Here is a 461,373-nt window from a genome sequence, read left to right on the forward strand (position 1 = left end):
AGCCGTTACCTTACCAACTAGCTAATGCACCGCAGGTCCATCCCAAAGTGACAGCCGAAACCGTCTTTCAACTTCTAGCCATGTGACCAAAAGGTTTATGCGGTATTAGCAACTGTTTCCAGTTGTTATCCCCCGCTTTGGGGCAGGTTACCTACGTGTTACTCACCCATCCGCCGCTCGCTTTACTATCTTCCTACCCGAAGGTATTCCGTTAGCTCAGCTCGCTCGACTTGCATGTATTAGGCACGCCGCCAGCGTTCGTCCTGAGCCAGGATCAAACTCTCATTTTTAGTTTGTGACTCATAGACTCAAACTTGCGTTCTTGTCTTCTTTATTGCTCTTAATTGACAGGTTCTTGTGAACCCTGCACTTTGCTTAAAAGAAACTTTGTTCAGTTTTCAAAGGTCTACTTTGTTGCTCGTCGACTTGCGTCGGCTCTCATATTATATCATCTCAACGATCACATGTCAACAACTTTTTTTAGAAGTGTTTGCGTTTCTTTCAACGCCTGTGTCTGTCTCGCTGACAACAAATGATATATTATCAACTTTTCGTCCTTTTGGCAAGTACTTTTTATCAAAATAATAAAAAAACATCGAACTTTATATCATTGTTCGATGTTTAAAAATTAATTTGATAATTCTGGTGCATCAGTATGGTACAAATCTGTTGAAGATTTATTATTGTTTTGCCTTAACATGCTACTTTTACTCTTTTTATCTTGCTCTTTAAGGCGTTTCAAGGACTTAGTTTTAGAATACGTATGATTCTTCTTATTAACTTTAGCAAAGCCCTTAGGCGTGTAAAATCGCAATAAATCACCTGTTATCACTTTATCTGATAACGATAATTCAGTATCGACACGATTAGTCATTTGATCAATGGATTTCTTTTGATCAGATGTTAAATCTTTAACAGGATTACCTGTTTTCGTGTCATAGTAATTACCGTTAACTTTAGTAAACTGTGGCGACACAAAATCACCGTTTCTAAATGCAACTAGCTGCGAACGTTGTGGAGACAATAAGTCAGAACCAAATTGAATTGTATCGCTATTGGAAACGCCCAATAAATTCAAAATAGTCGGTAAAGCATCAATTTCGCCACCATAAGTGTGATTAATACCACCTTGCAATCCATCCATATGGATCATAAATGGCACTCTCTGAAATTGAGCATTATCAAAATCATCAAATTTTTTCTTACCAAGCAGCTTAGCAACAGCCTTTTTATGATTACCAGAAATACCATAATGATCTCCATAAAAGACAACCATACTCTTTTTGTCCATGCCAGTAGCTTTCAACCAGTCCATAAACTCGCCAATTGATTGATCTAGATAATGTGCTGTCTGTACATATCCATCCACCGTACTGTCGCCAGTATCGGTTTTATCGATTGTCTGATTCTTTTTATCCAGCATATAAGGGTAATGATTTGTAACAGTTATCAACTTGGCATAAAACGGCTGTGGCAACTGCTGAATGTAATTAGTTGAATCTTTCAGAAAAATCTTATCTTTCATTCCATAACCAATGTTATAGTCCTTTTTCTGCTTATAATAATTCTCACTAAAGAAATAATCATATCCCCAAGATTTGTAAGTGTTGTCTCGATTCCAAAAACTTGGCACGTCACCATGAAAAGAAGCAGTTGTATAACCATGCTGATTCAAAATTGCTGGTGCAGCTTGGAAAGTATTCGAAGTCCCATCAGTCACCATAGCTGCTCCCTCAGGTAAACCAAAGAGTGAATTTTCCATCATTAGTTCAGCATCGGCAGTTTTACCTTGACCAACTTGATTGAAAAAATTATCAAAACTCAAAGTATTTTGGGAATGGTAGAGTTTATTGATATTAGGTGTAACTTCTTGACCATCCCATTTAAAATCAATCAAAAACTGTTGAAAACTCTCTAAATGGATCACAAATACATTTTTACCTTTAGCAATACCCGTATACTGGACATTAGGTGCTACACGATTATTATTAATATAATTTTTAACAGTTTTCATATCGGAGCTGTCCGCGTTAGCTTTAACTGCACTAGTTTTAGCAGCTTTCACGGTATCATAAACTGAATAAGCATTTAAACCCAAATACTTAACAATATAATTATTATCAAAAGTTCTAGTTAATAAACCCGAACGATCTTGTTGTGCCATCGTCAAATTGATGCCAAAACCTACAACTGCAATCATCGTAATTGATATTGGTATCTTAAAAGTCAAACGAGTAACATCAATTTTGATGAATTTTGTCAGCAATAAAACAATCAATAGCAAGACGTCTAAAAACACCAAAAAATCAGTCGGATGTGTAATTCCTAAAATACTTTTTCCTAAATTATTAGATACGGAGCTGGAACCTTTAATTAAAGTAAGCGTCAAAAAATCAGAAAATTCTCGATAATACAAAATATTTGCAAATAACCAAATTGAAGTTATTAAATCAATAATTAACATGTAAATATAAGATTTTCGACCTTTAATATATAAAGCAATCCCCAACAACAAAATAGTTGTTGGAAGTGGGTTCAAAAATAGCAAAAATTCTTGCATATTACCTTTGACACCCAAATTGAATTTAGTTAAATAGATAAAATAAGTTTTAATCCAACATAAAATTACAGATAATGTAAAAAAGCCTAATTTTGTATTCAGCCGATCACGTATCTTGTTTCCAAGGTTCTTCATTTATAATTTTTCCTCCGCGCACTAGTCAAGCGCCTTGTGCGTTCATTTATTGGTTTAAAAGCTATCGCCACAATACCTAATAACATCCCTAAATAATAAGTTATAAATCGCCAGATAAACATTCCTAGCACTAATTTGCTGGATGAAGAAATGTACTGTGAAAATAATGCTTTAAAACTGTATTCAGCACCTCCAGTTCCTCCAGGTACAGGAAAGATAGATGTAATCATAACAATCATAATCTGCATAATTAAAACATCTATCATGTTGACATGATTTACATGTAAGGCTAACAAAGTAAAATAAACCACTAAATAATAAAACAATAATTGCATAAAAGTCAGCATAGAAGCAATGATAACTTTTCTTTTTTCTTGTTTGAGAACTAAACTTTCACGATAAAAACTATCAATTTTGTTAGCTACTCGATCTATCCAAGTTTGCGCCTTAGGCGTCCGAATAAAAAACGTTAAACATCGCATAAATCCCAATACTAGCCCGCGCGTAAACCTATAGTAGAACATAATCATCAACAAAAGACCAATCGTGAACACATGAATTATAAAGCCACCAACAATTAAAACAGCTAAACCAGCAAAATGTTGCATGACATTACTAAATTGGAAAATCATAGCCACAATAAAATTAACCAACACAATTGTTTGATAAATAATAAATTTCAGCAACAATACTGAACTGCCACGTCCAATTTCTACTCCTGATTGCGTTAAAGCCACTAATTGCGCCGGTTGACCGCCTGACGAGAAAGGCGTAATAGCATTAAATAAAGCTTGGATCCACGGAATTCTTAAAATATTCCACCAATGTTTCATTTCATCTTTGCGCCCTTGCAATAAGACTTTCAAGACTAAAGCTTCGCAAAAAAAGGACAATAACATAGTTAAAAAAGCGATGATTAACCAGAAAACATCAATTTTTAGTGCTTGTTGCCAAAGCGTATGCATATTAGTATTACGCATTTCAAAAGCAAAAACACTCACCCCAATAATCAACATCACTAAAGTTGACCATATACTTTTACGACTCATGTGCTACCTCATTTTGGTTTGCCTGCTGTTCATAAAATTCACGCCAAATTTCACTCAAATGTTCTTCTGAATAATAATCTGCAGCTGCTTTAGATTTTGACGCTAAATTAGCTAATTGTAATGGATTTTGTGCTAATTGGTTAATTATGATGTTCATTTGTTCATAATCTGTAGCAGGCGCGTAATAATTAGCAATAATAGCCTGATATAAGTCTAAATCACGCAGTAAAACAGGAGTTTGTGTATTAAATGCTTCCAAAACTGACATCGGAAATAATTCATCAAATGATGGCAACAAAAATAAGTCAGCAGCATTTAAATACTCATTCAATTCAGAACGCGGAATGATATCGGTAAACAATAAATTATCCGGTGCGTCTTGAATCATCTGTTCATAATGAGAATAGCCGGCAGTTATTCTACCGAAAGAAAAACCACCAGCCCAAACAAATTTCAAGTGTGGATTATTTACAGCCAAGCGATAAAAATCATCTACACCTTTACGCTTTTGCACTTGACCATCACCAAAGATCATAAAATCAGTCGGTTTTAGTTTTAATTTAACTCTGATCCGGCGCCGTTTTTCTGCTGTTACTGGATAAAAAGCTTGTTTAGAAACAAAATTTGGGATATACGTAACTTTTTTAGGATCAATACCGTAAGCGGTCAGCTTAGGAATAAAACTAGGGTTAACTACCACTAATTGATCCATGCGCTTATAAAAAGCAATTACATATTTATAAACTATTTTTTTAAAAATTCGAGGAATTTTTAAACTGCCTTCCAAAGTTTCGGGTAAAAAATGAACATAACCAATCTTACGACCCCTTTTTTTGGAAAAAGTTGATAAAAAAAACTGTGGATCAATCGTGTGATAGTGACTAATATCACTGCGGCGATACTTATTCACCTGAACATCAAAATCTGTTGCTAAATAGTCCTGCAACAAGCTCATTAATTCTGCATAAGCACTACCCACACCTTGACCAGCAACTTTTTGCGCCGATGAAAACATTGTAATATTAATCATCGTAATATTGTCCACCCTTCAAAGGTTCGTTCGCTAACTTTTTACGCAAGAAATACTTATAAGAATCTTGGTAGAAATTCAAAATTCGCTCACCAAAGCAATCGGCTGAAATTTCGTGTAATTTATTTTGACGAATTTCATCAGGATCAGCATCTTGCAAAGCTATCCAATATGAAAGCACTGTTGCCGCAAAATCTTCTGAATACTCGTAAGTAACCCCCAATGAAACATTATCAAATAATTCATCAGTATAAGGGCTGGAACGAACTACACAAGGCAATCCAGTAGCCATGGCTTCAATGAAAGTTAAACCTTGTGACTCAGTATCGCTTGCAGAGACAAATAAGTCTGCCATTTGATAATAAGGCGCGACTTCATCGTGATTGACTTCCCCGACAAATAATACTTTATCTGTTAAATTGAGCTCACTGACTTGACTAACTAAATCAGCCATATCAGGACCTCCACCAACAATAACTAAAACAGCATTAGGATACTTTTGTAGGATAATAGGAAATTGCGCAATTAAAACTTCGATTTTTTTCTCATTAGCAATTCGACTCAAAGTCAATAATACAAAATTATTTTCCGAAAGATGCAATTTATGCCGTAAAGCTAGCACATCTCTTTTTTCTTGGAAGGTCGAAAAATCAATACCAGTCGGGATAATTTCAATTGGCGTATTAATGCCATAACGGCGTAAAGTTGCATAAACTTTGCGACTAGGAGCCACCACACCTGACATGCCAGAAATAAATAATTTGGACATTTGCTTAACATGATAAGGCTTTAATAAATGACCATTCAAGACATAATGTAAATAATCTTCATACATCGTATGATACGTATGCACACACGGGATTTTCAAACTGTGCGCGACAAATTTACCAATCAAACCTAAAGAAAATTCAGTTTGTGTATGCACAATATCCAAATCTAATTCTTTAGCTAATTTCAAGGCGTGAAACATTCCACGATAAGCAATTCGCCGATCAGTAAAAGAAATAAATGGCAAGCTACCCAAACGAAAAATGTTAGGTTCTACAGCATCTTTTGCAACATGTGGATCAGTCGTAGTAAAAATATAAACCGTATTGCCTTTGCTTTCTAAATCTCTTTTTAAGGTTTGAATAGACGTTGCAACACCACTGACTTGCGGGAAGTAAGTGTCCGTAAATATTCCAATGTTCATCCCTTAACGCTCCTTAAATTAGATTGATATTTAATATTATAACAAAACAAATATCCAAAACCTATCAGTCCACAAAAAAAGACCATCTAGTAAAGATAGTCTCAACGTTTTTGGATGACTTTAGCAATTTGTGAATTACGCATTAATACTGTGAATAATAAGTATCCAATAAATACTGCAGCAAATTCACCTATAAAAATATATAACATTGATAAAAGCATCGCATTAAATGGCATATGTGTCATGATCCCTATCTCAGCACCAACAACTACTCCATTAATGAATGCCGCAATCAGTGGCACCCAATAACCATGCCGCAGATGAATAATAAGTAAAAAAACTAGCAAAGAAGCTAAGGTACCAACAAAAATATCCACCGCTGCGGTCGGACTAAAAAGATTCGTAATAAAACAGCCTAAAGTAAGTCCTGGAATAAACTTTCGATTGTAAAAAGGCAACATGACCATCATTTCGGAAACTCGAAATTGTACACTACCAAAAGCCAATGAATTTAAGGGTGGAGTAACTGTTAGCACAACATAAACAGCAGCTAACAGGGCATTAACAACCCAATCTTGTGTCGTAAATTTTTGGAAATATTTTTTCAAGTTAAATCCTCCATCATTTTGTTTTAAGACAGGTATTTTTCGGAGCTACCAAACTGTCTAAAAAGTAATTTTTAAAGCAAGTTCCGTTTTGCCAAATTAGCATCAATTAATTCTAACACTTTTTGTCGGCTAGCTTCGTCTTCGACAAAATCAAGTTCATCACAGCTAATTCGCATTTTCGGACTATAATGATAATCTTCGTACCACTGATCATAACGTGATAACAGATTTTTATAATAATCTACTAAAGTAGGATCATTTTCTGGTTGCTCATAAGAACGTCCACGCTTTTTAATATGATCCATCATACGTTCATAAGAAATGTCTAAATGTACTAAAAGGTCAGGCGCTTTCTTATAAGCAGCATACGGTAATTCTTGCATCATATTATCCAACAATTCGTCATAAACTTGCACTTCTTGACTAGTGGCCCGTCCCATATCAGCATTCATATGAAAAAATAATGAATCTTCATAGATGGAACGGTCTAACACATTATTATCATCAGATAAAGCAAGCTTGATTGACTCAAAACGCTTGTTTAAAAAATAGATTTGCAATAAAAAAGCATATTTTTTAGGATCAGCATAGAACAAAGGCAACACAGGATTATCATCAACTTGTTCATAAAAAGCTTGTGTTCCTAAATGCTCTGACAAAATTGTTGCCAAACTACTTTTGCCAGCACCAATCATGCCACTCAAAACTATCATCATGTTTGTCCTCCTTATAAAAAGCACTAATTATGATACCATACGTCATACATATATTGTAGTCTCAATTTCACAGATACCAAATGTAGTATATCAGATTAATTTTTCGATGAGTTTGTAGACACTTGATGTTTATTAAGAACTTAAATCAATCAATATTTTTTGAGTAAAACATGGTCAATTTTATGATGTTTAGTTTTATGCAAAATTAAATCTGCACGATTCATCGTCGGCGCAATATATTTCACTAAATTATTATAATTCACATCACGCCAAACTTGATGAGCCGTAGCCAATGCTTGTTCCAATGGTTGCTTTGTAAATTGGTAATAAAAATTGTCAGGATTAGGATTTTTGTTTTCTTCAATTAAGAAACCTTCAAATCGATGAATAAACCATTTTTCAATTAATTGGGGATCAGCATCAACATAAATAGAAAAATCAAAATAATCACTGACGTATAAATTTTGATTTTGCGGCAATTGTAAAACATTAATCCCTTCTATAATCAAAATATCGGGATTTTGCAGCTCATTAAGATGATCAGGTACAATGTCATAAATAATATGTGAATAACTAGGATAAGTTACCGAACCTTGATTAGCTTTAACAGCTTCCAAAAAATTCAGTAATTTTTCATTATCATAACTCCATGGAAAACCCTTGTCCGCCAAAATATTTCGACGTTCTAACTCTTCATTAGGGTATAAAAAACCATCTGTTGTCATTTGTTCAATTTTATACTGCGGATATGCTCTTTGTAACATCACTTTCAACAAGCGTGCAGTTGTACTTTTTCCCACGGCCACACTACCACTGATGCCAATAATAAAAGGCACTTTATGTGGCTTTTTTCCCAAGAAGTCAGCTTTAGCCAGAGATAATTGCTGATAATTATGAAAATAAACATGAATCAAATGTCTCAACGGGGTATATATTTCTTGCACATCTGCTAAAGAAACTTGATCATCAACAGATTTAATCTTGTCTAAATCCTCATCACTAATATTATTGAAGTAGGCACCGTGAAATTGTGACCATTCCTGCCGTGAATACTCATTATAGTTGATAAAATCTTGCATCACTCTACTTGCTCCCATGTTATTATTAATATGAAAAGATAACTTGATGTTGATTATATCAAATATTTAAACGCTATCACATCAATCATAAATTGGAGGTTAACAATGACCAATATTGTTTTATTTGGTGATGATATTTTAGGTGGCGTCTATGATCAAGAAGTTTCGGATTACTTTACTAATTTAGTACAGCAAGCTTTACCGCAAACTCAAGTAGTTAATTGCTCAATCCCCGGTCACAAAACAAGCAATGCCTTAACACATGTGAAACGTGATGTTGTTAGTCTCAATGCCGATCTGGTCGTACTTGGCTTTGGCGTGCATGATGTTTCTACTATTCAAGAAATTAAACCGGGACAATTTACGCGTAATCTTAGCGCCTTATTTGAAACAATTGGCTCATCAAAAATAATTCTTCTATCACCACCGTTCAGCGACTATCAAAAGCAGCCTCAGCTGAGCTGGCCTCGTCAATTACAATTTACTTTGGCCGCTGAATACACAGCACAAAAATACGAGATACCATTTATTAATCTTTTATTTGCAATGCAAGACAATGCTAAACCGCAAAAATATTTACGTGATGATGGTGTCAATTTCAATAAACAAGGTTATAAATTGTTACTCAATCTCTTACTCCCAGCTATTAACCAACTTTTCCCACAACCAGCTTATAATTAAAAAAAGACCTTAAGGTCTTTTTTTAATTGCGTTGAAGATGTTGTCTAGTAAAATAAATACAAAACATTATTATTTCAAAACCTAAACCAATAATGATAGAAATACGAGTTTCAGGATTAACGAACATAAAGATTAAAGTAATTAAAAGCCCACCAAGAGCTATATAATTAGTTATTGGAAAACCCGGCATTGTAAACGGATGATTAATAAGCTCGTTGGCATGTTTTTTTCGAAAACGCAAATCACTAATTAAAATCACAAACCACGGAATCATCCCCGGTAACACACTCGAACTGTAAACTAGCACAAAAGCGTTGGTTGATGTATGCAATATGACTGGCAAAACTTCATTCAATAACATGCCTATTAAAATGCCAAGTGACATAACAATAACTGTCAAATAAGGTACTTTATGTTTAGATATCTTAGTAAATGCACGTGGCAAATCACCATTTTTCGACAAAGTATATAGCATTCGACTAGAACTAAAAATTCCTGAATTACAACCTGATAAGGCCGCCGTCAAGACTACAAAATTAATGATTTCTGCCGCAAAAGTAATACCAACTTTCGCAAAAGTTTGGACAAAAGGTGAACCAATTTTGCCTAATTCATTCCAAGGATAAATGGACACAATTACAAAAATAGCACCTACATAAAAAATCAAAATTCGAAAAATCAATGATTGAATTGATTTAACAATGCTATGCTTAGGATCTTGCGCCTCACCAGCGGTAATACCCACGATTTCAATACCTTGATAAGAGGCAATTACCAAAGATAGCGAAAAGAAAAATCCTTTCCACCCACCAGTAAAAAAGCCCCCGTGGCGCCACAAATTGCTGATGCCTAGGGGCTGACCATGATTACCAACACCTAAAACAATGACCAATAAACCTAAAATAATCATAAAAATAATCGTGATAACTTTAATCAACGCAAACCAAGATTCCAAATTACCATAAGCCTTAACTGAGGCTAAATTTGCTAAACATAAAGTCACTATCACAACTAAACCAGCTAGCCAAGTTGGAAAATGTGGCCACCAAAACTGCAAATATTGACCAACAGCAATAACTTCACTAATACCAACTAACAAAAATTCAAAAACATTACTCCAAGCTGTTAAGTACCCTGCCACTGGATGAATGTATTCACTAGCAAAATCAGCAAAAGAACCGGTTATTGGATGAACATACAACATCTCACCCAAAGCGCGCATTACCAAATACAAAATACCGCCAGCCAGCGCGTAAGCCAGCATTACTGAAGGTCCGGTCCACTTAATAGTTGAAGCAGAACCCATAAACAAACCAACACCAATGGTCCCGCCTAGAGCGATCATCTGCATTTGATTAGATGATAACGACTTATTTAATTTTTGCTCATCTGTTGTAGCCATAATATTCCCCTTATATTCCAGTTAATGTAGATTTTAACGAAAATTAAAAGCTAACGCAAAGACATTCAAACAAAAATAATCAAATTATCTACTAACTATTCAGGTTGTTCTGATTTACCATAATATTGCGGGTCAGTTATGGTAACAGTCGTATTATCTAACCATTTTTTTAAACGTTGACTTAATTCAACTGTCATAGGTCCTGTAGCTTTCAGTTGTTCTTTACTAATATGATCAACATGCACTCCCGCCAAAACAACACAAACTCCTGGAACACTAGACTTGATGATCTGAATAATTTGTCGGGAAAGGGTGTCGTCTTTATGTACACGTCCATCATGACTAGGAAAAGCTTGATCAGACGTTTTACTCGTTTGATCAATCGTAGTGATAGCTCCAATATGTGGATGATCTCCTCCAGTTATAGAAACTAAAAGATCTTTACCAATAAATTCAGCTTGAATTCGTAAAGAAAAGTCTAACTGTGTAATTACAGAAGTGTATTTGTTAGCCATTGGAACCTCCAAATAAAGTAACTCTAGTTTGCTCAAGAACAACGATTAATTAATATTGTTCAATTCTAGCATAATAAAATTGTCAAATTCAAATTGATATTTACCTGCCATAACTTCTATAGTAGGGAGGTGAACTTTCAAGTAACAAACAATTCACTAGGAGTTGATTATAGATGACGGAAGAAAAATGGGATTTACGTAAAGTTTTGTCAGAGATTAAAGATGATCCTATAAATTACCACGAAACTAATGTATCTGTTGATCCTGATGCACAATTAGCAGGTGTTTACCGTTATATTGGTGCAGGTGGCACAGTCGAACGCCCAACTCAAGAAGGACCTGCAATGATGTTTAACAATGTGAAAGGTTTTCCTGGAACGCGAGTTCTGATCGGTTTAATGGCTAGCCGCAAAAGAGTCGGCAAGATCTTACATCATGACTACCAGACGTTAGGACAATTTTTTAATGAAGCTGTCACTCATCCTATTTCGCCGGTAGTCGTGGAAGAAAAAGATGCCCCTGCACATGAAGTGATTCACCGCTCTACCGAAGATGACTTTGATATTCGCAAGCTAGTTGCTGCACCAACCAATACTCCCCAAGATGCCGGGCCATATATTACAGTCGGTGTAGTTTTAGGTTCCAATATGGAAAAAAGCATGTCCGATGTTACAATCCATAGAATGTGCATTGAAGACAAAGATACACTGGGAATCTATATCATGCCTGGTGGCCGCCACATTGGCGCATTTGCTGAAGAATACGAAAAAGCCAATAAACCAATGCCAATTACTATTAACATCGGACTGGATCCAGCAGTCACGATCGGCACAACATTTGAACCCCCTACAACACCTCTTGGCTACAATGAATTGGGCGTTGTCGGTGCCGTTCGGCAACAGCCTGTAGAGCTAGTTCCCGGAATTTCCGTGGATGAAAAAGCTATCGCTAGATCTGAGTACACCTTAGAAGGTTACATTATGCCTAACCAGCGGATACAAGAAGATATTAATACCCATACCGGCAAAGCAATGCCTGAATTTCCAGGCTATGATGGCGATGCCAATCCGGCTGTTCAAGTGATCAAAGTGACCGCTGTTACCCATCGTAAAGATCCGATTATGCAAACTGTGATTGGCCCCAGCGAAGAGCATGTCAGCATGGCAGGAATTCCGACTGAAGCCAGTATCTTACAGTTAGTTAATAAAGCTATTCCCGGAAAAGTAACCAAAGTTTATAATCCGCCTGCAGGGGGTGGCAAATTAATGACTATCATGCAGATCCACAAAGACACTGAGGCTGATGAAGGAATTCAACGCCAAGCAGCTTTATTGGCCTTTTCCGCCTTTAAGGAGTTGAAAACTGTTTTCTTAGTAGATGAAGATGTCGATATTTTTGATATGAATGATGTTGTTTGGACGATCAACACTAGATTTCAAGCCGACAAAGATCTGATGATCCTACCGGGAATGCGCAATCATCCACTAGATCCTTCTGAGCTCCCAGAATACGATCCAAAATCCATTCGTTTTCGCGGGATGAGCTCTAAATTAGTCGTCGATGGTACCGTACCATTTGATATGAAAGATCAATTCACAAGAGCGCAATTTATGAAAGTACCAGACTGGAAAAAATATTTGGAGTGATAGAAAAATGAAAAGGATCATTATTGGAATAACTGGCGCTTCAGGTACAGTCTATGCTGTTGACCTCTTACAAAAAATAAAGCAATTTGCTGACGTGGAAACTCATTTAGTCATGAGCAAATGGGCCAAGCAAAACTTAGCGTTAGATACAGATTACCAACTAAATGATATAACTGCCTTAGCTGATTATGTTTATGACGACCGCGATCAGAGTGCTAAAATTGCTAGTGGCTCTTTTTTAGTGGATGGTATGGTTATTGTTCCCGCCAGCATGAAAACTATTGCTGGAATTGCTTACGGTTTTGCTGATAATTTAATTGGTAGAGCTGCTGATGTCATGTTAAAAGAGCAGCGTAAACTGGTGGTCGTTCCCCGTGAATCACCGCTAAGCACCATTCACTTAGAAAATCTAACTAAACTATCTCAACTGGGAGTGCAAATTATCCCACCAATCCCATCATTTTACAACCACCCTACATCAATCCAAGACCTCCTTGACCATCAATCAATGAAAACTTTAGATGCCTTGAATATTCCAAATAACTTTTCTAAACGTTGGAATGGCAAGTAACCCAGTGTATAAAAGATGATTAAGAATATAACCAGATTAATATTTATAATTGCTAAATATCAAAAAAACTCCCTATTCTAAAGTAGGGAGTTTTCCAGTTATTTTGTAGTTTACTTATTTAAATCTTTTTTACCTTGATTGAAGTATTTTAGTGAGCCAATTTTACCTTGAACATGGTATTTGCCATTTTTATAAACTAACTTAGTGACAGAATCATTGCCTAATGAATCACCTTTATATTGAGGAATGTTCTCTTTCTCCAAGAATTGATCAATTGCCATCCCCGAGCTGACCACCAATACATTACTATTATTTTTCTGATGCTTAACAATATAATTCATCACATTTTGCATTCGCTGTTTAACCTGATTTGAACTTTCCGCCCGATCGCTCTTTGCTAGATCTGTATGCAAAGTGTTTTTCTTATCTAATTCATAATAACCATCCTGATACTTACTTGGAAAATGCTTACCTTCTTGCTTAGTAAAATCATTACTATCTTTATAGCCAAAATACTTAACAATATCTGGTATATTTTTTGCAGAATCTGGACGAGCTTCATAACTACCAAAATTACCCTCGCGTAAACGCTGATCCACATGCACTTTAACTTTGCCATTATTAGAAGCATCCAAAGTTCCACGAGCTGTTTTTTCTTGGCGAGTTAAATCACCAGCGTAAGCAGATTGAAATTTTGCTTTCTTCAATCCTGCACCTAAATATTTAGCTCCTTGAATACCATTCGGTGTCAATGGAAAATCAGACCAACCTTGTGCTAAATGCATCACATTAGCTGTTGTTTCACCATGGCGTACCACATACAAAATCACTTTTTTCGATGTAGCAGAAACATTTTGCGTTCCTAATGCAATACTTCCGCTTCCCCCCAACAATAATGCTAATAAAATTATTTTACTTAATTTGAATTTACGCATAATATCCCTTCTATTTTAAATTCAATAATTTGTCGCCTTGTGCCACTTGCTTGCCAGCAACAACATTGACTGTATGGTACTTTTTCGTATTAGTAATAATAATCGGACTAGTAATGTCGTAACCTCTATCTTTTATTTTTTGCAAATCAAACTTAATTAAAGCCTCACCCTCTAAAACGTGTTGTCCTTTTTCCACTAATACTTCAAAGCCGTCGCCAGCCAATTGTACTGTATCCATGCCTAAATGAATCAACAATTCTGTACCTGCAGTTGTAATTAAACCAACAGCATGTCCTCCTGGGAAAACCATTTGGACAACTCCAGCATTAGGAGCAACCACCTGACCAATAGTCGGCTTGATTGCTACACCCTTTCCCATCACGCCAGAGGCAAAAACATCATCCTTAATATCTGATAAAGCAATCACAGTACCAGTCAGAGGACTGTTGATGGTGGTGGATACATTATAACTGACATTGGTGTCCTCAACTTCAGTAGTCAGCTTATCACTGGCTTCATCTAATAACGGTGCATCAACACTTTTGCGTCCAAACATTAGTTGTAAAAGGATCCCTAACAACGTAGAAACTAATAAAGCTATAATATAACCTCTAACCGACCAATCTAGACCATTTTTACCAATGGTAGTAGGAATTGAGAATAATCCTAAACCACCCATCATCCAATTTTTGGTGCCAAATAAACCAATCATGCCACCACCGATAGCTGCTGCTATACAGCTCAAAACAAACGGTTTTTTACGTGGTAACGTCAGGCCGTAAATTGCCGGTTCCGTTACCCCAAAGAAGCCAGAAATAACTGCCGGAATCGCTAAACTTTTAGTTTTCTCTTTTTTAGTTTGAAATAACATTGCTAAAACTACACCAGTCTGAGCAAAAGAAGCTCCACAGCTTAAAACAAGAATAGGATCAAAACCCTTTGATGCCAGATTAGCCATTGATGCAGCCACAAATCCCCAATGCAAACCAAACATAACAAAAATCTGCCAAAAACCACCGATCAACACACCAGCCAAGATTGGGCTTAAATTATAAAACATCATACACAAAGCTGAAATCCCATTACCTAACCAAGTTGCTAAAGGTCCTATCACTAGGAAAGTAACAGGAATTGTAATTAATAGCACACAAAACGGAACTAAAAAAGTTTTCACAACATTTGGAATAATTCTGCGCGCTACTTTTTGCACTTTTGAAGCAAACCACATAGCGATAATGACGGGAATAACTGAAGAAGTATAATTCATGGAAATTACAGGAATGCCTAGGAAAGTAGTGTGGATCGGTGATTGCAAAAAACTACCTTGAAAAAGCGTAAATAGCGTTTTTTTACTATTAACTAAAGCCACAATAGTCGGATAGCATAAAGATGCACCAATCGTAGCACCCAAATAAATATCTACTTTAAATTTGCGCGCTGACGAAATACCTAAAATCACCGGCAAAAAGTAAAATAGACTGTCACCAATAGCATTTAAAATAATATAAGTACCTGAACGATTAGTTAAAATATGCATCGCCAAAAATAAAGCGTTGAAACCCTTTATCATACCTGTAGCACATAAAGGTCCTAAAAGCGGGTTAAACAAACTGGAAATCAAATCAATAAAACGATCTAATAAACTCATATGTTTGTTATCTACATAATCATCAGCGACAGCGCCATCATTATTCAGCTTGCCAACTTTAATCAAAGTATTATAAACGTCGCCTACATTATTGCCAATAACTACTTGATACTGACCACCAGATTTAACTAGTGATAAAACACCATCAATCTTCTTGATTTCTTGATCATTAGCTTTATTTTCATTTTTTAGTTTAAAACGCAAGCGCGTGGTACAATGCACAACGCTAGCGATATTGTCAGTGCCCCCAACACCGTCAATAATTTGACGACTCAATTGTTCATAAGCCATATATAACTACTCCCCAAAAATCCTCATTTTTATTCAATTATTTGACGTTGTGTTACCCGCCAAACATGCAAAGTTAAATAAACTTCGTCATCGGGATGCAATTGCCAACCTTCTTTTTTCTGTAAAAAAGAGCTGACCTTTAAAACTGTAGCATAAGCTTGTGGATACTTAGCTTTCATTAACTTTAAAATGTCTGGATCTAACTCCATAGCCGGATCCTCAACGTGTGTTAAATGTTTAATCATAAAAGTTCGTAAGTGGGTCACAAAACGATTAAAATTAAAAGATTCATGGTCCAGTATCATACCATACTGGTATTGAACAATCTCAATAATATTGCTGATCAGCTTAGTTATTTTTATTGTATGTGAAAGATTGATTTTTTCCGAGCAAGTGTTAATAAAGTGATACGCTAATAAAACTGCTTCACCCTCTGGCAAGATCACTTTAGCATGCTCATTAAGGATCTGCAAAGCTACTTCAGCCGCCTGATATTCTTTCGCAAATAAATTTTTGATCTCCCACTTCACAGTACCTTCAATAGCATCATTCTCTTGTTGTGAACGCTGCAATGTAAAATTAATATGGTCAGCTAATGATGCTAATTGATAGCTAGTAAATTTGACATTTAACAACGGTTCTACCGCTTGAATAATTTGCATCGTTAATGAAATAGCATCCGGAGAAATCCTAGCCAAGTCATCAGCTAAAGAAATGCCTTCTTCCACTGCTACATAGCGTTGTTCAATTTTATCTTTGTCAACCTGGTCACCAGGTTTGCATCCAAACCCAATTCCTCGACCTACTACCACCCACTCTACATTGTCATCATCTCTTGCTAAGACAACATTATTGTTGAAAGTTTTTTCGGAAATCATGGATACCTCCATTTTTCGATTTTGAGCAAAAAAATACCTACTCTTATCAAATACCCCTAATATCCGAAAACGAGTAGGTTGATGCCTGATCGAATCAGTTACACACCTTTGTCACAGCCCGTATTATACACAGTCGATGTAAACGCTGTCAATAATTTAGCATGACATGTTCAACATAATTCACCAGCCGCAATTCTCGCCAAAAGTGAACGGGAAGGAATAAAATACATACTACCCGTCAACGGCGTACTAAAATCTAACAAACGATCATTTTGGCTAAACATATTAACCAGCATTCGGTGAGTAACGCTAAAATAACGCGAATAGCCAATAAAATAAGTTCCAGTAATCCCAGTTGCCGGATCTGAATAAGGTACATTCATGCGCACAATCTTATGTTCTACACCATCATCATTATCTTGCGAAACAATATTATGGGCATTGGAATCTTTTTGTTCATCAACTAATTCCAAATCTGAGAACTTCTTGCGACCAATTGCTTTCTCTTGGTCAGTAGTATCTAAATCATTCCAAGCTTGCATATTATGGCGATATTTTTGAGCAAAAGCATATGAACCGTTAATAAATTCAGGGTCTTCTGATCCAATCAACGCATAACTAGCCGTATCCTCGTTGGCTGGATTTTCGGTACCATCAATAAAACCAATAATTGCCCGCCCTTCAAAGTAGCGAAAACCATGAGTTTCATCAACTACTGTTGTAAAATTACGTAAAAAATGACTAAGTTGTTCTACAACTTCATAACAAACAGCCATTTTATGCGCCCGCACATGTAAAAAAAGATCGCCTGGCGTTGCTACCGCTGTATATTTAGGACCCTTAATTTCAGAAAAAGTTACTAATTCTTTAGGAACACTAGCTTTAGGAAACAAATAAGACCAAGCTTGTGCACCAAAACCAATTGCTACTCGCAATTCATCTTCCGGATAACGAATACGCATACTATTTTTGATTGCATTCGCCCGGTCAGCAAACTCTTGAATCAATTCTTGTGCTTGTTGTTGATCAGTCCGATTTAATAATAAAGTAGTAAAAATAATATTTTCGCCAACATCTTTCCAAACATCTTGTGCCTGCAAGGGATTGATTTCCATAATATTCCTCCTTAAATTATCTGTTCTTAATTTACAGCTAATTTAAACCACACGCAAATTGCTGACAGTTGATGTAAAATAAGATACATCATTTAATTAATGCGGGGGATTTTTTCATGTATTTGAAACACTTTAAAATTTCTTTAGGTTGGCAAATTTTGCTCGGCTTAGTGATTGGTATTTTGCTCGGCAGTTTATGCTACCACAATCAGTCAGCAATTACGGCGATGCAAAATATCGGCACAATGTTTATTAGCCTAATTCAAATGATCGTCTTACCAATTGTAATTTCATGTTTGACAGTTGGTATTGCTAACATGGGTGATATTAAAAAATTAGGGCGCATCGGGCTCAAAACTTTATTATATTTTGAATTGATGACTACTTTTGCCATTATTTTAGGATTATTAGTGGGTAATATTTTTCACCCAGGACAAGGGATTGATATTCACAGTTTACATACTCAAGATATCAGTCAATATATGCAAACTGCCAAACACGCACAAAAAAATTCCGGGATTTGGTCTATTATCATGAGCATTATTCCCACTAACTTCTTTCAATCTTTGAGTCAAGGTAGCATGCTACCGATTATTTTCTTTTCCGTCTTTTTTGGCTTGGGAACTGCAGCGATTGGTCCCAAAGGACAAATTATCATTGATTTTTTGCAAGCTGTATCACAAGTCATGTTCACAGTGACTAATTGGATCATGAAAACAGCACCAATCGGAGTTTGTGCCCTAATCGGTGCAACAATTGCGCAATTAGGTTTGTCAGCATTAGCTCCACTAGGCTATTTTATTGTTTTAGCTTATGGCACGATGATCTTATTTATAGTTGGTGTTATGGGAATTGTTGCTCATTTCTTTCAATTAAATATATTTCACTTGCTAACAGTTATTAAAGATGAGGTATTACTAGCTTTTTCTACAGCTAGTTCAGAAGCAGCACTCCCTAAAATAATTTCTAAAATTAGTAATTATGGTGTTAATCAAGGTATTGTTTCATTTGTTATTCCTACTGGATACACTTTTAATTTAGATGGTTCAGCTATTTACCAGTCCTTAGCAGCATTATTTTTAGCACAAGCTTATAATATTCACTTGAGCTTAGGACATCAAATTACTCTATTACTGGTGTTAATGATCACTTCTAAAGGTATGGCTGGTGTTCCTGGAGCATCATTGGTAGTATTACTGGCAACCATGACTACAGTTGGTATTCCCGCCAGCGGCTTAGCTTTAATTGCGGGGGTAGATCGTCTAATAGATATGGGACGCACTGCCGTGAACGTAGTTGGTAATTCTTTAGCAGCGATGATTATTGGTAAATCGGAACACGAATTAGACATGAATACAGCACACAAATATTGGCAAAGTTTTACAAAATAAAAACAATCAATCATTCTGAATGATTGATTGTTTTTTTTATGCCTTAACGTCTACGTAACTTAATTACTGGAATAGAACTCAGACTCATCAATCCCAACAAAATATATAACCAGTAATTTTGTTTTTGATCAGATGTTTGCGGTAAAGAACTGTTATTACCACCTGCGCCACCACCAGTAGCTGGATCATTTGTTGAAGAGCCGTTATTTGATGTACCACCGCTAGATTTAGTAGTTTGCGGATCTGCTGTATAACTACCACCACCGGTACTATTTAACAAAGCGCCATTCGAGTCAGTACTGCCAGTGGTATTAGCGCCTGGATTGTTAGTTTCGGTTGTTGTGGCAGGATCATTGTTAGTGCCAGAACCAGTTAAGTTGCCTGCAGGCGCATCTGGATCAATATTATTATCATCATCTTCATTTCCTGCATTTGGATCAACAGCACTATTATCATCTTTTGTGTAATAGAAAGTTACTTTCTGCGGTGAAGCAGTGAAACTACCGCTTTGATCACCATCAACATTAACTAATTTATAGCCGTCAATATCAATCTTTTTAGCATTATAAGCACTGCCAGTATCGCCACTCAAAGTGACGGTAGTAGCCAATTCTTCATTAGTATCTTTATCCAAATAACGCACTGTCACATCTTTACCGGTTACTGGTTTTTTAGTGTAATAGAAGGTGAAAGTTTGATCACTTTTATCATACTTGCCAGTTTTAGTACCGTCATAAGATTTGTCAGCTGTATAACCTTTAATATCCGGTGCTGCACCGACGTCAAAAACGTCACCCAACTTACCGCTTATCGATGTATCCGGGGCAATAGAATTATTACTATCTTTATCAACATATTTAATTACAACTTTCCCGGTTTTCGGAACTGCTTTATAGTAATAAGTAACATTATTGCCACCACTCACAATCGTACCTGAAGCATTAGAAGGCAGTTTACTCATATCAGTTACCAAATTATATTGTGTTTGATCATCACCATTGATAGTCTTAGGTCGCAAATCTGCTGTTGTCGTATCGTATTGATCACCAATGGAGTAGTCTTTTACTACATCAGCTTGCACGGATTTATTAGTATCAACATCAACATACTTAACCGTCAAAGACGCTTTATTACTGGTATCTGAAGTATCATTCGGGTCAATCTTTTTATACAAATAAATTATTTTTTGCGTAGTTTCTTGATAAGTACCGCTTGTAACACCAACTGTTTTATCAAACTTATAATCTGTAAATTTCTTCTCCTCAGTTGCATAAGGTGAACCCACTGCTTGAGTCATGGTGATATGATCTTGACCATTATCCATAGTGAACGGGATAGCTGTCGCTTCATCTACATAATAAACTTCAACAGTACCCATTTTCTGATCAGCAGCACCAGTTTTAGGTGCGATAAAATCACTTGTTTTAGCTTTATCGTTCGCTTTAGCCGATTTTTTGACCGTGGCTTGATTCTTTAAATTCAATTTATCATTTTGATCATCATAAATCTGCTTTAAGGTAGCGGAACTATCAGAACTATTAACATCAAAAGTCGTGGCTTGAACAACCGAAGTTGCATATGTGGAAAAAATACTAATAACTGCTGTAAAAATTATCAATGAACGTTTCATTAAACATTCCCCCTACTCAATTGTTAAATTACATTTTTTCAAACGTTGTTTGGTGACAGGCTCGGTGCCGGATAGTTCCCCTCGAACCATAGTGCGCATCGAACCTTGGACAATACCCTTATCATAATCTGCACAAGTAATCATTGTTAGCTGTGAACCAAAAGGTTTATCATTAATCACACTTACTTTAGAAGGTGCAAGTTTGCCAACTTTATCAACTATGCGGTACTTATAGATCAAATGTAGGTCAGTCAAATAAACTGCAGCACCCTTTTTTACTTTGTGCAAATTATGAAAAACAGTATTGTTGTTCATATAATGCCCTGCTAAAGCATAATTGCGCTGCCCCATTTCTTGATTGGGTTTCATGGTCGCCACACCGTACAAAATATTGTCACCATTGACCCCATAACCATTAAAGATCGGATTCTTAATTTTTTGGCTCGGAATCGACATAAAACCAATGACATCTTTAGAATTGTTATATGCTCGCAATAAATTTTGCGTTGTTACTGGCTGGACCACTTTGGCGTTAAAACTAGTCTGCTTTTTTTGATTGCGTTCCAATTCTTTAGCTTGGTCTGTCTGCATTGACTCGGCAATAAAGTGATTCATAATCATAGAATGCCCCCACGATGTACTCAAAATACCATAACCAATCAAAAACAAACTCAAACAAATCAAGATTCCATAAAGTACATATTCCAAACTTTTTTTCTTCATGTCTAGCCTCCCATCACTTAGCAGCTTTTGGAATTTGGATTTTGCGACAATTACGTCCTTTGAAGTAATAAGCTTCATCTTCCTGCAAATAACTTTCGTTGGTAATAAATTGGTTATTAATCAAGCTTTGATCCGTCAACCGCGAGCCCAATATACCATTTTTAAGATTATTCTTGAGGTAAGCAACTGGACCACTATAACTACCAGTGATATAACCAACAAAAGTATTAATAATAGGATAAATATTAAGCGTGTGCGCCTGTTGCAAAATCGCCTTTAATTCATCCTCAGTTAAATTGCTATCTGTGACGAAATCTTCAAACTCTTCAAAGCATAAATAGTAAGGTTGCGCTAAACTTTCTTTATCAGCTAGGCGCTGCAACAAATTATCTTTAACATCCTTTGCATCTGCTGTTTGATCTATAATTTGCCCTGTAGCTAAATTATGCTGTATTAAATATTGCAAATTATGTTGTAATAATTGCGTGTATAGAGCTTTTTGTTCATCAGTATCATTTAAAATGAAGAAATAATGTCGTTTTTGAATATCGAAAGCGACACTCTCGGTAGTTTCTTTGTCCACACCTAACGGCATCCCCGCCACAAAAGTATCTGTGACATGTGGCAATTGCAAGAACTGTTGATAAGTCATATCTTCAGGCACCATTGGAATAGACTGTGGCAAAGCACCTTGCCAATCCTCCGCCATTTGCTGAGCTTCTCGTTTAATATCTGCCAACATTTGGAAAGAATTATTATTTTTATTGGGCAACATTGTTTGAAATAAGCGAACAGTATCTAATTTAATCAGCCCGCGTCCTGCCATTTCTTCTGGTTTCATTTGCGTGCGCCCAATAATATCAGCAACTTCACTATCGTCAATCAAGAACAAACTGATCTGCGTCTTGATATTAGCAGATATTTGCATCCGCAAAGCAGAATGCCGATTCGCCGTCAGCAACAAGTAAACGGCAACATTGGCACCTTCTCTAGTAATGCGATCAATCAATGAATTAAATTGTTCAATCCATTTAACTTCTTTAGCTGAATCAATTGTATCAATCACAATCTCAATAACCGGCAACTTAGTTCCTGTTGCTTGCACATACTGTTCATAATTAGCAACGCCTTCACGACTCAACAACTTCTTACGTTGATCAATCGTAGCATCAATAATGCTCATGAATTTCAGCATTTTTTCCGTTTCGTCAATTCGCACCATGTCAGCAACATGTGGCAAATCACGCAATGGCAATAAACCATTTGTCCCAAAATCAAGTAAATAAAAATTGATATCTTGCGGTGAATTTTGTCGTGCCAAACCTAAAACAAAAGTTTGAATAAACGTGGATTTACCATAACCAGGACTTGCAAAGACTGCCATATGCTTGTTTTCTTTCACATCTAAAGTTAAAGTTTGTTGACTTTGTTTATCTGGATAATCTACAATCCCCATCACAGTCTGCAAATTCAAATCTTCTGGCCAAGCTTGCTGATAATCAATGGTTTGATAATCTGGATAAAAAATTTCACTAGCGATTGGTGGCAACCAAGGCCGTGGCAAGCGTTCAATGTGATGCTCAGTAGAATATTCGCCAATGTAATTAATCACAGCTTCTAATTCACTGATTTTTTGTGTGTCTGCGGTCACAGGTTGCGCCTCTGTCAAACCACTGAGATCCGCCGATAAATTCTCGTATTGTCCTAGAGTATTGATACGATAAATAGGATCTAACTCACTTTGATCGACGCTGCGTTCAGGATTATAAGTCCCACCACTATAAGCACTTTGGAATAATTCGTAAATTTCATTATTACCAACTTGCAAATAGGCTCGCCCGGGTTCTACAATTGAAGCCGCATCGGGAGTATGCAGCATTTCCATAGAATCGGCTTTATCTTGCACTTTGAGCGAAATTTTAAAACGCGAATTACTCCAAATTTGTTCATTAACTACTCCACTGGGCTTTTGCGTCGCTAAAATCAAATGAATACCCAATGAACGACCTATCCGTGCTGTAGAAACCAATTCATCCATAAAATCAGGTTGTTCAGATTTTAATTCCGCAAATTCATCACTAATCAAGAATAAATGGGGCATCGCTTCGTCAGCTTTGCCATCATGATACAGTTTTTGATACTGATTAATGTGATTAACATTGTATTTACCAAATAGCTTTTGCCGTTTTTCTAGTTCAGCTTTAATGGAAGCTAGAGCCCGCATACTTTGCGCACCATCTAAGTTGGTAATAGTTCCCAACAAATGTGGCAAGTTATTGAACAAATTAGCCATTCCTCCACCTTTATAATCGATTAATAGAAAACCAACATTATCAGGATGAAAATTAATCGCTAATGAAGCAATGTAACTCTGGATCAACTCTGACTTACCAGAACCTGTGGTTCCAGCAACCAAACCGTGGGGACCGTGGGCACGTTCATGTAAATCTAGATGTACAATATCATCTTTACCGCGTACACCTAAAGGTACCGCCAAACTCTTATAAGGTAATTTATTAGACCACCGATTACTTAAATTCAATTCATGAACATCTTTGACACCATAAAGATCCAAAAAATTAATAGCTTCAGGAATTGAATTTTTTAAACTTTCTTTATGATCTAAAGCCGCCAACCGCCGGATCACCAGTGACAGATCAAAAGTATCATTGTAGTGGTCAGGCTCAAAAGTACGATTGACTAACTCGTCATTTTCGACAATGATCTTTCCATGATGATAGTCACCATATTCAATCACATTTTTGACATGCTCAGGTAGATCATCGACAGAATTTCTGATGAAGATTACGGAAATATTCAATTCAGAAATATCCTTAGCTAAGTATTCCATGATGGCATGATCCAAAACTAATTCTTCGTTATCAATAATCAAAACATATTGCGGTGAAAAATAATTTTGATCAGGCTTATTTTTACTTTCTTTTTGCGTTTGCTCACGTTCTTTGAACATTTGAAATAGCGAAGTTAAAATTTGTCCACGCGTTTTGTCATTATAAACAAAACTTAAAGTATTGTTAGTATCTAACTTGAAATGAGCTAACCAACGCCATTTTTTCCAAGCTTTCAAATCTTTTTCCCGAAAAACAGGAACAAAGATCACTTCATGATAACTTTGAAAAGTCACTAACTGTAACAACATGTTAATCAGCGCTTCTTGCACCAAAGAACGCCGCCCAACTAACCCAGTTGCCCCATGCAGTAAAGAAACTGTTATGGGAACATCATGTACATAGTGTGCATTAGTTGCTAGAGTCGCCGCTTCCAAGCTCAATTCATCTTTATCAAAATCTTTAGGCGAGTAATTGACTTTGAAAGTTGCTGGCATATCACCGCGACCTACACGAAACGCCAAAAAGTCATTTTGAAATTTATTTTTTTCAAAAATACGTGAACTGCCGGTCAAAACCAGCTGAGCCACTTCTTGCAGATCAGGGTAATGATAATTGAGTGCTTGCGTAGTTTCTTTGATTTTATGATTGATATCCACCGTTTTGTCTTGCAAATATTCGTCATAATCGCGCAAACGCTTAGCAGTATCTATTTTGTATTGCTTCTTCTCGGAAAAATAAGAACTAATCGAAAATGAGATCGTGGTCACACTCATAGCAACCATCATCAGCATCATTGTAATGTTCTTGCTCATCATGGAAGTTACAATAGAAATGGCCACCATTACTAGCGGTGGTAAAATAGTCCGCGCTAATTGATTTTTTTGTTTTTCAATTTTGGAGGGTGGATTTTCGATAGTAATATTACCAGTCGGCAATTTATGAATGATGCGTGGGGAGCGATGATATTCAGGATAATCTGTACTGAAAATAGTTGGTTGAATTTCGAGAGGTGTTAGCTGTGTTTTGATAGACTTAGCAGGATTATAATTAGCTACCTGCAAATAATTATCATTAACCAGTTGCAATTCCAAATTATCAAAATAAATAATGGAACCAGCTATAATAGGCTGTTGCTCACTAACTATTTTGTGGTTAACGTAAATTTCACCCTTTGGAACGATAAAAAGTTGATCAGCTTGCTGATATAAGCGTACTGCATTGTTAGACAAAGCACTGACATTAAAAGTATCATGATCACTTGGCCCTAAAGATATAAAATTAGTTGTATTGCGACTAAGATCATACTGCTGTATCAGTGGTTGACCTGTTAAAATCAACTGACAATCTGCAATTTTAATAGGCTTGTTAAATTTCACCGGCTTTTGATTAACTACAAAATCATTTTTATCCGGCTGAATGGCAATTGGTTCGCTAAGCCCAGCAAAATAACCGTTAGTGTTCGTTTGATCAGCAATTGTAAATTTATCGTATTCGTTAAAATCAATTGCAAAACGGGCATAATAATTGTCCTTAAAAATGAAACAAATTAGTTTAGTATTATTTTTCATTTTTTATGATCCTTTTGTAGCTTATGAGAATAAAGATTGATTTGCTTGCTATAACTTTGTAACAACCTCTGCTTTTTGCTTCCCGTCAACTTAGGATTATTATTAGCTGCAGAATACAATTTTGTATAAGAATACATAATCAACTGATTATCACCAATAAATTTTGCCGTGTCCAAAGACTTGTTAAAATCACCACGCCCGTTATAAATCCAATAATCCATGTAATGCGTATCCGAATGAGTATTTAACGAGTTCAAAATATTGTTCTTTTGTAAATGATTTAGATTTTCTACATTGACATAAGACTTAGCTAATAACAACTTATTAGTCAACGGCAATCGCGCTGTTGGTACTTTTTCTAAATCTTCAATTACTTTGTCATAATTGGTGTTCATATAAGCAGTCGTACTAGCATTCAATTTATTGTCTAGTGGTGCTTTAATTAACAAGAAATATCCGGCAACCACGGCTAAAATTATCGTCGTCAAGCCAGTAACCCAGAAACCCTTTTGATAGATTCCCCATTTCTTTTTGGAGATAGTCTTTTGACTGCTTTCACTTTTCGTTTTTTTAACATTATATAATTGCAACAACTCATCTTGAATCAGATCTGGTTCGTCACTGTCAGCAATTTTTCGAATATTTTTGTTATGAATTAAGTTACTTTTCAAAACACCGTTATATAATTTTTCAAATTTATATTGCGGAAAAACTGTACTAATAATCAAAGCTTTAATTTGATCAAATAAGGCTGTATCACTAGTTTGTTCAGGCTTTAAAACACCTTGAATCCCGCGATGCACCACGTGTGGCACTAAATTAATATCGAAAACCAAATTATTAGGATTAACTACGGGTACAAAAGAAGTATCTTGCAACTGCAATAATTGCAACAAATTAATACCCAAACGAATACTATCTAACTCATCTAGTGTTGTAATCAATTGCCGATAAAAGCGAAGTCCATCATTTAACTGATAATTCAATTGGTACATGTCTTTAGCATGACGAACATTCATCGGCAATAACAAATCAGTATTGGCGTCCACCACATTAATCAACTGCTCATCTAAAACGTCAATTTCTGGAATTTCTTCTTGAATATGATCTGGATAAAGCTTCAATTCGTAACTATGATCATCCATAGTAAATTTAATCGTGCGTTCTTTCATTTACTTGTGTCCCCCACTAGTTCAATAATTTCAGAATATCGCCATTAGTTATCGGAAAATCCGCTAAAACATCATTATCAGCAATTATTAAGGATTTAGTCACCACTTGAATAACTTGTTGTGCTACTGGATACAACTTCTTACCCTCTGATTGCAGTCCCGAATCAATTGAATGGATTAGCTGACTAACACTAATAACTAACGGAACACGCAAATCCAACATTAACGATTGTTTATCGGCAGTAATTGCCTTAAAAGTAACATTAATATATTTAGCCATGACTACTCCTTTCCAACAGCACCTTACGCTTGCTGCTTAACCAATAACCCAGACCAGAAAAAATCATAATAATCAATAACACACCAACAATTATTAAAACTTGATGATTACTTTTTTGATGCTCTGCTAAGCTATGCGTCTTCATACTGGACTGATGTGGCTTATTAAAAATTACTTTTTTGACGCTCAATAGCGAAACTAAATGATCTTTGACAGGTTTATCTTGCCTGAATGCTAAATTTTTCTTTTGCTGCAAGTATTGTTGGCGTTTATGATCCAGTGCTTTTTCATCAAAAACCTTGCGTTCATTAAACAAACCATTTTGTTCGTCAGTTTCACCTGACTGATCTTTAGTATGATGGTCACTCATCGGTTGGTTAATCGTATTATTAATCTGCATCTTGCCATCGTTAGCTACCGCCAAAACAACAGTAGGATGCAGACCGATACTGATAACTAGCAACCAACTACAGATCTTGAGCCACTTCATCTTGGCGCACCTTAACTTTCAAATTAATTAACACTCCGACAATTAAAATAACAGCACAGATTGCTATAAAGACAATCGAAATGGAATTTGCTTCAAACAATTTAGTATATTGATCTTCAATTCTTTGGAAAGGCGACAACCACTTCAAGGCATCACTTAGCCAAAATTGATTGCTGACATAAACCCCGATTGCTGGTGTAAAGAAAATATATTGAATAAAGAAAATGAAAAATACGAACACACCTGCCATATTCAATTTGCGAATTAATAACGTGACTATCACAATCAATGTGGCTTGGATAATGGTTTCAGTAACCATCCAATAAAATAGGCTGATATGTTCTGCCATTGAATCATAAGACAAATAAGCCACCGCTAGACCAACCACTAGAATTAATCCCAACACTACTGGCATAAAATAATCATGCATCTTGCCATCGTCTAACCAATCATCAGCTTTATGAGCTAGTTCCGGTCGTTTATATTTCTCTAGCTCAGCAATTAAATAAGCTGCAAACAAAGCAATAACAGTATTCGCCAAAGTTAAGAAGTACGGGAAAATAGAACTATTATTCTTGATAGTGCCTGCATTGTGCATCTTCAGCGGTGCTGACATATTGTTATAGATCTTGCGCGAAGCATTGTCATCTTTTTTAGTGTTAGGCATCACATCAGCAAAGTTATCACTATATTTTTTATTTTTATCATTCAAAATCGACCAATTATGCAATAACGAATTAGCTTGATTAACCAAAGATTTGCCATTTTTGAGGATATCACTGGAATTAGTTTGAATAGAATCTACATATCCAGCCGCAGCTTGGGTAGCAGATAATAAATTCTTACTATTATCCAAAGCTTGCTGTAAAGCATTCTTTGACTCACTAACGCCATTTTGATAGTCTGACAACTGTTGTTGGTTAGCTTGCGTATTCTCGTTGAGCTGTGTTTGCACTTGCGATGCTAACGCTTGATTATTAGCGACTTGTTCTTGCAAATCACTAAAATCAGCTTGATAAGGTGCTGGATTCAATAAATCAGTGTTCAAATCAATTTGACTGTTAAACATCGTAGAATGCTTAGCATACATATCGATCCCTTGCTGATAGATACTTTGCAATGACAACGCCAATTTACTAATTCGTAGCCGCAACAATTTCTTTGAACTATTGGCTGCTTGCATATCATCGATATTGTCACTTAAAGCTGTTGTCTGATCGTCCAAAGATTTAAACAATTGATTATTAGCATGACCCGCTGCACTCATAGAAAAATTATTATGTGTGCTCAATGTGGTCACATCGTCCATAATTGATTGTCCGTTATTATCTTGTCCATTTAAGAAATCCAACAAAGTGCCTGCTTGATTAATACTCATAATGGCACCAATAACATTTTGCAAACGTTCGCCTTGACTGTCAGTCACCGCGTTGCCCAGATCATAATTTTGCACATCCACTTGACCTGCAGAATCTCCGAGCGTCACTGCCCAGTTAGTTGGTGCAGGTAAACTAAATTGACTCCAATCAACTACAAACTGTGGTGTAATTACTGCATTGCTTGCTACTTGTGCAGTCGGTTGTAAAGTAATTAAACCCGTTTGTGTATTTAAATCTGGCGTGAAACCAGCATTTTGCAATTGTGACAGTAAATTTTGTACATCCAATTTCAAATAGGATGGTAATTGAAAACTAATATTTTGTGTATGACTAGTAATTCTTAATTGCGGACCGATGATCAGCTTAGCATTAACCATATTAGCTGCTGGATCATTTTGAACCTCCGGATGGGAATTAAAGTAATAATTAATCCATTGTTCCGAGGCACGCAAACTTTGCACTTGAGCATCACTTAAATAACCAGCAGCCGCCAATTGCTCGACAACTTCTTGATAATTAGGCGGTAATTTAGTAATCACCATATTCAATTTTTGTTGAACTAAATTTTGTAAATGCTGTGAAGTAGCATAATCAGGATTAGCAGCTGATACTTTTTTCGTTAAATTGGACTGTAAATTGGCGATATCTGTCTTTTGATTTTGCAAACTGTCAGATAAATCATCGACTTGTGTATCCGGATTCAAGAATGGATCAGTCAATAATTGACTCATTAAAGTCTGCACCTCATCACCTTGAATCAAAGAAATATAATTAGCATCATCGCTCATCAATTGATCCAAACTGCCTTGTTGCGCAGATAAAAAGTTCAACGTTTGGAAATTATTTTGCTGAATGATGGAATTGCCTGATTGGGCCAAACTTTGTAATTGCTGATTCACGTTATTGTTGGTTTGCTGTTGAGCACTGTCAACTTGTGACACCATCTGATCTAAGCTGGAATTAAGCTCGCCTAAAGCATTAGTTGCACCAGAAAAATCGGTTGGCGTTTGAGACAAATCACCTAGCGAATTTAAAATAGAACTGACCGAAGAATCATCACCCGTCGCAGGTGTTTGCTGATCGTCAGTCTGATTGTTATTTTGACTACTTAAAGTTTTAACCAGTTGCGATAAAGGATTGTTGACGTCACCTTTCATGCCACTTTGTAATTGTAATTCACTCGCAGAAATCTTATTCATTTGATCTTGTGCTTGGTGTAAATTAAATAAGATACTTGCAAAATACAAATTTGTCACACGGCGATTTAACGTATTTAAGACTGTATTGGTCTGCTTTTCGACACTTAAACGTAGATTGGTATTTTTATTTTCGCGCACTTTATATATGATGTCCGTCTGCTTAAAATTAGGGGACTGAAACTGCAAAATTTTCTTAGAAAAATTGTGTGGCAAAACCACAATCAAATCGTAGTTCTTATGCTTAATACCGCGTTCAGCCACACTACGTGACACAGTGAACCAATTAATTTTGTCATTTTTAGTTAGCAAATTAACAAAGTCGGTCCCAAAATTATATTTCTGGTTATTAAAAGTGCCACCTTGATCTTCATTAACCAAAGCAACGGTCATTTGATAATCTTTAGTGGACTTAGCTTTTTGCTTGCTACCAAAGACTAGGAGACTAACTGTACCTAAAAGTAACACTATTAAAATAAGCGCAATAAATTCTCTGTAATGTTTATGTATGAATTTTTTGATGGTAGTCAGCCCCCACAAATTAATTTATAGCCAAAATCAATAATAAAATCAGCTAGTTAATAGAATATTATTAAAAGCTGGTAAACGTCAAGAGAAAATCGCAACATTGTTCTTTAATAAATAATTAATTATAGTTATTATAATTAAAAACAAATAGTTATAATATTAAATGCAAAAACGCAAAAATGAATCGCAGTAAAGATAATATTACAAAAAAATTTGTGTTAAATATGTTAAAATAATGTCAACAAGTTAGGGAGGGATCAAATATGATGTGGCAAAATATTGTTCAAGGTGCTTTAACATTAGGTCAAAACATTTTACAAGACGTAAACAGCTTTTTCGACATTTTTAAATATTAGTCTTGCTGTTTAAATACAAAAAAGCGTGACTTTTAAATAAGCTACGCTTTTTTTCGTTGTTGAGTATTACCAATCGCTAATGCTTGTCGATATTTCGTCACCGTGCGTCGGGCTAGTTGTACTCCTTGTTTTTGCAATAGTATCGCTAACTGTTGATCGCTGAAAGGATGACTATGGTTTTCTGTTTTAATTAGTGCTTGTAAACGTTTTTGCACGGTAATAGTCGATAATTCTGTCGCATATTTAACCGGGCGACTGAAACAATCTTTAAGTGCTAAAATTCCGTGACGAGTTTGTAAATACTTATCTTTAATCGCTCGGCTGACTGTTGATTCACTGATGTGCAAACGTGTTGCTACATCACGCAGCAATAGGGGTTGCAAAGTATCTTCTTTTTGCAATAAAAAGTCTTTTTGAGTCGCGACAATGACAGTACCTACTGCTGCTAGAGTCCGCGAACGCTGTCTTAATCCGCTTAGTAAAGATTGATATGCTCGATATTTAGACTGTACATATTGCCTAACTTCTAAATCTGCGCTATTTTGCAAATGTTCATAAGTTTCCTGCGCAAAAATAAGTCGCGGTTGCCCACTAACACTAACACTCAGCTGCAAATGTTGCTGATCAACTTGTAAAATCAAATCAGGCACTATTGTAGTTTGCATGTGCATTGACGCAATTTCATAAGGATAGCGTCGTAACAACTGTAAGATATGTAATGCTTTTTTGATTTGGGACAACGGCTGGTGCAATCGTTGACTAATTTCTGTCCACTGCCGCTTAATCAATAACTCCCAATAATTTTGAACAATTTGGTAAGCAAGTGTTTCTTTTTGCTCGGCTAATTGCTGTAGAAAATAAGTGCGCACTCCCGTTAATCCGATGCCGGCTGGTTCTAATTGTGCTAACAATTGTTGTCCTACTTTAAATTGCTGATCTGTCAAATGATATTGCATTTTAAAATCAGTTGGCGACAATGCTAAATAACCATGCTCATCTAAATTAACTAGAAAATAACTGAGCAAGCGCTGTTCTTGTACTGTATAGCTTCGTAATTTGATTTGTGGCAACAAATAATCAATAATATCAACATTTTGCGCCTGCGGTGTTGCCCAATTCAACACATCACCAAAATCTTGCACCTCAAACAATGGATTACTCAAGCTTTGTTCTTTAACATAAGCTGTCAGATCCACTAAATCACTCTGTAATAAATGTAAAGCTTGTTGCATTTGCATCGACAAAAATAAATGCTGCTGTAATTGCGGTTTTTGTAGTAAATCCATATGTTGTGCCCCCAGATCGTTAAAACCTTAGCATTATTATGGCACAAGTTTCGTTGCACTACTATACAAAATAAAAAAGACTAATTGATAAGATTAGTCTTTTGTTTATTGCATTTTTGCTTTTCTCGTAACAATAACAGCGGCGATCAATAAAAATACACTCAAAATAGCATAGACCATAAAAATTGGTGCCCAGTTATTAATCTGATGGTAAACATAAACACTCAATGCTGGCCCGATAGCAGCAAACAAATAGCCAGCTGATTGTGCCACGCCAGATAATTGTGCAGTTTGTTGCACATGTGCTGTTTTCTTTTGGAAGAAAACGATACATAGACTGAAAGCCGTTGCCGAAGCCATGCCCATCAAAATTGCTAACACCAAATTAACAACAAAATTAGCGTGGAATATGGGCAATAAGATTGCACCTGCTGCATAAATGCCACCCACACCAACAGAAGTTGCATACATACCCTTTTTAGTGGAAGCTAAGATCGGCGTTAATAATGACATCGGCATTCCAGATAATTGGAAGACAGTTGCCAATAAACTAGATGTACCCGTAGAAAAGTGATTGCTCGTCCAAAAAGATGGCAAAACTGTCAATAAAGAATAATAAAGCAAAGACTGTGTACCAAAGCAAAAAGTTACTAACCAAGTCAAGCTATAATGACTAATTGAGCTAGCTTTAGGCTGTTTAACACCAGCATAAGTACGTTCTTTAGGCACACCATGATACACATACGCCCATACTAAAAAGCTTAGCAAGCTGATACAAGCAATCACCAAAATCGTTATTGTTAAATTGGTAGCCTTAACTAAAGGAGCAGCTACTCCCGTACCAAAAGCAGCTACAAAGCCCATCGTAAACGTATATAAACTAGTCAATAGCGTTGCTTTAGCGGGAAAATACTCTTGAATAACTGCAGGCAACAAGACGTTACCACCAGAAATGCCCATCCCTACAAGAACTGTTCCTAAGATTAGTACACAACTACTAGGAATAGCACGTAAATAACTACCGATCACTAAAATCAATAATGTAACAAATAATACTTTTGTATTACCTTTGCGGGTCCCCCAACGAGCTATGAAAGGCGACAAAATTGCAAACATCAATAGAGGAATAGTAGTTAGTAAACCGCTTAGACTATTAGGTAACCCAATAGCTTGGTGCAACCACGGCAAAATAGGTGGAATCATCGTAATCGGCAACCGTAAATTCGCTGCAATTAGGATTATGCCGACACTCATCCACGCATAATATTTCTTTTTCACTAAAATCAACTCTTTTTACTATTTAATTTGTGTCTAGAAACACTAAATGTATACGTTACTAGAAAAAAATTATTTTGGCAATATTGTAATCTTTTACACAAATCACACAAAAAATAATCAAATAATAAAAAAAGCTTATTAAAAAAAGCTTTTTTGGGATAACTGCTTGGGCACTGCCGCAATAATCGAATCTAATTGTTCAACTGCCAAAATGGTCAGCCGGTGCATTGCACGTGAAGCAATGGTATAAATTAATTGACGATCTTGCGCAGTAAATTGTCCAGCACTCATATTCCACATAATAACTGCATCAAACTCTAAGCCCTTAGCCAAATAAGCGGGGATTACAATATTTCCTGCCGCTAAGCGCTGATTTTCCGAACGGATCAAAGTTGTCGCAACTTGATTGTCTTGTAATTGGCGATATACTTGCTGGGCTTGCTGCAAATCTTTAGTAATAATCGCGGTGGCATAATTTTGTTGATCATTTAACTGCAGTTGTTTTTGAGCAGCTTGTAACATCGCTTGTTGATCAGCAACCACCGCAATATTAGGCAAATCACCATTGCGTTCAAAGGAAGAAATTTTCTCACCACGCAACAATAATTTCTTTGTAAATTCAGTAATTGGCTTAGTGGAACGATAAGAATGTGTCAACTGCACCACTTTAGTCTTGTCGCCTGCAAACAATTGTTGAATTTCTTTCAATAATGTTCCTGCACTATCTTGCACGAAAATAGATTGGTTCAAATCGCCCAACAAAGTATAGCGTGCCTTGGGAAAATTATATTTCAAGTAAGCCAATTGAAAAGGCGTATAGTCTTGAATTTCATCAATAAAGACAAACTTCATATTATTATCGCCATGGCGTCCTGTTATTAAATCATACAAATATAAGTAAGGCGAAATATCATTAATCGTAATTTTTTTCATTTGGAGATTTTGTTGAAACTGTTGCGTATACATTTGCCACTGCGCTTTAGTCAACTGATAGTTTTCCAACACCACTAGTTGGGGCACTACTTGCAAAAACTTGCGATAAGTTTGGGTCAGGTTAATGAAGCTATTTTGTCGGATACGATGTGCCAAAGGTTCAAAGGCTTCCAGCACAATCTTTTGTGCGAGAAAATTTTGTTCATCATCGCTATTAGCAAATTCTTGATCTGGATTATCATATAGAGATCGCAATTGCTCTTGGCTTAGTGCTTCAATCTTTTCTTGTACCCAATCTTTGCGCTTTTGTTGCTTCATTTTCTTATTTAACAATCGCAATAACTTTTGGCGCGTTCCATCAATTCGGTTCACTAGCTTATATTGCGGACCAAAACTATAATAGATATTCGCAATTTGCTCGTGGGAAATTAAAACTTGATTGCGAAAACGCAAATCACGAAAATAAACACCGCCACTACTGAGAATTTGCGCATAATTAGTAAGCAACTTAAAGAAATCTAAGTCCGTGATAAATTGCGTCACGGCTGTATTATTGTGTTGCATATTCTGCTCAAACTGTTCAAATAAAGTTTGTAATTTCAACTTAGGCAGGCGCCGTGCAACATACTGTAAATATGTCAATTGCACCATATTCTGTTCACCCATCTCTGGCAAAACCTGGCTAATATAATCATTAAATAACATATTTGGCGAAAACATGACGACTTGTCCGGAAGTTAAACGTTTGCGATAACGATACAACAAATACGCAATTCGCTGCATAATAGCTGATGTTTTACCAGAACCTGCAGCCCCCTGAACAAACAATAAATCAGAGTCAGTATCGCGAATAATTTGATTTTGTTCGCGCTGAATGGTTGTCGCGATACCCTTCATTTGTGTACTAGCTCGTTGATCCAACACTTCTAGCAACATCTGATCGCCGATTGTTTCTTCAGTATCATACAGTGTCTTAATTTGACCGTCTTCAATAATAAATTGGCGCTTCAAATTCACATCAACTGCTTGGGGACCATCAGGTGTTTGGTAGGTAATTTCACCTAAATCACCATCATAATAGATTGAAGAGATCGGCGCACGCCAATCATAAACCAAAAAGTGATCTTGCACATCACTAAACGACGCTAAACCAATATAGATAGTTTCGGGTTTACCAGATGGTAACTCTTGAAAATCAATTCGTGCAAAATAAGGCGTCTTGGCTAACTTTTGTAAAACTCCTAATTGCTGTTGTGAGCGTTGCCAAGAATTATTACGTTCAGCCAACATCTGCTGTTGCTGGTGAATAGATAAAGCTCCCGCCATCGAAATCGAATCATCGCCCACCCCAACGTGCAAATCATCGCTAAAAGTACGATCAATTTCTTTAATATCAGCTTTAGCTGTTTTCATACTTTTAGCTAATTTAGCTTGCGCTTGAGAAATCTTCTTTTTAACTTCTTCCAAATGTGCTTGTTCTTGTTGCTTAACATCCATAGTTGTCATGTAATTATCCCCAACTTCAAAATATTAATAAAACATTTTAGCACACCACAGATGCGAATAACAGTTTAGCGATTAGTTTCTAATTTGCTGAATATATAAGCATTAATGCTGACTACAATTGCCGTTAAAACAAATACCAAGAGATCCAATTTCATCATCATCCAAATTAGCCCATTAAATAATTTAAGGTCATTGGAAGTACTCATATCCAAAAGAAAATCTTGTGGAATCAGGTTAGAAACAAGACTGTATATAAACATGCAAATAAATGCTACCACAACATAAATAGCTACCTTAACAATTGTCACGGAACCACCCGGAATTTTTTGCAAAATCAAATTACTACAAAAAGAAATTAACTGAATAAAAGCAAGCCAGAAAGTCTGCCCTATAATAAGACCGATAATTAACCAAATAATAAAACTAGCGAAAATATTCAAGACGCTCATAAAATCACCAGAAAATGGTACGCCTTCAGCAAGCATTAATAAAATGCCTAAAATGACATCCACTAAACAAAAGTACGCAAAACTGAGTGTAGCACTAGTAATCTGTGCTAAATACAGTTTCCAATCAGCAATAGGCAGCAAACGAAAACGATTCGAACGCGCGTGCTGCAAAGAACGGCGCAAAATACGAATAAAGGCAACAATTAAAAAAATAAAGCTCCACAAAATAAAATCACCAATGAAAATATCGTTCAAATTCTTGCGTCCTGAATTTGCCCAAAAGTAGACAGTCGAAATTACCAAGACCAATAAATTAATTAAGAGCGTTTGCGTTGCTAATTTAAACTGTTCTTTAAAAGTGACCGTTAAAACTGAACCCCACTTAGTCATCATTCTTCCCCCTCATAAATATGTTCAAAGTATTGTTCCACAGGATTAGCACTATCGTTACCTAATTCCACCATTTCTGCGCGAGTTTTGTGGTCAAAAACAGTCTGATCTTTAATAATGACTAACTCATCCAAAGCTTCGCTGATTTCTTCTAAATGATGACTGCTAATCATAATCGTGGAATCATCACCGATCCAATCTAAAATACTAGCGATGATTTTTTTGCGACCGATCACATCAACACCGCTAAAAGGTTCATCTAGTAAGTATAGATCCGTATCCCGCGCCAAAGTTACTGCAATGGTGAGACGTTCACGTGTACCTTTAGAAAGATCTTTTACCTTATCCTCCGATTGTAAATTCAAAAACTCTGCTAATTGTTGATAACGTTCCGGTTTGAAATCCGGATACAAATGCTGATAAAAAGCCGCCACATTTTTCACTTGCGTTCCCTTAGGAAAACCCACTAAACCATCTGAAAAACTAACATGCTCTTTGATAAGATCCGCAGCTTTCACGCCGGCAACTTCAATCTGACCCGCACTTGCTTTGGAAACGCCGACAATTAAACGCATCAAAGTAGTTTTACCGGCTCCATTAATGCCTGCTAACCCTACAAAATGGCCTTTATCTAGCGTTAAATCAACATTTCCTAGAATGACTCGCCCATTTTTCTTGTAGCTGACATTACTCATTTGCAATAAATGCATCTTCTCTCGCTCCCCCGCAATATTAAATTAAAACTTACCTAAATTTCTGTAAGTTAATACAAACACTTTAACATTTTAACATTTTTAGACTAATTAAAAAAACGTCCCACACCGTTCAAGTGTGAGACGCATGATTATTTACTTGCCAGCTTTCGGCAAAGCTGGATTACTATCATCATATTCATATTGACTAATGTAACCAGATTGCATATAGTTGCGCAACCGATCAACTTCTGGAGCATGATCACTATCCAACAACTGCGGAAAACCACCGCGAATCGTATTGTCATAAGCAGCTTGTTCATTAGATTGTGGGCTGATAGCTTGCGCTAAATCAAATACGCGCCCAGCAATAATATCAGCGAATTCCCATTTTTCTTTATCGACAAATTCGATTTTAATTGCCCCATGTGGTGCTGCCTTGACTCCCGTAATACTTTTAACATCTTCACGGCTCCGATACTGCAAAGAATCTGGTTGTTTGAGATCATAATAATAAACTTTGGTGCCAGCAGTGAAAATAACTTGTCCAACTTCACCGTCTTCATTCAAAGCAATGCTATAAATTTTACGGGAAACTTGACGCAAAGCTGGAATAATTTGCTTATTTTTTACTTCAGGCAAATGTTTATGCACAAATTGCTCATTATCAGCCAAATCTACACTCATTAGCAAATCACCTCTTTATAATTAATGCTTAATAGTCACAAATACAATCCCTAAAACAGCAACCAACAAAATCACACCAGCAAAAATCTTTTCATATTTGGTAAACATTGCTTCTTTGGGTGCATGTTGTCTGCGCGCATACATAAAGACGGGTATTCCCAAAGCATAAATGATAAATGCTAAAGTAATATATTCAATCCCGGCAGCATACCCCATAAACAAAGTCCCTAACATGGCTAAGCAACTAACCCAGCGCGCACCATTTCGTGAACTAGTCGTTGTTAATTTTTGCGGATTGAATGTTTTATTGCTGCCACTTTCTTTAAATAAATACAGCATTGAAATAAAGTATGGTGGCACAGTCATTGTTCCGACAATTGTCAACATAGTGTTGAAAGCATGTCCAGCAAAATGACTGCCAATCAAAATAATCTCCATTACTATAGTAGAAATAATTACCGAAAACGAAGGAACTTTATTTTTATTAATTTTGGCAAAAGCCTGTGGGAAAGTCTTGTCTTCCGCAGCTGCAGCAGGCATTTGCGATAACAATAATGTCCACGTCAACCAACTAGACAAAACGGCAATCACAACACCAAAAGTAATGACTGCCCGACCCCAAGGTCCAGCAACAATATTCATTAATTCGCCAGAAGATGGTGAATGCATAGCAGCCACTTGTCCGTAACTTCTTAAACCCAGTGGCAATAGTGAAGCCATCGCATAAAGAACTAAACAAATTAAGAAACCATATTTAGTAGCTGAGCGAACATCTTTTTGACTGCGTGCTTTACCAGATAAAACCACTGCGCCTTCTACACCACCGAAGACCCAAAGAGTAGTTATCATCGTATTTTTAACTTGGTTAGCTAATGAACCCATGCTCTTATCGCTTAAATGTGGAATAGTTTGTGTAGCAAACATATTCGTCGTAAAAGTGTGCCAATTAAAGACAATAATCATTGTCACTAAAAATACAGCAGTGGACAATAACATGACAACAGTACCAGTAATATCAACCCAACTAGCACCCTTAATACCGTTTAAGATTAATAAACTCATACCCCACAAAATCACACTGGCACCAATGATAGAAGGAATATTATTCCCATTACCAAACACACCGGGCCATAATGTATTTAAAGTGGACATCAATAGCACAGCATAAGTCACATTAGCGAAACACTCACAAATCCAATAACCCCAACTGACAAAAAAACCGGTAAACTTACCAAAACCATCTTCAGCGTACTTGTAAAGACCAGTAGTAAACTGCGGTCTAATTTCAGAAAGTGTTAAAAATGACCGCACTATAAACCACATGATAATCCCGGTCAAAATCCAACCAAGAACTTGACCGACCATCCCAGCCTTAATCGCCATATTTTGCGGCAAATCATAAATACCGCCACCTACCATAGCCGATAGGACAAAGGCAATTAGACCAATTACACCAACTTTTTGGGTATTTGAACCCGAAGTTTTAGCAGCTTGCTTTTTATTAGAATTCACAGCAATACCCCTTTTCAACCATCGTTATTAATATTTAATGTGCTTTGTCTCCACGATGGAATCATAGCCTTGCTTATCTAACCACTGAGGCAAAGTTAAATCTTCCATAATTTTCATATCTGTATCTGGTGTCAATAAAGAACCACCAGGAATCGCATCAACAGGGATAGAAACATATGGCGCAACCGTAATCGCATTACCGATTTGCCCCGGTTCCATCATTGTATGCGCAAAACCGATCCATGAGCTAGCAAAAGAAGTGTTTGCATCTTGACCGCAAGCAGCTACTGACTTTGCAATAGCACGCCGGCGATGATTCAAGAATTCAACCAATTCTTCTTCGTTTGGTGTACCCCAAACGCCGGCATCTTCAATATACATACTAGAGTTTTTCACAGGATCTTTGGCAAAAGAAATTGCAATTGCCGACCAAACGCCATATCCTTGACCGGGCTTCATCTGTTGATCAGCTTTGGGACGAGAAGCTGTCACGCCCTTATTTGCACAAACAATAAAACTACCTGGTGCTGGATAATGGCGACGCTCATCACCAACACCAAAAAATTCAACTAATGTATCTTGTAACGGTTTAGCATCATAAATTGGCAATTGACTACCATCCCATTGCTCAACTGTAAATAATGGATCAACTTGATCAATTTCAGGATTGCGTAACATGTCGTAGCCTAAAAAATGCCCTTGTGGACCAGTAAAACTGGACGCGGTAGTCATATTAATTTGACCAATATAGGCGTTTTTTGTTTCTGCACGATCGTACGAAACAATGCCGTCTAAAACATCATCATCAGTTTTATCTCGGACGCCGGCATCGACTTTAATGCCAGTTACATAACCATTACCAATATTTCCCGGTTCCATGTACCCCCGTGAATATTGCTTGTAAGGACTAATCGCAATCCGATCAATACCAATTTTGTTTAGTCTTGCATCTAACTCTGCCATTAATCTACCTCCAAAATTTAGGGAGTTATCCCTGTTTACAAAGTCATCATAAGAGCAACTGTTTTTTTTATCAAGAAATAAGCTATCGCATTAGCATTAGTTGAAATTGATATATAGATAACCGGATAATTATGTTGCTTCAATAAATCACACTGTTATACTGATAATGAGTGATTTTTATTTGTGAAATTATACTTTATTTACAAGAAATTAATTGCAGATGATGGTATATTTAACTACAATATTAAAAAATATGTGTTGTATTGCCATCATATTTTCATAATTATTGCTCAGTAACTAGTTTTCTATTTTAATTAGGAGTTGACATTATTATGCCCGATATTGAGAAATCTGAATTAAAAGAAAAAATCCTTCGCCCTAAAAATAATTTACGTGATGCGCGTATTTCTTTAGGCTATAGCACGACTTATATGGCTAACTTGATCGGATTACGCAACCGACGCCAGTACGAACAAAAAGAACACGGAAACGTACCTTTCCATGACTACGAAATGCTAATAATTTCACAAAAATTTTTGAAACCCATTAACTATTTATTTATTGAAGATCTGAACGTGCCAGATGATTTAATGTAAATATGTATTCTGTAAAATTAATTTTTACAGAAATTAATTTTATTTAGTTAGTATATCGCCACTTTTTGTCCAACAAAATGCGAGCTAAAATTAGTCCCAAGGGCAGACAAGCTAAGATTAAAAGAGCGTTAACTAAACATTGCGCGCCGATGGATAAAGATCCGACGCCAATGTAATACATGGCTCGATACATGTAAAGTCCTGGTACCATAATTACAATTGCAGGCACTGTTAAAGAAATGCGCGGATAGCCCAACTTTTCATGGAAAGCTGCTGCCAATAATCCTGCCGTCAAAGCACCAATCAAAGCAGCAACTGCTGATGGCCACGTAGTTAAATCGACTAATTCCAGGCGCAAAGTATTAGCAACAGCACCGATCAAAGCAGCAATCATAGCCATTTTGGGTGCACTATTAAAGAGCATCGAAAAACCATAAACTCCGGCAAAGCTAGCGGGAATGCGCAACAGTAATAAAGTCCAAACACTCAAATGCAATGGTGCAAAATTACTGGGATGCAGGTCGCTAGCTAGAGCTAATAACCAACCAATCAAGGTCGCCACCATCACAATGGAAAAAGCATGAATAAATCGTTCAATGCCCGAACGCATATCTAATTTGGCTAGATCTAAACCACTTGTAATAAAGGGGAATCCAGGGATTACAAACAACATAGCACCAATATAACCTGCTTCATGAATGCCTCTAATTTGAAATAATAATTCTAAGCCACGCGCCAAACTCAAATAAATTAAACACGACAAAGCCACCGCAACTGCTAAACCAGCAAATAAAGTTAAATGGCGCTGATTCAGTTTAGCACGAACATAATTACCAATTCCTGCACCTACAAAAGAACAGAACATTTCTACTAAGCCACCGCCCAGCAAAAAGACGAACGAGCTGCAGGCAAAAGCAGCTGCCAATCCTAACAAAAATGGCGTATAATTAGGCGATTTTTGGTTAATTTTGTCCATGCGCTCATGGACTTGATGCACTGTTAACGTGGCGCCTTTTTGGGCAAAATAACGTACAAAGTGCTCAATAGCACTTAATTTATCTGTATTTACACCACTGGTTGCTAAGGTTAGCGTTTCAGCTACACTATCATTTTTATCAAAACAGCTGTACGAGATAGAAACTAGACCAATATCAGCTGTACAAACAATTTTCAAAACTCGAGCCACGGTGTTCATCGATTCACGTACGCGCCAAGCTCCTGTACCACAGGAAAGCATCATTATACCGACACGTCCGACAATAGCTGCTTTCATCATCAGGGAAGCTTGTGTAACCACTTCAGCATTAGAGTTTTGGGTCAATTTTGCCCAAGGGATCGCCATATGATTCTTAGTCAATTGATTTATTTCTTTATGTAGCTGTTCATTATCATCGGTCATCAGTTATTTTTGCTCCCATATTTTCAGTAATTTTCATTATAGCACAGCCCGTTTTAAAACTTATGATCACTAAAAAAGCCTTCTAAACAACCACTAGCTGTCTAGAAAACTTCTTAATTGTATCCAAACAGTTTGACACAATTGCCAACCTCGTTGGTAAACTTCATATAAATACGCTAAATTCGTTTCGGTATTTGCTAATTCTAAAGGCTGTACAGGCTGAATTACAAATATTTTTCCTGTTGTCTGCAACTGCAACATTTTTTGAAATTGCTGATTATAACTTTGGGGACGCTTTTGATACGCGGTAACCAAATTAGGGTATTTATGATAGTAACGGCGCATTAAACGCAATGAAGTCAAATTAACCATTGGCATTTGATAACCAGCATCACGCGTACAAACTACCACTACTTTATCATATCCTTGATCTAAAGCCCTTTGATAAGGCAACGAATTACTAATACTGCCATCTAAATAAGGTTGTCCATGTAACCATTTGATTTTTGAAGCCAGTGGATAACTAGAAGAAGCTTTAACCGCATGTAAGTCGTAATCATAGCCAGTTTCAGACAAAAATTCACTGCGCCCGGTAAAACAATTAGTGACCACCGCTTCTAATCTTTGTGTAGATTGCTGAATTTGTTGAAAATTCAAAGGATACTCTTGATTGACGATTGGACCACATAAAAAATCTAAGTTAAAAAATTCCCCGTAGTGCAAAAGTGGGCGAATTCCCATATAACGTGAATCATGCAAGAAACGCAAATCAACGTGCATGGAGCGCTTTTTTTGTTGGGCTATATAATTAAGCCCGATCATCGAGCCCGCTGACACGCCACATACATAGTCAAACTGTAATTGCTTCTCCAACAAATAATCAATAACTCCCATACTAAAAAATGTGCGTAAAGCACCACCTTCAATAATTAAAGCCGTTTTGGTCAAAACACGATCACTATCCTCATTAGTAAGTTATAACTGATAATTATAAGACGTGACCACCTTAGTCACAATATGCTTAACTTTGATAATAGTACATTTTACTTTCATAAGGACGCAAAGTTTGCCCTAAATCCTCAGCATAATTGTGAATCAATAATTCCCCCTGCTCCTGGGAATAAGCGTGCCGCACAGTTTGCTCGCTAAAATTACTAATTACAAACAAAGTTTGATTTTGATATTGTCTTTGATAAGCGAAAATTTGCGGATCGTCGGGATCCAGCAATTGATAAGTGCCATAAGTCAACAAAGGTAATTGATGTCGCAATTCAATCAATTTTTGGTAAAAATAAAATACCGAATTCGGATCTTGTTTAGCTTTTTCAACATTAATCTCAGGGTAATTCTGATTCAAAGCAAAATATGGCTGCACCGTAGAAAAACCGCTATATAATTGGTCACTCCATTGCATTGGCGTCCGTGCATGATCACGTGAACGTGTATTCAAATACCGCAACATTGTCGTAGCATCGACGATTTTTTCTTGATTGACTAACTGTTCAAAAGCGTTGATTGCTTCAATATCTTCAAACTCACTAATATCCGTGAAATTAACATTGGTCATCCCAATTTCTTCACCCGCGTAAATATATGGTGTGCCCTGCATGCCATGCAATGTTAAAGCGATCATTTTGGCACTCAATTCCCGATACTGCGGACGATCATCACCAAATCGTGATACTGCCCGAGGCTGATCATGATTATTCCAATATAAACTATTCCACGCTTTATTCGCTAAACGCGTCTGCCAAGTAGAAAGTGTCTTTTTTAAATCTACCAAATCAGGTTTTTCATCGTTCCATTTACCTAAACGTGGATCACTATTGCCACCTAGATCGACATGCTGAAATTGAAAGACCATGTCGAGTTCTTTGCCATTCAAATTAGCATAATCAATCGCAGCGGCAGTAGTTACATCTGGCATTTCGCCCACCGTCATAATATCATAATGCGCCAATACTTCACGGTTCATTTCTTGCAAAAATCCATTTAAACGCGGTCCATCAGTTACGGCAGTAAAACTATCACCGTATAAAGCAGTGGAACTTTGCGGGGCATCCGGCAAGCCAAAAGGTTTGGAAATTAAATTGATAACATCCATTCTAAAACCATCAATACCCTTATCTAACCAAAAACGCATCTCCTCATAAACATGTTGACGCACTTTTTTATTTTCCCAGTTTAAATCAGGTTGCTCACGTGCAAACAAATGCAGATAATATTGCTGGCGTTCAGGCACATAAGTCCACGCCGAACCACTAAAAGCTGATCCCCAATTGTTTGGTGCATGACCATCGACCGGATCACGCCAAATATAAAAATCAGCATAGGGATTAGTTCTTGATTGCTTACTTTCTAAAAACCAGCGATGCTGATCAGAAGTGTGATTAACTACTAAATCCATCATTAACTTCAAATGATGTTGATGCACTGCCGCTAATAAATTATCAAAATCTTGCATTGTCCCATAAATAGGCTGGATTTTGCGATAATCAGAAATATCATAACCATTATCAACATCTGGCGATTGATAAATAGGATTAAGCCAAATGACGTCCACACCTAATTGGACTAAATAATCTAAACGTTGTTGAATGCCACGCAAATCGCCGATGCCATCAGCATTACTATCTTGAAAACTACGCGGATAAATTTGGTAAACCACAGCATTTTTAAACCATTCTTTCTGCATTTGTACAATTCCTCCTATTCAATCTATTACGCATATTCACTTTGCTTAATTTGCCGTTGAATTTGCGGATCAATCTTGTCTAACTGATAAAAGAACATTACAAAAATAAAAATGGTCAGCATAGATGTTTGTACCCGGATAATTCACCAACAATTGCTTTTGCTTTGCACAGAAGACAACCAACTTTATAATACACAGCAAACTGCTACCAATAAAAATATTACGCTTCAAAGTTAAATTTTCTAAAGGTTGGGCACCTAGCGTTTCAAGTAGTGCTACAAAACTAATTAATCCTGCCACAATGCTGGTCACATAAGTAAAGTGTTAAATTAAAGCGCCAAAAAGATATACGGGCGCCTTTTACCTCAGAGCGAATCTTTGATAATACCACCCAGATATGAACCGATTAATTCAAGACACCGCTATTGTAAAATTCTATTTATCGAATGCAAAAGTTTTAGCCCAGCGAATTTGCTGAAATTGTTAAAATATCTGCTTAAATTTGCTATGATAGTCATAATAACTGCTTAGAAAAGAGTGAAAAACATGAAACAAGGTTCACATATTCTGACTCTCGATAATGGCTATCATTTATGGACGCGCACAGTCGGTCAAGGCGATATTAAATTGCTTTGCTTGCACGGAGGTCCTGGTGGTACACACGAATATTGGGAAAATTTCGGCGAAGAATTAGCCGATTTAGGCGTAGAAGTCACAATGTATGATCAACTAGGCTCTTTTTATTCCGATCAACCTGATTACGGTGATCCAGCAATTGCCGCTAAATATTTGACTTACGATTATTTTTTGGAAGAAGTTGAAGAAGTCCGTCAAAAATTAGGCTTAGATAACTTTTATTTGATTGGTCAATCTTGGGGTGGTGCGCTGGTACAGATGTATGCTGCTAAATACGGACAACATCTAAAGGGTGCCATTATTTCTAGTATGGTTGATGAAATTGATGAATATGTCACCAACGTCAACAAATGTCGCTTAGATTGTTTAGGCCCCGATAAAGTTGCCTATATGGAAAAGATCGAACATGAAAATCGCTTAGACGATCCTACCTATCAAAGCTATGTCGATATTTTGAATGCTGAATACGTTGATCGCAAGCAACCTGAAGCTATCCGTCACGTAGCACCAACTATGGCGACAGCTGTTTACAATGTTTTCCAGGGTGACAATGAATTTGTGATTACTGGCAAACTCAAAGATTGGCATTTCCGCGATCAATTGCATAAGATCACGGTGCCAACTTTATTGACTTTTGGTGAGCACGAAACTATGCCCATTGCTACTGCTAAAATTATGCAGGAAAAGATTCCTCATGCACGTCTGGTTACGACACCGAACGGCGGTCATCATCACATGATCGATAATGCTCCCGTTTATTTTGCTAACTTAAAACAATTTATTAAAGATGTTGAAATTAATAACTTTAACGACTAAAAAAATACTTCTCACTATTGAGAAGTATTTTTTATTGGAGGATAACATTATGAAATATACTATTTACTTGTTGCGCCATGGGCAAACTTGGTTTAACAAATATAATCGTATGCAAGGATGGTCCGATACGCCTTTAACACCTGAAGGAGTGGCAGTCGCTCAAAAAGCAGCGCAAAAATTGCAAGATGTCGCCTTTGATGCTGCTTTTTCTTCAGACGCTCGGCGGGCCATTGATACTTGTGAAATCATTACCGCGGCTAATTGTAATCAAGCTAATTTGCAGCCCACCAAATTGACCAATTTTCGCGAGCAGTTTTACGGCTATTTTGAAGGCATGTTTTCCGATGAAGCTTGGTATCTAACACTTTTCCCGCATGGTTACAAGACTTTTAATGCAGCTGGCCAACAAGTAGGTTTAGATCAAACCAAAGATTGGATGAAAGAGGCTGATCCTTTTAATGATGCTGAAAACGCCACCGAATATTGGGATCGCCTGCAAGCGGGCTTTAATTATTTAGATGAAATCGCCTTTGACGGAGCTAAAATACTATTGGTTAGTCATGGTACTACGATTAAATCTTTGGCTGAGCGTTTCGGCAATGGAAGTTTTAAGATCACCAAAGGACCCGCAAATTCCAGCTTAACAACTTTAGTTCGTGACAATGGTCAAAACGTGGTTACAGATTATGCGCAGGTGCTGGCTTAAATTAGTTATTCAAAATCACCGCTATCATCATCACATATTTCACTCTTGGGACTGGACAGATTTCCATGCTTACAGGTTTCAATTCGCGGACAATTCGATGATTTCGCACATCAAGTATAGATTTATCATTTTCTAACCCATCCAAATAATAATAACCATCAGGTAATTTAGCTTTATCTAATTGGTTAATTAATTTTTGGTATTCTGATTTAGTTAATCTGCCATCGACACGGACGCCAATTAATAGTAAATGATTAGCCAACGCATATTTGAAACTGATTTACGTATAACCGCCAAAAACATGTTTAGCCTGATTTTTACTCTTCAAATTAGCCAGTGCTAGTCTTTTAGCAACTTTAGGCGAACTTTCATAAGATAAATAAACAGCTGGAAGATCGTAATCTGTTGTAGCTTCACTTTTACTAAGTTGTCTAACTTGTGTGTTAAGTGTGTAACCTTGATAGCTTGCTTCAAATCAGCTGTAAACTGTTGTGTAGCCCGCTTAGCTTCTGGTGTAGTGCCAACATTTCTTAATAATTTTTATAATCATGGTCGTAATTAGTTAACGAATTACGGTTAAGCTTCTTATTTTTAGTCAAACCGGCTTTAGCATAAATTATTGTAGTCTTTTGTTGTATCGTATAATCTACAAATAGCTATGATCAGCACAGTCAATAAATTAGCTATGAAATTATTTTTTAACCACTGCAGATTGAAATTCAAGGGTATGAGAAGTCCCGTCAGGGCCATTAACCTAATAAAAACAACATATAATTGTTCCACTAGTATTGGTCAAAAGCGATCAAAAGCAATTGCGTGCACCCCAAAAAAGTAGCAATCAAAAAGGAACCAGCGTACAGTCCTAACAGAAAATTCTGAGTAATTGTACGATCTTTTTGCCTTAACCAATTAATTAATAAAATAACGTTCAGTACCGCCACAGCCAGAAGGGCAATGGCCACGATAGGAAGGATAAATAGCGTAAACAACCAGCCGTAAGGAGTTTGCCGGGCATGTCGTTAAAATCAACTTTTAACAGACCGTAGCCCGCAGTGAACAGCCAAATAACTAATGGCAGCGTTGCTATTACGTAAGTACCATTATTTTTTCCATAAATATTATCCTTTAAGTATAAAAATAACTATTCATGTTGAATAGTTATTTTTATTTAGTGACACTGTATTTTTATTTCACTTCACCACGAGACATGTAGTCTTGATTATCTTCTACCCATTGTTCATAAAATTCATTGAAACGTTCACTATCTTTATCTCGATAGCCTTCAAAAACTACTTCCGTAATATCTTCTTGGTTGAAGTAATAAATTTTCTTTGAATCTAAACCTTCTGGATAAATGGAACCACTGTAATCAAAATAGATTTGTTCTTCATCTTTCTTGATTACAGGACCGATATCATAATCATCATCTTCTTTACACCATTTGTTAAATAAACACTACTACCAATTGGTAACATAATAATTTCCCCTTATTTTTTGATTTGTTTAAATAACATATAGGTATCGCCAGGTTCCAAGTTCATAGTCACACCCATTCTGAGATACTTATCGATAAATTTAAAAAACTCTTTACCTTTAAACCGCTTACTAGTATGAAACTTTTCATCTAACATAAAAACTATGAATCTATTAAAAAAAAGATAATAAAACGTTACATATCCCCAAATAATAAGTGCCACAATATTACAAGAAAAAACTGAAATAAATAACAAAAATAGTATAGAAAAAGAAATTATTAAATATGCAAATGCTCTCCCAAAAATGGTCGGTCTAATATTGACAGATTCCAAAATTGATTTTTGATAATTACTAACATCTATTTTCGGCTTGTTATACATATTCAGTAAAACAACAACAATCAAAAGTCCAACTATAATTAAGCCAGTGTTTAACAGAAAATGATCCTCCATAAACTTATGGATCATAGAATTTTTATTACTATTTCTGACAAGCGCCGGTATTAATATCAAGGATATCAACATCAACCAACCACACTGATTATCTTGTTGACCCGTTAAATAATACTTATTTACCATAGAAATAAATTTGTTTTTTTCCAAATCAACATCATAGATAGTCCACTTTTTTATTTTATTAATTGCTCCACCTCCTCCGTAAACACTTGGATTAGCAGGATTAGCATAATTCAGTAAATAATAACGATCACAATAAGTAATCAAATAATATTGCAGACTTATACGACCAACAAGGTGAATTCTATAGCCCTTTTCCGGCATTTATTCTCCTAAAATTTAATATAATCATTATTCTTTTACTCGTTTAAATAACATATAGGTATCGCCAAATCCCATAGATGGAAACTGCCTATTTAACATAAAATATACAAATCTGCAGAACAACGTAATGTAGCACATTGTGCAACTAAACAAGATCAATGCCCATAAAGTACTGGAAGTAGTCCCAATACCAATAAAAATAAACAATATAAAGTAAATAATTATAAATGATAAAACTTTACGTAAAAATTGCCACTTTACATTGGTTGGCCTCAACAGTGATTTTTCATACTGACTAACATCTATTTTTTGACGTTTGTTAAGCGACTTCAATATAAAAACTATTGATAATAATCCAACTACAACAAACATAACTCCTAAAATGAAATTAAAAATGTCAGAATGTCCATTATTGGACACACCCTTTATTTGTAATAAGTGTACCCCTAACAAAAGTACAAGCACCAAAATGATGCTACTAAACTTATCTTTTTTTTCATTAAAATACATATTATTGATCATAGAAAAAAATCTTTTTCTATCAGCATCAACATTATAAATCGTCCATTCTTTAACTGCTTTGACAGCTAAACCTCTAGCACCATAGCTACTAAATTTCTTAGGATCCGCATAATCCAATAAATAATAATGACCTCGGTACTTGATTAAATAATATTGCACGCTAATTCGTCCAACAAGATGAATCCTGTAGCCCTTTTCTGGCATTTAGAAGGCTCCTTTGAAGGATTTACCAACATTATTTAACATATTTCCCGTCCAACTAGTAGCACTTTTCCAGTCTTTTTTGACACTATTGCCGACATCATCAACTCGATCGCCGGTCCAATTGAGACAACACTGCTAGCATGCCGTTATTGATTTCCATGGCTTTAGTCATCCCCGAAATATTACTGACCGCTACCGTGGCCGTCTTGCCCTTGCTTACTTCCATCGACTTAGCACTGGCAGCAGCCGCACTAGCTGCACTTTGATTTGATGCAATTTTAGTCATGAATTTTTACTTCCCCAATAAAGATTAAAAACACGTCGCAATTTTATCACATAAATATTAAATAATGAATTTAGTTTGTTATTTCACATATTAACCAACAAAAAACGCTATCCCAACTTCCAATTGAGACAGCGTGCTTTATAATAATTGATTTTTTAATTTAAGCCAACCGTTTATCAATATGATTACCGATTAAAGACAATGTAAAGCAAACGATAAAGTACAATACCGCTAATGCCACGAACATCGGCAAGATATAATTAGCATTTTGCCCGTAAATAACTTGCGCATGCTGCATCATTTCAGGCACAACAATGATCGTTGCCAAAGACGTATCCTTAATTAAAGAAACGAACTGACTGATCATCGCCGGAATCATCTTCTTATAAGCTTGCGGTAAAATAATGTGCCACAATGCTTGCAAGAACGACATTCCTACCGAACGGGCGCCTTCCATTTGCCCGATATCCACTGCATTAATTCCGGAGCGCACAATTTCTGCTACCATTGCGGACTCAAAAACGGTCATGGCAATAATCGCCGCTAAAATCGTATCCGGCTTAAAACCGAAGTTGGGCAACCCAAAATAGGTAAAGAAAATGATCAACAATAATGGTAAATTACGAATTAGATCAACGAAGAAACCCAAAATCGCCGACACATATTTGATTTTGGAATAACGAATAATTCCTAAAATAGAACCCAGAATAAAACTTAAAACTACTGCGACTACTGAGATGAAAATTGTTACCCCGAGGCCGAGTAATAAGAAACGAATATTTAACCATGAATAAGCATTAATCCAATTTTGCATTTACCAGACCTCCTAAGCAATTTTCTTTTCCAAATAGCGCATATAATAACTCAACGGCATCGTGATAATTAAATACAAAACCCCGATAACCAAATAACTATTAATCGTATCGAAAGTCGTGGAAGCAATCGAATTAGCTTGATACATCAAATCAAAGCCCGCGACAAAAGCCAGCACCGAAGAATTCTTGACTAAATTGACGAATTGGTTGCCCAATGGTGGGATCACAATTTTGAAAGCTTGCGGCAAAATAATGTAACGCATTGCTTGCCAATAAGTCATACCAACCGAACGCGCTCCTTCCATCTGCCCGGTATCCACGGATTGAATTCCCGAGCGAATTGTTTCAGCAATAAATGCTGATGTATAAAGTGTCAGCCCAATTGTCCCCGCCGTAAAACCGTTAATTTTGACTAAATATAATGGAATAATTAAATAAAAAAACATTGTAATAACTAATAATGGAATGTTACGAAATAATTCGACATAAGCACGCCCTACAAAACGCGCTGTCTTATTAGGCAAAATCTCCATGATTGCAAATAAGGAACCGATAATCAAACTGAAAAATAATGCCAACACACTAGATAACAAAGTCCAGCCAAACCCCGATAAGAGCTGGTGACTGTAATGCGTAATAATATTTATCATTTACGATACAACTCCTTGTAATCAAATCCCGGTACGTCACCAAACCACTTCTTAATTAAATGATTATACTCACCACTGTGTTGCATTTCCAAAATAGCTTGATTAATGGCTTTAGTTAAATCATCTTGTCCTTTATTAACAGCAACGCCATAAGGTTCTTTCGTGAAAGTGCCGCCCCGCACTTCAAAACCGTGATTTTCCACTGCTAAACCATATAAAATACCATTATCCGTCGTCAAAGCATCACCTTGCTTGGATTTCAAAGCATTGACTGCTTGCGCATAATCTTGCAACTCAACAACTTTAGCGTGCGGTGCTACTTTGTGAATATTATTTACCGAATTGGAGCCAACTACACCGATTACAGTTTTGCCATTCAAATCTTTAGCACTTCTAATTGTTGATGATTTAGGTACTAGTAAAGACTGTCCAGCATCAAAATAAGAATGCGAAAAATCCAAGATCTTTTCGCGTTCTGGCGTAATCGACATCGTAGCGATCACTGCATCTACATTCCCGTTTTTTAGCAATGGCGTCCGTGATTGTGAAGTTACAGTGACCATTTTAGCTTTTCCTTTAGGTCCCAAAATATGCTTAGTGATGTGTTTAGCCATATCCACATCAAAGCCTTTCGACTGCCCATCTGCCACATCAATCAGCCCAAACAATTTAGTATCGCCTTTCACACCCCAAGTCAAAGTGTTAGAAGCGCGTGCATTTTTTAAAACTGATTGCTGGCTGGAATTTTGCTTACCGCAACCACTTAGTACCACCAAAATTATTGTCAAAAAGGAGACTAACCAAAATTTCTTTTTCATGATTTACCCCCTTTAATGTGTGATAATTTTACTCAAAAATTGTTGAGCTCGTTGTGTTTCAGGCTGACTAAAGAAGGATTTAGTATCATCATCTTCTACAATCTGACCAGCATCCATGAAAATTACACGATTAGCGACTTCTTTAGCAAAACCCATTTCATGCGTGACGATTAAAGAAGTCATGTCACTAGCAGATGTTACTTGTTTAATAACTTGCAAAACGTCATCGATCATTTCTGGGTCTAACGCCGAAGTTGGTTCATCAAAAAGTAATAGTTTAGGCTTCATTGCTAAAGAACGCGCAATCGCTACACGTTGTTTTTGTCCACCCGAAATCTGCGACGGCATGTTTTGAGCTTTGTCAGCCAGTCCGACCATATCTAATAAGTCCATCGCAGCTTTTTTATTTTCTGCTTCTGGGACATGACTAACAATTCGTGGCGCTAACATAATATTCTCTAACACAGATTTATTCGCATATAAATTAAAATGCTGAAACACCATTCCCACATCGCGCCGTAAAATATTTAAGTTAGTTTTAGCGTCAGAAAGGTCACGGTTGTTTACAATCAACTGCCCACTTTGAATTGTTTCTAGTCCATTGACTGTGCGCGCCAAGGTACTTTTACCAGAACCAGAAGGACCGATTAAAACGACAGTTTCACCCTTGTCAATCTCCAAATTAATATCGCGTAATGCGTGGAATTGTCCGTAATATTTTTGCACGTCATGAAATTCAATCATTGACATATCAGATATCGCCTCTCTAATAATAAAAATTCACTTGATTTACTAGTGCACGACACACAAAATTAATAAAAACAAGTAATTAAGTACTTAATAATTATAATCTTTTCTTCATAATAAGTTAATCACAACAATTTTACGCTATAAAAAGAGGGCTCCGATATATTGCCTCGCAGTCCAGAAACGTCTTTAACTAATTAAATGATGCCCATCATTAAATAACATCAATTATACAATTTTAGACTGATTTTTTCTCTATGACAAGCTTATTTTAGTACTATGTAAAAAAAAAGCGCAAAAGCTACGCTTTCACGCTATAAAACTCACTTATTTTTTAAAACAATTAACTTATATAAAGCTGTTGTTAACAGATAATAAAGTCCATATAACACACTAAATAACAAAATTGGTAACCAAATATGGTGGTACGGATTTTGTAATAATAGCGAAAATATTTGCATGCCGAATAAAACATGAATAATGCCAATTACAGCCGGAATACCGAACAAAACACCTAATTCTTGGTTGATAGAATGCTTGAGTACTTTTGAGCGAGCACCAATTTTATGCAGCATTTGATAACGCATTCGATCTTGATCAGCGCTGGACAGAATTTTAAACATTAAACAACTTGCCAGCATTGCCAAAAAGGCAAAACCAAGGAAAAAGCCCATAAATTCTAAACCACTGAACATTTCATTGACCATCGCATAACTTGCCACTTTCGCAGTGGCACCTTCTGATTTCATGCGCGGATAACGTTGTTGTTGTGCGTGTACAATTTTTTGAATCTTCGAAATTTGCGCCGAAAAATCATTGACTCGCATAAATTGTACTTGATTAGTTGGTGCTACTAGTTGCGCAAACTGTTGCTGACTCACCCAATGCATCGGCTTATCATAGGCTTGGGGAATCAGTTGGCGATTAAAATGATAATTAGCAACACTATCAGCCGTTTGCAATTGCTTAATAGTCGCTGTAACTGCTTGCTTATGTTGCGGAGTTCCTACTTGTTGCCATGCATGTGCTTGAAATTGGGCTCTCTTAAAATAAACTTGCCCGGAAACAATTTTATATTTATATTGCAAATTACTTTTAATTGGTAATTGCTTGAGCACATGACGATCATTAGTTGTCGCATTATTGATTACCACATCATAATATTCTGACTGCTCAGTGACCATTTGGACATTTTGCTGAAAACTCAAACCTACAGTCACAGCCCCCATCGCTAACGCAAATAAAATAGAAATCATCGATAAGATTTTCGTATAGTCCACAATCCGAAAATTCAATTGCCCTAAAGTAAAACTGTGTAAACCTTGCAAAGCAAATTGACTGTGGCGCAACACATTAATGATTGCCCGAAACAGGGTATTAATCGTCCAATAAGTTCCTAAAATAATAGTCACGCTAGCAATCATGAGTGCGGTCATTTGCAGATTTTGCAGTTGGCCTAAAGACCAGTAACCGATGACCAAACAAACAATTCCCGCCAATAATTGAATAGTCTGACCTACGCCAAATTTCACAGCAATTTGATCGGCTTTTTGTTGATCTTTTAATAAGGAAAGAAGTGGTTGATGCCCGATATGCCAACTATTTTTCAATGCAGCAAATAAGAATAATAAGCCAAAAACTAATATTGTCACGCCGATAGCTGGTGGATAAATGGTTTGCAAATGTGCTAAATTAGCTTGCAATTGCCGTGCTAAAAGACGTGCTACCACTTGAGTGAGACCTATTCCGACTAGCATGCCCACGATTGTACTAATCAAGCCAATAAACAACGTTTCAATCATTACTAAGGAACGTATGGTACGTGTTTTGGAACCGAGAACGATGAACATGCCATATTCTTTTTTGCGCATGCTCATCAAAAAAGTGTTGGCATATAAAACGTAGACAATCGTGATTAAAATCAATAAAAAGGTCCCCAAGTGAAAAACAATGGGTGTCACGGAGATAGGAGAATTAGATTTTAAAAATTGTTTATTCATTGCTAAAACTTGAAACATATAAAAGATTGCTGTGGAAATTAAGAGTCCTGAAAATAAGACTAAATAATCTTTCCAGCGACTTTTGCAGCCATTTAACGCTAACTTATTTAACATAAAATTTACTCCTTCAATGCTTATTCCACAAAGGTGCCTAAATTATCCAAAACTTGATGATAAAATTGCGTGCGTGACTTTTCACCACGCTTAATTTCTAAACCAATTTGACCATCTTTAATAAACAGAATTCGTTGACAAAAGCTAGCAGAAAAAGGATCATGTGTCACCATCAAAATAGAAGTTTGCTCTTCTTGATTAACTTTTGTCATCGTGTCTAGTAATGCTCGCGCACTCTTGGAATCTAGCGCCCCAGTTGGCTCATCACCAAATAAAATCGCTGGTTCATTGATTAAAGCGCGTGCAGCACTAACGCGTTGCTTTTGACCACCTGAAAGTTGCGCTGGATAGTGCTGCAAATAAGGTTCTAAACCTAATTTTTCCGCAATCGCCGTCACTTTTTGCTTAATTACCTTTGGAGCGGCTTTTTGCAAGGATAATGGTAAAGCAATATTTTCAAAAGCTGTTAAATTATCTAACAAATTGAAATCTTGAAAGATAAAGCCGATCTGTTGTGCGCGGAAATTAGCCAATTGATTGCCTTTTAGTTTTGTAACATCTTGATTATTAATTGTAATCGTGCCAGACGTCGGTTTATCCAGCGTTGAAAGTGTATTTAATAAGGTCGTTTTCCCTGAGCCAGAAGCGCCCATAATCCCGACAAACTCCCCTTGCGCTACTGTAAAACTAACGTCATTTAATGCTTGGAATTGTTGAGTGTTTTTCTTACCATAAATTTTACGTACATTTTGTACTGTAACAACATTTGTCATATCTGCCTCCGCAATAATATTCTTTAGCAAAACATATTATACATAATATAGCATTGTATGACAAATTATATTTTTGATTTGTAATAGTTAGATGTATAATGTCTTAGTTTGTCGTGCAAAAAATGAGGAGGAGTAAGTATGCTAGACGATTTAAATCCTGATAACAAAAAATTCCTTAGTTGGCCAGTGGTGGCGCTAATTGACTTTGTAACCGTAATTGGCTTTGATGACATCATTTATAATTTTCAAAATCAAGGCTTAGCAGTCGTCACGACTTGGATCTTAATGCTATTTGTCTTCGTCATTCCTTACGAAATGATTGTAGGTCACTTGGGGTCAGTATTCAGCCATGATGGTGGCGGTATGACTACATGGGTGCGCCATACAAGTGGTGATCTTTGGGGATATATTTGTGCTTGGACTTACTGGGTCTCTGGACTTCCTTACATTGTTGATGTGGCTAATTCTATGGTAATTTCTTTTGGTTGGATGATTTACGGTAATGCTTCTTTATCCGATAAAATGAGTAATGCGATGTTTGCTTTATTGACTGCCATTATTTTCACGATTTTCATCTTTCTGCAGCATCGTTTGCGCAATTCACTACAAATTTTGAGTATTATTGGTGGTGGCGCCATGTTTTTGATGACCGTTTTATATGTAATCATGACTTTTGCCTATTTAGGACATGGTGGTATGCCGCATACCCAGCCGTTTAATATAAAATCTTTTATTCCGCATGTTGATATGAAGTATTTGGGTTCATTTGCCTTAATTATTTTTGCAATGAACGGTTCTGAATTTGCAGCTCCCTATGTTACCGAAATGAAAAATGGTAAACGTGATTTTCCTAAAGCAATGTGGATGTTAGCTATTATGACAGGCTTTTTGACCGTGCTGGGCTCATTTTCACTGGGTATTTTCTTCAATGCACATCACTTGCCGCATGATCTAAAAATGAACGGTTCTTATTATGCTTTTCAGACAATGGGCAAGGAATTTGGCTTAGGTCATTTCTTCTTATATGCATTTGCTATCACGCAAGCTATTTACATGATGGCCCAATTGGCAGTTTTATTAGATGCTGGTACCCGTATGTTTTTATCTGACACTGCTAAAAAATATTTACCTCGTGGTTTGACCAAATTAGATAATCGCGGTTTGCCGATTAATGGTTATTGGCTAACTACCGGAATTTGTACCTTAATTATGGTAGCTAGCGCAACGTTGCCAAACATGAATTCGATTTTTAATCAGCTGCTGAACTTGAATGGAATCGTGTCGCCGTATACTACATGTTTCTTATTCTCGTCGTTCATTTTGGTACGCCTGCACGACAAAGAATATCCTTCCGACTTTGTTTATATTAAAAATAATAAGCTCGCAATTATGGTGGGTATTTGGTGTTTTGCGATCACTTTCTTATTTGCCACTTTAGGTATCTGGCCAGTCGACGAAAAGCCTGGTACTGCTACTTTTTATCATGTTCTGGCTTTAAATATTATTGAACCATTAATTTTATTAGCTATTGGGGCAATCTTACCTTGGATTGCCAAACATCAACGCCAAAAATCTTTATCTTAAAGCAACCTATCCGGTTGCTTTTTTGCTATATTCAACTTAAGTAAATAAAAGGGAGGAATTTATTTTGTCCAATCCAATTCCTGTAATCATCGGCGGAGTCAGCCATTTACAAACTGATTTTACAGCTTCAATGACTGAATTAAGCAATTTAGCTAGTGCTAACAATCTGCAGGTGGCTGCCAAAATGACACAAGATTTAGATGAAGTCAACCACCAAACTTACTTTGGCAAAGGTAAAATTGAAGAGTTAAAACAGCTGGCAATACAATTAGACATTAAATTAATTGTTGTCAATGACGAATTGACACCAGCACAATTGCGTAATTTAGAAAAAAGTACCAAACTAAATTTTTTAGATCGTACAGAATTAATTTTGCAGATTTTCCAACATGCCGCACATAGTCGTCAAGCTCAGCTACAAGTCGCTATTGCACAACTACAATATCAGCTTCCTCGCATTCATCCTTCCGGTAATCCACTGGATCAACAACGCGGTAGTGCCGGTCTAACCAACCGTGGCGCGGGTGAAAGCCAACTGGAACTAGATAAGCGTGTAATCCGTCATCGAATCAGCAAGTATAAACAAGATTTAACCAAAATCCAGCAAACTCTTAGTATCCAAAGTCAACAACGCAAGCAAGCCAATTTGCCCCAAGTTGCTTTGGTTGGTTACACTAATGCTGGTAAATCCACCACTCTAAATGGAATTTTGGAACTGACCCAAACCACTAGCGCCAAAAAAGTAACTGCTAAAAATCAACTGTTCACTACCTTAGATACGGCAATTCGACGTATTGATTTACCAGAACAAACTAGTTTTTTGCTGTCAGATACTGTCGGTTTCGTCAGTAAGTTACCACATAAGCTTATTGAGGCGTTTCAATCTACTTTGGAAGAAGCTAAAAATGCTGACTTATTAGTTCAAGTAATTGATTACTCCGATCAAGATTATCAAAGAACTATCCAGACTACCCAGCAAACATTATCTCAACTGGGCATTACAGATAAACCAATGATTTATGCGTACAATAAAGCCAACCTGGTTAATATAGATAATTTACCGCAACTTGATGGTGTCAATATTTATTATGATGCGCGTAATCAAAGTTCGATTAAGTCATTAGTTAAGTTAATTGAACAGCAATTACTCAAAAATTATTGCTTATTAGATGTGCTCATTCCTTTTTCCCAAGGTCAATTAGTTAATTACATTCAAGATAATCTTACAATCCAAACTAAAAAATATACCGACCAAGGTACGCAATATCAATTATTAGTTAACAAGGCGGACTATCAACGTTTAGCGCCTTTTAAGGCTTAAATGCACGCAAAAGTTTCCATTTCAATTAATCATTTCTCACTATTTATATTTACTTTTAATGTTAAGCATTGTAAACTAAGTTAAAAGTTTTTTATAAGGAGAAGTCAAATGAAGTTCAATAAATTGCTTGCCGTCGGAGCTACTATTCTATTCAGCGCTGGCGCCCTAGCAGGTTGTGGCGGTTCTTCTTCAGCCAAAGCCCCTGCAGACACAGTCCGCGTGATGTCCAAAGACGTCATTGCTACAATGGATACTTCTACCAATACTGATACTATTGGTTCGCAAGCTGCCAGCAACACGATGGAAGGACTATACCGTTATGAAGGTAAAGATATTAAGCCTGGCATCGCAACTAAAGTTGTTAAACCTTCTGCCGATGGTTTGACTTATACTTTCCCGTTACGTAAAACTTCTTGGAGCAACGGTGATCCTGTAACTGCTAATGATTTTGTTTATGCATGGCGGCGGACAGTTGATCCTAAGACCAAATCGCAATATGCCTATATCTATGAAGGCATTGCCAACGCCAAAGAAATTAGCGAAGGTAAAAAGCCGGTCGATTCTTTAGGTGTTAAAGCTATTGATAAGCATACTTTGCAAGTAACTTTGGACCAACCAATTCCGTACTTTAACGAACTTTTGACCTCATCATTTTACTTCCCACAAAATCAAAAAACAGTTGATAAATGGGGGAAGAAATACGGTACCAATTCGAAAACTCTAGTTTTCAATGGACCTTATAAATTAATTAACTGGAATGGACCAGACAATACTTGGACTGAAGTTAAAAATGACAAATATTGGAACGCCAAGAATGTAAAAGTGAAAAAGCTCCAATACCAAGTCGTTAAAGATCCATCGACGGCTTTAAACCTTTACCAATCTAATAAGTTAGACGATATCGTGATTAGTGGTGACACTGCTAAACAGATGAGAGGTTCTAAAGGATTCAATTCTCGTCAGATGAATTCAACATTCTATATTGAAATGAACCAGAAGAAACAACCCGTCTTTAAGAACGAAAAGATTCGTCAAGCCATTGCTTTATCTATTGATCGTCCGCAATTGACTAAACAAATTTTAGGTGATGGCAGTACTCCTGCCAACTCAGTTACACCAAAAGATATGTCCTTTGATCCAAGTAACAAATCTAAAGATTTTGTTGATGAAACAAGTGCTAGTGGCAATAAATACACCAAATATGATCCAAAAAAAGCCAAGAAACTTTGGAAACAAGGTTTAGCTGAAACTGGTAATAATGGTAAGAAATTCAACTTTGTTTTATTGAGTGATGATACTGATGCTGCTAAGAAACAATCAGAATTCCTCCAGAATCAATTAGAGAAATTACCAGGCATGAAAGTTACTTTGAGCAATGTGCCATTTAAGACTCGTTTGAGCCGTTCTACAAGTGGTGATTTTGACATGGTAGTTACTGCTTGGAATGCTGATTTCCCTGATCCTATCAACTTCTTAACTTTATTAACAAGCAATGCAAGCTATAATCGTGGCGGTTGGTCTAATTCACAATTTGACAGCTTAGTTGATAAAAGTATGGGTGCTGATGCTAATAATCCACAAGCTCGCTGGCAAGATATGAAAGATGCTCAAAACATCTTAAACGATCAACAAGGCGTTGTGCCTCTTTACCAACTTGGTGAAGCCCACATGACACAGACTCGGGTTAAGAATTTAGAAATATCACCAAATGGAAGTTACAACATGGTTTCACTTCGTATTCACAACAAGTAAAGATACTAAATGAAAACGGAGTTACCAGATAATTCTGGAACTTCGTTTTTATTTTATTTATAGAGGAGTTGGCTAGCAATGCTCAAATATATATTAAAGCGTCTTGGTTATATGATTTTAACTTTGTTCATTGTTGCTAGTATTACCTTCTTCATGATGAAATTAATGCCTGGTACGCCATTTTCCAATCAGGATAAATTATCGGCTGCCCAACTAAAAATCATGAACGAGCAATATGGTTTAAACAAACCAATCTGGCAGCAATATCTGATTTATTTAGGTAATTTGTTACACGGTGATTTTGGAACTTCCTTCCAATTCAGCAATCAGCCGGTGCTTTCGCTCATTACATCGCGCTTGAAACCATCATTATTAATTGGTTCACAGGCGATGATTATTGGCTCTTTACTCGGTATTTTGTTAGGTGCCGTGGCAGCAATCAACAAAAATAACTGGATTGATAGTTTAGCTACTTTTGTTTCTATTGTTGGTATCTCCGTGCCAAGCTTCGTATTAGGTGTTTTATTGCAATTTTTTATTGCTTTCAAATGGCACATGTTCCCTATTGCCGGCTTTGATAACTGGCAAGCCAGTGTCTTGCCATCTTTAGCTTTAGCGGTGTCACCTTTAGCCCAAACGGCACGCTTTATGCGAACCGAAATGGTTGATGTTTTGAATAGCGATTATATTGAACTTTCTAAAGCTAAAGGAAATACTCGCTGGCAAACAGTGGTTAAACATACTTTGCGTAATTCCTTGATTCCGGTAATTACTATTTTAGGACCGTTGACCGCCAACATCTTAACTGGTTCGCTAGTTGTTGAAAATATTTTCTCAATTCCTGGTATTGGTGAGCAATTCGTGAAGTCCATTATGACAAATGACTATCCAACAATCATGGGCTTAACAATCTTTTATGCCTTAATGTTTATGGTAATGCTACTCATCACTGACATTTTGTATAGTTTAATTGATCCCCGCATTAGATTAACCAATGATAAGGAGGAGAACTAATGGAAGACGTCAAAATTACTGCCAATAGCTTTGAAAAAGTGCAAGCCGATCAAACTGCTGACCAAGAAAAAATTAGTGCCCCTTCACTAACTTTCTTTCAAGATGCGGTGCGACGCTTACGCAAAAACAAAATAGCAGTCATCTCTTTTTTCACTTTGATAATTATTGCAGTTATAGCTTTCGCATCGCCAATTTTAGCGCCACGCGATCCCAACGCGCAAAATCCGGATTACGCTAACCTTCCACCGCGGATTGCTAACACGAATATCCCCGGATTTCGTGGCGAAATAAAAAATGCCGCTGGCATAGTAACTAATCCATATGAAACTAATAATGTACCCAAGGATAGAACTTATATTTTAGGTACTGATTATCTGGGAAGAGATCTGTTTTCTCGCGTGCTTTATGGAACACGTTTGTCGCTAATCATTGCCGTTATTGCCACCTTAGTCGATCTGCTAATTGGCTTGCCGTACGGAATTATTTCCGGGTGGAAAGGCGGCAAAGTCGATACTTTCATGCAACGAATTATTGAGATAATCTCTTCAGTGCCTAACTTAATTGTTGTGATCTTATTATTACTAGTTTTAAAACCGGGACTTTCTTCAATTATCATTGCTATTGCCTTTAGTAGTTGGGTAACCATGGCACGACTGATTCGAGCGCAAACACTGCAACTCAAAGAACAAGAATACGTACTGGCTTCTCTAACGCTTGGTGAATCACCATTTAAAATTGCAATGAAGCATTTAATTCCTAATTTATCATCGACAATTATTATTCAAACGATGTTTTCGATTCCGAGCGCCATCTTCTTTGAAGCCTTTCTAAGTTTCATCGGCATTGGGATTCCTGCACCAAATGCCTCGCTTGGAACATTATTATCTGATGGTCAAAAAGCTTTCCGCTTCCTTCCTTACCAAATGTGGTATCCAGCACTGATCCTATGTATTTTGATGATTGCGTTTAACCTCTTTGCCGACGGTTTGCGCGATGCATTCGATCCTAAATCTGAATAAGGAGGTTTTAAACAATGTCTGACAACATTTTAGAAGTGAAAAATTTAAATATTAATTTCAAGACATTTGCGGGTACTGTGCAAGCTATTCGCGACGTTAGTTTCAACCTCAAAAAAGGTGAAACTTTAGCCATTGTTGGTGAATCTGGTTCAGGAAAATCCGTGACAACCCGTAGTATCATGGGCTTACTGGCTTCTAATGCCGTGATCGAACACGGTGAAATTTTATTCAAGGGGCAAGATTTACTCAAAGAATCAGCCAAGGAAATGGATCACCATCGTGGCAATGACTTGTCAATGATTTTTCAAGATCCAATGACTTCTTTAGATCCCACAATGACCATTGGCAAGCAAGTTGCTGAACCTTTGCGCATTCATGGCAAAATTTCCAAAGAAAAAGCTTTAAAGCGTGCTCAAGAAGTACTTGAATTGGTTGGCATCCCGAATGCCAAGAATCGGATGAAAGATTTTCCACATCAATTTTCTGGTGGTCAGCGACAAAGAATCGTGATCGCAATTGCAATTGTCAATTATCCAGAAATTCTGATTGCTGATGAACCTACCACGGCACTCGACGTTACAGTGCAGGCCCAAATCATTGATTTAATGCGTGAGTTACAAGAAAAACTGGAAACTTCTATTATTTTTATTACCCATGATTTGGGCGTGGTTGCTGGAATTGCTGATCGCGTTGCTGTAATGTACGCTGGTAAAATTATTGAAGTGGGAACAGTTGACGAAATTTTCTATCAGCCTAAACATCCTTATACTTGGGGATTATTGAGTTCAATGCCCACATTGGATACAAAAGGTGCCAAATTATCCTCTATTCCGGGCACCCCACCTGATTTATTAGATCCACCTAAAGGTGATGCCTTTGCTCCTCGTAATCCTTATGCAATGCAGATTGACCTGGAAGCTCAGCCGCCGTTCTTCAAAGTCAGTGACACCCATTATGCAGCTACTTGGCTGTTGCATCCTGATGCACCCAAAGTGCAGCCACCCGCACCGATCGTGAAACGGGCGCAAGAATACGCTCATTTGATGCAAACTGGCGCTGTTGACACGCCCAGCGAAGGGAGCCAAAATTAATGACTGAACGTAAAAAAATCATTCAAGTTCAACATCTAAAACAATATTTTAGTCCGGGAAAGCCCAATGAAGTACGTGCTGTTGATGACATTAGTTTTGATATCTATGAAGGGGAAACTTTCGGCCTAGTTGGCGAATCTGGCTCGGGTAAAAGTACCACTGGACGCAGCATCATTCGTCTCTATAACCCGACTAGTGGCAAGATTTTGTTTGAGGGTCAAGATATTAGCAAAATCAAAAATCATAGCAAAGATATGCTTCATTTTCGGCGCAATATGCAGATGATTTTCCAAGATCCGTATGCTTCATTGGATCCGCGAATGAAAGTTAAAGACATTATTGCTGAAGGCTTAGATGTACACGGTTTGGTCAAAAATGATCAAGAGCGTGATCAACGCGTAAAAGAATTATTAAAAGTTGTCGGCTTAAATCCCGATCACGTCACACGTTATCCGCACGAATTTTCCGGTGGGCAAAGGCAACGAATCGGAATTGCTCGGGCGCTTGCCGTAGACCCGAAATTCATTATTGCCGATGAGCCGATTTCGGCATTAGATGTTTCTATTCAAGCTCAAGTCGTCAATTTGATGAAAGATATTCAGCGCAAGAACAATTTAACTTACCTTTTCATTGCCCATGATTTGTCGATGGTGAAATATATTAGTGATCGCATTGCCGTGATGCACCACGGACAATTGATGGAATTAGGTAGTGCCGATGCGGTTTACAATCACCCGCTGCATCCTTATACGAAGAGTTTGCTGTCAGCAGTGCCACTCCCCGATCCGGAAATCGAACGGCGGCGAACACGTTTACCATATGATAGTAGTATTGAAAATAATACGCATGATCAACGTCAATTGCGTGAAATTGGTGACGGTCATTATGTATTTTGTAGCGAAGAAGAAGTAGACGGTTATAAGGAACAAATGCAAAAGTAAATTAAGTTTGATAAAAATCCTGGAATCAAAGATTTCAGGATTTTTTTGATGTTGAAATGCAGATGTATGGAGATTTTATTCCACCAAAATTTTTTATAAATATCCGTATATCCTAAAAAGATATTTCAAATCTTAAATCTGAATAACACTTTCCGAGTTCACCAATAGGCTATAAATATTGAACTAAGATTTTTTAGTATAATACTAGCAAGCTTAATTTGTGTTATTACTTAATAACTAATCAAAAATAGCTAGATCTATCGAAGATCTAGCTAGAAGATAGTAGTTCAAAATAACTGAAATCAATTAAATCAGAAAATGATTTTTTAGTTTCTATTTAATTTATAGTATTTAACCAAGCAAAATATTTTATTTGCTCTTCAAAATCTTAAAAGCACAAAACATTTGTATTAGGAACAAAAACATAACTAATAAAAACATTTGTACAGCTGACGGTTTACAAAAATAGTAGACTAATGTATTGGTCACCATTGTTAAAAATATTATGACTAAGTAAACACCCTTATCCAAAATAATATGTTACCCCCATGGATTAAATAATTACCTACATCAAATCTAACAAACTTCCCAGGTGGTGTAAATAAAAATCAGCATTTACCTTTGTCTTCTGAAGTAATTAATTGCGTTGTCTTAGTGCATAATGGAAAATTTTATTAGCCTTAGACTGAGCAAATATCATTGATCCAGCTATAACTTTTAAATTAATTTACACTAAAAAAGACGAACAAAAGCTGTTCACCTTTTTTATTTTGGCTGATACGTTAATACTCAACTTTAACTGGTTTACCTGCTGCCAATGACTTTTGAGCAGCTTGTGCTAGTTGCGCAGCGCGCAAAGCATCTGTTCCGGAAACTCTCACCGATTCATCTTTTTCAATTGAATTGTAAAATTCTTTTAATTCATCAATATAAGCTTGCGCATATCGGACTTGGAATGGCTTAGGAATCTTGTCGTGGTGACCACCATCATCAGTTTCAAAGTCAATGTTGCTGTTCCGGTCATTGTCAGTTTCAACTTTACCCTTTGAGCCAAAAACTTCCGCTCTTTGGTCATGACCATAAACGGCTTTGCGGCTATTATCAATTTCGCCGATTGCACCGTTTTCAAACTTCAAGGTCACAATTGCTGTATCAATATCGCCCACTTTACCAATTTCTGGGTCAATCAAGCTGTCACCAATCGCATAAACCTCAGTAACTTCGCTTTGGCTTAAATAGCGCGCCATATCGAAGTCATGAATCATCATATCGTTAAACAAACCGCCAGAAACCTTGATGTAATCAATTGATGGTGGCTCTGGGTCACGAGATGAAATCCGAATAATTTGCGGATCACCAATTTTACCGGATTGTACATAATCATAAATAGTTCTGAAGTTGTGGTCGAATCTTCGATCAAATCCAATCTGCAACTTAACTTGATTATCTTTAACAACTTGTAACGCGTGCTTAATGTCATTAATTTCTTCAGCAACTGGCTTTTCACAGAAAATATTCTTTCCTGCTTTGGCAGCTGCTTCAATTAATTCGGCATGAGTATTGGTAGATGAGGCAATCAACACAGCATCAATTTCATCATTAATAATCAATTCTTGAGCATCTCTAGTATAAAAAGACACATCATACTTTTCAGCCAATTCAGCGATATTAGGCGTTCTGGGAGCAGCAATACCTTTAACTTCGTAACATTCCCGCAGATTAGCTAAATTCTCTAAGTGCATTTTGCCAATCCGCCCCAAGCCAATAACACCAATTCTGATTTTAACCATAATAAAGCATCCTTTTCCAAAAAATTTAAATCCTCAGCTGTAATTGTACAAGCATATTAATATTGTACTTCTTAAAAATGGGACTCAAACATTTAATTGAACCCGAGATTACATTGACGTATCAGAATAGACTTAAAGATATGATTTTGTTCAAGTAAAGTGCTTTAAACTTTTCAAGACTAATTGTTATTAGTACCAAGTATGGAATTTGTGTCACTTAATATGTTTAAATCTTTCAATTCCTGCTCGATATTTCTTCCGTCATTATGAGTGAAAAATTTGATTCCATAGAGTCTTACTTGCTCATTTTCACCAACTAATTCAACATTATCAAGTTGGATACTTTGATTAAATAGTCAGTTCCACAATATCTAACAAATCTCCAAGGTGATGTAAATAAACATCAGCATTACGATTCTTGAATAGTCTTGGATTCAAAAAAGACAAAGTTCAAACATCAATTGAAATATTTATGGATCTCTCATTTCTATGACGTAAGCTTGTACTATTATTTATATTACAAATACAGTGACGTATTAATAGATTGATTTTATAACAAAGATAATCAAAATTCTGATCCAAATTACTCAAAATTAGCCATCCAAATTTAAAATTCTATTTATAATCCAAAAGTCGCTTACAACTACCGACAACATCAGCATTCAAATCAATTTTTACATTGTTAATTTCATAAAGTCAGTAATATTAGTTACAATTACCCACCTAAAACTTTATAAAGCGGCAAATCAGACTTAAAAGCATCAACACAAAACTTTCCTACGATATCTTTGACAATATAAATCAAACATTTTATTGTAAATATTAATCGATAAAATGTACGTATCCTTAATTTGTTGCAATGTCATGGGAACATTTTCTTATAAGATTATTTTTGTCCATAAATATTACCAAATTAGGATTATACAAGATACGCTGTGCTTCTTTAAACAATCTGAAATAGTTAACTTGGCGACAATTAGCAGTTCATTCTTAATTTTGGGCCTGTGCTATGACCCCACAATAAAATTGTAATAAAGCAGTAGCATATAAATTAAACATTTCTTTTTATAAGGGGTTTCCGTCTAATATTCTTCTACTTAGTTGCTATCAGTTTTTGACAAATAACAAAGACCAACAACAATCTGATTAAGTCCATTTGTTGGCACCTGACAAACTTTAACTCTAAACAAGTAGCTTTCCAAAATATGTGCTAATTCATTGGTGTATACTTGATCAATTGCACCAAAACTAAGTAAATCCATTAACAGCAGCAAATAAGAGAAAACCACCTTACTGTCTATTACGTTGATATGATCTAAAATTCTATTAAATTCAGTATCAGCCGTTTTGTGATTTAATATCTGATCATAATAATCGGCAAACTTAAATAAATCCACCAAAGCAGCTTCAGAGTTCAGACCTTCAGAAATGAAGTAATTTTTGTAGCTTCCATAAACATTATTTTTCTTGATTGACACATGAGTTTTCACAATTAAATAGTGACGAATAAATTCAGTAAAAGCTTTAGTCGAAAACATTCGCTCAATTTTTACCCAATATTTTTTGTAAAGTTTTGACTGCTACTGTGAATCCAGCTTCATTAGAAGAAAGTTTCGTACTAAGTCTGATGCTGAAAGTGATACACCTGTCTAATTCAAGCTTTCAAAAATAACTTGTGGATTTTCCTCATTGGTATCACCACTTAATTCAATATAGACCATATTGAAGTGGGTCATTGCTTCGTATAATTTTGTACCATCAATATCCGAATCCTTAACAAGCTGCTTAAACAATCGATAGTTATCAGTAACTTTGGATAGCTGATCATATCGTTCATCTCATTCATAACAGAATTAAACGCTTCATAGTCATGCTCAATTGGCTTTAACTTGAGGTGATTATTGTTATCCAGATACTTATTAGTCAAATATTCTTCTTCAATTTCATCACGATCCGATTCATCAGCATCTGCCAATGCTTTTAACAGTAATGTCAAACTTGTTAACCGTTGCTGTCCATCAATGATGCGATAAATATGACTCATTTTGTTACCTGTTTCAGTAACATAGACAATCGCACCAATGAAATGATCAGTATCGTTTCGGGCTGCCAACGTTAAATCAGCAAAAAGCTGTTCGCACTGATCTTTATTCCACTCATAATTTCGTTGAAAAACTGGAATTTCAAAAATTGTTTTTCCACTTCCTAAAAAATCAAACAAGTGTATACTATCAGCTTTCACGCTAACTTTCCTCCCCAAATTCACGTTGTACTATACCTGCAAAGTACCCTCTGTAGCATACTTAGCAGCATCGATCTGCTTGAAGTGTTTCTCCATCAAATTATCTTTCAGATTTTCATCAAAGCCAAAAATATAGTTGGTTGCAATTAGATAAATAATTCGTGTTGGTGCAAAACCATAGACTTGGTGCTCCATAATATGCTTAATCCGTTCATGATCATTCGGGAATAGTTGTTTCATCTTTTCACTGCGAAATAGTCGCTTAATTATCTCTGTAATGTACAAACCTGACTTCATATAAAGATCAGCAAAAGTTTTATCAGGATCATCAAAAATACCGGGATTATTTGCCTCAAGATCATCGACCATATGCTTGACTACTGCCTTAGGAGTAAAAATCTGGTTTGTCTTTTGCGGTGGAATGTAATCAAAAATATCTTCTTTACTGTTATCCTCAAAATAATTACTTAATTGATTCTTCTTCTCAAGAAATTGTTGGATTGAGTCATTAAAGGTTACTTCATCAAATAAGTGACCATCAAAATGCTTCTTTTCGCTAGTTTGGGCATCAACGTAATCGCCACCATCTCGTAAGAAACGGAATTGATCCTCAGTAATGCCAGTAACTTCTTTGAAAACATCATCCTCAGTGTAGTCATCAAAATTCTGAAGTGTCAAATTCTTATCACCGTATGCCATAATGAAGCTGGGAATGGTTCGAGAAAAGCCACGTAAGTGAGCTCTAGCATCTTCTTCAATACCACTTTTTTTCTTCTCCTCTTCCTTCTTTTCAACACGTTCAACAACCTTAGCAGGTACATCCTCAACAATCTTCTGGACGTGTTCCTGTACCTTTTTGCTAAAATCAGTAATAATACTTTCAACTTCAGTTTCGTATTCTGCTTTAGCATCATCCAGTTCTGACTGGTCACGTGCTGCTGTTTGTTCTTTCTTATAGTTAACCTCAGCAACTTTCTTTTGATCGTTGAACTTGTCCGCAATCTTAGTAAGTGCCTGCTCGTTTTCTTTTTCAATCTGTTGTTGCTGCTTTTTGACTTCTTTCTCAGTCAAATCATAATCATCAGTAATTCTATTAGTAACTTCTTTACTTAATGATTCATTAACTTGCTTTGCAATAGTCTTAGCCGCCGACTTAAAGTCTGAGTCTGCACTAGTAGTAGCAGCATCACCTACTAATTTATTTCCCAGATCAGAATAAACTTTATCGCCAAAAAGTTCCCCAGACTTACCAATTATTCTTTTCTTTTGGATTTCGACTTCGCCATCATCATTAACCGAAACATCTTCGGCACCGTCAATGGCAGTTTGATCAGTCTTTTTAGCCTTACCTTCTTTAGCAATTACTAATCCATTTAATATTTCTCGCACTTCAGCTGGTGCAGTAAAAATTCGTGAAATATTAGTAAACAAGAAACTGCTCATAAAGCCACGTTTAACTACTTCTTGCGACTTTAATTGACGTGGAATTGACATCACTTGCTTGGCATCAAGTTCAACCATCTTACCATTATCATCCTCACCAATAACAGGGAAGAAATTCAATAGTTTACGAATATTTTCCTCATGCTCAGCAGCAGTTCCTTTACCATTGGAAGTTTCAGCCATCAAATCATTAGCAAACTCATCAAAAATAGTTAAAGTTCGTGTTGGGTCAAAATCAAAGACATAAGCATTTTCTTTTTGAACTAATTCGTCACCTCGTTTGAAAGTATAAGGATTTTGTGCTCTAAAGGCAGCCTGCATATATTCAGCTGGACTCTTCATACTCGAAAGCATTAAAACACCTGACCAAGGTCCTACTGTTACACCCGTAGTGAGTTGCCCAACACTTAAAGTGATAGTTTTTTTATCAGATGCTTTGGTTGCATTTCTAACCTTATCAAGTGCTTTTTCATTCACCCTATCAAGTTGATCATCATCTAATTGATCATCATCCAGTTTACCGTCTCCAGCAGCTAGGATGATATCATAATCCTTAAATACAGGATGATTTTTCAATTTCTTTGCTAAAGCTTTAGCACTATCTACGCGATTAAGTAACCAGAAGGTATGTGCTAAATCAGTTCGCAATTCTGGTGTTGAAAATGGATATTTTTCACCAGCGGTTAATGTATCTAAAAAATGATCAATTGCTTCATCATACACAAATTTTCGATCCATAAATGTTTCAAAATTATAAAGTTTAATTTATTTGACATAAATTTGTCTAACTTCTTAAATATAGCGCAAGAAATCTAATACAGGTATATTAAACTCACGCTTGGGAACAACGTAAGTTGGGCGAGGTATTAGAATATGAGCAGCCAACAAAATACATTGTTAATTCAACGTTCTACGATGATAATTTTACTACACCTGTATTGACAGCTGGTCAAAGTTTCATTTTAGGATTTACAAGCGAAGATAGAAATGTAAAATTTGCATCGAATCAAGTTCCGGTGATAATATTTGATGATTTTACAACTAGTTGTCATTTTGTTAATTTTCCTTTCAAAGTTAAAAGCTCTGCTATGAAGTTATTAACTAACAAAGATCAAAATAATGACTTATTCTTTCTTTATAATGTATTAAAGCGGATAAGCTATATACCTAAGGGCCATAAACGTCACTGGATTTCAACTTTTTCCAATTTTAGATTCATGACTACAGATTATGATGAGCAAAAGCAAATAAGTATTCTACTTCAAAAACTCAATCATCTCCTCACTCTTCATGAGCGTAAGTTAGAATTACTCAAAGAATTGAAGAAAGCTTTCTCCCAGCTTATGTTTCCTGATAAGGATGAAACTGTGCCTAAATTGCGGTTTAAAGGGTTTGATGGTGAGTGGAAACAACGTAAGCTGGATGAAATTTCAAAAATAGTTATGGGACAAAGTCCTAAAGGAGAGAATTACACATCTAATCCGAACGATTATATTTTGGTTCAAGGCAACGCAGACATTAAAAATAAAAAAGTGTTTCCGAGAGTATGGACTACTCAAGTAACAAAAATAGCCAAAAAAAATTCGATAATTTTATGTGTACGGGCTCCGGTTGGTAACGTCGTAAGAACAAATTATGATGTAGTAATTGGGAGGGGAGTTGCCGCAATTGAGGGAAATGAATTTATTTATCAGTTGTTGCAGCAATTGGACAATTCAGGATATTGGATACCCATAAGTACAGGATCAACCTTTGAATCCATAAGCTCAAATGATATAAAAATGGTAAAGACTTTATTTCCTAATGAATTCGAACAAGAAAAAATAGGTTCAATTTTGCGAAAAATAGATCAGCTCCTCACTCATCAAGAAAGTAAATTGGAAAAGCTAAAACAAACAAAGAACTTCTTTTTACAAAAAATGTTTATCTAATCTACTAAAACCAGTAAAATTAATACATTACTCTAAAATCAAGGACTTAAGTAATGTACAAAAATCAATTATTTTATCGCTATTTTGCTGAGTGGATGTATTTATACAAAAATGGTGCAGTTAGACCGATAACCTTTAGCAAATATAAGACTAGCTTGCAAAGTTTAAAGATAATTGCACCTAAGGTTAAGCTATCAGACTTAGATCGACAAACTTATCAGAAGATACTGAATGAATATGCAAAAAATCATGAAAAACAGACAACAATGGATTTTCATAGGCAACTGCGAGCATCATTAGAAGATGCACTGGACGAAGGTATAATCAATACGCGATCCAACACGAAAAGCTGTTCTTAAGGGAACAATTCATAGAAATCATAAGATGAAATTTTTTAACGTCAAGCGGAATTAGTTAAATTATTAGAACAACTTGACTTAGAAAGTCAACTTTCATGGGATCATTTTATTCTGCTGATTGCAAAGACAGGTCTACACGCTTTAGTGAAGCGTTGGGCTTAACTCAGCTGACTGTCTTTGCAATCAGCAGAATAAAATGATCCCATGAAAGTTGACTTTCTAAGTCAAGTTGTTCTAATAATTTAACTAATTCCGCTTGACTTAAAAATTTCATCTTATGATTTCTATGAATTGTTCCCTTAAGAACAGCTTTTCGTGTTGGATCGCGATTGATTATACCTTCGTCCAGTGCATCTTCTAATGATGCTCGCAGTTGCCTATGAAAATCCATTGTTGTCTGTTTTTCATGATTTTTTGCATATTCATTCAGTATCTTCTGATAAGTTTGTCGATCTAAGTCTGATAGCTTAACCTTAGGTGCAATTATCTTTAAACTTTGCAAGCTAGTCTTATATTTGCTAAATGTTATCGGTCTAACTGCACCATTTTTGTATAAATACATCCACTCAGCAAAATAGCGATAAAATAATTGATTTTTGTACATTACTTAAGTCCTTGATTTTAGAGTAATGTATTAATTTTACTGGTTTTAGTAGATTAGATAAACATTTTTTGTAAAAGATATTTCTTTTGTTTTTCTAGTAGCACTATTTTTTGTTTTTGAAAAGTGATATTATCATCAATTTTTTTAAAAAATTTGCCAATATGGCCTTGTTCTAAGTTTCCTTTTGGCATTAAAAATTTTATTTTCCCAATTTCTTCCTTATTTATTTTTTGCGGAATAGCCGTTGTTAGCGTTCTAGCATGTAAATTCTTTTGGAATTCAAATGATTGAATTGAGCTATATAGAAAGTATGAATCAATATCAAAAGGTTTTAACAAGGCTAAGCTTACATAAAATGCTACTTTTTCATTATTTTTTACCACATTTGGAGTTCCAACATCGCCTATACGTGTCATCAGTACATCATCTTTTTGTGGATACACTTTGAACTCACTTTTGAATTCTTCCTCAGTTATAAATTTTTGAGATTTCAATGTTTTAATATTCTCCACTGAAAGAAACATTATACCTGAATCTTTATAATTTGGAGTTTGGTGAATTCCGTCATAACTATTTTTGAAATTTCATCCAGCTTACGTTGTTTCCACTCACCATCAAACCCTTTAAACCGCAATTTAGGCACAGTTTCATCCTTATCAGGAAACATAAGCTGGGAGAAAGCTTTCTTCAATTCTTTGAGTAATTCTAACTTACGCTCATGAAGAGTGAGGAGATGGTCAATATTACTAAAAAATTGACTCAAAATTACTTGTTCAGATATATTTGGAATCAATACATTAAAATTAGTCAATATAGGTAGTCTTAAACTATCTACAGTAGCTTTTACAGTATATTTCAAAGCGTGTCGTTTAAAATTTTTCTTCATACAATATAAGATAAATTTACCTCTACAATCAGAAAAATTACTAATTTTGTATACTCTTTGATGATAATCAAATTTTCCATTTACATAGTGATATATATCGCCTAATTTTCCTTCACCAGGAATTAAAATTGCTTCGCCATCAAAAGTATACCTATTACTACGCTCAATATTTTCTGATCTAACAAAAAACGGATATTTTCCATCATTTACAGCATCTTGTTGATTGCTTGAGCCAGTTGATATCCTAGCAATTTCACCCAACTTACGTTGTTCCCAAGCGTGAGTGAAACCACGAAAGCGAATATTGGGAACCAGTTTTTCTTCCTTTGCATCCATTATTTAAACAGCTCCTTCAATAGTTCAAGATCATGCTGGGTCGTCTCGTCAGAACCCACCAATTTATCTAAACTAGAAGCAATTTCTGAATTAAGCTTCTTAATTTGTTTGTTATCTTCACCATACTCTTTAACCAATTTCTCAATATCAACTGGCACTTCCTCTTCAAATGTATCAACATAGCGGGGAATATTGAGGTTATAGTCGTTTTCTCGAATTTCATCAATTGTTGCTAAGTGCGCATACTTGTCAAGATCTTTACGTTCTCTGTAAGTCTTAATAATCTTGTCAATATTCTCATCAGTTAGGTAATTTTGATTCTTACCTTTTTCAAAATCCTTAGAAGCATCAATAAAGAGAATATCATTAGTTGAGCGCTTTTTCTTAAACACTATAATTACAGTCGGAATGGACGTCCCATAGAATAAGTTAGCTGGTAAACCAATCACCGTATAAATCTGATTTCCTGTTTGATGTTCAATCAAGTTCTTACGAATAATGCCTTCTGCAGCCCCGCGGAACAACACTCCGTGCGGTAGTACAATAGCCATGGTACCTTCATCATTTAAATGATATAAGCTGTGCAAAACAAAAGCATAATCGGCTTTAGTTTTAGGTGCTAATTTGCCATATTCTTTAAAACGCGGATCCTTCAATTTTGTTTCACTATTGTCCCAACGTGCTGAATATGGCGGATTAGCAACTACTGCATCAAAGGATCGCGGATGATCAATACCGTCAGCATCAGGACCATCAGGCCAATCGCTTTCTAATGTATCAGCATTAGATAAGACCATGTTAGTATAAGAGACACCGTGCATCATTAAGTTCATCCGCGCCAAGTTATAAGTGGTCGTATTCTTTTCTTGACCATGGAATCGCATCGCACCTGGACGGTTGCCCCCAGGTAATTCATTTTGTACTGTTAATAATAATGAACCTGATCCACAAGTTGGATCGTAAACTGAGAAAGTTTGATCTGATTTTTCAACGCCATGAACAGCAATCTTAGCCAGAACCTTTGATACTTCGTGTGGTGTATAAAACTCTCCACCCTTTTTACCAGCTGAAGCCGCAAACTGACCAATTAAGTATTCATAAATTGACCCCAGAATGTCCTTTCCGTCAGCACCATTATATTCAATTCCATCAATTAAATTGGCAATTTTACTTAATGATTTAGCTCTAATGGTAGTTGTTGCTCCCAAGCGCGAATCGCTCAAATTGATATCATTGAAAACGCCGCTAAAGTCTTGAACAGCTTCTTTATTAAGGGAAGAATTTTTATTGAAGTTATCAAACAAATCTTGATAATCACTAGGAACAACTTTACTATTATTGATCTTATCAATCAGTGAAGCCCAAGTATCCTCCGGTTCCATCGCATAACCTAAACTTGAAGAAATATCTTCCAGATAATCCTCCAACTCACTCCCCACTGCTTGTTTCTTATATGCATCATTAACCGACTGACCTGGCTCAATATCAATAATATTATTATCAAATAAATATTTTTCTTGTTGCTCCGACAAATAGCGATAAAACATAAACGCCAGAATATAATTTTTGTATTCTGAAGCATCCATACTTCCGCGTAATTCATTAGCCATTGTCCATAATTCTTTTTCTACTTGCTCTTCTTTTATCAATTTGTCTGTCATATTATCGGACTCCTATTTATTTTTGTCCATGTCGTCAGCTTTTTGATAGATTGCATCTCGTAAACTATTGCGATATTTAATCTTCGATAGATTTTTAACTTTTTCATCTTTAGCTAACATCTTATAACTAGCACTTGCTTCAGTTACAATATCACTGAGTTGTCTGGCGTTATCTAAATCCTGTTTACCGTATACATGTTGCCCAAATAGATTACGCAACTTAGCAAGTGAAATAACGTTCTCAATACCCCACTTCATCTGGAAGTACAACAATTCGTCATCTAAAACTACTGAGTGCGCCGCTTCAATAACTTCATCACTATTCTGTAAGTGATACGGATATTTTAATTTGGAGTCTTCAGATGGGTACTCACCCTTAATAATGGCACCAGTTGCCTTTTTGATTTTCTTAGCATAAGTTTGATCTTCTAATCCGTCGGCAAATTTATGGATTTCTTCTTGCGTAGTTTCTGCCGCCTTCATTTTATTCTCATGGACTTGATTCAGTAATTGTTCGATTAATTCAGTTAAGTAGTCATAATTGACAGTAACATCCCTTATCTTCTTAACGTGAAAATCAATTTGCGGCAGCGGAATATTTTTTTTCTTAGAAATATGTCGTTTTAATTCATTAGTCAAAACCGTCGTTAAGAAAGTTTCTTCATCAGATGTCATTCCCAATGCTTTAATTAAACCATCGGGATCATCATAATCGAAGCCTTGTCCACCATTTGCATCATCTGGTTTATCATACTGTTTTAACTTAGCAATCCCGGCACTATAGTTCTGTAATTCTTTAATCGCCTCTTCTTTAGCATGTTCAGATTTTGGTACATCACTCAAATTATCCGTCAAATTACGTAAGTTAGTAACATTTTGCTTAACTGATTTAAATGTCTCTTCATAACTAGGAGCAGTGACGCCGTCTTCCACATTTTTACTTTTCCGCTCTTCTTCTGACAGTTCGGCTGACTTTTCATCAGCATAAATTGCTAAAGCGCGATTCATTAGCTTTTCGTTTTGCGCTGGCCAGCGGTAATTAATTATATGCCCCCACGGCTTATCTTCCATGTCATCAATTCGGTTGGTACGTGAATATGCTTGGATTAAACCTGCATCTTTTAAGGTACGATCAACATATAAAGTGTTTAATTGTGGAGCATCAAAACCTGTCAACAGCTGGTCGACTACAATTACAATATCCAGGTAATTTTTATCACTGACAGTTTTATTAAGCCGCGAAATAACATCTTGAGTATAACCAGCTGTATCATCCATTTCAAAGTTAGTGCCAAATTCCTTGTTATAGATTTGAATGGCACGAAATAGACCTTGATTAGTTGATACCATTGTATCCGTATCGGAAGTATTATAACTGAAAGTCACAGCCACCTTTAAAAGTGGCTTCCTATCTTTATCATCAAGCTTAAGATGAACTTGATTGTAAGCTGCATTTTCTTGATTAACCCGCTGAAATTCATCAAAATACATCATTGCCATTGGTGTACTTGCTTTCATTCCACCAACATGCGTTGTAAATAAAGCATTATATTTGCCTTCATTAGAACGATTAGGCCAATTGTCAAAAATATCTTTGACTACTGCTTTAACATGATCCGGATTTTCATCATAAAAACTAGTCGTAATTTCATCGTCCATATCTTCTGGTGTTAAATTATCAATTTTATCCTGAATTTTTGCTTGCGACCATTTAGGATATTGCTTATGATAAAACGCTGGTAAATAAGTGCTTTTTACACTTTCAATATCAAAAGTATTTTCAAAATCAACTTTAAAACCTAAAACATTGTGATCAGCAATCGCATCCCTAATCGTATAAGAATGGAGTAATGGTCCAAAAATATCTTCCGTCCTCAGCCCTTTAGTAGTGTCATCAAAGGTGGGTGTACCCGTGTACCCGACCCAAGCAGAGTGCTTGAAAGTCTGCTGGATTAGCTTAAAAGCATCCCCTGCGGTTGAACGATGTGCTTCATCAACAATAAAAACAAAATGTTTATCAGGTGCTTTGAATGATTTGCGCTTAACAAGCGTTGCAAGTTTTTGAACTGAAGTAACAATAATATTATTATCTTTCTTTTTTAGCTTGCGACTTAATTCATTAGTATTTCTGGTACTTTGAATATTTTCTGTGGCTTCATTAATATTAGTGTCTGGATCATAAGCACGGTAATTTTCTAATGTTTGCTTAGTTAAGACAATACGGTCAACTAGAAAAACCACCTTATCAATATTTGGCATTCGACTAGCTAACCAAGCCGTTTTAAAACTAGTAATGGTTTTACCCGACCCCGTAGTGTGCCAGATGTAACCGAGTTTATTAACACCAAAATCAAAATCTGCCTGTTTAATTTTTTCAATAACAGCTTGCGTTGCATAAACTTGATATGGCCGCATCACTTTTAAGCTTTCATTGTTTTTAGTACCGTCTAAAATCATATAATTAGTTGCCATTTTATGAGCCATTGGAATTGACAACATCGAATCAGCAAATTCTCGCCAGTTACGCACAGTCTTCTTTTTAAGCCCATTTTTACGTTGCCAATTGAAAGCAAAATCTTTATTAAACTTGTCTTTAGTAGTATTCGCCATATACTTAACATTATTCGGTGACATGGCTACCAAAATTTGCACCAAAGAAAAAATATCGCTATATTGATTTTCATCAATATATTGATTCATCTGATTAAGTGCTTCATTAATATCATGCGTACTCCGTTTTTCTTCAATTTGAATAACCGGTAAGCCGTTAATTAGCAGTGTGGTATCAAATCTACGGTTTTCTTTACCTAATATTTTTGCCGGTCGCCTGATTTGATTAACAACTTGATAAACAGTATCACCTGCACCAACCTGTGCCTGATCAAATAAAGTCAAATACACATGTCGTCCATTATCCAAATCAATTTCAATTTGGGATTTTCCATTTAAACCATAAAGAAACTGACCTGCTTCATAAGGAGTTTTTATATCAGAAATAATGCGCTGAATTTGTTTGAATTCCGCGGAGCTAAGTTTCTCATAGTTTAAAGTTCCTTGATTATTTTGCTCGACAATCTTCTTGAAATTTGCCCATAGTTGTTCTGTAGTTTTTATTCCAGGTTCATACTTCCATAGCTTAGTTTTAGTTATATAATCTCTTTCAGAACAATTGTCTTTCATGTGTTCTGCGGATTGCGTGGTATCGATCACTCCAGTAGAAAGATATTGAATCAATTCTGTTTCAAATTCATCTTCACTCATTACCATTTTTATTTTCCCCCATTTATTTCCTTAAATTTACTATATGGATCCTTTCGATCTAATGGTTGAAATATTACAAATTGCAGTGTACCGCTTACAAAAGTTACCACTGCTTCCATTCTCATTTTGTTGAGTGCCTTATTAAAATTACATATATTTATCTAATAAATTCATTATGTACCTTTCTTACAATCTAGTCAGTACTTTTTTACAAATTATTTTGTACATTTCCAAAACCACAAAACATAGTCAACCGATAAAATTAGGATATTTACAAATATTCAACTTGTCGTTTTCCACACAAAAAAAGCACTTGAATTAAGTGCTTTTCTGTCAATAACTTTCTAACAAAACAGCTCGTACTTACCTTGGCTTGCTTAAATCTGTGTGCAATTTGGAAATCTCTTCCCAGGGTCCAGTTAAAATCAGATGATCATGTAACTGCATAATTGTTTCACCATGCGGAATCAGTGACTTTCTTTGCCGAATAATCCTACTGATAGTAACATCCTTAGGCAGTTGCGAAATTTGAGTTCCTGCAAAATTAGGATTCAAAATCTCAAATTCAAAGATTTGCGAATGAACCGAGGTAATTAACGGTAAAATCCGTGGTGATTCAATTGCAGACCGTAAAACACCTACGCCCACATCAAACGTGTTGAAGTATTCAATATCGGCTTGTTCTAATTTTTGGGTCATTTGACTAGTTTCTTCAAGATCAGGATTATCCAAACGAACTAAAACACGCTCGACACCATACTTTTTGGCGGCTAAAGCTAATTCATAATTAGTTTGGGAAAAAATATGCGCGATCACTAAAATGTCAGTATCAAATACTCCCTCTTCAATCAAAGTCTTTTCATCCAAGTTACGAACTCCAGTTACCGGCGCAGTAGAATGAAAAGTTTCATAACTTTCTTGATGAGTAGTATAAAGCGAAACGTCATACCATTCTGATGGTAATTGTTGGCAAGCAGTTACGGACAAAGACGTTACACCAATGATATGAACATTAGTTTTATTAACTTGCTGTTCTTCAGGTTGATACAATTTTTTAAACATGAGCGGACCGAGTAAGCAAGTCAAGACAGCACCTATGATAAAAGCGCCCCCTTGTTCACTAGTTAAAGCATGAATATCCTGGGCAATTGCCACACCAGATATAACTAAAGTAATCGTCGTTTCAGCCAGCCAAGTACCCGCAATAGAATTTTTCTTCGAAAAGAGCAACTGTAAACCAAAGTAACTAGGTAATTTGGCGATTAAAAAGGCAACTAATAACAGGGGGATCAAAATTAAGGTAGTTTTGGAACTTAAAAGTGTGACAAGATTCAATTTGACACCAGTTAAAATAAAGAAAAATGGAATGAGCAAACCATAGCCAATCGCATTCAACTTCATTTCTGTACTCTTTTGTGGCTCAAGCAACTTAATCACAATACCAGCCAAGAATGCCCCTAAGATATTTTCGGCTCCAACTGACACTGCCATAACAACCAAAATGATAATAACCAAGAAAGCAAAACGCATATCCAGTTGTGTAGTCGATTTAGTAAATTTATTGAAATTTTTAAAAAAGTTGTGAAAACGTGTCAATAAGAAGGCTGCTGCTAAAAAGACAAGTGAAAGCAGCCACAAAGTGGCACCATTACCACTTTTAATGGAGGAATAAACAGTTAAGCCTAATAGTGGTATAATTTCTCCCAAAACACCCACCAATAATAATGTTTGCCCGTAAGTATTACCGAGCAGATTATTTTCTTTCAAAATACTAATCATGACGCCTAAAGGAACTGTGGCGAACAAATTAGATCTAAAACTAGAATCACCTTATTCTCGATAGTTCATAATAACCTTGCCAAAACGAGCATTAACATTATAAGTTTGGTGTAAAAAATCATCTCCATTATTTGGTGTAAATGATCCATAAATTTTAAAAGGTGGATTCTTTATGTCATATCTTCTTATAGCTTGAACCAAATCTTCAGTGGTTCCAATGCAATTACCTATAATTGAAATATTATTTATCATTACTTGGAGCATAATATCTTGTAGTTTATTTTCAATTACATAATCAGTCGGCTCATAAAAAGTTTTATGCTGATTTTTATAACCACATGTAATATATCTACCTCCTACATTGAGATGATTGACAGCGGTTCCAATATGAAGATCAAAAAAAGGATCAAAAATGACATCAAATTTTCCCAGAATATCTGGCCATTTAATATTTTTACGTTCCATATAAAAATACTCTGCACCTTGCACAGTACTCAATTCTTCTTTGCTCCATGGTGTAGTTGATAAAATAGTAGTGTTAATACCACGATTCAGCAATCCTCTAATTATAAATAGCGAAGTATTAGAACGTGCACTCAATACTAGTGCACGTTCAGTACTATTTATATTACTACGTCTAATCATACTTTCAGATGTTTGGCCACCAATAGAAAATCCCGCAGCAATATTATTAGATATCTTAGTGTCTATTTTCAATAATTTAGAATGATGGAGCCTTAACCAACCTTTTGATGCTTCATTAGTCACAACCCCAGGGGCAACATTAGGAGCAGGAGCATCAGGATATGCACAGTCAGGAATAACTCTATCACCTATTTTTAAATCTTTAACATCTGGACCAATTGCTATTACTTCGCCAACAAAATCAGATCCAAAATATGATATAGGAGATGCTTCACTCTCAAGTCCATAATTGATTTTATTACCATTTTTAACAATAATAGCTTTGTCACGATAATTACACGAAAAAGAAAGTACTTTTATTAATACAAAACCACTATTTTTATAACTGCCTTTATCAAATCTTGGTTTATTAACATCTAAAGTGCCAACTTTTATTTCATTTTCTGCTATCTGTATAGGATTACTATTACATCTAGAATAAGGAATTAATTTGTCATTTATCAAACCTATAATTTTCAACTTTATAACCTCCATGAATTATAAATTTAACGTAATTTTTTCACGATTAAATTTTTTAACTACTATTTTAAATATTACAAAATCAATTATTACCAAAATAAATGCTAATAATAACGTTACTAAAACATTAAAAATCAGCAATCCACTTGCTTGAGAAATTATTAATCCAATAAGCGGTAAAATCAAAATCATAGAAACCGATTGTGCAGATTTACTAGATGAAACTCTTTGGGAAACCATAATTACCAATAATATAGATAAAAAAGTAATTACCGGAACTAAAACAAATCCTACAGTGATCCAAACAACATTAGGAAAAATAACTCTACCAAAAATAGTTAAACCAACAGTATCCAGAATAATACCGTAAATTAATATAGATCCCCAAGTTATAAAAACACTTGGAATAGCTGCTGCCATAATCTTGCCCAAGATTAATTCTGAATCAGTGACAGGTGTATACAGCAATCCTTCCAATGTTTTATTTTCTTTTTCACCAACAAAACTAGTACTAGCAATAACAGTAGAAACAATAATTGGAATTAATAAAAATAATGGAATGAAAAAATAAATAAACAAAGCGTACGTACCAATTTGACTATGAGGAATATTATTCGGTAAAAACTTGACACTTAAATTCCCCAAAAACTGATTAATGCCACTTACATTTTGAATTAAAGCATTCCTAGTACCTCCAATAATGATTAATAAGGGTAAAATTATACTGAAAATTATAGGTATGATGAACAATGATGTCAGCGTTGCTTTATCTTTTTTTATTTCTAACAATTCTTTATTCATAATAGTAACAACTCTATTTTTATTCACTTACAGCACTCCTTTACCTAATAGATCAAAATATAATTCTTTAATTGTATGTTCAACTTTGTTAATTCCGATTACATCAACATTTGATGTAATCGTAGCAATTATTCTAGGAATGGATTGTTTGTTTTTCACTGTTAAATAAACTTTTTCATTTTTAAAGAAGTAATTATTAGAAAAATTTTGATCAAAATAATCTCTAGCTTTGTTGGCATTATCCAACTCTATTTTTAATTGTGTAGTTGGCCAATGTTCATTAATTAATCTATTTGCTTCTCCTTGGACAATTACCCGTCCACTATTCATTATTAAAATATCCGTTGCTAATTGTTCTAGACCATCCAATTGATGAGTAGCCATAATAATTGTAGTATCTTTCTCTTCAATATAACTCTCAAGACAATCAATTAACTTCCGAGATGTTTGTGGATCCAAACCAGATGTAGGTTCATCCAATATTAATAATTTTGGTTTAGGTAATAATGATCTAATCAGCAATATTTTTTGTCTCATTCCTTTGCTTAATTGCTTTACCTTGTCATCCGATCTAGATACCAGCTCAAATACATCCAATAACTCAGCAATATCTGACATAGCCCTTTTTGCAGGAATATTATATAAATTAGCCCAAATACGTAAATTTTCAATTATACTTAGATTTTCATACAATGATCCGTCATTTTGAACGCTTATTTTTTCCCTTAATTTATCTGCTACTTTGCGAGAATTTAATTTCTGATTAAAAATAACAATATCGCCGTTATTCGGTACAATTAGCCCAGTCAACAACCTGATAGTAGTAGTTTTACCTGCACCATTTGGACCTAATAACGCTAAAACATGTCCTTTAGCAAGTGAAAAACTCATATCATTAACAACATTTATACCGTTAATTTTCTTGCTGACATTATTAAAATTTATTATCATAAAATAATTTTTCTCCTTCTAGTTACTAAATAATTAAATTTTATTTTTGGGTCTTATAGCAATTATAAAAATAGAAATGAATGTCACAATTAATCCTGTATAAATCATTAACCAGTAAGAAGAAAAATTATTTTGTAAAATTTTAATTGGACTCAATAATCCCGTGAAAGACCACTTTTTAAACCAGTCAATATTATTAATTACGGTTGTAATTATTATTAACAACTCTATTAAGGCCGATGCAACAAAAGCAGAATCCAATAAAATTGCCAAGCATGTCCCCAAAATGGTAACAAAAAGTACTCCCATTGTTTCAAATAAGATCATATAAATAGCATTTTTGAAATTCAAATTAGAATAGTAAATCCAAGTCATATATATTGAAAATAAGCCACCCAACCAAACCATTATGGTTAAAAACAATAAGCTTACTAATAATTTAGGAAAATATAGAGTTATAAAGCTATTATTTCTTGTTAAATAAAATAATCTTATAGCTTTATTTTTAGACACTAAAACCATACTGGAAACAATAAATACAGCAATAAACAATAACATTTGTGTAACATTTTTGAAATAAGACTCAAAAACACTTTCAATAGTTACTTTATTAATCAATAAGGACGATTTAGACATAGAAGGACTTAACCACCCTAAAATATCATTAGCATGGTAGGCTAAAACTGGTGATACTATTCCTGTAGATAAAAAAACAAGTAGCAAGACCAACATTTTATTACTACGAAGCCAACGTTTTATCTCAATTAAATACAACATTATTTATTAATCACCGCCATTTTAAAAGCTTCTGTTAGAGACATATCAAATTTACAAATACAATTTATTATATCTGCATGGAGATACGCTATTTCCATTACGATTTTAAAATCAGAATCAGAAAAAAATATTTCCAAATTATCAGGATCACATTTTAATAAATTAATTTGTTTTTTTTGTAATTCATTTAATATAGTTCCATAACTATATTTATCTTTTGTACGTATACTTGCTTTTTTATAAAAACTATTTTCGTAGTCAATAAATTTTTGCATACTTCCCGTATATATAATTTGTCCATTATTCAATACTATTAATGATTTAGCTATGCGCTGAATATCATCCAGTTCATGGCTGGAAATCACTACAACTAAATATTTAGATAGATTTTTAATTAAATCCAAAATATCTTGCTTTCCTAATGGATCCAAAGCACTAGTAGGTTCATCCAAAAACAATAACTTAGGTTTTAATATAAGAGAACTAGCAATTCCTAGTCTTTGCTTTATTCCTCTTGAAAAAGTACCAACTTTTTGTTTAGTATACTTACTAAGACCAACTAATTTTAAAATTTTTATAGCTCGTGATTCATCAAAATTAACATGTGCTAAAAAAGAAGATTGTTTTAATACTTCTAAAGAGAATAATTCGGGTTCAAATTCTGGTGTATCTGGACAATAAGCAATAGACTGAGTGCCTATTTTAAAATCGCCGTCAATAACATTGTTAAATCCCATAATAGTATTAATTAAAGTTGTTTTACCAGCTCCATTAGGTCCTATCAATGCAATAACATTAGGTTCATCACTAATATTGAAGGTAAGTCCATTCAATATTTCAATATTATTAATGGCTACATGAAGGTTATTAGCACTAACAAGTTCAACCATATTAATTCTCCGTCTTAATTCCAAATAATAAAAAACATACTCCACCAAGTGGTATAGAAATAAAACAAACTATAAACCATCCCCATTTCGGTAGCCATCTAACTTCTCTAGAGTTTATAATTTTATATATACAAAATATAAAATAAATAATAAATAAAATAGCTACTGGAACTATGACTTTTATATTCATACAATCCCTTCTATCCAATTTTTAGCAATATTTTGAAGATTAATATTGGCAAGCTTAAATCTTTGTGCGAGTAAATCATTAAAATTAATACCCGTAGTAAAAGAATCTCTAATGGCTAGTGCAATTAATTCAGTACGCTGTTCTCCTAAACTCTGTCTAATACCCTTTTTATCTACTGGTTGTTCTCCATAAGTTAAAGTATTGCTAATGGGCATAGTAAAGGGTGAACCATGTATACCTTTTGAAGAAATTGGAATATCTTCAACCATAGAAATTAATACTTTTTCAACAATTTTAGAATCTTTATTACTATAAAAAACAATCGCATCATTTCTAGGATAACTATTTCTTTGAGATAACAATTTAGTAGAAAAACTAACGTTTAGGCTCAATAGTGTGTCAATACTTTTTGTCCATATTCTTATTGCATCTTCGGGATTATCTACTCCTATATAATGCCTATATTTTCCAATTTCATTGGTTGCAATAAACATAAAAAATCCTGGTGTCAAATGAGGTCGTTTGGAAGGCAATTCCACAGATCTATTTTTAATATTAGATTCAACCCTTACACCATTAACCTCCGCAAATTCCCTATCATGAAATTTTATAGAACGTACAGGTGTACTAATATTAATATTTGGTAAAATGGAATCTATTGTTTTTTCTAAATCATTATTTTCAGCATAATTGTTATTCAGAAGTTTAGGATTTCCAGCATGCAAAACACAATATAACCATTGGGAAAGTTCTTTTCTCGGTCTACTCATAACACCGTTGTAAATTTCTCCATCAATATTAACCTCATCAATATCAGAATAAATAGAAATCATGTTTGACAACTCAGAAATTGAAGTACTTTTATCCATTATTAACCTCCATTTTCAATTATTTAAATAAATTATTTATAGTTTCCGGATAAACAATTGCTTGTCGGCCAACACCAGCAATTGCCTTATCAACCTCAGATAGCCTAAAAGTAAATTTAGATCTACTAATTACACGTTCAATCACAAACCAACCAATGTCAATAGCTAAATTTTCTAAATCAATAGCTCTATTAGTGTAAGAAGAATATGAATCTATAGATTTTATTAACAGAGGTTTTATTTCACTTAAATTATTTTTTCCTCTTTCCATAAAAGAATAATCAATTTCTTTATCTGTGTTAGCATCACTGCTAGAAGTAGAAAAAGTTTTTAACAACGAACTGAATAATATAGAACCTATAAATCCTGCTAAATCTAGCCATACATCACCAACATTAAATTCTTCTAGATCAATAATATAAAGATTACCTTTGTTATCCACAAGAAACTGGTCTAAACGTAAATCACCATGGTGATACCCCTGTTGCACATTTTTAGATCTACAACTTAAAGCTTTTATAAGTTTACTATCATGTTGAATTATAGAAAATAATTCTAATTCTGCTCCAGTACTATGTGAATATTCCTCTACAGTCAATGCTATTAAAGGAGAATGAACTGGGTCCACTGATATATTATTTTTGTTCTGTAGCGGTAAATTATTAATCTGAGATATAATAAACATTGCATCATTAATATACTTTGAAAAATAATCGACGTCTTCGTTCAAAAGATCTTCCAAATTAATAGAATTATCAATCCACTTATGCATTACTGAAAAATCAGATTTATCATAAGATATTAACTTAGGAGAATTAATATTTAAACCATCATTAAGAAATTCATCAAACTTAATTATATTATTGATTCTTCTAAACTTATCTTTTTGAGTTCCAACTAATATTTTTTTAATCACTTTGATTCCATCCACTGTTTGCTCTAAGGTAGAATCATTACGACCATACATAACTTTACCCATTTTTCCTCCTATTATATTATATTTAACAAATTTAATATTTTTCGGGCGCATTCATAGATATATATTTCTTCAATTAACATAAAATCATTGTTTTTATTGATTGCAAAAGAAAAAATAATTGGTTTCACTTGCGAAATCGTTGACCAAACAGCAGATAAAACCCCTGGTGAAGATCCACCTTTATAAAGCATCTTTGTAGAAGGTATATCATGCCAAGGTATCCACTTTTGCTTAGTAACAAATGATGTTATCTTACATACCTCATTTGTAGTAAGAAAATAATCCTTACCTTTATTCCAGACTATATGTTTACTATGATCATTCATTTTAAAATATTGATTATCTCTATTTATATTCCACGCAGTAGAATATAAGTTTTTTGATTTTTTAACATAATAATTATTAACACCGACATATTTATAAAAATCACTAAAATTATGGTTACTTGTAATATTTATAAGGATATCCATAGCTGTATTGTCTGAAGCAAGTAACATACGCGACAACAATTCTTTAACAGATATTCTTTCACCAATATTTGTTTCACATAATCCCACGCTTAACAAACTAATATCAGTATCTTCTATTGTATATATCGTATTTAAAGTAATATCATCAAGTTGAAGTAAATAAAATACTTTTGCTGCAACCAACATTTTTATTACTGATGAAACCGCCATCTTTTCATCAGAATTAACATTACCGACAGGCAAATTATTTTTTAAAATTGACATGGCAACAGTATAATTTCCAACTTGTTTGATTGCTTTATTAAAGTCAGAAAAGCTCTCAATAGAAGGAATAATGGGCTCAAGCAACAATTTGTCCATAAAATCAAAATTATCATCAAAAATTATAATTATTTTAATAGTAATTTTTGAGAAATTTCCTATTATTTCATTAAAAGACATAATCTTATATTCACCATTGCTACGCCTTAAACTAGTTATAATATCTATTAGTTTATGTTTATCGGAATAGGTTATGTTAGGTGAAATAATGCTATATATTTGATCAACATTTAACGATTGACTAGATAATATTTTTAGCAACTTTTTTTGCACATTAATCGACAAATTAGCACACTTCCCTAAATATGGTTTATATATAAAGATAAGTTCTCAATATATGAAGGTTTATATATTGAGAACTTATCCTAGTGTAGTTCAATTAAAAACTCCAAGAGAAGGTCCAAGATACAGATGCTGAGTAAGTTACACTCAAACTAATTGAAGTACCAACGTTACCTAATTGACTCTCTTCCACTGCGCTTTGTTGAACCCGTGCAGGCGAAGTATAATTTGTATAGCCATTTAGTAATTCATCTTTTTTCATTTAATCTTCCTCCTAACTTATCAATTTAATACAACATGTTGTATATGCTAATTTCAATAGTATTAAAATTAACGGTTTTATTATATTACCGCCAAATATAATTTGTATAGTGTTATAAATTTACGTTCGTCAATGTAATCTTAATTATGTCCATCTAAAAGTTATGGTTTTTTTTAAAAAAAATTATATAATTTTACAATAGAGGTGATATATTGTGATATTTTCCAATTACGATAAGCGTATTTTTTTGGCATTTTGTGAAGTAGCTAAAAATTCTAATTCATTTACTGATATTACGATGAATAAAATAGCAACTAAACTACAGATATCTAGACAAGCCCTATATCAAAGTCATTTCCATAACATTAATGAATTGCTAAATGTATTACATTTTTATATTGATCAAGATATTAAAAAAAGCATAAAAAAAATTATAAGCAATAATACTTATAATTCTTCTGAATTTGTAGTTCAACTATCACAAAAAATTGTTCCTATGCTCTATGAAAAAAGATTATTTTTATATATTTTATATTGTAAAGAAGCTGATCCATCTTGGATATCTTTTATAGAAAAACAATACAGCTCCATTTTAGAACCAATATTACGCCAAAAGCAAATTCATAAAAATATACAAATTTCCACTTCAATGCAGTCAAAAGTAATAATACATCAATTTTTAGGAATAATTTCCGCTTGGATGAGTACGGATTCTCCTGAATGTCCTGAATCATTTGCACCTAAATTTGAATATTTGTTAAGACATTCTATTATATAAATAAAGGAATAATAATTAATTCCAACCAATCGTTTAACAAATATAAATAATAAGAATTAATTTACATTCCGACACCACTGCCTTGTAATACCTGCAATTTGCCACTGTTTTATTGTTAATAACAATCTATCGCCGGTAGATACGCTATAAATTGATAATGGCGATAAGCCTAAACAAGTTGCAAAAATAGTGTAAAAACACCAACTGGATCATCTATAAGGCACAAAACCCTTTTTTAAACGCTGATATTTTGGATTTTACTGCTATTCATATTAATTTTATAATCTGCAACACAAAAAAAGCACTTAAATTAAGTGCTTAACTTTTAGTAAATTTGCGTCCCAATAGACTATCTTTATTTCGGATTACTTAAAGTGGTATGCAATTCAGAAATTTTGTCCCAGGGTCCAGTTAAAATCAGATGATCATGTAACTGCATAATTGTTTCACCATGCGGAATCAGTGACTTTCTTTGCCGAATAATCCTACTGATAGTAACATCCTTAGGCAGTTGCGAAATTTGAGTTCCTGCAAAATTAGGATTCAAAATCTCAAATTCAAAGATTTGCGAATGAACCGAGGTAATTAACGGTAAAATCCGTGGTGATTCAATTGCAGACCGTAAAACACCTACGCCCACATCAAACGTGTTGAAGTATTCAATATCGGCTTGTTCTAATTTTTGGGTCATTTGACTAGTTTCTTCAAGATCAGGATTATCCAAACGAACTAAAACACGCTCGACACCATACTTTTTGGCGGCTAAAGCTAATTCATAATTAGTTTGGGAAAAAATATGCGCGATCACTAAAATGTCAGTATCAAATACTCCCTCTTCAATCAAAGTCTTTTCATCCAAGTTACGAACTCCAGTTACCGGCGCAGTAGAATGAAAAGTTTCATAACTTTCTTGATGAGTAGTATAAAGCGAAACGTCATACCATTCTGATGGTAATTGTTGGCAAGCAGTTACGGACAAAGACGTTACACCAATGATATGAACATTAGTTTTATTAACTTGCTGTTCTTCAGGTTGATACAATTTTTTAAACATGAGCGGACCGAGTAAGCAAGTCAAGACAGCACCTATGATAAAAGCGCCCCCTTGTTCACTAGTTAAAGCATGAATATCCTGGGCAATTGCCACACCAGATATAACTAAAGTAATCGTCGTTTCAGCCAGCCAAGTACCCGCAATAGAATTTTTCTTCGAAAAGAGCAACTGTAAACCAAAGTAACTAGGTAATTTGGCGATTAAAAAGGCAACTAATAACAGGGGGATCAAAATTAAGGTAGTTTTGGAACTTAAAAGTGTGACAAGATTCAATTTGACACCAGTTAAAATAAAGAAAAATGGAATGAGCAAACCATAGCCAATCGCATTCAACTTCATTTCTGTACTCTTTTGTGGCTCAAGCAACTTAATCACAATACCAGCCAAGAATGCCCCTAAGATATTTTCGGCTCCAACTGACACTGCCATAACAACCAAAATGATAATAACCAAGAAAGCAAAACGCATATCCAGTTGTGTAGTCGATTTAGTAAATTTATTGAAATTTTTAAAAAAGTTGCGAAAACGTGTCAATAAGAAGGCTGCCGCTAAAAAGACAAGTGAAAGCAGCCACAAAGTGGCACCATTGCCACTTTTAATGGAGGAATAAATAGTCAACCCTAATAAGGGAATAATTTCGCCTAAAACACCGAACAATAACAGCGTTTGTCCATAAGTATTACCTAGCAGATTATTTTCCTTCAAAATACTAATCATGACGCCTAAAGATACCGTAGCAAACAAAATTGATGATAAAAAGACATCACTGAAAAGTCCGAAGACAGCAAATAAAATGCCCAACACAATAGAAGTTACTGCAGTCAAACCATACGCAATTATGGCAATCTTTAGTGGTGAATAGCGTGGCGCTTTTTGCGCTTTTTTAATTTCTAAAGTGGTGGTAGGTTCTGACCGTTTGAACAAAGAAAAATCAATTTCCATCCCGCTTAAAAACAACAGCATAATTGTTCCAAGCGTCGATAACGTGTCCAAAACCGAATTCATATGAATAATATTAAAGCCACTTTTACCAATAATTACACCGACAATGATTTCAGCGACTGTTGATGGAATCAGCGAAACTTTAAAGCGTGCCAAAAGCGTGGGTGTCAAAAAAGCCGCCAACGACACAATAACTAATGAAAGATCCATAAAAATCACCTGCTACATCTTAAAATTTTTTATTTGATAAAATTACTCATAAACGCTGACAATCTCAGATTTGAGCAATCACGAATCAGATTCATGAATTATTAAAATTAATTTATCCAAGATTTTCTTTTATTGTCTTATTTTAAACGTTGTTTTCATACAATAAAATACCAAATTAATTTTCCACAATGGCGCAAACGTTCATAAATCAGAAAAAATAACGATAATAGTCGCCACTTAAAAATATCTTTAATTAGTTCTATTAATATACTATAGATAAATCACAAAACAAAAAAGTTATTTACTCATGTAATTGAGCAAATAACTTTTTTAATCAACTTTCGGTTGTTGTGCCAACAATTTTAAGTACTCAGGATTAATTTGCATCCCAATGCCATCACCTTGTGGCACCTGTAACTGGCCATTTTTTAAATGCAAGGCGGACGTATAATCAGCGTAATAATAATGATCTGTCGCTGATAAATCAGCTGGGTAACTAAATTCGGTTAAACTTGCTAAAGCTAAATTAGCTGCCCGACCAATGCCACCTTCTAACATCCCACCACACCACAAAGGAAAGTGATACTGGCGATGTGCTTGAACAAGCTGCAAAGCAGGCGTCAAGCCGCCAATTGTTGCTAATTTCAAACTAATCACGCGACATTGCTGCAACTGGACCGCCATCACCGCATGATTCACACTATCAATCGGTTCATCAAAACAAATTTTTGTTTGTAGTTGCTGTTGCAAATTTTGGCTAGCAATTCCCTCTTGAACACTAAACGGATCTTCGATAAAACCCAGAGCTAAAGCATCAATTTGTGCTGCTAGATTAGTATCAGCTTGCATACTGCCATTGGCGTCAACAGTGACTAATGTCTGTAATTTTTGTAGCTGTAACTGCTGAATGCGTCGCAAATCTTGGTTGCCATTTACTTTTAATTTGATACGCTGATAACCGGCTTTTTGCGCTGCCTGGACTGCTGACAGCATCGCTGATGGCTCTTGCAAACCAATGCTAATCCCGACAGCTACTTCTTTGCGCCACGAGCTAGCAACACTTTGAGCCAATGCTTGTGCCAAAGGTTGCTGTTGCTCTTTAGCGTACAAATCCCAAATGGCCATATCTAGAGCAGATTTAGCAGGCTGATGATCACGAACTGCAGCCAACAAAGCATACAATTCACTAGGATGCTGAAATGATTGTTCTTTGACCAATGGCCACAAATAGTTTTCAAGGATGTCTTGAGCAATAGCTTGCGTATCAGCAGTATAAAAAGGCGTGGCAAACGCATCTAATTCGCCATATCCCCACAAACCTTGCTCATTTTGCACCGCCACTAACGTTAATGAGCGTTTTTGCACCACTTCATGGGCGGATACAAACGGTCGCTTTAATTGCAGGGTGATCGGCAATAATTTTAATGCGACTAACTTCATTAAATCGACTCCCTTAAAATGCGCACGTAAGCTGTCGGTTGTTCGGCATGAACATTGTGCCCCGCTGTTGGCACTTCCTTCCATTGATTATTGGGCAATAAACTGGCCATTTTCTGCGCCAAATTGTGAAATTTAGGATCTTTAGCACCAGTAATTAAAGTTGTTGGAATTGCTAAATTGGCTAATCGCGGCCATAAATTAGGCATTGAACCAGTTCCCATACCTAACAAACTAGCAGCTAAAGCTCTGGGATCTTGCGCTAAGCGCTGTTGGCGAATCTGTTGCTGAATTGCAGGATCCAAATTACGTTGGGATTTAAATAATGGCAATTGTTCCCACGCATCAACAAACTCCACTAACGGAGCTTGCAATAACTGTTGAGCCTGCTGTTGATCGTGTGCTCGCCGTTGAGCACGCTCTTTAGGATCAGCTATTCCCGCAGTACAACTTTCCAAAAATAAGTGCGCCAACATTTGAGGATACTGCAACGCAAAATATAGTGCCAAACGTCCACCCATAGAATAGCCAACTAAATTAATTGGTTGCGTTATTGATAATTGTAATAATAATTGTCGCAAATCTTCGGCTTGGACTGGCATAGTATAACATTCTGGTGCATCAACCGGCGTACTTTGCCCGTGTCCCAACAAGTCCACCGAAATTATGGTACCTGGCAGATGCGCAGCCACCGTGGCGAAATCTTGCTGACTGCCCATAAAACCATGCAACAAAAGCCAAGTTGGTTGACCTCGACCACTCACTTTTACATAATAATCAACTTGATTAACTTTAATTTTCATGCGTCAAATCCTGTACCCGCTTAGTTATTTCCTTAGCTAAAACTTGTTCACCTGAAACTAAATCTTCTCTGCTTGTGGGTATTTCAATAATACGTAATCCATCAGGCATTGTAGCCAGCGCTTTTTTAAGATTCTGAACTGTCGTAACTTTCATATAATCAGCTTGGTAAAGTTGTGCGATAGCAGCTATATCAATATTCAACGGTGTGCCAAAAACTTTTTCAAATTGCGTTTTTTCAGTAGCTTGTGGCAAGAAAGAAAAAATTCCCCCACCGTTATTATTTTGCACAATGATCGTCAAATTTAAGTTGTATTGCTTACCCATCATTAACCCAGTTAAATCATGAAAAAACGCCAAATCGCCGATATACAAATAAGCTGGTTGGTGCTGGCTAGCCATGGCTAAAGCAGTCGAATTAATTCCGTCAATCCCATTAGCCCCACGATTAGCAAAAATTTTCAGTGGTTGCTGTGGATTGAAATAGTCATCGATTTCACGAATCGGCATCGAATTGCTGACAAATAAGGCTGATTTGGCTGGTAAACATTGTGCCAATGTCCTTGCCACCAATGGCTCGTTTAATTGGACTCCACACAAGCCGTTAGTCAGCGTTGCTTGAATAACGGCGTCTAATTGTTGCCATTGCTGTATCCAGTCTGATGCTACTGGCTTAATGTCTAACTGCGGCAACACAGTTCTAGGCGTATGCGCGAGCGCTAAGGTAGTGCTTAAAGTGTGATCTAGCAAACTGCGGTTGGCATCTAAATAAATAATGGGTACATCACTTGTCGCTAACCACGAGGCTGTGGCTGCTGAAACCGGCGTTGCTCCGAAACGAAGAACTACTTCAGGACGATAACTGGCTGGCAAATTATCCCAATTTTTAAAAATCCAGTCGCCGCTTGTGATTGCTGAATCTACCCCTCGAATATTGCTCAATGGATCAGCCACCAATGGCCACTGCGCCTGTTGGGCAAAATCAACGATAGCTGCCACATCCGCTCGCTGGCAAACACTTGGCCCAGCCATCAATAACCCTTTTTTGCCATTTAACAACTGAAATAATTGCTGGATCACCTTTTCATCCGGTTGATTGGTATTAGGCGCAATCAACGGCTTGCACGCCAAATCTGAATCCGATACCGAATTTTTCGCCACTTGCGGTAATAAAGGTTTTCGTAATGGCAAGTTGAGATGCACCGGTCCACTAGGGAAATTCAACGCTTCATAAACACTTTTTTGTGCTATATAAGTAAAATAATTCCTTTCGACATCTGTCAAAGCAACTGCTGGAACAGGCAAACGATAAAAGCTTTTCACTTGCTGACCATACAAATAATCTTGTGCTAAAGTTTGTGGAGTACCAATTTCTTGCAACTCCGGCGGACGATCAGTTGTTAAAACAACCAAAGGAACGTTGCTAGATTGGGCTTCACAAATTGCTGGATAATAGTTAGCTGCAGCTGTGCCAGAAGTGCAGACTAATAAAACGGGTTGACCAGTAGTTTTCGCCAAACCTAACGCAAAAAAACCAGCTGAGCGCTCATCAATATTCACGTACAAATGCAAGCGCCCTTGATCTTCTAATTGTCCCAATAAAATCGCGATTGGCGTAGAACGTGATCCCGGTGATAAAACGACGTTTTGTACGCCTGCTACTAGAAAAGCTGTTAAAAAAGGGCGTAATTGTTTGGTTAAATATTCTTGTCCATTATTATTTGTCATGCTATTTTCAATCCTTCACATTAAAAGCCAGCAATAGCGACTTTAATTTATTACTCGTTTCTTGTAATTCACTGGTCGGATCAGAGTCAGCCACAATGCCTGCCCCTGCCCATAAAGTTAGTGTTTGCTCTTTCAACAAACCACTTCTAATATTAACTGCCCACTCGCCAGTTTGCGCTAAAGTTAAATATCCGATAGGCGCACCGAATAAGCCACGTCCTTGTAATTCTTCTTGGCAAATCAAAGTTAGTGCTGTTTGCTTAGGGTCACCCCCCAAGGCTGGTGTCGGGTGCAATTTTGCCAGAATTTGCAGCGGATCAAATCGACCATGAGCTTGAATAGGCGTAAACAAATGTTGCAAATTAGCCGTTGCCAAAATTTGAGGCTGCTTAGGATGTTGCACTTGCAAATTTAATTGCTGCAAAGCAGTTGTAATACCTTGCACAACTAATTGATGTTCGCCCAAATTTTTAGGATCCTGCAATAAAGCTTGCGCACGCTTGTGGTCAATCTTTGCATCATTAATTTTAGTCGTTGTGCCTGCTACTGCACCAGTCAAAACTTGCCCATTTGCAAATTTGACTAATCTTTCAGGAGTTGCACTAAGTAGCGCAGCATTTTTTGCTCGCAATAATATATGATAAGCATTGGGATGCTGCTTTTGCAACTGCAGCCAAATATTTTCTGGGCAATAAGAACCTAATTGTCCTTCTGCCGTTCGCGCTAACACTACTTTATTGACTTTTTGTTGCTGAATTTGTTGAACTATTTTTTCTACACTAGCCGCCCACTTTCGAGGCATAACTTCATGATAAGCAAATAACTCAGTCGCTGCTGTTTTCAAAGCAGATTGTTGTTTGATCTGGGTAAGCAAGTTTTCCAGATCAACAGTTTGCGCACTAACAACAATCAATTGCCACTTATTGGCATGATAACTTAGCAAAATTTTGGGAATAAAGATCAAGCCAGAACTTAATGCTCCCCAATTTTGCAAGCGAAGATCTTGCATATCAAATAAAAACCCGCCTACCACATGCACATCTTGCCATTGGCTAGCTCCTGTTAATTGCAATTGGGAACGCACTGTATCAAGCCATTGACTCACCGCGGCAAAAGTTATTTGCTCCGTCATCGGTTGCAAAGCAATTTGGCTGGCAAATAAACGCGTACTTTGATCCGGATTTTCCCAAGCCAAAACAGGACCATCTTGCTGCCTTAACCAATTTAAAATTTTGGTGACTGCCAAATCCTCCGTCAATACTAACTTTTGCACTTTCAGTTCCATAAATAACCCCTTAGATCAATAAAAAAGCCAGCATTAAGCAACGCTGACTTTATTGTTTATTACTTTATTGTTTAATTATTAATTTAAAACACGTACACCGAATGATGGGTAGAAGTAGCCGGAAATTGAACGCATGCCAACTGTTTGACCAGGAGCTGGTGCATCAATGTATTGGTTGTTACCAGCATATAAAGCCACATGATATGAAGAACCTTGTCCACCCCAGAATACTAAGTCGCCAGGTTGTAAGTCATTCAAAGAAATCTTTTGGCCAGCACTTTCTTGTGCTACTGTATAACCGCCAATATCCTTACCTAAAGCTTGTTTGAATACATAATTCATCAAACCAGAACAATCAAATGCATTTGGTCCTTTAGCACCCCAAGAATAAGGCTTGCCGTATTGAGCTTTAGCGGCATCAATTAATTTTTGAGCTTGAGCTGAACGGGAATTATCAACCATGTCTTTAACATAGGAAGCTTTAATCCAATCATTATTTCCTAGGTTATACCATTGACCATCATCACTGACACCAGCAACAGCCCAAGAACTACCATCTGGCACATATTGTCCCGTTAATGAAGCACCATCGTTAGGAGCTGTCCGTAAACCAATAGAAGAACCATAAACATCAACCGTTATGCCTTGACCAACGTTAGCAGCATGTGCCGTTGTTTCTGTGTTTTGCTGAGAAACCGTTGCTGCTGAAATACCGATGAAACTCGCTGCGACTAAACTAATTAAATGTTTTTTAGAAATCATTGATTATTCGTCCTCCGTTTGTTCATTCAAAATTATTTATTATTGATAAGTGTGAGCTATTTCGTGATGAAGCATTTTTAATAACTCGACAATGAGAATAGTACACTTGTTATGTTGCAAGAATGTTACAAACAAACAAACAAACAATTACAAAATCTATTTACTTTATTGCAAACGTTTAATTATTGCGTCTAATTGCCGTTGCAGCTGGTTCCAGTCATCATTCACCAATACTTGAGCAACATATTTTAAAGCTGCTGGAACTTGTAAATCCCGCTGAAACTCCACACTTCGCAAGCGCTGTTGAATCAGGTTACGTTGGTCACCTCGCGCATATAATCGTCGTTGCAAAACTGCAGGTGTCAACGTCAAAAATAAAACTACTGCTTGCTGTCCAAAATGTTGCACATAAGTTTTGGCTCCTTTGGTATCCAAAACTATACTAACCAAATCCGCTTTTTGCCACGCACGCTGGATGCCTTCAATCGACGAGCCGTAAAAATGGCCATCATAATTGACTTGCTCTAAATAGCTATTTAGCTGGAAACTAGCAGGCGTTTCAAAATAATAGTCTACGCCATCTTGCTCACCACTACGTTGTTGACGCGTGGTGTGCGTGATCACTGCAGGAATATCATATTTATTTGTCAAATAATGACTGACTGTAGTTTTGCCGGTGCCACTAGCACCAGTCAAAATAATAATCTTTTTCACTATACTTCTCCAAATTGATTGTAAAATTATTTATTATACATTATTATAATGAAAGCTTTGCCAAAGGAGTGAAGACTGAAGTGAAACTTAGTAGTATTAAGATCGGTGACCAACTTAGAGGACGTGTAACGGAAGATCTCGAATATCCTTTTGTAGGTACTGTCGAAAAAATTTACACTAATTCTGTTTTATTAGCGATTACGGATTACGACCAGCAAGATGCTGATAATGTTGCTGAATTAAACCAAAAAATTGTGGTCGCCGCCGATTCTCTTACCAAGGTTGGCAAATAAAATAGTATTTCCAATAAAAAGCGCCACTCTGACAACAAACAGAGTAGCGTTTTTTTATTTAACAATCTTTACAAATGTGTCTGAAGGAACGCGGATCAACGTATAATCAGTGGCAACACTGCCAGCATTAATCCCCAAACCATTACGCCAATTATTACGATAACGCGCCACCATTGTAATTACATAAGCTTTTTGATATTTTTTGTCATACTTTTTAGTATCTGGCCAAGGATAATTTTTAGCATTTAAAGTTGTTGGTTGCGTACTTTCTGAAATAGAAGCGTTGTTGCCCGGAACACTATATTTAGCACCTTCCGTCCAATATTTATAATATTGCACCATATCTTTATCTTTGGATTCCCGAGCTTGAACGTAAAAGCCTTGTGTTGCCTGCGTCTGCATCACCAATGGCTTAACTTCGTAGCTCAAGCGTATTTGATTAGTATCTTTAACGTCAACATGATCTAAAAAAGTAACATAAAACATACCTAAAACAACTGCCAAAGCCACTAAAAATTCCGCAATATCCAAGAAAACATTACCTAATGTCGGTTGTTCTTTTTGTGACATAATCCGCTTCAAATGCCGACGTCGAACATCCAAAATCAGCCCGATCACAATTAAAACTACCAATAGCCAAACTACAATACCCAGCCAATTCCAATTAAACGCCATCTTTGCTACACTCCGAATTCCCAATTAAGTCTTTATTTTTTTATATTATAACTTAATGCCTTGAATTGTGCTATCTGCATATAATTCTAATTTTACTTTACAATAAATCAGCCTAAAATGCTCAAATTGTAATTTATTGAGCATGCTTTTCCCGGTCTTGACCACACTATAAGGTATTGTGAATTTTAAATGATCACTATATGTTGTGTTTGCGAACATACGGTCTTATAATTAAAAATAATTATTAGGAGGGGATCTAAATGAAAGCAACTATTCAAGTTTTTACCAAAAATGGGTGTATCCAATGTAAAATGACTAAAAAATTTTTAGCACAAAATAATATCAATTTTGAAGAATATAACGTTAACGAACAACCTGAGTATGTTGATTTTTTGAAACAAAAGGGGTTTCAAAGTTTGCCAGTAGTTTTTGTGCCTTCTAAAGAGGCAATTGTCGGATTTCGGCCGGATCAATTGAAAGAACTGGTGTTGTGATGAACATTGCTTTTTACTCGGTCACGGGGCAAACTCAACGTTTTGTGCAAAAAACTGGTCTACCCGCCACTGAAATCGACGATGCTAATCCATTGATAGCCATGAATGCACCGTATATCTTAATTGTGCCATCGTATGACGACTATATGATGGATGCTGTAATTGATTTTCTCGGTTATCAAAACAATGCTCACTGGTTAAAAGGCGTTGCTGGCGGTGGCAACCGTAATTTTAATGATCTGTATATTCACACCGCTAAAGATATCGCTAGAGGTCTAGCAGTATCGGTTATTTTTGATTTTGAATTCAACGGTACACCGAGCGATGTTCAAAATTTCAAGAAAGCAGTGCAAGCAATTGAGTCTAAAATCCATTGATATCTCTAAAATTCATTATTTCAAATTAAATAACGAGTTAAATATTCCTGTCAACAACACAATTCCATTGCAACGCGACCAAGAAGCTTTAGCAGCTTTTTTCAAGGAAAATGTTATTCCCAATACCAAAATTGCCCCCGATATCATCCAGCATTTGTATGATTTGGTGCAAGCTGACTATCTGGAAGCAGATGTTTTACAACAATATAATGAAACATTTATCGCAAAGTTATATCAACAGTTGCAAGATCAACATTTTCAGTTCAAATCATTTATGGCAGCTTATAAATTTTATAATCAATATGCGTTAAAAACCAATGACGGTGCCTATTATTTAGAAAATTATGAAATTCGCATCTTATTAAACGCGCTATATTTTGGTAATGGTGATGAAAAACTGACCCAGCAACTAGCTTGGGAAATGATCCATCAACGCTATCAACCGGCAACGCCATCGTTTTTGAATGCTGGTCGCAAACATCGCGGTGAATTAGTATCTTGCTTTTTGTTGCAAGTTAGCGACGATATGAATTCCATTGGTCGTACTATTAATAGTGCTTTACAATTGTCACGCATCGGTGGTGGCGTTGGCATTACACTGTCTAATTTGCGCGAAGCTGGCGCGCCAATCAAAGGGATAAAGGGAGCTTCCAGTGGTGTTTTACCAGTTATGAAACTATTGGAAGATAGTTTTAGTTACAGCAATCAATTAGGACAACGCCAAGGTGCAGGAGCAGTTTATTTGAACGTCTTTCATCCAGATGTGCTTGATTTTTTGTCTGCCAAAAAAGAAAATGCTGATGAAAAAATCCGTGTGAAAACTTTATCTTTAGGACTAATTGTTCCGGATAAATATTATGAATTGGTTCGCCAAGACGCGATCATGTATTTATTCAGTCCATACGACGTAGAACGCGAGTATCAAAAGCCCTTCTCTTATGTAGATATTACGCAAGAATATGATAATTTAGTGCATAACTCACAAATCACCAAATATCCAATTCAAGCTCGCGATTTGGAGCTGGAAATCAGTCGTTTGCAACAAGAATCCGGTTATCCGTATATTTTGAATATTGACACTGTTAATCAAAGCAATCCGATTGCCGGTAAAATTATCATGAGCAATTTATGTTCAGAAATCCAACAAATTCAGGAACCTTCAATTTTAAATAATCAACAAGAATATCAAAAATTAGGCACTGATGTAAGCTGTAATCTGGGATCGACTAACATTCCTAATTTAATGCAAAGTCCTGATTTTGGAAAATCGGTTAGAGCAATGACTCGCGCACTTACTTTTGTCTCGGATCATTCCCACATTGATACTGTCCCAACTATCAAACATGGCAATGATTTAAGTCATGCAATTGGCTTGGGGGCGATGGGGTTGCACACTTTTTTAGCTACTCAACAAATTGAGTATGGCTCATCGGAAGCACTCGAATTTACTAGCGTTTACTTCATGCTTTTGAATTACTGGACCTTAGTTGAAAGTAATCAGATTGCCCGCGAACGCAAACAAACTTTCCACAACTTCAAACAATCTAAGTATGCTGATGGCAGTTATTTCACCAAATATACCCAGCAAAGTTTCGCACCAAAAAATCCCCGCGTGCAAGAGTTATTTAACAATATCTTTATTCCACAGCCTGCAGATTGGGAATTATTGCAGCACAAAGTCCAAGCTACCGGTTTGTATAATCAGAATCGGCTCGCAGTTGCTCCCACGGGTTCCATTTCTTATATCAATGACACTAGTGCCAGCCTGCAACCTATTACGTGGCTGGTCGAAGAGCGCCAAGAAAAAAAGAATGGCAAATTATATTTTCCGGCACCTAAGATGTCAAATGAAACTATTCCCTATTATAAATCGGCTTATGATACTGATATGCGCCGCGTTATTGACACCTATGCTGCCGCACAACAGCACGTTGACCAAGGCATGAGTTTAACTTTATTTTTACGATCTTCTATTCCAGAAAATATGTATGAATGGAAAACAGCAGATGAAGAAGGCAAACAAACTACCCGTGATTTAACAATTTTGCGTAATTATGCTTATTATAAAGGTATTAAATCATTATATTATGTACGTACCTTTACAGATGATGCTGATGAAGTTGGCGTTAATGAATGCGAAAGTTGTTCAATTTAAAGAAAAGGATCGGATGAAATGGCAGAGACTTACTATAAAGCAATTAATTGGAATCAAGTTGAAGATCAAATTGATAAGGCTACATGGGAAAAACTCACTGAACAATTTTGGCTAGATACTCGCATCCCATTATCTAACGATCGCGATGATTGGCGTAGTTTAAGTGCACAAGAGCATACCCTAGTGAGCCACGTTTTTGGTGGTTTGACCTTATTAGATACGTTGCAATCCCAAGATGGTGCTGACGTTTTGCGCGATGACGCTCGCAACCCCAAGGAAGTCGCAGTCTTCAATAATATTCAATTTATGGAATCCGTTCACGCCAAAAGTTATTCTTCTATTTTTAGTACGCTCAATACAACCGAAGAAATTAATGAGATTTTTGACTGGGTCGATCATAATCCATATTTACAGAAAAAAGCCCAAATCGTTAATGAAATCTATCAATCACACAAACCTTTGGAAAAGAAGGTTGCTTCAGTCTTTTTGGAAACTTTTCTATTCTATTCTGGTTTCTATACACCACTTTATTACCTGGGAAATAACAAATTAACTAATGTTGCTGAAATAATTAAATTGATTATTCGCGATGAATCGGTCCATGGAACTTATATCGGCTATAAGTTTCAGCTTGGTTTTAAAGAACTTTCTGCTGACCAACAAGCAAAATTCCAAGATTGGATGTATGATTTACTTTATCAACTCTATAATAATGAAGAAAAATATACGACTGAATTATATGAAGAAATCGGTTGGGCTGAAGATGTAAATCGCTTCTTGCGTTACAATGCTAATAAAGCGCTCATGAACTTGGGGCAATCCCCGTTATTTGCAGATGGTATCGCTGAAAATGTTAATCCCATTGTGATGAATGGTATTTCTACTGAAACCAATAATCATGACTTCTTCTCGCAAGTCGGCAATGGTTATTTATTAGGTAAAGTTGCTTCAATGAAAAATAGCGATTATGACATCGGGCGCGATAATAACTAAAAAAGCTCCATTTCTATATTGCATTGAAATGGAGCTTTTTAATTTACATAAGATAAAATCATATTGATAAATAGCAAACATATCTTCAGATTAATGCAAAGAAAATATAATCATTAAAACAAGTTCCTTATCTCAACAAAGTACATATAATTTGACTGAAAAAGGGAAGAGTTTGAAGTGTATATTTACAGATATGAACATTTGGGCTGACAAATATGCTTAAATTTGAGCAAAAAAAGACCGAGTTGTCTTTTAACATTACTCAGTCTTTGCTAAAAATTATTTATCTGCTATTAATTGATTAACAGGCGGATGATATTCACGCATCGCTTCAGCCAAATGTACCAAATGAGTCACCATTCGCTGTGTAGATGCCTTTGTACCAACGCGATCAGCCAGATCAGCAATCCAACCATTAATATAGTCAACTTCTGTCGGCCGCCCTTTCACAAAATCTTGATACATCGACGGAAAATGTAATGGATTAGCAACAGTCGAGACATAATCGACTTGCTGGATCATCTCATCACGCGTTTCTAGTAATTGATATCCCACAGCCTCGGCAGCATCGTAGGCCTCGTTAATTAACGGCCGAGCAATTCCTGCCAAAAACTGATCGTAAGCCATTAATTCACCCATGCGTGATTGAAACATCGTGGCTACAGAATTTTCCACTGAATTGAAGAACACTTTTGTCAGTAAGGTGCCCATAAAGTTCGTTGATTGTGATGGATTCAAGTGAGCCGCTTGAAAATCACGCAACATCTCATCCAAAGTGGCTGATGGTTGTCCTGTTAAATTAGCATAAACACTGGAACCTGCCCCTTCGACACCCATAAAATCCACGTCGCCATAGTCATTTAGTAGCGTGGCGATCATCGCAGTACCGCCGATAATTTTATCATCCGCAAAATACTTTTGTAATTGCTCAATATGTCCCATTCCATTCATCGCACCCAAGGCACTTTGATGTGATTTAAACTTAGGCGCCAACCGCTTTAATGCGTCTGGCAACTGCATTTGCTTCATAAAAAAAATCCACATATCGGGATCGCCAGCATATTCTTCGGGCGCATAAATATTAATATCCAGCGCATGACGATCTTTATGATCCCGCGCTTTAAAAACTTGATTGCCTTGCGCACGAATTTTCTCTAAACTAGCTTGTGTCGGTTCTACATAATCCACTGGCACACCAGCATTATACTGCAACAAAATCCCATATCGTAAACCCATTGCACCCGCACCAACTATTGTGTATTTCATGTATCTTCCCCCATCCATGGCAAAATTAATTAACTAATTATTTTTTAATTATATTCTTAAATTGAATTTTGACAACCGCCAATTTTGCCATAAAAAAATCCACTAGATTACTTTCAAGCTAGTGGACTATCTTATCTAATGGATTCTAAATTTATTTCATTTCTGCATCTGTTGGCATTGACTTTTGCCCACCAGTGCGACTGACCTTAATGGCTGCTGCTTTATTACCGTATTCTACTGCTGCCAACAAGTCTTGCTTTTTCGCATAACTGACTGCTAAACCCGCTGCAAAAGTATCACCGGCACCCAAAGTGTCTACCGCTTTAACCTTATGGGATGCCACATAATCAACTTGACCGTTTTGATAAACTAAATTACCTTGACTGCCCATTTTGACAATGACATTAGGTACGCCTTTAGCAGCAATAATCTTCGCCGCCTGCAAAGCACTTTCTTGATCGGTAACTTTCACACCACTAATTTTTTGAGTTTCTTGCATATTAGGTGTGACACAATCAGCGTACTGTAGCGCTTCTTCAAAATAATTATCGGCAGGAGCAGGGTCTAAGATAACAAACATACCCTTTTGCCGTGCTTGTTCAAGAGCTGCCATAATTGATTCGCGACTAGTTTCCATCTGCAGCAACAAAACAGGTGCTTCAATTTCTTGCATAGCTTTTTCAATATCCATTGCTGTTAAACTGGCATTCGCCCCCAGTGTACCGACCATCGTATTTTCACCATCGTCATCCAGCCACACGATAAAACTGCCAGTACCTGCATCTTGGCTTTGTTTGATATATTGGGTGTCAATGCCAAAATCGGTTAAATTTTGTAACATTTGTTGACCACTGGCATCTTGACCTACCGAACCCATAAAAGCCAGCTTGCCACCTAAACGTGCAACACCAACTGCTTGATTAGCACCCTTGCCTCCTGGTAACGTCACAACACTTTTAGCTGTTGCCGTTGCACCATATTCAGGATACTGACTAATTTGAGCTTTAATATCGACGTTGATACTGCCTAAAACTGCCACATCATATTTCATTTATTTAACCTCCAACCATTGTCGTGTTTGCGCTACATTATCGGCTAATGATGCGCCGGCGTGATAAATTGAACTAGTTCCGCCAACAAACCAGTCTGCACCAGTTTCAACACACTGAGGAATTGTTTGAGCGCCTAAATTACCATCCACCTCGATTTTAGTTGGCAAATGTAAATCAGTAATTTTTTGCTTTAATTGCGCAATTTTTTGATACATTTCGGGAATGAATTTTTGACCTGCAAAACCTGGATTAACCGTCATCAACACGACATAATCCGCTACTGGTAAGACATAATCCAAGACATTTAACGGTGTCGCAGGATTAATTGCTACCCCAGCTTGCATCCCACTGGCTTTAATTTGCGTTAGCGTACCCTGCAAATTATTAGTCGCTTCTGCATGAATGGACATCATATCTGCCCCCGCTTGTTTAAACAAATCAACAAACCGTTCAGGCTGGTTAACCATAGTATGAATATCTAGCGGTTTATCAGTTAATTTTCGCACCGCTTTGGTAAAATCTGGTCCCAATGTAAAATTCGGTACAAAACTACCATCCATGATATCAATATGATAGTAATCAACGCCTGCAGCATCTAGATCTTGTATATCACGAGCTACATTACCCAAATCTGTGCACATTAAAGATGGTGCAATTTTTTTAGTCATTTTTTCCTCCATAAGTTGATTCTCGCGCAATAAATTGCGGCGTTAACCAATATTGTTGTTTTTGTTGTTTCGTTAATTCATCTATAATCAAGTCAAAATAATTTATCCCAAATTGTTGAACCGTGCTCAAGCGCGGATTAGTAAACTTGCCTAAGCGTGTATTATCATAACCCACTAATTGCAAGTCTTGCGGAATTCTTAATTGGTGATCCTGACATGCCCGCAGTGCTCCGACAGCCATCGCATCATTTGAGCACACAACCCCTTGTAAATCAGTATGTTGCTGCAAAAATTGAGTCATTTGTTGATAACCGCTTTCGTAAGTAAAATCGCCATACAAAATACCTAAAGACGTCGCACCAAATTCTTGGATAGCTTTCAAATAACCCTGATAGCGGTCTTGAGAACTTTGCTCGCCCACCGGACCCGACAAAAACACTAACTGTGCTTGTTTTTGGTGTTGCAAAATACTTTTGGTTGCTAAATATTCACCTTGCAAATGATCAACATTTAAAGCCGCATAAGGATGCTTTAAATGCGTCCGATCAATAGTAACTGTAGGAATGTGACGCTGCTCTAATTGATCTAAATCCATTTGCTCAACAAACAATGAATCAATAATTGCACCGGCAACATAATTATCTTGCATTGTCTCTAAATAATATTCAACCTTTTGGCGATTATCTTCACTGTTACATAAATAAATTTGATAACCTTGGCGATTAGCCGCTTGCTCAATTTGTTGTACCAATTCACTAAAAAACGGATTACGAAGATTAGGAATCAATAAAGCAATTAAATTCGACTTTTGTGCGGATAACATTTTAGCTGTCCGATTAGGGTGATAATTAACTTGTTGAATAATTTTTTGAATCTTTTGAATTGTTTGTGGGCTCGCTTCCCCCTTACCATTCATCACGCGCGAAACCGTCGCCGTGGAAACACCCGCTAAATGGGCAATATCTTTTAACGTAGTCATGGATAATCCTCAGTATTTTCGTAATCGGTTACGTGAAAATAAATATAACGTTTTCATTTTTATTTGTCAAACACGGATTAGTCCTTGCTTTCCTTGAAAGAAAACGCTATATTTTAAATGTTCTTAATTTTACGTAATCGGTTACATTTAATTTTAAAGAACAGGAGTAATGTCATGCTTGATACAATTCGCGGTGGTTTTAACTTCTTTATCGGTTTAGGCGGGGCGGCGATGATGTTCTTCATTATCACGCTACTGTCACTATGTTTTCGTGTGAAATTCTCCAAAGCGGTCGAAGGTGGTCTGCGAATGGCCACAGCTTTAACCGGAATGAGTGCGGTCATCTCGTTATTAACGACTTCTTTTGGACCAGCGTTGAATGCTTTCGTTAAATCAACTGGTGTCAATCTAACGATCACTGACTTAGGTTGGGCACCGCTAGCTGTGATCACTTGGGGTTCTGTATACACACTTTATTTTGCTTTTCTAGAAATCTTAACCAATTTGGTGATGCTTTTTTTGAAATGTACCAATACTTTAAACGTGGATCTGTTCAATATTTGGAATGTTTCAATATTAGGACTGTTAATTCACCATTATTCAGGCAATAATCTGTGGATCACTTCCATATTTGTTGTCGTCATTGTAATGTTGATGCTTTTCAATGCAGATGCAATTAAACCTACTATCAATTATTTGCTTAAATACGATGATAATAATATTACGACAACTGCCCATCCATCATTACTAATCATGCCTACAGCCATGATTGTTAATAAATTAATTGATTGGTTGATTCCTTTTGTAGATAAATTTGATTTTAACGCTGACACTTTAAACGAAAAAATCGGTTTTTGGGGTAGCAAGTTTGCTATTGGTGCTTATTTAGGTATCTTCATCGGCTTATTAGGCAAGCAAAATGCTGCTAATATTTGTTCGTTAGCATTTACTGCAGGTGTCGCTTTAGAACTATTTGGAACAGTTGGCGACTGGTTTGGACCGGCGATTGAACCCTTATCAGGTGGTATTCAACAATTTATGAGTTCGCGTTTACGAGGACGAAAACTTTTTGTCGCCATCGATTGGCCGATCTTAGCTTCGCGGGCTGAAATCTGGGCTGTTGCTAACATCTTGGCACCGATCATGTTAATCATTGCCATGGTTTTACCGGGTAACAAAGTTTTACCATTAGGTGGCATTATATTGACAGTGTTAACACCAGCTTTATTATTAGTGACGCGCGGGCGAGTCATTCGAATGACCATTATTGGAACAATTTTAGTTCCACTATATCTGTGGGGAGCAACTGCTATCTCTAAATTTATCACTACTACTTCTATTTCTATGGGTAATTTCCCAAAAGGTCTGTCTAAAGGGCAAATGTTTAGTTCAATTGACTCTGACCCGATTGAAAAATTTTTAGCCATTCTTTTTGGCAAAACAGTCAAAACTTGGGATCTCAAATTATTATTAATTTCTGTTGTTGCAATTATTATTTATGCACTTATCTTTATCTGGTATCTTAAAGTGATGAAGAAAAATAATCAGTTAGATATCAAAAACTAAAAAGTAGTCCTCGAATAATAAAAATTCGGGGACTATTTTTAGTTTAAAGTTAATTAAAAATTATCCTTAATGACCAGCAAAATATCCGCCAATCATTGCAATAGCCAAAATAATTAAAACAATGGTGGTAATGGTTACATATAAATAATCTTTTTCCTTCAAAAAAGCATAAATGGATACAATCACACGCAATACTGGTGTCAAAATTAATAAAAATGCGCCCAGCATCATGACCGCATACGGCTTTAATTGAACCACACCTTGAAAAATGGCTACAAAAGTCGTGGGATATGTCTTAGTAGCATAACCGCCTTGCCCCTGAATCAGCATTAAAATAATCCCTAAGATCATGACAGTTACAGAAACAAGCACACCGATTCGTAAAATTTTACCAATTAATAATTCAATATCGCGCATTTCATCTTTTTTCATCAAATGTTGACCCCGAATCCCTTCAAAAACATTTGCAAACCTAAGTACAACAAAATGGGTATAAAGATTATTCGAATAACTTTAGGATGCAAATGTTGCATAATCCGACTGCCAATAGTTGCCCCAAAGACCACCCCTAAAGCTAGTGGAACTGCAATATTAGGTAAAATCGTTCCGTTAAAAAAGTACACCGTCGCACTCGCAGCCGCCGTAACCCCCATCATCAAATTACTTGTAGCACTCGATGGTTTTAAAGGCATACGCATAATATTATCCATAGCGATTACTTTGAAAGCTCCACTGCCAATTCCTAATAAACCGCTCGCAATCCCGGCTGCTAGCATCATCAAAAAACCGCCTGGCACATTTTTCACTTGATAATCGACCTTTTGCTTTAGCGCTTTATCGTAATAACTACTATTAAGACGCAATTTTTGGGAAAGATAATCCGGTTGAACGACTGCTTGTTCAGCTGTAGCAGGTTTATTCAACAATTTTTTGACCATGTTATAACAAGATTGCAATAACAACAGACTAAATAACACATATAATACTGGTTTAGGTATCCAGCCATTTAAAGCCGCACCTGTCACGGCACCAATTGTTGTCGCAATTTCTAAAAACATCGCCACACGCAAATTCAACATGTCATCACGCAAAAACGAAATCGTAGCACCTGAACTCGTAGCAATCACAACGATAATACTGGCACCAATGGCGTATTTAATATCTAATCCCATGGCAATCGTCAAAATGGGGGTGACAATCATACCGCCACCAATGCCTAAAATGGACCCCAAAATTCCCGCTAATAACCCTGTAATTAACATCAACAATAAATTACTTGTTATCATTTTGTGCTTCCTCTTGAGCTTTTTGCTGATTGGCTAAGGTTTGTTCCAAGTTATTAACAATCATCTCTGTAATTGTAGTTACTGCTTGAGGATCTACCGCGCTAGCATCCTCAGCGACTTCATCAATGCGCAAATGTGATACATTAACCATGTCCCCAACGGTAACTAAATATAATTTCAAAGATGCCTGATCCTGCATATCAAAAAAATGATTCACTTTATTGATGTCTTGCCAAGGTAAATTAATAATGCCAGTCTGTAGAAAACAACTCACTTCACAGGGCAGACCCGCAATTTTAGCTTCTGAACTGGTCAAATAGCCACTATCCACGGACTCTTGCACTTCTTGGACCATTTGTTCCACAGCCACTTTAATCTTAGCTGAATCCAGTTGTGGTTTCAGCTGCAGCTCGTGTGCGAACAATTGCCCTTCATTATTAGTTATTTTGTCGATAAATTGCCCTGCTGTAATTTCCATGCTTAAACCTCGTACTTTATGATAAATCCATCATACTCTTGCTAGATAATCGTTTCAATCGTCGACCTTTAAATAACGAGGTGCTCATTTATCTAATTTAACTTTAATTAAGTGCCTTATTTGTGCTATCATATAGGCTTACTAATACGACAATAAGGAGATCTTATAATTATGTCAGACAAACCAGCCCTAGCACGCAACTTGTCCACCCGTCACGTGAACATGATTGCCCTAGGTGGCACGATTGGAACAGGGCTATTTCTTGGTTCAGGTGAATCAATCAAGCAAGCCGGACCATTGATATTAGTAATTTATTTGATTACAGGACTATTTATTTTCTTTATGATGCGTGCTCTGGGTGAATTATTGATGTCAGACACGAATAAAATCATTTTTATTGATTTCATCACAGAATATTTGGGACCACGTGCTGGCTTTGTTTTAGGATGGACTTATTGGGCTGGCTGGATTGTCATTGCTATGTCGGAATTAACAGCTGTTGGCAACTACATGCAATTTTGGTTTCCGAAAACACCAGCATGGATTTGGGAAGCTATCTTTCTTATCTTGTTATATACAATTAATATTATTGCTGTCAAAGCATTTGGAGAAACCGAATTTTGGTTTGCGCTCATTAAGATTATAGCCATAATCACCATTATTGTATCGGCAATTATCATGGTTATCTTGCATACAAAAACTAACCAAGGCATCGTTACCTTGTCCAATTTGTGGCAACATGGTATTTCCTCAGGTAATAGTCAACACATTATTGGCTCCTTTCAAATGGCATTCTTTTCGTTTCTAGGTGTCGAATTTGTTGGTGTCTCTGCGGCAGAAACTAAAAATCCGCGAAACAATATTCCCCGGGCAATTAATTCTGTGATTATGCGAATTTTAATTTTTTATATCGGTGCGCTCAGTGCAATCATGATCATTCAACCCTGGACACACTATAGTGCAACGCGCTCACCATTCGTTCAAGTTTTTGCTGGAATCGGCATTCAAGGTGCTGCCGGCATTATTAATTTTGTGGTTTTGACTGCAGCAGCTTCCTCACTGAACAGTTCACTATTTACTACAGGACGGATGTTATATTCGATGTGCCCGCAAAACAGTTATTTTGCCCACCTCAATAAACAAAAAATTCCGATGCGTACAATTACTTTGTCCACTGTGTTAGTGGCTAGCGTAATTGTGGTTAATTATTTATTTGCTAATGGTGTTTTCAAAGTTGTTACTTCGATTGCTTCTGCAGGCTTTTTAGTGATCTACATGTTCTTAATGCTAACCCATATTAAATATCGGCATTCTGCTGATTACTTGCAAGGTGATAAGTATTTTTCAATGCCAGGAGCTCCTATGACTGATTATCTGACAATTGTCTTCATGCTTATCATCTTTATTATTTTAATTTTTGCCAAAGCAACATTGATTCCAACCATTTTGACTTTAATTTGGTTAGGCATTATTTTCTTAGTTAGTTTGTGCATTAAATTTAATAAATAAAAAAAGCTCACTTCTCAATTAGAAGCGGGCTTTTTATTCACCAACAGAGTAACGTTCTTGTCCATCAATGTAAGTGGCTTGCAAATTCATTTGCTCATCTAGAACAATAAAATCAGCTGCACGGCCAGGCAAAATGGCTCCATATTCTTGTGCTAAATTAGTACTTTTAGCTGGCGTGGCACTAGCCATTTGAATAGCTTGTGCGGGCGTTACCAAATTCCAGTTCACCAAATTTTTAATAGCTTCATTCAATCGCAAAATACTACCAGCTAAATTATGTGTAGAATCCTTTAATCGTGCAGTGCCGTTAGCAACCACCACTGGCAATTCGCCTAACATATAATCACCATCAGGCATCAGCCCAGCCGACATACAATCGGTCACTAACACCGTATGCTCAGGCGTCTTAGCATCAATCAAAATCTTAGCAGCATACGGATTCACATGATGACCGTCACAAATCAATTCTGCATCAATTCCTTGCAAACTCAATGCTGCGCCTACCATTCCGGGTTCACGATGATTCAACGGACTCATGCCATTATACGCATGAGTAAATGTCTTAGCACCTGCTTCTACACAAGCCTTAGCTTGGGCAAAAGTGGCTGAGCTATGACCTAAAGCAACTACCACACCTGTCGAACTAACTGCTTGCGTAAAAGCTACCGCACCGCTGCGCTCTGGCGCAATTGTAATTTGGCGTAACAGACCATTTGCTGCTGCTTGCCATTCTTCAAAAACTGCAACATCTGGATCTAAAAAATATTTTGGATTTTGCGCTCCTTTATGCTCAGCTGTAAAAAAAGGGCCTTCAAAATTAATACCAGCAATTTTGGCGCCACTCACTTGTTTTTGTTGGGTAGCAATTGTCGTACAAATATCCGCTAGTTGTTCCTTAGATCCGGTAATCGTTGTCGGTAGCCAAGAAGTCACGCCACACTGCAATAAAGCCATAGACATCGCTTCTAGGCCGGCAGCATCATTATCCATAACATCATGACCACCAATACCGTGAATATGCGTGTCCATCAAGCCCGGTGCAATCCAATTTTTCCCATAATCAATAATCTCACCTTGTATTTTTTGGTTAAGCGGTAAGTAATTGCCAAAAAAACCGTCATCAGTGATTTCTAAGTAACCTTCATTTTCTGTTGTATTATGCAAAAAAAATTTTGCTGCGTGAATATATTTCATTGTCGTCACCCTTTAATCAATATATTTCCATAGTACCCGCTTACTCCACCAATGTAAACGTTATTTAAACCACTAAAAAACTACAGCTAGCAATTAGCTGTAGTTTATTTGGCTTAATGATTATCTTTAGCTTCATAAATCCGTAATTTACTTTGAATGATCATATCACACAAATCAGGATAGCTAATATTAACAGCCTCCGCTTCGCGAGGGATCAAAGATAATGGTGTCATACCTGGCAATGAATTCGCTTCAATCACAAAAGCTCCTTCATCATTGACCAAAAAGTCAATTCGACCATAATTTTGCATGCCTAAAGCTTTGAAAGTTTGCCGCGTTAAATTAGCCAAAACTTCATTAGTAGCATGATCAATATCTGGTGGTGTAATGAATTTAGTTTCATCATTAGCTTGGAACTTATGTTGGAAGTCATACCAACCACTTGTCACCACAATTTCTACCGGTGGCAACACTTGATCATCAATGATCGCTACCGAAAATTCGCGACCTTTGATATATTTCTCAATTACTACTTCATCATCAAACTGAAAAGCGTCCTGCAATGCTGCTTTCAAGTCAGCATATGACTGTACAATATGCGTTCCCACGCTGGAACCACCATTAGAAGGTTTGATGACCACTGGAAAATCAAACGGAATATCGGCTTTTGCAATGTCTATATCTTTAGTTGTAGTAAAAGGTGCTGTCGGGATCTTATTTTGTTCAAAAACTTCTTTAGAATATTTCTTGCTCATGGCTAGACCAGAAGCTAAAGTACCGCTACCCGTGTAGCGAATTTCATTTAAGTCTAAAACTGCTTGCACTTTCCCGTTTTCGCCATCTTCACCGTGCAAGCCCAGATAAACCATATCAGCCGCTTGGCAAATAGCCAATACATTTTTACCGAATAACCCTTTAGTGCCATCAGTACGCAACGCATTGATCTTCTCATCAGTCAAAATGTCATCATCAATCAATAAGGCATGTTCCGGTTCCGGTTCAGTGGTAAATAAATCAGCAATATTGGTACCTTCCGCTAATTCCTTACCTAAAAACAAGTCTACTAAAGCAACTTGATAACCCTTACTTCTAAGCGCATTCGTGATTTTCACACCTGAAGAAAGTGAGACATTACGTTCGGTACTGCGACCACCTGCTAAAACTACGATCTTCATAATTTCTACTCCTTTAATATTATTCAATTTATCAACAAATCCTAGAACCTTAAGTTTAGCACAATCAAATTAGCTTTACCTTTTTTTAATGATAAAAATTTTGCTTTTTTATGAAAAACGGTCCCGCAAATAGCGCTTTATAGGATAACTTGCTATACTAGTCATAGCTTCTAAAAGAATAGGGGTGCTACTTTTGAAAAATAAAATTAAATATTTGTTAATCGCCGCAATCGGTGTTTTCAGCATTCTACTGACGACAAATGTCCATGCCGATGACTGGGACACACCAGTTATGACGCTAGGTTCTTCTCTGACTGCTAGTCAGCGCAGTGGGACAATTGATGTTTTGTCTAGTCAAATTCACAATAACAATTTTCAGCAATTGAACGTCGATGGTAATACTTTGGTCAAATATCTGAATCCTGCTGGTGATAATTTCACCGCTAATTCAGGAGTATGGTCCTCCGCATTAATCGAAAAAACGCACGCAGGTTCTGGAATTAATGTGCAAATTTTAGATTACAATGGCAAAAACAATATTACGACGATTACCGCGAATCAATATAAAAATGCCGCTTTAACGGCGGGAATTAGCGACGCCAACATTTATGTAACTTCCGCCACACCAATTGATGGTTCAGGTGCGCTAGCCGGTGTCTACGCGGCATTTGATAAAAATGGCGATCATTTGAATGAAAATCAAGTCACAGCTGCCCAAAACGAAATGGGCACTTTAAGTCAGATCAGTCAGCAAAATAATGGTCAACAAGGCTACAGTGACGCGCAATTGAATAACGCCGTCGCCCAAGCTAAGAGTGAAATGGCAAAGATTGGTCCAAACATCACACTCAATCAGATTACTAATATTGTCAATGAGCAGATTAACAATAATAATTTACAAAACGTCATCAATGACAACCAAAAGCAAAAAATCATTAATATTTTAGTTGCCGTTCGTGATTCAGGTGCACTAAAAAATGGCGATTTCAAGCAACAAGCTGGTAAATTAAGTTCGGATATTCAAGATGGGGCCAAAAAGATTTTTAACAAAATCAACACGCCACAAAATCAAAACTTCATCCAGCAAATTTGGAACAACATTTTAAATTTCTTTAGTAATTTATTCGGTAATAATAACCAGCAATAATAAAAAGGCGCTAATCCTTGATTGTAGGGAATTAGCGTCTTTTTATTATTGGTCACGACTTCCATAAGCATTAGAACCCCTCGCTCCCACGGTGAAATTAGGATAAAACAGTAATGCTCAGAGTATTTTCTGCTTTCTGTGTAGATTTTCGTCGATTGCCATTGTATCAGTAGTTTTTCAGCATCAAATGTTATTAAGCATTAATTGTAGGATCTGCGATGCAATCTATATAATATTCAATTTATAATAATTTTTATAGTAATTATTAATTATAGATTATAAAAATAAAAGCATTTTAAAATTATATGATTTTATGATAGACTTTTATTCATTGTGTATTAATGGAGGAAACAATACAGTGAACAGTAAGAAATTATCAGTTCGAACCATGGGAACCTTTTTAGGTTTGGTTTGCGGTATAGTGTTGAACCATCAAGCGGTACATGCGGATACCAATGAGCAGGAAAATCCAAGAGTAGCTACTTCTCTGGTGGAAACAACCGAATCCACAGCCAATATAAATAATACTGAATTAAGTAATACGAATACTCAAACAACAGTAACCAATAATCAAGAAAGTCCAAATCTGACGGATACACCAACTACATATCCAGCGACAAATGATGTAGTTGGTGTATCCAATTCTAATGTGGCGGATATGAATAACGACGCTAGCAATTCTGATATCGTTAATGATTATTCTGATAGTGTTGCCAGCGATAATGATGGTACGTCAACTGTCAATGACACTAACAATGTGGTTGTCAATAATGATGAATCTGCAGCCACGAATACACCGTTAGCGCAAGGAACTTGGGGCACAAGTAAGTGGGATTATACCCAAGACGGTGCTGATTATGTACTGACTTTTCACGCTGGGACTCTGGGTACCGGTGGAATTAATCAGTCAAAGGAATTTCATGATGTTCCTAATTTAAAATCTAATAATTATGATGATTCTTACAAACAAATTACGGAAATTGTGTTTGATAAAGACGTTGTAGCGAATGTGAACTCAAGTAAATTGTTTGAAGGTTTAACCAATTTAAAAGAGATTATTGGTTTAAAAAATCTGGATACAGCTAATGTGACTAACATGACAAACATGTTTTCCGGATGTGAATCTTTAATAAGTTTGGATTTAAGTAATTTTGATACGTCAAATGTCACCGATATGTATGAAATGTTTCAGGGTTGTAAATCTTTAACAAGTTTGGATTTAAGTAATTTTAATACAGCTAATGTGACTGACATGGAGGCAATGTTCTACTACTGTACATCCTTAACAGATTTAAATTTAAGTACCTTTGATACAGCTAATGTGACTGATATGTCTTGGATGTTTCAAGGTTGTACCTCGCTGATAAATTTAAATTTAAACAGCTTTAATACATCAAATGTAAACCGCATGGCTATGATGTTTGAGAGCTGTAATTCTTTAAATAGTATAGATTTAAGTAGCTTCGATATATCCAATGTGACAAATGCAACATCTATGTTTGAGAATTGTAGTTCTTTGACGGATTTAGATTTAAGCAATTTTGATACGGCCAATCTGTATTACTCTTTTCGAATGTTTGAAAATTGCAAAAATTTAAAGAATATTAAGTTTGGTAGCAAGTTTACCTTGTCAAAGGGTGGTGTTATTGCAGAGATGTTTTATGGCTGTTCTAGTCTAAAAAATTTAGATTTAAGCAGTTTTTATACCCCTGTCTCGCCTGATTTTTCATATATGTTTTACGATTGTACAGATCTAACTAATCTTGATATTAGTCATTTAACAGGAGAGCAGAATAAAGTTTATATCTTTTTTAACACCAATAATAATTTGGCACATATTGTAGTTGGCCCGGATGTTCGTCTTGAATTTTCAAATATTCAGAATCGTGTTGGTCAAATTATGCCTGGAACCAATAAAAAAGTTATTTCCAACGATTGGGTAGCAATTAGCGGTTATCAAAAAGGAAAACATTATACTTCTGATGAACTTGCCAATTTAATCGGTCGCGATCAAATCACTACCTATGAATGGGATATTGGGCAATCATTAGATGATCAAGAAGTCAAAGCTGTTACCCGCACCATTAATGTGCATCAACCAAATGGGCAAGTACAGACTGAAAACCAAACCGCTATGATCGAGCGGACTGTTCATTATAATGATGATGGTACGCTAACTTATGGTGATTGGTCCAAGGCTCAATGGGACAACTATCCAGTTTCTGCTGTGGCTGGTTATCAAGCTTCTATGGATAATGTGGTAGCACAAGGGATTGACGGTGACACGCAGGATCAGACCGTTGATATTTATTACACGCCGATTGAACAAACGGTCACCATTCAATATTTAGATCCTGCTGGTAACGAAGTTGGTACGCAAACTCTGACGGGTTATGCTGGGGAAATCTACAATCTTCATTATCGAGTACCTAATGGTTATGAATTAATTGATCAACCGCAAACTACGATTACGATTGACGCTTCAGGCAAGCAAGTCATTCAGGCTTATGTAGAAGATCAAATTGCGCAGTCGTCGGAATCAAAAACGATGTTGCGCGTGATTAATGTCCATTATCCAAGTGGAGCAACGAAACACGAGAATCAATTAGCTGTTTTGCATCGTAACTTGTATGTTGATCAAGTAACTCATGAGACAATTTATGGGACTTGGAGTACCGGTAATTTTGACGAATATCATGTACCAGTTGTCAATGGTTATACGGCTAGTCAACCGTTAGTACAAGGCGTTACGGTGACAAGTGCTGATCATAGCGTGTCAACAATTGATATTTATTATTCGCAAAATTCCTAGTTACTATGTTATTAAAAGGGCGATGCTTTTTAGCACCGCCCTTTTGGTCGCCATGTAACGTATATCAAAAATAAGCCAAATTATTTTTTCCTAAAATTATTCATACGCCACAGGATCTCGATTTCGCAAGCGAACACATCAAAATTAATATTTCACATTTATAAAAAAGCTATGATTAACCGAATTTATTATTATTCGGAAATCATAGCTTTGTTTGTACATAAGACTTAATTCAAACTATTGACCGCGCTCCAAGTAAGCGCACCATCATATTTGCCCTCAGATAAGTCATTTTTTGTGAGATCTAAAAACAGCCCATTGGAATCACCAGATTTAGGATTAATGTTGAGAAGTTTAGTACTCTTTTGGGACAACGACCCTTGGAAGATAAGTGCAGGATTGCTGAGATTCATACTAGTACTCGAATTGGTCTGGTAATATAGTCTATTTGCAATATTTTTATCACCTTGATACTGAGCATAAACATTAACATCATTCATATCATAATCGGCATTATTTAATAATTGTACATACTCATCAACAGCATCTGGATAAACAGCTTTTCGATTCACTTTTGTGAACGCCGAGAAGTTTAGTTTATTCGGTGCGATTAATTTTATATCTGGTTCTGTAATTAAATCTTTGACAGCAGGTGTTTTGGCCAGCTGTTTGGTAGTGCCATCTGGTAAAATTGCCGATAAAATACCACTATCTGCTTGAAAATAATCTTGATTGGACGTACCTTTAACATCAACATTTTGCTTGATTGTAAAAGTTGTATCTGCGGGAATCATGTCGCCAGCAAAGGAGAAATCTTTGCCCGATAACTCATAGAGATTATCGCTATTAATCGGCAGCGTAATCGTTTGAGAAATCTTTTTGTTGGAACTATCTGCTCCTGGATCTGAATTAGGATAACTAGCAGTCACTTTAATGGATTGATCGCTAGTCTGCCCGCCGTTAGTAATCGTACCAAGTTGCAGGCGTACTTTGCGCATATCATGATGACCCACAGGCGTGAATTTAGTAATCAGCGTCTGATGACCTGCTTTAACGGTGGAAGCAGGTTGAGAATCAGAAATTGGAAAACTACTAATACCGCTGTACTTAGGATACGGTAAAACTTGATATTCGTAAGTTAAATCAGGATTACCTAATAATGGATAGCGATTGCTAGGCGTGAGATCGTCCTGCCCAGAAAAACTGATTTTATGGGTAGTGTCTGCTGTGTCTACACTATTGGTAATACCACTGATAGACCAATTGGTCTGACTGTCACTTTGGTCAGCGTTATGCTGCATTGCCAGATTAGAACTAGTGATCTTATGATCTTTTCCTGCGTCATTAACTGTACCATCAAGCGTCAACTCTTGCGCACTGGCATTGCCGTCAAAATAACTGATCGGAACTTTAACGTCATCACCGGTTAAATATTGAGTAACATTTTTATCTGTTTTAAGAATCAAATTCACAATATTAATAGGTTGTTCAGGTGTTTGCTGGAAATTGGTAACCGCGCTGACATTGAGCTTGTCTCTAGATGAAATGTCACCGATAGGACTATCTTTAGGTAAATCATCTAAAACTTTTTGCAAATTAATATCATATTTATACGTAGTATATTTTTGAGTTGTGGAATTAACGGGGGTGATTTGGACTTCTTTTTTGTCAGGTGAAAGATATAAAGGTGCCGATTCCACGATTTTTCCCTCACCATTGGCCGCAATCAAACCATTTTGTTGTTGATTGTCGTTAACCCCCAAAATATCTGGTGTAACCGGTAAAACTTTTTTGGTTCCTTTTTGTATACCATAAGCTTGTGAGGCGTTCGTCGCCGTACCTAAATCGTAAGTCTGATCGTTACGTTGCAGTGTCAAGCGAATCATAGGCGGATCGGGATCAAAACTAGTGTCATCATCATAGTGAGTGACTGATCCAGTGAGATGCACTTCTCTATTCTTATGGGGCACGATTTCATGCGTTTGGTTATCAATCACTGGACTATCTAATTTACCAAAATTGATACTATGAAACTCCTTGCCGTTCATACTGTCTAAACCGCCGTTTAATTCTTCTAAACCTTGATTAGCTTGTTTGGCAAAGATCGCATTAGTACCATCTTGAAAAAGATTACCCGGAATAGCCCAATAAGAAAAAGGAATCTTCATTTTTTGAATAGGGATATTGCTTAATTGGACGTCTTTATCATCAGACCCTAAATTGCCAGATGGTCCGCTCACAACACTAGCATTTCCTGTAGCACTAAAAGTACTATTGTTAACATTCACATCACCGCCGGGATTGTTGGAATCGCCACCTTCAATATAAACAATATTGGAAGCAGAATTGTCATTTGGTCCTAAATCTAAAGTAACCTCTTTAGGGTTAGAAATATTCAAGTCTAAACCTTGGGCAGCTTGCAGAAGGTTCATTCCATTACCAGTTTGTTTATCACCGGTATTGTGCAGACGAAAGATACCATCTTTTTTGATATTAACATTCATACCACCACCGATATACATTACATAACCGTTTGAAGGTACCCAAGTACTATTCGGTGAAGCTGTCCCAAAATTGTGCAAATTATTAGTCTGCACATCAAAAGTTCCGTTATCAATGGTGGCGGTACTCTGATATTTGCTACTATTACCTAGATAAATTATAGGATTACTGTTTAAAGTTGCCCCCGTTGTTGTCGTAGAACCATCCGTCCCGGCACTACCATTACTGGTAGATAAACATGAAACATATTTGCCGTAATCGTCCGTTGAAAAATCATAGTCATCACCATAAGCTTGCCAGTCAACATTACTATCACCAACAGCAGCATTATTAGTTGCAGGAATAGTTAAATTACCATTTTGATCCATCACGTTATTTTCCGGATGAACATAATCCATCGTACTTTGATCATTACTTTGCACTCGAATGGTCGGCGAACCAGTGCTATCTTTGTGATAATTCAATTCAAACTGACCGGAAACGTATAATCCACCAGCCAATTCTAAATTATGGCGCAAAGTATTGGTTCCATTATAATATTGACCTTTAGCTGGCGCATTGTTGGAAATAATATTTAACTCTGCATCGCCATATAAATCCATCTTAGACTTGTCACCAAAAGAGGTAATCGCATAGGGCATACCTCTGGAATTGCCAGCAGTTTCAGCTGATCCATCACCGTGTGGGAAGAGGTAAACTTTAGCGCCATCTTCCAATTTGATACTGTTACTTTTATGGTAATCACTAAGCCCTGCATTGTTGAGGGCAATGCCAATTCCGTCATAAGTATAACCAGTAAAGACACTGTTTTTGTCAAAAATAATTTTGGAGGCTTCGAAAATTTGTTGGTTACCGTTGCTATCACATTGATATTCGATCCCCTTATATTTATAACGGTCAACTGAAGACATATCAACACGATTTTTGATGACGATTTCTGTGTTGGATGATCCACTACCAGAGTTATGAACTTGGGCGCCTAAATAGCTAAAATTATCATATGTGATTCTGGTAAAGCCACCGCCGGTTTCAATCGTGGCATCACTAGTACCTTTGTCGGCTTCTTCAGCATTATCAGCAACACCACTATTTCCAGCGACAGGACCCCAAAAAGTTGATCCATAAGTGTGCAGATTTTTCAAATTCCAATCCTCTTTATATAAACCGCCTGGAGTAGCTAAAGCAATACAATGAGAACTAAAATTAATTGTGTGACCTTGACCGTCAATAGTAAATTTAAAGTGGCGTGCATAATTATAGCTAAACGTGGAACCATTGGCAAAGCCGAAACTGCCATCAATATTAGAAGTGTCGTAAAAGTCTAAGTCTTGCTTAATTACAACCTTGCTAATATGAGAAACACGATTGCCATAATCAGGATTTTGCAAATCATAAACAGCTTCTAAAAAAGCCAAAGGGGTACTGACATAAGCAGTGTAAGTATTTGTAGATTGAAGATTTTTACCATTTGAATCAATTAAATACTGAAAATCGGTTTTATTGCCGTTAGTTTGACCTTCCGTATTAACAGTAAAATAATTTTTACCATCGTTAGCATTCGCTTGAGCTTCACTATCTGTCCATTGAAAATCAGGATACATATATAATCCTGGATGACTATTACCATCTGTGGCAGCATCTCGTAACATAGGTGAAGGCTGCGTTAAATATTTGAAATTTGGGGGCGCCTGGGGCGTGTGTGAATTAGGATATAAGATGTTATCTAAAGTAGGATTATTGGTAGTTAATGTCGGGTTGGTAGCTGCCTGCGCAGGACGAGCTACCCCAATACAAATAAAATAAATTATATTGATAATTATGACAGTGAAATTTAGTTTATACTTAATATTCATTTTATTTAGATCCTTTATCACAAAAATACAAAATCAGAACTCATGGTATCATTTTTTAAAAAAATACGCAAAAATGGCTTTTTTTAATATAAATTTTAGAATAATGCATTTTTTTACAAAATATTAACTAGATAATTATGTATATATCAAAAAAGTCAGTGCTCAAACGCACTGACTGATCAAGAGTAGAACTTTTTATATTACATATCATCCATCGTTTTATTCAACAACCGATCCACAAACACATTCCCGGCATTATCCGCGTGCCCCTTAGTCCAACGAAAATGCAAATCCGTAAATTGCACTAATTGTTGCCAAATCGCTTGCCATAATTCCACATTAGCCACCGTTTCACCGTCAGCTTTCTTCCAACCACGCTTTTGCCAACCAGTCAGCCAGTTTTTAGTTATGGCATCCAATACATAGCGCGAATCCGAGATCAGTAACACGCTTTGGTGTGTTGCTTTCAAATCAATTAATTTTTGTAAACCTTGTCGCACTGCTGTTAGCTCCATTTGATTATTAGTTGCGCCTAAAATTCCTGCACTAGCACTAACTTGCTGCTCTCCTTGTTGCAATAAATAGGCCCAGGCAGCTTTATCATCTTTTTTGACATGTCCGCCCAAGACATTACCAGTGCTGCGCGTCCCACCATCAGTATATAAAACAAAATCATAATCAGCTAATGGGCTCGCTGGGGCTGGCTTAGCGTTTAAATATGCTTTAGCATCAGACAAATTAGTAAAGCTTTTAAATTGGGCTCCCGAAAAACCTTTTACTTGCGCTTGACATTGCGCCCAAGTAGCATAAATGCCCGGTTTTCTTCCTTTGCGCACGACGTAATATTTCTTCATTATTAACCTATTCTTTCTAGAATTAATGACCATTTACCTGTATCATATCTTTGTATGCAATTAATAATTGGAAGGAATCGTGAAGATGAGTTTTTGGCATCATAGTGGCACTGATCAACAACACACCGCCACTATCCCAATCTGTCAGCTGGCGGATGAAATATCTGTTTTGGATAGCACTGAGCAAATTCCAACTTTTTATGTTCATGGTTTTCGCGGTGGAGACCATACCACCGAAAAAATGGTTGGCTCTGCTCAACAATTCACGGATTCACCTGTTTTTTTACGCGCAACAGTTGATTGGCATGGTAAAATCCATTATTCCGGCTATTGGTCAACTGCGCTACATCCAATTATCCAATTAGTTTTCAAAGATCGCTGGATTGCTTCAAACACCATTGAACGCTGGTTTAACCAGATTCTAAATGATCTGAACCAACGTTACCATTTTCAAAGTTACAACGCTGTCGGACATTCCTTAGGATCCGTGGCGCTCATTTCTTTTCTGATTCATTCTTATAATCGTCCTTTACCACAAATTAATCGCTTAGCCTTAATTGCCGGACCATTTAATGGCGTAGTATTTTTCGGTGATTTGCCAAACATCAACCCACTCAGTCCTAAAGGTCGACCTGCTTTTATGACACCTAAATACTTATGGACTTATTTAAATCGTTTTAAATTTCCCAAGCAAGCGCACGTTTTAAATATATTTGGTAATATTGAGGATTCTTCCAATACTGATCAATATGTTTCCGTGAGCTCGGCGCGTTCTATCAAATATATTTTACAGAATCAAGTTCAGGATTTTCAAGAGTATAATGCGATTGGCTTTAGTGGTGAGCATTCTCAGATGCATGACGATGCAAATGTATTGCGCAAATTGAATAATTTTATATATGCTGAACTTAAATAAAGTGAGGATAATAATCTATGATAAAATTACGCAATTTACATCCATTAATGACTGCCAATTATATGTTAGAATTTTTGAGCTATTTACCCGGGCAACAAATTCAAGAATTACTGCAGACTAACATTAGCCAAACTTCAGCCTTTATTCAACAAGCGATGCACCAAATCATGACCAATGAAAGTGTCACTTGGGGCATCACAACTAAAAATAAGCAAAAGTTAGTAGGCATTATTACCATTAGACTTGAAGACAACAAACAAGCAGTCATCGAAGCTGAATGCGCCGGCGATTTGCCCATAGAAATCATTTTGCGAATTAAATCCTTATTGGCAATGCAACTGCCTGCTTTTACAGTTAGTATTGATCCGCAATCGGATAATCAAACGCAATTAAAAAACAATCTTTAAAAAATTCATTAATATTTGGAGTAATTTATTATGAACTGGATTTTTGGCATTTTAGCTATCACTTTACTTATTAACACGATAGCTGCTATTATAACGGTTTTTCACCGCCATCGCAGTATTCCTACAACTTTAGCATGGTTATTGGTACTGATTTTGTTGCCCGTCATTGGTTTTATTATCTTTGCTTTTTTTGGTCGCGGAATTGCCCAAGAGAACCTTTTTGCTATTAGTAATGAGGAACATATCGGTCTAGATAGATTGAAGCAAATGGCTAAAAATAGTAACAATCGTTTGTATACTGCTACTGAAACCACTCAAATTGCCGCTAAACAAATTACTTATTTTGATCGAAGTGAAGATGCACCTATTACAGTGCACAATAGTACACGGATTTTCACTGATGGCAAAGAAAAGTTCCAAGCACTATTTCAAGACATCCAAAATGCCCAAGAAACCATTCATTTAGAATATTACTCTTTTATTAATGACCCACTAGGCAAACAAGTCGTTGATTTATTGGCTAGTAAAGCTACCGCAGGAGTTGAAGTACGCGTGATCTATGATCGATGGGGCTCGCCGGGCGCTAACGCTAAATTTTTCCAACCGCTAACTGCAGCCGGCGGGCAAGTGATGCCTTTTATAACTTCCCAAAATGCTGTCACCAAAAACCGCTTAAACTACCATTTGCATCGAAAAATCGTGGTCATTGATGGGCAAGTTGGTTGGACGGGCGGCTTTAATATTGGTGAACAATACATTGGCAACAAGCCTAAGTTTGGTTATTGGCGTGATACTCACGTGCGTATTTATGGTTTTGCAGCACTTTCTTTACAGGAACGTTTCTTACTTGATTGGAACGCTTCCGTAGATAAACATCATTCCAAAATATATTTTCAGGAAAAATATTTTCCGCACACTTTAGCGCAACCAACTGATATCATACCCATTCAAATTGTTTCAGATGGACCGGATAGTAATTTCGATACTTTAAAGGGTGGCTTCATGGATTTTATTTTGAATGCTAAAAGAAGTGTTCTCATACAGACACCTTACCTGATTCCCGATGATGCTATGATTGATGCTTTACTAGTTGCCGCACGAGCTGGTATAAAGATCAAGATTATGATTCCGCAAATGCCCGACCATCCCTTTATTTATCGTGCCACGCAATTTTATGCCAATTTATTTACGAAGCACAATATCGAAGTTTATATTTACAAAAATGGTTTCATGCATGCTAAAACGGCTGTTTTCGATAATGAAGTCAGCGCGATTGGTTCCATGAACCAAGATTACCGCAGTTATAGTTTGAATTTTGAAGCGGACGCCTTTTTCTACGATAAAAAAGTCAGCCAACAATTGACTGACATTTTCCAAAATGATATGACTAATAGCGTTTTACTAACACAACAAATGATTGATCAACAATCGCTTTGGCTAAAATTCAAACAACTATTTTCGCGTTTATTATCACCGATTTTATAAAATAAATCCTTGTTCACGCACAAAATTTGCCACTTCCGGACGTCGCACTGTTTTAAACATGGTGACGTTTTTTTGTGTCCAATTTTGTAACTGCCGATTGGTCGGTCGTAGTGTGTAATATTCGTGCATTGTTTGATCATAAGTAGTTACGTCTGCAAAAGTTGTAGCCGAGTATTCATCAATAGCCACCCGATTTTTTAATGGCAAACGTGGCTTGGTCGGATTAACGACTTGAGGATAACCAATCGTCATACCAAACAGTGGTACCGTAAACTTAGGCAAATTGAGTAACGAACGTACTTGCGCTAAATCATTGCGAATTCCGCCAATATAACAGATTCCTAGATCTAGACTTTCCGCTGCCAATGCCATATTTTGCCCAGCAATACTCGTATCAACGACACTGAGCAGTAAAGATTCTAAGCTTTGGAGACCTGCTAAACTTTCGTTATTACGTTCTAAAATTTGTGATTGTCGATACAAATCAGCTATAAAAACATAGAAAACGCCGCTTTTGACGACATAGGTAGGGCAATTGGCCAGCTCACCCAGCGCTTGTCTTTTTGTAGGATCCTTAATTTCAATAATCGAAAAAGCTTGCGCAAAATTCGATGAGGAACCACTTTGCGCTGCTAATAATAATTGTTCCTTGGTTTCATCAGTTAACGGCTTATCTTTAAAATCACGTACTGAAGCGTGTTGTTGCATATGCTTAATTAAATTATCTATAATAACCACTCCCTAAATTAAAAATAGACCGAGTTTATACCCGATCTACCAACTTGTCAACTGCCATTTTATTGATTACTTCTTGCAATTGTGGATATTTTTGCAGTAATTGCTGGCGATCACTGAGAATAAAATCATGGTAATCAAAACCAGGCGCGACTACACAACTAACCACACTAAAACCCGTCTCGCTTTGGATTTCAGCACCAAAAATGGTTTGTTGCGGTACCGTATACTGCAACAACTCACCATTTGCCAAATCCGTGCCTAATTTAACCTGCCAATACTGACCTTCTGGCGAAATACAGTGAATCGTAATCGCTTGCCCTACATGATAAAACCACAGCTCATCATGATTTAATTGATGCAAATGTGATGGACTAGTCGTATCCAGCAAAAATAAAATTGATGTATAACGATAACGTTCACCATTACTTTCCGGCGCAAAATACCGATCTGTGCTGTGAGAAACTTCTTTGAACCAACCGCCTTCAGCATGCGGAGTTAATCCTAATTGTTCAATATATTGTTCTTTGGTATTCATTTTTGAATCCTTTCTAGTTTTACAATAATTAAAACGACTGCAATTGCTAAAATAGCATAAAGCACACCGCTAGAAGCCACTGCTGATAACCCTTTGTCTTGGAACACTCCACTACCAGTAGCAGATCCTAGCGCAATACCGAAATTTGAAAAAATAGAGTTAATGGAAGAAGCCAACAAAATTGATTGTGGATATTTTTGCTCCGCAATATCTAAATAAAAAATGGCAATTGGCGAACTAACTACATACATCACAATTCCAATCATTAAAATCAGCAAAACACTAATTAAACGCCAATTGAAACTCAATGGGAAGATAAGCAACATAATAATTAGTCCTACATAAATTGGCGCCATCAAGCGCAAACCATTATGTTCCGCCAAAACACCACTAATTTGGTTGCTGACAATTGAAGTTATCCCATATAAGAATAAAATCAAAGTTACTCCACCAGCCGAAAAGTGCAATTGCGACGATAGTATCGGGCGTAAATACGTATATAACGGATAAATAGCTGCTAAATTAAGCATCGGCAACCACATACCGACCAAAATTTTTTTATCAGTTAATAATGACAATTGCGCTTTCAAATTGCTTTTAGGCGGTACAATATCGCGTGGCAAACATATAAACATTAAAATCAACGTTACAATACTTAAAATGACAATTAACCAAAAAGTTTGGTGCCAACCAAATTGCACACTTACCCAAGTTCCTACAGGCACACCTAATACAGAAGCAATACTGAATCCAGAATAAATACCTGCCACTAACCGCGGACGTTTATCCATAGGTGCAATATAATTAGCGAAAGTCATGGCAATGGACACTAAAACGCCTGATACCAAGGCAGTAATAACCCTCGATATTGCCAATAAACCAAAAGAATTAGCGACCGCACTCAACAAATTACCCACAATGAAGACAAGCATCAAACTTGTAATCGATTTATATAAGTTAAAATGTCCCAATGCTGTGGCAATAATCGGCGTACTCAACGCGTATATCAGGGCAAACCAAGTTACCAAAGATCCTACACTTACAACTGAAGTATGCAATTGACGTGCAATATCGTTCAAAATACCTACAATCACAAACTCACTAAAACCTAAAGCAAAACTAGTCAAAACTAACACAAAAACTTGCCAACGTAAATTATGTAATTTACTCATGATTTCTCCTTATTTTACAATGAAAAACTGAGGCCCACTGTTAAACCTCAGTTGTTAGACTATAATTGTGTGACTTCAATCTCAATAGATTGTGGAATTACTTGGGATAATTGTTCCTGTAAATCAGCTAGTGAGCATTTAAACGTCATTTGAATGCTTTGGCGATTATTGACCGTAAACACTGCGACCACTTGCGATTTAACACTCGGCAGTTCCACCGGAATCAAAGTAACGTGTGTAATTTTATCATACGCAATAACGTTCGAGAAAAAGCCACTAGTTACTAATTTCTTTTTACCAAGACCGCCGGTACCTTGCATCAATGTGACAGTCAAAAAAGCTGAAACCATTATAATATAAGCCCATGATGGCGAAGGTACACTCAATAACCAAAAGGCAAAAATAACAGTTAAGATCGCACTGAACACTTTATACTTTGCCTTAATAACAATTTGCGCTTGCCAGTACAAGTTAAATACCAAACTGCCTAAAAAGAAAATATCCACGATAATTAAAATTAAACTTGGCAATATCTTATCTCCCTACTATCTTTTCCTATATAATACAGTCAGTTCTTAAAATTAATGATTTTCTAGGAGGTTTGAAATGGATATTCCGAAACTAACCACCAATGATGGGTTAATTTTACCACAAATTGGCTTTGGAACTTATAAATTAAACGGCGCTTTGGGAGTGAATGCAATTACTAGCGCATTAAGCAATCATTATCGCTTGTTGGATACGGCTTTTAACTATGAAAATGAAGGTGCCGTTGGGCAAGCTGTAAAGCGTAGTGAAGTCGAACGTTCACAAATTATTGTTTCATCTAAGTTGCCTGGACGCCATCATCATTATCAAGAAGCCTTGAACACCATTCAAGAATCTTTGTATCGAGCAGGGCTAGATTATTATGATCTTTATTTGATTCACTGGCCTAATCCCAAAGAAGATTTATATGTGCAAGCTTGGCAAGCTTTAATTACAGCGCAACAAATGGGCTTAGTGCGTTCAATCGGTGTATCTAACTTTTTGCCAGAACATATTGATCGCTTAATTGACGAAACTGGCGTCACACCAGCGGTTAACCAAATTGAGCTGCATCCTTATTTCTCAGAAGCCCCGTTGCGTGAATACGATCAAGCGCACCAAATTGTAACACTCGCTTGGAGTCCACTGGGACGTGCAAGTTCAATGCTGCAAGATCCGGTTATTCAAGGCATAGCAAATGACGTCGGTCGCAGCGTAGGACAAGTTATTTTACGTTGGGAAACTCAGCTCGGTGTCTTGCCCATTCCTAAAGCCGCACATGTTTCCCGCCAGCGTGAAAATCTGAATGTCTTCGATTTTGAATTATCACCAGCGCAAATGCAAACCATCACTAACTTAGATCGTCCGGATGGGCGCTTAGATAATCAAGATCCTGCTGAATATGAAGAATTTTAGGCAATAAAAATAACTATCCTTATGGATAGTTATTTTTATTATTCCACTTCACCACGCGGGATTTCGTCTTGATTATCTTCTACCCACTGTTCATATAATTCATTGAAACGTTCGCTATCTTCATCTTGATAGCCTTCAAAAACCACTTCCGCAATATCTTCTTGGTTGAAATAGTAAACTTGCTCCGGATCTAAACCGGCCGGATAAATCGCGCCACTATAGTCAAAATAAACTTCTACACCATTTTGTTCCACCACCGGTCCAACATTCAAAAGCATCACTTTTTGTGAACTATCTTCTAAATAAACAATACTACCAATTGGTAACATAATAATTTCCCCTTATTTTTTGATTTGTTTAAATAACATGTAGGTATCTGCCGTTTCTGCGATAGCAGATGACCCTCCATACCTACGTAAACGCGCAAAGTTTAAATATCCTATTTCTTTAAAACGTTTTTGACTGATTGCTTTTCTATTGAACATAAAAAATGTAAATCTGCAAAGCATGAGCATATAGGTATTCATACATCCCCCAAAAATAAAGCACGCCAAATTATTGAAAATAATGCCTAAAAAAATGGACGAAAATATTCCAATGTAAAGAAGCAAAAAAGTAAGCATTTTTGCTACATAAGAAGTCTTTAACTCAATAGGTTGCAAAACAGATTTTTCATAATTACTGATATCTATCCGTGACTGATTTTTAAGATTGAGCAATATTACAATAAGCGAAAATCCAGCGATAATAAAGCTAAGGCTTAAATAACGATTAGACAAAATCACATCAGACAATAACATCATATTGAAAGGTAACATATTACTACATATAAAGAACATCAATAAAAATATAGGTATCCACCATATTGCAATCCTTCTATCTTGCTTCTCAGTAACATAAGGCTTATGTGTCATCGCACAAAATTTATCTTTTTCGGCATCCACATTATAAACATTCCATTCAGGCATCATATTTACGCGCATACCTCTAACACCGTAGCTGCTAAATTTCTTAGGATCCGCATAATCCAACAAATAATAATGACCGCGGTACTTGATTAAATAATATTGCAAACTTACGCGTCCTACTAAATAAATTCTATAGCCTTTTTCCGGCATTTATTCTCCTAAAATTTAATATAATCATTATTCTTTTACTCGTTTAAATAACATATAAGTATCGCCAGGTTCCATACTTGCCAAAGGCCCCAATTTCATGTAACGGCGAATACATCTCCCAAAGAAGCTGCCACTCATTTGTCTGCTACCAGTTACTTTTCTATCTAGCATAAAATAGATAAATCTCAATAAAATAATGTAATAGCTAGTGGCGCAGCCCAAAAACAATAAAACTAATAAGTTGCCAGAAGCCACTCCTAAACTCATTGAAATAAATAATAGAATGTAAATTACCAAAAATAAACAAATCGTTATGGCCATAGACATTTTTTTGAAATTGGTAGACTCTAAAAACGATTTTTCATACACACTAATATCTATTTGTGGATTATTTTTTATATTTAACAAAATAACAATTGCAATAAAACCGCCAATAATCAAGCTCATACTCAAAAACAAATGCATGGTTGTAATATGAGTTAATAGGGGATTATTAAAAAAAGGAAGCAATATAAAAAATAATACAAGCCAAACAGTCACAAATTTATAATCTTTTTTTTTGTAATATAGTGTTTATTTACTATAGAACAAAATTTATCTTTATCTGTATCTACATTATAAATTGTCCATTTAGGAGTCATTCTTACAGACGATCCTCTAGCGCCATAACTACTAAATTTCTTAGGATCCGCATAATCCAACAAATAATAATGACCGCGGTACTTGATTAAATAATATTGCAAACTTACGCGTCCTACCAAATAAATTCTATAGCCTTTTTCCGGCATTTATTCTCCTAAAATTTAATATAATCATTATTCTTTTACTCGCCTAAATAACATATACAAATCCTTCATTTTCCCATTGGAGGATCTATTTTGCTTCATATGCTTTAGAAATCTGTTACTCTCCATTTGTTTACTACTGGCTAATTGTCTGCTTAACATGAAATAAATAAATCTACTAAACATAAACATATAACTCATTACACAACCTGAAATAATTAATACTAATAAATTTCGAGAAAACACACCCAAACATACTGCTGAAAATAAAGATATATAAGTCATTAAAAATACAATTATCTTTAATTTTAAAGAGGGAGTCTTAAAATTAGTTGATTCTAAAAAAGTTTTTTTATATTTATTTACATCTACTTTAGGTTTATTTACAAAATGTAATAGCATAACAATAGCTACAAATCCAGTTAAAACAACACTTATACTGCTTAGATTATTAACAAAGGTAAAAGAACTATTCAACAGTGGTATTGCTAAACACAAAATAACGATAAAAGCTATGGCTATATTATGATCTTGTTCTTTTGTGATATAAGGTTTATGCGCCAGAGCACAAAATTCATCTTTAACCGCATCCACATCATATATACTCCATTTTCGCGTCATTCTTGCAGAAGCTCCTCTAGCGCCATAACTGCTAAGTTTCTTAGGATCCGCATAATCCAATAAATAGTAATGACCGCGGTACTTGATTAAATAATATTGCAAACTTACGCGTCCTACTAAATAAATTCTGTATCCTCTTTCCGACATTTAAAAAGATCCTTTAAAGGACTTACCAACATTATTTAACATGTTCCCCGTCCAACTAGTCGCACTTTTCCAGTCCTTTTTGACACTATTGCCGACATCATCTACTCGATCACCCGTCCAATTGACTGCATTTCTAACAGTTTTGTTATTTTTATACAAATAATCAGCACCATATGCTATTCCAACTCCTGATAATACAACTGCTCCTGTAACAAGATCTTCAGGTAAAGTTGCTACAACCCCCAAACCAATCAATCCATCAACTGCAGAATCAATACCAACACCTGCTAAAATACTGCCACCAGTAACAGCACCACTATAAACCACGCCTCTACCAATATTTTTATTATGGTTGTCGTCATTAAAATCTTTGTACGTATTATAAAAATCTAGCGCGTCAAATCCCTTATCAATAACTTTAATACCTTTTTTAGCTGCCACACCTAAGCCCTCGCTAAAACTATTCTTCATACCTTTTAGCGAACCAGTAAATTCTTTTCTCAACTTATTAGTGTCTTTTACAAACCGCCCTTTAACATCGCGCGGCTGTAATTTGGCCGCCCAAGCTCTACCAATGTTCTTTTTCTCTTTGAAAATTTTCTTAACCATGCTTTCAAACGGTGCCTTGAATATCTTTTTAGCCCCTTCTTCCACAATTCCTTCAATGATTTCATCTGCAATACTTTTATCGTCTGTCTTATAGCTGCCATCTTTATAGGTAATTGTCGTCTTTAGCACGAGCACTTTTTTGATCGCACTCTTGTAATCATCCATGATGCCATCAAACAAGCCATTCACTTCTGAATTAAAATTACGCAATTTTTCCAGCTTCTTTTGTAGGCGGCGAATATCACTTTCTAAATTATTAGCCATGCTCGCCATATTTTTTTGAGCACCCGAAGTATCCAGTAGCTTGCCAGCGGTCTTTTTAATCGTTTGGGCGGTCGCTTCCACCGCACTTTTCATATTCTTTTTGATCTGAATTTGCGCGTTCAGTTGATCTTCGCTCAAATAAGATTCACTATTTAACTTCTGATCCGCCTGCTTATATTTGCTTAAATCCTTGGACATACTGTCAAAAACGTTCGTCACTTGCGCAATTGTCGGCAAAATAACATCGCTAAAAACACCTTTAGCCGCTTTGTAAGCTGTACCAGACAGTGTTTTGCCATCCACTGCTTCAATAATTTTTTGACTGGCGTCTTTTAATTTCTTAACATCAGCTTGCGCACTTTTTAAATTGCTCGTTAAGCTGTTAATTAAATCTTGTGATTCAGAACTTACATAAATCAAGCCCATTAAATTTTCCCCCTCTGGCGATAAAGTTCATCGCGTTCGTCATCTAAATTACGTAATTTAGTATGACAATCCTCAGCAATTTGTTCATGTGTATCTTGAAAATAGCGTTGAAACTGGCGCTCTTGTTGAACGTTGGCTTCTTGAGCGCCAAGACTGGCTTGGTCACCGCGATTAATATTTTCGACATTAATTTGGCTAATCTTACGAAAATTTTGTTGTAAGTATCGCTGTAAATCAGCCAAAGCCATCGCTAATTTGTGTTGCGTTTGCTTTAAATCATCAGCCTGTTCCTCATTTTGGAGCAATAAGCGCTGATTGACCTCGCGTTTGGTTTCCGGATCTTTTTCTTCCATTAATTAGCCCCCACTAAAATTTAATATTGCGATCCGTTTGCGCAATTAATTTGGCAATTTGCGGGAATTTAGCACTTTGTGTTTGGACACTTTTCACCAATTGAGACAACACTGCTAGCATGCCGTTATTGATTTCCATGGCTTTAGTCATCCCCGAAATATTACTGACCGCTACCGTGGCCGTCTTGCCCTTGCTTACTTCCATCGACTTAGCACTGGCGGCAGCCGCACTAGCCGCACTTTGATTTGATGCAATTTTAGTCATGAATTTTTACTTCCCCAATAAAGATTAAAAACACGTCGCAATTTTATCACATAATTATTAAATAATGAATTTAGTTTACTATTTCACAAAAAAAGACAAAATAAAAAAGCCGCAACTTATTTTCATTGCTGCTTTTCCAAAAATATTAATGTCCCTTATGCTTTTGCAATTTCTTTTCCTGTTTTAATTGGAACTGCCTGGCTTTATATTCTTGTGTTTTTCTACTATTATGTTTTTTATTAAGGAGTTTATTTGACTCACGTTGCTTATTTAATTCTTGCTGTGCCTTAGTTCCTGAGAACAAAGAATTAACTTGTTTCTTAGCCTGCCTTTGAAGACGCTTCGGATTAATATGCTTCGATGTTTTTATATAATCATCATCATCCTTATCTTCAAAAAAAGACAATTTATCCCAGAAATCGAAGCTAAAAACAATATTGTAAATATCAACATTTTTGGGCCTAGAAGTACCAAAAACGTAAGAGGCTACACTATATACACCACCTGCCCTATTTTCAATAATAGCTTTATAAAAAGGATCATCAAACACTATAGTCATGGTCATAATTCCACACATTCGTATACCTCTTAAAATCTTTTTATTCCAGCCGAAACCAGTAGAATAATTAATCTAAAAGTAATACTGTGACAATTAAAACACATGTAGATTAAAAAGCAATATTTTTTTATTTGTAAAAGACAGGTTATAGATTCAAGACGAACACTTCCTAAAAATCTCAATGATAGTTGAGACTATAATGGTCTTTGATTCACTGAAAGCAATTCTTCGAAGAGTTGTTCATGGGGATCTTTCACTGATTAAGATATGGTAAGTGGAAGTTATATAAACTGATTTATTGGGCAATCATTAATTTTTTATGTTTTTAAATATTCCCGTGACTGTATAAAGAAATAATGCTATTAAAATCATTATTGCAGCAAATGGTCCAATTCCTACATACCCAGTAAATTGTTTAAATAGTAATCCTCCAGCAACGCCAGCAATTGTTTCCCCTAGATACATAGCTGCATTGGATAATGAAGATATTGTACTTCTGGCATTCTTAACAGTACTTTGCAACGTAGTCATAAATAGAGGAAAAATAAATCCATTCACAAGAAAAACTAGTGTTAATAATATTTCGGACGACCAAAAATTTTTGGAAAATGGAGTAATTAAATATAGCATAATTAAAATAATTAATTCCACCAAGAATGTTCGTTCCAGTCCAAATTTATTAACAAGTTTACTGCTAGTTAATGATCCTATTAAATTACCAGCCCCAATAGCTATCATTGCGGTACCTATATTAGATAATGATAATCCAAAACTACCACTGAACCATGTGGAAATAAATGTGGTTGCTGTAAAAGATCCTATCTGAAAAACACAATAAGCCAATAAATAGCTAAGTGCCTTTTTATTGGATAAAACTTGAGAATATGTCTTAAAAAACGATAGGTGATCTCTTTGTCCTATCTCTAATTCTGGTAGTTCAAAAATTAAAAGTAATAACAACAATAGAGCTGATACTGAAATTACATAAAAAGGTGTACGCCAAGACACAACAGCTAAATAACTTCCAATAGGAATTCCAACTAATTGTGATACTGACAAACCTGCAGTTGCATACCCCATGACTTTTACAATATCCTTTTTATTAACGACTACAGGAATAGAAGCCCAAACCTGTGGCGTAACAAATGATGCACTAATACCCGCTAGCAGTCTGAACAAAAGCATTAAAGTAAAACTTTTAGCAAAGGCGCACAAAAAAGTAGAAATTGCAAAGAACAATAATCCCCAAAGCATTACCTTTTTACGATCTCTACCATCGGAAATGGGGCCTGAAATTAATGCGAATACTGCATATCCTATGGCGTATGCACTTACCATCCAGCCTGATATAGAAGTAGGGATATTGTATAACTTACTTAATGTTGGTAACAGTGGCGAAATCAAAAAAGTATCTGTTCCGATTAAGAACATTGTTAGAAAAAACATAATTGAATATTTTTTCATTTTAGCACCTCTTTCATTGTTTTAAAATTATCGAACTAAAAACGTAAACAAAAATATGACAAAGTATTTGTCATATTATGTCCAAAAATCCAGGCAATACCTTTTCAATAAAGTCTCTATTTAAGCTTACAAATCTATTCTGTCCAGCTTTCCTGGTATTAGTGAGTCCGGCCTCTCTTAATATTTTAAAATGATAAGAGATAGTTGATTTACTAATATCTAACCTCTCACCAATTTCCCCACAATTCCATTCTTTATCTTGAGAGTTCAAAATATGGATGATTGTTAAACGAGCTTCATCAGATAGTGCTTTAAATATTTGAACACGAATTTCATCTTTGGTTAGTCTTTCGATAATCATAAAATAATGATAGTATCGAAATGTTTTTAAGTCAATGGTATTATTCTAAATGTTACTTAAATATCACTTTTTTATGTTTAATTTAATATAATTATAATATTAAATTTATAATGACATTTTATTACTTATGGTGATAATTCATCATAAACCAATTGTTCTTACTACTAAGATTAAGAAGGTAAATATGAATTTAATTGATGACGAATCAAATATAATTGATTCTAAACTGGGTAATTTTGATTGGGTTAGATTATTCTCTAAAATAACTAATACTAAAATTGGAGATGATGTTTTTATTGGATTCAGTAACTTAATACAAAATTCAGTTATTGGCAATAATGTCCAAATAGCTTCTAGATCAGTTATAGGATTTGCCAATGAGAATTATGCTGTCATTGAGGACTGTGTTTGGATAGGAGCACAGGCTATTATTGACCCAGGAATTACTGTGCACGAAGGAGCTGTTATTGGTGCTAGGACTCATGTAACAAAAGATGTTGCTCCCTTTACCGTAGTAAAGGGAAGCAGTGAATACACTCATGAAAGAAAAGTTACAGGATTGAAGAAGCCCAATTTTAGGAAGTTTTTATTATATCATCTCCAATTGAAAGAAAGAAATATGTACATTAAAGCGGATGCTAATGGTAATTATATATCTGACAGAATTAATAGCTCATATTATGAATATCTTACTGGTATAAGTTGATATTTATAATTATGTGCTGATTAGATTGATGTGACCCCCAAAAATTTAAGACAGATTAATAACTAAAAGGATTGATTGCCGATATTATATCGGCGTCAATCCTTTTAGTTAAATATATAAAATAGACCACAAGTTTTACTTGTGGTCTATTTCTATCTTGTATGAATGTATTAAGCCGCAACTTATTTTTGCTGCTGCTTTTCCCATTCAGTATACATACTATCTAACAAATGGATTAAACGCTGGCCAATTTGCTTATATTGCTGCGTGGCTAAGTTGGCGAGCGAAATCCGCACCGACCACGTATCACTGCCAAACGGACTGGTTTTCAATAACATGACGTGCTCTGTTTCCGCCAACTTCACCAACAACTGCGTCGGCGTCCACTTATCAGTCACATACTGCCGAAAATCTTGCCCATAACGTCCAGCGATCCACTTAGCTAAATCAATATCGCAATAATAAGCAGTATCCCACGTTGGCAACGGCTGCTTAATGCCCAGCGTATCGAATAATAACTTTTCACGCGTATGACAAATATTCATGACTTCTTTTTTATACTCTCGTCCTTCATCTAAAACACCATATAACGAAAATAAAGCAATCATCGCTTGCGCAACCGTTGATAAGCCAGCTGCATGATTTAACGCAATATCACGCGAATCAGCCACTAATAAATCAATAAAATGTAACTCTTGTTCAGAACTAATCGCTTCATAACGCTGTTGCAGTTCTTGTACTAATGCCGTCGGCAATTTCAGCATTAATTCATCAAAAACATTTTCTTGATTAACCGCAATCGCCCCAACACGCCAACCAGTAGCGCCAAAATATTTCGAAAAAGAATACAAACAAACCGTATTATAAGGCAAAGCCGCGAATAAAGATTTGAATTTAGGCACAAAAGTACCATACACATCATCCGTCACCAGCATCAAATCCGAACGATCAGTTTGCACAATTCGCTGAATATACGCAATATTTTGGTCATTCATTGCATTAGCTGTCGGATTGCTGGGATTGACCACAAAAGCCGCTTTCACACGCGGATCACGTAACTTATCTAATTCTGTCGTTGGATATTCATAACTCACACCATTATCACGCTGTATTTTATGGGCGCGGATCTCCACAACATCAAAGTTAAATACCGGTAACTTAGGAATTTCCAAATAAGGTGCAAATGTCGGCAAAAACAAAGCAATTCGATCATGCGACTGTAATAATTTAGTATTTAACAATGTATCAAACAAATAACAAATTCCTGCAGTGCCACCTTCCACTGGAAAAACGTCAAAATCTAATGATTGACTAGCAAACAATTCTTTTGTTAGATAATTTTTCAAAGGTTGTTCCACAGGGGCTAAACATCGCACAGGAGCCGGATAATTATCACCAATTACTGCATCACACATCGCTGTCAGCCAATCATCAACCGGCATGCCTAAAATAGCTTGTTGCTCGGTAATAATCTGGTGTAAAAAAGTGGCTGCTGGACTAGGATGTGCCTGTAAAAAATCTTTGAAACGTTGTAAGCGTTGATTTTGCGGCTTAATTTGTTTTGCTAGTAGATCTTTAGAATCTGTCAAAGTTTCTTGTACCGCGAATTGTCCTAACAAGAAAAAAGCAGCTCGTGGTGTTGGTGCAGTCCAGTTAGGATTACCTCTTCCGGCATTTAGCAATTCAGATCCTTTGGAATCTTTGATTTTTTGTTCAAGATATAGACTTAATTCAAACGGACTTAATTGTTCGATAGTTTGATCTTCTGACATACTTTGTTAAACTCCTGTTCAAATACTACTGTCTAGTATACATTTACCGTAACCCAATTAACGCAAAACTTTCGTAAATTCAATAAAAAATCTCAAATCCAAAAAATAATTTTTGAACTTGAGACGTAATTTATTTATTATGAGTGGTCAAAACCAATTGCTGCGGCGTAACAGTTGCCTGTCCAAACTTAAAGCGTAAATACCCGATTTCTTCCATATTGGTAATTACAATCATAGTAGTTATCTTTTTACCAGCGGCTTGCACAGCAGCTAGATCCATTGTAGCCAAGAGCTCGCCATGTCGAATTTGTTGCCCAGCTTGCACAGCGACATTAAATGGCTTGCCGTCCAAGCTCACCGTATCAATTCCCATGTGCACCAAAATTTCCAAGCCCGTCGCTGTCTTAATGCCAATTGCATGTTTAGTCGGGAAAACATTAGTAATCTCGCCATCCACAGGTGCCATAATTTGATTATTATCCGGCTCAACTGCATAGCCATCGCCCAACATTTTTTCTGCAAAAGTAGGATCAGCGACTTGTTCTAAATCTAACAGTTGCCCATTTGCTACCGCATAAAAGTCGGTATTTTCACCAGCATGCTCTCTTGTAGCTACTGGCGCTTTAGGTGTCGTTGAAGCTGTTGCAGTTTTATTGATTGGTGCTTTTTGTTCCAATAATTGACGTAAAGCATTAGCTGTAAATTCAACTTCCGTGCCGATAATGATTTGTAGATGCGTGGCATCAATTACATTTATTCCCACAGCACCAGCCGCTTTAATCGCCGCTGTTTCAATTTTAGCAGTATCTTTTAACTGAAGACGCAAGCGTGTAGTGCAATTGTCGACTACCGTTAAATTAGCAGATCCTCCTAGTGCAGCGTAAATTTGCTTAGCTTGGCGCATAAATTTATCATCAGCTGCATCAATTATTTCCGTTGGAGTATTAACTTCTTCCAGTGGCTCTCTGCCTGGGGTCATTAAATTGAATTTTTTAATTGCAAAGTTGAAAGTTACATAATAAATCACCGCCATAACTACACCTTGTACTAACAACATTAAAGGCATGTTGGCAATCGGTACGCGCAAACTCAACAAGTAATCTACTAAACCTGCACTAAAAGTAAAGCCGGCAGTCCAATGCATAATTGCTGCAAAAGCTAATGATAAACCGGTTAACATCGCATGTAATAAATATAACGGCCAAGCGACAAACATAAATGAAAACTCTAATGGTTCTGTAACGCCAGTGAAGAATGAAGCAAAACCGGCAGCTAACATTAAAGAACCCGTTTCTTTTTTGCGTTGTGGTAAAGCATTACGATAGATTGCATATGCCCCAGCAGGCAAACCAAACATCATCACCGGGAAAAAGCCAGCTAAATACATCCCAGTAACACCTTTAGTACCAGTGCTCGACCAGAAATTAGCAATGTCATTGATACCAGCAATATTAAACCAGAATACTGAATTGAGCGCTTGATGTAATCCCGTTGGGATCAGCAAACGGTTGAATAAACCAAATAACCCTGCACCGATCCAGCCTAACGAGACAATATATTTACCAAAAGCGACTAATGCCGTATAAATTGGTGGCCAAATCACAATTAATAAAGCAGAAATTACTAACATTACTAAAGAAGCAATAATCGGCACTAATCTTTTACCACTAAAAAAAGAAAAAGCCATAGGTAATTTAGTATTGTGAAAGCGATTATATAACGCTGCCACCACTAGCCCTGTCATAATTCCAATAAAAACATTGCCCTTAATTTGTGTAAAAGATACATCAACAGCGCTAGTTTTAATATTGAGCAAAGTTGCCATTTGTTGCGGATCTAAAATATACATCGGGATTTGGTAAGCTACTAATCCCGCCAAAGCAGCAGCTCCACTGTGATCTTCAGACATACCAAAGGCCAAACCGACCGCAAATAAAATTGCCAAACTGCCCAAAATGGCGTTGCCACCAATTTGTAAGTATTGTGCAATTGCCCATTTTGCCGGTAGCCAGTGCCCAATGCCGACTAATAAAGCGGCGGCTGGCAAAACTGAAACAGGTAATTGCAGTGAACGTCCCATTCTTTGCAAGTAATCTTTCATACAGGTTTACTCCTTAAACCAACTGATTTTATTAACAAAAACAGTTTAGCCAACCTGCTGATAAACGTCAAGCAAAAATTCAAATTGGTCTATTTAATTAACTATTGATATTATAATATTTAGGTAAAATTGGTATACACCTATTTCTTTGATTTAATCGAAACATCACGAATAATAGCAGCGAAAAAGACATCAACTACTGAAATTATTAAAAAAACCCCAAATGTCCAGTGAAATTGCTGTTGTTGGCGCTGCAATTGACTGCCGGCAGAACTCGGCAAAGCTAAAAGTATCGTTGCTAAAGCCACCCCTAGAGCGCCTAAAATTTGGCGCAAAGTTGTAATCACAGCAGTGCCATGGGAAATAAATTGTTTTGGTAAAGCATTTGCTCCCATAGTTGTTGCTGGCATCATGACAAAAGCATTGCCACCTTCAATAATGGCAGCTAGCAACAACAGCCACCAAATAGTTAAATTTTCATTCAATACGAATAAACCTAACCAGCCAATGACAATTAAGATTGTGCCGATTGATAAAGTCAGCTTAAAGCCTAATTTATCCGCTAAAATGCCGGTCAAAGGATTCAAAACGCTTAACACCACTGCTCCCGGAACAAGTGCAATTCCCGAGATAAAAGGTGATAAATGTAAAACATTTTGATAGTAAAGTGGAAAAATAATGGTAACTACTATTAGGGAAACATATGAAAATCCGGTCAATAATACTGCCAAATCAAAATTGAACGTTTGCAAAACACGTAGTTGCAAAAGTGGCTGATGATTAGTCAGCTGGCGCCAAATAAAGATAATCAGTCCGACCACACTGCTTAATAAAATAATTGTTAAAGTCTTGTTCCAAGATAGATTTTTGCCACTAGTCGTTAAAACATACAAAAATCCGATAAAACTAAACGAAGATAACACCGAAATAATATCTAGTTTACTATGTTGCAAGGATAATGGACTCAGCACTGTCTGAATCGCTATAAGCGCTACCACAGTCAGCACCACAAAAAACAAAATAAAAACGCCTTGCCATGCAAAAAAATGCAAAACCACACCAGAGACAATCGGCCCAACTGCTAGAGCTGATCCCATAACTAAGCCTGCAAAGCCCATCACTGTTCCACGCTGTTCTTCATCTGTAATATCTAATAAAACAGTTTGATACGAAGGAAATAAAACACCAACTGCCACTGCTTCTAGTGCACGCCCCAATAGCATTGTTCCAAAATTAGGTGCCCAAATAATTAATAATGTACCCACATCAAATATTATCAATAAACTAATAAATAATTTTTTAAAGGGAATATTAGCTAATAACCATGGGCTAACTGGGATCATGACTGTCATAATTAACATGAACCCAGTTGTTAGCCATTGCACTGCTGAAGCGTTAATATGAAAATAACGCATCAGAGTTGGGTAAGCTGTCGATAATGCTGACTGGCTAATGGACATGGTAAAAGTTCCCGCCAACAATGTTAAAACAAAAATCCAATATTTTTTACCGTGTAATTTAACTTGATCTGCCATTTTTCTTAACTCCTCAGTTTTGGCTTTAGATTAATTATTACTACGCTTTCATAAAATAGCAATTAAAGCGTATTTTTAAGTATGCTTAATTTTAGGTTTAATTTTACTGAAAGTAGGAGTATCATTGTCTCTTGGGAAAAGTAAGGAGGAATTTTTGTGGTAGAAAATACTAAGAAAAAACACCACTTAATAGAGTATGCAAATGGTCCCTCACTAGAAGAAATCAACGGTACTGTTGACGTTCCAAAAAATAAGGGATTTTGGCGGATGCTATTAGCTTATTCAGGTCCGGGCGCACTGGTGGCGGTTGGTTATATGGATCCAGGTAACTGGTCTACATCCATCACTGGCGGACAAAATTTTCAATATTTACTAATGTCGATCATCTTAATTTCAAGTTTGATTGCGATGCTATTGCAATACATGGCGGCCAAACTCGGGATTGTGACGCAAATGGACTTAGCGCAAGCCATTCGTGCACGAACTAGTAAATCATTAGGCATTATTTTATGGATTTTGACAGAGTTAGCGATTATGGCAACAGATATTGCCGAAGTTATTGGGGGCGCAATCGCTTTATATCTGCTCTTCAAAATTCCATTAGTTATTGCCGTTTTCATTACCGTTTTCGATGTTTTATTGTTGTTATTACTAACCAAAATCGGCTTCCGCAAAATCGAAGCTTTGGTTGTCGCTTTAATTGTCGTAATTTTAGCTATTTTCGCTTATCAAGTAGCTTTATCAGACCCTAACTGGGGGGCGGTATTGAAAGGATTAGTGCCTAGTGCGCGGTCCATGTCAACTAGCGAACAAGTTGGTGGAATGACACCGTTAAGTGGTTCTTTAGGAATCATCGGAGCAACAGTTATGCCACATAATTTGTACTTGCATTCTTCCATTTCACAAACACGTAAAATTGATCATAGTAGTGAAAAAGATATAGCAGAAGCTGTTAAATTTTCTGCTTGGGATTCCAATATTCAATTAACATTTGCTTTCTTTGTGAATGCGTTATTATTGATTACTGGTGTAGCAGTCTTTAAATCAGGTTCCGTTCAAGATCCTTCTTTCTTTGGCTTGTATGAAGCTTTATCAGACACTTCCAAAATGAGTAATGGGATTTTGGCTAATGTTGCACAAACCGGCGTCTTATCTACTTTATTCGCCGTAGCTTTATTAGCTTCCGGACAAAACTCCACAATCACTGGTACTTTAACTGGACAAGTTATCATGGAAGGTTTCATTCACATGCGTATGCCACTTTGGTTACGTCGTTTGGTAACACGGTTAATATCCGTTATTCCAGTTTTAGCTTGTGTATTAATGACGAGTGGTCAATCTGATATCCAACAACATCAAGCTTTAAATGATTTAATGAATAATTCGCAAGTCTTCTTAGCATTTGCTTTACCATTTTCAATGTTGCCATTATTGATGTTTACTGACAGTAAGATCGAAATGGGACAACGTTTTAAAAACTCCATGTGGATCAAGATTTTAGGCTGGATTTCTGTTATTGGCTTAACTTACTTGAACTTAAAAGGTTTACCTGATTCCATTGCTGGTTTCTTCGGTGATCATCCAACTGCTGGACAAGTAGAAACAGCTAACATTTTGGCTTATATTGCCATGTTCTTAGTTTTAGCCTTACTAGTTTGGACAATTATTGAACTTTACAAAGGTAATAAACGTTTCGAACAACAACAAATATCTGAATCAGATAAATAATTAACAACTAGACACTGCTTAAAAATAAGCGGTGTTTTTTATTGTCTTGTAGTAAACTTCAGGTTATAAAAGATAAATTAATCTAGGGGGAAATTATGAATATTCAAAAAGCTAGTGAGTTAACTAATACTTCGATTGATACGATTCGCTATTACGAAAAAATAGGATTAATTCCACCAATTAAACGTGTCCATGGCATTCGTCACTTTGATGATCACGATATTGATTGGATTAAATTCAGCCGACACATGCGCCAAGCCGGACTATCTATCAAAGCACTGAGCCACTATCTAACATTGTTTCAAGCAGGTGACCAAACTATTCCTAAACGTATTGCACTTTTAAAAGAAGAATTGCAAAAATTAGAACAGCAGGAACAAAATATTCAAACCGCCGCTGAAAAACTAAAATTTAAGATCAATAATTATCGTTCACATATGGTACAAGCTGAAAAATCACTGCGTTCTTTTGACACCAGTGCCCAGAGAATTCACTGAATGAGTGTGCGTCGCTTGCGCTAAACGTTCCAACAAATAGACCACCGGCAGTTGACTAGTCAAATTAATGCTGTTGCCAATAATGCGTGGTGTAATACTGTAAGAGAAATTAATATCAGATAAGCCAGCCAAAGTATTGCTTGATGTATTAGTAATGCTGACGACTTGCGCGCCTTGATCTTGAAAATTAACCGCTTGATCGATAGTTTGTTCCGTTTCTCCGCTGACCGACAAAATCATTACCACATAATTACGATAAGAATTACGACCTAGCTGTGTAGGATTGAATGGATCATTCATCGCAAAGGCAATCTGACCATTATTAACAAACTGGCGGGCTCCATAGCCGGCTAAATCTCCTGATGTACCTACGCCAAAAAAGATGAAATTAGTAGTCGGTAAGATCATTTTTTGAAATTGCTTAATAGATTGCTCGTATTGTTGCTTAAATTGTTGTCTAAAAAACGTACTTGCTTGATAAGTAATGTCATCTACCCGAACTTGACCTTGCACTTCTTGGTCTAATTGCGCACACAGTTCATAGTAATGCCTATAACCCAATTTCTTGACCGTACGCACCACTGAAGCTGGTGCCACTTTTAACTTTGCCGCCAACTGGCGCAAACTGTAGTCTTTGACTACTGACTTATGATCCATAATATATTGATAAATGACATTTTGCGTTGGTGTTAATTTTTGCTGCACCATGATTAAACATCCCCCCTTGCTTAAATTTATGTAAAAAAGCCTGAACACAATGTTCGGGCTTTTCTTTTTTAAACTTTCAAGTACTTATTTAGCAGCTAATTGCTTATAAAGAGCAACAATTTCACCAGCTAAATCACGAAAAGTGATTGCATTCATGATATGATCTTGACCATGCACCATTAACAAACTGATCTCAGTATGCTTACCATTTGCTTCATCAGATAATAAATCAGTTTGTGAGTTATGAGCTTCGCTCAAAGCTTTATCCGCCTCTTTTAGCTTAGCTTCTGCAGTCACAAAATCGCCTGTCTTGGCTGCTTGGATGGCTTCAAAGGCAGCACCTTTAGCATTGCCACCATTCATAATCAGACCCATAATTGTTTGCAAATTTTCATTTTCGTCCATTGAATTAATTTCCTACCCATTGATTAATTTTAGCGCCGTTGTCAAAACTTTTGTGCCATTCATCATGCCATAATCTTGCATGTTGATGACTTCGACTGGAATATCAACCTTGTCTTTAAATTCATTCAACATGTAGCTGACCTGTGGTCCCAACATTAAAACGTCTGGCTTTTGTGTCTCCAATTGGTTATCAGCATCTGCTACCGCTGTCGCAAAAATTTCGGCTTCAATGCCTTGATCTTTAGCAGCCTGTTGCATTTTGCTAACTAATAAGCTAGTCGACATTCCTGCCGCACATACTAACATAATTTTCTTTACACTCATACTTATTTCTCCCTTAGTTATCTTTTATTAGTCTATTAAACCACTACTAAGCAGTGATTTGTTGCTCTTCTTTAACTTTTTGCCGATCCATATTTCTGAAGAAAACAAAGTAGATCAAAGTGTCTAAAATAATATTAAAAATCTGCAACACTGCACCTGAAATGTGCCCCGTCGCTAAATAACCGGATAAAATCGGTGGTGTTGTCCAAGGAACCATAACCCCCATAGTTTTTGCTACGAATCCCCATTTCATGGCAAAATACGTCGTCAACACATTTGCCAATGGTGCCGCAATGAATGGCACAATTATTTTGTAATTCATGACAATTGGTAAACCAAAGATAATTGGTTCGTTGACATTAAAAATTGCCGGTCCAACCACTAACTGGCCTAAAGTTTTATATTCTTTACTTTTAGACATGAAAGCAATCATTAAAGCTAAACCTAAAGTAGCTCCTGAACCACCCATATGCACAAAGTTATCAAAAAATTGTTGGGTAACAATGTTCGGCAGGGCATGTCCCGCTTTTAAGGCTGTCGCATTTTGCGCCATAGCAGCCAACCAAATAGGCTGCATTACACCAGCAACAGTATTAGAACCATGAATACCAAAAATCCATAATACACAAACTAATAATTCAGCAATCAAAGCACCTGGCAATGTATTGCTTAGATGGCTGAGTGGTTGTTGTAAGAAGAAGTTTATTACATTAGGAATACTCTTCATTGGCGTCGCTTCTACACCTAAGCGAATCAGCCAGACAACAAATAATGCAATCGCACCAGGAATTAGTGATGCAAAAGAATTGCTAACTGCTGGTGGTACACTTTCCGGCATTTTAATTGTCCAATTTTTGTGAACCACCCAAACATATAAATCAGTGACAAACAAACCTACTAAGATAGCAATAAATAAACCGGAAGAATCCAATTGTTGCAAAGGAACCCATAATGCACCATTTTTATCTGTCTTTAATGGAATAGTTAAGATGAAAGCACCTAATGCCACAATCGAAGTTGAAAACGGATCAACTTTATAACTGCGTGCTAAACTATAAGAAATACCGATTACCGCTATCAAGCCCATAATATGAAATGAAGCGTTGGAGATATATTGCACTACCGTCGCCCAATTAGGTCCAAAAACGTGTGCCATAAAGTGCAAGTAACTCTTAATTGGAAACTGCGCAATAATCATAAAGATAGATCCGATAATAATCATCGGAATTGCACTAGCCATTCCATCACGCAACGCAATCATGTGCCGTTCAGCCGATATTTTTTGTAGAAGTGGAATTAATTTTTTCTGTAAAAAACCGTCTTGCTTTGCCATTAATTCATCCCCTAGCTTAAATCTTCTCCATTACTGGCAATTACTTTTTGATACCATGCAAAAGAATCTTTTTTCGAGCGCGCTAACGTACCTTGACCTTGATCATCTTTGTCAACGTAAATAAAGCCATAGCGCTTAGACATTTGTCCAGTACCTGCAGAAACCAAATCAATGCAACCCCAAGGTGTGTAGCCCATCAAGTCCACGCCATCTTCTTCAACTGCCAATTTCATTTGTTCGATATGCGCCTTTAAGTAATCAATACGATATTGATCATGAACTGTACCATCAGCACCCTTTTGATCAACTGCACCAAAACCATTTTCCACGATGAATAGTGGCTTATGGTAACGATCTTCAAACCAATTTAGTGCGTAGCGCAAACCTTCAGGATCAATCTGCCAACCCCATTCTGAAGACTTAACATAAGGATTAGCTGTACTATCTTGATCTTCATCATAATGATAATCAGCCGGTTCAGAAGGTTTAGCTTGCACTGCACGCGACATATAGTAACTAAAGCCAATATAATCTACTGTGTCTTGTTGCAAAATAGCCAAATCTTCCGGCGTAATATCCAACTGCCATTCTTGATCAGCTTGATAAATTTGCAACCATTTAGGATAAAAACCATTAGCTTGCACATCAGCGAACCAATAACGTGTTTGCATCGCCCGTTGTGCTTTCATGACATCACGTGGATTAGCTGTTGCTGGGTATAGCGGCACCATTGCGATCATGGCACCAATTTCAAAATCAGGATTAATTTGATGTCCTATTTGTACTGCTTTAGCGCTAGCCACTAATTCATAATGAGCTGCCTGATACATCGTTTTTTCCATGTTTTCACCGTCTTGCAAGCGCAAGCCAGAGTTCACCATCATTGCAAAAGGATCCCGATAATCAGTTTGATTATTGATTTCATTAAAAGTCATCCAATACTTAACCTTATTGCGATAACGCTTAAAAACGACCTCTGCAAAACGTGTAAAGAAATCAATTAACTTGCGATTACGCCAACCACCGTATTCATCAACTAAATGATTGGGCATTTCAAAGTGCGACAATGTAATGACCGGTTCAATACCATATTTAAGGCATTCATCAAATAAATCATCATAAAATTGCAAGCCAGCTTCATTAGGCTGCTCTTCATCACCTTGTGGAAAAATCCGTGTCCACGCAATCGATGTCCGAAAACATTTAAAACCCATTTCTGCAAATAACTTAATATCTTGCGGATAACGATGATAAAAATCAATGGCTTCATGATTAGGATAATATTTATCAGCTTCAACACCAGCAGTAATTTGACGGGGCACTCCATTGGCACCAGCTGTCATAATATCAGCTACACTCACACCTTTGCCACCTTCTTGCCAGCCACCTTCCAGTTGATGCGCAGCCACTGCTCCTCCCCATAAAAAATCTGGACGTAATTTATGTACCCCCATATGCTGTTCCTCCTTAATATATCAACAAAGATAACGTTTACAAGAAACATCATAGCATTTTGTTTATAAAAAACCAATGCTTTTTTAGCTTCTTAAGAAACATGTTTCATTATCATATACAATATTTTTCAATTGCTAGTAAATTCGGTAAAACTAAATCCGCGGCACTTTGATCGACCATGTAATTTTGCTTAAGTGCCCAAGTCGTCAAATTAGCTGCTTTAGCAGCTTGAATCCCGATGGCACTATCTTCAACAACGCGACATTGCTGACTAGGCAACTGCAATTTATTTATTGCTTGCCAATAAATATCTGGTGCGGGTTTATTATGCTTGATTTCTTCTCCACTCAAAACTACTTGAAAATAAGCAGTTAAATTACATTCTCTTAGCATACGCCGCACTTCTTTTAAGGAACTAGCAGATGCTAAAGCCACTGTAATATGTTGTTTTTGCAGCCAACACAAAACTGATTTAACATCTGGATTAAGCACCGTCGGATAAACTAATGGGTGATTCTGTTGATAAATTACGTATTCTTTTGCAAGTTGATTCCGTAATTTTTCATTTTCAGGCACTAACAATTGCCAAACACGCTGATTACTGGCTCCAACATAATCTTGAAAGTTTTGTGAACCAGCTATTTGCTGCTTACTACGCAAAAATTCCAATCGGCGCTGAAAATAAAATTGCTCCGAATTAATTAATACTCCGTCCATATCAAAAATAATTGCTTTAATCATTATTCTTCTCCCTAAATAAAAAACTGTACCCACCAAAATGTGGATACAGCCTAAGCATTGGCTTTAATAATTTTCCAACTTCCACATATAACGACGTTTTGTAAGCGGATGTTGGCGTTTTTCAGACAGTTTAACCGCATAAATACGCATAACACCAGTCAATAAGATTGGATTGAAGTAATCAATGACGTTTTTAGAAGCCACGGAAGCCAGATTATGATCTTTTGCATCAATTACCGTATTTTTAGTTTCAAATCTTTGCAAAAATTCTAATGCCCGTGCATCCAAATGACGTGTTTGACCATCATTCATAAATAACAAGTACGGTGCATCTTTCACAGCTAATTCAAATGGTCCGTGGAAGAATTCACCTGAATTGATAGTCGGTGCGCTGATCCATTGCATTTCCATAAATAAAAAGGAAGCTGTTGAATAAGCGACTCCTGTAGTTGCTCCGCTACCTAATACATAAATTTTATCTTCGTTTTGATATCTATCAGCAAATTCTATAGCTGCTGGTTCAGACATGGCTGCTTCTTCATTAATCAAGGCGAAAATGCCGTCAAAAGCATTTTGTGCTTCATCATAAAATTCATAGCTTTCAAATTGATTAACAATTTCTACGGCTAATTCCAAAGCCATTTTCATTTTTTCAGTTTTATGGGCATAATCTTCTTCAAAACCATGAATCAAGCTATATTCAGCTTCTTTAACAATTGGTGAATTAGGATCATGTGATAATGTGATAACGTGTGCTCCTAATTCACGCGCATATTTAGTTGCAGCAATAGATTCTGGTGTAGTTCCACCCAATGAAGCAGTAATCACAATTGTATCAGCACCAATGTTCTTGGGTGCTGCATAATTGAATTCATTGGCTTGCTTAATAGCGGACAATAAATGCTTACTTTCTTGAGCCACAAAATAATATGCTGGATAAAGATCAGACATAGAAGCACCGCAACCGGTAAAAATCACCCGATTAATTTTGGGTTGCTTACGTTTAATATCTGCAATAATACTTTTTGGTGTCGTTGTCATAATAAAATTCCTCCTAAATTCATTTAAAAATTCCGAGTGGACTCAAAACAAGACCACTAACAATACAAATCACTAAAATCCAACCGGTTGTGACCTTTTTTTGGAGCAACCAATACATCACAAACGTAAAAGCCAGCGGTATCATTTGCGGAAAAATCGTATCTAATGTTTTCTGCAAACTGAACGCTTTGCCCATATGAATGGGCGTGGTGATGCCAATCATACTGGCAATCATCGAACCAATCACCATCAAACCGACAATCGTAACCAAGTACATTGCGCGATCCATAATGCCGGCTTTGGTCAACTTCGTTAAAAATTTATTACCCGCAGTATAACCTAATTTACCGCCATAATAAGTCACCAAGAAGGCTGGCACAAACGAGATCAAAACTGCCAAAATCGGACCCAAAATACTGCCTTTACGGGCAAAATTAACACCCAATCCAAAAGCCAACACTTTGATTGTCCCTTGGAAAAAAGAATCACCTACCCCAGACAATGGTCCCATCAATGAAGATTTCACAGCGTTTATAGAATTCGGATCAAAACTGGTCGGATTGCGCGCATATTCTTCTTCCATTGAAGATGCTACGCCGAGAACAAAGGAACTGGTTTGTGGCGTGCAATTATAAAATGCCAAATGACGACGATAAGCATCTTTTTTTGCTTCTAAGCTCGCTGGTGTACCGTCACCATAAATGCGATCAATCACCGGCGCAATACCATATAAGAAACCTAAATTCATTTGTCCTTCATAATTCCATGAAGCTTGAATTGCATAAGAACGCCAGAAAAATGACCAATAACGCTTACGTGACTGTCGCTTATTTAAGGTCGGAACTGTCCATGTTTGCATAATTTATTCAACCCCTTCACAATTCTTCTAAGTCATCATCATTTTGTTCAGTTGTTGTAGCAACATTCTTCTTAGGTAAAATTTCGTTTAATACTAAAACTAATAAGACTGCAAAAATAGCTACTGCAATGACTGATAAGTTACCGTAAGCTGTAATGAAAAAACCAATCAATAAATATACGACTGTTTTTTTGGTCAGCATTGTTTGCATTAACAAAGCAAAACCAAATGCTGGTAAAATTTTACTTGCTAAAGTCAAAGCATTCGTCAACCAAGTAGGAATTGCTTTAACAACAACTTTCACTACACCGGTACCAAAATAAATCGATAGAAAAATCAAGATGAAATACATTGAAACATTTAATAAAAGGCCCCATAAAATGTGCAAACGCCGTGCTTTAGCAAATTTGCCAGCATCAATGTCTGCTGCAGCCCACCGATTAAAAGTGGACATGAACATGCGCAATACAATGCCGATCATTTGTCCTAAAATCGCCACTGGCAAAGCGATAGTCAATGCAGTTTGGGCATTGGTGTGCGATAAAATCGCAAAAGACGTGGCAATCACAGATCCCAAAACCAAATCTGGTGGAGCAGCGGCACCAATATTAGCCATACCCATGAAGACTAATTCTAAAGAAGCACCAACAATCAAGCCTTTTGTCAAATCACCCAAAACTAGACCAACAAAAGCTCCCATTACCAAAGGTTGTTCTAAATTAGTACGTCCTAAAAATCGTGAATCTAAATTACCTAATACCCCAACTAAACCTAGTAAGATGGCTTTAACAAGCATTGATTCCCCCTCCTTTTTACAGCAAGGCTGTTAAACTTTCGCGATGTGAGGTTGGCACTTGTTGCATATATAAGTCAAGTCCTGCTTCTTTCAAAGCTCTACTCTGCTCAACTTCCGGTGCCGTTAAAAAGATAAAATTGCTAAATTTTTGAGTGTCTGGACGTTTGGGGATCCCACCATAGTTCACCGCTTTAACATCACTCAGCAAAGGTGTAATTGCTGCCGCCGTTGCAACATTGCCAAAAATAACCATCGTATTTTCACTCACACCATTAATTTTTGTTATGCGCTCGCGGGCTTGCTCAATTGTAAAAACACTCAACTTAATATCCGCCGGTTTAGATAACTTCATGGTCATTTTCTTCAAATCATCAGTTGCTGCTTCATCATCAATCACGATAATCCGTGCAATATTTTGTGATTTAGTCCACGAGAATAAAACTTGACCATGCAGCAAACGATGATCAATGCGCACGAATTTAATCATTGTTCTCACCTCCTTTTAGTTGCTGCAATTTATCATTGACCAAAATAATATTTTTTTGGCTATCACAAACGATTGTTCGCAAATTATCCAAAGTCAATTGATCGGCTGCAGTTGCAATCGCCAAAACTAGCGGTAAATTCATACCAGTTATTAGCAATAATTGTGGTTGTTGTAAAACTAATTCCATCAATGAATTATTAACAGATCCTCCCCAAATATCGGTTACTAAAACTGCTGATTTTTGATCGACTAACTGTTCTTCAATCGTCGCCATGAAATCGCTGTTTTCATCGCCATAAGCATCAATAGCTACAATTTGTGTTTGCTCACCAACAATCATTTCTAAGGTTTGCTTCATTCCTAGTGCCAATTCTCCATGACTAGCCAAAATTATTTTCATCGCCATAAACTCCTTTACAACTACACTTATTTACAAGCAAAAAGCGTGCCAATTTGTGGCACGCTCCAAGAAAAAATTAATTAGCAACGATAATATCATAAATATAACCATATTCTGCTAAAGGTATTTTGACACTATAGCAATCTTCAATGACACTAAAAGCTTTTTGAATATTTTTTAAAGTGATTTTTTGATTAGTGTCACTAATCTGGTGCATATCATAAGTTGTGATCGGTTCATTTCGCACAACACGCTCAATCAAGCAGCTGACATGAACATATAAAGACATTCGCGTCATGTTAGAAAGCTCTTGTTGACTAAGCTTGGTATAGCGCTCTAAAGCCAGATCAATATTTTGCATAACAATATTAGCATCTAAAATAGTTAAAGAATTAATCACGCGCTCTAAAGTAAAATTACGAATTAAATGCTTATTAAATTCTGCCAATTGTGCTTTAGTTAAATAATTTGCCAAAAGATTCTTTAAAGCAGCTGCATTAGTGCCTGAAATAATCGTCTCTAAAGGATAATATTTTACTTCTTTCACCTCAGGATCAATCGTCCCAATCACGAAAACAATATTATAAATTTGTTGCAAAAAAGCCAATTGCGATGAATCTTTCAAGTGACTATACTCAAAAGATTGCACTTCTAAATCGCTATCTTCTGGCAAACTAGCCATTAAAAGCTGCCGAATTTTATTAGCAGTACCAATACCTGTTAAGCAGCAAGTAATAATCAAATTTTTCTTAATGGTTGGCGGATAAATAACTTGCTTAGTCGTCACCACTTGCTGTGAGACTGCTTCCATAATATCTTGCAATGGCAATTGATTTTGAATACTTTGCGCGGTCACTAAAGCAGATTGCGTGGAAACATTGGTCATCACAGCAATCGGAAAAGTTAAATCAGGCTGCAAATATTTTTTGATGTCAGCTAAAGATCCCATATCTACCAAAGCAATTAATCCAGTAACTTGCGTCAAAGAATGCGCATAGTTATCAACTTTTCTGCCAATCTCGGGCACTTGAATATCGATTGGCATATCCAAAGCATCCAACAAATGCTCACCGGTCAACTCATTTGCCACATCAGCAATACTGCTTGCAGTGGAATACCCGTGTGCCAAAACGATACATCTTAATGTCTGACGAGGAATTTCTTGCATTTTATCGTGCAAATAGAAGTATAAAAACAATTGATCTGCCATTGAATTTTGAAGCTTCGTATTTTGCACAATCAAATTATGCATCTCAGTAACAATTGCCCATAATTTTGGATCAGTTTGTTGAAAATGAGTCACTAATTTTTGGCAGATTTGTTGCTGCTTAGGTGATAATTCAACCATTGCTGTTTGGCGCCGATAAAAGTAATATGACAACAACATCGCCATATTGCCATTCACCCGCAAATGATTTTGTAGCGCAATTTGTTTTAATTCACCTTGAAAAAAGTTTTTATAAAAGGATAGCGGTAAAGGACAAACTTGTGTCGCAGATTTAAACATCAAATCATCACATAAATGATTCAAAACGCCTAGACAATTACTCCAAAAATCTGCCGAATTATTAGTAGTTTGGTACACTTGTAGCCAGGAATTAATTGTTTTTTGAATAACATTATTAGCTGGCTGTTTGGCGCCAATTAACTGTTGCAAAGTCGCTTGTGGCGTAATAACCAGCTGTTTTGACCGGATATCGGGCAGCAATGTTACCGTCTGTAAAATATCACTAGGCAAATCAACCACATTGACCGCTAGCTGTGCCTTATCTTCCCCACGTTGTAAAGCATTTGCCACTGAAATAATCACCGCATTTTTGAGTTCGCCTACGTTATGAGAATAATTATTCGTTTTTAGTATTCGAACAACCGTTTGATCTACAGTGATTGTTTTTTTGATTTTTTGGGATTGCCGTAAATAAAATAACTTAACCAGACTGGCAATTTCCGAATCATTACGATCTTTTAACGGCGGTAACGTAATTTGAATAGGCACCCGGCGTAAAAAAGTATCCAAAAAATAACTATCTAAATTTTCAGTTGTAGCAAAAACCAAGCGTACTCGTACCTTCTGGCTATTTTTAGTTTCTCCTAATGGCGAGATCAATCCAGTGTCTAGATAGCGAAATAGTTTTTCTTGTCCTTTAGCGTTCAAACGATGGATTTCATCTAAAAATAAGACGCCACCATCAGCTTCATCAAAAAGCCCGGTTTTATTTTGTGTAGCTCCAGTAAAAGCACCTTGGCGATAACCAAATAAATTACTAGTCAAGAGTTCGGGATTATCCGCATATTCAGCACAATTCAATTGCAAAAAGCGCGCCGTATCGCTTAAATACCCTTGTTCAACACAATAATCATAATAAGCTCGTGCCAAAAAACTTTTCCCCGAGCCAGTCGAACCAGTAATTAACATTGGTAGGCCGGTGTCTGGATAACCCGCCGCAGCTTTCAAACGCTCCAACGGCACATATAAAGATCCTTGGCTACCAATAATATGATCCAAAACAGCATTATCTCGGGATGACGCCGTTTGCAAAATTGCTTGCAAGGCTTGCTGTGAAACATACTCTGCTTGCAAAGACACATGATAAGTATCTTCCAACACTTGCCGATCCCAAAAAATCACGGGACGTGAATTAACTTTTATGAGTTTTTGTTCGCGCCATAAAACATTCAAGTAATGACTGATTGTGTTTCGCTTAACTTTCATCTGACGGCCTAACGCCTGCGTATCTAGGACTTGATACTTTTTTTGCGCCGCAACAGTATTTTTTTTGACAGCCGCCGCAATCTGTTCTTTTAACATAACCGGCTACTCCTTTCACCCCAAATTGATTTTTAATTAATGATAAATTAATTTTACCTAATTTACAAAAGTAGATTTTCTTTGATGAAATAAACCTTGCCTAATAAATAACACTTTTTTATAATCGAATTATAAGGGGGTACATATTAAGGTAATTGAGCCAGCTATTGCTGACTTAAAGCAAGCCATCTCAGCGCTCCAAAGTGATATTGGCACCGGGCAAGCCTTGTCCGGCACGGCTTACAGTAAAGTCAGTCAATCGCTAGAAAGCACCGTAATGCCAGTGATCACGGCTTTTTCAGATCTAAATGACAGTGTGCAAGGCAAAGTTTCGGTATTTCAACAAACCGATGCTACATTGCAAGGCTATGGCAATGTTTTGGATGAAGCCGAATTAGAAGCTAACATTCAATCTTTTCAGAAAATGACGAGTGCGCTCAGTTCCCTCAAACGCGCCACACCCATCGGCAAAAGCTTAGTGCAGCAAGCCATGGCGCCACTGCAAGCGATGACAAAAAATGAACAAAAGCGCTTGCAGGCACTCAAAGAAGCGCAACAAAAAACTAAATCCTTATTTGATGCGGAAGATGACGTTATTGCCCAGATTGCCCGAGGTTTGGCAGCCATTAATGACAGCACCATGAATCCCGACGGTTCGCTAAATATTAGTGCCGACTCCGACTGGCTGAAAAGTGTTGAACATTATTCGGATCATAAGTTAGACTATATTTTGGCAACGATCAGTTATCCAGCAGGATTAGATGCTGCGGGGCGCAAAGAATATCGTGCCGCAGTCAAAAAACAATTAAAGAAGCTAAGTAAAGAAGGCTGGCCGGCTAGTAGCCAGTTAGCTTATGTAAAATATTTGAATAAGCATCAACAAAAAGCCAGTCTCAAAACGGTCGACATGCAGCACTTGAATCACATTTACAAGCAAAGCCAAACCGTGGGTTCCAAAGTCTTCATGGACATGTGGAATGTTTGGCAGCTAGATAAGAGTCCGGCAATCGCTAAGCAAAAATTGACCACTTTGACTAAAGTACTGCAAGTTCCGGGCAATTTACCAGAAGATGCCGAATCCACCCGGAAACTGTTGGCGCACTTTGATAAAAAGTTAGCGCCAAATAATAAATTCTGGGATAGTTTGGCTAAAACCGTCCAAACCGCATTCCCAACGGAAAATGGACTCAACGACGGTTCCAATTTGGGACAAAAAATCCATAATTTGCGCTATATCATTTCTGCTCAGCAGGCGCAGTATATCCGCGATAATTACCCGGGAAAAACAGACGCAGAAAAGCTAGCCAATTACATGAAGGATTGTGGCAAGGGGTCTTATGAGCTGGAAGGTTCCCGATTGCATCAGAAAATGAATCGGTCTACAGGCGAATATCCCCAAGGCTATGGCAAAGGTGATTACAAGGTTACGCAAAATTTTCATACAGAGTTTCTTTTAAACAGCGAAGGGAAGTTCCAAAATGAAATTGATCCCGATGGCATTAATCTCAATGGACAAATCAATGGTGCTAGTTTTAATTATGGTAATAAAAAAGGTAACACGCATAAATATTTAGATATTAATGTGGTTCATGATTTGGATCCGCAATGGCGTCATGATAAATCTAGTGGATATAAATCGCCACTTTTGGAGGAAGAAGCTAAAAAATTAGGTAAACCGCAGAATAGTTATACGGAACCCCATGGAAACTATTCTATAAATGGTCAATCATCCAAAGATAATGCGACACAACTAGGACATGAATTCGATCAAATGGTCAAGGGACAATAAAAATGAAAACGCAAAAATTACGTAATTTCTTAATGATCGTATTTTTATTGCTTCCTGCTTTTACAAGCACAATAACTATTTCAAACAATAATGTAGTTCAAGCTAAATCCAGTAAACATAAAAGCGAGGCGCACAAAGCTAAATCGGTCAAAAAAATAAAAATAGGGCAAGTTTATTGGAATAAAAGTTCTAGCCAATGTATTAAAGTTAATAGATCAGGAAAATTATGTAGCTGTGGGTATAGATGTTTCTCCTAAAGATACCTTAGATAATACGGATTATCCCCAGGTAGACCTTCACACAGGCAAATATATCCGCACGGATAATATCTATAAATTGTACGGGAAAACTAATGATTTTTCTGCTGTTTATTTTATAGGCATGGATCAAATACGTAAAAATCAATATTACTATTCTGAAGGTCCTAAATCTATAAGTATGTATAATGTTAAATTATATTTTAAAAATGGCAAATATTATGGCACTTATAAGTTTAGAAGAAAATGGTATGATGGCATACCGTTGGTTAAACAGGGAAATTATATCAAAAACGTTAAAGGAAGTATTTTCCCCAATAACTCTCAAGAATTTTTACAGCAATTTCATTATCTACCATTAGATGATTGGAAAAATAAAGTAAATCACTTTTCTAAATAAAAAAATAGCCAAGATGAAATATCAACCTCATCTTGACTATTTTTTTATCGAATTAATCGCACAATAATTTGGCTAATTCGCCTGCAGTAATTCCTGCGAAAAATTGCCCAATATCAATATCCGCCAAATATTCTTGTAACGTAGCGAACTCATAATCCAAGCCAATTAATTGTGTTTCTAAATCTGCTACTGGTTGTACACCGAAAAAGTCGCCGTAAAATTTGATAGCTGCAATTTTACCATTGGTAATTTGAAGCCGTGCATCAATCGTCCCACTAGTAAAATGTTGCCTTTTTTGTACCGTAAATTGTGGCGATTTGCCATAAACCCAGTCCCAATTAGCATAAGTTTCTTGCTTAATTTGGTCAATTTGTTCTTGATCTTCATCCGTCAACTGATATTCATGATCCTTAATTTGCTCTAAATCATCCGCTTCAAACAAACTCAATAGCAACGTATCCCGAAATTGTTCCGTCGTTAAATTTTGGTATTGCTCGTCCAAATAAGGTCGGATATTGGTAACCCGACTACGCACGGACTTGATACCCTTAGACTTAATTTTGTCGGCGGGCACATTTAAGGCTTTCGTTAAAACATCTAAATCGACATCATATGACAATGTACCGTGACAAAAAGTTTTGCCGTTTTGCGTATACATCGCATTACCTGAGAATTTTTTGCCATCCACCAAAATATCATTACGCCCGGACACTTCAACATCCTTAGCACCTAAATGCTTCAAAGCATCCACAATGGGTTGCGTCATCTTCTTAAAATCACCAAACTCTTCATCATCTGCATCTACCACAAAACTGAAACAAACATTGTTGGCATCTTGGTAAACTGCTCCACCACCAGACAAGCGTCGCGTGACTGTAATATGATGCTCACGCACATATTCTGCATTGATTTCTTCTAATGTATTTTGGTTACGCCCGACAATAATACAAGGATTCTCAATATAAAATAAAACTAACGGTTCATCAAAATCCTTATTATTCATCAAATACTGTTCTGTTGCTAAATTATCTCGAATATCACGCGCTGGCATGACAACATAATACATCAGCATCACTCCTTAATTTTAGAAAACGTTTCCACCATTATATAACTTTGTACCGCACTTTAATACACGTTAATAAATCTCGCAATCGTTTTTTGCAGTAAACCGACAACAATAATCACAAATAACAAAGTAGCTAATGCACTACCACCATTGATAATCAAAGAATACACCCATGGATTCATAGATTTTGGTGCAAAAGATCCCCAAACTAAAACGCCAGCAAAAAAATGAATCAAATATTTAGCCAATAAAGCAGTAATACCACTCACTAATAGTAAGCCATAAATATTTTTATGTTGTTGCACACGTTTTTTGATCGCCGCAGACCAAAGCCCTGCAATTCCCAGCAATCCAAACGCTACTGGATATTCTAAAATACCCTGCCAAGCATTGAAAACACTGCCACTGCTAAACCCGCGCAAAAATAAGTCCAGCAATCCCCACACAATACCTGCCGAAATCGCCGCTTTACCTCCACGTCGCCAAGCATAAATAAAAATAGGCACAGTCCCATATAGTATTTCAATGGAAGAAATACCAAGACTGTGCGGAACATAAGATAGCGCCATTGCTAAAGCGGCAATGATTGCTCCTTCAACAATTGTTTGCAACTGTTTACTACGCATAAAAACACTCCTTTTGAATGTCTCGCAATTAGAGTGTTACTACACTCATCACAATTCCTACGCTTGTACTAACAAACAGGTTCAAGGGTCTGACTTTCATCACTCTCAGCATAATAGCTCCCCTTTGCGATGACTATTCGATTTATTTAACTCCAGTCTACTAAACTGCTCGGCAGATAACAAGATAAATTTATCATCAATATTAGTTTTAACCAATAGTTCATCAAAAATCACAATGACGCCCCAGTGTTCCAATCTCAAATAAGTTCAGACTTAATTCTGATATCGGTACTGATTGACAATCATCTAGCCAATAACGAATGACATCAAACATGCCACCAATAATATAAACTTTTTCATAATAAAGCTTGACATTACTATCTAATTTTTGTGCAGCAACCAATAAATCATGCTTAAATTTACCAATTGAACTATCACTTAATAAAATACGCATTACCGACTCATATTTTTGAACAATGAGCAAAAATTCAGTATAAAAATCCAAAATTTGTTGTTTATTACTTAGCTGCAATAATTTATGGCGACGCACAATAAATTTTTCACACTGAATGATGACTTTTGTTTTGATATCTGCAAATACATCAGAAATATTTTCGTAGTGATTATAAAACGTTGTACGATGAATTTGCGCCTCATCACACAAGCGTTTAACTGTAATATTGGTTAATTCCTTGGTTTGCAACAACCGAATTAACGCACCTTGTAATCGCAATTTCATTTTACTTTCTAATAAGTTCCCGGACGGCACTTGATCACCTTCTCACAAAAACAACCGAACAGTTATCATTGTAGCAAACTAATCTAAATAATGATCAATTTATGCTAAAAATATTATAATAATAAGCAGAAAAAATGATCACTTTTATTTTTCACAAAATGTTATAATAATAAACAAAATCAAGGAGTAAAGTTTGAATTTTATTATCAATTTATATAAACCTTTTTTTGATCTACACAATTGGCAGCAAGTGATTACTTCACCCAGCGACTGGGTGTTAATTCTTTCCCTAATTGTCATGGAATGTCTTTTATCAGTTGACAATTCAATTGTACTGGCAGCGCAAGCGCACACTCTAGAAACCAAAAAAGAACAAGAAGAAGCTTTATTTTACGGTATTTGGGGTGCTTTTATTTTTCGCTTTTTGATTATTGGTGTAGCAACTTTTCTAATCAAATTATGGTGGATCAAAGTTCTAGGAGCGATTTACTTAGTTTACATGGCGGTTAGCTTTTTTTACAAAAAATCCCATAGTAGCAAAAAGAAAAACAAAATGTTCAAAATTAAAGGTCTCAAACCTTTATTGCAAGTAATTATTTCTGTTGAATTCACTGATATCATGTTTTCTTTGGATTCAGTATTGACGCTGGTCGCAATTTCCAATAATCCGGTTATTATTTTAATCGGTAGTATCGTTGGGATCATTGCCATGCGTGGAGTTGCTGAAGTCATTATCAAATTGATGAACAAAATTCCAGAATTAGAACCTATGGCTTACATTTTGATTTTAGTCATTGCTGTGAAACTCTTCTTATCCATTCCCGCAATTGATATTGAGATAAATAATTCTATTTTTGTAATCATTTTGGTGATTGCCTTTGCAACAACCTTTATAGTCCATTTTCTTCGTAAAAAGCAGACTCGCAAATAGTCTGTTTTTTGCTTTCAAGTGACAGCTTCGTTATTATGTAGTTAATTGGATAGGTTTAATTATCTTCAAACTGACCAAAGTGAAAGGAGTATCATCTGAATGTCAGAACAAACACCGATGGTGCAATTTAAAGATGTAACTAAAATTTATAAAGGCAAAACTCCTGCCGTTAGTCACGCTAATATTACAATTAAAAAGGGTGAATTTTGTTGTTTTATCGGAACTTCCGGCTCTGGTAAAACTACTTTGATGCGTATGATCAACCGCATGAACAGCATCACTTCTGGGGAAGTCTTCATCAATGGCAAAAATGTCAATAACTTAAATCCCGTTGATTTAAGACGCAAAGTGGGTTATGTAATCCAAAACAACGGTTTAATGCCACACATGACCATCAAAGAAAACATAGTTTTAGTACCAAAGCTACTTAAATGGTCGCAAGAAAAACTTGATCAAAAAGCTAAAGAACTCATCAAATTAGCTGAGTTACCAGAGTCCTATTTAGATCGTTATCCTGCCGAGTTATCTGGTGGTCAGCAACAAAGAATTGGTGTCGTGCGTGCTTTGGCCGCTGATCAAGATTTGATTTTAATGGATGAACCTTTTGGCGCATTAGATCCAATCACTCGGGAAAACTTGCAAGATTTGGTTCAAAGACTGCAACAGAAGATGGGCAAGACGATTGTTTTTGTTACACATGATATGGATGAAGCCTTAAAATTAGCTACCCACATCGTTATTATGAATGACGGTGAGGTTGTTCAAGACGATATCCCTGAAAACATTTTGCAAAATCCAGCTAATGAATTTGTGGAGAATTTAATTGGTGAAGATCGCTTAGCTGAAGCTAAACACGATACTGTGCAAGTAAAAGAAATCATGTTGACCACACCTGTTAAAATTAATTTAGGTGCTTCCTTGAAAGAAGCTTTATCTTTAATGAAACAAAGAAATGTTGATACTTTATTAGTCACTGATGACGACGACCACATGAAAGGTTATATCCGCATTAATCGTCTGGAGCACCGTTATCACCGCGCTTCTAGTGTTAGCGATATTTTGGAAAGTGATATTTATACGGTTAAACCGACCGCTTATTTACGTGATACTGTTGATCGTATTTTGAAACGTGGTTCCAGTTACGTACCAGTAGTTGATGACAACAATAAATTAGTTGGTATTGTAACTCGTTCAGCATTAGTAACATTAGTTTATAACACTATTTGGGGTGATACTGATCCCATGTCGAGTGCAGAATTAAGTAAGCATCAAAAAGATCAAGTTACAAAAGGAGCTGATGACGATCATGACTAGCTTTTTAGCACAACACGGCTCTGAATTAATTGAGAAAACTTGGGAGCAAATCTACATTTCCGCAATTTCTTTAGGTTTAGGCATCTTATTTGCCGTTCCTTTAGGAATCATTTTATCGCGCTTTCCTAAGACTGCTAATGTCGTCATGAATATTGCCAGCATGCTTCAAACTATTCCCGCTTTAGCTTTACTTGCATTGATGATACCGTTGTTTGGTATTGGACAAATTCCTGCTATCGTAGCCTTATTCATTTACAGTTTAATGCCAATTTTACGTAATACCTACTTGGGTATGAAAGGCGTTGATCCTAATATAATTGATTCTGCTAAAGGAATTGGTATGACTAACTGGCAATCCATCATTAAAGTAGAAGTGCCGTTAGCCATGCCTGTTATTATGGCTGGTATTCGTTTATCAGCTATTTACGTCATTGCTTGGTCAACTTTAGCATCTTATATTGGCGCCGGTGGTTTAGGCGACTTTATCTTTAATGGTTTAAACCTCTTCCAGCCTGATTTAATTTTTGGTGGTACGATTCCTGTTATTATTTTGGCAATTGTAACTGACTACTTGTTAGGCAAAGTCGAACAAAAATTAACACCAGCATCTCAAAAACTGAATTAAGGAGGAGGGCAACTAAATGAAAAAAAATTTAAGACGTTGGTTGGTCGCTTTTGCTATTTTAATGATGGCTATCGTGACTAGTAGTTGTAGCTTGCCAGGGTTAGGATCAGCTCAAGGTAGTAACGGTTCAATTCGTATTGCTTCATTAAATACGACAGAATCCCAGGTTTTATCTAACATTGTTTCAGAGTTAATTAGTCATGAAACTAATTATAATACGGCAATCGTAAATAACTTGGGGTCAGCGCCTTTGATGCACCAAGCTTTAATACGAGGTGATGCGGATATTCAAGCTGCTTCTTATAGTGGAACCGAATTAACGACTACTTTAGATTTACCACCTACCAAAAATGCACAAAAAGCAACTGATATTGTACGTAAAGCGGTTCGTGACCGTTATGATCAAACTGATTTTCCCAGCTATGGCTTTACTAATACGTTTGCCTTCATGGTGACACAAAAAACAGCTAAAAAATATGATTTGAATGATGTTTCTGATTTACGTAAAGTTGCTAATAAATTTACGATTGGTGTGGATTCTAATTGGATGAATCGTAAAGGTGATGGTTATAAAGATTTCACTCGCTATTACAATATGGATTTTGCTAAAGCTTATCCAATGCAGATCGGTCTAGTTTATTCTGCACTTGCTTCCGACAAGATGGATGTAGTTCTTGGTTATTCGACAGATGGTCGTGTGGATAGTTACCATTTGAAGCAACTAAAGGATAACAAACATTTCTTCCCACCTTATCAAGCTTCGATGATTGTTAACAATTCTTTGTTACGAGAACATCCAGATTTAAAACCTCTGCTACATCGTCTTGATGGCAAAATCAACGTTCATACGATGCGTAAACTGAATTATCAGGTTGATGATCAACTATTAGAACCACAAGTTGTCGCTAAAAAGTTTTTAGAAGAAAATAATTATTTCCGAGGTGATAAATAATGTCACATTTAAACACTTTTCAGCAATTATTGTATTATTACGACCATAATGGCATGTACGTTTTGCAACAATTTTTGCGCCACTTTTTAATTTCTATTTACGGTGTCTTATTCGCTGCCATTATTGGTATCCCTATTGGTATATTCATTGCTCGTAATCATAAGTTAGGTAATTTCGTTATTAGCATCGCTAATGTTATTCAGACAATTCCTTCTTTAGCTCTGTTGTCAATCATCATGATTGTCATGGGACTAGGCGTGAATACTGTTATCATGACTGTTTTCTTGTATTCATTGCTACCGATCATCAAAAACACTTATACCGGGATGCGCAATGTTAACGCTAATATTATTGATTCCGGTCGTGGCATGGGCATGACTAATTGGCAAATTTTATACATGGTACGTTTGCCCTTATCGTTGTCAATTATCATGGCTGGGATTCGCAATGCGTTAGTTTTGGCAATCGGAATTACTGCGATTGGAGCCTTTGTGGGCGCTGGTGGCTTAGGTGATATCATTATTCGTGGTACCAATGCAACTAATGGTGGTGCTTTGATTTTAGCTGGTGCTTTGCCCACTGCTCTAATGTCAATTATTACTGATCTTTTATTGAATTTAATTGAAAAATGGTTACAGCCGACTGGCATGAAAAAAGAAGCATAATTTGCAATTTTAATTTTGAGTAGTTACTATGTATTGTAATAATTTTGTGGGGGGACTTTTCAGATGCATAATAATTTAGCTAACCGGCGTGATGATTTGTTTGATGTCTTAAATAATTGGTTTAGCAATTGGAACGAGCAAATGCCTAATGAATCTATGAAAACTGATGTTTCTGAATCTAATAAAGCCTATACTGTGGCAATTGATTTACCTGACTTAAACAAAAAAGATATTTCACTATCATATGATCATGATATTCTAACGGTATCTGCCACACGTGAATATCTCAGCGAAGCTAGTGATAATGATGATAATTTAATTATGAATGAGCGTTCCTATGGACGCCTTAATCGCCAATATAGTTTGCCCGGTGTTGATCAAAAAGCGATCACCGCTCGCTATCAAAATGGTGTTTTAAAAGTGATTTTGCCTAAATCACACGAATTACCCGATAAAGAAACAAAGATTGATATTCAATAGACAAAAAGATCGACTCACAAATTTGGTGAGTCGATCTTTTTATATACCGTTATTAGCAGTACTTTGCACAATTATATTTCAAATAATTTTTATCTATTTTATTCCCACTCAATCGTTGCTGGCGGCTTAGAAGTAATATCATAAACGACACGATTAACATGCGCCACTTCATTAGTGATCCGCGTGGAAACTTGTGCTAACACATCCCAGGGAATTCTAGCAAAGTCAGCAGTCATCCCGTCGATTGAATTAATTGCGCGAATACCAACCGTATAATCGTATGTACGCCCATCACCCATCACGCCAACACTTTTTATTCCAGTCAAAACTGTAAAATATTGCCAAATTTTTTCTTGCAACCCAGCATTTTTAATTTCTGACCGCAAAATGCTATCACTAGCACGCACAATAGCCAATTTATCTGCTGTTACTTCACCTAAAATCCTAATTCCCAAACCTGGTCCAGGAAAAGGTTGGCGCCATACTAAATCATGTGGCATGTCTAATTGCTCACCTAATTCACGCACTTCATCTTTAAATAGCGTTTTTAAGGGTTCAACCAAAGTAAAATGCATATCTTGTGGCAAACCACCAACATTATGATGTGATTTAATCGTCTTAGCAGTATCTGTACCACTTTCAATAACATCAGTGTACAGAGTACCTTGTGCTAAAAAATCAATCCCTTGTAATTTACGCGCTTCATCATCGAAGACTCGAATAAATTCATTACCAATAATCTTGCGTTTTTGCTCTGGATCAATTACACCCTTTAACTTAGCCAAAAAACGTGTCTGTGCGTTGACTTTAATTACATTTAAGCCAAAATTGTCGACTAAACTAGCCATCACTTGCTCTGCTTCACCTTGTCGTAACAAACCGTGGTCAACAAAAATGCAAACTAGTTGATCGCCAATTGCTTGATGCAATAAAACTGCCGCCACTGAAGAATCCACGCCTCCCGATAATCCTAGTAAAACTTTTTTTTCACCAACAGTAGCCTTAATTTGCGCTACTTGCTGAGAAATAAAATCTGTCATACTCCAATTAGCTTGTGCCTGGCAAATATTAAAAGAAAAATTACGCAAAATATCCATACCATACTCACTATTTTGCACTTCTGGATGAAATTGCACACCATAAAAATTGCGTTTGAGATCACCCACTGCAGCTAATGGCGTTTGTTCGCTTGTTGCTAAAACTGTAAAACTCTGCGGCAACTTCGTCACACGATCACCGTGACTCATCCAAACATATTGTTGCAGTGGTGTATTGGCAAATAATTTATCTTCTGACGTCGTTAGTTTCAATTGCGCACGACCATATTCCGGTACTCCGGCTGCTTCAACTTCCCCTCCTAATTCACGCATCATCAACTGCATACCATAACATATTCCCAAAATAGGAATCCCTAATTGCCAAATTGCCGGATCAATATTAAAAGCACCAGAATCATAAACACTGTGGGGACCACCCGACAAAATAAGCCCCTTAGGGGCACACTTTTTTATTTCCCGTGCAGTCGTGGTATGTGGTAGTAATTCAGAATAAACTCCCAGATCGCGTATCCGGCGCGTAATCAATTGATTATACTGACTACCATAATCCAAAACCATGATGCTATCAGCTACCATCTGTCCCATGACACTGCCCCTTTAAATTAAGATAACCCGCAATAAGGCAATAAAAACGCCCAACATGATACTAATTTTAAAGTTATGCGTTGCTAAATAAATCGTGGCCAGCAAACAACCAATAATAAAGTAAATAAAGAAATTAATTAAATGTGCTATTTCCATATTCAATAGTCCAAAAATCAAACCACTGCTGATAATACCTAGAATGGTTGACGATAGTTTCGGTTTGCGCCAAAAATAGTTAAATAAAAAACCTGTAGTTACAAATTGTTGTTCAACTGAAATAATTAGTCCTGAAGCGACTAAATCAAACCAAAAAGCTACTTTACCGCGATCTAAATAGTCGGTATCGCCCACTAAATACGGAAACCTTCCATGAGCTTTTAAATAACTAATGACCGTCAAGAATATACCAACAACTAAAATTGTAAACAAAATTAAGCTGAAATATTCACCAATTCCACGCCACAAACTTTGCTTCTCATCTATAAAAGCACTATTTTCATGTCTATAGCGCTTAACCATCAAACACAAAATGATAATTGACCCGATAATAAAAAGGACCACATTTAAATAATTAAGACCAGTTTTTGTTAAACAAAAATGCTCCCATTTTTGCGATACCAAAACTAACACAAGCCATAAACAGTACCACACCGTTCGAATGACTGGAGATTTTAATGATTCCATTATTATTTTTCCACCTAAATTTATTAAACGCATTATAACATTTACTAGATCCCTGTAACAAATCAAGTTCTGTTGCTTTATTTCAAAACTGCTATAATATTTAATGTAATTACAAATTAGTGAAAGCGTGGTTATATTTATGTCTATTAAAAAAGTCGCTACGGTAATGACTGGTTTGACACTACTTTTAGCCGGATGTTCCGCTTCAGGAAGTTTCAGCGCAAAGGTCACACCTAGTAGCCAAGCTTTTAAGCAACAAATTACTGGTACCGCAAAAAATAGTGCCGACGTTTACTACAAAACTGACAAAAAGGCTAAAAAAGCCGTTAAAGTTCATAAAGACAAGTTTACCATTAATGTCCCAATGGATATGAAGAAGCAAACAGTAACTGTCAGCACAAAAAAGAATTTGTCCAAAGCCACTAAAGTTCAAGTAGCAAAGCCAAAAGTAGTAGTTTCAGCTACTAAATTCGCAAAGGGGTTCAACAAAACTAAAGAAGTAACTGGTAAGATGTCTGGTGACCTCCCTCAAACAAATAAAACCTTAAACATTATGTTCAGCCCTGTTATCACTTATCATATTTTAGCTAACAAGAACCAAATTTATAGTCTGCGCCTCGAATCGAAAAACTTTGATGATCCTGCTAGTCAACCACATATTGATTCTTTAGCTAGTGGTTTAGGACTCAAGCGTAATTCTCTTAATGATTTAGTTGCTCATGCTAAAAAACATAAGAACAAACCGCAATCACAAACAATTAAAGGTTACTACGTTACTGCAACAATGAAAGACAAGCATCTAAACATCGACATTAACAAATAACCTTATAAAAAACGGATATCAAATGATATCCGTTTTTTGTATATCCGATGCAATTTCAGCAGAATGCACTTTGCTTAAATAAATTTTGGATAATTGTTTACTAATATCTGCTATTTTATCAGGCAACCCTGCCATTACCCAATAGCGAATTAGACCAAAAAAGCCACAAACAAAATACATTGTTGTGTAAAAAGAGTGCTTAGGTTGTAAACCATTAATAACACATTCTGTAATATCAGTCGTAAAATAAAAGAACGACTCATCCCCCAGCAACACCTTAAATATTTTCAAGTTATCTTTAATGTAAAGTAGAAATTCTTCTAGGACACTGGACTCATAAAAGGATAACCCATCTTCTCCTTGAACAGTTATTAAACTATCCATTAGGTACGTCCTAACTTGTTGTTCAACGTCCGTAATCACTTCCAAAAGATTGTGATAATGCGCATAAAAAGTGGAACGATTCACATTAGCCGTAACACACAGTTGCTTGACAGTAATATCATCAAATCTTTCAGTTTGCATTAGATCAATAAGTGCAGTTTGTAAAGATTGCTTTGTATAACTAATGCGTCTATTATGGGATGTCATCCAAAGCCCTCCTTCATAATTTTTCTATCCAAAACAACAATAACTAAAATCCTGTCGGTTTTACTACACTTTTACATTTTTTGTAGTTGTACCATGAAAATTAATTGGATATTATATAGGAGCTGGTCAAGAAACCCCATTTGAGATCAGCAATGAACTTATTCGGGACATTAGCAATTAACATAGATCTAACTCTTAATTCGATGTTAGTTATTAACAAGCCCCTTGTAAAAAGATAGTTATTGCAGAAAACTATCACACCTCAAACAAATAACGCTACATTAATTGATTATTCCTCCCCCGAATAATCATTAAATGTAGCGCCGAACAACATTAATAATCCAAACACATAACGTTCTTCCCGGAACAATTAGTTGAGTTATTAATGCTATAAACCCCAGTCAGTTGGCTTTACAAACATAATCAACTAAAATTGTACCACGTTTATGTCAACTTGTATAGGATAAATAAAAAAGCCTGACTTTCCCCAGTTAAGGCTTTTTTATTTGGCCATCTTCAGACATAAAGGTATTTAAATAAACAAACGATAACTGATTACTAAATTCTTCCACAGATTCTTTCATATCTTGAAATAGCCAATAGCGCACTGCACTAAAAAAGCCTACTACATTATATAAAGTCGTGTGATAAGAATGATTAGTGTTCAGTAAAGAAACAAAATCAATTGTAATATTTTTGCAAAAAACAAAGAAAAATTCTGGTGAAAAAAGAGCCTTATATACTAATTCATTAGCTTGCACGCTATTCAAACATTTTTGTACTAATTCGGCATAATGATAGTTAGTGTCTTTAGTCTCCAACCATTTTTTTAAAGCAGCCACAATTAAACCTTGCCGATAATCCATGATTTCAGATAATACTTCCATAATGTTTCGATAATGATCATAAAACGTCGAACGATTAATACCGGCTTGATCACATAACGATTTAATTGTAATTTCATCAAGATGCCTTTTTTGCAATAGTAGAATTAATGAATCTTGCAATGCAACTTGTGTTCGCTTGTATCTGCTAGTATTACTTTTCAAAATCAACTGTTCTCCTTTACAAATTAACATCTTACTAGCCATTAAGAATAACACGAATCACCCAAATAAAGCTAATTATTTCACAAAATATTATTTTAGAAATATAAAAAATGTCCTAAACTGCCTTTAGTGCGCAACGTTTAGCATTTCTAAAAATGTAAATTTATTATTTTCAAATGTAAAATGCAATACACAACAATTCGGTAGTGGCAAATATTGCTTAACTTGCGCATAATCCAGCCAGTTTAATAAAAACATAAAACAAGCTCCACCGTGACTTACAGCTAAAACCTGTTGAGTATTATCTACTTGCATAATTTGCTGCAAAGTTCGTACCATACGTTGTTGTACTTGCGTGGCAGATTCGCCGTCAAAATCTAGAAAAAAATCACCATAAGAAATTTGCCCAGCAGCATGTGGTGGATTTAAAGATTCACTCTCGCCTTCAAAAACACCAAAATTCCATTCTTTCAGTCCCTTTACACGTTCATACGATTGCTTGGTAACTAACTCCAAAGTGTCGCTAGCTCGCTCCTGTGTGGAAGAATAAGCATGATCAAAAGTTAGATGCTGCTTTTGAAAATACTGACCCACTTTTTGCGCATCCAAAATACCTTTATTTGTTAAAGGTGAATCGCTCGCACCTTGAATTTTATGCAATTTATTGAACAAAGTCTGTCCATGACGCATCAAGTATAGATCTTTTTTCATTGTCATTTACCCCCAGTCAATATTTTAGCACTTGGAGTTTGCTCCATCACAAGTTTATAATATGGCATACCATATATGCGAGAGGATTTATGCAACTGAATTTTAATATTGCCCAATCAAAGGATTATAACAAGATAATTGATATTTACAATCAAGACATTGCCAGCAAGAAAAGTTGGTTTGCTTCTTTTGATCCTCATAAACGTCCACTTTGAACTATTACAACTGAGCATCAAACCATGAGCTGGCTAAGTTTGAGTAATTTTTATGGACGTTTGGCTTATCAGTAAGTGGCTGAATTAAGCATTTATCTAGATCAGAATTACCAACATCAAGGAATTGGTCAACAAGCACTTAATTTTGTAATTAGTCAATTAGTTTCCTTAAAAATTGAAACTTTGCTTACTTTTATTTTTAGTAATAATCAAGCTAGCATTAAGCTTTTTCAGAAAAATAATTTTGAACTCTGGGAACATTTAACAGCGGTCGCACAAATGGTTCCTACAGATCCCAAACTAGATTTAGAAATTTGGGGACGCCATTTTTAAGCAAACACTTGCTGACAAAAATCTGCAATCATTTGATAATATCGTCGAGGTTGTGCTTCTATCGCACGAATATGCGCAGCATCAGCAAAGCTGACCAATTTGGCTTTCCCGCCAGCCACATTATACAATTGCTCAGACATTTCCGGTGGCACAGTCGTATCCTTTAATCCACGGACAAATAAGAGTGGTATTTTATTATTCAAAACAGCTTTTGAAGCACTGATATTGGAGTAAAAACTACCAACTATTAGTCGTGACCATAACGAGAGCAAAGGTGTAATTGGCTTAGCCGATAAGCCAGTCTGGCGATGAATGTTGTAATCCATGATATCTTTGGCATTTGTGTAACTAGAATCAGCTACTACTCCTTTCAAAGTGGTAGGTAATTGTAAACTCAAACTTTGCAATACCGTGGCTGCTCCCATTGAAGCACCAAATAAAATCAAATTATGATTCAGTTGCTTACTGGTTAATACGTGCCATAACCAATTTTGTACGTCATATTTTTCTAAATGACCATAACTCATATATCGTCCGGCACTCATTCCAGCTGCGCGATTATCTGGCTGTAAAACATTGAATCCTAACTTATAAAACACTGCACCAATTTTATCCAAAGAATAATGATCCACACCAAAACCATGAACTAAGATTACGGTGCCCTTGTTTTTTGAATTACAGGTCAGACTAGCTACTAATTGTAAGTTGTCAAAAGAAGTTAACATGACCCTTTGTTTAGGTAATTGTTTAAATTCTTGTGCCCATAACATTGCTTGGTTATCAGCAGCAAATTTAGGCGGGGTACTTTTCAGCGACTTGCTGTCACGCTGATGTACATATTTAAATAATCCATAACCAACTGACAAAATTCCTAGCACACCGGTTAATAATGTTTTTTTCTTAAGCATTAATTATCTACTCTTCCTTGACCAGTAAAGTTCCTACTGCTACCACAGCAATTGCTACGATAATTACATAAAATAATAGATCAAATGAGTATTGAGTGGCGATTAAACCACCTAAATAGGGGCCGATAGCCCGTCCCAATGAACCAAAAATTACATAAAAACTTTGATAGCGTCCACGATTTTCCTCTGTAGCAAATTTATTCAAAATTGCTGGTATGGATGGAAAAGTAATTGATTCACCCACTGTCAAAATAATGATGCTGATTACATATTGTAAATAATCATGGGCTCCAGGCAAAAAGAAAAAGGAGGAACTCATAATCAGTAAGCCTAGTGTAATTTGATACTTGATTTGCTTCAATAAACGACTAACAAATCGGTTCATTAAAGGTTGTACAATTATCAAAGAAGCTGCATTAATGCTGAACAACAGACTATAGTCACGCATCGTTAAATGATTATCTAACATGTATAAAGACAAATTACTATCCCATTGCGAATAGCCTAGCCAGACCACTAATACCGAAATACACAGTAAGAATAAATTTGTTCGCAACCTAATATAACTAATAGATCCTGCCTGTTGCTCTTGAATATGAGATTCTTGGCGTAATGATTCTTGTTGTTCAATATTACGCGTTCCATCTAAAATGGCTCCTTTAAAAAGAACGATGATAATACAACCTACAAAACATAATGCTGGCAAAAAGAACGTTAAAAAAATACTTCGTTGAAATATCAAGCTGACTAACATGGAGCCAATGGCAATTCCTACATTGGCTGCTAAATACATAACGTTAAAAATTTTTTGAGAGTGTTGTCGATTTTGTGTGGCTACTAAAGCTGTGTATGAATTGACTGCTGTGTAAGCAACTCCCATTCCTAACCCCACAAATGTTAAAATCAAGGCGTAAATTGGCCAAGTATGAAATACCGACAACGTAAGAAAGCCAACAGCTGCAATACAATATCCTAATAACAGAGTTTTGCGGTGTGAGTAACGATCAAACAAGTAACCACCAATAAAATTTCCTAACATCATTACAAATGAATATAACATCAACACAGCTCCTGCTACGACCATAGATTCTTGCAAATTTTTGGTCATGAAAACAGTGTTAACAGGTAATATAAACCCCATTACTAAATTAAAAACAATATTCATCAATAAAAGCCAGCGTTGTTGTTCACTTTTCACCTTATCACCTCTAAAATTTTTTATTATATATATCTCCAATCCGTGCTATGTTCAGCTTAAAATACTAATACTCTTAATCAAGCTATGTAGTAAAATTTGCTACGAACCGCACCGAGCAGTTCTGAAAAATCACCATACAGTCTAGTTTGTAAAAAATAAATAACATTAATACCCAAGATTATCAGTTATTTATCATAATTATTTTATTATCAAAAACAAATAATTACTCGTTAGATTTAGGGAAATTCTCTTCATATAATGGAGAATTTACTTCCAAATAAAAAAGCCCTAATCAACTTGACTAAGGCTTTTAGTAGAACTGATTATTCATCAGGTTCAGCAACAGTTCACATCTGTCACCAAACACGTCACCGAATTCCGCCGGTTACTGATTAAACAGCTTGACGCTTCAAGAACGACTACTAATGTAGCCACTCGACTCATCGCATATCCAGATTATAACACTGAGTAATGGCATTATCTATAATATAATTATATTTTTTTATAAAAATAATTGATTCATAAAAAGTAACTGAGAAATATTAAGCATAATATTACACAATAAAAAAGCTCATTACCTTATAGTAATGAACCAAAAGAATCACCAAGCGTGGCAACGACCTATCCTCGCAGGCAGTTTCCCACCAACTACTTTCGGCGTTGAGAAGCTTAACTTCTGTGTTCGGCATGTCGACAGGTGTTTCCTCCTCGCTATCGCCACCACACTTGCTCTCTTCTCTTCTGAAAGAACCTTAGTCCTCTCAAAACTGAATATTAAGATAATTCTTCACCTTCACTGCTTGGTTAAGCCCTCGACCGATTAGTATTGCTCCGCTCCATATATCACTACACTTCCACGCGCAACCTATCTACCTCATCTTCTTTGAGGGGTCTTACTTCATTACTGAATGGGAAATCTCATCTTGAGGTGGGTTTCACACTTAGATGCTTTCAGCGTTTATCCCTTCCATACATAGCTACCCAGCGATGCCTTTGGCAAGACAACTGGTACACCAGTGGTATGTCCATCCCGGTCCTCTCGTACTAAGGACAGATCCTCTCAAATTTCCTACGCCCGCGACGGATAGGGACCGAACTGTCTCACGACGTTCTGAACCCAGCTCGCGTACCGCTTTAATGGGCGAACAGCCCAACCCTTGGGACCGACTACAGCCCCAGGATGCGATGAGCCGACATCGAGGTGCCAAACCTCCCCGTCGATGTGAACTCTTGGGGGAGATAAGCCTGTTATCCCCAGGGTAGCTTTTGTCCGTTGAGCGATGGCCCTTCCATACGGTGCCACCGGATCATTAAGCCCGACTTTCGTCCCTGCTCGACTTGTCTGTCTCGCAGTCAAGCTCCCTTCTACCTTTACACTCTACGAATGATTTCCAACCATTCTGAGGGAACCTTTGGGCGCCTCCGTTACTGTTTAGGAGGCGACCGCCCCAGTCAAACTGCCCACCTGACACTGTCTCCCGCCGTGCTTCAACGGCGTGGGTTAGAACTTTCATATAACAAGGGTAGTATCCCACCATTGCCTCCATCGATACTAGCGTACCGATTTCTATGGCTCCTACCTATCCTGTACATGTTACACAAAAATTCAATATCAAGCTACAGTAAAGCTCCATGGGGTCTTTCCGTCCTGTCGCGGGTAACCTGCATCTTCACGGGTATTATAATTTCACCGAGTCTATCGTTGAGACAGTGCCCAAATCATTACGCCTTTCGTGCGGGTCGGAACTTACCCGACAAGGAATTTCGCTACCTTAGGACCGTTATAGTTACGGCCGCCGTTTACTGGGGCTTCAATTCTGGGCTTCGACTCGAAGTCTAACTCATCCTCTTAACCTTCCAGCACCGGGCAGGCGTCAGCCCCTATACGTCATCTTACGATTTTGCAGAGACCTGTGTTTTTGATAAACAGTTGTTTGGGCCTTTTCACTGCGGCTGGCTTTTACACCAGCACCCCTTCTTCCGAAGTTACGGGGCTATTTTGCCGAGTTCCTTAACGATAGTTCTCTCGCTCACCTTAGGATTCTCTCCTTGACTACCTGTGTCGGTTTGCGGTACGGGTAATCAGTTTCTAACTAGAAGCTTTTCTCGGCAGTGTGACGCTCGTGCTTCGCTACTTAATTTCGCTCCCCATCACAGCTCGTCCTTAGAAATAAGCATTTGACTCATTCCCAGACTCACTGCTTGGACATGCTTTTCCAGCTGCATGCTCACGTTAATCTCCTGCGTCCCTCCATTGTTCAAACAAAACTGATTAGTACAGGAATCTCAACCTGTTATCCATCGATTACGCCTCTCGGCCTCATCTTAGGTCCCGACTAACCCTGGGCGGACGAGCCTTCCCCAGGAAACCTTAGTCTTCCGGTGGATCAGATTCTCACTGATCTCGCGCTACTCATACCGGCATTCTCACTTCTAAGCTCTCCACCAGTCCTCTCGATCTGGCTTCTTCGTGCTTACAACGCTCTCCTACCACATACACTTACGTGCACATCCACAGTTTCGGTACCATGCTTAGCCCCGGTACATTTTCGGCGCAGAGCCACTCGACTAGTGAGCTATTACGCACTCTTTAAATGAATTGCTGCTTCTAAGCCAACATCCTAGTTGTCTATGCAGCTCCACATCCTTTTCCACTTAGCATGGATTTTGGGACCTTAACTGGTGATCTGGGCTGTTTCCCTTTCGACGATGGATCTTATCACTCACCGTCTGACTCCCGAGTATAGATCTATGGCATTCGGAGTTTATCTGAATTCAGTAACCCATGACGGGCCCCTAGTCCAAACAGTGCTCTACCTCCACGATCCTCTCCTCGAGGCTAGCCCTAAAGCTATTTCGGAGAGAACCAGCTATCTCCAAGTTCGTTTGGAATTTCACCGCTACCCACACCTCATCCCCGCAATTTTCAACTTACGTGGGTTCGGTCCTCCAGTGCGTTTTACCGCACCTTCAACCTGGACATGGGTAGGTCACTTGGTTTCGGGTCTACGTCTACGTACTTCTTCGCCCTATTCAGACTCGCTTTCGCTTCGGCTCCGTCTTTTTCAACTTAACCTTGCACGCAAACGTAACTCGCCGGTTCATTCTACAAAAGGCACGCCATCACTCTTTAACGAGCTCTGACTACTTGTAGGCACACGGTTTCAGGATCTATTTCACTCCCCTCCCGGGGTGCTTTTCACCTTTCCCTCACGGTACTTGTTCACTATCGGTCACTAGGGAGTATTTAGCCTTGGGAGATGGTCCTCCCTGCTTCCGACGGGGTTTCACGTGCCCCGCCGTACTCAGGATCCTGGTAGAGTGTCTCTGATTTCGCTTACTAGACTGTCACTATCTTTGGTTCAGCTTCCCAACTGATTCTGCTATCTTTGACTTTCTCATGTCCCAGTCCTACAACCCCAAAAAGCATGCTCTTTGGTTTGGGCTCTTTCCATTTCGCTCGCCGCTACTCAGGAAATCGATTTTTCTTTCTCTTCCTGTGGCTACTTAGATGTTTCAGTTCACCACGTTTACCTCACTCTTAACTTTCGTTAAGGTGTAACTAGCTTTTACTCTAGCTGGGTTGCCCCATTCGGAGATCTCCGGATCTACGCTTACTTACAGCTACCCGAAGCATTTCGGTGTTCGTTCCGTCCTTCATCGGCTCCTAGTACCTAGGCATCCACCGTGCGCCCTTATCATCTTAACCTTACTAAAACAATAATTCGTTTCTTCTTGAATCTCTCGATTCGCAGTTTCTCGGTGTTTTCTGTTTCTTTCTCTTAATATTCAGTTTTCAAAGTACTAATTTTTGAGAGTAGACCTCTCAAAACTAAACAAAGTTTCTACAAAGTGCTTCCGTTATTTTCCTTAGAAAGGAGGTGATCCAGCCGCAGGTTCTCCTACGGCTACCTTGTTACGACTTCACCCTAATCATTTGTCCCACCTTAGACGGCTAGCTCCCCGAAGGGTTACCCCACCGGCTTTGGGTGTTACAAACTCTCATGGTGTGACGGGCGGTGTGTACAAGGCCCGGGAACGTATTCACCGCGGCATGCTGATCCGCGATTACTAGCGATTCCAACTTCATGCAGGCGAGTTGCAGCCTGCAATCCGAACTGAGAATGGTTTTAAGAGATCTGCTTGCCCTCGCGAGTTTGCTTCTCATTGTACCATCCATTGTAGCACGTGTGTAGCCCAGGTCATAAGGGGCATGATGATTTGACGTCGTCCCCACCTTCCTCCGGTTTGTCACCGGCAGTCTCACTAGAGTGCCCAACTTAATGCTGGCAACTAGTAACAAGGGTTGCGCTCGTTGCGGGACTTAACCCAACATCTCACGACACGAGCTGACGACAACCATGCACCACCTGTCTTCCTGTCCCCGAAGGGAACCCTGTATCTCTACAGCTTTCAGGAGATGTCAAGACCTGGTAAGGTTCTTCGCGTAGCTTCGAATTAAACCACATGCTCCACCGCTTGTGCGGGCCCCCGTCAATTCCTTTGAGTTTCAACCTTGCGGTCGTACTCCCCAGGCGGAGTGCTTAATGCGTTAGCTGCAGCACTGAGAGGCGGAAACCTCCCAACACTTAGCACTCATCGTTTACGGCATGGACTACCAGGGTATCTAATCCTGTTCGCTACCCATGCTTTCGAGCCTCAGCGTCAGTAACAGACCAGAGAGCCGCCTTCGCCACTGGTGTTCTTCCATATATCTACGCATTTCACCGCTACACATGGAGTTCCACTCTCCTCTTCTGCACTCAAGTCTTCCAGTTTCTGATGCTCTTCCTCAGTTAAGCTGAGGGCTTTCACATTCAGACTTAAAAAACCGCCTGCGCTCCCTTTACGCCCAATAAATCCGGACAACGCTTGCCACCTACGTATTACCGCGGCTGCTGGCACGTAGTTAGCCGTGACTTTCTGGTTGAATACCGTCACTATCTGAGCAGTTACTCTCAAATACGTTCTTCTTCAACAACAGGATTTTACGATCCGAAAACCTTCTTCATCCACGCGGCGTTGCTCCATCAGACTTTCGTCCATTGTGGAAGATTCCCTACTGCTGCCTCCCGTAGGAGTTTGGGCCGTGTCTCAGTCCCAATGTGGCCGATTACCCTCTCAGGTCGGCTATGCATCATTGCCTTGGTAAGCCGTTACCTTACCAACTAGCTAATGCACCGCAGGTCCATCCCAAAGTGACAGCCGAAACCGTCTTTCAACTTCTAGCCATGTGACCAAAAGGTTTATGCGGTATTAGCAACTGTTTCCAGTTGTTATCCCCCGCTTTGGGGCAGGTTACCTACGTGTTACTCACCCATCCGCCGCTCGCTTTACTATCTTCCTACCCGAAGGTATTCCGTTAGCTCAGCTCGCTCGACTTGCATGTATTAGGCACGCCGCCAGCGTTCGTCCTGAGCCAGGATCAAACTCTCATTTTTAGTTTGTGACTCATAGACTCAAACTTGCGTTCTTGTCTTCTTTATTGCTCTTAATTGACAGGTTCTTGTGAACCCTGCACTTTGCTTAAAAGAAACTTTGTTCAGTTTTCAAAGGTCTACTTTGTTGCTCGTCGACTTGCGTCGGCTCTCATATTATATCATCTCAACGATCACATGTCAACAACTTTTTTTAGAAGTGTTTGCGTTTCTTTCAACGCCTGTGTCTGTCTCGCTGACAACAAATGATATATTATCAACTTTTTGAACCTAAGTCAACAGTTTTGACTAACTTTTTTAAATATTTGTTATTATTTGCTGACAATATTGCTATTTTAGCAATTAACTCCTTTACTAGCAACATAATTTAGACATTTTTTTCAATATTGATTACCGTATTAATCCAGGAACTATCGTAAAAATCTTGCTCATGCGTAATTAAAATGACTGTTCCTTGATAATCTTTCAGAGACTGTCGCAAAGAATTCTTGCTATTATCATCCAAATGATTCGTAGGTTCATCCAATATCAAGACGTTAGCTTCCTGCAGCATTAGTAATGCTAACTTGACTTTGACTTGCTCACCACCAGACAAAATATTAACTGGGGTCATAACTTGTTGCGGTGTTAAGCCAGTACGTGCTAATGTTTGACGCACTACTTTTTGTGTCTCATCAGGAAAATGATTCTGAACGATATCAACGGGTACCATTTTCGGGTTATTCCAATAAAGATTTTGTTCATAATAAGCTATTTTAATATTAGGATTAAGGTCAACCGTGCCAGTAATTGGTGGAATTATGCCCAGAATAGTCTTCAATAAAGTCGTTTTACCAATTCCATTGAATCCAGTAATCGCCACTTTATCATGCATTCGAATCGTAAAATTAAGTTGCTGCTTAATAAGTGGTGATTGATATCCAATAATTAAATTATTAGCTTGAATAATAGTTTGACTAGGATTATCTACATAATTAAACTGCAATTTCATTGTTGTTTGAGAACTAGGTGGCGTTAACGTATGCAAATGGCTGAGTTGTTTTTCACGACTACGCGCACTTTTAGAGCGCGATCCAGCTTTATTTTTTTGAATATATTCTTTAGTTTTAGCGATATGCTGCTGTTGCTTAGTGTAAGCCTTAAGGTAAGTCTTTTGATCGGCTGCTTTTTGTCGCATCGCTTGCGTTAAAGTACCAGTATAGTGTTTAATTTTCCCCATTTCGATATCGCAAACAACATTGACAATCTGATTTAAAAACTGATAATCATGGGAAACCACAATAAATGCACTTGGTAAATCACGCAAATAATTAGCTAACCATTGAATATGTGCTGTATCCAAATAATTCGTTGGCTCATCCAATATCAGCATATCTGGCTGTTCTAGCAATAATTTCGCCAAAATCAACTTAGACCGTTGACCACCACTTAATTGACTAACATCATGGTCATAACCAAGTTGATCAATACCTAATCCTTGGGCAACTTGCTCAATTTTACTATCTATTTCATAGTAACCTTGTGTTTCCAAATTGTTTTGTAAAGTTCCAGCTTTAACAAATAACTCCTCGTCATCAGTCGTCGCCATCTGCTGATACAAAGATTCCAAAGCTTGCGCTTGATCTAGCAAATCTTGAAAAGCTGTCGCTAAAAAATCATGAATGGTTTGACCAGCAATTAAATTAGCATATTGATCCAAATAGCCTTTTGTTAAATTCTTTTTCCAAGTTATTTGACCAGCATCAGGGACTACCTGTCCCGTCAAAATATTGATTAAGGTACTTTTGCCAACTCCATTTGGACCAACGATACCAACATGTTCGTGTTCATTAACTTGCATATTAGCATCATCGTATAAAACTTTATCCAAATATTGTTGCTTTAAATGTTCTACTTTAACTAAACTCAATTGTTACTCCTAAGTAATAAAAATAGCTCGTTGAACACTGTCAACGAACTATCTTCGCTTAATTTTTAATTAAATATTTACTACTAATATTACTGCCATAAATAATATAATTTTGAAGATCTTTCGTATTGAAACTAAAATCATTACGTGTCACATTCAAATGATTCTGTTTCGTTTCTTCATTATCCAATTTTTCTTTTTTTAAGTCTACACTAGTACGTAATTTATTAGATACACGTTGCAATTCTTTTGTAGGCGCAATTTCATAGGAAACGCCATTGATCATGGTTCCATAGCCTTGCAAATGATCAGAAGACATATTCTGGGACGCATTACGATAAGACTGCATCAACGCGGTAACATCATCAATAGACAGATCCGTACTCATCGAATTGGAAATACTATTCAAAACCTTCTGTGTGTTTGGCAAAGTCTTTAATGAGATTGATTTTTTGATGATAGCCATAATCACTTGGCGCTGGCGTTGTTGGCGACCATAATCCCCTTCAGGATCTTCATAGCGCATCCGCGAATAGGCAAGACTTTCTTTGCCATTAATTGTCTGTTTACCCTTTTTAAAGTTGCAGTAATCGTAATTAAAAGAGAAAGGTGCATCCACTTCAATGCCACCTACAGCATCAACAATTTTAGGCAAGGAATGAAAATCTAATGTAATATAATTATCAATTTTTACATTGACTAATTTTTCTACCGTTTTCACCGCTGCGGGCGCTGCTCCCAAATTATATGCAGAATTAATTTTTTGAATGATGCGCTTATGATGCTTCACGCCATAAATTTCCGCTAGCGTGTCGCGCGGAATACTGACTAAAGTTGTTTTTTTAGTCTTAGGATTAACTGTCGCTAAAATCATCGTATCAGAATTACCACGATCTTTACGACCTTCGCCACCAGTATCCACTCCTAACAGTAGAATCGTCACCGGTTTACGTTGCTTAATTGTTTGCGAAGTATTACTTGAAATAGGTTTATAAGAATTACCTAATGCGTCACTGGCTTGCGAATAAATCCTAAACCCATAAGCTCCAACCACAAAAAAAGCCATTACTACAATCAAAACAATACTTTTCCAAAAATAATGCTTGTTCATACGGTGTTCATTATGCATAAACAATTTCATATTACGTTGAAAAAACGATTTCTTTGGTTCTTGATCCTTCATAAGGTTAACCTCAAATTTGTTGAATAAATTCATCATGTCATGTTAGAAATGATTTGAGACAATCTGTTTCAAATATCAAAGCTCATTAATTATACATTATAGCTTCCATAATTAAAAGATTATATTTAATTGATGACACCATCTTGAATATTAATCTTATTACCTGAACGTATTTGCTGTGCCAAGGCGATACTAGCATCAACAATCACGCTCTGGGCATCAATAACCGCATAAGGATGTTGGGCCGCTTTTTCTTGAGCAACTGACAATTCGGTACAACCTAAAATGACAGCTTGTGCGCCAAAATCATTTTGCATACGTTCTAAAATAGAATGATACAATTTTACGTCTACTTGACCTTTTTCCTTAATATGCTCATAGATCAATGCCATAACATCTTTTTGCAAAGTTGTGTCACCAACAGTAACTTCATAGCCTTGTTTAGTTAATTCTGTTTGATAAATTTGATCGGCTAAAGTTCCTTTTGTAGCAATCAAACCTACTTTTTTAGCGTGCGGATATTGCATTTTAAGCTGGCGGACTGCCATTCGGGGCATATGCAATAAAGGTACGGCAGTTGCTGCTTGAAGTTGTTCATAAAAAAAGTGTGCCGTATTACAAATAAGCACCATGAAATCTGGCTTTAATAAACTTTGCTGTTGAATATCTTCCAACAAATCCGGATAAAAACTAGGCTGACTATGATCCAAAATATAAGCCGTACGGTCTGGAACTGTAGCATGATTGACCAAAATATAATTCAAAAAATCTTGATCACACTTGGCTGGCGTCCGTGCATTTAACAGGCGTAAATAACTTTCCGTAGCTTGCGTACCCATTCCACCGATCACTGTAAAAAAATTCTTCATAATTTAATCCTCAAGATCTAACACAATTTGCTTAGCTACATTGAAATCATCAGGATAAGGTTGATCTTCCCCTGCTACTTTCTGATAATTATCGCGACCTTTACCTGCCAAAATAACCAAATCGTCAGGATTACTTTGCTTAATAGCTACAGCAATAGCTTGAAAACGATCCAAAATAGTTTGCACCGCCACTTTTTGATGATCAATTCGTTCGTCAATCTCCGCACAAATTGCTGCAGGATCTTCAAATCCAGGATCATCAGTTGTTAAATAAGCAAAATCAGCATATTCCGATAAAACTTTTGCGAAATCAGCACGACGCGACACACCTTTATTGCCCGGGCTACCCACAACTACAATTATTTTTTTATCAGGATTATTTTTTTTCAAAAAGCTCAATAGTGCCTGCATACTAGCATAATTATGAGCATAATCCACATAAATCGTACCGTGATCTTGCGTCTTTAAAGTTTCCATACGTCCAGGAATCCGCACATTTGCTAATGAAGTTTTAGCCAATTCATAAGGTGCCCCAGCCAATCCTGCACCAATTACTGCTGCAGTAGCATTACTTTCATTAAAATCGCCAATCAAACTCAATTGATATAGACCAGCGACATTCAAAGCCTGTGCTTTAACAGTCTGCGCTATAATACTGAATTCACTATCAGCTAAAGTAGCTTCTTGACTGGAATAAACGAAATCCACATTATCAGTATTTTTGCCTTTCTTGGCAAATAAATAAATATTGTCTGCAGCAGTCGTGGCCTTGGCTGCTTGATAAACCTCTTCAAAACAAGCGGTATCAGCATTAATCACGCAATACTTAGAATTAACTAACAATTGTAATTTACAATGTAAATAATCCGCAAAATCCGGATGCTCATTAGGACCGATGTGATCAGGCGAAATATTTAAAAAGAAACCGACATCATAGTGCAATCCATAAACCCGATTACGTTTATAAGCTTGCGAAGATACTTCCATAACTAAATGCGTCATACCATTATCAACTGCTGTTCGCATATCTCTAAATAAATCTAACGATTCTGGTGTCGTCAAATCCGATTTAAACCGTTGTTCAGGTTTAGGACCAACGATTCGATCAATAGTGGAAAATAAAGCAGTTTTTTTGTTGGAATAGTTTTGTAATATTCCGCGTGTAAAATATGCAGAAGTAGTCTTCCCCTTCGTCCCCGTGAAAGCAATAACAAACAACTTATTTTGCGGATAATCGTAAAATGCGGCTCCTAAAAGCGCCATGGCTTTTTGAACATCATTAACAATTAAAGCATTCATACCTTTGATGTTGGGATAGGCAATTTCGGAAACATAAGTAGTTGCACCATTTTTTTGGGCTTGCACTAAATATTCTTCTTTGAAGTTTGTTCCCTTGCAAAAAAACATTCCATCTTTTTGGACTGTCCGTGAATCATAGGTTACTGCTGTAATCTCATTATCAAAAACAATATCCGCTTGCTTTAATAATTGGTGTTCCTTTAATAATAAAATACAACCATTTAGTATTAACGTCATACCGTTTTCCCTCACTTGTTAAATTACGCTTGCGTTGACTGAAAATTATGCAGCTACTGCCTTATAACCAGCGCCCCAAACTGTTTGAATTATTTTTTCCCCATTGGTGGCAGCTTCTAGTTTATCGCGCAGATGACTAACATGCACCATAACTGTTTTGGCAGCAAAAACACCATTTTGTTGCCAAACTTTCTCAAAAATCTCCTTAGCCGAAAAAACTTGATTAGGATGACTAGCTAGTAAATACAAAATGCCGAATTCTAAAGATGTCAATTGTATGTCAACACCTTGATTAGTCGTTACTTCACGAGCCTTTTTGTCAATTGTAATAGAACCAATCACCAGCTTACTCGACTCAGCAGGCAAACTGCGACGCAACAATGATTTCATGCGTGCGATCACTTCTAAAGGATTAAATGGCTTAGCTATATAATCATCAGCCCCCACCATTAAGCCTTGGATACGATCAATATCGCTAGCCTTAGCTGATACAACAATTATCGGCAACTGCGAATTTTGGCGAATTGTTTTAATAACATCAACCCCCGCCATATCTGGCAACACAATATCCAAAATAACTAACGAAATATCGGAATTTTGTTGTAATTTATCTAAAGCTTGCATACCCGAATTAGCAATAATCGGCTGATAATTCTCATTTTTAATGTAAATACTTAACAATTCCACAATATCTGGATCATTATCAACTACCAAAATCTTCATTATATCCCCCTCATGGATTTAGATTTTAGTGATGTAAATGTTCAGCAATTTAATCTCAATCATATCATACAATCAATGTTTTCGATGTGCTTGCCAAACAGTCACAGCAAGCAGAACAATACTACCACACACGGCTACAGAACCGGATGCGCCTAATGCTAATTGAGGTGTTACCCCCATATTGGAACCAAAAGACAATATCCCTTTTAAAATCAAAAAGCCACCTAAATAAAAAATAACACTAATAACTGCTCCCCAAATGGCCAGACGTCGACCAAAATGGTTGGGCATCAAAGCTCCTAATAACGTTAAAATTGGACCTGCAGCAATAATCCATAAACTCAAATCTGGTTTAATACTAAGATTAAAAATTGAATCCAACAGTAAAATGCTGCGTTGCATAATTTGCGCTAAAGACGCACTATTATCACTATTAAAAGCCTGAACCCCTGCAAAAAGATCTACATTAAAAAAATGGGGCCAATAACTGGTACTAATTAAGAGCGCTGCTACTACAAAGGATACCCAAGAACGCTGACCAGAACGCACCGACTTAGAAGTAGGAACGACCTGTGCAACTTCCGTTTGTCGTCCGGCTTCCATGGATTGATCATAATTAAATTGTTGATTACTCAATGAAGGGTCAATCGTTTTTTTTACACGTGGGTGCAAGTGTTTCGCTTGCGTTTTAGTCTTATTTTTACCAAAAATACGACGCAACTTTTGGTCAGTACTAACTTGCTTCTTGTTAGCATGCCAATAGCCTACAGCCAGCAAAGTAATCACCAAAATAACCATAATAATTTTACCGACATAAATCCCAGTTAAAATAACTAGAATTAACGCCAATAATAACGTCACAGGATTATCTTTTAACCAAAGTATAAATTGCCAAAGCGAATTATCAGAATGATAACGGGTTGAACGTGAATAAGCAGTATTTGTATCAGAAGCCACGTTGCGCCTACGATCAGCAGGATTTTGAAATTGATAGTCACAATGGGGACATTTCTTGACACCAGCCGCAACTTTAGCACCACAATTAGGACAATAATGCATAATTTAAACAGTCCTTTCAGCCTTAGAGGCCCACAAATTTATAAAATAAATTATTATCGATTGTTTAATATAACAACAACGAAATTGTCATCATCATACGCTTCAACTATGAAAGTTCTGTGATGATTGACCATTTTAAGAATAATTATACCAAGGCGATGCTAACTTTATGAAACAAAAAAAACGAATTCCTGAAAATATCAAAAATTCGCTGAACTAAAAACGACGAAAACGATCTCGACGTTGTTGTAATAACTGATTCAAATTTGTTTTATCGAACAGCTTTAATTGTTGTATGATCAATTCTTGCAACGGTTGACACTGATTTTCCAATACTGTTTCTGGCAAAATTTGTTCTACGACACCTTGTTCCTTCAAAAAATCTGGTTCAATGTGCATCTGTGCAGCAGCTTCATGTGATAATTTAGCATCTTTCCACATAATTGAAGCAAAGCCTTCTGGCGATAAAACAGTATACATACTGTATTCTAACATCCATACTTGATCAGAACACGCTAAAGCCAGTGCGCCACCAGATCCTGCTTCGCCAATAATAATCGACAAAAGTGGAACTTTCAATTGCAACATCTCACTAATATTTTGAGCTAAAACTTGTCCTTGCCCCGCTTTTTCAGCATCAGCATCCGGGTAAGCTCCCGGTGTATTGATTAAAGTAATGATTGGAGCGTGCATAGCTTGTGCTATTTTCATCACTCGTAAAGCCTTGCGATATCCTTGAGGAGTCGGACTGCCAAAATGAGTGACTAGACGTTCTTTTAATTCTTGTCCCTTATTTGTAGCGATCACTGCAACTTTACGCTGATCTATGGTCGCAAAACCAGCAATAATTGCTTCATCATCACCAGCAACACGATCACCATGCAACTCCACAAAATCAGCAAAAAGCTGTTCTACAATAGCCCGCATATTTGCTTTAGCATCGCTACGGGCGCCGTCCATAATCTGTAAAATAGCTTGTTTATCCATTATTGCTCACCTTCCCAGCCAGCAGCTGCAAAAATTGTCAATAATTGTCCCAATTTAGCAACTTGTTCTGTACGTGGAACAATTGCATCAATAAATCCATTTTGATAAACATTTTCCACACTTTGAAAATCAGCGGGCAACTTCTTATTAATTGTTTGCTCAATAACGCGCTGTCCAGCAAAACCCAGCAAAGCCTGCGGTTCAGCTAAAATAATATCAGCTTGTGAAGCAAAACTTGCTGTGACGCCGCCCGTTGTCGGATCCATGATTACAGCAATATACAATAAGCCAGCTTGCCGGTGCTCATTGACTGCCTGAGAAATCTTAGCCATTTGCATTAAAGAAGCAATTCCTTCTTGCATGCGCGCACCACCTGAAGCAGTAAATAATACCACTGGTAATTTTTGTGCTGTTGCTTTTTCAAATAGTCGTGTGATCCTCTCACCATTAGCTGTTCCTAAACTACCCATAATGAAATAAGGATCCATTATACCAAGAGCTGCTGTTTGCCCATCCAAATCAGCTAAACCAGTTAAAACAGCATCCTGCAATTTAGTTTTAGATTGTGCTTTTTTTAACTTTTCATCGTAATTTGGAAAATCTAAAGGATTTTGTGTTACTAAATCGGCATCCCACTCTTGAAAATCTTTAGTCAGCATTTTCAAACGTTGTCGAGCAGTCACTCGAAAACCATAACCACATTCTGGACACAATTGGAATTTGCCAGCGCGCCGAAAATAAAATTTAGCACCACATTTATTACAATATCTGAAAATTCCACTGGGTACATTATGATGATAAGTGGCTAACGCTTTTTGTGGATGTCGCACAAAATTATGTGGAGTAAGCGCCATCTAATCAGCCTCCTCTGACACATCAGCTTGCATAGTATAAAGGGGCAAAAATTCTTTATCGATGTAATTAGTTAAGTATTCACCTTGCTGCACAATGGGTTGCTTTAATAAAGCCACCAAAAATTCGCGATTGGTCGTCAAACCTTGAATCTCAAATTCATTGAGCGCATCAATAATGCGTCGCAAAACTAATTTGCGATTTGTTGCGTGAGCAATAATTTTGATGATCATAGAATCATAGAAAGGCGAAACATTATCACCACTCGTGACACCACTTTCTAAACGAATACCTAATCCACCAGGTAAAGTCATTTGTTGAATATGACCAGCTTGCGGACGAAAACCATGTAACGGATCTTCAGCATTAATTCGTGCTTCAATAGCTGTACCATGTATACGAACATCAGCCTGCGTTAATGACAAATTTTGCCCCGCCGCAATATTAATTTGCTCTTTAATAAGATCCACTTGAGACACTTCTTCGGTAATTGAATGCTCCACTTGAATTCGCGTATTCATTTCCATGAAATAAAAATTATGTTGAGGATCCATTAAAAATTCAATAGTGCCAACATTTTCATAATTAATCGCCTTAACAGCACGCAAAGCAACTTCTTGCAAATTTTGGCGCTCGTCATCTTGAATTACAGAACAAGGTGTTTCTTCAATAACCTTTTGTTGCCGGCGTTGCAAAGAACAATCACGCTCAGGCAAAGCTACCGCATGACCATTTTGATCAGCCAACACTTGCACTTCAATATGCTTAGCTGGTGAGATAACTTTTTCCAAATACATTCGATTATCGCCAAATGATAATTGGGCTTCTTCTTGCGCTTGTAAAAAAGCATCTGCCAAATCTTCTGCACAAGTAACCTTGCGAATTCCCTTGCCACCACCACCTGCAGCTGCTTTAATCATAACCGGGAAACCGACTTCTTGTGCAATTTGGAGTGCTTCTTGCGAATTCTGGACAAAACCTTCACTACCCGGAATCACAGGCACATGATTTTGTTGCATTGTCATCCGTGCATTAGCTTTATTACCCATTAACGAAATGGTTTGAGACTTTGGTCCAATAAAAGTCAAATGACATTCTTCACACAGCTGCGCAAATTCTTCACTTTCTGACAAAAAACCGTACCCCGGATGAATTGCTTGTGCACCAGTTAACAAGGCAGCACTAACAATATTTTGCATGTTTAAGTAGGAAGCAGCAGGTTGTGCACTACCGATACAAACTGCTTCATCAGCTTCGCGCACATGCTGTGCGTCTTTATCTGCTGTTGAATAAACTGCCACCGAACTGATACCTAATTCGCGCAATGCCCGCATCACGCGAATGGCAATTTCTCCACGATTAGCAATCAATACTTTGTCAAACATGAATCCTCCTATTGGATCGCAAAAGTAAGATCCGCTGAACAAGCAAGTTGATCTTCCACATAAGCTTTCGCTTTACCTAAGCCAACATTACTGCGTAATTTATCTAATTCAACTTCTAAGCGTAAAACGTCTCCTGGACGCACCATTTGCCGGAATTTAGCTTTGCGTACACCACCAAAATAGGCAGTTTTTCCTTTAAATTCTGGCAAAGAAAGTAAAGCAATTGCTCCTGTTTGTGCCAAAGCTTCCAAAATCAAAGCCCCAGGCATCACAGGATTGCCCGGGAAATGTCCTTGAAAAAAGTCCTCGTTAATGGACACATTCTTACGTCCAATAGCATATTCACCGGCTTTACAATCTAATACTCGATCTACTAAAAGCATTGGATAACGATGTGGTAAAATTTGTTGGATTTGGACAGTGTCCAAAACGTTGGGATTATCTTGTATTTCTATCATAATTGCCCCCTTAGGATTGTGTTACTTTCATCAAAGGTTGATCGTATTCAACCACTTCTTCATCGGATACCAAAATTTCACTAATGGTACCACTAATTTCACTTTTGACTTCTGTCATCATTTTCATGGCTTCAATCACGCAAATAACATCGCCTTTTTGTACCTGGTCGCCTACTTTTTTAAATGGTGGTTGATCAGGTGCAGATTGCAAATAAACAATACCTACTAAAGGTGCCTTAATTGTCGGTGTTTGACCTTGATCATCATTCTTAGTTGAAACTTGAGTAGCTGCTACTGCTGGTTGAGCAGCAGGAACTGATTGCTGAATCGTAGCAATATCTTGCTTACTTAAATGCAAGTGTCCCCCATCGAAATCTAAATCAAATTCATGAATTTCACTTTGATTAATTTGTTCAATTAACGCTTTAATCTCTGCAAAGGTCATTAATTTTCCCACCTCTTCATTGCTAACACGGCATTGTGTCCGCCAAAACCAAAAGAATTACTTAAGGCATATTCAACGGCTGTTTGCGTATTATTCTCATTAACCAAGTTAACGTTGCAAGCAACATCTTGCTTAGTTAAACCAACGTTAATCGGCAATTTACCATTTTTCAAAGCCATAGCAGTTGCCACAGCTTCTATAGCACCAGTTGCTCCCAACAAATGTCCTGTCATACTCTTAGTACTGGATACTAAAACGGAACTATCTACACCAAACAGTTGATTAATGGCTTTCGATTCGGCTGAATCATTACCTTGTGTAGCTGTACCATGAGCATTAATATAGCCTACTTGCTCAGTAGTAACTCCAGCTTCCGTCATTGCTAATTGCATGGCACGTGCAGCTTGGGTACCAGCAGGATCCGGTGAAGTAATATGATAAGAATCAGAAGTTGTACCATAACCAACAATTTCACCCAAAATTTCAGCATCACGTTGTTGAGCATGATCCAAAGATTCAATAATTAAAACACCAGCACCTTCACCCATCACAAAACCAGAACGATTCTCATCGAAAGGAAGACTAGCTTTTGTGGGGTCGGTTGCCGTAGACAAAGTTGATAAAGCCGCAAATCCAGCAATCCCAATCTCATTGATTGAGGCTTCTGAACCACCAGTAATCATGACATCACAATCGCCATCTTTAACTCGGCGAAAGGCTTCACCTATTGCGTTAGTACCTGAAGCACAGGCAGTCACAATGGTCGTGGAAATTCCATGCGCATGATAACGCATAGATAAATTACCGGCAGCCATATTAGCAATAGCTGTTGGCACAAACATCGGCGAAACACGATCAGCGCCTTTATCATGCATCTTAATAACTTGATCTTGAATTGTTGTTAAACCACCAATACCACTACCAAAAATAACACCCAAGCGATCACTATCTGTATTTTCAGATGTGATTTTAGCTTGTGCCATTGCTTCTTCAGCAGCATAAATGGCATATTGTGTAAATTTATCCATTCTCTTGGTGTCTTTTTTAGTTAAGTGCTTTAAAGGATCAAAATCATCTAATTGACCAGCTAAAGTAACGCCTGTTTTAGTTGAATCAAAATAAGATATAGGTTCAAAACCAACTTTTTGAGCATCTAATCCAGCTTGAAAACTGGCAACATCATTACCGATCGGAGTTAAGGCTCCCATCCCTGTAATTACTACTCTATTCATTGCTTTCTCCTTACTGCATAGTCAAGCCACCATCAACAGTGATAGTTTGCCCTGTAATATAATCATTCTGTGCTAAAAAGACTGCCGTAGCAGCTACTTCTTTAATTTGACCAAAACGCTTCAAGGGAATCTGATTGATGATTTCAGTTTGACGTTTGTCGCTAAGTTGTTGAGTCATTTGTGTATCAATCATTCCCGGCGCAATCGCGTTACAACGTAAATTACGTAAAGCAACTTCTTGAGCCACTGACTTAGTTAAACCAATGATCCCGGCTTTACTGGCAGCATAATTAGCTTGACCAATATTACCAGTCAAGCCAACCACGCTAGCCATATTAATAAAACAGCCAGAACGTTGCTTATACATAGAGCGCAAAGATTGGCGAATCACGTTGAAAGTACCCACTAAATTAGTTTTTACTACTGAATTAAAATCTTCTTCAGACATGCGATTTAAAAGACCATCACGAACAATCCCAGCATTATTAACTACAACATCCAAGTGCCCAGCTTGCTCTAAAATACTGTTAATTAAATTTTTAACAGAGTCAACATCGGTAACATTAGCACTAATATCCCAACAATTCACGCCTAAATCTTTGATTTGTTGAATAATCGTTGCATCAATCGGCTTACGCGCATTCAAAACAACATTCGCGCCTTGCATTGCAAAAGCTCGTGCTACTTCTAAGCCAATACCACGAGAACTACCAGTAACTAAAACAACTTTATCTTTTAAATCCATCATTTAGCCTCCAGCGTTGCAATTGTTTGCTCTAAATCCGTCAGACTATCGATACGATAAGTTTTAACACCACGAACAATTTTGCGGGCAAACGACAATAATGTTTTACCTGGACCAACTTCAATCACTGCATCCAATCCTTGACCATGTTCCATCAAAGTATCGGCAAAATAAGTTGTAGAAACTAATTGATCTGTCAATGTTTGCGCTAGTTGTTGTGGCACAAAATCTGTCTTCGTAGTTGTGCTGTAGACGGGGAAAATCCCCTCTTGCCAGTCGACTTTAACTAGTTCACGTCGCAGCTGTTCTTGAATAGGCTGCATAACCGGCGTGTGAAAAGCCCCGCTGACATCTAAGGGGATTATCCGAGCATTATTTTTTGTTGCCAACTGATCTGCAGCTTGATCAACAGCGGTTGTTTGACCACCAATGACAATTTGCTTTGGTGTATTAATGTTAGCTACACCAATGGCTCCTAAATCACTAGTAGCTCTACAAACAGCTTCTACATCAGCTAAATCAGCTTTCATAACAGCGACCATTTTACTATCAGTTTGATCACTGGCTTGTTGCATCAACTCACCGCGGCGTTTTATTAAATTTAAAGCCGTAGCAAAACCAACATAACCACCACAAGCTAAAGCACTGTATTCACCTAAACTAAGACCCGTCCCAAATTTGTTTTTTGGTAATGAATCCTTAATTAATTGAAATAGTCCATAACTCATTGCCACGATTACGGGTTGCGCATATTGGGTCATCGCTAATTTGTCAGCGTTTTGCTCATCAAACAATAAACCAGCCACATCTAACCCTAAGATGCTGGAAGCTTGGTCAATACTTTGACGATAACTAGGTATTTTTTCATAAATATCTTGCGTAATACCTGTCTTTTGGGCACCTTGACCGCTAAACAATAATCCAATCATAATGTTTACTTGTCACCACCCATTAACTTATCGGCCTGTTCATAAACATCATGCAAGATTTCAGCAGCGGGTTGCTCTTTTTTAACTAAACCGGAAATTTCACCAGCCATGTAAGCACCCGTTTTGGCGTCTCCATCTTGCACAGCACGCCGCAAACTACCGTTACCTAATTCCTCAAGAGCAGAGTAATCAGGATTATCTTTAGCTGCTTCAGCTTTTTCCAAGTTAATATAATTACGAGCCATTTTATTTTTAATGACACGAGAAGGATGTCCAGCAAAATCACCAGTTACCATCGTATCAATATCTTTAGCTTTTAAAACAGCTTTCTTATAAACGGGGTGCACTTTGGATTCTTCAGCTACCAAAAAGCGGGTTCCCATTTGAACACCTTGAGCGCCAAGCATGAAAGCAGCTGCCATTCCGCGACCATCACCGATACCACCAGCGGCAATCACAGGAATATTTACAGCATCAACTACTTGCGGTACTAAAGCCATCGTTGTCAAGCGACCAATATGCCCGCCTGATTCCATACCTTCGGCAACCACAGCGTCGGCGCCAACCCTTTCCATCATTTTAGCCAAAGCAACAGAGCCAACAACTGGGATAACCTTGATGTTAGCTTCTTTAAATTGTTTTAGATAAGTGGATGGATTACCAGCACCTGTTGTTACTAAAGTAATATTATCTTTATTTTCAAGAATTACTTTCACCACTTCTTCAACGTGTGGTGAAAGGAGCATTACATTAACTCCAAAGGGACGATCAGTTAGTGACTTAGCAATCTTAATTTCTTCAGCCATTGCACTACCGGGCGCATTACCTGCCCCAATAATACCTAAGCCACCGGCGTTAGAAACTGCAGCTGCCAATTTTCCATCAGCAACCCAAGCCATCCCACCTTGGAAAATTGGATACTTAAGTCCCAAACTCTTCATAAATGGGCTTAATTCCATGATTAACCTTCTTCCGTTGCTAATTGTGCTTTGACGAAATCTACCAAGTCACCAACAGTTTTAATGCCTTCTTCGTTTTCGATCTTGATGTCAAATTCGTCTTCTAATTCATTAATAACTTCAAAAATATCCAAACTATCAGCATTTAAATCGTCTTTGATATCAGCTTCTAATTTAACATCAGCTTCATCTTCACCCGTTTGGTCCACAATAATTTCTTTTACTTTGTCAAAAATTTCGTTATCTGTCATTTTAAAAACTCCTTAAATTTAATAAATTAGTGCAATACTGCCAGCAGTTAATCCGCCACCAAAGCCACTTAAAATCAACTTTTGTCCACGATCAATCTGCTGATTGTTTACAGCTTCATCCAATAATATCGGCACGCTTGCTGCAGAAGTATTACCAAAATGAGCCACATTAGTTAAAAACTTTGTTTCTGGTTGTTGCAAATGACGAGCAATAGATTTAATAATCCGCAGATTAGCTTGATGCAACACAAACCAATCCACTTCTCCAGGTTCCCACTTCGCTTGCTGCAAAGTCCGCATGATAGAACTAGGAACCTCGTGTGTCGCAAAGCGATATACAGCGCGACCATCCATTTCAAAATAATGCGCATGTGAATCCACTGAATCATTATTAAACAGCGAATTCATGGGCTGATATCCCGCTGTCAAAGATTGACCATCACTACCAAAAGTTTGTAAATCTTCTGCAATTACCGCAGATTGCTCTTGGTCATCATGCTCAACCAAAACGCCACCGGCGCCATCGCCGAACAAAACCGCTGTAGAACGTTCATGCCAATCAACTAGCTTGGATAAAGTTTCCGCACCGATAATCATGCCTCGTCGAACTTTGGTATTCAAGATTTTATCAGCTACACTCAAGGCATAAATAAAGCCGGAACATGCTGCGTTAATATCGAAAGCAAAAGCATTAGTTGCTTGCAACTTACCTTGAATAATTGCCGCTGTAGATGGCGTCAAATAATCCGGTGACATTGTTGCAACGATAATAAAATCCAAATCTTGTGGTGACCAATCAGCTTGCTGTAACAACTGTTGTCCTACAGCCAAACCTAAATCAGAAGTTTGTTGTTTTTGTGCAATGTGACGCTCTTTAATACCCGTGCGCGAAGAAATCCACTCATCAGAAGTTTCCATGAAAGCTGTCAAATCATTGTTTGTTACAATTTTTTCTGGTACATAGTGTGCCGTTCGTACAATTTTCAATCCCATAAAAGGAATTACTCCTTTGCATCATCAATGTGAGCGGGAAATTCCAAAAAAGCTCGCAAATTTAATAGCGCATGTTCAATAATCATCACCTGATCATCATTGAAATCCTCGATGAATTTCTCCACCATCTGGCGATGAAAATAATCATGTGACCGATAAACCAAACGTCCTTTACGTGTTAACCCTAAGCGAACAATACGATGATCATCTTCACCATAAATACGTACCACATAACCCTTGCGAACTAAATTCTTAACCATGGTCGTAACTGTTCCAGGTGTAATCATCAATTCTTGGGCCAATTGCGAACTAGTTTTATGATCATACATAGAAATGGCGTCAATGGCGTGAACCTCTTTGATGGAAATATCTTTAAACTTACTTTTTCTTAGTTCTTGTTCTTCTACACGCAAAATATCATTATAGACAATAGTTAACAATTGATTGATGCGCCTTAATTTATCTTCCATTCATGCAACTCCTAATTTGTCAGCCAAAATAGTTGTAGCATAATGGAAAAGAGCCGACCTATTCAACATCTTCAACGATAAACATCAATTCTGCTGTCACCACGGGTTGTTCATCGACCAAAGCCACACAATCTACTAGTCCAATATTTTGGCGTTGTTTTTTTAGTTCTACTTTTAACTGTAACTGATCTCCCGCTTTGACATCTTGCAAGATTTCAGACTTTGGAATCCCACCCAAATAGGCTGTTTTATTTTTAAATTTTGGTGATTTCAAAATAAAAATGGAAGCAGCTTGTGCCAGTGATTCAAGAATCAAAGTCGCAGGCATAATAAACTTTCCAGGAAGATAACTATTAACGAAAGATTCATCAACGGTCACATTTTTGATAGCACTGATCGATTTGTCAGTTTCAATTTCTTCAACGCCATCCATGTAAAACAACGGATAACGATTGGGTATCAACGCTTGTATCTCGCTTGAGTTCATCTCCATTTTGAAATTAACATCCCCCTTCAATTTATTTCAAACATCAAAGTGTTCGATGGCAGTATATTATTGCATATTGTCAAAAATGTCAAATTTTGCTCGCCAAATATTATATAATTAAGGTTGATCTTTTCAGTATGTAATCTTTTTTAGTCATAATTGCCCAAGATATATTTTGTATATCAAATTAATATTATATTCTGATAAAATTATGGAGACTATTTATGAGTAATATTTCAATGATCAAGCAAGAAAAATTGCGTGCGTTATTAAAATATACAGATATCGAAAGTCATTGGTTCAAGCAAGTTTCTTCTACTAATCAACTGCTTAAACAGCATTTAGCCAATACATCGTTGACAGCACCACAACTTATTTTGAGCGATCAGCAAACATCTGGTTATGGTACACACAAGCGTCATTTCATTTCCGGATTAGGTGGCATGTATTTCTCACTAGCCGTGAATATTGCCGGACTAAAAACGTCGAATATTGGTCTATTAACCACCGGCATTGCCTGGCAATTACATCAAGTCATTCAGCAGATTTTTCAAATAGATACACAAATTAAGTGGGTGAACGATTTACTACTGAACAACAAAAAAATTGCTGGCATTCTAGTTGAAACAATTGCTCCGACTACTGCTATCATTGGCATTGGACTAAATTTGTATCAGCCGCACATTGATAAGCAGTTGACCACAAGTACCAATTTGTTATCCGAAAATCCTGCCGCTACCAGCATTTATAATTTCATAGCACAACTAGCCATTCAATTAGAACAGGAAAAAGATAATTATTTGCAAGGCGCTTTTTTGACACAATATAAGAAGCATTTAGTGACACTCGGACAACAAGTCGTCGTGCAAATAGGTGACCAGCAAATAAGGGGCACGGCAGTTGACGTTGATGCAAAAGGACACTTGCTTGTAAAAACTGCGCACGGCATCAAAACTTGCACTGCCGGTGAAATCAAAAAATATCTAACTAAATAAAAAATAACAGTGTCTTGCAAGAGTCATTGTTATTTTTTATTGGGCAACTTTTTATTCAATTATTAAGTGAAGCCTGATTTTTGCAGTTTATTATATACATTACAATTAATTAAAATATAGTTATTTTTATACTACATAATTAATAAAAAAATATATACAAAATAAATTATTAATGACATTGTCATTATCAGTTGCTAAAATATCATTGTATTAAATTTATAAGGATGAAAATAATTTCTCAAATAACCAATGAGAAATTGAACTGTTGGGATCCTTTTAAAAGCTTTATCCGTACTTAATAAAACAAAAATATAATGAGGTAATAACTGGCTATGTATACATCAATTATTTATGCCCATCCGTATAGTAAAAGTTTTAATCATGCTATTTTAAATACGGTGACCACAGCTCTTAAAAAAATTAATAATAATTATCATTTGATAGATTTATATGCGGATAATTTTAATGCATTATATTCTACTGCAGAGTTGGCCTTATTTAATAAGGGGGAAACAACAGATCATTTAGTTGAGCGTTATCAGCATATTATCCAACAATCAAATAAGGTTATATTTATTTTTCCAGTTTGGTGGAATGATACGCCAGCAATGATTAAGGGCTTCATAGATAAAATAATGAAGAAAAAATTTGCATATAACGTTGGTAAAACCGGAGTTATAGGAAATTTAAATAATATACAAAAAACATTAGTTCTTACAACTTCTACGTCACCAACTTTTTATTTGAGATTATTTTGTGGCAATGCAATCAGTAGTGTTTTTATAAAAAGTACTTTAAAGCAATTAAAATTCAAAAAAATAACGTGGAAAAATTTCGGTAGTATTGATCATAGTACTGATAAAAAAAGACATAATTATTTAAATTATTTAGACAAATATCTAACTAATTGGGCGGCAAGCAATTAAATATGGCAGTCTATTATTTTTAATATTATGACAATTATGCGTGCTAATAAACGCACACACACTATCACAATTTTTAACAAAAAATATAGTTTTAACTTAAAAAATGATGTACACTTGGGGCAGAATATTGTTGCAGTATGAGAACTAACTTCTTTTTCAGGAGGTAATTTTATGGATAGTACTATCCCGACAAAACTGACTGCTAAATATAAAATTGCTCGTTCTTTAATAGATTTACTTCAACATAATGACATGCACCACGTCACTATTACCCAAGTGTGCCGATATGCTCATATTAATCGTTCTACTTTTTATCATTATTATAAGAGCTTGGATGAGGTTTTAGACGATATTCAGCAATATTACAAAAGGATTATTTCAGAGTTTTTTACTACCAGCAAACATTTGGATGATTATCATAGTAATTATGATCATTATGTGCATAGTTTTTTGAAATATATCCAAATGAATGCTAAGTCTTTTAGGGTTTTACTCAGTTCTGATTGCATTGATTCATTTAAGCAAAATGCACTGGAAATTGCCCATAAAATTAATATTTATAAGGAGACCAAAGAAGAACAACGTTATGCTGTGGCTGGTGATGTAGAATTGATCAGGCACTGGTTATACAGCGATCATCCCACTTCTTTGGAGCACCTTAGTGAAGTTTTTATCAAATTCATACCACACATTTAAAGCCTCCCTCATATGGAGGCTTTTTTATATTAACGTTTGGCAGTTAGATAACTCGGCTTACCAGCAATGATTTGCACAATTTCATCAGTTAACTTGGTTAATTGGTCAGGGTATAGTCGTACATTACTAAAACGATTAATCACTTTTAAAAGCTGAGCCAATAGCCAACTTGACTTGCGTTTGCGATCGTAAATTAAATTGGGATACAAAACAATTGTCTGTTGTGGCAATTTTTTGCGCGCATAAATGATAACTTTTTCTTTATAAAACAAATATTTGTTCATACTACGTGGCACCCAATTAGCTGCCATAAAAACAAATTTAGCGGATGAATGATGCTCTGCTAAATAATCAATAACTTTTTGTGCAGGCAAAAAACTAGCATTATAATACGTAATTTGTTGGCGAGTATGCTCATGCAATATGCCTACTAAATCAATAACCCAATCTGCTGATTGAATTGCCGATTGCCAATTTTGATCATGCACAAAATCGGTTTTTATAAAGGTTACCTGCTTTTTCCATAGTTGCTGCACTTTATCACCGCCAGAGCGCGATAAACTAACCACATCATAATTAGGTATCATTACTAATTTAGCTAATAAAGCTTGTCCCACATAACCCGAACCGCCCATGATAGCTATTTGCATTTTCCTTCACTCCTAACCAATTGCTCACATTGAGTATAGTATAATGTTATCAATCAAGTTATTAATTTACTTAAAGCAGGTGGCAAGGTGCAACAAGAAGATAAATTAATGGAAGTATGCTTATTAGCAGGACGTATTTTAATTGAGTCGGGGTCGGAAATGTATCGTGTCGAAGATACGATGAAACATATTGCCGATTGTGGCGATGTTGTTAGTAGTGCCGCATTTACTAGTTTGACAGGCGTTTTAGCCAGTTTTCAAAAAGCTCCTTACACTAGATTTATGCAAATTGATCATCGTGGCATTGATATGCACCGAATTTCGCAGGTTAATACACTATCACGCGCTTTTGAGCATCAGGAAATATCTTTAGATACATTTCACAAAAAATTATTAGTCATTCTCAAAGAACCCAAATTATTTTCATTATTAGTGCAAACCCTCGGCGCCGGTCTAGAAAGTGCATGCCTAATGATTATATTTACGCAATTATATGATTGGTGGGATTTTCCCGCAGCTTTTATTTTAGGCGCTCTAGGCTATTGGCTTTCGATCATTGTCAATCAGCGATTACGGATCCGTTTTATGGGCGAGTTGTTAGGCGCTTTTGTCATTGCAATTACTGCAATTGTTTTAGTGCAACATGATCTCGGACAAAATTTGAACAATATTATTATCGGTGCTGTAATGCCTTTAGTGCCGGGTGTGCCGATGACTAATGCGTTACGTGATTTGATTGAGGGTAATATATTAGCGGGCACAGAACGGGGAGTAGAATCCTTGGGCGTCGTTGGAGCGATTGCGGTCGGCGTTGGTATTAGCTTTTACTTATGTTTGTGAGGAAAAATCATGACAATACTTTATCATTTACTGGTGCAAATCATTCTAAGCTTTGTGGGCACCATCGCTTTTGGCTTGTTCATCCAAGTTCGCAAGCAAGAGCTCATTTGGGCTGGTCTATCCGGCTGTATCGGCTGGATGACATACTGGCTATTGGTGCAGATAAGCGTTGGTAAAATCCCTGCTAATTTCATCGCAGCCTTAGTTGTTGGCATCGTGGGCAGCATTTTAGCGCGTATAAGGCGCCAACCGAGTACCGTTTTTAATATCCCTGGTCTGGTTCCCTTAGTTCCCGGAGCCAGTGCTTATCAAGCTTTAGAGTTGTTTTTCAATAAAAAAGAAGCCACCGCCTTAACCCAAATTTTTCATGTTGTATTATTGACAGGAGCTATTGCTTTAGGTTACGTATGCGCACAAGTATTGAGTGAATTACTAGCAAAATACAAAAATAAGTGAAGTTCAAAAAAGAACTTCACTTATTTTTTAATAAAAATTACTTGCTGCTTTTTGAACTACTAATGCTGCTAATTCATTGGCGAATTGTATAGCTCGTGGCCAAGTTTTATTTTGCATTTTAGCCACTAAAAGACCACCACAATGGGCATCACCCGCGCCACTAGTATTTTGAATTTTCACAGCAGCTTCACCTGGCACTAAAATGCACTCATTGTCAAGTAAATAGATTGTTCCATGTGCGCCTAACGTTGCTATCACAGGCATTTGCGTCAATTGCTTCACGTGAAACAATTGCTGTTTGAGCGATGTTGCTTGTGTTGCCAGTATTGCTAATTCTGCTTGATTGGCGTGAACAATCACTGACAATTGCCACAATTCTCGCAAAATAGTGGGATCTAGTGCGCCTATTCTTGGTGAAGCATCGAATAAAATCGGTATTTGCGATGCATTTTGCCGTAATTGTCGCAAAATAATTTGGGCACTAGTTTTATTTTCCAACTCATAGCCACTCAAATAGATATATTGATAATTTGACCAGTCACAATTAACAAACCAATCTTCTTGCCAAGACTGCTCCACACCAGCAAAAGTCACAAAACTACGCTCACCATTTGCCTCCACTAAGCATAAATCCCATCCATTGTCGCTTTTCTGCGGAGTTATTAAAGAGTGGATATTATGTTGGATAAATTGCTTTTGAATGATTTGGGCATAAGGACCTTGTCCGACGGGAATTAAAAGATCCACGGCAATATTGTTTTTTTGTAATGCGCTGCAAACATTTAATGCACAACCACCCACCGTTATTTTGGGCGTATCCGCGCTAATATCTTCACCTGCGTGTGGCAAATGGTCAACATTAGTCATAAGATCAACCAAAGCTGCCCCGATAACTAATACTTTTGTTGTCATTTGCGATACCTCTGATCTATCAGATAAATTAGTCCCATTAAAAATAATGCGAAAAATCCTGCCACAAAAACGCCTAAACTATTGTCACGGAAAACACCTCGTGCAAACGGTCCTTGCCAAACAGCATTGTTGGTAAATAGTAGACCACTGCTAGTTGCCAATAACCAAACAATAATACTGCGCCAACGATAATGGATTTGTAATAAAGCCAGATCGTAACCTTGCCGCCGGTAAAATAAGTAATCACACAAAAATACTGCCAACCAAGTCACCAAACAAATTCCCAAAAAGTTCAAAAACAACTCAAAACTACTTAAGAAATCTTGCGCTACAAATAATACATAACTAGCAATTCCTAACACTAACAGACTATGCAAAATTAGTGAACTAAGCTGAGAAGTTTTAATGCCGAGAGTTTGTAAATTAATACGTGCGGAGCGAAACGAAATCATACACTGAGGCACTAAACCGCCGGCAGCAACTAGGAAATAAAATAATCCCATCCAAGTAGGTAAAACACCATACATAATTCGGTAAGGATCGCTACTAGTCGCTAAATTAGGTGCACTAGTACTTAAAAAAATTCCACCGACCATCAATATAAATAACGGTAAAGCACCCCCTAAAGTGGTTGACCAAAAAGTTCTGCCATGCTTAATTTGCGGTTGCACATAAGCACCCCAGTCCGCAGCAGCCATTGACCAAGAAATTCCCGATCCCGCAGCAATAATACTGACTGCAGGCCAAAAACCAGCGCTCCAAGAACCGTGTGTCATAGCTAGCGCTTTAGGCCATTGCGTTTTACCAACAAAGAACAAAAAAATAATTAAAGTTGCGATTCCAAAAATCCAACTAATTAAAGATTGTAATTTAGCAAGAAGCGTTTCATTCAAAAATCCTGATCCAATAATTAAACCACCAAAAACTACTAAACAGCCTAAAATGGTAAAAGAATTTTTAGGCAAATGTAAAGTCTGCAACATCGCCACAAATAATAATGTACCCGTAACAACGTTAACTGCTAGCCAACCAACCATGTTAAACCACGCAATTAAGTTGGGAATTTTATTGCCTTGACGACCAAAAGCAACACGACTTAATTTAAAAGTGGTAATACCATTTTTTTGTCCAATCACGGCAATAAAACCTGGAAAAACGAACGACAAAGCACCAATTAAAGCAGCTAATAAGGCTTGTGCCAGAGATAGATGATAACTGACAATAATTGCACCGTAGACAAAGCCCATAATGCCAATGTTTGCGGCAAACCAATTATAAAATAAAGCCTTGGGAGTCAAATTACGTTCAGTAACAGGTACTACATTTTCTTCTTTTTGCATAGTTATTATTTATCTCCTACCTATAAGAAGTATATTGCATCATTTGTTGTGCCAAATATGACAAATCATGTTGCGGATTTTGTTGATTAATTAGTTGGCGCCAAGCAGGCTTAATTCGTTTGGCACCTTGCGCAGCGCCACAAATTGCCGTTGCCATAGCACCAATCGTATCGGTATCACCACCCAAATTAGCACAAAATAAAGCGCATTGTTCAACATCACGAAAATAATAAGCAATCGCTAAAGCTGCGGGTACACTTTCAGAAAGCATGGTTCCCGTGCCGATCGTATCATAAATTGCACGTCGAAAATCTTGTGGTTGTCCGCTATATTGTCTTGCAAGAGCAATCGCCATATCTACACGATTGTGTATTTTAGCAGCCCATGTAGGACAGCCTTGCAAAAAGCCTAAATCACTAGCCTTTAAAGCATACTTGACCAATTCATCCCAAGCATAGCCTGCTTGTGCTGCTGTGACTGCACCAGCAATCAAACAGGCGCCACTGTAAGCCACATCACTAGAATGAGTAACCTGGGTAACGGCTACAACCAGATCAACTAGTTGGTCTAATTCTGCTGGTTCAAAAAGCGCGCCGATCGGGGCAATTCGCATTGCAGCCCCATTAGTGACCGCTTGCGCTGTTACAGCAGCAGTTTTTTTGCCAGCTTTTGCTAAAGTTAAAGCTGCCTTGCTACTAGGACCTAAAACATTATTGTCCCAAGCATTAACTTGCTGCGCCCATTGTAGTAAATGCTGCACTAAATTAGTAGTCTGGGGCTGCCACTCAGTCTGAATAAGCGAATCCAAAATGACTAGTGCTTGATTGGTGTCATCAGTGTACTCACCACGATCAAAATAACGCGCAATATCATTAGTTGCTGGTCCAGCCACGAAATTGGTAATGCCCTGCGGAAAAGCTTGTGCAATCTGCTCTTGCGACCACAATTCCGTTGGCATACCCATCGCATCACCAATAGCCTGCCCATATAAAGTTCCTAAAATATTATCTAATTTTCGCAATTACATACACCTCGTTTAATCAAGTTAATCTTAAAACATTTTTGCGCACAGTAAATGTTCAAAACGAGTAATCTTTATGATTATTTTTTCATCAGGACCAGCAAATGCTATACTAAGCGTGATAGAATTTATTTTTAAAAACTTGTGAGGAACAAATAACAATGAGAAATTTAGCAATGCTGACTGACTTGTATGAGTTCACGATGTCTAATGGTTATGACGCCGTCTCTCAGGACAAACAAGGCGTATTTGATGTCTTCTTTCGTAAAATTCCTGATAATGGCAGTTTTATTATTAATGCTGGCTTGCAGCAAGTCGTCAATGCGGTGCAAGATTTTCACTTTAATGATGATGATTTAACATATTTACAGTCCCTAGCAATCTTCAGTGACGATTTCATAGATTACTTGCGTAATTTTCATTTCGATTGCCAAATTACTGCTATTCCTGAAGGTACACCTGTCTTTCCGCGCGAGCCGATCATGAGCGTACGTGGTCCGTTAATTCAAACACAACTAATTGAGACACTGGTTTTAAATATGCTCAATCACCAATCTTTAATTGCTACTAAAGCACGACGGATCACTTTTGCGGCACAAAATAAACCCGTAATGGAATTTGGCGCTCGACGTGCTCAAGGACCAGACAGTGCGATTTATGGAGCTCGAGCAGCCGTAATTGGCGGTTGTGCAAGCACTTCTAACGTGTTTGCTGCTAAAGAATTTGCTATTCCTGCTGCCGGAACAATGGCGCATGCTTGGGTCGAATCTTTCCCAAACGAATTAATTGCTTTTCAAAAATGGGCTGAAATTTATCCTGACAATGCTTCTTTTTTAGTTGACACATATGATGTTTTGCAATCGGGTGTACCTAATGCCATTACCGTTTTTCAACAGTTACAACAAGCCGGATATAACGTACAAGGCGGTATTCGGATTGATTCTGGCGACATTGCCCAATTAACTAAACAAGCACGACAAATGCTAGATGATGCGGGATTGCAGCAGATTAAGATTACTGTATCCAATGCTTTAGATGAACAAGTTATCCAATCACTGTTGCAAGAAGGAGCTCCAATTGATAGTTTTGGCGTCGGTGAAAAGTTAATTACTAGCGCTTCTTCACCTGTTTTAAGCGGTGTTTACAAGTTGGCTGCTATTATTGACGATGGTCAATTGATCCCCAAAATTAAAGTCAGTGCTAACCGGGACAAATTAACTTTGCCAGGTGTCAAAAAAACCTATCGTTTATATAATTCCAAAACTAAAAAAGCTTTCGCTGATGTGATCGCTTTAAACGAAGAAAATTTACAAGCACCTTTACAAGTGATTGATTCCAATCCTTTATCTACGACGAGTCAGACTACTTTAAATGATTTTGAGGCGGTCGCTTTGTCACAAATCGTCATGGAGCAAGGCCAAAGTGTCACTGAGTTACCGGAAGTCTTGCAGATTCAATCCTATTGTAAAACCAAGTTGGCTGAATTACCGACTGCTACTTTGCGGATCGTCAATCCTGATGCCTACCCAGTTTACATTACGCAAAAATTAGCTGATTTACAAAATAAATTGATTAAACAACATTTACAATAATAAAAACGCCACTCCACACGGAGTGGTATTTTTATTATGTGATAAATTATTTCATGCGTTCAATTTTTTGTGCAATACTATCTTGGGCTTTTTGGCCGCCTACTCCCTTGATAGCTGAATCTAAATTTTGCAGCGTATTTTTCTGCGTGCCTTGTGCATCAACCATTTGTGTGGCTAACGCACTCTTATTACGAGCATGCTTAGACTGACTTGTAGCCATAGCGTGTTGCGCATACAAAACAACTAGTTGCTTTTCTAAATTTTTTTGCACATCTTGTAAAGCATCCTTCATTTATTGCTCCTCCAATTTTCGTCTTAAAGCTGTGCTTTGTTGCTCATATTCGTTACTGATTTGTCGCCGTTGATGAGTAATAATATCTTGAGTTTGTGCTTGATACTCCTCCACCAAATGATAAACTTCCTGATTGGTGGCTGTGGGATCTACCTTATGTAACCAATAGCTTCCCCGCTGCGCTGTTTCTTGAGCTTGTTGCTCAATTTGCCGTTGTTGCCTGGTCAAATCCGTCAATTTTTCTTCGTATGCTTGCTGCAACCGACGCTGTTCTTGTCTAATTTTATCTTTTTTATCTGACATTAATCAAAAAGCTCCCCCGTATTATCGTCTGCTTCATCCAAAATTGTGCCACTTTGCCGTAAATGTTTGGCAGTATTGCTAAAATCCGTCATTAAAGTTTGCGCCTTTTGAATATGTTGGCTGTAAACAGCATTGGGTTGTTGCACAAAATTATTCTGCGTACAGCCTACTTGTGCCAATAGTCCCATAATTTCATCGTGTTCCAAATGCGGTGCAATTTCGTGCGCTCCTTGAAAAACGGTGTGCCAATCTTGTTCACTTTCCGCTATATAGCGCTGACAATCAGCTACAATTGCTTGCATATCCTCATTGATATGACTATTCATTTTAGTGGCAAGATCATTCAATTCTGTATCATCAAGCATTATTTTAGAACTTGCACCTGCAGAAACATTCTTCCCCACAAATTTCTTAGTTAAACCTTTAAAATGCTTAGTAATAATACTTCCATACGGGTGATTTTTCTTAGCTGCAGCGCGCGCTTTAGCATAGCTAGTTAGTTTAAGCTCACCATTGGGCAATGTCTTCAAAACACCATCTTTCGGATACTGCATATGCTGCTTTACGATATCATCCACAAAGTTAGTATCAGTATATTTAACTGCACCAACCGTTGGTATATCCGCACCATAGCCCACCGTTACCACATCGTTTAAATCCACAAAATTCAGCACATGATACTTAGGTAGCTTTAAAGCCACTGCTTTTTGCTTCTTATTTAATAGTGTAAAAATATTGGGTCCTTCGAATAAATAAGCACCAGCTAAACGTTTTAAATTTTCATCAGATAATGAAGCCAGCGCCACTTGTCCATCTGACGAGCCCAGGGAATGTCCTAAAACTGTTACATCAGCGTTTTTGTAATCCCTAAAAGCATCACGCAATGTTTGCGCAGAAGAAGTTAATTGTCCAGGCATCTTATTCTTGTAACGTTGCGGATTAATTTGCATATCCAAAGAAGGAATTTCGGTACTGGTCATATCCATAGGCTTAGGTGCATTAACTTGTGGATCAATCATATTCTTGACCATTTGCAGATCATTGAAATACCAATCAATCAAGCCATCTTCAGTCACTGGCGAACTACTGCCTTGGTACATCACGGCAATATGCTTAATGTCATCCGCTGGTGTACCTTTAGGACTGTTAGAAATGATCAAAGCTTGCTCACCCGTTTTTTTATTGCCAGGTTTTGCTACAACAAAACCTGCGATGTCATCACCTATATATACAGGATCCCCTATCTTTAAATTATCTTTATATTCTTTCAGCACAAAATCGTGCATTTGATTACTATTTAACTGGGACCAATCTAACATTTTAATTGCCAATTATTTTCTCTCCCAACAAATTATATAATTCTGTACTCATTGTTCCAGAACCTGAGTCCAATACCAGATGATATTTACCGTGCTTATCTTCTTGATCATAATATATAAGATCAACGCAATAATTTAATTTTTTATCGTGATTTACATAAGCCTCAACCATCAATCCACCAGCTGGACTATACTTGGAGCTCTTATAATCAACTGTTACATTTTTTATTCGATGATGTTCATCATGCACCTTGACAAAGTGCTCAATTTCTTTTTTATGACTATTTATTTCATTATCAATACTTTGTTGCACTTTTACATGATGAACATGGATCGCTAAAACAATACCTAAAATAATAATCAAAAAAACCAACAAACACTTTAAATGCTTTTTAGACTTAGGATTCCGGTTCAGCCATTCTCGCAAACGTTCCCACCTCCCCATTCAACAACACAAAAAGCTCAGACCACGTTGGTAGTCTGAGCTTTTGCTATACAATTATATTTATACTTAGATTTTGGCATTGTTTCATAATAAGTATCTCCCCAAGATAATTAAGTATATTATTAATATATCATTTTTCTTTACATTCACCAGATCCAATTTCCTTCACAAAAAAAGCTATACTATGATTCAAAATCACAATATAGCTTGCATAATAAATATTTTTAAACTTACATCATTAGTCGGCAATATCTTTCATATCTAAGCCCGCTGCTCCAGCAACACGCTCACCATATTCATGATCTGCTTGATAAAATTGCCGAGTTGCTAAAATCTTAATTTCATCTTTTTGCACCGTTTCAAAATTATTCGCAATCGTCTGAATCAAACGCTCTTGCTCTGGTGCTGTCATAACGTGATACAACTTACCCGCTGCCGTGTAATAATCCTTATCATATGGTCGCGACTCACTAATCCGCCCACTGACTTCATCGCCATGAATACTAGCTGCGCGATCTTCTTTGGGACCGTCATAACTATTCGGCTCATAATTCACACTCGCATCTTGTCCTTGCGACATTAATCCATCACGCTCATAATTATGCACCGCATTCACTGGCTGGTTGATCGGTAATTTCTCATAATTAGCACCTAGACGATAACGCTGCGCATCCTTATAACCAAACAACCGTCCTTGCAGCAATTTATCCGGTGAAGTTTCCACACCGGGTACTAAATTTGCAGGAGAAAATGCAGCTTCTTCAACTTCATCAAAATAATTTTCTGGGTTACGGTCTAAAGTAAATTCACCAATTTTAATCAATGGATAATCATGATGCGAAACGACTTTCGTCACATCAAAAATATCATCGTGATATTGCAAACCTTCTTCATAAGGCAAAATTTGCACACAAACATCCCACTTCGGATAATCATGCTGTTCAATCGCATCAAACAAATCATGTAATAAATAATCCGTATCTTGACTGGCAATCTTAGCTGCCGTTTCATCAGTCATATTTTTGACACCTTGCTGTGTCACAAAATGATATTTCACCCAAAATTGCTTTCCAGTGGCATTGATCCACTTAAAAGTATGGCTACCAAAGCCATCCATATTACGATAACTAGCTGGATTGCCGCGATCACCCATCAAATAAGTAACTTGATGGACGGATTCGGGTGAGTGTGCCCAAAAATCCCATTGCATATTATTGTCACGCAAATGTGTCTTGGGGTCACGTTTTTGTGAATGGATAAAATCGGGAAACTTCAGCGGATCATTGACAAAAAAGACTGGCGTATTATTACCTACAATATCATAATTACCTTCTTGCGTATAAAAACGCAACGCAAAGCCTCGCACATCACGAATGGTATCTGGATAGCCCATTTCTCCTGCTACTTGCGAAAAGCGAATAATCATCGGCGTCTTTTTGCCCACACCATTAAATAAATCTGCTTGTGTGTAAGCACTCATATCTTGCGTCAACTCAAAAAAGCCCTGCGCTCCCGCACCTTTAGCATGTACTACACGTTCAGGAATCCGCTCACGATTGAAATGCGCCAACTTCTCTAACAATTGGTAATCTTGCAACAATACTGGACCGCGTTCACCAGCTGTTTGTGAATGGTTGTTATCAGCCCAAGGTTGTCCAGCTTGCGTTGTTAATTTATCTGCCATAATTTTATCCTCCCCGTTTTCTGTCTTCAATTTAGCGATCTGGCTGCTAAAAAGCAATTATCTTGATTTTAATTTAAATAAAGACAGTAAAAGAGGTGTTATAATCGTCGTCAGAATAATGACAGCTACAATTAAAGCATAGTTTGAACCACTAATAAGCTGCTTACTCAAACCAATTTGTACTAAAATTAAAGCCATTTCACCGCGGGAAATCATCGCTACTCCAATCATACCGGCTGATTTCCATGGCAAGTGAACCACCAAAGCACCTAATCCAGCGCCAATAAATTTTGTCAGCACTGCTAATATCAACAAAATCAATAAATTGATCCAATTACCATTCAAAGTATGCAAATTCAATTGCAAACCCACTTGCAGAAAAAATAATGGCGCCAAAAATCCTGAACTAAGCGCAGTCCATTGTTCATTGATTATTTGATTGTTAGGTAATTCATTCCAAATTAGCCCTGCAATAAATGCACCAAAAACCATGCTTAAACCTGTTAATTCTGCCAAATAAGCATTGCCAAAACACCAAATCAAGCTAAACAGCAAAACGGCTTGCGGTAAAGCCAAATATTTTTGGACGAATCTAAACAATTTTTTGATAAACCAAAAAGCACTAATAATAAAAAGTAAATAAACTACTGCCCACCAAAGACTAACTGTACCATTTCCGTCGTGTTGCAAACTGTTGAACACACTTACTAATAATATGGCTAACAAATCATCTATGACGGCAGCTCCTAAAATAATTTGTCCTGCTTTACTTTTCAGCTGTCCCCATTCTTGGAGTACTGCCACTGAAACAGCTACAGAAGTTGCTGCAAAGATAATTCCGACAAAAACACTGGAATTCATGGGTAAATGTTGCCAACGTCCCCAACCAATCAGCAAAATTAGCGGAACCAACATCCCGCCCAGAGCTGTAATCAAGCTAGCACGCCAATATTTGCGTAATGTTCGCCAATCACTGGTCATACCAGCCAAAAACATTAGAACAATCAAGCCTAAATCTGCAAATAAATGCGTAATTTTATCCGGTTGGAACCAATTTAACAATGTTGGTCCAACAATAATACCCGCTAGTAATTGACCAATAATACTAGGCAAGTGAATGCGCGTACACAGTTTTCCTAAAAATAATGCTCCGAACCATACAATAATTAATAATAAAATGTAGTGCATTTTGCCTCCTCCACAAAAAAAGACTTTCGCAAAATAAACTTTGGCAACCCAACCAAAGTCTAATTCTTGAAAGTCTTGAACTTCAACCAAATAACTAAATATTAACCTAAATTATCACCATTGGTAGCAATGACTTGCTTATACCAATCAAATGATTTTTTCTTGTAACGCTTGAATGTTCCTTGGCATTCATTATCTTCATCAACATAAATGAATCCGTAACGCTTAGCCATTTCACCGGTGGAAGCACTTACTAAATCAATACAACCCCATGGCGTATAGCCCATCACATCAACACCATCATCAATAGCTTCACGAATAGCTTCAATATGCTTTTTCAAGTAATCAATGCGATAATCATCAGCCACGTAGTGGTTAGCATCTGGTTTATCAATAGCACCTAAGCCATTTTCCACTACAAAAACTGGTTTTTGGTAACGATCAGATAATTCATTCAAAGCAATTCGCAAACCAGTTGGGTCAATTTGCCAACCCCAATCACTAGATTGCAAGAATGGATTCTTGACACCACCCATCAAATTACCACTTACTTGTTCTTGATCATCATTAGTTTCGTCCACAACTGCAGACATATAATAACTAAAACCAATATAATCAACCGGGTACTTAGCCAATAAATCTAACTCTTCTTGTGTGTAATCTAGATCAGACAACTGCACACCTTGACGAGCTAGTAAACTCTTTGTGTAAGCTGGATAATGACCGCGAACTTGCACATCACCACAGAAAAAGTTATTAGCTTGGTTGGTTTGCAAAGTAGCTAATTGATTAACCGGATTAGCATCATAACTATAAGTTGTCGCATATAAAATCATGCAACCAATCTGTAAATCAGGATCTAATTCATGACCAATTTTAACAGCTTTAGCACTGGAAACAAACTGATTATGCCAAGCTTGATAAATATTCTTCTTATCGTTAGCACCATTAGCAACGACCAAACCTTGGCCCATCACTGGAAAATGCGCAGCACTATTGATTTCGTTAAAGGTCATCCAATATTTAACTTGCTTGTGATAACGTGTCAAAACAGTCCGTGCATAACGTTCATAAAAATCAATTAATTGTTTATTTTTCCAGCCACCATACTTTTTAACCAAGTTTAAAGGCATTTCATAATGTGAAATAGTGATCACCGGCTCAATGTTATGCTTCAAACATTCCGCAATCACTTCATCATAAAACTTCAAACCAGCTTCATTAGGTTTTTCATCATCACCATTGGGGAAAATTCGTGACCAAGCAATAGAGAAACGATAACATTTGAAGCCCATTTCACCAAATAAGGCAATATCTTCTTTAAAGTGATGATAATGATCATTACCGATATGGTTAGGATAAAAATATTTATCTTCATCAACAGTAAAATCAAAATCTGGTGCATTCACTACATCCAAACGTTCTTTGCCACCGGGCAAAACATCAGGTAAAGACAAGCCCTTACCGTCAGCTAAGTAAGCACCTTCTAGTTGGTTAGCAGCCGTTGCGCCACCCCACAAAAAACCTGCTGGAAATTTCTTTTCTGACATAACAAATCCTCCTAAATTAACAATATAGTACTACTATATCATTTATAGTTCCTTATAATCGAACACAATTTCAATTCTTATTCCAACAATAAGTTAACGATTACATAAACAGCTTATGTAGTTCCTGCAAACAAAACAAAGAGCCAATTAAAATGACCCTTTGTTTTGTTTTTACCTAATGATTCACGCCTTTGCGAGCAATTTGTTGGTAATCAATTTTATTATGTTGTCGAAATTTAATCGACATAGTTCGAAAACGCAAAACAACCGGTTGTTCATAGCGTAAGCGACTCTGAAAATGACTTAAAGCATCTGAAACTTGTTCGACCATATGTGGCTCAATTCGCAAGCTGCCTTTCAGCATCAAAGACGAATATTCTTTTTCCTTAAAACAAATAATTGCCGCATTGCAAGAATTCGTTAAATTTCGCACTGTAGCAGTTTCTTTGCCCGTGTAAAATAAAACACTGTCAATACCGCGACTCGTTGTTAAAGGAGTTAGTGCTACAAGATTAGGAAATCCCATCGCATCAATTGTTGCTACCTGAAAAACCGTCGCGTCTTGAACATATTGCCTCGCTAGTTTCAACGTGTTGTGCATTAATGAATCCTCCCCAATAAAATGGTAGTTAGACCTTACAACTATCATGTATTATTTTCAACTAATAACATTATTTATTTGAAAAAATATAATAGTTATTTGTAACCTCACCCGTCAAATGTCAAAAATAAAGCTAATCATATTATTAGACTGCTAAATTTAATGATGATAATATGACGTTGGATCTGAAAGGCGGGTGATTATTTGAAGCGTAGCAAAAAATGGCTGGCAATTATTGTGATTTTACTAGCACTGCCATTGCCCATTTATGCCTTATTGACGACCAAATTATTGCGGCAGCAACTACATATTGTTCTGCCTAAAAATAATGACGTTATCGATTGGTATGTCTTAGTTGCGGGCAGCGTAATTATCTTGTACTTGGTGATTAGCTTATTAACCATTTTATTTTGGCCAACACGACGCAAATTCAATTTATTGCGCAAAAAGAATGGTAGTTTAACGGTCACTTCTAAAGCGATCAATAATTTTATTTATTCATCATTGAGTGCAGAGCCGTTTTTAAGTGATGCTAAAGTCAAATCACGATTAACAAAGCACGCTATTCGTATCAAGATTAGTGGTAATTTGTTAAATGGAAGCGATGCCAAGGATATTTTTGATCAATATTTGAAGCAATTGGCTACTAATCTCCGACAATTACTAGGCATCAAGCAAAAACCGAAGATTGAAATTAAATTTGCTAATTATCAATCCAAATCGGCTAAACGCGTGCAGTAAGGAGGAATTGCAATGGAAAAATGGTTAGCACATCACGCTACTGAAACCATCGGTGCATTGTGCGGGTTACTACTAGCTTGCTGCTTTTTAATTGCAGGATTCTTCAGAACAATTTTTATTATAGTTTTAGTAGTTATTGGAGCTATCTGTGGTCACTATTGGCCACGAGTTAAAGAAGTTTTTGACAAATAGGAGGAGTTTTTAAAATGACAGATACTAATACAAATATTAAAGGTGATTTAACTTATGACTCTAAGGTAGTGCAAAAAATTGTCGGGATCGCCCTTTCTGATATCAAAGGACTATTAACCGTTGATGGTGGCTTTTTCTCCAATCTAACCGATAAATTAGTCAATAATGATGATGTAACATCTGGAATCAATGTAGATGTCGGTAAAAAACAAGTTGCTGTCGATATTGATATTGTGGCTGAATACGGTATTGATATTGCCAAACTCTACGATCAAATCAAATCAGAGATCGCTAGAAAAGTTAAGTCTATGACTGATTTAGACGTAATTGAAGTTAATGTCACTGTCGTCGATGTCAAAACTAAAAAAGAGCATGATAAAGATTCAATTAGTATTCAAGATCGGATTACCGGCGCAACCAAAGAAGCTAAGAAAAACGTCGATAAAAATAAAGAAAAACACGCCGAACAACGCGTGCAATAAATATATATTTTATGTATTTGGTACATCCTTGGATGTACCATTTTTATTACTTAGCTTTTTTACCCAAACCTAAAGCCAAAATTAAACCTAAAATTGCCAAGACCAAAGTAAAGAATAAGCCAAAGTGTATACCGTTAGTGAAACGTGCCGCAGCATTAGCACCCTGATAAGCATTTTGCCCTAAACTTAAGAAACTCGTTGCCAAAGCAGTCGCCACAGCACCAACAATTTGTTGCATAGTATTCAAAATCGTACTACCATCAGCTGATTCCAAACCAGACAAAGAATTAAGCGCATGAGTTTGTGATGGTGCCATAGCTAGCGGGCAGCCAATCATCAAAACAACGTGGGCAGCAATAATATAGGCAATAGTAGAATGTGCTGATGATGCTAATAGCATTACTACACCAACAATAGCAATCAAAAAGCCTAAGATAGCCGGCTTTTTAGCACCTAGTTTATCGTATAAACGTCCTGCAATAGCGGAAGTCAACGCGTTAATAATTCCACCAGGCAACAAAATGATTCCTGTTAAAGCAACTGGCAATAACAAGCCTTGTTGTAAATATTGTGGTAATAAATACATCGCTGACAAAATAATTGAAAAATCAAGCATGACACAAAGAGCGCCTAAAGTGAAACTAGTTTTCTTGAAGACGCGTAAATTTAAGATTGGTTCTGTTAGTTTGAGCTGGCGACGTGCATACAAAGTTAAAACTAGTAAGCCAACGATCAACAAAACCCAAATAATCCAAGAAGTCCAACCTAATTCGCTGGCGAAACTAACACCCATTACAATGGCGGAAAAACCAACGACAGATTCTAATAATGATAATAGATCTACATGTGGACGCGTGATCTTACCTACATTTTTTAAGCCAAAAATAGCAAATAATAATGCAATAGCTAAGAAAGGTATAAACAACCAAAAAATCCAATTCCAACTTAATTTACCTAAGATCAAGCCTGTTAAAGTAGGTCCTACAGCTGGTGCAAGCATAATCACTAAGGAACATACACCCATAGCAGCACCCAGTTTTTGCGGTGCAAAAACGAGCATTACAACTGTAAACATTAATGGCAAAATTAGACCAGTGCCGATACCTTGGATCATCCGACCTAATAATAAAATGCCAAAATTAGGGGCAAGCGCAGAAATTGCAGCGCCCACAATGAAGTCTGTCAAACCAAAAATCACAATTTGGCGTGTTGTAAACCATTTTGTTAATAAACTAGAAAACGGCAAAACGATTCCAATCACTAACATATAACCGGTCACTAACCATTGCACGCTGGCGGCATTAATATTAAAAGCCTTCATAAATTGTGGTAAAGCAATATTTAATGATGTTTCAGATAACATCCCCACAAAAGCGCCGATCATCATGCTGGCCATTACAAGCCAAGGATGTTGAACGGAGACTAATGCTTTTTTCTCTTCCATAATCAAACTCCTCTTTTGATATTTACTTTTTAGGCAACTCGATTATCTTACCAAAAAAATTTTGATCACGTAAGTTTTTTATAATTAAATTATTACATTTACCATTTACGTTGCCAAATTGGTAGTAAGCGCTGAGCAATAACTGTTAGTAAAGTAATTTTAATTAACTCAGGAATAATATATGGTAGAATACCTATTCCCACAACAATAGGCCAACTTTGATGCAGCGCTAACTGCAAGCCTGCCGTGCCACAAATTAGTTGACTCAAATCGCCTAATAATAAAGCGAGCCATAAATTAAATTGGCTTTTGCCACGCAAGAAAAGCTTGGTGATTAGTACAAAAGCTATGAAACCAAACAAATAGCCACCCGCTGGCGCCAACAAATAACTTAACCCTCCGTGCAGGCCCGCAAATATGGGCAAACCCAGCGTACCTAAAATTAAATAAACAATAATAACTAATAAACCATCTATAATAGGTAAAAACACAGCAATAAAACCCACCGCCAAAGTTTGTAAGGTTAAAGGTACTGTCGGTATAGGAATGGTAATTTGTGAACAAATAACTAAAATGGCTAAGCTGATTGCCGCGGCTACTAAACGTCTAGTGTTGTGCATTAACCTCTCCTAAATATCTTAAACTTAATACTGTCAACATAACATCAAAGTTACGTAGACACAACATAATGGGCGACAAAAAAACCGCATAGAACAATGTTTTCACATGTTCATAACGGTCATCAATAATTCCAAATAAAATTCTACCAATCAGCATATCCAAATAAATTACATCGTTGATGTCAATCGCAACAAATACCAAGATCTAATTTGCACAATCTCTGTAAATAAAGTCATACTTACGCCAACAAAACTAGTGCTCACAGACACTAAATTATTTGTGTAATTAGTCATTTCACTTTGTACCATGGGTTACAACAAAATTAATATTGTTCTTCATGAAAACAATAATTGTAATATTAGTTTTATCATCAAATTGCCCACCACAATATAAAATGCTTACCAAAGTGTGCATGAAATTATACTACAGTGCTGATTGGTTAACTCATGATAAATTACACTGAAAATATCGCAAAATTTGTAAGATTTGAATTGCTAATATGCTTAACTGATATTGCTGGCCTTGGCACTCAGATCAGCTCTTAAAAAATGCCGGGAGCAATCCGATTATAATAATGTAAATAAGTTTGCCGACTGATCGGAGAAACTATCAGCTTAATAACACCCGCATTTTGTAGCTCACCGACTTGACTAATATGTTCTATGTGTAATGTATTTTGGATCAAACAACGCGAAACAGTACCATGACAAACCAATAAAACATTTTCTTCATCATGCTTATTCAATAAATCATCCCAAAATGATGCTAATCGATTAGCCAAATGTGCAAACGTCTCACCTGTGCAATAATCGCTATAATTTTCCTTGAAAAAGCCAAGTTCATCAAACACTTGCGGATAATCTTCTTTAATTAAAACCGCATCTTGACCGTCCCAATTACCATAATTCATTTCAGTCAAGCGCTTATCAATAATTACTGGCTTATGGTGCTTTTGATTTAAAATTTTTGCAGTCTGTTGCGCACGCTGTAAAGGGCTAGTATAGATACAATCAATTTTATTCGTAATAAAATTAGCTTGCAGATTCTTAACTTGCTGAACACCACGCTTATTCAAGGGGAGATCAGTTGCTGAACCATTAACTTTCCTCTCTAAATTAGTATTAGTTTCCCCATGACGGACAATATAAACATTAATCATTTCACATCGCTCCCTTTCATCACTTATTATAGCGAAATATAATTAAATATTCCTATTAAAATAATTGACACATCTTATCTATTATTTTATTATTATAGATAATATAATTCTTTAATTATGATCCCGTGAGATCATGAAGAAATACTTGAGATAATTTTACTGCCAAAGTGTATCTTCGTGATCTTCGATCGTGAAGATTTTTATTTTGTCCAAAATAATTTATTGAGGAGCTCACACTTATGGCACAAGCTAAAAATGATATTTTGATGGATATTCATGATCGTCCTACTCCTTTACACTGGTTTGGATTGTCGTTGCAACATTTATTTGCGATGTTTGGCTCCACTGTTTTGGTACCAATTCTTGTTGGTTTGAATCCAGGTATCGCCCTTTTTAGTTCTGGTGTCGGCACATTATTGTACATTTTAATTACCCGCGGCAAAATTCCGGCTTATATGAGTTCAAGTTTTTCGTTTATTGTACCAATGGTTGCTCTTATGAAAACGCTCGGTTATCCCAGTATTGCTCAAGGAACCATTGCTGTCGGACTAGTTTATTTGATCACGGCTTTGATTGTCAGTTTTGTAGGTTCCGATTGGATCGACAAAGCATTGCCACCGATTGTCGTAGGTCCCATCGTAATCGTGATTGGCTTGTCTTTAGCGGGAACTGCTGCCAAAGATGCAACGATGAATGGCAGTCATTATGATTTAAAATTCTTTATTGTTGCCTTGATTACAGCACTAATCACAATTTTGCTGAATATGTATTTAAAAGGTTTTGGCAGCCAAGTAGCGATTTTATTGGGAATTATTGCTGGTTATTTAGTAGCTGTAATGTTTAATCTGGTTGATTTTACGCCAGTACTAAAAACACCATGGTTCAAAGCGCCAAATTTTGAAGTTCCCTTTGTGAACTATGATCCGAAATTTTACGGGCAAGCTATTTTGAGCCTTGCACCAATCGCTTTTGTGACAATGACCGAACATATGGGTCACATTATGGTGTTAGACGGCTTAACGCATCGTAATTTCTTTAAAAATCCAGGGTTGAAAAAAACTTTAGCTGGTGATGGTACAGCTTCTATTGTCGCCGGATTGATTGGTGGTCCGCCGATCACCAGTTACGGGGAAAACATTGGCGTCATGGCGATCACCAAAATTTATAGCGTTTGGGTATTGGGCGGCACTGCCGTACTAGCGATGATCTTTGGTTTCATTGGCAAATTGAGTGCGCTCATTCAAAGCATTCCTTCACCTGTCATTGGTGGTATCAGTTTCTTGCTTTTCGGCGTGATTGCTTCCAGCGGTTTGCGAATTTTGATTGATAATCAAGTCGATTTCAATCAAAAACGTAATTTGATGATCGGTTCGCTTATTTTAGTAATTGGTATTGGTAATGCTTATTTACAAATTGGCACTTATCAATTCTCTGGTTTGGCCGTCGCTACAGTTTTGGGCATCGTTTTAAATCTGATTTTGCCTCAGAAAGCCGCTAGTGAAAAATAATTGTTAATTAATAAAAGTCGCTCCGTTTCAGCAGGAACGACTTTTCTGTTTTAAGTACCTATTTGATCGCATCAATATCTTTTTGAATGCTCCGCTTTGCTCGGTCCGAACCTTCGCCCTTTAAATAATCTGACAAACTACTAACTGCCGTTTTTTCAACGTCCTTCGCAGTCTCCATTTTTAAGGAAATTGCCGTATTATTCGCCGCATTTTTCAGCTTTAAGCCGCTAACTGCCGCCAACCCCAAACCTTTAATAGCTTCTTGTTGCGCTTTTTTCTTAAAATCTTTAATTATGTCGCTCAATTATTTATCCCCTTAATTTATGTTGTATTTCGCGCGCTTGATCCTCAAATTGATCGCTCAGCTTACGCTTTTGGTGTTGTAAAACATCTTGTGCTTGTTGTTGATAGTTATTAGCGATTTGATACATTTGCTGTTTAGATTCTTGTGGATTGAGTTTCTCTAACCAATAATTGGCGCGCTGCGCTAATTCTTCGGCCTCTTGATCAACTTGATGCTGTTGCCGGGTTAAATCATCTAATTGTTCTTCATATTGTTGCTGTAAATGGCGTTTTTGTTGGCGCAATTCCTCTTCATTATCCATTAATTAAATATCCCCCCGGCTTTGTGATCAGCTTGCTTTAAAGTCTCACTGTTTTCTTTGAGTTTTTTGGAAATCTCTTGAAATTTAGTAACTAACTTCTTAGCTTGGTCACTCTTCTTGTGATATTGCTCGCTAGGCTCAGTCACAATACTATGCTTAGTGCATCCTACTGCTGACAAAGCCGCTTTAATTTCCGACTCACTCATATCGCTACCTACATCGTTAGCCGCATTGTACACGTTGCGCCACTGCGTCTGGCAATCATCAATTGCCTTATTACAACTTTTCACCACCGCTTCCATGCTGTCTTCCATTTCACTCGCAATTTTATTCGCTAAAGCTATTAATCCAGCATCTTTTAAAGAAATGGCTTGATTGGATACTTCTAGTAATCCTTTGGCAAATACATTTGCTACGTCTCCGACAATACTTATGGAAGGTTCTATGACGTGACTTATTTTCAACTTCCCATTTTTATCAAAAACGTACCCGCCCCACATATGTTGAAGAATAGGATTTCCTGACCATTTAGAAGCAACTACGCTAACTCTACCAACTGATTTACCATCTTCAAAATAACCCAAAGCTATAGCATCCAAGGGATCAACATAATTATTAATGTGGTGATTACGCTTTTCTAGCAATTGCAAAGTTCCCTTTTGGAAAGGATTAAGCAATGAGTAAATATTGGGTCCTTCATACATATAAGCATCTTTAATGCGATCCAACTGATCTGGTCTCAATGCCGCTAGCGCAAATTGTGCATCCATAGATCCTAAAGAATGACCATATACGGAAATTTTGGCATTAGGATATTTTTTTAAAATATTTTTTAACTCAAGGGCAGAAACATCCATTTGCGGTGTGGCAACTCCTGCGTGGAGCAAAACTTCAATTCCCGCGGGAATATCATTCTCTCCCCAATCAGCATAAGTGTCCCACTTGTTTTTTTCTCCAGATGATCCTTTATACAGTATCGCGATATTTTTGATCTTGTTATTCGGCGTACCTTTGGGACTGTTGGAAACTGCATAAGCTTGCGAACCCGTGATGGAATTATTGAATTTGTCGACGACTGTGCCAATGTTGCTGTGACCAGTTATGTCTACTTTTTGCCCTATTTTAATTTTATTTTGGTACTCATAATTAGCAAAATTCTGCCTATCTTTATCAGTCAATACATTCCAATTTATCACTTAAAATCAATCCCCACTTTCACTTAATTTATCATCCAATTTAACCCCAAAACTGGAAGCCGTTATTTCATATTTACTATCTTGACTTTTATTTAAAGTTCCATGGAAGTATAGACTTTTATCATCATTAACGTAACCATAGAAGTTTATCCCCCCCATTGGATTATGCTGTGTTTCGTCATAGTCAATAGTTATTTTCCCAATATAATTTTTGTTGGGTCGCATATCTTTAAACGTATCCATAATAAATTGTTGATGTTCTTTCAATTCTTGGTTCATTTCTTGCTTAAACTCCGCTTGCCGTTGTTCTTCCAAATGAATCCCTCCTATAATCAAGCCAATTATCATCAAAACACTGCCAATTATCAGCCACCATTTATAACGCTTTAACCATTGCAACATCGCATCCATTACTTTCTATTTAGACTTTCAATACAAAAATTAACTACCTGATAAAAATCACCTCCCCCAAAGTTACACTACTAAATTATGTACACACAAAATTGTGGTGTGGCAACTCCTGCGTGGAGCAAAACTTCAGCTCCCGCAGAAATATCATTCTCTCCCCAGTCAGCATAAACTTGCGATCCTGTGACGGAATTATTGAATTTGTCGACGAAAAAACCAGAAACATTTGACCCCTTTCCTGCTTTAACAGGTTCTCCTATTGAGTAATGATTGTATTCATCATTAGCCAAGTTTTGTCTCTGTTTATCAGTATATTTACCCCCATTATCCAAATTTATACTCGTTTTTGAACTCATAATATTATTTATCTCCCGTTAAAAAATTCCATAATTCATTGCTATACGCAGGCAATACAGTAAACTCCTCGTCATCTTTTGACAAAATAGCATTAAATTTCAAAGATTCATCATCATTTATATATGCATCAAAATGAATACCACCCATTGGAACATGTGAGACAGTGCGATAATCAACGATTAAACTTTTAACTTTTTTATGCGGATCATCATAATTAAGCTGCTCTAGTATATCTTTATTATGTTCCTTAACCTCCTTTATCATTTCTTGCTTAAACTCAGCTTGCCGTTGTTCTTCCAAATGAATCCCTCCTACAATCAAGCCAATTATCACTAAAACAATTCCGCTGATAATCAGCCACCATTTATAACGCTTTATCCATCGCAACATGTATATCCATTACTTTCTATTTAGACTTTCAATACAAAAATTAACTACCTGATAAAAATCACCTCCCCAAAGGACTTATCGGATCAATTTATGTAACTAAAGTAATACGACAAAATTCTTTCTATCTAAATCTGAAAATGAATTCCAATTTATCATAAAGTCCCTCTTATTATTTATTATTTAAAAGATCGAATAATTTACTATTTACATCGTGATTAGCAATTTCATAATGATCGTTTTCAGTCTTATTTAAGTTCCCGCCAAATTCTAATTTCGGATCATTATTAACATATCCATAAAACTCTATGCCGCCCATCGGATTATGCTCAGTTTTATCGTAATAAATAGTAATGTCTTTAAGAAATGATTTATTAGTACCTGAATCCTTAATAGATGATATAATTAATCCCTTGTGCTCTTTCAATTCTTGGTTCATTTCTTGCTTAAACTCAGCTTGCTGTTGTTCTTCCAAATGAATCCCTCCTACAATTAATCCAATTATCAACAAAATAATCCCGCCAATTATCAGCCACCATTTATAACGCTTTATCCATCGCAACATGTACATCCATTACTTTCTATTTAGACTTCAATACACAAAAATTAACTACCTGATAAAAATCACCTCCCCAAAGGACTTATCGGATCAATTTATGTAGCCAAAATAATACGAAAAATTTTTTCTATTGAACTCAAAATTAATCATCCTCACTTAAAAAAATCGTCTAATTTATTACTCATTCCACCGCCAACATTATACTTATCAGCTCCATCTTCTGATGTTAAATTTAAATTATTTTCACAACTCAAAGTTTTATCGTCATTAATGTAGGCTCTAACGTTAATACCACCCATCGGATTATGTTTCACGCTATCATAATCAATTGTTATTTTATTTATTCTATTGTATTTATCATAAGACCTAATAGAGTCTTCAATAGTACTTACATGTTCCCTTACTTGCTTTATCATCTCTTGCTTAAACTCCGCTTGCCGTTGTTCTTCCAAATGAATCCCACCTATAATCAAGCCAATCATCAACAAAATAATTCCGCTGATAATCAGCCACCATTTATATCTCTTCAACCATCGCAACATGTACATCCATTACCTTCTATTTAGACTTTCAATACAAAAATTAACTACCTGATAAAAATCACCTCCCCAAAGGACTTATCAAATCAATTTATGTAGCTAAGATGATGCAGCAAAATTCTGTCTATCTTTATCAGTATAATTATTCCAATTATCTAAATCTTTACTAGCTTTTGAACTCATAATTAATCATCCTCACTTAAAAAATCATCCAATTCATTGCTAATATCATCCGATGCCTCATATTTGTCGTGACCATCTTCTGACATCTTATCTAAATTAGCTTGAAACTGTAACTTTTTGTTGTCATTTACATAACCAGCAAAATCAATGCCACCCATTGGATTGTGGGTAACACTGTCATAATCAACAGTTATCTTTTTTATCTTGTGATTATCATCAAAAGATTTAAGAAAATCTATCCATACTTGATCATGTTCCTTTACTTGCTTTATCATCTCTTGCTTAAACTCCGCTTGCCGTTGTTCTTCCAAATGAATCCCTCCTATAATCAAGCCAATTATCATCAAAACACTGCCAATTATCAGCCACCATTTATAACGCTTTATCCATCGCAACATGTATATCCATTACTTTCTATTTAGACTTCAATACACAAAAACTAACTAGCTTATAAAAATCACCTCCCCCAAAGGACTTATCGAGTCAATTTATGTAACTAAAGTAATACGACAAAATTCTTTCTATCTAAATCTGAAAATGAATTCCAATCAATCATATCCTTTATCCAATTTAATATTTAACTCATCGCTAAAGCTAGAAACACCTATATCAAACTTATCATTTTGGTTTTTATCTAAATTACCATAAACGGTTAATCTTTTATCATAATCAACATAGCCATAAAAATCGATTCCGCCCATCGGATTATGCTCTGTTTGACCGTATTCGATAGTAATACTCTTTATAAAATTTTTATTACTGCCCATAGAATTAAAAGTATCCATAATAAATTGTTTATGCTCCCTTAGTTCTTGGTTCATTTCTTGCTTAAATTCCGCTTGGCGTTGTTCCTCCAAATGAATCCCTCCTATAATCAAACCAATCATCACTAAAACAATTCCGCTGATAATCAGCCACCGTTTATAACGCTTTACCCATCGCAACATCGCATCATTTGCTTCCTTTCCAAATTTTCAACACGCAAAAAAACCAGACTAAGTTCCTCTTACTCAACTAGTCTGGTCATCTTTCATCAACATATTATTCACTCCCCCAAGTTTAATAATAACTATTTTAATTTAGCATTAATTATGTAAGGACACAATAAGTATTCATGAAAATAATCGGCGAATTATACCACTATAAATTTTATATTTACATAATTCTTACACCGCTTTGGCAGTCATAATCAAATATCATGTAATAAAAAAGATGTGCGCTACAATTTAAGCACACAGCTGTTTCTAAAAATTATCAATTAATTTAGATAAGCAATATCCTCATCTGGTTGGACTTTAAACAACCGATAATCCGTTTCTTGCAGGAGTTCAGGGATCAGACGCACTCAAATTAATACGTTGATTAACATAAGTTGAATAGTAGTAACTGCGCGATTCTGCACAAATATAAGCACTGTAACAAGTATAATCAAATGTATCATTAGATGTCACCACAATGCCACGCGGAATGCTGACCGGTTCTAAAACATGATGAGCCAAAGTTACCCCAGTAGCTTCATCTTCAGCTGGTTCAACATTATTTTTCATGAAAGCTGTCCGTACAAAACGACTAACAGGGGTGTAATCGCCAGGCAAACCAAAAGTGCCTGATCCTTGGCTAAAAAGCTTCAAAGTCTTCCCGAAAAATTCAACATCATCATGTTGCTTGGGAGTGACCGCCAAATAATTGCGTAAATTTGTTTCGTGCCAATGATAGTCAGGACTGTTAGTCATCATACCCACAGAATTATCAATAATGTGCACGCCATCTGCTTGAGGTTCGACGATTAAACTAGCGCCAGTACTGTCAGAAAAAATATAATGCAGTGGTGAAACAGCATTTAATGTAGGATTGGCATCATTAACAATCGTAATTTGTTCCTGAAATAATGTTTTCACGTCTGCCAAAGTCGTTGCTTCACCCAGCACAACAGAAATAACTTTGTCTGGCGAAACTGCCCAAGTATGATCGGTGGCAGCATCTTGATAGCTACAATAGACAGGAAAATAAAGCGTTGCCCCCATTAAGCCTTCATCATTAACCCCATCAAAAGTAATTGGCACATTTTAGAAATCGCCCCTCCAAAAGCTTGCTAAAATAGCCCCTCATCTCTAAACTATAGAAATGAGGAGCTATTTTTATGTTTATATTCATAAGCGCCCTTGATTAGGCTGGATCAATACTAAACAATAATTTATACAGATCAATGATTTCAACTAATTCCGCCCGTGTTACTTGATCGACAATATCATCATTTTTCACCTGTCTGGCTCGTAAATCTAAAGCAATCGTTTGGTCCAACAACACCTTACCATAAACATTCCGACTACTCGTCAATTGATGATACATGGGAAAATCACGTGTGGTACTACTAATTGGAGCAACAATCGTCATATTACTAGTTTGTGCCACCATATCATGACTCAAAGCAATTGCTGGTCGCCGATACATTTGTTCATGACCTCGGCTTGGACTAAAATTAACATAAAAGATATCCCCTTGTTTTACCATGGTAATTCGTCACCTGTTGCCTGCCCCCAGTCAAGTTCATGCTCACGAATACCATCATCATGCCAATCTTTAAATAATTCATGAATATTAGCCGGCTGCTTTCTTACCGGCGTTAAAACGATTGCTCCATTTTCAACAGTTACATCTAGCTCTTGATTATCCGCTAACTGTAATTTTTTTATAATTTGGCTTGGAATCCGAGCTGCTTGCGAATTTCCCCACTTTGCTAACCGGGTTTGTGCTTGTATAAGTGCCATATTATCCCTCCTAAATATTTATTATGGCTAAAGTATATCCTATGTAGATACATAAAACAACCCTGATTACTGGAGATGCGATCCTATGTAACAAATTGTCCCACCTATCAAAGATACTAACGTCCTCAAAGACGTCCAAAAGAACCTATTAGATAGTTTCAAAGCCGGTCGCCGTAATTACACGATCTTTCAAGTGGGTAAAGCCACCCTACTACGGGTCAGTGATGTTATGCGGCTCAAACAACAAGACGTTTTTAATCCTGATGGGACGGTGAAACAAACAGCTTTTATTCATGATAAAAAGACCGGTAAAGCCAACACTCTTTATTTAAAACCGCTTCAGCATGACTTAACCCAATACCGACAGTGGCTAACCCAACAAAATTTAACGACTGTCTGGCTATTTCCCTCAACCCAACATCCTGATCGACATATCACTGAAAAACAGTTTTATAAGATCATGCATAAAGTGGAGACTTTACTGAATATCAATTACTTAGGTACCCATACCATGCGTAAAACCGGTGCTTACCGTGTCTATAGCCAATCAAATTACAATATTGGCTTAGTCATGCACCTATTAAATCATAGTAGTGAAGCCATGACCTTAGCTTATCTGGGTCTCGACCCAGCAAGCACTGAAGCCATATTAGATAATATCGACTTTGGCTAATTGAAAGGAGTCTCACCATGAATATTGATTTTACGCATGATTACCATGAACTATTTGATGATTGGCACGAGAATAGAACCAAAGCCTGCTTTACGCAAAAAATGACGGCTTATACCCAAAATGAAAAAGTGCACCTCCCCGTTTTATTGTCACGAAACGACTCAAAACAACGTTGGCAAACGAACTCAAGACAAAGCAGAGATTAAAGATTTGAAAACCTTAGCGATGCCGAGTCGTGAGGATGAAAAAGACGGTGTCACCCCAAAGTGAAACAGAACCGGCAGAAGCGCAAGCTAAACCTAAAAAGTGGTGGAAATTTAAAAAACGAGGGCGAAAAAATGATTGATTCAAAAATTATGGAGACAACAAAGTCCATTTTGAAAGATTTTGGTAACACCTATTTTTCAGATAAAGGAACTCTAAAGCGCAACAAAGTAATAGAAGACCTGGATGCTTATACACCTATGTTGATGAAGGCATTACTAGCTAATCAACTAATTCATGACACCTATACGGAGTCAATTGTTATAGATGATAAAAGTGTAGAACTGTTTAAGCTAAACCAGTTTATTGAAATGTTTACGTATAAAGAATACTGGCAAGATAGCTATACAAAATTTGAGAATAAAATTGGCCTTACTGCTGATGGTAAATTTATTGATGAGACTGCTGACGTAGTACTAGATTTTCCATTCAAAGATACTGTTTTAAAAGCCGGTATGACGAAAGAGGATCAAAAAGATACTGATGAACCTTTTTTGCATGAAACGATAGCTAAAGCTGAAATTGACCAATTATTGGAACCCAAAGTATTTGTTAATGCTACTAAGTATAATCAAGAAAATTTAGACGGTACATCAGTTGATAATTTTGATGATGACAATTTAATCATCAAGGGAAACAATTTGATTGCTTTGCACAGTCTAAAAAATACTTACTCTGGACGCGTGAAATTAATTTATTTAGATCCGCCATATAATACTGGGAAAGATTTTGGTTATCACGACAATTTCAATCATTCAGCTTGGTTGACTTTTATAAAAAGTAGATTAGAAATTGCATGGGAATTACTTTCTGATAATGGAACGATTTGGATTTCGATTGATGATAACGAAAGTCATTACATTAAAGTTCTGTCTGACAGTATTTTTGGACGCCAAAATTTCATAAATGAAATAGTGTGGCAACGGGCATATGCACCGGTTAATCTCAAAAAAACCTTCTCTAGGTCACACGACTATATTGAGGTATATGCTAAGAATAATTCTTCAGAAAAAGAATTAAATCAGTTGCCAAGAAGCGCAGAGTCTGACAACCGATATAAAAATCCAGATAACGACCCACGTGGTTTATGGAAGACATCTGATTTTTCAGTTGGTCCTGCAATTCAAAAAAATGTATATGAAATAATAACTCCATCTGGACGTAAAGTGCTTCCCCCTGACGGATATTCATGGCGTTTTTCAAAAGAAAGATATAAAGAATTGTTAGATGACAACAGGGTATACTTTGGAAAAGATGGAAATAGTAAGCCTGCATATAAACGATTCTTATCGGAAGTTAAAAACGGTGTCGTTGCACAAACACTATGGACCTATGGAGAAGTTGGGCATAATCAAGAAGCAAAAAAAGAGATAAAAATGTTGTTTGATGGGAACAGTGCATTTGGCACACCAAAACCCGAACGTCTATTACAACGTATTTTGACGATTGGTTCTAATGAATCAGACATAGTGCTTGATTTCTTCATGGGATCTGCAACAACTCAATCGGTTGCCATGAAGATGAATCGTCGCTTTATTGGGATTGAACAGATGGATTATATTAAAACTGTTTCTGTTGAACGCCTAAAAAAGGTGATTGCTGGTGAACAAGGTGGTATTTCTAAAGATGTTAATTGGCAAGGTGGTGGCTCATTTGTCTATGCTGAATTAATGGAAAAGAATCAAGGTTATCTCAAAGATGTCCAACAGGCCGAAACGACGAAGCAATTAGAAGATGTCGTTAATCGCATGATTGAAGGTGGCGCTGATTTTGATTTCCGAGTTGATGTTGAAAAAGTCCTACAAGATCCTGAATACCAAGCCATGGCATTGGCTGATAAAAAGCAGCTGATAGTCAAGCTTATTGATAAGAATCAGTTGTATTATGCGTACAGTGATATGGACGATCGTAATGTGCAAGAGCTGATGTCTGAGAGTGATATTGCCTTTAATAAGAGCTTTTATGGGGAGCGTGATCTGTAGTGGCCAAAAAGAAAGCACGAGAACTTGTCTTACCTATTGTTCATGAGATCAATGACTATACGAGTGATTTTTTAAAAAACGACGAACCTCGACATGCGTTTGTTTATCCGGACTACATTAAGCACAATCTCAAGCATCAGTTACGTGACTATCAAAAGCAATCACTGTACAACTTGAATTACACGCAAAAGGATGCCAATGTTGCTAGTCGCTTTAATCAATTGTTATTCCATATGGCCACTGGTTCTGGAAAAACCGATGTGATGGCAGCTGATATGCTGTATTTTTACCATGAATTTGGCTATCAAAATTTTCTGTTTGTCGTTAATACAAACGCGGTGATTGCTAAAACCCGTGAAAACATGCTGAATGTTCAGTCACCAAAATACCTATTTTCACAACCAATAAGTATTGATGGGATGCCGATTGAATTGCGAGAAGTCACCCGCTTTCCAACAAATAGTGAACCAGGTGTGATCTACTTGCGGCTCACAACGATCCAAACTTTAGCGAATGAGTTAAATACACCACGCGAAAATGGCTTAACTTATGGTGATTTAGAGAAACAGCAGTTGATTATTCTAGCTGATGAAGCACATCATTTTTCTGCCGGCACAAAGAGCAAAGCAGATCAAAAAAATAAAGCGTGGGAGTATGTCTTAGACCGTATTCGACAAGCTAATAAAGCGAATCGTCAGTTAGAATTCACGGCCACCATTGATTTAAATAACGAAGTTATTTACGAAAAATATCGGGATAAAGTCATTTTTCAATATGATTTAAAAGAGTTTCAAAATGCTGGTTACTCAAAGAAAATTGCTCGTTTACAAGCCAATGCTGATGATAACGAAAAGATGCTGAATGCAGTGTTGTTATCACAATATCGTAAGCGCATGGCAACCCAGGCGGGTGTACGAGATTTTAAGCCAGTTATTTTATTTAAGTCAAATAAAATTGACGTTTCAAAAGCGGCGCGTGATCAATTTTTGACGCTGCTGGATCAATTAACTACTGAAGATTTGGCGCAATTTATTGAAAAGCAACGCCAAACCACGCAATCATCAACTTTACGCCAAGCCTATAATTATTATCAAACAGTTGATCTGGGGCGCTTGGTACGTGAATTGCAACGTGATTTTCAACCATTGAATACAATTAATGTTAATGATACAAGTAGCAATGGAATTTTAGGAGATTTAAATGATTTACGTAATTTGAATACCTTAGAGGAACCAAGTAATCCCTTTAGAGCTATTTTCGCCGTCGCCAAGCTTTCTGAAGGTTGGGACGTCTTAAATTTGTATGATATTGTCCGAATTGGGGAGCAACCCGTTACGTCAACACAAACCAATAGTGAGGCGCAATTGATTGGGCGTGGTGCACGCTACAACCCATTTATCTATAAGGAAACAACGTCGTTCACGCGCCGCTTTGACCATAGTTCGCCAGAATTACAGATACTAGAGTCCTTACACTATCACACGATTAACGATAAAAAATATATCGATAATCTGACGAAATCTTTTGAAACAATGCAGCTACAAGTTGAAGATGATAAAGACTTTGATATTTTGACCACGACAGTGAAAGAGTCATTTAAGCGGTCTGATGTCTATCAATATGGCAAGCTGTATTACAATGACGTCGAAGATGCCCCTGAGAGTGAATACAATGGGTTGGCAAAATACGGTATCCCTGTTGCGGAATTACCCACCGTCAATATTGAGATGGCAACCCTAGAAGCAACTGCCTTTGATACACAAAATGTTGCTGGTATGAATGAGACACGACTGGTAAAGATTGATGATGCCCTCGTCAAAAAAGCAATGGCACGGAATCCTTTCTTCAGATTCAATACCATGAAAAAATATATGCCGACGCTAAATTCCATCTCGGAGTTTATGTATGAGACACAGTGGTTGGGGCAAATAAAAGAAATCCAAGCAACGGTATCGACGGGTTCAGATGCAGTGCTTAGTCGAGAAACACAGCTATTAGTCGTTGAAAAATATCTAGCCTATATTCAGCGCATGTTAATCATGAACTATAAGCGCCAACGCGGAACCAATAAGTTTATTGGGTTGCCAATTAAAGATGCCGTTCAGGATTATCAAAAGCGTGTCCCCCTTAACTATTCTGATGCTGGGGTTCATGAGTTAATTCAAACCTATGACTATAAAAAGGCACCTTGGTTTGTCTATAACGAGGCTATTGTCGATAAATTGGAACGTAGTTTAATCGAACTGATCCAAGGCTATATCGAAGAGCTACAAAACCAGTATAAAGATGTTTACCTCATTCGTAGTGATGAGCGTAATACTAAGCTAAAATTGCATGAATTTGCTGGAGATGTGTCTCACTATGCTGGTTTCTTACCGGACTTTGTTCTGTATTTAGCTAATGAGTCGTACATTTATCAGATTTATATTGAACCCAAGGGCACCCAATTACTGGATCAAGACCAATGGAAAGAGGACTTGTTAACGAGTATTTCGCCTGAGAGTGTCGATGTTATTGGCGAAAATGATAAGGTAAAGTTGTATGGTGTTAAATTCTATGTTGCGGGTGATGCCCGTAAGGTACGAAACAAAATCCAAAATATAGCTTTCTAAAACAGGAACTATAATTTTGTAAATCGCCCATGCCTAAAAATGCATGTTTGGTGGTTACTGTTTGAGGATCACTGTATACCGAGGCAAAAGTTTTATTCTTGGGAACACACACAACTTGTTGAGCCATCTCCATCATGAAATCCATTGTCCGCGATAAAAAATGTTTTTGATCTTTTGTGATCATGGTAAAACTGCTACAACCGATCATTTAACTCACTCCATTCAAATTTTTAACTAATTGTTAAAGATTATAGGCGTGCTAAATTGTGAATGCAATTAGTAATTATGTTAAAGTAAACTGGGATTATGAAAAAAGTAATAATCTTTTATAATCTAATTTTGTTATTAATTAAGGAGAAGTTATGAGATTCAAGCATCAAAAACAAGCAATTTATGGTTTAACAAGTATGCTCCTAATTGGTGAATTATTGATTGGCATTCAAAACACTCAAGCCGCTACGACAGCTAAAACACAGCAAATTCAGATTACAAAACAGTCAGCAGCACTTTACGATCGTAATGGTCACAAACTCCACAATAAAGTCTTAGCTTTAGGAACTACTTGGCGAGTCCTGGCTACCAAAAAAATCAAAAAGCAAACAATGCAGCGAATCTTTGATAATGTTTGGGTTCCCCAAACCAGCGTTGATATGATGCAAGATACCGCCAAAAAGCAAACAACACAAAACTCCGGCGATAATTCTGCTTCAGCTAATTCCGCGGATGCTGGCTTTAAAAAGGTTGATTTTCCCCAAGCAATGCAAGGTACCTGGTACAGTGCTGATAAAAATGCCAGCACCAATTCGCCCATTACTTTTGCAGGCAACAAAATCAGCCTTAGTGGCAAAACTATGTTTGCTTACGATGGTACAGTTCGCCCTGCAGACGATCAAGCTACTTTGAACATTGGCGGGAATTCTTTAACTGCTCTCCAACAACAAAGACAGGATAATTGGCAATCATTATTAGTGCAAGATCCGCAAAATTTGAATTTTAAGAAAACGCCCGTTTCACCAGTAATTGACTTGCGTGGTTGGTACCAAAGCGCAGGTGATGGTGAATATTATTACGTCATGAATGAGAATATTGATGGTCAACAAACACCTGTTTTATTCACAGCGGGAGGTGCCGGTTTATGGACAGATGCACATTATTACCGGACCAGTCAGTTAGCGCAACAACAACAAGACAGTACTTATGATGATGATCGCGAGCAATGAATTGGGTTATTCAAGATCCACAAAATACTGATTTGCGGATCGCTAGCGACCAAAAAGGGATTGGTGCAATTAACACTAATCCCTTATAAAATTACTACGACAACAGCTATCAGTCATGTAAGACTAAGATGGCTGTTTTTTTACTTAAATAAAAATATAATTTAAAATATTACTACTCACTCTGCACCTTGTAAGCCAGCGCAAAGTTACCCAAAGTCGCGGAACCATTCTCTTTCACCCTCGGCATCGTGATATATTTATCTAAATCTGGCACAGTAACATAGTCATTCAATAATTGCTTAAAATGCACACGTACTTTAGCCAAAAAGTCTTCACTAATCACGCCACCACCAAAGACAATATTATCCGGGCGTAAAATCATCGTTTGCTGAATCGCTGCTTGGGCTACATAATAAGCCATAATATCCCAAACATGATGTTCGTGTGGCACATCTTTACCTGCAATGCCCAACCGTGCATCAAAAGTGGGCCCAGAAACCAACCCCTCCAAGCAATCCTTATGGAAAGGACAAATTCCAGCAAAATCCAAGTCATCCGGATGACGTTTTACAAAAGTATGCCCCATTTCTGGATGTCCAAAACCTTGCAAAATTTTACCGTTCAAAACAGCTCCACCACCAACGCCGGTACCAACTGTGTAATATACTAATGAAGAAATCTTTTCATTAAATAGCTGAGCAGTCACGTATTCACCGAAAGCTGAACCATTCACATCAGTTGTAAAGTAAACTGGTACATTAAGTGCTTTTTTCAGTGGACCAATTAAGTCAGTATGTGACCACTGAGATTTAGGAGTATCAGTAATATAGCCATAATTGGGATTGTTTTTTTTGAGTTCGATGGGACCAAATGAAGCCACAGATAGCGCTGCTAAATCATCAAATTTTTGAAAAAATTCAATTGTCTTTTGAATTGTTGTTGCTGGATCAGTAGTCGGAAATTGTGTTTTTTCCATAATACGATAGTCTTCATTCCCTACCGCACAGACAAATTTCGTACCACCTGCTTCGACGCTGCCTAATAACATTTAATAAACTCCTCTAAATTACTTAAGTTAAAAGTATATCATTAATATTATATCCTAGATGATTTTGCGCTGTTGTCAATCAGTTTTAATACTTCAGATCTGCTTTATGATAGACTGAATTAGTAATTAAATTAAGGAGATTAACATGAATACTAAAAATTTATCAGCTTGTACTACTATTTTAGTTGGCAAGAATGCATCTATTGATGGTTCTACGATGATTGCCCGCAACGACGACACATTCGGTGCCATTTCGCCGCATAAATTTGAATATCATCCAGCACAAAAAAACACGACTGATACTGAAGTTAAATCTTGGTTAAATGGCTTTAAAGCACAAGTTCCTGCTGACAGTTTTGGTTGGCCCGGTGTGCCCAATGTCGATTACCAACACGAAGGCTACTATGATGAAAGTGGGATCAATACCAAAAATGTGGCTATGTCTGCTACCGAAAGCACTTATGGCAACGAACGCGCTTTAGCATACGATCCGCTAGTTGTTGATGGCTTGGATGAAGATTGTATTGTCCGCATGGTTTTACCCTATGTTACTTCAGCACGCCAAGCAGTAGAACGAACTGGTGCTTTAATTAAAGAATACGGTTCTCCAGCTGGCAATTCTGTATTATTCAGCGATCACAATGATGTTTGGTACATGGAAATTGTGACTGGTCATCATTGGGTAGCACAACGTATTCCTGACGACGCTTATGCTATTGCTGCCAATCGTGTTTCCATTCAACAAGTGGATTTCAATAATACGCAAGAATTCATGTGGTCAGATGACATTCAAGATTTTGTGAAGCAAAATCATTTAAATACCGATCAAACTGGCTGGAACTTCCGCCATATTTTTGGCACCAACAATCAAAAGGATCGCCATTATAACAATCCGCGTGTTTGGTTTGGTCAAAGATATTTAAATCCAGAAATTGAGCAAGACCCTGAAGATGGCGAATTACCTTTCATTTGTCGGACTAATCACAAAATTTCGATTGATGATTTGGAATATATTTTAGGTTCCCATTACAATGAAACGCCATACGATCCTATGCAACAAGGCGAATCTGCTACGAAATATTTGTATCGTCCTATTGGCTTGAATCGGACACAAAATTCGCATATTTTACAAATCAGAAATGATGTACCTGAAGAATTGGCCGGCATTATGTGGCTATGTATTGGCTTTCCAACTTTTGCACCTTTCTTGCCATTTTATACTAATATGAAAGACACTGCTCCCTCATTCAGCCATACAAGCATGAATTTTGATATTAAAGATGCTTATTGGCTCTATAACGGTTTATCCATGCTGGTTGAATCCCATTACCATGCCTTTATTCAGAGCAATATTGACTTTTTAACAGAAAGTCGGCGACGTTTTCGTGAAGTAATCGCTGAAGTTGACCAACAAGCCGCACAATACCAAGGCACTGAATTAACTGATTTTTTGACACAGCAAAATCAAGCTTTGGTTGAAGAAACGGAAGCTAAAACACGAGCTTACATGGGAACTTTATTCACACAAGGGATTGAGCTATCCAAATTAACATTTAATATGGACAAAAATCTTTAGGAAGAGTTTGATTACTTTTGCACAAACTATTAAAATGAAGATATCGATAGTTTAAGGGGAGGATTTTTATGAAAATTGTTAGTTATAGTATTCGTGAAGATGAAATGCCGGCATTAAATGCCTGGAAGCAAGAACATCCAGAAGTTGATGTCCAAATCGAGCAAGATTTATTAACACCGCAGACTGCTAAAAAAGCACAAGGTGCCGATGGCGTGGTTGTTTATCAGCAAGCGCCTTACGATCGAGCTACTTTACAAGCTTTGCATGACGCTGGTATTAAAAATATGTCTTTGCGTAATGTCGGAACTGATAACATTGATATGGAAGCAGCTAAAGAACTAGGTCTTAAAATTACGAACGTTCGTGTTTACTCACCTAATGCCATTGCTGAACACGCAGCTTGGTTGATGGGTCGTTTACTGCGTCGTGAACCTGAATATACTGATAAAATTCAAAAACGTGATTTGCGTTGGGCACCCGAAATTGGTCGTGAAATGCGGATGCAAACCGTTGGAATCATTGGTACTGGTCACATCGGACGCGTCTTAATTGATATTTTGAAAGGCTTTGGCGCTAAAGTAATTTGTTATGATATTTTCCAAAATCCCGAACTAAAGGCTGAAGGCTTGTACGTTGACAGTTTAGATGATCTATACAGTCAAGCTGATATTATCAGTTTGCACGTTCCCTCCGTTAAAGAAAATATCCACATGGTTAATGACACTTCCATCGCTAAAATGAAAAAAGGTGTCATCATCATCAACGTGTCACGTGGTGATTTAGTTGATACCGATGCTTTAATACGCGGTTTAGATAGTGGCAAAGTTGCCGGTGCTGGTTTGGATGTTTACGAAGACGAAGTCGGTATTTTCAATGAAGATTGGAATGGTCGTCCTTTTCCTGATGAACGTTTAAACAATTTATTGGAACGCAAAGATGTTATCGTGACACCGCATACTGCTTTTTATACAGAAACAGCGGTCGAAAATATGGTGAACATTTCTCACAATGACAACATCAAATTAATTAACGGTCAAGAACCGGATAATCCAGTTAGTTTAGATTAAATTAAGCAACTAAAAAAGAGTCCTGTGTAAAAACAGGGCTCTTTTTAGCTTGTCGAAAGACTAGTTAGCTTTCTTAGTAGCATTTTCTTTTTTCATTTCATCTAAACCGTTTTTTAAGAAGTTCAACACTTCATCGGTGTGTTGACGACGTTTAGCGGAATTTTCCCGCGATACGGGACGGCGATTACCGGTAACACCCTTATGTGTATTAGCCATCGTGATCCTCCTTTTCTATCTGGAACCATAAATTATTCTAACTATTATATTTTATGAAAAAAGTATTTAATATTCAAGTTATATTATTCGCGCATATCGGAATACGAACTGCTAATGAATTTTTAGAGTTAGTGTGCTACATTGTTGTTAGGCAAAGAATATTTGTAGGTGCACCTAAAATTAGGAGGAACTGAATTATGGTTGAAAAGATTGTTTTTGATTGTGATCCTGGTAGTGATGATTCTATTGCAATTTTAGAGACATTTGCGCATCCTGATAAATTAGAAGTACTAGGTATGACAAGTGTAGGTGGCAACCAAATTTTAAGTAATGTTACCCGCAATCTTCAACACATTTTATGGTTTTTAAAACAACAAACACCAATTGCTTCGGGGCAAGCGCAACCAATTATCAAAAACTTGCACAACGCCTCAGAATTTCATGGTACTAATGGCTTGGCAGGACCAACTTTCCCACCAGAAGCTGATGCTTATCCCATCCAAAGCCACAATGCGATCACCTTTTTGCACAATATTTTATCAAAAAGCATAGAACCGATCACAGTTGTGGCAACAGCACCATTGACTAATATCGCTTTATTATTGAAGGTTTTCCCTGAAGATCGCACAAAAATTAAGCGCTTTGTAATTATGGGTGGTGCTTTAAAAACTGGAAATGTAACGCCGAATGCCGAATTCAATTTCTATGTAGATCCTGATGCAGCACATATTGTCTTAGCCTCAGGCATTGAAACAGTACTTTGTGGTTTAGATGTAACTAACCAAACGGCGATTGCCGACAATGAAATCACTGCGTTAGCCAATAAAGGTCCCGCTAGTCAACTAGCTTACGAAATCTTGGTTCCATACGCTGCTGCTGAATTGAAACATCATACTTTAGCTTTAGCGCCCATCCACGATTTAACAACTATTTCTTATCTACTCAAGCCCGAATTATTCAGTGGACAAAAATTAGCTTTACAAGTGAATACTACTTGGTCTGATCAACGCGGGGCCATCACAATCAATGCGGATCCTGCCGCACTTACAAATGTTCTTGTCTTAGATCAAGTCAAGCGTGCTGAAGTAATTAAATTATTAGTTACTTCATTAGAGTATTTAGATCAACAATTATCATAATTATCTAAACGGCTATTCAACACGTAGAAACTTTTTCCTCACAAATTCAATAAAGGAGATCTTTGTATAAATGCATTACAAAAAATTACTCGTAATAATCGGGATAGCCGTCGTTGCTTTCGTTTTAGAATTTGGGTTCCATTTGAATCTCTGGGCACAAATTTTAATTACTATCGTCGGTGCATTATTAGCCTTATCCATGATTTTTGAAATGATTAAAACTTTGCGTTCCGGTAAATACGGTGTCGATCTATTAGCAATTTTAGCCATCGTATCAACTCTCGCTGTGGGACAATATTGGGCCAGTCTAATAATTTTGTTAATGCTCGTTGGTGGCGATACTTTGGAAGATTATGCCGCTAATAAAGCTGGTAGCGAATTAAAATCGCTACTGGAACATGCTCCAGAAAGTGCGCATCAACAACAAGCCGATTGCAGTTTACAAGATGTCGCTTTAGAGCAAGTTAAGATCAATGATATTTTAATCGTCAAACCTGGTGAACAAGTGCCAGTTGACGGTGTTATCACTAAAGGCAGTGGTAGCTTAGATGAATCCTCTTTGACTGGTGAATCCAAGCCAGTGGAGAAAGATAGTGGCAGTGAAGTAATGTCTGGGTCGATCAATGGATCCAGCGCTTTAGAAATGAAAGCCACTAAATTAGCCGCTGACTCACAATATCAGAAAATCATTCGCTTAGTGGAAGCTTCACAAAATCAGCCCGCTAAATTTGTTCGGTTAGCTGATCGTTACGCCGTTCCTTTTACTTTGGTAGCTCTTATTATCTCGGGTATTGCGTGGGCTATAACCGGAGATCCTAATCGTTTTGCCCAAGTTTTGGTAGTTGCATCACCGTGCCCACTAATTTTAGCAGCACCGATTGCCTTTGTTTCAGGTATGAGTCGCACTAGTCGTAACGGGATTATCGTTAAAAACGGTACCGCAATTGAAAAATTATCCTTACTGAAATCCATCGCTTTTGATAAAACTGGAACTATTACGCGCGGTGTTTTGGCTTTAGACAAGGTAGTTCCAGCAACGGGTTTTACTTCTGAAGAAGTGCAACAATACGCTGCCAGCATAGAACAGCAATCTAATCATATTTTGGCAACATCGCTTTTAAGTTCTGTCCACACCGATCTGCTGAACGTCACAGATCTCAAAGAAGACACAGCGCAAGGTGTGCAAGGCATTATCAATAATCATACGATTAAAGCTGGGCGCCTTTCTTTCGTTGCTCCACAACATAGTGCACCTGCCAACAATCAACCAACTATTTATGTCAGCGTTGATGAACAATACGCTGGTAAAATCACCTTTATCGATCAAGTCCGCCCCGAAGCTGCACAAACTATCAAAGATTTAAAACAGTTAGGCATCAATCGTTTGCGCATGTTAACTGGTGATAATAAAGCAACTGCCGAGGAAATCGCTAACGAAGTTGGTTTAAGTGAAGTAGACGCTGATTTAATGCCTGAAGATAAAATTTCAGCTTTGAAGAAAACACCAGCTGCTAATCGTCCATTAGGTATGGTCGGCGATGGTGTCAACGATGCACCATCATTAGCAGTGGCTGACGTCGGTATTGCCATGGGCGCCAAAGGTTCCAGTGCTGCCAGTGAAGCTGCTGATGTAGTTATTGTCAAAGATGATTTGACTCGTTTGGTACGTGCTATCATCATTGCCCGTGAAACTATGACGATTGCTAAGCAGTCGGTCTTAATCGGGATTTTCATTTGTGTGGCGTTAATGTTAATTGCCGCGCTAGGGATTATTCCAACGATTATCGGAGCTTTATTACAAGAAGTTATTGATACTGTTTCCATTTTATGGTCATTAAAAGCACGTAAAGGTAAAACAACCTTTAATTAAAGTTATCATGTCATAAGGTGTCCCCAGATAATTAATTGCCCTGCTAGTTATCTGGGGGCACTTTTTTGCATTTAGATAACTATTTTTAGGACAATATAAAATCTCCAAAAAAATATAAATTTGCGATAAAATGATTATTTATTTTGTTTTTTTAATAATTATGTTATTGTTATCTCCGTATAAAGCAATTGATCATAATTTTATTACTTTTTAACAATAATTTTTGGAGCATGAGATAATGTTTAAAATTAAATCTGTCTTATCTTTTGTGATAACTTTTACAATAGTCTTGCTGACACAAGTTTCGGTGATTCACGCGGACCTACTAAATCCTAAGAATACTAATGACGAAATCATTAGTTTTTATACCAAACAAGAGCCTTTGCAAAAAACCCCCACTTTTAGTATTCAATCTTTAATTAAAGGTTCTCCGCTACTAAAAGTTAGTAGCAGAGACGTCGCTTATCCTAACAAACCTGATTATTCAACGCCTGATCCTAATATTCCTGTTAATGATGCTAATCAGCCAATTATTGAGGCTAGTAAAATTAGTCCAGATAATGTTGTTCCTAATGGTAACAATACCGATTTGATCTACCCTGAAAATCCGAGTGACGATAATTTAGCTAATACTGATACTTATACTGTTTATGTTTCTAACGCTTACCAATTTTTGGAAGCGATTTTTGATTTGCGCGCCAGTGGTGTTACTAATTCTGAAAACGATCCTGGTACTCAAGAAAAAAGTGTTTCTCATATCAGTAAAATTGTTTTGACTAAAGATATTGACTTAACTAACTTGCCTCAAGCAATTAAAAATGAATATCCGTTGCAGTGGATGGGCGATTACGCTGACGTTTATACACGCCACTTCAAATTAACCATTGATGGTCAAGATCCCCAGAATAAAAATATCGAACACACAATTAATCTAGGAGCATATGGTTTTGCCTTATCTGGTGATGCTCGAAATGGTTCCGGGAAAAATACTGAATTATATAAAGAAGACTGGACTTGGAAAAACATTCACATGTACGGTCAAAGTTGGTGGGGACCTACAGCTGCCAATACCGGTTATTCGGAAAATGCTGAGCATCCTGAATATACTAATAAAACGCTTCTTGATCTTGGCGGATATACGAAGTTAAATTTTGCCAATTGTACCTACATCGGTTGTCAATTGCATAATTCCTACAGTGACCGCTCTAACGCTTTAGTCACAATCAAAGGTCGCGTGAGTGCTTCTTCAGTGAGAGATTTTAAATATAATAATAAACAATACGTATGTGAAGATAAAAACCAGCAAATTTTTGAAGCCTCCAAAATCAGATTCGAAAAAAATAGTTATTTTACCGGTTATACGTATGATGGTAATGCTATTAGCCTCAACTCCGTGTCGCAAAAAGATGCTAGCGATTCAACCGTTAAGGCCACTTCTAGCATGACTTTAGAAGACGGTGCTAAAGTCTTCATTTATCCTCATGGCGATAGTTCCATGGAGAACAGTGGCTACACGCCTTACGGTATGCCTTACGCCGTGATTACACAAGCTAGTAATTCCCAATTAACTTTAAAGGGTGACTCACAACTCAATATTATCTCTAACGATGCACCTGCCAAAGGTCAATATGTAGGAGATAGTAATAGCCTTTATACACAATTCAATGACTCAACTCTTGCAGACAATCCTACTTTGAGACAAAGTAATAATTTAGCTGGGGCTATCTATTTAAATCAAACCAATCAAGTCCGCTATATCAAAGACGATAGCGGTTCACCATCCGTTAATATTGAAAGTAATGACCAGACTAATATGAATTACGATGATAGCTCAACTACTACAGAAACTGGTGCTAATGGTTTAAATAAGTATGAAAACGGTTCGCAAGATGATGCTGCTAATATGCTTCAAAACGACACTATTACTGCACCTAATGACATTGGTGACGAAACTAGCTATGACAACAATTACAGTCAATATGTCAATTATCTTTACAGCAAAGGTCAAGATCAATCTAGCACTGGTGCGACACTGAACAGTGCACCATTAGTTGCCTTTGATGGTACTGGGAATTTGTTACTAGATCATGGCACATTTAGTATTCAGACTCATAATATGCATGATTTTGGGGGCGCCAATGTCGGTATTGATCCCGGAAGAAGTGGCAGTATCATGTATATCGGCAGTCAATCCAAAGTAACTATCAAAAAAGATGGTATTTTCCGCTTATTAGTTAACGGCAGTTATCCCGATGGTCAAAGTGGTGGGGTAGTAAATTTATTAACAGCTGCTAATGGCTTATCGCTTAAAATCTCCAATCCACAAGAGGTCACTTTGGATGCCGGTCCGAATACTAATCCCGATACCCATATCGTCTATGTTCAAGGTGGTAACCAAACAAAAGGCGGGGGCGACGTTGATTTAAGTGACTCCACTTTTTCTGCCTGGGGCAATACTTCTCCAATTACTTCCCCAGCTGGCGCTAATCTAGGATCTACACCAAATAAAGACGTCCAAGTCTTGAATGTTCCTGTCCAAAGAATAGACGTTCCTTTTACCTATTGGGCTATTCCCGCTAATTTGTTCCAAAATGGGACTAATGCTGTCTACGCGCGAAATCAATCCGCCGATAATAGCGACTTGCTAAATCTAAATAATGCTTTGAGCGCAATGAATGGGAAAGAATTTCATAAAATCCAATTTGGTAAACTAGACAGTCCAAAAATTAATAATCAAAATGTTTATGTAATCCCCCATCACCCAGACAAAAGTGATAAGGGCAATACCATTATCAGTGGTACCATCACCCATTTTGACGGTGACACCCCTTTTACTCCCACAGTTCCAAAAATTTCTCTCAGCATTAAACGTGCCGATGGGACGGTCTATGATTTGGGCGACTCTACAAATCCTGATCAAGCTTATGGCATTCCTGCTACTAATCAACTAGTCCCCGTAACGCCTAATATTTTAGGGCGCGACAGTGCCGGGGAACAAACGGGACTCCCCGATACTTTGGGTTCTCTTACCAACGTTACCAATCCGGTTCCTAAATATCTCAATACTGCTTCTACTAAAGATAAGCCTACTCCGCTAACGATGACTGCGCATGCAGACGATGGCACCGATCACAGCTATAAAGATTACTATGACTACAAAATCAATGTGCAACAAGCCATTGATAATTACAATAAAGATAATCCTGATCACAAAATTACAAGCCTGAAAGCTGACGACACGGTGCAAGTCGGTACTGTAACTAATTTTCAAAGTACACCTTTGCAAAATGTTGCTATTACGAACTTATTTTTGGATACGACTAAACATGTTGATCAATATTTAATTGGGGACAAAGTTCATGTTCCTGTAACTTATTTTGATGGTGATCCTGACTCTAAAAAGATCAGTCTGAGCGGCAGTGTGACGGACAATAATCAAAAGCAACCTTTGGTAGATTCAATCAATTTAGCTGATGATTATAATCATAAAAGCGATGTTACACAAAACTGGGATCTGGCTAATATCACTAATTCTGTTGACACTGCTGATTCACATCACACTTTAGACTTTTCTGGACAAGACGACCTAACACCTGCCAACAAATATCCTTTCAACGATAGTGACACGCTGACTTACAACTATCAAGTCCTGCCCTATCCTAAATATAGTGGCAACAAGACTTTAACTAGAGTCAATCGTGATGGTCATACAGTTACTGAGGGTGCCAATACTTTACAAACGGTCTTTACACCACAAGCACAGCATTCTTTGGATAAAGTTAAATTTGATCTGGGTAAATTAGATGGTAATGTGTCCAAAATAGACACTAATAATCCTTTAACTATTACTGCGACAGAACCAGACGATAGTTCTGGGACTTATACGATCACTAATCCAAGTCCTGACGGCAATACTACGGGACTTTTGACCGGCACCGACTTTGGTTTGAGCTCTGCATCATTTCCTGCAGGCACTAAGTTTATCGTTAAGCAACCCATCAACATAACTGCCAAAACAGGTTCATTTGACCCTAGCAATGATGTTTTGTCCACAACTGATGCTAATGACAAGACAATCACTTTAGCTACTTCTACTCCCACTTCTTATGTGATGGGTGAAGGCGATGTCTTATTAACAGTGCCTAATCAACTCAATTTTGCAGCTACTATCAGGCATCGTAAGCAAAATATATATCCAAAATCAGCAACAACACCGCAAGTCAGTCTTAAAAATAATTATTCATCAGCTTTGAATATCACATTGACCGCTAAATTAACAGGAACCAGTAATTCCAAATTAAAAAACCTATTCTTCTTCAAGACAGATGATTCCGAATTACCGTTGAATTCTGATGTGACAGCTTTATCCAGTAAACTATTAACTTCTAAAAATACCAAAACACTGGATCTATATAGCAGTAGCTCAGGTAGTACTGCTAAGAAATTCGGTCCATATCTTGGGATGCCAGCAGACGATAGTTCTTTGAAAGGTCTATCTAACCAATCCAATACTGCCACTTTGACTTGGACTGCCATAAACAGCTTACCTTTCCAATAAACTTTATTGTGCAGCCTGCCATAAGTGCTGATAAATACCAGATTGACTGGCTAACTGCTCGTGAGTACCTTGTTCAGCGATCTCACCATTTTTCAAAACTATAATACGTGGTGCTCTTTTGGCAACTGCTAAACGATGTGCAATAAAAATAATAGTTTTCGAGCTGTGTAATAGCTCAGTAACTAAAGCTTGCTCTGTCAAAGTATCCAAATTACTGGTCGATTCGTCTAATATCAGTATTTGTGCTGGTGACAATAAAGCACGCGCAATCGTTAATCGCTGTTTTTGACCAGTGGACAAGGTAGCAGCGTGCTCATCCAAATAAGTATCATATTGGAACGGTAAATTTTCAATTTCTGTTTTAATTTGCGCACTAGCACAAGCTTGCTTAATTTCACGCATTCCCACTGCTTTATCAGCGCCTAGTAACAAATTTTCTTTAATAGTCCCAGTAAATAATGCTGGTTCTTGTGGAATGTACGCAATCAATCGGCGCAGGCTTCTTGGATTTATTTTACTAATATCTTGTTGATTTAATAAAATTTGACCAGTATCTGGCACAAAAAAATGAACTAATAATTTAGCTAGTGTGGATTTACCTGAGCCACTACGACCTACAATTGCCAATTTATCACCGGTTGCTATCGTTAAATTAATATTGCGCAAAACGGGCGCACCAAAGCCATAACTGTAACTGATCTTTTGTAAAATCAGTTCGCAGCTATGGCTATTTTTAATGTCCGGTTGTGAATTATCTTCTGGCGCCACAATCAAAATCTCATTCAGGCGCTGATTAGCAACTTGGGCATTTTGCAATTTTGGTTGCAAATCAATAATACTTTGTAATGGATTAATAAAATACAAAAGTAGCGAATTAAAAGCCAGCAATTGCCCAATAGATAATTGATGTTGAATAACTAGTTTTGAGCCTAGCCACAAGACAATCACACTTATTGCCAGTCGAATAAATAGTTTTAAGGCTTGCTGTAACTGATCTAATTTAACGTAATGCCAATTATTGTGCAAAGCTTTAGTGAATTGATGCTTAACGCGCTGATAACTTACTGGTTCACAAGCCAAGGCTTTGATCGTTTCAATAGCTTCAACATCCGTGATAACCTCTGAATCTAACTGTGCACCACTTTCTAACTGGTGGCGATTAGAACGTTCCAATGGCCGCTTGAAAAACCACACAATTATTATGTAAAAAGGCAGCACCACGAAAGCTAGACCACACAAAAGAGGACTTTGGATCCACAAAACAATTGCAGTCATCACAACAATCAATAAATCTAAACCAATCGTCAGCAATGAATCTGCCAAAACAGCGATAATTTGATTAGCGTCATTAAAGCGCGCCAAAATATCACCAGTTTGCCGTGTAGTAAAAAAAGATAGTGGCACTGTTAAAACATGTTTAATATATTGCAAAATAATTTTTGCTGATAATTTTTGTCCAATCGCTGTAAGCATCATTTTCTGCACATAAGAACACACCGCCTGAACAACATAGGCTAGCAACAAGCTTGCACTAATCAACATAATCCATGATGAACTTTGCTTAGGAATATAACGATCAATCAACACCTGCAAAAAATATGCACTAGCAATACTAATTAAAGTCACCAAAAAGGCCGTCAAAAAAATCAAGCTTAAAATGCCTTTGTGCTCAGCAAAAAGTGGCAAAAAGCGCCACAAAGTCTGTTGTGGCGTAACAATAGGTTCATAATCAGGCATTGGTTTAAAAAATAGCACAATACCTTGCCATTGCTGCAAAAATTGGGCATGACTGAGCTTGGTCAAGCCTACCACTGGATCAGGATCAGCAATATAAACATACGTTTTCGTTATCTTTAAAATTACGTAATAATGTGCTAAATTTTTATTTTTAACGACATTAACAATAAACGGATCAGAAACCGCTGCAGCTTGTAATTGTGACCAAGTAGCCCGTACGGCATTAACTGTCAATTTATAATTTTGGGCAGCTTGCTTGATTCCAAAAGCAGTCGTGCCTTGTTGCGTCGTTTGCGCAGCCGTACGCAATTGTGCTAAAGGAACTTGTGATCCGTAATATCGCAAGATCATGGCTAATGTCGCTACTCCGCAATCTTTTTCGTCAATTTGTGCTACATAATTTTTCCGAAAATTCATTTGTCTGCCCCATTTTTTGTTAACAATTTCCGTCTTTGTCGCAAAATATAATAATTTGCCAAATAAATGGCACCAACAACCCCCAGAAAAGAAATCATCAGTTCTAATAACGCTGAAACAAATATAGCATTATTAAAAATTTTGGTCCAAGAGTAATTTAATTGGATAAACCATAAACCTAAAGTTAAATAGCTGCCAAAAAAACCAAATAATAACGTATTTAAAGAGGTAGCAATAATTTTTTGCCCGATTGCTAGTCCTGCTTGCCACAAATTGCTTTCTGAAATATCTGGTTGATATTTCACAATTTCCCATACGCCCGAACTAACTGCAATGCTCGCTTCAGCAATCGCTCCCAATGCACTTAAAACCATCACGGCTACTTGAATTTTGGGGAACGAGACACTGACAGTCAAAATAAATTGCTCAATTTCATCAGTATCCTCAATCGAAAAGCCTTGACTAAAGGAAAAGTGCACCACAATCAAGGTCATTAACAAAACCAAGCCCAGCATAATTAGTGTTGTAACAGTTGCTGTTTGTTTGACTTGTTGATTATCCGTATTGGGATAAATTGCCAAGAAAACTAAACCAATCGCCAGTAAAATAGTAACTATCAAGGGATTAAACTCATCAGCAATCAGCATAATCAAAACTAATAAAACTAAAAAACTGCCTGCTAAACTGCTAAAAATTTGCCAACCACGCCGACCACAAACTATCAACAATGCTACCAATAAACAAAGTGTCAATACAATCATGCTTGTTCACCTCGCAATAAAAAGCTCGCCAAAAAAGAAGTCACCGGAACTGCTAGCACTATTCCTAGTGCACTAATGATCGTTTGCGTGTATCCTAACGTCATTGTCCGCGATAGAGAAAAGAAGAGTGTGTTACCATTTCGCAAATACAGCACAACAATAGGAATTAATTCAGCCAAGAAAATATAAAATAAAATATTAATTAATGGTCCAATTATTTCTTGCCCCACATTCATGCCTGATTGTCGCAGTTGTGCTGGCGCCAAATTAGGTTTTTCTTGCAATAGTTGATATAAAGAAGCCGTGATGTCAGACGTTTCATCCATCACTGCACCCAAAACACCTAATAATGTTTCTGCCAAAAAGATTAATTCAAAAGGTTGGATGCCATAATCCATTGTTTCAAAATGAATCCCTTGATTATTTGTCAGTTGCAAAACTAAAACACTAAATAGTAAGGCACTAAATGTACTGATCAAAGTACTCAACAATGCAATGAGCGTTTGGCGCGAATAACCAAAGACTAATATTAAAGTTGCCAAAGACAAAATAATCGCTAAAATGATCGTAATACACAAAATATGTTGATTATGCCATCGCGTAGCCAGCAATAGCGCACCAATAAATAACAACCAGTTGATGGCAACGCTAATTAAAGTCTTCAATCCTGCTTTATGCAAAAAGAATAAAACGATCAAAATAATCAACAAGAAAGTAAATACTAGTATGCCATCACGTTTAGGACCAATAATCGCCAAACTTTTTTTTGCTTTGGGATTATTCAACAAAATCTTGCTGTGCACGAAATAACGATTACTATTAGCCTGCGACTGATAGTAAGTATTTTTGAAAACGTGTTGTTGACCTTTAAAATGTCCACTAATAATTTTAACAGTCAATTTTTGCGTAATCATCATATCATCATTTTGATAACTTTCTTGCAACTGTTCTTTTTGAATTACTTTGACTTTTTGCACTATCGCAATATTCTCTGTTCGCATACTGCGATAGTAAAATAGTCCCCCAATTAAACATAACAATAGTATGCCTAACAATCCATAGCGCTTGTATTGTTTATTCAAGTACCATTACCTCTTGATTTTTTATTAATAATATTATAGCGCACAAAAAAAGATCGACAGTGTCGATCTTCAAAATCACTTAGTATAGGAAGATAATTTTATTTTAAAATCTTAGTACCAACCATGGCTCATCCAGAAGGATTGAGCTGCGCTCCATGAACCATAACGAGAAGCTACGTAATTATTAGCAACACGTTCTTGGTTAGCTGGAGAATAGTCACCATTTAAATATGATGAATCTAATTGATATTTACCATAGTAACGACCATTTTGAGCAGTATAAGAACCACCGGATTCACGGTTAGCAATCCAATCACGTGCACTGTCGCCACCATTGTAGCTGGATACTGTATTAGTATCATTTTGAGCTGTAACAGCAGGTTGTTGAGTTTGTGCTGTTGTGTTATTGTCAACAGCTTGTTGAACTGTTGATGCATCTGGTGCAGATTGCACATCGCTTTGTGATGCAACAGCTACTTGACCATCATCCTTGATTAATAATTTTTGGCCAACATAAATCATATTGATATCCTGAATATTATTATCACCAGCAACTTGGTTAATCAAGCTCAAGTCATTCTTCAATTGGTAGGAAATGCCGGATAATGTGTCACCAGGTTTTACAGTGTAGATGCTATCAGCTTTAGCAATTTGTGTAGCACCGAATAAAGAGACAATACTTAAAACTGTTGCAACTGCTACTTGTCTGAATTTCATAGAATATAATACTCTCCTTTAATAAATAGCTTTAATAAATAGCGGAAATAAGATTTATTGAAAAACACTCTTGCCTTTCAACAAAAGATATAGTAACAGATCTATATTACGAAAACATTTCAGACAAATAAAAAAAAATTGCTTATATTACAATAACATTACAAGAGCTATAATTAACAAGTTATAAAACCATTACCATTTTACTTATGGTAGTGATTTCCCGCATTTATCATGCAAATACGATAAACTTGCTCTGTTAAAACCAAACGCATTAATTGATGTGGCAAAGTGAAACGTCCAAAGGAAATACTAGCTTGCGCCCGTTGCATGACTTTAGTACCCAAACCCAATGAGCCGCCGATCACAAAAGTTATTTTGCTGTGGCCATAAGTAGTCAGATCAGCCACTTGTTGCGCTAATTCTTCTGAAGATAAGACTTGTCCGTCAATCGCCAAAACAATTACATAATCATCAGATTTAATTTTAGTAAGAATTCGCTGACCTTCAATGTCCTTAACTTGCTGCATCTGCGCAGCACTTAAATTTTCTGGTGCTTTTTCATCTTTAACTTCCACAATTTCAAAATCACAAAACGGTTGTAATCTTTTCGAATATTCAGCAATGCCTTGAGTAAAGTATTTCTTTTTAATTTTACCCACGCCAATAATCTTGATTTTCAATCTGTTGCCTCACTTTTACACAAGTTTTTTTGTTCGGTAATTACTTTAAAAAACTATTATATCAATTTTTAACCAACTATAATTTATTCACTTATCCACTTTTAAACAAGAAAGTGCTTTTTCTGTGGATAAATAATAAAATCGTAGTTACTTTAATTTTATAACTTATTAACACTTTATCCACAAATCTGTGGATAAGTTGTTTTTGCCATAAATGGAAGATAACAATATAAACCGAACATTGCAGAACAGATCCACCTAACAAATTACGTAAATTATTAAATATATTTTTTACTTCATTGAATATGGTTGATGCAGACATTAGTCAGCGATCAGCCGAAAAGAACCAACACGGTAACGCCATAACTTTATAGTTTAAAATCCTAAATTTAAGTAAATATCTATAAGTAAAACTTGTGGCTTATTTTATATATAATAAAAATAAGTCACATCTTTATTTGAATGATGTAACTTATCAGTTATAAAAATACTTCATTATATATTCCTTTATTATTTAACTCGAATACACGTGAATGTGTCACAGACTTTCAGCTATGCCTATCCAATCCCTCACTAATCCACCCGGATAAGAATCTCTAGGCAGGTCAACAGGTGTAGGTCCTTTAAGTGGGTAAAACTTATTAGCCTCCAAAATTTCACATATGTCATTAAATGACAGGTAAAGTTTAGGTTCTATTGAATCAAAATATTTTATCAACATACTTCCACTTTTATTCATTGAGTAATTCTTCCAATCTGTCCATATATCAGTTCCAATAGCAGGAAGTTCAAAACACAAATACCCATTATCTTTAATTCTATTTTTTACCCTAGCTAAATTTTGAATGGAGTTTTCTAAAGAACTAACAACAAGTACTTTACTGCATACACAATAATCGAATTTTTTGATTTCAGAGAAAACATCTTCTAAATCTCCAACTTCTAATCTTTCCGCAAAATCAGGTTCTTCCATTTTTAACTTGTCTATACTTACGTGTGCTGTATCGCTAGCATATATATCAAATCCTTGGTTTAACAAAGGTATTACATTCCTACCAGTACCTGCTCCAATATAAAATCCCTTTTGATTTTTGTTTATATTGTTTTTTACCAAATTTTTTATGGGAAGCGGAACTTGTTTTTTCCAATTATTCCTATAAAAATTATTCCAATTATCATCATTGTTTGACCGATTCACTATTTAGATCACCTCTTTTATTGTTACGCAAATCTAAAGCTACATGCACAGATGCCCCCACAGTTAAAAAAGTCATAGTAATTGCCAAAATTCCACTAGATGATACTGCCGATGAACTAAAAATCATAGGACCCAATATATTTTGTAACTGTCCCCCTAAATTTATAGCACTCAAATCCGTTGCTAAAAATTTATTTCTGCTATATATAGTCATATAAACGGATATTGCTGCACTACTAAACAGCTCTGCTAATATTTGTGCCACCACAATAGCTATAAATACAATTATCAGTAACAAATGAAGATTAAATTTGGGTATTAATGCAATTAATATAAAGGATATTGATAGCAATAAACCAGATGAGATCCATAATTTATTGTATCTATAGTTTTCATATGCCCATTTATTTGTTATGCCTTGTAGCAAGGCTATAGTAATAGTATTTATCACAAAAACTAATGGCGATAGCCATGTGAAAGCTTTAAAATGAATAACAATTAGCAAGGGAATATAGACGTTGAGTAATGTTCTATGAAAAGAAAACAAAAAGTTTTCAATCATGAGATTAAATCGCGTGCGATTGAAAATAGATGACTTTATCACTGACAGAGATGTTAGTGAACTAGTTTTGATTTTAGCTGCTGAGACGTTAGTACCCTTTAAAGCTGTTATATATACAAAAACAACTACTATAAAAGACATTGAATTAATTATTATTATCGGTTGTAATCCAGTATGTGCTACTGTTGCTAATGAACTAATTCCGGCACCTATTCCATAACCAACATTAGATGGTAAAGCCATATCCCCTAGTAAAACAGTAGCTTCTTTATGTGACAAGGGAGCTATGATCAAACTCTTAGTTAAGGAACCAGCTGACCTATCAATTATTCCAAATAAAGTCATATAAACTAAATAGCCATTATTACCTGACACAAACAACCATCCCAACATACCAATTGCCCTTAAAATATAAGATAGTGAAAATATTTTTAATTTACCATACTTGTCAGCTAAGTAGGCAACTGGTAGAGAAGCTATAGTTCCTGATATGGCAGATAATGTTAATCCTAAGCCAATAATGCTTGGTGAAACGTGACTATATGTTGCAAAAAAAATAGTGGATACACTTACAAAAGAGCCTGTCCCCAACGAATCAATACCTGACGATAGTAATGCAGCAAATCTGATATTATTCTTTATTTTCACCATTTTTATCTCCACATGCAGGGCAATCAGAGTTTTTAGGAATCGGAATTCTATAAAAATCATTTTGAAAATTAGAACTGGATAATAAGTATCCTCGTGCTAATTCTCCTCGCTTTAAGGCTATTTTTAAGACCTCATTAGCGCCCATTACGCCTGCAATTCCCGTTGCTACTCCCCATACGGCTACTGGACCCCGCCTACTTTCTGGCAAATCTGGGAATGCACATTTTAGGCATGGATCAGAATTATTCAAACGAGTGAAAACATATCCATATCCATATTGTGCTGATACATGCACCATAGGTATATCTTTATCTATAACAAACTGATTGACCATCATCCTTTGCTCTGGACCATCTCCTCCTTCAAGGATTACGTCATATCCTGATAATAAATTTTCAATATTATCAGGAGTAACTTTTTCTGTACAGCTTTCAATAGAAATATCGGGATTTAATTGTCTTAATTTTTGTTCTGCTACTTCAGATTTATACTTTCCTATATCGTCAGTTGAATACAGAATCTGTCTATTTAAATTACTCAAATCGACTTTATCAAAATCTATTATTTTGATTTTTCCTACGCCCGCAGCAGCTAAATAATACAACAGTGGTGATTTAACGCCACCAGCACCAACACTAACTACACTAAATTGACTGATAAGTTTCTGTCCTTCTTCTCCTACCTGAGGCATGGAAATTTGCCTATTATATCTCGTATTTTCAAAATGCATAACCTTAATTTACCTCCCATGATAAATATAGAAGATCAAATAATAATTACAAATTTGATCTTCTATATTTAACTACTTAACTACTAACCATCACAAGTTGCGACAACTGCTAACATAACATCATCGTTCTTATATACTGGTTGATCCAACTTAGCTAACTTACCATTAACTAATACCCTGCAGAGTTGACGAGGTTTATCTTCAGATTCATTAAACAAGTTGTGCTTTAAATCTTCATCCTTAAAAGATACCTCTTTTACAATGTCAGATACATTATCACTACTACATGCAACGAATCCTGTGCCCAATCTACCTTCTGCAATTCCGCGAAGCTTCACATTAATCATACTTTTCGCCTCCTTTAATTGAATTAAGCAAAGCTTATATCAAATAATTATATAAAGCAAATATAATGAACTTAAAATAATTTTATCAATTTAAATACTTAAATAAAATCCAAACAAGTCCTATGTACACTAATGCTTTAATTTTATTGATACAAAATATTTCCAAAAGAAAAAGTCCCACTCTAATTATTAGAGTGGGACTTTCAGACACTTGCCCGTAAAAGATTAAATATAAAAATCTTTTTTGGAACGTACTAGAAACTTCTATTTATAAATTACATTGGTAATCTGAATAACCAAGACAATAAACACGACAAAGTTTTTTTATTCTACTAACACCCTTAACACTAACTATCTTTAATTCGTTTTCGTTAATTTCATATCCACAGACTGTTGCTTACCGTCGCGGTAATACTGAATTTTTACAGTATCGCCAGCGCTATGATTGTAAAGTTGCGTATGCAAATCTGCTACACTCTTGATCTTCTTGTTGTCTAAACCAACAATCACATCATACTTCTTCATACCAGCACTTTTAGCCACCGAATCATTGGTAACTTCAGCAACCACTACGCCAGAAGTCACATCATCAGGCAATTTCAAAACAGATTTTTGTTGACCTTCTTGAACTTGATCCAGATCAAATACTTTCACACCTAAAGTAGGACGTTCAATTTTACCATTTTGGACTAGTTGATTAATAATTTTCACAACTTCATTACTTGGAATGGCAAAACCCATGCCTTCGACCGAGGTCCCATCAACACTAGCGGCCAGCTTCATCGAATTAATCCCAATTACTTGTCCAGCAACATTAACTAGCGGACCACCTGAATTACCAGGATTAATCGCAGCATCAGTCTGCATAACCGTGGCTTGTCCCGTAGTTTGACCCGTTTTTTCGTCAGTTGTATCAATAGTCCGATTCTTTGCAGAAATAATACCTTCTGTCACCGAAGTAGCATACTGACTGCCTAATGGTGAACCAATCGCAATAACTGATTCTCCCGGTGTCACTGCGTCAGAATTACCAAAAGTAGCCGTTGAACTGATTTTATTAGCTGGCACTGACAACACGGCTAAATCCGTAACTTCATCCGTGCCAACTTTTTTAGCCGTGATTTTTTGCCCATCACTCAAAATAATTTCTAATTTTTGTGAACCAGAAACAACGTGATTGTTCGTTACAATATAGGCTGTATCGCCTTGTTTGGAATAAATAACCCCCGAACCTTCACTAGATTCTTGCAAATCACTATTCTTTTTGTTCTGGTCGGATTGATCATTATTACCACCAGTGATGCCACCAAATAGCGAACTTAAATCACCATCATCTTGCTGTTCACGTTGATAATTAATTACAGAAACAACTGATCCCTTAACTTTTTTAAAGGCACTGGTCATCTGATTATTGGATTTCACAGTCACATTACTAATTTTGGTTGTACCAGCTTTACCGGATCCGCCCACCAGTGACTGATCCACGTTACTATTATTGGTACTAAAATGATTGAAAGCCCAAAAGCCCAATCCTGCACCAATGAAAGCTGAAACTAAAGCAATAATTGCAACTTTCCATAAATTAGATTTTGAATTTTGATTATTCAAGTTGTTTCCCCCTTCATTAAGCTATTTTTTTATTGTAAATCAAAAATTTGAAAAAATCATGAACCCACACCTTAAATCGTTGTTAAATCAGTGGGGTGTTCAGCATCAGTATCACGCAACCAAAAATCATGATCGACACCATAATCATTAGCTTGTAGCAAATTACTGACGGTTTCATGTGCTAAATCTTTCAAATTATTTTCCGGACTCAAATGACCTAAGAAAACTTGTTTAGTCTGGTTACCGATCACATCAAGCAAGGCTTGCGCGCCATCAACATTGGATAAATGCCCTGAATCACTAATAATACGTTGCTTCAAAGACCACGGATAATACCCATTACGCAGCATTTGTAAATCATGATTGCACTCCATCAAAATACCATCCGCATTTTGAATTAAATATTTCATGCGATCGGACACATAACCAGTATCCGTTAAATCCACAAATGACTTATTCTGGTAATGAATATTATAAAATTGCGGATCCACGGCATCATGCGACACACTAAAGCTTTCAATGGTCACATCATCTAAATCCAACAAACTATTTACCGCCAACAAATGTTTCTGGCTATCAGGTACCACGCCAATTTTAGCAGTCATTGCCGCCCAAGTCTTAGCATTCGCATAAACATTCATCCCATAACGGCGTGCTAGCACACCAACGCCCCGAATATGGTCGCTGTGCTCGTGCGTAACTAATATGGAATCAACTTGCGCAATATCTTCGCCGATCAACGCCATTAAATTCTTGATTTTCTTACCTGATAAACCTGCATCAATCAAAATTTTATGCCGTGGCGTTTTGATATATAAGGAATTTCCTTGGCTGCTACTGGCTAAAATACTAACTTGCATCTTATCATTCATCGTCATTTACCGCGGGAAAATTGTTGCTTTTGACAATAGTTCCATTAAAAGCATTCACTTTACGAATTTCTGACGTTTTATTGCCTTTAGACAAAAAACAAACATACCAGACCGGAATATAAATCGTACTTCCCTTTACCTTTAATAGTTTCGCATAACCTTGGCGCGTCCACTTAATTTGCGAATTACTAGGAATTTCATTATTAGTATACAAATTATTCACCGCACGTTGCTCACTAATCGTCGTTTGTTTCTCGCGCAATACGCTAACTGCATCAACATAAGTCTGTTCATAACTAATCAAGCGCTGATTCGAAATTTTAACTTCAATATTACCTTCAGACTCATATAAAGTCCCCCACTTCAGCTTTTGAACGTAAATTAAGTCGTTTTTGGAGGACAAATATGGTGCATATTTATATTGATCGCCAAAAATCGCATTATGTGGTTTATTCAAAAAACGCTGCACATAAATAGCTTGTTTTTGATGGTCCGCCGGCAACGTAACTGGTGAATTGAGCGCCACCGTCAATAAATTTTTATCAGCATCATAATTAGTCGTGACATTGTGTAATTTAGTTTGATTATTATGCCAAGTATGATCGCTATTTTGACTTGCTAAATAATAGCCGGAGCCAGTTTTCGTACTCAATTTACCACTAACAGTAATATTATCCTGGGCCATTTCCTTTTCCAAAGTAGCATGACCGTTATTACTCGTAATCACCACGGAATTTCGCGCTTGCGTGTAGGAAGTAAAGAGAAAAATATCCAGGAAAATAAATACTATCAAAAAAATTGCTTCAATTCGCCGAAAATCCATCTTTACCTCCCCTGACTTAATAGTTCATCATACGTATGCCATTGATTATTATAAAAAATGTAATAAGTTGGCGTTAAATCAATAATATTTTTATTTTGATCATTATTAGACCAACTATAACCGATCACAATATTTTGTAAATCTTTCATATTATATCCAGCATTTTCCAAGCGCGTAATTAAGGTCTGCGTGGAAGGCAATTCAACTGGTTGTTGATCTGTAGGAATAGGTACTTGGAAGAATTTCTTGGAAAAAACAGCTGTTTGTCCATCATTGGAATAATTAATCTTCACGGTGCCAATTTGATCCTGCTGAAAAATTGGAAAACCATCCACATAATTGCGGAAAGATAATTGGCGTTCTCGTTGATTATAATTAAATAAATATAGTCCTGACAAAGAAGTACCGATTTGCGTCAAGGTACGGTAAGAATTACTAAATAAATCCATCGTTGTTTGTGGCATTTTAGTCTTAGTGTAATCATTCAGCGTGACAAGTGATGTTTTATTATCTACAATCATACTACGATTGACGCCACTGCGATAAGTGGTTAAATTATCTTCTTTGCGCGTTGTAATATTGACGCCTTGATTAGAATTCAACAAATTAGCAATCAGCGTATTATTATTTTGATCAGCAACTAAATAACTGATTCGCTTAATTTTCATGGGTTGCAGATAGTAAACCTGCACGCCATGAGAATTAGTTTGCACATTAACCGGAACAGAAAAATTATTATCTTTTAAAAGGTTGTGCATTTTCTTACTATTTAAATCTGTAATTTGAGCTTGGTAAATCGTAAAATTTTGATCATCCAAAAAGTAAATCTGATGTTGCAAATTTTTATTGCGCAGAATAATGATTCGATTAATTAATTTATCGTTGTGGACGCTTAAATCTTTTTGATTCATCATTTCTGCAAAAGAGTTAATGGATATTTTTGTCGGGTAACTTAATTGCACCGACGACTGCAAATGCAAAAAATTTTGGTAGCGATTTTTATTTTTAGTGGAGATTTGCTTAATACCCGTAATATGTGCTTTTTTTATTTCTTTCACAACATTATCAATGGTATTAGATTGATTATTGTACATAATATATTGTTTCTCAGATTGGCGTGTCAATATCAACCTAGTCGGTGAAAACACATCATCCATATTCCGTGGAACTGATGTTGTCCGCTGATGCAAAGTCTGTAAATTATTATTAGACTGCACACCTTGTTGATATTTCGCATTATTCGACCAAATCATCCACGACAAAATCACACTAATGACCACGGCAATTAAGAGGGTGCCACGCAACACGGCATTGCTAAAACTTTTCATCCCAGTAGCCTCCATTCTCCATCGGATCATAAGGTAGTGAAATATAAAAAGTTGATCCATGATTTTCCGCACTCTTAACCCACATATGGCCACCTTGTGCTTCAATCACTTCTTTGGCAATCGCCAAACCTAACCCAGTGCCACCTTGCTTGCGAGAACGAGCTTTATCCACGCGATAAAAACGATCAAAAATATGCTTCAAATCCTTGCGTGGGATGCCCAAGCCTTGATCAGAAATACTCAAAATCAAGCTATGATTAGTATCAAGCAAGCGACATGTTATCAAGCCACCGTCCGGCGAATATTTCAAAGCATTGTTGATAATATTATCAATTGCTTGTGTCATCTTATCTGGATCAATTTCTACCCACAAATCTCTGCGCGTAAAAATCCGTTTAATCTTATAATGTTTAACTGGCTTGCCTTCTTCTTGTGCCTTTTTCTCATCTTTTTGAATCACTAAATCAAAGCGATCCAAAATATAATTGAACATTTCATTAAAGTTCACCAGTTCAACATTCATTTTGGCAGTACCTTGATCTAAACGCGATAAACTCAATAATGAATTCACCATTCGAATCATGCGTTCAGTCTCTTCTTGCGTTACCTTCAAAAATTGCGGTGCGATATTTGGATCTTGCCAAGCACCTTCGTTTAACGTTTCAATGTAACTATGCAGACTAGTTAGTGGCGTACGCAATTCATGCGATACATTGGAAACAAATTCCCGGCGATCTTGATCAATGCGCTGCTGTTTAGTAATATCATGCAACACACAAACCAGCCCCGTAACAAAGCCAGTACTACGCTTAGTCAATGAAAAATCCACTTGCAAAGTTAACTCATCACCGTCACTTGCAATGTTAGGACCAATAACTTGTGAAGATTGATCATTCAATAAATCATTAAAAGTAACGTGATCATCAAGTTTCAACACATCATCTAACTGCATTGTTGTAGCTTGCTCGGCATCGATATCCAAAAAATTTTGCGCCGCTTCATTGATAATGATGACTTTACCGTGACGATCGGTGGCAACCACTCCATCCGTCATCTGCCCCAAAACACTATCCAAGCGCAAACGTTCTGATTTAGAATTTTCTTGCTCTTCTTCAACTTTAACGGACAAATTATTAACTGCAATCGCTAATTGTCCCAATTCATCATTACTATAAACGCGAACTTGTCCCGAGTAATCGCCATTAGCCATTCGATTAGCTTGCCGTTTCATTTCGGCAATCGGTCGAGTAATCGCTCGGGCAACCACAATGGAAATCAATGCACCAAAAATCCCCGCAACCAGCGAAGAAATGAAGAAAATGAAAACAATCCGATTGATATTTTTATAAACTTGATCCATATCTGCACGAATGTAGATCGCACCTACCACGGTATTATTTTCGCCACTAGAATTAATTAGCGGAGTAATGGATAAATAATAGCTTCCCTCACGGTCACTATGCGAAATTTGCGTCACCTTGCGCCCTGAATAGATGGCATCTTTAATTTGTGAGTTGGTCGTTCTTTTCCCCACCAATTGCTGATTATTATCGTCTTTAGTAGCGACAATGCGGCCTTGATTATCAATAACTTCCATTTCTGAAATCTGCACATTAGTAAAATCCTTTACGGTGTTACGAATGTTACGCCGCGATTTCGTCGTGTTGCTGGACAAATCTGTTGATAATGGTGCCGTCATCCAAGATGGTAATTGCACTTGCGTTTTAAAGTTTTCGACGTTTTGTTGTTCTAAGCGGTGCACAAAATAAGCCCCGATCACTTCAATAGTGCTTAATAATAGTAAAATGAATACTAATGCAATTTTGTACTGCATTGAGCTAAAAAAACTAATTTTCTTATTCACTAAATATTTCCCCGGAAATAAATTTACCTAGTCTTCTTTATTATTGTCAGAACGTAAATAGTAACCAACACCACGGCGAGTCACTAAATATTCCGGACTGCTAGGGTCAGTTTCAACTTTTTCACGCAATCGCCGAATCGTTACATCGACAGTCCGCACATCACCAAAATAATCATAACCCCACACAGTTTGTAATAAATTCTCGCGTGTCATCACTTGTCCCATATGCTGTGCTAAGTAATAAAGCAACTCAAATTCTCGATGAGTTAATTCGATTTCCTTGCTATTTTTGGTTACAGTGTATGCTTCTGGTAAAATCTCCAAATCACCGATTTGAATATTTGAATTTTCATCAGTAGCATCGCTGCTTAAATTGACTTTTTGTCTTCTCAAATTAGCTTTCACCCGTGCCACTAATTCGCGATTAGAAAAGGGTTTGGTAACATAATCATCAGCACCCATTTCGAGGCCCAAGACTTTATCTAGTTCAGAATCTTTCGCTGTCAACATAATAATTGGCGTATCTTTGGTTTTTCGAATTTGCCGCGCAACTTCCAAGCCATCAATTTTGGGCAACATTAAATCCAAGATAACTAAATCAGGATTTTCTTGTTCTACTTTATCTAAAGCTTCTTCACCATCGAAGGCCACACTGGATTCAAAACCTTCTTTATCTAAGTTGTACTTTATTATATCGGATATTGGTTTTTCATCGTCCACAATCAAAATTTTATTCGCCATCAGGTAGAATACCTCCTTGGTTGATCAGTTACAGTATACTAATTTTCTGATCTATTGACAAAATAGTTTATAAATAATATTGCCAAGTCTGATTGGATGTGCTACTATAGTAAACGTGCTTACGGGTGGTTAGCTCAGCTGGCAGAGCAACGGACTCTTAATCCGTGGGTCCAGGGTTCGATCCCCTGACCACCCATTAATTAATAATACTAACATTCTTTTGGATGTTGGTATTTTTTTGTTTTCAAAAAAAAAACAGCCAACATCGAAAATGTCGGCTGTCATAAGCATTCTATTTTTTCTTGTTGTTAAACAAATGATAGAAAAAGTTAGTTTGAACTCCTGATAAATATGCTGAATAAAATATCAGCAAGATTAAATATATGATGTAACCCAAGTCGGGTAAAACTATTCTCACAATCCCCCAAATAACCACTATTAATACTATCCATCCTAATGTGCTAAGAATCAAAACAAAGTACTGCCATTTGTGACTTTTCATTAATTGACGGCTTTGTTTGAGAGAACTAAAAATACTTAGATTATCTTTATTGTTATCAATATTACGTTTTAATACCAAAATTGTTGCAAAATAAGGACACAAGATGACAAAGACTCCTACTGATATAAACATAAGAACAATACCAAGTAAAAGGATAATAAAAATTTCTCTGGACCAACTCAAACTATTTAGGTGCAAAAGTGCGCTAACACCGAAAATAATTACAATGCATAATATCGCATACACCACAATGAAGATAACTGCCTCTAATGAAGCAAGAGGCATGGTTTTTTTGAAGTATTTTGATCGAAACATCTTTGACCAAAAACCATGTGGCACTTCATTTCCATCCAGTAAATCATACAAATTAATCAAAACCATGTTGCTGACATTGAAAGTGAGTATTCCCATAGCTAGTCCCATTAGGATATAGATGCCCAATAAGAGTAAACTTGTAACATTTATAGGTCCTGATACTTCTGTAGTAAAACCTACTAGAAACGACATTACAAAACCTATTACAAAACTTAAAAGAACTGGTCCAATCATTATTTGGAAAACTTGTTCTTTTTCATTTTTATACAAGTACTTAATTTCTTTCTTTAATTCCTTACGCATTTCATGTGAGCTCATTTAAAGTCTCCTATCAATCGCACTCTTTGCACTAAATTACGAAAAAAATTAAATATTATCAGAAGTTTCAGAATTAAGTTTCTGATTAAATTTTTCCTTCACATCATCATAAAATGCAGCATAAGTTCCTGCTGTATAAGGAATTAACCATAGATATCCTATGAAAAGGGTAATCATGGAAAGTATAATCCAACCAAGAAAACTCAAATTTAAAACAAACATATGCCATTTATTTCCATTCATCATTTCACGACTTTTAGTAATACAGTCTAAATAACTAATATTAGTTTCCCCTGCATCAACGGCATCTTTGTAGATAAATAATGCTTGTGAATAAGAATAACTTTTGACAAGTCCAGGAATAATTAAAAGAAGCGACCATAAAAATGTAAAAAATACCTCTAATAAAAATATAATAATAGTTCCCTTGAAATATTTCGCATTAAAAACAGATCCCCAGGAAAATTCAGGCTTTTCTCTTGTTCTAAGCCAATTCAAAGACATGGATTGCACAGAAAACTTTTGATTAACTAACACAAAAGCAAATACAATAATTATAATAAGAATTAATGGATTAAAAAAATTTTCTGAAAAATACGAAAAACCACCACCATAAGTCATGGTCTGCTCTACTTCAGGTTTTGGTGCCATTCTATTAACAATTTGCTCAATTAATATGACCAAAATCATTGGCAATAACCCCATACTGACAGCTCTGCCCCAATGCCCCTTATAAGTTCTCTTAACTTCTCTTTTTAATTCACTACGTTTCTTTAAATTCATTATGACACCCCTCATTGTCAAAATTCAATTAACAAAATTTAAAACAAGTTGCCTTCAAGTCCTTTATTAACAGAACTTATAGTATCTTCTTCAACTTCACGACTTTGCATCCATTCTTGATAAGCTACTTTAAAACGCTCTTCATCCTCGTCAGCGAAACCGGCAAACAAAATGTCATCAATATCTTTGTGATTGAAGAAAATGGTCTGATCAGGATCAATGCCCTCTGGATAGCGACAACCCATATAATCCATAAAGTGGTCGCTGCCATCGTCTTCATAAGAAACGCCGCGCGCAATAACCATTAATTTTTGCGTACCTTCTTTTAATAAGACAATGGAGCCTAACGCTAATAATTCTTGTTCATCATTCATTTTGATACCATCCTTTAAATTTTATTTCCCGAGAAATATTGCCACCCACAAATATTACTTAACCCCCTCACCTCCTCTAGTTACTTTCAGGTAATCCTTGATAACTAAAATTGTATTCTTGTTCATATTCTTTGCGATACTTGAGCAAGTAATATGCTGGCAGAAAACACCTAATTGGAAAGTAGACAAGCACCAATAAAATTGTAGCTCCACAAAATAACGGGAGAAAGATCCAAATAGCCACAAAAGTTTCTATCTGATCATGTAAATTATTATGATGCAACACAAGATGACGTTTACGAAAAGCTTTTTCAAATACTATTGCTATACCAAACAAAATAATTCCTAAAGCTGTCAACTTTGCTATAATTCCTTTTATACTTTGTAGCCAATCAGGCAACGGCTTTTCAGTTTTAAATAATTTATAATTCAAATCATAATAACTTATTACTACTAAAATAAGCGACAAAATTATAATTACTAAGCATAAAATATTAAATATCCAATTTGTGTTATCTTTTGCTAATGTCTTAGATATTACTGGAATTATATCTATGAGAAACAAAGAAGTAATAATACAAACAGCTAACAACACAAAATTATCAATCAAGTAAAAAAAAACATAATTACGTTTAAAGCTCACAATAAGAGTGGTAACTAAACTCAATACAAAAACTGCAATGGTAACTAGCAACAAAATATTAGCAGATATAGTAAATTTTTTATGCATCATGTTAAAAAGAAAACCAAAAAATAATGGTAATAAAAACAGGCAACTAATCTTAAAGTAACTAGCAAGACCGCCTTTAGCAGTGACTGCCTTTTTTTGGCAAGTTTCTAGCAACCCTTTTTCTAAAATGTTGTTTGTAATATTTTTAGTTTGTTCATAAGATAACTGATTAAAATTAATGATATTCACTCCCAATAGATCGAATTGATATTTAAGGTCACACAATAAGATGTGACCCTAAAGGGAACCAAAAAATTTTTTTGTATTATTCCAAGCATTTTTAGTTGTTTTACCTACCCCCACTTCCAGATTATGTGCAGCTTTTTTAGTATCCTTTACTATATTGGGATCCAATTTCTTAGCCCCTACTACAACTGCAGATGCACCTAAGCCTATAGCACCACCTAGAACAGTACCTTCAGGTCCAAAAACTGAACCGATTTCTGCACCCAAAGCTGTCCCACCCACTATAGAAGCATTACCAAAAACGGTATCAATTGTAGAATCGCTGGTTGCACGAGATATTGAATGTTTTTTCTTATTTTGTTTTTTGTAATCTTTTATAAAATTATCACCAAAATCCAATCCCACAGAAACGTATGAACTACCTAAAATTTTTCCAAATGTCCCACCAAAGGTTGATAATTTATCAATTCCAAATTCTGCAAAACCCTTACCAAGACCATCACTAAGGTATCCCATATATTTACCAATTTTATTAAATTTTTCAATAACAAATTCTGGTAAGATAATATTTTGATATTTTTCTATATTCAATCCAATTTCAAAAAATAATTTTTCATTATTTGGACTTTTCTCAATAAATCTCATTAATTCTGAAGAATCAAATAATCTTAGCCAAGCTTCTTTTGTATTAGTAGACAACGCCTCTTTGATTAACTTATATAATTTACTATCCGTTACTGCTTTCATTTTATCCAAAATTTCTTTTTGTGCTATTTTTGATTGCGATAACTTAAAGTACGCCAGACCTTTATTATCCTTTTCAGCACCACCGGCAGCATCCAAAATATCTTTGATATTTTTATCGACAGTCTTAATATCCTGCAAAGTTGTCGACAATTTCTTGCCGTTAAAAGTTTTCAGCTGTTCGTTAGTCTTAGTAACTTTTTTGCCCAAAGCATTTAGATCTTTGGCTGCGACTGAATTAAACGTTGCCACCGCAGCACCCGCACCGCTAGCCATCTGCACTTCCTTATTTAGATCCGCCAATGTCTTTTGGTTAATCTTCTCCACCGACTTAATCATCTTCGACAAATCACTGAGATGCTCGCTATCCAGCACCGCCGAATCGCTATTATCAACATCGCTTTTAAAATCGTTCACCAGATCTGAAAAAGCTTGATTCAACCGCGATAAATTTTCTTGCAATTGCTGATTTTTCTGCCCGTGAACATTTATACCGAGTTATATTCTATTTAACTTCTGCTTTACGTAATGCTTTCATGAATGACTCAGATTCCCATAATTCTTCAAGAACTTTCTTTGGATTAGTAGACATTAATTGACTACTTTTTCTTGTGCTTTTCCCAACCACAAAAATCAATTTGATATTCATCCAAAATCTTTTTTTGATATTCTTTTTTATATTTCAAAAAGTAATAATTAGGCAAGATGTATCTTGTGGGAAATCTATAAAACAAAAAATAAGATACTGCAAAAATCATTAATGGAACCAAAATAACGATCATAGAATAATATTCTAGGGAATGTGTTAGAGGTGAGTGCTAGACAAATGTCCTTTTAATCAAATTCACAATCATACATAAACAAAATATTGCCCCACCATATTTAGCTATTACATTGTTCACACGTGAAATATTGATATCTGTCTTACTTCGTTCAACACCTAATGTTTTTTTTAAATACAGAATAGGAATGATAAATATTAATGAATGTCCAAATAATAATAAAAATATAGAAAATATATATAAGCCAAACCATTAGCCCTCTAGACAATGCTGCTAGACCTATCATCATAGCAGGAATAAGCAAAATTATAATTACAAAGTTGTTATATAACATCCCAAATGAAAAAATTTCATCCCACAAAACGCTTTTAGTGAAATATAAAATAATATAAGAAAAAATAGATAAAATCCACAAGCATAATACAAAAAAGAATAACAAATTCCCTAATTTTAAAACTAATTCTAATTTTTTATTTTTAACAACAAAGGATATAAAAAGTAAAAACAAAATCCAAAAATTAAAGAATGAATTGGCAAAAAAATGCTTAAAAGTGTATCCAAAAGTTACATGCTTCTTACCTTTGAGATTAACAACAAAATTATTTATTAAATCTTTGGTGATTTTTTCGCTTTGCTTAAAAGTTAGATTAAACACCTAAACAACCTCAATTATATTTTTTATTGTGTTTTTCCAAATTAAAGAAATCAACTTGATATTCATCCAAAATCTTTTTTTGGTATTCCTTTTTATATTTTAAAAGATAATAGTGAACAATAAAAACTTTAAAGGGCATATAAAAACCACACAGGTACACAATCGCAAAAATCATAATTGGCACAAATACAATCATGGCAATGAGTAACTTAAAAGACCGACTCAACATATTGTGGTTAAAGAAAACACACTTTATACCTTTAAAAATAAAAATCAGAGAAACAATAATGGATCCATATTTGGCTATGAATTTATCGAATTTTTTTAATTTAACATCAAATTTATTAGTACATATACCAAAAGTTTCTCTAAAAGATAAATAAGAAATCGCTGTTTGAATAATAGCCAAAATAAAAACAAATCCATAAAAAGTCACTAGCAACCAATTTATTTTCCCTATAAAAAATAAATAAAAAACAATATAAGCAGCAGCTATGAAAAATATAATATAGACATAAAAGCAAAGTAATCCCAGAGAAAATATATAATCAAATGCTATATTCTTAGTGAAAGACAAAACAATATAAACAATAAACGAAAGCACAACAGCAAATAAAATTAAGAACAAATAAACATAAGAAAAGATAGTAAATATATTAAATGTTTTTGGATCCATCAGGATAGGAGCGGCCATAACAATAGCTCCAACAACAAAAAATAAACTTGCAAAAAATTTTCGTAAAATATGCCATGTGGTAAATTTTTTCTGACCATTTAAAGATTGGATCAAAGACTTAACAACATAATCCGTAACTTTTTCACTCTGTTCAAAAGTTAAATTAAACATTTCAACTACTCTTTTCTATCAAAATAAATGCCCTAACGTATTACTGATGTTTTTCTCAACATTATGTGCATTTTTCTTGAGATGATCACCAAATTTAGGATCAGAAAATTTTTTAAGTGACATAAATCCACCTACTGCTGCACCTCCAATTGCACCTATCGCTGCACCTCCTGGGCCAAAAATTCCACCTATTTCAGCACCGGTTACCGCACCGCTAACTGGACCAATCCCTGTTATAGTATCAACCGCACCGTCACTAACTGCTCGTCCTAAATCATGTTTCTTTCCCTTTTGACTGGCATAGTCGAAAGCGATATTGGTAAATCCATCTATTGCCAGACCCACACCATTTTTATCGAGAAATTTGGAAGCTTTGCTGCCTGTTTTGACCACGCCTTTACCGAATTTACCAAGTTCTCCCCATTTAGGCGATTTAAATCCCTTCCAATCTTTAACTTTTCCAACACCATAATCAACTACACTACGTATCGGGCTCGCCAACTTATCCAGCTTTCCCATATATTTGGCCAGTTTATTAGCATATTTAGATGCCTGACTAGCATATTTAGAAAGTTCTTTGGGTAACGTATATCCAGCAAGCATGAAAGATGCACTTAGTAAATTCATAGTTTTTGATGCAAACTTATTCCCGCGAATAGCTTGCATCAAGTCTTTTGATTCAAGTAATTCTTGTAAAGCTTTTTTAGGATTGCTCTTCGATAATTGTTCAATTCGTTTGTATGCATCTTTACCTACAAAACCCTGGACATCTTTTAAAAGGCTATTAACGAACTTAAATTCTGGACTATCTTCAATTTCTTTTTGTGCTATTTTTGATTGCGATAACTTAAAGTACGCCAGACCTTTATTATCCTTTTCAGCACCACCGGCAGCATCCAAAATATCTTTGATATTTTTATCGACAGTCTTAATATCCTGCAAAGTTGTCGACAATTTCTTGCCGTTAAAAGTTTTCAGCTGTTCGTTAGTCTTAGTAACTTTTTTGCCCAAAGCATTTAGATCTTTGGCTGCGACTGAATTAAACGTTGCCACCGCAGCACCCGCACCGCTAGCCATCTGCACTTCCTTATTTAGATCCGCCAATGTCTTTTGGTTAATCTTCTCCACCGACTTAATCATCTTCGACAAATCACTGAGATGCTCGCTATCCAGCTCCGCAGAATCACTATTATCAACATCGCTTTTAAAATCGCTCACCAGATCTGAAAAAGCTTGATTCAACCGCGATAAATTTTCTTGCAGTTGCTGATTTTTCTGCCCATGCACATCTTCAGTGTAACTTTGCATGGCTTGTTGTGCATTGCCTTCAAAGCCTTCAGTCTGGGCAGTCTGCATCATCTTATTGCTGACAGACTTCAAGTCATCCTGAAAATCACTGGTTTGCTGTTTGATTTTTTGTTGGCGCTCCAGAACTTCAGATATTTTAACCTTTACCAACTGTAACCGCCCCCATTTGCTTAGCTTCATTGTCATCGGCTTTTTGCAACTCAGCACCAGCTTTTTTATATTGCTCAACGTCATGCGAGGCTAATTTTTCGTAATTTTGAATTGTCTTTTTTACGTCTGCAGCCACTTTAAAAAAATCGTTAAAAGGATCCAAGTTAGTCGTATCAAGCTTAGAAGAAGTCAACTTACCTTTTCCCAGAGCAGACACTGCACTTTTAGCTTTACCAGCATTATTATCCAGCGCTCTTTTATCTAATTTAATCTTTGTCATTTTAGCCTCCTACTTAGCAGTCAGATGCTTTATTTGAATATCAAGATCTTCAGATTGTGATCGCAAGCTACTAATTTTAGCTTGCACATTTGTAATATTTTGGTTATTGGTATTTATATTTTTAACGACAGATTGTCGGACAGACGTATAAATATTAGTAAACTCGTTCTTTTTTTGCCCCTTCCAACTGCTGGCATGCTTGTCCAAATCATTAACTTTATTGCTAACCGTTGTTAAATCATTGCCCTTATCTTGCATGTTCTTAAGACATTTCTTCAAAGTAGCAATTTTAGCATCTAAAATTCCTTTATCCGCACCTAGTTGCAAGGCTTTAGCCGCTTTAACCGCCTTATCTTCTGCCACAATATCCCCTCCTCACACATAAAAAGTCCATTCTGCCACAGTGGCAGAGTGGACTTTTTAAAATAATCATCCTAGTTCCAGGATTGACCAATTTGGTTATCAGCATCTTGCATTGCTTGAGCTGATTTGTCTAATTGACCCTTAATTTCGCGAAGTAATTGTGAGAATTCGGTAACTTTGCCAGATAATTCTTGGAATTTTTGGTCATACTTTTCAAAAGCATTACCTTTCCATTCACTACGAATTTGCTCCTGCATATTCTTCAAATCACTCAAAGTACTATCGACATTGTCAGCACCTTTTGTGTAATGTGTTGCTTGTTGACGTAGTTCATCAGGTGTGACGGCAATTTGTCCAGCCATTTATATATCCCCCATTAATAAAATTTAGAAACAAAACCAGATTAGCACTATTTATTAAAATTGTAAATAATTCCTTTATATTATGATGAAATACAGCTAATACTTATAGTTTTTATATCATTTTAGTTATACTTAGCATTAAACGATATTAACTTTAGCTGATTGTGAAGTGATTTGCTTTACTTGAAATAAAGCTCACAAAAAAAGCGCCCAATAAAGGACGCTTTTAACTAAATTATTTGGGATTGGCTGCTGTTAAAGATAAGTCACTCCAGAAATCTTCAGATTTACCAGCATTGATATTATAGCCTTTAACCCGATGATTAACTGGGGCGTAATCCATTGCATAAGACTCTGGTACATAAGCAGCCTGATCATTCATATATTTCTGCCAATCATAGAACTGTTGCTTACGATAGCTTTCATTCCATGATTGTTCATCATTCATTTTATTCAATAATTCAGTATTCTTAGCTGTGACAAAATGGCCATAATTAAATGGTGCATTAGCGCCATAAACAGACGTTTGCGATGGTTCATCACCTAGTTTCCAAGCACCGCTATAGATGTCAATTTTATTTTGCTTAGGCTTTTGCAAAGTAGAATAGAAACTATTCATTTCCATGGTTTTGCCATTGGTCATTTTGACGTTTAAACCAGCTTTTTGCCACTGCTGAATATTATAACGATAGGCAGATTCATTAGCCGAAGAACCTTGCATTGCACCGTAATAGATTGTCAAAGGTTTTCCATTCGGTTGCGTACGCCATTTACCTTTCTTCTTATAACCCGCTTGATCCAATAATTTATTAGCTTTTTTCATGTTATATTTGTAACCAACCAACTTGTCATCGTGATATTGCTTATAGAATGGTGGAATCAAAGTTGTGCCCCGCCATTTCAAACCGTTGCCAAATTTCTTATCAACGGAATCGATGTCCAACGCATACATCATAGCTTGGCGTAATTTCTTATTCCCCATTTTTGAATGTTTATCCATTACGCTGACTTGTTTTTTGGTGTCGAAGTGTCCAACATTAAAGCCAAAATAATTGTAGGACTGCGCCGGTTGACCAACCCAAGTGTAATCTTTCAGATGTTTAACACTAGGAAATTCACTAGTTGGTACACCTTGTCCACCTAAATAAAAGTCATATTTCTTAGACTTGATCGCCGCTGCGCTATTATGCGAAGAAACGACTTGAATAGAAATATGCTTGATATTAGGCTTTTTACCATAGTAATACTTATTAGGTGACCAACTGGTGGATTCTCCTGAAACCAAATGATCCAGCTTATAAGGACCAGTAAACAATGGTTTCTTTCTAATTTGTGAGGCAGAAGCTAATTTAGCAATTGGAACTTTCTTGATATATTCATAAGGATCAGCACTGCCCCAAATAAAAGTATTACCAGTATAAGCCATAGCTGGCGCCATTTTAGTGAAATGAATCACCACTTTTTTGCCATTTTCACCATCAGGAAAAGTAATTCCTGAAATAGTCTTGGCCGAACCTTCATGATACTCTTTCATGCCCTCAATGGCTTCAAAATCAGATGAATACTGCTGAGAAGTACTGTTCTTATTAGCAATTACTTCATAAGGGTACTCAACATCTTTAGCAGTTACGGGAGCGCCATTCGACCATTTGGCATTATCTCTGATTGTGATCGTGGCTGTTTTTGCGTCTTTATCAAGGCTTTGATTAGCCAAACCACCATCAACAATTTTATGATTATCATCTGTTTTAAACAGTAAATTAGAATTGCCTGGCTTAAAAGCTTGCGTATCTTCATCATTATCCGATAAATCAGCTGACGCAATACCTTTAAATGGTGCATCATTCATAATTGCCAATTTTAAAGTACTATTGTTGCCTGCTTTAGTAGATTTGCCTGGTGCACTATATTGTGTCGGCAAATCTAAAGGTTTATCGCTATTTTTGGCTTTAACCGGGCTAGCCATGCCACCAATTGTTGCGGTAAGCACCATTGCTGCAGTGCTGAATAATAGCCATTTTCTTCTATACTTCATTTATCTATCCCCCATCATTACTATCAAATTTTTCCAAATACTAAATTATCTGTCTCACCTCCTTTATTGTTGGCTAGCATTAGTAGCATGCCGAAATGCTTGCCCGATGTAGCTAATAGCTAAACATAAAATAATAATTTCCAAAGCTGCTGGTAACCACGTCCACCAATAAGTCGTAATATTTTCTGGATCATTTGCATTGGCAATTAAGGTTCCTAGCGATGGTGTTCCTAGTGGCAGACCGAAGCCTAAGTATGACAAACCAGTTTCTACACCAATATTTTCAGCAAATGACAAAGTGGTATCAACAATTATTAATGACGAAATATTCGGCATTATTTCCCGGAAAATAATTTTCCAATTACTCGTGCCTGACGTTTTCGAAGCTGCTACATAATCTTTTTGCGACTCTGCCAAAACACGTGAACGAATTAAGCGCGAAGTCCCCATCCAATAAAATACTGATAAAATCAGCGTTAACGTAACTGAATTATAAGTGGGAATAATAGTCACAATCACAATAATGGTCATTAGCATTGGCAAAATCATCATAAAATCATAAACACGTTGCATCACCAAATCAACTTTGCCGCCGAAATAGCCTGAAATCATCCCCCAACAAATGCCCCAAGTGGACGAAATAACTGTTAAACCAATGGCAATACAGATCGAATTACGCGAACCAACAATCAATTGTTTGGCAATTGATCGCCCACCAGAATCAGCACCCAAAATAAAATTTTTATTAAATGGCTTACTATAATAATCCATGATATTAGTAGTCATCATTTTAGGTGTATTAATAAATAGCGCCGCGATAATTACAAACAATATAAAAGTAATAACTAGCACTAATGAAGTTAAAGCTAAACGATTATTTTTAAATTCTCTCCAAATGATTTTGCCAAAAGTCGGTGTTGCTTCTTGACGTGCTTCTTGTGTCAAACGCACTAGATCACTTTCCGAAATTTGTGTCACTTCTGGAATCTTAGCTGCCATAAGCTTTCCCCCTCACTCAACGCGAATGCGCGGATCAACAATGCTCAAAATAATATCAGATAATAAAGTTCCTAATAAATTCAAAAATCCATATAATAAAACTAACGATGTGATCACCGTATAATCGCGATAATTGATTGCATTTAAAAATAGCAAGCCCATGCCGGGATATGAAAATACCATTTCTGTAAAAATAGAGCCGCCTAACAACCCTGTAATGGAATAACCAGCAAAAGCAGCAATTGGCAACAACGAATTTCGAAAAATATGGTGTTGATAAATATTTTTGGTAGATACACCTTTAGAACGCGCTGTTTTAACATAATCAGAACTTTTTGCATCAATCACTTCCGAACGTAAATACTGCACAATATTCACGGTGCCAAATAACGCACCCAAAAGACCCGGCAAAATGATATGTTGCAAACGCGATAAAATTGTACTACCTAGACCATTCGCGTTCGAGGCAATCGAACCACTCGTCGGAAACCAATTTAAGGTATAACCAAAAATCCACACACCAACAACTAAAACGACGAAAAAGGGAATTGACATTGTAATATAGGTATAAACACGAACTAACGTGTCGGGTAGCTTGCCTTCATGACTTCCTGCATAAATACCCAGCGGTAAACCAATTACATAGGTCAAAATCATAGTAAACAAAGCTAACCAAAAAGTATTCATGCCTCGTTGTGCAATTAAAGTGGTGACCGGCTCTTGATATTCGTAACTAGTACCTAAATCACCATGAAAAAGATGGACAATCCAATTCCAATATTGTTGATACCAAGGATCATATAAGCCATTTACCCTCATTAAATGATGAATTTGTGATGCATCAGCTTTGGGATTAATTGAACCAGTAAATGGATCCCCCGGCATGGCTTTCGCTAAAATAAAAACTAGCACACTTAAAATGATAATTTCCGGAATCATAATCAATAGTCTTCGTAAAATTGTTTTCCACATTTATCAAATTCCCCCATTAATCCGTCGGCGCTAAAGCCACAAAATGTGTCATTGAGACTGGTTGCAAGGCAAATGCTGCTCCATTGGAATCATAATATTTGGCCTGCTGCTCATTATAAATGCGCTCTACTTCTAAGCGCTTTTGTCGATGTTCCTGCCGGCTATTCACATTAGTCTCGGGAATCGCTGCCAGTAAGCGTTTTGTATAAATATGCTGCGGATGATTATAAATATCATCGCGCGTACCTACTTCTACTAAACGTCCCCGATGCATAATGGCAATTTGCTGACACATATGCCGCACTACCCCTAAATCATGGGAAATAAATAAATAAGAAATATTTAGTTCGCGCTGAATCTTTTTCATAAAATTCAAAATTTGCGCTTGCACTGATAAATCCAATGCTGACACGGGCTCATCAGCAATTATCAATTTAGGATTTGTAGCCACTGCGCGCGCGATACCAATCCGTTGTCGTTGACCACCAGAAAATTGACGTGGATATTTGTACAAAGAATCTGCTGACAAACCCACAATATCCAACAATTGCAAAACCCGGAGTTTTTCCTGATCTGCAGTTAAATTTTGAAAATTGCGAAGTGGTTCAGCAATAATATCCAAAATCCTTTTTTGTGGATTGAGACTGGAAAGCGAATCTTGAAAAATCATTTGAACATTGCGCTGATAATCAACCGAATTGCGTAATTTATTTTGCTGTACTTCTTGACCTTGATAGAAAATTTGCCCTGATGTTGGACGCTCTAAGCCAACAATTGTTTTACCGGTCGTTGATTTGCCTGATCCTGACTCACCAACTAAGCCATAAGTTTGCCCTTGCTCAATTGAAAAATTAATACCGTCAACTGCTTTGACTACATCGACTATCCGATTCCAAAAACCACCGCGGATCGGATAATGAACCTTTAAATTTCTAACCTCCAACAAACTCATCTCTCAGGCACCCCTTTTGATATCTGGAAACGAAAAATTCTGGTAACAAGTGCAACGTACAAAATGTTCAGGTGCTACTTGATGTAAAGTTGGATTTACTTCGTGCTTATCAGCGCTAACCCAAGGAATTCGTTGCGCAAAACGATCGCCCACCGTTGGCAATTTCTGTAATGATGGAACCATGCCATCAATCACATATAGTTCATCATTAAAACTATCTTTTTGAGGCATGGAACGTAGCAATGAACGAGTATAAGGATGTTTAGGGTTATTAAATAATTGCTGCACCGTTGCCAATTCTACGATCTGTCCCGCATACATTACTGCAACGCGATCGGCTTCTTCGGCGACCACACCTAAATCATGTGTAATTAAAATAATTCCGGCTTGATTTTCTTGTTGAATAGTCCGCAATAAATCTAATATTTGCGCTTGAATGGTCACATCTAAAGCTGTCGTTGGCTCATCGGCAATAATCAAATCCGGCTTGCAGGCAATCGCGATTGCGATAATAATGCGCTGGCGCATGCCACCTGATAATTGATGCGGAAACTGGTTTGCAATACGCTTAGGATCATTGATATCAACTTGTTCCAACAATTCTATAACACGCTGTTGGCGCTGTTGTGCTGTCAATGTTGTGTGGTAAAGCAGAACTTCTTCAATTTGCGATCCAATTTTTTGTAATGGATTTAAGGCTGATAAAGGATCCTGGAAAATCATACCAATTTTGGCACCACGGATTTGATTATATTGTTTCTCATTAAGTTGTAATAAATCAGTACCCGCAAAAATAATTTCCCCGGAAATATGTGTATTTTTAGGATCATGTAATCCCATAATTGTCGTAGCTAATGTACTTTTTCCACAACCTGATTCACCGACAATCGCTAGCACTTCATTAGATTTTACATGTAAGTTAATTGCATCAATGGCACGATAATATTCCCCATCGATTTTAAAAGAAGTATTAACGTCTTTAAGCGTTAACAAGTCTTCAGTGATTTCATCTCGCATAAAAATTCCCCCAGCACCTGTATAGTTTAATAATGAGCACATTTTAATTCATTTGTTTCTAATTTTCAAATAATAACCCCTGTTAAAAATAAAAAAGATCAATCTGTTAAGATTGATCTCCAAATATTTCCTAATTTAATCGCGTTGCCGAAAAATGATCAATTTACTAAATATATAATTGACTACCACGACCAGCACATTATCCAAAACTTTTACCAAAAATGAATTCATATGCAACCACGAAATGCCAATCGCTAAAATGGCAACATCCAATAAATAACTAGCTACCCGAAAAAAGAAAAAGGAACCTAGTTCACGTAATGCATCTTGTTTAGAACTTTGTCGCGAGTCAAAAACGTATAATTTATTAGTGATGTAGGCAAATAGCACCGACAACACCCAAGCAATTAAATTAGCCACTTGCACGCCACAATAATGTCCCCAAGTATATAGGAAAGTGAACACACCTAAATTAATTACCGTAGTTAGACCACCAAAAATCAAATAGGAAATCACTTCCCAATATTGCTTGATGATTGCTATTATCTTTCGCATTACTTTTACTCCATTGTCTTTTGATTTCCTAGGAAATATTAGTTAACTCGAATTACCGGATCACTCACATGTCCACCATAGCTACGGATTTGATTAATCAAATCAGTTAACTTTTGCTTTTGCGTCTCTTTATCAGAAGCATCACTTTGGTAAGCAGACTTAGTCTTAGCTAATTGATCTTGATACTGCTTCATCAAGCGATTAACTATTGCTTGTCGTTGAGCATCACGATTTTTTTCAATCGCACTTTTTTTACTTTCAAAACTTGCCAAATGCTTATCATCTTTTTGCGCTTGCAATTGAGCTTGCGCTAAATTCAGTTCGCGCTGTAATTGCATAATTTGCTTATTGAATTTCCTTTTGGCATTCATCCGTTTAACATTTTCATTTTTATAACGAATTTTTTGTAATTGGCCCAATTTATTGCCGTAATCACTTAATTTGGTCAAAGGATCGTACTGGTAATTAGCAATTGCTTGCTTAACAGTTTGCTCGCGTTGGTGCTCTTGCTTTCCAGTTAAATGATAAATCAGCCGATAGTCCAAATTAGCTAAACGCTTTTTATTTTGATTAATTTGATCACTATTAAACGTAATATAATTTTCTTGAATCATTTGATCAATACTTTTTTGCACGACAGCCCGCCGCACATACAAATTATCACCGTTGCGTCGAATCGTGTTAGGCATAGCGAAATCTTTTTGTGACTCATGCAAAGCTTTCACTAAGTAATCACCTTGCGCCTTAAAAGTTTTAATGGAAAGCGATAATTGATCGTCACTTAAGGGCTTTTGATGATCATAACCAGTCCAATTAGCGATCGTGAAATACGGTGTCATTCCTACAAAATAACTGTCCAAATTATTATCCGTCGTACCCGTTTTACCAGCCACATAAGAATAATTATCCAACTTTGCATCCTTGCCCAAGCCATCGTTCACAACACTTTGCATCGCATTTAGCATCATATAACTAGCATTTTTGGAATAAACCGGCACTTGATTGTGCGAATTTTGGTATAAAATCCGATCATTAGTGGTGCTATAAATACTTTTCAAGTTGCTAGGCGCCACGAAATTGCCGCTACGCGCAAATGAACTGTACGCTGAAGCCATTTCCGTGGTAGTAACACCTTTTGTAAAACCACCAATCGCAATAATCGGATTATTGTCGCTAGGATACAACCCTTGAAACTGCATTTTCGCCAAATCCTGGTAGAAAGATTTTTGTTTATCATTGACTGCTAGCTTGTAAGCCACAGTATTAATGGAATCCGCCAAAGCTTTGCGCAATGTAACTGAACCACGATAACCAGAATACCAATTGTGAACATTATTAATTGGTCCATCAACAACCGTACTTTGCGGCGCATAACCGCGTTCAAACGCTGGTGCATAAGCAATTAAAGGCTTAGCAGTCGAACCAGGTTGACGATAAGCATCCGTCGCGCGATTCAATTGATCGTCTTTAGTTGTCCGCCCACCAATAATCGCTAACACATTGCCCGTGCGATTGTCGATCACCGTACTTGCCACTTGTGGCTCTAACTTACCTTGTGCATCACGTTGTTGGTACGGTTCATATTGCTGCTGAACAATTTTGACTAATGCTTGTTGCAATTTAGGATCAATTGTTGTTTTAACAACATACCCTCCTGCTAACAATTCACCATAATATTTGTCGTAAACTTGCGCATAGCGTGCTTTATATTCGTTTTTAGCCTGATAGCTAGCAAAAGTATACTTCATTTCAAAACCACGCATCGTCATTAATTGCTGCACCGTATTTTGGACAGCATAATTTAAAGCATAATTTTGTGAAATATCATTGTCATACTTAAAATTATGAATCCGCAATTTAATTGGCTGCCGACAAGCCTTATGATATTGCTGACTGTTCAACAAACGTTGCTTATGCCAAGTATATAAGACTGTATTACGCCGTTTTTTAGCCTGCTTAGGATGTAAAACCGGATCATATAATTGCTGATTATTCGGAATTCCTACTAATAAAGCTGTCTGGGCAATATCCAATTTATCCTGTGGTTTAGAAAAATAATATTGTGCTGCACTGCCCATGCCGTAACAACCATGCCCCAAATAAACATCATTTAAGTAAAATTCCAAAATTTGTTTTTTACTAAATTTTTGCTCCAATTGCTGAGCAATCACCATTTCTTTGATTTTACGATCAAAATTCTGCGTTTGATCTTTCAAAACTACATTCTTCACTAATTGTTGCGTTAAAGTAGAACCCCCTTGCACCTGCCGTTTTAAAATTCCGGCTTTCACTGCGCGTAAAATCCCCGCCAGATCAACACCATGATGCTTATAAAACCGACGATCTTCCACCGCAACAATCCCTTTTTTTAGCAAAGGATTAAGCTTATTAGAACTAATATAAGTGGATTGGCTATGTGATAACTTTTTGAGAACATGATTATTTTTATCTTCAATAATAGTAGGCTGTTTCGGGTAAAAAGTCTTCGACGTAATTTCTGAATTAACTGCATAACCAGCCGCAATATCTTTTTGCAGCTCAGGAATATAAGTTCTAACTAATTTAATAATTAAAATAGCCAAAACAAAGATCATGATTATCAAAAAAGACTTAATTGTTTTTTTGACTGGATGTGCTTGCCACTGCCGCCAGCTTTCTTTCATTAATGCCTCTCCCTAATCGACATATAAAATGCTTGTATTTGCAATATTATTCAACAAACTGTTAATATCCGCGGAACTTACTGATAAATTGTTAGCCAAACCAGTTGCACTACTGATGAAACCAAGATTGCTATTATTTGCAACTAGCAAAGAAGTTTGCAGTGCTGCATTATTTTGCAACCAAAAGACTGATTTAGCTTGATTGAAATCACTCGTACTATTGGTGTCAAAGCCTAACTTGGTCGCATCTGCATAGTATTGCCCAAAATTTGCACTACCTTTATCTGTTACCACACCAGCCGTATCTCCAGGATTAGTAATAACTTGTTCAATCTGATAACTGCCGGCAGGCAATGAACCGCTCCGCACAGTCAAACTGCGCATAGCACTCACATATTTGCTGCCACTGCGATGCACCAAAGTCAAAGTTTGACTATCGCTGGAATAAAATAGCACACTTTGAGCTTTAATGCCGGCTTGCTGCAATTTTGAACTAATCTCATCTAATTGCTGCAAATCATCAATAATCGTCACGTTGGCTGGCGTATAATTACTGGTAGTAAGTGGCGCATTTTGCAAGGCCGTCAATTGTGCTTTTTCTTTAGCTAGTTGCGCCCGTGATTGACTTTGTTGAGATTGTTTAAAAGTAGCCAGCATTTTCTTTACTTTAGGTCGCCATTTTTTTTGCGAAGCTTTATTTTTGATTAATTTATAATAAGCATTAGCTTCTGACACGTTTGTCAAATTAAGTTTTTGCGGCTGTGTAACAAATTTATGATATGTTTTAGCTAAAAAGTGCTGGGCATCATGCGTTTGATCAAACCAAATCCGAATCTGATCCAACTTGTTCTTCTGCTTCTGATAAATTGTTTGATTTTTTTCTTGTAATAAATTTTGATCCACGTGATCTAATTTTTTTTTAGTAACCCCATTGGCATAATATTTACCCGCATAAAAATTCGTAATCTCTTGGGCATTTTGATCACGCAACGTCAGTAATTTTTCCGTATTATCAAATTTAGTTTTGACTTGGTCATTAAACACCAAATTCAAAGGATCCAATTGCATTAAATGAGTAAAAAAACTTACTTGCCAGCGATTTACATTGGTAACCAAAGCTTGTTGCTGCCTACCTTGATACTGTGTCTTGATGAAGTGTTGGGCGTAAACATTTGTACTGCCACCCAAAAATCCCAGACCAAATATTCCCCAGCCTAAACAGATAATCAAAAGCTTAATATTCCAATGACTGACAACATACTTAATAATTTTCATTGTCACTAATCTTTCTTCCAAATATAATTAGTCATATTGAGGTGTTCTTGTGAAAAAAATCCGATTCAAAAAAAGTTGTTTGATAGCTAGCCTTATTTTAATAATTTTAGCTATTACGGGTTATTATAACCGCAATATGCTAATTCAGCGCAGCAGTGATTGGCTGGCAGAACAAACGATCCCCTTCAATTGGTTAGTCAGCCCGCAATCTTTGAATAAAACCAAACATCAAAAGGGCTTAGCACTTAATGAGCTCAATACTAAAAACTATACTGACCAACTAAATAACATTGATCATATCTTAAATGGCTTTCATCAAGCAAAACAAAATTGCAATTTTTTATCCCAAAAGCAAAATAAGCAATTGCAAAATTGGGTTCAAAAAAAGCCTCATCGTTATCTTTATAGTGTCACACCGGTAACTTTAGGCAAGGATCTGCACGGTAACTATGTTGTAGTTAGTGCTAATCGTTACGATGATACTAAAAACATTGTCAGCTATCGTTATCGTGTTTATTTTCAGAATAACAAAGTGTTATACAGTCAATTTATTGGTCAATATCATAACAATCATCCACCAAAATTTATTGCTTGGAGTAATAATCTTGGTGATTCCGGTATTTCTAAGACTCCTAATTTCATTGAACAAATCAATTCCGTTCTGATTAATTCCGGCATAACCACCAAAACTAGCACTGCTACCAGCGAATATAAGCAACTAGCCCGCAATTTGGGGTTGCACACAACCAGCACTAAAGCTCTAGCTCAGTATGCCAAACAAAATGGTGCCGATGCTAACAATAGTGTCATCATCACTTATGAATTCAGTGATGTTCCACGTGAAACAAGATTTTTGCTGAAGCAATGGAACAACAATCGTTCTTATTACTATACTTTAATTTATGATCGCAACCAAAACAAATTCATCGACTTCCAAGTTGGCAAAAAGTTAATTTCACAAAATAAATAAGTTTCACGTGAAACAAAAAGCTGAAATACTAAAATTTCAGCTTTTTTATTTACTAAATATTTTTCAAAACAATTGTTTCATCGCGATTAGGACCAACAGAAACACTCAAAAAATCTAGACCTGTCAGTTCTTTAATACGTGTTAAATAGTTTTTGGCTTCCTGAGGCCATTCAGCCAGATTGGTCTTTCCTCGCAAATCTTCTTGCCAACCAGGAAGTGTTTCATAAATCGGCGCACATTGATCTACAATTGTCAGACTAGCAGGATATTCATCTAATACGTCGCCGTTCGGTAATTTATAACCTGTACAAATTTTAATTTCTGCTAAACCACTTAACACATCAATACAATTCAAAGCTAAATCACTTACACCTGCCACACGCTTAGCATGTCGTAACACGACCGTATCCAACCAACCAATACGTCGCGGACGTTTAGTGACAACACCGTATTCATGGCCAGCTTCTCGGATATAGTCGCCATTTTCATCGTTCAATTCCGTTGGAAAAGGACCATCGCCGACGCGCGAAGTGTAGGCTTTAGCAACACCTACCACGCGTTGAACCTTAGTTGGTCCCACTCCCAAGCCCGCCGTATAGCCACCGACTGGATTAGACGATGTTACAAAAGGATAAGTACCGTGATCAACATCTAACATAATCCCTTGAGCACCCTCAAACAAAATTTTCTTACCCTGATCAATTTGGTCATTCAACAACTTAGAAGTATCAACTACATATTTTTTTAACTGTTGACCATATTCATAATATTCATTGTAAATATCCGCAAATTCTAACGGTTCACTATGATAAATTTGTGTAAATTCGCGATTTTTCAATTCTAAATTCATTTTCAATTTGGCCGCGAAAACTTCACTTTCCAATAGATCAGCTATCCGAATACCAATGCGCGCTGCTTTATCCATGTAAGCTGGTCCTATACCGCGATTAGTAGTCCCAATTTTATTAGCGCCCTTGCTCTGTTCTTGCAAACTATCTTGCTTAATATGATAAGGCAAAATAACATGCGCCCGATTAGAAATTTTAAAGTTAGTAAAATCAACGCCTTGCGCCTGCAATTTTTGAATTTCTGTGACCAATGATTGCGGGTTGAGTACCACACCATTACCAATCATCGTAATTTTATCAGCTGCTAAAATTCCAGAAGGCACCAAACGCATTTTATATTTTTGTCCATCAACTTCAACAGTATGTCCGGCGTTATCACCACCTTGATATCGCGCAATTACATCACTATTGCGTCCCAAAAAATCAGTAATTTTACCTTTGCCTTCATCGCCCCATTGCATGCCAACTAGTACCACACCTGTCATTTTATACCACCCTTTATCAAAATTAAGTTCACCTCAATTTTAACAACACTGAACATTAATGACAATATTAACCAATTAATTCGCATTTAGTAAAGTAAGTGTTCAAATAACCCCACGTTACAAGATCAATTTCCGCAAAATCACAAACTATTTCTTGTGTGATATTCGCAGGTAAATCGGTAAAAACAGCTAATTTGACTTTGGTAGCTGTTAAATTCAAGCAATAAGCTAATTGCGTTTGCATTTGTCCTTTAATTTGCAAGCGAAATGTAGCTTTAGTTTGCGCCAGTTGTGCAAAAACACTTGCCCACATATTTTTAGGATCCGCTATAAAATGATTATTCAAAACTGGCTGCACAAAATCGCCATTTTGCTTATGCTCATCTTCATAAATTTGCATCATTTGCAGATAATCAGCTATTGCGCCAACGTAAGCAATTGCCTTAATCTTCAGCAACACATAACCGCCAAAGCAACCCACGCTATCCACTAAACTAACCAAAACTTCTGTAGCAGTAACATTTTTGACTTGCCCTACAAAAAAATTATTACTATTTTCCCCACAATAAATAATCAGCAATTGCGACTTAGCTTGCTCCAACATTTTCGGCAAAAATTTATTTTTTTTGAGTAGCACTGGCGCTTTATGCTCAGGTAAATTCTTAAAAAAAGCTGTTGCTTGCATCAATTGGCGTCCACCAAATTCTAGTGCCACGACTTTCGACAAATTAATAGTTTGCAATTGTCCAACACGCGCAAAATTAAAAGGATCAATCACTGCAAATTGCAGGCGATCTGCAGTTAATTTCTGCAAATAAGCCTGCTGAAAAATATCGCCCGTATTCGCAACCAACAAAACTGCACTTTGTTTTTGAATGCAATCTTGCACGATTTGATCAAGCAAAGAAGCTTCATTTAAATTTGGCAAAGGATATAGCTGACCCTTTAATAGTTGCAAACGTTTCGCCAGAGCAATCCGCCCATGTAAACGTTTCACATCCACACTGGTCGCCGATAAATAAGCAATGCCGCTATTTTTAACTAATACATAGCCATCCAACATGCCATAATCATTATACGTACGTAAAAGCACCCAGCGATCAGCAACAAAACACACTTCGCCCGTATACAAATCCTGCGTCCGTCGTAATACCAGATCAATTAACTGGTTATTTCTTTTGGCGGCTTGCAACTGCTCATATTTGGTCATTAACTATCCTTCCGTCAAAGGCGAGATTGAAGCAAATTTATTGTAAGATTTGACGAACAGCAGTTTCACAGTTCCCCGTGGTCCTGAACGGTTCTTGCCAATAATAACTTCCACTTCACCGACATCAGCATCATCTATTTCTTGATTTTCCTGTCCATCTTCATCACCTTCATTATAATAATCTTCCCGATACAAAAAGGCGACTACATCAGCATCTTGCTCAATGGAACCAGATTCACGAATATCCGATAAAACTGGTCTTTTATCCTGTCGTTGTTCCACGCCCCGTGATAACTGTGATAAAGCAATAATTGGTACATGTAACTCTTTAGCTAATTTTTTCAATTGCCGGGAAATTGTCGAAACTTCTTGTTGGCGATTTTCTTGTCCTGTACCTTCAATTAACTGTAAATAATCAATAATAATCAAACCAATTTCGCCAGTTTCTTTCTCCAAACGACGACATTTGGCACGCATTTCAGCCATTTTAATCCCTGGGGTGTCATCAATATAAACTGAAGTTTTCGATAAAATTCCCATCGCTACAATCAAATTATGCCATTCAGTTTCATCTAATTGTCCAGTTCGCAAATTGTTAGCATCAATACTGCCTTGAGCGCACAAAAGTCGACTTGCTAGCTGCTCAGCGCCCATTTCTAAACTGAAAATCGCAACTGTTTTTTGACTATGAACTGCCACATTTTCAGCCACATTTAATGCGAAAGCTGTTTTACCAACCCCCGGGCGGGCTGCTAAAATCACTAATTCATCAGCGTGTAAGCCAGCCGTAACTTTGTCCAATTCGCCGTATCCCGTTGATAAACCGGTCACCGCAGAATCTTCCTGTGCTAACTTATCAATATTTTCAATAGTAGAATTCAAAACATCACTGATTTTCTGAAAACCATTATTCGACTGATTCTCACTGACACCCATAATTTGGCGTTCAGCTTTATCTAAAATATTGGTAACATCTTCACTTTGCTCGTCATAACTTTGCGCTACAATATCTGTAGCTGTATTAATTAAATTACGCAAAACTGCTTTATCTGCTACAATTTTGGCATAATAAGTCACATTAGCAGCTGTTGGCACAATTGTCGCCAATTCACTCAAGTAACTCACGCCACCCACATCATCTAACTGATTTTTGTCAGTTAAATTATTTTTAACAGTAACCAAGTCAATTGCTTGATCAGCTTCGTTTAAGGCAACCATTGCCGCAAAAATCAATTGATGCGCATGCTGATAGAAAGAATCTGCCGCCAAATATTCCATGGCTTCAATGATTGCTTCCGGTCGCAACAAAATAGAGCCTAAAACTGACTGTTCAGCTTCTTTACTATTCGGAGGCATTCGCTGAATAAGGTTGTCGTTGCTCATATTTGAACCTCAATTTTCTAAATTACATATATATTATAAACACATTTATTAAGTAAACATTACCCTATTGCTATGTAAAAAAAAAGAGTATACCACTACTCTTTTTTAAAAGATAATCTATTTTAAATATGCATCAAATGAGCGAACAGCGGCACGATCAAATTATTGACGACACCAATAACAACAACAGCCACAGCTGCCATCGCTCCAGGAATCGAACCCAATTTAACCGCAAAGGCAGAACCAACCGTATGACCAGCTGTACCCATACCTAAACCTTCACCAATTGGATCCTTATCCAAACGGAACCATTTGATGAGCCATTTACCTAAAGCATAGATGATAACCGCATTCAAAATGCAGGCCATCGCTGTAACTGCTGCATTGCCACCAACGGCAGTTGACAATGGCAAAGCAATAGCAGTTGTTGCGGATTGACTGAGCATCGAAGCAGTACCTACGTGACTTAAGCCAACTAATTTTGAGATTCCCGTAATCGCAAATAATGATACGATCGTACCAATAACCAAACTGAATAAAATCACGAAACCGTGTTTTTTAATGACATCATTTCTTTTATATAATGGCACAGCAAATGCAATCGTTGCTGGATTCAAAAACCAAAAGATCAAATCGCCACCGGGTTTATAAGCTTTTTGATAAAACTGTGCAGTAGTCATCCCCATGCTATGCCCTAGCAAAGCTAAAACAACAATTCCCATAACCATTGCGAAAAACAAAGGTTGCAATAAGAAGAACCCATTAGTTTTGTCGAATAGCCACTGTCCTAAAACAAATAAAGCTAATGACAATAAAACGCCGAATAAAGGGTTTGAAAGTAAGATCATCATTTATTTATCCTCCTGCGATTGTTTTTCCATGCCAGAATCATGATGGAACCATTTCTCACTCAAAAGCAACAATAAGCGCGTCGTATAAGCTGTCACCACGAGCAATACGATAGTAGCTAAAATGATCACGATAACTAACTTGATCCCCTCATCATGCATGATTTTCAAGTTAGCTGCCAATGAGATTCCTGAAGGCACGAATAAAAAACCAATTAAGCCAATCATGGCGCCACCAAAAGAATCGACCCACTCAACTTTGATGATATGCAACGTTAAAAGCAAATACAACAACACCAAGCCCACAACTGCTGTCGGCAATGGGAAAGACTTTGGCATCGAATTGGAAATAAATTGCGATACAAATAATACAGCTGCATAAATCAGCATTTGAACTAATAAAGGTGCAGATTTTTTCTCTTGTGTCTCATTTTTCATAACTTTATTCCTTTCATGTAATCAACCCCACAACTTGATCTTTATGAATGTTTTCACAAAGACCATTTTAACCGATATTTGTGAAAAAATAAACAATTTCTCCTTCCTGAAATCGCTTTCAGTATAAACCATTTTTTTTAAAAAATCGAATTTAGCTAATAAAAAAATACGTAACTTTAATTACGTATTTTCTGTAACAAATTTATTTTTCAGCAACATGCACACGAATCGTTGCTTCAATACCCGGATATAACTTTACAGGCACATTGGTGTAACCCAAAGCCTTAATCGGTTCAGCAAGTTCGATCTTGCGCTTATCAATTTCAATTTTGTATTGCTGTGCCAAAGCTTGTGCAATTTGTTTACTAGGAATAGAGCCAAATAAACGTCCATCACTACCAGCTTTTGATGTTAATTCGACAACTGTTTCGTCTTTTTCAAGGACTTCTTTTGTCATGGTTGCTGCAGCAAATTCTTCGTCTTTTTCGCGTTGCTCAGCTTGTTTTTTACCATTTAGCTCGCTAACCGCCTTAGTTGTAGCCGCCTCAGCCTTGCCATTCTTAATTAAGAAATTGCGCGCATAACCGTCAGCCACTTCCTTAACTTCACCGCGCTTACCCTTACCACGGACATCTTGCTTAAAAATTACTCGCATCATTTCCTCCTGCTATGCCTCATCGTTCTCTTTTTTTCTATCTTCTACTTTTTCCTGCACAATTTCAATCAATTCTTTTTTAGCTTGTGCGATCGTAACATCACTAAGTTGCGTGGCTGCATTAGACAAATGACCACCTCCGCCCATTTTTTCCATGATAACTTGCACATTCAAATTACCTAAACTACGCGCAGAAATCGCCACTTTGCCAGTAGCTTGTTTAGTAATAACAAATGATGCTTCAATGCCTGCCAGCATCAACAAAGTATCAGCAGCTTGTGCTGCAATGACCGCATCATAATTTTGATCTTCTTCGCCCGCACATAAAGCAATTCCTGGAGAAATAATATCTACTGAATCAATCAAATGATTGCGTTCAATGTAAGAATCAATATTCTCTTTCAGCAAATTTTGCATTTGCGTACCGTCAGCACCAACTGAACGCAGATAACTAGCTGCATCAAAAGTCCGTGTTCCTGTGCGCAAAGTGAAGGAATGCGTATCCACCGCCATGCCAGCTAACATCGCTGTAGCTTCCAATTTAGATAGTGAATTAGTGGTTTGTGGTTGATATTCAATCATCTCCGTTACTAATTCACAAGCAGAAGAAGCATAAGGTTCAATGTAAGCCAAAACTGGATTTTTCGGAAATTCTTCGCCACGACGATGATGATCAATGACGACAGTTTTAGTTGCCAATTTATCATACAATTCCGGACTCATCGTCATGGAAGGCTTGGAGACATCAACCATAATCAACATGCTGCGTTGATCGGCATTTTCAACCGCCCAATTAGGTTTCACAATATCTTTTTTTAAATTAGGATCTTCATGAATCCAGTCTAATAGCCGCAAAACATCAGTATGAGCATTAGTCCCATCAACAACTATTTTACAAACTTTATTGTTCAATTGTGCGATGCGATGAATTCCCAAACATGCCCCAATCGAATCCATATCGGGCTTAGCATGTCCCATCACGTAAATGGTATCAACATGATTAAACAGATCACGCAAAGCTTGGCTAATCATACGCGCGCGCACTCGCGTTCTTTTCTCCATAGGATTGGTGTTTCCACCATAAAAACGTGCCTGCTCATCACCTTGACGAACAACAGCTTGATCACCACCACGTCCCAAAGCTAAATCCAAATTCTTTTGTGCATCCTGCGCTAATTCATTCAAATCGTTGCTGCCATAGGAAAAACCAATACTTACCGTCAACGGATAATTTTGTTGCGACGTTTCTCGTCGAATCTTATCTAAAATTTGAAAACCATCTTGTTCTACTGCTCGCAAAGAATAAGCATACGCAATAATAATAAAGCGATCGCTACTTACCCTTTTCAAAAACATTGAATTCTGTCCTGCCCAGTCAGTTAGCTGATTGGTCACATAACTATTCAAATTAGAAAGATCACGATCAGCCATAGTTTGTGTTAACTCATCATAATTATCTAAAAATACTTGTCCAACAGCAATTTTTTCATCGGCATATTGTTGCTCAATGCGCATATGTTCAGTTACATCAGATAAATAAATAACTTGTAAAGTACTCTGAATGTAAACTTGAAATTGAGAATCACCAATTTTTAATATTTGCTTAGCCTTAACGTCCTTTGTATCTTGGTTCACTAATTTATCTAATTGACCGCTGATCGTCGACAAACTATGCCCAATTAAATCCCTTTTGCCAAAATAATATTGCAAATTAGGATTAACCCACTCAATGGTGTGTTGCTTATCATTGTCATACAGCAGCATTCCAATAGGAATATCAATCATGGCTTCTTGTTCTCCCCGATTTTTACGAAAAGAAAGATCGTAAAGATATTTATTAGTCTGCTTAACAAAGTTATTCAGTGAATAAGCGCCTAAAATTGCAATCAAACAAATCACAATTGCTACGCACACTGCCATCAAAGGCTGTAGCATATAAGCTAGCACTACTAACAAGACAGTCAAGATTCCCACAATCACAAATCCAAACTTTAGCGGGCGATTGACTGCCAATAAGTGCCGCTTGGCTATTTTATTATTTTCCATAAGCTCCTCTTTTTAGTTATCAACTAAATGTATTTTAACATATCATAATTATCTAATTGCCATTAAGGATAAAGGATCAAAGTCTGGCGCGACATAAAAATAGCGTTTTTACTAGCCGACATCTACTTAAATTAAATAAATTTACGTTATATGTAAAAAAAGAGCCCACCTCGTATAGGTAAGCTCTTAACTGAAGTATTAATCTTCAGCAACAAATGGTAACAAGCCCATGACACGTGCACGTTTAATCGCAATTGTTAAACGACGTTGGTTCTTGGCGCTAGTTCCAGTCACGCGACGAGGCAAAATCTTTCCTCGTTCAGAAATAAAACGCTTCAATAAATCAGTATCTTTATAATCAATATATTCAATATGATTAGCAGCAATGAAGTCAACCTTACGGCGACGACGACCACCACGACGTTGTTGAGGCATTAGTGACACTCCTTTCATTCTTAAATATTAAAACGGTAAATCATCATCAGAAATATCAATTGATTGCGTATTAGCAGCAAATGGATCATCGGAAACATTATTATTGTTATTTCCGTCATTACTACCGTAACTATCATTAGGGTCAGGCATCGGTGCACTATTTGCACGATTTTGATTATTGTTTGCTGATTTGGGCTCCAATAATGAAAAATTATCAACTACCACTTCAGTAACGTATACACGTTGACCTTGTTGATTTTCATAATTTCGCGTTTGAATACGACCATCAATACCAACCAATGAACCTTTATGGGTAAAGTTAGCAAAGTTCTCCGCTGCTTTACGCCAAATTACACAATTAATAAAATCTGCATCGCGCTCACCGTTAGCATTGGTAAACTGTCGATTGACAGCAACGGTAAAAGTGACCACAGCAGTTCCATTAGAAGTATAACGTAAATCAGGATCTCTAGTTAATCGCCCAACTAGAACACTTCGATTGATCATATCTGCCATCTCCCTTTGCCTTAATCTGTTTCACATGAAACAAATCAGTTCAATTAATCTTCACGCTTGATGATCATATGACGTAAAATGTTGTCATCGATCTTAGAAAGACGATCAAATTCGTCAGTTGCACTTTGGTCATCAGCATTAACATTGATAATGTGATAAGTTCCTTCAGTGTAACCACCAATTTCGTAGGCTAAACGACGTTTTTGCCAGTCTTTAGAATCAATCACATCTGCACCGTTATCTTTAAGAATAGTGTCAAAACGGTCAATCAAAGCCTTTTTATCTTCTTCAGAAATATCAGGCTTAATAATATATGTGATTTCATAATGTGTCTTGGCCACAATTATTACCTCCTTATGGACTAATGGAGAAACTTTTTACAGATTCCCAAGGAGTATTTAACTAATCTTACAGCTAATACTCACAGATCATCAGTTTAACATTTTAATTTGAGAAATTCCAGTAAAAAAAGACTTTCCGTCATCTAAAAATCAAGCGCTACTTTTAGATTACGTAAAAAGTCTTTTAAATTTTTATTCTTCTAAATTTTTTTCTGTATCAGCTTCTTCTAAGTCTTCATGATCCACTTTAGCCATCGTCGATACAATTGAACCATCATCCAATTTAATCAAGCGAACACCTAAAGTTGCACGACTAGTAGTGGAAACATCTTGCACAGCAAAACGAATCATCACACCATTATTAGTCATGACCATGATGTCTTCATTGCCATGGGCTGTTGTGACGCCTGCTATTGGACCATTTTTAGTTGTCACGTTGGCAGTCTTAATTCCTTTACCGCCACGACCTTTAATTGGATAGTCGCTAGCTGGTGTTTGCTTACCGTAACCTTTTTCAGAAATTACCAAAACAGTGCTGTCTGCTTGCAAAATAGCCGAGCCAACCACATAATCTTCAGGACGCAGACGAATACCACGCACACCTGAGGCAGTCCGTCCCATATTGCGCACATCTGTTTCAGAAAAAGTAACTGCGTAACCTTGATGCGTTCCAATCAAAATATTTTGTTGACCGTCGGTTAACATTACATTATCTAACGAATCATCATCGCGCAAAGTAATCGCACGCAAACCATTTTTGCGAATATTTTGAAATTCTTCAATCGCTGTACGCTTCACAGTACCCTTTTTAGTTACAAAAAAGAGATATTTACCGTTTTCTTCACCATCGCGGTGTACGTGAACAACTGTTTGAATTTGCTCACCGGTATCAACACCTAGCAAATTAATAATCGGAATACCCTTAGCATTACGACCATATTCAGGAATTTCATAAGCTTTAGAACGGTAAATCTTGCCTGAGTTAGTGAAAAATAGCAGATTATCATGCGTGGAAGTATAGATTAATTGCTCAATAAAATCATCATCATTGACACCCATGCCTTTAATTCCACGTCCACCACGATTTTGGATTTTAAATTCATCTGCTGGCAAGCGTTTAATATAGCCATTATGAGTCAGCACAATCAAAACATTTTCTTCTTTGATCAAGTCTTCATCTTCAATACTCAAGACTTCACCAACAAGCAATTCAGTACGCCGCTCATCGCCATATTTAGTCTGAATTTCAACTAATTCTTCATAAATAATTTGATCAATCCGCTCAGGTTTAGCCAAAATATCTTTATAATCGGCAATTTTAGCCATTAAATCTTGATATTCTGACTCAATTTTATCGCGCTCTAAACCTGTCAAACGTACCAAACGCATATCTAGAATCGCTTGTGCTTGTTTGTCAGACAACTCAAATTGTGTGGTTAACGTACTTTTAGCAATTTCAGCCGTTTTGGAACCACGAATCACTTGAATAACAGCATCAATATGATCTAAAGCAATCCGCAAACCATCAAGGATATGTGCCCGATTTTGTGCCTTAGTCAATTCAAATTGTGTTCGCCGCCGAATAACTTGTTCTTGATGCTTCAAGTAATATTGCAAAATTTCTTTTAGAGTTAAAACTTTAGGTGCGCCCTTAACAATTGCGACCATATTAAAACCAAAAGAAGTTTGCAAAGCAGTCATTTTGTACAAATTATTTAAGACAACATTGGCACTCATATCACGCCGAATATCAATCGTTACACGCATACCGGTACGATCAGATTCATCAATTAAATTCGTAATTCCTTCAATTCGATGATCACGCGCCAATTCCGCAATTCGTTCAATCAATTTAGCTTTATTAACCATGTACGGCAATTCCGTAATGATAATTTGTTCGCGTCCGCTCGGCTTCGTTTCAATATCCACTTTACCACGCAAAACAATGCTACCATGCCCTGTTTCATAAGCACGCTTAATACCAGCTTTGCCCATAACAATTCCGCCAGTAGGAAAATCAGGACCAGGAATTGCTTGCATTAATTCAGCAATCGTCACATCTGGATTTTTCATCAGCATGTGAATGCCATCCACTACTTCTTTTAAGTTATGAGGGGGAATATTGGTTGTCATACCAACCGCAATTCCCGTAGCACCATTAACTAATAAATTCGGAAAACGTGCCGGCAACACAACAGGTTCGCGTTCGGTGCCATCATAGTTTTCCATAAAATCAATTGTGTCTTTATTAATATCACGTAGCATTTCAGTAGAAATCTTGCTCATGCGCGCTTCAGTATACCGCATTGCCGCAGCAGGGTCGCCATCGACTGAACCGAAATTGCCGTGTCCGTCAGCTAGTACATAACGATAACTAAATTTTTGCGCCATCCGCACCATGGCATCATAAATTGCTGAATCACCGTGGGGATGGAATTTTCCCATAACATCACCGACAATCCGCGCTGATTTCTTATAAGGCTTTTCTGGCGTGACACCTAGTTCATTCATACCATATAAAATACGGCGATGAACCGGTTTGAGACCATCACGTACATCTGGAAGCGCCCGTGCCACAATAACACTCATTGCGTAGTCCAAAAATGAACTCCGCATTGTTTTGGATAAATCAACAGTCTGAATTCGACGGTCGTCTGTATTACTCATGCACTAGTGACTCCTTTCAAATTAAAAATCCAATTCAGCAAACTTCGCATTTTGCTCAATAAAATCACGACGAGGCTCCACTTTATCGCCCATCAACATGGAAAATACCCGATCAGCATCGGCAGCATCATCACCAGAAACACGATCTAGACGCCGATTATCTGGATTCATCGTCGTTTCCCATAATTGATCAGCATCCATTTCACCCAAACCTTTATAACGCTGGATAACAGGCTTTGGACTAGGCTGCAAGGTCACCATAAAGTCTTTCAATTCTTCATCAGAATCAATATAACGTGCCACTTTACCTTGGCGCACTTGATATAGTGGTGGTTTAGCAATATAAACAAATCCTGCATCTAAAATTGGGCGCATATAGCGATAAATCAATGTTAAAAGTAACGTTCGAATGTGGGCACCATCAACATCGGCATCCGTCATGATAATTAATTTATGATAACGAGCCTTAGAAACGTCAAAACTTTCGCCAAAACCAGTACCCATAGCAGTAAATAAAGTCCGGATTTCATCGTTTGCCAAAATGCGATCCATAGAGGCTTTTTCCACATTCAAGATCTTACCGCGAATCGGTAAAATAGCCTGTGTTAAACGAGAACGTCCTTCTTTTGCTGAACCACCAGCCGAATCACCCTCGACGATAAACAATTCAGAAATTTCTGGATCCTTACTCGTGTTATCAGCCAATTTCCCTGGTAAATTACTAATCTCTAAGCCAGATTTTTTCCGAGTTACTTCACGAGCTCGCTTTGCAGCAACTCTAGCCCTAGAAGCCAACATACCTTTTTCGACAATTTTTTTAGCTTCACTAGGATTTTCCAATAAAAATTTATTAAAACGTTCCGCAAAAGTCCGATCTGTGACAGTTCGAGCATCAGAATTGCCTAATTTAGTTTTCGTTTGTCCTTCAAATTGCGGATCAGGATGCTTAATGCTGACTACAGCAGTCATCCCTTCGCGCACATCATCACCAGAAAGTTTTTCATTTTCTTTCAACAAGTTATTGCGGTGCCCGTAATCATTAATTACTCGCGTCAAAGCTGACTTAAAGCCGGCTTCATGCGTACCACCTTCATAAGTATGGATATTATTAGCAAAAGTTAGCAAATTAGAATGATAATCATCAGTATATTGCAGGGCAACTTCGACTGTAATGCCATCTTGCTTACCCTCAACATAAATTGGCTCTGCAAAAATAACATCTTTATTTTCATTCAAATAATCAACGTAACTCTTAATACCGCCTTCATAATGAAAAGTCAGTGTTTCTGCCGATTCTTCACGTTTATCTTGAAAAGTAATCCGTAAACCTTTATTTAAAAATGCTAATTCACGAATCCGTGTTACTAAGGTGTGATCATCATAAACTGTAGTTTCTGTGAAAATATCTGGATCAGGTGCAAAATGGACTCTTGTTCCATGAGCATCAGCTGGTGCATCACCCACTATCTTCATGGCTGTTTTAACTTTGCCTCGTTCAAAATCCATGTAATAACGCTGACCATCACGTGTAACTTCAACATCCAAGTTGCTACTCAAAGCGTTAACAACAGATGCCCCAACACCATGCAAACCACCGGAAACTTTATAGCCGCCGCCACCAAATTTACCACCGGCATGCAAGACATTGAAAACTGTTTCCAGCGCAGGTTTACCTGTTTTAGCTTGAATATCTACCGGAATACCACGACCATCATCAGTCACAGTAATACTGTTATCTGTTTCCACTATGACATCAATTTGGGTCGCAAAACCAGCTAATGCTTCATCAATACCGTTATCGATAATTTCCCACACTAAATGGTGCAGACCTTGTCCACTAGTGGAACCAATGTACATTCCCGGGCGCTTGCGCACGGCTTCTAGGCCAGATAAAACTTGAATTTGACTGGCATCATATTCTTTAGCCTTTTGGGCTAAATCTTGCTTATTTGTTTGTGAATCTTGATCACTCATATTATGCCTCCAGCCTTAATATTAAATATTTTGGGACGATTATTTTTGTCAATTTGCACGTTATCCAAGCTTGTCGTCGTAATGAAAGTTTGAATCCGCTCGTGAATAGCTTGCAATAATTGTGTTTGACGAACTTGATCTAATTCGGATAAAACATCATCCAGTAACAAAATGGGATAATCACCCACTTCCTGATGAAAAAGATCAATTTCTGCTAATTTCATTGATAAAACGGCACTTCTTTGTTGCCCTTGGGAACCAAATTTCTGAATATCTTTTTGATTAACCACAAAACTAAAATCGTCGCGATGCGGTCCTACACTAGTCGAACCAAATGCAATATCGTGCTGAGCTTGCTGCGTTAATCTGGTCAACAAACTCTGATAAATATCATTGACTTTTTGGGCAGGATCGCCTGCTAAAGTATGATAATCCAATTGCAAATTTTCTTGTCCCTGTGTAATTTCTTGGTGGATCGGCTGCAAAAAATGTTGGATTTTCTGCAAAAATTGATAGCGCGTTGCAATGATTTCGGAACCAAAACCAGCTAATTGATCGGAAATAACTTCTAAATACAACTTGTCGCTTGTTTTTTTACTGCGCAATTTTTTCAAATAATTATTACGTTGCTTCAAAATCTGACGATACTTAGAGATATTATTTAAATAAATTTTATCAATTTGCCCGATCTCCATATCAATAAAACGCCGGCGAACGCTGGGTGAACCTTTGACTAAATTCAAATCTTCCGGCGCAAACAAGATAACATTCAATTGACCAACATATTGCGATAATTTCTTTTGTTCAAGCTGATTCAAACGTGCTTTTTTACCGGCGCTACTCAAAATCAACTCTAACGACACGCGCGATTGATCTTTTTGAACTAGTGCTTGCAAACGGCTGAAATCAGTACCCCATTTAATTAATTCTTGATTATTACTTGTGCGATGTGAGCGTACCAATGCTAAAACCAAAATTGCTTCTAATAAATTAGTCTTACCTTGAGCATTGGCGCCAATAAAAATATTTAAGTGCGGATCAAACTGCAGATCAAGCTGACTATAATTACGAAAATTATTTAGCTTGATTTCTTGTAAATACATCTAAATAATTTCCACAATTATTTTTTCCGGTAATTCAATCTGATCACCTACACGCAACTTTTTGCCCCGTCTAGTTTCTAATTCACCATTAACTTTAACTTCATTCTCTTGCAAATACCATTTGGCTTGACCACCAGTACCGATCATACCGATTTCTTTTAACGCTTGCGTCAAAGTAATGTATTCCTTCGCAATTTTAATCGTTTTCATTATCGCTCACATCCCTATTACAGTAGCATTAAATACAAGTACAATTATAGCGTTTTTAACGGTAGATAGCAATTTAAAGGGGATTTTAGAGTTTTAACTGCTTCCGGGCAAAATAGCCGAAATAGGGTAAATCTGTCCTAAACAAAAAAATAAGAGGCTAGACGTTAATGTCCATCCTCTTATTTTTTATTTAAAATGTTCTAACTGGAGTAATTAGCTGAATAAAGTTCTCTTTATTATCACTTGGTTTCAAAGTGAATGGATGTAAAGCTGACGTAAATTCAACTTCAATTTTGGTATCACCAAAAGCTTGTAATGCTTCTTTTAAATAATCTGGATTAAATGAAATCTCTAAATCAGCCCCGCTTAAAGCCTCCGTTGTCAAATTTTCTTCTACTGTACCAACTTCAGGGGAATTGCCATAAAGAGTTACTTTGCTGGCATTAACATCAATAGCTAGGCGTACCACATTATTACGACTGGCATGCGATAACAAGGAAGCACGCTCGACAGATTGCAATAATGATTTTGCATCAAAAGTTAGCTGCGTGTCGGAACTCGTCGGAATCAAGCGATCCGTTCCTGGATAATTACCTTCCAATAACCGAGAATAAAATAATGTATTCTGGAATTCAAACAAAATTTGATTTTCCGAAATTGAAATCTTAATTTCAGAATTGTCTTCAATTAAGCAATGTTCCAATTCTTTCAAACTGCGCGCCGGCACTACAATATCATAATCATTATCACTTTGATTATTTACTTTTACAATGCGTTGCGCTAACCGATGACTGTCGGTTGCGACACCAAGCAATTTTTCAGCGGAAATTTTTAAATGGAGTCCTGTTAGGATGGGGCGATTTTCTTGTTTAGAAGCTGAGAATACAGTTTCATCAACTAGTTGGCGCAACATTTCAGCGGAAATACTTAATTTTTCATTGCTTTCAACTTCAGGCAAACGAGGATAACTATTTGCATCCAAACCGTTAATAGTAAATTCAGTTTTACCAGACTTGATAATTGTCTGATTATTTTCCACAACATTCAATGTAAACTGTTCACCTGGCAATTTCTTAATAATTTCATTAAAAAATCGAGCAGGTAAGACAATCGCACCAGTATTTTCAATGTGTAATTCATTGTCAGCATCACTAACCGAGATAAATGTTTGTATTGAGATATCAACATCGCTACCTGTGATAGTCAAACCTTCTTGGCTCAATTCTAATTTGATACCGGTCAAAATTGGAATAGTAGTTTTAGTAGAAATTGCTCTTTGGACGTTACTAATTTTTTTGATGAATTGATTGCGGTTGATTGTGAATTTCATTTGGAGACTCCTTTTATATTAATTATTAATAAAACCTAGTAGTAATAGTAGTAGGTCCTGTTAAAACTGTGGATTACTTTAAAAACAGTAAATATAATAGATATTCAGCTGTGGATAATTTGTTAATAAAATCTGAGGATAACTCGTACTTTATTCATTTTTATCCACAAGTTACTGTTTTAGAGTGCCCCGCAGGTTTGTGACGTCATGCTGTATATTTAAATCAGATTCGAGTAATTTAGCAATTTTTTCACAGGAATGCAAGACCGTTGTATGATCTTTCCCGCCGAATTCTTGTCCAATTTTTGGCAAAGAACTGTCTGTCAATTCTCTGGCTAAATACATGGCGATTTGGCGAGGCACAACAATTGTTTTAGTACGTCGCTTGCCTTTTAGGTCACCTACCGAAATCTTAAAATATTTAGCGACGACGGTTTGAATTTTATCAATACTTAAACCAACTTGATGTTTGGCATCTTTTAAATCCTTCAAAGCTTCAGCCGCCAAACTAACGGTGATATCCGAATTTTTCATTGTGGAATAAGCTTGAACGCGGACTAAAGCGCCTTCTAATTCACGAACATTACTATCAATTTGGCTGGCGATATAAGATAAAGCATCATCGGGAATTTCAAGATTTTCGGCAATTGCTTTTTTACGCAAAATAGCCGTTCTAGTTTCTAAATCAGGTGCAGTGATATCCACAGAAAGCCCCCATTTAAAGCGTGATACTAATCGTTCTTGCAATTTGGGAATTTCATTAGGCAAGCGATCAGATGTTAAAACAATTTGTTTTTTAGTGTTATACAAAGTGTTGAAAGTATGGAAGAATTCTTCTTGCGTTCCCTCTTTATCAGCAAAAAACTGAATATCATCAACTAAAAGCAAGTCTACAGTCCGATATTCATTGCGAAATTCTTCTTGCGTACGATTTTGAATAGAATTGATAAAATCATTCGCAAACGATTCACTGGAAATATATTTAACATTAGCTTGGGGATTACGATCTAAGAGTCGGTGACCGATAGCTTGCATCAAATGGGTTTTCCCCAAACCGACACCGCCATAAATAAAAAGCGGATTATACATAGTTCCGGGTTCTTCAGAAACTACTAAAGCAGCGGCGTGAGCCATTTGATTGCCTGTTCCAGTTACAAAAGAATCAAACGTGTATTTACTATTTAAATGAGCTTTTTGTAAAGGCGACTCGGCAGGTTGCACTTTATTTTGATTGTCGCTGGTAGGTTGCGTCATTTTCTTTTCGACGTCTGAATTTAATAAAACAATTGGCACAATCTCTTGGTTACTGTATTCATAAGCAGCTTCCACAACTTTAGTGCTGATATTGCGCTCCCAATACTCTTTATGCAGTGACGATGGGACGGCAATATAGATATTATTATTTTCTAACTTAAGTGGTTTGGCGCTTTCGATCCAAGTTTGAAAACTGACTACTGCGAATTCTTTTTTAAATTTTTCCTGTAGAAAATTCCAAAAAGAATCTAGTTCGCCGTTGGTAATTTCAGGCACAAAAAACTCCTCCGCTAAAACGTGTAATTATTAACTGTCTTATTCTAGCATCAATTAAAAAAGTTTTCCACAGGTTGAAATCTTAAATTAACTATTGCATTATTCAGGTAAAAAAATCTTTGACTACTGTTGATAAATATTTTTGTTTTTTTAACAATTTAATTTTTCCACAGCCAAAAAATACAAGATAAATTCTTATTACTAGGCAAATAGAAATAATTTATAGCAAGGGAATTCACTGCTGTGGAAAACATGTTGACAACTATGTTATTTGTTAATAAACGGGGATTATCGCTGTGTATAAGTTTACTTGTTTATTTTTAACCACTTAGTTTTACATGAGTTTTCAACAAGTAAAAAAACAAAGAATTGCAAGCAAACACAAAAAAAATTTATTTTGAAAAAAAAGTATGTTAAACTATCAAAGTGATTATCATTAGAACAATTTTGTAAATAATCGATACTAGTTATGGAGGTGTTTATACATGACTACAAAAAGAACTTATCAACCAAAGAAACGTCATCGTCAACGTGTTCATGGTTTTATGAAACGGATGAGTACAAGCAACGGTCGCAAGGTATTAGCCCGTCGCCGTCAAAAAGGTAGAAAAGTTTTATCCGCCTAAACCACTGAACTATTCAGTGGTTTTTTATTATGAAGAGGTTGGACGGTGTTATAGAGATGCGTAAAAGTTTTCGGGTCAAAAAAGAACAAGATTTTCAAGCCGTCTTTAATCAGCATAATTCGGTTGCTAATCGAGCTTTTGTTTTGTATAAATTAGATAAGCCTGGACAAAAGCATTTTCGTGTAGGTATTTCTGTGGGTAAAAAGATCGCTCATACGGCAGTTTTGCGGAATCAAGTAAAGCGGTATATTCGCCAATCGTTGTTAGAATTGCGATCGGATTTGCCGGCAGAAGTTGATTTTTTAATTATTGCGCGACAACCTGCAACTAGTTTGGATATGGCAGAAACGAAAAAAAATCTGATACATCTTTTAAAATTAGGTAAAATGATTTAGAAATACTTTTTGAAGGAAATTAATTTATGTCGAAAAAAAGCAAGAAGCGCTTTCTTTTAGTAGCAGTATTATTGATGTTTATCGTTGTCGTAAGCGGTTGTTCAAATATCAATCAACCAATTACGAAAAATAGCCCTGGTTTTTGGAATCACTACGTACTATATCAATTTTCTCGCTTTATTTTGTGGCTTGCGCATCTAGTGGGCGACAATTATGGTTGGGCGATTGTCTTATTTACGATTATCGTGCGGATTATTTTGTTACCATTGAATTGGTGGCAAACTAATAGCATGAAAAAGCAGATGGCTATTCAGCCGCAAATGAAAGCTTTGCAAAATAAATATTCTGCTAAAGATATGGATACACAGCAAAAATTGCAAGCTGAAACTAAGAAGTTGTATGCTGAAGCTGGTGTCAATCCCTTTATTGGTTGCTTGCCGTTGGTTATTCAGTTACCAGTTATGTGGGCTTTATATCAAGCAATTTATCGTACGACACAATTGCGTGATGGTAGCTTTTTATGGATGTCTTTAGGTAAGCCAGATCCAATTTACGTATTACCGATTTTGGCTGCAATTTTCACTTTCTTGAGCACGTGGATTGCTAATTTATCACAGCCTGATCAACCACAATCAACTAAAATGATGATGTGGTTTATGCCAATTGTGGTTTTAATCCCAGCAATTAGTTTTCCGTCCGCTATTTCTGTATATTGGGTGGTTTCCAACGCTTTCCAAGTAGTACAAACACTATTTTTGCAAAACCCCTTTAAATATCGGCGTGAACAACGAGAGAAGCAAGAACAAGAAAAAGAACGTCAAAAAGCTTTACGCAAAGCGCGTAAGAAAGCTTATAAAAAGCACAAATAGAGGAGTAGCCAATAATTTTATGACACAGTTTCAAGGAGCAACGATCCAAAAGGCGATTGCTCGCGGATTAGAAGAGTTAAATACATCACGAGAGCAAGTGTCGGTGGACGTTATTCGTGAAGGTCGGAATGGTTTCTTAGGTTTTGGTCGTAAGAGTGCGATTGTTGACTTGAATCCTATTGAAAGCGTGCAAAATATTCTGCAGGAAACATCAGCGACTGAACAAATTGCCAAAATAAAGGATTATTTAACTGATATTTTGGCAGTTACTGGACGTAGCGAGGCTGTGGAATGTAATCAGCAAGCCGATAGTTTGAAATTGGACATTATTACAGTTGATGATTATCAATCTTATTTGATTGGTAAACATGGAAAAAATATTAATGCATTGCAAACTATCGTTCAAGAATATGCTTATTGTTTGGGCTTTCGGGAGCAACCAATTTTGTTAGATACTGGTGATTACCGCAAGCGTCGCCAAGAAGCATTGATTTCACTATCAACCTTTAAAGCGGACCAAGTTTGTGCCACCAAGAAAGCTGTGTATTTGGATCCAATGCCAGCAGTTGAACGCAAGATTATTTACCAAAATTTGCAAGGACGTCAAGATATTACAGTGCGCACACACGGACGCGGTTTAGACAAATATTTAGTGATTCGTCCTTTTCGCCATGCTGGTTAATTACTTTTGACAAAATAGGTTAAGCAAGGTATATTACTTAGAAGATTATAAAAGTAGTCAAAGTGCTTTATATCTGAATTGTATATTCAGGTGAATTGCGCTTTTTTTGTGCTTTGAGGAGTAAATTAAATGACGGAAATTACTGAATTTGATACGATTGCTGCGATTTCTACGCCTAGTGGTGAAGGAGCCATTGCAATTGTTCGGTTATCTGGTGAGCAAGCGGTGGCAGTAGCTAATAAAGTTACGCGTGGTTGCAATCTTACCAAAGTGGCTTCACATACGATTAATTACAGTCACGTCATTGATCCACAGACACAAGAAGTGATTGATGAAGTGATGGTTTCAGTGATGCGTGCTCCAAAAACTTTTACGCGTGAAGATGTTGTAGAAATTAATACACACGGGGGCTTGATGGCCACCAACCGTGTTTTGCAAATTTTGTTGAGTAATGGTGCACGACTAGCTGAACCTGGGGAATTTACTAAACGTGCTTTTTTGAATGGGCGCATTGATTTAACACAGGCGGAGTCAGTAATGGATCTGATTCGTTCTAAAACTGATCGTGCAATGCAGCAAGCTTTAAATCAACTAGATGGCTCATTAGCTCATTTGATCAAAAATTTGCGACAAGAAATTTTAGAAGTGTTAGCACAAGTGGAAGTTAATATTGACTATCCTGAGTATGATAACGATGAATTGACGCTGCAAATGTTATTGGAAAAAGCGCAACAAGTGCAATCTCAAATCCAGCAATTACTGAAAACTGCTAGTGAAGGACAAATTATTAATGAAGGTTTGAAAACAGCAATTGTTGGCAAACCTAATGTTGGTAAATCAAGTTTATTGAACGTTTTAGCGCATCAAGACCGCGCGATTGTTACTGATGTAGCGGGTACGACGCGTGATGTCATTGAACAATTGGCTAATGTTAATGGCATTCCATTGCAACTTGTTGATACAGCAGGAATTCATGAAACAGCAGATAAAGTTGAAAAAATTGGTGTGGATCGTAGTATGCAAGCGATTGATACGGCTGATTTAATCTTGCTAGTTTTAGATGGCAGTCGCTTTTTAAGCGCAGAAGATCAACAATTATTGCAACTCACAAAAAATAAAAAACGAATTATCGTGGTCAATAAAGCGGATTTACCGCAGATCTTAGATCTAAAAACGATTGATTGTGATCCACAAGAAATTGTCCAAATTTCTGCTGTTGCTCAACAGGGAATCGACCAAATTGAGCAAAATATTCAACGATTATTTTTTACAGGAATTACTACGCAGCAAAATACGGCTGTTGTTACTAATGCGCGCCAAGTTGGTTTGTTAAAGCAAGCTCAACAAGCACTTAGTGATGTTGTTGCAGGCATTAAACAACAAATGCCTATTGATTTGGTGCAAATTGACATGACAAATTGCTGGGATAAACTCGGTGAAATTACTGGCGAAAGTGCTCCCGATGAATTAATTACACAATTATTTAGTCAATTTTGTGTGGGAAAATAAGGGTGAAAATTATTTATGAAAGAATATATTTCTACTGAAAATTATGATGTTATTGTTGTGGGTGCGGGTCATGCTGGTAGTGAAGCAGCTTTAGCAGCTGCACGCATGGGTCAAAAAACACTGCTGTTGACGATTAATTTAGATATGGTTGCTTTTATGCCTTGCAATCCTTCAATTGGTGGTCCTGCTAAAGGAATTGTGGTGCGCGAAATTGATGCTTTAGGTGGGCAGATGGCCAAAAATATTGATGCCACTTATATTCAAATGCGAATGCTTAATACGGGTAAAGGTCCAGCTGTTCGAGCTTTACGCGCACAAGCTGACAAAAATGAATACCATCAAGTTATGAAAAATACTTTGGAAAAAGAGCCTAATTTAACTTTGCGCCAGGCTATGGTGGAAAGATTGTTGGTTAAAGATGGTAGTTGCTATGGAGTGGTCACGAACACTGGAGCGCAATATCAAGGGAAAGCGGTTGTTTTGACAGCGGGAACTTCTTCGCGGGGGAAAATTATTATTGGCGAGTTAATGTATTCTTCCGGCCCTAATAATTCGATTCCTTCAATTAAGCTTTCTGAAAATTTGGAGCAATTAGGCTTTCAATTGCAACGCTTTAAAACGGGAACACCGCCACGTGTGGATAAAAATACAGTAGATTTCACCCAGATGGAAGAGCAACCTGGTGATCAAACACCACGTACTTTTTCATTTGAAACGCCAATTACAGATTATTTGAAGGATCAAGTTTCTTGTTGGATGACTTATACTAATGAGCAAACGCACCAAATCATTCGAGATAACTTGGATCGCGCACCAATGTTTTCCGGTGTTATTGAAGGTGTTGGTCCTCGTTATTGTCCTTCTATTGAAGATAAGGTGGTGCGCTTTGCTGATAAGCCTCGGCACCAAATTTTTATGGAGCCGGAAGGTCGTCATACGCAAGAATACTATGTGGGTGATTTTTCAACTTCAATGCCAGAAGATGTGCAGCAAGAAATGCTACATTCGGTGGCTGGTCTGGAACATGCACAAATGATGCGCCCAGGTTATGCGATCGAATATGATGTGGTAGAACCTTGGCAATTGAAGCCGACTTTGGAAACTAAAGTAGTGGCTAATTTATATACAGCGGGGCAGATGAACGGAACTTCTGGTTACGAGGAAGCTGCTGGACAAGGTTTGATTGCGGGGATTAATGCTGCCTTGCGGGTGCAGGGCAAAGATCCGTTTATTTTAGGGCGTGATGAAGCTTATATTGGTGTGATGATTGACGATTTGGTGACTAAGGGAACCAATGAGCCTTATCGTTTGTTGACAAGTCGTGCAGAATATCGTTTGATTTTGCGCCACGATAATGCGGATGCCCGTTTGACACAAAAGGGTTTTGAGTTAGGATTGATTAGTTCTAATCGTCAAGAAGTTTTTGTTAAAAAGCAAGCCCAGGTAGCTGCAGAAATTAAACGTCTGCAACAGACGCGTATTAAGCCAAGTGCTGCTATTAATGACTTTTTAGCTGGCTTAGGAATGAAACCGTTAAAGGATGGGATGCTGGCGGCGGACTTTTTGAAGCGTCCAGAAGTAAATTACGCAACTTTATTGCAATTCATTGCGCCAGCACCTGAAAAATTGCCGATTGCGGTGACTGAGCAAGTTGAAATTGCTTTGAAATATGCCGGTTATATCAAAAAAGAAGCTGCCCAAATTGCTCATTTGCAGAAATTGGAAGCTAAAAAAATTCCAGAAAATTTGGATTATGATGATGTCAAAGGCTTAGCAACTGAAGCTTTACAAAAGCTGAAGAAGATTAATCCTACAACAATGGCGCAAGCTAGTCGGATTTCTGGGGTAAACCCAGCTGATTTAAGTATTTTAATGGTTTATATTCAACGTGGTCGTATTGCAAAAGTGAAAAAAGAAGCTTAACTTCCTTAGAAGTCAAGCTTCTTTTTATAATTTGGCAGCGGCAGCATCATCAATAATTACGGTAGCGTGTGGATGCTGTTGTAGGACGCTAGCGGGACAGTTTTCTGTGATGGGACCATTAACCATCTGCGCAATTGCAGTGGCTTTATCAGCTCCCCAAGCCATCAAGACAATTTGTTTACTAGGCATGATAGAAGCAATTCCCATAGATATAGCTTGTGTTGGCACTTGCTCGTTGTCCGCAAAAAAACGCGCATTAGCAGCAATTGTGGAATCTGTTAGGTCAGTTACATGGGTTTTTAAATTAAAGGACGTCTGCGGCTCATTAAAGCCGATATGACCATTTTGCCCAATTCCTAAAATTTGAAAATCGATCGGATTTTCGTCAATGATTTGATCATATTGTTTGGTGGCGTTTTGCAAATCAGGCGTAGCACCATCGGGGATAAAAGACTGCTTGAATTGTTTATAAGCAAACAATTGCTTTTGCATAAAATAGTGATAACTTTGTGGATCCTGTGGCGCTAGACCTACGTATTCATCGAGGTTAATAGTAGTAATATCTGTGAAATCTAAATCACTAGCAATAATTAATTTATATAATTCTACTGGCGTACTACCAGTGGCTAAGCCCAACACTTTGGCACCGGCTTGGAGATTTTGCGCTAACAAGTTAAAAGCTTTTTGACTGCCTTGTTGTGCATTTTTGACGGTAATTATTTCCATGGGGAAACCTCTTATTCATTATTGGTATAGTCCGATTATAAATAATTGGTCTAGACATGTCAATAAGATAAATAAAAAAGCCACTACATTAGTGACTTTCGGTGATTATAATTATTTTTTACGCAAACCTTTTAAACCGCCAACTTCAAACAAAACTTGCTCAAAGGAGAAACGTTTAGCCAATGATGCGACTGAACCCTTTAACTTCAAATGTGGTTTAGTTATTTCAGCAATTCCATGAGAAGGTCCTAAGGAAGCAATCGTACCCTTAGATTGATAGGAGAACTTTTGTTGTGGCTTATTCTCAAGATCAGCAGCAATATTTTCTGCAGCAACTGATGCTTGAGCCAAGGCTAATTGACCAGTCGTTGGTAATGGACGATCAGTTTTTGGATCCATGGAAGCAGAATCATCACCAATAACATAAATATCAGGATGATCTTCGACATTTAAGTAATCAGTAACGGTTACACGATTACGACGTGCATTGAAACCAGATTCTTTAATTACATCGCTACCACTAACTCCGACTGTCCAGATAATGGAGTTAGAATAAATTCTTTGTTCTTCATCACTGTCGCCTTTCGTATAAACAACAGCATTAGGCTCGATTTTCTTGATTTTGGCACCAGTCATAATCTTGATACCATTTTTACTTAGAAAGTCGACTGCATATTGTGCCAAATCGGCATCAAACATCGGTAAAATTTGGGGTGCCATTTCAACACTAGTAATGTTAATTTCAGGCACATCATATTTTGCTTTAAGAATTTTTGCAGTGTCGATCAATTCACCTAACAATTCAATACCAGTAAAACCAGCACCACAAACAACGATGTTCAAGTCATTAGGATCTTGTGATTGTTTATAGTTACGAATATTATCATTGATAACTTCGTAAATCTTCTCAGCAGTAGGGATATCTTGCAATTTGTAAGAGTATTGATCAGCCCCCTCCATACCAAAGTTTTCAGAACGAAAACCTAATCCTACGACAACAAAATCATAAGTCATAGGTTCGTGGTTAGAGAATTCAACTGTTTTATTTTCGTAATCTAGCTTAGAAACATCAGCTTGAATAAAGTTGACATTATCTGGCAAGACAGAACGAATATCGAAACTTATTTCATCAGCTTTAGCGGTTCCTGCAGCGACTTGATATAATTCAATGGATTCAACATGTTTAGTGTTACGATCAATCAAATCAATCTGCGTTCCTGCTGGAGCAATCTTTGCTAATTTTCTAGCAGCACCTAAGCCGGCATAACCAGCTCCCAAAATTACAATATGAGCCATAAAAACCCAATCCCTTCCTTTATGGTATGTAACCAACTATCTATTAGTATAAACTTAATTGTTTCATATGAAAATACATATCGTACTTTTTTTAAATAATTTTGGCAAAATTTGTGATTAATGATAGATGTTTTTTTGCGTAAGCGCTACCATCGTTTTATAATTGGACTATCTTAAAGTTTGGGGGATATCTTAATGTTAATCATGGCAGTCAATGCGGGCAGTTCTAGTCTAAAATGGCAGATTTATGATTTACCTGCACAAAAGCAAGTTGCCCAGGGCGTTATTGAGAGATTAGGAACTGAAGCAGCACTCTTTAAAGTTAAATTTGGTGATGAGCAGGCTATTAACAAACAAGAACCCATTACATCACACGAGCAGGCGGTAATTTTAATTTTAACGCGGTTGAAAGAATTGAAAGTTGTTGACCATCTAGCAGAGATTCGGGCCGTGGGGCACCGCGTAGTTTCTGGTGGTGAGCAATTTACTGAATCCACTAAAATCACGCCAAAAGTTATTCAACAAATAGATGGGTTAAGCGAGTTAGCTCCTTTGCATAATCACATTGAGGCGTATTATATGCGTGTTTTTGCGAAATTATTGCCCAATGCTCAACAAGTTGCTGTTTTTGATACGTCATTTTATAGTACTTTGGAACCGGTTAATTATTTATATCCAATCGATAAGCGCTATTATGACGATTACCAAGTTCGTAAATATGGTGCACATGGTACGAGTCATCGCCATGTTATGCAACAAGCGGCTAACATGTTGCATAAAAAAGTACAGGATGTGAATTTGATCACGTTACATTTAGGGAGTGGCGCTTCCATTACCGCAATTGCCAACGGCCAAGCGATTGATACTTCAATGGGATTTACACCACTGGCTGGAGTAATGATGGGGACTCGTTCAGGTGACGTTGACCCATCTATTATTCCTTATATCATGAAAAAAGAGCGTATTACCGATGTTGCGACAATGATTCAAATATTAAATCAAAAATCAGGTTTGCTAGGAGTTTCTGGTGTTTCTAATGATAAGCGTGATGTTGATGAAGCTGCTGAACAAGGCAATCAGCGCGCTAAATTAGCACAGAAAATGTTTGTTAATCGCATTGTTAAGTATGTGGGCTCTTACTTAGCATTGTTACCTAAACAAGCAGATGCGCTTGTTTTCACTGCTGGTATTGGTGAGAATGATCCGCAATTACGAGCTGATGTTTGTGTAGCGTTAAGCCATTTAGGGGTTGAATTGGATGCCACTAAAAATAATGTGCGCGGAAAAGAAATGTTTATCAGTACTGCTGATTCACCTATTAAAGTATTACTAATTCCAACTAACGAAGAGTTAATGATTGCCAAAGATACCTATCGACTGCTAGATTAATTAGAGATACTTTTGTAGTAATGTATTTGATAACTTTATTGGAGGAAATTATATATGAGTAATAATGTAAAAATTGGTAAAAGTGATGTTGTGACTTCTGGGTTAGGTTTAGGTACGAATAAAGTCGGTGGACACAATTTGTTTGATAATTTAAATGATGAAGATGGTTATGCAGTGGTACGTGAAGCTTTAGATAGTGGGATCAGTTTGTTAGATACTGCTTATGTGTACGGTTTAGGCCGTTCTGAAGAAATTATCGGTGATGTACTGCAAGATTACGATCGCTCTAAAGTAGTGATTGCTACTAAAGCTGCACAAGACCCCAACAATGATTTACAAATTAATAATTCGCCAGAATTTCTCAAGCAAGCCGTTGATGATGCTTTGGCTCGGCTCAAAACAGATTATATTGATATTTTTTATATTCATTTTCCTGATGAAAACACACCAAAAAATGAAGCGGTTAAAGCTTTGAATGAAGTTAAAAAGACAGGTAAAATTCGTGCAATTGGCGTTTCTAATTTTTCACCAGAGCAGATTGAAGAAGCTAATGCTGATGGTTTAGTAGATATTGTTGAAGATAACTACAGTTTGGTGCATCGTGAAGCTGAAATTAGTGAATTCCCTTATTTGCAAGCTAATAATATTTCTTTCGTGCCGTTCTTTCCGTTAGCTTCAGGATTATTGACCGGGAAATATGGTGCTGAAGAAGGAGCTAAATTCGATCAATTTAGTGCCGATGAATATTATAATATTTCCCAGGCAATTGAACAGGTTCGCAAAATTGCCGAGGCCAAGCAAGCAACAGTTACGCAAGTTGTTTTAGCTTGGTATTTACAAAATCCTGACATTAGCGTGGTCATTCCGGGAGCGCGCACATCTGACCAAGTTAAGAGCAATGTGTCAGCTACTAAAGTTTCATTAACGGCACCTGAATATGATCAGATTGATCAATTGTTCCAAGATTTCAAGTAAATTAAAAGATCTACTTTAAATAGTAGATCTTTTTTATTGGTTAAATGAATAAACCTAAGGCAAAACAAAGGACTTGGGTAAGCGTGGCAATGAAGAGATTTTTAATTGCTAGCGGAAAAGTTTGTTTTTTGATGTGCACAGCAAAAAATTGTTTCGTATTTTTAAATAAAATTGGCGTAATTAATAATGTTAATAGCAAAGTCCAAGGAGCAAAGTGACAAATAACAGCGACAATCAGCATAAAATAACCGATGATCCAAAAGCTGACATAAAGTATTAAGCTTTTGTGCACACCAAGATAACGCACAATTGTGTGCCGTCCTAGATCAATATCTTCTTGATAATCGCAAATATTGTTAGCGAGTAACAATGAAGCAATGGCGCAAGCTGACAAGCCAGAAGTCAACAAAATAGGTCCTATAAATTGCCAATCAAAAGGAACTTGTGGATAAACGTTGATTAAAACTGCCAGTAAAAAAATCATAAAGCCCATAGTAAAACCGGCAAAAAATTCGCCTAATGGTAAAGAATTTAAGGGTTTTGGACCACCGGCATATAGAAAGCCTACAGCAAAACAAAAAATGCCTAGAATTAATAATAACCAGCCGACACGAATTACCAGCCAAATACCAATGATAGCAGCAATAAGCATTAGAGAGTAGTTAAGCCAACCAATTTTCTTAATGTTTAAATGATTGACACCAATAACATTCGTTTTTTGCCGAAAATCTTGGCTGGAAGTATGTTCAGCATTGCGATAATCCCAATAATTATCATTGATATCAACTGCCATGTTGAATAATAGCATCGCAACAAAGAATAATAATAAGTTCAACCAATTCAGCTGCTTATAATGGTAATAGGCATAACAAATTCCTAATAAAAAGGGGAAAATGCTGGCTGTTTTGGCTTTAATTTCGACTAATTCTAAAAAAACAGATAGTTTCAAAGTTTTTATAAACCTCACTTTAGTTTTTGATATACTATAATAGATTATTATACATGAAAAGGTGTCGTACATGATTAACCCAATGTGGGCAAAAGCTCCAGAAATCAACAAACAATTAGAAGACGTGCAAGCTATCTTGTTGCAAAGAGTTGATCAATTAAATGATCCCATGGCAACATTAGTAAAAAAACAAGTTGTTAGCGGTGGCAAAATGATTCGTCCAGTCTGCTTACTAGTGTTTAGTAGTTTTGGTAATGCTAGTTATGAAACGCGGATTCAAGGCGCTGCTGCTATGGAAATTTTGCATCTAGCGACTTTGATGCACGACGATGTGATTGATGATTCCAATTTGCGCCGCAATGTAGAAACTGTTCAAGTGAAATTGGGTGATCGCAACGCAATTTATGCTGGCGATTATCTGATGACTGTGTATTTTGAAATTGTCAGTAATATCTCTAATTCTCGGTCAGAAATTGTTTTGAATGCGTTTAGCATGGAAAAGATTTTGCGCGGTGAATTAGATCAACTATTGATTAATAATAATGTCAATGCGACGGTTAAAATGTACTTACGTGAAGTGGCGGGTAAAACGGCGCAATTAATTGAATTGAGTGCCCAATATGGAGCATTGTTAACTAATGCTGATTCGTTAATTGTGCATCATGCTCGTTTTATTGGTCATAATTTAGGCATGGCTTTTCAGATTCAAGATGATATTTTAGATTATCTGGGAAATAAAAAAACAGGTAAGCCACAATTAGAAGATTTGAAAAATGGTGTTTACACAATACCACTGATTTTTGCTTTAGAAAATTCGTCCGGCGATCTGCGTGATTTCTTGACAGACAAAAAACAATTAACAGAAGCCGAAATTACTTATGTGGCTCAACAAGTTGTGGAATTAGGCGGTATTGCCGCAGCACAAGATTTGGCTAGTAAATATTCACAAAAGGCTTTGCGTTTAATTGATGAATTACCTCAAACTAAATATGCCCACTTGATGAAGTGGGTAGTAGAAAAATTATTAAAACGGCAACAATGATGATAGCAATCTTATATTAGAAGTTCATTTTTAGTCTTGAATAGTTAAAAAATCTTCCAGCGGCAATCTTTCAGCAATTATCTGATTGATTGGCGCTTTTTCATCTCGATAACCCAATCCAATTCCCATAATAATTTGTTCATCCGATTCAAAAGATAATTCCTGTCGCAAAATATCAGGATAGCACACAAATTGATAAGCCGGTAAAGAGGCAATTTTTTTAGCTTGAGCAGCTGTCAAGAGAGCTTCCCCAAAAGCGCCTAGGTCATACAGTGACCATTGGGAATATTTCCTGGGTAATGTCATATATACAATTGCTTGCGCATTGAAAAGAATTTGTCGATGATCATCAAATGTATTTGACCAATCATCACCTAAAGTATTTTTCACTTCGTTAAACCAATGTTGCATATGTGGTTGTGTTGTGGCAGGCCATTGTTTGCTGGGTAAAGTTGGCAAGTCGGGTTGCGCCTCTTTTTGTTGTTTTAGAGCTTTTTGGTGCGCTTGGCGGATGGCTTTTAAATGCTGACCTGTTGCGATATGCACTTTTTGAGGCTGGGAACTAACCCAAGAAGGAGCATGTTGAGCAATTTTGACAATTTCGATTAGATCATCTTGAGGAATTTGTTGATTGGTGAATTGACGCGTGGATCTTCTGGTTATTAGAGCAGTTTTAGCATCCATAAAAGCACTTCCTTAACATTTTAATGCTTATTGTAACGCTTACACTGAAGCTATGGAAACTTATACTATTTTATTATTAATTAAAATAAATGAAAAAACCGTCATGATATAAAGAGCAGTTTAGTCAAGAAAACAATGAATGCTTGTTAAACAAAATTAGTACAACAAGTACGTTCCTAATGTTCAATCTTCAAGGAACACAATATGACTTAATTAGGAATAATAAAAAACGCGTAAGCCGAATTTTTGGCAGACACGTTTTTTGCTATAAACCTTGGTCCATTTTATATAGTTCTTGAAAATGCTGATTGTCTTGGTAAAGTTGCTTAGGATTACCTTGCATTTCGATTTTTCCGTGATTTAAAAAGATAACTTGATCTACGTGATTAATTCCTTGCAAATGATGTGTTACCCACACAATTGTCTTATCTTTTAAAACTGTGAAAATAGTATTTAACAATTCATTTTCCGTTATTGGATCTAAACCAACCGTTGGTTCATCCAATAACACAATCGGTGCATCTTGCAATAAGATGCGCGCTAAGGCAATTCGTTGCTGCTCACCACCAGAAAAACGCGCACCAGCTTCAGTAACGTTAGTTTCATAACCATCAGGTAATGATTCGATTAATTCTTGTAAATGGACAGCTTTTAAAGCCTGCTTTACTTCTTCATCAGACTTGTGCGGATTACCTAAGCGTACATTATTCATAATAGAAGTGTTAAACAAAAACGGTTGTTGGTTCAAAAAAGAAAATAAATTTCTTTGTTCATCTCGCAAGGTGCGCACATTGATATCGTTGAGCGTTACACTACCTTTTTGTGGTTGCAAATCACCATTAACTAGCTGCAATAAGGTAGTTTTACCGGTTCCGCTGGGACCAATTAAAGCTAACTTTTGCCCACGATGCAAATTTTGTTGAAAATCCTTAATCAAAACGGGTGAATCAGCGTCGTATTCAAATTGCAAATTATTGATTTTTAAATTTTGGAATTGTTGTGGATCCAAATGAGCTTGCTTAGGCAAATCCTGCACAGTTGGCTGCAAATCATTTAAGCGCTGAATAGAATCTTTATACAAAGGATATTCTTCAAATCCTTGGCTAATTGGCAAAATTGCTTCACCAACAGGCGACACGGCTAATACAAATGCTGCCGTGTAATTAGCTTGCTCTACAGATCCAGTCAGCCGATAACTAGCGAAAAACATCAGCGTAATGAAAATACCAGCTAATACCACTTGTAATAAGAAATCACGGCACCAACGAAAATGATTACTGTGCAACTTAGATTGATTGAGTAATTGAACTTTTTGCTGCACGTTATCCTGAAATTGTTGCTGATTACCTGCCAAGATCCAATCATTTACACCTAGAATATTGTCAGTCAATTGCGTGTAAAGTTGATCTTTATAAGTTTTTTGTTTTTGTCGTCGACCAGCTTCAATTGCGGTTGATAATAGAGGCACTACTAGAATTTCTATTAGTAGCAGCATTGCAGTTATAAAAGCAAACCACCAATCAAAATATCCTAACCCAAGCGTGACCACGATTGCCAGCAATACGCCAACGACTGTCGGAAAAACCGTTCGCAAATAGAGGTTTTGTAGATGATTAATGTCTTCAGCTAATAATCCTAATAGATTGCCGGTACGATATTTTTCCGTGAAAAAAGCAGCATCGGTTTCCACTGTTTTATATAGGCGGGTTTGCAATTTAGAAGTGACTTTCAATACCCAATTATGGCTGCGTAAACGTTCCACATACTTGAAGACGGGACGCCCGATTCCAAAAGCTCGGGTCAGTAAGATGGCTGGATAAATGAGCAAAATATTAAATGGATGAGTAGCTGATTTATCAATCGTGTAACCAGAAGTGAACATCAGTGCGGCACCACAAAAGATGGTGCAAACACCGAGAAATAAAACAGTAACAAGTAAAAATTTATACTGTTTTAAATAGGGTTTTACCCAAGTGTCTTTTTTCCACATTATTGCTCACCTCGCATATGAGAAGTTAATTCATAGAAAGGACCAGTATTCTGTTTTTGAAGTTGCTCAATGGGACCTTGCTCCACAATTTTACCCTGATCCATGACAATTACATAATCCATTTGCTGTAGCCAGTGCAAGCGATGTGTGGCAAAAATTACTAAATGGTTCTCGAATAAAGGCAACATCGTTTGTTTCAATTTATATTCGGTTTCAATATCTAAATGTGCTGTTGGTTCATCAAATAATAAGATGTGGCGCTGATTGGCTAGAAAAGCACGCGCTAGCATAATACGTTGCGCTTGTCCCCCCGAAATTCCACGTCCACCTTCACCGACGAGCGTATCTAAGCCATCCGGCAAAGAAGCGATAAATTCTGTAAGACCAGCTTGCTGGACCGCCTTTTGTAAGGCGAGAGGGGCTGCTTTAGGTTGATAAAACAAAATATTATTAGCAATGGTATCACTAAATAAATGCGGTTTTTGTGGTAAATAAGTGACTTGATTTTGCCAGTTAATTTGCGCTAAATTGGGAATAACTTGCTCATTAACGATTACTTGTCCAGCATTTGGTGTTAAAAAACCGCCTAGTAAATCCAGCAAAGTCGATTTTCCAGAACCGGATTGGCCAATGATAGCAATTTTTTGAAATCCGGCAAGTTGTAGCGACAAATCTTTTAAAGTCGGTTGTTGGTCATAATCAAAATCAATATGTTCTAAGGTAAGTTGACTTGTTTTGTTCCACGTGAAACTGTCAAGCTGCTTTTGCGGCGCAGTAATCGGCGTAGCAATTAATTCATTTACTGCAGTAAAAGCGTTTTTTCCGTTTAGAGTTGCATGATAATCACTGGAAAAATCACGTAAGGGCAAAAAATATTCGGGCGATAAAATTAGGGCAATTAAAGCCGGATAAAGGGCAATTCTACCATTCATTAATCCCAATCCCAAAAAGACTGCCACAATAGCAATTGACAAAGTGGTAAACCAATCAAGGGCAAAAGTCGATAAAATAGCTACTCTGAGAGTGCTCATCGTTCTTTTTCGATAACTTTCACTAACACTATAAACATTATGAGCATACTGTTTACTTAATCCAAGCATTTTTAGAGTAGGTAAACCGCGCAACGCATCTAAAAAATGGTTGGAAAGTGTAACATACTCGCTGTACTGATTATCAGCTTTTCTCTGTGCTGCGTAACCCAAAATAATCATAAAGAGAATAATCACAGGAAATACTAGGATCAAGATGATACCGGAAGTGTGATCTTGATAAAAAACAAAGCACAAAATTACCCAGGGAATAATGGCTAAATTCATAAATTTAGAGAGAATCAGATTGAAATAATCATGAACATCATCCATACCGTTCAAAACATTAGTAACAAGATTACCTGAACCTTTTTTAGCAGTCATTTGTAAACCGGCAGCATAAATTTTAGCCAGTGATTGTTGGCGTAGATGTTCAGTCGATTTAGTGGCAAACCGATCTAACAAAATATCTTTTAACCAAGTCAACAAGTGACGCACTAAAAAGGCAATCACGAAAAATACCAACGGAATCAACATTAAATGCCAATTTTGGCGGTGCCAAAGGATAACTAATGATTCTGCTAAATATTTAGCCTGTAATAAAATCGCAAATGCTTGCAAGATAGTTAACCCTGCAAGCATTTGAAAAAGCGACTTTACTCCAGGTAATTGGAATAAACGCTTATCTATCATATTTTTTAATCATTCACTTTCCCGTTGGAAGCCATACGTTTAGTAAATAGCGTATACGACCAAATGAAATAAGCCAAAACGATCGGCAACAAAACACAAACCACAATAGTCATAATTCCTAGCGCCATTGGTGAAGAAGACGAATTAGCAACTAATAAATCATTAGCAGGATTATTTGCGATCATTACCCGTGGGAACAAGCCATTGAAAATCAAAATGACAACGGATACCAGAGATAAACCGCTACCAGCTAAACTCCAACCTTCATGATCTTTCCACGTGCCCCAAGCGCCCATTAATGACATTAAAACAATCAATAAAATAATAATGGTGCTTGAGATTGGTTTCTTTTGGAAGAAGTCAGTTTGGAAAATTACCAGTAACGCAACAACTACTTCACCGACAAATAAAATCGGATATAAAATTTTGTTTAAATTGCGTGCACGCTCTCTTAAGACACCGGTAGTCGTCAAACGCGTGTAATTTAGACCATGGATTAATGATAGCAATACACCAGCAATTCCACCAACAATGGAAAGCCAATTGATAATATCAAAGAAAGCTAAATGTGCATCGCCTTTTGCATTAATTGGAATACCTTGAATCATGCTGAAAAAGATAATACAAAGCATTAAAGGTGCCAATAAGCTACCAACGACGAACACGATATACCACAAATTACGTGCACGGTGCGTCTCTGCATGTTCAACGAACTCGAATGAAACACCACGTAAAATTAAACCAGCTAAAACTAGTAAGAACATAATATAGTAACCAGAAAATAAACTAGCATACCAGAGTGGAAAAGAGGCGAACATGGCACCACCAGCGGTGACCAGCCAGGTTTCGTTAGCAACCCAGTGTGGGCCGATGATTTCTAGCATTGTAGACTTTTCTTCATCATTGCGCGCAATAATTCCAGCTGCCATACCAACACCAAAGTCGAAACCTTCTAGGAAGAAGAAACCGGAAAATAAAACACAAATTAAAATGAACCAGAGAAATTGTAAAGCAGTCATTAGTTAAAAGCCTCCTTTGAAAAAGGATCAGCAGTTTTAGCAGTTTGTTCAGTAGCGTCAGGCCCTTCAACAGCAGCTAAACCTTTGTGCATTGTTTGGCGACAATAATAAATCATAACGCCACCTAAAATAGCAAACAATAAGAAGTATAAAATATTACTAAAGATTAATTCACCAGCTGTTGTGGTGGCAGAAACAGCATCAGCAATTGTATAAAGTCCATAAACAATCCATGGATAACGACCTAACTCGGTGATTAACCAGCCACAGGTGTTTGCAACAATCGGTGCCCACATCAGTAAACCTAAAACATATAAGAACCAACGTTGCTTTTCGATTTGGAATTTTTTGCTACGTGAGAAATAAATTCCAACAAGGGCAACCAAAATAAACAGAGCTCCAAAGCCAGCCATAATTCTAAAACTCCAGAAGATAGTGGTTGTTGGCAAGTAATAGTCTTTAATGTCACGAATACTTTTACTCTTATTGTGATCAAATTTTTGTTTTAATTCTTTATTTAGAGTATTCATACCTTTAATGCCACCTTCAGGCTTGTGATAAGCTAATAGACTCAGCATATAAGGCACGGAAATCTCATGTTTTACTTTATGATCCTTGGTATCAAATGAGGCGACAATTTTCCAAGAAGCAGGTGAGCCGGAATCTTCGTATTCACCTTCTGTAGCAGCAAATTTCATTGGTTGATCTTGAATGATTTGTTGTGTCTGGTAGTCACCCGCGATTACCACACCAAAGGAAGATACTAAACCGATCCATAAAGAAAAGTACATTGATTTTTTGAAGAATTTAGTATCTTTTTGCTTGCGAATCAAGGCCCAAGCACTCATTCCGATGATTACAAAAGAAGCTAGAACAAAAGCACCCAAAATTAAATGAGGAAAAACCCGCCATAATTGAGGATTGCTAATGATATCGCTGAAACTGGTCATTTGGACCCGATGAGTTTTAGCATTAATGGTGAAACCTGTCGGATGCTGCATAAAGCTATTAGCTGTTAAAATCCAAATAGCAGACAACATCGTACCAATAGAAGTTAACCAAATGAAGATGGCATGGATTCCGGGCTTAAATCGATCCCAAGTAAACATCCAAACGCCTACAAAAGTCGATTCTAGGAAGAATGCAAGCAGCGCTTCAATAGCTAACGGTGCTCCAAAAATATCACCCATAAATCGTGAATAATTTGACCAATTCATTCCAAATTGGAACTCTTGAATTAAACCGGTAACGATTCCGACGGCAAAACTTAATAAGAATATTTTGCCCCAAAATCGTGCCATCTTGTTATATATTTCATCTTTTTTAATGGCATAAATCGTTTCCATAACGGCAACGATGAAGCCCATTCCAATCGAAAAAGGAACAAAGAAGAAATGAAAAATTGTTGTCATGGCAAATTGAATCCGTGCTAATGACAAGACTGATATACCTAAACTGAACATATCTTCACACTCCTTGGTAATGATACCAAATATCTTAATTGCTTTAGTTAATGGTTTATGGTATGTACCACGCCACTTATATTACTTTAACATAAAAAAAGCATAATAATAATTTTTTGTGATGTAAATAATTAAATATGAATTTTGGCTAAAAAAAAGCGACAACCAATTGTTGTCGCTTTTTCGGAGGAGTAAGGATGTGAATACAATTTATATGGTGTAGAAAGCGTTTATAGCCAACTACGATTACAAAGTCTAAGACTCATTTATGACTAAATTGTGAAAAAGGAGTGTTAAAAATTAGTATTTTGATCTGTAATCATAATTATTTGATTGCTGATTGCTTTGCGGTTGAGTTTTAAAACGCCGCCGTGTTGATTGGTTGTTGATATTAGTATTTTTCTTTGGTGTAACAGGTTGTTGAGGTGGTTGCTGGTAGTTATTTTGTGGCGCAACGGGTTGTTGAGGTGGTTGCTGGTAATTATTTTGTGGTGCGACAGGCTGTTGAGGTGGCTGTTGATAGTTATTTTGTGGCGCGACAGGTTGTTGAGGTGGTTGCTGGTAATTATTTTGTGGCGCGACAGGCTGTTGAGGTGGCTGTTGATAGTTATTTTGTGGCGCAACGGGTTGTTGAGGTGGCTGTTGATAATTATTTTGCGGCGTAACAGGTTGACCATTATTGTCATAATAACTGTTGCTATGGGCATTGCCGTATTGATCTACTGAAGGCTCTACTAAATAACGAGTCACCAGCGAAGCGATAATGACAGCAATTCCAATAATAATACCAATCCAAGACCAGACCATAATTCCTGGAAATCGCAGTGCATTAATGATTCCCATTGCACCACCGAGCAATAAAATTACGAAACCAACGACAGATGGCACAATACTTGGACTAGAACTGCAAACAATATAGACTGTGCCAACCACTAAAAAGGCTAAAGCTACTAGAATACTCGTTGTACTGCCTAAGTCAGCGTAGCCTAATAATGCTTGCAGAAAACTATCAAATTTAAATTGAATAACAATAATTATTGCCATAAGTATTAGTGCAATACCACTAATTATTTTGGTTAATTTCACAGATAAAACCCCCTAAACAGGAATAAACTAGCAAAAAATCAATCCTGCTTTTAATTAATAGTGCATAACTATATTTGATACTATTTACATCATTTTAACGCAAACAGTTATAGGACACCAACGTTAAATGCGTAAATTTTAAATAACTTATTTTTGTGCTAAAAATGTCACGCATTGTGATCATTTTGATTGTTTTTATGGGTTAATTAACAATTATTTTTAATTTACCATTGCATAAAAATTAACCAAGAATTAGAATGAGATTAATTTTTATGATTTGGAGGGAAAGGTGGATGATGAAGAAGTTATATTTACTTGGTTTGGTATTTTGCAGTGCATTTAGTTTAGCTGCGTGTGGACACCAATCTGCTAATGATAAACACGAAATTTCGATTGCTTCGCGCGCTGAATTAAGTACGGCAGATGTTTCTTTAGCAATGGATAATGAATCAGCTGAAGTGGCTGAACAAGTCAATGAAGGTTTGTATGACTTTAACGCTAAGGGGCAAATCGTGCCTGCTTTAGCTAAAGGACAACCGCAAGTCACTAATGGTGGGCAGACGTACACGATTAATCTAAAGCATGATGGCAAGTGGAGTAATGGCAAACCAGTCACTGCTAATGATTTTGTATATGCATGGCAGCGCACAGTATCACCTAAAACTAAGTCACAGCAAGCTTATTATTTAAATAATGTGCAAAATTATCAGCCAATTAACAAGGGACAAATGTCGCCGGATAAATTGGGGATTAAGGCACTGGACAAGTATCAATTACAAATTCAGTTGAATCATCCAGCACCATATTTCTCTTCAATTCTAGCAATGAGTGCTAGTTTTCCTTTGAATAAGCAATATGTTGAGGCACAAGGCAAGAAGTATGGGACAGATGCTGATCATACTTTATATGATGGACCTTTTACTTTGGCTAATTGGGATGGTACAAGCGATACTTGGACTTATGTCAAGAATAAGTATTATCGTGATAAAAAGCATGTTCATTTAGATAAAATCAATGTTGCGGTTACTAAAAGTCAAAATACAGGTGCTTATCAATTTGAATCTAAAGAGCTAGCGTTAGTGCCATTAATGGGTTCAGAAATTAAAGATCAGGCGCAAAACAAAGATTTATATGTGCGTAAAGTGCCCGCTACTATGTATCTGGAATATAATACACAGAAAAAATTATTCAGTAATGAACAAGTGCGCCAGGCCTTTTCTAAATCTTTAGATTTGAAGCAGTTGACAGGAAAAGTACTGCAAGATAAGTCAACACCAGCGACAGGATTTGTGCCAATGGGCTTTAAAAATTCACAAACGGGAGTTGATTTTGCCAAACAGGCAGGACAGTTAACACAATACGATCCCCAAGAAGCTCGTCAGTTATGGCGTAGTGGTTTACGGGAATTGGGCATGAAGTCCGCTAAATGTACAATTTTATCTAGCAATGACGATAATTCTAAGAAGATTGATGAATTTATCCAATCCAATTTAGAAAAACACTTGCCTAACTTACAAGTTTCGATTAAATCAGTACCGTTCAATAGCCGGTTGACAGCAGCGAAATCTGGTGATTTTGATGTTATTTTAAACGGATGGACGCCAACTTATGCTGATCCAACAGACTTTTTAAACTTGCTGCAATCAGATAACAGTAATAATGATGGTAAATTTAAAGATAGTCAATATGATCAACTTTTAGAAACAGCAAATAATCAATACGCTAGCGCCCCTGCTAAACGCTGGGAAACGATGCAAGCTGCCAATCGTTATGTGGTGGACAAAGCACCGCTTACACCCCTCTATTATTTATCAGAAGTTTATTTAATTAGCCCGAAATTGAAGGGTGTTGTTATGGGACCAATGGGCTTTCCATATTATAAGAATGCCAACTGGCAATAATTAAAGGAGCAAAATAATGAAAATTTATATTTCAACAGATGTGGAAGGATTAGCTGGAATTACCGATTGGAACATGGAAACACAAGATAGCGCCGAGTTCAGAAAGCTTTATAACCAACAAGTCGCTTGGGTTTTGCAAGGTATTCAAGCCTCGCGTAATAATGAGCAAGTAGATACGATTTTGATTTCTGATTCACATGCTAAGGGGAACAACTTAAATTACAATTATTTATCCGATATTGATGAACGAATTTCTTTAATCAATGGCTATCCACGCGAAGATTACATGATGAGTGGTTTGGATTCATCATTTGATCAAGTATTTTTCGTTGGTTATCATTCTGGCATTGGTAAAACGCATGGCAATATGGATCATGGTTATAGTGCACGTTCTGCTTATAAATTGTGGATTAATGGTGTTTATCAAAATGAAACCACAATTAATGTTGCTTATGCTAATGAATTAGGTGTGCCTGTGACGCTAGTTGTGGGTGATTCCGCTTTAGAAGAACAATTAGTGCAAGATAAGATGTATTTGACACCTAAAATTGTGGTAACTAAGAAATCATTAGCGCGTTATGCAGCTATGAGTTATCCACGAAAATTAGTTCGCGAACAAACAATTGCAGCAGCTGAAGCTGTGGTTAACGATCCGAGCGCTTACAACAAAATGGCACCTTTAGCTGATAGTTTTACTTTGAAGTTGCAACTAGCCAATACCGCACAAGCTGATGTAATTGATCAATTGCAAGAAGTTAAGCGTTTAGATGGGCGCACAGTTGAAGTGCAATGTCCATCAATGAAATCTTTACTCAATGAAATTATTGGTTTGGTTACTTTAGGTGGCACGCAAGCTTAGTTTTACAAACAATGGGATAAGGGGAAAGATAAAGCATGAATGAGCAACAAGAGATTGAGTTAATTAAGAAATTTTCAAATTTAAGCGGTGTTGCTGGTTTTGAAATGGATGTTGCGAAATTTTTCCAACAACAAGTTAAGGCCTACGGCAAGACGCACATTGATGGCATGTTCAACAGTTATGTGGAGCGGCGGCAAAACACTGGTGATCGAACGGTTGTTCAATTAGATGCGCATGCTGATTCTGTGGGTTTTATTACGCAAGCTGTGCGTCCTAATGGTTTGCTTAAATTTGTGCCCCTAGGTGGCTGGGTGCCAACTAATATTCCAGCGATGAAGGTTCGTGTTCGCAATCGGGTTGGGCAATATATTAAAGGTGTGGTCGCCACTAAGCCACCGCATTTTATGACGACTGCCGAACGCAATGCGGTGCCTGTAATTGCAGATTTATCAATTGATGTGGGTTCAACTAGTCGAGAAGAAACGATTAATGATTTTCAAATTGATACAGGCTGCCCAATTTTTGTTGATGTGGATTGTGAATATTTCCCAAGTACACGAATGTTTTTTGGTAAAGATTTTGACAACCGAGTGGGAGCTGCAGCTTTGGTATCTGTGCTAGATCAATTAGATGGTCAAGATTTAGAGGTTGATGTTTCTGTGGCTTTATCAACGCAAGAAGAAGTGGGTACGCGCGGAGCTCAAGTAACAGCGCGTAATATTGATCCTGATGTGGCAATTGTATTTGAAGGTTGTCCATGCGATGACACATTCAGTCCGGAGTGGCTGGCGCAAACTGGTTTGAAGCGTGGTCCAATGCTACGAGATATGGATACTTCTTTTATTGCCAATCCTTTTTTTGAGCAGTATGCTGATGATTTGGCTACAGCTAAACAGATTCCGCATACACGTTCTGTGCGGACAGGTGGTGGCGTGAATGGTGCACCAATTTTATATTATCGTGGTGCACCAACAATTGTTGTGGGTATTCCGGTGCGTTATGAACACACGGCATATAATTGGGCTAATTTGGATGATTTTCAAAATGCAGTACGTTTGGTTTCGCAAATTATTGCTTCTTTGGATGAAAAGACGATTGCTAGTTTTAAGTGTGAATCTTGAAAAATTAGCACAAATTAAATCAATCAGTTATTATAATTTTTGAGGTGAAAATTATGAAAATTGGTTTAATTGGTGCAGGGCGTATCGGTAGTGCTGTTGTAAAAGGATTGTTGAAATCTGGCATAGTACCTACTGATATTTTAGTAAAAAATAGCCGTCATAAAACTGCAGAAAAATTAGTAGATCAATATGAATTAACACTGGTTAATGATGACCAAAAATTTCAAGATTGTGCAGTTGTTTTAATAGCAATTCATGGTGATGCTGTTTTACAAGTAGTACACAATTTGGCTGATGTATATCACGGAATCATTGTTTCCTTTGGTGGTGGTGATATTGAAGCTATTAATCAACAAATTGCGCCGGCAAGTTTTGTGTTAGCTACACCAAATACAGCAGTGGAAATTTCCCAGGGAATAGTTCCCGTGAGTTTTGCGGCGACAGAAAGTGATACTAACAAGTCAATAGTAGAAAAATTATTTGAACGTTTGGGACAAGTTTATGTTGTCAACCCCGAACTACAAGGAGCCTATGGCACTTTAGCAGGATGTACACCAGCCTATTTAGCGGTAATGTTAGATGCTTTGAGCGATGCAGGGGCATTGACAGGTATTTCCCGTGCGCAAGCCGATAAAATTATTAAGCAAATGGTTTTAGGTACTGCGCAATTGTTGCAAGAAACTGATCTGAGCTTTGGTGAGTTGAAGGATTACACGGCAACTCCTGGTGGTTCAACAATTAAGGGGGTAGTTGCTTTAGAAGAAAATAACTTTCGCAATGCGGTAATTAAAGCAGTGCAAGCTGCAAATGGCAAATAAAAAACCTCTTAGTTAAGAGGTTTTTCTATATTCAATGATGTTTTAAGATTTAACGTGGATCAGTTTAGTCTGCTGTCCAATATATCAAGTTATTGCGAATACATTATTTTTCGCGCAATTGTTATTGATTTATAAACAAAAAGACACTTTTAAGGTGTCTTTTTCTATTATTCGGAGCGTAATGCCGTTGCGGCATCTTTTTTGGATGCCATTTTAGCAGGAATATGTCCCCCTAACACAGTTAAAATAGTGCTGATAATAATTAAAACGATAGCATGTACTGGGTTTAATTGAGCAACATTATTGAGTCCGGTCAAGCTTGTTAGTAAAACATTGGCTGGCAAAGTAAATAGCCAGGCGATGAGAACACCAAGAATGCCAGAACCTAATCCTAATAAAGTGGTCTCAGCATCAAAGACGCGGGTAATGTCTTTTTTGCGAGCACCTAAAGCGCGCAAAACACCGATTTCTTTGGTTCGCTCAATTACTGAAGTGTACGTAATAATGGCAATCATGATCATAGATGTTACTAGAGAAATGGCTGCAAATCCGATCAATACATAAGTTATTGCATCCATTAATCCACCAGTGATGCTTGTGATACTGCCAGCTAGATCCATGTACATGACTTGGTTACTGCGATTTCTATGCTTATTATACTTATCTAAATAACGTGTAATATTCTTCTTGTCTTGGAAATTATTCGGATAAATTTGAATAGAACTTGGCATCGTATTTGCACCTAAAGTAGTCATGATTAGTGCATGCTGTATACCTTTAAGCGGCTGCCCTGTAATCACATTGGTATCACTTTTGGCTTGTTGTACAGCAATTTGTGAATCTTTGTTAGTATTCACAATCTCTTTAGTTAGCTGATCGCTATAAGCTACACCACTAGTTAGTAAACCTGTAGAATTTTGCGATTTACTGCGCATAATACCTACAATTTTTAAATTAATAGTCTTACTGGAATGTGCCATCTGCTCATAATTAGAATTAGGAGCGAAATTACCAATTGGTGATTGTGTGTAAAAATCATCGTTGGCGATTAGTTGAATCTTGTGATTCAATATTTTATCAGGATTGATGGTTTGTTTATTTTTAAATTGAAAACCTAGATTTTTGAGGGAATCGAGGTTGAGATGATTTTTTTTATCAGTAATTAAGATGATTTCATTATTATTAGTAGGATAGCGCCCAGCCAAAACATGATAATTCTTTTTTAGAAAAGTTTGTTTACCATTACGATCGACCGGAAAGACATTCCCACTACTATTTAGAGCGCTATCTGAACTGCTATCAGTGCTTGTGGCAAAAGAGACGGTCTGATAATGATTGTGAACTTTTCGAATCAGATTCATACCAGTGGTATAGGTATACGCGATATTTTTGCTATCCGATTTTTTAATTTTATGGATATAATCGACATATTTTGGTGTAATTTTATTAATATGTTGCGCTGCTGTAAGTGGATTGGCTTGTGCGACTACCTTGGATCCCTTGACAGCAGTGTCATCACTATTATCACTAGCTAAGGCTTTTTGATCGGCAGTAACTTGTGAAATGGTGATCGGCATTTGTGCTAGCGCTTCAGATTGCGTCGAATTGATTTGCTTTTGAAAACCATTAGACAAGGATAAAACTACCCCAATACTGATAATTCCGATACTGGATGCGAAAATCGTTAAAAAAGTACGCCCCTTTTTAGTTTTAATGTTCGTGAATGACAACTTGAGAGCCGTCCAGAAACTCATTTTGGTACGTTGGGGATTGAAATGGGGTTCTTCGGAAGGCTCTTGATAAGGATTAGAATCATTAGTGATTTTGCCATCTGAAAACTCAATAATTCGATCAGAATATTGCTTGGCAAGTTGAGGATTATGGGTAACCATGATGACAAGTCGTTCTTTGGCTAAATCTTGGATCAGATTCATGATTTCTTCGCTAGTTTTGGTGTCTAAAGCGCCAGTAGGTTCATCAGCTAACAAAATTTGGGGATCGTTGGCTAGTGCCCGTGCAATTGCAACTCGCTGTAATTGACCACCTGATAATTGACTAGGCTTTTTATTGATGTGATCTTTTAAGCCCACACGTTCTAGTGCTTGTTGCGCTTTGACTTGCTTGGTAGCATTAGAAACACCACTTAACGTCATACCCAAAGTGACATTGTCCATGATGCTTAAGTGGCTGATAATATTATAATTTTGAAAAATGAAGCCTACGGTATTGTTGCGATAAGCATCCCAGTCTTTATCTTTGAAAGTAGAGGTTGATTTGCCATCAATAATTAGATCGCCGGCATCATAGCGATCTAAACCACCAATAATGTTGAGCATCGTAGTCTTCCCGGAGCCTGATGGACCTAAGATTGAAACGAATTCTTTGCTACGAAAAGCGACAGATACATCATCCAAAGCTTTGGTAGTCGTGTCACCTACGGTAAAATATTTTTTAATGTTTTTTAGTTGGAGCATCTTGCTTTCCCCCATTGGTAGATAGTTATTAGTGAAGTAATTGTATCATTTTTTAGTTACAAGATAAGTACAAATAAAAAATGACTCACTTTTTTCAGCAAGTCATAATGGAACTTTTCAATCATCGACTGACAATTTGTCGTAGCCGGAAGCTTGAACTAAATCTTCGTAATTATCCGCAAATTCCAATTCTTCATCGTCGCGGTAACCGAGAAAAATTAATTCCGCGATATCTTCATGATTGAAAAAGCACAATTCATTACTATCCTGCAAGCCCGCTGGATAAATTACGGAAGAATAGTCAAAATAACCGGTTTGTTCTTCAGTTTCGTATAGAGCAGCGCGATTAATGATCATGACGGGAGTGCCGTTGCCATTTTTGAGGGTGACGATCGAGCCAATTGGTAAAATTTTATCTTGCATAGTAAATTTCTCCTTAGTTTTCTGGATTAGTGTCTGAATCAGCAACCGGAATTGTCAATTTAGGATACTTAAAAGTTGCCTTGATATCATCGTAATTATTTTCAAATTCCAATTCTTCAGCGTCGCGATAACCGAGAAATAAAATATCGGCAATATCTTCTTGATTGAAATAATACAATTCTTGACCATCGCCGTCTAAACCTTCCGGATAGAGCACGGACGAATAGTCAACGTAGCCGAGGCACTTGTCTTTTTCGTAATATAAAGGTGTGCGGTTGATAATCATGACTGGCACGGCGGTACTTTGTTGCAAGGTTACGATGGAACCGATGGGTAAAATTGTGTCATTCATTGTGGGAGCCTCCTTAATATTTGATGTTGTATTTCTTTTTAACGATGTGGCGTTCTAAGACCATTATTAATAAATATAAAAGTAGAGCAATTACAAAGATAAACATTATGCTAAAAGTCAGTAAACTACTCAGGCTTTTTTCGTTAATTAATAAAATAAAACAACAAGACATCATAACGCCAGCGCCTATCCAAGCCATTATCATCTTCTTTTTGTACTCTTTTGTGAATGCAGCTGTTCCCTTTTTAGACTTCATTGTGACTACTAATTTTATAGAGCTTCTTTGTTCGTTTACAGCAGACTGAATGTACTGTTGCACTTGTTTCATATCAGTTACATCTGTATCAATAACGCCTGCGCGTTCTACCTGTTTTTCGATAAAAAATTGACATAACAAAGCACAAACTATTGTAATAACTAGATAAAATAATAGTATTTTAAAAAAATCATGACGGTATTTCAATGGCTGAATACGCGTACTATACTCACTTGATGACCTTATGAATTGACTGTATGCGTAGGGTGAAGCTGCAACTACAGAACCGATAACTATAATGACGGCTGCCAGCTTGCTGATACTTTCAGGTAACTTATAAGTCATAAAACGTTTACTGGCAAAGTCATACATCAACCGCGCATCTTTACCATCGCCAAACCAAACTCTTGTCAATACGGACATTCAATCCTCCGAATTAATATCGATGTTGTATTTTTTTTCGATGATGCGACGTTCTGATATTACTAATACTGAATATATAAGCAATGCCATTACAACAACAAAAATTAAGCTAGAGGTAATCATGTCTACCATTTTTGTCGTATTTATTAATAAGCAAAAACAAATAATCATCATTATTCCACATCCGATACCAACCAAGCTCATTTTTCGACTATATTCTTTTTTGAATTCAGATGTTCCATTTTTAGCATTAATTGTAATTACCGATCTAACAGAATTTCTTTGTATATTTACAGCAGCGTGAACATATTTTTGAATTTTTTCCATATCAGTTACATTAGCGTCAATGATACCAGCTCTTTCCACTTGCTTTTCAATAAAAAATTGAAAAAATATAGTGATGATAAATATAATCGCCAAATATATTAACAATATTTTCCACAAGTCAGGTCGATATTTCATTGGTTGGATTTTGTCACTATATTCACTGGATGATCTGATAAGTTGACTAAAAGCATATGGCGATGCTGCAGTAGCAGCTCCTATAGCCATAATTACCATTGCCCATTTACTAATACTTTTGGGTAATCTGTAGGTAATAAAACGTTTGGTAGCAAAGTCATACATCAACCGCGCATCTTTACCGTCGCCAAACCAAACTCTTGTCAATACGGACATTCAATCCTCCGAATTAATATCGATGTTGTATGTTTTTTCAACGATGAAGCGTTCTAAAAAAATCAGAATGGCATATAATATGAAAACAGCTAAAATTATGAACATTAGACTAGTGGTGATTAATCCATTGATGCTATTTTCGTTGATTAATAAGTGGAATCCATACGCTAACATTAATAAAATCCCTAACCATACCAAAAACATTTTACGTACATATTCTTTCAAAAACTCAGTAGTTCCAACTTTAGATTTAAAAGTAAATGATACTGTAAGAGGATCTCTTTGCCCCTTTATGGCAGCGTGAACATATTTTTGAACTTGTTCCATATCAGCTACATCAGCTTCAATGGCGCCAGCGCGCTCTACTTGTAGCTCAATTATAAATTGGCAGATTAGTGTACAAATAATGATAATTACTAAATAAATTAACAATATTTTCCACAAGTCAGGTCGATATTTCAGTGGTTGGATTTTGTCACTATATTCACTAGATGATCTGATAAGTTGACTAAAAGCATATGGCGATGCTGCAGTAGCAGCCCCTATAGCCATAATTGCCATTGCCCATTTACTAATGCTTTTGGGTAATTTGTAGGTCATAAAACGTTTAGTGGCAAAATCATACATCAACCGTGCATCTTTACCATCGCCAAACCAAACTCTTGTAAGAACTGACATATTACACTCCAAAAAATTTATCTGTTTTTTTGTTGATGGCTGAGCCCAATGAATCTCCTTCTTTTCCTCCAAAGTATCCACCAACTACTGAGCCTACGGCTGCTCCGATACCTCCGCCTATAGGTCCACCTAACGCTGTTCCCACTGCACCTAACACTAAAGCACCTGCTTCGGAGCCCACATCTGCACCTGCAGAACTAGCGACTGTTTTAACAGCTGTGTGCTCGGTAGCAATGGCGGCTGCTTTACCAGTATTGCCGCCACTACCACCATGTCCCTTTCCTTTTAATTTTTGAAAATCAGTATTCCAGTCAATGGCTGTGCCCAAATAGCCAGCGTATTTGCCAGCTTTAGCAAGCTTTCCAGCCCATCTGAATTGCTTATTATTCGATAAATCATTATGGACTTGACTGTGGGAGTAAGTTTTAATATTAAACTTGCGTTCTAAACTATAAAAAATGATGTTTTTAGAATTTTTTAAAGCTGCTTTTTTACTAAATTTGCCATCTTTCATAAGCAGATTTTTAATAGTACTTTCGCTGACTAAACCACGGGTAGAGCGACCAATAAATTTACCATTCTTGGCTTTTTTAAGAATACCCCAACTCTTCAACGCTAGGATTGCAAAGTCATTAATATTTTTGATGACTTTTTTGTCTTCCTTGCTGTTTACATAGGAAATTGCCAAATCTAAAGCTAAATCGTCAGAAATGTTAATTCCCTGCTTTTTTAAATAAGCTTTACATTCGTCCGCATATTTTAATTCGGCATCTTCTACTTCAAAGCGCTTTTTACCGTCTAACTTAGAATCACTGCCGGCTTTCACATCGGCTTCCACGCTCACCAACCGCTCAGAAACATCTTCCAGCTTTTTGCTGACTTTTTGATTATTGAAGTTGGCTAGATCATTCAATAATTTAGTAATAAACTGGCTTTCTTCTTGGAGCTGGCGCTCGGCATCGTCGTCTAATTTGCTGACATTGGCACCTTCATCGGCGGCATCCGCCAGCGCCCGGTTCATTTGTTGGCGCGCTTCACTTAATTGGCGCTGCACTTTCTGTAAATCGCGTTGTAAATCCTGCAAAACGTCACTATTGATGATTGCGGTCGGACTATTGTCGACGTTTTGAGAAAATGATTCTAATAACTTGCCGTATTGCGTTACGAGTTCGGCAGTGCTTTTCTGTAAATCAGCAGTGCCTTTTTGGTGCACACGCTTGGTATAATCTAAAATACTTTTTTGAGCAGTACCTTGAAAGCCCGCTGTTTGGGGCACCGCCATCATTTTGCCGCCCACATCTTTGAGGCTAGCTTCTAGCGTTTTGGCTTGCGCTTTGAGTTCGTCGTGATTGGCGACGAGTTGTGCCATATTGATTTTCATTATTTCCCCCATTACTTGCTGAAATTCTTACCGGCTTGGATATCCGCTTTAGTGAAATCTTTGCTTACTTTAGTAAATTGCTCAGTGTCATTATTGGCTAATTTCTGGTATTTGCCTACTGCTGAACTAATCTGTTTGGCTAAACTGACGATTTCAGTGAAAGGTTTCAAATCGGTACCACGGATATCAGTGGCGGTCAATTTGGTACTCGCTAAATCACCGACTGCACTCTTGGCAGTGCTGACGTTATCGTTAAAGTCATCGGTGACGATCTTGATGCTGCTCATTGGTTGGTCGCCTCCAATTGGGTGATTTGGTTGTTTAAATTGTTCAATTGGGTGGTGATAGCTTGATTATTGGTGGTTGTTTTAGTGCCGTAATCAGTAATTTTGGTACCGGTTTTGCTGTACTTTTCTTGGAATTTGTTGCATTTTTGCCCTTGCCAATTGTTTTTTTGCCAATATTTGGTGAGTTTGCCAAAAGATGTTTGCACATCAGTCACCGATTGTTGCGCCTTGTTGACTTTGGTTTGGGCGCTAGTTAAACGTTCGCGCTTGCCTTTGAGCTTCTTGATTTCGGCATCGTTTTTCCCCACTAAATTAACCCCTTTATATATAAATATTTGTTAATATTTGAATAATCTTAATCTAAATGTAAACATTCCCCCAGTTAAAACACAGAATATAAGTACCATATAAACTTAGCATTAAATTGTTATTTTGCAAAGCACAAAAAAAGTGCTCCATTCGAGGAGCACTTTAGATCTTAAGACCACCACAATTTAATTAAGGCTTGTGTTCCCAGATCACCGTCTTGCTTATCGTTAACTAGTTGCTCATATAATTGTTCGGCTTGTTTAGTAGCTGGCAGATTGAGTTGCATTTGTTGGGCAGTATCTAAAGCAATCCGCAAATCTTTTAAGAAATGCTTGCTGAAAAAGCCCGGCGAATAGTCTTCTTTTAGAATGCGCGGACCGTAATTTGCTAGACTCCAGTTGGCAGCACTACCAGCACCTACAGTCTGCAAAACATCCGGCAGATTTAAGCCAGCGGCGCGTGCGTAAACGAGCATTTCACATAAACCAGTCATGGTACCCGCGATCATAATTTGGTTAGCCATTTTCGTGTTTTGTCCTGCACCAGCTGCGCCAAAGAGATGAGCTGACTGACTAAACATGTTAAAAATAGGCAGTACTTTTTCAAAAGTCTTCTCCGAACCACCAATCATAATGGTTAATGTGCCTTTTTGGGCGCCAATATCACCACCTGACACAGGTGCATCCAAGACTTGCGCACCTTTTTCTTGACCGTAATTAAAGATCTTTTGCGCCAAATCAGGTTTGGAAGTAGTGAGATCGACTAGGATTTTGTCTTGCACATTAGCTTGAAAAATACCACTTTCACCAAAGTAAACTTGTTCGACGTCTTGGGGAAAGCCTAACATGGTGAAGATTAACTCACTGTGCTCCACAATTTCTTGCGGATTAGGACACCAAGTAGCACCTTGCTCCACTAAATTATCCGTCTTTTTTTGCGTGCGATTATAAACCCATAATTCTTGTTTGTTATGCAATAGATGTTGTGCGATAGCGTTGCCCATCACGCCTGTACCGATAAAACCAATTTTCATTTTGGAGCCTCCCCATGATTGATAGGACCAAATTGATGTCCCACCGCAATTTGATGTTGAATCGCTTGCTGTGTATAGAGCTTGGCTATTTGGATACTAGTACGCATGTTGTGACCCAGAGCTAGCTGTGCGGTAATGCAAGCAGACAAAGTATCACCCGTGCCATTAGTGTGATCGGTTGCCACAAAGTTGCCCGCCAACCACATTTCTTGGCCATCAGCCAGCAAAACATAATCTTCTACGATTTCTTGGCGATTATCATCATGTTTCCCCTTAATTAAAACATTTTTGGCACCTAATTGTTGTAATTTTTGGGCCGCCAGCTGAATTTCTGCTTTGTCAGCCAAGTGTAATCCTGTTAATTTTTGCGCTTCATAAAAGTTAGGCGTAATTAAAGTGGCCAAGGGTACTAATTCTTTGATTAAACTTTGGTAAGCAGCTTCTTCCAATAATAAAGCTTGATGCTTGGTGATAATTACAGGATCCAAAACAAAATTTGACCACTGATATTTTCGAATATTGGTTGCTACGCATTCAATCGTAGCTTGGTCGCTTAACATACCTGTTTTGAATGCTTGGATGGAAAAATCATCTGCCAACGTTTTAAATTGTGCTGTGATGAATTCAGGCGTCATCGTTACACTGTCAAAAATACCATAAGAATTGCCAGCCACAGCAGCGGTTAAAATCGACATACCGTAAACTTGTTGTTCTTGAAAGGTTTTTAAATCTGCTTGCGCTCCCGCACTGCCGTCGCAATCTGAACCGGCAATAGTGACAACTTGAGGAAATGAATTAATCATAATTTAAGCCTCCGTCTCCAAGCGACTAGCGCGTTTTTGTAAATTAGTAACTACTAGGAAGATAGCAATCACCGCGCTTAAAGCAATCATCGCTTCAAAAGTACCAATTAAAGTATCTTGATTGAATAATGGTGCGGTAAATTTAAAGAACCATGCCGAAAAGGCAAAGCCTAAACTTGTTAGTGCGGAAAATGTCCCCATGACAATAGGGTATACCTTGGCAGAAGCCAGATTGGATAATAAAAAGGGCACAGTAATTAGTGTCACAGAACCACCTGTTCCGATGAGAAATGCTCCCAAGGCACTCGACCAGAAAGCATGGAAGAAAATAAATAGAGAAGCACCTACCACGATTGCTCCAAAACCAGCTGCCAATAAATAGTTGCCAAAAGTCTTTCGGTATAGACTAATCAAAATTCCGGCGACAATGGAAGCAGCGCGAACAAAAAGTAACGCTTGTCCAGAAGTGCTGGGACCGCCAATTTGGTATTGATGTAAGTAAATAGCCATTTTGTTGGACATTACAGCAACTAAGATTTCCACAAGCATAGAAATCACAATTAAGCTGATGATTAATGTCCAGTGATTACGTGATGTGTGGGAAGTTTGTTGACTATTAGTATCTGTAGGATGCGTGTCCGGTACAAAGAGCCACGCTAAAATTAAAGCAACAATTGTGATCCCATAAACATAGTAATTATGCACCCAACTGATATTGGCTAAAAAGCCTCCTAGCACAATCCAGACCATCGCAAAACCATCTTCTAAAGCGACATTGAAACCGAATTGATTAGAGCGACGCTCACCTTGGTAGGAAGCAGCCGATAAACTGGGCAAAACAGTGGTAATAGCACCACTACCAAAACCAACGATCAGAGCAAAAAAGATCAATTGTCCGACACTTTGGTGAATGAAAATCGGTAATAAACCACCAGCTGCTAATAAGGTTAAGCCAATGACTGCAGCTTTTTTATAGGTGATTTTAGTCAAAATAAAACCAAATATAAATGAAGCGATCATTGAAGCAACGTCACCAATTGAAGCAATAGATTCCACTTGTGTCGGATCAGCGTGGGGGAAAGCTTGCTGAATTTTCACAATGGAAGGCGCCATGACTGAGTCTAAGCGCGTGACAGTGGTTAAAGCAATAATACCTACTAAAATTGATAAACGATTCTTGGTCAAATGCAAAATGATTCCTCCTAAAAATACTGTTACAATAAAAAAAGACTACCCCAGTTGTTGGAATAGTCGCAATAATTTAGCTCTCGGGTTTAATTATTATCATTACCTAATGACAAAATGCTCAACAGAATATTGATGAAATCTAGAATCAAATCTACTGAAGCATATAGTGCCAGAGCTCCCAAATTGCTGTCTTTATTTTCCGCATAAAGGTACTTCAAGTTTTGTGAATCAAAAGCAATATAGCCCATGAAAACAATAATTGTCAAAATATTAACAACCATACCCATAAATGAGTTATGCAACAAGAATACATTTACTAAAGAAGCAGCAAGGATTGCAATTAATCCCCAAAATAGTGTTTTTTGCCAAGTCATTAAATTGGTTTTTGTAAAATAGCCGTAAGCTGCTAAAGCTACGAAAATAACAGCGGTTAAAGCGACCGATTTAACAATAGCTGAGGCTGAATATAATACAAAAATAGGTACGCCCAGCACTGAAAAAGTGGCTATAAAGCCCAAATAAAATACGAAAGTCAAAAAGTAAGATCGATCCACAAACGCTCTACACAACATGATGAACACCAGACTAACGGCGATAATTGCGACCCCCGAAAGAAACGGATGGTGATTGGCTGTCTGCAGCAAAGAAAGCATTAGAGCTTCATGAACCATAAAATATTTAGTCAAAGCAGCAGCACAAAGCAGCCAAAAAGCGATTCCTAAGCCACTGTATAAATAAACTAATGATGTGAATTTAGATAGTTGAGTGCTATCTGTTTTTTCGATTGTTTGCATTGAACTCCCCCTTAATATATCTATTAAAACATATTTTATACTATTGTGAAAGGCTAGTGAGTGAATAGAAGTTGTGTGTTTTTTTTAATAAATTAGTATTTTGTATGCAATTACCAAATGTCATACTGTGAATTTTGCGGACTCCAATGTGTTTGTTCAATAAAGTGGCGCAAATCTGCTATTTTGTGAGCTTGGAATAACTTTAAAATGCTGGCATGTTCTTGGTTTGTTGCTTGCAATAAATCGGTGATAACTTTAGGTTGCAGGCGTGCATAATTCTTACCAATAAAACTACGCTTTTTGTTCAATAAATCGCGTTTCAATAAATCGTTGGGGCATTTAGCTAAATAAACGTTGTGAAACTGTTCTTGCAGCTCATTATATTTAATGAACAATTCGTTGCTAATCGCGGAATCCATGCTATCAACAAGAAAATTCATGGTGGCATAATCTTTTTTTGTCAAATACGGACTAGCCAAAGCGGCTATTTTACCGTCTAATAAACCGATTAAAGTATATAATTCTTGGCTATCTTTTTGGGTGTAATATCTAATCTTAAAACCTTTGTGAGCTTGTCGAACTAGAACACCATCAGCCTCTAATTGCAACAGTGCTTCGCGAATAGGGGTGCGACTGGTGCCTAATTGTTCGGCTAAAGACTGCTCAGTCAAGTGTTCGCTACGCTGAATTTTGCCCAGTACAAGTTGTTGGGCAATAAAATTGTATACAGTATCCTTTAATGTCATAGATAACTAACCTTTCTGATTAAGTAATGTCAAATCCAGATTATTGTAAGTTTTGTCACTAAAAAAAGCAGTTGTTTGTTGTCGACGGACCGAGGAGACATATCCTATAAAGGATGAGCTGACTTTGATTTGTTAGAAAAAAATTATTTAGTGCATTATTACACAAGTCGAAACAGCCACTTCTTTTGAAAGCGATTACTCATGCCTACAATTATAAACTTTTAATATACGCAAGAATGCATTAATTGTGCAGTTGACACACTTTTAGTGCATGCTAATATTTAGCTGTAATTCATTGAAAGCTAACATTTGGGGAGTGATTAGAAATGACAGAACCTGCAATCCATGTAACATCCGAAATTGGACCGTTAAAAACAGTGATTTTGAAACGGCCCCAGGCAGAAATTGAAAATATTACGCCGGACACTATGGAGCAATTATTATTTGATGATATTCCATATTTGCCCATTGCTCAAGCTGAGCATGATGATTTTGCACAAGTATTGCGTGATCATGGTACAAAAGTACTTTATATGAACGAGTTAGCTGCGCAAGCTTTGACGGATCCGCAAATAAAAGCAGCATTTTTACGGCAAATGTTGCAAGAATCCGGTTTTAATAAAGGAATTGTGTATGAGCAGCTATATGATTACTTACTAAATTTATCAGAACAAGCGATGGTGGATAAATTAATCGCTGGTGTGCGCAAAAAAGAATTGAATATGGAAAAATTGACGTTGCGTGATTTGGCAGAAGATCGTGCGAATCCTTTCTTGATTAATCCAATGCCCAATTCATACTTTACGCGTGATCCGGCAGCCGCTATCGGTGATGGTTTGTCTATCAACCATATGACTTTTGCTGCGCGACAACGCGAATCGCTATTTATGCAATATATTATTCAATATAATCCTCGCTTTAAAGGGCAAAATGTACCAGTTTGGCGTGATCGCAACCATCAAAGCCATATTGAGGGTGGCGACGAATTAGTTTTGAGTGATCATGTGTTAGCAATTGGTTTATCACAACGGACAACCGCTAGTGCTATTGAGGACATTGCAGGCAATTTATTTAAGAATAGTGCCTATGACACAGTTTTGGCAATCAGTATTCCGCATAATCACGCTATGATGCATTTGGATACTGTTTTTACCATGATTAATTATGATCAATTCACAGTGCATCCAGCAATTTTGAATGATAATGCGCAATTGGATATTTATATTTTGACACCTGGAGTTAATGGAACTATTAATATTAGCTATAGAAATGATTTGAAAAACGTTTTAAAAGAAGTTTTACACCAATCAAGCATTGATTTATTGCCTACTGGCGGTGGTGATGCAGTTGTAGCTCCTCGTGAGCAGTGGAACGATGGTTCTAATACGTTAGCGATCGCGCCTGGTGAAGTAGTCACTTATGATCGCAATTATGTCTCTAATGAATTGTTGCGTCAACACGGGATTATCGTGCATGAAGTACGTTCAAGTGAATTATCGCGTGGTCGAGGTGGTCCGCGTTGTATGTCGATGCCGATTGTACGTGATGATCTTTAAAATATGAGGGGGAAATGAATTATGGATTTACGATTTAATGGTCAACAAATGAGTCTTTTGCAAGGACGGAGTATTTTGGCAGAAACTTCAATGTCGCCAGCAGAAATGCAATATTTAGTGGATTTTGGTCTACATTTAAAATATTTAAAACGGCATAATATTCCACATCGTTATTTGGAAGGCAAGAGTATTGCGCTGATTTTTGAAAAAGCTTCGACGAGAACACGTTCTTCTTTTGTCACCGCAGCAGTCGAAATGGGTGCTTATCCGGATTATTTAGGTAAGGATGATATTCATTTGGGCGTCAAAGAATCTGTGGAAGACACTGCTAAAATCTTGGGTAGTATGTTTGATGGTATTGAATTTCGTGGTTTTAAACAACAAACGGTCGATGATTTAGCTAAGTATTCTGGAGTACCTGTTTGGAATGGCTTAACTGATGAATGGCATCCCACTCAGACGATTCCGGATTTGATGACTTTGAAAGAAAACTTTGGCTATTTGAAGGGTTTGACACTTACTTTTGTGGGTGATGGACATAACAATGTTGCTAATTCCTTGTTAGTGGGTGGCTCCATGCTAGGCGTTAATGTTCATATTGTAGCGCCAAAATCATTGTTGCCAGATTCTAAAAAAGTTGATTTAGCGCAAAAATATGCTGCTGAAAGTGGCGCAAAAATTATGATTACTGATGATATAGATAAAGGAGTTCGTGGTTCTAACGCAATTTACACTGATGTTTGGGTTTCGATGGGTGAAAACGATTGGCAAGAGCGCATCAAATTACTTCATCCGTATCAAGTAAACATGGATCTAATGAAAAAGACACAAATGCCAGACGATCAGTTGATTTTTATGCACTGTCTGCCAGCTTTTCATGATGCAAGCACCGAATATGGGCAAAAAATTGCCAAAGAATATGGAATTACTGAAATGGAAGTTACTGATGAAGTGTTCCGGAGCCAGTATTCACGCGTTTTTGAAGAGGGTGAAAATCGCAAACACGGTATTAAAGCGATTATGGCAGCAACTTTAGGTGATTTATTTATTCCTGAGCTGACTACTTTCAAAAAGTAGGCTTTAAAGGACACAGGAGAATGATATGGCTTCTAAGAAAGGAATTAGCAAATGGGGACTAACAGCTTTAATTGTTAGTTCTTCAATCGGTACTGGAATATTTGGTATTACGAGTGATTTAGCACAGGCAGCAGCAACTGGTCCAGCATTATTAGCTTGGCTGTTTTGTGGAATTGGGATTTATGCGCTAGTGCTGTCTTTAAATAATTTAGCTAAAAAAAGACCCGAATTAACTTCAGGGATTGTTGGCTACGCCAAAGCTGCATTAGGACCATTGAGCGGATTTATTAGTGGCTGGGGCTACTGGCTATCAGCTTGGCTTGGCAACATCGCTTTTGCAACGATGCTAATGAGTGCGGTAGGTTCATTTATTCCGTTATTCAAAGGTGGACAAAATTTACCTTCTATTATAGTGGCAATTATTTTAGTTTGGTTGCTAGCATGGTTAGTCAATCAAGGTGTGGAAAGCGCTAGCTTTGTAAATATGATTGTCACAGTCTGTAAACTAATTCCCTTGTTGGTATTTGTAATTATTATGGGCTTGAGTTTTAAAATGGGCGTGTTTACTGCTGATTTTTGGGGGAATATGGCTAATAACTTGCTCCATGGCGGCAAAACGGTGAGTGTTTTTGAGCAAATGAAGCAAAGTGTCATGATTATTATGTGGGTCTTCATTGGTATTGAAGGCGCCAATGTTTTGGCAAACCGTGCTAAGAAACCTAGTGATGCACAAAAAGCAACAATTATGGGTTTGGCAACATTGATCTTGATCTACGTGTTTGCTTCTATGCTACCTTACGGCGTGCTAACACAATCTCAGTTGGCACATATGAGTCAACCGGCTATGGCGAATATTTTGCAAACTGTCGTCGGTTCTTGGGGACGAATTATGCTTAATGTTGGACTCATCATTTCGACGTTGGGGGCTTGGCTTTCATGGACTTTATTGCCCGTAGAAACCACAGTCTTAATGGCGAAAGAACAGACTTTGCCATCTTATTGGGGTAAATTAAATGCTAAAAAGTCGCCTACTATTTCACTAATAATTACTGGTGGCATGCAAACTTTATTCTTATTCACTTTGCTGGCAACCAAGTATGCTTATAACTTTGCTTACACGCTAGCTACTGCTGCTATTTTATTATGTTATTTGCTAGTTGGCGTGTACCAAATGAAATATTCTTATCAGCAACGTGATTGGTGGCAATTCATTATTGGTATAATTGCTGCTGGCTTCCAGTTATTAGCAATGGTTTTAGCAGGTTGGCAGCAAGTCTTATTGACCAGCATTGCCTATTTGCCAGGCTTTTGTTTTTATGCATTAGCCTGCAAAGAATATGGGCATAAAATTACGAAAATAGAAAAATTAGTGATGACGCTAGTTGTCTTTTTGGCACTGATTACGATTGGATTGTTAATTAAAGGCGTCATCAAAATCAATTAGTTGGAGGGAGCAAATGACAAAACAACGTATAGTGGTTGCTTTGGGTGGCAATGCTATTTTGACTAAAGACCCGACTGCGAAAGCACAACGGCAAGCCGTACAAAAAACAGCACAAGCTTTAATTAATTTTGTGAAAAATGGTGACGAATTGGTTGTGACACATGGAAATGGTCCTCAAGTAGGCAATTTATTGTTGCAGCAATTAAATTCTAATAGTGCGCAAAATCCAGCAATGCCACTTGATACTGTGGGTGCCATGACGCAGGGAAGCATCGGTTATTGGCTACAAAATGCGCTGCAGGAACAATTAGCTAATAACGCGATTACAAAGTCAGTTTTGACAATTGTTACGCAAACAATTGTGGCAAGTGATGATCCGGCTTTTGAACATTTGTCTAAGCCAATTGGACCGTTTTATACAAAAGAACAATTAACAGATATTCAAAATAAATATCCTAATTGGACCTTAGTAGAAGATGCTGGGCGTGGATATCGACGGGTAGTGGCTTCACCTAAACCGCAGCGCATTCAAGAAGCAGCAGCTATCAAGCAGGTGGTCGATGCAGGTATGATCCCGATTGTGTCAGGTGGCGGAGGTATCCCCGTGGTTGTCAAAGGCGATCAGCTGATCGGTCAAGAAGCAGTCATTGATAAAGATTTCAGTGCTGCCAAAGTGGCGGAATTGGTTGATGCAGATCGCTTACTAATTTTAACTTCGGTTAGCAATGTGTTTCGTCATTATGGCACTGCTGACCAGCAAGCATTGACCCAAGTTAAAGTCAAGGAATTGCAAAAATATATTGCTCAAAAAGAATTTGCTGCTGGCAGTATGTTGCCAAAAGTGCAAGCGGCACTAGATTTTGTACAGCATAGTGGCAAAGAAGCGGTAATTGGTTCTTTAGCTGATGTTACACAAATTATTGCTGGTCGAGCGGGTACTATAATTCAACCAGACTAAATAAAAAATCCTACCTAAGGTAGGATTTTTTTAGCGATCGCTGGAAACATCAATGTCTTTTAAAGGGATAATCTTGGTGTGATTTTTCCATTTATAAGCAAAATATAAAATTAATACTAATGGAACACTAATATAGGTAACACCAATTTGTTGCCAATCCCATTTGACAAAAGCTTCGATATTTTGTCCTCCAATAACCACAATACATAAAATTAAAGCGATGATTGGTCCAAGCGGAAATAATTTAGCATGATATTTTAGTTCGCTCAAGTCATGTCCTTGAAGTACGAAAGCTTTGCGGAAACGGTAGTGACTCAAGGCAATACCAATCCAAGCAATAAAACCGGTTAAACCTGAAGCAGCTACTAGCCACATATAAATTTTATCGCCAAAAATGCTAGTAGCAAAAGTTATTAATGAAACGACCGTTGTGGCAATTAAAGCAGCTAACGGAATGCCTTGTTTAGTAGTTTTAGCAAAAAATTTAGGTGCGTAATTGTCTTTAGCTAAGGCATAAAGCATTCTAGTGGAAGCATAAGCACCAGAATTAGCTGATGATAAGACGGAAGTTAGCACCACGGCATTCATTAAACCAGCCGCAAAAGCTAAGCCTGCACGTTTGAAAACGAGAGTGAATGGTGAAACAGCAATGTTACCGTTAGCAGCACTGAGTAGATTAGGACTAGTATAAGGAATTAAAGCTGCAATAACGAAAATAGATAAAATATAGAATAATAAAATGCGCCAGAAAACATCTTTAATTGCCTTAGGGACTGCCCTAGAAGGATCTTCTGATTCGCCTGCTGTTACACCAATTAATTCTGTTCCTTGGAATGAAAAACCAGCAATCAAAAAGACACTCAAAATAGCTGGAAAACCGCCGACAAAAGGTGCTTTTTTGTAGGTGAAATTCTTCAAACCAATTGCTGGTTGAGTCATAATGCCAAAAATCATCGCAAAACCAATAACTAAGAATATAATTACTGTAATTACTTTGATTAATGATAGCCAATATTCAGTTTCACCGAAAGTCGAAACTGTTAAAGCATTGATTAAGAAGATGACGACTAAAACCAATAAGCTCCAAATCCAGCCGGGAGTGTGTGGCAACCAATATTTGATTAATAGTGCGGCAGTTGAAATGTCCACTGCCACCGTAATGGCCCAATTAAACCAATAATTCCAGCCCATTGCAAAACCCAAAGCTGGATCAACATAGCGTGCATTATAAGTTGCAAAAGAACCGGAAACTGGCAAATTAGTTGCTAGTTCACCTAAGCTGGTCATTAAAAAGTAAACCATGATTCCCATAGCCGCATAAGCGATCAATCCGCCTCCTGGGCCTGCTTGTGAAATTGTTGATCCTGAAGTCATGAATAAGCCGGTACCAATACAACCACCTAGGGCAATCATCGACACATGGCGTGTCTTGAGATTGCGCTGAACCTGATGGTCAGTGTCTTGTTGTTGCATGAAAAATCCTCCTAGTTTTAGAAGAAACCTACAGACGATTAAAGCCCCTTTGCTAATAAGCAAAGAGGCCACTGATTGACAATCGTAGATAGCACTCCGTGATGTTATTTGATCACGACAGTTTCAGATCTCTTAAATCTGAACCCAACAGACTTTTGTAACAGCAAAAGTTGTTTCGGCTGAAAATCCTTTAGTTTAGTATCTGCAGTGCTGCTACACCTCAACTAAATTACTAATAAGTTCAGCAACCTCTTCTTTGATTTATTACTAGAAATTAATTTTAAATTAATTTTGCCAAAAGTCAACTATCTTATGACGATTACCAGTATAATTTAGGAAAATTAATTGACGTATGCTAAGAAAGTGCATTAGACTTATTATTGTATAGTATATAATATTCGTGGCTGTGTTGTAATAAAGGGGGAACCATATTATGGATAAAATGGAAATTTCTGCTGCTGTTCAAAAGGCAATTAGTGAAGAATACGATGTGATGGCGCAGAATTTGGCTGAACGCTTATCTGAAGCTGTTTCGGTTAATTTCAACGACTTAAATGAAAATTTAGTGGCGACAATGTATAGCGAATTAGAACAAACTTTGAAACCAGCTATTTTGCGACAATTATACTGATTTTTTGTGTAATTTTATAAAGAGCGGTTACATACGTAACTCGTTGTTGTTGTCGTGGATTAGTATAATAGTTTGTACATTGTAAACGAGAGGTGAATAAGGTGAACAAAGGTAAAGCTTATAAAATAGCTATTCGAGCAATTTTAATTGCAATCATTATCATTCAAACTATGACGCCTTTTTTAGGTTTTATACCTTTAGGCATTATTAATATCACAATTGTGCATATTACAGTTATTGTCGCGGCAATTGTTTTGAGCCCAGCAGATGGGGCTTTAATTGGCTTAATTTGGGGACTGGGAACAATGTTGCGAGCCTATACCGCGCCAACATCTCCGCTGGATACATTAGTATTTACTAATCCCATTATCGCAGTTTTGCCTCGTGTTTTAGTAGGCTATTTTGCAGGGATTACTTATCGATTTTTCAAAAATAAATTTCATAAAGCAGTTTTAAGCATGACGATTGCGTCCGTCGTAGGGACGTTGACGAATACAGTATTTGTTTTAGGCTTGATGCGAATTATGTATGCTTCAGCTATGGCTTCTTCTTATGGTACTAGCGTTAGTTTGTTGAATAAAACAATTATGGGAGTCGTAGCTTCTAACGGCATACCAGAATTAATTGCAGCAGTAATCATCGTACCAATTATCTGTAGTGCACTGTTCAAAGCTAATAAATTTTTACGAACGTAATCTTAATAAGGAAGGTTAGATTTGTCACTTTTTTTCACCGTATTATTAATGATCATTGCAACAGTTGTTGCTAATATTTTATATTCACTGTATTCCAAAATTCCACTAGCTTTTTACCAAATTGGCTTGGGGTTTGCTATTTCGTGGTTTCCGCAATTTTCCCATTTTCAATTGAAATCGGAAATTTTTTTTCTAGTAATTATAGCGCCATTGATGTTTCAAGAAGGCAAGAATACTGACTATAAAGTACTTAAAAAGAATTTGAAGAATGTTATTTCGTTGGCTGTTGTTTTAGCACTTGTGACAATCATTGTCGGCGGTGCTTTAGTGCATTTTTTGTGGGCAGCATTACCCTTGTCTTTGGCTTTTGTTTTATTGTCAATTTTGGCACCAACTGATGCTGTTGCAGTGTCATCGATTACTTCTAACGTCGAAGTTCCTGAACCGGTTATGAATACACTGGAAAATGAATCCCTATTCAATGATGCTTCTGGTTTAGTAGTAATGAACTTAGCTTTGCTATCTTTTGCAACTGGCAAGTTTCATTTGTGGAGCAGTATTGGGAATTTTTTGTTTGTTTTTATTGGCGGTGTTGTTGTTGGAGCTTTACTAGGATTTATATTTGTTTCTCTACAAATAATCTGTCAACGTCATTTGTTTGATTCAACTTCGATAATGGTTCCCTTAAATGTCATGACCCCCTTTTTAGTTTATTTGATGGCAGAAGAACTACATATGTCTGGTATTTTGGCAGTAGTAGCTGCGGGTGTTGTGCAGGGCATTTATCGCAAGCGTTTGTTATTGACGTCTTCATCACATCAAATGATATTGTCCTCTACATGGGATATAATTACTAATTTATTAAACGGTTTTGTATTTGTCTTATTGGGGACAACTTTGCCCCGTAATTTGCTATCCTTGGCAGAATATAGTAATTTGCATTTTACTTCTCTTTTGTTATTAGCAGTAATTCTTTATTTATTAATGTTGTTATTACGCTATGCTTGGAGTCAGTGGGACTTGGTCAAATTGCCAATTCCAGCGACCGAGAAGAAACGGAATAGCTGGGTAATTGCCTTAAGCGGAGTTCATGGGACAATTACTTTGGCGATGGCATTCTCATTGCCAGTCATGACGCATCGCCAGTTAGTGCCTTTGCGCGTAGATTTAATTTTTATTGCGGAAATTGTGATTTTATTGAGCTTGTTAGTACCGACTATTTTATTACCCCATTTGTTACCCAGCAAAATGGACCAATTTTCTATGGCAGAGTTTAATAATTTGTTAGATAGAATGGTTAATTATGCTATCCAGGAGTTACGAGAGAATGATGATCAAGATGCAGTTATTTTGCAACGTGTTATTACGTTGTTAAATAGCCAGAAAATGCACCGTGATCGGATTGATGTTAAGACTGTACGGCAGATTTTTGAAAAAACTGGCGCAGTGGAGTTTGAGAAGATTGATCAATTAGCGCAAGACGGGCAAATTAAATATCGTTTTGCATCGCAATATAATCGCCATCAATTAATTCATTTGCAGAGAATGTCCAATAATCCATGGTTACGCGTGAAATTATGGTTGAAATGGCTCCAGTTGCGCTGGCGTTTTAAAAAGTTGAGCCATAAATATCATTTTAAGTATGATCCTGAACATAGTCGGTTTGGTGGCGGAAATCGCAAGCAACTATGGCAGCGGCTTGAAAATCAAGGCTATTTAGCGGTGATGAATTATCTAAATGATTTCCAATCGACAGATAACCTCATTGAGGTACAATGGGTACGCCATTATTATGAGAATCGTCATCAGAAGTATAATCAGTCAGAGTTGGATTCCGACCAAGAACAACAATTGATTATTCAAGCTTTTCAGTATGAATATTATTTTGTGCAACAAGAAATGAAAAAACATAAATTGACGGCAGATTTGGTTTCTGCTTTAAATGAGAAAATTTCAGCTGATCAATTTGTTTATATGACATCAGATGATTAAAAAGCAGTTGCTAATTTAAGATAACTGTTTTTATTTTATTTAAAATTAAGGCTTGCCTAATAAATAATACTTTTTTATAATCGAATTATAAGGGGGGTACATATTTTGGTTAAAATAAAATCCGATCAAGCCGTTGCTCAACAACACGCGACTAACTTAAAAGTCCAAACTAACAAAGTGACACCTGCTAATGCGGGTGCCACTAATTTAAGTGGCGTGAAAGATATGGTCAAAGTTCAGACTAAATTAGGTGCTAACGCGACCAAGTTGCAACAGGCCAGTCAAACTTTGAGCACCAAATTGAATCGTGTGGCCAGTGGTTTAAGTAAACAAGATCAGCAGGTGAGTCAATTATGGAATCAAAAATAAAAGAACTCCAAGCAAAGGCGCGCCAAGTCGAAGAACAGTTAGCCGAGCAGCGTCATGAATTTCAGCGCCAAAACGAACAAGAACAATCAGTAAATAATTTTTTGCGCCAACAATTCAATCGAGTGGCCGATCGGGCACAAGCACAAGGTGATCGCCAATTGTTGGCTAACTTAAGTTCAGTACAGCAAGATGTTATCCAACGCCAACAACAGTATTTAACACAATTAAGCGATCAACAACAACAAAAGCAACATGAATTTAATGCACAATTAGACGATCTACAAGCAACTATTCAAACCCAACGATGAAAGGCAGAGCAATAATGGGCGGACTGCACTGGGGACAAAGTGATACGCAACAAGTTATCAACAGTTTAAAACAACAAATCAAGGCGATCGAGCCGGCAATTGCCGACTTAAAGCAAGCCATCTCAGCGCTCCAAAGTGATATTGGCACCGGGCAAGCCTTGTCCGGCACGGCTTACAGTAAAGTCAGTCAATCGCTAGAAAGCACCGTAATGCCAGTGATCACGGCTTTTTCAGATCTAAATGACAGTGTGCAAGGCAAAGTTTCGGTATTTCAACAAACCGATGCTACATTGCAAGGCTATGGCAATGTTTTGGATGAAGCCGAATTAGAAGCTAACATTCAATCTTTTCAGAAAATGACGAGTGCGCTCAGTTCCCTCAAACGCGCCACACCCATCGGCAAAAGCTTAGTGCAGCAAGCCATGGCGCCACTGCAAGCGATGACAAAAAATGAACAAAAGCGCTTGCAGGCACTCAAAGAAGCGCAACAAAAAACTAAATCCTTATTTGATGCGGAAGATGACGTTATTGCCCAGATTGCCCGAGGTTTGGCAGCCATTAATGACAGCACCATGAATCCCGACGGTTCGCTAAATATTAGTGCCGACTCCGACTGGCTGAAAAGTGTTGAACATTATTCGGATCATAAGTTAGACTATATTTTGGCAACGATCAGTTATCCAGCAGGATTAGATGCTGCGGGGCGCAAAGAATATCGTGCCGCAGTCAAAAAACAATTAAAGAAGCTAAGTAAAGAAGGCTGGCCGGCTAGTAGCCAGTTAGCTTATGTAAAATATTTGAATAAGCATCAACAAAAAGCCAGTCTCAAAACGGTCGACATGCAGCACTTGAATCACATTTACAAGCAAAGCCAAACCGTGGGTTCCAAAGTCTTCATGGACATGTGGAATGTTTGGCAGCTAGATAAGAGTCCGGCAATCGCTAAGCAAAAATTGACCACTTTGACTAAAGTACTGCAAGTTCCGGGCAATTTACCAGAAGATGCCGAATCCACCCGGAAACTGTTGGCGCACTTTGATAAAAAGTTAGCGCCAAATAATAAATTCTGGGATAGTTTGGCTAAAACCGTCCAAACCGCATTCCCAACGGAAAATGGACTCAACGACGGTTCCAATTTGGGACAAAAAATCCATAATTTGCGCTATATCATTTCTGCTCAGCAGGCGCAGTATATCCGCGATAATTACCCGGGAAAAACAGACGCAGAAAAGCTAGCCAATTACATGAAGGATTGTGGCAAGGGGTCTTATGAGCTGGAAGGTTCCCGATTGCATCAGAAAATGAATCGGTCTACAGGCGAATATCCCCAAGGCTATGGCAAAGGTGATTACAAGGTTACGCAAAATTTTCATACAGAGTTTCTTTTAAACAGCGAAGGGAAGTTCCAAAATGAAATTGATCCCGATGGCATTAATTCTAACGGGCAAATCAATGGCGCTAGTTTTAATTACGGTAATAAAAAAGGCAACACGCATAAATATTTAGATATTAATGTAGTTAAAAAATTAGATCCACAATGGCGGCATGACAAATCAGGAAATTATATATCACCAATCTTAGGATCACAAGCACCAAAAGGTTCAGATAAATATCCAGATAGCTATACTAATTCTCATGGTCATTATGCCATTAATGGCATGTCGTCTAAAGATAATGCGACACAACTAGGACATGAATTTGATCAGATGGTTAAGGGACAAAAAAAATGAAAACGCAAAAATTACGTAATTTCATAATGATTGTTTTTTTATTTATTCCTACTTTTACAGAAACAATAACTATTCCAAACACTAATGTAGTTCAAGCTAAAACCATTAAACATAAAAGAAAGTCTCATAAAGCTAAATCAGCTAAAAAAATTGAAATTGGGCAAGTTTATTGGAATGACAAGAGTTACAGTTGTATCAAATTATTAGATAAAGAAAATTATGCGGTTATAAAATTAGATAGTGCTCCACAGCAGGCTTTTAAAGATGGCGATTTTTCTCAAACGTATTTTTATACTGGTAAATATGTTCGTAATGGTAGCACTTATATATTACATGGCCAAACTAATGATGTTGCTTCTGTGTCTTTTATGGACATGCATCAGGTCAATAAAAAAGAATATTCTTATAGTTACGGACCTCAGCGAGGTAAACAAAGCAATATAAATATATATCAAAAAAGGGGGATATACTACAGCACAATATATCAAGATGGTAAGAAAAATGTTGGGGCACCTTTGATAAAACAAAGTAATTCTATTAAGTACGTAAAAGGGAGTATTTTTCCTAATAATTATCAGGAGTTTTTTCAACAGTTTACGTATGTTCCAGATAAGTAAATTATTGATAATTGTCTAAAAATGAAGAACAAAAAATTATATATTTCAATAGTTGTATCTTTATTGTTGACCTTAGTTATGGTGGAAAATCCATGTCATGACGGTAATAATGTTATTCAAGCTCAAATCAAAACATCTAAAAATCAGCGTAAACAACAATATCAAGTTAAAAAAATTAAAATTGGACAGGTGTATTATTTTGTCCATAGATATAATGATGAAAAATTGTACATCAAATTACTTGATCAGCAACGTTATTCAGTAATTATATTGAATAGCAATCCTAGTAGAAGCTTTAAAAACGGCGATTTTTATAAAATAGATTTTTATACGGGACAATATTTTATTAAAAATAATGATTATATATTGAACAGTCCAACTAATGATTTTTCTTCTGTTTATTTTACGAACAATAAAAAATTAAAGCGCAAACAATATTCATTTATTAGTGGTCCCGAATATGTAAAAGTTGATGCAATGAATATGCATTTAAAGAAAGACAAATACGTCATTGGATTGAGTAAGATAGAAATAGATCCGTCTTACCCGTTGTTTAAACACAATAATACCATTCAAGGATTCAAGGATAGTATTTTCCCCAATAATTCTGATGAGTTTTTCCAGCAATTTAGTTATGTTCCAGAATGAATTGATCCAGAAGGGGCCAAACCCAACGGTGTGATCAACGGGGCTAGTTTCAATTACGCTAATGAAAATGATGATATGCACAAACATCTGGATATTAATGTGGTGAAAAATTGGACCCTAAATGGAGAACGAATATATCGAATGGATACAAATCTCCAGTTAGAAATGATCAAGTGAAAAATTTGAGCGATCGTAAAAATAGTTACAGTAACAAAGATGGCAACTATGCAATAAATGGACTATCATCTAAGGACAATACTGAACATCTAGCTAATAAATTTGATCAAATGGTGAAATAAGCTGAATGAAAAATAAAATATTACGTAATTTAATTATTATTATTATTTTATTTGTACCTATACGTACAGAGATAATCATACCAGCCAGCAATATAGTATCTGCTGGTGCATCTCATCATTTCAAAACTAAAAAATCTTCAAGACCAGTCAAAAAAATAAAAATAGGTCAAGTTTATTGGAATTATGGTTATGGATATGGTATTAAATTTGTTGATCAAACTCATTATGCAATAGTTAGAGTAGATAGTTCACCACAAAGGATATTTGCCGATAATGATAATGCTGTTATTGACTTTTACTATGGGATATATTCTCGTAAAGCAAATCATTACTTATTATCTAAACGAGTTAGTAGTGTTATTTCTATTTCCTTTATGGATATGAAGAGATGGCGGGAGAAACAATATACCTTTATTGATGAATCTTATAATCAAAAATCTAATAGGTCCGAACTATATTTAAAAAATGGTCGATATTATATAGCCAGTGTTAGTAAAAAAAATAAATTAGAAGATGCCTATGCTCTAAGCAAATATACAAATAAAATAAAAGGGGTGAAAAACACCACCTTCCCCAATAACTCTCAAGAATTTTTACAACAATTTCATTATCTATCATTAGATAATTGGAAAAATAAAGTAAATCACTTTTCCAAGCAAAAAAAATAGCCAAGACGAAATAGCAATCTCATAGTCTACCCGGAAACTGTTGGCGCACTTTGATAAAAAGTTAGCCCCAAATAATAAATTTTGGGATAGTTTGGCTAAAACCGTCCAAACCGCATTCCCAACGAAAAAAGGACTCAACGATGGTTCCAATTTGGGACAAAAAATCCATAATTTGCGCTATATCATTTCCGCTCAGCAAGCGCAGTATATCCGCGATAATTACCCGGGAAAAACAGACGCAGAAAAGCTGGCTAACTATATGAAAGAATGCGGCAAGGGGTCTTACGAGCTGGAGGGCTCTCGATTGCATCAGAAAATGAATCTGTCTACGGGGGAATATCCCCAAGGCTATGGCAAAGGTGATTACAAGGTTACACAAAATTTTCATACAGAGTTCCTTTTAAATAGCGAAGGTAAGTTTCAAAATGAAATTGATCCCGATGGCATTAATCTCAATGGACAAATCAATGGTGCTAGTTTTAATTATGGTAATAAAAAAGTCAACACGCATAAATATTTAGATATTAATGTGGTTCATGATTTGGATCCGCAATGGCGACACAATAATTCGAATGGATATAAATCGCCATATTTAGACAGTGATGCACCCAAAGGTTCATCTAAATATCCAGATAGCTATACTAATAGCCATGGTCACTATGCCATTAATGGAATGTTATCAAAAGATAATGCCACACAACTGGGGCATAAATTTGATCAGATGGTTAAAAAAAGTACTGGACAATAAAAATGAAAATGCAAAAATTACGTAATTCCATAATAATTATGTTTTTATTAGTACCTATATATTCAGAATTAGCTCTTCCTTCAAATAATAATGTGTGTCAAGCTAGAACTCATAGTATTAAGCCTAAGCAGACACAGAAAAAGTCTGTGAGTAAAATTAAAATAGGAAAAATTTATTCCGATCCATATGGTTTTTCATGTATCAAATTCATAGATAAATGTAATTATGTAGTGTTACTTTTGAATGGCAATCCTGAGAGCTTTTTTCGAGATGGCGAGTCATATCCACTAGAATTTTATATAGGAAAATATACCCGAAAAGGAAGTAAGTATATCCTTCACAAGGATACTAATCAACATACTAGTATTTACTTTCTGGATATGAAACGCTTTAGAAAAAAACAATATTCAGATATCGATGGTCCAGGATCCAATTATACCAATCCTAAAGACAAATCATATAGCATGATTATGTATTTAAAAAATGGTAAATACTATGTAAGAAATTACTACGATAGTAAAAGATCCATGGGTTCTTATCAATTGAGACACTATCCCAATCATATTGGTGGTGTTAAAAACAGTACCTTTCCCAATAATGCTCAAGAATTTTTGAGCAATTTTACGTACATTTCTAGAGACAGAGTACGTGATCTCAGTAGCAAAGGTAAATAATTTTTAAAAACCGCATTTCCAACAAAAAAGGACTGGACGACGGTTCCAATTTGGGACAAAAAATCCATAATTTGCGCTATATCATTTCCGCTCAGCAGGCGCAGTATATCCGCGATAATTACCCGGGAAAAACAGACGCAGAAAAGCTAGCTAACTATATGAAAGAATGTGGCAAGGGGTCTTATGAGCTAGAAGGCTCCCGATTGCATCAGAAACAGAAAAAAGGAAAACATAATGAACTAATTTACCCTGAAGGCTATGGCAAAGGTGACTATAAGGTTACACAAAATTTCCATACAGAGTTTCTTTTAAATAGTGAAGGCAAATTCCAGAATGAAATTGATCCCGATGGCATTAATTCTAACGAGCAAATCAATGGCGCTAGTTTTAATTACGGTAATAAAAAAGTCAACACGCATAAATATTTAGATATTAATGTGGTAAAGAGATTAGATCCGCAATGGCGTCATGATAAATCTAGTGGATATAAATCGCCACTTTTGGAGGAAGAAGCTAAAAAGCTTGGTAAATTAAATGATAGCTATACTAATTCTCATGGTCGTTATGCCATTAATGGTATGTCGTCTAAAGACAATGCGACACAACTTGGACATGAATTTGATCAGATGGTTAAGGGACAATAAAAATGAAAAAATTACGTAATTTGATGGTGATCGTGTTTTTATTGATTCCTACCTTTATAGAAACAATAATTATTCCAAATAATAATGTAGTTCAAGCTAAAGTCAGGAAGCATAAAAGCAAGACGCGTAAAGCTAAACCAGTCAAAAAAATTGAAATTGGTCAAGTTTATTTAGATGTTTATAGTTCCTCTTGTATCAAGCTTTTAGATCAAGACAACTATGCATTACTAGACTTCAATGATCGACCCAAGCCTTACTTTGATGACGGTGAATTATACATGTTGGAATTTAATATGGGTAAATATACCAAAAAGGGTGATCAGTATATATTCCATATGGAAACTAATCAATTTACCAGAATTTCATTCATGGATATGAAACGTTGGAAAGCAAAGCAATATTCCTATAGTGATGGTCCTGCTGCAGATTATACAAGTCCCAATGACACTTCTCACAGTATGATTATGTATCCTAAAAAGGGGCGGTATTATGTAAAAAGTTACTTTAAGGGTAAACGTTATATGGGAACTGATAAATTAGAATATTATTCTAATAGTATTAAAGGTGTCAAACATAGCACCTTTCCCAACAATGCCCAAGAATTTTTACAGCAATTCACGTATATTTCTGAAAAAGAAGTGAATAAGTTATATTTAAAAGGTAAATAGTCGTCTAAATAGTTATTCAACGAGGCGCATAAATTTAATCAAATGGTCAAGGGACAATAAAAATGAAAACGAAAAAATTACGTAATTTCATAATGATCGTATTTTTATTGCTTCCTGCTTTTACAAGCACAATAACTATTTCAAATACTAATGTGGTTCAAGCTAAAGCTAGCAGGCGCAATATACTCGCGATAATTACCCGGAAAATAAAATTTGTTTCAATTAATAGTATGTACGAAAAACAAGTTCATAGAAGAACTTGTCTTTTAGCTATTTGTCTAAATCTGCCATAATTTTTTGCAATGATGGCTGACTATCAGCTGGCAAAGCATAATGTTGACGATATTCTGCAATTGTTTTTTGATCAAATACATCTTCATTTAATGGCATAGAACTCGTATCAATCGGATCGATGTTTTGAATTTTAGCGTCTAAAACAATTGGCAATGTATCGCCTTGTTTTTGCAATTCCATAATTTGTTTCATGGCTTGTTGTAATTCTGCTAAATTGTGTACGCTAAAACCGTGAGCACCCATTCCTTCAGCTACTTTAGCCCAATCAGCACCGATTAAATCAATACCATATAGTGACTGATTATCTTGCAATTTTTCATGTTCGATATAACCAAAAGAATTATTTTCCAGCACTACATTGACGACTGGCAAATGATATTTGACCTCAGTCAGTAAATCAGGCATTACCATCGCAAACCCACCATCACCGGAAATACTCCAAACTTGTCGATTAGGATAATTTAACTGGGCAGCCATCCCTGCAGGCAAACCAAACCCCATTGTGCCGTACCATGGTGACATTGTGAATTTTTGTTCTTGATCAAATGGTAATTGGCGAATCGACCATTCTGTGTTATTTCCTACGTCTAAACCAAAAACTGCATTATGACTACTATTTTCTTTGATGGCCTGGATAACGCCTTCGGCTCGCAAACCATTTTGATCATCTTTAGCGGCTTGCAATAACCATTGATCCCAGTTTTTCTTGTCTTGCACTGCAGCTTTAAAGAAAGTTGTTGATTCACGCTCGTAATCTAGCTCGGTTAAAGCTTGCAAAAAGGCCTTAGCATCAGCCAAAACTGTTATCTTAGCATCGTGTTGTTTACCTAAATCAGCTAAATTATTATTGACTTGGATAAATTCAATATTATTTGGCAAGAAACGGGCAAATGGATAATTTGTGCCTATGAATAATACTAAATCACTCGCACTAGCGACCTCAAAGCCGGCTTTAGTACCCAATCGACCCTTGGAACCCATAAAATTTGGATGATCAGTTGGAAATACACCTGTTGCAGGTACTGTACTTAACACCGGTAAATGGAATTTTTCAGAAACTTGCACCGCTAAATCGCGTGCACCACTAGCACCGCGACCTAGCCACATAATAGGACGTTGGGCTTTTTGCAAAGCTTCTTTAACTTGTTGCATCTCCGCAGCATTAGGTTGCAAAATATTACTTGGTTTCGTTGCAATCTTAGCTGTTTGAAATCCATCAAATTCAATTTCTTGCCCAGCCAAATCGTCCGGAATAATTACGACAGAAACGGAACGTGTCGCGTAAGCTGAACGAATCGCTTCATCCACAACATGGGGAATTTGCTCAGCAGTTGTCACTTGCTTATGAAATTGAGCAACGTCGGCAAAAACAGGATCTTCATTCATTTCTTGGAAAAAATTAGTATTCATAATGTTGGTTGCAGATTGACCCACTAAAGCGAGTACTGGCGTATGATCCATTTTGGCATCATACAAACCGTTTAACAAATGTACGCCTCCCGGTCCAGCGGAAGCAAAGCTAACACCAATTGTACCTGTTAATTTTGCGTCGGCAGTTGCTGCTAAAGCGCCAATCTCTTCATGACGCACTTGAATATATTTGATATTGCGTCGTTCTTTATACAGTCCTTCTACCGTGTTATTAATTGAAGCAGCTGGAATACCATAAAGATGGTCAATTTTCCAGCCAACTAGTACTTGGGCAAGTGCACGCCCTGCAGTCATTTTTGGCATATTACCACACTCCTTAAAAACACATATTAAATCATTTTGTATATTTAAACAAAAAAACATTCTTGACAGAATGTTTTAAACACGATATTTTAGGTAATTTGCAATCATTTTATCAGCTAACACCATGGCGACGTTTGTATTTTTGAGTAGCGGACCATGTGAATAGCTACATATTACCGATTTGTAAGCCACGCCATCTACGCCGTCTTCTGGATTGTTACCGTACCCTTCGATCATTTTGCCAAAAGGCTGTAAATTATTATCATCAAAGAATGTTTGACCACTATGATTTTCAAAAGCTTTCACTTCACCATAAGCGGTGGTACAGCGTGTGTCGCCAATCATGCGCTTTTGTGGGTTGAAAATGGTGTGAAAAGGTAAAATGTTTAAACATTCAATTCGATCATTCTTACTAGTCTGATAATAACTACCCAAGAATTGATAGCCGCCACAAATGCCCAAATACAAACGATCATCTTCAATATAATCAGTCAAGGTTTGGCGATGTCGCAAGAAATCTTTAGCTACCACCGTCTGTTCAAAATCTTGTCCGCCACCGCAAAAAACTAAATCATAGTCAAAGGCATTAAAGTCGTCGCCCAAACTCACATTTTGTACGGAACAAGCATAATTTTTCTGCTTTAAAAAGTGCCGTAAAATCTTCACGTCACCGGCATCACCGTACGTATTCATTAAATCTTCATATAGATAAGCAATTTTGATTGTGGGCATGCATAATAACCTCAATTATTTGTTGTAAAACTAAACATCAATAGTTTAAACTGTCCGCTGGTAAATGTCTACCAGAACCGGATTATACCGCTATAAATTCAATTCATAAGCCACGCGCACACCACCTTGCTGGTATTGTAACTCAATCATGCCACGTTTTTGAAAGCCCCAATTGTTCAAAATGTGTTGCATCCGTAAATTATCTTGATGCGTGTCAATGCGCACATTGGCCAAATCGTGCTGGATTGCTAAAGTAAGTAAATTAGACATTAAGTAATTGGTCAAGTGCTGCCCACGAAATTCTGGATTCACAGCTAAGCGATGAAAAGTTGCATACGGACCATTTTGTTGCCAATGACCTTGCCGCAAGGTTTGATAACTAGGGTCAGGTTGCGTTAAAAAAGTTGCCATTGCCCCAATTTGCTGGTTCACCATTAATACATAAGCTTGCTTGTTTTCAACATCTGCCCGTGATTGTGCTAAATTAGGATAGCCGTCTTGCCATTGATCAATATTGTCATTTTTTAATAACTCTTTAGCAGACTGGATAATTGCTGACATAGTAGGCAAATCTCCCAGGGTCGCTGATCGTAAATAAATTGGGTTCATCACCAAAACCTCCTATATAAATATCATCATTCTAGCAAGATAATTATTCGGTTACAAATTAGACTTCAGTTTCTTTTCAGTTTGAAAAACATGTATAATTAGCATTGATTAATTGCGTTTAAATAGAAACTAAATTAGGATTTACCGTGAAACAAAGTTCGTTTCACATAAGGAGTTAACCATGAGTCCCACTCAATTACAACGAAGTTTACAGCAATATGATATTGAATTGACTGCACAACAAATGCAGCAATTGCAACAATATTTTCAGTTATTAGTTGAAACAAATAGAGTTATGAATTTAACCAATATAACTAGTGAAGCTGATGTTTATCTGAAACATTTTTATGATTCTTTGATGCCCATGTTTGTTGAACCAGCTTTAAAACAAGCAGTTACTTTAGCTGACATTGGTTCTGGCGCAGGTTTTCCTGGTTTAGTATTGAAAATTGTCAATCCTAATTTGCAATTGACAATTGTGGATTCTTTGCAGAAACGGATTAATTTTTTGGCGCAAGTGGTGCAAACTTTAGGCTTGCAAAATGTTACTTTAATTCATGCGCGAGCTGAAGAATTTGGGCGCCAGAAAAAGTATCGCGAACAGTTTGATTATGTCACTGCCCGTGCTGTAGCCAATTTACCTGTATTATTAGAGCTATGCTTACCCGTTGTCAAAAATGGTGGAACTTTCATTGCTTTGAAGGGTGCTAAAGCGCAAGCAGAATTACAGCAATCGCAGCATGCCTTGACTATTTTAGGCGGTCAAGTACAAAAAGTTGAAACCATGGAGCTGCCAGAACAAGCTGGTCAAAGAGAATTGCTTTTCATTGAGAAAGTAAAATCCACGCCTAATAAATATCCCCGTAAAGCGGGAACACCAGCTAAAGAACCTTTGCTTTGACAGTATTACAAGGAGGATGACGCTAAATGTCCATTTTTGATAAAATTTTAGACAAAAATACCGCTAAAATCCAAGAGATTGCTGTGAATCAGATTGTGCCAAATACGTATCAGCCACGTCAAGAATTTGATAGTCAGCAAATTGCAGAATTAGCACAATCTATTCACACTAATGGGCTGTTGCAGCCAATTGTGGTACGTCCGAGTGCTGAACAAAAATATGAATTGATCGCAGGTGAACGTCGTTTTCGGGCCGTCAGTTCCCTAAAATGGACGAAGATACCAGCCATTGTGCGTAATTACGATGATGAACAGTCAGCAGCGCTGGCTTTAATCGAAAATTTGCAGCGTCAAGATTTGAATCCGATTGAAGAAGCACAAGCCTACTCTAATTTGGCGCAATTAAATGGTTTTAAGCAACAAGATTTGGCAAAAAGTTTAGGCAAAAGTCAGTCTTATGTTGCTAATAAAATCCGATTGCTTAAGCTGGATCCTCAAGTACAAACAGCTATTGGTCAAGGCTTGATTTCTCAACGTCATGGGCGTGCTTTACTAGCGCTAGATATGAAGCAGCAACAAGAAAGTTTGCAAGAAATTATCAAAGCTAATTTGAATGTTGTCCAAACTGAGCAACTAGTTAAAAAGTTGTTACAACCTGCTAAAACAAAAGAGCATAATAAGATTCGTGCTTTGAAGTCCACTAACACTAAGTTGGCGATAAATACAATTCGAGACTCTGTAAAATTGGCGCAGAAGAATGGTGCGCAGTTTACTTATGATGAAATAAATAATGATACAGAATACCAGATGATAATCACAGTTAAAAAGGAGCGCAAGAATGGTTAAAGTTATATCCTTAGCTAATCAAAAAGGTGGTGTTGGCAAAACCACAACTACCATTAATTTAGGTGCTTGTTTATCTGAATTACAGCAACGCGTCCTAGTAATTGACATTGATCCGCAAGGGAATGCTACTAGTGGTTTAGGTATTAAAAAAGTCGATGTCACACAAGATATTTATGATGTTATTATTAATGAAATGCCTCTGCATGATACGATTATGCATACGCAACGTCAGAATTTAGATATTGTACCCGCAACGATTCAACTGGCGGGTGCCGAAATGGAACTAACTTCCATGATGGCACGCGAGACGCGTTTGAAGGAAGCAATTGGTTCTATTGCAGCTGACTATGATTATATTTTGATCGATTGTCCGCCATCTTTAGGACAGCTATCAATCAATGCTTTCACTGCCAGCAATTCCATTATTATTCCGGTACAAAGTGAATATTACGCTTTAGAAGGTTTGAGCCAATTGTTGAACACGATTCGCTTAGTACAAAAGCATTTTAATCCTGATTTAACTATTGAGGGTGTCTTATTGACAATGTTTGATGCGCGCACTAATTTAGGTACGCAAGTGGTCACGGAAGTGCAAAGTTATTTTGGTGATCACGTCTATGAAACGATCATTCCGCGTAATACGCGTTTGGCAGAAGCACCAAGTTACGGCTTGCCAATTATTGATTTTGACCGCAAATCGCGCGGTGCAGAAGTATATTTGCAATTAGCTGAGGAGGTTATGAGACACGATGACTGATAAAAAACGTAGTGGTTTGGGTCGCGGCATTGATGCGATTTTTTCAGACTTTGAAAAAGATGAAATCACTTCTGAAAATGTTGTCGAAATCGGACTTGATGATATCCGTCCCAATCCTTATCAACCACGTAAAACATTTGAGGAAAAGCCTTTAGAGGATTTAGCTCAATCAATTCGTGAAAATGGTGTTTTTCAACCCATTGTGGTGCGTAAAAGTGTTAATGGTTACCAAATTGTGGCCGGTGAGCGTCGTTTTCGTGCTAGCAAAATTGCTAAGCAAAGGACGATTCCAGCCATTATTCGTGATCTTGACGAAAGTCAGATGATGGAAATTGGTGTCTTAGAAAACTTACAACGCGAAGACTTAAATCCGATCGAAGAAGCGCAAGCTTACCAAACTCTAATTGAAAAATTGCATTTAACACAAGAACAGGTTTCCGAAAAATTGGGCAAAAGTCGCCCATACATTGCTAATTATTTGCGTTTATTGAGTTTGCCGGAAAAAGCTACTAAATTGTTGATATCAGGCGATTTGACGATGGCTCAAGCACGGACTTTATTGACGCTCAAGGATCCACAAAAAATTGACCAGATGGCCCAATTAGTTGTCGATCAAAAAGTAACCGTGCGCCAATTAGAGGCAATGGTTGCTAAACGACAGAAACATACTAAAAAAGAAACCGGCAGTCGTTCACCGTTTATTAAAGAAACTGAAGGTCAGTTAGTTGATAAATTCGGCACGAATGTGCATGTTTCTGAAAGTAAGAACGGCAAAGGCAAGATCCAAATTGATTTTGCATCTATCAAAGATTTAAATCGAATTTTGGATATTTTGCACATTTCGTTGGATTAGGAGGTCGCTATGTATAATCTGGGTGACATTATTATGATGAAAAAGCCACATGCTTGCCAGAATAATCGCTGGGAAGTGTTACGCTTAGGTGCTGATATCAAGATTCGTTGTTTAGGCTGCGGTCACCAAATTATGATGGCGCGCGCGGAATTTAACAAAAAATATAAAAAAATTATTACTCAGCAAAATGAAGTTCATCGTGATCAAGAAACTTTTTATATTGATCCTCGAAATATCAAATCACCGAATCAATTACAACAAGGAGTTAACTTATGGCATTAACAGCAGGAATTGTCGGTTTACCTAATGTCGGTAAATCAACATTGTTTAACGCAATTACTAAAGCAGGCGCGGAAATGGCTAATTATCCGTTTGCTACAATCGATCCTAATGTTGGCATGGTAGAAGTACCGGATACTCGTTTGGCACGCATTGATCAGATTTTACCTGCCAAAAAAATTGTGCATACAACTTTTGAATTTACTGATATTGCAGGGATTGTGAAAGGTGCCAGTAAAGGTGAAGGCTTAGGCAATAAATTCTTAGAAAATATTCGCCAAGTTGATGCGATTGTGCATGTTGTACGCGCTTTTGATGATGACAATATTACGCACGTGAATGGGCACATTGATCCACTAGATGATGTCGAAACGATTAATTTGGAGTTGAGCATTGCTGATTTAGATAGCATCAATAAACGTTATGCCAAAGTTGAAAAAGTAGCACGTACCAAAGATAAAGAAGCGCAAGCTGAATTGGCTGTTTTACAAAAAATTAAACCTGTTTTGGAACAAGGCGGTGCAGTGCGCAGCATCGAATTCACTAAAGAAGAGCAACGCATTGTCAAGGGATTGTTCTTGCTGACTTCTAAACCAGTTTTGTATGTGGCAAATATTGCTGAAGATGATATGGCTGCACCACAGGATTCTAAATATTATCAACAAATTAAAGAATATGCTGCTAAAGAAAATGCTGAAGTCATTGGAATTTCTGCCAAAACCGAAGAAGAAATTGCAGAACTAGATGATGAAGAACGCCAGGTTTTCTTAGAAGCTGAGGGCGTTAGTGAATCAGGGTTAGATCGCTTAATTCGTGCTAGCTATCATTTGTTAGGTTTAGCGACCTTTTTCACTGCTGGTGGCACGGAAACTAGAGCTTGGACATTTAAGCAAGGTATGAAAGCACCGCAAGTAGCTGGTGTGATTCATTCTGATTTTGAACGCGGTTTTATTCGGGCTGAGACTGTCTCTTTTGCTGATTTAGATCAATATGGCAGTATGCAAGCTGCTAAAGAAGCGGGACGTTTACGCTTAGAAGGTAAGGATTACGAAGTTCAAGATGGCGATATTATTGAATTTCGTTTCAACGTTTAGGAGGAAGTATGGATTCGCGAGAAAAAAATGCCAAGGCTCAAGTTAATCAACAAGAACGCCATGAAAAAAAGCAACAGCAAGAAGTGGTACAAGAGCAGATTCAAAGTACGGATGTTGATAATTTACGGACTAAATTAAGTAATAAAAACGCAGATTACTTGTTTAAATTGCGCCGACAATTATTGCAAAAGGGCCAAACTGAAGAAAAAGCGCAAGAATTGACCGATAGTTTGTTAGTAGAAGTGATCAATAATCAAATCAAAGGTATTCCAGCACGTCAACTTTATGGCACAGTAGAACAACAAGCACAAGTTCTAGTGCAACCACCCAAAAAATCTCAAAATGTTGCTGATGAAAAATTATGGAAATTAGCGGTGGATAATTCCTTGTTATTTGCGTCATTATTCTTAGTTATGTATGGCTTTATTGGTTTATTCAGCAAGCAAGCCAAGAATACTACGCAAAGCGGTTTGAGTACGATTATTTTAATCTCCATATTGTGGGGTGTGCTCTTCAGTTGGTTCAATCAAAAAATGGCTGCTGCTAAACAAAAGCGCGAACCGATTTGGAAAGTGGCTTTAACTTTAGTTTTAGGCATGGTAATTATGTATTTAGTGGTTGCCTTGACTATGATTTTACCACCATTCTTGAATCCAGTGTTCTCACCGACAGTTTATGTTATTTTGGCAATATTGGCGTTTGGTGGACGATGGCTATTTAGAAATTATTACGATATTCATTATAATACCTTTAGTGGTAGATAAAAAAAGCCGCCTTATGGTGGTTTTTTTTATTGCTGAATATCGCGGGCAATTTGTTGCATACCAATTTCAATATCGTTAATTTTTTGCGAATATTCTTGTAATTTTTGGATGTGTTCTGTCGTTTTTTTTGAACTATTTTTATAGTGCAGTCGATGCTCTAAACTAGCCCACAATTCCATGCCACTAGTTCGTAACTGAACTTCAACGGGTACAGCTTTATGGGTTTGATTAGCTAAAAATACAGGCACGGTCACGACTAAATGAATGCCACGATAACCGTTTGATTTGGGATGATTTAAGTAATCTTTGGCTTTTATTAATGTTACATCATCTTGACTCACCAAAGTATTTTTGATGCGCAAAATATCGTCTAAGTAATTGGTTACCACACGGATACCCGCAATATCCAAAATTTCGGTGTTGATACTTTCTAGCGAATAATCAAGGTGCTTACGTTTAATTTTTTCAAATAGGCTAGCTGGACTTTTTAGCCGTTCTTCAATTAAATTAATCGGATTGTGGTTGTGAATAGTAGAATACTCATCATCTAAATTTTCTAATTTAGTGCCAATTTCTTTAATTGCCGCTCGACGCAGCACATACAAATTCATTAATTGCTTAATATTAGGGACAACTGAATTGGCTGACAGATGATTTAATTTGTTCTCAATTTGTCCCATAGACATAAAGTTATTTCGTTCTAAAATCATAGAAACCTCCGAGATTGGATACATAATAGCACTTTTTCAAAAGATCACAATAATTATTACTTGGCAAAAAGAGTAAATTGTATTAAAATTACAACTTGTAGCTTTGATTCTACAATGACAAGGGAAGTGTCTTTCATCAGTAATCAACGTATAAATAAAGAGCAAATCATTCGAACGGCGCAACAACTTATTTTTGATAATGGTGTGCAAGCTTTGACTTTTCCTCGGTTAGCGTCAGAATTGAATATTCGTTCGCAATCCTTATATAATTATTTCAGAAATGCTAGCGATTTGATTGGGCATTTAGGCACAATTTTTATGCAAGATCTTTACAAATTGGTAATGGAAGGTCTAATTGGATTGTCGGGGAGGGCTGCTTTTAAGCGTTATGCAGAAGTAGCGCATGAATATTTAGAAAATCAGGGACGTTTGGTAGAATTAATCTATTATGTGCATGATTTTCCAATTGATAGTGCATTCTATCAAGCTACAGCTCAAGTGATAGACTTATTGCATAAATTAGTTGCTAGTACCAAATTGAAACACATGGGTAATGATTCTTATGCCCAAACACTAATCAGTGCAGTATTAGGTTTTACATTGATTGAAATGATGGGCTTTTTACCCACTGATCAAAAATTACGACAACATCAATTTACTCAATTGCTAGATTTTCAATTGAGTGAAATCGATGAATCCACAAATTAGGAGTAGCTACAACTGATGATTAAAAAAGAATGGAAATTTATCGGGCATAATCGCTTAATACTGGTATCACTTTGTGCTATCATGTTGATTCCTTTCCTATATTCAATCTTCTTCTTGCGTTCGGTTTGGGATCCTTATGGTGAAACTCAGCATCTGCCAGTGGCGGTAGTCAATGAAGATAAACCAGTGGTCTATGAAGGTAAGAAATTGAACGTTGGTAAACAAACGGTTGCGAAGCTGAAAAAAAATGACAAGCTTGATTGGCATTTTGTAGATGCAAAAAAAGCTAAGCAAGGTTTGAAAAATCGTAAGTATTATACAGTAGTAACTATCCCCAAGAATTTCTCTAAAAATGCTGCAACAGTGTTAGACAAGCACCCTAAGAAAATGATTTTGCATTATGAGACTAATTCATCTTTAAATTATTTAGCAGAAGTTTTGAGTGGAATGGGTGTTAGTACTTTAAATTCTGAAATTCGTTCTTCGGTCACTAAAGCTTATTCTAGTGCAATGTTTGCTGGGTTACATTTGATGAATGGTCAAATAAAGCAAGCTGCGCAAGGTGCTGGGCAATTAAATGATGGTTCTGTAGTTTTGAATGATGGGCTTAATCAATATGTTGCTGCAGTGTCGCAAGTAAATGATGGTGTGCAAACCTTGAATGTTAGTGTGCAGCCTTTAGTAGGCGGTTTAGAGCAATTACAGCAAAAAGTTGCCCCCCTATCTTCTAGTGTCAGTCAATTGTCAAACGGTGCTAATCAATTAAATGCCGGTTTGCAACAATTGCAAAGTGCTGTGGGATCTAGTACCAGCGGTTCACAACAAGCACAATTAAATTCAGTTTTAGCGGCACTACCGCAAATTAATAACGGTTTGCAGCAATTGAATTATACTTTGCAAAATGGTACGAATACTAGTGCTTTAGCTGGTTTAACTGCTTCTTTGAATGGTATTGGTGCGCAATCTATGACGATTGGCAGTAATTTACAACAAGCTGAACAAACTTTAGCCGGCATGCAAGCTAATGGTGGCGAAGGTACATCTTCTGCCCCATCAGCTAGCACAGTGATTGCCCAAAGTAACCAAATTTTAGCTAATGCTGGTTTGGATCCGCTAACTGCACAACAACAAGATGCGATTGCACAGGCTTTGGCAAGTAATTCAAGTGAAGGTAGCGGTACTGCCGATTTACAAAATAATTTAGCCACAGTGGCTGCTAATTTACGAGCTGCAGGTGCTGCTAATGTAGCAATTGGTTCTTATTTGCAACAAACTCAACAAGTACAACCACAACTGCAACAATTAAGTGGTCAATTAGCACAATTACAAGGTAGTATTCAACAATTGGCAGGTGCCTCTAACCTAGCTTTGCCTGGTGCTACTCAAGCGATTACGCAATTGAATTCTGGCTTGCAGAGTATTCAAGGTGCTTTAAGTGGCAATGGTAGTCAATTAGGATTAACTTCTGGTGCTAATCAATTGGCAGGTGGACTCAATCAGTTGAACCAAGCTGTGCCAACATTAGTTACTGGCGTTCAACAATTAAGTTCAGGTGGTCAACAATTAGGTAATGGTGTACAAACTTTGGCAGCCGGAACACAGGCTTTAGATAGTAATGGTGCTGCTTTGACTTCTGGTAGTCAAGAACTGTCTACAGGGACTAATCAGTTGCATCAAGCATTAGGTCAAGGTGCAGATACCTTAAATAAGGTCAAACCAACGTCTAAAACTGCAGATATGATTGCCGCTCCTTCTAAAACAAAGCAGCATAATTATAGTTATGTGCCTAATTATGGTCACGCTCTAGCACCTTATGTATTGTCCTTAGCACTTTATGTCGGTGCTTTAGTATTCAATTTCATCTATCCAATTCGTAAAGTGGCGCAAAAAGGTCAGCCGGCTTGGAAATGGTATTTAAGTAAAATTAGTGTCGGTGCTGTTGTCGCAGTTGGCATGGCAGTAGTGGAAGCCGGTTTAATGCTAGTCGGTGGATTGCGACCTGATCATCTTGGTGAGTATTTCACAGTGGCGATTGTTTTCTCCTTGTGTTCGATGTATCTCGTGATGTTCTTAGCGATGGCATTGGATAATCCGGGACGATTCTTAGCAATGATTTTATTGATGCTCCAATTAGGTGGATCAGGTGGAACGTTCCCAATGCAACTGACGAATCATTTTTATAATGTGATTCATCCATATTTGCCAATGACTTACTCTAATGATGCGTTTCGGGAGGCTTTGACCTCAGGATTAGGATCTCATTTCTTCTTGCAAGCAGTAATTGTCCTAGCTTGCATAGCAATTGTTAGTTTAGCATTGCTGTATATTAGCATGGACTTATTGCAAAGAAAGCATTTAGAAGGCAAATCACAGTTAGATAATAATCAAGAATTACAAGCTGTCGAAAAATAAAAAAACCACCCCTTAGGGTGGTTTTTTTATTAACTAATGGTTGCTACCAAACAAATTAACAATGACAATTCCAATCAAAATAAGTAATAAACCTAAAACAGTTAATAAATTAAGATTTTCGTGCCAAATAAAATAACTAACACCAGTGGTTGCGACAATGCCTAAGCCTGACCATAGTGCGTAAGCTACGCTTAAATCAATGGTTCTCAGTGATAACGATAAAAAATAAAAACATAAGCCATAAGATATTAAGGCACCAATACTAGCTCCCAAATTAGTAAAACCATTAGAGGCTTTGAGTAATGATGTGCCAAAAATTTCGCCCACGACAGCAATTAATAAATATAAATAGCTCATAAAACACCTGCACAAAAATATTTTACTATTTACGATAAAGATTGTTACGCTGAAAAGCAAGTTAGAGCTTGCTGTTTAATTAGTGGCGTGACTGTCGGCGACCGCTTTTAGTTTGTTGAGTGCGGCTGTTAATTTTTGGTTACTAGTATTAATATTTAAATCTTTGCGCAGTTGCAAGTCATCTTGGTTAAAAGCAGCCTGTTTCTTTTTTAAATCGGTAAAATTATTATTAGCATAGCAAGCAATGACTTCTTTTAGTGCGTTATTCATTTTGATGAAATTATTGCTAATGTTTTTGTTTAATGTGCTTTTTTGCAGTTTAGTGTTAATACGATCAATTGTTTGGTTGGCTTGCTGGGTAGGCTTTTGTGTTTCTATTTGGTTATCGCGCAAGCTATCGGCGTAACTGCCAATCACTGTCGCATATTTATCGATTATTTGATTATAATCTTGAATCATAGTTGTTTTACTTACCACGTTCATATTTTGTTGATTAGTTTGGGTAGTGGATTTTTGTGTTTGACAACCTGCCAAACAAATTGTCGCTAAAATACTTGTTATAATGCTTATAAAATATTTTTTCATAGCTACTTGTCCTCCGAGCTAGTTACTAAGTTACATTGTAACTCTAAGGTGGTTATACAAAGGCAAAAAAGTTTATGAAAAATCCAGCTACAATAACAAATATTAATTTTTTGAGGAAAGTAGGTTTTGCAATATGCGTTTTTTGCATACCGCTGATTGGCATATTGGTCGCCGATTACATGGCTTTGATTTACGAGAAGAACAGCAATTTGCTTTTCAACAAATTGAACAAATTGCTTTGCAAGAAAAAGTTGACGGAATCATTGTGGCTGGTGATCTGTATGATCGTAGCTTGCCATCTGAAGAATCGGTCGCTACTTTGAATCAAATGTTGCGCCAATTAAATTTACAGGATAAGTTGCCACTTTATGTGATTTCAGGCAATCATGATAGTGCTACACGTTTAGGAACCGGTCAAGAATGGTACACGACAACGCAATTTTATTTGCATACTGATTTACAGCAAGCTTTAACGCCAATTGAATTGACAGATACGCAGATTTTTTTGGTGCCTTATTTTGAGCCATTTGCTGCTCGGCAATTATTTAAAGATGATTCTTTGCATAATTTGCAATCTACTATGCATTTGTTAATTACTAAAATGAAGCAGCAATTTGTACCACATAAAAAACATATTTTAGTGGCACATTTTTTTGTATCAGGAAGTACTAAAAGTGATTCCGAAACAGCATTAACTATCGGTGGTTTAGCGCCTATTAGCGCTGATTTATTACAAGATTTTGATTATGTTGCTCTAGGGCATTTGCACAATGAGGCAGCTTTACATTTACCCAACGCTCGTTATAGTGGCTCGCCAGTTAAATTTTCTTTGTCTGAAGCTGAGCAACAAAAAGGTGTATGGATCGTGGATACGGATCCTCTGCAATTGACTTTTAAGCCGTTAAAAATGTTGCATGATGTTCACCAATTAATTGGTGATTTTGAGACTTTATTATCAGAATCTTTTTACCATAACTTAAATTTACAAGATTTTTTTGGGATTACGTTGACTGATAAACAACCAATTCCTAATGTTTTGGCCCGTTTGCGAGAAATTTATCCTAATATAATTTCTTTAGAAAGAAGTCAAAATTACTTGATGCCGACAAAACAAATAACTGATGCGCAAATTCGCCAGCGAGATCCTTTGACGTTATTGACACAAGTTTACCAAGATGCTACGGACAGTAATTTAACTGAGCAACAACGTAAATGGGCAATCAAAGCACTAAAACAAGCACAAAATGAGGTGAAATAATGCAGCCGCTAAAACTTAGTTTGAAGAATTTTGGACCATATGCTAATGAGGAGATTGATTTTTCTCGTTTTAAAAGTGCCGGTTTATTTTTAATTTCTGGGAAGACTGGGAGTGGTAAGACGACTATTTTTGAAGCGTTAACTTTTGCTTTATATGGTGGTGGGACGAGTGATGACCGCCCGCCGGATAGCTTGCGTTCTGATTTTGCGGCGGCAACCAGCAAAACAGAAGTTAAATTAGAATTTACGCATCAAAATAAGCGCTATATTGTTACAAGGTCGCCAAAGCAAACTTTGCAAAAAAAGCGTGGTGCTGGTTTGAAAGAGTATAAAAGTAGTGGATCTTTGCGAATTTTTCAAGGTGATCGACAAATAGCTGAGTTGAATAAATTGCAAGATATCAATTTAAAATTGGGGGATGTTTTACAATTGAATCGCGAGCAATTTATACAGATTGTTTTATTGCCACAAGGTGATTTTCAGCACTTTTTGCTAGCTCCTAGTTCGCAAAAAGAAGGTGTGCTCCGCAAAATTTTTAGAACTCAACTGTATCAAAAATGGGGACAAATTTTAAATGAAAAGCTAAAAAAGCAAAAAAGTATCAATGCTAATTTACAACAATCTTTAAAAGCGGATTTACAAAAAGTTGATTGGATCAAAAAGCCTGCTGAATTAGGTTCTGTGAAGAAACAAGTAGCAGCCTTGTCGACGCAACAACAACAAGAGCGATCGTATTTGGATAATTTGGCACAACAACGTGATCGAGCTCAAGATACCTATCACTTAGCACAACAACATTTAGCGCAAGCCCAGCAGTTAAATAACCAGATTGCCATTTTGGAAGATAAACAACATCGGCAACACCAATTACACCAGCAATTACCGCACATTACACGACTGGAAGAAAAAGTGGAGCAGTTGATGTGGGTTCGTGATCGTCATTCAACATTGCAACAAATTACGCAGTTGCAGAAACAAGCAGAGTCAAGTAAGCAAGAGTTGCAGCATTTAAATGGTGAAGCGCAACAAACGCAACAAGCGCTAGAAGTTCAACAAGATCTGCAAGAAAAATTGACTATACAAGAGCAGAGCAATGCTGATAAACAACAAGAATTAACGTTATTGCGCAGTAAGGTACCATTGTTTGAACAATTGCAAGATGTTCAACATATGCAGCAAAATGTTCAACAAAAGCTTGTTGATTTGCATGTTGATTATGAACGGCAAAAAGCGATATTACAGCAAGTATCACTTGATTATCAACAAGCCCAAAAAGCACAACAAAATCAAGAATTAGCAACAGTTAAATTACGTACGCAACAAGAAAAAGTTCAACAATTACATGATTTGCAGAAAAATATTAAAGAAGTAGATGATTTAAGCAAGCAATTGCAGCAACTTACGACTAATGAGACCCAAGCTCAGCAAATTTACGATCACCTCAAAAATCAAGCGTTGCAACAACAAATTGCTGTTTTGGCAGCACAATTAACGCCTGATGCACCGTGTCCGGTATGTGGCAGTGTTGACCATCCCAAACCAGCGACTGCAACAGAACCTTTTATTTCTGATCAAGCTTTATCTGATGCTGAACGCAATCTGTCAAAAATTCAACAGCAAAAAGCCAGCTTAAAAGCTAAAATAGCTGTCAATAGACAAACAGTTCTTCACCAACAAAAAACGCTCGATTTGCAGCGAGTCGATGCACAATTGCTGATGCAGCAAAGCGATTTAGTGGCGCAATACCAGCAAGCTTTAATGACACTAACAAAGCAGGCGGCACAGCTACCTAACTTAAAATTAAAGCAACACCAACAGCAAGGATTTGTAGAAAAGTTAGAACAACAACTCACACAGTTACAGCGACAAAAGCAAACTTTAGATATTCAATTGACTAATGTTCAGGAAAATTTGCCTACACAATGGTCAACAGTCACCGATTTTAAACAGCATTTGCAAGAGTTAAAACAGGAATTGGACGAGTATCAAGCAGCTCAAACGAGCAATCAGCAGGCTTTGCAGGCTTTAAAGCAGGATCAAATTGCTCAAAAGACACAACAACAAAATTTGCGTACACAAATTCAACAAGAGCAAGCCCAGCATGATCAAATGCAGCAGGAGTTAACAGCGACGATCCAAAATTATTTTGGCGGTGCTGATGCGGACGCACAATTTAGGCAATTGATAACAGAACAGGATCAATTAGAACAGTTACAAGGACAAGTTCAAAATTATTATGATGAATTGACGACTTTAACGACTGAAATTGCAACATATCAGCAAATTATTGGTACACAAAAAGCGGTTGATATTCCTGTTTTACAAGCGAATGTTCAAACTAAACAACAAAAATTAGCGAAGTTAAAGCAGCAATTTGATAATTTGTCACGAAGAACTTTGAGTAATGATGTGTTGCTGGAACGTCTGCAAACGACCCTGCATAATTTAGGCAACCAGCAGCAAGAAGTTGATCAAATGCAGTCTTTAGTGGAAGCAATTAATGGAGGTTCGACTACTAAATTAGGTTTGGAGCGTTTTGTCTTGCGGGCGCAGTTAACTGAGATTTTGACAGTTGCTAATCAGCATTTGCAACAATTGAGTTCGGGACGTTATTATTTGCAACTCAGTCAAGAAACAGGTCAATATCAGAAAAATACTGGCTTAGAAATTGATGTATATGATGATAATGTAGGTCATGTGCGCAGTGTGCATACGTTATCAGGCGGTGAAAGTTTTATTGCAGCTTTGAGTTTAGCATTAGCTTTAGGTGAAGTGATTCAAAATGAATCTGGTGGAGTAAGTATTGATGCACTCTTTATTGATGAAGGTTTTGGCTCGCTGGATCAAGATTCGCTAACTGTAGCGTTAGATGCGTTGGAGCAGGTAGAAAGTAAGCATCGGCTGGTGGGCATTATTAGTCATGTGGCTTTGTTACAAGAACGAATTCCTAATCAAATTCAGGTACAAACTAGTGGTCAAGGTCAAAGCACGACGAAGATTATTGCGTCCACATAGTTAAATACGTATTTTTAGCGGAGTATTTTTAAAATACTCTTTTTTATTTATGACAACCGGTTGACATATGGAAACGAATACATAATAATATTAATTGTAAGCGCTTGAAAGTGCTACATATTAATTGATTCATTCTAGAAAGGGTGGAAAATAAGATGGAGAATATAAAGAAAAATATAAAAAATCCGTCATATCTACAAAGTTCATTCACATTATTGATGTTTTTTGCCGCTTGGGGCATTTGGTGGTCATTTTTCCAACTTTGGTTAACTAAAAGCGGAGGGCTACACTTATCCGGAGCACAGGTCGGCACAGTATATTCAGCAAACTCTTTGACCACCTTGATATTAATGTTCTTATATGGATCGCTACAAGATAAATTAGTCATTAAACGATATTTATTGATTTTTTGTGCCATTTTAGCAGCATTAGTAGGACCATTTTTTGTTTGGGTTTATGCACCGCTATTGCAAAATTATTTTTGGTTAGGCATTGTGGTTGGTTCTATTTTCTTATCTGCGGGATTTTTGTCAGCTTCAGGAATTTATGAAGCCGTTGCGGAAAAATTAAGTCGTCGCTTTGACTTTGAATATGGTCAAGCACGTGCTTGGGGTTCCTTTGGTTATGCGATTGTCGCTTTTATTGCTGGCCAATCCTTCACTATCAATCCACAAATTAATTTCTGGTTGGGTTCTGCTTTCGGGATTGTGTTGTTGTTAGAATTATTATTCTGGGTTCCCAAAGCTGAGCGAGAGGCTGATAATAAGATTGTTTTGCGAGGCGAAGGCAGTGATACGCCATCTGTGAAAGAAATGTTTGGCTTGCTCAAGATCAAGGAACTTTGGTTTATTATCATTTTAATCATGTTTACGTATACTTTTTATACCGTTTTTGATCAACAGATGTTCCCAGATTTTTATACTGGATTATTCTCTACATCAGCAGCCGGTGAAAGAATGTATGGCATACTAAACTCCGTACAAGTCTTTGGTGAAGCTTTAATGATGGCAATTGTACCGATTTTGATGAATAAAATTGGTGTTCGCAATGCATTATTATTAGGTGTTTTAGTAATGTTTGTACGGATCGGCGGTTGTGGTTTAGCACATGATCCGATTACAGTTTCATGCATCAAAATGTTGCATTCATTAGAAGTTCCTTTATTCACGTTGCCTATTTTCCGCTATTTCACATTGCATTTTGATACGAAATTGTCAGCGACTTTATATATGATTGGTTTTCAAGTGGCTGCCCAAATCGGACAAGTTATTTTATCGCAGCCTTTAGGTAAACTACGTGATATTATTGGTTATAATCATACCTTTTTAATTATTTCTTCCATCGTTTTTGTTGCAGCAATTTATGGTTTCTTCGTTCTTAAAAAAGATAATGAAGATGTGAACGGCGATCCTTTCATCAGATCCTAAAACAAATTTATTCAGTGAGGTATAAACATGGCAGATTTAACACCGATCAAATTAACGAATGAGCGTTACCGCTTAGATTATCATTTGCAGGCACCTTCGGGGTGGATTAATGATCCAAATGGCTTTTGTTATTTTAAAGGTTACTATCATATGTTTTATCAATATTATCCTTATGGGGCGCAGTGGGGACCGATGCACTGGGGACATGCACGCAGTAAAGATTTAATTAATTGGCAAACTTTGCCGATTGCTTTGACACCTGGTGACGCAGAAGATCGTAGTGGCTGTTTTTCTGGTAGCGCAATTGTAAAAGATGATACATTATATTTAATTTATACTGGGCATAATTGTTATGATGATAGCGATCCAGATCGTTATTGGCAAAATCAAAATTTAGCTTATAGTACGGATGGAATTCATTTCACTAAGTATGAACACAACCCTATTATTGCTACACCACCAACCGATAATACACAAGAATTTCGCGATCCGAAAGTTTGGGAGCATGATGGTGCTTATTATGTGGTCTTGGGTAGCCAAACTAAAGAACATTTAGGTCGTGTTTTGCTTTATAAATCAACTGATCTACGTTCATGGGATTATTTAGGTCCGCTCACACAATCAAAGCAAGCTGATTTAGAAGGTTATATGTGGGAATGTCCAGATATTTTCCGCTTAAATGGACAGGATATCTTATTAACTTCACCGCAAGGTATTGTTGCCCAAAAAGAACAATATTTGAATTTACATCAAACAGGCTATTTTGTTGGTCAATTAGATTATCAAACACCTAAATTAATGCGCAGCGATTTTCATGAATTAGATGCTGGCCATGATTTTTATGCACCCCAAACGATGCTTGCACCAGATGGTCGGCGGATTATGATTGGTTGGTTGGCAATGTGGGAAAGTGAAATGCCTGAACAAGCTGATGGTTGGGCAGGAGCTTTGACGATTCCCCGTGAACTAGTTTGGCGCAATAATCAGATATACATGCAACCAATCCAAGAAATGAAACAGTTGCGACAAAAGCAATTAGCTAAGCAAACTTGGGATTTAGCAGATACGCCGTTTATTTGCCAAGGACAGTCTACGGCAGAAGTTAATCTGACGCTAGATTTAAAACAGTTTGCTGGTCAAGAATTTACAATTCAATTGCAAGATGATCAAAGTACAGCACAAGTAGAATTAACTTACACACGAGCAGATAATAAGTTAGTTTTGCGCCGCTCTGATCGCCCAGATGTACGTTTTGCGTCGCTTCATGAACAAGATCTATTACAATTGCAAATTTTTATTGATAAAAGTTCATTAGAGATTTTTATCAATGAAGGAGCAGTCGTCTTTACTGAGCGCTATTATTTTAAAGGACAGCCTTCAGTTCAATTAAAAAGTGATGCAGTGGGGCAGATTGATGGAACAGTCTATCAATTAGCTAATGATGTTGTACAATATCATTAGAATGGAGTGATGAGTGTGCCAAAACTTGAGGATGTTGCTAAACTAGCGCAAGTTTCCAAAACGACTGTTTCACGGGTTTTAAATAGACGTGGTTATTTAAGCAAAGAAACTATTGACAAAGTGAATCAAGCAGTGAAGGAACTGAACTATCATCCTAATGTGGTGGCACGACAGCTCTATAATAATAAAACGGATTTAATTGGACTTTTATTTCCAACTGTCGCCAACCCTTTTTTTGGTGAATTGACGGCTAATTTAGAGCATTATCTTTATCAAAAGGGTTATAAAGTGCTAATCGGCAATTCAATAAATGATCCGCAAAAAGAAGCCGATTATTTGGATCAATTATTGGTTAAGCAAGTGGATGGACTAATTGTGGGAACGCATAATCAAGGAATCTCACAATATCATAATGATAATTTACCGATTGTGGCGATTGATCGGGTTATGAATCAAGATATCCCTATCATTGCTTCTGATAATTATGCTGGCGGAAAGTTGGCTGTTGAGCATTTGTTAGTGCAAGGTGCACGCAAAATTATTCATATTAATGGACCGCAAGAGCTAGCTACGCCAGCGCAAAAAAGACGTGCAGCTTATGAAGATGTCATGCACGATCATCATTTGCAGCCGATTACGTATGAGGTTGATTTTAATATTTCCAATACCGACAAATTAAAAGTTTTTCGACAAATTTTTGTGGAACATCCTGATGTGGAAGCAATTTTTGCGTCGAATGATTTAGATGCTGCACTGATTATGCAAATTGCCCGCGAACGTCGTTTAAGAGTACCGCGTGATTTGTTATTGGTCGGCTATGATGGCACGCAAACGGTGCAAAGTGTTTGGCCACAATTGACGACTGTTATCCAACCAATCGAATTTATGGCACAAAAAGCAGTCACAGTTTTGCAGAATCGTTTACACAATCAGGCAACACAATCCGAATATTTACTACCTGTCCAATTACATGTTGGAACAACTTGTTAAAAAATAGCATCCGTAATGGATGCTACTTTTTGTATATTTTAAAGAAATCTTTTAAAATAGTTTGTGTAATCGTTTACAACTGGGGGAGAAATTGTGAAAAATATACAAAAAATTTTAAAAAGAATAATTTTTGCTAGCTTATCAATCTTTGCGGCGATAGGCTTGTTGTCCGTGAGAAATGTACAAGCTACAACTTATCATGAACAGTATCGCAATCAATTTCATTATTCACCACAAAAAAATTGGCTTAATGATCCTAATGGATTATACTATGACGATCAAACTAAAGAATATAATATGTATTATCAATATAATCCCAAAGGCGCACAATGGGGCAATATGTCGTGGGGACATGCTATTAGCAAGGATTTGATCCATTGGCAAGAGCAGCAGGTGGCAATTCCAATGTTACAAAATCAAGCTTGGGAAGATTTTACTTATACTAACCAAACTGGCGCACAAGCTAATCAGCGCGTGCGTTATGTCGGTAATCCTACTGCTGATTGGGGCGAGACTCCCAATAGTAAAGCAATTTTTAGCGGCTCAATAATTGTCGACCACAACAATTTAAGTGGTTTGGGCAAAAATGCTGTCTTGGCTTTTTACACTAGCAGTTACCAATTGCCTGAACGAATTGATGATCATTTGGATGATGGCTGGGGCACTTGGGTTGGCTTGTCGGATATTCAAGAGCAGCATTTGGCTTATAGTTTAGATCATGGCAAAACTTTCAAGCAATATTCACCAGATGGTAATTCTCAGCAACCGCAACCAATTGTTCCTGTTACAGCTAATCCAGCTGGTGATGCGGCTAATTTTCGCGATCCTAATATTGTATATGATCAGCAACATCAACAATATATTATGACGGTAGTTTCTGGGCAGCAAGCGTTGCTTTATAAAAGCAAGGACTTGTTGCATTGGGATTACACATCTAACATTAAGCGCCAAAAAGATGTTGGTTTGGGTGTTTGGGAATGTTCGTCTTTGGTACCTATGCAAGTTAAGGGTACTGCTACGCAAAAATGGGTTTTGTTCATTAGCGTGCAGCAAGGCGCCCATGCAACTGGTTCGGGCATGCAATATTTTGTGGGTAATTTAGATGCTAAGGGTACTTGGCACCCAGATAGTGGGCAAACGTTGGCTAATCCGCACACATTGGATTATGGTGAAGATTTTTATGCGGGAATTCCGTTTGCTAATTTGCCCAACAATCAAACTATTATGATGGCTTGGGCCAATAATTGGTCATATGATTCTGACAGTCCTACCACGCAATGGAATGGTAATATGACATTGCCACGTGATTTACAATTAATCAATGATGCTAAAGCAACTGACGGTTATACTGTGCAAAATAATGTGATTGCACAAACGCAAAAAATTATACAACCTAATTCTTTGACCAAAGATCAACAAAATTTGTATTTAACTAATACGCAACAAAAATTACCATTTACGGGCAAACACTATAAGCTGGCAGCGACGCTAAAATGGGATCCGACTAAAAAACCACAAAGTGTGGGCTTTAATGTACGGCAAACGCCCGATCAAAAATATTGGTTCACGATTGGCTATGATGTTAGTCAAAATAAAGTTTATGCACAACGTTTCAACACGGGTGAACCTCAGATGGGTGCGCCACGCGATCAAATGAATGCGACTGTCAAAGCGGACAATAGTCAGGTCAAAATTACGGCATATATTGATGAAACGATGGCTGAAGTGTTTGCCAATGATGGCGCAGTATCGATTACCCAGAATTTCTATTTCCAACCTAACTTGATTAATCAGCAAGACACGCCTGGTATCAGTGCTTTTGTTAATGGTGGATCAGCGCAAATTACAGATTTAAAGCTACAACCAATGCAAAGTATCTGGTAAAAAATAAAAGCATAGCTAACTTGAAAGTTAACTATGCTTTTTTGCATGGTTCAGTATAAATGTCGCGCAAATGTTGCTGTTGTTTAGGAGTTAGGCGCAGCACGCTACTTTGAAATTTAGATAAACTACCATAAATACGCTCAATGGCAACTTTAATAGCTAGCACGGCAGCTTTATCGGCTTTCGTGAAATTAATAGTTTGCTGGTGTTCATTATCAGCATTATCCAAATAAGTTAAATCTTGGGCATTCTGATACATGAGATTGGTTAATAAATAGTCTTGGGCAATATATTCCACTGGAACCTGTAAAATTAATAACAACAAAATTGCCAAAATGCCGGTCCGGTCTTTGCCAGCTGTACAATGGAAAACTACTGCTTCTTGTTCTTGGTCATTTTGCAGTAATAGTTGGAAAAACTGGCGGAAAACGCGTTGTGCACTATGATCTAAAACGACACGTTGATAAATACCTGGTAGGCCGTTGAATTGGTCAGTCTGCGGTAAAGTTTGATAAACTAAATCGCCAATAGGCGTTTCTTGCACCAGTTGACAGGCAATTACTTTTAAAAATGGCACATCCGGGTCTGGCCAATTTTTTCTTTCATAAGGTGATCGTAAATCAAATGAATAACGCAAACCATATTTTTGCAAAAACTGCAGTTCTTCAGTTGTTAAATTAGTTAAATATCCAGCGCGCAATAGCCTATGCCAACGGATTTGACGCTGATCGCTGGTCGGATAACCACCAAGCTCTCGAAAATTGGGTGTATTAGCAAAAGGGAAAATTCTAGTCATTGAGAAACCTCGCTGAAATTAATACAATAGTATAGAATAATAATTGAGGTGTAGATATGACAAAGCTGTCCTTGGTGATGCCTCTTTACAATGAAGCACGACTTTTGCCTAGAAGTTTGGCATCGATTGTTAGACAAACTAATCAAGATTTTGAATTAATCATGGTTAATGATGCTTCAACTGATGCAACTTTAGAATTGGCACAGCAATTTGTAAAGCAGCACACTAATTTTAAGGTTGTGAGCCAGCCATATAATCAAGGTATTTCCAATGCTCGTAACCGTGGTATTGAAGAAGCTAGTGGTGAGTTGATTACTTTTATTGATGGTGATGATTGGTTGGATCCCAATTACGTAGATTATTTTTTAAAAGCTTTTGCAGATCCTAAATTAGATTTGGCAGTTTGTGGTTTCTACAAGGAATCACCTACATTAGTGGCTAAAAAACAGCGACAACAGCAATATAAGATCATCAAGCGCTCAGAAATGTTGTACCAGTTGACTAAAATCACGGGTAAAGTCATGGGTTACACATGGAACAAAGTGTATCGTTTAGCGGTGATTCAGCAAAACCATTTGCGGTTTTATCCTGATTTACCATTGATGGAAGATCAAGTGTTTAATGTACAATATTGTACATTAGTAAATCGTTTTGGGATTGGCACGCAGCAACTTTATCATTATTGGCAACACAATGAGAGTGTTACCCATACTTATAATTTACAAAATGTCAAAAGTATAGGGCAAGCTAATTATCGTATTGTTAAAACTATTCTAACACAGAAAAGCTGAGGTTCATGATGACAAGTGTAGAAGATTATTTGAAGCAAAATGTTTTTGGAAAACCCCAATTAAAGCCTGATGAACGTAAAAAATTTTTAGGTAATTTTCAAGAGCGTGTAGCATTAGCATTGACAGTTGCGCAAACTAATAATTTGGCTAATTTACCGATGGTTGAAAAAGTCATGCAGCGAAATCCGCAATATCATTTATATTTGAATGGTCGTTTGAATGATAAGGCGCGCCAAGCAGTGATTAAATTAGCTGTGCAAAATAATTTTGCTTTTACGATTATGGAGCAAGCCAATATGCGTACAGCAACCAAAGATCTGTCCGATCAGGATATGGGCTTAGTAATTGCTGATGATCATCAAGCCATCAAAAAACCAGTATTGTTGTAAGAAAAAAGCCACGAATTATCGTGGCTTTTTTACTATTCTTATGAGTTTATATAATCAATAACCTTTTTCTGAGATTTTGGTTCTTTCCAGTGATGATCTTGATTGATCTTTTTCTCGTCAGACAAGGCGGTTAATACAGACATTCCTGTATTCATTTCAAATTCTTTTTCGTCAAATTTCTTGCCCTTAATCTTGTTTTTCACAGCATCTGTAAAGACATTGATAGAATCTTTGGAGTCTTTACCAAAGGCGATAATTTGGCGATTTAATTTTTTGTTTTTCTTATTGTGCTTCAATTTACTAATGGAACTGTTAATACTTTTAGAGGAATCTTTGGCTTTCTTTTCTAGCGAGATTAGATCAGAAAGTTTGCTAGACTGTGATTCTTGCCACATAAAGGAATAGTATTGGTTTTCCATAGAATGGAGTTCTTTTTGCAAATCAGCAGTCGACATTTCTTGTTGCTTTGCTTTACCACATCCAACTAACACAAAAAGTGCAAAAAATGATACTACTATGGTAATTAATTTTTTCTTCATTAACATTCCCCTAATAATATTATTAATCGGCGTCGCTATCATTATTTTGATCAGTGTTAGAATCACTGTCGTCCATACTTTTTTCTAATAATTGAGTAGCTTGTTTAGTGAATTTCTTTTTGCTTTGAGCTTCATGCCAAGAGTGTTTTTTGTGTAAACTAGTTTCTAATTCGGCAGCTTGTTCGGCAGCATAAAAATTATCTTTGCTTGCTTTTGAGTCATCAAAGTCTTTACCCTTAAGAGCTTTTTTAAATGCTGTGGACAAAACGTTCAAAGACTTATTGGCTTTATGACCGTATTGAATAACTTTCTTTTTTGTGTCGCTATCTGCCTTGCTTTTTTTAACTACTTTGATAGTTTTATTGATATTTTTTTCAGACTTATCCATTTTCTTAATAGAATTTTGGACATCGTCGATGCTTTTAACCTTAGTCGTTGATAGTAAAGCTGGATAATATTGATCTTCCATGTAGTTAAGCTTATTTTTCAAGTCATTCATGGATAATTTTGGTGGTTGATCGGCAGCCTGCTTTGCTTTACCACATCCAACTAACACAAAAAGTGCAAAAAATGATACTACTATGGCAATTAATTTTTTCTTCATTAATATTCCCCCCGGAACAAATTATATTTGTGGCTTAATAATTAAACACACTAAATCATAATATCATAAAATGAAGTTTTTCTGACTATTAAGTTCAAAAAAATAAATAGCAACTAAAAAATAATAATTTGGTTGCTAGGAGCTAATTTTTAAAGCAATAACGTACGAGGATTTCTCTTATTAAATTGAATAAAGGATAGAAGATAATTAACAAGGCGATTGTCACTAGTAGGACAGGTGAGTGGAAAATGTTAAACAACTTAAATGGTGCACCCCAAATAGTGAAAAAGAGCATACTTAAAATGAAAAAACCAATGAAAATAATAATTATTCCGCGATTAATCGGTCGAGCGATTGTCCATAACGCGGCAAATCCCACAAGGCAAGTTACTAGCACACTTAAAGTAGAAGTATGCACATAAGTGAGACCAAAGCGCGTGCCACCAGAGTTAATTATTAGTATCAAAGCGGTGATTTCTAGGGCTGCTGGCAATGCTACTTGCATAACATTGCGATAAAATCTGCCTTCTGGTGCGCGAAAATCCGGTCGCAATGTGAGCACGAAAGTAGGAATTCCAATAGTTAAAGCATTAAAAGGCGTCATTTGCGCTGGGTAAAAAGGATAATTGCGGCCAATACAAATAAAAATCAGCGTCAATAATACAGAATACATGGTTTTCAATAAATAAAGTGAAGCCACACGCTCAATATTATTGATAACGCGGCGCCCTTCGTTGAGAACATAGATTAAAGAATCAAAATTTTTATTTAGTAAAACAAAATCGGCGGCGCTTTCGGCAGCCTCACTATTGCCGGCGATTGCAATCGCACAATCGGATTGGCGCATCGCTAAGACATCGTTAACACCATCACCTGCCATGGCAACTTGATGCTTTTTGGCTTGCAAACCTTGAATTAATTTTTGCTTTTGTTCTGGTAAAGTGCGTCCAAAAACAGTATATTGGTCGGCAATTTGTTCAAAAGTAGCTAAATCAGCTTCTGGATCTACGGTAGACATATCAATGGCTTGTGCACAGTCTTGGATTTCAACTTGTTGGGCAATCGTTTGAACAGTTGTGGGATCATCGCCCGAAATTATCTTAATTTGGACGCCTTGTTCTCGTAAATATTCAAAAGTCGTTTTGGCAGTGGTGCGCACTTCATCTTGAATTAACAAGAAGCCTAAAAACTGTGGTTGCACGATCTGCTCGACTATTTCGGCGCTGGTTTGCACGACTGCTAAGACACGTAAGCCTTGTTGACCATAATGATGCGCTGTTTTGATTAATTGGGGGTCTTGTAAAATGAAATTTGGCGCACCGATCGCATAGTGACGACCGTCACTGAAATTAGCAGCGGACCATTTGCGCTCAGACGAAAAAGCAACGACACTTTGAATTTGTTCAGAGGTTAATTTGCTTTGGCAATCTGCTAAAATTGCTTGTGCTGTTTCATTATTCTCATTATTAGCTAGCATAATTTGTTGGGCAATCTGTAATAATTCATTTTCGCTAATTTGTTCAGAAATAATGTGGCTTAATTTAAGGTTACCAGTAGTAATTGTACCTGTTTTATCTAAACATAAAGTGTCTACACGAGCTAATGATTCTAACGAAGTCATTGACTTAACAAGAACCTTCTTGCGACTTAAATGTAGTGCACCCACTGCTAAAGCCACAGAAGTTAATAATACTAAACCTTGCGGAATCATGCCAATAATGGAAGCTGAGGTGCCTAAAATAGCTTGATTAAATTGATGATTATGCAGCCAAGAAGTTGTGAACATTAAGATGCCCAAAGGCACAATAATATAGGTAAGTATTTTAATAATCCGGTTGATTAAATTAAGTAACTGAGAAACATTGTGACTTTGTTTGCGAGCTGAATGTGCCAAACGATTGGCAAAACTATCTTCGCCCACCGACGTCAGCTTAACCAAAGCCTGTCCGCTTGTTACTAAACTGCCAGACAAGAGTTGATCATTATTAGCTTTGACGACAGCGACAGATTCACCAGTAATATTAGATTCATCGACTTCCAAATGAGCAGTTTGCAAAATCGTGCCATCAGCTGGCACTTGTTGGCCGCGCTGCAACATAATTAAATCATGTAAGACTAATTCATCTTGGAAAATAGTTTGTTTCTGACCATCGCGCAACACAGTGACACGTTGGCGATTAAGTAAAGTAAGCTTGTCGAGCTGTTTTTTAGCGTAAATTTCTTGGCATGAACCGATGACAAAATTACCGATGACCGGTCCCAGAAAAAACAAATTTGCATAGCTGTGAGTACAAAAAATCAAAATTGCAATAACTAAATTTACCAAATTAAACAAAGTGAAAAGATTTTTTGATAAAATTTTAGTTACCGATGTTGTGTTTTTGGTACGAACTAGGTTAATATTGCCTTTTTGTTGCTGTTCTTGAGCTTGTCGAGCCGACAGCCCAGTTTGGCTATTAATTGGTTCCATGCAGCACCTCGGATATTTTATATAGTTATCTTAAGCTTAAGATGTAAATTTTTTGTGAAGAAGGTTAAAAATTGCCAAAAAATATTTTTTTTGATCTAGATGGAACTATTATTAATAGTGGTACAGGGATCACTAATGCCTTAAAATATGCCTTTAATAGGGAAGATTTAACGATTCCGCCTGATTATGTGTTAAAAAAATACATTGGACCACCCTTGTTAGAAAGTTTTGCTAAGTATAATGATATCGCGATTGGTAGTGATTTGTCGCGTAATTTATTGGTTGATTTTCAAGAATATTATGGGCAAACTGGTTGGCGCGAGATGGAACTGTATCCGCAAATTACCACTACTTTAAAGAAACTAAAAGCTAATAATAAGCGCTTGTTTATTGCTACGGCTAAACCACAAAGTTTTGCCGTTAAAATTATTGATTACTTAAATTTACAAAAGCTATTTACTAGGATTTATGGCTCTGATTTGAGTGAAACGATGTCTAAAGCAGATGTGATTGAACATGCTTTAGAAGAAGAAAACTTACATCCAGAAAATGTTGTAATGGTCGGCGATCGTTCGACGGATGTTTTAGGTGCTAAAGCTAATAATGTAGATACGATTGGCGTGTTGTATGGCTTTGGCGATCGGCAAGAGTTAATGGAGGCTGGAGCAATAGCCACAGTAGCACAGCCCCGCGATTTAGTGAAACAGGTGAACTTGTAAAAATGAAGAAACATTGGAAAGGTATTATAATCAGCCTTGTTGTTATTTTGGTAGTGGCTGATTTAGGCGGCGCTTATTATTTATTCAATTTTGCTTTTAAAAAAGGCGGTTACAGTGCACGCAATGCAGGCAAACCGTTGACAACTGCCGAATTATGGGCCAAAAAGCAACCACAAGAAACTTGGCAGCAGACTTCTAAAGATCAAGCTGCATTGAAATTAAAAGCCCGCTATTATCCTGCTACTAAAAAGACTGCGAAAACCATGGTGCTCGTGCACGGTTATGGTGACAACAGTCTCACTTTGGGACCTTATATCAAGATGTATCATCAAGCTGGTTATAATGTTTTGGCGCCAGATAATCGTTCCTTTGGGCGTAGTGAAGGGCAATATATCGGTTATGGTTGGCAAGACCGCAATGATCTGCAAACTTGGATTCAGCAGGTTATTCAGCACAATGGTAAAAATAGTCAAATCGGTTTGTTCGGCGTTAGCATGGGAGCTTCGACGGTGATGTATTATCTTGGGTTAAAGGTACCTAAGCAAGTGCAGTTTGCTGTAGCAGATTGTGGCTATGCCTCGATTAAGGGAGAATTGCAACATGAATTGCAGGTGCTCTTTAATCTGCCGAGTTTCCCATTGATTCCGACGGCTAATTTGTTTACGCAAGCGATCGCGCACTACAGTTTTTATGATGCCGACACGAAAACGACTTTGCGGCATAATAAGGTGCCATTGTTCATCATTCATGGTACTAAAGATAATTTCGTGCCGACAAAAAATGCAAGAATTAATTATAATAATGATCATGGTCCTAAAAAATTATGGCTCGTTCCCGATGCTAGTCATGCGCGCTCTTATTTTGTCCAGCCTAAACAATATACGCAAAAAGTGCTGAATTGGAGCCAACATTATTTTAATTAGTAATGAAATATAACTTTTTCATTTGCTTGAAAAATGGTAAATTAAAATAGCATCGAAATATTTGTTTCTGGGGGGCTATATTTTGATGCTAGCGATTTATCCAATTTTAAAGTGACCATCCCCAAACTAATAGATTAGTTTGGGGATTTTTTATTGGCAAAAGGAGGGAATTATTTGGGTAAAAATGATGCGCAGATTCATGCGCTACAGCAAAAAAAGGAACGCTTGCAAATCGCCAAAAATAAAATGGCTAATTTGCAAAGTAGTTTACAACAGCCGATGAAAAAGTTGAACAATGTGGTATCAAGGATTACGCCTAATAATTGGCAAGGGCAAAAGTTGAACCAATTTCAGGAGCGCTTTAGTACTGTGGGAACGCAAAATAATGCTATGAATGAAAAGGTCACTACTAATTTAGCAGCGGTGCAAAGGCGAATGGAGCGAATAAATCATGATATTCAAAGATTGGAGGCGGAAAATAAATGAGTGCTATTCAAATAGTTACGGGGTCCTTTGATAACAATGTTGCTGCAGCCAATCAAGCTGCTGCAACGCTCAAAGCAGCCCCGTTGAATGAACTGCATTTTCACGACACTGAATTAGCGCCGTTTAGATCATTGCAGAAATTGACTAATGTGATGAAATCCACGATAAATAAGTATAGTGAACTAGCGCATAATGATGCACAGCAATTTGAGAAAGTTAGTAGTGAATTTACTAAAGCAGATGTTGATGTAGCGCAAAGTTTTTCTAATTAGGGGGTCGTTATGAAAATTAAAGTTGAAGAACTGACGGCGATTCGAGAGCACTTAGCTGGGCAAATTCAAACAATTAATGAAGATTTGCAAGATGTCAGTGCCAAAATGGTTGCTGTTCCGCAAACTGAGGACTTTAAAGGTACCGCACAGAAAAATATTTTAAGTTATACCCAGCGAGTGCATCAAAAGGAAACTACTACAATTACGACAGACTTGAATGATTTGTTGCAAGAGTATAATCGCTTGCTAGAGCAGTTTGCGCAAGGTGTGGATAATAGTCCTACTGCGGTGATCAATACGGATTATTTGCATGACATACAACAGCAATTTCATCAAGCCATGCAACAATTGAATGTTGAGCGCCAGCAAATGAATCGCGCGATTTCCATGGCTGCCGATGAAGGTGCGAATGTCAGTCCCTTGGATTCTGGTATGGATCGCGCTATTCAAGAAAGTATTCAATTTATTAGCCGATTAGTTAATGCTATGGAGCAATTTAATGGCACTGCTGTGTCGAGTAAGGTAGCAGATATTGAACACAGCGCTATTAAAGTGCAATCGGTGGTTAATAATTTGGATGGCTTTCACGCTAATGGGAAGTCACGTTTTGCTAAATTGCATAGTGTGAAAGATTTTAGTAAGAAAATTCAGACGAAAAAGAAGCATAAAAGTTCCTCTAAACAAAGTCATTGGTTAGCTTCGCTACTGGGAATTAATATGATTGGGTTCGGCAAAAGCAAAAGTCATAAAAAAGGGTTTATTAGCGGTAGCTTTGCTGGCGGGGGTATCCATGGAACTTCTAAATTTTCTTTAGATAAATTTGAAAAGTTACTAAACTTTTACTCTTTCTCTAGTTTTTTTAGTAATCCCATCCTTGGTGTATTATTGACAGAATTCACAGGAACATTACAAAAAAAGTTACATCTCCAGAAATCTGGTAAATTAAAATTAGATTTTGAATCAGGTGATGGAATCTTTAAAAAGGGTAAAAAAGGGAAATTTTCGGGTTTACTAGCATCTGTGGATACTCATGTGCTTTCAGCAAGTATAGGTGGCGAAAGTAAAGACCGCTTGGTTTCAGCAGATAGTAATTTGAATGGAGATATTGGTAGTTTTAAGGCTAGATTGGATAATTATAAATCAGGCAACACTTCTAAACACGGATTTACATTATCTGCTGATGGTCTTGATGGATCATTTAGAGGTGGCGTAAACATTAATGATGGTAAAAAAGGACAAGTTGGTGGGATTCATTTATCTGGTTCTGCTGGAGTAAGTGCAGGAGCCACAGCTGAATGGACACATCAACATTTAGGAGATACTAAAGTACCTACTCTCTTTAATCATTTGCAGATAAATGAATCTTTCAATGCTGAAACAATAGAATTAGGCGGGAAATTGGGTTTGGGAGCAATATCTGATATTACTTTTCCAGTGGCTATTCCACATTTTAGTTGGAAATAAAAATTATTTGATTAAGTAATATTGAAAGGGTTATTGATATTTCGTTAATTCATTATTTTAAGTGCATATAATATATATCATTGATTTTGAGCACAGCTTTAACTATTTTTGTTGTTCTGTATCAATTTAAATTTAGCTCTTTTACTTTTGGTGCTACTATTAGTGTTTCTGCAGTTATTTTTATCCTATTATACTTATGTATCCACTGGATAAATTAATGTGGGGGATAAACAATTGCTTGATTTTTGGTCACACAAATACTATTTGTCTTTATTTATATACGCAGTTATTTTTATTTTTTTGTTTCTATATCAGATACTAGCAGGCTTTCCCAATGATGGTTCGCCATTTATTATGTTTACAGCTTTACTTGCTACAATAATTAGTTGCCTTTATAAATTTTCTTATTATATGTCTTCTATTCAATTTGATTTATATCATGATAAAGATTATAAAAATGTGAAACCAACTGCATTTACGGATCTGAGTAGAAATTGGAATTTATTAATTGGCAAATTTTCCACAATATTTATGTGGATATCAATGATTATATTTTTGGCTGTGTTCCACGTAATGTTATTAATTTGGGCTTTTTGGCTCAATTGGCGATACACTCCTTGGCTATTTTTATATTTTGGTGGATTGTTTTTCTTGATTAATAGTTTGTACGGTTCTGCTAGAGCTTGCATTACAGCTTATAAACATAAGTAATAAGGAGATTTTTATTGAAAATAATCCATTTTTTTACTAAAAAGTACTATTTATCATTAATCTTATTTATTTTATTTTCCATTATCATGACTATGTATCAATTTTACTTTAGCTCGCACGCTGTAGATATAGAGTCGGATATTTTTGTTGGGATTGTGGGTCCAGGAATGTTTTTTTCTATTTTATTTGTGCTTACAAAGAATTATACATCCATTCACTTTGATATAGCTAATTCGCCACAGTATAAGTATATGAAGCATACCCCTCAGCTTGAATTTAAGAGACAACTTTTTTTGACAGTTCTTCCTTGGTTTTTGATCTTAATGTGGATAGCTTTTATTTTATTTAACGTGATTGATTACTTTAGGGGGATGGTGTTTATTAAGGGTTTGGGACTCATGTATATCCCATATTTTTGTCTTTTAATTGTTGACTTGTTGTTTTTATTTTTGAGTCTTTATGGCGCTGCCACAGCTGGTTGGCGAGCTTATAAAGCGCCGATAACACATTAGTGAGGTGATTGATATTTCGTTAATCCGTTATTTTACGCGCAGATATAGTTTATCGCTATTTATCTTTTTGCTTATAAAGTTGCTTGAAAGCATTGTAATGCTAATATTGCTACCTCAAAAAGATTTGGCAATTTCCATGGGCATGGCTACAACATTGTCTGCTTTATTTACATTTGCATTCTGCAATTTATCTGTGCATTTAACTTCTAATAAGTTGAATAGTCATTTTGAATCTCAGCATCCTTTACCAAGATTTTATGTCAATCAGAGTAAATATTATAAACATGCTTTGAAGAGCTGGGAAGGGTATCGCTTGGCGGGCTTAATATTATTTTGGGGCTTGATTGCCGTAGGAAGCTGTTTTCAACCGGTGGCTAGTTTAATAAGTGGTGTTATTGGAATTTTTCGTAGTGGTAATAATATGATTTTATTTTTGACAAATGTATTGTTCTTGATGATTAGTTTCATAATATATAGCTTTTTAATAATGGGTCTTTATGGTTCTGCTAAAGCTAGTTGGCTAGCTTATAAGGCACCGATGAAAAGGAGTTGACATAATTTATTGAAATTTTTTACTAAAAGATATTATTTAATGGCTTTTTTAGCCGCTCTAGTAGGTTTAGCAATCAATTTTTGTCAGTATAAATTGGGGTGTCAGGGGATTATCTATTGGTCACCGTTTGTTTGGCTTTTCATGGTTATTTTTTACAAAGTAGGTATTTGGTTAGCTGCCACTAAATTGAATGGAAAATATATCTCACGGGCTGCACAAAGTGATGTTTCGCTGTTGACTTATTGTGCGCGGATGCCTTTACACCAAACTCTAGCAATTACTGTTTGGGTAGATGTGATTTGGCCGATAGTTTTCTTTAGTTCTTTCATCCTATTATATGGTCGATTACAAGGTTCAACTTTTTGGATAATTATGTATTATTTTTTCGTATTTTTATATGAATTATTGACAATTATTAGTTATGTAGTGGCGGGGCAAGCTTGTATTGCTGCTTACCGTCCGTCAAAATTTGATAAATATTGGGAGGATCAGCATGAATAATTTGCCAGTGGGGAGTGTCGTCACATTGGGCAACGCTAAGGATTTGTTGATGGTGGTGTCGCGTTTACCGATTACGACTAAAGATGATGAGGAAGTTTATTTCGATTATGCGGGTGTACCCTTGCCGATGGGGGTTATTTCAGATGAAGTGTTGTTTTTCAACGATGCTGACATTAACCACGTGCTCAGCTTAGGCTATGTTAATGAGGCTACACTGTCTTTTCAAGAAAGCGTCGCTGCTTGGAAAAAAGCAGGCACGGTGCAACAAGGAACGGCGTATATTAAATAGGAAGGAAAAATAAAAAATGCAAGATAAAATTTTACCAATCGGTTCGGTAGTAAGTTTACAGGATGGCGACGGTACGCCGTTAGTGATTGTCAGTCGTGCGGCATTATATAAAAAACCTGGCGATAGTGAAATTAGTGGTTACTTTGATTATTGTGCGGTAGTGCATCCGCAAGGATTGCAAGATCCTAATGATATGCTGTTTTTCAACCATGAAAACATTGATGAAGTCTATACATTAGGCTATCGCGATAATGAAGAGTTAGCTTTTGAAGATAATTATGCTGAGCTGGTGGAATCTTCAGGTTATCCAAAATTGTCAGTGGATAATGATTAAAAACGCCCTTCGGGACGTTTTTTTATTTGGTACGTAAAATGGCGTTTACTACTCTGGGATCATGATAGTCAAAAATGTAAGGCTCTTTACGATCTAGTGCAGTCAATTGCTGCATTTCAGCAATCGTTATTTGGAAGTCCCAAATATCAATATTAGCATGCATAACTTTTGCCTCTGCCACTGGAGTCAAAACGGTCATACCTTGTTGTACTAGGAAACGTAGCGCAATTTGTGTAACAGTTTTATGATATTTTTGTGCCAAATTTTGCAGTAATTGATTATTTAATAATTCAGGATTATTTTGCGCCAAGGGCTCCCAAGCTTGAATTCTCGTGTCATAATCTTTTAAATAAGGTGTAATTTGTTGTTGCTGAAATAAAATATGCGTCTCTAATTGATCAATTGCAGGCGTTATTTGGCTGAATTTAGCCAAATCTAAATAACGATCTGGTAAAAAATTAGCGACGCCAATGGCGCGAACCAAGCCTTCATGATATAAATCTTCTAAAGCATGGTAGGCACCATAGTAATCGTTAAATGGTTGATGCAATAATACTAAATCCAAATAATCAGTTTGCAGCTTGCTTAAGACTTGCTCAATGGCTTTTTTAGTACGGTGAAAGCCAAAATTACTTATCCAAACTTTCTCTGTTAAAAATAAATCTTCGCGCTTAACCTTGCTGGAGTGTAAAGCCTGTCCTACCATGCTTTCATTAGTGTAAATTTGGGCGAGATCAAAACTTCGATAACCGTTTGCCAGAGCATTTTCGATAATTTTCTGGTTAGCTGTTTGTGCCAGTTCTAAGCCGATTTGGGGCATTTCAACTTGATTATTTAACGTGATTTTTGGTACTTTGATCATGATTTTCACCTTCTTAAATTTAATTTTACGCGTCTCTATAGATCAAGTGTTGTAGAAAGCTATTTCTGGAAAACGTTTACATATTGTGAAGCGGTGTTCAAGCGCTTTGATTTGCGTTAAAATAACTATGTATGACAAATAGCAGATTTATTTTAGGAGGACTATCATGGCCTTAGTAAATGGTAAAGAAATGTTTGATAATGCACGTGCCGGTAAATATGCTGTTGGTGCTTTTAACACTAACAACTTGGAATGGACACGCGCAATCTTAGGTGCAGCCAAAGAAACGAATACCCCAATCTTGATCCAAACATCAATGGGTGCTGCTAAATATATGGGCGGTTACAAACTTTGCTTAGATTTAGTTAGTGATACTGTTGATTCCTTAGAAATGACAACACCAGTTGTAATGCATTTGGATCATGGTAACTATGAAGCAGCTAAAGAATGTATTGAAGTTGGTTACAACTCCGTAATGTTCGATGGACATGATCTTCCATTTGAAGAAAATTTAGCAAAAACTAAAGAAATCGTTGCTTTAGCACATGCTAAGGGTATTACTGTGGAAGCTGAAGTTGGTTCCATTGGTGGTACAGAAGATGGTATTACTGGTAATGGTGAATTGGCTACAGTTGAAGAAGCTAAAGCTTTAGCAGCTACAGGTGTTGATTACTTAGCTTGTGGTATTGGTAACATTCACGGTGTTTACCCTGAAAACTGGACTGGTTTGAATTTTGACCGTTTGCAAGAAATTGCTGCTGAAGTTAAAACTCCATTAGTATTGCATGGTGGTTCAGGTATTCCTAAGGAACAAATCATGAAAGCTATTTCTATGGGTGTTTCCAAGGTTAATGTTAATACTGAATGTCAATTAGCTTTTGCTGAAGCTACTCGTAAATATGTTGAAGCTGGCAAAGATCAAGATGTTGATGCTAAAGGTTACGATCCACGTTACCTTTTGAAGCCAGGTACAGAAGCAATTAAAGAAACTGTTAAAGAACGTATCGAATGGTTTGGTACACCTTCAGTTTAATTTTTAAATAATTATTAGATTAAAGTGTTGTGGGAGTTGCCGCAACGCTTTTTTATTTTGTCCAATATTGACTTTAATTGTGCGGTAATCTTATGTTAACATTAAAAGGTATTTTTAAATTAAATGGGGGTTAATTTAATGAGCGGATCAATTGCATCTAATCAAGCGACGGCGGGAGCAGCAGTTACTAAGTTATCAGGAGTAAGTGTGGTCAATGAAGGTAAAATTGACGTGCCTACAAGTACTATCGAAAGTATAGTTGATGGAACGCAAGTTAATAACGAAATGATATCAACTTTAAGCGATTTGGTGGAATATGTACAAATACAAGGCAACAAATTTCCACAAATTGATAAGCTGTTAGCCGAAGTTGATAATAGTATTAAATTTTAACTGGGGGAAATAAAAATGTCTGATAGCGAGCAAGATGAACAGCGCCAAGAATATAATCGTTTGATTATGAATAATGAAGAGCGAACTGATGATTTAAAGCTTGAGCAGAATAAAGTAGAAACGGCTTTAGATGAAGTACAACAATACTTACATCATGATTTTCAACAGTTGAATCAGTCGGATCTACATCTAAATGTTGATGAACAACGTGAAAATGATCAGTTGCAGTTAAAGTTTCAGCATTATTTTCATGATTTCCATGAACAAGTTAGTCATGATAGTCATACCCAGTTACGTAATCTGGATGATGAACGAGAAGAACTTTATCAAAAGCGAGGACATTTATCATGAGTTTGATTTATTACAGTTCTGAATCAGCTAAATTAATCAAAAGTTTAAAAAGTAATTTACAAGCATCAAAAAAGACAGTTGCAAGCGTCAAAGATGGTATTCGCAATATCATTGCGGCCGTTGATGGTAAAAAATTATCGGGAAAGTCTTATACGGCAGCTAAAAATGTTTTTGGCGATTTAATTTTGCCAACTATGGCACAAGTAACTAATGGTTTTGATGATATTCAAACAGAATTGAAAAAATATGAAAGTGCCAATAAAGAAATTGAAAATGAAGGGGACTTGAATGAAGATAAACTACTGCGGCAGATTAATTTAAAGAAAAATATGCGTTCTTCGCTTGAGGATGCTGCTAATCTGCTCAAAAAAGCTCAAAATAAATTAGATACTTCCGGTATTCAAAAAACAATGGGGAATATGATGCAGGATCTAACTAATGATATCCATAAGTTGGAGAAGAAATTAGATAAATTACGGACATTTTCCTCTACGACCAAGGGACTGTTTAGTGATAGTTTGCATAATTTAGACCAAGCCGTTAAAAAGTTGGCTGCCTTGAAAAAAACAGTTATTTCGAGTGATGGTCATTATGAAGATAATAAATCTCTGGGAAAATTGTTTAGTGATGATGAGATAAAAGAGATTAATAGTGAATTTTTAGATCATGGTTCTGAAGCTTTAGAAAAATTGTCTGAATTTAGTAAAAAGAAAAATATTGGACTAGCATTAGGCGCCAGACTCCAGCCACGTAAAAATGGATCATTTGTGAAGAGTAAAAGTAAGGCTAGGAATAAAGCAATTAGTTTTTCTAAATCTTCTATAAGAAAATATAATAACCCTATAAGCATTGCATCTAACATAGGAAGTAATTTTTTTGGTGTATTGGGTAAAATATTGGATTTTATGGATATGGCTGATGATTTCAATAAATTCAATAATAGGCATCATAATGTTGGGCGAGGAATGGTTTATGCTGCTGGATCCAAATTGCATGGTGATAAGGGATTGGCAGACGGTGCTTTTGAAGCATCTGGAACTACTCCTGGTAGTGCTAATTTTTCTCAAAGTGCTCATAATTCGTCTGGACTATTTGATAATATGATAAATAAGTCTAACGATTCCACTGCATGGTATCAAAGTCGATATGGTAAGGATAAAGCTATTACGGACCATATAAATCATTTAGGGGATGCTATAGATATGTTATATACAAATCCGTATAATCCTGGTGATACTTTTATTCAAAAGCCGATTCACTATGATAAGTAACTTGGATGTCAAAAATAATGTGATGATGAGGAGTTTAAAAATATGTTACCAATTGGTAGTGTTGTAACTTTAGTAAATGGTTCACAAAAATTGATGATTTTAAATATTGGACAAATTATTAAGCAGAATGAAAAAGATGTATATTTTGATTATAGTGCTGCACCATATCCAGTGGGCTTAGATACTCAAGAGCAGGTTTATTATTTCAATCGTGACAATGTTTCAGAAGTTGTTTTTCAGGGATTTCAAGATGAAGATGGTAAGCACTTTGGTGATCTTTATGAGCAATGGATTGAAGAAACAAAAGACGAGATTCAACGCGGTAAAGTCAAGAATGACACCGACATTTTTTAAAGGAGTTGGAGTATGCCAGAAACTGCTCATCGGATTAAGCTAGTTGGTCGAATCAACATGCAATATTATTTAATCAAGTACTGTGATCGGCATTATTTATTGGATTATAGTGATCCCAGCAAAATTAGTAATTATGGTCCGTTATGCTTATTAAGTGGTGATCGAGAATTAACCATTTATGATGTTGAGGAAGAAAGAGAACAATATTTACAAAATCTGACGTTTAATTATTTTAGTCACAGATTTTCCATTTTTTGTTTGTTTTTATTTTTAGTAGTTTTAATTAACTTAGGTTCAAAAATTAACAGTAATTTGACCGACTTTTGGTATATATATGAGCTGGCTATGCCCATTGTGATTTTCACAAGTTTTATTTTATTGACGATGGTAGTTTTCAAAATTGCCGCTCATAAGCCGATCGATGTTTCATCTTATGATTCAGTAACGTTGGAATTAATTGATTTAGAAGATGAACTTTTTTCACCGACTTTCAAGAGGATATTTTTAATTGCCAGTAGCTGTTTTTTGTTGTGGATGAGTTTATGGGTTGGGATTAGCTCATTGAATTTTGCTTTATCAATCATTTTTGGGCTGTTGTATCCTTGCTTTATTGTTTTTTATCGTTTTATCGTCTGTGGATTTAGTTTACCTGATAATAATAGCTACAAAAAACTTTATAAAATTAAATAAAAAAAGTATATAGGAGTTATTTATGTCAGAAACTGATTACAGGATTCATATAGTGGGGCGCGTTAATCTGCAATATTATTTAGTTAAGTATTGCAATCGGCATTATTTGTTGGATTATGGCGATCCGCGTCAGTTTGCCAATTATGGCCCGTTATTTTTCTTTAATAGTAATGAGCAGTTTACGGTTTATGATGTGGAGGCTGATAAAGAACAATTTCTGCGTCGAGCTAAACACAAGTATTTTAATTTTAAACAAGCGATTATCAGTTTATTGTTATTTTTGATATCTTTACTTGTCTTGTTTCCCCTTCTTTATAATGATAATGCTTTGAAATGGTATATGTATATTTTTGTTATACCATCTGTAACTATAGGAAGTGTTATCTTATTAATTGCCATGCTCTTGAAAAGAACCAATAAGCAGTTAATGGATATGCCACGTTATCCATCCATGCAATTAGAATTAGTAAGTTTCAAAAAAACGTCTATTCTTAAAAAAGTTTCTGTAGTCTACGGAAATTATTTCTTGTTGTGGTTAAGCTTAAATATTTATATTTATTCTTGTAGTAATGTTTTACTAATCATTTTTGGCTTTTTGTATCCGTATTTTATAATTTTCAATCGTTTCATTGTGTGCAGTTTAGATAGAGTGGGTGGCAAAAAGAGTTATCAAATAAAGTGAAGAGGAGAGATTAGTTGTCCAAAGTAGGCCATAAAATTCAGGTTATTGGACGGATCAACATGCAATATTATCTAATTAAATATTGTGATCGGCATTATTTATTGGATTATAGTGATCCCAGCAAAATTAGTAATTATGGTCCATTATGCTTATTAAGTGGTGATCGGGAGTTAACCATTTATGATGTTGAGGAAGAAAAAGAACGATATTTACAAAATCTGACGTTTAACTATTTTAGTCACAGATTTTCCATTTTTTGTTTGTTTTTATTTTTAGTAGTTTTATTTGCACTGGGTTCCAAAATTAATGGCAGTAATTTGACCGACTTTTGGTATATATATGAGCTGGCTATGCCCATTGTGGTTTTCGCAAGTTTTATTTTAGTGACGGTGGTTGTTTTCAAAATTTCTTCCCATAAGACGATCGATGTTTCATCTTATGGTTCAGTGACGCTAGAATTAATTGATTTAGAAGATGAGCTTTTTTCACCGACTTTCAAGAGGATATTTTTAATTGCCAGTAGTTATTTTTCACTATGGTTTAGCTTGGGAGTTGCTTTTTATACAGCCAGTGTGGGTTTATCAATCATTTTTGGCTTTTTATATCCTTTTTTTATTATTTTTTATCGTTTTATTGTCTGTGGACTTAGCTTGCCTGATAAAGACAGTTACAGGAGAGTCTATAAGATTAAGTAGTTTCAAAATTAATAATATTTAGGAGTTATTTATGTCAGAAAATGATCACAGGATTCATATAGTGGGGCGCGTTAATATGCAATATTATTTGATCAGATATTACGAACACTATTATTTATTAGATTATAGTGATCCACTGCAGATAGAAAATTATGGTCCTTTATTTTTCTTTAATAGTAATAAGCAGTTTACGGTTTATGATGTGGAGGGTGATAAAGAACAATTTCTGCGACGGGCTAAACACAGGTATTTGAATTTTAAACAAGCAATTATTGGTTGGATATTATTTTTATGTGCTTTGGTTATTTTATGTCCTATCATGGATTATGATAATTTGTCAAATCTTGACTGGTATTTACACACTTTTGTTCGACCATTATTTATTTTGGTTATCTTTATCTTATTAATTGCGCTGAACTTAAAAATAAATATTAAGCATCCCATAGATGTCTCGTCTTATAGGAAATCCACTTTGGAATTGATGGATGTGAAAGAATCGTCCATTTGGAAAAAAGTATCCATAATTGTTGGCAATTACTTTTTACTGTGGCTCAGTTTAAATATTGGTATGTACACAGCAAGTGTAGTTTTACTGATCATTTTAGGCTTTTTATATCCGTACTTTGTAATTTTCAACCGTTTTATTGTGTGCAGTTTGGATAGAGTGGGTGACAAAAAGAGTTATCAAATAAAGGAGAGATTGGGTGTCCAAAGAAGGCCATAAAATCAAGGTTATTGGTCGAGTTAATCTGCAATATTATTTAATTAAATATTGTGATCGGCATTATTTATTAGATTATAGTAATCCCAGAAAAATTAGTAATTATGGTCCATTATGCTTATTAAGTGGTGATCGAGAATTAACCATTTATGATGTTGAGGAAGAAAAAGAACAATATTTACAAAATCTGACGTTTAATTATTTTAGTCACAGATTTTCCATTTTTTGTTTGTTTTTATTTTTGTTGGCTTTAATCTGTTTGCTACCGCATTTATATAATGATCATTTAAATTATTTTTGGTATATATATGATTATGTGGTACCATTTGCGTTTTTAGCTGTTTTTATCGTAGTGACTACTATCACACTTCAAATAGCTTCAAAAAAGCAAGTTGATGTTTCAGATTATCAAGAGATAACTTTGGAATTAGTTGAATCCGATGAAGGGGTATTGTCACCTATATTTAAGCGAATATGTTTAATTGTAGGTAGTTACTTTTTATTTTGGTTAAGTTCCGACATTGGAGCATATGCGTCAAGCATTGTTTTATCAATCATTTTTGGCTTTTTATATCCTTTTTTTATTATTTTTTATCGTTTTATTGTCTGTGGATTTAGCTTGCCTGATAAAGACAGTTACAGGAGAGTCTATAAGATTAAGTAGTTTCAAAATTAATAATATTTAGGAGTTATTTATGTCAGAAACTGATCACAGGATTCATATAGTGGGGCGTGTTAATCTGCAATATTATTTGATCAGATATTACGAACACTATTATTTATTAGATTATAGTGATCCACTGCAGATAGAAAATTATGGTCCTTTATTTTCTTTGGGAATCAATAAACAATTCAATATTTACGATATTAACGCTGATAAAGAACAATTTTTGCGCCGGGCTAAACACAAGTATTTGAATTTTAAACAAGCGATTATTGGTTGGATAATATTTTTGCTTTCTTTTATAGTCTTAACTCTATTATTGTATAATAACGACTCTTCGTATTTGTATTCACTATTTTTCTTGTTACCCATTGCGCTTATAGTCTTATTAATTTTATCTATTATGTTACTTTTGAAAAGAAATAGTAAAGAAAAAATAGATGTTTCGCTGTATCAGTCAATGACATTAGAATTGATTGACAAAAAAGAATTATCTATATTCAAAAAAGTGTCTGTGGTTTCTGGATTTTGTTTTTTGCTCTGGCTCAGTTTAGATATTGGTTTCAATTCAGCCAATATTTTTTTACTGATCATTTTCGGTTTCTTATATCCTTGTTTTGTAGTTCTCAACCGTTTTATTGTGTGCAGTTTAGATAGAGTTGGTGGCAAAAAGAGTTATCAAATAAAGTGAAAAAGAGGGATTAGGTGTCAAAAGAAGAGCACATCATTCATGTTATTGGCCGAGTTAATCTGCAATATTATTTGGTTCAGTATTGTGAGCATTATTATTTGGTGGATTACAGTAGTCCAAAGCGCGTTAGTAATTATGGACCGTTTGCATTGATCAATCGCGACCGGGAATTATTCATGTATAATGTGGACGATGATCAAGAATTGTTTTTAAAAAAAGCTAAACCGCTTTACTTGAAGCGACCAATAGGAAATATGCTTTTTATTTTATTGTCATTATCATGTTTTATATTTGCAAGGATCCTGGCTGGATATCACGGAGTTTATGATCATCACGTAATTCATCCTACAATGTTTTTGATGGTATTTTTATGTGGCTTGATCATAATTATGCTTGCTTTTGGAATATATGATTTGTTAAAAATTGATGTTTCAAAATATCCCAAATATGTTTTAGAATTGACAGATACGACTAGTGTATGCACGACGGTTCGGCAGGAAGCTGAAATTTTAATCGCGCATTTTCTGTTCATGAAAGGTTTAGCCATAGGTAGGTTTTCTAACAACATAGAGCTGACGATTATTTACGGACTAGTGTATACGTATTTTATTATTTTTAGTCGATTCATAATATTTAAAATTAGCGACCATCATCGTACTAGAGGTACTAATTTGTATAAACTATTATCAATAGAAGAATAAAAGTATTGTGACCAGTTCACGATACTTTTTTTACTTGGAGTAAAAGCGCCAGCAAACCATAAATACCAAAACTCCAGTAGCTCAAAGTTAAACTATAACCACTAATTAACGGAAAGATCATGCTGGTGAGTGGCGGAGTTAGTGTCAATAACGCATTGGCAATAGTGACGATGCCACCTAAGTTATTTCCCGGGAAAGTTCTAATAATTTGGGCTGAAAAGCGTGGTGAAATAATACCCAACAAAAAGGCGCTGCCAGCAACATTAATGAGAACTAAATATAAATTGTTGCGCAACAAGCCCCAAGCGGCCAGCATCATGAATAGATCAGCAATAGTTGCAAGGAATTGAATGGATTGTTGAGTGAAAATTTTGATGCTGTAACTATTGCCGATAACCATAAAAATTGTGGTGATGACTGATAGTAACGCAATTTTAATAGGCTGTGAAAGTAGCGGTAAGTTGCGGTTGTTTTTGAGAAACATCACAAAAATTGGCGTCAGTCCGCCAAAAAAACCATTAATGAAAGCTAACTGTAATAAATTACGGGTAATATCCTTTTTTTGTAATAATAAATGAAAATTATTCCCCGTTGCCTGCGCCATATTTTCAGGATGATGAAGTGGCATTTGTTGTTCGACGTGCTGTAATTGTGTCTGAATGGCGTGATAGCTGAAACTGACTAATAAAAAAATACTGGCATTCAAAAAGGCTAGGTAATTAGGTTGCCAAATTGCCAGTAATAGGGAACCTGCCAAAGTTGCCAACACATTGATTAACTGATTGGTTAAGCTGAGCAGACCTTGCGCTTGCGTGAGATCAGCATCTTTGATCAGGGATTTTGTAAACGGAATTATTAAAGATGACGAGTAATTGCCTAATAAATCCGATAAAAAATTTAGTCCCGCCATGATCAGTAATAAACGTAAAGTGTGGTGATAGCCCGCTAAAATAGCAATTACACAGTATAACAGGGCACGCAATAAAGAATTTTGGCTCAATGCGCGCAATTTTTTAGCTTTTTGGTCAGCGAGGGTACCCAACAAAAAACTGGCGATAATTGGTAAAGTTTCTGAAACGGATACAATTGTGATCGCCAATTGGCTTTGCGGCAAAGTTGTCGCGATCGTGAGCATCGCAGTATAAAATAGTCGATCTCCCAATTTAGAAAAGAGATTAATGCTAGCTAGCTTAGTAAATGATAAATTACGGCGTAAGAAATTCAGCATAATTAATGATATCCTTTGTTTTTGCTAAAAAGATTATGCCGTGCTTTAATGTAATTAAATTAAAAAGTTAACTATTCTTAACTAGGCGGTGGATTTATGTATGGAATGACAGTTAAACAGATTCGTCAGCAAAAGGATCTGACTTTGAAACAAGTCTACGTGGATGTTTGCTCTAAGCCTAATGCTATCGCGTTTGAGAAGGATGAACGTATGCTGGCAGCAGATAAGTTTAGACAAGTTTTGGCTAACTTAATGCTTTCTCTAGAGGAATTTGAATGGATTGACAATCATTATCAGCCTAGTCTTGCCAATTACTATCATTATGTGACGGGCACTGCTTGGAATAGCGGTCAGTTGCAGTATTTTAATAAATATTTACAGCAAATAGAAGCCAATCATACGGGGGTGCAACGTGTGCAGTTGGCGAGTTATCGCTTGTTAGATTGCTATCAGAAAAATAATCCGTTTGACGAGCAGGAATCACAACTTGTAATTAATTATTTTGCCAATTTAGCGACCTGGACTTTGGCAGATATCAAATTTTTAGCGAATAATTGCTATGTATTGCCTTTAGAAATGTTGATTAATTTGTTGCAAGAAGCCTGGAAAGTTCAAAAGCGTTATGCAATGTATCCTCACAGCACGGAAATTTTTGCGACTTTATTAATTAATTGTGCTGATCGGTTGATCGAAGAAGAAGCTATTTCGTCAGCCAAAGTGGTTTTGAGGTTGTGTACTCAAGTTACGACGGGGAGTACCTTGGCGGGATATCAATTATTGTTCCAGTTTGAAAATGCTAAAATCGAATATTTGTTTGGCAATCAAACGTTCGGACGGAAGCAATTAGCGAAAGTTGGGGAGGTTGCAGAATTTTTGGACATAAAGACTTTAGTGGAAGAGGTTAATATGATATTTTTGAATTCACAATAATTGCAAAAATGTACATCATAAAGTTTAATTATTATTAAAAGAATAAATTGATTTATTATGTTTTTATTGGTAGTTTATATATGTCAATTGAATTTTAAAAAAATGTATTGTTTACGATTACAAATAAGTTTAGTTTATATTTTATTTCAAGCAAGATTGAATGTGCATTAGATAAAACAAAGAGACTTTGGGTGCTTAACCCCACTTGTTAATAGTGCTCTGAACTTTTTGGTGAAGCTGTATTAAACTAAATAATTCATTAAATTTATTGTTTGGGGTGTTTTCTGATCCAATGAGGTATAGAATCATTATAATATTTGTCAATAATTTTTTATGTTGATTTTATATAGTATTGTATCCCCCAACTGCTAAATGAGGCTATAAAAATGAATATAAAGATACTATTGAATAAACTATTTACGGTAAACTCATTAGAAAAAGTTATTTCTGGACAAAATGTTACTGTTTATAAAAATGTTATTAACGAGTTAATTGAACCATCCAGTTCTGTTTCTAATTTACAAGCGCTAAATATTATTTATGATTATATGTCTAAGAAACACCGCAATGAATATTTTTATAAAAATACATTGCTTAACAAAATATTGTTGGGACGGCATAGTATTAATACTTCAACAGCAATTAGAGAACTTCCTGTTAATAAATGTATTCTGGATTTTCTTATTATCAATGGAGTAGGTCAGGCGTATGAAATTAAAACTGAACTAGATAATTTAAAGAGATTAAAAGACCAAATAGAAAATTATTATCATGTTTTTTCCTTTTGTAATATTGTTACGGATATAAGCCACGTAGAACAAATAAAAAATAGTCTTGATATCCCTGAAGTTGGCATTATTGTTTTAACTAAACGAAATACATTACATGAGGAAAGAAAAGCAATTAAGTATGAAAAAAAATTAGATTATGAATCTATGTTTAAAGTTTTGAGAAAATATGAGTTTGAAGCTATTTTGAAAGATAATTTTGGATACTTGCCAAAAACTAAGGATTTTGAATACTATGATGCGTGTTTTCAAATATTTAAGGAATTGGATGTTCTTAAAGCACAAGAGGAAATGTTGTGGCAATTAAAACAAAGAAGGGGTGTAGACACTGATAATATAGAAAAGTTTAAAATGGTTCCGCGCGAAATAAAGAGTTTAGTTTATTTTTCAAGTTATAAGAAAGATAATTTTGAAAGATTAGATCGGTTTTTAACTAAAAAAATGGGGGATGTGTAGTTATGTATTATCCATTACTCAGGGGAAAGCAAAATGAATTGTTAGCTTTAAGAGAACTTCTTGAAGAGCAGAGACTTAGCGACAAAATTGTCCCTGTAATTGAACCTACTAATGCTTCATCATCATCAACCTTAAAAAAAACTTTAGAGCAATTTTATAAGATTAATAGATCTATTGCCGTTATTCAAGACTCTAAATTGGGTAATTATCAAGGTTTCAAAAACGATGAAGATATAGAGAAAATTAGAAATTCAAGTGAGTTCATTCGTGCCTATTTTTTAAATGATAATTTCAGTGAAAAAATTAGTACTAATAATAATCAATATCGCATGTTTATTTTGGATAAAAAATCTGAGATGAATATAGAGAACGTTTATGGTGATAATACATTATTGGTTATTGATACTTATAATAGAGACAAAATGCGTGATGCAAAGCGTGTTAATAATTTTAAAATTATTGAACTTAACGATGTATATGATAAAAAAGATAGAAATCAAGATTACGCAGAAGATACAGATCAAGTCTTTTCATCCGAGCATTTATTTTATAAGCAAGATGGATTTTATGGTTTTAGCGATTATTCAATGATAGGATCCGAATATATGGAAAAGGGTTTTGCTCCTAAGGCTATCGCTATACACATAGTTTATTTTGATAATGATAATAAGTTGCGTATTCATCATTTTGTATCTGATTCTAATGATGGTATCGGGAATCCAAGTAGAAAATTTAAAGAGGCATTGAACAAACTAATTGAGTGGTATGGGGATCAGAGTGCAAGTTTTAAGATAAAAAATAATTCTATTGCTATGAATGAATTTCAAGAATTACATCGTACGGGAGATTATCCTGGACTTGGTGTTGTTAAAAGAAAGTCAATCAAACATCATCTGGAAATAATGAGCAATTTCTTAGACGGTAAAATTAAATGAAGTGTTGTGTTGAATGTTTTCAAGATAGGGATATTATACAACGTATTAAGTCTTTAAATAAGAAAGGAACATGCGACTTTTGTAAAAATTCTTATACAAATGTTTTAGATTTAGATAATGCTGAGGATATTGCTTCAGACTTTGAAGGTTTATTAGATGAATTTACACACGATTTTGATGGACAAGTACTGGAACAAAAGAATTATAAACTATCTACATTATCAGATTATTTAAAGTATCATACTTCCATATTTTCCGAGACAATGTCATCTAACAAGATTTTGAGATTCTTGCAACATCTTCTTCCAAATAGAATTAAAGAAGATCCCGCTCTTTTTAGTGATGATATTATTCCAACTTATCTGTTGTATCCGGAGAAAATACAAGATGAAGGAATATTCAAAGGAAAAACTTGGAATGAGTTTAAAGAAGATATTAAATTTAATAATCGATTTCATTCACAATTAGTTAACGAACAAGTTTTAATTGCTTTTTTCCAGGATTGTGAGGTTCCATTAAAAAATGGAAATGAAGATAAATTATTTAGAGCAAGAATAAGTGATGATGGGATTGCTTTGAAGCCTGAAGAATTATGGGCTGCTCCTAGAAGGGTAGCCACTTCAGGCAGATTAAATGCTTCAGGAATTGGATATTTATATCTCAGTTATGACGAAGATGTGTGCTTAAAAGAGATCAGGGCATCCGTCAATGATGTATGTACGGTAGCAACCTTTCAAGTTACAACTGATGACTTAAGGGTAGTGGATTTAGGACAAATTGCAAATATTAGTATTTTTACTTCTCCAGTATTAAGCCGCTATCTTATGAATTATGATATTTTGCAAGATATTGATGCAGCCATGGTTGAATTTAGTAAAAAGGATAAATCTGAAATAGATCTTGTTCCTACTGAATTTATGAGTGACATAATTAAAGCACAAGATATTGACGGTATAATGTATAAGAGTACATTTGATAATAATTTTAAAAATGTTGTTTTATTTGACGGGTCACCAAATAATTCAAAAATACTTCAGATTGAATCAGATATTAAGACATATCGTATTAAAACAATACATTATGATAAACTAGAAATGAGATAATGTATTTATATAATCACCTAAATACAGTCATAAGTTATTTTTATGCTACTGTGTGATCAGAAAAAAAGCATAGTATTGATTAGGGGCGGTATCTCTGTCGTAGGCACTATGTCTTTTCTACTTTTTGGTAATATAATAGGTCTCTGCAAGAGAAATCTTTTGACTTTCTTAAAAACAAATGATTACATTTTCCTAATCGAAGTCCTTGCATTTCTAATATAATATGTTAAGCTATCGTTAATAAAACTAAAGACATTCAAAAAGACAGTAAAATGGTGAAATTTCACAGTGATTGGCGATTAGTGTGAACGCCAAATCCACCATTTGAAGAACACTTTTTGTAATTAGGTGCCTGAAACTGACAAGCAGTAGGGTATTTCGGTAATCATCCGTTATCATTTTATTATTGAGTTGGCTTTGATAAGCAACTAGGGTGGTACCGCGCGTCCGTCGTCCCTTTGATTAGGGATGGCGGGCTTTTTTAGTTTTAATAACTTTCGTGGGGGAACCAATTATGACTTTAATTTTACCAGAGCACTATCAAGCAAAATTATCCTTGCGCCAAACGCAAATGGCAGTGCAGGAGATTCGTACTACTTTTGCAAAAAAGTTTAGCTCTTCGCTTAATTTGCAGCAAGTAACGGCACCGTTATTCGTTCAATCAAAAACTGGTTTAAATGACAATTTAAATGGTGTGGAAACACCAATTAGTTTCACTGCTCCAGCTTTACCTGGACAAAAATTAGAAATCGTGCACTCATTGGCCAAATGGAAGCGTGTTGCCTTAAAAAAATATAGCTTTGCTGTGCATGAAGGTTTATATACGGATATGAAAGCGATTCGTAAGGACGAGATATTAGATAATTTTCATTCATTATATGTCGATCAATGGGACTGGGAGCGCGTCATTACGCGTGATGCACGAAATTTAGCGACGCTCCAATACACGGTACAGCAGATTTTTCAAGCTATTCAACAAGTTGCTGACTATATTAGGGAACTTTACCCGCAAGCTACGCCAACTTTGCCTGAAGAATTGTACTTTATCACAACGCAAGAATTGCTGGAGCGTTATCCTAATCTAACACCAAAGCAACGTGAAATGGAGATTTGCCGACAATGGGGGGCTGTTTTTGTGATGCAGATTGGGGCTACTCTCAGTGATGGGAAAAAGCATGATGGGCGTGCTCCAGATTATGATGATTGGCAGTTAAATGGTGATTTATTGTTTTGGGATGAGTTGTTGCAAGCAGTGTTAGAAATTTCCAGTATGGGTATTCGAGTGGATGCCAGCGCCTTACAAAAGCAAATTACAGTTGCTAAAGTGCCAGAACGCCTACAATATCCTTATCACCAAGCAATTTTACATGATGAATTACCATTGACCATTGGCGGTGGTATCGGACAATCGCGGCTATGTATGCTGTTATTAGGTAAGGCACACATTGGCGAAGTGCAAGCTAGCATTTGGTCGCAAGAAATGCGCCAACAATGTCAAACAGCACAAATTTCGTTACTTTAATTGTCTTTGTACGAAATGCCAATTTGCTCCGCGCAAAAGACAAAAATTAGTTTGTTGATTATCTTCGTTTAGGCTGACCAAAATACCGCAAACATGTTGTTGATTGGTTAAAGCAGCGCCAGACTCGCCAGGCTTAGATTCAACTTTAGTCCAGGCACTACCCACGTAATCATTTGTCCCGTTGGTGACAAGGCCTTGATTTTTGACGGCTAGTGTTTGCCTGATTTGTGGATGATGCGCGTTTTGCACTGGATAACTAGTCCAGTCAGCCAAAAAGGTGTTGGCAGTAGGGTTACTAAGTTGATAATAATGAGAATTATAAGTATTGGGTAGTTTGATTACTGCAATATCATAATTATCCGAATGAGCAGAATATTTCGGATTAAGAACAGTGTTTTGTTTGCTTACAGTATAGCGTTTTCCTTGACCGTCTAAAGTGAAAATAGGTTGGTTTTTTAGACCAGTGATTACATGCGCTGCTGTTAAAATCACGTTAGGTGCAATATATGTTCCCGTTCCCCAACTGGTGCCGTCTTGACTAAAAATAGGCACAACTGCAGTATTTTGTGTTGTTGCTATAGCTGTAAAAGTATTTGTTAAACTGAAAAAGCAAATGCTCAAGATGATCCAATTTCGTAAATGGTGCATGTACTTCGCCCCCCATTAGGCTAATGGTAAAAACATTCACGAACTTTGTCACGTAATGTGATTAGTAATGTTTAGCATGATCAATTTTTCGCCAATGCATGAACCCATAAATTGGTATGGCAACGATTAGTGCGCCTAAACCGAGAATTAGTTGTTGCCATTTGACTTGGATTAAGAGCCATAAACTTACTCCAATGGCTAGTAATGGTATTATTGGACCACCTTTTAAATGAAATTGCTTTGGTGATAATTTTTTGGTGTGCGCAAAAACTAAAACCGCTAAACAGGTCGGTAGATATTGCGCAAAACGCGAAATGGCACTAATTTGAACGAGAAACTTAAATGATCCCGACCAAACTAGAATTAAAGTCAGACTTAAACTAATGATGATGGTGACCCACGGTGCGTTAGCTTGATTTCTTTTGGCAAACCAACGTGGCAAACTACCGCCTTCGCCTAGAGCAACGCCAGCGCGCGGAGTTATAAAACTAGAGGTCACCATCAATCCACCAGTTGACAACAAAGTACCGGCAGCCACAATGTCGTTACCCACTGGACCTGTAATTTTTTGAAAAGCAGCTTGAATGGGAACATTATTGTGAGCCAGTTGTTGACCCAAGATGCCGGTCGTTGTAATTTGGATCAGCGCATAAATCAGAGCGACACAACTAATTACTAGCGTGATAGCTTTAGGTAGGTTGTGAGTAGCATCTTTCATGTCACCTGCTGCTAATACCATGCCTTCAAAACCGGTAAAGGCGTAGAACATTGTAATAGCCGCCGGAGCAAAAGAACCTTTTTGATAATGACCATGCGGGAAAAACGGTACAAAATTTTGTCCACGAATAAAGAAAATTCCGATAGCGATAAACAAAATTAATGGCAGGAGTTTAGAAATAGTCACCACGTTAATTGTAATTTTAGAAGCCTGAACACCTGTAAGATTAATCATTGCCAAAATAATAATGATTGCGCTGGCAATCAATGCTTTAAATGGGTGCATTGCAGGAAAAATGGTCACTAACTCGGTTTCAAAAGCAGCGGTCATAGTAGCTTGGGCAATGATGCAAATTACCCAGGTAATAAAACCCACTTCAAATCCAACAAAGCCTCCAAAGGCACTCTTAGCGTATAAGTAAGGTCCGCCATCTTGGTGGAAATAAGTAGCTGCTTGGGCAAAACAGAGTGCGATACTGATTACTAAAACAGCATCAAAACCAATTACCAATAGGCTAGCTGTACCCATCAATCGCGCAACTTGGTTAGGTAATAAGAAAATTCCTGAGCCGATGATGGCATTCAAACCTAGTAAAATAATGCTGCCAAATCCCAATTGCTGTTTATGCAAATTCCCATCCCCCCATTCTTATTTTATTATAAGTTTTTCTTGGAATTATTCACGTAAAAAAGCACCATTAATCTGATGATTAATGATGCTTTTTATGTTGACTTGTTAATCTGTCAATGATTTTAATTCATTATTGTTTTCAACAGGAGCGGTTTTATCAATTGTTACTTGAAATTTATTGACATAAGAATGCTCAAAATCAATTACTTTGAGTGTAAATTGATCTAGATGAATCACGCTATTAAGGTGCAAATTAGGATACTTATCAATAAAGTACCCTGATAAAGTTACGATATCGGATTCTTTGAATTCGCTGATTTCCACTTTAAAGTAACGTTCGAAATCATATAGTGTGGTTTGACCGCTGACATTGTAGGAACCATCTTTATTTTTAGTGATGTATTCTTCAGAAACATTATCTACTTCGTCTTTCACAGTCCCGAATAACTCTTCATAAATATCTTTATCTGTGACGATCCCGCTGGTACCACCATATTCGTCAACGACAACAACGATTGGCGTTTGCTTAGCAATCATCTGATTTAAAACGCTATGAATCGGCATGCTTTCAGGCACAGTCACCATAGAACGCAACATTCGGCTAATTGGAATGGAACCGTCAACTTGCTTTTGGCGTACCAAATCATAAACATAAACGTAACCTAAAATTTTATCTTTATCGTTATCAGCTACAACTGGAAAGCGCGAGAAACCTTGCTGCAAATAATCTTTTATAACGTCATTAACCGTGTCTGTAATATCAACTACATATAAACGGGTTCGATCAATCATGATGTCTTTAGCACTCTTATCGTTCAAGTCAAAGGCTCGACGCATATAAATTAAGTCGTTTTTATCCAGCTCACCGTTGCTTACAGAAGCTTGTGACAAGCGCAAAATTTCGGATTGCGTAAACGCCTCGCTCTCTGAATCAGCAGGTTTCATACCAATCATCTTAACAATACCGGTGGCGGAAACATTCAATAACCAAACAAATGGATAAGCAATCGTATGGAAAGCTTTTAGTGGTGTGACTGTTAATAAAAGCATTTTTAAAGGTAAATCAATACTAATATTCTTCGGGACAATTTCTGTAATTACAACTTGTAAATAGGTCAAAAGTAGCAAAGCAATTACGGAACTGATAGCATGAATGGTAGGTGAAGATTTCAGTGAAATATCTAGCACGTGATCAAAAAAAGCTTGTAAAGTATCTTCACCAATCCAACCTAATACTAAGCTGGTCACGGTTGTACCTACTTGGGTAGTCGATAAGTACTCATTAAGATGTTCCAGCATATATTTAGCACGCTTTAATTTTTTAACGTTGCCTTGGTTATTCTCTAAGGCGTCCTCAATTTGGCTAGGACGCGTGGAAACGAGTGCAAATTCCGCTAAAATAAAGAAAAAGGCTAAAACAAAAATTACCAGAATCCAAATAATGTTGATGAATATCTGAGCATCAGACAAAACAATTACTCCTCATTTCAAAATGATTTTGTGCTTAATTATACCAGTGATTTTTAGAATATTCTATGAAGCTGGTCTTGGATTATAAAAAGAATTATTGTGGAATTATGATAGTATGAAGAATTAATGGAGGTTAATGAATGAAAAAACCGCTATATATGCAAATTGCGCAGACTATTAAGCAAAATATTATTGATGAAAAATATCCGCATTGGCGCTTGCCGGATGAACGTACCCTGGCAGACAATTTTGCAGTAAGTCGCAGTTCCATTAAGCGTGCAGTGCAAGTGCTCGCTGATCAAGGCATCATTTTCAAAAAGCAAGGTGCTGGTAATTTTGTGAATCCATTGTTTTTGCGTAATCAAACTTCTTTGGATTATACGGGTGATAACGTGGGCTTGACTACGTCAATTGTAACTAATGGACAAGCACAAAAAATTACGGTTTTAGATTTGAATGTGGTGCAACCAACTGCTGAAATTCAACAAAATTTATTTCTAACTGCTGACGATTTTGTATATGTTTTTCAGCGCTTGCGTTCGCTGGATGATACGCCAATTTTGGTGGAAACCAGCTATATACCTGTGCGTTTGTTGCCTAATTTGTCCCATAAAGTGTTGGAACAGTCGTTATTCAATTATTTAGAAGTTCATGATAATAAGATTATTAATCGTTCTTATCTAGATATTACGGTGGCACCTTCAACGCTTACAGATCAAAAATTACTGCATTTGACTTCGGAACAGCCAGTAGGTGTGGTTAACGGTATTTTTTTTACAGATGATGGCTTACCTTTCGAATATTCCAGTATGCGTTTACATTATCAGTTTTTTAATTTTGCAACGTTTGTTGATCTTAACAAATAAATTGGAACGTACCATTTTTTTAACTGGTTGACAAAAAAACGATTTCAGTTTATAAATAACCTATGTTAATAAAGAATTTCGGTAAGTTGTGATTTAAAGGAGGATATTATGACAGATTACAGTAGTCCGGCGTATTTTGATTTAATGCACCAGTACTTTAATGCAGCCAATTATATTTCAGTGGGACAATTATATTTAAAAGATAACCCTTTGTTGCGGCGTCCCTTAAAATCCAGTGACGTTAAAGTGCATCCGATTGGTCATTGGGGAACTATTGCAGGACAAAACTTTATTTATACGCATTTGAATCGGGTTATTAATAAATATGATTTGAACATGTTTTATATTGAAGGTCCCGGACACGGTGGACAAGTCATGGTATCTAATTCCTATTTGGATGGTAGCTATAGTGAAATCTATCCAGAAATCAGTGCTGATGAAACCGGTATGCAAAAATTATTTAAGCAATTTTCTTTTCCGGGTGGGATTGCTTCACATGCGGCTCCTGAAACACCTGGTTCCATTCATGAAGGTGGTGAGCTAGGTTATTCTTTATCACATGGTGTCGGTGCCATTTTGGATAATCCTGATGTGATTGCTGCAGTAGTCATTGGCGATGGTGAAGCAGAAACGGGACCATTAGCGGCTTCTTGGTTATCTAATGTCTTCATCAATCCAGTTAAAGATGGTGCTGTTTTACCTATTTTAAATTTGAATGGTTTTAAGATTTCCAATCCAACTATTTTAGCTCGTAAAGATGATGAACATTTGAAACAGTATTTCCAAGGTTTGGGCTGGGATCCGATTTTTGTGTCAGGTACTAATCCTGATAAAATGAATCCCGAAATGGCACAAGCTATGGATCAAGCAATCGAAAAAATTCAAGCTATTCAACATGCGGCTCGTCAAAACAGTGCCGAAGATGCCAAAATGGGCAATTGGCCAGTCATTATTTTCCGCGCTCCTAAAGGTTGGACGGGTCCTAAAACTTGGGATGGGCAACCAATTGAAGATTCTTTCCGTGCACATCAAATTCCGATCCCTGTTGATGAGAATGATATGGAACATGCTGATCAATTAGTGAGTTGGCTACAGTCCTATCATCCTGATGAATTATTTGACGAAAAGGGTACGCTGAAATCGCAAATTAAAGCTTTGACACCAAAAGGCAACAAGCGCATGGCGATGAACCCAATTACCAATGGTGGTTTGGATCCTAAACCATTGAACTTGCCTGACGTTCATAACTATCAGCTACAATTTGATAAGCCTGGTTCTCTAATTGCCCAAGATATGGTGGAATTAGGTAATTATTTGCGCGATTTGATCAAGAAGAATCCGGATAATTTTCGGTTCTTCGGTCCTGATGAAACTATGTCTAACCGTTTGATGCATATGTTTGAAGCAAGTGATCGACAATGGATGGAAGCAATTAAAAAACCAAACGATGAATTTGAAGCACCGGCGGGTCGCATTTTGGACGCACAGTTGTCAGAGCATCAAGCGGAAGGCTGGCTAGAAGGGTATACTTTGACAGGGCGGCATGGAATTTTTGCTAGCTATGAAGCTTTCTTGCGCGTCGTGGATTCCATGTTGACACAGCATTTCAAATGGCTTCGTAAAGCTAACGAGCAACCGTGGCGTAATAAATACCCCGCTTTAAATGTGATTTCTACTTCCACATCTTTCCAACAAGACCACAATGGTTATACGCATCAAGATCCCGGTATTATCACGCATTTAGCCGAGAAGAAGCCGGAATATATTCGTGAATATTTACCAGCCGATGCTAATACACTATTAGCCGTGGCTAATCATTCATTAAACGATGAAGAGGTAATCAATTTGATTATTGCTTCCAAGCAACCGCGACCACAATTTTATTCTATGGCTGAAGCTGAAGAATTAGTCAATTCTGGTTTGAAAGTTATTGATTGGGCAAGTAACGATCACGGTCAAAAACCAGACATCGTGTTTGCAGCAGCCGGAACTGAACCTAATATGGAAGCATTGGCTGCGATTGATTTATTGCACGAACAATATCCAGACATGAAGCTTCGTTTTGTGAATGTGGTAGATTTGTTGAAATTACAAGTCCCAGAGCAAAATCCACATGGTTTAAGTGATGAACAATTTGATGCTATTTTCACAACTGATACGCCGATTGTTTTTGCTTTCCATGGTTATGAAGATATTTTACGTAATATTTTCTATGAACGGCATAATCACCAGATGTATGCACATGGCTATCGTGAAAATGGTGATATTACAACACCATTTGATATGCGAGTTGTTAATGAATTGGATCGTTTTCATCTAGCACAACATGCAGCGCAACTAGTTTATGGCACTGAGGATCAAGGCTTTAGTCAAAAAATGGATGATAAATTGCAAGCCCATCATGATTACATTCGTGAAAATGGTGATGACTTGCCAGAAGTTAATAATTGGCAATTTAAAGGGTTTAATTAGATTAAAAACCATAACAAATTAAAATTTGTTATGGCTTTTTTATTATGCTTAAATTTTAACAATGTTACTGCGCTACTATCTTAAATAATTTATAATAATAAATGTTCGTTTAATTATTATTATTTTTTGAGGTAGGGGAATTTATGCGTTTTTTTAAACTAAAAGGAGCGATTTGTGCAATTTCGCCCCTCTTTTTGGTTCATACAGTCTGCAATGTACAACCAATATTAGCTGCTGAAGGGGATGCGGCATTGCCTGCTTTAGGTGATTCTAATTCTGCTTCAGGGAATTCTGGAACATCAAAAGCGGGAATTGCTTTTGAAAGTGGCGATTTAGCTTTAGTGCAAGTACCTAACTTAGACTTTGGGACGGTTAAACTAGGTACTGAGGGGGACATGATATCTTCTAAGAAGCAACAACGCGTGGCCGTTGTAACGGATGCAAGAATTGATCCTGGAGTCAGTGATCCTGCATTTAACTGGAATTTAAGTGTCAAACTGGGTTATTTTTATGCAAATGGTGATTCCAGTACTGATAGTAATAAAGTTGATTTGCCTTTGCGCTTTTCTCTGAATCCTAGTTCAACAGCACCCACTACACCTGCTCGTAACCCAATTTTTGATCCTGGTGATCAGATGCCTGTATATAACAATAAATCAGGTACTGTGATAAATGATGCTTCTGTTCCTTACACATCAAGGGGGATTGTTTCTGCTAAAGGAGATAACAATATTTTTTGGATAGTTAAGGGTGCTCGACGTGGAGGTACAACGGCGGTCAACTTTGGTCCGTCCGGTCCTGAAAGCAAGGGTGGTTATGTTCACATTGAAACAGCTGCTGCAAATAGTGATCACCTACAAATGAATGAGGAAAAGCCAATTCCTTATATAGCTGACTTAACTTGGACGCTATCTAGTGATGTGACCCAATCTAATTAAAGTATGTATTAAAAAAGTTTTCTCGACCAAATAGGTTGGGAAAACTTTTTTATTTAATCATCTGCACGTTTAGCTAATTTCTGGATAGTTTGGAAAAATCTAGCATTATCTACGTCATGAACTAAAGTTACGGGACGACCATCTTCTTTTAAGAAAGTCCGCCCATCACTTGGTGCAGTAATTGAAACATCACAATTGACACGTTTAGTTTGTACTAAAGATGCATCATAGAAATAACAAGTCGTTAAAACGTCCCAAAGATAATAGGTGGAATTAGTCTCAAATTGGTTTAGTTCAGGTACAAAGGCATAACTGTTGGCTAAAAAGTCCAAGCCAACGTGTTCATGTTGTTGTGCCCAAGAATTACGGACGGAGTTAGTTAATGGCACATTAATGGTACTTTCTAAGGCGACCATTTCGATCGGGATATCAGTGTCGAAAACGATTTTGGTAGCTTCTGGATCCCAGAAAGCATTCCATTCCTGGGTGCCGTCAGAATCTGGTTCTGCAACATTGCCAGCTTCCATGAAAGTACCGCCCATCCAAACAATGCGCTTAATTTTAGTGCTGATAGCTGGCTGCAACTTCAAAGCACGCGCTAAATCACTTAATGGACCAGTCATAACTAGAGTTACAGGTTCAGTACTTTGCATTAATTTATCAGCTAAATCTTCATGGGCCAATTTATCAGCTAAAGGCGTTTTGATTGCAGTTTGTTCATTTAAAATAGCTAAATTGTTCTCGGAATAAGAGTCTAAACGCCATTCTTTAGGGAAAGGATGGGCGGGGCGAGAATTAGATTGTGCGACTTCTAATTGAGCGCCGTGTCCGAATCGATCAATGATCTTGCGACTGACACTGACTGCCGGTTCGACATAACTGTCGGCGCCAATGGCGCCTACGCCGATTAATTCAACATTTTCCATTTGTAAAAGTAAAAATAAGGAAATAAAATCGTCGACAGCACCGTCATGACTAAAATAAACTTTTTCCATCAAAGGATCCTCCAATTAATCTAGATAAATTGCTTGTAGTTGCTTGATTTCTGAATCAGTAACCTTTAATTCAGTACGTAAATAATTTTGCCAAGTACCAGATGTTTTTTGCACTGCAGCATCGGCAGCTTGCAAGTAATCTGTTTTAACAGCTAATAATGCTTTCACAGAAGTAATGAGATTGGGATCTAATTTTTTTTGTTGCATTTGTTTAATTTGATCATCAATAAAAGGTTTAGAAGCTTGATTGGTTAATAAATAATCTTGAATTATAGTATCACGATCAACATCTAGAGCCGTTAGAACAAAGATGGCACCCATGCCGGTTCGATCTTTACCTGCTGTACAATGAAATAAAACGGCTTGCCCATCTTGATCATTAGCTAATAACTTGTCAAAAAACAAACGATAAGCTTTTTTGGAACTATCTAAATTGATTAAATCATGATAAGTCTCTAGCATATCGGCATTTCCATCAGCTGGAATACGGTCAACGCCCTCTAATTTGTGTCCTTGATCTTGCTCTTCTTGCTCGTTAAATTTGGAAGCTTGAGTCAAATCAACATCAAAAACTGGATCAAAAATGTATTCTGCTTGATCAGGTACTTTGTCTGGAACACTTTTTTGTTCGTCAATGGAACGAAAATCAATATCGTAACGCACACCATAATCTGTCAAATATTGCAGATCAGAGTCAGATAAATTACCCAAACTAGCCGAACGTACCAGTTTATGATATTTAAGTTGGCGACCTTCTTTATTTTTATAGCCACCTAATTCACGAAAATTCATTCCCGATTTAATGTTTAGGAGACGTTCATTTTGCATATACTGGTCCCTCCAATAAATTATTAAACCTATTCTATCAAAGATTGGCATCATAGGAACAGTCAAATTTATAACAAGTGTCTATTGTGCTTAAGTTTTGGCGCGTATGCTACAATTAAAATGTATTAAATGAAATAAATTTGATCCGTAAGTAATTAAAGGGGTGGATCTCATGAAGGAATACCGTAGGATTTTAATACCAGTCGATGGTTCTAAAGAATCAGAAGTATCATTGAAAAAAGCCACGCAAGTAGCAATTCGTAATCAGGCAGATGTTGATGTGCTTAATGTTTTGGATACGCGGCAATTTGTCGGTGCGTATGGTGGGATGTTGACTGGGGATATTATTTACGAAATTACTGAAGATACACAGAATTATTTGCAACAATTGCAAGAACAGATGATTGCTGACGGCTTAGATGCTGATAAAATCAACATTCACGTGCGCTTTGGTGATCCAAAAACAATTATTTCTTTTGATTTTCTCAAAGATCATCATGATGATTTGATTATCATTGGTGCTACTGGGTTGAATGCTGTGGAACGCTTGCTAGTGGGATCAGTGTCTTCTTATGTGACACGCAATGCACCCGTTGATGTAATCGTGGTAAAAACGGATTTAGATAATAAAACTATTCCTGAAAAAACAAATAAATAATTATTGTCGGAGGATCCTTGATGGACGAAGTGCAACAATTACCCTTGCGATCGGAAGTTCCCGTGGAGTTGACATGGGATACTACAAAAGTTTTTGCTGATGATGTAGATTTTGAAAAAGCTTTATTACAAGTACAAGAACATACAGCACAGATTGGTGAATTAGCTGGAACGCTGATTGATTCTGCTAGTCAACTGGCGCAAGAAATTACAGCAGTACTGCAACTTTATCGCCAATTAGAAAAAGTCTATGTTTATGCCAGCTTGAAGAGTGATCAAGACACCAAAAATAATCATTATCAAGGCTACCAGGCTCAAGCTGATGCCCTAGTGGCACAAGTTAGTTCTGCAACCGCCTTTTTGGAGCCTGCCATTTTAAACATTGATACGGAAACTTTGCAGCAATATTTGCAGGAACCGCAATTGCAAATATATCAGCATTTTATTGCACAGATTACTAATAAGCGTGATCATGTTTTAAATGCAGAACAAGAAGCTTTGCTTGCCGGTGCTAGCGATATTTTCAATACGGGTAGCAATGTCTTTAATGTATTGACGAATGCCGATCTACAATTTCCGGAAATCCAGGATGTGCAAGGTCATTCGGTGCAATTATCTGATAGTGTGTATGGCATTTTGCTGGAATCATCTGCACCTGAGGTGCGTAAGCAAGCTTTTGCTGCATTGTACCAAGTTTATGGTCAATTTAAAAATACTTTAGCGTCTTCTTTGGCAGGTGAAGTTAAAAAGAATAATTATTATGCTAAAGTTCATCATTATGCTAGTGCGCGACAAGCTGCATTAGCGCAAAATCAAATCCCACCAGTCGTTTATGATACTTTAATAACGGAAGTCAATGATCATCTAGATTTGTTGCATCGTTATGTTAAATTACGTAAAAAAGTTTTAAGATTACCAGAATTACACATGTATGATTTATATACACCATTAGTGGGTGAGGCACCTATCAAATATACACTGGCCCAGGCTAAACAAACAGCCAAACAAGCTTTGCAGCCATTAGGTGTAGATTATTTGCAACGTGTCCAAGAAATTTTTGAGCATCGTTACATTGATGTAGTGGAAAATCAAGGCAAGCGTTCCGGAGCATATTCTGGCGGTTCTTATGATACCCCGCCATATATTTTGTTAAATTGGCAAGATAACTTGGATAATTTATATACATTGGTTCATGAAACGGGGCACAGCGTGCACAGCTGGTACACGCGCAATACGCAACCTTATGTTTATGGTGATTATCCGATTTTTTTGGCAGAAATTGCATCGACTACCAATGAAAATTTATTAACAGAATATTTATTGCAGACGCAATCTGATCCACACATCCGTGCGTACGTCTTGAATTATTATTTAGACGGCTTTAAGGGGACTGTTTTTCGTCAGACGCAATTTGCGGAGTTTGAGCATTTTATTCATCAAGCTGATGCTCAAGGTAAGCCGTTAACTGCAGAGTTTATGTCACAATATTACGGCGATTTGAATGCCTGTTATTATGGCATTGATGTCGTTAATGATCCGCAAATTGCTTTGGAATGGGCGCGCATACCACATTTTTATATGAATTATTATGTTTATCAGTATGCAACTGGTTTTGCGGCTGCTAGTGCTTTAAGTCAGAATTTAGTGCACAATAATGCTGTAGCACAAATTAAATATTTGGATTATTTAAAAGCGGGCAGTTCTAAATATCCGCTTGAGATTATGAATGCTGCGGGTGTAGATATGACTAAACCGGATTATTTGCGCCAAGCATTTGCTGTTTTTGAACAGCGCTTAGAAGAATTAGAAAAATTATTATAATATAAAAAAAGCGACCCGCTATTAAACGGATCGCTTTTTTTAGTGTTTTCAATTTATTCAGCTTTTGGTGTAACATCAATCAAATCGTTATTGTCAGCTTGTGTGTCTTCACTGAAATGAAAATCATAATCTTTAGAGTTAGTAATGATCATCATGACAGTGTTGTCATAACCAGAATCTTTGATTGCTTTATAATCAAATTCAATCAATGGTGTACTAGCAGCTACTTGCTGACCTTTTTCAACTAACATCTTAAAATGTTCGCCGTTCAAGTTGACCGTATCAATACCAAGATGCAAGAGCACTTCGACACCATCATCACCCGTAATACCCACAGCATGACCTGTTGGATAAGCGACACTGATAGTTCCAGAAATTGGAGATGTGACAACATTATCTTCGGGTACAATAGCAATCCCTTTACCCATAGCTTCAGAAGCGAAAACTTGATCATTAACATCAGAAAGTGGCAACACGATACCCTTAACAGGGGCCATTAAAGCTGTTTCACCATCATTAGTAGCAGCTTTTGGGGCAGCATCTTTAGTGGATTTATTATTTACACCGCCAAAGAAATAAGTCAAAACAGCAGCTAAGATGAATGCTACAGCATCCCCAACTAGAGAAAGCGGTAAACCTTTACTGATGAATGTTGGAATGGACAAGATACTTGCTAAACCAACAACATTGGCATGTACACCAGAAAAAGCAACGATTGCACCACCAATACCACCACCGATAACAGCACAGTAGAAAGGCTTCTTGAGTTTCAAAGTAATACCATAAACGGTTGGTTCGGTAATCCCAAAAATAGCTGTAATTACATTAGAACCTGCTAAACCTTTCATTTTATCGTCTTTGGCTTTTAAAAAGACACCTAAAGCAGCACCTGCTTGTGATAAAACAGCTGGTAATAAGATTGGCATTAGCGGATCATAACCAAATTGTTGCAAGTTGTTCATCATCACTGGTGCAAAGGCCCAATGGACACCAAAGATAACAAATACTTCCCATAAACCACCTAAAACAAGTCCAGATAATGCTGGCACTGCTTTATAAAGTATAGTTACGACGCCGGCTAAGAAAGCACTGATAGCGTTACTGATTGGACCAACGATTAGTAATGTCAAGGGAACTAAAATCATTAATAAACATAGTGGCGTCAGGATATTTCGGACTGATTCGTGCCAGAATTTATCGAATAGCGGTTCAAGAAATTTCTGGACAACAACAACCAACAAAATCGGAATAACGGTTGTCGTATAAGTTGCTGATTGCACTGGTATCGACAGAAAATTCAAATGTAGATGAGTGTTTGAAAAAGTCGGATAAACCAAAGCCATCGCAATTGCCACGGAGACGAATTGATTGACTTTTAATTGCTTAGCCGCTGTAAAGGCTAAAACGACAGGTAAGAAGTAAAAAATACCATCAGCAGCTGCATACCATATTAAGTAAGTTCCACTTTTTGGTGTCATCCAGTGAAGGGCTACGAATAAAGCCAACAAACCTTTCAGAATACCAGCACCAGCCATTGCACCAAGAAATGGCGTGAATGCACCTGATATGAATGTAACAAAACCGTTAAAAGCACCTTTAATTGACCATTTTGATTTAGGTTGATCTGCTGTGGCAGTGCTATCATCTTGCCCTTCACCTAAACGTGAATCAATAGCAACTAAAGCATCATAAACTTTGCCAACGTCATTACCAATGACGACTTGATATTGCCCGCCGGCTTGTACAACTGTAATGACATCGTCTAAATTGTCTATTTCCTCAGTTTTGGCTTTGTTGACGTCTTTTAAAGTGAAACGTAAACGCGTAGCGCAATGCCACGCAGCATTGATGTTGCCATCGCCACCAACCAGATCAAGGATCTGCTTGGCTAATTTATTTGCATCCATTTTTTTCTACACCTCAAAGTATCAATATTTAGTTCATTAGGTTAGTGGTCAACTACGATTTTTTCATTTTATACTAATACCGTATGATTAGCAATTTAATTTTGAAAACGAATTCAATTTTTAGTAATTAGTGAAAAATTAAATGACTTTTTCATAGATCTAATTTGAGCAGTTGCCCTAGCATCACTTATGAAAAACAGTTATAATCATCGAAGAGATGTTTCGGGAGGAAAATGGATGAAGTCCGATAAAGTAAGCCAGTTAGCCGATTGGCTGGAAGACAATGTTGAACAAATTGTGGCGCACAAGCAGTATTTAGATGTGCAAAAAGTCTATGAATTGCTGGATAATTTGGCAGTTTTACGTCAGCCGGTTCAAGATTATTTAACAATGACTGAAGAAGATTATTATGAAAATGAATCCGACCATCGTTTGACTTTGCATAATTCTGAGCAGGTTTTGGCTGATTTAGCGGATCGAGTTTTGGTTAATCACGTTGATGGTAGTTTTATCAATAGTGAAATCAATTTTTCTTACAATCATGAAAATCCTTATTTCACCGAAAATTATGATGTGCAAGTTGACTTGCACTTAATTGAATATGCGCTAGAAGTAATCGGGGCAGTGGCTTCCAATACCATCATGAGTGATGTGCGCAATAATTTATCACCGGATGCGGTTTTATCAGTTGCTTTGGCTGCGCATGCGGTAGGTAAATGGCAGCAAAAAAACGCATGATTTTGGTTGCATTTTAGTGGTGATTTCGTTAATATGTCTCGGTGTCTAAATTTGCAGGAGGGATAATACAATGCCAATCACACATTTGCGTAAAGTGCAATCCAATGAATTAGCTACTGTAACTGCCATTATTGAAGAGGCAAAGACCGTTTTAAAAGGTCGTGGTGTAGATCTTTGGCAAGAGGGCTATCCAGATCAAGCCATTTTGCAGGATGATATTGATCGTGGCATTGCTTATTTTTTGGTCAAAGATGGCAAGGTTGTTGGTGTAGCAGCTTTGGAAACCCAAGGCGAAGCCAGTTATGATCAAATCCATGAAGGTCAATGGCGTCCAGATTCTAAGGAACGTTACGCAATTTTGCATCGAGTAGCGATTGCTAAGGGACACCAAGGCGAAGGTTTAGCTTCTATTTTTATTCAACACTTAATTTCGGCTGCTGTGGCCTTAGATTTTTCGGATATTCGGATTGATACACATCTGGATAATTTGGCTATGCAGCATGTTATCACTAAAAATGGTTTTCAAGAGTGCGGCGTTATTTATAACAATGACCAAAAGCCGTGCGTAGCTTATCAATGTTTTGTTTAATATTATAAATAGATCGAGACGATGCGTCTGGATCTATTTTGTTTTTGGGGGACTAATTAAGATTGACTAACAGACAGGTTCGACAGAGTTCAGCTGATGAAAATTATTGGAAACAGATTCATTTTCCTTATTATATTCACTGGCCTAAAGATGGGGGACTGCCTTTATATCGCTATTTGCATCAACTTGATTTTCGAAAAATACCAGTTATGCCGCGGCTCTGGGCAACGCGATATTTGCAAAAATTTGCTTATGATATCAAGCAATGTATAAGCCCGGATTCTTTAATTATAGGTGCTATTACAGATACACATATTAAATTTACCGACAGCAATAGCTACTATGGCTTCAATGGTTTGCAACATATTATGGAGTTTTTGGTTTTGAATAACTTTGTGCCGCTGGATTTGCTGGTGCATTTAGGCGATATTATTGATGGCAGTGATGATCCATTTATTGATCAGCAAATGTTGCAATTAGTTACTACACAATTTGTTCAGCAGGATACGCCGTTTTTGATTGCGAAGGGCAACCATGACGAGCATGATAAATATGACGAACATACCTGGTTGCAGCACGCAACTTTTACGGAAAATACATTTTTTACTACAGTTTGGCAAAAAATGTATCAGCAACAAAAAATTAAGTATCTATCGCGTAATTTTGGGGTGAGCTATTTTGATAAAGCCAATATGCGTGTTGTGTTAATTAATACTTGTGACGTGCCCTATAAAGTAGATGAAACTGGCAAAAAGCAATATGATCATAAATTGGTGATGGGCTTGCGACAACAACAATTGACTGAAATTATTGCCATTTTAGAAAATTCTGAAGATAAACAAATTTTGGTGCTCGGTCATGGCAATTTGATTAAATCTAATGGCCAAAATGCCTTGCAATATAATGGTAAAGCTTTACACGACTTATTAAAGGCATTTAACGCAGGCTTAGCGGGGCGGTTGCAACACGAAGAAAAAGATGATAATTTTTCCTTAGATTTGCAATTTGATTTTAGAGACCATGGCAGTGGACGAGTTTTAGCGTATATTTGTGGTCATCGCCACATCGAAGATCAATTCACAGTGGACGGCATTGCGTATATTTTGTTAAATGTGTCGGCTTTGATGGGCAATAATCACGGCTTAACCACTATGTATAATCGATCTTGGAATCGTAAAAAAGATAAGGCGAATGAATTTGCAGGTTACGTAATTGCCCTTGATCCAAATAAGCATACTTTGAATTTATTCGGTTATGGTGCAGCAAGTTTTTGGCGGCAAATCTCGTTTTAATTATAATTTTGATCTGGTTTTTAGTGAGGGGTTTGTTAATATATTGTTATATGTTACGATGTATCACTGGGGTTAGTGTTTTTTTGCACTAATTCTGTTACTGTCTAATAGCAAAAGAACGAAAATTACTAAGTCAACTTTCGACTTTAAAAAAGGAACGTGAATTATTATTAATACTCAGAGTACACTCAACTTCACACCCATTATTTTAGGTAGCGACATTAATGCATATGGTTTTGCACGTTCATTTTATGATATTACTAAAAAGCCCGTACAAGCATACGCAGAAGCTGCTTTAGCACCAACTAGATATTCTAAAATCATTAATGTTAGTTTGCATGCTGGTTTTACGGAGGATCCGACTTTCATCGAGACAATGCGCGAGATTGCTAAGCAATATGCCGATCATGATGAGCCGGTTATTTTGTTGGCGATGGGTGATGGTTATGCGGAGCTGATCTCTAAGCATAAAGCCGAATTATCGCAAACTTTCATTTGCCCTTACGTGGAATATGATTTGTTGCGTAAATTGAACAATAAAGAATCTTTTTATAAAATTTGTGAAGAATATAATTTACCCCACCCTGAAACTGAAATTATCACAAAGAAAATGTATCAAGATAAAGATTTAACAGTGCCTTTTGATTATCCAGTAGCATTGAAACCGGCTAATAGTGTGGAATGGTTAGATATCCATTTTGAAGGTCGTAAAAAAGCCTTTATTATCCAGGATGAAGCTGAATTTAATGATATTGTCGGTAAAATCTATGACAATGGTTATACTTCTGATCTGATTTTGCAGGAATTTATTGGTGGTGATGATTCGCATATGCGAGTGCTAAATGCTTACGTGGATCAAAATCACCATGTTAAAATGATGTGTCTGGGGCACCCTCTGTTAGAAGATCCAACGCCACAAGCTATTGGTAATTATGTTGCTATTTTGCCGGAATACAACCAAAAATTATATGACGTAATTCAACGTTTTCTGGAAGAAATCAATTTCACTGGTTTTGCTAACTTTGATATGAAATTTGATGATCAAACGCAAGAATTCAAACTATTTGAAATTAATTTACGTCAGGGACGTAGTAGTTTTTACGTTACTTTAAACGGCTATAACTTGGCACAATATGTGATTGATGACTATGTGACTGGTGAATTGGATGCACGTGCTACAGTTTATGGCAATCGTAATAAAGCACAATATAAGCTATGGTTGGGTGTACCGAAGAAAGTCTTCAAGAAGTATGCTCTAGAAAATGAATACAAAGAAGTTGCTCTCGAACTCTTGCGTCAAGATCGTTACGGCACTACAGTTTTCTTTAAAGAAGACATGAATTTTAAGCGCTGGTTATTGATGGATTATATGTTTTATCGTTATAATGGGCGTTTTAAGCGCTACTTTGAAGAAAATAAGGGTCAAAATTTATAATTAGTAGGAGGCACTTTGGGTGAAACCAAATAGTACACAATTACGTAATTATCATGTTGAAACGGTAGAATATCAGCGCGCATTGGTGGCAGTTGATATTGATGATTTTACTTCTTCAGAGCGGGCATTTAATTATGCTTGTACAGTGGCACGCAATAATTCAATGGAGCTGGGCATTGTCGCAGTTCTAGAAACTAAAGATATCAATGTTTTTGAGAGCTTGTCACCTGATTCAATGGAAAACAAGCGTTTGCAAGTAGCACATGATTTGTTGCTGTATGTGAAAAAAGCGCAAGATTATGGTGTTGAGCACATCAAACCAATTTTAACAGAAGGTCAACCAGATCATGTCATTATGGAGAAAGTTGTACCTGATTTTGAGCCAGATTTAATTATTGTTGGTTCCGAAACCAAAAAATTCTTAGGTAAGACAGTTGGTTCACAGGCAGAAGGTATTGTTGAATATTCGCCAGTTAGTGTGATTGTCGTACGTTAAAACAAAAAAGATCTTTCTGAATTTCAGAAAGATCTTTTTTTGTGGTTAATTAGAGTTCAGCTTTACCTTCTCGTTGCATTAAATCGGCAGCAACTTTATCGATGTTGGCGTGATTATATAAAACATCATAAGTTGCTTCTACAATCGGCATTTCAATGTTTTCTTGCTGGGCTAACTCATAGGCTGACTGGCAAGTTTTGACACCTTCCACGACCATGCCCATATTTGCAATTACGTCGGCAGGATTTTGACCGCGCCCAATTTGATCACCAGCGCGCCAATTGCGTGAATGTACGCTGGTACAAGTGACAATCAAATCGCCGACCCCAGACAAACCAGTAAAAGTCAGAGGATTGGCACCAAGCGCTACACCCAATCGTGAGATTTCTGCCAAACCGCGCGTCATCAGTGCTGCTTTGGCGTTGTCACCATAACCTAAACCATGTAATGCACCTACACCTAAGGCGATTACATTTTTCAAAGCAGCGCCAATTTCGACGCCGATTAAGTCGGTATTGGTATAGACACGAAAATAATTATTCATAAAAACATCTTGAATACGTTTAGCCGCATCTAAGTCAGTGCTTGCTGCAGTGATAAGTGTAGGATCTTGGCGTGCCACTTCTTCAGCATGACTGGGACCCGATAAAGCTACAATTGCTTGGCACTGTGATTGTGGAATTGCGATTTCTAAAATTTGGGAGATACGCAAATGTGTATTTTGCTCCAAACCTTTGCTGGCGTGAGCAATTAGTGGTTGATTATTCTGCTCTTGCAGGATTTTAGCTACTTGAGTAGCAACATCGCGAATAGCAGGCGTCGGTACACTAAATAAAATAATTTGTGCAGCAGTTAAAGCTTGTTTCAAGTCAGCAGTCGCTTTTAAATTGCTAGGATATTGATAATTTTTTAAATAACGTTGATTAGTGTGTTTTTGGTTAATTTCGTTAGCTTGATCGGTGTGGCGTGTCCATAAAGACACATCATGACCGTTTTGGACTAAGACACTGGCGAGAATACTACCCCATGAGCCAGCGCCTAAAACAGCAATCTTATTCTTCATTTGTTTGTCCTTTACTTTTTTTGCTTCTTTAAGTGTACCTTAAATCAGCAGCTTAAGCTATCTACAGCGATAAATCCAAGGCGCTAAAGTGTGGTTGTGCGGTTTGATAAAGATCCTTATTATGCAATTGTGTTTGCTGAAACTGCTTAGGCGTCGTCGCAAATAAGTGCTTAAATGAGCGAATAAACACATCAGTGCTCGCAAAACCGGATTGGTTAGCAATAGTTGCTACTGAAAGATCTGTCGTACTCAATAAATCTAACGCATAGTCCACACGCAGCCTTGTTAAGTAATGTTTGGGCGTCATTTGAGTATCTTTTTTGAACACTTTAGTTAAGTGCGAGCGCTCAAAGCCAATGCTATGACTGATATTTTCAATGGTTAAAGATTTCTGAAAATTGGTGCCCATATATTGAATTGTTTTTTGCGTACAATCACTCAGATACGTTTTAGTATTTAAAAAGCGGATATCTTTTGTACTGCTTTGATTTAGTTGCGCCAACAGTTGATATAATAAGCCCGTTAATTGCAGGTCATCGGCGATATTTTTGTGGCGAAAATGGAAGCTTTGGTGAATCAATTGTTCAAAAATATCTAGTTGGTGAACGTTGAAAACACGTCGTTTTTGCGTGAAACCAATTTCCTGCAAGTAATCACGAGCTTTTTGACCTGAAAAACTAAAAAATAAATATTCCCACGGTTGTTTTTGGCTGGCTTGATAAAAAGTTATTTCGGCAGGAAAAATAATAAAACCCTGCCCAGCGCGCAAATGATAACGTTGGTTATTAGCTGTGAAAACGCCGTTGCCACGCAAAATAATGTGAATAATATAATCTTGACGTATGGCTGGACCATAGCTATGGCCTGGCAAAGTTTGGGCAATGCCAGTGCGCGACAAAGCTAGATCCTGCTTGGGGCGTTTATATTGATGGAAAATATTAATGATTTTTTGCATGAGTAATTTATCCTCTTTAATTGCACAAATCGTCTATTTTTAGACTAATAACTAACTATCTTTTTAGATGTAAAGGCTTACAATTTTAAGTATAGATATCTAGTTCTAAGAAATTAAGGCCGATAATTTATGAAAACATTTAATTGGAGGGCATTATGGCAAAATATAAAACGCGGATTTCATATCTGTTAGGAGCGTTTGGACATGACTTTTTTGCAGCCGCGATGTTAACTTATTTTATCATGTTCATCACAAATCATTTGTTTATTACGAAAGATAATAGTTTTAATAATCAAATGATTGGAATTGTTACCACCACAATGGTTGTGATTCGGATTATTGAGTTATTTATTGACCCATTTATTGGCAATACCGTGGATAAAACACAAACACGTTGGGGGAAATTTAAGCCATGGGTCATTGTTGGGGCTGTCGTTTCCGGGATTACTTTAGTTTTACTATATACTGATATGGGCGGATTAGCGACAAAAAATCCATTTTTATATATTGTAGTTTTTGCGGTCATTTATATTATCATGGATATTTTTTATTCGTTTAAAGATATCGGCTTGTGGTCAATGGTGCCAGCATTAACTTTAGATTCTGAAGAACGTGATACATTAAGTACTTGGGGTCGTTTTGGCTCGACATTAGGTGGCAATATTGTAACTTTAGTTGTCGTGCCAATTGCTTTGTTTTTCTCTGTTCATTATAACGAAGGTCAAGGCGATAAACGAGGTTGGCTGGCTTTTGGGATTATTACCGCTATTCTATCGATTTTAGGTGCTTGTATCATTGGTTTTGGCACTAAAGAACAAAAAACAGCTTTACGAACCAATAAACAAAATACGAGTACTAAAGATGTCTTTAGTATTTTATTCAAAAATGATCAATTAATGTGGTCAGCGATCACCCACTTTTTCTTTGAGATGGCGTGGGGGTTAGTTAATGCGTTGTTGCTTTACTATTTCACATTCATTTTAGGAGATTCAGAAAAATTCACCGTTTATGGCACAACTAATTTTATTATTGGCATGATTTCTGTGGCATTATTTCCTAGTCTAGCTCATAAATTTCAACGGCGCAAAGTATTTGTAATCGGCGGTTTAATAATGATTGTCGGATTAGTATTGCTGTTTTTTGCGGATAACTCGTCTATCTTGTCAGTTGCCGGCGCCGCTATTACTGCTGCTCCGCAACCACTTTTATTTTTAGTCATCATGTTGACGATGACAGATACTGTAGAATACGGACAATTGAAATTACATCATCGCGATGAATCATTGGTATTATCGGTGCGACCATTGATTGATAAATTAGCTTCTGCCATTGTAAATGGTTTGGTTTCTATTATTGTTATCATTGCGCACATGTCCGGTAATGCACGAGTTAGTTCAATTACGAATGCTGATGCCTGGAAATTCAAAGTATGTATGTTAGCAGTTCCAATTGTACTATTATTGATTGCAATTATGATTTTCGTGAAGAAAGTTACTTTAACAGAAACTGTTCATGCCAAAATCGTTGATCAATTAGAAAAAACTTGGGGACAAGATACAGCAAAAACAGCTCTATCGACTGATAGTACAACTATTATTACTGCACCTGTTGCTGGGGTGACGCGTTCTTTGCAGGATGTCAGTGATAAAGAATTTGCCAGTGGCAATGTAGGACGGGGATTGGCGATTTCACCAGATGAAAACGTAGTTACAGCGCCTGTTTCCGGACAAGTACGCTTGGTTTTGCCCACTAAGCATGCTGTTGGAATTGTTACAGCTGATGGATTGTTAGTCTTAGTACACGTCGGGATCAATACAGTTAAATTACATGGTCGTGGCTTTAGTTCAAGTTTGGAAAATGGTCAGCAAGTCCAAGCAGGCGACACATTGTTGCACTTTGATGATCAGCTGATTAAAAAAGCTGGCTTAGACGATACAGTACTAGTAACGATTTTAAATCCTAGTAAAGTCGCTAAATTCGAATTAACGGTTGCCGTTGGACAAAGTGTTCAAATGCAACAAGATATTTTTCAGGTGCAAACAATAAAGGAGCGACAAGATGACAATTAATGTTAATGAACAAACCCAATATTTTCACTTGCAGACTGCGCATACGAGTTATGTCATGCATGTGCTGGAAAATGGTTATTTAGAACAGGTTTATTATGGAGCGCGTATTCATGATCGTCCGCAGTATTTTAATTTGACGGAGCATGTGGAAAAAGATGCTACTGCTTCTTGGTCAGATGAGTATCCTAAACTGCAATTAGACAATCTTAAGCAAGAATATAGTAGTCTGGGGCGCGGTGATTTTCGTGATTTTGCATTTCAAGTGGAGTATCCGGACGGCAACCGCATTTCCGATTTTAGATATGATCATTATAAAATTATGCATGGTAAGCAAGCTCTACCTGATTTACCAGCAACTTTTGGGGAAAAGACGACTGTTGACACGCTGATCATTTATTTAAAAGATGACGTAGGTCAATTAGAATTGGTGCTCAATTATAGCGTTTTTGTGGCGCAAGATGTGTTGGTACGGAGTGCTAAATTTGTTAATCAAAGTGCGCAAACAGTTATGTTGCAACGCGCTTATAGTTTACAGCTGGATTTACCTGATAGCGCGTATGATTTGATGCAATTTTCAGGTGCATGGGCGCGTGAGCGACATTTGCAAAGAACCCCATTGCGTTCAGGCGTACAAAGTATTGGTAGTTTGCGGACAGCTTCTAGTCACCAACAAAATCCTTTTATGATGCTTGCTCGCAAGCAAACTACAGAAGATCAAGGCAGTGTATACGGTTTTAATTTGATTTATTCAGGGAATTTTTTGGATAGTATTGAAGTGGATCAATTTCAGACTAGTCGCATTTTAGTAGGAATTAATCCGACTGAGTTTGCTTGGCAATTAGCGCCTGGGGAAAGTTTTCAAACACCAGAAGCGTTGGTTTCGTACACGGATAATGGTTTCAATCAATTAAGCCAGCAGCTAACTGATTTTTATCAGCAACATCTGGTAAACCAGCAGTTTGCTAAAAAAGCGCGCCCGATTTTGATTAATAATTGGGAAGCAACTTATTTTGATTTTGATGAGCAAAAATTGTTGGCGTTTGCCGATCAAGCTAAAGAATTAGGTATTGAATTATTAGTACTAGATGATGGTTGGTTTGGGCATCGTGATGACGATACGACTTCTTTGGGGGATTGGTTTAGTGATATACGAAAGCTACCTCAAGGAGTTGAACATTTAGCAGCAAAAATTCATGAACGTGGCTTACAATTTGGTTTATGGTTTGAGCCAGAAATGATCTCGCTTGATAGTCAGTTATATCAAGCACATCCAGAATGGGTCATTCATGTGCCGGGTCGTAAAATGACGCCTTCGCGTCATCAATATGTTTTGGATTTGACGCAACCGCAAGTCGTGGATTGCTTATTCAACATGATGTGTAAAGTTATTAAGGCTACGCAGTTGGATTATATTAAATGGGATATGAATCGCTATATTACGGAATTTTTCAGTCCGGCTTTTCCAGCCCAGCAACAACAAGAATTAGGCCATCGTTATATTTTAGGTGTTTATCAGTTGTATGCTAAGTTGACACAAGCTTTTCCGGCAGTTTTATTTGAATCTTGTGCATCAGGTGGCGGACGCTTTGATTTAGGGTTGATGTATTATGCGCCACAAGCTTGGACTAGCGATGATACAGATGCTGTGGAACGTTTGAAGATTCAATATGGTACTTCTTATGGCTATGCGCTATCCATGATGGGGGCGCACGTTTCCGCGGTTCCTAATGATCAAGTTGGTCGGCAAACAAGTTTGGATATGCGGGCCAAAGTTGCTTATTTCGGTGATTTTGGTTATGAATTAGATATTACTAAATTAACAGCAACCGAAGTGAAACAAATTAAACAGCAAGTTGCTTTTTATAAAAAATATCGACAATTATTTCAATACGGTACATTTTATCGTTTGCAGAGTCCGTTTACTGACGATCACAATGTGATTAGTTGGCAAGTGGTCAGTGCGGATCAAAAGCAAGCTATTGCGGCACGATATCAACTTTTTAATATGCCTCAATCTAGTGAAAAAAGGCTTTATTTCCGCGGATTATGTCCAGATTGGCAATATAAAATTAATGGATATAAAGAAATTTATTACGGTGATGAACTGATGAATGCCGGTTTAATTTTACCAGTACAACAAACTGCTGGCGATTTTCAAGCACAAATGCTTGTTATTAGTGCGGTATAGGAGGAATTATGGCAGCTATTACGAAACAAGTTTTGCAAAATAATTTTATGCAACAATTTAGCAAGCAACCGACAGCTTGCTATTTTTCACCGGGGAGAATTAATTTAATTGGCGAACACATTGACTATAACGGTGGTCTGGTTTTGCCATGTGCGATTAGTTTGGGGACTTATGCCGCCATTGCGCCACGCAACGATCAAAAATTACAATTATATTCAGCCAATTTTCCAGATGACATATTGACAATAGATTTACAAAATTTGTCGACTAAAGCACAAGGATTGTGGAGCGATTATGTGATTGGTGTTTGCCGTGGCTTACAACAACAAGGATATCAATTACCACATGGCTTTGATATTTTTATCCAAGGCGACTTGCCTGCTAGTGCAGGTCTGTCATCTTCAGCTTCTCTAGAATTATTAATCGGTATGATCTTTCGGGAACAATTTGGCTGGGATTTATCACTCGAGCAATTGGCACAATTAGGACAGAAAGCAGAAAATGATTTTGTTGGTGTCAATTCAGGAATTATGGATCAATTTGCGGTAGCTTTAGGCAAAGAAAACAATGCGTTGATTTTGAATACGGCGACTTTAGCGTATGATTATGTACCCTTGGATTTAAAAGATTATTGCATTGTGATCATGAATTCCAAGCAGCCGCGGCAGTTGGCTAATTCAAAATATAATCAAAGAAGAAACGAATGTGAGATGGCGTTGCAATTACTACAAGCTAAGCTTGCTATAGCGCAATTGTGTGAGTTAACGCCAGAGCGATTAGACGAATATGGTTATTTGTTTGCTGATCCATTGTTATTTAAGCGGGCGCGGCATGTTGTTTGGGAAAATAACCGAACTTTGAATGCACAAAAAGCTTTGCAGCAGCATGATTTGGCGACTTTTGGGCGCTTGTTAAATGCGTCACATTATTCGCTGCAGCAAGATTATGAAGTGACTGGTGTTGCTTTAGATTGCTTGGTTACTACAGCTTGGCAACAACCAGAAACAATCGGTGCGCGCATGACGGGCGCAGGTTTTGGAGGCTGTGCTATTGCGCTTGTGGCGCAAGCGGGCGTGGATCATTTTGTGCAAACTGTCGGTGAGCAGTATCAACAAGCAATTGGTCATGAAGCGGACTTTTATATTGCCCATGTGGCTAATGGTCCCTATCAGTTAAAAGATTAAGACGGGAGGTATTTTTGTGCAAGATTTAGCCGAGTTACTGGCGGACCAAATAATTGCCACGCAACAAACTTTTGCGCCATTAGATCGCCGGTATTTAATTAATCGTATTTATCAATTGGTCAAGACAGATTGTGATTTTGATGCTCAGGGACTGGATACACCTTTGAAAACAGCACAAGCATTAGCGCAATTGCCACACAAAAATATTACAGAAACTGAAATTTTACAGGCCCAGTTGACAGATTTATATACGCCGACACCGGCAGATTTGAATCAACAGTTTTGGAATAAATATCAAATTGCTCCGCAGGAAGCTACTGATTATTTCTACCAAATTAGCACGGCTAATGATTATGTTAAAACAGCAGCGATTGCCAAAAATATTCACTTTGCTTTTGCTGGGCAATCTGGCACGCTGGAGATTACGATTAACTTATCCAAACCGGAAAAAGATCCCAAAGCCATTGCACGCCAACAAACTGCACGTTCGACAGATTACCCGTTAGATGCCTTAAGCTTTACTAATGAAGGCTTTGCAGGTGATGATAAGCATGCTGCTCGCGCTAATCATCGTTTGGTTCGGCTGCTATTGAGCGGGGAAACTTGGGGCTTGCAGTATTCGCCGTATGCTTATTTTGCGGAGCATTGTATCGTGGTTGCGGCTGCCCAGCGATCAATGAAAATCGAAACTACGACTCTGACTAATTTGCTGGAATTGGTCCGCTTGTTTCCGCATTATTTTTTTGGTAGTAACGCTGATTTGCCTATTGTAGGCGGCTCAATTTTAGCGCACGATCATTATCAAGGTGGACGCCATGAGTTTCCAATGTTTAAGGCACCAATACGCCAAAAATTTGTTTTGCCACAATTTACTCATGTAGAAGCGGGAATTGTTGATTGGCCCGCTACCACAATTCGTTTGCAAGGCACAAGTGCTTCTGAATTAGTAGTTGCAGGTACGCAAATTATGCAAACGTGGCAGCATTATTGTGATGAAAGTGTTGATGTACGGGCATTTACGAACGATATACCTCATCATACAGTTACGCCGATTGCGCGGAAAAAAGTGGATCACTATATTTTAGAATTAGTATTGCGAGACAATCAAACTTCGGCACAATTTCCTGACGGAATTTTTCATCCGCATCCACAATGGCAGCATATTAAACGCGAAAATATTGGCTTAATTGAAATTATGGGGTTAGCGATCTTGCCACCGCGTTTGTTGCCGGAATTAAAGCAAGTGAAGCAATATTTGTTAGGTCAATCTGCGACGGTGAAGGATTACCATCAAGCTTGGGCGCAGCAATTGCTTCGTGAACACCAGATTACGCCAGAAAATGTGGATCTGATTTTACAGAAAGCTCTTGGACAGATTTTTGAGCAAATCTTGACAGATACTGGTGTTTTTAAAAATAATGCGCAAGGAAAACAAGCTTTGCAGCGTTTTTTAACAGCAGTAAACCAAACGAGTGGTGAAGCGTTATGTTAGAATGCTAACTATATAGGAGGTATCTGTTATGAATAATCAACAACCTAAGATTTTAGGTGGTAGCGGTGACACTACGAAAGGCGCCACAGCTACTTATAAAGATAACTTGTACTTAGCTGTCAATGGTGAATGGCTCAAGACCGCACAAATTCCGGCTGATAAATCACGGACGGGCGGTTTCTCTGATTTAGATTTAGCGATTGAAAAACAATTAATGCAAGCTTTTGCGGATTGGTCAGCAGACAAGAAACCTGTGCCCAATGATTTGATGCAGGAGGCAGTTAAATTATATCAAGTTGCTGCCGATACAAAAAAACGTGATCAAGATGGTTTTGCGCCGGCACAAGCGCAATATGATGAAATTAAAAATCTGTCTGATTTGCAGTCTTGGGTAGATAAGTTGCCCCAATGGCTGACCGCAGCTTATCCGTTGCCGTTTGCTTTTTATGTCACAGCGGATATGAAAGATACTAGTAAAAACGTGGTGGATGCCTCGGCACCAAACTTGATTTTGCCAGACAAAACTTATTATGCTGATGATAATGAAAGTGGCAAGCAGTTGTTGAATATTTATCAACAAACAGCATGTGCTTTATTAGAACAAATTGGTGAAACTTCGGCTGATGCGCAAGAAATTGTGACGCAAGCTTTGCGTTTTGACCGTTCTTTAGTAGAATATGTGAAAAGTGCTGAAGAAAAAGCTGATTACGTCAAAGATTATAATCCTACTAATCTGTCTGATTTAGCTAAAGATGGTGGCATGGTCAATTTCCGTTCGCTAATTGAAGGGGCAGTAGAAGATGATGTGCAAACCGTTAATGTAAGTGAACCGCGCTATTATCACTATTTTACTGAGATCGTGAACGAAAAGACGTTTGGCGATTTACGTGCTTGGACGTTGGTTAGATTTGCAATGAATGTTAGTTCTTATTTGAGTCAAGATTTGCGGCAAACTGCTGGTAAATTTAGTTTAGCCTTAAGTGGCAATCAAGAATTGCAAAGTCCAATTAAGCAAGCTTATCATGTTGCGAATGCTTTCTTTGATGATGTTGTTGGGCAATATTATGGACAAACCTATTTTGGTGCACAAGCCAAGCGAAATGTGGAACAAATGGTTCATAAAATGATTAAAATTTATCAACAACGAATCGAAAATAATGACTGGTTAAGCGAGCCAACTAAGCAAAAAGCGATTGTTAAATTAGATAAGATGGTGCTCAAAATTGGTTATCCGGAAAAATTAAATGCTGTTTTCCAACAATTTACGATTGAATCTAGTGAATCATTGTGGACTAATGTGCAAACATTGAATAGTATTTTGACAATTGATAATTTTGCCAAGTTTAAAAAGCCAGTGGATCGCTCTGAATGGGCCATGCCTGGGCAATTAGTAAATGCTTGTTATGATCCTTCTAAAAACGACATTACATTTCCAGCAGGTATTTTGCAAAAACCGTTTTACAGTTTAGAGCAGAGTGCCAGTGCTAATTATGGTGGGATTGGCGCAGTTATTGCGCACGAGATTTCTCATGGTTTTGATAACAATGGCGCGCAATTTGATGAATATGGTAATTTGAATAATTGGTGGACAGATAATGATTATGCTACCTTCAAAGAGTTGACACAGGCGATGATTAATGAATTTGATGGTCTCGAATTTGGTGGCGGTCATGTTAACGGAACTTTAGTGGTCAGCGAAAACGTGGCCGATGCTGGTGGTTTGAGTTGTGCATTGGAAGCTACTAAAAGTGAAGATGATGTTGATTTGAAAGCTTTCTTTATCAATTGGGCACGCGTTTGGCGGACTAAATCCACGCAACAATTGATTGAAATATTCCTCAACACTGATGTGCATGCGCCAGCGCCATTACGTGCTAATGTACAAGCGCAAAATATGGACGATTTTTATACGACTTTCGATGTGCGTGAGCATGATGGCATGTGGCTAGAACCTGAACGGCGCGTTAATATTTGGTAAAATACTATTTAACAATCTGGGACAAAGCAAAATTTGCCTCAGATTTTTTTATGTGTTTTTCTCGCGATTAATGCGCTACACTATTTACAACAATTTCAAATTAGTAGGAGAAAGTTATGCTAAAAAAAGATTTTTTGTGGGGGGCATCACTATCAGCCCATCAAACTGAAGGAGCTTATCAAGAAGACGGCAAATCTTTATCCGTACAAGATACACGACCGCGTTCACGAAATGAGATTGCTGATTTTACCGTTGCTAGCGACCATTATCACCATTATCGGGAAGATATTAAATTAATGGCGAAAATGGGTGTTAAGGCAATGCGGATTTCGATTCCATGGACACGTATTATTCCGACAGGAATTGGTGCAGTTAATACCCAAGCGATCGAGCATTATCGTGATGTTTTCAATGTGATGCACGAGTATCATATTGAACCAATGGTAACTACTTATCATTTTGATCTACCACAGGAGTTGCAAGCTCAAGGTGGTTGGACAAACCGGCAAACAGTTAATGCTTATGAACAGTATGTGCGTGTTTTATTTGCGGAATTTGGCGAGCAAGTCAAATATTGGCTGACGATTAATGAGCCTAACATTATGCTGTTGGCTGATAAAAAAATTCTTGGCTTCATATATACGCATGAAGAGCGTTATAAAGCTTTTTATAATTTGATGATTGCCGAAAAATTAGCGTTTAAAGCGTGTCATGAACTTTGTGCGCAAACTAAAATTGGCCCGGTGCCTAACATTTCTTATGTGTATCCAGCTACATCTGATCCACGTGATGTGCGGGCAGCGGAGTATTTCAATGCGGTGCGCAATTGGGCTTATTTGGATTTCTCGGTGCGCGGTATTATTAATCCAATTTTTAAGAATTACTTAAAGAAAACGGGTATTGAGTTGGCAATTTTGCCGGAAGATCAAGATTTGGTGACGCACAATTTTCCTGATTTTCTAGGACTCAATTATTATACTAGTGTTACTGTGGAATACCCGCGCGTGGATCAAGATCGTGCAAGTGGCGTCAGCGATCAACAATCTGAAGATATTTATGAAAAGGGCTTTTACAAGGGGTTGACTAACGTTAATTTGGCGAAAAATGATTTTAATTGGACGATTGATCCGCTCGGTTTGCAGACGACTTTAGAAGTGGTGAATGATCGCTACTTGTTGCCGATTTATATTACGGAAAATGGTTTGGGTGCTTATGACGAGTTGACTGATGATCATCAAGTACATGATGATTATCGAATCGCTTATTTGCAGCAGCATTTACAAAGCGTGCAGCAGGCTGTAGATGCGGGAGTTGATGTTGCTGGTTATTTGCCGTGGTCGGCACTGGATTTAGTTAGTGTTCATGAGGGGATGAAAAAGCGTTACGGCTTTATTTATGTCGATCGTACGGAAACAGATCTCAAAAATTTGGCGCGGTATCCCAAGGATAGCTATTTTTGGTATCAACAAGTGATTCATAATAATGGAGTTGATTAATATGCAAAAAATGTTTGATTGGTTAAACAAATATCTGCTGCCACCATTAAATAAGTTAGCGAATACAAAAGTTATTAAAGGGATTATGAATGCCAGTTTAGCTGCTGTTCCTTTTACGATTGTCGCTTCGATCTTTTTGATTATCAATAATTTGCCGCAGATTTTACCGTTTTGGTCGCATTTTTTTGAAGGCACAATTTTGCGATACAGTGCATTTTACATGCTGGGAAACCAGATGGCACTGGGTTCAATAGCATTATATTATGCTTTGGCATTGGGATATTATTACGTTGAACAATACCAACAGTCCGGTGAAAAACAGCTTAACGCTTTTACCGGAGCATTGCTGTCGTTATTTGCCTTTTTGCTGACGATCCCTTCAATTGGTTGGCATAATGGTGTTGCAGTCGGCGCTACGAAAACCGTGGCTAAGGATAGTTATGTTGTCAATGGTGTTTCACTGGTCAATGGCTGGCTGGAGCGCCTCGGAGGCGTGGGTATTTTCATTGCAATTATTACGGGGATTTTGGCGGTGCAATTGTATCGTTTGTGCGTGAATCGCAATTTGACCATCAAAATGCCTAAAGGTGTGCCCGATGGAGTAAGCCGTGCTTTTGCATCATTGATTCCCTCAATTTTAGTGGCATTTGTCATGATTATCATTAACATCGTGTTGAGTTTTTTTCACACGGATTTGCATGGCTTGCTGGCGGCGCCATTTGGTTTCGTCAAGAATCTGACGGGTTCGTGGCTAGGCGTGATGCTTATCTTGTTGTTAATTCATTTGTTGTGGGTAGTCGGCGTGCATGGCACAGCAATCATCAAAAACAGTTTTATCAACCCGATTTTATTAGTGGCCTTGTCCGAAAATGCGGCAGGCAAGCATAATATTTTTGCGGGCGACTTTATTAATATGTGGGTTTTCATTGGTGGTGCTGGTGGAACCTTAGGATTAGTATTATTGTTAGTTTTTGCTGCCAAATCCACGCAACTGAAAACTTTAGGTAAGACGGCGTTAGTACCGGCTATTTTCAACATCAATGAACCGGTTATCTTTGGGGCACCGATTGTGTACAATCCTTATTTGATTGTGCCATTCATCGTTAGCCCGATGGTAATGGCTTCGGTGGCTTATTTTTCTATCAAAGTGCACTTGGTGGGCTATGTAAATGCGGCGATTGCATGGGTATTGCCGGTCGGTATGGGTGCTTGGCTCGGGACTAGCGGCAATTTGATGGCGGTAGCGATTGCTTTCATCAACTTGGCGTTATCCGTGATCATTTACTATCCATTTTTTAAAATGTACGATTCTAGTTTGGTTAAGCAAGAACAAACCGCTACGGCAAAATAAAAAAGACGTTCTCTATGGAGAGGACGTCTTTTTTTTACTAATCATCAACCGACAATTTGTCGTAGCCGGAAGCTTGAACTAAATCTTCGTAATTGTCAGCAAATTCCAGTTCTTCATCGTCGCGGTAACCAAGAAAAATTAATTATGCGATATCTTCATGATTGAAAAAGCACAATTCATTACTATCCTGCAAGCCCGCTGGATAAATTACGGAAGAATAGTCAAAATAACCGGTTTGTTCTTCAGTTTCGTATAAAGCAGCGCGATAACGTCAAAAGGAATTTTATTTTGAATGACTAATTGTTTGGCAGCCACTTTAAGATAGCCATTTAATGACAGGCCAACGGATGCTTAACCGTGATTCTAAATCTTTTCTTAACTGATAGTCTAAGATGATCGTGGTGGGTGTTGTTGTCACAAGAAATACTCCCCCTTTATTTATTTTGATACAAGACAGCAATTGAATGGTGGAACAAAACAAACTTATTTTTATATATTAAATCCACATAATAAAAAGTTAACGAAGATGATTGACTTTTAAAAATAACCGTGTCATAATTATACTTTTAAAAATAATCGTGTCATAATTACATTATATTTTAATATTTATTATATTGAAATATAATAAATATATAAGGGGGTATTTACGATGAAAACTTTGAAGAAATTATTATCACGCAATTCTATCAATGTAGGCTTCGTAACTGTTGGCTACAGGGGTAAAAGATAGCATTGGTAGGATGCAGTGAAATGCAGTTTTGTTTAAGCGATTGGTACTATTTCAGTCGCTTTTCATTTAACAAAAAGTAAGTTGAATGATGAATAAGTATACAAAGACTGAAAACATTGTCTTATGTATAGTTCTAATAACTATATCTGGTCTGATTATTAATTTGGGGGATGTTTTATTACTAATTTTTCATATAAATAAAACTATGGACCATAGAATCATATTTTACAATTTATGCTTTTCTAGGATTTATCATTATACCTGGTTTAATAGCAAAAAAGCTGAGAGCGGTAATCTATCCTTTTTCCTTTAACATAAAGGCTACGATATTCTTAATTATTTCAATTATAGTTTTTTCCCATTTTATTATTGCTGTAGATGAGGAATTTTTATTTCGTTATATTATTTTTAATATTTTGTTATAAATTTGTTAACGAAATTTCCAGCTGGAATAATTCTTTATTTTTTAGCTGATAAATTTGGATTTCAGAGTTCTGTAGCCTTTCATTGGTTATACAATATTTTGGTTGGTTATTTAGATAAGTAAAAAGTTGGGGGATATTAAATGATTGTTAGTTTGTTTATGTCTGTCATTATTAATGTGTTAATTTATATATTAAGTACTAAGTATTTATTAAAGTTAACAATATTTACCTTGCTTATTTTATTATATTTGGTTCCACTAATAGTAAATAGTGGTGTATCAGTTTTTTTATATAAAAAAATTAAGCATTCAATCACACTTTATATATTTCCATTCATTTCATTGATAAATTATGTTGCAATAGGTCTTAATTTGTTACACTCTAAGGCTTGATATCAATTTATTAATCAATATAGTATTAAAAATAATGATATATCTTTGACAATTGAGCACAACCTCGTATCAATAAATCAATTAATTTTTGTGATCTTACTTTATTTTGCATTTGAATTTTTAACTATTACATTCATTAAACGGCAGAGGGGAAAAAGATGACATTATTAACAGTCAATGCTTTAAGTAAAAAGTTCAAGGCAAATGATTTCTATTCTTTGCAGGATGCTACTTTTACGGTCAATGAAGGTGATATTGTTGGTCTAGTTGGTAAAAATGGAGCTGGCAAAAGTACGCTATTAAAATTATTGACTAAAGCATTGCGACCTTCCCACGGAAGCATCCTTTTTGAAGATAAGGATATTAATGTACAAGCCAATGTTTTAGATGATTTTGGTATTATGATTGAACCGGTTTTTTATCCACATTTAACGGTTGAAGATAATCTAGATTTTTTCTTAAATATCCATGATAAAAAAGAATACTCTCAAAACATCGAAAGTACATTAAAGTTAGTTGATTTGTGGGAAGTACGCAAACGTAAGCCAAAGAATTTTTCTTTTGGAATGAAACAGAGGACTGCGCTAGCAATAGCTTTAGTTACTGAGCCTAAATTTATTTTGTTGGATGAACCATTTGTAGGCTTGGATCCCGTCGGGGTCAACAATTTAATCGAAATATTAAAGCAATGGTCTATTAAAAATAAGACTTCTATGATTATTTCCAGCCATCAATTAAAAGAACTGGAAAGTATTTGCAATCGTTATATTTTTATCGATGCTGGCCACATCAAAAAACAAATTAGTAATTTGGAACAACCATCACAAATGTCAATTATCCTAAAATCTTTAGATGATAAAACTAGTGCGGTGCTAGAAGAATTGGTTCGAAGTTACCAATTGCATTATAAAAATGACCGCCTTATAATTCCTAATTCTTTATCAAATCAAGATTTGAATGAAGTTCTTGGTAAGTTAGCAGCTCAGGATTTAATTGCTGAGATTGAAAAGCAAGAAGATGAATTAGAAAATTTGTTTGTGGAGGATTAAACCAATGAATCGTTTAACGATACCAACATTGAAAATGCTTTTAAAAAAGAAAGAAACCATCATTACTCTTTTATTTAGCCTGTATCCATTATTGCTATTTATCGTCGATTGGTTTCACACTAATTTTATGCAAATTGGTGCCCCGAAAAATTCACTGGGTTTTCTGGAATTTTTTAGTGGGGTGGAATCCACACAATATCAAATCGCTTTACCGTTGGTCGCTTTTATTTATTTAGTTTGTACTATTTTTCACGATGAAATTAGTAGTGGTGTGTTATTTCTTTATAAAGACATCGATCGTACCAAAATTTTGAATGCTAAATTAGGCGCATTGTTTATAATTTATTTTATTTATTTTGGTCTGACATTACTGTCAAGTCTGATAACTTACTACTTTAGCATTATTAAAAAGCCCTATGCTTCGGGTAAATTTCTGCCACAATCTAATAGTGATCTCCAATATGTGGTTCTGACAATTATTTCCATTATGTTGGTTACTATCATCATTTTATCTTTTGCCAGCTTATTATCTATCAAATTCGGTAATGGTGTGACTATTATTTTAGGCATTCTAATGATGCTTACCGCTAGTATTGCGCCCCAGTTGAAGACGGTGAAGTACTTGTTTCCAAATGGATATGTTAATTCAGCATTTAACATCGCTTGGATAGTAATGATTGTGATTTCGTTGGTTTATTGCTCTATCATGTATATTATTTCTGATAAAATTTTTAAAAAGCTGGAATTTTAAGAATAATAAATTTTGAAGTCAAAAAATAAGGACACAAATACGGTACCACGAAAAACGGTACCGATAGTTTTATCATTATTAAATTCCTCAAATAGCTATATATCTATTTTAGTTTCCATTACAAAACTGGATGTGCTTAATCATCGCTTGTTGTTTAGCATAAGTTTTCTACTCCCATCCTGTTAAAACAACTTTGCCAATCATAGTTCCGGCTTCCACGTTAGCATGAGCTTTTTTCATGTTTGCGGCATTGATTGGTGCATAGTGAATCGTATCAATAGGTTGCAATTTTTCATTTTCATATAGTTGAGCCAACTCGTTCAAAATATCATGTTGCGATACTAAGTCAATAGTTTGGTAATAAGATTTGCTGTACATCCACTCCCAAACAAAAGTAACCCGCTTTTTAGTTAGCTTTTGTAAATCAATTAAATGCCTGTTTTCAGTAGTAGCACCTACTGTACCATCAGGTTTGATCAGCTGTGCAATTTCATTCCAATGTGCATCCAAATTATTTAAATTTAAAATATAATCTACAAAATGATAACCTAATTGCCGAATTTGCGTCACTAGATCTTCGTGATGATTTACGACATAATCAGCTCCCAGTTGTTTAACCCATTCAATAGCTTGGGGCTTAGACGCGGTGGCGATTACCTTTAAACCGGCCAATTTAGCTAATTGAATCGCTATTGAACCAACACCGCCAGCACCATTGATAATTAAAATGGTTTTATTGTCATTGTTAATTTTGTTGATTTTCATCTTTTCAAATAAGACTTCATAAGCTGTTAAACCGACCAAAGGGATGGCCGCAGCTTGCTGGATACTTAAATTTTTAGGTGCACGTCCGACGATTCTTTCATCAACTAGTTGCTCTTGGGCGTTGCTGCCAGATCTGGTGAAGTCGCCCGCATACCACACGCGATCGCCGACACTAAAAAGGTTCACTTCACTACCAGTTTGGATAACTTGACCAACTGCATCCCAACCGATAATTTTCGGATTAACTAATGGCTTACTATTGCCACTTTGCCGAACGCCAACGTCGACGGGATTAACAGACACACCTGCTACTTTTACTAAAAGATCGTGCTTACCCACGGTAGGTTGAGGTACTTGCAAGTCTACTAAACTATCATGATTATAGATGGGCAAATGCTGATAAAAACCAACTGCTTGAACTTTATTTTTCATCTTAAAAACCTCCTGATAATTGCATAGTAAACTTATGATTTTAGAATGGAAGACGTGAATTTAAAGACACTTAGGTACATTTTATTCACCTAGTGATTAATATTTCACCGGTGCTATAAAGTGTATACTTATCTATATTTTTGGTGTATCGTTTTATGTATCGTAAGTTGGGGAGATGGTAAAGAGTTGAGAGAAGTTTTTGATTGTGATTTGGGTTGTCCCATTCAAAATACATTGCAATTTATATCTGGAAAATGGAAGAGCGTCATTTTATATCATTTGTTTGATAATGCAGTATTGCGCTTTTCTGAATTAGAAAACAAATTACCCTATGTGTCTAAGCGCATGTTGGCTAAACAATTGAGCGAACTGGAAAATGATGATTTGATTGTCAAAAAGGTCTATCCAGTAGTGCCACCCAAAACCGAGTACCGTTTAACTGATTTTGGACGAACTTTAATGCCAGTCATCAGTGCGATGGAACAATGGGGTAACGCTTATTCTCAAAAGTTGGCACACCAAACTACTTAACAAATAAAAACATCCTTTCGGTTAACGAAAGGATGTTTTTAATTCTTGCACGGACTCGCGCGTTTTTAGTTGGGGGTGATTAATAATGGATGTGACTGTTTGCCCACGCAATAAACGCAAAATAGCTTGACCAGCTTGTTTGCCAACTGTATTGCTATCATAACTTAGCGACGTGAGACTGGGTGACACGTAGCGCGCGGCCTCATAATCGTCAAAGCCTGCTAACGAGATATCATTAGGGATTTGAAAGCCCCACGTTTTAAGCTTTGCGGCGATACGCATAGCAAGCTCATCGTTGTAACAAACAATTGCGGTCGGTGGGGTGTTTTGGATAAGCAAATTTTTAACTTGTTGGGCGATATTGGCAAAAACATCGTGCGAATTATACATAATTAATTGATCGGATGCGATATTTGCGGCCTGTAAAGCATCTTGAAAACCATTCATGCGCGCGATACCTTGACGATCATCAATTTGAAAAATACCTAAGATTTGGCGATGACCCATTGTGATTAAATAATTTGTTAACTCTTGTTCAGCATGATAATCGTCATTTTCGATACTTGGGAAATCCAGTTGTGGATAATGGGCATTTAAGAAAAGCAGGGGGATATGGCTTTCAGCAATTGTCTGATAAATATCCAAATTGGGATTCAATTGTGCGCTGGCACTTGGCTCCACAATTAATCCAGCGACTTGCGAATCCAAGAAATTTATTAAACGCAGTCGCTCTTTTTGCGGATCGTTATGAGTATTGGCAACTAATAATGAGTAACCTTTTTGCGCAATAATGCTATCAATTTGTGAAATGATTTGTGGAAAAATATAATCGGCAATATGCGTACAAAGTAGACCAATTGTGTTGCTGGTAGGATTAGGTTGCCAGCGCTGTTGCCAATCGCAAACATAAATACCACTGCCTTGAATCCGATAAATTAGCTGTTCTTGTTCCAATTGCAACAAAGCTTTGCGTGTCGCATAGCGCGAAACTTGGAAATATGCCATGAGCTCATCTTCTGTTGGAAGTTTAGCAGCAGGGGGATATTTGCCCCAAGTGATCGCATGCTTGAGCTGTTCTTTTACCAAAATAAAATCGTTTTTCAATATTTTCCTCCATCTGAAACAGTAATAAGTTTAGCATATTTTTAGAAAACGCTTACATCTAGCTAAAAAAATAAATAAAATTTTTGGACCGAAATATTGCGTATTGTAGCCCTTTTTTGGGTTAAAAAATTATTCGAATGAATTTGATGAGCTATTGCTTTATGAAAATTTCTTGATTAAGATAATAGCGATCTTGAAAGCGTTTACCAATAGGAGGGCTGTTCATGGTAGTGGCGCGCAAAATTTCCAGCAAATTTATTTATTTTTTTGGCTCTTTTGGCGGTATTTTATTTGGCTACGATATTGGAGTGATGACGGGTGCTTTGCCGTTTTTGGAGCATGATTGGCAATTGCATAATGCTGCTGTGATTGGTTGGATTACTTCGGCTGTTATGTTTGGGGCTATTTTTGGTGGTGCACTAGCGGGGCAGTTAGCGGATCGTTTTGGGCGTCGCAAGCTGATTTTAGTAGCTGCAGCGTTATTTGCTGTGGGTGCCATTTTGTCGATGCTTGCTCCCAATCATGGTAGTTATTATTTAATAGGTGTGCGAATTATTTTAGGTTTAGCAGTTGGTGGGGCTTCAGCTATTGTACCTGCCTATATGTCAGAAATGGCGCCTGCCAAGTTACGGGGGCGTTTATCAGGACTTAATCAAACCATGATTTGTACGGGGATGTTGTTGTCTTACATAATGGATTATTTGTTGAAAAATTTGCCAGCCAACTGGGCATGGCGGTTGATGCTCGGTTTAGCAGCAGTGCCTGCTGTAATTTTATATTGGGGCGTGCTTTATTTGCCGGAATCACCGAGATTTTTATTACAGCAACATCAAGATGCTAAAGCGCGTGCTGTATTGATGAATTTGCGTACAGATGATGTGTCAGTAGTGGACCAAGAAATGCAATCTATGAACAAAACCTTGCAAACGCATGATCAAGAACAAAAGACTTCCTGGTTATCTTTATGGCGTCCGCGCTATCGTCCTTTAGTAATAGCTGGAGTAGGTGTGGCAGCCTTACAGCAATTTCAAGGTGCCAATGCTATCTTTTATTATATTCCGTTGATTATTCAAAAAGCCACAGGACATGCAGCTAGTTCAGCGCTCCTATGGCCAGTAGTGCAGGGGATAATTTTGGTGAGTGGATCCTTACTGTTTTTGTGGATAGCGGATCGCTTGCCACGACGTTTCTTATTAATCTTAGGTGGCAGTGTGATGGGGATCTCGTTTCTATTGCCAGCCATGGTGAATTGGTTATTGCCTAATGCCAACCCTTTATTGATTGTGCTTTTTTTAAGCATTTATGTAGCCTTTTATTCGTTTACGTGGGCGCCATTAACTTGGGTAATCACTGGGGAAATTTTCCCATCAGCGATTCGCGGCAAAGCGGCGGGGGTAGCATCATCTTGCAACTGGATTGGTTCTTGGGCAGTGGGGTTGCTGTTCCCGATTATGACTGCAGCCTTACCACAAGAAGTCGTGTTTGCAATTTTTGGCGTCATTTGTTTATTAGGGGTGCTTTTTGTTCAGCGAAAAGTGCCGGAAACGCGTGGACATAGTTTAGAAGAAATTGAACAACAGAGCATGAAGAAGACGGGAGATTAAACATGATCGACATACCAGCAGCTAGAGCTATTATTCAAAATAATGAAAGCGTTTTAGGTATTGAGTTAGGCTCCACTCAGATCAAAGCTGTTTTAACCACGCCAGATTGTCAACCTCTAGCGACAGGAAGTCATGTTTGGGAAAACCAATATTTAGACGATACGTGGACTTATTCATTGACGGACGTTTGGCAAGGAATTCAAAGCGCTTATCAAGAATTAGTTGCGGAGGTGCAAACCAAATATCATGTTCCCCTACAGCAGATTAAAGCAATTGGCGTGAGTGCCATGATGCACGGCTATTTAGCTTTTGATCACCAAAATCAGCAATTAGTGCCATTTCGGACGTGGCGTAATAATACGACGCAAGAAGCAGCCAAAGAATTGACTAAGTTGTTTGGTGCGAATATTCCATTACGTTGGAGTGTGGCGCATTTGTATCAAGCTATTTTGCAACAAGAGCCGCATGTGGAACATTTAACTTTCATGACGACCTTAGCGGGCTATGTTCACTGGCAGTTGACCGGTGAGAAAGTGCTAGGTGTAGGCGATGCATCGGGAATGTTTCCTTTGAATAGTGCAGGAGAATTTGATCCACAACTTTTGCAACGTTTTGCCGAATTACCTGCAGTAAAAAATTATGCTTGGCATATTGAAGACATCTTGCCACGAATTTTAAAAGCGGGACAAACAGCGGGTTATTTGACTATTCATGGTGCGCAATTATTAGATTCCAGCGGTACTTTACAAGCGGGTAGTTTGCTGGCACCACCAGAAGGTGATGCGGGGACGGGTATGATCAGCACCAACAGCGTGCGTGTCAACACGGGGAATGTTTCCGTGGGAACTTCAGCTTTTGCCATGGTGGTGTTAAATAAGCAATTAAAAACTGCCCAACCCGACATTGATTTGGTGGCAACGCCCGCAGGAGAACCGGTAGCGATGGTGCATATTAATAATTGTTCGTCGGATATTAATGCGTGGGCTCAGCTGTTTGCGGAATTTGCGCAGCGTTTAGGTAGCAACCTTTCTGCGGATCAAATATATGAAACTTTGTTTTTGGATACAGAATTTGCGCAAGCCGATGCGGGAGGCTTGGTTAATTACAGTTATTTATCTGGTGAAAATATTACGCAAGTGGATAGCGGGCGACCGCTATTTGTGCGGACGCCAACGAGTAAATTCAATTTACCTAATTTTATGCTTGCGCAATTGTATGCGGCGTTTGCACCTTTGAAATTAGGTATGGATATCCTATTTAATGAAGAAAAAATCAAACCGCAAGTTTTGATCGCCCAAGGTGGGTTGTTCAAAACGCCTGTGGTAGGGCAACAAATTTTGGCTAATGCTTTGAATACGCCCATCTCTATTATGGAAAATGCGAGCTTGGGCGGACCGTGGGGCATGGCAGTTTTGGCGCAGTATGCAACTTCTGATACGCAATTATCGCTAGAACAATATTTAGATCAAGAAATTTTTGGGCAGGTACAGACAATGACTTTAAGTCCCGAAACCGCTGGTGTCCATGGTTATGAACATTTTATCAAGCGTTATCAGCAAGCTTTAAGTGTCGAGCGTGCGGCGCAAATTTTAAATTAAAAAGGAGTGTTTTAAATGTTACAAGTACCTGATTATGAATTTTGGTTTGCAGCAGGCAGTCAGCATCTTTATGGCGAAGAAACACTAAAAAGTGTGGCTAGTGATGCACAAAAAATTGTCGATGCTTTAAATGCGAGTCACAAATTACCTTATCATATTGTTTTTAAAGCGGTATTGACCACTGCGGAGGAAATTACGCAATTTATGAAGCAAGCTAATTATGAGAATAAGGTTGCTGGTGTAGTTACGTGGATGCACACTTTTTCCCCTGCTAAAAATTGGATTTACGGTACGAAATTATTACAAAAGCCATTACTGCATTTTGCGACGCAATATTTGGATCATATTCCGTATGAAACGATTGATTTTGATTACATGAATTTGAATCAGAGTGCGCATGGTGATCGCGAATACAGTTATATCAACGCGCGCTTACAGAAGCACAACAAAGTGATTTACGGTCATTGGGGTGACGAAGCTGTTCAACAAGAAATCGCGGATTGGCAAGATGTTGCGGTAGGTTATGCGGAATCCTTTAAGTTAAAAGTGGCTCGCTTTGGCGATAACATGCGCAATGTGGCAGTTACGGAAGGCGATAAAATCCAAGCGCAAATTGATTTAGGCTGGACAGTCGATTATTTTGGCGTTGGTGATTTGGTGGCGGTGATTAAAACCATTACTGATGCTGAAGTGGATGATGCTTATCAACAATTAAAATTACAATTTATTGTAGATAAGGGCGATTGTGATGCTGATAAATATGAGCACGCGGTGCGTTATCAATTGCAGCAATATTTGGCTTTGCAACGGTTTTTAGCACACGGTGGATATTCAGCATTTACGACGAATTTTGAAGATTTGTGGGGGTTAGAAGCCTTGCCTGGATTATCAGCACAATTATTGATGCGCGATGGTTATGGTTTTGCGGGTGAAGGCGATTGGAAAACAGCAGCTTTATTGCGCGTTTTTAAAATTATTACACATAATCAACAAACGGCGTTCATGGAAGATTACACGTTAGATTTACGACCTGAACATGAGCAGATTTTGGGTTCGCATATGTTGGAAGTAGATCCGTCGATTGCATCAACCAAGCCTAAAGTGGAAGTTCATCCCTTAGATATTGGTGGCAAAGCTGATCCGGCACGCTTAGTATTTACTGGTTCAGCCGGTACAGCGATTGATGCAACATTAGCAGATTTTCGTGATGGTATGAAGTTGATTTATTATCCAGTGATTGCTAAGAAACCAGAACAGGAAATGCCACATTTGCCTGTAGCCAAACAAATGTGGACGCCCAAAGCAGGTTTAAAAGCCGGATCATTGCAGTGGTTACAAAATGGTGGTGGGCACCATACAGTATTCTCATTTAGTATTACCGAACAGCAAATTCAAGATTTAGCCACTTTATATGGCATCAAAACAGTGGCAATTGACTAATAGGAGTTGAGGAAATGGCGACTTATATTAATCCGTTAATAGTGCAACGCGCCGATCCTTATATTTATAAGCATACCGACGGTTATTACTATTTTACGGCTTCAGTGCCTGCTTACGATCGGATTGAAATTCGGCGAGCACATACATTAGCAGGTTTGGCCCATGCTGCTCCACGGACGATTTGGCACAAACATCAAACTGGTGCAATGAGTCAGTTGATTTGGGCACCTGAGATTCATTATTTGGCGGGCAAATGGTATATCTATTTTGCAGCAGCTGCTACGACGGCTTTTGATACTAATGGGATGTTTCAGCACCGAATGTTTTGCTTAGAATGTAGTGGTGATTCAATGCAAGAAGCCGATTGGCAAGAGCGGGGACAAATTAAAACACCCTTGGATACATTTGCGCTAGATGCAACCTGTTTTGAGCATGCAGGGGAGTTGTATTACGTGTGGGCACAAAAAGATCCCCAAATTAAAGGAAATTCTAATTTGTATATTGCCCAAATGAGCAATCCTTGGACACTAAAAACCAAGCCGGTGATGTTATCAAAGCCTGAATTATCTTGGGAAACGCGAATTTTTTGGGTGAATGAAGGGCCGGCGGTGATTCATCATGGTGATAAGTTTTTCTTGACGTATTCAGCGAGCGCTACTGATGAAAATTATTGTATGGGTATGTTGCAGATTTCTGACCAAGCGAATTTATTAGATGCCAATCAATGGCAAAAAGGTCAACAACCAGTCTTTCAAAGCGATTTGGCGCACCAACAATATGGACCTGGCCATAACAGTTTTACGGTAGCTGAAGATGATCAAACGGATATTTTGGTCTATCATTGCCGTGATTATACGGATATTCAGGGTGATCCATTGTATGATCCGAATCGGCATACTAAAGTGCAACCCTTTACTTGGGATGCTACAGGACAGCCTGATTTTGGTAAGCCGGTGCCATATAACTATCAGTAAAAAGGGGAGCTAGGGATGGATACAAGTAAGACAAGCAAACATTTTTGGGGATTTCCATTAACACATTTTAGTTACTTTTTTATTTGGGCCACTATTTATGGTTATTTGACTTTATGGATGGAAAATGTTGGTCATTTGAATGGGATGCAATCAGGTCTTGTTTTCTCCATGATGGCAGGTATTTCTCTGATTTTTCAGCCCTTTTTCGGCATGATTTCGGATAAATTACTATTTAAAAAAACTTTGATTCTCTCCATTGCTATTGCGGCGATCTTCATTGGTCCTTATTTTCAGTGGGCTTTCTTGCCATTGATGCGACTGAATTCGTTGTTAGTGGCGATCGTGACCGGTATTTTTTTGAGCTTTGTTTTAAATGGCGGAGTTAGTGTAATTGAACAATACATTCAACGTGCTAGTTTAGCCAATGGCTTTGAATATTCGCACTCGCGTTTAGGTGGATCATTAGCGGGTATCGTGGCTTCTTTAGTGGCTGGACGTTTATTTTTATGGCAACCGAATTCAATTTTTTGGCTTTGTTCCATGGCTGCTGTGCTCTTAGTTGGTTTATTGTTGTTCAGCGACAAAATCAATTTAGCGAACGCGGCAGCTGCTGGTGACACTTCTAACTCTTTAGATATGTCATTAGTAAGGTCCGTTTTCAAGAATGCCAATTTTTGGATTTTATCAATCTTTTATATGGGAGCAGCTGCTATTTTTGATGTTTTTGATCAGCAATTTATTATCTTTTTCAAAACTTTCTTCACGCATGCTGGTGATGGTACTTTAGTTTATAGCTATATGACTTCTGGACAAACGATTATTGAGTTTTTATTGATGTTTCCAATGCCTTTTATAATCAATAAAATTGGTTCGCGCAACGGCTTGATTATTTATGGTTTCTTAACTTGTGTGCGTATTTTAGGATCGGCGTTAGCACCTTCTTGGGGTTGGGTCGTTGGCTTTCGATTGTTGGCAGGACTAGAAATGCCATTATTATTGACTTCGATCATGAAATATATTGCGGGTGCCTTTGATATTCGTTTGTACGCAACAGTTTATGCGTTAGCTTCTAATTTTGCTAAGCAGATTTCGGTATTTATTTTTTCAGCGGTTGCAGGCAAGTTGTACGATCAAATTGGTTATCAGCACACTTATATCATGATGGGTGTAGTTGTGTTCGTCATTACTTTATTTGCTGCTTTTTTCCTGAGGAAAGAAGATCCAGTGCAGGCTGGTGAAGTGTCGTCAAATGTGCAACAAGAATAAGGGGGTAAGAAATGTTAGAACAGTTAAAACAAGAAGTCTATGAGGCTAATATGCAATTGCCGAAATTAGATTTAGTAAATTTCACATGGGGTAATGTGTCAGGCATAGATCGTGAACAAGGTTTATTTGTTATCAAGCCATCAGGTGTAGATTATGAAAAGTTGCAACCCGCTGATCTAGTGGTCGTGGATTTAAATGGCGAAGTGGTCGAAGGTAAGCTGAATCCTTCTAGCGATACACCGACGCATGTAATTTTATACAATCAATTTTCCAAAATTGGAGGCATTGTGCATACGCATTCACCATGGGCAGTAGCTTTTGCAGCGGCACAAATGGATATTCCTGCTTTAAATACGACACACGCGGATACTTTTTATACAGCCATTCCTGCAGCACGACCGCTTACCGCAGCCGAGATTGAAGCTGATTATGAAGGCAATACGGGACAAGCAATTGTGGAAACTTTTGCTCAACGAGGTTTGGATTATGAAGCAACGCCCGCAGCTTTAGTTAGTCAACATGGACCATTTACATGGGGAAAAACGGCAGCACAGGCGGTTTATAATGCTAAAGTTTTGGAAATTGTCGCGCAAGAAGATTACCATTCCTTGCAGTTAACTTCGGCTAATTTAGCTTTGCCAAAGTATTTACGCGACAAACACTATTACCGCAAGCATGGCAAAAATGCTTATTACGGGCAAAGTAATGATTAGTAAGGAGGAGTAAGCGATGAAACAAAAAAAGATTTGGCGCTTAGGATTGTTATTGTTATTTGGTGGCTTAATTTTTGGTGGTAGTCGGCAAATGAAGGTTTACGCTGACTTATATCATCCACAACGTGTAGCAGTGCATGATCCATCAATCTTTCGTGACCCTAAATCTAATGAATTTTATATCTTTGGCTCGCATCAAGCGCAAGCTAAATCGAATAATTTATTAGATTGGACGCCAATGTTTAAGCAAGAATACGAACAACCTTCGCAGATTTTTACTAATTATGATCAAGAGTTAAAGCCGATGTTTGATTGGGCAGGTCATAATGATGGTGATACAGCAGGCGGTAATTATGCAATTTGGGCGCCCGATGTGGTCTGGAATGCACAATATCGTTGGAATGATGGCACAAAGGGTGCTTATATGTATTACTTTTCAACGTCATCAAGCTGGATTCGTTCGGTAATTGGTTATGCGGTTTCTAAAAATGTTGAAGGACCTTACCATTATGTAGATAGTGTAATCTATTCGGGTTTCACAAAAACGGGACAAAAACAAGCACCTAGCACTAAAAGTACCGCTTATCAACAAACTAACGTTGCTAGTTTAATCAAGCAAGGCAAGATTTCCGGTTTTAATAATAAATGGGTTCGCGGCAATGGTTATTATAATAATGATTATGCGCCCAATGCGATTGATGTGAATGTAACTACGGATAAGAATGGGCAAATGTATTTGGCTTATGGTTCGTGGTCGGGTGGTATTTTCATTTTGCCACTCAATGCGCAAACAGGGCAAGCAATTTATCCAGGTAAAGATAGTACAAATGCTGCTGGACAAAATGTGGATCGTTACTTTGGTACGCACTTAATTGGTGGTTATCATGAATCAGGTGAAGCACCCTATATCAAGTATGATCCAAAAACAGATTATTATTATTTATTCACGACTTATGGTGGATTGTTTAGTAACGGTGGCTACAATATGCGCCTATTTCGTTCTAAAACCATCGACGGCAAGTATGTCGATAGTAATGGCAAGCAGCCGATTTATACTAAAGAAGCTAATAGCGATGTAACTAAGCAAGATAATCAGCAATACGGTGTCAAAATGATGGGTAATTATGATTTTAATTGTTTGCCATCTGCTTATATGTCACCAGGGCATAATTCTGCTTATTTAGATAATGATCAGACAATGTATATTGTCAATCACACACGTTTTAATAATGGTGCTGAAAATCATGAAGTGCGCGTGCACCAAACAATTATGAACCAGGATAATTGGCCGGTGTCGTTGCCATTTGAATATACGGGACACGAATTGCAGATTGATCGTAGCAATCAGCAAAAAATTATCAATCAGATTCCGGGCACTTATGAGTTTGTGAATAATAATACGCAAACACAAGTTACTGCTATTCCCAAAGCACAAGTGACGTTGGATGCTCAACATCAAGTCAAAGGCGCGCTAACGGGAACTTGGAGTGTGCATTCTAATGGCTATCAGCAATTACAAATGGAAATTGTGAGCGCGAATGGTCAGCATTATACCGGTCAATTCAAGCTGCAGCAAGATGAATCTGCGCAACGTAATAACGTGCTTGTTTTTGCAGCTATGGGTAATAATGAAGTGATTTGGGGTTCCAAATTATACAATAAATAAATTTTCTATCATAATAATACTGAAATCGAAGTGGTTTCAGTATTATTTTTTGCATCTGCGATAAAAAACCTTTATAGTAACACTGTACTAAATAGTAAGTATTCACTAAATGATTAGGGGGGTGATCTAATGGATGATGCTGCTTTGTACGCGCTCTTTCCAGAAGCACGCCATTTTACGGCAGTTAAATATAAGTTGTTCCTTAGCGCTATTGAATTGTTTGCTAAACAAGGCTATAGCAATACGGCAACGCATCAGATTGCCCGTAAGGCGCAGGTTTCTGAAGCATCATTATTTAAGTGTTTCACCAACAAACAGGGTATTTTAACGATGATTTTGAAACCCGTGGCACACCATATTTTGCCAGATGTGATTAAGGAATTTTCGCAAAAAGTATTACAAAAAAAGACGGCTGATCTCAATGAATTGATTACTTTAATGGTTCATAATCGTCTGGATTTTTGCCAGCAGCATCAAGAATTGACGCAAATTTATTTGAATGAAATGATTACGGATGCTGTTTGGCGGCAAAAACTAGTACAATATTATCCGCAAACTTTGATGCAAGATTTTGATACGGAAATCAATTATTTGCGCGCACGTCAAAAGATTGTGAATTGGAATAATACAGAAATTTTCCGCTTTATTCTAACGAATATTTTTGGTTATTTTTTGGAGCACTATGTATTATTTCCGCAAAAATCATGGCAACCGCAAGTTGGAGTTTGTCATTTAATCACATTTATTACGAATGGTTTATCAGCCAATTAATTAAGGAGGTCTAGCGTATTAATATTTTGTATTGCGGTGATGATCAAATGTTTCACGGCATTTTATTATCGATGCTGTCGATTGCTAAGCATGCGCCAACACCGTGTAATTTTTATTTGATTACCGCTTCTCTAAATAATAAGAACCACCAATTTCAGGCTTTTAGTGCAGAACATGAGTCATTTTTGGCAACAGTTTTGCATCACAAAAATCCACAGCATACGCTAAATAAAATTGATTTAACGGAGCTTTTTAACCATTATCCGCCGGTAGCTAATCTCAATACGATGTTCACGCCTTACAGCATGTTGCGCTTGTATTTAGATTTGGTTCCGGCTATTCCTGAGCGAATCTTGTATTTGGATGCTGATGTGATTTGTCATCATGATTTTACAGAATTTTACCAGCAAGATCTTACAGAAACTGAATTAGTGGGCGTTTTAGATTATTATGGGCGCTGGTTTTTTCATTATCAATTACAGAAATTCGATTACTTGAATTCCGGTGTGTTGCTGTTAAATATGCAAAAAATTCGACAGACGGGATTGTTGGCTAAGTGTCGCACCTATTGTCGCAAGCATAAGCTTATCATGCCAGATCAATCAGCAATTAACAAATTTGCGCGCACAAAACGCTTTGCTGAGCGCAGATTTAATGAGCAGCATGGGGTGGACACTAATACAGTTTTTCAGCATTTTTCTACGAATTGGAAGTTGTTGCCCGTAATTCATACAGTGAGCATCAAGCCTTGGGAAATTGATAAAGTTTTGGAGCACGATTTAACCGGCAATGATAAGGACGTTTTTCTAGAATATTTGGCATTAATTCGTTAAAAATTGGTCCTGAAAATAAGCACGATACGGTGGGTAATTTTGCAGTAGCTCATCATGAGTACCAACGTTTTGCACTTGCCCATCTTTAATAAAATAAATTTGATCTGCGTTAATGATTGTGTTCAACCGGTGTGCAATAATCAGGGTTAAGCGCCCCACCATTAATTGATCTAGTGATTGCTGAATTAAGGTTTCTGATTCTAAATCTAAGCTAGCAGTGGCTTCATCAAGTAATAAAATTTTTGGATCACGCAAAAAGACGCGCGCAATCGCTAGACGTTGGCGTTGTCCACCGGATAAGTTCATGCCATGTTCACCAACTTGTGAGGCTAATTGCTCCGGCATTTGTGCCACAAATTCTTTGGCATGGGCTAATTCTAAAACGTGCCATAACTGTTTGTCACCATAGTTCTCTGGTAAGCCGTAAGTGAGATTCTCGCGAATAGTACCCGTGACAGCTGCAGAATTTTGATCAACCAAACCTAATTGTTGGCGCCAATGAGCTAAATTGATTTTCTGTAAATCAATGTCGCCGATTTTAATCGTGCCACTGCTAGGATAATAAAAACCTTCCAATAAATTGAAAATTGTTGATTTACCGCTGCCTGAGGGCCCCACAAACGCCACTGTAGTTTGGGGCTGGATTGTTAAATCTATTCCTTTCAAAGCTTGGCGCCCATCAGGATAAGCGAAGTGAACATCATGGAAAGTTAATAATTGTTGCTGGTAGTTAACGCGCAAACCTTTATTTTGATCTTCGGCAGGTTCAGCCAATAGGTCGCGAATTTTGCTGGTGGAACCATCAACTTTGGCTAAATCAGTCAAAAATTGTCCTAGAGTAGTGAACGGTACCATTAATTGCACTAAATACATCATGAAAGCAAGCAATGTGCCCATGTCTAAAGAGCCACTTTTGATGCGAATTTCACCGTATATTAAAATACTAAACACCGCTGCTAGCATAATAATGCCGGTTACGGGACCGACGATGGCATCATAAACTGCTTCTTGACGCCCGACGTGATATAATTGTTGCAATTTCCGGTGTCCGCTTTGATGTTCTAGTTTTTCAGCATTATCTGCTTTGACCAACGTGATTGCGCCAATCATTTCACTGATTTGCCCGTTAAATTGGGCAAGTAAATTTTGCCGTTGTCCAGCTATTTTGCTGGAACGATGAAAGACTGGCAATAAAATAAGGATTAATAATGGCACTGCCAAAAATAAAATCACGGTTAATTGCCAATCCATGGCTAGCATGAAAATCAAGGCACCAATTAATTGCAATAATGATGTTAGCATTTTAGGTAGGGAGTTCGCTAATAATTCTTTGACTTGATTAGCATCGTTGGTAACGCGTGAGGCAATTTCACCGGATTGCTTGGCATCAAAAAAGCCGAGTGGCACAATTAAAAGCTTGTCCCATAATTTTAAGCGTAATTTAAAGACTACTTCTTCACCGAAAAAGCCGAGAAAACTGCCCGAAAAGGCGCCAATTAACGTACTCAATAAAAAAAGTCCGCCTCCCAAAATTACTAAGCGAATATCGACGTGCGCCAGTGATTTTTGCACCATTGCCACTAATTGTTTTGCAATTATTGGGACGATTAGTTGAATGACAATTGACATAGTCCCTAGGGCGAGCCCAGCCACTAATTGCCAATAATTCGGGTTGATTTTATGTATAAGATCTCTTAAATTATGATAACTGTTACTGAGGTTTTGTCGGTTGAAATTTTGCACAAAGCTTACTCCTAAATTATTATTCTCTGTCATCTTAAATGAAGCAACTTACAAAAGTAAAGGATTAAATGATGTATCAAAAAACTATCCATTATCAATCTTACAGCGATGATGTCGTGATGTCTAAAAAACAAATGACTAAACTCACTGATAAACATCGCTGGATCCATACAAACTTCTTTTATCGTGTGATTTCTCAGCTATTTTATTATGTGATTGTTATTTTTAGTAGTTTGTATTGTTACGGTTGGCTGCATTTACGGTTTCGAGATATACATAAATTGCGGCACAATAACCAGAAAGGCGGTGTTGTCTATTGCAATCATACCCAACCTTTAGGAGATGCATTGTTGCCCTTTATAGCAGCTTTTCCTAAGCGACCATATATTATTTGTAGTCAAGCTAATTTAGGCATTCCCATCATCGGGCATTTGTTAACGCTGGGTGGTGCGCTAGTGATTCCAGACGGTAAAACTAGTTTGGGGAACTTTAACAAGGCTGTCAAAACACGTTTGCAACAAAAACAATTGGTATTTATTTATCCAGAAGCGCATGTCTGGCCTTATTTCACAGAAATTCGTCCTTTTACAAGTGCTAGTTTTCATTATTCGGCGGTGTTACCATTGCCTAGCTTTAGTCTGACTATAACTTATCAGCATGCTAAATTGTCTCGCCGCCCTAAAATGGTGGTTTATGTTGATGGGCCTTTTGCTTTTGACTCCCAGCTTACTCCTAAGCAAAATCAACAAAACTTACACGAGCAAATTCGCTCTAAAATGCAGATGCGCAGCCATAATAGCAATTTTAAATATTATAATTATATACAGGAAAGGAATTCCTCTAACTATGAATAATTCTAATCATGAAATTCCCGTCTTTTTTTCCGTAGACGATCACTATGCCCCTTATCTAGCGGTAGCTTTAAATTCACTTGTGCAAAATAGTAATCCTGATCGGTATTATCACGTTATCGTCTTGTGCGATGATTTATCAGCGACCAATCAGCAACAATTGCAATCACTAACGCAAAATCAGGTGCAATTGGAGTTTGTTTCTATTACGGATCAAATTAAAAAACAAATTACGGATACTGATAATAAATTACGCGCAGATTATTTTACTTATACGATTTATTTCCGCTTATTTATTGCTGAGTTGTTTCCGCAATTTGATAAAGCCATTTATTTAGATGCTGATACCGTGGTTAATACGGATATTGCTAATTTATTTGATATATCATTAGGTGCTAACTGGATTGGTGCAGTAGTGGATCGTTTTATTGTGGAAAATCCTGAAACTTTCAATTATGCGCAGCAAGCTATTGGCGTGAAGGGTGATAAATATGTTAATTCTGGTGTTTTGTTGATGGATCTCAAGGCGTTGCGCGAGAATCATTTTGCAGATCATTTCTTCCAGCTTCTTAATAAGTACCATTTTCGTAGTTTGGCGCCAGATCAAGATTATTTGAATGCCATTGCGAAAAATAAGATTCAGCGGTTAGATTCTAAATGGAATGTCATGATTACTTTTCCAGAGAGTACGCCTGCAGCGATCATTCACTGGAATTTATTTGAGAAACCTTGGTATTACGCTGCTGCTCCGCGTCAAGAATATTTTTGGCGTTATGCTAAAAACACGCCTTACTATGAGCAACTACAACAGCAATTGCAGCAAGTTGACCCAACAGCTGTACAAAAAGACGATAAAAACGCAGCGGAATTAATGAATTTAGCCGTCCAAATTGCCAAAACGGACACTACTTTTCGTGCCCGGGCCGAGCAAGGAGTGCAAATTTCCTTATGATGATTGACCATTTTGTCGATTTAGGCGATCGCCAGCCGGTAATTCAAAATATTCAAACTAATGTTCGCGATGAAGCTTGGCACGCTAAAGTCGAGATTAATGATCCAATCATGAGTTTAGCGGACGAACAGCAGGCAATTAGCGATTTCGAGCAATTATTACCCACTGTGAAGTATCGCTTAAATAATCATGCCGCGCGAACTATCATGAATTTGGCAGCGGCGACGCTGAGTAAAAGCTTGCAAGTTACGCCAAACAATAATT

General features: G+C 36.9%; 442 protein-coding genes, 1 tRNA gene, 4 rRNA genes, 3 pseudogenes and 1 riboswitch (2 of these 451 running past the window's edge). Of the genes and pseudogenes, 176 read left to right on the top strand and 274 right to left on the bottom strand.

Features of this window, described 5'->3' with window-relative positions; genetic code table 11:
• The 8 genes from MOO47_RS02600 to coaA form a co-directional block, all read right to left on the bottom strand.
• Nucleotides 1-290 (bottom strand): 16S ribosomal RNA (locus MOO47_RS02600); it reaches 1,277 nt to the left of the window's first position.
• Between the two features lie 338 nt (nucleotides 291-628).
• Nucleotides 629-2,695, bottom strand: coding sequence for an LTA synthase family protein (locus tag MOO47_RS02605; RefSeq protein WP_249513247.1), 2,067 nt, complete (start codon nucleotides 2,693-2,695; stop codon nucleotides 629-631).
• Nucleotides 2,692-3,744 carry a lysylphosphatidylglycerol synthase transmembrane domain-containing protein gene (locus tag MOO47_RS02610; RefSeq protein ID WP_249513248.1) on the bottom strand — a complete coding sequence of 351 codons (1,053 nt, stop codon included), beginning with the start codon at nucleotides 3,742-3,744 and terminating at the stop codon, nucleotides 2,692-2,694. Before MOO47_RS02610 ends, MOO47_RS02605 begins: the two co-directional genes overlap by 4 nt.
• Nucleotides 3,734-4,774, bottom strand: a complete 1,041-nt coding sequence (locus tag MOO47_RS02615; protein WP_249513249.1) for a glycosyltransferase family 4 protein — start codon at nucleotides 4,772-4,774, stop codon at nucleotides 3,734-3,736. Before MOO47_RS02615 ends, MOO47_RS02610 begins: the two co-directional genes overlap by 11 nt.
• Nucleotides 4,767-5,966 carry a glycosyltransferase family 4 protein gene (locus MOO47_RS02620; protein ID WP_249513250.1) on the bottom strand — a complete coding sequence of 400 codons (1,200 nt, stop codon included), beginning with the start codon at nucleotides 5,964-5,966 and terminating at the stop codon, nucleotides 4,767-4,769. Before MOO47_RS02620 ends, MOO47_RS02615 begins: the two co-directional genes overlap by 8 nt.
• Nucleotides 5,967-6,067: 101 nt before the next feature.
• The gene (locus MOO47_RS02625; RefSeq protein ID WP_249513251.1) at nucleotides 6,068-6,574 is read right to left on the bottom strand and encodes a QueT transporter family protein; all 507 of its coding nucleotides are present in this window, start codon (nucleotides 6,572-6,574) and stop codon (nucleotides 6,068-6,070) included.
• Between the two features lie 71 nt (nucleotides 6,575-6,645).
• Nucleotides 6,646-7,287, bottom strand: coding sequence for a deoxynucleoside kinase (locus tag MOO47_RS02630; RefSeq protein ID WP_249513522.1), 642 nt, complete (start codon nucleotides 7,285-7,287; stop codon nucleotides 6,646-6,648).
• A 152-nt stretch (nucleotides 7,288-7,439) separates the two neighbouring features.
• Nucleotides 7,440-8,369 (bottom strand): type I pantothenate kinase, encoded by a 930-nt coding sequence (coaA, locus tag MOO47_RS02635; protein WP_249513523.1) that lies wholly within the window; start codon nucleotides 8,367-8,369, stop codon nucleotides 7,440-7,442.
• A gap of 105 nt (nucleotides 8,370-8,474) precedes the next feature.
• Here coaA and MOO47_RS02640 point away from each other — a divergent pair, with 105 nt between their 5' ends.
• On the top strand, nucleotides 8,475-9,050 hold the full coding sequence (locus MOO47_RS02640; protein ID WP_249513252.1) for an SGNH/GDSL hydrolase family protein: 576 nt from the start codon (nucleotides 8,475-8,477) through the stop codon (nucleotides 9,048-9,050).
• Between the two features lie 22 nt (nucleotides 9,051-9,072).
• On the opposite strand, the gene MOO47_RS02645 is transcribed toward MOO47_RS02640, so the two are convergent.
• Together MOO47_RS02645 and lpdD are read right to left on the bottom strand one after the other, a co-directional pair.
• Nucleotides 9,073-10,452, bottom strand: a complete 1,380-nt coding sequence (locus MOO47_RS02645) for an amino acid permease (RefSeq protein WP_249513253.1) — start codon at nucleotides 10,450-10,452, stop codon at nucleotides 9,073-9,075.
• Nucleotides 10,453-10,547: 95 nt separating this feature from the next.
• Entirely contained in the window at nucleotides 10,548-10,967 is a 420-nt protein-coding gene (lpdD, locus tag MOO47_RS02650; protein ID WP_249513254.1) for a prenylated flavin chaperone LpdD, read from the bottom strand.
• Between the two features lie 173 nt (nucleotides 10,968-11,140).
• Between lpdD and MOO47_RS02655 the strand changes: the two genes are divergently transcribed.
• Nucleotides 11,141-12,613 (top strand): UbiD family decarboxylase, encoded by a 1,473-nt coding sequence (locus tag MOO47_RS02655; RefSeq protein ID WP_249513255.1) that lies wholly within the window; start codon nucleotides 11,141-11,143, stop codon nucleotides 12,611-12,613.
• Nucleotides 12,614-12,620: 7 nt separating this feature from the next.
• Nucleotides 12,621-13,184 (top strand): UbiX family flavin prenyltransferase, encoded by a 564-nt coding sequence (locus MOO47_RS02660; protein WP_249513256.1) that lies wholly within the window; start codon nucleotides 12,621-12,623, stop codon nucleotides 13,182-13,184.
• Between the two features lie 110 nt (nucleotides 13,185-13,294).
• On the opposite strand, the gene MOO47_RS02665 is transcribed toward MOO47_RS02660, so the two are convergent.
• The 4 genes from MOO47_RS02665 to MOO47_RS02680 all read right to left on the bottom strand — a co-directional run bounded on the left by MOO47_RS02665 (nucleotide 13,295) and on the right by MOO47_RS02680 (nucleotide 18,051).
• Entirely contained in the window at nucleotides 13,295-14,119 is an 825-nt protein-coding gene (locus MOO47_RS02665) for a histidine phosphatase family protein (RefSeq protein WP_249513257.1), read from the bottom strand.
• 10 nt (nucleotides 14,120-14,129) lie between these two features.
• Nucleotides 14,130-16,058: a beta-glucoside-specific PTS transporter subunit IIABC gene (locus MOO47_RS02670; RefSeq protein ID WP_249513258.1), complete on the bottom strand. Its 1,929-nt coding sequence runs from the start codon at nucleotides 16,056-16,058 to the stop codon at nucleotides 14,130-14,132.
• Between the two features lie 29 nt (nucleotides 16,059-16,087).
• Complete coding sequence (locus MOO47_RS02675; protein ID WP_249513259.1) at nucleotides 16,088-16,936, bottom strand: PRD domain-containing protein; 849 nt, start codon at nucleotides 16,934-16,936, stop codon at nucleotides 16,088-16,090.
• 170 nt (nucleotides 16,937-17,106) lie between these two features.
• Entirely contained in the window at nucleotides 17,107-18,051 is a 945-nt protein-coding gene (locus MOO47_RS02680; RefSeq protein ID WP_249513260.1) for a Dyp-type peroxidase, read from the bottom strand.
• 116 nt (nucleotides 18,052-18,167) lie between these two features.
• Here MOO47_RS02680 and MOO47_RS02685 point away from each other — a divergent pair, with 116 nt between their 5' ends.
• Nucleotides 18,168-19,442 carry a dicarboxylate/amino acid:cation symporter gene (locus MOO47_RS02685; RefSeq protein ID WP_249513261.1) on the top strand — a complete coding sequence of 425 codons (1,275 nt, stop codon included), beginning with the start codon at nucleotides 18,168-18,170 and terminating at the stop codon, nucleotides 19,440-19,442.
• Between the two features lie 43 nt (nucleotides 19,443-19,485).
• Here MOO47_RS02685 and MOO47_RS02690 read toward each other — a convergent pair whose 3' ends face one another.
• The 15 genes from MOO47_RS02690 to hdcA form a co-directional block, all read right to left on the bottom strand.
• Nucleotides 19,486-21,072: a MucBP domain-containing protein gene (locus tag MOO47_RS02690; protein ID WP_249513262.1), complete on the bottom strand. Its 1,587-nt coding sequence runs from the start codon at nucleotides 21,070-21,072 to the stop codon at nucleotides 19,486-19,488.
• Between the two features lie 12 nt (nucleotides 21,073-21,084).
• Entirely contained in the window at nucleotides 21,085-21,795 is a 711-nt protein-coding gene (locus MOO47_RS02695; protein WP_249513263.1) for a class A sortase, read from the bottom strand.
• A 13-nt stretch (nucleotides 21,796-21,808) separates the two neighbouring features.
• Nucleotides 21,809-26,215, bottom strand: coding sequence for a type VII secretion protein EssC (gene essC, locus MOO47_RS02700; protein ID WP_249513264.1), 4,407 nt, complete (start codon nucleotides 26,213-26,215; stop codon nucleotides 21,809-21,811).
• The gene (gene essB, locus MOO47_RS02705; RefSeq protein ID WP_249513265.1) at nucleotides 26,212-27,387 is read right to left on the bottom strand and encodes a type VII secretion protein EssB; all 1,176 of its coding nucleotides are present in this window, start codon (nucleotides 27,385-27,387) and stop codon (nucleotides 26,212-26,214) included. The genes essC and essB overlap by 4 nt, the downstream gene beginning before the upstream one ends.
• A gap of 16 nt (nucleotides 27,388-27,403) precedes the next feature.
• Nucleotides 27,404-27,667, bottom strand: a complete 264-nt coding sequence (locus MOO47_RS02710) for an EsaB/YukD family protein (RefSeq protein ID WP_249513266.1) — start codon at nucleotides 27,665-27,667, stop codon at nucleotides 27,404-27,406.
• Nucleotides 27,660-28,157, bottom strand: coding sequence for a hypothetical protein (locus MOO47_RS02715; RefSeq protein ID WP_249513267.1), 498 nt, complete (start codon nucleotides 28,155-28,157; stop codon nucleotides 27,660-27,662). The genes MOO47_RS02710 and MOO47_RS02715 overlap by 8 nt, the downstream gene beginning before the upstream one ends.
• A complete protein-coding gene (gene esaA / locus MOO47_RS02720) occupies nucleotides 28,135-31,272 on the bottom strand; it encodes a type VII secretion protein EsaA (RefSeq protein ID WP_260523911.1) in 3,138 nt (1,045 codons plus the stop codon). Before esaA ends, MOO47_RS02715 begins: the two co-directional genes overlap by 23 nt.
• A gap of 385 nt (nucleotides 31,273-31,657) precedes the next feature.
• Nucleotides 31,658-32,902, bottom strand: coding sequence for an RNA polymerase factor sigma-54 (rpoN, locus tag MOO47_RS02725; protein ID WP_249513269.1), 1,245 nt, complete (start codon nucleotides 32,900-32,902; stop codon nucleotides 31,658-31,660).
• A 105-nt stretch (nucleotides 32,903-33,007) separates the two neighbouring features.
• A complete protein-coding gene (locus MOO47_RS02730; RefSeq protein WP_249513270.1) occupies nucleotides 33,008-34,180 on the bottom strand; it encodes an MFS transporter in 1,173 nt (390 codons plus the stop codon).
• A 138-nt stretch (nucleotides 34,181-34,318) separates the two neighbouring features.
• Nucleotides 34,319-36,619: an RNA polymerase recycling motor HelD gene (gene helD / locus MOO47_RS02735; protein WP_249513271.1), complete on the bottom strand. Its 2,301-nt coding sequence runs from the start codon at nucleotides 36,617-36,619 to the stop codon at nucleotides 34,319-34,321.
• Between the two features lie 65 nt (nucleotides 36,620-36,684).
• Nucleotides 36,685-37,461: a hypothetical protein gene (locus MOO47_RS02740; RefSeq protein ID WP_249513272.1), complete on the bottom strand. Its 777-nt coding sequence runs from the start codon at nucleotides 37,459-37,461 to the stop codon at nucleotides 36,685-36,687.
• A complete protein-coding gene (locus tag MOO47_RS02745) occupies nucleotides 37,458-38,168 on the bottom strand; it encodes an ATP-binding cassette domain-containing protein (protein ID WP_249513273.1) in 711 nt (236 codons plus the stop codon). Before MOO47_RS02745 ends, MOO47_RS02740 begins: the two co-directional genes overlap by 4 nt.
• Nucleotides 38,169-38,306: 138 nt before the next feature.
• Nucleotides 38,307-38,837 carry a histidine decarboxylase maturation protein HdcB gene (hdcB, locus tag MOO47_RS02750; RefSeq protein WP_249513274.1) on the bottom strand — a complete coding sequence of 177 codons (531 nt, stop codon included), beginning with the start codon at nucleotides 38,835-38,837 and terminating at the stop codon, nucleotides 38,307-38,309.
• A 21-nt stretch (nucleotides 38,838-38,858) separates the two neighbouring features.
• Nucleotides 38,859-40,349 carry an amino acid permease gene (locus MOO47_RS02755; protein WP_249513275.1) on the bottom strand — a complete coding sequence of 497 codons (1,491 nt, stop codon included), beginning with the start codon at nucleotides 40,347-40,349 and terminating at the stop codon, nucleotides 38,859-38,861.
• 27 nt (nucleotides 40,350-40,376) lie between these two features.
• The gene (gene hdcA / locus MOO47_RS02760; RefSeq protein ID WP_249513276.1) at nucleotides 40,377-41,312 is read right to left on the bottom strand and encodes a histidine decarboxylase, pyruvoyl type; all 936 of its coding nucleotides are present in this window, start codon (nucleotides 41,310-41,312) and stop codon (nucleotides 40,377-40,379) included.
• Between the two features lie 332 nt (nucleotides 41,313-41,644).
• On the opposite strand from hdcA, the gene MOO47_RS02765 reads away from it, so the two are divergent.
• Nucleotides 41,645-41,908, top strand: coding sequence for an XRE family transcriptional regulator (locus MOO47_RS02765; RefSeq protein ID WP_249513277.1), 264 nt, complete (start codon nucleotides 41,645-41,647; stop codon nucleotides 41,906-41,908).
• Between the two features lie 43 nt (nucleotides 41,909-41,951).
• On the opposite strand, the gene MOO47_RS02770 is transcribed toward MOO47_RS02765, so the two are convergent.
• The 4 genes from MOO47_RS02770 to MOO47_RS02785 all read right to left on the bottom strand — a co-directional run bounded on the left by MOO47_RS02770 (nucleotide 41,952) and on the right by MOO47_RS02785 (nucleotide 46,314).
• Nucleotides 41,952-43,307, bottom strand: coding sequence for a threonine/serine exporter ThrE family protein (locus MOO47_RS02770; protein ID WP_396022052.1), 1,356 nt, complete (start codon nucleotides 43,305-43,307; stop codon nucleotides 41,952-41,954).
• A gap of 93 nt (nucleotides 43,308-43,400) precedes the next feature.
• Nucleotides 43,401-44,255 (bottom strand): patatin-like phospholipase family protein, encoded by an 855-nt coding sequence (locus MOO47_RS02775; RefSeq protein WP_249513278.1) that lies wholly within the window; start codon nucleotides 44,253-44,255, stop codon nucleotides 43,401-43,403.
• A 73-nt stretch (nucleotides 44,256-44,328) separates the two neighbouring features.
• Nucleotides 44,329-46,002, bottom strand: a complete 1,674-nt coding sequence (locus MOO47_RS02780; protein ID WP_249513279.1) for a glycoside hydrolase family 13 protein — start codon at nucleotides 46,000-46,002, stop codon at nucleotides 44,329-44,331.
• A 69-nt stretch (nucleotides 46,003-46,071) separates the two neighbouring features.
• Complete coding sequence (locus MOO47_RS02785) at nucleotides 46,072-46,314, bottom strand: hypothetical protein (RefSeq protein ID WP_249513280.1); 243 nt, start codon at nucleotides 46,312-46,314, stop codon at nucleotides 46,072-46,074.
• Nucleotides 46,315-46,548: 234 nt separating this feature from the next.
• On the opposite strand from MOO47_RS02785, the gene MOO47_RS02790 reads away from it, so the two are divergent.
• Complete coding sequence (locus tag MOO47_RS02790; RefSeq protein WP_249513281.1) at nucleotides 46,549-47,454, top strand: proline-specific peptidase family protein; 906 nt, start codon at nucleotides 46,549-46,551, stop codon at nucleotides 47,452-47,454.
• A 49-nt stretch (nucleotides 47,455-47,503) separates the two neighbouring features.
• Nucleotides 47,504-48,160 (top strand): histidine phosphatase family protein, encoded by a 657-nt coding sequence (locus MOO47_RS02795; RefSeq protein WP_249513282.1) that lies wholly within the window; start codon nucleotides 47,504-47,506, stop codon nucleotides 48,158-48,160.
• Between the two features lies 1 nt (nucleotide 48,161).
• On the opposite strand, the gene MOO47_RS02800 is transcribed toward MOO47_RS02795, so the two are convergent.
• The 11 genes from MOO47_RS02800 to MOO47_RS02850 form a co-directional block, all read right to left on the bottom strand.
• A complete protein-coding gene (locus MOO47_RS02800; protein ID WP_249513283.1) occupies nucleotides 48,162-48,422 on the bottom strand; it encodes a hypothetical protein in 261 nt (86 codons plus the stop codon).
• A gap of 923 nt (nucleotides 48,423-49,345) precedes the next feature.
• Nucleotides 49,346-49,573, bottom strand: coding sequence for a DUF4176 domain-containing protein (locus tag MOO47_RS02805; protein ID WP_317617099.1), 228 nt, complete (start codon nucleotides 49,571-49,573; stop codon nucleotides 49,346-49,348).
• 74 nt (nucleotides 49,574-49,647) lie between these two features.
• Nucleotides 49,648-50,415 carry a hypothetical protein gene (locus MOO47_RS02810; protein ID WP_249513284.1) on the bottom strand — a complete coding sequence of 256 codons (768 nt, stop codon included), beginning with the start codon at nucleotides 50,413-50,415 and terminating at the stop codon, nucleotides 49,648-49,650.
• A 27-nt stretch (nucleotides 50,416-50,442) separates the two neighbouring features.
• The gene (locus MOO47_RS02815) at nucleotides 50,443-51,141 is read right to left on the bottom strand and encodes a hypothetical protein (protein WP_249513285.1); all 699 of its coding nucleotides are present in this window, start codon (nucleotides 51,139-51,141) and stop codon (nucleotides 50,443-50,445) included.
• Nucleotides 51,142-51,241: 100 nt separating this feature from the next.
• A complete protein-coding gene (locus MOO47_RS02820) occupies nucleotides 51,242-51,427 on the bottom strand; it encodes a hypothetical protein (RefSeq protein ID WP_249513286.1) in 186 nt (61 codons plus the stop codon).
• Between the two features lie 160 nt (nucleotides 51,428-51,587).
• Nucleotides 51,588-52,241 carry an amino acid ABC transporter permease gene (locus MOO47_RS02825; RefSeq protein WP_249513287.1) on the bottom strand — a complete coding sequence of 218 codons (654 nt, stop codon included), beginning with the start codon at nucleotides 52,239-52,241 and terminating at the stop codon, nucleotides 51,588-51,590.
• A gap of 12 nt (nucleotides 52,242-52,253) precedes the next feature.
• Nucleotides 52,254-52,892: an amino acid ABC transporter permease gene (locus tag MOO47_RS02830; protein ID WP_249513288.1), complete on the bottom strand. Its 639-nt coding sequence runs from the start codon at nucleotides 52,890-52,892 to the stop codon at nucleotides 52,254-52,256.
• The gene (locus tag MOO47_RS02835) at nucleotides 52,889-53,710 is read right to left on the bottom strand and encodes a glutamate ABC transporter substrate-binding protein (protein WP_249513289.1); all 822 of its coding nucleotides are present in this window, start codon (nucleotides 53,708-53,710) and stop codon (nucleotides 52,889-52,891) included. Before MOO47_RS02835 ends, MOO47_RS02830 begins: the two co-directional genes overlap by 4 nt.
• A gap of 12 nt (nucleotides 53,711-53,722) precedes the next feature.
• Nucleotides 53,723-54,460 carry an amino acid ABC transporter ATP-binding protein gene (locus MOO47_RS02840; RefSeq protein ID WP_317617095.1) on the bottom strand — a complete coding sequence of 246 codons (738 nt, stop codon included), beginning with the start codon at nucleotides 54,458-54,460 and terminating at the stop codon, nucleotides 53,723-53,725.
• A 320-nt stretch (nucleotides 54,461-54,780) separates the two neighbouring features.
• A complete protein-coding gene (locus MOO47_RS02845) occupies nucleotides 54,781-56,571 on the bottom strand; it encodes an ABC transporter permease (protein ID WP_249513290.1) in 1,791 nt (596 codons plus the stop codon).
• A 20-nt stretch (nucleotides 56,572-56,591) separates the two neighbouring features.
• Nucleotides 56,592-57,344 (bottom strand): ABC transporter ATP-binding protein, encoded by a 753-nt coding sequence (locus MOO47_RS02850; RefSeq protein WP_249513291.1) that lies wholly within the window; start codon nucleotides 57,342-57,344, stop codon nucleotides 56,592-56,594.
• 138 nt (nucleotides 57,345-57,482) lie between these two features.
• Here MOO47_RS02850 and MOO47_RS02855 point away from each other — a divergent pair, with 138 nt between their 5' ends.
• The 7 genes from MOO47_RS02855 to MOO47_RS02885 all read left to right on the top strand — a co-directional run bounded on the left by MOO47_RS02855 (nucleotide 57,483) and on the right by MOO47_RS02885 (nucleotide 66,066).
• The gene (locus tag MOO47_RS02855; protein ID WP_249513292.1) at nucleotides 57,483-58,928 is read left to right on the top strand and encodes an APC family permease; all 1,446 of its coding nucleotides are present in this window, start codon (nucleotides 57,483-57,485) and stop codon (nucleotides 58,926-58,928) included.
• Nucleotides 58,929-58,992: 64 nt separating this feature from the next.
• On the top strand, nucleotides 58,993-60,249 hold the full coding sequence (hflX, locus tag MOO47_RS02860; RefSeq protein ID WP_249513293.1) for a GTPase HflX: 1,257 nt from the start codon (nucleotides 58,993-58,995) through the stop codon (nucleotides 60,247-60,249).
• A 108-nt stretch (nucleotides 60,250-60,357) separates the two neighbouring features.
• On the top strand, nucleotides 60,358-62,001 hold the full coding sequence (locus MOO47_RS02865; protein WP_249513294.1) for a peptide ABC transporter substrate-binding protein: 1,644 nt from the start codon (nucleotides 60,358-60,360) through the stop codon (nucleotides 61,999-62,001).
• Between the two features lie 78 nt (nucleotides 62,002-62,079).
• Nucleotides 62,080-63,015, top strand: coding sequence for an oligopeptide ABC transporter permease (opp3b, locus tag MOO47_RS02870; protein ID WP_249513295.1), 936 nt, complete (start codon nucleotides 62,080-62,082; stop codon nucleotides 63,013-63,015).
• Nucleotides 63,015-64,034: an ABC transporter permease gene (locus MOO47_RS02875; protein WP_249513296.1), complete on the top strand. Its 1,020-nt coding sequence runs from the start codon at nucleotides 63,015-63,017 to the stop codon at nucleotides 64,032-64,034. The genes opp3b and MOO47_RS02875 overlap by 1 nt, the downstream gene beginning before the upstream one ends.
• Nucleotides 64,035-64,048: 14 nt before the next feature.
• Nucleotides 64,049-65,125 (top strand): ABC transporter ATP-binding protein, encoded by a 1,077-nt coding sequence (locus MOO47_RS02880; RefSeq protein WP_249513297.1) that lies wholly within the window; start codon nucleotides 64,049-64,051, stop codon nucleotides 65,123-65,125.
• A complete protein-coding gene (locus tag MOO47_RS02885) occupies nucleotides 65,125-66,066 on the top strand; it encodes an ABC transporter ATP-binding protein (protein WP_249513298.1) in 942 nt (313 codons plus the stop codon). Before MOO47_RS02880 ends, MOO47_RS02885 begins: the two co-directional genes overlap by 1 nt.
• Nucleotides 66,067-66,848: 782 nt before the next feature.
• On the opposite strand, the gene iolG is transcribed toward MOO47_RS02885, so the two are convergent.
• From iolG to MOO47_RS02905, 4 genes are all read right to left on the bottom strand, one after another.
• The gene (gene iolG / locus MOO47_RS02890) at nucleotides 66,849-67,856 is read right to left on the bottom strand and encodes an inositol 2-dehydrogenase (protein ID WP_249513299.1); all 1,008 of its coding nucleotides are present in this window, start codon (nucleotides 67,854-67,856) and stop codon (nucleotides 66,849-66,851) included.
• 1,097 nt (nucleotides 67,857-68,953) lie between these two features.
• Nucleotides 68,954-69,394, bottom strand: a complete 441-nt coding sequence (locus MOO47_RS02895; protein WP_249513300.1) for a hypothetical protein — start codon at nucleotides 69,392-69,394, stop codon at nucleotides 68,954-68,956.
• A gap of 194 nt (nucleotides 69,395-69,588) precedes the next feature.
• Nucleotides 69,589-70,098, bottom strand: a complete 510-nt coding sequence (locus MOO47_RS02900; RefSeq protein ID WP_249513301.1) for a DUF262 domain-containing protein — start codon at nucleotides 70,096-70,098, stop codon at nucleotides 69,589-69,591.
• Between the two features lie 30 nt (nucleotides 70,099-70,128).
• Nucleotides 70,129-72,279 (bottom strand): DEAD/DEAH box helicase, encoded by a 2,151-nt coding sequence (locus MOO47_RS02905; protein ID WP_249513302.1) that lies wholly within the window; start codon nucleotides 72,277-72,279, stop codon nucleotides 70,129-70,131.
• Nucleotides 72,280-72,392: 113 nt separating this feature from the next.
• Between MOO47_RS02905 and MOO47_RS07750 the strand changes: the two are divergent.
• Nucleotides 72,393-73,472, top strand: a pseudogene (locus MOO47_RS07750) (restriction endonuclease subunit S); the annotation flags it as partial.
• 53 nt (nucleotides 73,473-73,525) lie between these two features.
• On the top strand, nucleotides 73,526-73,831 hold the full coding sequence (locus MOO47_RS02915) for a phage integrase SAM-like domain-containing protein (protein WP_249513304.1): 306 nt from the start codon (nucleotides 73,526-73,528) through the stop codon (nucleotides 73,829-73,831).
• Nucleotides 73,832-73,994: 163 nt separating this feature from the next.
• Here MOO47_RS02915 and MOO47_RS02920 read toward each other — a convergent pair whose 3' ends face one another.
• The 15 genes from MOO47_RS02920 to MOO47_RS02990 all read right to left on the bottom strand — a co-directional run bounded on the left by MOO47_RS02920 (nucleotide 73,995) and on the right by MOO47_RS02990 (nucleotide 90,314).
• A complete protein-coding gene (locus tag MOO47_RS02920) occupies nucleotides 73,995-74,435 on the bottom strand; it encodes a phage integrase SAM-like domain-containing protein (protein WP_249513305.1) in 441 nt (146 codons plus the stop codon).
• Nucleotides 74,436-74,488: 53 nt separating this feature from the next.
• The gene (locus MOO47_RS02925; RefSeq protein ID WP_249513306.1) at nucleotides 74,489-74,929 is read right to left on the bottom strand and encodes a restriction endonuclease subunit S; all 441 of its coding nucleotides are present in this window, start codon (nucleotides 74,927-74,929) and stop codon (nucleotides 74,489-74,491) included.
• A gap of 29 nt (nucleotides 74,930-74,958) precedes the next feature.
• Nucleotides 74,959-75,657 (bottom strand): restriction endonuclease subunit S, encoded by a 699-nt coding sequence (locus MOO47_RS02930; RefSeq protein ID WP_249513307.1) that lies wholly within the window; start codon nucleotides 75,655-75,657, stop codon nucleotides 74,959-74,961.
• Nucleotides 75,657-77,318: a type I restriction-modification system subunit M gene (locus MOO47_RS02935; protein WP_249513308.1), complete on the bottom strand. Its 1,662-nt coding sequence runs from the start codon at nucleotides 77,316-77,318 to the stop codon at nucleotides 75,657-75,659. The genes MOO47_RS02930 and MOO47_RS02935 overlap by 1 nt, the downstream gene beginning before the upstream one ends.
• Before the next feature lie 12 nt (nucleotides 77,319-77,330).
• On the bottom strand, nucleotides 77,331-80,579 hold the full coding sequence (locus MOO47_RS02940) for a type I restriction endonuclease subunit R (RefSeq protein WP_249513527.1): 3,249 nt from the start codon (nucleotides 80,577-80,579) through the stop codon (nucleotides 77,331-77,333).
• A gap of 363 nt (nucleotides 80,580-80,942) precedes the next feature.
• Nucleotides 80,943-82,385, bottom strand: a complete 1,443-nt coding sequence (locus MOO47_RS02945) for a cation:proton antiporter domain-containing protein (protein WP_249513309.1) — start codon at nucleotides 82,383-82,385, stop codon at nucleotides 80,943-80,945.
• Nucleotides 82,386-82,409: 24 nt separating this feature from the next.
• A complete protein-coding gene (locus tag MOO47_RS02950) occupies nucleotides 82,410-83,522 on the bottom strand; it encodes an MDR/zinc-dependent alcohol dehydrogenase-like family protein (RefSeq protein ID WP_249513310.1) in 1,113 nt (370 codons plus the stop codon).
• Nucleotides 83,523-83,540: 18 nt separating this feature from the next.
• Nucleotides 83,541-84,350: an ABC transporter permease subunit gene (locus MOO47_RS02955; protein WP_249513311.1), complete on the bottom strand. Its 810-nt coding sequence runs from the start codon at nucleotides 84,348-84,350 to the stop codon at nucleotides 83,541-83,543.
• Nucleotides 84,351-85,274, bottom strand: a complete 924-nt coding sequence (locus MOO47_RS02960) for an ABC transporter ATP-binding protein (protein WP_249513312.1) — start codon at nucleotides 85,272-85,274, stop codon at nucleotides 84,351-84,353. It abuts the gene before it with no gap.
• Between the two features lie 33 nt (nucleotides 85,275-85,307).
• The gene (locus MOO47_RS02965; protein ID WP_249513313.1) at nucleotides 85,308-86,051 is read right to left on the bottom strand and encodes a hypothetical protein; all 744 of its coding nucleotides are present in this window, start codon (nucleotides 86,049-86,051) and stop codon (nucleotides 85,308-85,310) included.
• Nucleotides 86,051-86,941, bottom strand: coding sequence for an ABC transporter ATP-binding protein (locus MOO47_RS02970; RefSeq protein ID WP_249513314.1), 891 nt, complete (start codon nucleotides 86,939-86,941; stop codon nucleotides 86,051-86,053). The genes MOO47_RS02965 and MOO47_RS02970 overlap by 1 nt, the downstream gene beginning before the upstream one ends.
• A gap of 186 nt (nucleotides 86,942-87,127) precedes the next feature.
• Nucleotides 87,128-88,000 carry a T3SS effector HopA1 family protein gene (locus MOO47_RS02975; protein ID WP_249513315.1) on the bottom strand — a complete coding sequence of 291 codons (873 nt, stop codon included), beginning with the start codon at nucleotides 87,998-88,000 and terminating at the stop codon, nucleotides 87,128-87,130.
• A gap of 19 nt (nucleotides 88,001-88,019) precedes the next feature.
• Nucleotides 88,020-88,979 carry a phosphotransferase gene (locus MOO47_RS02980; RefSeq protein ID WP_249513316.1) on the bottom strand — a complete coding sequence of 320 codons (960 nt, stop codon included), beginning with the start codon at nucleotides 88,977-88,979 and terminating at the stop codon, nucleotides 88,020-88,022.
• An 11-nt stretch (nucleotides 88,980-88,990) separates the two neighbouring features.
• Nucleotides 88,991-90,043, bottom strand: coding sequence for a serine hydrolase (locus MOO47_RS02985; protein WP_249513317.1), 1,053 nt, complete (start codon nucleotides 90,041-90,043; stop codon nucleotides 88,991-88,993).
• 106 nt (nucleotides 90,044-90,149) lie between these two features.
• Nucleotides 90,150-90,314, bottom strand: a complete 165-nt coding sequence (locus MOO47_RS02990; protein ID WP_249513318.1) for a signal protein — start codon at nucleotides 90,312-90,314, stop codon at nucleotides 90,150-90,152.
• Nucleotides 90,315-90,612: 298 nt separating this feature from the next.
• Here MOO47_RS02990 and MOO47_RS02995 point away from each other — a divergent pair, with 298 nt between their 5' ends.
• A complete protein-coding gene (locus tag MOO47_RS02995; protein ID WP_249513319.1) occupies nucleotides 90,613-91,092 on the top strand; it encodes a TetR/AcrR family transcriptional regulator C-terminal domain-containing protein in 480 nt (159 codons plus the stop codon).
• Between the two features lie 355 nt (nucleotides 91,093-91,447).
• Here the strand turns inward: MOO47_RS02995 and MOO47_RS03000 are convergent, their stop codons facing one another.
• From MOO47_RS03000 to MOO47_RS03030, 7 genes are all read right to left on the bottom strand, one after another.
• Nucleotides 91,448-93,298, bottom strand: a complete 1,851-nt coding sequence (locus MOO47_RS03000; RefSeq protein WP_249513320.1) for a cation:proton antiporter domain-containing protein — start codon at nucleotides 93,296-93,298, stop codon at nucleotides 91,448-91,450.
• Nucleotides 93,299-93,628: 330 nt separating this feature from the next.
• Nucleotides 93,629-94,738 (bottom strand): o-succinylbenzoate synthase, encoded by a 1,110-nt coding sequence (gene menC, locus MOO47_RS03005; RefSeq protein WP_249513321.1) that lies wholly within the window; start codon nucleotides 94,736-94,738, stop codon nucleotides 93,629-93,631.
• On the bottom strand, nucleotides 94,738-95,538 hold the full coding sequence (gene menH, locus MOO47_RS03010) for a 2-succinyl-6-hydroxy-2,4-cyclohexadiene-1-carboxylate synthase (protein ID WP_249513322.1): 801 nt from the start codon (nucleotides 95,536-95,538) through the stop codon (nucleotides 94,738-94,740). The genes menC and menH overlap by 1 nt, the downstream gene beginning before the upstream one ends.
• A complete protein-coding gene (gene menD / locus MOO47_RS03015) occupies nucleotides 95,528-97,264 on the bottom strand; it encodes a 2-succinyl-5-enolpyruvyl-6-hydroxy-3-cyclohexene-1-carboxylic-acid synthase (protein WP_249513323.1) in 1,737 nt (578 codons plus the stop codon). The genes menH and menD overlap by 11 nt, the downstream gene beginning before the upstream one ends.
• 7 nt (nucleotides 97,265-97,271) lie before the next feature.
• Nucleotides 97,272-98,549, bottom strand: a complete 1,278-nt coding sequence (locus MOO47_RS03020; RefSeq protein WP_249513324.1) for an isochorismate synthase — start codon at nucleotides 98,547-98,549, stop codon at nucleotides 97,272-97,274.
• Between the two features lie 78 nt (nucleotides 98,550-98,627).
• Nucleotides 98,628-99,311: a C40 family peptidase gene (locus tag MOO47_RS03025; protein WP_249513325.1), complete on the bottom strand. Its 684-nt coding sequence runs from the start codon at nucleotides 99,309-99,311 to the stop codon at nucleotides 98,628-98,630.
• 165 nt (nucleotides 99,312-99,476) lie between these two features.
• The gene (locus MOO47_RS03030; protein WP_249513528.1) at nucleotides 99,477-100,028 is read right to left on the bottom strand and encodes a guanylate kinase; all 552 of its coding nucleotides are present in this window, start codon (nucleotides 100,026-100,028) and stop codon (nucleotides 99,477-99,479) included.
• Nucleotides 100,029-100,105: 77 nt separating this feature from the next.
• On the opposite strand from MOO47_RS03030, the gene MOO47_RS03035 reads away from it, so the two are divergent.
• On the top strand, nucleotides 100,106-100,318 hold the full coding sequence (locus MOO47_RS03035; protein ID WP_249513326.1) for a DUF2187 domain-containing protein: 213 nt from the start codon (nucleotides 100,106-100,108) through the stop codon (nucleotides 100,316-100,318).
• Nucleotides 100,319-100,372: 54 nt separating this feature from the next.
• Here the strand turns inward: MOO47_RS03035 and MOO47_RS03040 are convergent, their stop codons facing one another.
• Complete coding sequence (locus tag MOO47_RS03040) at nucleotides 100,373-100,993, bottom strand: LVIS_2131 family protein (protein ID WP_249513327.1); 621 nt, start codon at nucleotides 100,991-100,993, stop codon at nucleotides 100,373-100,375.
• A gap of 260 nt (nucleotides 100,994-101,253) precedes the next feature.
• Here MOO47_RS03040 and nrdH point away from each other — a divergent pair, with 260 nt between their 5' ends.
• From nrdH to MOO47_RS07755, 5 genes are all read left to right on the top strand, one after another.
• The gene (gene nrdH, locus MOO47_RS03045) at nucleotides 101,254-101,487 is read left to right on the top strand and encodes a glutaredoxin-like protein NrdH (RefSeq protein WP_249513328.1); all 234 of its coding nucleotides are present in this window, start codon (nucleotides 101,254-101,256) and stop codon (nucleotides 101,485-101,487) included.
• Nucleotides 101,487-101,864, top strand: coding sequence for a class Ib ribonucleoside-diphosphate reductase assembly flavoprotein NrdI (gene nrdI / locus MOO47_RS03050; protein WP_249513529.1), 378 nt, complete (start codon nucleotides 101,487-101,489; stop codon nucleotides 101,862-101,864). Before nrdH ends, nrdI begins: the two co-directional genes overlap by 1 nt.
• Nucleotides 101,845-104,019, top strand: a complete 2,175-nt coding sequence (gene nrdE, locus MOO47_RS03055) for a class 1b ribonucleoside-diphosphate reductase subunit alpha (protein ID WP_249513329.1) — start codon at nucleotides 101,845-101,847, stop codon at nucleotides 104,017-104,019. The genes nrdI and nrdE overlap by 20 nt, the downstream gene beginning before the upstream one ends.
• A gap of 18 nt (nucleotides 104,020-104,037) precedes the next feature.
• Nucleotides 104,038-105,012: a class 1b ribonucleoside-diphosphate reductase subunit beta gene (nrdF, locus tag MOO47_RS03060; protein WP_249513330.1), complete on the top strand. Its 975-nt coding sequence runs from the start codon at nucleotides 104,038-104,040 to the stop codon at nucleotides 105,010-105,012.
• Between the two features lie 112 nt (nucleotides 105,013-105,124).
• Nucleotides 105,125-105,235, top strand: a complete 111-nt coding sequence (locus MOO47_RS07755) for a winged helix-turn-helix transcriptional regulator (protein ID WP_396022061.1) — start codon at nucleotides 105,125-105,127, stop codon at nucleotides 105,233-105,235.
• Nucleotides 105,236-105,291: 56 nt separating this feature from the next.
• On the opposite strand, the gene MOO47_RS03065 is transcribed toward MOO47_RS07755, so the two are convergent.
• The 4 genes from MOO47_RS03065 to MOO47_RS03080 all read right to left on the bottom strand — a co-directional run bounded on the left by MOO47_RS03065 (nucleotide 105,292) and on the right by MOO47_RS03080 (nucleotide 108,977).
• On the bottom strand, nucleotides 105,292-106,278 hold the full coding sequence (locus tag MOO47_RS03065) for a ketopantoate reductase family protein (protein WP_249513331.1): 987 nt from the start codon (nucleotides 106,276-106,278) through the stop codon (nucleotides 105,292-105,294).
• A gap of 151 nt (nucleotides 106,279-106,429) precedes the next feature.
• Nucleotides 106,430-107,329: a ribokinase gene (locus tag MOO47_RS03070; RefSeq protein ID WP_249513332.1), complete on the bottom strand. Its 900-nt coding sequence runs from the start codon at nucleotides 107,327-107,329 to the stop codon at nucleotides 106,430-106,432.
• On the bottom strand, nucleotides 107,330-107,998 hold the full coding sequence (rpe, locus tag MOO47_RS03075; protein WP_249513333.1) for a ribulose-phosphate 3-epimerase: 669 nt from the start codon (nucleotides 107,996-107,998) through the stop codon (nucleotides 107,330-107,332).
• Nucleotides 107,991-108,977 carry a LacI family DNA-binding transcriptional regulator gene (locus MOO47_RS03080; protein ID WP_249513334.1) on the bottom strand — a complete coding sequence of 329 codons (987 nt, stop codon included), beginning with the start codon at nucleotides 108,975-108,977 and terminating at the stop codon, nucleotides 107,991-107,993. Before MOO47_RS03080 ends, rpe begins: the two co-directional genes overlap by 8 nt.
• Before the next feature lie 174 nt (nucleotides 108,978-109,151).
• Here MOO47_RS03080 and MOO47_RS03085 point away from each other — a divergent pair, with 174 nt between their 5' ends.
• Nucleotides 109,152-110,543, top strand: coding sequence for a PTS transporter subunit IIC (locus MOO47_RS03085; protein WP_249513335.1), 1,392 nt, complete (start codon nucleotides 109,152-109,154; stop codon nucleotides 110,541-110,543).
• 66 nt (nucleotides 110,544-110,609) lie between these two features.
• On the opposite strand, the gene MOO47_RS03090 is transcribed toward MOO47_RS03085, so the two are convergent.
• The 3 genes from MOO47_RS03090 to MOO47_RS03100 are packed head-to-tail and all read right to left on the bottom strand — an operon-like array spanning nucleotide 110,610 to nucleotide 112,307.
• Complete coding sequence (locus tag MOO47_RS03090) at nucleotides 110,610-110,975, bottom strand: DUF1634 domain-containing protein (protein WP_249513336.1); 366 nt, start codon at nucleotides 110,973-110,975, stop codon at nucleotides 110,610-110,612.
• Nucleotides 110,975-111,829, bottom strand: a complete 855-nt coding sequence (locus MOO47_RS03095; protein WP_249513337.1) for a sulfite exporter TauE/SafE family protein — start codon at nucleotides 111,827-111,829, stop codon at nucleotides 110,975-110,977. Before MOO47_RS03095 ends, MOO47_RS03090 begins: the two co-directional genes overlap by 1 nt.
• On the bottom strand, nucleotides 111,816-112,307 hold the full coding sequence (locus MOO47_RS03100; protein ID WP_249513338.1) for a hypothetical protein: 492 nt from the start codon (nucleotides 112,305-112,307) through the stop codon (nucleotides 111,816-111,818). The genes MOO47_RS03095 and MOO47_RS03100 overlap by 14 nt, the downstream gene beginning before the upstream one ends.
• Nucleotides 112,308-112,478: 171 nt before the next feature.
• Between MOO47_RS03100 and MOO47_RS03105 the strand changes: the two genes are divergently transcribed.
• Entirely contained in the window at nucleotides 112,479-113,816 is a 1,338-nt protein-coding gene (locus MOO47_RS03105) for an amino acid permease (protein WP_249513339.1), read from the top strand.
• Between the two features lie 33 nt (nucleotides 113,817-113,849).
• On the opposite strand, the gene nagA is transcribed toward MOO47_RS03105, so the two are convergent.
• Both nagA and MOO47_RS03115 read right to left on the bottom strand, forming a co-directional pair.
• On the bottom strand, nucleotides 113,850-115,010 hold the full coding sequence (gene nagA, locus MOO47_RS03110) for an N-acetylglucosamine-6-phosphate deacetylase (RefSeq protein ID WP_249513340.1): 1,161 nt from the start codon (nucleotides 115,008-115,010) through the stop codon (nucleotides 113,850-113,852).
• 113 nt (nucleotides 115,011-115,123) lie between these two features.
• Entirely contained in the window at nucleotides 115,124-116,185 is a 1,062-nt protein-coding gene (locus tag MOO47_RS03115) for a D-alanine--D-alanine ligase family protein (protein WP_249513341.1), read from the bottom strand.
• Between the two features lie 193 nt (nucleotides 116,186-116,378).
• On the opposite strand from MOO47_RS03115, the gene MOO47_RS03120 reads away from it, so the two are divergent.
• Nucleotides 116,379-117,332 carry a DUF1002 domain-containing protein gene (locus MOO47_RS03120; RefSeq protein ID WP_396022054.1) on the top strand — a complete coding sequence of 318 codons (954 nt, stop codon included), beginning with the start codon at nucleotides 116,379-116,381 and terminating at the stop codon, nucleotides 117,330-117,332.
• 358 nt (nucleotides 117,333-117,690) lie between these two features.
• On the top strand, nucleotides 117,691-120,144 hold the full coding sequence (locus MOO47_RS03125) for a BspA family leucine-rich repeat surface protein (RefSeq protein ID WP_249513342.1): 2,454 nt from the start codon (nucleotides 117,691-117,693) through the stop codon (nucleotides 120,142-120,144).
• Nucleotides 120,145-120,371: 227 nt separating this feature from the next.
• Here MOO47_RS03125 and MOO47_RS03130 read toward each other — a convergent pair whose 3' ends face one another.
• Together MOO47_RS03130 and MOO47_RS03135 are read right to left on the bottom strand one after the other, a co-directional pair.
• The gene (locus MOO47_RS03130) at nucleotides 120,372-124,499 is read right to left on the bottom strand and encodes a hypothetical protein (RefSeq protein ID WP_249513343.1); all 4,128 of its coding nucleotides are present in this window, start codon (nucleotides 124,497-124,499) and stop codon (nucleotides 120,372-120,374) included.
• 200 nt (nucleotides 124,500-124,699) lie between these two features.
• Entirely contained in the window at nucleotides 124,700-125,353 is a 654-nt protein-coding gene (locus MOO47_RS03135) for a ribonuclease H family protein (RefSeq protein WP_249513344.1), read from the bottom strand.
• Nucleotides 125,354-125,438: 85 nt separating this feature from the next.
• Between MOO47_RS03135 and MOO47_RS03140 the strand changes: the two genes are divergently transcribed.
• Genes MOO47_RS03140 through cls form a run of 3 tightly spaced genes read left to right on the top strand, consistent with a single transcriptional unit; the run spans nucleotide 125,439 to nucleotide 128,161 of the window.
• Nucleotides 125,439-126,269, top strand: a complete 831-nt coding sequence (locus MOO47_RS03140) for an alpha/beta hydrolase (RefSeq protein ID WP_249513345.1) — start codon at nucleotides 125,439-125,441, stop codon at nucleotides 126,267-126,269.
• A gap of 17 nt (nucleotides 126,270-126,286) precedes the next feature.
• The gene (locus tag MOO47_RS03145) at nucleotides 126,287-126,676 is read left to right on the top strand and encodes a hypothetical protein (RefSeq protein WP_249513346.1); all 390 of its coding nucleotides are present in this window, start codon (nucleotides 126,287-126,289) and stop codon (nucleotides 126,674-126,676) included.
• 30 nt (nucleotides 126,677-126,706) lie between these two features.
• Complete coding sequence (gene cls / locus MOO47_RS03150; RefSeq protein ID WP_249513347.1) at nucleotides 126,707-128,161, top strand: cardiolipin synthase; 1,455 nt, start codon at nucleotides 126,707-126,709, stop codon at nucleotides 128,159-128,161.
• On the opposite strand, the gene MOO47_RS03155 is transcribed toward cls, so the two are convergent.
• The 4 genes from MOO47_RS03155 to MOO47_RS03170 are packed head-to-tail and all read right to left on the bottom strand — an operon-like array spanning nucleotide 128,156 to nucleotide 131,136.
• Nucleotides 128,156-128,890 (bottom strand): NADPH-dependent oxidoreductase, encoded by a 735-nt coding sequence (locus MOO47_RS03155; protein ID WP_249513531.1) that lies wholly within the window; start codon nucleotides 128,888-128,890, stop codon nucleotides 128,156-128,158. The genes cls and MOO47_RS03155 overlap by 6 nt on opposite strands.
• A gap of 34 nt (nucleotides 128,891-128,924) precedes the next feature.
• Nucleotides 128,925-129,434, bottom strand: coding sequence for a cupin domain-containing protein (locus MOO47_RS03160; RefSeq protein WP_249513348.1), 510 nt, complete (start codon nucleotides 129,432-129,434; stop codon nucleotides 128,925-128,927).
• Nucleotides 129,431-130,606 carry an MFS transporter gene (locus MOO47_RS03165; protein ID WP_249513349.1) on the bottom strand — a complete coding sequence of 392 codons (1,176 nt, stop codon included), beginning with the start codon at nucleotides 130,604-130,606 and terminating at the stop codon, nucleotides 129,431-129,433. The genes MOO47_RS03160 and MOO47_RS03165 overlap by 4 nt, the downstream gene beginning before the upstream one ends.
• Before the next feature lie 59 nt (nucleotides 130,607-130,665).
• Complete coding sequence (locus tag MOO47_RS03170; protein WP_249513350.1) at nucleotides 130,666-131,136, bottom strand: hypothetical protein; 471 nt, start codon at nucleotides 131,134-131,136, stop codon at nucleotides 130,666-130,668.
• 76 nt (nucleotides 131,137-131,212) lie between these two features.
• Here MOO47_RS03170 and MOO47_RS03175 point away from each other — a divergent pair, with 76 nt between their 5' ends.
• Nucleotides 131,213-132,049 (top strand): aldo/keto reductase, encoded by an 837-nt coding sequence (locus MOO47_RS03175; protein ID WP_249513351.1) that lies wholly within the window; start codon nucleotides 131,213-131,215, stop codon nucleotides 132,047-132,049.
• Nucleotides 132,050-132,087: 38 nt separating this feature from the next.
• On the opposite strand, the gene MOO47_RS03180 is transcribed toward MOO47_RS03175, so the two are convergent.
• The 11 genes from MOO47_RS03180 to MOO47_RS03230 all read right to left on the bottom strand — a co-directional run bounded on the left by MOO47_RS03180 (nucleotide 132,088) and on the right by MOO47_RS03230 (nucleotide 139,021).
• The gene (locus MOO47_RS03180) at nucleotides 132,088-132,381 is read right to left on the bottom strand and encodes a DUF4176 domain-containing protein (protein ID WP_249513532.1); all 294 of its coding nucleotides are present in this window, start codon (nucleotides 132,379-132,381) and stop codon (nucleotides 132,088-132,090) included.
• Nucleotides 132,382-132,390: 9 nt separating this feature from the next.
• Nucleotides 132,391-133,167, bottom strand: a complete 777-nt coding sequence (locus MOO47_RS03185; protein ID WP_249513352.1) for a hypothetical protein — start codon at nucleotides 133,165-133,167, stop codon at nucleotides 132,391-132,393.
• A gap of 27 nt (nucleotides 133,168-133,194) precedes the next feature.
• Complete coding sequence (locus MOO47_RS03190) at nucleotides 133,195-133,614, bottom strand: hypothetical protein (RefSeq protein WP_249513353.1); 420 nt, start codon at nucleotides 133,612-133,614, stop codon at nucleotides 133,195-133,197.
• Between the two features lie 89 nt (nucleotides 133,615-133,703).
• Nucleotides 133,704-133,955, bottom strand: coding sequence for a hypothetical protein (locus tag MOO47_RS03195; RefSeq protein ID WP_249513354.1), 252 nt, complete (start codon nucleotides 133,953-133,955; stop codon nucleotides 133,704-133,706).
• A 27-nt stretch (nucleotides 133,956-133,982) separates the two neighbouring features.
• Nucleotides 133,983-134,720, bottom strand: coding sequence for a hypothetical protein (locus MOO47_RS03200; protein WP_249513355.1), 738 nt, complete (start codon nucleotides 134,718-134,720; stop codon nucleotides 133,983-133,985).
• A complete protein-coding gene (locus MOO47_RS03205) occupies nucleotides 134,721-136,019 on the bottom strand; it encodes a T7SS effector LXG polymorphic toxin (protein ID WP_249513356.1) in 1,299 nt (432 codons plus the stop codon).
• On the bottom strand, nucleotides 136,019-136,372 hold the full coding sequence (locus MOO47_RS03210) for a hypothetical protein (protein WP_249513357.1): 354 nt from the start codon (nucleotides 136,370-136,372) through the stop codon (nucleotides 136,019-136,021). The genes MOO47_RS03205 and MOO47_RS03210 overlap by 1 nt, the downstream gene beginning before the upstream one ends.
• 13 nt (nucleotides 136,373-136,385) lie before the next feature.
• Entirely contained in the window at nucleotides 136,386-136,637 is a 252-nt protein-coding gene (locus MOO47_RS03215; protein WP_249513358.1) for a hypothetical protein, read from the bottom strand.
• 145 nt (nucleotides 136,638-136,782) lie between these two features.
• A complete protein-coding gene (locus tag MOO47_RS03220; protein ID WP_249513359.1) occupies nucleotides 136,783-137,214 on the bottom strand; it encodes a YjdF family protein in 432 nt (143 codons plus the stop codon).
• 291 nt (nucleotides 137,215-137,505) lie between these two features.
• Nucleotides 137,506-138,660: an MFS transporter gene (locus MOO47_RS03225; protein ID WP_249513360.1), complete on the bottom strand. Its 1,155-nt coding sequence runs from the start codon at nucleotides 138,658-138,660 to the stop codon at nucleotides 137,506-137,508.
• A 70-nt stretch (nucleotides 138,661-138,730) separates the two neighbouring features.
• The gene (locus MOO47_RS03230) at nucleotides 138,731-139,021 is read right to left on the bottom strand and encodes an ArsR/SmtB family transcription factor (protein WP_249513361.1); all 291 of its coding nucleotides are present in this window, start codon (nucleotides 139,019-139,021) and stop codon (nucleotides 138,731-138,733) included.
• A gap of 184 nt (nucleotides 139,022-139,205) precedes the next feature.
• On the opposite strand from MOO47_RS03230, the gene MOO47_RS03235 reads away from it, so the two are divergent.
• Nucleotides 139,206-139,727, top strand: a complete 522-nt coding sequence (locus MOO47_RS03235) for an acyltransferase (RefSeq protein WP_249513362.1) — start codon at nucleotides 139,206-139,208, stop codon at nucleotides 139,725-139,727.
• A 182-nt stretch (nucleotides 139,728-139,909) separates the two neighbouring features.
• Here the strand turns inward: MOO47_RS03235 and aspD are convergent, their stop codons facing one another.
• The 3 genes from aspD to MOO47_RS03250 form a co-directional block, all read right to left on the bottom strand.
• The gene (gene aspD / locus MOO47_RS03240; protein ID WP_249513363.1) at nucleotides 139,910-141,499 is read right to left on the bottom strand and encodes an aspartate 4-decarboxylase; all 1,590 of its coding nucleotides are present in this window, start codon (nucleotides 141,497-141,499) and stop codon (nucleotides 139,910-139,912) included.
• A 130-nt stretch (nucleotides 141,500-141,629) separates the two neighbouring features.
• Nucleotides 141,630-143,600 (bottom strand): N-acetylglucosamine-specific PTS transporter subunit IIBC, encoded by a 1,971-nt coding sequence (gene nagE, locus MOO47_RS03245; RefSeq protein WP_249513364.1) that lies wholly within the window; start codon nucleotides 143,598-143,600, stop codon nucleotides 141,630-141,632.
• Nucleotides 143,601-143,740: 140 nt separating this feature from the next.
• The gene (locus MOO47_RS03250; RefSeq protein WP_249513365.1) at nucleotides 143,741-145,135 is read right to left on the bottom strand and encodes an MFS transporter; all 1,395 of its coding nucleotides are present in this window, start codon (nucleotides 145,133-145,135) and stop codon (nucleotides 143,741-143,743) included.
• Nucleotides 145,136-145,291: 156 nt separating this feature from the next.
• Between MOO47_RS03250 and MOO47_RS03255 the strand changes: the two genes are divergently transcribed.
• The gene (locus tag MOO47_RS03255) at nucleotides 145,292-146,863 is read left to right on the top strand and encodes an Nramp family divalent metal transporter (protein WP_249513366.1); all 1,572 of its coding nucleotides are present in this window, start codon (nucleotides 145,292-145,294) and stop codon (nucleotides 146,861-146,863) included.
• Between the two features lie 95 nt (nucleotides 146,864-146,958).
• Nucleotides 146,959-147,360, top strand: a complete 402-nt coding sequence (locus MOO47_RS03260) for a MerR family transcriptional regulator (protein ID WP_249513367.1) — start codon at nucleotides 146,959-146,961, stop codon at nucleotides 147,358-147,360.
• Here MOO47_RS03260 and MOO47_RS03265 read toward each other — a convergent pair.
• The 12 genes from MOO47_RS03265 to MOO47_RS03320 all read right to left on the bottom strand — a co-directional run bounded on the left by MOO47_RS03265 (nucleotide 147,319) and on the right by MOO47_RS03320 (nucleotide 158,718).
• On the bottom strand, nucleotides 147,319-148,068 hold the full coding sequence (locus MOO47_RS03265; RefSeq protein WP_249513368.1) for a MurR/RpiR family transcriptional regulator: 750 nt from the start codon (nucleotides 148,066-148,068) through the stop codon (nucleotides 147,319-147,321). The two genes, MOO47_RS03260 and MOO47_RS03265, sit on opposite strands and share 42 nt — an antisense overlap.
• Nucleotides 148,069-148,152: 84 nt before the next feature.
• On the bottom strand, nucleotides 148,153-148,473 hold the full coding sequence (locus MOO47_RS03270) for a PTS lactose/cellobiose transporter subunit IIA (RefSeq protein WP_249513369.1): 321 nt from the start codon (nucleotides 148,471-148,473) through the stop codon (nucleotides 148,153-148,155).
• A gap of 12 nt (nucleotides 148,474-148,485) precedes the next feature.
• Entirely contained in the window at nucleotides 148,486-148,797 is a 312-nt protein-coding gene (locus MOO47_RS03275; protein WP_249513370.1) for a PTS sugar transporter subunit IIB, read from the bottom strand.
• Nucleotides 148,798-148,843: 46 nt separating this feature from the next.
• Nucleotides 148,844-150,130 (bottom strand): PTS cellobiose transporter subunit IIC, encoded by a 1,287-nt coding sequence (gene celB, locus MOO47_RS03280; protein ID WP_249513371.1) that lies wholly within the window; start codon nucleotides 150,128-150,130, stop codon nucleotides 148,844-148,846.
• Nucleotides 150,131-150,141: 11 nt separating this feature from the next.
• Entirely contained in the window at nucleotides 150,142-151,584 is a 1,443-nt protein-coding gene (locus MOO47_RS03285) for a 6-phospho-beta-glucosidase (protein WP_249513372.1), read from the bottom strand.
• Between the two features lie 112 nt (nucleotides 151,585-151,696).
• On the bottom strand, nucleotides 151,697-152,326 hold the full coding sequence (locus tag MOO47_RS03290) for an HAD family hydrolase (RefSeq protein WP_249513373.1): 630 nt from the start codon (nucleotides 152,324-152,326) through the stop codon (nucleotides 151,697-151,699).
• A gap of 63 nt (nucleotides 152,327-152,389) precedes the next feature.
• A complete protein-coding gene (locus tag MOO47_RS03295; RefSeq protein ID WP_249513374.1) occupies nucleotides 152,390-153,367 on the bottom strand; it encodes an SIS domain-containing protein in 978 nt (325 codons plus the stop codon).
• Between the two features lie 19 nt (nucleotides 153,368-153,386).
• The gene (locus MOO47_RS03300) at nucleotides 153,387-154,226 is read right to left on the bottom strand and encodes a PTS system mannose/fructose/sorbose family transporter subunit IID (RefSeq protein WP_249513375.1); all 840 of its coding nucleotides are present in this window, start codon (nucleotides 154,224-154,226) and stop codon (nucleotides 153,387-153,389) included.
• A gap of 16 nt (nucleotides 154,227-154,242) precedes the next feature.
• A complete protein-coding gene (locus MOO47_RS03305; RefSeq protein ID WP_249513376.1) occupies nucleotides 154,243-155,022 on the bottom strand; it encodes a PTS mannose/fructose/sorbose/N-acetylgalactosamine transporter subunit IIC in 780 nt (259 codons plus the stop codon).
• Nucleotides 155,023-155,038: 16 nt separating this feature from the next.
• Nucleotides 155,039-155,509, bottom strand: coding sequence for a PTS sugar transporter subunit IIB (locus tag MOO47_RS03310; protein WP_249513377.1), 471 nt, complete (start codon nucleotides 155,507-155,509; stop codon nucleotides 155,039-155,041).
• On the bottom strand, nucleotides 155,502-155,909 hold the full coding sequence (locus MOO47_RS03315) for a PTS sugar transporter subunit IIA (protein ID WP_249513378.1): 408 nt from the start codon (nucleotides 155,907-155,909) through the stop codon (nucleotides 155,502-155,504). Before MOO47_RS03315 ends, MOO47_RS03310 begins: the two co-directional genes overlap by 8 nt.
• A gap of 76 nt (nucleotides 155,910-155,985) precedes the next feature.
• On the bottom strand, nucleotides 155,986-158,718 hold the full coding sequence (locus MOO47_RS03320; protein ID WP_249513379.1) for a sigma 54-interacting transcriptional regulator: 2,733 nt from the start codon (nucleotides 158,716-158,718) through the stop codon (nucleotides 155,986-155,988).
• 277 nt (nucleotides 158,719-158,995) lie between these two features.
• On the opposite strand from MOO47_RS03320, the gene MOO47_RS03325 reads away from it, so the two are divergent.
• Nucleotides 158,996-160,507 (top strand): DUF3114 domain-containing protein, encoded by a 1,512-nt coding sequence (locus tag MOO47_RS03325; protein WP_249513380.1) that lies wholly within the window; start codon nucleotides 158,996-158,998, stop codon nucleotides 160,505-160,507.
• A gap of 234 nt (nucleotides 160,508-160,741) precedes the next feature.
• Entirely contained in the window at nucleotides 160,742-161,164 is a 423-nt protein-coding gene (locus MOO47_RS03330) for a hypothetical protein (RefSeq protein WP_249513381.1), read from the top strand.
• A gap of 52 nt (nucleotides 161,165-161,216) precedes the next feature.
• On the opposite strand, the gene MOO47_RS03335 is transcribed toward MOO47_RS03330, so the two are convergent.
• From MOO47_RS03335 to MOO47_RS03345, 3 genes are all read right to left on the bottom strand, one after another.
• Nucleotides 161,217-162,230, bottom strand: coding sequence for a lipoate--protein ligase (locus MOO47_RS03335; protein WP_249513382.1), 1,014 nt, complete (start codon nucleotides 162,228-162,230; stop codon nucleotides 161,217-161,219).
• Nucleotides 162,231-162,289: 59 nt separating this feature from the next.
• Nucleotides 162,290-162,856, bottom strand: coding sequence for an energy-coupled thiamine transporter ThiT (gene thiT / locus MOO47_RS03340; protein ID WP_249513383.1), 567 nt, complete (start codon nucleotides 162,854-162,856; stop codon nucleotides 162,290-162,292).
• A gap of 223 nt (nucleotides 162,857-163,079) precedes the next feature.
• Nucleotides 163,080-163,625: a TetR/AcrR family transcriptional regulator gene (locus MOO47_RS03345; RefSeq protein ID WP_249513384.1), complete on the bottom strand. Its 546-nt coding sequence runs from the start codon at nucleotides 163,623-163,625 to the stop codon at nucleotides 163,080-163,082.
• 163 nt (nucleotides 163,626-163,788) lie between these two features.
• Between MOO47_RS03345 and MOO47_RS03350 the strand changes: the two genes are divergently transcribed.
• The 6 genes from MOO47_RS03350 to MOO47_RS03375 all read left to right on the top strand — a co-directional run bounded on the left by MOO47_RS03350 (nucleotide 163,789) and on the right by MOO47_RS03375 (nucleotide 168,562).
• Nucleotides 163,789-164,526: a DUF475 domain-containing protein gene (locus MOO47_RS03350; protein WP_249513385.1), complete on the top strand. Its 738-nt coding sequence runs from the start codon at nucleotides 163,789-163,791 to the stop codon at nucleotides 164,524-164,526.
• A gap of 99 nt (nucleotides 164,527-164,625) precedes the next feature.
• Entirely contained in the window at nucleotides 164,626-165,840 is a 1,215-nt protein-coding gene (locus MOO47_RS03355) for an ABC transporter ATP-binding protein (protein ID WP_317617096.1), read from the top strand.
• On the top strand, nucleotides 165,833-166,465 hold the full coding sequence (locus tag MOO47_RS03360; RefSeq protein ID WP_249513386.1) for an ABC transporter permease: 633 nt from the start codon (nucleotides 165,833-165,835) through the stop codon (nucleotides 166,463-166,465). The genes MOO47_RS03355 and MOO47_RS03360 overlap by 8 nt, the downstream gene beginning before the upstream one ends.
• Before the next feature lie 16 nt (nucleotides 166,466-166,481).
• Nucleotides 166,482-167,417, top strand: coding sequence for an osmoprotectant ABC transporter substrate-binding protein (locus MOO47_RS03365; RefSeq protein ID WP_396022055.1), 936 nt, complete (start codon nucleotides 166,482-166,484; stop codon nucleotides 167,415-167,417).
• The gene (locus tag MOO47_RS03370; RefSeq protein WP_249513387.1) at nucleotides 167,417-168,082 is read left to right on the top strand and encodes an ABC transporter permease; all 666 of its coding nucleotides are present in this window, start codon (nucleotides 167,417-167,419) and stop codon (nucleotides 168,080-168,082) included. Before MOO47_RS03365 ends, MOO47_RS03370 begins: the two co-directional genes overlap by 1 nt.
• 63 nt (nucleotides 168,083-168,145) lie before the next feature.
• Nucleotides 168,146-168,562 (top strand): Hsp20/alpha crystallin family protein, encoded by a 417-nt coding sequence (locus MOO47_RS03375; RefSeq protein ID WP_249513388.1) that lies wholly within the window; start codon nucleotides 168,146-168,148, stop codon nucleotides 168,560-168,562.
• 98 nt (nucleotides 168,563-168,660) lie between these two features.
• Here the strand turns inward: MOO47_RS03375 and guaA are convergent, their stop codons facing one another.
• Together guaA and MOO47_RS03385 are read right to left on the bottom strand one after the other, a co-directional pair.
• Nucleotides 168,661-170,205, bottom strand: coding sequence for a glutamine-hydrolyzing GMP synthase (gene guaA / locus MOO47_RS03380; protein ID WP_249513389.1), 1,545 nt, complete (start codon nucleotides 170,203-170,205; stop codon nucleotides 168,661-168,663).
• Nucleotides 170,206-170,217: 12 nt separating this feature from the next.
• Nucleotides 170,218-170,724 carry a CPBP family glutamic-type intramembrane protease gene (locus MOO47_RS03385; protein ID WP_249513390.1) on the bottom strand — a complete coding sequence of 169 codons (507 nt, stop codon included), beginning with the start codon at nucleotides 170,722-170,724 and terminating at the stop codon, nucleotides 170,218-170,220.
• Nucleotides 170,725-171,028: 304 nt separating this feature from the next.
• Between MOO47_RS03385 and MOO47_RS03390 the strand changes: the two genes are divergently transcribed.
• Complete coding sequence (locus MOO47_RS03390) at nucleotides 171,029-171,712, top strand: hypothetical protein (protein ID WP_249513391.1); 684 nt, start codon at nucleotides 171,029-171,031, stop codon at nucleotides 171,710-171,712.
• Nucleotides 171,713-171,730: 18 nt separating this feature from the next.
• On the opposite strand, the gene MOO47_RS03395 is transcribed toward MOO47_RS03390, so the two are convergent.
• From MOO47_RS03395 to MOO47_RS03405, 3 genes are all read right to left on the bottom strand, one after another.
• Complete coding sequence (locus MOO47_RS03395; RefSeq protein WP_249513392.1) at nucleotides 171,731-172,303, bottom strand: TetR/AcrR family transcriptional regulator; 573 nt, start codon at nucleotides 172,301-172,303, stop codon at nucleotides 171,731-171,733.
• A gap of 491 nt (nucleotides 172,304-172,794) precedes the next feature.
• Nucleotides 172,795-173,352: a TetR/AcrR family transcriptional regulator gene (locus MOO47_RS03400; RefSeq protein WP_249513393.1), complete on the bottom strand. Its 558-nt coding sequence runs from the start codon at nucleotides 173,350-173,352 to the stop codon at nucleotides 172,795-172,797.
• Between the two features lie 126 nt (nucleotides 173,353-173,478).
• Nucleotides 173,479-174,063 (bottom strand): histidine phosphatase family protein, encoded by a 585-nt coding sequence (locus tag MOO47_RS03405; RefSeq protein ID WP_249513394.1) that lies wholly within the window; start codon nucleotides 174,061-174,063, stop codon nucleotides 173,479-173,481.
• An 89-nt stretch (nucleotides 174,064-174,152) separates the two neighbouring features.
• Between MOO47_RS03405 and MOO47_RS07660 the strand changes: the two genes are divergently transcribed.
• The gene (locus MOO47_RS07660) at nucleotides 174,153-174,278 is read left to right on the top strand and encodes a hypothetical protein (protein WP_260523912.1); all 126 of its coding nucleotides are present in this window, start codon (nucleotides 174,153-174,155) and stop codon (nucleotides 174,276-174,278) included.
• 75 nt (nucleotides 174,279-174,353) lie between these two features.
• Nucleotides 174,354-174,611: a GNAT family N-acetyltransferase gene (locus tag MOO47_RS03410; RefSeq protein ID WP_249513395.1), complete on the top strand. Its 258-nt coding sequence runs from the start codon at nucleotides 174,354-174,356 to the stop codon at nucleotides 174,609-174,611.
• On the opposite strand, the gene MOO47_RS03415 is transcribed toward MOO47_RS03410, so the two are convergent.
• Together MOO47_RS03415 and MOO47_RS03420 are read right to left on the bottom strand one after the other, a co-directional pair.
• Nucleotides 174,608-175,519, bottom strand: coding sequence for an alpha/beta hydrolase (locus MOO47_RS03415; RefSeq protein WP_249513396.1), 912 nt, complete (start codon nucleotides 175,517-175,519; stop codon nucleotides 174,608-174,610). The genes MOO47_RS03410 and MOO47_RS03415 overlap by 4 nt on opposite strands.
• Before the next feature lie 7 nt (nucleotides 175,520-175,526).
• The gene (locus MOO47_RS03420; RefSeq protein WP_249513397.1) at nucleotides 175,527-176,717 is read right to left on the bottom strand and encodes an MDR family MFS transporter; all 1,191 of its coding nucleotides are present in this window, start codon (nucleotides 176,715-176,717) and stop codon (nucleotides 175,527-175,529) included.
• A 258-nt stretch (nucleotides 176,718-176,975) separates the two neighbouring features.
• Here MOO47_RS03420 and MOO47_RS03425 point away from each other — a divergent pair, with 258 nt between their 5' ends.
• Nucleotides 176,976-177,113, top strand: a complete 138-nt coding sequence (locus MOO47_RS03425) for a hypothetical protein (protein WP_249513398.1) — start codon at nucleotides 176,976-176,978, stop codon at nucleotides 177,111-177,113.
• Between the two features lie 212 nt (nucleotides 177,114-177,325).
• On the opposite strand, the gene rrf is transcribed toward MOO47_RS03425, so the two are convergent.
• The 22 genes from rrf to fabZ (MOO47_RS03535) all read right to left on the bottom strand — a co-directional run bounded on the left by rrf (nucleotide 177,326) and on the right by fabZ (MOO47_RS03535) (nucleotide 199,633).
• Nucleotides 177,326-177,442: ribosomal RNA gene (gene rrf, locus MOO47_RS03430) — 5S ribosomal RNA — on the bottom strand.
• Nucleotides 177,443-177,517: 75 nt separating this feature from the next.
• Nucleotides 177,518-180,426, bottom strand: a 23S ribosomal RNA gene (locus MOO47_RS03435).
• Nucleotides 180,427-180,591: 165 nt separating this feature from the next.
• Nucleotides 180,592-182,158, bottom strand: a 16S ribosomal RNA gene (locus tag MOO47_RS03440).
• Together the 16S, 23S and 5S rRNA genes form the textbook arrangement of a ribosomal RNA operon.
• 364 nt (nucleotides 182,159-182,522) lie before the next feature.
• The gene (locus tag MOO47_RS03445; RefSeq protein ID WP_249513399.1) at nucleotides 182,523-184,064 is read right to left on the bottom strand and encodes an ABC-F family ATP-binding cassette domain-containing protein; all 1,542 of its coding nucleotides are present in this window, start codon (nucleotides 184,062-184,064) and stop codon (nucleotides 182,523-182,525) included.
• A gap of 58 nt (nucleotides 184,065-184,122) precedes the next feature.
• Complete coding sequence (locus tag MOO47_RS03450) at nucleotides 184,123-185,205, bottom strand: LCP family protein (protein WP_396022062.1); 1,083 nt, start codon at nucleotides 185,203-185,205, stop codon at nucleotides 184,123-184,125.
• A 167-nt stretch (nucleotides 185,206-185,372) separates the two neighbouring features.
• On the bottom strand, nucleotides 185,373-186,116 hold the full coding sequence (locus tag MOO47_RS03455) for an aspartate/glutamate racemase family protein (protein ID WP_249513401.1): 744 nt from the start codon (nucleotides 186,114-186,116) through the stop codon (nucleotides 185,373-185,375).
• 3 nt (nucleotides 186,117-186,119) lie between these two features.
• Complete coding sequence (locus tag MOO47_RS03460) at nucleotides 186,120-187,652, bottom strand: UDP-N-acetylmuramoyl-L-alanyl-D-glutamate--2,6-diaminopimelate ligase (RefSeq protein WP_249513402.1); 1,533 nt, start codon at nucleotides 187,650-187,652, stop codon at nucleotides 186,120-186,122.
• 45 nt (nucleotides 187,653-187,697) lie between these two features.
• A complete protein-coding gene (locus tag MOO47_RS03465) occupies nucleotides 187,698-188,375 on the bottom strand; it encodes a response regulator transcription factor (protein ID WP_249513403.1) in 678 nt (225 codons plus the stop codon).
• 72 nt (nucleotides 188,376-188,447) lie between these two features.
• Nucleotides 188,448-189,434, bottom strand: coding sequence for a zinc ribbon domain-containing protein (locus MOO47_RS03470; protein ID WP_249513404.1), 987 nt, complete (start codon nucleotides 189,432-189,434; stop codon nucleotides 188,448-188,450).
• A 216-nt stretch (nucleotides 189,435-189,650) separates the two neighbouring features.
• Nucleotides 189,651-190,421 (bottom strand): acetyl-CoA carboxylase carboxyltransferase subunit alpha, encoded by a 771-nt coding sequence (accA, locus tag MOO47_RS03475; protein ID WP_249513405.1) that lies wholly within the window; start codon nucleotides 190,419-190,421, stop codon nucleotides 189,651-189,653.
• On the bottom strand, nucleotides 190,421-191,275 hold the full coding sequence (locus MOO47_RS03480; RefSeq protein ID WP_249513406.1) for an acetyl-CoA carboxylase carboxyltransferase subunit beta: 855 nt from the start codon (nucleotides 191,273-191,275) through the stop codon (nucleotides 190,421-190,423). The genes accA and MOO47_RS03480 overlap by 1 nt, the downstream gene beginning before the upstream one ends.
• A complete protein-coding gene (locus MOO47_RS03485; protein WP_249513407.1) occupies nucleotides 191,276-192,658 on the bottom strand; it encodes an acetyl-CoA carboxylase biotin carboxylase subunit in 1,383 nt (460 codons plus the stop codon).
• An 8-nt stretch (nucleotides 192,659-192,666) separates the two neighbouring features.
• Nucleotides 192,667-193,116 (bottom strand): 3-hydroxyacyl-ACP dehydratase FabZ, encoded by a 450-nt coding sequence (gene fabZ / locus MOO47_RS03490; protein ID WP_249513408.1) that lies wholly within the window; start codon nucleotides 193,114-193,116, stop codon nucleotides 192,667-192,669.
• A 10-nt stretch (nucleotides 193,117-193,126) separates the two neighbouring features.
• The gene (gene accB, locus MOO47_RS03495; protein ID WP_249513409.1) at nucleotides 193,127-193,561 is read right to left on the bottom strand and encodes an acetyl-CoA carboxylase biotin carboxyl carrier protein; all 435 of its coding nucleotides are present in this window, start codon (nucleotides 193,559-193,561) and stop codon (nucleotides 193,127-193,129) included.
• The gene (gene fabF, locus MOO47_RS03500) at nucleotides 193,561-194,793 is read right to left on the bottom strand and encodes a beta-ketoacyl-ACP synthase II (protein WP_249513410.1); all 1,233 of its coding nucleotides are present in this window, start codon (nucleotides 194,791-194,793) and stop codon (nucleotides 193,561-193,563) included. Before fabF ends, accB begins: the two co-directional genes overlap by 1 nt.
• Nucleotides 194,794-194,803: 10 nt before the next feature.
• A complete protein-coding gene (gene fabG, locus MOO47_RS03505; RefSeq protein ID WP_249513535.1) occupies nucleotides 194,804-195,538 on the bottom strand; it encodes a 3-oxoacyl-[acyl-carrier-protein] reductase in 735 nt (244 codons plus the stop codon).
• A complete protein-coding gene (locus MOO47_RS03510) occupies nucleotides 195,538-196,467 on the bottom strand; it encodes an ACP S-malonyltransferase (RefSeq protein ID WP_249513411.1) in 930 nt (309 codons plus the stop codon). Before MOO47_RS03510 ends, fabG begins: the two co-directional genes overlap by 1 nt.
• A gap of 5 nt (nucleotides 196,468-196,472) precedes the next feature.
• Nucleotides 196,473-197,426: an enoyl-[acyl-carrier-protein] reductase FabK gene (gene fabK, locus MOO47_RS03515; RefSeq protein WP_249513412.1), complete on the bottom strand. Its 954-nt coding sequence runs from the start codon at nucleotides 197,424-197,426 to the stop codon at nucleotides 196,473-196,475.
• A 2-nt stretch (nucleotides 197,427-197,428) separates the two neighbouring features.
• Complete coding sequence (locus MOO47_RS03520; protein WP_249513413.1) at nucleotides 197,429-197,677, bottom strand: acyl carrier protein; 249 nt, start codon at nucleotides 197,675-197,677, stop codon at nucleotides 197,429-197,431.
• Between the two features lie 18 nt (nucleotides 197,678-197,695).
• Entirely contained in the window at nucleotides 197,696-198,670 is a 975-nt protein-coding gene (locus MOO47_RS03525) for a beta-ketoacyl-ACP synthase III (protein WP_249513414.1), read from the bottom strand.
• A gap of 8 nt (nucleotides 198,671-198,678) precedes the next feature.
• A complete protein-coding gene (locus tag MOO47_RS03530; RefSeq protein WP_249513415.1) occupies nucleotides 198,679-199,140 on the bottom strand; it encodes a MarR family winged helix-turn-helix transcriptional regulator in 462 nt (153 codons plus the stop codon).
• A gap of 58 nt (nucleotides 199,141-199,198) precedes the next feature.
• On the bottom strand, nucleotides 199,199-199,633 hold the full coding sequence (fabZ, locus tag MOO47_RS03535) for a 3-hydroxyacyl-ACP dehydratase FabZ (RefSeq protein WP_249513416.1): 435 nt from the start codon (nucleotides 199,631-199,633) through the stop codon (nucleotides 199,199-199,201).
• 218 nt (nucleotides 199,634-199,851) lie between these two features.
• Between fabZ (MOO47_RS03535) and MOO47_RS03540 the strand changes: the two genes are divergently transcribed.
• From MOO47_RS03540 to MOO47_RS03550, 3 genes are all read left to right on the top strand, one after another.
• The gene (locus tag MOO47_RS03540) at nucleotides 199,852-200,622 is read left to right on the top strand and encodes a biotin--[acetyl-CoA-carboxylase] ligase (protein ID WP_249513417.1); all 771 of its coding nucleotides are present in this window, start codon (nucleotides 199,852-199,854) and stop codon (nucleotides 200,620-200,622) included.
• Nucleotides 200,623-200,954: 332 nt separating this feature from the next.
• A complete protein-coding gene (locus MOO47_RS03545) occupies nucleotides 200,955-201,548 on the top strand; it encodes an NAD(P)H-dependent oxidoreductase (RefSeq protein ID WP_249513418.1) in 594 nt (197 codons plus the stop codon).
• 171 nt (nucleotides 201,549-201,719) lie between these two features.
• Nucleotides 201,720-202,244, top strand: coding sequence for a TetR/AcrR family transcriptional regulator (locus MOO47_RS03550; RefSeq protein WP_249513419.1), 525 nt, complete (start codon nucleotides 201,720-201,722; stop codon nucleotides 202,242-202,244).
• Between the two features lie 29 nt (nucleotides 202,245-202,273).
• Here the strand turns inward: MOO47_RS03550 and MOO47_RS03555 are convergent, their stop codons facing one another.
• The gene (locus MOO47_RS03555) at nucleotides 202,274-202,894 is read right to left on the bottom strand and encodes an NAD-dependent epimerase/dehydratase family protein (protein WP_249513420.1); all 621 of its coding nucleotides are present in this window, start codon (nucleotides 202,892-202,894) and stop codon (nucleotides 202,274-202,276) included.
• Nucleotides 202,895-202,981: 87 nt separating this feature from the next.
• On the opposite strand from MOO47_RS03555, the gene MOO47_RS03560 reads away from it, so the two are divergent.
• Together MOO47_RS03560 and MOO47_RS03565 are read left to right on the top strand one after the other, a co-directional pair.
• Entirely contained in the window at nucleotides 202,982-203,734 is a 753-nt protein-coding gene (locus MOO47_RS03560; protein ID WP_249513421.1) for a threonine/serine exporter family protein, read from the top strand.
• 9 nt (nucleotides 203,735-203,743) lie between these two features.
• The gene (locus tag MOO47_RS03565; protein WP_249513422.1) at nucleotides 203,744-204,190 is read left to right on the top strand and encodes a threonine/serine exporter family protein; all 447 of its coding nucleotides are present in this window, start codon (nucleotides 203,744-203,746) and stop codon (nucleotides 204,188-204,190) included.
• A gap of 27 nt (nucleotides 204,191-204,217) precedes the next feature.
• Here the strand turns inward: MOO47_RS03565 and MOO47_RS03570 are convergent, their stop codons facing one another.
• The 3 genes from MOO47_RS03570 to MOO47_RS03580 are packed head-to-tail and all read right to left on the bottom strand — an operon-like array spanning nucleotide 204,218 to nucleotide 207,463.
• Nucleotides 204,218-205,102, bottom strand: coding sequence for a PfkB family carbohydrate kinase (locus MOO47_RS03570; protein ID WP_249513423.1), 885 nt, complete (start codon nucleotides 205,100-205,102; stop codon nucleotides 204,218-204,220).
• Entirely contained in the window at nucleotides 205,099-206,442 is a 1,344-nt protein-coding gene (locus MOO47_RS03575; protein WP_249513424.1) for a purine-cytosine permease family protein, read from the bottom strand. The genes MOO47_RS03570 and MOO47_RS03575 overlap by 4 nt, the downstream gene beginning before the upstream one ends.
• A 16-nt stretch (nucleotides 206,443-206,458) precedes the next feature.
• Nucleotides 206,459-207,463, bottom strand: a complete 1,005-nt coding sequence (locus MOO47_RS03580) for an ADP-ribosylglycohydrolase family protein (protein WP_249513425.1) — start codon at nucleotides 207,461-207,463, stop codon at nucleotides 206,459-206,461.
• 161 nt (nucleotides 207,464-207,624) lie between these two features.
• Between MOO47_RS03580 and MOO47_RS03585 the strand changes: the two genes are divergently transcribed.
• On the top strand, nucleotides 207,625-209,055 hold the full coding sequence (locus MOO47_RS03585; RefSeq protein ID WP_249513426.1) for a nicotinate phosphoribosyltransferase: 1,431 nt from the start codon (nucleotides 207,625-207,627) through the stop codon (nucleotides 209,053-209,055).
• Between the two features lie 46 nt (nucleotides 209,056-209,101).
• Here MOO47_RS03585 and MOO47_RS03590 read toward each other — a convergent pair whose 3' ends face one another.
• From MOO47_RS03590 to MOO47_RS03625, 8 genes are all read right to left on the bottom strand, one after another.
• Nucleotides 209,102-209,347, bottom strand: coding sequence for a hypothetical protein (locus MOO47_RS03590; protein ID WP_249513427.1), 246 nt, complete (start codon nucleotides 209,345-209,347; stop codon nucleotides 209,102-209,104).
• Nucleotides 209,348-209,650: a hypothetical protein gene (locus tag MOO47_RS03595; RefSeq protein ID WP_249513428.1), complete on the bottom strand. Its 303-nt coding sequence runs from the start codon at nucleotides 209,648-209,650 to the stop codon at nucleotides 209,348-209,350. It abuts the gene before it with no gap.
• Nucleotides 209,650-210,981 carry an alpha/beta hydrolase family protein gene (locus tag MOO47_RS03600; RefSeq protein WP_249513429.1) on the bottom strand — a complete coding sequence of 444 codons (1,332 nt, stop codon included), beginning with the start codon at nucleotides 210,979-210,981 and terminating at the stop codon, nucleotides 209,650-209,652. Before MOO47_RS03600 ends, MOO47_RS03595 begins: the two co-directional genes overlap by 1 nt.
• Nucleotides 210,971-211,414, bottom strand: a complete 444-nt coding sequence (locus MOO47_RS03605) for a hypothetical protein (RefSeq protein WP_249513430.1) — start codon at nucleotides 211,412-211,414, stop codon at nucleotides 210,971-210,973. Before MOO47_RS03605 ends, MOO47_RS03600 begins: the two co-directional genes overlap by 11 nt.
• Before the next feature lie 238 nt (nucleotides 211,415-211,652).
• Nucleotides 211,653-213,098 carry a catalase gene (locus MOO47_RS03610; RefSeq protein WP_249513431.1) on the bottom strand — a complete coding sequence of 482 codons (1,446 nt, stop codon included), beginning with the start codon at nucleotides 213,096-213,098 and terminating at the stop codon, nucleotides 211,653-211,655.
• A 57-nt stretch (nucleotides 213,099-213,155) separates the two neighbouring features.
• Nucleotides 213,156-214,286 carry a cation:proton antiporter gene (locus tag MOO47_RS03615; RefSeq protein ID WP_249513432.1) on the bottom strand — a complete coding sequence of 377 codons (1,131 nt, stop codon included), beginning with the start codon at nucleotides 214,284-214,286 and terminating at the stop codon, nucleotides 213,156-213,158.
• A 101-nt stretch (nucleotides 214,287-214,387) separates the two neighbouring features.
• The gene (locus tag MOO47_RS03620) at nucleotides 214,388-215,836 is read right to left on the bottom strand and encodes a glycoside hydrolase family 1 protein (RefSeq protein WP_249513433.1); all 1,449 of its coding nucleotides are present in this window, start codon (nucleotides 215,834-215,836) and stop codon (nucleotides 214,388-214,390) included.
• A 175-nt stretch (nucleotides 215,837-216,011) separates the two neighbouring features.
• A complete protein-coding gene (locus MOO47_RS03625) occupies nucleotides 216,012-216,437 on the bottom strand; it encodes a pyridoxamine 5'-phosphate oxidase family protein (protein ID WP_249513434.1) in 426 nt (141 codons plus the stop codon).
• Between the two features lie 204 nt (nucleotides 216,438-216,641).
• On the opposite strand from MOO47_RS03625, the gene amaP reads away from it, so the two are divergent.
• From amaP to MOO47_RS03640, 3 genes are read left to right on the top strand one after another with little or no spacing between them, the layout of a single operon-like run.
• A complete protein-coding gene (amaP, locus tag MOO47_RS03630) occupies nucleotides 216,642-217,178 on the top strand; it encodes an alkaline shock response membrane anchor protein AmaP (protein WP_249513435.1) in 537 nt (178 codons plus the stop codon).
• A gap of 12 nt (nucleotides 217,179-217,190) precedes the next feature.
• Nucleotides 217,191-217,370 (top strand): DUF2273 domain-containing protein, encoded by a 180-nt coding sequence (locus tag MOO47_RS03635; RefSeq protein WP_249513436.1) that lies wholly within the window; start codon nucleotides 217,191-217,193, stop codon nucleotides 217,368-217,370.
• A 14-nt stretch (nucleotides 217,371-217,384) separates the two neighbouring features.
• A complete protein-coding gene (locus tag MOO47_RS03640; protein WP_249513437.1) occupies nucleotides 217,385-217,852 on the top strand; it encodes an Asp23/Gls24 family envelope stress response protein in 468 nt (155 codons plus the stop codon).
• Between the two features lie 46 nt (nucleotides 217,853-217,898).
• Here the strand turns inward: MOO47_RS03640 and MOO47_RS03645 are convergent, their stop codons facing one another.
• From MOO47_RS03645 to MOO47_RS03660, 4 genes are all read right to left on the bottom strand, one after another.
• Entirely contained in the window at nucleotides 217,899-219,296 is a 1,398-nt protein-coding gene (locus MOO47_RS03645) for a DHA2 family efflux MFS transporter permease subunit (protein WP_249513438.1), read from the bottom strand.
• Nucleotides 219,297-219,394: 98 nt separating this feature from the next.
• Complete coding sequence (locus MOO47_RS03650) at nucleotides 219,395-219,916, bottom strand: biotin transporter BioY (RefSeq protein WP_249513439.1); 522 nt, start codon at nucleotides 219,914-219,916, stop codon at nucleotides 219,395-219,397.
• A gap of 168 nt (nucleotides 219,917-220,084) precedes the next feature.
• On the bottom strand, nucleotides 220,085-220,225 hold the full coding sequence (locus MOO47_RS03655; RefSeq protein ID WP_249513440.1) for a hypothetical protein: 141 nt from the start codon (nucleotides 220,223-220,225) through the stop codon (nucleotides 220,085-220,087).
• 233 nt (nucleotides 220,226-220,458) lie between these two features.
• The gene (locus tag MOO47_RS03660; protein ID WP_249513441.1) at nucleotides 220,459-221,076 is read right to left on the bottom strand and encodes a histidine phosphatase family protein; all 618 of its coding nucleotides are present in this window, start codon (nucleotides 221,074-221,076) and stop codon (nucleotides 220,459-220,461) included.
• Nucleotides 221,077-221,315: 239 nt separating this feature from the next.
• On the opposite strand from MOO47_RS03660, the gene MOO47_RS03665 reads away from it, so the two are divergent.
• Nucleotides 221,316-222,584: a solute carrier family 23 protein gene (locus MOO47_RS03665; RefSeq protein ID WP_249513442.1), complete on the top strand. Its 1,269-nt coding sequence runs from the start codon at nucleotides 221,316-221,318 to the stop codon at nucleotides 222,582-222,584.
• A gap of 58 nt (nucleotides 222,585-222,642) precedes the next feature.
• Here the strand turns inward: MOO47_RS03665 and MOO47_RS03670 are convergent, their stop codons facing one another.
• The 13 genes from MOO47_RS03670 to MOO47_RS03730 form a co-directional block, all read right to left on the bottom strand.
• Nucleotides 222,643-222,888 (bottom strand): hypothetical protein, encoded by a 246-nt coding sequence (locus MOO47_RS03670; RefSeq protein ID WP_249513443.1) that lies wholly within the window; start codon nucleotides 222,886-222,888, stop codon nucleotides 222,643-222,645.
• Between the two features lie 4 nt (nucleotides 222,889-222,892).
• Nucleotides 222,893-223,189, bottom strand: a complete 297-nt coding sequence (locus MOO47_RS03675) for a hypothetical protein (protein WP_249513444.1) — start codon at nucleotides 223,187-223,189, stop codon at nucleotides 222,893-222,895.
• Nucleotides 223,189-224,385, bottom strand: a complete 1,197-nt coding sequence (locus MOO47_RS03680; RefSeq protein ID WP_249513445.1) for an alpha/beta hydrolase family protein — start codon at nucleotides 224,383-224,385, stop codon at nucleotides 223,189-223,191. Before MOO47_RS03680 ends, MOO47_RS03675 begins: the two co-directional genes overlap by 1 nt.
• A gap of 6 nt (nucleotides 224,386-224,391) precedes the next feature.
• Nucleotides 224,392-224,787 (bottom strand): DUF1310 family protein, encoded by a 396-nt coding sequence (locus tag MOO47_RS03685; protein WP_249513446.1) that lies wholly within the window; start codon nucleotides 224,785-224,787, stop codon nucleotides 224,392-224,394.
• Between the two features lie 80 nt (nucleotides 224,788-224,867).
• Nucleotides 224,868-225,149 (bottom strand): hypothetical protein, encoded by a 282-nt coding sequence (locus MOO47_RS03690; RefSeq protein WP_249513447.1) that lies wholly within the window; start codon nucleotides 225,147-225,149, stop codon nucleotides 224,868-224,870.
• A gap of 4 nt (nucleotides 225,150-225,153) precedes the next feature.
• Nucleotides 225,154-225,540: a DUF1310 family protein gene (locus tag MOO47_RS03695; protein WP_249513448.1), complete on the bottom strand. Its 387-nt coding sequence runs from the start codon at nucleotides 225,538-225,540 to the stop codon at nucleotides 225,154-225,156.
• A gap of 169 nt (nucleotides 225,541-225,709) precedes the next feature.
• Nucleotides 225,710-226,102, bottom strand: a complete 393-nt coding sequence (locus MOO47_RS03700; RefSeq protein ID WP_249513449.1) for a DUF1310 family protein — start codon at nucleotides 226,100-226,102, stop codon at nucleotides 225,710-225,712.
• Nucleotides 226,103-226,248: 146 nt separating this feature from the next.
• Complete coding sequence (locus tag MOO47_RS03705) at nucleotides 226,249-226,638, bottom strand: DUF1310 family protein (protein ID WP_249513450.1); 390 nt, start codon at nucleotides 226,636-226,638, stop codon at nucleotides 226,249-226,251.
• A gap of 182 nt (nucleotides 226,639-226,820) precedes the next feature.
• A complete protein-coding gene (locus MOO47_RS03710) occupies nucleotides 226,821-227,216 on the bottom strand; it encodes a DUF1310 family protein (protein ID WP_249513451.1) in 396 nt (131 codons plus the stop codon).
• Nucleotides 227,217-227,366: 150 nt separating this feature from the next.
• Nucleotides 227,367-227,765: a DUF1310 family protein gene (locus tag MOO47_RS03715; RefSeq protein WP_249513452.1), complete on the bottom strand. Its 399-nt coding sequence runs from the start codon at nucleotides 227,763-227,765 to the stop codon at nucleotides 227,367-227,369.
• Between the two features lie 381 nt (nucleotides 227,766-228,146).
• Nucleotides 228,147-228,881 (bottom strand): choloylglycine hydrolase family protein, encoded by a 735-nt coding sequence (locus MOO47_RS03720; protein ID WP_249513453.1) that lies wholly within the window; start codon nucleotides 228,879-228,881, stop codon nucleotides 228,147-228,149.
• Nucleotides 228,882-228,984: 103 nt separating this feature from the next.
• Nucleotides 228,985-229,329, bottom strand: coding sequence for a type II toxin-antitoxin system PemK/MazF family toxin (locus MOO47_RS03725; protein ID WP_249513454.1), 345 nt, complete (start codon nucleotides 229,327-229,329; stop codon nucleotides 228,985-228,987).
• Nucleotides 229,323-229,586: an AbrB/MazE/SpoVT family DNA-binding domain-containing protein gene (locus tag MOO47_RS03730; protein ID WP_249513455.1), complete on the bottom strand. Its 264-nt coding sequence runs from the start codon at nucleotides 229,584-229,586 to the stop codon at nucleotides 229,323-229,325. The genes MOO47_RS03725 and MOO47_RS03730 overlap by 7 nt, the downstream gene beginning before the upstream one ends.
• A 94-nt stretch (nucleotides 229,587-229,680) precedes the next feature.
• Here MOO47_RS03730 and MOO47_RS03735 point away from each other — a divergent pair, with 94 nt between their 5' ends.
• The 4 genes from MOO47_RS03735 (at nucleotide 229,681) to MOO47_RS03750 (ending at nucleotide 235,117) form a co-directional block, all read left to right on the top strand.
• Nucleotides 229,681-230,259, top strand: a complete 579-nt coding sequence (locus MOO47_RS03735) for a site-specific integrase (RefSeq protein WP_249513536.1) — start codon at nucleotides 229,681-229,683, stop codon at nucleotides 230,257-230,259.
• A 17-nt stretch (nucleotides 230,260-230,276) separates the two neighbouring features.
• On the top strand, nucleotides 230,277-230,465 hold the full coding sequence (locus tag MOO47_RS03740; RefSeq protein WP_249513456.1) for a hypothetical protein: 189 nt from the start codon (nucleotides 230,277-230,279) through the stop codon (nucleotides 230,463-230,465).
• A 132-nt stretch (nucleotides 230,466-230,597) separates the two neighbouring features.
• Entirely contained in the window at nucleotides 230,598-232,505 is a 1,908-nt protein-coding gene (locus tag MOO47_RS03745) for a DNA methyltransferase (RefSeq protein WP_249513537.1), read from the top strand.
• Nucleotides 232,505-235,117 carry a DEAD/DEAH box helicase family protein gene (locus MOO47_RS03750; protein ID WP_249513457.1) on the top strand — a complete coding sequence of 871 codons (2,613 nt, stop codon included), beginning with the start codon at nucleotides 232,505-232,507 and terminating at the stop codon, nucleotides 235,115-235,117. Before MOO47_RS03745 ends, MOO47_RS03750 begins: the two co-directional genes overlap by 1 nt.
• Here MOO47_RS03750 and MOO47_RS07760 read toward each other — a convergent pair.
• Nucleotides 235,053-235,325 (bottom strand): linear amide C-N hydrolase, encoded by a 273-nt coding sequence (locus tag MOO47_RS07760; protein WP_396022056.1) that lies wholly within the window; start codon nucleotides 235,323-235,325, stop codon nucleotides 235,053-235,055. The two genes, MOO47_RS03750 and MOO47_RS07760, sit on opposite strands and share 65 nt — an antisense overlap.
• A 154-nt stretch (nucleotides 235,326-235,479) precedes the next feature.
• On the opposite strand from MOO47_RS07760, the gene MOO47_RS03755 reads away from it, so the two are divergent.
• Nucleotides 235,480-236,337 carry a hypothetical protein gene (locus MOO47_RS03755; protein ID WP_249513458.1) on the top strand — a complete coding sequence of 286 codons (858 nt, stop codon included), beginning with the start codon at nucleotides 235,480-235,482 and terminating at the stop codon, nucleotides 236,335-236,337.
• A 172-nt stretch (nucleotides 236,338-236,509) separates the two neighbouring features.
• On the opposite strand, the gene scrK is transcribed toward MOO47_RS03755, so the two are convergent.
• The gene (gene scrK / locus MOO47_RS03760; RefSeq protein WP_249513459.1) at nucleotides 236,510-237,385 is read right to left on the bottom strand and encodes a fructokinase ScrK; all 876 of its coding nucleotides are present in this window, start codon (nucleotides 237,383-237,385) and stop codon (nucleotides 236,510-236,512) included.
• A gap of 145 nt (nucleotides 237,386-237,530) precedes the next feature.
• On the opposite strand from scrK, the gene MOO47_RS03765 reads away from it, so the two are divergent.
• Nucleotides 237,531-238,961 carry a C69 family dipeptidase gene (locus tag MOO47_RS03765; RefSeq protein ID WP_249513460.1) on the top strand — a complete coding sequence of 477 codons (1,431 nt, stop codon included), beginning with the start codon at nucleotides 237,531-237,533 and terminating at the stop codon, nucleotides 238,959-238,961.
• 68 nt (nucleotides 238,962-239,029) lie between these two features.
• Nucleotides 239,030-240,028, top strand: a complete 999-nt coding sequence (locus MOO47_RS03770) for a D-2-hydroxyacid dehydrogenase (protein WP_249513461.1) — start codon at nucleotides 239,030-239,032, stop codon at nucleotides 240,026-240,028.
• A 60-nt stretch (nucleotides 240,029-240,088) separates the two neighbouring features.
• Here MOO47_RS03770 and MOO47_RS03775 read toward each other — a convergent pair whose 3' ends face one another.
• A complete protein-coding gene (locus tag MOO47_RS03775; protein ID WP_249513462.1) occupies nucleotides 240,089-240,244 on the bottom strand; it encodes a hypothetical protein in 156 nt (51 codons plus the stop codon).
• A 197-nt stretch (nucleotides 240,245-240,441) separates the two neighbouring features.
• On the opposite strand from MOO47_RS03775, the gene MOO47_RS03780 reads away from it, so the two are divergent.
• The 3 genes from MOO47_RS03780 to MOO47_RS03790 all read left to right on the top strand — a co-directional run bounded on the left by MOO47_RS03780 (nucleotide 240,442) and on the right by MOO47_RS03790 (nucleotide 247,811).
• Complete coding sequence (locus tag MOO47_RS03780) at nucleotides 240,442-241,383, top strand: nucleoside hydrolase (RefSeq protein WP_249513463.1); 942 nt, start codon at nucleotides 240,442-240,444, stop codon at nucleotides 241,381-241,383.
• 70 nt (nucleotides 241,384-241,453) lie between these two features.
• Complete coding sequence (locus MOO47_RS03785) at nucleotides 241,454-243,253, top strand: heavy metal translocating P-type ATPase (RefSeq protein ID WP_249513464.1); 1,800 nt, start codon at nucleotides 241,454-241,456, stop codon at nucleotides 243,251-243,253.
• 238 nt (nucleotides 243,254-243,491) lie between these two features.
• Nucleotides 243,492-247,811 (top strand): hypothetical protein, encoded by a 4,320-nt coding sequence (locus tag MOO47_RS03790; RefSeq protein ID WP_249513465.1) that lies wholly within the window; start codon nucleotides 243,492-243,494, stop codon nucleotides 247,809-247,811.
• Between the two features lie 3 nt (nucleotides 247,812-247,814).
• Here the strand turns inward: MOO47_RS03790 and MOO47_RS03795 are convergent, their stop codons facing one another.
• The 15 genes from MOO47_RS03795 to yycF form a co-directional block, all read right to left on the bottom strand.
• Entirely contained in the window at nucleotides 247,815-249,965 is a 2,151-nt protein-coding gene (locus MOO47_RS03795; protein ID WP_249513466.1) for a peptide cleavage/export ABC transporter, read from the bottom strand.
• Nucleotides 249,962-250,726, bottom strand: coding sequence for a YibE/F family protein (locus MOO47_RS03800; RefSeq protein WP_249513467.1), 765 nt, complete (start codon nucleotides 250,724-250,726; stop codon nucleotides 249,962-249,964). Before MOO47_RS03800 ends, MOO47_RS03795 begins: the two co-directional genes overlap by 4 nt.
• Nucleotides 250,723-251,808 (bottom strand): YibE/F family protein, encoded by a 1,086-nt coding sequence (locus tag MOO47_RS03805; RefSeq protein ID WP_249513468.1) that lies wholly within the window; start codon nucleotides 251,806-251,808, stop codon nucleotides 250,723-250,725. The genes MOO47_RS03800 and MOO47_RS03805 overlap by 4 nt, the downstream gene beginning before the upstream one ends.
• A gap of 111 nt (nucleotides 251,809-251,919) precedes the next feature.
• Nucleotides 251,920-252,525, bottom strand: a complete 606-nt coding sequence (gene apf, locus MOO47_RS03810; RefSeq protein ID WP_249513469.1) for an aggregation-promoting factor — start codon at nucleotides 252,523-252,525, stop codon at nucleotides 251,920-251,922.
• 200 nt (nucleotides 252,526-252,725) lie between these two features.
• Nucleotides 252,726-253,205, bottom strand: a complete 480-nt coding sequence (gene rlmH, locus MOO47_RS03815; protein WP_249513470.1) for a 23S rRNA (pseudouridine(1915)-N(3))-methyltransferase RlmH — start codon at nucleotides 253,203-253,205, stop codon at nucleotides 252,726-252,728.
• Nucleotides 253,206-253,743: 538 nt separating this feature from the next.
• Nucleotides 253,744-254,403, bottom strand: a complete 660-nt coding sequence (locus MOO47_RS03820; RefSeq protein ID WP_249513471.1) for a class I SAM-dependent methyltransferase — start codon at nucleotides 254,401-254,403, stop codon at nucleotides 253,744-253,746.
• Nucleotides 254,384-255,616: an MFS transporter gene (locus MOO47_RS03825; RefSeq protein ID WP_249513472.1), complete on the bottom strand. Its 1,233-nt coding sequence runs from the start codon at nucleotides 255,614-255,616 to the stop codon at nucleotides 254,384-254,386. The genes MOO47_RS03820 and MOO47_RS03825 overlap by 20 nt, the downstream gene beginning before the upstream one ends.
• Nucleotides 255,597-256,346, bottom strand: a complete 750-nt coding sequence (locus MOO47_RS03830) for a HesA/MoeB/ThiF family protein (RefSeq protein WP_249513473.1) — start codon at nucleotides 256,344-256,346, stop codon at nucleotides 255,597-255,599. The genes MOO47_RS03825 and MOO47_RS03830 overlap by 20 nt, the downstream gene beginning before the upstream one ends.
• A gap of 83 nt (nucleotides 256,347-256,429) precedes the next feature.
• Nucleotides 256,430-256,693, bottom strand: a complete 264-nt coding sequence (locus MOO47_RS03835) for a hypothetical protein (protein ID WP_249513474.1) — start codon at nucleotides 256,691-256,693, stop codon at nucleotides 256,430-256,432.
• Between the two features lie 357 nt (nucleotides 256,694-257,050).
• Nucleotides 257,051-258,301 carry a S1C family serine protease gene (locus MOO47_RS03840; protein WP_249513475.1) on the bottom strand — a complete coding sequence of 417 codons (1,251 nt, stop codon included), beginning with the start codon at nucleotides 258,299-258,301 and terminating at the stop codon, nucleotides 257,051-257,053.
• Between the two features lie 71 nt (nucleotides 258,302-258,372).
• Nucleotides 258,373-259,179 (bottom strand): MBL fold metallo-hydrolase, encoded by an 807-nt coding sequence (locus MOO47_RS03845; RefSeq protein WP_249513476.1) that lies wholly within the window; start codon nucleotides 259,177-259,179, stop codon nucleotides 258,373-258,375.
• Complete coding sequence (locus MOO47_RS03850; protein WP_249513477.1) at nucleotides 259,166-259,996, bottom strand: two-component system regulatory protein YycI; 831 nt, start codon at nucleotides 259,994-259,996, stop codon at nucleotides 259,166-259,168. Before MOO47_RS03850 ends, MOO47_RS03845 begins: the two co-directional genes overlap by 14 nt.
• Before the next feature lie 2 nt (nucleotides 259,997-259,998).
• Nucleotides 259,999-261,324: a YycH family regulatory protein gene (locus tag MOO47_RS03855; RefSeq protein ID WP_249513478.1), complete on the bottom strand. Its 1,326-nt coding sequence runs from the start codon at nucleotides 261,322-261,324 to the stop codon at nucleotides 259,999-260,001.
• The gene (walK, locus tag MOO47_RS03860; protein ID WP_249513479.1) at nucleotides 261,311-263,188 is read right to left on the bottom strand and encodes a cell wall metabolism sensor histidine kinase WalK; all 1,878 of its coding nucleotides are present in this window, start codon (nucleotides 263,186-263,188) and stop codon (nucleotides 261,311-261,313) included. The genes MOO47_RS03855 and walK overlap by 14 nt, the downstream gene beginning before the upstream one ends.
• Before the next feature lie 27 nt (nucleotides 263,189-263,215).
• Nucleotides 263,216-263,929: a response regulator YycF gene (yycF, locus tag MOO47_RS03865; RefSeq protein ID WP_249513480.1), complete on the bottom strand. Its 714-nt coding sequence runs from the start codon at nucleotides 263,927-263,929 to the stop codon at nucleotides 263,216-263,218.
• A 123-nt stretch (nucleotides 263,930-264,052) separates the two neighbouring features.
• Here yycF and MOO47_RS03870 point away from each other — a divergent pair.
• Nucleotides 264,053-264,125, top strand: a tRNA-Lys gene (locus tag MOO47_RS03870).
• Between the two features lie 96 nt (nucleotides 264,126-264,221).
• On the opposite strand, the gene MOO47_RS03875 is transcribed toward MOO47_RS03870, so the two are convergent.
• The 19 genes from MOO47_RS03875 to MOO47_RS03965 form a co-directional block, all read right to left on the bottom strand.
• Nucleotides 264,222-265,064 (bottom strand): DUF975 family protein, encoded by an 843-nt coding sequence (locus MOO47_RS03875; RefSeq protein WP_249513481.1) that lies wholly within the window; start codon nucleotides 265,062-265,064, stop codon nucleotides 264,222-264,224.
• A gap of 48 nt (nucleotides 265,065-265,112) precedes the next feature.
• On the bottom strand, nucleotides 265,113-265,847 hold the full coding sequence (locus MOO47_RS03880) for a DUF975 family protein (RefSeq protein WP_249513482.1): 735 nt from the start codon (nucleotides 265,845-265,847) through the stop codon (nucleotides 265,113-265,115).
• Between the two features lie 38 nt (nucleotides 265,848-265,885).
• The gene (locus tag MOO47_RS03885) at nucleotides 265,886-266,221 is read right to left on the bottom strand and encodes a DUF4176 domain-containing protein (RefSeq protein ID WP_249513483.1); all 336 of its coding nucleotides are present in this window, start codon (nucleotides 266,219-266,221) and stop codon (nucleotides 265,886-265,888) included.
• A gap of 76 nt (nucleotides 266,222-266,297) precedes the next feature.
• On the bottom strand, nucleotides 266,298-267,140 hold the full coding sequence (locus tag MOO47_RS03890; RefSeq protein WP_249513484.1) for a hypothetical protein: 843 nt from the start codon (nucleotides 267,138-267,140) through the stop codon (nucleotides 266,298-266,300).
• Between the two features lie 48 nt (nucleotides 267,141-267,188).
• Nucleotides 267,189-268,343, bottom strand: coding sequence for a hypothetical protein (locus MOO47_RS03895; RefSeq protein ID WP_249513485.1), 1,155 nt, complete (start codon nucleotides 268,341-268,343; stop codon nucleotides 267,189-267,191).
• Between the two features lie 471 nt (nucleotides 268,344-268,814).
• Nucleotides 268,815-269,318, bottom strand: coding sequence for a hypothetical protein (locus MOO47_RS03900; protein ID WP_249513486.1), 504 nt, complete (start codon nucleotides 269,316-269,318; stop codon nucleotides 268,815-268,817).
• A 10-nt stretch (nucleotides 269,319-269,328) separates the two neighbouring features.
• Entirely contained in the window at nucleotides 269,329-270,165 is an 837-nt protein-coding gene (locus MOO47_RS03905; protein ID WP_249513487.1) for a hypothetical protein, read from the bottom strand.
• Nucleotides 270,166-270,183: 18 nt separating this feature from the next.
• Complete coding sequence (locus tag MOO47_RS03910; RefSeq protein ID WP_249513488.1) at nucleotides 270,184-271,623, bottom strand: T7SS effector LXG polymorphic toxin; 1,440 nt, start codon at nucleotides 271,621-271,623, stop codon at nucleotides 270,184-270,186.
• Nucleotides 271,610-271,903, bottom strand: a complete 294-nt coding sequence (locus MOO47_RS03915) for a TIGR04197 family type VII secretion effector (protein WP_249513489.1) — start codon at nucleotides 271,901-271,903, stop codon at nucleotides 271,610-271,612. Before MOO47_RS03915 ends, MOO47_RS03910 begins: the two co-directional genes overlap by 14 nt.
• A 9-nt stretch (nucleotides 271,904-271,912) precedes the next feature.
• On the bottom strand, nucleotides 271,913-272,266 hold the full coding sequence (locus MOO47_RS03920) for a YwqH-like family protein (protein ID WP_249513490.1): 354 nt from the start codon (nucleotides 272,264-272,266) through the stop codon (nucleotides 271,913-271,915).
• A gap of 71 nt (nucleotides 272,267-272,337) precedes the next feature.
• The gene (locus MOO47_RS03925) at nucleotides 272,338-272,628 is read right to left on the bottom strand and encodes a WXG100 family type VII secretion target (RefSeq protein WP_249513491.1); all 291 of its coding nucleotides are present in this window, start codon (nucleotides 272,626-272,628) and stop codon (nucleotides 272,338-272,340) included.
• A 235-nt stretch (nucleotides 272,629-272,863) separates the two neighbouring features.
• Nucleotides 272,864-274,663: an oligopeptide ABC transporter substrate-binding protein gene (locus tag MOO47_RS03930; protein WP_249513492.1), complete on the bottom strand. Its 1,800-nt coding sequence runs from the start codon at nucleotides 274,661-274,663 to the stop codon at nucleotides 272,864-272,866.
• 63 nt (nucleotides 274,664-274,726) lie between these two features.
• The gene (locus tag MOO47_RS03935; protein ID WP_249513493.1) at nucleotides 274,727-275,662 is read right to left on the bottom strand and encodes an ABC transporter permease; all 936 of its coding nucleotides are present in this window, start codon (nucleotides 275,660-275,662) and stop codon (nucleotides 274,727-274,729) included.
• A gap of 12 nt (nucleotides 275,663-275,674) precedes the next feature.
• On the bottom strand, nucleotides 275,675-276,634 hold the full coding sequence (locus MOO47_RS03940; protein WP_249513494.1) for an ABC transporter permease: 960 nt from the start codon (nucleotides 276,632-276,634) through the stop codon (nucleotides 275,675-275,677).
• 16 nt (nucleotides 276,635-276,650) lie between these two features.
• Complete coding sequence (locus MOO47_RS03945; protein ID WP_249513495.1) at nucleotides 276,651-277,586, bottom strand: ATP-binding cassette domain-containing protein; 936 nt, start codon at nucleotides 277,584-277,586, stop codon at nucleotides 276,651-276,653.
• Between the two features lie 3 nt (nucleotides 277,587-277,589).
• Nucleotides 277,590-278,603 (bottom strand): ABC transporter ATP-binding protein, encoded by a 1,014-nt coding sequence (locus MOO47_RS03950; RefSeq protein ID WP_249513496.1) that lies wholly within the window; start codon nucleotides 278,601-278,603, stop codon nucleotides 277,590-277,592.
• Nucleotides 278,604-278,738: 135 nt separating this feature from the next.
• Nucleotides 278,739-279,158: a GtrA family protein gene (locus tag MOO47_RS03955; RefSeq protein WP_317617097.1), complete on the bottom strand. Its 420-nt coding sequence runs from the start codon at nucleotides 279,156-279,158 to the stop codon at nucleotides 278,739-278,741.
• A gap of 38 nt (nucleotides 279,159-279,196) precedes the next feature.
• Complete coding sequence (locus tag MOO47_RS03960; protein ID WP_249513497.1) at nucleotides 279,197-281,821, bottom strand: transglycosylase domain-containing protein; 2,625 nt, start codon at nucleotides 281,819-281,821, stop codon at nucleotides 279,197-279,199.
• Between the two features lie 12 nt (nucleotides 281,822-281,833).
• Nucleotides 281,834-283,096, bottom strand: coding sequence for a hypothetical protein (locus MOO47_RS03965; protein WP_249513498.1), 1,263 nt, complete (start codon nucleotides 283,094-283,096; stop codon nucleotides 281,834-281,836).
• A gap of 49 nt (nucleotides 283,097-283,145) precedes the next feature.
• Here MOO47_RS03965 and MOO47_RS03970 point away from each other — a divergent pair, with 49 nt between their 5' ends.
• Nucleotides 283,146-284,066: a hypothetical protein gene (locus MOO47_RS03970; protein ID WP_249513499.1), complete on the top strand. Its 921-nt coding sequence runs from the start codon at nucleotides 283,146-283,148 to the stop codon at nucleotides 284,064-284,066.
• Nucleotides 284,067-284,118: 52 nt separating this feature from the next.
• On the opposite strand, the gene MOO47_RS03975 is transcribed toward MOO47_RS03970, so the two are convergent.
• The 16 genes from MOO47_RS03975 to dnaA form a co-directional block, all read right to left on the bottom strand.
• Nucleotides 284,119-285,399 (bottom strand): adenylosuccinate synthase, encoded by a 1,281-nt coding sequence (locus tag MOO47_RS03975; protein WP_249513500.1) that lies wholly within the window; start codon nucleotides 285,397-285,399, stop codon nucleotides 284,119-284,121.
• Between the two features lie 67 nt (nucleotides 285,400-285,466).
• Nucleotides 285,467-286,609: a hypothetical protein gene (locus MOO47_RS03980; RefSeq protein WP_249513501.1), complete on the bottom strand. Its 1,143-nt coding sequence runs from the start codon at nucleotides 286,607-286,609 to the stop codon at nucleotides 285,467-285,469.
• Nucleotides 286,610-286,612: 3 nt separating this feature from the next.
• Complete coding sequence (gene dnaB, locus MOO47_RS03985; RefSeq protein WP_249513502.1) at nucleotides 286,613-287,992, bottom strand: replicative DNA helicase; 1,380 nt, start codon at nucleotides 287,990-287,992, stop codon at nucleotides 286,613-286,615.
• Between the two features lie 122 nt (nucleotides 287,993-288,114).
• Nucleotides 288,115-288,840: an LrgB family protein gene (locus tag MOO47_RS03990; RefSeq protein WP_249513539.1), complete on the bottom strand. Its 726-nt coding sequence runs from the start codon at nucleotides 288,838-288,840 to the stop codon at nucleotides 288,115-288,117.
• A gap of 3 nt (nucleotides 288,841-288,843) precedes the next feature.
• Nucleotides 288,844-289,278: a CidA/LrgA family protein gene (locus MOO47_RS03995; RefSeq protein ID WP_249512181.1), complete on the bottom strand. Its 435-nt coding sequence runs from the start codon at nucleotides 289,276-289,278 to the stop codon at nucleotides 288,844-288,846.
• A 202-nt stretch (nucleotides 289,279-289,480) separates the two neighbouring features.
• Nucleotides 289,481-289,933, bottom strand: coding sequence for a 50S ribosomal protein L9 (gene rplI / locus MOO47_RS04000; protein WP_249513540.1), 453 nt, complete (start codon nucleotides 289,931-289,933; stop codon nucleotides 289,481-289,483).
• Nucleotides 289,934-289,945: 12 nt separating this feature from the next.
• Nucleotides 289,946-291,979 (bottom strand): DHH family phosphoesterase, encoded by a 2,034-nt coding sequence (locus MOO47_RS04005; protein ID WP_249512182.1) that lies wholly within the window; start codon nucleotides 291,977-291,979, stop codon nucleotides 289,946-289,948.
• 198 nt (nucleotides 291,980-292,177) lie between these two features.
• The gene (rpsR, locus tag MOO47_RS04010) at nucleotides 292,178-292,414 is read right to left on the bottom strand and encodes a 30S ribosomal protein S18 (RefSeq protein ID WP_249512183.1); all 237 of its coding nucleotides are present in this window, start codon (nucleotides 292,412-292,414) and stop codon (nucleotides 292,178-292,180) included.
• 27 nt (nucleotides 292,415-292,441) lie between these two features.
• Nucleotides 292,442-292,921 (bottom strand): single-stranded DNA-binding protein, encoded by a 480-nt coding sequence (gene ssb, locus MOO47_RS04015; protein WP_249512184.1) that lies wholly within the window; start codon nucleotides 292,919-292,921, stop codon nucleotides 292,442-292,444.
• Nucleotides 292,922-292,974: 53 nt separating this feature from the next.
• A complete protein-coding gene (rpsF, locus tag MOO47_RS04020) occupies nucleotides 292,975-293,271 on the bottom strand; it encodes a 30S ribosomal protein S6 (protein WP_249512185.1) in 297 nt (98 codons plus the stop codon).
• A gap of 192 nt (nucleotides 293,272-293,463) precedes the next feature.
• Nucleotides 293,464-295,938: a DNA gyrase subunit A gene (gene gyrA, locus MOO47_RS04025; protein WP_249512186.1), complete on the bottom strand. Its 2,475-nt coding sequence runs from the start codon at nucleotides 295,936-295,938 to the stop codon at nucleotides 293,464-293,466.
• A gap of 21 nt (nucleotides 295,939-295,959) precedes the next feature.
• Entirely contained in the window at nucleotides 295,960-297,912 is a 1,953-nt protein-coding gene (gyrB, locus tag MOO47_RS04030; RefSeq protein ID WP_249512187.1) for a DNA topoisomerase (ATP-hydrolyzing) subunit B, read from the bottom strand.
• Nucleotides 297,909-299,015, bottom strand: a complete 1,107-nt coding sequence (recF, locus tag MOO47_RS04035) for a DNA replication/repair protein RecF (RefSeq protein WP_249512188.1) — start codon at nucleotides 299,013-299,015, stop codon at nucleotides 297,909-297,911. Before recF ends, gyrB begins: the two co-directional genes overlap by 4 nt.
• Entirely contained in the window at nucleotides 299,016-299,225 is a 210-nt protein-coding gene (yaaA, locus tag MOO47_RS04040; RefSeq protein ID WP_249512189.1) for a S4 domain-containing protein YaaA, read from the bottom strand. It abuts the gene before it with no gap.
• Nucleotides 299,226-299,415: 190 nt separating this feature from the next.
• Nucleotides 299,416-300,555, bottom strand: coding sequence for a DNA polymerase III subunit beta (gene dnaN, locus MOO47_RS04045; protein ID WP_249512190.1), 1,140 nt, complete (start codon nucleotides 300,553-300,555; stop codon nucleotides 299,416-299,418).
• 171 nt (nucleotides 300,556-300,726) lie between these two features.
• A complete protein-coding gene (gene dnaA / locus MOO47_RS04050; protein ID WP_249513541.1) occupies nucleotides 300,727-302,076 on the bottom strand; it encodes a chromosomal replication initiator protein DnaA in 1,350 nt (449 codons plus the stop codon).
• 494 nt (nucleotides 302,077-302,570) lie between these two features.
• On the opposite strand from dnaA, the gene rpmH reads away from it, so the two are divergent.
• The 6 genes from rpmH (at nucleotide 302,571) to mnmG (ending at nucleotide 308,089) form a co-directional block, all read left to right on the top strand.
• On the top strand, nucleotides 302,571-302,711 hold the full coding sequence (rpmH, locus tag MOO47_RS04055) for a 50S ribosomal protein L34 (protein ID WP_249512191.1): 141 nt from the start codon (nucleotides 302,571-302,573) through the stop codon (nucleotides 302,709-302,711).
• Between the two features lie 56 nt (nucleotides 302,712-302,767).
• Nucleotides 302,768-303,106, top strand: a complete 339-nt coding sequence (gene rnpA, locus MOO47_RS04060; RefSeq protein ID WP_249513542.1) for a ribonuclease P protein component — start codon at nucleotides 302,768-302,770, stop codon at nucleotides 303,104-303,106.
• 26 nt (nucleotides 303,107-303,132) lie between these two features.
• Nucleotides 303,133-303,975 carry a membrane protein insertase YidC gene (gene yidC / locus MOO47_RS04065; protein ID WP_249512192.1) on the top strand — a complete coding sequence of 281 codons (843 nt, stop codon included), beginning with the start codon at nucleotides 303,133-303,135 and terminating at the stop codon, nucleotides 303,973-303,975.
• A gap of 19 nt (nucleotides 303,976-303,994) precedes the next feature.
• Complete coding sequence (gene jag / locus MOO47_RS04070) at nucleotides 303,995-304,657, top strand: RNA-binding cell elongation regulator Jag/EloR (RefSeq protein ID WP_249512193.1); 663 nt, start codon at nucleotides 303,995-303,997, stop codon at nucleotides 304,655-304,657.
• 129 nt (nucleotides 304,658-304,786) lie between these two features.
• A complete protein-coding gene (gene mnmE, locus MOO47_RS04075; protein WP_249512194.1) occupies nucleotides 304,787-306,166 on the top strand; it encodes a tRNA uridine-5-carboxymethylaminomethyl(34) synthesis GTPase MnmE in 1,380 nt (459 codons plus the stop codon).
• Between the two features lie 15 nt (nucleotides 306,167-306,181).
• The gene (gene mnmG, locus MOO47_RS04080) at nucleotides 306,182-308,089 is read left to right on the top strand and encodes a tRNA uridine-5-carboxymethylaminomethyl(34) synthesis enzyme MnmG (RefSeq protein WP_249512195.1); all 1,908 of its coding nucleotides are present in this window, start codon (nucleotides 306,182-306,184) and stop codon (nucleotides 308,087-308,089) included.
• A gap of 24 nt (nucleotides 308,090-308,113) precedes the next feature.
• Here the strand turns inward: mnmG and nagB are convergent, their stop codons facing one another.
• On the bottom strand, nucleotides 308,114-308,815 hold the full coding sequence (gene nagB / locus MOO47_RS04085; protein ID WP_249512196.1) for a glucosamine-6-phosphate deaminase: 702 nt from the start codon (nucleotides 308,813-308,815) through the stop codon (nucleotides 308,114-308,116).
• A 111-nt stretch (nucleotides 308,816-308,926) separates the two neighbouring features.
• A complete protein-coding gene (locus MOO47_RS04090) occupies nucleotides 308,927-310,111 on the bottom strand; it encodes an NAD(P)/FAD-dependent oxidoreductase (protein WP_249512197.1) in 1,185 nt (394 codons plus the stop codon).
• A gap of 195 nt (nucleotides 310,112-310,306) precedes the next feature.
• On the opposite strand from MOO47_RS04090, the gene MOO47_RS04095 reads away from it, so the two are divergent.
• On the top strand, nucleotides 310,307-311,500 hold the full coding sequence (locus MOO47_RS04095; RefSeq protein ID WP_249512198.1) for an acetate/propionate family kinase: 1,194 nt from the start codon (nucleotides 310,307-310,309) through the stop codon (nucleotides 311,498-311,500).
• A gap of 54 nt (nucleotides 311,501-311,554) precedes the next feature.
• Complete coding sequence (locus tag MOO47_RS04100; RefSeq protein WP_249512199.1) at nucleotides 311,555-312,475, top strand: aldo/keto reductase; 921 nt, start codon at nucleotides 311,555-311,557, stop codon at nucleotides 312,473-312,475.
• Nucleotides 312,476-312,515: 40 nt separating this feature from the next.
• On the opposite strand, the gene MOO47_RS04105 is transcribed toward MOO47_RS04100, so the two are convergent.
• Nucleotides 312,516-313,424, bottom strand: a complete 909-nt coding sequence (locus MOO47_RS04105; RefSeq protein WP_249512200.1) for a 1,4-dihydroxy-2-naphthoate polyprenyltransferase — start codon at nucleotides 313,422-313,424, stop codon at nucleotides 312,516-312,518.
• Nucleotides 313,425-313,494: 70 nt separating this feature from the next.
• Between MOO47_RS04105 and MOO47_RS04110 the strand changes: the two genes are divergently transcribed.
• Nucleotides 313,495-314,466: a polyprenyl synthetase family protein gene (locus tag MOO47_RS04110; RefSeq protein WP_249512201.1), complete on the top strand. Its 972-nt coding sequence runs from the start codon at nucleotides 313,495-313,497 to the stop codon at nucleotides 314,464-314,466.
• Nucleotides 314,467-314,496: 30 nt separating this feature from the next.
• On the opposite strand, the gene MOO47_RS04115 is transcribed toward MOO47_RS04110, so the two are convergent.
• The 6 genes from MOO47_RS04115 to MOO47_RS07690 all read right to left on the bottom strand — a co-directional run bounded on the left by MOO47_RS04115 (nucleotide 314,497) and on the right by MOO47_RS07690 (nucleotide 322,429).
• On the bottom strand, nucleotides 314,497-315,150 hold the full coding sequence (locus MOO47_RS04115) for a nitroreductase (RefSeq protein WP_249512202.1): 654 nt from the start codon (nucleotides 315,148-315,150) through the stop codon (nucleotides 314,497-314,499).
• A 265-nt stretch (nucleotides 315,151-315,415) separates the two neighbouring features.
• Nucleotides 315,416-317,140, bottom strand: a complete 1,725-nt coding sequence (gene cydC, locus MOO47_RS04120) for a thiol reductant ABC exporter subunit CydC (RefSeq protein WP_249512203.1) — start codon at nucleotides 317,138-317,140, stop codon at nucleotides 315,416-315,418.
• Nucleotides 317,140-318,861 carry a thiol reductant ABC exporter subunit CydD gene (gene cydD / locus MOO47_RS04125; RefSeq protein ID WP_249512204.1) on the bottom strand — a complete coding sequence of 574 codons (1,722 nt, stop codon included), beginning with the start codon at nucleotides 318,859-318,861 and terminating at the stop codon, nucleotides 317,140-317,142. The genes cydC and cydD overlap by 1 nt, the downstream gene beginning before the upstream one ends.
• Before the next feature lie 5 nt (nucleotides 318,862-318,866).
• Complete coding sequence (gene cydB / locus MOO47_RS04130) at nucleotides 318,867-319,880, bottom strand: cytochrome d ubiquinol oxidase subunit II (RefSeq protein ID WP_249512205.1); 1,014 nt, start codon at nucleotides 319,878-319,880, stop codon at nucleotides 318,867-318,869.
• Nucleotides 319,880-321,343, bottom strand: coding sequence for a cytochrome ubiquinol oxidase subunit I (locus tag MOO47_RS04135; protein WP_249512206.1), 1,464 nt, complete (start codon nucleotides 321,341-321,343; stop codon nucleotides 319,880-319,882). Before MOO47_RS04135 ends, cydB begins: the two co-directional genes overlap by 1 nt.
• A gap of 300 nt (nucleotides 321,344-321,643) precedes the next feature.
• The gene (locus MOO47_RS07690) at nucleotides 321,644-322,429 is read right to left on the bottom strand and encodes a hypothetical protein (RefSeq protein WP_263008801.1); all 786 of its coding nucleotides are present in this window, start codon (nucleotides 322,427-322,429) and stop codon (nucleotides 321,644-321,646) included.
• A 293-nt stretch (nucleotides 322,430-322,722) separates the two neighbouring features.
• Here MOO47_RS07690 and MOO47_RS04145 point away from each other — a divergent pair, with 293 nt between their 5' ends.
• From MOO47_RS04145 to MOO47_RS04160, 4 genes are read left to right on the top strand one after another with little or no spacing between them, the layout of a single operon-like run.
• Entirely contained in the window at nucleotides 322,723-324,330 is a 1,608-nt protein-coding gene (locus MOO47_RS04145; protein WP_249512207.1) for a peptide ABC transporter substrate-binding protein, read from the top strand.
• A gap of 16 nt (nucleotides 324,331-324,346) precedes the next feature.
• Nucleotides 324,347-325,189: a M55 family metallopeptidase gene (locus MOO47_RS04150; protein WP_249512208.1), complete on the top strand. Its 843-nt coding sequence runs from the start codon at nucleotides 324,347-324,349 to the stop codon at nucleotides 325,187-325,189.
• A 35-nt stretch (nucleotides 325,190-325,224) separates the two neighbouring features.
• Nucleotides 325,225-326,310 (top strand): M42 family metallopeptidase, encoded by a 1,086-nt coding sequence (locus tag MOO47_RS04155; protein WP_249512209.1) that lies wholly within the window; start codon nucleotides 325,225-325,227, stop codon nucleotides 326,308-326,310.
• A 53-nt stretch (nucleotides 326,311-326,363) separates the two neighbouring features.
• Entirely contained in the window at nucleotides 326,364-327,128 is a 765-nt protein-coding gene (locus MOO47_RS04160; protein WP_249512210.1) for a pyrroline-5-carboxylate reductase family protein, read from the top strand.
• Nucleotides 327,129-327,295: 167 nt separating this feature from the next.
• Here MOO47_RS04160 and MOO47_RS04165 read toward each other — a convergent pair whose 3' ends face one another.
• From MOO47_RS04165 to MOO47_RS04230, 14 genes are all read right to left on the bottom strand, one after another.
• Nucleotides 327,296-329,602, bottom strand: coding sequence for an ABC transporter ATP-binding protein/permease (locus MOO47_RS04165; protein ID WP_249513543.1), 2,307 nt, complete (start codon nucleotides 329,600-329,602; stop codon nucleotides 327,296-327,298).
• 117 nt (nucleotides 329,603-329,719) lie between these two features.
• On the bottom strand, nucleotides 329,720-330,025 hold the full coding sequence (locus MOO47_RS04170; RefSeq protein WP_249512211.1) for a DUF4176 domain-containing protein: 306 nt from the start codon (nucleotides 330,023-330,025) through the stop codon (nucleotides 329,720-329,722).
• Nucleotides 330,026-330,038: 13 nt separating this feature from the next.
• Complete coding sequence (locus tag MOO47_RS04175) at nucleotides 330,039-330,377, bottom strand: DUF4176 domain-containing protein (protein WP_249512212.1); 339 nt, start codon at nucleotides 330,375-330,377, stop codon at nucleotides 330,039-330,041.
• A gap of 13 nt (nucleotides 330,378-330,390) precedes the next feature.
• A complete protein-coding gene (locus MOO47_RS04180; RefSeq protein WP_249512213.1) occupies nucleotides 330,391-331,056 on the bottom strand; it encodes a hypothetical protein in 666 nt (221 codons plus the stop codon).
• Nucleotides 331,057-331,734 carry a hypothetical protein gene (locus tag MOO47_RS04185; protein ID WP_249512214.1) on the bottom strand — a complete coding sequence of 226 codons (678 nt, stop codon included), beginning with the start codon at nucleotides 331,732-331,734 and terminating at the stop codon, nucleotides 331,057-331,059. It abuts the gene before it with no gap.
• Complete coding sequence (locus tag MOO47_RS04190) at nucleotides 331,735-332,412, bottom strand: hypothetical protein (RefSeq protein ID WP_249512215.1); 678 nt, start codon at nucleotides 332,410-332,412, stop codon at nucleotides 331,735-331,737.
• 1 nt (nucleotide 332,413) lies between these two features.
• Nucleotides 332,414-333,793, bottom strand: a complete 1,380-nt coding sequence (locus tag MOO47_RS04195) for a T7SS effector LXG polymorphic toxin (protein WP_249512216.1) — start codon at nucleotides 333,791-333,793, stop codon at nucleotides 332,414-332,416.
• 11 nt (nucleotides 333,794-333,804) lie between these two features.
• Complete coding sequence (locus tag MOO47_RS04200) at nucleotides 333,805-334,080, bottom strand: hypothetical protein (RefSeq protein ID WP_249512217.1); 276 nt, start codon at nucleotides 334,078-334,080, stop codon at nucleotides 333,805-333,807.
• A complete protein-coding gene (locus MOO47_RS04205; protein ID WP_249512218.1) occupies nucleotides 334,077-334,388 on the bottom strand; it encodes a DUF5082 family protein in 312 nt (103 codons plus the stop codon). Before MOO47_RS04205 ends, MOO47_RS04200 begins: the two co-directional genes overlap by 4 nt.
• Before the next feature lie 170 nt (nucleotides 334,389-334,558).
• Entirely contained in the window at nucleotides 334,559-335,422 is an 864-nt protein-coding gene (locus tag MOO47_RS04210; protein WP_249512219.1) for an NAD(P)-dependent oxidoreductase, read from the bottom strand.
• Nucleotides 335,419-336,225, bottom strand: coding sequence for a bifunctional hydroxymethylpyrimidine kinase/phosphomethylpyrimidine kinase (gene thiD, locus MOO47_RS04215; protein WP_249512220.1), 807 nt, complete (start codon nucleotides 336,223-336,225; stop codon nucleotides 335,419-335,421). The genes MOO47_RS04210 and thiD overlap by 4 nt, the downstream gene beginning before the upstream one ends.
• A gap of 3 nt (nucleotides 336,226-336,228) precedes the next feature.
• Nucleotides 336,229-337,416, bottom strand: coding sequence for an MFS transporter (locus MOO47_RS04220; protein ID WP_249512221.1), 1,188 nt, complete (start codon nucleotides 337,414-337,416; stop codon nucleotides 336,229-336,231).
• An 83-nt stretch (nucleotides 337,417-337,499) separates the two neighbouring features.
• Nucleotides 337,500-338,207, bottom strand: a complete 708-nt coding sequence (locus MOO47_RS04225) for a Bax inhibitor-1/YccA family protein (RefSeq protein ID WP_249512222.1) — start codon at nucleotides 338,205-338,207, stop codon at nucleotides 337,500-337,502.
• A 110-nt stretch (nucleotides 338,208-338,317) separates the two neighbouring features.
• Nucleotides 338,318-338,953 (bottom strand): GntR family transcriptional regulator, encoded by a 636-nt coding sequence (locus MOO47_RS04230; protein ID WP_249512223.1) that lies wholly within the window; start codon nucleotides 338,951-338,953, stop codon nucleotides 338,318-338,320.
• A gap of 326 nt (nucleotides 338,954-339,279) precedes the next feature.
• On the opposite strand from MOO47_RS04230, the gene arcA reads away from it, so the two are divergent.
• Genes arcA through arcC form a run of 4 tightly spaced genes read left to right on the top strand, consistent with a single transcriptional unit; the run spans nucleotide 339,280 to nucleotide 343,988 of the window.
• Nucleotides 339,280-340,509: an arginine deiminase gene (gene arcA, locus MOO47_RS04235; protein ID WP_249512224.1), complete on the top strand. Its 1,230-nt coding sequence runs from the start codon at nucleotides 339,280-339,282 to the stop codon at nucleotides 340,507-340,509.
• 21 nt (nucleotides 340,510-340,530) lie between these two features.
• Nucleotides 340,531-341,586, top strand: coding sequence for an ornithine carbamoyltransferase (argF, locus tag MOO47_RS04240; RefSeq protein WP_249512225.1), 1,056 nt, complete (start codon nucleotides 340,531-340,533; stop codon nucleotides 341,584-341,586).
• A gap of 25 nt (nucleotides 341,587-341,611) precedes the next feature.
• Nucleotides 341,612-343,030 carry a basic amino acid/polyamine antiporter gene (locus tag MOO47_RS04245; RefSeq protein WP_249512226.1) on the top strand — a complete coding sequence of 473 codons (1,419 nt, stop codon included), beginning with the start codon at nucleotides 341,612-341,614 and terminating at the stop codon, nucleotides 343,028-343,030.
• Between the two features lie 13 nt (nucleotides 343,031-343,043).
• The gene (gene arcC / locus MOO47_RS04250) at nucleotides 343,044-343,988 is read left to right on the top strand and encodes a carbamate kinase (RefSeq protein ID WP_249512227.1); all 945 of its coding nucleotides are present in this window, start codon (nucleotides 343,044-343,046) and stop codon (nucleotides 343,986-343,988) included.
• Nucleotides 343,989-344,018: 30 nt separating this feature from the next.
• Here arcC and MOO47_RS04255 read toward each other — a convergent pair whose 3' ends face one another.
• Nucleotides 344,019-345,461, bottom strand: coding sequence for an amino acid permease (locus MOO47_RS04255; protein ID WP_249512228.1), 1,443 nt, complete (start codon nucleotides 345,459-345,461; stop codon nucleotides 344,019-344,021).
• 81 nt (nucleotides 345,462-345,542) lie between these two features.
• Nucleotides 345,543-345,723: riboswitch (Lysine riboswitch) on the bottom strand.
• A 171-nt stretch (nucleotides 345,724-345,894) separates the two neighbouring features.
• Here MOO47_RS04255 and MOO47_RS04260 point away from each other — a divergent pair.
• The 14 genes from MOO47_RS04260 to MOO47_RS04325 all read left to right on the top strand — a co-directional run bounded on the left by MOO47_RS04260 (nucleotide 345,895) and on the right by MOO47_RS04325 (nucleotide 356,152).
• Nucleotides 345,895-346,092: a hypothetical protein gene (locus tag MOO47_RS04260; protein ID WP_249512229.1), complete on the top strand. Its 198-nt coding sequence runs from the start codon at nucleotides 345,895-345,897 to the stop codon at nucleotides 346,090-346,092.
• Nucleotides 346,093-346,193: 101 nt separating this feature from the next.
• Nucleotides 346,194-346,787 carry an ECF transporter S component gene (locus tag MOO47_RS04265; protein ID WP_249512230.1) on the top strand — a complete coding sequence of 198 codons (594 nt, stop codon included), beginning with the start codon at nucleotides 346,194-346,196 and terminating at the stop codon, nucleotides 346,785-346,787.
• 21 nt (nucleotides 346,788-346,808) lie between these two features.
• Nucleotides 346,809-348,779, top strand: a complete 1,971-nt coding sequence (locus tag MOO47_RS04270) for a cation:proton antiporter (protein ID WP_249512231.1) — start codon at nucleotides 346,809-346,811, stop codon at nucleotides 348,777-348,779.
• A gap of 105 nt (nucleotides 348,780-348,884) precedes the next feature.
• On the top strand, nucleotides 348,885-349,148 hold the full coding sequence (locus MOO47_RS04275; protein ID WP_249512232.1) for a TIGR04197 family type VII secretion effector: 264 nt from the start codon (nucleotides 348,885-348,887) through the stop codon (nucleotides 349,146-349,148).
• Nucleotides 349,133-349,456, top strand: coding sequence for a hypothetical protein (locus MOO47_RS04280; RefSeq protein ID WP_249512233.1), 324 nt, complete (start codon nucleotides 349,133-349,135; stop codon nucleotides 349,454-349,456). The genes MOO47_RS04275 and MOO47_RS04280 overlap by 16 nt, the downstream gene beginning before the upstream one ends.
• 14 nt (nucleotides 349,457-349,470) lie before the next feature.
• On the top strand, nucleotides 349,471-351,186 hold the full coding sequence (locus MOO47_RS04285; RefSeq protein WP_249512234.1) for a DUF3114 domain-containing protein: 1,716 nt from the start codon (nucleotides 349,471-349,473) through the stop codon (nucleotides 351,184-351,186).
• The gene (locus MOO47_RS04290; protein WP_249512235.1) at nucleotides 351,183-351,803 is read left to right on the top strand and encodes a hypothetical protein; all 621 of its coding nucleotides are present in this window, start codon (nucleotides 351,183-351,185) and stop codon (nucleotides 351,801-351,803) included. Before MOO47_RS04285 ends, MOO47_RS04290 begins: the two co-directional genes overlap by 4 nt.
• Nucleotides 351,804-351,824: 21 nt before the next feature.
• Complete coding sequence (locus MOO47_RS04295) at nucleotides 351,825-352,451, top strand: hypothetical protein (protein ID WP_249512236.1); 627 nt, start codon at nucleotides 351,825-351,827, stop codon at nucleotides 352,449-352,451.
• Nucleotides 352,452-352,628, top strand: coding sequence for a DUF3114 domain-containing protein (locus MOO47_RS04300; protein ID WP_396022063.1), 177 nt, complete (start codon nucleotides 352,452-352,454; stop codon nucleotides 352,626-352,628).
• A gap of 127 nt (nucleotides 352,629-352,755) precedes the next feature.
• Nucleotides 352,756-353,418: a hypothetical protein gene (locus MOO47_RS04305; RefSeq protein ID WP_249512238.1), complete on the top strand. Its 663-nt coding sequence runs from the start codon at nucleotides 352,756-352,758 to the stop codon at nucleotides 353,416-353,418.
• A gap of 40 nt (nucleotides 353,419-353,458) precedes the next feature.
• Complete coding sequence (locus MOO47_RS04310; RefSeq protein ID WP_260523895.1) at nucleotides 353,459-354,166, top strand: DUF3114 domain-containing protein; 708 nt, start codon at nucleotides 353,459-353,461, stop codon at nucleotides 354,164-354,166.
• Between the two features lie 8 nt (nucleotides 354,167-354,174).
• A complete protein-coding gene (locus MOO47_RS04315) occupies nucleotides 354,175-354,840 on the top strand; it encodes a hypothetical protein (protein ID WP_249512240.1) in 666 nt (221 codons plus the stop codon).
• Between the two features lie 32 nt (nucleotides 354,841-354,872).
• The gene (locus MOO47_RS04320; protein WP_260523915.1) at nucleotides 354,873-355,484 is read left to right on the top strand and encodes a DUF3114 domain-containing protein; all 612 of its coding nucleotides are present in this window, start codon (nucleotides 354,873-354,875) and stop codon (nucleotides 355,482-355,484) included.
• Nucleotides 355,485-355,486: 2 nt separating this feature from the next.
• Nucleotides 355,487-356,152 carry a hypothetical protein gene (locus MOO47_RS04325; protein ID WP_249512242.1) on the top strand — a complete coding sequence of 222 codons (666 nt, stop codon included), beginning with the start codon at nucleotides 355,487-355,489 and terminating at the stop codon, nucleotides 356,150-356,152.
• A gap of 270 nt (nucleotides 356,153-356,422) precedes the next feature.
• Here the strand turns inward: MOO47_RS04325 and spxB are convergent, their stop codons facing one another.
• The 3 genes from spxB to MOO47_RS04340 form a co-directional block, all read right to left on the bottom strand.
• Nucleotides 356,423-358,180: a pyruvate oxidase gene (gene spxB, locus MOO47_RS04330; RefSeq protein ID WP_249512243.1), complete on the bottom strand. Its 1,758-nt coding sequence runs from the start codon at nucleotides 358,178-358,180 to the stop codon at nucleotides 356,423-356,425.
• 75 nt (nucleotides 358,181-358,255) lie between these two features.
• Complete coding sequence (locus MOO47_RS04335; protein ID WP_249512244.1) at nucleotides 358,256-358,912, bottom strand: type 1 glutamine amidotransferase; 657 nt, start codon at nucleotides 358,910-358,912, stop codon at nucleotides 358,256-358,258.
• Between the two features lie 90 nt (nucleotides 358,913-359,002).
• Nucleotides 359,003-359,521, bottom strand: a complete 519-nt coding sequence (locus MOO47_RS04340; RefSeq protein WP_249512245.1) for a GNAT family N-acetyltransferase — start codon at nucleotides 359,519-359,521, stop codon at nucleotides 359,003-359,005.
• A gap of 181 nt (nucleotides 359,522-359,702) precedes the next feature.
• Here MOO47_RS04340 and rsmG point away from each other — a divergent pair, with 181 nt between their 5' ends.
• The 7 genes from rsmG to MOO47_RS04375 are packed head-to-tail and all read left to right on the top strand — an operon-like array spanning nucleotide 359,703 to nucleotide 365,014.
• Nucleotides 359,703-360,422, top strand: coding sequence for a 16S rRNA (guanine(527)-N(7))-methyltransferase RsmG (gene rsmG / locus MOO47_RS04345; RefSeq protein ID WP_249512246.1), 720 nt, complete (start codon nucleotides 359,703-359,705; stop codon nucleotides 360,420-360,422).
• Between the two features lie 26 nt (nucleotides 360,423-360,448).
• Nucleotides 360,449-361,267, top strand: a complete 819-nt coding sequence (gene noc / locus MOO47_RS04350) for a nucleoid occlusion protein (protein WP_249512247.1) — start codon at nucleotides 360,449-360,451, stop codon at nucleotides 361,265-361,267.
• Nucleotides 361,260-362,024 carry a ParA family protein gene (locus MOO47_RS04355; protein WP_249512248.1) on the top strand — a complete coding sequence of 255 codons (765 nt, stop codon included), beginning with the start codon at nucleotides 361,260-361,262 and terminating at the stop codon, nucleotides 362,022-362,024. Before noc ends, MOO47_RS04355 begins: the two co-directional genes overlap by 8 nt.
• Complete coding sequence (locus tag MOO47_RS04360; RefSeq protein ID WP_249512249.1) at nucleotides 362,017-362,877, top strand: ParB/RepB/Spo0J family partition protein; 861 nt, start codon at nucleotides 362,017-362,019, stop codon at nucleotides 362,875-362,877. Before MOO47_RS04355 ends, MOO47_RS04360 begins: the two co-directional genes overlap by 8 nt.
• A gap of 9 nt (nucleotides 362,878-362,886) precedes the next feature.
• On the top strand, nucleotides 362,887-363,159 hold the full coding sequence (locus tag MOO47_RS04365) for a DUF951 domain-containing protein (RefSeq protein ID WP_249512250.1): 273 nt from the start codon (nucleotides 362,887-362,889) through the stop codon (nucleotides 363,157-363,159).
• Nucleotides 363,150-364,250, top strand: a complete 1,101-nt coding sequence (gene ychF / locus MOO47_RS04370) for a redox-regulated ATPase YchF (RefSeq protein WP_249512251.1) — start codon at nucleotides 363,150-363,152, stop codon at nucleotides 364,248-364,250. Before MOO47_RS04365 ends, ychF begins: the two co-directional genes overlap by 10 nt.
• Nucleotides 364,251-364,258: 8 nt before the next feature.
• Nucleotides 364,259-365,014 (top strand): DUF1129 family protein, encoded by a 756-nt coding sequence (locus MOO47_RS04375; protein WP_249512252.1) that lies wholly within the window; start codon nucleotides 364,259-364,261, stop codon nucleotides 365,012-365,014.
• A gap of 26 nt (nucleotides 365,015-365,040) precedes the next feature.
• On the opposite strand, the gene MOO47_RS04380 is transcribed toward MOO47_RS04375, so the two are convergent.
• Nucleotides 365,041-365,724, bottom strand: a complete 684-nt coding sequence (locus tag MOO47_RS04380; RefSeq protein WP_249512253.1) for a GTP pyrophosphokinase — start codon at nucleotides 365,722-365,724, stop codon at nucleotides 365,041-365,043.
• Between the two features lie 114 nt (nucleotides 365,725-365,838).
• On the opposite strand from MOO47_RS04380, the gene MOO47_RS04385 reads away from it, so the two are divergent.
• Together MOO47_RS04385 and MOO47_RS04390 are read left to right on the top strand one after the other, a co-directional pair.
• Nucleotides 365,839-366,432, top strand: coding sequence for a TetR/AcrR family transcriptional regulator (locus MOO47_RS04385; protein ID WP_249512254.1), 594 nt, complete (start codon nucleotides 365,839-365,841; stop codon nucleotides 366,430-366,432).
• 15 nt (nucleotides 366,433-366,447) lie between these two features.
• Complete coding sequence (locus MOO47_RS04390; RefSeq protein ID WP_249512255.1) at nucleotides 366,448-368,844, top strand: YhgE/Pip domain-containing protein; 2,397 nt, start codon at nucleotides 366,448-366,450, stop codon at nucleotides 368,842-368,844.
• Between the two features lie 33 nt (nucleotides 368,845-368,877).
• On the opposite strand, the gene MOO47_RS04395 is transcribed toward MOO47_RS04390, so the two are convergent.
• Complete coding sequence (locus MOO47_RS04395; protein ID WP_249512256.1) at nucleotides 368,878-369,201, bottom strand: DMT family transporter; 324 nt, start codon at nucleotides 369,199-369,201, stop codon at nucleotides 368,878-368,880.
• Nucleotides 369,202-369,276: 75 nt separating this feature from the next.
• Complete coding sequence (locus MOO47_RS04400) at nucleotides 369,277-369,786, bottom strand: hypothetical protein (RefSeq protein WP_249512257.1); 510 nt, start codon at nucleotides 369,784-369,786, stop codon at nucleotides 369,277-369,279.
• Nucleotides 369,787-369,919: 133 nt separating this feature from the next.
• Here MOO47_RS04400 and MOO47_RS04405 point away from each other — a divergent pair, with 133 nt between their 5' ends.
• The 6 genes from MOO47_RS04405 to MOO47_RS04430 all read left to right on the top strand — a co-directional run bounded on the left by MOO47_RS04405 (nucleotide 369,920) and on the right by MOO47_RS04430 (nucleotide 379,820).
• The gene (locus MOO47_RS04405) at nucleotides 369,920-371,044 is read left to right on the top strand and encodes an exonuclease SbcCD subunit D (protein ID WP_249512258.1); all 1,125 of its coding nucleotides are present in this window, start codon (nucleotides 369,920-369,922) and stop codon (nucleotides 371,042-371,044) included.
• Nucleotides 371,044-374,058 (top strand): AAA family ATPase, encoded by a 3,015-nt coding sequence (locus MOO47_RS04410; RefSeq protein ID WP_249512259.1) that lies wholly within the window; start codon nucleotides 371,044-371,046, stop codon nucleotides 374,056-374,058. Before MOO47_RS04405 ends, MOO47_RS04410 begins: the two co-directional genes overlap by 1 nt.
• A 155-nt stretch (nucleotides 374,059-374,213) precedes the next feature.
• Nucleotides 374,214-375,485, top strand: coding sequence for an MFS transporter (locus MOO47_RS04415; protein WP_249512260.1), 1,272 nt, complete (start codon nucleotides 374,214-374,216; stop codon nucleotides 375,483-375,485).
• A gap of 27 nt (nucleotides 375,486-375,512) precedes the next feature.
• Entirely contained in the window at nucleotides 375,513-376,946 is a 1,434-nt protein-coding gene (locus MOO47_RS04420) for a glycoside hydrolase family 32 protein (protein ID WP_249512261.1), read from the top strand.
• A gap of 15 nt (nucleotides 376,947-376,961) precedes the next feature.
• A complete protein-coding gene (locus tag MOO47_RS04425) occupies nucleotides 376,962-377,936 on the top strand; it encodes a LacI family DNA-binding transcriptional regulator (RefSeq protein ID WP_396022012.1) in 975 nt (324 codons plus the stop codon).
• 93 nt (nucleotides 377,937-378,029) lie between these two features.
• Nucleotides 378,030-379,820 (top strand): glycoside hydrolase family 32 protein, encoded by a 1,791-nt coding sequence (locus tag MOO47_RS04430; RefSeq protein ID WP_249512263.1) that lies wholly within the window; start codon nucleotides 378,030-378,032, stop codon nucleotides 379,818-379,820.
• Nucleotides 379,821-379,851: 31 nt separating this feature from the next.
• On the opposite strand, the gene MOO47_RS04435 is transcribed toward MOO47_RS04430, so the two are convergent.
• Nucleotides 379,852-380,616 (bottom strand): tyrosine-protein phosphatase, encoded by a 765-nt coding sequence (locus MOO47_RS04435; RefSeq protein ID WP_249512264.1) that lies wholly within the window; start codon nucleotides 380,614-380,616, stop codon nucleotides 379,852-379,854.
• Between the two features lie 56 nt (nucleotides 380,617-380,672).
• Between MOO47_RS04435 and MOO47_RS04440 the strand changes: the two genes are divergently transcribed.
• Both MOO47_RS04440 and MOO47_RS04445 read left to right on the top strand, forming a co-directional pair.
• Entirely contained in the window at nucleotides 380,673-381,407 is a 735-nt protein-coding gene (locus MOO47_RS04440; RefSeq protein WP_249512265.1) for a glycosyltransferase family 2 protein, read from the top strand.
• A 5-nt stretch (nucleotides 381,408-381,412) separates the two neighbouring features.
• Nucleotides 381,413-381,796: a YueI family protein gene (locus MOO47_RS04445; protein ID WP_249512266.1), complete on the top strand. Its 384-nt coding sequence runs from the start codon at nucleotides 381,413-381,415 to the stop codon at nucleotides 381,794-381,796.
• Between the two features lie 38 nt (nucleotides 381,797-381,834).
• Here the strand turns inward: MOO47_RS04445 and MOO47_RS04450 are convergent, their stop codons facing one another.
• From MOO47_RS04450 to MOO47_RS04460, 3 genes are all read right to left on the bottom strand, one after another.
• Complete coding sequence (locus tag MOO47_RS04450; protein ID WP_249512267.1) at nucleotides 381,835-382,335, bottom strand: hypothetical protein; 501 nt, start codon at nucleotides 382,333-382,335, stop codon at nucleotides 381,835-381,837.
• 22 nt (nucleotides 382,336-382,357) lie between these two features.
• The gene (locus MOO47_RS04455) at nucleotides 382,358-382,939 is read right to left on the bottom strand and encodes a hypothetical protein (protein WP_249512268.1); all 582 of its coding nucleotides are present in this window, start codon (nucleotides 382,937-382,939) and stop codon (nucleotides 382,358-382,360) included.
• A 142-nt stretch (nucleotides 382,940-383,081) separates the two neighbouring features.
• Complete coding sequence (locus MOO47_RS04460) at nucleotides 383,082-385,409, bottom strand: HAD-IC family P-type ATPase (RefSeq protein ID WP_249512269.1); 2,328 nt, start codon at nucleotides 385,407-385,409, stop codon at nucleotides 383,082-383,084.
• 71 nt (nucleotides 385,410-385,480) lie between these two features.
• Between MOO47_RS04460 and MOO47_RS04465 the strand changes: the two genes are divergently transcribed.
• From MOO47_RS04465 to MOO47_RS04515, 11 genes are all read left to right on the top strand, one after another.
• A complete protein-coding gene (locus MOO47_RS04465) occupies nucleotides 385,481-386,128 on the top strand; it encodes an HAD hydrolase-like protein (RefSeq protein WP_249512270.1) in 648 nt (215 codons plus the stop codon).
• A gap of 2 nt (nucleotides 386,129-386,130) precedes the next feature.
• Entirely contained in the window at nucleotides 386,131-387,051 is a 921-nt protein-coding gene (locus MOO47_RS04470) for an alpha/beta hydrolase (protein ID WP_249512271.1), read from the top strand.
• Nucleotides 387,052-387,225: 174 nt separating this feature from the next.
• Nucleotides 387,226-387,537: a YwqH-like family protein gene (locus MOO47_RS04475; RefSeq protein WP_249512272.1), complete on the top strand. Its 312-nt coding sequence runs from the start codon at nucleotides 387,226-387,228 to the stop codon at nucleotides 387,535-387,537.
• On the top strand, nucleotides 387,534-387,809 hold the full coding sequence (locus tag MOO47_RS04480) for a hypothetical protein (RefSeq protein ID WP_249512273.1): 276 nt from the start codon (nucleotides 387,534-387,536) through the stop codon (nucleotides 387,807-387,809). The genes MOO47_RS04475 and MOO47_RS04480 overlap by 4 nt, the downstream gene beginning before the upstream one ends.
• A gap of 9 nt (nucleotides 387,810-387,818) precedes the next feature.
• Nucleotides 387,819-389,273, top strand: a complete 1,455-nt coding sequence (locus tag MOO47_RS04485; RefSeq protein ID WP_249512274.1) for a T7SS effector LXG polymorphic toxin — start codon at nucleotides 387,819-387,821, stop codon at nucleotides 389,271-389,273.
• Nucleotides 389,274-389,492: 219 nt separating this feature from the next.
• Nucleotides 389,493-389,984: a hypothetical protein gene (locus MOO47_RS04490; RefSeq protein ID WP_249512275.1), complete on the top strand. Its 492-nt coding sequence runs from the start codon at nucleotides 389,493-389,495 to the stop codon at nucleotides 389,982-389,984.
• 371 nt (nucleotides 389,985-390,355) lie between these two features.
• Nucleotides 390,356-390,496: a hypothetical protein gene (locus tag MOO47_RS04495; RefSeq protein ID WP_249512276.1), complete on the top strand. Its 141-nt coding sequence runs from the start codon at nucleotides 390,356-390,358 to the stop codon at nucleotides 390,494-390,496.
• 97 nt (nucleotides 390,497-390,593) lie between these two features.
• Nucleotides 390,594-391,049, top strand: coding sequence for a hypothetical protein (locus MOO47_RS04500; RefSeq protein ID WP_249512277.1), 456 nt, complete (start codon nucleotides 390,594-390,596; stop codon nucleotides 391,047-391,049).
• Between the two features lie 9 nt (nucleotides 391,050-391,058).
• The gene (locus MOO47_RS04505; protein ID WP_249512278.1) at nucleotides 391,059-391,550 is read left to right on the top strand and encodes a hypothetical protein; all 492 of its coding nucleotides are present in this window, start codon (nucleotides 391,059-391,061) and stop codon (nucleotides 391,548-391,550) included.
• A complete protein-coding gene (locus MOO47_RS04510) occupies nucleotides 391,543-391,839 on the top strand; it encodes a DUF4176 domain-containing protein (RefSeq protein ID WP_249512279.1) in 297 nt (98 codons plus the stop codon). Before MOO47_RS04505 ends, MOO47_RS04510 begins: the two co-directional genes overlap by 8 nt.
• 16 nt (nucleotides 391,840-391,855) lie before the next feature.
• On the top strand, nucleotides 391,856-392,173 hold the full coding sequence (locus MOO47_RS04515) for a DUF4176 domain-containing protein (RefSeq protein WP_249512280.1): 318 nt from the start codon (nucleotides 391,856-391,858) through the stop codon (nucleotides 392,171-392,173).
• Nucleotides 392,174-392,195: 22 nt separating this feature from the next.
• Here the strand turns inward: MOO47_RS04515 and MOO47_RS04520 are convergent, their stop codons facing one another.
• A complete protein-coding gene (locus MOO47_RS04520; protein ID WP_249512281.1) occupies nucleotides 392,196-393,035 on the bottom strand; it encodes an aldo/keto reductase in 840 nt (279 codons plus the stop codon).
• Nucleotides 393,036-393,201: 166 nt separating this feature from the next.
• Between MOO47_RS04520 and fba the strand changes: the two genes are divergently transcribed.
• The 12 genes from fba to MOO47_RS04580 all read left to right on the top strand — a co-directional run bounded on the left by fba (nucleotide 393,202) and on the right by MOO47_RS04580 (nucleotide 401,281).
• Nucleotides 393,202-394,068 carry a class II fructose-1,6-bisphosphate aldolase gene (gene fba / locus MOO47_RS04525; protein ID WP_249512282.1) on the top strand — a complete coding sequence of 289 codons (867 nt, stop codon included), beginning with the start codon at nucleotides 393,202-393,204 and terminating at the stop codon, nucleotides 394,066-394,068.
• 138 nt (nucleotides 394,069-394,206) lie between these two features.
• Nucleotides 394,207-394,461 (top strand): TIGR04197 family type VII secretion effector, encoded by a 255-nt coding sequence (locus tag MOO47_RS04530; RefSeq protein WP_249512283.1) that lies wholly within the window; start codon nucleotides 394,207-394,209, stop codon nucleotides 394,459-394,461.
• Between the two features lie 15 nt (nucleotides 394,462-394,476).
• Nucleotides 394,477-394,812 (top strand): hypothetical protein, encoded by a 336-nt coding sequence (locus tag MOO47_RS04535; RefSeq protein ID WP_249512284.1) that lies wholly within the window; start codon nucleotides 394,477-394,479, stop codon nucleotides 394,810-394,812.
• Nucleotides 394,809-396,083: an LXG domain-containing protein gene (locus tag MOO47_RS04540; RefSeq protein ID WP_249512285.1), complete on the top strand. Its 1,275-nt coding sequence runs from the start codon at nucleotides 394,809-394,811 to the stop codon at nucleotides 396,081-396,083. The genes MOO47_RS04535 and MOO47_RS04540 overlap by 4 nt, the downstream gene beginning before the upstream one ends.
• A gap of 42 nt (nucleotides 396,084-396,125) precedes the next feature.
• Nucleotides 396,126-396,437: a DUF4176 domain-containing protein gene (locus tag MOO47_RS04545; RefSeq protein ID WP_249512286.1), complete on the top strand. Its 312-nt coding sequence runs from the start codon at nucleotides 396,126-396,128 to the stop codon at nucleotides 396,435-396,437.
• A gap of 12 nt (nucleotides 396,438-396,449) precedes the next feature.
• The gene (locus MOO47_RS04550; RefSeq protein ID WP_249512287.1) at nucleotides 396,450-397,127 is read left to right on the top strand and encodes a hypothetical protein; all 678 of its coding nucleotides are present in this window, start codon (nucleotides 396,450-396,452) and stop codon (nucleotides 397,125-397,127) included.
• A 22-nt stretch (nucleotides 397,128-397,149) separates the two neighbouring features.
• On the top strand, nucleotides 397,150-397,809 hold the full coding sequence (locus MOO47_RS04555) for a hypothetical protein (protein WP_249512288.1): 660 nt from the start codon (nucleotides 397,150-397,152) through the stop codon (nucleotides 397,807-397,809).
• A 14-nt stretch (nucleotides 397,810-397,823) separates the two neighbouring features.
• The gene (locus tag MOO47_RS04560; RefSeq protein WP_249512289.1) at nucleotides 397,824-398,504 is read left to right on the top strand and encodes a hypothetical protein; all 681 of its coding nucleotides are present in this window, start codon (nucleotides 397,824-397,826) and stop codon (nucleotides 398,502-398,504) included.
• A gap of 31 nt (nucleotides 398,505-398,535) precedes the next feature.
• Complete coding sequence (locus MOO47_RS04565) at nucleotides 398,536-399,228, top strand: hypothetical protein (RefSeq protein ID WP_249512290.1); 693 nt, start codon at nucleotides 398,536-398,538, stop codon at nucleotides 399,226-399,228.
• Nucleotides 399,209-399,889 carry a hypothetical protein gene (locus MOO47_RS04570; RefSeq protein WP_249512291.1) on the top strand — a complete coding sequence of 227 codons (681 nt, stop codon included), beginning with the start codon at nucleotides 399,209-399,211 and terminating at the stop codon, nucleotides 399,887-399,889. Before MOO47_RS04565 ends, MOO47_RS04570 begins: the two co-directional genes overlap by 20 nt.
• A gap of 31 nt (nucleotides 399,890-399,920) precedes the next feature.
• Nucleotides 399,921-400,580 (top strand): hypothetical protein, encoded by a 660-nt coding sequence (locus tag MOO47_RS04575; protein WP_249512292.1) that lies wholly within the window; start codon nucleotides 399,921-399,923, stop codon nucleotides 400,578-400,580.
• A gap of 14 nt (nucleotides 400,581-400,594) precedes the next feature.
• Nucleotides 400,595-401,281, top strand: a complete 687-nt coding sequence (locus MOO47_RS04580; RefSeq protein ID WP_249512293.1) for a hypothetical protein — start codon at nucleotides 400,595-400,597, stop codon at nucleotides 401,279-401,281.
• A gap of 16 nt (nucleotides 401,282-401,297) precedes the next feature.
• On the opposite strand, the gene MOO47_RS04585 is transcribed toward MOO47_RS04580, so the two are convergent.
• Nucleotides 401,298-402,509 (bottom strand): MFS transporter, encoded by a 1,212-nt coding sequence (locus MOO47_RS04585; protein ID WP_249512294.1) that lies wholly within the window; start codon nucleotides 402,507-402,509, stop codon nucleotides 401,298-401,300.
• Between the two features lie 105 nt (nucleotides 402,510-402,614).
• Here MOO47_RS04585 and MOO47_RS04590 point away from each other — a divergent pair, with 105 nt between their 5' ends.
• From MOO47_RS04590 to asnA, 5 genes are all read left to right on the top strand, one after another.
• Nucleotides 402,615-403,439: an Rgg family transcriptional regulator gene (locus tag MOO47_RS04590; protein ID WP_249512295.1), complete on the top strand. Its 825-nt coding sequence runs from the start codon at nucleotides 402,615-402,617 to the stop codon at nucleotides 403,437-403,439.
• Nucleotides 403,440-403,825: 386 nt separating this feature from the next.
• Nucleotides 403,826-404,683, top strand: a complete 858-nt coding sequence (locus tag MOO47_RS04595; protein WP_249512296.1) for a sce7726 family protein — start codon at nucleotides 403,826-403,828, stop codon at nucleotides 404,681-404,683.
• 2 nt (nucleotides 404,684-404,685) lie between these two features.
• Nucleotides 404,686-405,618, top strand: a complete 933-nt coding sequence (locus MOO47_RS04600; protein WP_249512297.1) for a sce7725 family protein — start codon at nucleotides 404,686-404,688, stop codon at nucleotides 405,616-405,618.
• Nucleotides 405,615-406,721, top strand: coding sequence for an RES family NAD+ phosphorylase (locus MOO47_RS04605; protein ID WP_249512298.1), 1,107 nt, complete (start codon nucleotides 405,615-405,617; stop codon nucleotides 406,719-406,721). The genes MOO47_RS04600 and MOO47_RS04605 overlap by 4 nt, the downstream gene beginning before the upstream one ends.
• Nucleotides 406,722-407,235: 514 nt before the next feature.
• A complete protein-coding gene (gene asnA / locus MOO47_RS04610) occupies nucleotides 407,236-408,243 on the top strand; it encodes an aspartate--ammonia ligase (RefSeq protein WP_249512299.1) in 1,008 nt (335 codons plus the stop codon).
• Here the strand turns inward: asnA and MOO47_RS04615 are convergent.
• The 3 genes from MOO47_RS04615 to MOO47_RS04625 form a co-directional block, all read right to left on the bottom strand.
• Nucleotides 408,235-408,891, bottom strand: a complete 657-nt coding sequence (locus MOO47_RS04615; RefSeq protein ID WP_249512300.1) for a trypsin-like serine peptidase — start codon at nucleotides 408,889-408,891, stop codon at nucleotides 408,235-408,237. The genes asnA and MOO47_RS04615 overlap by 9 nt on opposite strands.
• A gap of 61 nt (nucleotides 408,892-408,952) precedes the next feature.
• Nucleotides 408,953-410,239, bottom strand: coding sequence for an APC family permease (locus MOO47_RS04620; protein ID WP_249512301.1), 1,287 nt, complete (start codon nucleotides 410,237-410,239; stop codon nucleotides 408,953-408,955).
• 105 nt (nucleotides 410,240-410,344) lie between these two features.
• Nucleotides 410,345-411,709, bottom strand: coding sequence for a hemolysin family protein (locus MOO47_RS04625; RefSeq protein WP_249512302.1), 1,365 nt, complete (start codon nucleotides 411,707-411,709; stop codon nucleotides 410,345-410,347).
• 140 nt (nucleotides 411,710-411,849) lie between these two features.
• Here MOO47_RS04625 and MOO47_RS04630 point away from each other — a divergent pair, with 140 nt between their 5' ends.
• The 3 genes from MOO47_RS04630 (at nucleotide 411,850) to MOO47_RS04640 (ending at nucleotide 415,985) form a co-directional block, all read left to right on the top strand.
• Nucleotides 411,850-412,575 (top strand): GntR family transcriptional regulator, encoded by a 726-nt coding sequence (locus MOO47_RS04630; RefSeq protein WP_249512303.1) that lies wholly within the window; start codon nucleotides 411,850-411,852, stop codon nucleotides 412,573-412,575.
• A 108-nt stretch (nucleotides 412,576-412,683) separates the two neighbouring features.
• The gene (locus MOO47_RS04635) at nucleotides 412,684-415,047 is read left to right on the top strand and encodes a phosphoketolase family protein (protein WP_249512304.1); all 2,364 of its coding nucleotides are present in this window, start codon (nucleotides 412,684-412,686) and stop codon (nucleotides 415,045-415,047) included.
• Nucleotides 415,048-415,190: 143 nt separating this feature from the next.
• On the top strand, nucleotides 415,191-415,985 hold the full coding sequence (locus MOO47_RS04640) for a WxL domain-containing protein (protein ID WP_249512305.1): 795 nt from the start codon (nucleotides 415,191-415,193) through the stop codon (nucleotides 415,983-415,985).
• Between the two features lie 53 nt (nucleotides 415,986-416,038).
• Here the strand turns inward: MOO47_RS04640 and MOO47_RS04645 are convergent, their stop codons facing one another.
• Both MOO47_RS04645 and MOO47_RS04650 read right to left on the bottom strand, forming a co-directional pair.
• The gene (locus MOO47_RS04645) at nucleotides 416,039-416,980 is read right to left on the bottom strand and encodes a nucleoside hydrolase (protein WP_249512306.1); all 942 of its coding nucleotides are present in this window, start codon (nucleotides 416,978-416,980) and stop codon (nucleotides 416,039-416,041) included.
• Between the two features lie 15 nt (nucleotides 416,981-416,995).
• A complete protein-coding gene (locus MOO47_RS04650; RefSeq protein ID WP_249512307.1) occupies nucleotides 416,996-417,808 on the bottom strand; it encodes a tyrosine-protein phosphatase in 813 nt (270 codons plus the stop codon).
• Nucleotides 417,809-417,980: 172 nt separating this feature from the next.
• On the opposite strand from MOO47_RS04650, the gene MOO47_RS04655 reads away from it, so the two are divergent.
• The gene (locus MOO47_RS04655; protein ID WP_249512308.1) at nucleotides 417,981-418,466 is read left to right on the top strand and encodes a universal stress protein; all 486 of its coding nucleotides are present in this window, start codon (nucleotides 417,981-417,983) and stop codon (nucleotides 418,464-418,466) included.
• A gap of 20 nt (nucleotides 418,467-418,486) precedes the next feature.
• On the top strand, nucleotides 418,487-420,286 hold the full coding sequence (pepF, locus tag MOO47_RS04660) for an oligoendopeptidase F (RefSeq protein WP_249512309.1): 1,800 nt from the start codon (nucleotides 418,487-418,489) through the stop codon (nucleotides 420,284-420,286).
• 53 nt (nucleotides 420,287-420,339) lie between these two features.
• Here pepF and MOO47_RS04665 read toward each other — a convergent pair whose 3' ends face one another.
• Nucleotides 420,340-422,193, bottom strand: a complete 1,854-nt coding sequence (locus MOO47_RS04665; RefSeq protein ID WP_249512310.1) for a beta-glucoside-specific PTS transporter subunit IIABC — start codon at nucleotides 422,191-422,193, stop codon at nucleotides 420,340-420,342.
• A 237-nt stretch (nucleotides 422,194-422,430) separates the two neighbouring features.
• Between MOO47_RS04665 and MOO47_RS04670 the strand changes: the two genes are divergently transcribed.
• From MOO47_RS04670 to MOO47_RS04690, 5 genes are all read left to right on the top strand, one after another.
• Nucleotides 422,431-422,931, top strand: coding sequence for a hypothetical protein (locus tag MOO47_RS04670; protein WP_249512311.1), 501 nt, complete (start codon nucleotides 422,431-422,433; stop codon nucleotides 422,929-422,931).
• A 70-nt stretch (nucleotides 422,932-423,001) separates the two neighbouring features.
• The gene (locus MOO47_RS04675) at nucleotides 423,002-423,520 is read left to right on the top strand and encodes a GNAT family N-acetyltransferase (protein WP_249512312.1); all 519 of its coding nucleotides are present in this window, start codon (nucleotides 423,002-423,004) and stop codon (nucleotides 423,518-423,520) included.
• 62 nt (nucleotides 423,521-423,582) lie between these two features.
• Nucleotides 423,583-424,812 carry a metallophosphoesterase family protein gene (locus MOO47_RS04680; protein ID WP_249512313.1) on the top strand — a complete coding sequence of 410 codons (1,230 nt, stop codon included), beginning with the start codon at nucleotides 423,583-423,585 and terminating at the stop codon, nucleotides 424,810-424,812.
• 334 nt (nucleotides 424,813-425,146) lie between these two features.
• A complete protein-coding gene (locus tag MOO47_RS04685; protein WP_396022015.1) occupies nucleotides 425,147-426,247 on the top strand; it encodes a carboxylate--amine ligase in 1,101 nt (366 codons plus the stop codon).
• A gap of 19 nt (nucleotides 426,248-426,266) precedes the next feature.
• Entirely contained in the window at nucleotides 426,267-426,743 is a 477-nt protein-coding gene (locus MOO47_RS04690; RefSeq protein WP_249512314.1) for a universal stress protein, read from the top strand.
• Nucleotides 426,744-426,792: 49 nt separating this feature from the next.
• Here MOO47_RS04690 and MOO47_RS04695 read toward each other — a convergent pair.
• Together MOO47_RS04695 and MOO47_RS04700 are read right to left on the bottom strand one after the other, a co-directional pair.
• Nucleotides 426,793-427,821: pseudogene (locus MOO47_RS04695) on the bottom strand (NAD(P)H-dependent glycerol-3-phosphate dehydrogenase); the annotation flags it as partial.
• A 46-nt stretch (nucleotides 427,822-427,867) separates the two neighbouring features.
• Nucleotides 427,868-428,761, bottom strand: a complete 894-nt coding sequence (locus MOO47_RS04700) for an AraC family transcriptional regulator (protein WP_249512316.1) — start codon at nucleotides 428,759-428,761, stop codon at nucleotides 427,868-427,870.
• A 155-nt stretch (nucleotides 428,762-428,916) separates the two neighbouring features.
• On the opposite strand from MOO47_RS04700, the gene MOO47_RS04705 reads away from it, so the two are divergent.
• From MOO47_RS04705 to celB (MOO47_RS04735), 7 genes are all read left to right on the top strand, one after another.
• A complete protein-coding gene (locus MOO47_RS04705) occupies nucleotides 428,917-430,830 on the top strand; it encodes a PTS sugar transporter subunit IIA (RefSeq protein ID WP_249512317.1) in 1,914 nt (637 codons plus the stop codon).
• Nucleotides 430,820-433,018: an alpha-galactosidase gene (locus tag MOO47_RS04710; protein WP_249512318.1), complete on the top strand. Its 2,199-nt coding sequence runs from the start codon at nucleotides 430,820-430,822 to the stop codon at nucleotides 433,016-433,018. Before MOO47_RS04705 ends, MOO47_RS04710 begins: the two co-directional genes overlap by 11 nt.
• 17 nt (nucleotides 433,019-433,035) lie before the next feature.
• Entirely contained in the window at nucleotides 433,036-434,202 is a 1,167-nt protein-coding gene (locus tag MOO47_RS04715) for a galactokinase (RefSeq protein WP_396022064.1), read from the top strand.
• Nucleotides 434,203-434,218: 16 nt separating this feature from the next.
• A complete protein-coding gene (locus MOO47_RS04720) occupies nucleotides 434,219-435,694 on the top strand; it encodes a UDP-glucose--hexose-1-phosphate uridylyltransferase (protein ID WP_249512320.1) in 1,476 nt (491 codons plus the stop codon).
• Nucleotides 435,695-435,722: 28 nt separating this feature from the next.
• On the top strand, nucleotides 435,723-437,672 hold the full coding sequence (locus MOO47_RS04725) for a M13 family metallopeptidase (RefSeq protein ID WP_249512321.1): 1,950 nt from the start codon (nucleotides 435,723-435,725) through the stop codon (nucleotides 437,670-437,672).
• 116 nt (nucleotides 437,673-437,788) lie between these two features.
• Nucleotides 437,789-439,168 carry a glycoside hydrolase family 1 protein gene (locus tag MOO47_RS04730; protein WP_249512322.1) on the top strand — a complete coding sequence of 460 codons (1,380 nt, stop codon included), beginning with the start codon at nucleotides 437,789-437,791 and terminating at the stop codon, nucleotides 439,166-439,168.
• A gap of 1 nt (nucleotide 439,169) precedes the next feature.
• Nucleotides 439,170-440,519, top strand: coding sequence for a PTS cellobiose transporter subunit IIC (gene celB / locus MOO47_RS04735; RefSeq protein ID WP_249512323.1), 1,350 nt, complete (start codon nucleotides 439,170-439,172; stop codon nucleotides 440,517-440,519).
• A 142-nt stretch (nucleotides 440,520-440,661) separates the two neighbouring features.
• Here celB (MOO47_RS04735) and MOO47_RS07765 read toward each other — a convergent pair.
• Nucleotides 440,662-440,751 (bottom strand): annotated as a pseudogene (locus tag MOO47_RS07765) (DUF4176 domain-containing protein); the annotation flags it as partial.
• A 1,473-nt stretch (nucleotides 440,752-442,224) separates the two neighbouring features.
• Between MOO47_RS07765 and MOO47_RS04740 the strand changes: the two are divergent.
• The gene (locus MOO47_RS04740; RefSeq protein ID WP_249512324.1) at nucleotides 442,225-443,115 is read left to right on the top strand and encodes an ABC transporter ATP-binding protein; all 891 of its coding nucleotides are present in this window, start codon (nucleotides 442,225-442,227) and stop codon (nucleotides 443,113-443,115) included.
• Nucleotides 443,116-443,119: 4 nt separating this feature from the next.
• On the top strand, nucleotides 443,120-443,866 hold the full coding sequence (locus MOO47_RS04745; RefSeq protein ID WP_249512325.1) for a hypothetical protein: 747 nt from the start codon (nucleotides 443,120-443,122) through the stop codon (nucleotides 443,864-443,866).
• 168 nt (nucleotides 443,867-444,034) lie between these two features.
• Here the strand turns inward: MOO47_RS04745 and MOO47_RS04750 are convergent, their stop codons facing one another.
• The gene (locus MOO47_RS04750; RefSeq protein WP_249512326.1) at nucleotides 444,035-445,063 is read right to left on the bottom strand and encodes a zinc-binding alcohol dehydrogenase family protein; all 1,029 of its coding nucleotides are present in this window, start codon (nucleotides 445,061-445,063) and stop codon (nucleotides 444,035-444,037) included.
• Between the two features lie 186 nt (nucleotides 445,064-445,249).
• Between MOO47_RS04750 and MOO47_RS04755 the strand changes: the two genes are divergently transcribed.
• A complete protein-coding gene (locus tag MOO47_RS04755; protein WP_249512327.1) occupies nucleotides 445,250-445,594 on the top strand; it encodes a winged helix-turn-helix transcriptional regulator in 345 nt (114 codons plus the stop codon).
• 21 nt (nucleotides 445,595-445,615) lie between these two features.
• Here MOO47_RS04755 and MOO47_RS04760 read toward each other — a convergent pair whose 3' ends face one another.
• Entirely contained in the window at nucleotides 445,616-446,698 is a 1,083-nt protein-coding gene (locus tag MOO47_RS04760; RefSeq protein ID WP_249512328.1) for a GntR family transcriptional regulator, read from the bottom strand.
• Nucleotides 446,699-446,922: 224 nt separating this feature from the next.
• On the opposite strand from MOO47_RS04760, the gene MOO47_RS04765 reads away from it, so the two are divergent.
• The 9 genes from MOO47_RS04765 (at nucleotide 446,923) to MOO47_RS04805 (ending at nucleotide 457,563) form a co-directional block, all read left to right on the top strand.
• Nucleotides 446,923-448,302 (top strand): sugar porter family MFS transporter, encoded by a 1,380-nt coding sequence (locus MOO47_RS04765; protein ID WP_249512329.1) that lies wholly within the window; start codon nucleotides 446,923-446,925, stop codon nucleotides 448,300-448,302.
• Nucleotides 448,303-448,304: 2 nt separating this feature from the next.
• Nucleotides 448,305-449,900, top strand: coding sequence for a xylulokinase (locus tag MOO47_RS04770; RefSeq protein WP_249512330.1), 1,596 nt, complete (start codon nucleotides 448,305-448,307; stop codon nucleotides 449,898-449,900).
• Nucleotides 449,901-449,915: 15 nt separating this feature from the next.
• Nucleotides 449,916-451,340, top strand: a complete 1,425-nt coding sequence (araA, locus tag MOO47_RS04775; protein WP_249512331.1) for an L-arabinose isomerase — start codon at nucleotides 449,916-449,918, stop codon at nucleotides 451,338-451,340.
• Between the two features lie 14 nt (nucleotides 451,341-451,354).
• The gene (locus MOO47_RS04780; protein WP_249512332.1) at nucleotides 451,355-452,314 is read left to right on the top strand and encodes a glycoside hydrolase family 43 protein; all 960 of its coding nucleotides are present in this window, start codon (nucleotides 451,355-451,357) and stop codon (nucleotides 452,312-452,314) included.
• Between the two features lie 15 nt (nucleotides 452,315-452,329).
• On the top strand, nucleotides 452,330-453,580 hold the full coding sequence (locus MOO47_RS04785; protein WP_249512333.1) for an oligosaccharide MFS transporter: 1,251 nt from the start codon (nucleotides 452,330-452,332) through the stop codon (nucleotides 453,578-453,580).
• An 11-nt stretch (nucleotides 453,581-453,591) separates the two neighbouring features.
• Nucleotides 453,592-454,293: an L-ribulose-5-phosphate 4-epimerase gene (locus tag MOO47_RS04790; RefSeq protein ID WP_249512334.1), complete on the top strand. Its 702-nt coding sequence runs from the start codon at nucleotides 453,592-453,594 to the stop codon at nucleotides 454,291-454,293.
• A gap of 16 nt (nucleotides 454,294-454,309) precedes the next feature.
• On the top strand, nucleotides 454,310-455,959 hold the full coding sequence (locus MOO47_RS04795; RefSeq protein ID WP_249512335.1) for a glycoside hydrolase family 43 protein: 1,650 nt from the start codon (nucleotides 454,310-454,312) through the stop codon (nucleotides 455,957-455,959).
• Between the two features lie 129 nt (nucleotides 455,960-456,088).
• Entirely contained in the window at nucleotides 456,089-456,730 is a 642-nt protein-coding gene (locus MOO47_RS04800) for a TetR/AcrR family transcriptional regulator (RefSeq protein ID WP_249512336.1), read from the top strand.
• Between the two features lie 26 nt (nucleotides 456,731-456,756).
• Nucleotides 456,757-457,563: a glycosyltransferase gene (locus tag MOO47_RS04805; protein ID WP_260523896.1), complete on the top strand. Its 807-nt coding sequence runs from the start codon at nucleotides 456,757-456,759 to the stop codon at nucleotides 457,561-457,563.
• Here MOO47_RS04805 and MOO47_RS04810 read toward each other — a convergent pair.
• Nucleotides 457,552-459,339, bottom strand: coding sequence for an ABC transporter ATP-binding protein (locus MOO47_RS04810; protein WP_396022016.1), 1,788 nt, complete (start codon nucleotides 459,337-459,339; stop codon nucleotides 457,552-457,554). The two genes, MOO47_RS04805 and MOO47_RS04810, sit on opposite strands and share 12 nt — an antisense overlap.
• 86 nt (nucleotides 459,340-459,425) lie before the next feature.
• Between MOO47_RS04810 and MOO47_RS04815 the strand changes: the two genes are divergently transcribed.
• The 3 genes in view from MOO47_RS04815 to MOO47_RS04825 are tightly spaced (each overlapping or abutting the next) and all read left to right on the top strand, a layout consistent with a single transcriptional unit that may run on beyond the window.
• Nucleotides 459,426-460,160: a 1-acyl-sn-glycerol-3-phosphate acyltransferase gene (locus MOO47_RS04815; RefSeq protein ID WP_249512339.1), complete on the top strand. Its 735-nt coding sequence runs from the start codon at nucleotides 459,426-459,428 to the stop codon at nucleotides 460,158-460,160.
• Nucleotides 460,153-461,109, top strand: coding sequence for a glycosyltransferase family 8 protein (locus MOO47_RS04820; RefSeq protein ID WP_249512340.1), 957 nt, complete (start codon nucleotides 460,153-460,155; stop codon nucleotides 461,107-461,109). The genes MOO47_RS04815 and MOO47_RS04820 overlap by 8 nt, the downstream gene beginning before the upstream one ends.
• On the top strand, nucleotides 461,106-461,373 hold the 5' end (the start) of the coding sequence (locus MOO47_RS04825) for a lysophospholipid acyltransferase family protein (protein ID WP_249512341.1). It continues 587 nt past the right edge of the window; 268 of the gene's 855 nt are visible here — the first part of the coding sequence; the start codon lies at nucleotides 461,106-461,108; the stop codon falls past the right edge of the window. The genes MOO47_RS04820 and MOO47_RS04825 overlap by 4 nt, the downstream gene beginning before the upstream one ends.

Origin of the sequence: Bombilactobacillus thymidiniphilus, assembly GCF_023380245.1 — a bacterium.
Taxonomy (GTDB): Bacteria; Bacillota; Bacilli; order Lactobacillales; family Lactobacillaceae; genus Bombilactobacillus; species Bombilactobacillus thymidiniphilus.

Bases quoted from the DNA above. Each gene is read 5' to 3' on its own strand.
- MOO47_RS03730 (WP_249513455.1), bottom strand. From the start codon at position 229,586: ATGGCACTTATACAAGCACAAACCCGGTTAGCAAAGTGGGGAAATTCG.
- MOO47_RS04700 (WP_249512316.1), bottom strand. From the start codon at position 428,761: ATGCAAAAAATCATTAATATTTTCCATCAATATAAACGCCCCAAGCAG.
- MOO47_RS03135 (WP_249513344.1), bottom strand. From the start codon at position 125,353: ATGAAGAAATATTACGTCGTGCGCAAAGGAAGAAAACCGGGCATTTAT.
- fabF (WP_249513410.1), bottom strand. From the start codon at position 194,793: ATGAATAGAGTAGTAATTACAGGGATGGGAGCCTTAACTCCGATCGGT.
- MOO47_RS04185 (WP_249512214.1), bottom strand. From the start codon at position 331,734: ATGTCCGTATTGACAAGAGTTTGGTTTGGCGACGGTAAAGATGCGCGG.
- MOO47_RS02830 (WP_249513288.1), bottom strand. From the start codon at position 52,892: ATGATAAATATTATTACGCATTACAGTCACCAGCTCTTATCGGGGTTT.
- MOO47_RS03090 (WP_249513336.1), bottom strand. From the start codon at position 110,975: ATGAAAAAAGATGAAATGCGCGATATTGAATTATTAATTGGTAAAATT.
- MOO47_RS03975 (WP_249513500.1), bottom strand. From the start codon at position 285,399: ATGACAGGTGTGGTACTAGTTGGCATGCAATGGGGCGATGAAGGCAAA.
- MOO47_RS03800 (WP_249513467.1), bottom strand. From the start codon at position 250,726: ATGATTGTATTGACACTTTGTTTATTGGTAGCATTGTTGATAGTTTGT.
- MOO47_RS03715 (WP_249513452.1), bottom strand. From the start codon at position 227,765: ATGTTGCGATGGGTAAAGCGTTATAAACGGTGGCTGATTATCAGCGGA.
- nrdH (WP_249513328.1), top strand. From the start codon at position 101,254: ATGAAAGCAACTATTCAAGTTTTTACCAAAAATGGGTGTATCCAATGT.
- MOO47_RS03645 (WP_249513438.1), bottom strand. From the start codon at position 219,296: ATGGAAGAGAAAAAAGCATTAGTCTCCGTTCAACATCCTTGGCTTGTA.
- MOO47_RS03275 (WP_249513370.1), bottom strand. From the start codon at position 148,797: ATGAGTGTAAAGAAAATTATGTTAGTATGTGCGGCAGGAATGTCGACT.
- MOO47_RS03235 (WP_249513362.1), top strand. From the start codon at position 139,206: ATGAATTTAATTGATGACGAATCAAATATAATTGATTCTAAACTGGGT.
- MOO47_RS04290 (WP_249512235.1), top strand. From the start codon at position 351,183: ATGAAAACGCAAAAATTACGTAATTTCATAATGATTGTTTTTTTATTT.
- MOO47_RS02835 (WP_249513289.1), bottom strand. From the start codon at position 53,710: ATGAAAAAGAAATTTTGGTTAGTCTCCTTTTTGACAATAATTTTGGTG.
- rnpA (WP_249513542.1), top strand. From the start codon at position 302,768: ATGCGTAAAAGTTTTCGGGTCAAAAAAGAACAAGATTTTCAAGCCGTC.
- MOO47_RS04480 (WP_249512273.1), top strand. From the start codon at position 387,534: ATGAGTGCTATTCAAATAGTTACGGGGTCCTTTGATAACAATGTTGCT.
- MOO47_RS02930 (WP_249513307.1), bottom strand. From the start codon at position 75,657: ATGGATGCAAAGGAAGAAAAACTGGTTCCCAATATTCGCTTTCGTGGT.
- MOO47_RS04380 (WP_249512253.1), bottom strand. From the start codon at position 365,724: ATGATTTTAGAACGAAATAACTTTATGTCTATGGGACAAATTGAGAAC.
- MOO47_RS04305 (WP_249512238.1), top strand. From the start codon at position 352,756: ATGAAAAATAAAATATTACGTAATTTAATTATTATTATTATTTTATTT.
- arcA (WP_249512224.1), top strand. From the start codon at position 339,280: ATGACAGAACCTGCAATCCATGTAACATCCGAAATTGGACCGTTAAAA.
- MOO47_RS04435 (WP_249512264.1), bottom strand. From the start codon at position 380,616: ATGACTAGAATTTTCCCTTTTGCTAATACACCCAATTTTCGAGAGCTT.
- hdcA (WP_249513276.1), bottom strand. From the start codon at position 41,312: ATGGCAGAGTTAGATGCAAGACTAAACAAAATTGGTATTGATCGGATT.
- MOO47_RS03095 (WP_249513337.1), bottom strand. From the start codon at position 111,829: ATGATAACAAGTAATTTATTGTTGATGTTAATTACAGGGTTATTAGCG.
- MOO47_RS03675 (WP_249513444.1), bottom strand. From the start codon at position 223,189: ATGGATAATGAAGAGGAATTGCGCCAACAAAAACGCCATTTACAGCAA.
- MOO47_RS04410 (WP_249512259.1), top strand. From the start codon at position 371,044: ATGCAGCCGCTAAAACTTAGTTTGAAGAATTTTGGACCATATGCTAAT.
- MOO47_RS02780 (WP_249513279.1), bottom strand. From the start codon at position 46,002: ATGCAGAAAGAATGGTTTAAAAATGCTGTGGTTTACCAAATTTATCCG.
- MOO47_RS03845 (WP_249513476.1), bottom strand. From the start codon at position 259,179: ATGACGATGAATGATAAGATGCAAGTTAGTATTTTAGCCAGTAGCAGC.
- MOO47_RS03605 (WP_249513430.1), bottom strand. From the start codon at position 211,414: ATGGGGAGGTGGGAACGTTTGCGAGAATGGCTGAACCGGAATCCTAAG.
- MOO47_RS04200 (WP_249512217.1), bottom strand. From the start codon at position 334,080: ATGAGCAGCATCAAGATCGTCACCGATGACTTTAACGATAACGTCAGC.
- MOO47_RS04405 (WP_249512258.1), top strand. From the start codon at position 369,920: ATGCGTTTTTTGCATACCGCTGATTGGCATATTGGTCGCCGATTACAT.
- MOO47_RS03640 (WP_249513437.1), top strand. From the start codon at position 217,385: ATGACAGATACTAATACAAATATTAAAGGTGATTTAACTTATGACTCT.
- MOO47_RS04650 (WP_249512307.1), bottom strand. From the start codon at position 417,808: ATGCAAAATGAACGTCTCCTAAACATTAAATCGGGAATGAATTTTCGT.
- MOO47_RS04815 (WP_249512339.1), top strand. From the start codon at position 459,426: ATGTCTAAAAAACAAATGACTAAACTCACTGATAAACATCGCTGGATC.
- MOO47_RS04540 (WP_249512285.1), top strand. From the start codon at position 394,809: ATGAGTTTGATTTATTACAGTTCTGAATCAGCTAAATTAATCAAAAGT.
- MOO47_RS04355 (WP_249512248.1), top strand. From the start codon at position 361,260: ATGGTTAAAGTTATATCCTTAGCTAATCAAAAAGGTGGTGTTGGCAAA.
- MOO47_RS07760 (WP_396022056.1), bottom strand. From the start codon at position 235,325: ATGATCGGTTGTAGCAGTTTTACCATGATCACAAAAGATCAAAAACAT.
- MOO47_RS03590 (WP_249513427.1), bottom strand. From the start codon at position 209,347: ATGAAGGATGCTTTACAAGATGTGCAAAAAAATTTAGAAAAGCAACTA.
- MOO47_RS02645 (WP_249513253.1), bottom strand. From the start codon at position 10,452: ATGGCTACAACAGATGAGCAAAAATTAAATAAGTCGTTATCATCTAAT.
- MOO47_RS03710 (WP_249513451.1), bottom strand. From the start codon at position 227,216: ATGTTGCGATGGATAAAGCGTTATAAATGGTGGCTGATAATTGGCAGT.
- MOO47_RS03650 (WP_249513439.1), bottom strand. From the start codon at position 219,916: ATGCACAACACTAGACGTTTAGTAGCCGCGGCAATCAGCTTAGCCATT.
- MOO47_RS03065 (WP_249513331.1), bottom strand. From the start codon at position 106,278: ATGAAATACACAATAGTTGGTGCGGGTGCAATGGGTTTACGATATGGG.
- MOO47_RS02615 (WP_249513249.1), bottom strand. From the start codon at position 4,774: ATGATTAATATTACAATGTTTTCATCGGCGCAAAAAGTTGCTGGTCAA.
- MOO47_RS03855 (WP_249513478.1), bottom strand. From the start codon at position 261,324: ATGAAAAGTTTTAGCAATGCCGTGTTGCGTGGCACCCTCTTAATTGCC.
- asnA (WP_249512299.1), top strand. From the start codon at position 407,236: ATGACTTTAATTTTACCAGAGCACTATCAAGCAAAATTATCCTTGCGC.
- MOO47_RS04295 (WP_249512236.1), top strand. From the start codon at position 351,825: ATGAAGAACAAAAAATTATATATTTCAATAGTTGTATCTTTATTGTTG.
- cls (WP_249513347.1), top strand. From the start codon at position 126,707: ATGAACTGGATTTTTGGCATTTTAGCTATCACTTTACTTATTAACACG.
- MOO47_RS03965 (WP_249513498.1), bottom strand. From the start codon at position 283,096: ATGAAAATTATTAAGTATGTTGTCAGTCATTGGAATATTAAGCTTTTG.
- MOO47_RS02690 (WP_249513262.1), bottom strand. From the start codon at position 21,072: ATGAAACGTTCATTGATAATTTTTACAGCAGTTATTAGTATTTTTTCC.
- MOO47_RS03085 (WP_249513335.1), top strand. From the start codon at position 109,152: ATGCTTGATACAATTCGCGGTGGTTTTAACTTCTTTATCGGTTTAGGC.
- MOO47_RS03025 (WP_249513325.1), bottom strand. From the start codon at position 99,311: ATGATTTCTAAAAAACATTTAATTAGTTTAGTCGCAGCGAGTTTCATC.
- MOO47_RS03955 (WP_317617097.1), bottom strand. From the start codon at position 279,158: ATGCGAAAGATAATAGCAATCATCAAGCAATATTGGGAAGTGATTTCC.
- MOO47_RS04810 (WP_396022016.1), bottom strand. From the start codon at position 459,339: ATGACAGAGAATAATAATTTAGGAGTAAGCTTTGTGCAAAATTTCAAC.
- MOO47_RS03745 (WP_249513537.1), top strand. From the start codon at position 230,598: ATGATTGATTCAAAAATTATGGAGACAACAAAGTCCATTTTGAAAGAT.
- MOO47_RS02715 (WP_249513267.1), bottom strand. From the start codon at position 28,157: ATGAAGTGGCTCAAGATCTGTAGTTGGTTGCTAGTTATCAGTATCGGT.
- MOO47_RS03390 (WP_249513391.1), top strand. From the start codon at position 171,029: ATGTCTATTAAAAAAGTCGCTACGGTAATGACTGGTTTGACACTACTT.
- MOO47_RS04175 (WP_249512212.1), bottom strand. From the start codon at position 330,377: ATGAATGACACAATTTTACCCATCGGTTCCATCGTAACCTTGCAACAA.
- MOO47_RS04780 (WP_249512332.1), top strand. From the start codon at position 451,355: ATGGCGACTTATATTAATCCGTTAATAGTGCAACGCGCCGATCCTTAT.
- MOO47_RS02970 (WP_249513314.1), bottom strand. From the start codon at position 86,941: ATGGTTGAACTTGTTAGTGCTAATAACCTTCATGTAGCCATTAATAAT.
- MOO47_RS04245 (WP_249512226.1), top strand. From the start codon at position 341,612: ATGGCTTCTAAGAAAGGAATTAGCAAATGGGGACTAACAGCTTTAATT.
- nrdI (WP_249513529.1), top strand. From the start codon at position 101,487: ATGAACATTGCTTTTTACTCGGTCACGGGGCAAACTCAACGTTTTGTG.
- MOO47_RS04615 (WP_249512300.1), bottom strand. From the start codon at position 408,891: ATGCACCATTTACGAAATTGGATCATCTTGAGCATTTGCTTTTTCAGT.
- MOO47_RS03130 (WP_249513343.1), bottom strand. From the start codon at position 124,499: ATGAATATTAAGTATAAACTAAATTTCACTGTCATAATTATCAATATA.
- MOO47_RS04385 (WP_249512254.1), top strand. From the start codon at position 365,839: ATGACAAGGGAAGTGTCTTTCATCAGTAATCAACGTATAAATAAAGAG.
- MOO47_RS02790 (WP_249513281.1), top strand. From the start codon at position 46,549: ATGAAACAAGGTTCACATATTCTGACTCTCGATAATGGCTATCATTTA.
- MOO47_RS04500 (WP_249512277.1), top strand. From the start codon at position 390,594: ATGCTAATATTGCTACCTCAAAAAGATTTGGCAATTTCCATGGGCATG.
- MOO47_RS03785 (WP_249513464.1), top strand. From the start codon at position 241,454: ATGCATTACAAAAAATTACTCGTAATAATCGGGATAGCCGTCGTTGCT.
- ychF (WP_249512251.1), top strand. From the start codon at position 363,150: ATGGCATTAACAGCAGGAATTGTCGGTTTACCTAATGTCGGTAAATCA.
- MOO47_RS02880 (WP_249513297.1), top strand. From the start codon at position 64,049: ATGTCTGACAACATTTTAGAAGTGAAAAATTTAAATATTAATTTCAAG.
- MOO47_RS03470 (WP_249513404.1), bottom strand. From the start codon at position 189,434: ATGCATTATTGTCCTAATTGTGGTGCTAAAGTTGCGGCTGGTGTCAAG.
- MOO47_RS04190 (WP_249512215.1), bottom strand. From the start codon at position 332,412: ATGTCAGTTCTTACAAGAGTTTGGTTTGGCGATGGTAAAGATGCACGG.
- MOO47_RS04550 (WP_249512287.1), top strand. From the start codon at position 396,450: ATGCCAGAAACTGCTCATCGGATTAAGCTAGTTGGTCGAATCAACATG.
- MOO47_RS02745 (WP_249513273.1), bottom strand. From the start codon at position 38,168: ATGCATTTATTGCAAATGAGTAATGTCAGCTACAAGAAAAATGGGCGA.
- MOO47_RS04440 (WP_249512265.1), top strand. From the start codon at position 380,673: ATGACAAAGCTGTCCTTGGTGATGCCTCTTTACAATGAAGCACGACTT.
- MOO47_RS04665 (WP_249512310.1), bottom strand. From the start codon at position 422,193: ATGGATGCAAATAAATTAGCCAAGCAGATCCTTGATCTGGTTGGTGGC.
- MOO47_RS02975 (WP_249513315.1), bottom strand. From the start codon at position 88,000: ATGGATAAAAGTACTTCAATTTCTGAGTTGTCAAACATGATTTCTATT.
- MOO47_RS04150 (WP_249512208.1), top strand. From the start codon at position 324,347: ATGAAAATTTATATTTCAACAGATGTGGAAGGATTAGCTGGAATTACC.
- helD (WP_249513271.1), bottom strand. From the start codon at position 36,619: ATGACAACTATGGATGTTAAGCAACAAGAACAAGCACATTTGGAAGAA.
- MOO47_RS04705 (WP_249512317.1), top strand. From the start codon at position 428,917: ATGGCAAAATATAAAACGCGGATTTCATATCTGTTAGGAGCGTTTGGA.
- MOO47_RS03945 (WP_249513495.1), bottom strand. From the start codon at position 277,586: ATGAGTTTGTTGGAGGTTAGAAATTTAAAGGTTCATTATCCGATCCGC.
- MOO47_RS02740 (WP_249513272.1), bottom strand. From the start codon at position 37,461: ATGATGACTAAGTGGGGTTCAGTTTTAACGGTCACTTTTAAAGAACAG.
- MOO47_RS02665 (WP_249513257.1), bottom strand. From the start codon at position 14,119: ATGCGTAAATTCAAATTAAGTAAAATAATTTTATTAGCATTATTGTTG.
- MOO47_RS03545 (WP_249513418.1), top strand. From the start codon at position 200,955: ATGTATACATCAATTATTTATGCCCATCCGTATAGTAAAAGTTTTAAT.
- MOO47_RS03020 (WP_249513324.1), bottom strand. From the start codon at position 98,549: ATGGAACTGAAAGTGCAAAAGTTAGTATTGACGGAGGATTTGGCAGTC.
- MOO47_RS03355 (WP_317617096.1), top strand. From the start codon at position 164,626: ATGTCAGAACAAACACCGATGGTGCAATTTAAAGATGTAACTAAAATT.
- MOO47_RS03740 (WP_249513456.1), top strand. From the start codon at position 230,277: ATGAATATTGATTTTACGCATGATTACCATGAACTATTTGATGATTGG.
- MOO47_RS02695 (WP_249513263.1), bottom strand. From the start codon at position 21,795: ATGAAGAAAAAAAGTTTGGAATATGTACTTTATGGAATCTTGATTTGT.
- MOO47_RS04740 (WP_249512324.1), top strand. From the start codon at position 442,225: ATGACATTATTAACAGTCAATGCTTTAAGTAAAAAGTTCAAGGCAAAT.
- hdcB (WP_249513274.1), bottom strand. From the start codon at position 38,837: ATGAGTGTAGATTTGGCTGATAATGAGCAATTTGTGCATAAACATTTG.
- MOO47_RS03790 (WP_249513465.1), top strand. From the start codon at position 243,492: ATGTTTAAAATTAAATCTGTCTTATCTTTTGTGATAACTTTTACAATA.
- mnmE (WP_249512194.1), top strand. From the start codon at position 304,787: ATGACGGAAATTACTGAATTTGATACGATTGCTGCGATTTCTACGCCT.
- MOO47_RS03210 (WP_249513357.1), bottom strand. From the start codon at position 136,372: ATGGAAGAAAAAGATCCGGAAACCAAACGCGAGGTCAATCAGCGCTTA.
- MOO47_RS04575 (WP_249512292.1), top strand. From the start codon at position 399,921: ATGTCAGAAACTGATCACAGGATTCATATAGTGGGGCGTGTTAATCTG.
- jag (WP_249512193.1), top strand. From the start codon at position 303,995: ATGACACAGTTTCAAGGAGCAACGATCCAAAAGGCGATTGCTCGCGGA.
- MOO47_RS04590 (WP_249512295.1), top strand. From the start codon at position 402,615: ATGACAGTTAAACAGATTCGTCAGCAAAAGGATCTGACTTTGAAACAA.
- MOO47_RS03140 (WP_249513345.1), top strand. From the start codon at position 125,439: ATGAGTTTTTGGCATCATAGTGGCACTGATCAACAACACACCGCCACT.
- MOO47_RS03830 (WP_249513473.1), bottom strand. From the start codon at position 256,346: ATGCATTTTGAAAATACGAGATATAATAGGCAAATTTCCATGCCTCAG.
- MOO47_RS04535 (WP_249512284.1), top strand. From the start codon at position 394,477: ATGTCTGATAGCGAGCAAGATGAACAGCGCCAAGAATATAATCGTTTG.
- MOO47_RS04725 (WP_249512321.1), top strand. From the start codon at position 435,723: ATGAATAATCAACAACCTAAGATTTTAGGTGGTAGCGGTGACACTACG.
- MOO47_RS04495 (WP_249512276.1), top strand. From the start codon at position 390,356: ATGGTGTTTATTAAGGGTTTGGGACTCATGTATATCCCATATTTTTGT.
- apf (WP_249513469.1), bottom strand. From the start codon at position 252,525: ATGAAATTCAGACAAGTAGCAGTTGCAACAGTTTTAAGTATTGTCTCT.
- aspD (WP_249513363.1), bottom strand. From the start codon at position 141,499: ATGTCAGAAGATCAAACTATCGAACAATTAAGTCCGTTTGAATTAAGT.
- MOO47_RS03850 (WP_249513477.1), bottom strand. From the start codon at position 259,996: ATGGATTTTCGGCGAATTGAAGCAATTTTTTTGATAGTATTTATTTTC.
- spxB (WP_249512243.1), bottom strand. From the start codon at position 358,180: ATGCCAAAAATGACTGCAGGGCGTGCACTTGCCCAAGTACTAGTTGGC.
- MOO47_RS03080 (WP_249513334.1), bottom strand. From the start codon at position 108,977: ATGACTACGTTAAAAGATATTGCCCATTTAGCGGGTGTTTCCACGGCG.
- MOO47_RS02960 (WP_249513312.1), bottom strand. From the start codon at position 85,274: ATGATAATAAATTTTAATAATGTCAGCAAGAAAATTAACGGTATAAAT.
- coaA (WP_249513523.1), bottom strand. From the start codon at position 8,369: ATGCAAGATTTTATCAACTATAATGAGTATTCACGGCAGGAATGGTCA.
- MOO47_RS02770 (WP_396022052.1), bottom strand. From the start codon at position 43,307: ATGACCGATGATAATGAACAGCTACATAAAGAAATAAATCAATTGACT.
- MOO47_RS04565 (WP_249512290.1), top strand. From the start codon at position 398,536: ATGTCAGAAAATGATCACAGGATTCATATAGTGGGGCGCGTTAATATG.
- rsmG (WP_249512246.1), top strand. From the start codon at position 359,703: ATGAGTCCCACTCAATTACAACGAAGTTTACAGCAATATGATATTGAA.
- MOO47_RS03370 (WP_249513387.1), top strand. From the start codon at position 167,417: ATGTCACATTTAAACACTTTTCAGCAATTATTGTATTATTACGACCAT.
- MOO47_RS03520 (WP_249513413.1), bottom strand. From the start codon at position 197,677: ATGACAGATAACGAAATTTTTGACAAAGTAAAAGAAATTATTGTGGAC.
- rpe (WP_249513333.1), bottom strand. From the start codon at position 107,998: ATGACTAAAAAAATTGCACCATCTTTAATGTGCACAGATTTGGGTAAT.
- MOO47_RS02810 (WP_249513284.1), bottom strand. From the start codon at position 50,415: ATGCCGGAAAAGGGCTATAGAATTCACCTTGTTGGTCGTATAAGTCTG.
- ssb (WP_249512184.1), bottom strand. From the start codon at position 292,921: ATGATCAATCGAAGTGTTCTAGTTGGGCGATTAACTAGAGATCCTGAT.
- MOO47_RS04225 (WP_249512222.1), bottom strand. From the start codon at position 338,207: ATGCAAACAATCGAAAAAACAGATAGCACTCAACTATCTAAATTCACA.
- MOO47_RS03655 (WP_249513440.1), bottom strand. From the start codon at position 220,225: ATGGTACAAAGTGAAATGACTAATTACACAAATAATTTAGTGTCTGTG.
- MOO47_RS03765 (WP_249513460.1), top strand. From the start codon at position 237,531: ATGAATACTAAAAATTTATCAGCTTGTACTACTATTTTAGTTGGCAAG.
- lpdD (WP_249513254.1), bottom strand. From the start codon at position 10,967: ATGGCTAACAAATACACTTCTGTAATTACACAGTTAGACTTTTCTTTA.
- MOO47_RS04340 (WP_249512245.1), bottom strand. From the start codon at position 359,521: ATGAACCCAATTTATTTACGATCAGCGACCCTGGGAGATTTGCCTACT.
- MOO47_RS04395 (WP_249512256.1), bottom strand. From the start codon at position 369,201: ATGAGCTATTTATATTTATTAATTGCTGTCGTGGGCGAAATTTTTGGC.
- MOO47_RS04635 (WP_249512304.1), top strand. From the start codon at position 412,684: ATGACAGATTACAGTAGTCCGGCGTATTTTGATTTAATGCACCAGTAC.
- MOO47_RS02995 (WP_249513319.1), top strand. From the start codon at position 90,613: ATGAATAAAATAGCAACTAAACTACAGATATCTAGACAAGCCCTATAT.
- mnmG (WP_249512195.1), top strand. From the start codon at position 306,182: ATGAAAGAATATATTTCTACTGAAAATTATGATGTTATTGTTGTGGGT.
- MOO47_RS03935 (WP_249513493.1), bottom strand. From the start codon at position 275,662: ATGGCAGCTAAGATTCCAGAAGTGACACAAATTTCGGAAAGTGATCTA.
- fabZ (WP_249513408.1), bottom strand. From the start codon at position 193,116: ATGATAGAAATACAAGATAATCCCAACGTTTTGGACACTGTCCAAATC.
- MOO47_RS03325 (WP_249513380.1), top strand. From the start codon at position 158,996: ATGCCAGTGATCACGGCTTTTTCAGATCTAAATGACAGTGTGCAAGGC.
- MOO47_RS02675 (WP_249513259.1), bottom strand. From the start codon at position 16,936: ATGATTTCCGAAAAAACTTTCAACAATAATGTTGTCTTAGCAAGAGAT.
- MOO47_RS02820 (WP_249513286.1), bottom strand. From the start codon at position 51,427: ATGACTAAAATTGCATCAAATCAAAGTGCAGCTAGTGCGGCTGCTGCC.
- thiD (WP_249512220.1), bottom strand. From the start codon at position 336,225: ATGATTAATTCATTTCCTCAAGTTGTCACTATTGCCGGTTCAGATTGC.
- MOO47_RS04110 (WP_249512201.1), top strand. From the start codon at position 313,495: ATGATTAACCCAATGTGGGCAAAAGCTCCAGAAATCAACAAACAATTA.
- MOO47_RS02610 (WP_249513248.1), bottom strand. From the start codon at position 3,744: ATGAGTCGTAAAAGTATATGGTCAACTTTAGTGATGTTGATTATTGGG.
- arcC (WP_249512227.1), top strand. From the start codon at position 343,044: ATGACAAAACAACGTATAGTGGTTGCTTTGGGTGGCAATGCTATTTTG.
- MOO47_RS04470 (WP_249512271.1), top strand. From the start codon at position 386,131: ATGAAGAAACATTGGAAAGGTATTATAATCAGCCTTGTTGTTATTTTG.
- gyrA (WP_249512186.1), bottom strand. From the start codon at position 295,938: ATGAGTAATACAGACGACCGTCGAATTCAGACTGTTGATTTATCCAAA.
- MOO47_RS02855 (WP_249513292.1), top strand. From the start codon at position 57,483: ATGCTAGACGATTTAAATCCTGATAACAAAAAATTCCTTAGTTGGCCA.
- MOO47_RS04325 (WP_249512242.1), top strand. From the start codon at position 355,487: ATGAAAAAATTACGTAATTTGATGGTGATCGTGTTTTTATTGATTCCT.
- MOO47_RS03925 (WP_249513491.1), bottom strand. From the start codon at position 272,628: ATGGCTGGACAAATTGCCGTCACACCTGATGAACTACGTCAACAAGCA.
- MOO47_RS02915 (WP_249513304.1), top strand. From the start codon at position 73,526: ATGTACAAAAATCAATTATTTTATCGCTATTTTGCTGAGTGGATGTAT.
- MOO47_RS03585 (WP_249513426.1), top strand. From the start codon at position 207,625: ATGAGAAATTTAGCAATGCTGACTGACTTGTATGAGTTCACGATGTCT.
- MOO47_RS03220 (WP_249513359.1), bottom strand. From the start codon at position 137,214: ATGTGTGGAATTATGACCATGACTATAGTGTTTGATGATCCTTTTTAT.
- MOO47_RS02670 (WP_249513258.1), bottom strand. From the start codon at position 16,058: ATGGCTTATGAACAATTGAGTCGTCAAATTATTGACGGTGTTGGGGGC.
- noc (WP_249512247.1), top strand. From the start codon at position 360,449: ATGTCCATTTTTGATAAAATTTTAGACAAAAATACCGCTAAAATCCAA.
- menD (WP_249513323.1), bottom strand. From the start codon at position 97,264: ATGACAAATAATAATGGACAAGAATATTTAACCAAACAATTACGCCCT.
- MOO47_RS03145 (WP_249513346.1), top strand. From the start codon at position 126,287: ATGATAAAATTACGCAATTTACATCCATTAATGACTGCCAATTATATG.
- fabG (WP_249513535.1), bottom strand. From the start codon at position 195,538: ATGGATTTAAAAGATAAAGTTGTTTTAGTTACTGGTAGTTCTCGTGGT.
- MOO47_RS03990 (WP_249513539.1), bottom strand. From the start codon at position 288,840: ATGATCTTACTTTCAAACCCTTTATTCGGCGTTTTATTGTCATTAGCT.
- MOO47_RS03775 (WP_249513462.1), bottom strand. From the start codon at position 240,244: ATGGCTAATACACATAAGGGTGTTACCGGTAATCGCCGTCCCGTATCG.
- MOO47_RS04135 (WP_249512206.1), bottom strand. From the start codon at position 321,343: ATGTTCAGTTTAGGTATATCAGTCTTGTCATTAGCACGGATTCAATTT.
- MOO47_RS04730 (WP_249512322.1), top strand. From the start codon at position 437,789: ATGCTAAAAAAAGATTTTTTGTGGGGGGCATCACTATCAGCCCATCAA.
- MOO47_RS02605 (WP_249513247.1), bottom strand. From the start codon at position 2,695: ATGAAGAACCTTGGAAACAAGATACGTGATCGGCTGAATACAAAATTA.
- MOO47_RS03385 (WP_249513390.1), bottom strand. From the start codon at position 170,724: ATGGTTAAGCGCTATAGACATGAAAATAGTGCTTTTATAGATGAGAAG.
- MOO47_RS03575 (WP_249513424.1), bottom strand. From the start codon at position 206,442: ATGCAAAAAGAAGAAAATGTAGTACCTGTTACTGAACGTAATTTGACT.
- MOO47_RS03780 (WP_249513463.1), top strand. From the start codon at position 240,442: ATGGTTGAAAAGATTGTTTTTGATTGTGATCCTGGTAGTGATGATTCT.
- MOO47_RS03415 (WP_249513396.1), bottom strand. From the start codon at position 175,519: ATGCTTAAGAAAAAAACATTATTAACCGGTGTGCTAGGAATTTTGTCA.
- MOO47_RS02710 (WP_249513266.1), bottom strand. From the start codon at position 27,667: ATGGCTAAATATATTAATGTTACTTTTAAGGCAATTACTGCCGATAAA.
- MOO47_RS02980 (WP_249513316.1), bottom strand. From the start codon at position 88,979: ATGGGTAAAGTTATGTATGGTCGTAATGATTCTACCTTAGAGCAAACA.
- MOO47_RS03175 (WP_249513351.1), top strand. From the start codon at position 131,213: ATGGATATTCCGAAACTAACCACCAATGATGGGTTAATTTTACCACAA.
- MOO47_RS03250 (WP_249513365.1), bottom strand. From the start codon at position 145,135: ATGGCAGATCAAGTTAAATTACACGGTAAAAAATATTGGATTTTTGTT.
- MOO47_RS04160 (WP_249512210.1), top strand. From the start codon at position 326,364: ATGAAAATTGGTTTAATTGGTGCAGGGCGTATCGGTAGTGCTGTTGTA.
- nagE (WP_249513364.1), bottom strand. From the start codon at position 143,600: ATGAAAGATTACTTGCAAAGAATGGGACGTTCACTGCAATTACCTGTT.
- MOO47_RS03685 (WP_249513446.1), bottom strand. From the start codon at position 224,787: ATGTTGCAATGGTTAAAGCGTTATAAATGGTGGCTGATAATTGGCAGT.
- MOO47_RS04210 (WP_249512219.1), bottom strand. From the start codon at position 335,422: ATGAAAATTGGTTTTATCGGTACAGGCGTGATGGGCAACGCTATCGCA.
- MOO47_RS04365 (WP_249512250.1), top strand. From the start codon at position 362,887: ATGTATAATCTGGGTGACATTATTATGATGAAAAAGCCACATGCTTGC.
- MOO47_RS04315 (WP_249512240.1), top strand. From the start codon at position 354,175: ATGCAAAAATTACGTAATTCCATAATAATTATGTTTTTATTAGTACCT.
- MOO47_RS03100 (WP_249513338.1), bottom strand. From the start codon at position 112,307: ATGGAAATTACAGCAGGGCAATTTATCGACAAAATAACTAATAATGAA.
- MOO47_RS03875 (WP_249513481.1), bottom strand. From the start codon at position 265,064: ATGAGCTCACATGAAATGCGTAAGGAATTAAAGAAAGAAATTAAGTAC.
- MOO47_RS04745 (WP_249512325.1), top strand. From the start codon at position 443,120: ATGAATCGTTTAACGATACCAACATTGAAAATGCTTTTAAAAAAGAAA.
- pepF (WP_249512309.1), top strand. From the start codon at position 418,487: ATGGACGAAGTGCAACAATTACCCTTGCGATCGGAAGTTCCCGTGGAG.
- MOO47_RS04545 (WP_249512286.1), top strand. From the start codon at position 396,126: ATGTTACCAATTGGTAGTGTTGTAACTTTAGTAAATGGTTCACAAAAA.
- gyrB (WP_249512187.1), bottom strand. From the start codon at position 297,912: ATGAGTGATCAAGATTCACAAACAAATAAGCAAGATTTAGCCCAAAAG.
- MOO47_RS04630 (WP_249512303.1), top strand. From the start codon at position 411,850: ATGAAAAAACCGCTATATATGCAAATTGCGCAGACTATTAAGCAAAAT.
- MOO47_RS04390 (WP_249512255.1), top strand. From the start codon at position 366,448: ATGATTAAAAAAGAATGGAAATTTATCGGGCATAATCGCTTAATACTG.
- MOO47_RS04335 (WP_249512244.1), bottom strand. From the start codon at position 358,912: ATGCCCACAATCAAAATTGCTTATCTATATGAAGATTTAATGAATACG.
- MOO47_RS03195 (WP_249513354.1), bottom strand. From the start codon at position 133,955: ATGCCGGAAAAAGGCTATAGAATTTATTTGGTAGGACGCGTAAGTTTG.
- MOO47_RS03930 (WP_249513492.1), bottom strand. From the start codon at position 274,663: ATGAAGTATAGAAGAAAATGGCTATTATTCAGCACTGCAGCAATGGTG.
- MOO47_RS04515 (WP_249512280.1), top strand. From the start codon at position 391,856: ATGCAAGATAAAATTTTACCAATCGGTTCGGTAGTAAGTTTACAGGAT.
- MOO47_RS03160 (WP_249513348.1), bottom strand. From the start codon at position 129,434: ATGAATACCAAAGAACAATATATTGAACAATTAGGATTAACTCCGCAT.
- MOO47_RS04770 (WP_249512330.1), top strand. From the start codon at position 448,305: ATGATCGACATACCAGCAGCTAGAGCTATTATTCAAAATAATGAAAGC.
- MOO47_RS04375 (WP_249512252.1), top strand. From the start codon at position 364,259: ATGGATTCGCGAGAAAAAAATGCCAAGGCTCAAGTTAATCAACAAGAA.
- MOO47_RS03550 (WP_249513419.1), top strand. From the start codon at position 201,720: ATGGATAGTACTATCCCGACAAAACTGACTGCTAAATATAAAATTGCT.
- MOO47_RS04800 (WP_249512336.1), top strand. From the start codon at position 456,089: ATGGATGATGCTGCTTTGTACGCGCTCTTTCCAGAAGCACGCCATTTT.
- MOO47_RS03225 (WP_249513360.1), bottom strand. From the start codon at position 138,660: ATGAAAAAATATTCAATTATGTTTTTTCTAACAATGTTCTTAATCGGA.
- MOO47_RS03725 (WP_249513454.1), bottom strand. From the start codon at position 229,329: ATGGTAAAACAAGGGGATATCTTTTATGTTAATTTTAGTCCAAGCCGA.
- MOO47_RS03995 (WP_249512181.1), bottom strand. From the start codon at position 289,278: ATGAAAAATGAGACACAAGAGAAAAAATCTGCACCTTTATTAGTTCAA.
- thiT (WP_249513383.1), bottom strand. From the start codon at position 162,856: ATGCGTAGTAAACAGTTGCAAACAATTGTTGAAGGAGCAATCATTGCC.
- MOO47_RS03960 (WP_249513497.1), bottom strand. From the start codon at position 281,821: ATGAAAGAAAGCTGGCGGCAGTGGCAAGCACATCCAGTCAAAAAAACA.
- MOO47_RS03115 (WP_249513341.1), bottom strand. From the start codon at position 116,185: ATGAAGATCGTAGTTTTAGCAGGTGGTCGCAGTACCGAACGTAATGTC.
- MOO47_RS03105 (WP_249513339.1), top strand. From the start codon at position 112,479: ATGTCAGACAAACCAGCCCTAGCACGCAACTTGTCCACCCGTCACGTG.
- MOO47_RS03230 (WP_249513361.1), bottom strand. From the start codon at position 139,021: ATGATTATCGAAAGACTAACCAAAGATGAAATTCGTGTTCAAATATTT.
- MOO47_RS03190 (WP_249513353.1), bottom strand. From the start codon at position 133,614: ATGAGCTTGATTATTGGCGGTTTTATTGCAATTGTTATTTTGTTAAAT.
- MOO47_RS03450 (WP_396022062.1), bottom strand. From the start codon at position 185,205: ATGAAATTGTTTATGCATAATGAACACCGTATGAACAAGCATTATTTT.
- MOO47_RS03000 (WP_249513320.1), bottom strand. From the start codon at position 93,298: ATGGATCTTTCATTAGTTATTGTGTCGTTGGCGGCTTTTTTGACACCC.
- MOO47_RS03665 (WP_249513442.1), top strand. From the start codon at position 221,316: ATGGCACAAGCTAAAAATGATATTTTGATGGATATTCATGATCGTCCT.
- MOO47_RS03615 (WP_249513432.1), bottom strand. From the start codon at position 214,286: ATGCACTACATTTTATTATTAATTATTGTATGGTTCGGAGCATTATTT.
- MOO47_RS04400 (WP_249512257.1), bottom strand. From the start codon at position 369,786: ATGAAAAAATATTTTATAAGCATTATAACAAGTATTTTAGCGACAATT.
- yycF (WP_249513480.1), bottom strand. From the start codon at position 263,929: ATGGCGAATAAAATTTTGATTGTGGACGATGAAAAACCAATATCCGAT.
- accA (WP_249513405.1), bottom strand. From the start codon at position 190,421: ATGGATAAACAAGCTATTTTACAGATTATGGACGGCGCCCGTAGCGAT.
- MOO47_RS02940 (WP_249513527.1), bottom strand. From the start codon at position 80,579: ATGAGTGAAGATGAATTTGAAACAGAATTGATTCAATATCTTTCTACT.
- MOO47_RS04820 (WP_249512340.1), top strand. From the start codon at position 460,153: ATGAATAATTCTAATCATGAAATTCCCGTCTTTTTTTCCGTAGACGAT.
- recF (WP_249512188.1), bottom strand. From the start codon at position 299,015: ATGTATTTACAAGAAATCAAGCTAAATAATTTTCGTAATTATAGTCAG.
- MOO47_RS03405 (WP_249513394.1), bottom strand. From the start codon at position 174,063: ATGAAAAAAGATCTATACTTGATGCGTCATGGACAGACTTTGTTCAAT.
- MOO47_RS04785 (WP_249512333.1), top strand. From the start codon at position 452,330: ATGGATACAAGTAAGACAAGCAAACATTTTTGGGGATTTCCATTAACA.
- menH (WP_249513322.1), bottom strand. From the start codon at position 95,538: ATGAAAATTAAAGTTAATCAAGTTGATTATTATGTAAAAGTGAGTGGT.
- MOO47_RS03070 (WP_249513332.1), bottom strand. From the start codon at position 107,329: ATGAAATATGATGTGGCAGTTTTAGGCAGTATCAACGTCGATATTAAA.
- MOO47_RS03295 (WP_249513374.1), bottom strand. From the start codon at position 153,367: ATGACAACGACACCAAAAAGTATTATTGCAGATATTAAACGTAAGCAA.
- yidC (WP_249512192.1), top strand. From the start codon at position 303,133: ATGTCGAAAAAAAGCAAGAAGCGCTTTCTTTTAGTAGCAGTATTATTG.
- MOO47_RS04555 (WP_249512288.1), top strand. From the start codon at position 397,150: ATGTCAGAAACTGATTACAGGATTCATATAGTGGGGCGCGTTAATCTG.
- MOO47_RS03425 (WP_249513398.1), top strand. From the start codon at position 176,976: ATGGAGAATTTACTTCCAAATAAAAAAGCCCTAATCAACTTGACTAAG.
- MOO47_RS04280 (WP_249512233.1), top strand. From the start codon at position 349,133: ATGGAATCAAAAATAAAAGAACTCCAAGCAAAGGCGCGCCAAGTCGAA.
- celB (WP_249512323.1), top strand. From the start codon at position 439,170: ATGCAAAAAATGTTTGATTGGTTAAACAAATATCTGCTGCCACCATTA.
- cydB (WP_249512205.1), bottom strand. From the start codon at position 319,880: ATGACTGCTTTACAATTTCTCTGGTTCATTTTAATTTGTGTTTTATTT.
- MOO47_RS04415 (WP_249512260.1), top strand. From the start codon at position 374,214: ATGGAGAATATAAAGAAAAATATAAAAAATCCGTCATATCTACAAAGT.
- MOO47_RS03705 (WP_249513450.1), bottom strand. From the start codon at position 226,638: ATGTTGCGATGGTTGAAGAGATATAAATGGTGGCTGATTATCAGCGGA.
- MOO47_RS03690 (WP_249513447.1), bottom strand. From the start codon at position 225,149: ATGAGTTCAAAAACGAGTATAAATTTGGATAATGGGGGTAAATATACT.
- MOO47_RS03185 (WP_249513352.1), bottom strand. From the start codon at position 133,167: ATGCCGGAAAAAGGCTATAGAATTTATTTAGTAGGACGCGTAAGTTTG.
- MOO47_RS03395 (WP_249513392.1), bottom strand. From the start codon at position 172,303: ATGACATCCCATAATAGACGCATTAGTTATACAAAGCAATCTTTACAA.
- MOO47_RS04605 (WP_249512298.1), top strand. From the start codon at position 405,615: ATGAAGTGTTGTGTTGAATGTTTTCAAGATAGGGATATTATACAACGT.
- MOO47_RS04170 (WP_249512211.1), bottom strand. From the start codon at position 330,025: ATGCAAGATAAAATTTTACCAATTGGCTCGATCGTCACCCTCAAAAAT.
- MOO47_RS03565 (WP_249513422.1), top strand. From the start codon at position 203,744: ATGACAATACTTTATCATTTACTGGTGCAAATCATTCTAAGCTTTGTG.
- MOO47_RS03525 (WP_249513414.1), bottom strand. From the start codon at position 198,670: ATGGGATTGAAAATTGTACGAACGGCACACTATGTACCAGAAAAAATT.
- MOO47_RS03315 (WP_249513378.1), bottom strand. From the start codon at position 155,909: ATGAAAATAATTTTGGCTAGTCATGGAGAATTGGCACTAGGAATGAAG.
- rplI (WP_249513540.1), bottom strand. From the start codon at position 289,933: ATGCGAGTAATTTTTAAGCAAGATGTCCGTGGTAAGGGTAAGCGCGGT.
- MOO47_RS04765 (WP_249512329.1), top strand. From the start codon at position 446,923: ATGGTAGTGGCGCGCAAAATTTCCAGCAAATTTATTTATTTTTTTGGC.
- MOO47_RS02875 (WP_249513296.1), top strand. From the start codon at position 63,015: ATGGAAGACGTCAAAATTACTGCCAATAGCTTTGAAAAAGTGCAAGCC.
- accB (WP_249513409.1), bottom strand. From the start codon at position 193,561: ATGACCTTTGCAGAGATTAAAGCGTTAATTGAACAAATTAATCAAAGT.
- MOO47_RS03465 (WP_249513403.1), bottom strand. From the start codon at position 188,375: ATGAAGATTTTGGTAGTTGATAATGATCCAGATATTGTGGAATTGTTA.
- MOO47_RS03335 (WP_249513382.1), bottom strand. From the start codon at position 162,230: ATGTATTATGTTGTCATGCCAGCGCGTGATATTCGAGATAATTTAGCA.
- MOO47_RS03360 (WP_249513386.1), top strand. From the start codon at position 165,833: ATGACTAGCTTTTTAGCACAACACGGCTCTGAATTAATTGAGAAAACT.
- MOO47_RS04520 (WP_249512281.1), bottom strand. From the start codon at position 393,035: ATGATCAAAGTACCAAAAATCACGTTAAATAATCAAGTTGAAATGCCC.
- MOO47_RS03540 (WP_249513417.1), top strand. From the start codon at position 199,852: ATGAGTAATATTTCAATGATCAAGCAAGAAAAATTGCGTGCGTTATTA.
- nagB (WP_249512196.1), bottom strand. From the start codon at position 308,815: ATGGAAATAATTACCGTCAAAAATGCACAACAAGGCAGTCAAAAAGCT.
- MOO47_RS04090 (WP_249512197.1), bottom strand. From the start codon at position 310,111: ATGGCTCATATTGTAATTTTGGGAGCTGGTTATGCCGGCTTAGGTGCT.
- MOO47_RS04455 (WP_249512268.1), bottom strand. From the start codon at position 382,939: ATGAAGAAAAAATTAATTGCCATAGTAGTATCATTTTTTGCACTTTTT.
- MOO47_RS03700 (WP_249513449.1), bottom strand. From the start codon at position 226,102: ATGTTGCGATGGATAAAGCGTTATAAATGGTGGCTGATAATTGGCGGG.
- MOO47_RS03880 (WP_249513482.1), bottom strand. From the start codon at position 265,847: ATGAATTTAAAGAAACGTAGTGAATTAAAAAGAGAAGTTAAGAGAACT.
- fba (WP_249512282.1), top strand. From the start codon at position 393,202: ATGGCCTTAGTAAATGGTAAAGAAATGTTTGATAATGCACGTGCCGGT.
- iolG (WP_249513299.1), bottom strand. From the start codon at position 67,856: ATGGTTAAAATCAGAATTGGTGTTATTGGCTTGGGGCGGATTGGCAAA.
- MOO47_RS03270 (WP_249513369.1), bottom strand. From the start codon at position 148,473: ATGGACGAAAATGAAAATTTGCAAACAATTATGGGTCTGATTATGAAT.
- essC (WP_249513264.1), bottom strand. From the start codon at position 26,215: ATGAAAAATAATACTAAACTAATTTGTTTCATTTTTAAGGACAATTAT.
- cydD (WP_249512204.1), bottom strand. From the start codon at position 318,861: ATGATAGATAAGCGTTTATTCCAATTACCTGGAGTAAAGTCGCTTTTT.
- MOO47_RS04255 (WP_249512228.1), bottom strand. From the start codon at position 345,461: ATGCAACAACAAGACACTGACCATCAGGTTCAGCGCAATCTCAAGACA.
- nrdF (WP_249513330.1), top strand. From the start codon at position 104,038: ATGGCAGAGACTTACTATAAAGCAATTAATTGGAATCAAGTTGAAGAT.
- MOO47_RS02630 (WP_249513522.1), bottom strand. From the start codon at position 7,287: ATGATAGTTTTGAGTGGCATGATTGGTGCTGGCAAAAGTAGTTTGGCA.
- MOO47_RS04790 (WP_249512334.1), top strand. From the start codon at position 453,592: ATGTTAGAACAGTTAAAACAAGAAGTCTATGAGGCTAATATGCAATTG.
- menC (WP_249513321.1), bottom strand. From the start codon at position 94,738: ATGAAGTTAGTCGCATTAAAATTATTGCCGATCACCCTGCAATTAAAG.
- MOO47_RS03215 (WP_249513358.1), bottom strand. From the start codon at position 136,637: ATGACTAAAATTGCATCAAATCAAAGTGCGGCTAGTGCGGCTGCCGCC.
- MOO47_RS03165 (WP_249513349.1), bottom strand. From the start codon at position 130,606: ATGAGTAAATTACATAATTTACGTTGGCAAGTTTTTGTGTTAGTTTTG.
- MOO47_RS03300 (WP_249513375.1), bottom strand. From the start codon at position 154,226: ATGCAAACATGGACAGTTCCGACCTTAAATAAGCGACAGTCACGTAAG.
- MOO47_RS04710 (WP_249512318.1), top strand. From the start codon at position 430,820: ATGACAATTAATGTTAATGAACAAACCCAATATTTTCACTTGCAGACT.
- MOO47_RS04645 (WP_249512306.1), bottom strand. From the start codon at position 416,980: ATGGAAAAAGTTTATTTTAGTCATGACGGTGCTGTCGACGATTTTATT.
- MOO47_RS03915 (WP_249513489.1), bottom strand. From the start codon at position 271,903: ATGACAAAGATTAAATTAGATAAAAGAGCGCTGGATAATAATGCTGGT.
- yaaA (WP_249512189.1), bottom strand. From the start codon at position 299,225: ATGAAAACGATTAAAATTGCGAAGGAATACATTACTTTGACGCAAGCG.
- MOO47_RS03320 (WP_249513379.1), bottom strand. From the start codon at position 158,718: ATGTTAAAAGAACAGATTGCGGCGGCTGTCAAAAAAAATACTGTTGCG.
- MOO47_RS04670 (WP_249512311.1), top strand. From the start codon at position 422,431: ATGAAGTCCGATAAAGTAAGCCAGTTAGCCGATTGGCTGGAAGACAAT.
- MOO47_RS04420 (WP_249512261.1), top strand. From the start codon at position 375,513: ATGGCAGATTTAACACCGATCAAATTAACGAATGAGCGTTACCGCTTA.
- rpsR (WP_249512183.1), bottom strand. From the start codon at position 292,414: ATGCCTCAACAACGTCGTGGTGGTCGTCGTCGCCGTAAGGTTGACTTC.
- MOO47_RS02840 (WP_317617095.1), bottom strand. From the start codon at position 54,460: ATGTCAATGATTGAATTTCATGACGTGCAAAAATATTACGGACAATTC.
- MOO47_RS04180 (WP_249512213.1), bottom strand. From the start codon at position 331,056: ATGTCCGTATTGACAAGAGTTTGGTTTGGCGATGGTAAAGATGCGCGG.
- guaA (WP_249513389.1), bottom strand. From the start codon at position 170,205: ATGGGACAGATGGTAGCTGATAGCATCATGGTTTTGGATTATGGTAGT.
- fabZ (WP_249513416.1), bottom strand. From the start codon at position 199,633: ATGGAGATGAACTCAAGCGAGATACAAGCGTTGATACCCAATCGTTAT.
- MOO47_RS04165 (WP_249513543.1), bottom strand. From the start codon at position 329,602: ATGCTCCAACTAAAAAACATTAAAAAATATTTTACCGTAGGTGACACG.
- MOO47_RS02825 (WP_249513287.1), bottom strand. From the start codon at position 52,241: ATGCAAAATTGGATTAATGCTTATTCATGGTTAAATATTCGTTTCTTA.
- MOO47_RS03375 (WP_249513388.1), top strand. From the start codon at position 168,146: ATGCATAATAATTTAGCTAACCGGCGTGATGATTTGTTTGATGTCTTA.
- argF (WP_249512225.1), top strand. From the start codon at position 340,531: ATGGATTTACGATTTAATGGTCAACAAATGAGTCTTTTGCAAGGACGG.
- MOO47_RS02795 (WP_249513282.1), top strand. From the start codon at position 47,504: ATGAAATATACTATTTACTTGTTGCGCCATGGGCAAACTTGGTTTAAC.
- MOO47_RS04460 (WP_249512269.1), bottom strand. From the start codon at position 385,409: ATGGAACCAATTAATAGCCAAACTGGGCTGTCGGCTCGACAAGCTCAA.
- MOO47_RS04100 (WP_249512199.1), top strand. From the start codon at position 311,555: ATGAGTAATAATGTAAAAATTGGTAAAAGTGATGTTGTGACTTCTGGG.
- MOO47_RS03825 (WP_249513472.1), bottom strand. From the start codon at position 255,616: ATGGTGAAAATAAAGAATAATATCAGATTTGCTGCATTACTATCGTCA.
- MOO47_RS04005 (WP_249512182.1), bottom strand. From the start codon at position 291,979: ATGGAAAATAATAAAATAGCCAAGCGGCACTTATTGGCAGTCAATCGC.
- MOO47_RS03695 (WP_249513448.1), bottom strand. From the start codon at position 225,540: ATGTTGCGATGGATAAAGCGTTATAAATGGTGGCTGATTATCAGCGGA.
- MOO47_RS04260 (WP_249512229.1), top strand. From the start codon at position 345,895: ATGGATAAAATGGAAATTTCTGCTGCTGTTCAAAAGGCAATTAGTGAA.
- MOO47_RS03365 (WP_396022055.1), top strand. From the start codon at position 166,482: ATGAAAAAAAATTTAAGACGTTGGTTGGTCGCTTTTGCTATTTTAATG.
- MOO47_RS04595 (WP_249512296.1), top strand. From the start codon at position 403,826: ATGAATATAAAGATACTATTGAATAAACTATTTACGGTAAACTCATTA.
- MOO47_RS03950 (WP_249513496.1), bottom strand. From the start codon at position 278,603: ATGCGAGATGAAATCACTGAAGACTTGTTAACGCTTAAAGACGTTAAT.
- MOO47_RS03260 (WP_249513367.1), top strand. From the start codon at position 146,959: ATGAATATTCAAAAAGCTAGTGAGTTAACTAATACTTCGATTGATACG.
- scrK (WP_249513459.1), bottom strand. From the start codon at position 237,385: ATGTTATTAGGCAGCGTCGAAGCAGGTGGTACGAAATTTGTCTGTGCG.
- MOO47_RS04795 (WP_249512335.1), top strand. From the start codon at position 454,310: ATGAAACAAAAAAAGATTTGGCGCTTAGGATTGTTATTGTTATTTGGT.
- MOO47_RS04655 (WP_249512308.1), top strand. From the start codon at position 417,981: ATGAAGGAATACCGTAGGATTTTAATACCAGTCGATGGTTCTAAAGAA.
- MOO47_RS02620 (WP_249513250.1), bottom strand. From the start codon at position 5,966: ATGAACATTGGAATATTTACGGACACTTACTTCCCGCAAGTCAGTGGT.
- MOO47_RS03205 (WP_249513356.1), bottom strand. From the start codon at position 136,019: ATGGGCTTGATTTATGTAAGTTCTGAATCACAAGATTTAATTAACAGC.
- MOO47_RS03265 (WP_249513368.1), bottom strand. From the start codon at position 148,068: ATGGTGCAGCAAAAATTAACACCAACGCAAAATGTCATTTATCAATAT.
- MOO47_RS04195 (WP_249512216.1), bottom strand. From the start codon at position 333,793: ATGAAAATCAATATGGCACAACTCGTCGCCAATCACGACGAACTCAAA.
- MOO47_RS02685 (WP_249513261.1), top strand. From the start codon at position 18,168: ATGTATTTGAAACACTTTAAAATTTCTTTAGGTTGGCAAATTTTGCTC.
- MOO47_RS03635 (WP_249513436.1), top strand. From the start codon at position 217,191: ATGGAAAAATGGTTAGCACATCACGCTACTGAAACCATCGGTGCATTG.
- MOO47_RS04360 (WP_249512249.1), top strand. From the start codon at position 362,017: ATGACTGATAAAAAACGTAGTGGTTTGGGTCGCGGCATTGATGCGATT.
- MOO47_RS02655 (WP_249513255.1), top strand. From the start codon at position 11,141: ATGACGGAAGAAAAATGGGATTTACGTAAAGTTTTGTCAGAGATTAAA.
- MOO47_RS02965 (WP_249513313.1), bottom strand. From the start codon at position 86,051: ATGTTGTATTTAATTGAGATAAAACGTTGGCTTCGTAGTAATAAAATG.
- MOO47_RS04675 (WP_249512312.1), top strand. From the start codon at position 423,002: ATGCCAATCACACATTTGCGTAAAGTGCAATCCAATGAATTAGCTACT.
- MOO47_RS04750 (WP_249512326.1), bottom strand. From the start codon at position 445,063: ATGAAAAATAAAGTTCAAGCAGTTGGTTTTTATCAGCATTTGCCCATC.
- MOO47_RS03555 (WP_249513420.1), bottom strand. From the start codon at position 202,894: ATGCAAATAGCTATCATGGGCGGTTCGGGTTATGTGGGACAAGCTTTA.
- nagA (WP_249513340.1), bottom strand. From the start codon at position 115,010: ATGAAATATATTCACGCAGCAAAATTTTTTTTGCATAATACAACAGAA.
- MOO47_RS03885 (WP_249513483.1), bottom strand. From the start codon at position 266,221: ATGAATGATGAACAAGAATTATTAGCGTTAGGCTCCATTGTCTTATTA.
- MOO47_RS03795 (WP_249513466.1), bottom strand. From the start codon at position 249,965: ATGAATTTTCGGAAAAATTATGTAGCACAAATTGACGAAAAAGATTGC.
- MOO47_RS03770 (WP_249513461.1), top strand. From the start codon at position 239,030: ATGAAAATTGTTAGTTATAGTATTCGTGAAGATGAAATGCCGGCATTA.
- MOO47_RS02845 (WP_249513290.1), bottom strand. From the start codon at position 56,571: ATGTTAAATAAGTTAGCGTTAAATGGCTGCAAAAGTCGCTGGAAAGAT.
- rpmH (WP_249512191.1), top strand. From the start codon at position 302,571: ATGACTACAAAAAGAACTTATCAACCAAAGAAACGTCATCGTCAACGT.
- MOO47_RS03835 (WP_249513474.1), bottom strand. From the start codon at position 256,693: ATGATTAATGTGAAGCTTCGCGGAATTGCAGAAGGTAGATTGGGCACA.
- MOO47_RS03940 (WP_249513494.1), bottom strand. From the start codon at position 276,634: ATGTGGAAAACAATTTTACGAAGACTATTGATTATGATTCCGGAAATT.
- MOO47_RS03530 (WP_249513415.1), bottom strand. From the start codon at position 199,140: ATGGAAGATAAATTAAGGCGCATCAATCAATTGTTAACTATTGTCTAT.
- MOO47_RS04145 (WP_249512207.1), top strand. From the start codon at position 322,723: ATGATGAAGAAGTTATATTTACTTGGTTTGGTATTTTGCAGTGCATTT.
- MOO47_RS03610 (WP_249513431.1), bottom strand. From the start codon at position 213,098: ATGGCAGATAAATTAACAACGCAAGCTGGACAACCTTGGGCTGATAAC.
- MOO47_RS04640 (WP_249512305.1), top strand. From the start codon at position 415,191: ATGCGTTTTTTTAAACTAAAAGGAGCGATTTGTGCAATTTCGCCCCTC.
- MOO47_RS03980 (WP_249513501.1), bottom strand. From the start codon at position 286,609: ATGACCAAATATGAGCAGTTGCAAGCCGCCAAAAGAAATAACCAGTTA.
- MOO47_RS04095 (WP_249512198.1), top strand. From the start codon at position 310,307: ATGTTAATCATGGCAGTCAATGCGGGCAGTTCTAGTCTAAAATGGCAG.
- MOO47_RS04485 (WP_249512274.1), top strand. From the start codon at position 387,819: ATGAAAATTAAAGTTGAAGAACTGACGGCGATTCGAGAGCACTTAGCT.
- MOO47_RS04600 (WP_249512297.1), top strand. From the start codon at position 404,686: ATGTATTATCCATTACTCAGGGGAAAGCAAAATGAATTGTTAGCTTTA.
- opp3b (WP_249513295.1), top strand. From the start codon at position 62,080: ATGCTCAAATATATATTAAAGCGTCTTGGTTATATGATTTTAACTTTG.
- MOO47_RS02920 (WP_249513305.1), bottom strand. From the start codon at position 74,435: ATGTACAAAAATCAATTATTTTATCGCTATTTTGCTGAGTGGATGTAT.
- MOO47_RS02765 (WP_249513277.1), top strand. From the start codon at position 41,645: ATGCCCGATATTGAGAAATCTGAATTAAAAGAAAAAATCCTTCGCCCT.
- araA (WP_249512331.1), top strand. From the start codon at position 449,916: ATGTTACAAGTACCTGATTATGAATTTTGGTTTGCAGCAGGCAGTCAG.
- MOO47_RS02895 (WP_249513300.1), bottom strand. From the start codon at position 69,394: ATGTTTTCGACTAAAGCTTTTACTGAATTTATTCGTCACTATTTAATT.
- MOO47_RS03290 (WP_249513373.1), bottom strand. From the start codon at position 152,326: ATGATTAAAGCAATTATTTTTGATATGGACGGAGTATTAATTAATTCG.
- MOO47_RS04585 (WP_249512294.1), bottom strand. From the start codon at position 402,509: ATGCTGAATTTCTTACGCCGTAATTTATCATTTACTAAGCTAGCTAGC.
- dnaN (WP_249512190.1), bottom strand. From the start codon at position 300,555: ATGAAATTCACAATCAACCGCAATCAATTCATCAAAAAAATTAGTAAC.
- MOO47_RS02660 (WP_249513256.1), top strand. From the start codon at position 12,621: ATGAAAAGGATCATTATTGGAATAACTGGCGCTTCAGGTACAGTCTAT.
- cydC (WP_249512203.1), bottom strand. From the start codon at position 317,140: ATGTGGAAAAAAGACACTTGGGTAAAACCCTATTTAAAACAGTATAAA.
- MOO47_RS03510 (WP_249513411.1), bottom strand. From the start codon at position 196,467: ATGATTGGATTATTGTTTAGCGGTCAAGGTGCCCAAAAGACAGGTATT.
- MOO47_RS02935 (WP_249513308.1), bottom strand. From the start codon at position 77,318: ATGACAGACAAATTGATAAAAGAAGAGCAAGTAGAAAAAGAATTATGG.
- fabK (WP_249513412.1), bottom strand. From the start codon at position 197,426: ATGGAATTAAGCCCATTTATGAAGAGTTTGGGACTTAAGTATCCAATT.
- MOO47_RS03310 (WP_249513377.1), bottom strand. From the start codon at position 155,509: ATGATTAAATTCGTGCGCATTGATCATCGTTTGCTGCATGGTCAAGTT.
- MOO47_RS04285 (WP_249512234.1), top strand. From the start codon at position 349,471: ATGGGCGGACTGCACTGGGGACAAAGTGATACGCAACAAGTTATCAAC.
- MOO47_RS03625 (WP_249513434.1), bottom strand. From the start codon at position 216,437: ATGCACAACACGTTGAAACTAGCGAGGCAATATGTTCAAGACGCGACG.
- MOO47_RS02885 (WP_249513298.1), top strand. From the start codon at position 65,125: ATGACTGAACGTAAAAAAATCATTCAAGTTCAACATCTAAAACAATAT.
- MOO47_RS03755 (WP_249513458.1), top strand. From the start codon at position 235,480: ATGAGATTCAAGCATCAAAAACAAGCAATTTATGGTTTAACAAGTATG.
- MOO47_RS03200 (WP_249513355.1), bottom strand. From the start codon at position 134,720: ATGTCGGAAAGAGGATACAGAATTTATTTAGTAGGACGCGTAAGTTTG.
- essB (WP_249513265.1), bottom strand. From the start codon at position 27,387: ATGAAAGAACGCACGATTAAATTTACTATGGATGATCATAGTTACGAA.
- MOO47_RS02850 (WP_249513291.1), bottom strand. From the start codon at position 57,344: ATGACAAATGTTGTTACAGTACAAAATGTACGTAAAATTTATGGTAAG.
- MOO47_RS04530 (WP_249512283.1), top strand. From the start codon at position 394,207: ATGAGCGGATCAATTGCATCTAATCAAGCGACGGCGGGAGCAGCAGTT.
- MOO47_RS03905 (WP_249513487.1), bottom strand. From the start codon at position 270,165: ATGTTTAATTTAACTTTTGAACAGAGTGAAAAAGTTACGGATTATGTT.
- rpoN (WP_249513269.1), bottom strand. From the start codon at position 32,902: ATGGATTTACTACAAAAACCGCAATTACAGCAGCATTTATTTTTGTCG.
- MOO47_RS07660 (WP_260523912.1), top strand. From the start codon at position 174,153: ATGCAACTGAATTTTAATATTGCCCAATCAAAGGATTATAACAAGATA.
- MOO47_RS03455 (WP_249513401.1), bottom strand. From the start codon at position 186,116: ATGAAGAATTTTTTTACAGTGATCGGTGGAATGGGTACGCAAGCTACG.
- MOO47_RS03485 (WP_249513407.1), bottom strand. From the start codon at position 192,658: ATGTTTGACAAAGTATTGATTGCTAATCGTGGAGAAATTGCCATTCGC.
- dnaB (WP_249513502.1), bottom strand. From the start codon at position 287,992: ATGAGCAACGACAACCTTATTCAGCGAATGCCTCCGAATAGTAAAGAA.
- MOO47_RS04230 (WP_249512223.1), bottom strand. From the start codon at position 338,953: ATGACATTAAAGGATACTGTATACAATTTTATTGCCCAACAACTTGTA.
- MOO47_RS04155 (WP_249512209.1), top strand. From the start codon at position 325,225: ATGAATGAGCAACAAGAGATTGAGTTAATTAAGAAATTTTCAAATTTA.
- MOO47_RS03570 (WP_249513423.1), bottom strand. From the start codon at position 205,102: ATGACAACAAAAGTATTAGTTATCGGGGCAGCTTTGGTTGATCTTATG.
- MOO47_RS04450 (WP_249512267.1), bottom strand. From the start codon at position 382,335: ATGAAGAAAAAATTAATTACCATAGTAGTATCATTTTTTGCACTTTTT.
- MOO47_RS03040 (WP_249513327.1), bottom strand. From the start codon at position 100,993: ATGGCGTTTAATTGGAATTGGCTGGGTATTGTAGTTTGGCTATTGGTA.
- MOO47_RS03460 (WP_249513402.1), bottom strand. From the start codon at position 187,652: ATGACGTTAATACTAAATGGTTGTATTTTATTATTAAAGGAACACCAA.
- MOO47_RS03480 (WP_249513406.1), bottom strand. From the start codon at position 191,275: ATGGCGCTTACTCCACATAATTTTGTGCGACATCCACAAAAAGCGTTA.
- MOO47_RS02640 (WP_249513252.1), top strand. From the start codon at position 8,475: ATGACCAATATTGTTTTATTTGGTGATGATATTTTAGGTGGCGTCTAT.
- MOO47_RS02905 (WP_249513302.1), bottom strand. From the start codon at position 72,279: ATGGATCGAAAATTTGTGTATGATGAAGCAATTGATCATTTTTTAGAT.
- MOO47_RS03620 (WP_249513433.1), bottom strand. From the start codon at position 215,836: ATGTCAGAAAAGAAATTTCCAGCAGGTTTTTTGTGGGGTGGCGCAACG.
- MOO47_RS04445 (WP_249512266.1), top strand. From the start codon at position 381,413: ATGATGACAAGTGTAGAAGATTATTTGAAGCAAAATGTTTTTGGAAAA.
- celB (WP_249513371.1), bottom strand. From the start codon at position 150,130: ATGGCAAAGCAAGACGGTTTTTTACAGAAAAAATTAATTCCACTTCTA.
- MOO47_RS03595 (WP_249513428.1), bottom strand. From the start codon at position 209,650: ATGTCAGATAAAAAAGATAAAATTAGACAAGAACAGCGTCGGTTGCAG.
- MOO47_RS04115 (WP_249512202.1), bottom strand. From the start codon at position 315,150: ATGGATGCTAAAACTGCTCTAATAACCAGAAGATCCACGCGTCAATTC.
- MOO47_RS02680 (WP_249513260.1), bottom strand. From the start codon at position 18,051: ATGGAAATCAATCCCTTGCAGGCACAAGATGTTTGGAAAGATGTTGGC.
- MOO47_RS02990 (WP_249513318.1), bottom strand. From the start codon at position 90,314: ATGAAAAAAGATGAATTACTAAATGGCTATACAAATTATACTTCGCCT.
- MOO47_RS03285 (WP_249513372.1), bottom strand. From the start codon at position 151,584: ATGGGGGTACATAAATTACGTCCAGATTTTTTATGGGGAGGAGCAGTG.
- MOO47_RS03305 (WP_249513376.1), bottom strand. From the start codon at position 155,022: ATGCTTGTTAAAGCCATCTTACTAGGTTTAGTTGGGGTATTAGGTAAT.
- MOO47_RS02865 (WP_249513294.1), top strand. From the start codon at position 60,358: ATGAAGTTCAATAAATTGCTTGCCGTCGGAGCTACTATTCTATTCAGC.
- MOO47_RS04510 (WP_249512279.1), top strand. From the start codon at position 391,543: ATGAATAATTTGCCAGTGGGGAGTGTCGTCACATTGGGCAACGCTAAG.
- MOO47_RS02815 (WP_249513285.1), bottom strand. From the start codon at position 51,141: ATGCCAGAAAAGGGCTACAGGATTCATCTTGTTGGACGAATTAGCGTG.
- MOO47_RS03660 (WP_249513441.1), bottom strand. From the start codon at position 221,076: ATGATTAATGTTTATATTGTCCGTCATGGGGAAACTAATACTAATTTA.